445 protein-coding genes, 9 pseudogenes, 5 riboswitches and 4 other annotated features (1 of these 463 running past the window's edge) are annotated in these 461,373 nt (G+C 35.2%); of the genes and pseudogenes, 211 read left to right on the top strand and 243 right to left on the bottom strand.

Annotated features, from left to right (window positions below; translation table 11 throughout):
• Positions 1 to 166 precede the first annotated feature (166 nt).
• From moaA (JOC86_RS03075) to JOC86_RS03040, 8 genes are all read left to right on the top strand, one after another.
• Positions 167 to 1,174: a GTP 3',8-cyclase MoaA gene (gene moaA, locus JOC86_RS03075; RefSeq protein ID WP_205168297.1), complete on the top strand. Its 1,008-nt coding sequence runs from the start codon at positions 167 to 169 to the stop codon at positions 1,172 to 1,174.
• 69 nt (positions 1,175 to 1,243) lie between these two features.
• Positions 1,244 to 2,515 (top strand): molybdopterin molybdotransferase MoeA, encoded by a 1,272-nt coding sequence (locus JOC86_RS03070; protein ID WP_205168296.1) that lies wholly within the window; start codon positions 1,244 to 1,246, stop codon positions 2,513 to 2,515.
• Entirely contained in the window at positions 2,497 to 3,009 is a 513-nt protein-coding gene (mobB, locus tag JOC86_RS03065; RefSeq protein ID WP_205168295.1) for a molybdopterin-guanine dinucleotide biosynthesis protein B, read from the top strand. Before JOC86_RS03070 ends, mobB (JOC86_RS03065) begins: the two co-directional genes overlap by 19 nt.
• A 115-nt stretch (positions 3,010 to 3,124) precedes the next feature.
• Positions 3,125 to 3,904, top strand: coding sequence for a nucleotidyltransferase domain-containing protein (locus JOC86_RS03060; RefSeq protein ID WP_205168294.1), 780 nt, complete (start codon positions 3,125 to 3,127; stop codon positions 3,902 to 3,904).
• A 42-nt stretch (positions 3,905 to 3,946) separates the two neighbouring features.
• Positions 3,947 to 4,078, top strand: coding sequence for a YuzL family protein (locus JOC86_RS03055; protein ID WP_205168293.1), 132 nt, complete (start codon positions 3,947 to 3,949; stop codon positions 4,076 to 4,078).
• A gap of 337 nt (positions 4,079 to 4,415) precedes the next feature.
• Positions 4,416 to 4,616 carry a cold-shock protein gene (locus tag JOC86_RS03050; RefSeq protein WP_205168292.1) on the top strand — a complete coding sequence of 67 codons (201 nt, stop codon included), beginning with the start codon at positions 4,416 to 4,418 and terminating at the stop codon, positions 4,614 to 4,616.
• 80 nt (positions 4,617 to 4,696) lie between these two features.
• Positions 4,697 to 4,900, top strand: a complete 204-nt coding sequence (locus tag JOC86_RS03045; RefSeq protein ID WP_205168291.1) for a cold-inducible protein YdjO-related protein — start codon at positions 4,697 to 4,699, stop codon at positions 4,898 to 4,900.
• Positions 4,901 to 5,057: 157 nt separating this feature from the next.
• Positions 5,058 to 5,234 (top strand): hypothetical protein, encoded by a 177-nt coding sequence (locus JOC86_RS03040; protein WP_205168290.1) that lies wholly within the window; start codon positions 5,058 to 5,060, stop codon positions 5,232 to 5,234.
• 78 nt (positions 5,235 to 5,312) lie between these two features.
• On the opposite strand, the gene JOC86_RS03035 is transcribed toward JOC86_RS03040, so the two are convergent.
• A complete protein-coding gene (locus tag JOC86_RS03035) occupies positions 5,313 to 6,905 on the bottom strand; it encodes an ABC-F family ATP-binding cassette domain-containing protein (RefSeq protein ID WP_205168289.1) in 1,593 nt (530 codons plus the stop codon).
• Positions 6,906 to 7,048: 143 nt separating this feature from the next.
• Between JOC86_RS03035 and JOC86_RS03030 the strand changes: the two genes are divergently transcribed.
• The gene (locus tag JOC86_RS03030; RefSeq protein ID WP_205168288.1) at positions 7,049 to 7,327 is read left to right on the top strand and encodes a YkvA family protein; all 279 of its coding nucleotides are present in this window, start codon (positions 7,049 to 7,051) and stop codon (positions 7,325 to 7,327) included.
• Positions 7,328 to 7,695: 368 nt separating this feature from the next.
• Positions 7,696 to 9,612 (top strand): endonuclease MutS2, encoded by a 1,917-nt coding sequence (locus tag JOC86_RS03025; RefSeq protein WP_205168287.1) that lies wholly within the window; start codon positions 7,696 to 7,698, stop codon positions 9,610 to 9,612.
• 109 nt (positions 9,613 to 9,721) lie between these two features.
• Here JOC86_RS03025 and JOC86_RS03020 read toward each other — a convergent pair whose 3' ends face one another.
• Positions 9,722 to 10,447, bottom strand: coding sequence for a ZIP family metal transporter (locus tag JOC86_RS03020; protein ID WP_205168286.1), 726 nt, complete (start codon positions 10,445 to 10,447; stop codon positions 9,722 to 9,724).
• Positions 10,448 to 10,773: 326 nt separating this feature from the next.
• On the opposite strand from JOC86_RS03020, the gene JOC86_RS03015 reads away from it, so the two are divergent.
• From JOC86_RS03015 to JOC86_RS02995, 5 genes are all read left to right on the top strand, one after another.
• Positions 10,774 to 11,274, top strand: coding sequence for a YhcN/YlaJ family sporulation lipoprotein (locus JOC86_RS03015; RefSeq protein WP_205168285.1), 501 nt, complete (start codon positions 10,774 to 10,776; stop codon positions 11,272 to 11,274).
• A gap of 280 nt (positions 11,275 to 11,554) precedes the next feature.
• On the top strand, positions 11,555 to 12,772 hold the full coding sequence (locus JOC86_RS03010; protein ID WP_205170004.1) for an MFS transporter: 1,218 nt from the start codon (positions 11,555 to 11,557) through the stop codon (positions 12,770 to 12,772).
• A 224-nt stretch (positions 12,773 to 12,996) separates the two neighbouring features.
• Positions 12,997 to 13,872, top strand: coding sequence for a CvfB family protein (locus tag JOC86_RS03005; protein WP_205168284.1), 876 nt, complete (start codon positions 12,997 to 12,999; stop codon positions 13,870 to 13,872).
• Between the two features lie 136 nt (positions 13,873 to 14,008).
• Positions 14,009 to 14,542, top strand: coding sequence for a GNAT family N-acetyltransferase (locus JOC86_RS03000; RefSeq protein WP_205168283.1), 534 nt, complete (start codon positions 14,009 to 14,011; stop codon positions 14,540 to 14,542).
• A gap of 171 nt (positions 14,543 to 14,713) precedes the next feature.
• Positions 14,714 to 15,112, top strand: a complete 399-nt coding sequence (locus tag JOC86_RS02995; protein ID WP_205168282.1) for a nucleoside 2-deoxyribosyltransferase — start codon at positions 14,714 to 14,716, stop codon at positions 15,110 to 15,112.
• A 105-nt stretch (positions 15,113 to 15,217) separates the two neighbouring features.
• On the opposite strand, the gene JOC86_RS02990 is transcribed toward JOC86_RS02995, so the two are convergent.
• Together JOC86_RS02990 and msrA are read right to left on the bottom strand one after the other, a co-directional pair.
• Positions 15,218 to 15,409 (bottom strand): hypothetical protein, encoded by a 192-nt coding sequence (locus JOC86_RS02990; protein ID WP_205170253.1) that lies wholly within the window; start codon positions 15,407 to 15,409, stop codon positions 15,218 to 15,220.
• 385 nt (positions 15,410 to 15,794) lie between these two features.
• The gene (gene msrA, locus JOC86_RS02985; RefSeq protein ID WP_205168281.1) at positions 15,795 to 16,322 is read right to left on the bottom strand and encodes a peptide-methionine (S)-S-oxide reductase MsrA; all 528 of its coding nucleotides are present in this window, start codon (positions 16,320 to 16,322) and stop codon (positions 15,795 to 15,797) included.
• 207 nt (positions 16,323 to 16,529) lie between these two features.
• On the opposite strand from msrA, the gene JOC86_RS02980 reads away from it, so the two are divergent.
• The 5 genes from JOC86_RS02980 to JOC86_RS02960 all read left to right on the top strand — a co-directional run bounded on the left by JOC86_RS02980 (position 16,530) and on the right by JOC86_RS02960 (position 20,408).
• The gene (locus tag JOC86_RS02980; RefSeq protein ID WP_205168280.1) at positions 16,530 to 17,195 is read left to right on the top strand and encodes a sigma-70 family RNA polymerase sigma factor; all 666 of its coding nucleotides are present in this window, start codon (positions 16,530 to 16,532) and stop codon (positions 17,193 to 17,195) included.
• Positions 17,196 to 17,215: 20 nt separating this feature from the next.
• Positions 17,216 to 17,797, top strand: a complete 582-nt coding sequence (gene clpP / locus JOC86_RS02975; protein WP_205168279.1) for an ATP-dependent Clp endopeptidase proteolytic subunit ClpP — start codon at positions 17,216 to 17,218, stop codon at positions 17,795 to 17,797.
• Between the two features lie 114 nt (positions 17,798 to 17,911).
• The gene (locus tag JOC86_RS02970; protein ID WP_205168278.1) at positions 17,912 to 18,253 is read left to right on the top strand and encodes a PadR family transcriptional regulator; all 342 of its coding nucleotides are present in this window, start codon (positions 17,912 to 17,914) and stop codon (positions 18,251 to 18,253) included.
• Entirely contained in the window at positions 18,240 to 18,881 is a 642-nt protein-coding gene (locus JOC86_RS02965; RefSeq protein ID WP_205168277.1) for an HAAS signaling domain-containing protein, read from the top strand. Before JOC86_RS02970 ends, JOC86_RS02965 begins: the two co-directional genes overlap by 14 nt.
• An 84-nt stretch (positions 18,882 to 18,965) precedes the next feature.
• Positions 18,966 to 20,408 (top strand): DUF4153 domain-containing protein, encoded by a 1,443-nt coding sequence (locus JOC86_RS02960; protein ID WP_205168276.1) that lies wholly within the window; start codon positions 18,966 to 18,968, stop codon positions 20,406 to 20,408.
• Between the two features lie 119 nt (positions 20,409 to 20,527).
• Here the strand turns inward: JOC86_RS02960 and JOC86_RS02955 are convergent, their stop codons facing one another.
• Together JOC86_RS02955 and adh are read right to left on the bottom strand one after the other, a co-directional pair.
• Positions 20,528 to 20,857, bottom strand: coding sequence for a DUF779 domain-containing protein (locus JOC86_RS02955; protein WP_205168275.1), 330 nt, complete (start codon positions 20,855 to 20,857; stop codon positions 20,528 to 20,530).
• A gap of 1 nt (position 20,858) precedes the next feature.
• On the bottom strand, positions 20,859 to 22,379 hold the full coding sequence (adh, locus tag JOC86_RS02950) for an aldehyde dehydrogenase (protein ID WP_205168274.1): 1,521 nt from the start codon (positions 22,377 to 22,379) through the stop codon (positions 20,859 to 20,861).
• A gap of 298 nt (positions 22,380 to 22,677) precedes the next feature.
• On the opposite strand from adh, the gene JOC86_RS02945 reads away from it, so the two are divergent.
• From JOC86_RS02945 to JOC86_RS02930, 4 genes are all read left to right on the top strand, one after another.
• Entirely contained in the window at positions 22,678 to 23,604 is a 927-nt protein-coding gene (locus tag JOC86_RS02945; protein WP_239587359.1) for an LCP family protein, read from the top strand.
• A 462-nt stretch (positions 23,605 to 24,066) separates the two neighbouring features.
• Positions 24,067 to 24,903 carry a pyrroline-5-carboxylate reductase gene (gene proC / locus JOC86_RS02940; protein ID WP_205168273.1) on the top strand — a complete coding sequence of 279 codons (837 nt, stop codon included), beginning with the start codon at positions 24,067 to 24,069 and terminating at the stop codon, positions 24,901 to 24,903.
• A 186-nt stretch (positions 24,904 to 25,089) separates the two neighbouring features.
• Entirely contained in the window at positions 25,090 to 26,223 is a 1,134-nt protein-coding gene (gene proB / locus JOC86_RS02935; protein WP_205168272.1) for a glutamate 5-kinase, read from the top strand.
• 246 nt (positions 26,224 to 26,469) lie between these two features.
• Positions 26,470 to 27,732: a glutamate-5-semialdehyde dehydrogenase gene (locus JOC86_RS02930; protein WP_205168271.1), complete on the top strand. Its 1,263-nt coding sequence runs from the start codon at positions 26,470 to 26,472 to the stop codon at positions 27,730 to 27,732.
• 207 nt (positions 27,733 to 27,939) lie between these two features.
• On the opposite strand, the gene JOC86_RS02925 is transcribed toward JOC86_RS02930, so the two are convergent.
• The 4 genes from JOC86_RS02925 to JOC86_RS02910 form a co-directional block, all read right to left on the bottom strand.
• Positions 27,940 to 28,689 carry a 3'-5' exonuclease gene (locus JOC86_RS02925; RefSeq protein ID WP_205168270.1) on the bottom strand — a complete coding sequence of 250 codons (750 nt, stop codon included), beginning with the start codon at positions 28,687 to 28,689 and terminating at the stop codon, positions 27,940 to 27,942.
• 6 nt (positions 28,690 to 28,695) lie between these two features.
• Positions 28,696 to 30,606: a DUF294 nucleotidyltransferase-like domain-containing protein gene (locus JOC86_RS02920; protein WP_205168269.1), complete on the bottom strand. Its 1,911-nt coding sequence runs from the start codon at positions 30,604 to 30,606 to the stop codon at positions 28,696 to 28,698.
• Between the two features lie 217 nt (positions 30,607 to 30,823).
• A complete protein-coding gene (locus tag JOC86_RS02915) occupies positions 30,824 to 32,989 on the bottom strand; it encodes an MMPL family transporter (protein ID WP_205168268.1) in 2,166 nt (721 codons plus the stop codon).
• Positions 32,990 to 33,007: 18 nt separating this feature from the next.
• The gene (locus JOC86_RS02910; RefSeq protein ID WP_205168267.1) at positions 33,008 to 33,547 is read right to left on the bottom strand and encodes a D-glycero-alpha-D-manno-heptose-1,7-bisphosphate 7-phosphatase; all 540 of its coding nucleotides are present in this window, start codon (positions 33,545 to 33,547) and stop codon (positions 33,008 to 33,010) included.
• A gap of 968 nt (positions 33,548 to 34,515) precedes the next feature.
• Here JOC86_RS02910 and JOC86_RS02905 point away from each other — a divergent pair.
• The 10 genes from JOC86_RS02905 (at position 34,516) to JOC86_RS02860 (ending at position 46,637) form a co-directional block, all read left to right on the top strand.
• Complete coding sequence (locus tag JOC86_RS02905; protein ID WP_205168266.1) at positions 34,516 to 35,406, top strand: nitrilase-related carbon-nitrogen hydrolase; 891 nt, start codon at positions 34,516 to 34,518, stop codon at positions 35,404 to 35,406.
• A gap of 75 nt (positions 35,407 to 35,481) precedes the next feature.
• Positions 35,482 to 36,837: an NAD(P)-dependent oxidoreductase gene (locus tag JOC86_RS02900; RefSeq protein ID WP_205168265.1), complete on the top strand. Its 1,356-nt coding sequence runs from the start codon at positions 35,482 to 35,484 to the stop codon at positions 36,835 to 36,837.
• A gap of 25 nt (positions 36,838 to 36,862) precedes the next feature.
• Positions 36,863 to 38,149, top strand: coding sequence for an NAD-dependent dihydropyrimidine dehydrogenase subunit PreA (preA, locus tag JOC86_RS02895; RefSeq protein ID WP_205168264.1), 1,287 nt, complete (start codon positions 36,863 to 36,865; stop codon positions 38,147 to 38,149).
• Between the two features lie 21 nt (positions 38,150 to 38,170).
• Positions 38,171 to 39,598 carry a dihydropyrimidinase gene (gene hydA / locus JOC86_RS02890; RefSeq protein ID WP_205168263.1) on the top strand — a complete coding sequence of 476 codons (1,428 nt, stop codon included), beginning with the start codon at positions 38,171 to 38,173 and terminating at the stop codon, positions 39,596 to 39,598.
• A 207-nt stretch (positions 39,599 to 39,805) separates the two neighbouring features.
• A complete protein-coding gene (locus JOC86_RS02885) occupies positions 39,806 to 41,281 on the top strand; it encodes an NCS1 family transporter (RefSeq protein ID WP_205168262.1) in 1,476 nt (491 codons plus the stop codon).
• Between the two features lie 20 nt (positions 41,282 to 41,301).
• Positions 41,302 to 41,511, top strand: a complete 210-nt coding sequence (locus JOC86_RS02880) for a hypothetical protein (RefSeq protein ID WP_205168261.1) — start codon at positions 41,302 to 41,304, stop codon at positions 41,509 to 41,511.
• Positions 41,512 to 41,529: 18 nt separating this feature from the next.
• Entirely contained in the window at positions 41,530 to 41,685 is a 156-nt protein-coding gene (locus tag JOC86_RS02875; protein ID WP_205168260.1) for a hypothetical protein, read from the top strand.
• Positions 41,686 to 41,951: 266 nt separating this feature from the next.
• Positions 41,952 to 43,559, top strand: coding sequence for a PucR family transcriptional regulator (locus JOC86_RS02870; protein WP_205168259.1), 1,608 nt, complete (start codon positions 41,952 to 41,954; stop codon positions 43,557 to 43,559).
• 142 nt (positions 43,560 to 43,701) lie between these two features.
• Positions 43,702 to 45,168: a CoA-acylating methylmalonate-semialdehyde dehydrogenase gene (locus JOC86_RS02865; protein ID WP_205168258.1), complete on the top strand. Its 1,467-nt coding sequence runs from the start codon at positions 43,702 to 43,704 to the stop codon at positions 45,166 to 45,168.
• Between the two features lie 113 nt (positions 45,169 to 45,281).
• Positions 45,282 to 46,637 carry an aspartate aminotransferase family protein gene (locus JOC86_RS02860; RefSeq protein ID WP_205168257.1) on the top strand — a complete coding sequence of 452 codons (1,356 nt, stop codon included), beginning with the start codon at positions 45,282 to 45,284 and terminating at the stop codon, positions 46,635 to 46,637.
• A gap of 40 nt (positions 46,638 to 46,677) precedes the next feature.
• Here JOC86_RS02860 and JOC86_RS02855 read toward each other — a convergent pair whose 3' ends face one another.
• The 4 genes from JOC86_RS02855 to JOC86_RS02845 form a co-directional block, all read right to left on the bottom strand.
• Complete coding sequence (locus JOC86_RS02855; protein WP_205168256.1) at positions 46,678 to 47,523, bottom strand: alpha/beta hydrolase; 846 nt, start codon at positions 47,521 to 47,523, stop codon at positions 46,678 to 46,680.
• Positions 47,524 to 47,791: 268 nt separating this feature from the next.
• On the bottom strand, positions 47,792 to 49,024 hold the full coding sequence (locus JOC86_RS02850) for an aminopeptidase (protein ID WP_205168255.1): 1,233 nt from the start codon (positions 49,022 to 49,024) through the stop codon (positions 47,792 to 47,794).
• Positions 49,025 to 49,180: 156 nt separating this feature from the next.
• Positions 49,181 to 49,306, bottom strand: coding sequence for a hypothetical protein (locus JOC86_RS24905; protein ID WP_275583361.1), 126 nt, complete (start codon positions 49,304 to 49,306; stop codon positions 49,181 to 49,183).
• An 11-nt stretch (positions 49,307 to 49,317) separates the two neighbouring features.
• Entirely contained in the window at positions 49,318 to 50,574 is a 1,257-nt protein-coding gene (locus JOC86_RS02845) for a helix-turn-helix transcriptional regulator (protein WP_205168254.1), read from the bottom strand.
• A gap of 329 nt (positions 50,575 to 50,903) precedes the next feature.
• Here JOC86_RS02845 and ltaE point away from each other — a divergent pair, with 329 nt between their 5' ends.
• Positions 50,904 to 51,926 carry a low-specificity L-threonine aldolase gene (gene ltaE, locus JOC86_RS02840; RefSeq protein ID WP_205168253.1) on the top strand — a complete coding sequence of 341 codons (1,023 nt, stop codon included), beginning with the start codon at positions 50,904 to 50,906 and terminating at the stop codon, positions 51,924 to 51,926.
• Between the two features lie 128 nt (positions 51,927 to 52,054).
• Here ltaE and JOC86_RS02835 read toward each other — a convergent pair whose 3' ends face one another.
• Entirely contained in the window at positions 52,055 to 52,375 is a 321-nt protein-coding gene (locus JOC86_RS02835; RefSeq protein ID WP_205168252.1) for a DUF2680 domain-containing protein, read from the bottom strand.
• 112 nt (positions 52,376 to 52,487) lie between these two features.
• Here JOC86_RS02835 and JOC86_RS02830 point away from each other — a divergent pair, with 112 nt between their 5' ends.
• A complete protein-coding gene (locus JOC86_RS02830; protein WP_205168251.1) occupies positions 52,488 to 52,892 on the top strand; it encodes a sporulation protein in 405 nt (134 codons plus the stop codon).
• Positions 52,893 to 53,040: 148 nt separating this feature from the next.
• Here the strand turns inward: JOC86_RS02830 and JOC86_RS02825 are convergent, their stop codons facing one another.
• The 3 genes from JOC86_RS02825 to JOC86_RS02815 form a co-directional block, all read right to left on the bottom strand.
• Positions 53,041 to 53,304 carry a hypothetical protein gene (locus tag JOC86_RS02825; protein WP_205168250.1) on the bottom strand — a complete coding sequence of 88 codons (264 nt, stop codon included), beginning with the start codon at positions 53,302 to 53,304 and terminating at the stop codon, positions 53,041 to 53,043.
• A gap of 219 nt (positions 53,305 to 53,523) precedes the next feature.
• Complete coding sequence (locus JOC86_RS02820) at positions 53,524 to 53,955, bottom strand: SRPBCC family protein (RefSeq protein WP_205168249.1); 432 nt, start codon at positions 53,953 to 53,955, stop codon at positions 53,524 to 53,526.
• A complete protein-coding gene (locus JOC86_RS02815; protein WP_205168248.1) occupies positions 53,952 to 54,731 on the bottom strand; it encodes an SRPBCC domain-containing protein in 780 nt (259 codons plus the stop codon). Before JOC86_RS02815 ends, JOC86_RS02820 begins: the two co-directional genes overlap by 4 nt.
• A gap of 251 nt (positions 54,732 to 54,982) precedes the next feature.
• Between JOC86_RS02815 and JOC86_RS02810 the strand changes: the two genes are divergently transcribed.
• From JOC86_RS02810 to JOC86_RS02800, 3 genes are all read left to right on the top strand, one after another.
• Positions 54,983 to 56,233 (top strand): M24 family metallopeptidase, encoded by a 1,251-nt coding sequence (locus tag JOC86_RS02810; protein ID WP_205168247.1) that lies wholly within the window; start codon positions 54,983 to 54,985, stop codon positions 56,231 to 56,233.
• A 131-nt stretch (positions 56,234 to 56,364) separates the two neighbouring features.
• Positions 56,365 to 56,751, top strand: a complete 387-nt coding sequence (locus tag JOC86_RS02805; RefSeq protein ID WP_205168246.1) for a VOC family protein — start codon at positions 56,365 to 56,367, stop codon at positions 56,749 to 56,751.
• Positions 56,752 to 56,877: 126 nt separating this feature from the next.
• Positions 56,878 to 57,390, top strand: a complete 513-nt coding sequence (locus JOC86_RS02800; protein ID WP_205168245.1) for a C40 family peptidase — start codon at positions 56,878 to 56,880, stop codon at positions 57,388 to 57,390.
• 114 nt (positions 57,391 to 57,504) lie between these two features.
• Here JOC86_RS02800 and JOC86_RS02795 read toward each other — a convergent pair whose 3' ends face one another.
• Positions 57,505 to 58,263, bottom strand: a complete 759-nt coding sequence (locus JOC86_RS02795; RefSeq protein ID WP_205168244.1) for an AAA family ATPase — start codon at positions 58,261 to 58,263, stop codon at positions 57,505 to 57,507.
• Between the two features lie 179 nt (positions 58,264 to 58,442).
• Between JOC86_RS02795 and JOC86_RS02790 the strand changes: the two genes are divergently transcribed.
• Entirely contained in the window at positions 58,443 to 59,498 is a 1,056-nt protein-coding gene (locus JOC86_RS02790; protein WP_205168243.1) for an ATP synthase beta subunit C-terminal domain-containing protein, read from the top strand.
• Between the two features lie 153 nt (positions 59,499 to 59,651).
• Here JOC86_RS02790 and JOC86_RS02785 read toward each other — a convergent pair whose 3' ends face one another.
• The 3 genes from JOC86_RS02785 to JOC86_RS02775 are packed head-to-tail and all read right to left on the bottom strand — an operon-like array spanning position 59,652 to position 63,266.
• Positions 59,652 to 60,734 (bottom strand): Ger(x)C family spore germination protein, encoded by a 1,083-nt coding sequence (locus JOC86_RS02785; protein ID WP_205168242.1) that lies wholly within the window; start codon positions 60,732 to 60,734, stop codon positions 59,652 to 59,654.
• The gene (locus JOC86_RS02780) at positions 60,731 to 61,825 is read right to left on the bottom strand and encodes a GerAB/ArcD/ProY family transporter (protein WP_205168241.1); all 1,095 of its coding nucleotides are present in this window, start codon (positions 61,823 to 61,825) and stop codon (positions 60,731 to 60,733) included. Before JOC86_RS02780 ends, JOC86_RS02785 begins: the two co-directional genes overlap by 4 nt.
• Before the next feature lie 16 nt (positions 61,826 to 61,841).
• Positions 61,842 to 63,266, bottom strand: a complete 1,425-nt coding sequence (locus JOC86_RS02775) for a spore germination protein (protein WP_205170000.1) — start codon at positions 63,264 to 63,266, stop codon at positions 61,842 to 61,844.
• Between the two features lie 680 nt (positions 63,267 to 63,946).
• Here JOC86_RS02775 and JOC86_RS02770 point away from each other — a divergent pair.
• Positions 63,947 to 64,471, top strand: coding sequence for a type 1 glutamine amidotransferase domain-containing protein (locus JOC86_RS02770; protein WP_205168240.1), 525 nt, complete (start codon positions 63,947 to 63,949; stop codon positions 64,469 to 64,471).
• 350 nt (positions 64,472 to 64,821) lie between these two features.
• Positions 64,822 to 65,259 carry a peptidylprolyl isomerase gene (locus JOC86_RS02765; RefSeq protein WP_205168239.1) on the top strand — a complete coding sequence of 146 codons (438 nt, stop codon included), beginning with the start codon at positions 64,822 to 64,824 and terminating at the stop codon, positions 65,257 to 65,259.
• 46 nt (positions 65,260 to 65,305) lie between these two features.
• Here the strand turns inward: JOC86_RS02765 and JOC86_RS02760 are convergent, their stop codons facing one another.
• Complete coding sequence (locus JOC86_RS02760; RefSeq protein WP_239587358.1) at positions 65,306 to 65,593, bottom strand: phage holin family protein; 288 nt, start codon at positions 65,591 to 65,593, stop codon at positions 65,306 to 65,308.
• 528 nt (positions 65,594 to 66,121) lie between these two features.
• Between JOC86_RS02760 and JOC86_RS02755 the strand changes: the two genes are divergently transcribed.
• Positions 66,122 to 66,277: a hypothetical protein gene (locus tag JOC86_RS02755; RefSeq protein WP_205168237.1), complete on the top strand. Its 156-nt coding sequence runs from the start codon at positions 66,122 to 66,124 to the stop codon at positions 66,275 to 66,277.
• A gap of 41 nt (positions 66,278 to 66,318) precedes the next feature.
• Here JOC86_RS02755 and JOC86_RS02750 read toward each other — a convergent pair whose 3' ends face one another.
• Both JOC86_RS02750 and JOC86_RS02745 read right to left on the bottom strand, forming a co-directional pair.
• Positions 66,319 to 66,975, bottom strand: coding sequence for an FMN-dependent NADH-azoreductase (locus JOC86_RS02750; protein WP_205168236.1), 657 nt, complete (start codon positions 66,973 to 66,975; stop codon positions 66,319 to 66,321).
• Between the two features lie 366 nt (positions 66,976 to 67,341).
• Positions 67,342 to 67,644, bottom strand: a complete 303-nt coding sequence (locus tag JOC86_RS02745; protein ID WP_205168235.1) for a DUF948 domain-containing protein — start codon at positions 67,642 to 67,644, stop codon at positions 67,342 to 67,344.
• A gap of 124 nt (positions 67,645 to 67,768) precedes the next feature.
• On the opposite strand from JOC86_RS02745, the gene JOC86_RS02740 reads away from it, so the two are divergent.
• The 11 genes from JOC86_RS02740 (at position 67,769) to JOC86_RS02690 (ending at position 84,845) form a co-directional block, all read left to right on the top strand.
• Positions 67,769 to 68,554 (top strand): HAD family hydrolase, encoded by a 786-nt coding sequence (locus JOC86_RS02740; protein ID WP_205168234.1) that lies wholly within the window; start codon positions 67,769 to 67,771, stop codon positions 68,552 to 68,554.
• Positions 68,555 to 68,763: 209 nt separating this feature from the next.
• A riboswitch (SAM riboswitch) is annotated at positions 68,764 to 68,873 on the top strand.
• Positions 68,874 to 68,967: 94 nt separating this feature from the next.
• Entirely contained in the window at positions 68,968 to 70,092 is a 1,125-nt protein-coding gene (locus JOC86_RS02735; RefSeq protein WP_205168233.1) for a methionine biosynthesis PLP-dependent protein, read from the top strand.
• Complete coding sequence (metC, locus tag JOC86_RS02730; protein ID WP_205168232.1) at positions 70,082 to 71,251, top strand: cystathionine beta-lyase; 1,170 nt, start codon at positions 70,082 to 70,084, stop codon at positions 71,249 to 71,251. The genes JOC86_RS02735 and metC overlap by 11 nt, the downstream gene beginning before the upstream one ends.
• Before the next feature lie 15 nt (positions 71,252 to 71,266).
• Positions 71,267 to 73,120, top strand: coding sequence for a bifunctional homocysteine S-methyltransferase/methylenetetrahydrofolate reductase (locus JOC86_RS02725; protein WP_205168231.1), 1,854 nt, complete (start codon positions 71,267 to 71,269; stop codon positions 73,118 to 73,120).
• Positions 73,101 to 76,550, top strand: a complete 3,450-nt coding sequence (metH, locus tag JOC86_RS02720; protein WP_205168230.1) for a methionine synthase — start codon at positions 73,101 to 73,103, stop codon at positions 76,548 to 76,550. The genes JOC86_RS02725 and metH overlap by 20 nt, the downstream gene beginning before the upstream one ends.
• Positions 76,551 to 76,844: 294 nt before the next feature.
• A riboswitch (SAM riboswitch) is annotated at positions 76,845 to 76,951 on the top strand.
• 70 nt (positions 76,952 to 77,021) lie between these two features.
• Positions 77,022 to 78,035: a methionine ABC transporter ATP-binding protein gene (locus tag JOC86_RS02715; protein WP_205169998.1), complete on the top strand. Its 1,014-nt coding sequence runs from the start codon at positions 77,022 to 77,024 to the stop codon at positions 78,033 to 78,035.
• Positions 78,025 to 78,693: a methionine ABC transporter permease MetI gene (locus tag JOC86_RS02710; protein WP_205168229.1), complete on the top strand. Its 669-nt coding sequence runs from the start codon at positions 78,025 to 78,027 to the stop codon at positions 78,691 to 78,693. Before JOC86_RS02715 ends, JOC86_RS02710 begins: the two co-directional genes overlap by 11 nt.
• A gap of 19 nt (positions 78,694 to 78,712) precedes the next feature.
• The gene (locus JOC86_RS02705) at positions 78,713 to 79,534 is read left to right on the top strand and encodes a MetQ/NlpA family ABC transporter substrate-binding protein (RefSeq protein WP_205168228.1); all 822 of its coding nucleotides are present in this window, start codon (positions 78,713 to 78,715) and stop codon (positions 79,532 to 79,534) included.
• Between the two features lie 73 nt (positions 79,535 to 79,607).
• Positions 79,608 to 80,711, top strand: coding sequence for an iron-containing alcohol dehydrogenase family protein (locus tag JOC86_RS02700; RefSeq protein WP_205168227.1), 1,104 nt, complete (start codon positions 79,608 to 79,610; stop codon positions 80,709 to 80,711).
• A 744-nt stretch (positions 80,712 to 81,455) separates the two neighbouring features.
• Entirely contained in the window at positions 81,456 to 84,032 is a 2,577-nt protein-coding gene (locus JOC86_RS02695) for a helicase-related protein (RefSeq protein ID WP_205168226.1), read from the top strand.
• 87 nt (positions 84,033 to 84,119) lie between these two features.
• Positions 84,120 to 84,845, top strand: a complete 726-nt coding sequence (locus JOC86_RS02690; RefSeq protein WP_205168225.1) for a DsbA family oxidoreductase — start codon at positions 84,120 to 84,122, stop codon at positions 84,843 to 84,845.
• Positions 84,846 to 84,892: 47 nt separating this feature from the next.
• Here JOC86_RS02690 and JOC86_RS02685 read toward each other — a convergent pair whose 3' ends face one another.
• Positions 84,893 to 86,026, bottom strand: coding sequence for a CAP domain-containing protein (locus tag JOC86_RS02685; protein ID WP_205168224.1), 1,134 nt, complete (start codon positions 86,024 to 86,026; stop codon positions 84,893 to 84,895).
• Between the two features lie 205 nt (positions 86,027 to 86,231).
• Here JOC86_RS02685 and speD (JOC86_RS02680) point away from each other — a divergent pair, with 205 nt between their 5' ends.
• Both speD (JOC86_RS02680) and JOC86_RS02675 read left to right on the top strand, forming a co-directional pair.
• The gene (speD, locus tag JOC86_RS02680; protein ID WP_205168223.1) at positions 86,232 to 87,050 is read left to right on the top strand and encodes an adenosylmethionine decarboxylase; all 819 of its coding nucleotides are present in this window, start codon (positions 86,232 to 86,234) and stop codon (positions 87,048 to 87,050) included.
• 164 nt (positions 87,051 to 87,214) lie between these two features.
• Positions 87,215 to 88,693, top strand: a complete 1,479-nt coding sequence (locus JOC86_RS02675) for an MDR family MFS transporter (protein ID WP_205168222.1) — start codon at positions 87,215 to 87,217, stop codon at positions 88,691 to 88,693.
• Between the two features lie 69 nt (positions 88,694 to 88,762).
• On the opposite strand, the gene JOC86_RS02670 is transcribed toward JOC86_RS02675, so the two are convergent.
• Positions 88,763 to 89,413 carry an MtnX-like HAD-IB family phosphatase gene (locus JOC86_RS02670; protein ID WP_205168221.1) on the bottom strand — a complete coding sequence of 217 codons (651 nt, stop codon included), beginning with the start codon at positions 89,411 to 89,413 and terminating at the stop codon, positions 88,763 to 88,765.
• Between the two features lie 370 nt (positions 89,414 to 89,783).
• Here JOC86_RS02670 and JOC86_RS02665 point away from each other — a divergent pair, with 370 nt between their 5' ends.
• From JOC86_RS02665 to JOC86_RS02655, 3 genes are all read left to right on the top strand, one after another.
• A complete protein-coding gene (locus JOC86_RS02665) occupies positions 89,784 to 90,719 on the top strand; it encodes an FkbM family methyltransferase (RefSeq protein ID WP_205168220.1) in 936 nt (311 codons plus the stop codon).
• Positions 90,720 to 90,783: 64 nt separating this feature from the next.
• The gene (locus JOC86_RS02660; RefSeq protein ID WP_205168219.1) at positions 90,784 to 91,257 is read left to right on the top strand and encodes a MaoC family dehydratase N-terminal domain-containing protein; all 474 of its coding nucleotides are present in this window, start codon (positions 90,784 to 90,786) and stop codon (positions 91,255 to 91,257) included.
• On the top strand, positions 91,232 to 91,636 hold the full coding sequence (locus tag JOC86_RS02655) for a MaoC/PaaZ C-terminal domain-containing protein (protein WP_205168218.1): 405 nt from the start codon (positions 91,232 to 91,234) through the stop codon (positions 91,634 to 91,636). Before JOC86_RS02660 ends, JOC86_RS02655 begins: the two co-directional genes overlap by 26 nt.
• Positions 91,637 to 91,663: 27 nt before the next feature.
• On the opposite strand, the gene JOC86_RS02650 is transcribed toward JOC86_RS02655, so the two are convergent.
• A complete protein-coding gene (locus tag JOC86_RS02650) occupies positions 91,664 to 92,488 on the bottom strand; it encodes a DUF2935 domain-containing protein (protein WP_239587357.1) in 825 nt (274 codons plus the stop codon).
• Between the two features lie 186 nt (positions 92,489 to 92,674).
• Here JOC86_RS02650 and JOC86_RS02645 point away from each other — a divergent pair, with 186 nt between their 5' ends.
• The 14 genes from JOC86_RS02645 to JOC86_RS02580 all read left to right on the top strand — a co-directional run bounded on the left by JOC86_RS02645 (position 92,675) and on the right by JOC86_RS02580 (position 110,710).
• Positions 92,675 to 94,165: a spore germination protein gene (locus tag JOC86_RS02645; RefSeq protein ID WP_239587356.1), complete on the top strand. Its 1,491-nt coding sequence runs from the start codon at positions 92,675 to 92,677 to the stop codon at positions 94,163 to 94,165.
• 9 nt (positions 94,166 to 94,174) lie between these two features.
• On the top strand, positions 94,175 to 95,245 hold the full coding sequence (locus tag JOC86_RS02640; RefSeq protein ID WP_275583359.1) for a GerAB/ArcD/ProY family transporter: 1,071 nt from the start codon (positions 94,175 to 94,177) through the stop codon (positions 95,243 to 95,245).
• A 1-nt stretch (position 95,246) separates the two neighbouring features.
• Positions 95,247 to 96,326 carry a Ger(x)C family spore germination protein gene (locus JOC86_RS02635; protein ID WP_205168215.1) on the top strand — a complete coding sequence of 360 codons (1,080 nt, stop codon included), beginning with the start codon at positions 95,247 to 95,249 and terminating at the stop codon, positions 96,324 to 96,326.
• 179 nt (positions 96,327 to 96,505) lie between these two features.
• Complete coding sequence (locus JOC86_RS02630) at positions 96,506 to 98,014, top strand: DEAD/DEAH box helicase (RefSeq protein WP_205168214.1); 1,509 nt, start codon at positions 96,506 to 96,508, stop codon at positions 98,012 to 98,014.
• Positions 98,015 to 98,152: 138 nt separating this feature from the next.
• Complete coding sequence (locus JOC86_RS02625) at positions 98,153 to 98,908, top strand: exodeoxyribonuclease III (RefSeq protein ID WP_205168213.1); 756 nt, start codon at positions 98,153 to 98,155, stop codon at positions 98,906 to 98,908.
• Positions 98,909 to 98,979: 71 nt separating this feature from the next.
• Complete coding sequence (locus JOC86_RS02620; protein WP_205168212.1) at positions 98,980 to 99,597, top strand: branched-chain amino acid aminotransferase; 618 nt, start codon at positions 98,980 to 98,982, stop codon at positions 99,595 to 99,597.
• 835 nt (positions 99,598 to 100,432) lie between these two features.
• On the top strand, positions 100,433 to 101,467 hold the full coding sequence (argC, locus tag JOC86_RS02615) for an N-acetyl-gamma-glutamyl-phosphate reductase (RefSeq protein ID WP_205168211.1): 1,035 nt from the start codon (positions 100,433 to 100,435) through the stop codon (positions 101,465 to 101,467).
• A 57-nt stretch (positions 101,468 to 101,524) separates the two neighbouring features.
• Entirely contained in the window at positions 101,525 to 102,781 is a 1,257-nt protein-coding gene (gene argJ / locus JOC86_RS02610) for a bifunctional ornithine acetyltransferase/N-acetylglutamate synthase (RefSeq protein ID WP_275583358.1), read from the top strand.
• Between the two features lie 12 nt (positions 102,782 to 102,793).
• Positions 102,794 to 103,591, top strand: coding sequence for an acetylglutamate kinase (argB, locus tag JOC86_RS02605; protein WP_205168210.1), 798 nt, complete (start codon positions 102,794 to 102,796; stop codon positions 103,589 to 103,591).
• A complete protein-coding gene (locus tag JOC86_RS02600) occupies positions 103,584 to 104,780 on the top strand; it encodes an acetylornithine transaminase (RefSeq protein ID WP_205168209.1) in 1,197 nt (398 codons plus the stop codon). The genes argB and JOC86_RS02600 overlap by 8 nt, the downstream gene beginning before the upstream one ends.
• A 20-nt stretch (positions 104,781 to 104,800) precedes the next feature.
• A complete protein-coding gene (locus JOC86_RS02595; protein WP_205168208.1) occupies positions 104,801 to 105,889 on the top strand; it encodes a carbamoyl phosphate synthase small subunit in 1,089 nt (362 codons plus the stop codon).
• Positions 105,876 to 109,130 carry a carbamoyl-phosphate synthase (glutamine-hydrolyzing) large subunit gene (carB, locus tag JOC86_RS02590; protein ID WP_205168207.1) on the top strand — a complete coding sequence of 1,085 codons (3,255 nt, stop codon included), beginning with the start codon at positions 105,876 to 105,878 and terminating at the stop codon, positions 109,128 to 109,130. The genes JOC86_RS02595 and carB overlap by 14 nt, the downstream gene beginning before the upstream one ends.
• 547 nt (positions 109,131 to 109,677) lie before the next feature.
• Positions 109,678 to 110,373 carry a CDP-diacylglycerol--serine O-phosphatidyltransferase gene (gene pssA, locus JOC86_RS02585; RefSeq protein WP_205168206.1) on the top strand — a complete coding sequence of 232 codons (696 nt, stop codon included), beginning with the start codon at positions 109,678 to 109,680 and terminating at the stop codon, positions 110,371 to 110,373.
• Between the two features lie 58 nt (positions 110,374 to 110,431).
• Positions 110,432 to 110,710 (top strand): DUF6509 family protein, encoded by a 279-nt coding sequence (locus JOC86_RS02580; protein WP_205168205.1) that lies wholly within the window; start codon positions 110,432 to 110,434, stop codon positions 110,708 to 110,710.
• Positions 110,711 to 110,796: 86 nt separating this feature from the next.
• Here the strand turns inward: JOC86_RS02580 and JOC86_RS02575 are convergent, their stop codons facing one another.
• Genes JOC86_RS02575 through JOC86_RS02565 form a run of 3 tightly spaced genes read right to left on the bottom strand, consistent with a single transcriptional unit; the run spans position 110,797 to position 114,497 of the window.
• A complete protein-coding gene (locus JOC86_RS02575; RefSeq protein WP_205168204.1) occupies positions 110,797 to 111,882 on the bottom strand; it encodes a Ger(x)C family spore germination protein in 1,086 nt (361 codons plus the stop codon).
• Positions 111,872 to 112,969, bottom strand: coding sequence for a GerAB/ArcD/ProY family transporter (locus JOC86_RS02570; protein WP_205168203.1), 1,098 nt, complete (start codon positions 112,967 to 112,969; stop codon positions 111,872 to 111,874). The genes JOC86_RS02575 and JOC86_RS02570 overlap by 11 nt, the downstream gene beginning before the upstream one ends.
• A gap of 13 nt (positions 112,970 to 112,982) precedes the next feature.
• Positions 112,983 to 114,497 carry a spore germination protein gene (locus tag JOC86_RS02565; RefSeq protein ID WP_205168202.1) on the bottom strand — a complete coding sequence of 505 codons (1,515 nt, stop codon included), beginning with the start codon at positions 114,495 to 114,497 and terminating at the stop codon, positions 112,983 to 112,985.
• Positions 114,498 to 115,243: 746 nt separating this feature from the next.
• Here JOC86_RS02565 and putP point away from each other — a divergent pair.
• Complete coding sequence (gene putP, locus JOC86_RS02560) at positions 115,244 to 116,713, top strand: sodium/proline symporter PutP (RefSeq protein WP_239587355.1); 1,470 nt, start codon at positions 115,244 to 115,246, stop codon at positions 116,711 to 116,713.
• Between the two features lie 137 nt (positions 116,714 to 116,850).
• On the opposite strand, the gene JOC86_RS02555 is transcribed toward putP, so the two are convergent.
• The 4 genes from JOC86_RS02555 to JOC86_RS24900 all read right to left on the bottom strand — a co-directional run bounded on the left by JOC86_RS02555 (position 116,851) and on the right by JOC86_RS24900 (position 119,712).
• The gene (locus JOC86_RS02555; protein ID WP_205168201.1) at positions 116,851 to 117,276 is read right to left on the bottom strand and encodes a DUF2935 domain-containing protein; all 426 of its coding nucleotides are present in this window, start codon (positions 117,274 to 117,276) and stop codon (positions 116,851 to 116,853) included.
• A 239-nt stretch (positions 117,277 to 117,515) separates the two neighbouring features.
• Positions 117,516 to 118,004: a hypothetical protein gene (locus JOC86_RS02550; protein WP_205168200.1), complete on the bottom strand. Its 489-nt coding sequence runs from the start codon at positions 118,002 to 118,004 to the stop codon at positions 117,516 to 117,518.
• Positions 118,005 to 118,012: 8 nt separating this feature from the next.
• On the bottom strand, positions 118,013 to 119,572 hold the full coding sequence (locus JOC86_RS02545) for a sodium/proline symporter (RefSeq protein ID WP_205168199.1): 1,560 nt from the start codon (positions 119,570 to 119,572) through the stop codon (positions 118,013 to 118,015).
• A gap of 17 nt (positions 119,573 to 119,589) precedes the next feature.
• Positions 119,590 to 119,712: a hypothetical protein gene (locus JOC86_RS24900; RefSeq protein ID WP_275583357.1), complete on the bottom strand. Its 123-nt coding sequence runs from the start codon at positions 119,710 to 119,712 to the stop codon at positions 119,590 to 119,592.
• Positions 119,713 to 119,965: 253 nt separating this feature from the next.
• Here JOC86_RS24900 and JOC86_RS02540 point away from each other — a divergent pair, with 253 nt between their 5' ends.
• The 8 genes from JOC86_RS02540 (at position 119,966) to pepF (ending at position 128,819) form a co-directional block, all read left to right on the top strand.
• Positions 119,966 to 121,333: a sigma-54 interaction domain-containing protein gene (locus JOC86_RS02540; RefSeq protein ID WP_205168198.1), complete on the top strand. Its 1,368-nt coding sequence runs from the start codon at positions 119,966 to 119,968 to the stop codon at positions 121,331 to 121,333.
• A gap of 291 nt (positions 121,334 to 121,624) precedes the next feature.
• Positions 121,625 to 123,166 carry an AMP-binding protein gene (locus JOC86_RS02535; protein WP_205168197.1) on the top strand — a complete coding sequence of 514 codons (1,542 nt, stop codon included), beginning with the start codon at positions 121,625 to 121,627 and terminating at the stop codon, positions 123,164 to 123,166.
• A gap of 27 nt (positions 123,167 to 123,193) precedes the next feature.
• Positions 123,194 to 123,985: an enoyl-CoA hydratase gene (locus JOC86_RS02530; RefSeq protein ID WP_205168196.1), complete on the top strand. Its 792-nt coding sequence runs from the start codon at positions 123,194 to 123,196 to the stop codon at positions 123,983 to 123,985.
• Positions 123,986 to 124,010: 25 nt separating this feature from the next.
• Positions 124,011 to 124,133 (top strand): hypothetical protein, encoded by a 123-nt coding sequence (locus JOC86_RS24895; protein ID WP_275583356.1) that lies wholly within the window; start codon positions 124,011 to 124,013, stop codon positions 124,131 to 124,133.
• Positions 124,130 to 125,629: a sodium/proline symporter gene (locus JOC86_RS02525; RefSeq protein ID WP_205168195.1), complete on the top strand. Its 1,500-nt coding sequence runs from the start codon at positions 124,130 to 124,132 to the stop codon at positions 125,627 to 125,629. The genes JOC86_RS24895 and JOC86_RS02525 overlap by 4 nt, the downstream gene beginning before the upstream one ends.
• 47 nt (positions 125,630 to 125,676) lie before the next feature.
• The gene (eutH, locus tag JOC86_RS02520; RefSeq protein ID WP_205168194.1) at positions 125,677 to 126,081 is read left to right on the top strand and encodes an ethanolamine utilization protein EutH; all 405 of its coding nucleotides are present in this window, start codon (positions 125,677 to 125,679) and stop codon (positions 126,079 to 126,081) included.
• Complete coding sequence (gene eutH / locus JOC86_RS02515; protein WP_239587354.1) at positions 126,053 to 126,703, top strand: ethanolamine utilization protein EutH; 651 nt, start codon at positions 126,053 to 126,055, stop codon at positions 126,701 to 126,703. Before eutH (JOC86_RS02520) ends, eutH (JOC86_RS02515) begins: the two co-directional genes overlap by 29 nt.
• A gap of 328 nt (positions 126,704 to 127,031) precedes the next feature.
• Positions 127,032 to 128,819, top strand: coding sequence for an oligoendopeptidase F (gene pepF, locus JOC86_RS02510; protein WP_205168192.1), 1,788 nt, complete (start codon positions 127,032 to 127,034; stop codon positions 128,817 to 128,819).
• A 158-nt stretch (positions 128,820 to 128,977) separates the two neighbouring features.
• On the opposite strand, the gene JOC86_RS02505 is transcribed toward pepF, so the two are convergent.
• A complete protein-coding gene (locus tag JOC86_RS02505) occupies positions 128,978 to 129,880 on the bottom strand; it encodes a glutamate biosynthesis transcriptional regulator GltC (protein WP_205168191.1) in 903 nt (300 codons plus the stop codon).
• Positions 129,881 to 130,017: 137 nt separating this feature from the next.
• Between JOC86_RS02505 and gltB the strand changes: the two genes are divergently transcribed.
• From gltB to JOC86_RS02480, 5 genes are all read left to right on the top strand, one after another.
• Complete coding sequence (gltB, locus tag JOC86_RS02500; protein ID WP_205168190.1) at positions 130,018 to 134,583, top strand: glutamate synthase large subunit; 4,566 nt, start codon at positions 130,018 to 130,020, stop codon at positions 134,581 to 134,583.
• Between the two features lie 16 nt (positions 134,584 to 134,599).
• The gene (gene gltD, locus JOC86_RS02495) at positions 134,600 to 136,084 is read left to right on the top strand and encodes a glutamate synthase small subunit (protein ID WP_205168189.1); all 1,485 of its coding nucleotides are present in this window, start codon (positions 134,600 to 134,602) and stop codon (positions 136,082 to 136,084) included.
• Between the two features lie 719 nt (positions 136,085 to 136,803).
• Positions 136,804 to 137,172 (top strand): MerR family transcriptional regulator, encoded by a 369-nt coding sequence (locus tag JOC86_RS02490; RefSeq protein ID WP_205168188.1) that lies wholly within the window; start codon positions 136,804 to 136,806, stop codon positions 137,170 to 137,172.
• 12 nt (positions 137,173 to 137,184) lie between these two features.
• On the top strand, positions 137,185 to 138,705 hold the full coding sequence (locus JOC86_RS02485; protein ID WP_205168187.1) for a class I adenylate-forming enzyme family protein: 1,521 nt from the start codon (positions 137,185 to 137,187) through the stop codon (positions 138,703 to 138,705).
• Positions 138,702 to 140,402, top strand: coding sequence for an acyl-CoA dehydrogenase family protein (locus JOC86_RS02480; protein ID WP_205168186.1), 1,701 nt, complete (start codon positions 138,702 to 138,704; stop codon positions 140,400 to 140,402). Before JOC86_RS02485 ends, JOC86_RS02480 begins: the two co-directional genes overlap by 4 nt.
• Before the next feature lie 746 nt (positions 140,403 to 141,148).
• Here the strand turns inward: JOC86_RS02480 and JOC86_RS24565 are convergent.
• Positions 141,149 to 141,843: pseudogene (locus JOC86_RS24565) on the bottom strand (GNAT family N-acetyltransferase).
• Between the two features lie 473 nt (positions 141,844 to 142,316).
• On the opposite strand from JOC86_RS24565, the gene JOC86_RS02475 reads away from it, so the two are divergent.
• From JOC86_RS02475 to JOC86_RS02375, 21 genes are all read left to right on the top strand, one after another.
• Positions 142,317 to 142,526 (top strand): hypothetical protein, encoded by a 210-nt coding sequence (locus JOC86_RS02475; RefSeq protein ID WP_239587353.1) that lies wholly within the window; start codon positions 142,317 to 142,319, stop codon positions 142,524 to 142,526.
• 97 nt (positions 142,527 to 142,623) lie between these two features.
• Positions 142,624 to 142,881 (top strand): hypothetical protein, encoded by a 258-nt coding sequence (locus JOC86_RS02470; RefSeq protein ID WP_205168185.1) that lies wholly within the window; start codon positions 142,624 to 142,626, stop codon positions 142,879 to 142,881.
• Between the two features lie 557 nt (positions 142,882 to 143,438).
• Complete coding sequence (fdhD, locus tag JOC86_RS02465) at positions 143,439 to 144,242, top strand: formate dehydrogenase accessory sulfurtransferase FdhD (RefSeq protein WP_205168184.1); 804 nt, start codon at positions 143,439 to 143,441, stop codon at positions 144,240 to 144,242.
• A gap of 46 nt (positions 144,243 to 144,288) precedes the next feature.
• A complete protein-coding gene (locus tag JOC86_RS02460) occupies positions 144,289 to 144,435 on the top strand; it encodes a hypothetical protein (RefSeq protein WP_205168183.1) in 147 nt (48 codons plus the stop codon).
• A gap of 166 nt (positions 144,436 to 144,601) precedes the next feature.
• Positions 144,602 to 145,618, top strand: coding sequence for a GTP 3',8-cyclase MoaA (gene moaA, locus JOC86_RS02455; protein WP_205168182.1), 1,017 nt, complete (start codon positions 144,602 to 144,604; stop codon positions 145,616 to 145,618).
• Between the two features lie 299 nt (positions 145,619 to 145,917).
• The gene (gene moaC / locus JOC86_RS02450) at positions 145,918 to 146,403 is read left to right on the top strand and encodes a cyclic pyranopterin monophosphate synthase MoaC (RefSeq protein WP_205168181.1); all 486 of its coding nucleotides are present in this window, start codon (positions 145,918 to 145,920) and stop codon (positions 146,401 to 146,403) included.
• Positions 146,404 to 146,684: 281 nt separating this feature from the next.
• Entirely contained in the window at positions 146,685 to 147,701 is a 1,017-nt protein-coding gene (locus JOC86_RS02445; protein ID WP_205168180.1) for a molybdopterin-synthase adenylyltransferase MoeB, read from the top strand.
• 17 nt (positions 147,702 to 147,718) lie between these two features.
• Entirely contained in the window at positions 147,719 to 149,011 is a 1,293-nt protein-coding gene (locus JOC86_RS02440; protein ID WP_205168179.1) for a molybdopterin molybdotransferase MoeA, read from the top strand.
• Entirely contained in the window at positions 148,972 to 149,490 is a 519-nt protein-coding gene (mobB, locus tag JOC86_RS02435; protein WP_205168178.1) for a molybdopterin-guanine dinucleotide biosynthesis protein B, read from the top strand. The genes JOC86_RS02440 and mobB (JOC86_RS02435) overlap by 40 nt, the downstream gene beginning before the upstream one ends.
• A gap of 4 nt (positions 149,491 to 149,494) precedes the next feature.
• Positions 149,495 to 149,965, top strand: a complete 471-nt coding sequence (locus JOC86_RS02430; RefSeq protein ID WP_205168177.1) for a molybdenum cofactor biosynthesis protein MoaE — start codon at positions 149,495 to 149,497, stop codon at positions 149,963 to 149,965.
• Positions 149,962 to 150,198: a molybdopterin converting factor subunit 1 gene (gene moaD, locus JOC86_RS02425; RefSeq protein WP_205168176.1), complete on the top strand. Its 237-nt coding sequence runs from the start codon at positions 149,962 to 149,964 to the stop codon at positions 150,196 to 150,198. Before JOC86_RS02430 ends, moaD begins: the two co-directional genes overlap by 4 nt.
• A gap of 362 nt (positions 150,199 to 150,560) precedes the next feature.
• A complete protein-coding gene (gene fdhF, locus JOC86_RS02420; RefSeq protein ID WP_205168175.1) occupies positions 150,561 to 153,515 on the top strand; it encodes a formate dehydrogenase subunit alpha in 2,955 nt (984 codons plus the stop codon).
• Entirely contained in the window at positions 153,515 to 154,012 is a 498-nt protein-coding gene (locus JOC86_RS02415) for a helical membrane plugin domain-containing protein (RefSeq protein ID WP_205168174.1), read from the top strand. The genes fdhF and JOC86_RS02415 overlap by 1 nt, the downstream gene beginning before the upstream one ends.
• 225 nt (positions 154,013 to 154,237) lie before the next feature.
• Positions 154,238 to 154,855, top strand: coding sequence for a trimeric intracellular cation channel family protein (locus JOC86_RS02410; protein WP_205168173.1), 618 nt, complete (start codon positions 154,238 to 154,240; stop codon positions 154,853 to 154,855).
• Positions 154,856 to 154,926: 71 nt separating this feature from the next.
• Positions 154,927 to 155,298 (top strand): Na-translocating system protein MpsC family protein, encoded by a 372-nt coding sequence (locus tag JOC86_RS02405; RefSeq protein WP_205168172.1) that lies wholly within the window; start codon positions 154,927 to 154,929, stop codon positions 155,296 to 155,298.
• Between the two features lie 843 nt (positions 155,299 to 156,141).
• Positions 156,142 to 157,209, top strand: a complete 1,068-nt coding sequence (locus JOC86_RS02400; protein ID WP_205168171.1) for a P-loop NTPase — start codon at positions 156,142 to 156,144, stop codon at positions 157,207 to 157,209.
• Positions 157,210 to 157,578: 369 nt separating this feature from the next.
• A complete protein-coding gene (locus JOC86_RS02395; protein ID WP_205168170.1) occupies positions 157,579 to 157,956 on the top strand; it encodes a nucleoside triphosphate pyrophosphohydrolase family protein in 378 nt (125 codons plus the stop codon).
• 178 nt (positions 157,957 to 158,134) lie between these two features.
• Positions 158,135 to 159,451 carry a spore germination protein gene (locus JOC86_RS02390; protein WP_205168169.1) on the top strand — a complete coding sequence of 439 codons (1,317 nt, stop codon included), beginning with the start codon at positions 158,135 to 158,137 and terminating at the stop codon, positions 159,449 to 159,451.
• Positions 159,448 to 160,530, top strand: a complete 1,083-nt coding sequence (locus JOC86_RS02385; protein ID WP_205168168.1) for a GerAB/ArcD/ProY family transporter — start codon at positions 159,448 to 159,450, stop codon at positions 160,528 to 160,530. The genes JOC86_RS02390 and JOC86_RS02385 overlap by 4 nt, the downstream gene beginning before the upstream one ends.
• Complete coding sequence (locus tag JOC86_RS02380) at positions 160,517 to 161,569, top strand: Ger(x)C family spore germination protein (protein WP_205168167.1); 1,053 nt, start codon at positions 160,517 to 160,519, stop codon at positions 161,567 to 161,569. Before JOC86_RS02385 ends, JOC86_RS02380 begins: the two co-directional genes overlap by 14 nt.
• A 359-nt stretch (positions 161,570 to 161,928) precedes the next feature.
• Positions 161,929 to 162,240, top strand: coding sequence for a hypothetical protein (locus tag JOC86_RS02375; RefSeq protein WP_239587352.1), 312 nt, complete (start codon positions 161,929 to 161,931; stop codon positions 162,238 to 162,240).
• Positions 162,241 to 162,284: 44 nt separating this feature from the next.
• Here JOC86_RS02375 and JOC86_RS02370 read toward each other — a convergent pair whose 3' ends face one another.
• Positions 162,285 to 162,440, bottom strand: a complete 156-nt coding sequence (locus tag JOC86_RS02370; RefSeq protein ID WP_205168166.1) for a hypothetical protein — start codon at positions 162,438 to 162,440, stop codon at positions 162,285 to 162,287.
• 51 nt (positions 162,441 to 162,491) lie between these two features.
• Between JOC86_RS02370 and JOC86_RS02365 the strand changes: the two genes are divergently transcribed.
• From JOC86_RS02365 to JOC86_RS02315, 11 genes are all read left to right on the top strand, one after another.
• The gene (locus tag JOC86_RS02365; RefSeq protein ID WP_205168165.1) at positions 162,492 to 162,809 is read left to right on the top strand and encodes a hypothetical protein; all 318 of its coding nucleotides are present in this window, start codon (positions 162,492 to 162,494) and stop codon (positions 162,807 to 162,809) included.
• Positions 162,810 to 162,865: 56 nt separating this feature from the next.
• On the top strand, positions 162,866 to 163,189 hold the full coding sequence (locus tag JOC86_RS02360) for a hypothetical protein (RefSeq protein ID WP_239587351.1): 324 nt from the start codon (positions 162,866 to 162,868) through the stop codon (positions 163,187 to 163,189).
• Positions 163,190 to 163,364: 175 nt separating this feature from the next.
• Positions 163,365 to 163,721, top strand: coding sequence for an NIPSNAP family protein (locus tag JOC86_RS02355; RefSeq protein ID WP_205168164.1), 357 nt, complete (start codon positions 163,365 to 163,367; stop codon positions 163,719 to 163,721).
• Between the two features lie 225 nt (positions 163,722 to 163,946).
• Positions 163,947 to 164,234: a hypothetical protein gene (locus JOC86_RS02350; RefSeq protein WP_205168163.1), complete on the top strand. Its 288-nt coding sequence runs from the start codon at positions 163,947 to 163,949 to the stop codon at positions 164,232 to 164,234.
• Between the two features lie 160 nt (positions 164,235 to 164,394).
• Positions 164,395 to 164,574 (top strand): hypothetical protein, encoded by a 180-nt coding sequence (locus JOC86_RS02345; RefSeq protein ID WP_205168162.1) that lies wholly within the window; start codon positions 164,395 to 164,397, stop codon positions 164,572 to 164,574.
• A 1,006-nt stretch (positions 164,575 to 165,580) separates the two neighbouring features.
• A complete protein-coding gene (locus JOC86_RS02340; protein WP_205170250.1) occupies positions 165,581 to 166,102 on the top strand; it encodes a hypothetical protein in 522 nt (173 codons plus the stop codon).
• A gap of 261 nt (positions 166,103 to 166,363) precedes the next feature.
• Positions 166,364 to 166,765 (top strand): VOC family protein, encoded by a 402-nt coding sequence (locus JOC86_RS02335; RefSeq protein ID WP_205169985.1) that lies wholly within the window; start codon positions 166,364 to 166,366, stop codon positions 166,763 to 166,765.
• Between the two features lie 67 nt (positions 166,766 to 166,832).
• Entirely contained in the window at positions 166,833 to 167,348 is a 516-nt protein-coding gene (locus tag JOC86_RS02330; protein WP_205168161.1) for a GrpB family protein, read from the top strand.
• Positions 167,349 to 167,535: 187 nt separating this feature from the next.
• Positions 167,536 to 167,958, top strand: coding sequence for a hypothetical protein (locus tag JOC86_RS02325; protein ID WP_205168160.1), 423 nt, complete (start codon positions 167,536 to 167,538; stop codon positions 167,956 to 167,958).
• A 173-nt stretch (positions 167,959 to 168,131) separates the two neighbouring features.
• The gene (locus JOC86_RS02320) at positions 168,132 to 168,815 is read left to right on the top strand and encodes an HAD family hydrolase (protein ID WP_205168159.1); all 684 of its coding nucleotides are present in this window, start codon (positions 168,132 to 168,134) and stop codon (positions 168,813 to 168,815) included.
• 201 nt (positions 168,816 to 169,016) lie between these two features.
• Positions 169,017 to 170,066, top strand: a complete 1,050-nt coding sequence (locus JOC86_RS02315; protein WP_205168158.1) for a DUF2332 domain-containing protein — start codon at positions 169,017 to 169,019, stop codon at positions 170,064 to 170,066.
• Between the two features lie 437 nt (positions 170,067 to 170,503).
• On the opposite strand, the gene JOC86_RS02310 is transcribed toward JOC86_RS02315, so the two are convergent.
• The 3 genes from JOC86_RS02310 to JOC86_RS02300 form a co-directional block, all read right to left on the bottom strand.
• Positions 170,504 to 170,950 (bottom strand): NUDIX hydrolase, encoded by a 447-nt coding sequence (locus JOC86_RS02310; protein WP_205168157.1) that lies wholly within the window; start codon positions 170,948 to 170,950, stop codon positions 170,504 to 170,506.
• 48 nt (positions 170,951 to 170,998) lie between these two features.
• On the bottom strand, positions 170,999 to 171,643 hold the full coding sequence (locus JOC86_RS02305) for an alpha/beta hydrolase (RefSeq protein WP_205168156.1): 645 nt from the start codon (positions 171,641 to 171,643) through the stop codon (positions 170,999 to 171,001).
• A gap of 126 nt (positions 171,644 to 171,769) precedes the next feature.
• A complete protein-coding gene (locus tag JOC86_RS02300; RefSeq protein WP_205168155.1) occupies positions 171,770 to 172,567 on the bottom strand; it encodes an aminoglycoside adenylyltransferase domain-containing protein in 798 nt (265 codons plus the stop codon).
• Between the two features lie 343 nt (positions 172,568 to 172,910).
• On the opposite strand from JOC86_RS02300, the pseudogene JOC86_RS02295 reads away from it, so the two are divergent.
• From JOC86_RS02295 to JOC86_RS02270, 6 genes and pseudogenes are all read left to right on the top strand, one after another.
• Positions 172,911 to 173,452: pseudogene (locus tag JOC86_RS02295) on the top strand (recombinase family protein).
• A 175-nt stretch (positions 173,453 to 173,627) separates the two neighbouring features.
• Positions 173,628 to 174,137, top strand: coding sequence for a GNAT family N-acetyltransferase (locus JOC86_RS02290; protein WP_205168154.1), 510 nt, complete (start codon positions 173,628 to 173,630; stop codon positions 174,135 to 174,137).
• 172 nt (positions 174,138 to 174,309) lie between these two features.
• Entirely contained in the window at positions 174,310 to 174,831 is a 522-nt protein-coding gene (locus tag JOC86_RS02285; RefSeq protein ID WP_205168153.1) for a P-loop NTPase family protein, read from the top strand.
• An 832-nt stretch (positions 174,832 to 175,663) separates the two neighbouring features.
• A pseudogene (locus JOC86_RS02280) lies at positions 175,664 to 176,180 on the top strand (GNAT family N-acetyltransferase).
• Between the two features lie 310 nt (positions 176,181 to 176,490).
• Positions 176,491 to 176,685 (top strand): hypothetical protein, encoded by a 195-nt coding sequence (locus JOC86_RS02275; protein ID WP_205168152.1) that lies wholly within the window; start codon positions 176,491 to 176,493, stop codon positions 176,683 to 176,685.
• Positions 176,686 to 176,711: 26 nt separating this feature from the next.
• Positions 176,712 to 176,870, top strand: coding sequence for a hypothetical protein (locus JOC86_RS02270; RefSeq protein WP_205168151.1), 159 nt, complete (start codon positions 176,712 to 176,714; stop codon positions 176,868 to 176,870).
• A 311-nt stretch (positions 176,871 to 177,181) separates the two neighbouring features.
• Here JOC86_RS02270 and JOC86_RS02265 read toward each other — a convergent pair whose 3' ends face one another.
• On the bottom strand, positions 177,182 to 177,403 hold the full coding sequence (locus JOC86_RS02265; protein WP_205170247.1) for a hypothetical protein: 222 nt from the start codon (positions 177,401 to 177,403) through the stop codon (positions 177,182 to 177,184).
• A 324-nt stretch (positions 177,404 to 177,727) separates the two neighbouring features.
• Between JOC86_RS02265 and JOC86_RS02260 the strand changes: the two are divergent.
• From JOC86_RS02260 to JOC86_RS02245, 4 genes and pseudogenes are all read left to right on the top strand, one after another.
• A pseudogene (locus JOC86_RS02260) lies at positions 177,728 to 178,006 on the top strand (YhfM domain-containing protein); the annotation flags it as partial.
• A gap of 999 nt (positions 178,007 to 179,005) precedes the next feature.
• Positions 179,006 to 180,685: a hypothetical protein gene (locus tag JOC86_RS02255; RefSeq protein ID WP_205168149.1), complete on the top strand. Its 1,680-nt coding sequence runs from the start codon at positions 179,006 to 179,008 to the stop codon at positions 180,683 to 180,685.
• 1,448 nt (positions 180,686 to 182,133) lie between these two features.
• On the top strand, positions 182,134 to 185,121 hold the full coding sequence (locus JOC86_RS02250; protein WP_205168148.1) for a site-specific integrase: 2,988 nt from the start codon (positions 182,134 to 182,136) through the stop codon (positions 185,119 to 185,121).
• Between the two features lie 112 nt (positions 185,122 to 185,233).
• Positions 185,234 to 185,473 carry a helix-turn-helix domain-containing protein gene (locus tag JOC86_RS02245; RefSeq protein WP_205168147.1) on the top strand — a complete coding sequence of 80 codons (240 nt, stop codon included), beginning with the start codon at positions 185,234 to 185,236 and terminating at the stop codon, positions 185,471 to 185,473.
• Here JOC86_RS02245 and JOC86_RS02240 read toward each other — a convergent pair.
• Positions 185,470 to 185,838: a hypothetical protein gene (locus JOC86_RS02240; protein WP_205168146.1), complete on the bottom strand. Its 369-nt coding sequence runs from the start codon at positions 185,836 to 185,838 to the stop codon at positions 185,470 to 185,472. The genes JOC86_RS02245 and JOC86_RS02240 overlap by 4 nt on opposite strands.
• Positions 185,831 to 186,091 carry a helix-turn-helix domain-containing protein gene (locus JOC86_RS24560; protein WP_205168145.1) on the bottom strand — a complete coding sequence of 87 codons (261 nt, stop codon included), beginning with the start codon at positions 186,089 to 186,091 and terminating at the stop codon, positions 185,831 to 185,833. Before JOC86_RS24560 ends, JOC86_RS02240 begins: the two co-directional genes overlap by 8 nt.
• Positions 186,092 to 186,861: 770 nt before the next feature.
• On the opposite strand from JOC86_RS24560, the gene JOC86_RS02230 reads away from it, so the two are divergent.
• The 7 genes from JOC86_RS02230 (at position 186,862) to JOC86_RS02200 (ending at position 201,902) form a co-directional block, all read left to right on the top strand.
• Positions 186,862 to 187,452 carry a recombinase family protein gene (locus JOC86_RS02230; RefSeq protein WP_205168144.1) on the top strand — a complete coding sequence of 197 codons (591 nt, stop codon included), beginning with the start codon at positions 186,862 to 186,864 and terminating at the stop codon, positions 187,450 to 187,452.
• A 254-nt stretch (positions 187,453 to 187,706) separates the two neighbouring features.
• A complete protein-coding gene (locus JOC86_RS02225) occupies positions 187,707 to 188,300 on the top strand; it encodes a DUF1819 family protein (protein WP_205168143.1) in 594 nt (197 codons plus the stop codon).
• 11 nt (positions 188,301 to 188,311) lie between these two features.
• Positions 188,312 to 188,857: a DUF1788 domain-containing protein gene (locus tag JOC86_RS02220; RefSeq protein WP_205168142.1), complete on the top strand. Its 546-nt coding sequence runs from the start codon at positions 188,312 to 188,314 to the stop codon at positions 188,855 to 188,857.
• A gap of 13 nt (positions 188,858 to 188,870) precedes the next feature.
• Positions 188,871 to 192,440 (top strand): BREX system P-loop protein BrxC, encoded by a 3,570-nt coding sequence (brxC, locus tag JOC86_RS02215; RefSeq protein WP_205168141.1) that lies wholly within the window; start codon positions 188,871 to 188,873, stop codon positions 192,438 to 192,440.
• Positions 192,441 to 192,493: 53 nt separating this feature from the next.
• Complete coding sequence (gene pglX, locus JOC86_RS02210; RefSeq protein WP_205168140.1) at positions 192,494 to 196,000, top strand: BREX-1 system adenine-specific DNA-methyltransferase PglX; 3,507 nt, start codon at positions 192,494 to 192,496, stop codon at positions 195,998 to 196,000.
• Positions 196,001 to 196,160: 160 nt separating this feature from the next.
• Positions 196,161 to 198,668: a BREX-1 system phosphatase PglZ type A gene (pglZ, locus tag JOC86_RS02205; RefSeq protein WP_205168139.1), complete on the top strand. Its 2,508-nt coding sequence runs from the start codon at positions 196,161 to 196,163 to the stop codon at positions 198,666 to 198,668.
• A 60-nt stretch (positions 198,669 to 198,728) separates the two neighbouring features.
• Complete coding sequence (locus JOC86_RS02200; protein ID WP_205168138.1) at positions 198,729 to 201,902, top strand: DEAD/DEAH box helicase; 3,174 nt, start codon at positions 198,729 to 198,731, stop codon at positions 201,900 to 201,902.
• 387 nt (positions 201,903 to 202,289) lie between these two features.
• Here the strand turns inward: JOC86_RS02200 and JOC86_RS02195 are convergent, their stop codons facing one another.
• From JOC86_RS02195 to JOC86_RS02175, 5 genes are all read right to left on the bottom strand, one after another.
• Complete coding sequence (locus tag JOC86_RS02195) at positions 202,290 to 203,327, bottom strand: serine hydrolase domain-containing protein (protein WP_205168137.1); 1,038 nt, start codon at positions 203,325 to 203,327, stop codon at positions 202,290 to 202,292.
• A gap of 101 nt (positions 203,328 to 203,428) precedes the next feature.
• Positions 203,429 to 203,899 (bottom strand): hypothetical protein, encoded by a 471-nt coding sequence (locus JOC86_RS02190; RefSeq protein ID WP_205168136.1) that lies wholly within the window; start codon positions 203,897 to 203,899, stop codon positions 203,429 to 203,431.
• Positions 203,871 to 206,006 carry a site-specific integrase gene (locus JOC86_RS02185; protein ID WP_205169982.1) on the bottom strand — a complete coding sequence of 712 codons (2,136 nt, stop codon included), beginning with the start codon at positions 206,004 to 206,006 and terminating at the stop codon, positions 203,871 to 203,873. Before JOC86_RS02185 ends, JOC86_RS02190 begins: the two co-directional genes overlap by 29 nt.
• Before the next feature lie 5 nt (positions 206,007 to 206,011).
• Positions 206,012 to 207,358, bottom strand: a complete 1,347-nt coding sequence (locus tag JOC86_RS02180) for a site-specific integrase (RefSeq protein ID WP_205169981.1) — start codon at positions 207,356 to 207,358, stop codon at positions 206,012 to 206,014.
• A 43-nt stretch (positions 207,359 to 207,401) separates the two neighbouring features.
• Entirely contained in the window at positions 207,402 to 207,950 is a 549-nt protein-coding gene (locus tag JOC86_RS02175; protein ID WP_205168135.1) for a helix-turn-helix domain-containing protein, read from the bottom strand.
• Positions 207,951 to 208,489: 539 nt separating this feature from the next.
• Here JOC86_RS02175 and JOC86_RS02170 point away from each other — a divergent pair.
• From JOC86_RS02170 to JOC86_RS02155, 5 genes are all read left to right on the top strand, one after another.
• Positions 208,490 to 209,200 (top strand): phosphopantothenoylcysteine decarboxylase domain-containing protein, encoded by a 711-nt coding sequence (locus JOC86_RS02170; RefSeq protein ID WP_205168134.1) that lies wholly within the window; start codon positions 208,490 to 208,492, stop codon positions 209,198 to 209,200.
• Positions 209,201 to 209,213: 13 nt separating this feature from the next.
• Positions 209,214 to 209,975, top strand: a complete 762-nt coding sequence (locus JOC86_RS02165) for a class I SAM-dependent methyltransferase (protein WP_205168133.1) — start codon at positions 209,214 to 209,216, stop codon at positions 209,973 to 209,975.
• Between the two features lie 24 nt (positions 209,976 to 209,999).
• Complete coding sequence (locus JOC86_RS02160) at positions 210,000 to 210,470, top strand: GNAT family N-acetyltransferase (protein ID WP_205168132.1); 471 nt, start codon at positions 210,000 to 210,002, stop codon at positions 210,468 to 210,470.
• 412 nt (positions 210,471 to 210,882) lie between these two features.
• Positions 210,883 to 211,086 carry a DUF7695 domain-containing protein gene (locus JOC86_RS25255; protein WP_419095996.1) on the top strand — a complete coding sequence of 68 codons (204 nt, stop codon included), beginning with the start codon at positions 210,883 to 210,885 and terminating at the stop codon, positions 211,084 to 211,086.
• Positions 211,087 to 211,619: 533 nt separating this feature from the next.
• Positions 211,620 to 213,044, top strand: a complete 1,425-nt coding sequence (locus tag JOC86_RS02155; protein ID WP_205168131.1) for a tyrosine-type recombinase/integrase — start codon at positions 211,620 to 211,622, stop codon at positions 213,042 to 213,044.
• A gap of 47 nt (positions 213,045 to 213,091) precedes the next feature.
• On the opposite strand, the gene JOC86_RS02150 is transcribed toward JOC86_RS02155, so the two are convergent.
• The 10 genes from JOC86_RS02150 to JOC86_RS02105 form a co-directional block, all read right to left on the bottom strand.
• A complete protein-coding gene (locus JOC86_RS02150) occupies positions 213,092 to 213,997 on the bottom strand; it encodes a tyrosine-type recombinase/integrase (RefSeq protein ID WP_205168130.1) in 906 nt (301 codons plus the stop codon).
• A gap of 695 nt (positions 213,998 to 214,692) precedes the next feature.
• Positions 214,693 to 215,460, bottom strand: coding sequence for a hypothetical protein (locus JOC86_RS02145; protein ID WP_205168129.1), 768 nt, complete (start codon positions 215,458 to 215,460; stop codon positions 214,693 to 214,695).
• Between the two features lie 138 nt (positions 215,461 to 215,598).
• On the bottom strand, positions 215,599 to 217,026 hold the full coding sequence (locus JOC86_RS02140) for an alanine/glycine:cation symporter family protein (protein WP_205168128.1): 1,428 nt from the start codon (positions 217,024 to 217,026) through the stop codon (positions 215,599 to 215,601).
• Between the two features lie 380 nt (positions 217,027 to 217,406).
• Positions 217,407 to 219,860 carry a DNA topoisomerase IV subunit A gene (parC, locus tag JOC86_RS02135; protein WP_205168127.1) on the bottom strand — a complete coding sequence of 818 codons (2,454 nt, stop codon included), beginning with the start codon at positions 219,858 to 219,860 and terminating at the stop codon, positions 217,407 to 217,409.
• Between the two features lie 3 nt (positions 219,861 to 219,863).
• Entirely contained in the window at positions 219,864 to 221,834 is a 1,971-nt protein-coding gene (parE, locus tag JOC86_RS02130) for a DNA topoisomerase IV subunit B (RefSeq protein ID WP_205168126.1), read from the bottom strand.
• A 228-nt stretch (positions 221,835 to 222,062) separates the two neighbouring features.
• Positions 222,063 to 222,470 (bottom strand): CoA-binding protein, encoded by a 408-nt coding sequence (locus tag JOC86_RS02125; RefSeq protein WP_205168125.1) that lies wholly within the window; start codon positions 222,468 to 222,470, stop codon positions 222,063 to 222,065.
• Between the two features lie 112 nt (positions 222,471 to 222,582).
• Positions 222,583 to 223,476, bottom strand: coding sequence for a glycine betaine ABC transporter substrate-binding protein (locus JOC86_RS02120; RefSeq protein ID WP_205168124.1), 894 nt, complete (start codon positions 223,474 to 223,476; stop codon positions 222,583 to 222,585).
• 19 nt (positions 223,477 to 223,495) lie between these two features.
• Positions 223,496 to 224,152: an ABC transporter permease gene (locus JOC86_RS02115; protein WP_205168123.1), complete on the bottom strand. Its 657-nt coding sequence runs from the start codon at positions 224,150 to 224,152 to the stop codon at positions 223,496 to 223,498.
• On the bottom strand, positions 224,146 to 225,120 hold the full coding sequence (locus JOC86_RS02110) for an ABC transporter ATP-binding protein (protein WP_205168122.1): 975 nt from the start codon (positions 225,118 to 225,120) through the stop codon (positions 224,146 to 224,148). The genes JOC86_RS02115 and JOC86_RS02110 overlap by 7 nt, the downstream gene beginning before the upstream one ends.
• 269 nt (positions 225,121 to 225,389) lie before the next feature.
• Entirely contained in the window at positions 225,390 to 226,694 is a 1,305-nt protein-coding gene (locus JOC86_RS02105) for a purine/pyrimidine permease (protein WP_205168121.1), read from the bottom strand.
• Between the two features lie 451 nt (positions 226,695 to 227,145).
• Between JOC86_RS02105 and plsY the strand changes: the two genes are divergently transcribed.
• From plsY to JOC86_RS02090, 3 genes are all read left to right on the top strand, one after another.
• Positions 227,146 to 227,730, top strand: coding sequence for a glycerol-3-phosphate 1-O-acyltransferase PlsY (gene plsY / locus JOC86_RS02100; RefSeq protein WP_205168120.1), 585 nt, complete (start codon positions 227,146 to 227,148; stop codon positions 227,728 to 227,730).
• A 271-nt stretch (positions 227,731 to 228,001) separates the two neighbouring features.
• On the top strand, positions 228,002 to 229,111 hold the full coding sequence (locus tag JOC86_RS02095; RefSeq protein ID WP_338021730.1) for a CapA family protein: 1,110 nt from the start codon (positions 228,002 to 228,004) through the stop codon (positions 229,109 to 229,111).
• A 234-nt stretch (positions 229,112 to 229,345) separates the two neighbouring features.
• Complete coding sequence (locus JOC86_RS02090; RefSeq protein ID WP_205168118.1) at positions 229,346 to 229,636, top strand: HesB/YadR/YfhF family protein; 291 nt, start codon at positions 229,346 to 229,348, stop codon at positions 229,634 to 229,636.
• An 85-nt stretch (positions 229,637 to 229,721) separates the two neighbouring features.
• Here JOC86_RS02090 and JOC86_RS02085 read toward each other — a convergent pair whose 3' ends face one another.
• The 7 genes from JOC86_RS02085 to acnA all read right to left on the bottom strand — a co-directional run bounded on the left by JOC86_RS02085 (position 229,722) and on the right by acnA (position 234,992).
• Positions 229,722 to 230,024, bottom strand: coding sequence for a hypothetical protein (locus JOC86_RS02085; RefSeq protein WP_205168117.1), 303 nt, complete (start codon positions 230,022 to 230,024; stop codon positions 229,722 to 229,724).
• A 20-nt stretch (positions 230,025 to 230,044) separates the two neighbouring features.
• Positions 230,045 to 230,461 carry a YbgC/FadM family acyl-CoA thioesterase gene (locus JOC86_RS02080; RefSeq protein ID WP_205168116.1) on the bottom strand — a complete coding sequence of 139 codons (417 nt, stop codon included), beginning with the start codon at positions 230,459 to 230,461 and terminating at the stop codon, positions 230,045 to 230,047.
• A 134-nt stretch (positions 230,462 to 230,595) separates the two neighbouring features.
• Entirely contained in the window at positions 230,596 to 230,835 is a 240-nt protein-coding gene (tlp, locus tag JOC86_RS02075; protein ID WP_205168115.1) for a small acid-soluble spore protein Tlp, read from the bottom strand.
• Between the two features lie 98 nt (positions 230,836 to 230,933).
• Positions 230,934 to 231,077 (bottom strand): acid-soluble spore protein N, encoded by a 144-nt coding sequence (locus JOC86_RS02070; RefSeq protein ID WP_205168114.1) that lies wholly within the window; start codon positions 231,075 to 231,077, stop codon positions 230,934 to 230,936.
• Between the two features lie 96 nt (positions 231,078 to 231,173).
• The gene (locus JOC86_RS02065; protein WP_205168113.1) at positions 231,174 to 231,317 is read right to left on the bottom strand and encodes an FbpB family small basic protein; all 144 of its coding nucleotides are present in this window, start codon (positions 231,315 to 231,317) and stop codon (positions 231,174 to 231,176) included.
• A 189-nt stretch (positions 231,318 to 231,506) separates the two neighbouring features.
• Positions 231,507 to 232,145 carry a TlpA family protein disulfide reductase gene (locus tag JOC86_RS02060; RefSeq protein ID WP_205168112.1) on the bottom strand — a complete coding sequence of 213 codons (639 nt, stop codon included), beginning with the start codon at positions 232,143 to 232,145 and terminating at the stop codon, positions 231,507 to 231,509.
• Between the two features lie 135 nt (positions 232,146 to 232,280).
• Positions 232,281 to 234,992, bottom strand: a complete 2,712-nt coding sequence (gene acnA, locus JOC86_RS02055; protein WP_205168111.1) for an aconitate hydratase AcnA — start codon at positions 234,990 to 234,992, stop codon at positions 232,281 to 232,283.
• Between the two features lie 340 nt (positions 234,993 to 235,332).
• Between acnA and sspO the strand changes: the two genes are divergently transcribed.
• Positions 235,333 to 235,482, top strand: a complete 150-nt coding sequence (gene sspO, locus JOC86_RS02050; RefSeq protein WP_205168110.1) for a small acid-soluble spore protein O — start codon at positions 235,333 to 235,335, stop codon at positions 235,480 to 235,482.
• A gap of 167 nt (positions 235,483 to 235,649) precedes the next feature.
• On the opposite strand, the gene JOC86_RS02045 is transcribed toward sspO, so the two are convergent.
• Positions 235,650 to 235,910 (bottom strand): hypothetical protein, encoded by a 261-nt coding sequence (locus JOC86_RS02045; protein WP_205168109.1) that lies wholly within the window; start codon positions 235,908 to 235,910, stop codon positions 235,650 to 235,652.
• A gap of 118 nt (positions 235,911 to 236,028) precedes the next feature.
• On the opposite strand from JOC86_RS02045, the gene JOC86_RS02040 reads away from it, so the two are divergent.
• The gene (locus tag JOC86_RS02040; protein ID WP_205168108.1) at positions 236,029 to 236,175 is read left to right on the top strand and encodes a small acid-soluble spore protein P; all 147 of its coding nucleotides are present in this window, start codon (positions 236,029 to 236,031) and stop codon (positions 236,173 to 236,175) included.
• A gap of 135 nt (positions 236,176 to 236,310) precedes the next feature.
• Here JOC86_RS02040 and selA read toward each other — a convergent pair whose 3' ends face one another.
• Entirely contained in the window at positions 236,311 to 237,714 is a 1,404-nt protein-coding gene (selA, locus tag JOC86_RS02035; RefSeq protein ID WP_205168107.1) for an L-seryl-tRNA(Sec) selenium transferase, read from the bottom strand.
• Between the two features lie 97 nt (positions 237,715 to 237,811).
• Here selA and JOC86_RS02030 point away from each other — a divergent pair, with 97 nt between their 5' ends.
• Positions 237,812 to 238,210, top strand: coding sequence for a hypothetical protein (locus tag JOC86_RS02030; protein ID WP_205168106.1), 399 nt, complete (start codon positions 237,812 to 237,814; stop codon positions 238,208 to 238,210).
• Between the two features lie 335 nt (positions 238,211 to 238,545).
• On the opposite strand, the pseudogene JOC86_RS02025 reads toward JOC86_RS02030, so the two are convergent.
• Positions 238,546 to 238,734, bottom strand: a pseudogene (locus JOC86_RS02025) (Rdx family protein); the annotation flags it as partial.
• A gap of 195 nt (positions 238,735 to 238,929) precedes the next feature.
• On the opposite strand from JOC86_RS02025, the gene selD reads away from it, so the two are divergent.
• Positions 238,930 to 239,985 carry a selenide, water dikinase SelD gene (gene selD / locus JOC86_RS02020; RefSeq protein ID WP_205168105.1) on the top strand — a complete coding sequence of 352 codons (1,056 nt, stop codon included), beginning with the start codon at positions 238,930 to 238,932 and terminating at the stop codon, positions 239,983 to 239,985.
• Positions 239,986 to 240,082: 97 nt separating this feature from the next.
• Here the strand turns inward: selD and JOC86_RS02015 are convergent, their stop codons facing one another.
• Positions 240,083 to 242,323, bottom strand: a complete 2,241-nt coding sequence (locus JOC86_RS02015) for an AAA domain-containing protein (protein WP_205168104.1) — start codon at positions 242,321 to 242,323, stop codon at positions 240,083 to 240,085.
• Between the two features lie 163 nt (positions 242,324 to 242,486).
• Between JOC86_RS02015 and JOC86_RS02010 the strand changes: the two genes are divergently transcribed.
• Positions 242,487 to 242,726 carry a GlsB/YeaQ/YmgE family stress response membrane protein gene (locus tag JOC86_RS02010; protein WP_205168103.1) on the top strand — a complete coding sequence of 80 codons (240 nt, stop codon included), beginning with the start codon at positions 242,487 to 242,489 and terminating at the stop codon, positions 242,724 to 242,726.
• 164 nt (positions 242,727 to 242,890) lie between these two features.
• Here JOC86_RS02010 and JOC86_RS02005 read toward each other — a convergent pair whose 3' ends face one another.
• The 3 genes from JOC86_RS02005 to JOC86_RS01995 form a co-directional block, all read right to left on the bottom strand.
• Positions 242,891 to 243,520, bottom strand: coding sequence for a lytic transglycosylase domain-containing protein (locus JOC86_RS02005; protein ID WP_205168102.1), 630 nt, complete (start codon positions 243,518 to 243,520; stop codon positions 242,891 to 242,893).
• Positions 243,521 to 243,670: 150 nt separating this feature from the next.
• Entirely contained in the window at positions 243,671 to 243,775 is a 105-nt protein-coding gene (locus JOC86_RS02000; RefSeq protein WP_205168101.1) for a YjcZ family sporulation protein, read from the bottom strand.
• A 123-nt stretch (positions 243,776 to 243,898) separates the two neighbouring features.
• Entirely contained in the window at positions 243,899 to 245,431 is a 1,533-nt protein-coding gene (locus tag JOC86_RS01995) for a glycine betaine uptake BCCT transporter (RefSeq protein ID WP_205168100.1), read from the bottom strand.
• A 320-nt stretch (positions 245,432 to 245,751) separates the two neighbouring features.
• Here JOC86_RS01995 and JOC86_RS01990 point away from each other — a divergent pair, with 320 nt between their 5' ends.
• The gene (locus tag JOC86_RS01990) at positions 245,752 to 246,228 is read left to right on the top strand and encodes a GNAT family N-acetyltransferase (protein WP_205168099.1); all 477 of its coding nucleotides are present in this window, start codon (positions 245,752 to 245,754) and stop codon (positions 246,226 to 246,228) included.
• A 323-nt stretch (positions 246,229 to 246,551) separates the two neighbouring features.
• On the opposite strand, the gene JOC86_RS01985 is transcribed toward JOC86_RS01990, so the two are convergent.
• The 9 genes from JOC86_RS01985 to JOC86_RS01945 all read right to left on the bottom strand — a co-directional run bounded on the left by JOC86_RS01985 (position 246,552) and on the right by JOC86_RS01945 (position 257,608).
• On the bottom strand, positions 246,552 to 247,124 hold the full coding sequence (locus tag JOC86_RS01985; RefSeq protein WP_338021699.1) for a 3D domain-containing protein: 573 nt from the start codon (positions 247,122 to 247,124) through the stop codon (positions 246,552 to 246,554).
• Between the two features lie 535 nt (positions 247,125 to 247,659).
• Positions 247,660 to 248,427, bottom strand: a complete 768-nt coding sequence (locus JOC86_RS01980; protein WP_205168098.1) for a 3D domain-containing protein — start codon at positions 248,425 to 248,427, stop codon at positions 247,660 to 247,662.
• Positions 248,428 to 248,799: 372 nt separating this feature from the next.
• Complete coding sequence (map, locus tag JOC86_RS01975) at positions 248,800 to 249,543, bottom strand: type I methionyl aminopeptidase (protein ID WP_205168097.1); 744 nt, start codon at positions 249,541 to 249,543, stop codon at positions 248,800 to 248,802.
• Between the two features lie 165 nt (positions 249,544 to 249,708).
• Positions 249,709 to 250,353, bottom strand: a complete 645-nt coding sequence (locus JOC86_RS01970) for an LrgB family protein (protein WP_205168096.1) — start codon at positions 250,351 to 250,353, stop codon at positions 249,709 to 249,711.
• Positions 250,354 to 250,357: 4 nt separating this feature from the next.
• A complete protein-coding gene (locus JOC86_RS01965; RefSeq protein ID WP_205168095.1) occupies positions 250,358 to 250,684 on the bottom strand; it encodes a CidA/LrgA family protein in 327 nt (108 codons plus the stop codon).
• Positions 250,685 to 250,848: 164 nt separating this feature from the next.
• Positions 250,849 to 251,511, bottom strand: a complete 663-nt coding sequence (locus JOC86_RS01960; protein ID WP_205168094.1) for a type 1 glutamine amidotransferase domain-containing protein — start codon at positions 251,509 to 251,511, stop codon at positions 250,849 to 250,851.
• A gap of 180 nt (positions 251,512 to 251,691) precedes the next feature.
• The gene (locus JOC86_RS01955) at positions 251,692 to 252,897 is read right to left on the bottom strand and encodes an ABC transporter permease (RefSeq protein ID WP_205168093.1); all 1,206 of its coding nucleotides are present in this window, start codon (positions 252,895 to 252,897) and stop codon (positions 251,692 to 251,694) included.
• 151 nt (positions 252,898 to 253,048) lie between these two features.
• Positions 253,049 to 255,199 carry a DNA topoisomerase III gene (locus JOC86_RS01950; protein WP_205168092.1) on the bottom strand — a complete coding sequence of 717 codons (2,151 nt, stop codon included), beginning with the start codon at positions 255,197 to 255,199 and terminating at the stop codon, positions 253,049 to 253,051.
• 294 nt (positions 255,200 to 255,493) lie between these two features.
• On the bottom strand, positions 255,494 to 257,608 hold the full coding sequence (locus JOC86_RS01945; RefSeq protein ID WP_205168091.1) for a GDYXXLXY domain-containing protein: 2,115 nt from the start codon (positions 257,606 to 257,608) through the stop codon (positions 255,494 to 255,496).
• A gap of 178 nt (positions 257,609 to 257,786) precedes the next feature.
• On the opposite strand from JOC86_RS01945, the gene JOC86_RS01940 reads away from it, so the two are divergent.
• Positions 257,787 to 259,421, top strand: coding sequence for an N-acetylmuramoyl-L-alanine amidase (locus tag JOC86_RS01940; RefSeq protein ID WP_205168090.1), 1,635 nt, complete (start codon positions 257,787 to 257,789; stop codon positions 259,419 to 259,421).
• Positions 259,422 to 259,577: 156 nt separating this feature from the next.
• Here JOC86_RS01940 and JOC86_RS01935 read toward each other — a convergent pair whose 3' ends face one another.
• Positions 259,578 to 260,015: a Dps family protein gene (locus JOC86_RS01935; protein ID WP_205168089.1), complete on the bottom strand. Its 438-nt coding sequence runs from the start codon at positions 260,013 to 260,015 to the stop codon at positions 259,578 to 259,580.
• A gap of 332 nt (positions 260,016 to 260,347) precedes the next feature.
• Here JOC86_RS01935 and JOC86_RS24555 point away from each other — a divergent pair, with 332 nt between their 5' ends.
• Positions 260,348 to 260,446, top strand: a complete 99-nt coding sequence (locus JOC86_RS24555) for a putative holin-like toxin (protein WP_338021729.1) — start codon at positions 260,348 to 260,350, stop codon at positions 260,444 to 260,446.
• A 194-nt stretch (positions 260,447 to 260,640) separates the two neighbouring features.
• Here JOC86_RS24555 and JOC86_RS01930 read toward each other — a convergent pair whose 3' ends face one another.
• Positions 260,641 to 261,045, bottom strand: coding sequence for a FixH family protein (locus JOC86_RS01930; protein WP_205168088.1), 405 nt, complete (start codon positions 261,043 to 261,045; stop codon positions 260,641 to 260,643).
• 187 nt (positions 261,046 to 261,232) lie between these two features.
• Here JOC86_RS01930 and JOC86_RS01925 point away from each other — a divergent pair, with 187 nt between their 5' ends.
• A complete protein-coding gene (locus tag JOC86_RS01925; RefSeq protein WP_205168087.1) occupies positions 261,233 to 261,913 on the top strand; it encodes a response regulator in 681 nt (226 codons plus the stop codon).
• Positions 261,910 to 263,307: a sensor histidine kinase gene (locus tag JOC86_RS01920; RefSeq protein WP_205168086.1), complete on the top strand. Its 1,398-nt coding sequence runs from the start codon at positions 261,910 to 261,912 to the stop codon at positions 263,305 to 263,307. Before JOC86_RS01925 ends, JOC86_RS01920 begins: the two co-directional genes overlap by 4 nt.
• A gap of 55 nt (positions 263,308 to 263,362) precedes the next feature.
• Here JOC86_RS01920 and JOC86_RS01915 read toward each other — a convergent pair whose 3' ends face one another.
• The 14 genes from JOC86_RS01915 to JOC86_RS01855 all read right to left on the bottom strand — a co-directional run bounded on the left by JOC86_RS01915 (position 263,363) and on the right by JOC86_RS01855 (position 275,333).
• The gene (locus JOC86_RS01915) at positions 263,363 to 263,791 is read right to left on the bottom strand and encodes a DUF4064 domain-containing protein (protein ID WP_205168085.1); all 429 of its coding nucleotides are present in this window, start codon (positions 263,789 to 263,791) and stop codon (positions 263,363 to 263,365) included.
• A gap of 129 nt (positions 263,792 to 263,920) precedes the next feature.
• Positions 263,921 to 264,769, bottom strand: a complete 849-nt coding sequence (locus tag JOC86_RS01910; protein WP_205168084.1) for an SDR family oxidoreductase — start codon at positions 264,767 to 264,769, stop codon at positions 263,921 to 263,923.
• A 529-nt stretch (positions 264,770 to 265,298) separates the two neighbouring features.
• Complete coding sequence (locus JOC86_RS01905; RefSeq protein ID WP_205168083.1) at positions 265,299 to 266,621, bottom strand: ABC transporter permease; 1,323 nt, start codon at positions 266,619 to 266,621, stop codon at positions 265,299 to 265,301.
• Positions 266,618 to 267,310 carry an ABC transporter ATP-binding protein gene (locus JOC86_RS01900; protein WP_205168082.1) on the bottom strand — a complete coding sequence of 231 codons (693 nt, stop codon included), beginning with the start codon at positions 267,308 to 267,310 and terminating at the stop codon, positions 266,618 to 266,620. Before JOC86_RS01900 ends, JOC86_RS01905 begins: the two co-directional genes overlap by 4 nt.
• 219 nt (positions 267,311 to 267,529) lie before the next feature.
• Positions 267,530 to 267,796 (bottom strand): NUDIX hydrolase, encoded by a 267-nt coding sequence (locus tag JOC86_RS24550; protein ID WP_472925684.1) that lies wholly within the window; start codon positions 267,794 to 267,796, stop codon positions 267,530 to 267,532.
• A gap of 75 nt (positions 267,797 to 267,871) precedes the next feature.
• Complete coding sequence (locus tag JOC86_RS24890; protein WP_275583355.1) at positions 267,872 to 267,994, bottom strand: NUDIX hydrolase; 123 nt, start codon at positions 267,992 to 267,994, stop codon at positions 267,872 to 267,874.
• 142 nt (positions 267,995 to 268,136) lie between these two features.
• Positions 268,137 to 268,898, bottom strand: coding sequence for a methyltransferase domain-containing protein (locus tag JOC86_RS01890; RefSeq protein ID WP_205168081.1), 762 nt, complete (start codon positions 268,896 to 268,898; stop codon positions 268,137 to 268,139).
• 232 nt (positions 268,899 to 269,130) lie between these two features.
• Entirely contained in the window at positions 269,131 to 269,367 is a 237-nt protein-coding gene (locus JOC86_RS01885) for a hypothetical protein (protein ID WP_205168080.1), read from the bottom strand.
• A gap of 221 nt (positions 269,368 to 269,588) precedes the next feature.
• Complete coding sequence (locus tag JOC86_RS01880; RefSeq protein ID WP_205168079.1) at positions 269,589 to 271,379, bottom strand: ABC transporter ATP-binding protein; 1,791 nt, start codon at positions 271,377 to 271,379, stop codon at positions 269,589 to 269,591.
• Positions 271,360 to 273,060, bottom strand: coding sequence for an ABC transporter ATP-binding protein (locus tag JOC86_RS01875; protein ID WP_205169959.1), 1,701 nt, complete (start codon positions 273,058 to 273,060; stop codon positions 271,360 to 271,362). The genes JOC86_RS01880 and JOC86_RS01875 overlap by 20 nt, the downstream gene beginning before the upstream one ends.
• 177 nt (positions 273,061 to 273,237) lie before the next feature.
• Complete coding sequence (locus JOC86_RS01870; protein WP_205168078.1) at positions 273,238 to 273,531, bottom strand: hypothetical protein; 294 nt, start codon at positions 273,529 to 273,531, stop codon at positions 273,238 to 273,240.
• 209 nt (positions 273,532 to 273,740) lie between these two features.
• Positions 273,741 to 274,133, bottom strand: a complete 393-nt coding sequence (locus JOC86_RS01865; RefSeq protein WP_205168077.1) for a VOC family protein — start codon at positions 274,131 to 274,133, stop codon at positions 273,741 to 273,743.
• A gap of 28 nt (positions 274,134 to 274,161) precedes the next feature.
• Entirely contained in the window at positions 274,162 to 274,956 is a 795-nt protein-coding gene (locus JOC86_RS01860) for an SDR family NAD(P)-dependent oxidoreductase (RefSeq protein WP_205168076.1), read from the bottom strand.
• Positions 274,957 to 275,036: 80 nt separating this feature from the next.
• Positions 275,037 to 275,333, bottom strand: a complete 297-nt coding sequence (locus JOC86_RS01855; RefSeq protein WP_239587348.1) for a late competence development ComFB family protein — start codon at positions 275,331 to 275,333, stop codon at positions 275,037 to 275,039.
• 190 nt (positions 275,334 to 275,523) lie between these two features.
• Between JOC86_RS01855 and JOC86_RS01850 the strand changes: the two genes are divergently transcribed.
• Positions 275,524 to 275,958, top strand: a complete 435-nt coding sequence (locus JOC86_RS01850) for a GNAT family N-acetyltransferase (RefSeq protein WP_205168075.1) — start codon at positions 275,524 to 275,526, stop codon at positions 275,956 to 275,958.
• Positions 275,959 to 276,097: 139 nt separating this feature from the next.
• Positions 276,098 to 276,394: a DUF3817 domain-containing protein gene (locus JOC86_RS01845; RefSeq protein WP_205168074.1), complete on the top strand. Its 297-nt coding sequence runs from the start codon at positions 276,098 to 276,100 to the stop codon at positions 276,392 to 276,394.
• A 756-nt stretch (positions 276,395 to 277,150) separates the two neighbouring features.
• Here the strand turns inward: JOC86_RS01845 and JOC86_RS01840 are convergent.
• The 17 genes from JOC86_RS01840 to JOC86_RS01760 all read right to left on the bottom strand — a co-directional run bounded on the left by JOC86_RS01840 (position 277,151) and on the right by JOC86_RS01760 (position 291,693).
• Positions 277,151 to 277,543, bottom strand: coding sequence for a thiol-disulfide oxidoreductase DCC family protein (locus JOC86_RS01840; RefSeq protein ID WP_205168073.1), 393 nt, complete (start codon positions 277,541 to 277,543; stop codon positions 277,151 to 277,153).
• Positions 277,544 to 277,619: 76 nt separating this feature from the next.
• Positions 277,620 to 277,949, bottom strand: coding sequence for a hypothetical protein (locus JOC86_RS01835; RefSeq protein ID WP_205168072.1), 330 nt, complete (start codon positions 277,947 to 277,949; stop codon positions 277,620 to 277,622).
• Between the two features lie 99 nt (positions 277,950 to 278,048).
• A complete protein-coding gene (locus tag JOC86_RS01830; protein ID WP_205168071.1) occupies positions 278,049 to 278,768 on the bottom strand; it encodes an ATP-binding protein in 720 nt (239 codons plus the stop codon).
• Positions 278,765 to 279,259 carry an ECF transporter S component gene (locus JOC86_RS01825; protein ID WP_205168070.1) on the bottom strand — a complete coding sequence of 165 codons (495 nt, stop codon included), beginning with the start codon at positions 279,257 to 279,259 and terminating at the stop codon, positions 278,765 to 278,767. The genes JOC86_RS01830 and JOC86_RS01825 overlap by 4 nt, the downstream gene beginning before the upstream one ends.
• Positions 279,259 to 279,843, bottom strand: coding sequence for a cob(I)yrinic acid a,c-diamide adenosyltransferase (locus JOC86_RS01820; RefSeq protein WP_205168069.1), 585 nt, complete (start codon positions 279,841 to 279,843; stop codon positions 279,259 to 279,261). The genes JOC86_RS01825 and JOC86_RS01820 overlap by 1 nt, the downstream gene beginning before the upstream one ends.
• A gap of 14 nt (positions 279,844 to 279,857) precedes the next feature.
• Positions 279,858 to 280,235 carry a bifunctional adenosylcobinamide kinase/adenosylcobinamide-phosphate guanylyltransferase gene (locus tag JOC86_RS01815; protein ID WP_338021698.1) on the bottom strand — a complete coding sequence of 126 codons (378 nt, stop codon included), beginning with the start codon at positions 280,233 to 280,235 and terminating at the stop codon, positions 279,858 to 279,860.
• Positions 280,232 to 280,858, bottom strand: coding sequence for a histidine phosphatase family protein (locus tag JOC86_RS01810; RefSeq protein ID WP_205168067.1), 627 nt, complete (start codon positions 280,856 to 280,858; stop codon positions 280,232 to 280,234). Before JOC86_RS01810 ends, JOC86_RS01815 begins: the two co-directional genes overlap by 4 nt.
• Complete coding sequence (cobS, locus tag JOC86_RS01805; protein ID WP_205168066.1) at positions 280,816 to 281,607, bottom strand: adenosylcobinamide-GDP ribazoletransferase; 792 nt, start codon at positions 281,605 to 281,607, stop codon at positions 280,816 to 280,818. Before cobS ends, JOC86_RS01810 begins: the two co-directional genes overlap by 43 nt.
• Positions 281,604 to 283,097, bottom strand: coding sequence for a cobyric acid synthase (locus tag JOC86_RS01800; protein WP_205168065.1), 1,494 nt, complete (start codon positions 283,095 to 283,097; stop codon positions 281,604 to 281,606). The genes cobS and JOC86_RS01800 overlap by 4 nt, the downstream gene beginning before the upstream one ends.
• Positions 283,094 to 283,672 carry a bifunctional adenosylcobinamide kinase/adenosylcobinamide-phosphate guanylyltransferase gene (locus tag JOC86_RS01795; protein WP_205168064.1) on the bottom strand — a complete coding sequence of 193 codons (579 nt, stop codon included), beginning with the start codon at positions 283,670 to 283,672 and terminating at the stop codon, positions 283,094 to 283,096. Before JOC86_RS01795 ends, JOC86_RS01800 begins: the two co-directional genes overlap by 4 nt.
• Positions 283,642 to 284,730 (bottom strand): threonine-phosphate decarboxylase CobD, encoded by a 1,089-nt coding sequence (gene cobD / locus JOC86_RS01790; protein WP_205168063.1) that lies wholly within the window; start codon positions 284,728 to 284,730, stop codon positions 283,642 to 283,644. The genes JOC86_RS01795 and cobD overlap by 31 nt, the downstream gene beginning before the upstream one ends.
• On the bottom strand, positions 284,705 to 285,670 hold the full coding sequence (gene cbiB, locus JOC86_RS01785; protein ID WP_205168062.1) for an adenosylcobinamide-phosphate synthase CbiB: 966 nt from the start codon (positions 285,668 to 285,670) through the stop codon (positions 284,705 to 284,707). The genes cobD and cbiB overlap by 26 nt, the downstream gene beginning before the upstream one ends.
• A complete protein-coding gene (locus JOC86_RS01780; protein WP_205168061.1) occupies positions 285,667 to 287,136 on the bottom strand; it encodes an adenosylcobinamide amidohydrolase in 1,470 nt (489 codons plus the stop codon). Before JOC86_RS01780 ends, cbiB begins: the two co-directional genes overlap by 4 nt.
• A gap of 2 nt (positions 287,137 to 287,138) precedes the next feature.
• The gene (locus tag JOC86_RS01775; protein ID WP_205168060.1) at positions 287,139 to 288,200 is read right to left on the bottom strand and encodes a FecCD family ABC transporter permease; all 1,062 of its coding nucleotides are present in this window, start codon (positions 288,198 to 288,200) and stop codon (positions 287,139 to 287,141) included.
• Positions 288,166 to 289,140, bottom strand: coding sequence for a helical backbone metal receptor (locus tag JOC86_RS01770; protein ID WP_205168059.1), 975 nt, complete (start codon positions 289,138 to 289,140; stop codon positions 288,166 to 288,168). Before JOC86_RS01770 ends, JOC86_RS01775 begins: the two co-directional genes overlap by 35 nt.
• A 140-nt stretch (positions 289,141 to 289,280) precedes the next feature.
• A riboswitch (cobalamin riboswitch) is annotated at positions 289,281 to 289,476 on the bottom strand.
• A gap of 206 nt (positions 289,477 to 289,682) precedes the next feature.
• Positions 289,683 to 290,060, bottom strand: a complete 378-nt coding sequence (locus JOC86_RS01765; RefSeq protein WP_205168058.1) for an SH3 domain-containing protein — start codon at positions 290,058 to 290,060, stop codon at positions 289,683 to 289,685.
• Positions 290,061 to 290,595: 535 nt separating this feature from the next.
• Complete coding sequence (locus JOC86_RS01760; RefSeq protein WP_205168057.1) at positions 290,596 to 291,693, bottom strand: glycoside hydrolase domain-containing protein; 1,098 nt, start codon at positions 291,691 to 291,693, stop codon at positions 290,596 to 290,598.
• A gap of 610 nt (positions 291,694 to 292,303) precedes the next feature.
• Here JOC86_RS01760 and JOC86_RS01755 point away from each other — a divergent pair.
• Positions 292,304 to 292,504: a cold-shock protein gene (locus JOC86_RS01755; RefSeq protein ID WP_205168056.1), complete on the top strand. Its 201-nt coding sequence runs from the start codon at positions 292,304 to 292,306 to the stop codon at positions 292,502 to 292,504.
• Positions 292,505 to 292,661: 157 nt separating this feature from the next.
• On the opposite strand, the gene JOC86_RS01750 is transcribed toward JOC86_RS01755, so the two are convergent.
• The 6 genes from JOC86_RS01750 to JOC86_RS01730 all read right to left on the bottom strand — a co-directional run bounded on the left by JOC86_RS01750 (position 292,662) and on the right by JOC86_RS01730 (position 295,054).
• The gene (locus JOC86_RS01750; protein WP_338021697.1) at positions 292,662 to 293,231 is read right to left on the bottom strand and encodes a GNAT family N-acetyltransferase; all 570 of its coding nucleotides are present in this window, start codon (positions 293,229 to 293,231) and stop codon (positions 292,662 to 292,664) included.
• A gap of 28 nt (positions 293,232 to 293,259) precedes the next feature.
• The gene (locus JOC86_RS24545; RefSeq protein ID WP_239587347.1) at positions 293,260 to 293,502 is read right to left on the bottom strand and encodes a hypothetical protein; all 243 of its coding nucleotides are present in this window, start codon (positions 293,500 to 293,502) and stop codon (positions 293,260 to 293,262) included.
• A 43-nt stretch (positions 293,503 to 293,545) separates the two neighbouring features.
• Complete coding sequence (locus tag JOC86_RS24540) at positions 293,546 to 293,809, bottom strand: VC0807 family protein (RefSeq protein ID WP_239587346.1); 264 nt, start codon at positions 293,807 to 293,809, stop codon at positions 293,546 to 293,548.
• 361 nt (positions 293,810 to 294,170) lie between these two features.
• Positions 294,171 to 294,392: a hypothetical protein gene (locus JOC86_RS01740; RefSeq protein ID WP_205168055.1), complete on the bottom strand. Its 222-nt coding sequence runs from the start codon at positions 294,390 to 294,392 to the stop codon at positions 294,171 to 294,173.
• 66 nt (positions 294,393 to 294,458) lie between these two features.
• The gene (locus tag JOC86_RS01735; protein WP_205168054.1) at positions 294,459 to 294,740 is read right to left on the bottom strand and encodes an aminoglycoside phosphotransferase/kinase family protein; all 282 of its coding nucleotides are present in this window, start codon (positions 294,738 to 294,740) and stop codon (positions 294,459 to 294,461) included.
• On the bottom strand, positions 294,737 to 295,054 hold the full coding sequence (locus JOC86_RS01730; protein WP_205168053.1) for a protein kinase family protein: 318 nt from the start codon (positions 295,052 to 295,054) through the stop codon (positions 294,737 to 294,739). The genes JOC86_RS01735 and JOC86_RS01730 overlap by 4 nt, the downstream gene beginning before the upstream one ends.
• A 361-nt stretch (positions 295,055 to 295,415) precedes the next feature.
• Positions 295,416 to 295,580, top strand: a riboswitch (cyclic di-AMP (ydaO/yuaA leader).
• A gap of 122 nt (positions 295,581 to 295,702) precedes the next feature.
• Here JOC86_RS01730 and JOC86_RS01725 point away from each other — a divergent pair.
• Both JOC86_RS01725 and JOC86_RS01720 read left to right on the top strand, forming a co-directional pair.
• Entirely contained in the window at positions 295,703 to 296,359 is a 657-nt protein-coding gene (locus JOC86_RS01725) for a potassium channel family protein (protein WP_205168052.1), read from the top strand.
• A gap of 3 nt (positions 296,360 to 296,362) precedes the next feature.
• On the top strand, positions 296,363 to 297,685 hold the full coding sequence (locus JOC86_RS01720; RefSeq protein WP_205168051.1) for a TrkH family potassium uptake protein: 1,323 nt from the start codon (positions 296,363 to 296,365) through the stop codon (positions 297,683 to 297,685).
• Positions 297,686 to 297,772: 87 nt separating this feature from the next.
• Here the strand turns inward: JOC86_RS01720 and JOC86_RS01715 are convergent, their stop codons facing one another.
• From JOC86_RS01715 to JOC86_RS01640, 16 genes are all read right to left on the bottom strand, one after another.
• Entirely contained in the window at positions 297,773 to 297,937 is a 165-nt protein-coding gene (locus JOC86_RS01715; RefSeq protein ID WP_205168050.1) for a hypothetical protein, read from the bottom strand.
• 125 nt (positions 297,938 to 298,062) lie between these two features.
• Positions 298,063 to 298,671, bottom strand: a complete 609-nt coding sequence (locus JOC86_RS01710) for an alpha/beta hydrolase (RefSeq protein WP_205168049.1) — start codon at positions 298,669 to 298,671, stop codon at positions 298,063 to 298,065.
• Positions 298,672 to 298,692: 21 nt separating this feature from the next.
• Positions 298,693 to 299,667, bottom strand: coding sequence for a ring-cleaving dioxygenase (locus JOC86_RS01705; protein ID WP_205168048.1), 975 nt, complete (start codon positions 299,665 to 299,667; stop codon positions 298,693 to 298,695).
• A gap of 82 nt (positions 299,668 to 299,749) precedes the next feature.
• The gene (locus tag JOC86_RS01700; protein WP_205168047.1) at positions 299,750 to 299,896 is read right to left on the bottom strand and encodes a hypothetical protein; all 147 of its coding nucleotides are present in this window, start codon (positions 299,894 to 299,896) and stop codon (positions 299,750 to 299,752) included.
• Positions 299,897 to 299,997: 101 nt separating this feature from the next.
• On the bottom strand, positions 299,998 to 300,501 hold the full coding sequence (locus JOC86_RS01695) for a 2'-5' RNA ligase family protein (protein WP_205168046.1): 504 nt from the start codon (positions 300,499 to 300,501) through the stop codon (positions 299,998 to 300,000).
• A complete protein-coding gene (locus JOC86_RS01690; RefSeq protein ID WP_205168045.1) occupies positions 300,498 to 301,019 on the bottom strand; it encodes a nucleoside deaminase in 522 nt (173 codons plus the stop codon). The genes JOC86_RS01695 and JOC86_RS01690 overlap by 4 nt, the downstream gene beginning before the upstream one ends.
• A gap of 143 nt (positions 301,020 to 301,162) precedes the next feature.
• The gene (locus tag JOC86_RS01685; protein WP_205168044.1) at positions 301,163 to 302,098 is read right to left on the bottom strand and encodes a siderophore ABC transporter substrate-binding protein; all 936 of its coding nucleotides are present in this window, start codon (positions 302,096 to 302,098) and stop codon (positions 301,163 to 301,165) included.
• A 20-nt stretch (positions 302,099 to 302,118) separates the two neighbouring features.
• Positions 302,119 to 302,877: an iron ABC transporter ATP-binding protein gene (locus JOC86_RS01680; RefSeq protein WP_205168043.1), complete on the bottom strand. Its 759-nt coding sequence runs from the start codon at positions 302,875 to 302,877 to the stop codon at positions 302,119 to 302,121.
• Positions 302,871 to 303,821, bottom strand: a complete 951-nt coding sequence (locus JOC86_RS01675; protein WP_205168042.1) for an iron chelate uptake ABC transporter family permease subunit — start codon at positions 303,819 to 303,821, stop codon at positions 302,871 to 302,873. Before JOC86_RS01675 ends, JOC86_RS01680 begins: the two co-directional genes overlap by 7 nt.
• Positions 303,814 to 304,764, bottom strand: coding sequence for an ABC transporter permease (locus JOC86_RS01670; protein WP_205168041.1), 951 nt, complete (start codon positions 304,762 to 304,764; stop codon positions 303,814 to 303,816). Before JOC86_RS01670 ends, JOC86_RS01675 begins: the two co-directional genes overlap by 8 nt.
• A 200-nt stretch (positions 304,765 to 304,964) precedes the next feature.
• Positions 304,965 to 305,396 (bottom strand): MarR family winged helix-turn-helix transcriptional regulator, encoded by a 432-nt coding sequence (locus JOC86_RS01665; RefSeq protein WP_239587345.1) that lies wholly within the window; start codon positions 305,394 to 305,396, stop codon positions 304,965 to 304,967.
• A 54-nt stretch (positions 305,397 to 305,450) separates the two neighbouring features.
• Complete coding sequence (locus tag JOC86_RS01660) at positions 305,451 to 306,239, bottom strand: GNAT family N-acetyltransferase (RefSeq protein WP_205168040.1); 789 nt, start codon at positions 306,237 to 306,239, stop codon at positions 305,451 to 305,453.
• Between the two features lie 67 nt (positions 306,240 to 306,306).
• Positions 306,307 to 307,227 carry an NAD(P)/FAD-dependent oxidoreductase gene (locus JOC86_RS01655; protein ID WP_239587344.1) on the bottom strand — a complete coding sequence of 307 codons (921 nt, stop codon included), beginning with the start codon at positions 307,225 to 307,227 and terminating at the stop codon, positions 306,307 to 306,309.
• Positions 307,228 to 307,468: 241 nt separating this feature from the next.
• A complete protein-coding gene (locus tag JOC86_RS01650) occupies positions 307,469 to 308,701 on the bottom strand; it encodes an MFS transporter (protein WP_205168038.1) in 1,233 nt (410 codons plus the stop codon).
• 13 nt (positions 308,702 to 308,714) lie between these two features.
• Positions 308,715 to 309,761, bottom strand: coding sequence for an ArsR/SmtB family transcription factor (locus JOC86_RS01645; RefSeq protein WP_205168037.1), 1,047 nt, complete (start codon positions 309,759 to 309,761; stop codon positions 308,715 to 308,717).
• Positions 309,762 to 309,967: 206 nt separating this feature from the next.
• A complete protein-coding gene (locus JOC86_RS01640) occupies positions 309,968 to 312,316 on the bottom strand; it encodes an FdhF/YdeP family oxidoreductase (protein ID WP_205168036.1) in 2,349 nt (782 codons plus the stop codon).
• Positions 312,317 to 312,458: 142 nt separating this feature from the next.
• On the opposite strand from JOC86_RS01640, the gene fdhD (JOC86_RS01635) reads away from it, so the two are divergent.
• Complete coding sequence (fdhD, locus tag JOC86_RS01635; RefSeq protein WP_205168035.1) at positions 312,459 to 313,244, top strand: formate dehydrogenase accessory sulfurtransferase FdhD; 786 nt, start codon at positions 312,459 to 312,461, stop codon at positions 313,242 to 313,244.
• A 153-nt stretch (positions 313,245 to 313,397) separates the two neighbouring features.
• Here fdhD (JOC86_RS01635) and JOC86_RS01630 read toward each other — a convergent pair whose 3' ends face one another.
• On the bottom strand, positions 313,398 to 315,053 hold the full coding sequence (locus JOC86_RS01630; RefSeq protein ID WP_205168034.1) for a BCCT family transporter: 1,656 nt from the start codon (positions 315,051 to 315,053) through the stop codon (positions 313,398 to 313,400).
• A 210-nt stretch (positions 315,054 to 315,263) separates the two neighbouring features.
• On the opposite strand from JOC86_RS01630, the gene JOC86_RS01625 reads away from it, so the two are divergent.
• The 4 genes from JOC86_RS01625 to JOC86_RS01610 all read left to right on the top strand — a co-directional run bounded on the left by JOC86_RS01625 (position 315,264) and on the right by JOC86_RS01610 (position 319,336).
• Positions 315,264 to 315,857: a biotin transporter BioY gene (locus tag JOC86_RS01625; protein WP_205168033.1), complete on the top strand. Its 594-nt coding sequence runs from the start codon at positions 315,264 to 315,266 to the stop codon at positions 315,855 to 315,857.
• Between the two features lie 19 nt (positions 315,858 to 315,876).
• Positions 315,877 to 316,869: a biotin synthase BioB gene (gene bioB / locus JOC86_RS01620; protein ID WP_205168032.1), complete on the top strand. Its 993-nt coding sequence runs from the start codon at positions 315,877 to 315,879 to the stop codon at positions 316,867 to 316,869.
• A gap of 447 nt (positions 316,870 to 317,316) precedes the next feature.
• A complete protein-coding gene (safA, locus tag JOC86_RS01615; protein ID WP_205168031.1) occupies positions 317,317 to 317,946 on the top strand; it encodes a SafA/ExsA family spore coat assembly protein in 630 nt (209 codons plus the stop codon).
• A gap of 427 nt (positions 317,947 to 318,373) precedes the next feature.
• A complete protein-coding gene (locus JOC86_RS01610; RefSeq protein ID WP_205168030.1) occupies positions 318,374 to 319,336 on the top strand; it encodes a nucleoside hydrolase in 963 nt (320 codons plus the stop codon).
• Between the two features lie 78 nt (positions 319,337 to 319,414).
• Here JOC86_RS01610 and JOC86_RS01605 read toward each other — a convergent pair whose 3' ends face one another.
• The 6 genes from JOC86_RS01605 to proS form a co-directional block, all read right to left on the bottom strand.
• Positions 319,415 to 320,368 (bottom strand): nucleoside hydrolase, encoded by a 954-nt coding sequence (locus JOC86_RS01605; RefSeq protein WP_205168029.1) that lies wholly within the window; start codon positions 320,366 to 320,368, stop codon positions 319,415 to 319,417.
• A 122-nt stretch (positions 320,369 to 320,490) separates the two neighbouring features.
• Positions 320,491 to 321,987 (bottom strand): flavin monoamine oxidase family protein, encoded by a 1,497-nt coding sequence (locus JOC86_RS01600; RefSeq protein ID WP_239587343.1) that lies wholly within the window; start codon positions 321,985 to 321,987, stop codon positions 320,491 to 320,493.
• A gap of 408 nt (positions 321,988 to 322,395) precedes the next feature.
• Positions 322,396 to 323,151: a class I SAM-dependent methyltransferase gene (locus tag JOC86_RS01595; protein ID WP_205168028.1), complete on the bottom strand. Its 756-nt coding sequence runs from the start codon at positions 323,149 to 323,151 to the stop codon at positions 322,396 to 322,398.
• Positions 323,152 to 323,494: 343 nt separating this feature from the next.
• A complete protein-coding gene (locus JOC86_RS01590; RefSeq protein WP_205168027.1) occupies positions 323,495 to 324,133 on the bottom strand; it encodes a pyridoxamine 5'-phosphate oxidase family protein in 639 nt (212 codons plus the stop codon).
• Positions 324,134 to 324,201: 68 nt separating this feature from the next.
• On the bottom strand, positions 324,202 to 326,334 hold the full coding sequence (gene recQ / locus JOC86_RS01585; protein WP_205168026.1) for a DNA helicase RecQ: 2,133 nt from the start codon (positions 326,332 to 326,334) through the stop codon (positions 324,202 to 324,204).
• A 214-nt stretch (positions 326,335 to 326,548) separates the two neighbouring features.
• Complete coding sequence (gene proS, locus JOC86_RS01580) at positions 326,549 to 327,979, bottom strand: proline--tRNA ligase (RefSeq protein WP_205168025.1); 1,431 nt, start codon at positions 327,977 to 327,979, stop codon at positions 326,549 to 326,551.
• A 47-nt stretch (positions 327,980 to 328,026) separates the two neighbouring features.
• Positions 328,027 to 328,237, bottom strand: a binding site (T-box leader).
• A 108-nt stretch (positions 328,238 to 328,345) separates the two neighbouring features.
• On the opposite strand from proS, the gene JOC86_RS01575 reads away from it, so the two are divergent.
• Positions 328,346 to 329,248 carry a VanW family protein gene (locus tag JOC86_RS01575; RefSeq protein WP_205168024.1) on the top strand — a complete coding sequence of 301 codons (903 nt, stop codon included), beginning with the start codon at positions 328,346 to 328,348 and terminating at the stop codon, positions 329,246 to 329,248.
• An 84-nt stretch (positions 329,249 to 329,332) separates the two neighbouring features.
• The gene (locus JOC86_RS01570) at positions 329,333 to 329,785 is read left to right on the top strand and encodes a GNAT family N-acetyltransferase (RefSeq protein WP_205168023.1); all 453 of its coding nucleotides are present in this window, start codon (positions 329,333 to 329,335) and stop codon (positions 329,783 to 329,785) included.
• A gap of 218 nt (positions 329,786 to 330,003) precedes the next feature.
• Here JOC86_RS01570 and JOC86_RS01565 read toward each other — a convergent pair whose 3' ends face one another.
• From JOC86_RS01565 to JOC86_RS01485, 17 genes are all read right to left on the bottom strand, one after another.
• Positions 330,004 to 331,284, bottom strand: a complete 1,281-nt coding sequence (locus tag JOC86_RS01565) for a TRAP transporter large permease (protein WP_205168022.1) — start codon at positions 331,282 to 331,284, stop codon at positions 330,004 to 330,006.
• Positions 331,281 to 331,760 carry a TRAP transporter small permease gene (locus JOC86_RS01560; RefSeq protein WP_205168021.1) on the bottom strand — a complete coding sequence of 160 codons (480 nt, stop codon included), beginning with the start codon at positions 331,758 to 331,760 and terminating at the stop codon, positions 331,281 to 331,283. The genes JOC86_RS01565 and JOC86_RS01560 overlap by 4 nt, the downstream gene beginning before the upstream one ends.
• Positions 331,761 to 331,783: 23 nt before the next feature.
• On the bottom strand, positions 331,784 to 332,809 hold the full coding sequence (locus JOC86_RS01555; RefSeq protein WP_205168020.1) for a TRAP transporter substrate-binding protein DctP: 1,026 nt from the start codon (positions 332,807 to 332,809) through the stop codon (positions 331,784 to 331,786).
• Positions 332,810 to 332,864: 55 nt separating this feature from the next.
• Positions 332,865 to 333,434: an FAD synthetase family protein gene (locus JOC86_RS01550; protein ID WP_239587341.1), complete on the bottom strand. Its 570-nt coding sequence runs from the start codon at positions 333,432 to 333,434 to the stop codon at positions 332,865 to 332,867.
• 14 nt (positions 333,435 to 333,448) lie between these two features.
• On the bottom strand, positions 333,449 to 333,646 hold the full coding sequence (locus JOC86_RS01545) for a 2-hydroxymuconate tautomerase (protein WP_205168019.1): 198 nt from the start codon (positions 333,644 to 333,646) through the stop codon (positions 333,449 to 333,451).
• A gap of 2 nt (positions 333,647 to 333,648) precedes the next feature.
• Positions 333,649 to 334,449 carry a 2-keto-4-pentenoate hydratase gene (locus JOC86_RS01540; RefSeq protein WP_205168018.1) on the bottom strand — a complete coding sequence of 267 codons (801 nt, stop codon included), beginning with the start codon at positions 334,447 to 334,449 and terminating at the stop codon, positions 333,649 to 333,651.
• Between the two features lie 19 nt (positions 334,450 to 334,468).
• Entirely contained in the window at positions 334,469 to 335,479 is a 1,011-nt protein-coding gene (dmpG, locus tag JOC86_RS01535) for a 4-hydroxy-2-oxovalerate aldolase (protein ID WP_205168017.1), read from the bottom strand.
• A gap of 32 nt (positions 335,480 to 335,511) precedes the next feature.
• Positions 335,512 to 336,393, bottom strand: a complete 882-nt coding sequence (locus tag JOC86_RS01530) for an acetaldehyde dehydrogenase (acetylating) (protein WP_205168016.1) — start codon at positions 336,391 to 336,393, stop codon at positions 335,512 to 335,514.
• Between the two features lie 18 nt (positions 336,394 to 336,411).
• Positions 336,412 to 337,209: a 2-keto-4-pentenoate hydratase gene (locus JOC86_RS01525; protein ID WP_419095994.1), complete on the bottom strand. Its 798-nt coding sequence runs from the start codon at positions 337,207 to 337,209 to the stop codon at positions 336,412 to 336,414.
• 14 nt (positions 337,210 to 337,223) lie between these two features.
• Positions 337,224 to 338,699, bottom strand: a complete 1,476-nt coding sequence (locus JOC86_RS01520; protein ID WP_205168015.1) for an aldehyde dehydrogenase — start codon at positions 338,697 to 338,699, stop codon at positions 337,224 to 337,226.
• 81 nt (positions 338,700 to 338,780) lie between these two features.
• On the bottom strand, positions 338,781 to 339,245 hold the full coding sequence (locus tag JOC86_RS01515) for a RidA family protein (protein WP_205168014.1): 465 nt from the start codon (positions 339,243 to 339,245) through the stop codon (positions 338,781 to 338,783).
• The gene (locus JOC86_RS01510) at positions 339,193 to 340,245 is read right to left on the bottom strand and encodes an amidohydrolase family protein (protein WP_205168013.1); all 1,053 of its coding nucleotides are present in this window, start codon (positions 340,243 to 340,245) and stop codon (positions 339,193 to 339,195) included. The genes JOC86_RS01515 and JOC86_RS01510 overlap by 53 nt, the downstream gene beginning before the upstream one ends.
• Positions 340,236 to 340,787 carry a 3-hydroxyanthranilate 3,4-dioxygenase gene (locus JOC86_RS01505; protein ID WP_205168012.1) on the bottom strand — a complete coding sequence of 184 codons (552 nt, stop codon included), beginning with the start codon at positions 340,785 to 340,787 and terminating at the stop codon, positions 340,236 to 340,238. Before JOC86_RS01505 ends, JOC86_RS01510 begins: the two co-directional genes overlap by 10 nt.
• Before the next feature lie 28 nt (positions 340,788 to 340,815).
• Positions 340,816 to 341,565, bottom strand: coding sequence for an IclR family transcriptional regulator (locus JOC86_RS01500; RefSeq protein ID WP_205168011.1), 750 nt, complete (start codon positions 341,563 to 341,565; stop codon positions 340,816 to 340,818).
• Between the two features lie 110 nt (positions 341,566 to 341,675).
• Positions 341,676 to 343,154: a 4-hydroxyphenylacetate 3-hydroxylase family protein gene (locus JOC86_RS01495; protein ID WP_205168010.1), complete on the bottom strand. Its 1,479-nt coding sequence runs from the start codon at positions 343,152 to 343,154 to the stop codon at positions 341,676 to 341,678.
• A 20-nt stretch (positions 343,155 to 343,174) separates the two neighbouring features.
• Positions 343,175 to 343,657, bottom strand: a complete 483-nt coding sequence (locus JOC86_RS01490; protein WP_205168009.1) for a flavin reductase family protein — start codon at positions 343,655 to 343,657, stop codon at positions 343,175 to 343,177.
• 248 nt (positions 343,658 to 343,905) lie between these two features.
• On the bottom strand, positions 343,906 to 344,043 hold the full coding sequence (locus JOC86_RS01485; protein WP_205168008.1) for a hypothetical protein: 138 nt from the start codon (positions 344,041 to 344,043) through the stop codon (positions 343,906 to 343,908).
• A gap of 372 nt (positions 344,044 to 344,415) precedes the next feature.
• On the opposite strand from JOC86_RS01485, the gene JOC86_RS01480 reads away from it, so the two are divergent.
• Positions 344,416 to 344,724, top strand: coding sequence for a PadR family transcriptional regulator (locus JOC86_RS01480; RefSeq protein ID WP_205168007.1), 309 nt, complete (start codon positions 344,416 to 344,418; stop codon positions 344,722 to 344,724).
• Positions 344,725 to 344,745: 21 nt separating this feature from the next.
• A complete protein-coding gene (gene chrA, locus JOC86_RS01475) occupies positions 344,746 to 345,930 on the top strand; it encodes a chromate efflux transporter (protein ID WP_205168006.1) in 1,185 nt (394 codons plus the stop codon).
• Positions 345,931 to 345,971: 41 nt separating this feature from the next.
• On the opposite strand, the gene JOC86_RS01470 is transcribed toward chrA, so the two are convergent.
• Both JOC86_RS01470 and JOC86_RS01465 read right to left on the bottom strand, forming a co-directional pair.
• Entirely contained in the window at positions 345,972 to 346,466 is a 495-nt protein-coding gene (locus tag JOC86_RS01470; RefSeq protein WP_205168005.1) for a DUF1648 domain-containing protein, read from the bottom strand.
• Between the two features lie 129 nt (positions 346,467 to 346,595).
• A complete protein-coding gene (locus tag JOC86_RS01465; RefSeq protein ID WP_205168004.1) occupies positions 346,596 to 347,465 on the bottom strand; it encodes a cation diffusion facilitator family transporter in 870 nt (289 codons plus the stop codon).
• A gap of 270 nt (positions 347,466 to 347,735) precedes the next feature.
• Positions 347,736 to 347,952 (top strand) — a binding site (T-box leader).
• Between the two features lie 105 nt (positions 347,953 to 348,057).
• Here JOC86_RS01465 and aspS point away from each other — a divergent pair.
• A complete protein-coding gene (gene aspS / locus JOC86_RS01460) occupies positions 348,058 to 349,353 on the top strand; it encodes an aspartate--tRNA(Asn) ligase (protein WP_205168003.1) in 1,296 nt (431 codons plus the stop codon).
• 87 nt (positions 349,354 to 349,440) lie between these two features.
• Here the strand turns inward: aspS and JOC86_RS01455 are convergent, their stop codons facing one another.
• A complete protein-coding gene (locus JOC86_RS01455) occupies positions 349,441 to 349,611 on the bottom strand; it encodes a hypothetical protein (RefSeq protein WP_205168002.1) in 171 nt (56 codons plus the stop codon).
• 161 nt (positions 349,612 to 349,772) lie between these two features.
• Positions 349,773 to 350,912, bottom strand: coding sequence for a DNA polymerase III subunit beta (gene dnaN, locus JOC86_RS01450; protein WP_205168001.1), 1,140 nt, complete (start codon positions 350,910 to 350,912; stop codon positions 349,773 to 349,775).
• 218 nt (positions 350,913 to 351,130) lie between these two features.
• Between dnaN and JOC86_RS01445 the strand changes: the two genes are divergently transcribed.
• Positions 351,131 to 352,420, top strand: coding sequence for an MDR family MFS transporter (locus JOC86_RS01445; RefSeq protein WP_205168000.1), 1,290 nt, complete (start codon positions 351,131 to 351,133; stop codon positions 352,418 to 352,420).
• A gap of 98 nt (positions 352,421 to 352,518) precedes the next feature.
• Here JOC86_RS01445 and JOC86_RS01440 read toward each other — a convergent pair whose 3' ends face one another.
• The 10 genes from JOC86_RS01440 to JOC86_RS01395 all read right to left on the bottom strand — a co-directional run bounded on the left by JOC86_RS01440 (position 352,519) and on the right by JOC86_RS01395 (position 362,020).
• Positions 352,519 to 353,628: a histidine kinase N-terminal domain-containing protein gene (locus JOC86_RS01440; protein WP_205167999.1), complete on the bottom strand. Its 1,110-nt coding sequence runs from the start codon at positions 353,626 to 353,628 to the stop codon at positions 352,519 to 352,521.
• Between the two features lie 861 nt (positions 353,629 to 354,489).
• Positions 354,490 to 355,275, bottom strand: a complete 786-nt coding sequence (locus JOC86_RS01435; protein WP_205167998.1) for a sirohydrochlorin chelatase — start codon at positions 355,273 to 355,275, stop codon at positions 354,490 to 354,492.
• Positions 355,276 to 356,052 carry a uroporphyrinogen-III C-methyltransferase gene (gene cobA, locus JOC86_RS01430; protein WP_205167997.1) on the bottom strand — a complete coding sequence of 259 codons (777 nt, stop codon included), beginning with the start codon at positions 356,050 to 356,052 and terminating at the stop codon, positions 355,276 to 355,278.
• Between the two features lie 126 nt (positions 356,053 to 356,178).
• Complete coding sequence (gene cysC, locus JOC86_RS01425) at positions 356,179 to 356,781, bottom strand: adenylyl-sulfate kinase (RefSeq protein ID WP_239587340.1); 603 nt, start codon at positions 356,779 to 356,781, stop codon at positions 356,179 to 356,181.
• Between the two features lie 12 nt (positions 356,782 to 356,793).
• A complete protein-coding gene (gene sat / locus JOC86_RS01420; RefSeq protein WP_205167995.1) occupies positions 356,794 to 357,939 on the bottom strand; it encodes a sulfate adenylyltransferase in 1,146 nt (381 codons plus the stop codon).
• Between the two features lie 41 nt (positions 357,940 to 357,980).
• Positions 357,981 to 359,003, bottom strand: a complete 1,023-nt coding sequence (locus tag JOC86_RS01415) for an inorganic phosphate transporter (protein ID WP_205169930.1) — start codon at positions 359,001 to 359,003, stop codon at positions 357,981 to 357,983.
• A gap of 57 nt (positions 359,004 to 359,060) precedes the next feature.
• Positions 359,061 to 359,759 carry a phosphoadenylyl-sulfate reductase gene (locus tag JOC86_RS01410; protein ID WP_205167994.1) on the bottom strand — a complete coding sequence of 233 codons (699 nt, stop codon included), beginning with the start codon at positions 359,757 to 359,759 and terminating at the stop codon, positions 359,061 to 359,063.
• Between the two features lie 115 nt (positions 359,760 to 359,874).
• Positions 359,875 to 360,015 carry a YezD family protein gene (locus JOC86_RS01405; RefSeq protein WP_205169927.1) on the bottom strand — a complete coding sequence of 47 codons (141 nt, stop codon included), beginning with the start codon at positions 360,013 to 360,015 and terminating at the stop codon, positions 359,875 to 359,877.
• Positions 360,016 to 360,120: 105 nt separating this feature from the next.
• Positions 360,121 to 360,226, bottom strand: a riboswitch (SAM riboswitch).
• A 386-nt stretch (positions 360,227 to 360,612) separates the two neighbouring features.
• Positions 360,613 to 361,407: an SDR family NAD(P)-dependent oxidoreductase gene (locus JOC86_RS01400; protein WP_205167993.1), complete on the bottom strand. Its 795-nt coding sequence runs from the start codon at positions 361,405 to 361,407 to the stop codon at positions 360,613 to 360,615.
• A gap of 4 nt (positions 361,408 to 361,411) precedes the next feature.
• Entirely contained in the window at positions 361,412 to 362,020 is a 609-nt protein-coding gene (locus JOC86_RS01395; protein WP_205167992.1) for a TetR/AcrR family transcriptional regulator, read from the bottom strand.
• A gap of 267 nt (positions 362,021 to 362,287) precedes the next feature.
• Here JOC86_RS01395 and JOC86_RS01390 point away from each other — a divergent pair, with 267 nt between their 5' ends.
• The 3 genes and pseudogenes from JOC86_RS01390 (at position 362,288) to thrS (ending at position 365,016) form a co-directional block, all read left to right on the top strand.
• Positions 362,288 to 362,476 (top strand): recombinase family protein, encoded by a 189-nt coding sequence (locus JOC86_RS01390; protein WP_239587339.1) that lies wholly within the window; start codon positions 362,288 to 362,290, stop codon positions 362,474 to 362,476.
• A 15-nt stretch (positions 362,477 to 362,491) separates the two neighbouring features.
• Positions 362,492 to 362,849 (top strand): annotated as a pseudogene (locus JOC86_RS01385) (Tn3 family transposase); the annotation flags it as partial.
• 279 nt (positions 362,850 to 363,128) lie between these two features.
• Positions 363,129 to 363,349: a binding site (T-box leader), on the top strand.
• Between the two features lie 191 nt (positions 363,350 to 363,540).
• Positions 363,541 to 363,762, top strand: a binding site (T-box leader).
• A gap of 48 nt (positions 363,763 to 363,810) precedes the next feature.
• On the top strand, positions 363,811 to 365,016 hold the full coding sequence (gene thrS, locus JOC86_RS01380; protein ID WP_205167991.1) for a threonine--tRNA ligase: 1,206 nt from the start codon (positions 363,811 to 363,813) through the stop codon (positions 365,014 to 365,016).
• 45 nt (positions 365,017 to 365,061) lie between these two features.
• On the opposite strand, the gene JOC86_RS01375 is transcribed toward thrS, so the two are convergent.
• The 3 genes from JOC86_RS01375 to JOC86_RS01365 form a co-directional block, all read right to left on the bottom strand.
• A complete protein-coding gene (locus JOC86_RS01375; protein ID WP_205167990.1) occupies positions 365,062 to 365,682 on the bottom strand; it encodes a zinc dependent phospholipase C family protein in 621 nt (206 codons plus the stop codon).
• A gap of 567 nt (positions 365,683 to 366,249) precedes the next feature.
• A complete protein-coding gene (locus JOC86_RS01370; protein WP_205167989.1) occupies positions 366,250 to 366,420 on the bottom strand; it encodes a hypothetical protein in 171 nt (56 codons plus the stop codon).
• 179 nt (positions 366,421 to 366,599) lie between these two features.
• A complete protein-coding gene (locus JOC86_RS01365) occupies positions 366,600 to 367,235 on the bottom strand; it encodes an NUDIX hydrolase (protein ID WP_205167988.1) in 636 nt (211 codons plus the stop codon).
• Between the two features lie 410 nt (positions 367,236 to 367,645).
• Between JOC86_RS01365 and JOC86_RS01360 the strand changes: the two genes are divergently transcribed.
• Positions 367,646 to 368,296: an HAD family hydrolase gene (locus tag JOC86_RS01360; protein ID WP_205169924.1), complete on the top strand. Its 651-nt coding sequence runs from the start codon at positions 367,646 to 367,648 to the stop codon at positions 368,294 to 368,296.
• A gap of 186 nt (positions 368,297 to 368,482) precedes the next feature.
• On the opposite strand, the gene JOC86_RS01355 is transcribed toward JOC86_RS01360, so the two are convergent.
• Genes JOC86_RS01355 through JOC86_RS01345 form a run of 3 tightly spaced genes read right to left on the bottom strand, consistent with a single transcriptional unit; the run spans position 368,483 to position 371,101 of the window.
• Positions 368,483 to 369,289, bottom strand: coding sequence for a patatin-like phospholipase family protein (locus JOC86_RS01355; protein WP_205167987.1), 807 nt, complete (start codon positions 369,287 to 369,289; stop codon positions 368,483 to 368,485).
• A complete protein-coding gene (locus JOC86_RS01350; RefSeq protein ID WP_205167986.1) occupies positions 369,286 to 369,900 on the bottom strand; it encodes a DedA family protein in 615 nt (204 codons plus the stop codon). The genes JOC86_RS01355 and JOC86_RS01350 overlap by 4 nt, the downstream gene beginning before the upstream one ends.
• Positions 369,901 to 369,940: 40 nt before the next feature.
• The gene (locus JOC86_RS01345) at positions 369,941 to 371,101 is read right to left on the bottom strand and encodes an MGDG synthase family glycosyltransferase (protein WP_205167985.1); all 1,161 of its coding nucleotides are present in this window, start codon (positions 371,099 to 371,101) and stop codon (positions 369,941 to 369,943) included.
• A gap of 445 nt (positions 371,102 to 371,546) precedes the next feature.
• On the opposite strand from JOC86_RS01345, the gene JOC86_RS01340 reads away from it, so the two are divergent.
• Positions 371,547 to 372,410 (top strand): pentapeptide repeat-containing protein, encoded by an 864-nt coding sequence (locus JOC86_RS01340; RefSeq protein ID WP_239587337.1) that lies wholly within the window; start codon positions 371,547 to 371,549, stop codon positions 372,408 to 372,410.
• Between the two features lie 317 nt (positions 372,411 to 372,727).
• Here JOC86_RS01340 and ade read toward each other — a convergent pair whose 3' ends face one another.
• The 8 genes from ade to JOC86_RS01300 all read right to left on the bottom strand — a co-directional run bounded on the left by ade (position 372,728) and on the right by JOC86_RS01300 (position 380,543).
• The gene (gene ade / locus JOC86_RS01335; RefSeq protein ID WP_205167983.1) at positions 372,728 to 374,473 is read right to left on the bottom strand and encodes an adenine deaminase; all 1,746 of its coding nucleotides are present in this window, start codon (positions 374,471 to 374,473) and stop codon (positions 372,728 to 372,730) included.
• Positions 374,474 to 374,564: 91 nt separating this feature from the next.
• Positions 374,565 to 374,879, bottom strand: coding sequence for an XdhC family protein (locus tag JOC86_RS01330; RefSeq protein ID WP_205167982.1), 315 nt, complete (start codon positions 374,877 to 374,879; stop codon positions 374,565 to 374,567).
• Entirely contained in the window at positions 374,845 to 375,687 is an 843-nt protein-coding gene (locus JOC86_RS01325; protein WP_239587336.1) for an XdhC family protein, read from the bottom strand. Before JOC86_RS01325 ends, JOC86_RS01330 begins: the two co-directional genes overlap by 35 nt.
• A gap of 9 nt (positions 375,688 to 375,696) precedes the next feature.
• Entirely contained in the window at positions 375,697 to 378,003 is a 2,307-nt protein-coding gene (locus JOC86_RS01320; protein WP_205167981.1) for a xanthine dehydrogenase family protein molybdopterin-binding subunit, read from the bottom strand.
• Complete coding sequence (locus tag JOC86_RS01315) at positions 377,990 to 378,874, bottom strand: FAD binding domain-containing protein (RefSeq protein WP_205167980.1); 885 nt, start codon at positions 378,872 to 378,874, stop codon at positions 377,990 to 377,992. The genes JOC86_RS01320 and JOC86_RS01315 overlap by 14 nt, the downstream gene beginning before the upstream one ends.
• A gap of 2 nt (positions 378,875 to 378,876) precedes the next feature.
• Positions 378,877 to 379,479 carry a nucleotidyltransferase family protein gene (locus JOC86_RS01310; protein WP_205167979.1) on the bottom strand — a complete coding sequence of 201 codons (603 nt, stop codon included), beginning with the start codon at positions 379,477 to 379,479 and terminating at the stop codon, positions 378,877 to 378,879.
• 5 nt (positions 379,480 to 379,484) lie between these two features.
• A complete protein-coding gene (locus JOC86_RS01305) occupies positions 379,485 to 379,970 on the bottom strand; it encodes a (2Fe-2S)-binding protein (RefSeq protein ID WP_205167978.1) in 486 nt (161 codons plus the stop codon).
• Positions 379,971 to 380,090: 120 nt separating this feature from the next.
• Positions 380,091 to 380,543 carry a nucleoside deaminase gene (locus JOC86_RS01300; RefSeq protein WP_419095993.1) on the bottom strand — a complete coding sequence of 151 codons (453 nt, stop codon included), beginning with the start codon at positions 380,541 to 380,543 and terminating at the stop codon, positions 380,091 to 380,093.
• Positions 380,544 to 381,205: 662 nt separating this feature from the next.
• Between JOC86_RS01300 and JOC86_RS01295 the strand changes: the two genes are divergently transcribed.
• From JOC86_RS01295 to rbsB, 6 genes are read left to right on the top strand one after another with little or no spacing between them, the layout of a single operon-like run.
• Positions 381,206 to 382,195, top strand: a complete 990-nt coding sequence (locus JOC86_RS01295) for a LacI family DNA-binding transcriptional regulator (protein WP_205167976.1) — start codon at positions 381,206 to 381,208, stop codon at positions 382,193 to 382,195.
• The gene (gene rbsK, locus JOC86_RS01290; RefSeq protein ID WP_205167975.1) at positions 382,188 to 383,066 is read left to right on the top strand and encodes a ribokinase; all 879 of its coding nucleotides are present in this window, start codon (positions 382,188 to 382,190) and stop codon (positions 383,064 to 383,066) included. The genes JOC86_RS01295 and rbsK overlap by 8 nt, the downstream gene beginning before the upstream one ends.
• A 3-nt stretch (positions 383,067 to 383,069) precedes the next feature.
• Entirely contained in the window at positions 383,070 to 383,465 is a 396-nt protein-coding gene (rbsD, locus tag JOC86_RS01285; protein ID WP_205167974.1) for a D-ribose pyranase, read from the top strand.
• A 17-nt stretch (positions 383,466 to 383,482) separates the two neighbouring features.
• Positions 383,483 to 384,964 (top strand): sugar ABC transporter ATP-binding protein, encoded by a 1,482-nt coding sequence (locus tag JOC86_RS01280; protein ID WP_205167973.1) that lies wholly within the window; start codon positions 383,483 to 383,485, stop codon positions 384,962 to 384,964.
• Position 384,965: 1 nt separating this feature from the next.
• Positions 384,966 to 385,937, top strand: a complete 972-nt coding sequence (rbsC, locus tag JOC86_RS01275) for an ABC transporter permease subunit (protein WP_205167972.1) — start codon at positions 384,966 to 384,968, stop codon at positions 385,935 to 385,937.
• Positions 385,938 to 385,950: 13 nt separating this feature from the next.
• Positions 385,951 to 386,868, top strand: coding sequence for a ribose ABC transporter substrate-binding protein RbsB (gene rbsB / locus JOC86_RS01270; protein WP_205167971.1), 918 nt, complete (start codon positions 385,951 to 385,953; stop codon positions 386,866 to 386,868).
• Positions 386,869 to 387,230: 362 nt separating this feature from the next.
• Here the strand turns inward: rbsB and JOC86_RS01265 are convergent, their stop codons facing one another.
• Entirely contained in the window at positions 387,231 to 387,800 is a 570-nt protein-coding gene (locus tag JOC86_RS01265; RefSeq protein ID WP_205167970.1) for a nucleotidyltransferase family protein, read from the bottom strand.
• A 239-nt stretch (positions 387,801 to 388,039) separates the two neighbouring features.
• Between JOC86_RS01265 and katA the strand changes: the two genes are divergently transcribed.
• Positions 388,040 to 389,497 (top strand): catalase, encoded by a 1,458-nt coding sequence (katA, locus tag JOC86_RS01260; protein ID WP_205167969.1) that lies wholly within the window; start codon positions 388,040 to 388,042, stop codon positions 389,495 to 389,497.
• A gap of 121 nt (positions 389,498 to 389,618) precedes the next feature.
• The gene (locus JOC86_RS01255; protein ID WP_205167968.1) at positions 389,619 to 390,101 is read left to right on the top strand and encodes a peptide ABC transporter substrate-binding protein; all 483 of its coding nucleotides are present in this window, start codon (positions 389,619 to 389,621) and stop codon (positions 390,099 to 390,101) included.
• Between the two features lie 197 nt (positions 390,102 to 390,298).
• Here JOC86_RS01255 and JOC86_RS01250 read toward each other — a convergent pair.
• A pseudogene (locus JOC86_RS01250) lies at positions 390,299 to 390,627 on the bottom strand (HIT domain-containing protein).
• 107 nt (positions 390,628 to 390,734) lie between these two features.
• Between JOC86_RS01250 and JOC86_RS01245 the strand changes: the two are divergent.
• From JOC86_RS01245 to JOC86_RS01220, 6 genes are all read left to right on the top strand, one after another.
• Positions 390,735 to 391,190 (top strand): HIT family protein, encoded by a 456-nt coding sequence (locus JOC86_RS01245; RefSeq protein WP_205167967.1) that lies wholly within the window; start codon positions 390,735 to 390,737, stop codon positions 391,188 to 391,190.
• Positions 391,183 to 391,983, top strand: coding sequence for a PP2C family serine/threonine-protein phosphatase (locus JOC86_RS01240; RefSeq protein ID WP_205167966.1), 801 nt, complete (start codon positions 391,183 to 391,185; stop codon positions 391,981 to 391,983). Before JOC86_RS01245 ends, JOC86_RS01240 begins: the two co-directional genes overlap by 8 nt.
• Before the next feature lie 222 nt (positions 391,984 to 392,205).
• Complete coding sequence (locus tag JOC86_RS01235) at positions 392,206 to 392,802, top strand: TetR/AcrR family transcriptional regulator (protein WP_205167965.1); 597 nt, start codon at positions 392,206 to 392,208, stop codon at positions 392,800 to 392,802.
• 20 nt (positions 392,803 to 392,822) lie between these two features.
• The gene (locus JOC86_RS01230; protein WP_205167964.1) at positions 392,823 to 393,284 is read left to right on the top strand and encodes a DUF2269 family protein; all 462 of its coding nucleotides are present in this window, start codon (positions 392,823 to 392,825) and stop codon (positions 393,282 to 393,284) included.
• Positions 393,285 to 393,302: 18 nt separating this feature from the next.
• Entirely contained in the window at positions 393,303 to 393,743 is a 441-nt protein-coding gene (locus JOC86_RS01225) for a DoxX family protein (RefSeq protein WP_205167963.1), read from the top strand.
• Positions 393,744 to 393,842: 99 nt separating this feature from the next.
• Complete coding sequence (locus JOC86_RS01220; protein ID WP_205167962.1) at positions 393,843 to 394,775, top strand: DMT family transporter; 933 nt, start codon at positions 393,843 to 393,845, stop codon at positions 394,773 to 394,775.
• A 50-nt stretch (positions 394,776 to 394,825) separates the two neighbouring features.
• Here JOC86_RS01220 and JOC86_RS01215 read toward each other — a convergent pair whose 3' ends face one another.
• Entirely contained in the window at positions 394,826 to 395,419 is a 594-nt protein-coding gene (locus JOC86_RS01215; RefSeq protein WP_205167961.1) for a TetR/AcrR family transcriptional regulator, read from the bottom strand.
• A 116-nt stretch (positions 395,420 to 395,535) separates the two neighbouring features.
• Between JOC86_RS01215 and JOC86_RS01210 the strand changes: the two genes are divergently transcribed.
• Positions 395,536 to 396,096, top strand: coding sequence for a hypothetical protein (locus JOC86_RS01210; RefSeq protein WP_205167960.1), 561 nt, complete (start codon positions 395,536 to 395,538; stop codon positions 396,094 to 396,096).
• A 113-nt stretch (positions 396,097 to 396,209) separates the two neighbouring features.
• Here JOC86_RS01210 and JOC86_RS01205 read toward each other — a convergent pair whose 3' ends face one another.
• Positions 396,210 to 397,910: a sensor histidine kinase gene (locus JOC86_RS01205; RefSeq protein ID WP_205167959.1), complete on the bottom strand. Its 1,701-nt coding sequence runs from the start codon at positions 397,908 to 397,910 to the stop codon at positions 396,210 to 396,212.
• Positions 397,907 to 398,617: a response regulator transcription factor gene (locus JOC86_RS01200; RefSeq protein ID WP_205167958.1), complete on the bottom strand. Its 711-nt coding sequence runs from the start codon at positions 398,615 to 398,617 to the stop codon at positions 397,907 to 397,909. Before JOC86_RS01200 ends, JOC86_RS01205 begins: the two co-directional genes overlap by 4 nt.
• Positions 398,618 to 398,714: 97 nt before the next feature.
• Here JOC86_RS01200 and JOC86_RS01195 point away from each other — a divergent pair, with 97 nt between their 5' ends.
• From JOC86_RS01195 to JOC86_RS01180, 4 genes are all read left to right on the top strand, one after another.
• Positions 398,715 to 399,401 (top strand): ABC transporter permease, encoded by a 687-nt coding sequence (locus JOC86_RS01195; RefSeq protein ID WP_205167957.1) that lies wholly within the window; start codon positions 398,715 to 398,717, stop codon positions 399,399 to 399,401.
• Positions 399,401 to 400,369 (top strand): ABC transporter ATP-binding protein, encoded by a 969-nt coding sequence (locus JOC86_RS01190; protein ID WP_205167956.1) that lies wholly within the window; start codon positions 399,401 to 399,403, stop codon positions 400,367 to 400,369. The genes JOC86_RS01195 and JOC86_RS01190 overlap by 1 nt, the downstream gene beginning before the upstream one ends.
• Before the next feature lie 51 nt (positions 400,370 to 400,420).
• A complete protein-coding gene (locus JOC86_RS01185; protein WP_205167955.1) occupies positions 400,421 to 400,600 on the top strand; it encodes a hypothetical protein in 180 nt (59 codons plus the stop codon).
• Between the two features lie 619 nt (positions 400,601 to 401,219).
• Positions 401,220 to 401,678: a DinB family protein gene (locus tag JOC86_RS01180; RefSeq protein ID WP_239587335.1), complete on the top strand. Its 459-nt coding sequence runs from the start codon at positions 401,220 to 401,222 to the stop codon at positions 401,676 to 401,678.
• A gap of 676 nt (positions 401,679 to 402,354) precedes the next feature.
• Here JOC86_RS01180 and JOC86_RS01175 read toward each other — a convergent pair.
• Both JOC86_RS01175 and JOC86_RS24885 read right to left on the bottom strand, forming a co-directional pair.
• A complete protein-coding gene (locus JOC86_RS01175) occupies positions 402,355 to 402,705 on the bottom strand; it encodes a VOC family protein (RefSeq protein ID WP_205167953.1) in 351 nt (116 codons plus the stop codon).
• An 84-nt stretch (positions 402,706 to 402,789) separates the two neighbouring features.
• Entirely contained in the window at positions 402,790 to 402,924 is a 135-nt protein-coding gene (locus tag JOC86_RS24885; RefSeq protein ID WP_275583354.1) for a hypothetical protein, read from the bottom strand.
• 154 nt (positions 402,925 to 403,078) lie between these two features.
• Between JOC86_RS24885 and JOC86_RS01170 the strand changes: the two genes are divergently transcribed.
• On the top strand, positions 403,079 to 403,756 hold the full coding sequence (locus JOC86_RS01170; protein WP_205167952.1) for an NAD(P)H-dependent oxidoreductase: 678 nt from the start codon (positions 403,079 to 403,081) through the stop codon (positions 403,754 to 403,756).
• 130 nt (positions 403,757 to 403,886) lie between these two features.
• On the opposite strand, the gene JOC86_RS01165 is transcribed toward JOC86_RS01170, so the two are convergent.
• From JOC86_RS01165 to JOC86_RS01130, 8 genes and pseudogenes are all read right to left on the bottom strand, one after another.
• Positions 403,887 to 405,293, bottom strand: a complete 1,407-nt coding sequence (locus tag JOC86_RS01165) for a serine hydrolase domain-containing protein (RefSeq protein ID WP_239587334.1) — start codon at positions 405,291 to 405,293, stop codon at positions 403,887 to 403,889.
• Between the two features lie 86 nt (positions 405,294 to 405,379).
• On the bottom strand, positions 405,380 to 405,892 hold the full coding sequence (locus JOC86_RS01160) for a hypothetical protein (RefSeq protein ID WP_205167950.1): 513 nt from the start codon (positions 405,890 to 405,892) through the stop codon (positions 405,380 to 405,382).
• Positions 405,893 to 405,896: 4 nt separating this feature from the next.
• The gene (locus JOC86_RS01155) at positions 405,897 to 406,229 is read right to left on the bottom strand and encodes a PadR family transcriptional regulator (RefSeq protein WP_205167949.1); all 333 of its coding nucleotides are present in this window, start codon (positions 406,227 to 406,229) and stop codon (positions 405,897 to 405,899) included.
• A 97-nt stretch (positions 406,230 to 406,326) separates the two neighbouring features.
• Positions 406,327 to 406,647 carry a DUF4306 domain-containing protein gene (locus JOC86_RS25250; RefSeq protein WP_205167948.1) on the bottom strand — a complete coding sequence of 107 codons (321 nt, stop codon included), beginning with the start codon at positions 406,645 to 406,647 and terminating at the stop codon, positions 406,327 to 406,329.
• 37 nt (positions 406,648 to 406,684) lie between these two features.
• A complete protein-coding gene (locus JOC86_RS01145; RefSeq protein WP_205167947.1) occupies positions 406,685 to 407,458 on the bottom strand; it encodes a class I SAM-dependent methyltransferase in 774 nt (257 codons plus the stop codon).
• 35 nt (positions 407,459 to 407,493) lie between these two features.
• A pseudogene (locus JOC86_RS01140) lies at positions 407,494 to 407,829 on the bottom strand (YunG family protein); the annotation flags it as partial.
• Between the two features lie 15 nt (positions 407,830 to 407,844).
• Positions 407,845 to 408,723 carry a hypothetical protein gene (locus JOC86_RS01135; RefSeq protein ID WP_205167946.1) on the bottom strand — a complete coding sequence of 293 codons (879 nt, stop codon included), beginning with the start codon at positions 408,721 to 408,723 and terminating at the stop codon, positions 407,845 to 407,847.
• A 76-nt stretch (positions 408,724 to 408,799) separates the two neighbouring features.
• Entirely contained in the window at positions 408,800 to 409,408 is a 609-nt protein-coding gene (locus tag JOC86_RS01130) for a hypothetical protein (protein ID WP_205167945.1), read from the bottom strand.
• A gap of 180 nt (positions 409,409 to 409,588) precedes the next feature.
• Here JOC86_RS01130 and JOC86_RS01125 point away from each other — a divergent pair, with 180 nt between their 5' ends.
• A complete protein-coding gene (locus JOC86_RS01125; protein ID WP_205167944.1) occupies positions 409,589 to 409,765 on the top strand; it encodes a hypothetical protein in 177 nt (58 codons plus the stop codon).
• Between the two features lie 37 nt (positions 409,766 to 409,802).
• Here the strand turns inward: JOC86_RS01125 and JOC86_RS01120 are convergent, their stop codons facing one another.
• Entirely contained in the window at positions 409,803 to 410,276 is a 474-nt protein-coding gene (locus tag JOC86_RS01120; protein WP_205167943.1) for a GNAT family N-acetyltransferase, read from the bottom strand.
• Positions 410,277 to 410,625: 349 nt separating this feature from the next.
• Between JOC86_RS01120 and JOC86_RS01115 the strand changes: the two genes are divergently transcribed.
• Positions 410,626 to 411,831 carry an MFS transporter gene (locus tag JOC86_RS01115; protein ID WP_205167942.1) on the top strand — a complete coding sequence of 402 codons (1,206 nt, stop codon included), beginning with the start codon at positions 410,626 to 410,628 and terminating at the stop codon, positions 411,829 to 411,831.
• A 132-nt stretch (positions 411,832 to 411,963) separates the two neighbouring features.
• Positions 411,964 to 412,383, top strand: coding sequence for a VOC family protein (locus tag JOC86_RS01110; protein WP_205167941.1), 420 nt, complete (start codon positions 411,964 to 411,966; stop codon positions 412,381 to 412,383).
• A gap of 70 nt (positions 412,384 to 412,453) precedes the next feature.
• Here the strand turns inward: JOC86_RS01110 and JOC86_RS01105 are convergent, their stop codons facing one another.
• The 11 genes from JOC86_RS01105 to JOC86_RS01055 form a co-directional block, all read right to left on the bottom strand.
• The gene (locus JOC86_RS01105) at positions 412,454 to 413,233 is read right to left on the bottom strand and encodes an arylamine N-acetyltransferase family protein (RefSeq protein ID WP_205167940.1); all 780 of its coding nucleotides are present in this window, start codon (positions 413,231 to 413,233) and stop codon (positions 412,454 to 412,456) included.
• Between the two features lie 329 nt (positions 413,234 to 413,562).
• A complete protein-coding gene (locus JOC86_RS01100; protein ID WP_205167939.1) occupies positions 413,563 to 414,276 on the bottom strand; it encodes a hypothetical protein in 714 nt (237 codons plus the stop codon).
• 103 nt (positions 414,277 to 414,379) lie between these two features.
• Positions 414,380 to 414,604 (bottom strand): hypothetical protein, encoded by a 225-nt coding sequence (locus JOC86_RS01095; RefSeq protein WP_205167938.1) that lies wholly within the window; start codon positions 414,602 to 414,604, stop codon positions 414,380 to 414,382.
• Complete coding sequence (locus JOC86_RS25130; protein ID WP_205167937.1) at positions 414,567 to 414,911, bottom strand: phosphotransferase; 345 nt, start codon at positions 414,909 to 414,911, stop codon at positions 414,567 to 414,569. The genes JOC86_RS01095 and JOC86_RS25130 overlap by 38 nt, the downstream gene beginning before the upstream one ends.
• Before the next feature lie 124 nt (positions 414,912 to 415,035).
• Positions 415,036 to 415,227 carry a hypothetical protein gene (locus JOC86_RS01085; protein WP_205167936.1) on the bottom strand — a complete coding sequence of 64 codons (192 nt, stop codon included), beginning with the start codon at positions 415,225 to 415,227 and terminating at the stop codon, positions 415,036 to 415,038.
• Positions 415,208 to 416,113 (bottom strand): alpha/beta fold hydrolase, encoded by a 906-nt coding sequence (locus JOC86_RS01080; protein WP_205167935.1) that lies wholly within the window; start codon positions 416,111 to 416,113, stop codon positions 415,208 to 415,210. Before JOC86_RS01080 ends, JOC86_RS01085 begins: the two co-directional genes overlap by 20 nt.
• Positions 416,114 to 416,391: 278 nt before the next feature.
• On the bottom strand, positions 416,392 to 416,583 hold the full coding sequence (locus tag JOC86_RS01075; RefSeq protein ID WP_205167934.1) for a hypothetical protein: 192 nt from the start codon (positions 416,581 to 416,583) through the stop codon (positions 416,392 to 416,394).
• Positions 416,584 to 416,592: 9 nt separating this feature from the next.
• Positions 416,593 to 417,036, bottom strand: coding sequence for an aldo/keto reductase (locus JOC86_RS01070; protein WP_205167933.1), 444 nt, complete (start codon positions 417,034 to 417,036; stop codon positions 416,593 to 416,595).
• A gap of 81 nt (positions 417,037 to 417,117) precedes the next feature.
• Entirely contained in the window at positions 417,118 to 417,717 is a 600-nt protein-coding gene (locus JOC86_RS01065) for a dienelactone hydrolase family protein (RefSeq protein WP_205167932.1), read from the bottom strand.
• Positions 417,718 to 417,939: 222 nt separating this feature from the next.
• Positions 417,940 to 421,596: a S8 family serine peptidase gene (locus JOC86_RS01060; protein WP_205167931.1), complete on the bottom strand. Its 3,657-nt coding sequence runs from the start codon at positions 421,594 to 421,596 to the stop codon at positions 417,940 to 417,942.
• A 410-nt stretch (positions 421,597 to 422,006) separates the two neighbouring features.
• A complete protein-coding gene (locus tag JOC86_RS01055) occupies positions 422,007 to 423,017 on the bottom strand; it encodes a DUF3231 family protein (protein WP_239587333.1) in 1,011 nt (336 codons plus the stop codon).
• 174 nt (positions 423,018 to 423,191) lie between these two features.
• On the opposite strand from JOC86_RS01055, the gene JOC86_RS24530 reads away from it, so the two are divergent.
• The 5 genes from JOC86_RS24530 (at position 423,192) to JOC86_RS24515 (ending at position 424,178) form a co-directional block, all read left to right on the top strand.
• The gene (locus tag JOC86_RS24530; RefSeq protein ID WP_338021694.1) at positions 423,192 to 423,416 is read left to right on the top strand and encodes a DUF3231 family protein; all 225 of its coding nucleotides are present in this window, start codon (positions 423,192 to 423,194) and stop codon (positions 423,414 to 423,416) included.
• 40 nt (positions 423,417 to 423,456) lie between these two features.
• On the top strand, positions 423,457 to 423,579 hold the full coding sequence (locus tag JOC86_RS25245; protein WP_419095991.1) for a hypothetical protein: 123 nt from the start codon (positions 423,457 to 423,459) through the stop codon (positions 423,577 to 423,579).
• Complete coding sequence (locus tag JOC86_RS24520) at positions 423,542 to 423,700, top strand: hypothetical protein (RefSeq protein ID WP_239587331.1); 159 nt, start codon at positions 423,542 to 423,544, stop codon at positions 423,698 to 423,700. The genes JOC86_RS25245 and JOC86_RS24520 overlap by 38 nt, the downstream gene beginning before the upstream one ends.
• A gap of 135 nt (positions 423,701 to 423,835) precedes the next feature.
• On the top strand, positions 423,836 to 424,012 hold the full coding sequence (locus tag JOC86_RS25125) for a hypothetical protein (protein ID WP_338021693.1): 177 nt from the start codon (positions 423,836 to 423,838) through the stop codon (positions 424,010 to 424,012).
• On the top strand, positions 423,957 to 424,178 hold the full coding sequence (locus JOC86_RS24515) for a DUF3231 family protein (protein WP_239587330.1): 222 nt from the start codon (positions 423,957 to 423,959) through the stop codon (positions 424,176 to 424,178). Before JOC86_RS25125 ends, JOC86_RS24515 begins: the two co-directional genes overlap by 56 nt.
• A gap of 982 nt (positions 424,179 to 425,160) precedes the next feature.
• On the opposite strand, the gene JOC86_RS01045 is transcribed toward JOC86_RS24515, so the two are convergent.
• The 9 genes from JOC86_RS01045 to JOC86_RS01005 all read right to left on the bottom strand — a co-directional run bounded on the left by JOC86_RS01045 (position 425,161) and on the right by JOC86_RS01005 (position 436,071).
• On the bottom strand, positions 425,161 to 426,786 hold the full coding sequence (locus JOC86_RS01045; RefSeq protein WP_239587329.1) for a M4 family metallopeptidase: 1,626 nt from the start codon (positions 426,784 to 426,786) through the stop codon (positions 425,161 to 425,163).
• Between the two features lie 264 nt (positions 426,787 to 427,050).
• Positions 427,051 to 428,109, bottom strand: coding sequence for a TDT family transporter (locus JOC86_RS01040; protein WP_205167929.1), 1,059 nt, complete (start codon positions 428,107 to 428,109; stop codon positions 427,051 to 427,053).
• Positions 428,110 to 428,393: 284 nt separating this feature from the next.
• Positions 428,394 to 428,855 carry a GNAT family N-acetyltransferase gene (locus JOC86_RS01035; RefSeq protein WP_205169919.1) on the bottom strand — a complete coding sequence of 154 codons (462 nt, stop codon included), beginning with the start codon at positions 428,853 to 428,855 and terminating at the stop codon, positions 428,394 to 428,396.
• A gap of 28 nt (positions 428,856 to 428,883) precedes the next feature.
• Positions 428,884 to 429,471, bottom strand: coding sequence for a class D sortase (locus tag JOC86_RS01030; RefSeq protein WP_205167928.1), 588 nt, complete (start codon positions 429,469 to 429,471; stop codon positions 428,884 to 428,886).
• Between the two features lie 242 nt (positions 429,472 to 429,713).
• A complete protein-coding gene (locus JOC86_RS01025) occupies positions 429,714 to 431,192 on the bottom strand; it encodes a PH domain-containing protein (RefSeq protein ID WP_205167927.1) in 1,479 nt (492 codons plus the stop codon).
• Position 431,193: 1 nt separating this feature from the next.
• The gene (locus tag JOC86_RS01020; RefSeq protein WP_205167926.1) at positions 431,194 to 431,688 is read right to left on the bottom strand and encodes a PH domain-containing protein; all 495 of its coding nucleotides are present in this window, start codon (positions 431,686 to 431,688) and stop codon (positions 431,194 to 431,196) included.
• 141 nt (positions 431,689 to 431,829) lie between these two features.
• Entirely contained in the window at positions 431,830 to 433,146 is a 1,317-nt protein-coding gene (locus JOC86_RS01015) for an aspartate aminotransferase family protein (RefSeq protein WP_205167925.1), read from the bottom strand.
• Between the two features lie 20 nt (positions 433,147 to 433,166).
• Positions 433,167 to 434,477, bottom strand: coding sequence for a YjiH family protein (locus JOC86_RS01010; RefSeq protein WP_205169916.1), 1,311 nt, complete (start codon positions 434,475 to 434,477; stop codon positions 433,167 to 433,169).
• Between the two features lie 217 nt (positions 434,478 to 434,694).
• Positions 434,695 to 436,071 (bottom strand): sigma-54 interaction domain-containing protein, encoded by a 1,377-nt coding sequence (locus JOC86_RS01005; protein WP_205167924.1) that lies wholly within the window; start codon positions 436,069 to 436,071, stop codon positions 434,695 to 434,697.
• Between the two features lie 319 nt (positions 436,072 to 436,390).
• On the opposite strand from JOC86_RS01005, the gene JOC86_RS24880 reads away from it, so the two are divergent.
• Positions 436,391 to 436,525 carry a hypothetical protein gene (locus JOC86_RS24880; RefSeq protein ID WP_275583353.1) on the top strand — a complete coding sequence of 45 codons (135 nt, stop codon included), beginning with the start codon at positions 436,391 to 436,393 and terminating at the stop codon, positions 436,523 to 436,525.
• 296 nt (positions 436,526 to 436,821) lie between these two features.
• On the opposite strand, the gene JOC86_RS01000 is transcribed toward JOC86_RS24880, so the two are convergent.
• Both JOC86_RS01000 and JOC86_RS00995 read right to left on the bottom strand, forming a co-directional pair.
• Positions 436,822 to 437,265, bottom strand: a complete 444-nt coding sequence (locus JOC86_RS01000) for a cell wall hydrolase (protein WP_205167923.1) — start codon at positions 437,263 to 437,265, stop codon at positions 436,822 to 436,824.
• Between the two features lie 338 nt (positions 437,266 to 437,603).
• Positions 437,604 to 438,089: a GyrI-like domain-containing protein gene (locus JOC86_RS00995; RefSeq protein WP_205167922.1), complete on the bottom strand. Its 486-nt coding sequence runs from the start codon at positions 438,087 to 438,089 to the stop codon at positions 437,604 to 437,606.
• A gap of 210 nt (positions 438,090 to 438,299) precedes the next feature.
• Between JOC86_RS00995 and JOC86_RS00990 the strand changes: the two genes are divergently transcribed.
• A complete protein-coding gene (locus JOC86_RS00990) occupies positions 438,300 to 438,989 on the top strand; it encodes an ArsR/SmtB family transcription factor (protein WP_205167921.1) in 690 nt (229 codons plus the stop codon).
• Between the two features lie 48 nt (positions 438,990 to 439,037).
• On the opposite strand, the gene JOC86_RS00985 is transcribed toward JOC86_RS00990, so the two are convergent.
• The 5 genes from JOC86_RS00985 to JOC86_RS00965 all read right to left on the bottom strand — a co-directional run bounded on the left by JOC86_RS00985 (position 439,038) and on the right by JOC86_RS00965 (position 443,479).
• On the bottom strand, positions 439,038 to 439,862 hold the full coding sequence (locus JOC86_RS00985) for a GNAT family N-acetyltransferase (protein WP_205167920.1): 825 nt from the start codon (positions 439,860 to 439,862) through the stop codon (positions 439,038 to 439,040).
• A 46-nt stretch (positions 439,863 to 439,908) separates the two neighbouring features.
• Positions 439,909 to 441,153, bottom strand: a complete 1,245-nt coding sequence (locus JOC86_RS00980) for an MFS transporter (protein ID WP_205167919.1) — start codon at positions 441,151 to 441,153, stop codon at positions 439,909 to 439,911.
• Positions 441,154 to 441,260: 107 nt separating this feature from the next.
• Positions 441,261 to 441,371 carry a 5' nucleotidase, NT5C type gene (locus JOC86_RS25120; RefSeq protein WP_338021727.1) on the bottom strand — a complete coding sequence of 37 codons (111 nt, stop codon included), beginning with the start codon at positions 441,369 to 441,371 and terminating at the stop codon, positions 441,261 to 441,263.
• Between the two features lie 185 nt (positions 441,372 to 441,556).
• Positions 441,557 to 442,099 carry a GNAT family N-acetyltransferase gene (locus JOC86_RS00970; protein WP_205167918.1) on the bottom strand — a complete coding sequence of 181 codons (543 nt, stop codon included), beginning with the start codon at positions 442,097 to 442,099 and terminating at the stop codon, positions 441,557 to 441,559.
• A 90-nt stretch (positions 442,100 to 442,189) separates the two neighbouring features.
• Complete coding sequence (locus JOC86_RS00965) at positions 442,190 to 443,479, bottom strand: histidine--tRNA ligase (protein WP_205167917.1); 1,290 nt, start codon at positions 443,477 to 443,479, stop codon at positions 442,190 to 442,192.
• 357 nt (positions 443,480 to 443,836) lie between these two features.
• Between JOC86_RS00965 and JOC86_RS00960 the strand changes: the two genes are divergently transcribed.
• Entirely contained in the window at positions 443,837 to 444,355 is a 519-nt protein-coding gene (locus JOC86_RS00960; protein WP_205167916.1) for a hypothetical protein, read from the top strand.
• A 312-nt stretch (positions 444,356 to 444,667) separates the two neighbouring features.
• Here JOC86_RS00960 and JOC86_RS00955 read toward each other — a convergent pair whose 3' ends face one another.
• Positions 444,668 to 445,654, bottom strand: a complete 987-nt coding sequence (locus tag JOC86_RS00955) for a ketoacyl-ACP synthase III (protein ID WP_338021725.1) — start codon at positions 445,652 to 445,654, stop codon at positions 444,668 to 444,670.
• Positions 445,655 to 445,863: 209 nt separating this feature from the next.
• Between JOC86_RS00955 and JOC86_RS00950 the strand changes: the two genes are divergently transcribed.
• On the top strand, positions 445,864 to 446,178 hold the full coding sequence (locus JOC86_RS00950; protein ID WP_205167914.1) for a hypothetical protein: 315 nt from the start codon (positions 445,864 to 445,866) through the stop codon (positions 446,176 to 446,178).
• A 117-nt stretch (positions 446,179 to 446,295) separates the two neighbouring features.
• Here JOC86_RS00950 and coaD read toward each other — a convergent pair whose 3' ends face one another.
• Complete coding sequence (coaD, locus tag JOC86_RS00945) at positions 446,296 to 446,769, bottom strand: pantetheine-phosphate adenylyltransferase (protein WP_205167913.1); 474 nt, start codon at positions 446,767 to 446,769, stop codon at positions 446,296 to 446,298.
• A 157-nt stretch (positions 446,770 to 446,926) separates the two neighbouring features.
• Between coaD and JOC86_RS00940 the strand changes: the two genes are divergently transcribed.
• Both JOC86_RS00940 and JOC86_RS00935 read left to right on the top strand, forming a co-directional pair.
• Positions 446,927 to 447,073, top strand: a complete 147-nt coding sequence (locus JOC86_RS00940; RefSeq protein ID WP_205167912.1) for a hypothetical protein — start codon at positions 446,927 to 446,929, stop codon at positions 447,071 to 447,073.
• Positions 447,074 to 447,197: 124 nt separating this feature from the next.
• On the top strand, positions 447,198 to 447,944 hold the full coding sequence (locus tag JOC86_RS00935) for a Cof-type HAD-IIB family hydrolase (protein WP_205167911.1): 747 nt from the start codon (positions 447,198 to 447,200) through the stop codon (positions 447,942 to 447,944).
• Positions 447,945 to 448,203: 259 nt separating this feature from the next.
• Here JOC86_RS00935 and JOC86_RS00930 read toward each other — a convergent pair whose 3' ends face one another.
• Complete coding sequence (locus tag JOC86_RS00930) at positions 448,204 to 448,704, bottom strand: hypothetical protein (RefSeq protein ID WP_205167910.1); 501 nt, start codon at positions 448,702 to 448,704, stop codon at positions 448,204 to 448,206.
• A gap of 165 nt (positions 448,705 to 448,869) precedes the next feature.
• Here JOC86_RS00930 and JOC86_RS24875 point away from each other — a divergent pair, with 165 nt between their 5' ends.
• On the top strand, positions 448,870 to 448,992 hold the full coding sequence (locus JOC86_RS24875) for a hypothetical protein (RefSeq protein WP_275583352.1): 123 nt from the start codon (positions 448,870 to 448,872) through the stop codon (positions 448,990 to 448,992).
• Positions 448,993 to 449,138: 146 nt separating this feature from the next.
• Positions 449,139 to 449,303 carry a hypothetical protein gene (locus JOC86_RS00925; RefSeq protein ID WP_205167909.1) on the top strand — a complete coding sequence of 55 codons (165 nt, stop codon included), beginning with the start codon at positions 449,139 to 449,141 and terminating at the stop codon, positions 449,301 to 449,303.
• 265 nt (positions 449,304 to 449,568) lie between these two features.
• On the opposite strand, the pseudogene JOC86_RS00920 reads toward JOC86_RS00925, so the two are convergent.
• The 8 genes and pseudogenes from JOC86_RS00920 to JOC86_RS00885 form a co-directional block, all read right to left on the bottom strand.
• Positions 449,569 to 451,276: pseudogene (locus JOC86_RS00920) on the bottom strand (ABC transporter ATP-binding protein).
• Positions 451,277 to 451,587: 311 nt separating this feature from the next.
• Positions 451,588 to 452,073 (bottom strand): tetratricopeptide repeat protein, encoded by a 486-nt coding sequence (locus JOC86_RS00915; RefSeq protein WP_205167908.1) that lies wholly within the window; start codon positions 452,071 to 452,073, stop codon positions 451,588 to 451,590.
• Positions 452,074 to 452,534: 461 nt separating this feature from the next.
• Positions 452,535 to 453,839 carry an adenosylmethionine decarboxylase gene (gene speD / locus JOC86_RS00910; protein ID WP_205167907.1) on the bottom strand — a complete coding sequence of 435 codons (1,305 nt, stop codon included), beginning with the start codon at positions 453,837 to 453,839 and terminating at the stop codon, positions 452,535 to 452,537.
• A 397-nt stretch (positions 453,840 to 454,236) separates the two neighbouring features.
• Positions 454,237 to 455,745 carry an argininosuccinate lyase gene (argH, locus tag JOC86_RS00905; RefSeq protein WP_239587328.1) on the bottom strand — a complete coding sequence of 503 codons (1,509 nt, stop codon included), beginning with the start codon at positions 455,743 to 455,745 and terminating at the stop codon, positions 454,237 to 454,239.
• Positions 455,746 to 455,757: 12 nt separating this feature from the next.
• Positions 455,758 to 457,443: an ABC transporter permease gene (locus JOC86_RS00900; RefSeq protein ID WP_205167905.1), complete on the bottom strand. Its 1,686-nt coding sequence runs from the start codon at positions 457,441 to 457,443 to the stop codon at positions 455,758 to 455,760.
• Between the two features lies 1 nt (position 457,444).
• A complete protein-coding gene (locus tag JOC86_RS00895; protein WP_205167904.1) occupies positions 457,445 to 458,551 on the bottom strand; it encodes an ABC transporter ATP-binding protein in 1,107 nt (368 codons plus the stop codon).
• Between the two features lie 6 nt (positions 458,552 to 458,557).
• Positions 458,558 to 459,631 (bottom strand): extracellular solute-binding protein, encoded by a 1,074-nt coding sequence (locus JOC86_RS00890; protein WP_239587327.1) that lies wholly within the window; start codon positions 459,629 to 459,631, stop codon positions 458,558 to 458,560.
• A 27-nt stretch (positions 459,632 to 459,658) separates the two neighbouring features.
• Positions 459,659 to 461,373, bottom strand: partial view of a PIG-L family deacetylase gene (locus tag JOC86_RS00885; protein ID WP_205167903.1) — the 3' portion only. Its footprint extends 787 nt past the window's final position; only the last 1,715 of its 2,502 coding nucleotides appear in the window; its start codon lies off the right edge, out of view; it ends in the stop codon at positions 459,659 to 459,661.

Genomic DNA, 461,373 nt, shown 5'->3' with positions numbered 1-461,373 from the left:
TAGCATATCCATCATTTTAACCTAAATGGAAGCAAATGTAACGTCAAATGAAAGCACAAATGAATAATAGAAAATGTTCATCATTATCGAATTGAATGGTTGGGGATTCTGTTTTTCTATGAATCTGTTAGAATATTGGTAAAGCTATTAATAAGAAGGGGATCTTATGAATCAAATAAAAGATATTTATCAACGACCCTTAAGAGATCTAAGGATATCGGTGACAGACCAGTGTAATTTTCGGTGCCAATATTGTATGCCCGCTGAAATTTTTGGTTCTGATTATCCATTTTTGAAAAAAGATGAGTTATTATCTTTTGATGAAATAGAAAGATTAGCTAGGGTTTTTACAAATCTAGGGGTTAAAAAGCTTCGGATTACCGGTGGAGAACCTTTATTAAGACCGGAATTACCAAGACTAATCGAAAGACTAATAAAAATAAATGGTATAGAAGATATAGGACTTACAACAAATGGTGTTTTTTTAACGAAACAATCAGAAGCACTTTATCGTGCTGGTTTAAGAAGGTTGAATATTAGTTTAGATTCCATTGATGATACATTATTCAAAAAAATGAATGGTCGAGGAATTAGTCATAGATCCATTTTAAAAGGAATTGATAAAGCAAAAGAGTTAGGCTTTCGTATTAAGATTAATATGGTTGTTCAAAAGGGAATCAATGATTCTCAAATACTTCCGATGGCAAATTATTTTAAAGACAAAGGGATCACCTTGAGATTTATTGAATTTATGGATGTTGGAAATCATAATGGATGGAATTGGGAAAAAGTTGTATCAATGAATGCCATATTGGAGAGCTTAAGGACCCAATTCGAACTAGAGCCACTTGAAGAAAATTACTATGGTGAAGTAGCAAAGCGCTATAAATATAAAGGGACGAACACTGAAATTGGATTCATTTCCTCTGTATCCGAAACTTTCTGTTCAAGCTGCACGAGAGCAAGAATATCTGCAGATGGAAATCTCTACACATGTTTATTTGCATCTAAAGGGTTCAGTCTTAAAGAGCTTTTAAAATCAAACATAAATGACGAATCGTTGTTAAAAAAGGTCTCAGAAATTTGGCGTAACAGAGATGATCGATATTCTGATTTAAGAAAAGAAGGAACTTCGGATAATAGGAAAATTGAGATGTCTTTTATTGGTGGATAAGCTTTCAAAATTTTTCTCTTATAATGGCAGAGAATTTCCTTGATCTTAGTGACTAAAGGGGAGTAAAAAATGAGTGAAAAACGAAATCCTATAACTGTTCATCAAGCAGTAAAGACCGTAATGAAATGGAAGAAAAGAGGAAATAAAAATGTAGTGAACTTCTCTGAATGTGATGATGGGTACCTGTTTGATCCGATTTGTGCAGATCACCCTGTGCCTCCGTTTAATCGATCCCCTTATGACGGTTATGCGATAAGATCACAGGATACAGAATTACTTTCTTCGAATAACTCAATAGATTTTGAAGTAATTGATGAAATACCTGCAGGGCATACAATTGAAAAAATAGTAGGGAAAAATCAAACGGTAAAAATCATGACAGGGGGTGCAATACCTCCAGGTGCCGACGCAGTCATTATGAAGGAATTGGTTAGTAAAAAAGAAGGCGGTAAATACATCACAATAAAAAGAAAATTAAAGCCAGGGGAAAACATCTCATTTAAGGGAGAAGACGTGGAAGCAGGTACTGAAATTATTTCGAAAGGCACTTATATTAATCCTGGCGTAAAAGCGTTATTAGCTACATTCGGTTATTCGAAAGTTCCCCTAGTTAAAAAGCCGATTATTGGTCTTATTGCAACAGGCAGTGAACTTTTACATGTTCATGAACCATTAGCGCCAGGGAAAATTAGAAATAGTAATTCTCATATGGTCTCCTCTCAAATAAAAAGAGCAGGGGGCAATGTAAACTATTACGGTCAGATTGGTGATGATTTAGAAGATTTGGTTGAACTTACACAAAAAGCTTTATTGGAATGTGATTTTATTATCACAACAGGTGGTGTTTCTGTGGGTGACTACGATCACCTTCCTGAAGTCTATCGTTCTATCAATGCCCAGGAATTATTTAATAAAGTAGCCATGAGACCTGGAAGTGTAACAACTGTAGCAGAAAAAGAGGGGAAACTTTTATTTGGGTTGTCCGGGAATCCTTCTGCTTGTTATGTTGGGTTTGAACTTTTTGTACGACCAATTATTCGCTATTGGAATTATAGTGATTCTCCATATGTTCGACCTGTTAAGGCATACCTAAATAAAGACTTTCCAAAAGCAAATCCATTTACTAGGTTTGTAAGAGGTGAACTGCAGTACAGTTCTGGTGATATTCTGTTTAAGCCCGTTGGCTTAGATAAATCGAATGCGGTTTCCTCATTAGCAAAGTCAGATGCTTTAATGATTCTTCCAGGAGGTACAAGAGGATATAAGAAAGGAAACCTGGTAGATGTCCTCCTTTTAGAAGACCAAAAGGGGAGTGAAGAAATGTGGGATATGAGAAAGTAATTGGATTAGTAGGGTATAAAAATAGTGGAAAAACGACTTTTTCTGAAAAGCTCATTTCCTTTGGATCTTCTAATGGTTTAAAAATAGGAACCATAAAGCACCATGGACACGGTGGACCTCCTCACCTCGAATCAGCGAAAACCGATAGCTCAAAGCAGTTTGAAGCTGGAGCCGTCGTGTCAGCCGTTGAGGGTGATGGAACGTTATCCTTACAAGCTTATTCTGACCATTGGTCACTTTATGATATTTTGAAATTTTATGAATCATTCTCATTAGACTTTATTGTGATTGAGGGCTACAAAAACGAGAATATCCCAAAAATCCTTTTTATCCGTACTCACAAGGATCTAAATCTATTAGAAAGTGTTTCCAATATAGTGGCGGTAGTCTCATGGATTCCTATCGATGAATCAGAGGTCCATTGCTTCTTTATTGAAGATGATTCCACCATTATAAAATGGGTTTTTTCATTTTTAGGATTTGATTTAGCCTAAGTATCTGAATACTCTCTAAACAGATCGCTTTTTTCGAGTAGTGAAAGACAACTTCACTCGATAAAATTGTCTCGAATCTTTTGTTAAATATTAATAGAATTAAGTGGAGGGAAAAATGCAGAAGTGGAAATGGGCAGTAAATAAATTTTTGGAGCATTGGGAGGAAGACGAATCGGTCATTGGCGCTCTTGTATGTGGAAGTTATGTAACAGGTAGTCCAAGTCCTCATTCAGATATTGATGTACATATTCTATTGAAAGCAGGAACGAATTGGCGGGAAAGAGGGAATTTAATTATAGAGAATTATTTAATTGAATATTTTATTAATCCCCCTGAGCAAATTAGGAGCTATTTTTTAGAGGATTATGAAGATCGCAGAAGTCATGCAGCCGTTCAGTTTGCAACAGGGGAAATTTTATTTGACCGTTTCGGGACTGTTGAGCAGTTACGGCAAGAAGGAGAGAGTTGGTTAAAAAAAGAATATAAAATCATGAATTCTACTGCAATAGAATTGATGAAGTATTCAATTTGGGACACTCTTGATAATTTACAGGATGCTTACGAAAAAGGAAGTCAAGATTATCATTTTGTCTATTCACATTCCTTATCTGATCTTTTTAACGCATACTGTCATTTTTTGAACATAGAAACAATTCCTCCCTATCAAGTTAAACCTTATCTTTCAGAACAGAATTTCCTTACAAAATATAGAAAAAGTGCATTTCCTGACGAGTTCTTCTCTAGAAAATTCCAAAGAGCTTTAAAGTTATCACATAGGGATGAGATGATGGCGATCTACCATCAGCTTGCTGAGTATGTCCTTTTAAAAATGGGCGATTTTCAAATAAATGGTTGGAAAATGAGGTCCCCGATAAATTTACGGGAAAATACATAAAAATAGAGAGGATTTCACAAACTATTTTTCGAGGTGATAACGATGAGTAAGAAAAAGCAAGATCCATCAAAAGCAGGTCTTGGGTCTGCACAAGTAGAGGGGCAAGGTACAACAAATTCAGAATTACCTGGAGGTACGGAGAGCTCTTCGGCCCGTAAAAGAAATAAAAAATAAAATAACTCGAGTCTGTTCCAAGATGAAGGTATCTAGGAACTACACTTCAATATAAAGAAGATGCTATCAAAACATCTTCTTTATATTGATAATATGTTGGGTCAGTTCCCTTTTGTGACAAAGACGATGCAATGTTTTTAACTGATTTGACAAATCGTGGATATGTTGTATAATAGGATATAAGCTAGTTAGTTTGATAACTACTTTTGAAAATTTACCGAAGCTATTCACATATTATAAAAAGTGATCGCACTTCGTCGGTACTTTTTATAATATGTGAATTTTTAGTTAAAAAGTAGCATATTAATTTTTTATTTATTTTTGGAGGTTTCTATTCATGAAACAAGGTACAGTTAAATGGTTTAACGCAGAAAAAGGATTCGGATTCATCGAAATCGAAGGCGAAAACGACGTATTCGTACACTTCAGTGCTATCACTGGTGAAGGCTTCAAATCACTTGACGAAGGTCAACGTGTAGAATTTGAAGTTGTTGAAGGTAACCGTGGTCCTCAAGCAGCAAACGTTGTAAAATTATAATAACGGTCTGCTTAGATATAAAATAGCTACCCTATGATTTGGGTAGCTATTTTTGTAACGATACAAGGAGGTCATATCCTATGGCATTTGGCAGAAGAAATGAAGAAGAAATCAAAACAGAAGAAACCAAAATTTGGTGCTGTACAGCTGAAGATTGTAAAGGGTGGATTCGTGACAATTTCAAAAGCGAAGAAGATCCACTTTGTCCTCTTTGTCAAAGCGAAATGGAATCCTCAACTAAAGTTTTGCAAGTAGTCGATAATCCACATCCAAGCACGAAATAAATTATTATCGTAATGGGACTGACCTACAAGGGTCAGTCCCATTTTTCTTTGGGAACGGAATAGATAAAGGAATAAAACTTTAGTTGAATTTCCTTTAAACGATATTCCTTTTTGTGAATAGTATGTATTGTTTAAGATGGAAAGGAGGATTGTTAGAATGGTCAAGAAAAAGAAAGTCGTTGATAAGGTAGAACAAAAGAAAACCGATTTAGAACAAGAAGAGACCCCGAAAGATACGATTTGGGAATTCTTCTGGAAAGGTTCATCACTAGATAGAGAAGAAATGGAAGATGAAACGAACGAAGAGGGGAAACCTAAGTTTCGTTGGATTTAAGTTAAAGTTCTAGATAAAAATCAATGCGATTCATAAGAAGTGATCGTAAACTACTTCCATGAATCGCATTTTTTATTGTTATTTTGTTGATACTTCTAAATATTCGTCGTATGTCATTTGTTTATCAATGATACCATCGTCCTTGATCTCAATAATTCTATTTGCAATCGTTTGGATGAATTGATGGTCATGTGAAGTAAATATCATAGAACCTTTAAAGTTTATTAAACCGTTATTTAATGCGGTGATTGATTCTAAGTCCAGGTGGTTAGTTGGTTCATCTAATAATAATACGTTTGAACCACTTAGCATCATTTTAGAAAGCATACAACGGACTTTTTCTCCACCTGAAAGTACACTAGCTTTCTTATTCACTTCTTCTCCTGAGAATAACATTCTACCTAAGAACCCTCGTAAGAAAGTTTCGCTTTGATCATGAGGGGAATATTGTCTTAGCCAATCTACTAAGTTTAAGTCCGTCCCTTCAAAATATTCACCGTTATCTTTAGGGAAGTAAGCTTGAGAGGTCGTCACACCCCATTTGAATGATCCACTATCAGGCTCCATTTCCCCCATTAGAATTTTCATTAAGGTTGTATTGGCTGTTTCATTATCACCAACTAATGCGATTTTATCATCTTTATTCATGATAAAACTTACATTATCTAAAACTTTCTCACCATCAATTGTCTTACATAACCCCTCTACACGTAAAAGGTCATTCCCAATCTCACGTTCAGGTTTAAATGCAATGTACGGATAACGACGAGAAGATGGCTTAATATCATCTAAAGAGATTTTATCAAGAAGTTTCTTCCTAGATGTCGCTTGTTTTGATTTCGATGCATTTGCACTGAATCGAGCAATAAATGCTTGAAGCTCCTTAATCTTTTCCTCTTTTTTCTTATTTTGGTCTTGAGCCATTTTTGTAGCTAACTGACTAGATTCATACCAAAAATCGTAGTTCCCTACGTAAATTTGAATCTTTCCAAAATCTAAATCAGCGATATGAGTACAAACTTTATTTAAGAAGTGACGATCATGTGAAACAACGATTACTGTATTTTCAAAGTTTATTAGAAATTCTTCTAGCCATTGAATAGCTTTAATGTCTAAGTGGTTTGTAGGTTCATCTAATAATAAAACATCAGGTTTACCGAAAAGTGCTTGAGCAAGTAATACTTTTACTTTTTCCCCACCCGTCAGGTCTTCCATTTTCTTATGATGGAGGTCTTCTGTGATTCCTAGACCCTTTAAAAGAATAGCCGCTTCAGATTCTGCTTCCCAACCGTTCAGCTCAGCAAATTCGCCCTCTAATTCAGCAGCTTTCATTCCATCTTCATCTGAAAAGTCTGCTTTCATATAAATTGCATCTTTTTCTTGCATTACTTCATACAAACGGGAGTGTCCCATTATGACAACTTTTAAAACTTCATATTCTTCATATTCAAAGTGGTTCTGTTTTAGGACAGCTAAACGTTCTCCTGGGCTCATTGAAACATTCCCTGTTTGTGATTCCAGTTCACCAGAAAGAATCTTTAAAAATGTCGATTTTCCTGCTCCATTCGCTCCAATTAAACCATAGCAGTTCCCAGGGGTGAATTTTATATTAACGTCTTCAAATAATTTACGATCACCAAAACGCAAACTTACATCTGATACTTGTATCATTTTAAATACCTCCAACAAATAGTCTAGGAAATTATAACATGTAAGGACAAAAAAACATACGGGATTCATCTAAATGACTATTTTTATCTATTAGGGTAAAGTAATAATGGAACTGAAAAATTAACCTTTAAGGAAGTGATGGTATGAGCAAGTTTTTAAAAAGAATACGATTCTTGTTTAATATAAGAAAATCCATCCCATTTTTGATTGCGTTTTTTAAATCAAAGGAAGTGAACTTCAGTAAAAAGATTCTTTCTATAGGATTATTGGCAGTGTACATAATAGTTCCATTAGATATCATCCCGGACTATTTGATTCTATTTGGTATTGTTGATGATCTTGCGGTATTTGCGTTGATATTCCAACAGATTGTAAAAATGGCACCGGAAGAACTGAAACGGCGCTATGATTTATTTAAATAATGTTGACAAGATAAACGATATTTAATAAGATGTAATGGAGTAATTTCAAAATTGTTTTTTATAAAAGGAGTATGTTTTATGTTAGGTGTCGTTCTTAACTAATCCGTTAATTTCATACGGACATTCTTACTGAGTATGTCATCAAATAACGTATGTTAATACGTTTATTCAAGTATGCTCAAAGAATGTAGGTTAAGAACAATGGTCATCGCATAAACATTTTATGCCTACAACCACTGTGTTAAAGAACACAGTTTTTTTGTGTACCTTTTTGTGCACCAATCGAATGTAGACATTATTATGGTTAATAAGACCACAATGAACATTGTTCATTGTGGTCTTTTTTTATCTTAAAGGAGGAACTAAAATTGAATGCAAAAACATTTCAAAGTCTAGAATTTAACAAGATTAAGTGTCGGATCAGTGATTTTGCGTTAACTGACAGTGGGAAGAATATGATTAATGAAATGAAAGCTTCGCAAAATCTAAATCAAATATGTTCCTGGATGGATGAGGTCGAAGAAGCTGTTGGGATCTTAGAGAAAAGCACTTCGGTTCCAATTCATGCTTTGGATGGTATAGAAAGATTATTAGAGGGTTTGAATAAAGGGGTTGCATTAAGGCCAGATCATTTAACGAAGATTTACTATTTCTTAGATGCATGCCATAAATTAAAGCGATTTATGAAAGATAAAGAATTCCTAGCACCCAGGGTAACTACTTATGTTTACTCGATTGAGGATCTCCCTGAGCTAGCAGCAGAAATTCAGCGTTGTATTCGAAATGGAACCGTTGACGATTATGCGAGCAAAGAACTATTGAAAGTAAGAAAACAAATCTCTATAGGAGAAGAGCGTCTTAAGGAGAAGGTTCAGCATATTTTAAAGTCAAAAAAATACAAACCATTTCTACAAGAGAATATTGTGAGTCTAAGAGGTGGACGATTTGTTGTTCCCATCAAAAAAGAATATAAAGGGAAAATCAAAGGAACTATATTAGATACCTCTGCCTCCGGTTCTACCGTATATGTTGAACCGGAAGAGGTGGCGTTACAACAAGATCAAATACAATTTTTAAAAATGGAAGAAGAAGCTGTAATCGACCAAGTGTTGTTTTATTTAACTGGTTTAGTTGAACAACATCAAAAAACCATTAAAATAGCAGTTGAAACAATGGTACATTATGATGTCCTCTTCGCCAAAGCAAAATATGGACGCTTTATTAATGGCCGAAAAGTATTAGTTAATGATAGTGGATATATTCGATTAAAAAATGCACGGCATCCATTATTAGGGAAAGATGCAATCCCATTAACATTAGAAGTGGGAAAGGAACAGAGTGCCTTGATTATAACCGGTCCTAATACTGGGGGAAAAACAGTAACCATTAAAACAGTAGGGCTATTAACATTAATGGTTCAATGCGGATTATTGATTCCAACTGATGAAGGTACTGAAGTGAGCATATATCAGAAAATCTTATTAGATATAGGTGACGGGCAAAGCATCGAACAGAATTTGAGTACTTTTAGTTCTCATATACAAAACATTATTGAGATTTTAAAAATGGCGAATGAGAACAGTTTAGTATTGCTTGATGAAGTAGGTTCAGGTACAGATCCAAGTGAGGGAATGGGTCTTGCAACAGCCATTCTTAAACAGTTATATGAAAAGGGTGTCACGTTATTTGCGACCACTCATTATAGTGAAATCAAAGAATATGCAGAGCAACATGAGGGCTTTATCAATGGTTCAATGGAATTTAATTTGGAGACTTTAAAGCCAACCTATAGACTTCAATTAGGAAAAGGAGGAGATAGTCAGGCATTTGCTATTGCACTAAAATTAGGAATGCATCCAAAAATAATAGAAAATGCTCACTACTTTACCTACAAGGAAACGAAGGCATATGATCATACCTATTTAGATGACCGCGAAATAGAAAAACAAGTGATTGTCAATCGATATGCCAAGAAAAAGAAAGCTCAAAAGGAACCGATTGAAAAGGTAAACCTATTCAAATTAGGAGATAACGTTCAAATCTCTACAGGCGAAAATGGAATTGTTTACAATGGTCCAGATTCTACCGGAAATTATGTTGTTCAAGTAAAAGGAAAAAAAGAGACGTATAATCATAAACGATTGAAACTCTATATATCTGCAGAAGAAATGTATCCAGATGGATATGATTTTGATATTGTATTCAAATCAAAAGAAAACCGAAAAAAAGCAAATCGAATGAAGAAAAAACATATAGAAGGACTTACGATAGAAGAGGACAATTAATAAACAGTATTGAATTACTTTTCAATATAGGAACCACTTAAGTAGAAATATAGGATAAAATCCTCCTTATTTTATGTTGTGGTTCCTATATTATAGTTGTTTTACTTATTCAAATTTGTGTCAGAAATAATGAAAATATGAGTCCAAGGGAAGTTATAAATCCAACAATCGGTCCACTCTCTTCAAATGCTTCTGGTAGCATAGTAGTGCAAACCATTGAAATTAATGCACCAGCGCCAAACGCACCAATGCTTGTTAGAAACTGTTCTGAGGCATTTTTTAAAAAGACGTACCCAATTAATGAACATATGGAAGAAACAATGACAACACTTGTCCAAAGCCCTAGAATCTTTCGGTTCGAATAATGATCAAGTTTTAAACCTACTGAACTTGAGAGTGATTCCGGTAAATTACTTATAAAAATAGCAACAACAAACAACCAATTGACATGACTATTACTTAATAAACTGACTCCAATGATAATCGATTCTGGAATTGCATCCAACAATGTCCCAGCATATATGGCCATTCCTGAATGACCTGTAGGATTTTTCTTTGACCGTTTTCTATCACTACCACCTTTTTTGTTTAACATAACTTCAACGATCGTGAATACTAATGCTCCAATTAAAAATGAAATCCCTGCAAGAACGATTCCGCTTTCGTGTAAAGCATGGAGGAGTAAATCGAAAGTGGCGGCACCGATTAAAATTCCAGTTCCAAACGCCATAATAAATGCAATGTATATTTTTGGGATTTTTAGATATATACCCATTAATGCTCCAATTAATAAGGAAATACTCGCTAGTCCACCCCAAAGGGCTGCCGAAACCATTATTTAATCCCCTCCAACTCCAATACTTACTTCTTTATCTTCCCTTTAGCTATATGTATTATGTTTAAAAGTTTTGGCTATTTTCTAAAAGATTGTTGTTTTTAAGAACATAAATTTTTTTGTGAAAAGGTTGTTTGGAGCGGAAGGATCTCACCGCTTGCCCTACGAAAAGCAAGCAGCCTTCTGCTCCAAACAACTAACTCCTTTACAAATAACAACACTGTTTACGAAACAAGCAAAATCTTTAAGGGGAAATTTAGTTTTTTATACATAAAGTGTTGATTTATTGGAAAGTCTATACTTGAAACTTAAAGGAGGTACTAATCATGAAGAAAATGTTAACTGCAGGTTCGAGTTTACTATTGATCCTTATGCTAGGAGCATGTGGAGCGAACGATAATGAAGAGAGTCTTGACAATAATAATGATACAGACTTTCAAAATGTAAATTATACTGGTGATGATCAAATGGGTAACCAGGATAATAATAATGAATATGATATTGCCGAAAAAGCGGCTGACAAAGTGACAAATATTAAAGAAGTTGAGCGGGCTTATGTCTTAACAACAGAAAATAATGCATTTGTTGCAGCAGATTTAAAAGGAAATGACACAGACAATAAAATGACAGACGAACTAGAGAAAAGAATTGCTGATACTGTAAGGTCAACAGATAAAAATATTGAAAATGTAAATGTTTCAACAAATCCCGATTTTATTGACAGCATGAGAAACTATGGAGATCGCGTTAGAGAAGGAGATCCGATAGAAGGTTTAGCAGAAGAATTAGGAAATATGATTCAACGGGTTTTTCCTGACGCAAGATAATAAATTTTAGAAATAAAATGATAATAGGAGAAAAAAACTATTTTCATTCTATAAATAGACGGCTGTCCTAAAATAAAGGAGCAGGTATTACAGCTTCATCGAGTAGATGGGCTAATGATGTGGGTCCTGGTCCTTTGGGGATAGCCTTCTTCTATTTCATAATAGACCCATGGTTATGTGGTTAACATTTTATAATCCTTTTGTTAGGGCTATTCAACATTTCTGCTATCCTATATAATATTTAGAGTTACTAAATATTATGAAAAAAGCGGGTGGCGAAATGGGAGTTCCTTTAACAAAACAACATCCTAAACAAATGATCACCTTTTATGGTGTTTTATTTGCTATTAGTTCAGGTCATTTTATTAATGATACTCTTCAAGCAGTTGTACCGGCAATGTTTCCAATCATTGAGAGATCGTTAAATTTAAGTTATACACAAATTGGTTGGATTGCCTTTGTTTTAAATATGACATCTTCATTACTACAACCAGTATTCGGTTTTTATGCGGATATTCGCGCCCGACCATTTCTTCTTCCACTAGGAATGATATTTAGTTTAGCAGGTTTAGTGGGCTTTGCTTTATCTCAGAACTTTATATGGATTCTATTTTCAGTCCTTTTTATAGGACTGGGGTCAGCAATCTTTCATCCGGAAGGGTCAAGGGTAGCTTATATGGCTGCTGGTAATAAACGTGGGCTTGCACAATCGATTTATCAAGTTGGTGGAAATACTGGCCAGTCGTTAGCCCCTATCATAACAGCGTTTATATTTGTTCCATTAGGACAGAAGGGTGCCCTTTGGTTTACAATCGCGGCTTTTGTTGGAATCATTGTTCTTTTTAATGTTTCAAGATGGTATAAAGAAAAAGTGAAAAATAGAAAGAGATCTACACAAAATAAAACAAATGATCATTCATCCCAAAAAATACATCGCAAAATTAAGACTGCCATTCTGCTTATATTATTTTTAATTTTTGCCCGTTCATGGTACGGTGCAGGGATATCCAACTATTATCAGTTTTATCTTATTGAAGATTATGGACTGTCCATAAAAGGAGCCCAAGTATATATTTTCATCTTTATGCTTGCAGGTGTATTAGGTACATTTTTGGGTGGTCCATTAGCTGACCGTTTTGGAAAACGGAATATTATTTTCTTTTCTATGTTAGGTTCAGCTCCATTAACACTAATCCTGCCATATCTTCCGCTTTCATTGGTGATTCCTTTTTTCTTTGCCATTGGATTCATTCTTTCTTCAAGCTTTAGTGTGACTGTCGTTTATGCACAAGAACTCTTACCACAGAAAATTGGTATGGTATCAGGATTAACAGTTGGGTTGGCATTTGGTATGGGTGCTGTGGGTGCTGTTTTATTTGGAAGTTTAGCTGATTTATTTAGCATTCGATTCATTATGGTATTATGTAGTTTCTTACCGCTACTTGGTATTCTTACAACATTCCTTCCGTCAGACCATGAGGTAAGAAATTGGCGTTAAATTGTTCAAAATAGGTCAGGATCCATTGATATGGTCCCTGACCTATTTTCAAGTTTTGAGCGTATAAATTTTAGGTATGTAAATAAATTAGGATAGATTATTATTTAGAAATATCATTAAGGTCTATATTATTTCATGAAAAAATGATAGATTTAAAATGCTTTAATTTATGGTGAACAGGATATGATAGTAAGAAACGAGAATTTTAAGGAGGATATTGGAATATGCCAAGACTACAGGTCGGAACAGTCGAAACTTTAATGGTAGATCGAGAAGTTCCTTTTGGATATTTTTTAACTAATAATGATGAGGATGTGCTGCTTCATCAATCTGAGATAACAGATGATATTGAAGTGGGCGATAATGTAAAAGTTTTTTTATTTCACGATAAAGAAGTTCGACTTGCTGCAACAATGCGAATTCCTAAGGTCCAAATTGGTTCATATAGCTGGGCAGAGGTTGTGGATGTGGCACCTGATTTAGGTGTGTTCGTTTCAATAGGATTAACGAAGGATATATTAATTTCAGCTGATGACCTACCTATTTTCGAATCATTATGGCCAGCAGTAGGCGATCAACTCTATATATCATTAAAAACGGATAAAAACGAACGATTATACGGTCGTCTAGCAACTGAGAATATTATTGGTCAAATTGCTAGAAAAGCTTCTAAGGAGATGATGAAAGCAACGATTTCCGGCAGGGTTTATCGATTGTTAAAGGTTGGTACATATGTATTATCAGAACAAGGTTATCGTTGTTTTATTCATGAAAGTCAACGTAAATCTGAACCAAGACTTGGTGAACTGGTAACTGGAAGAGTCATTGATGTTAAAGAGGACGGTAGTTTAAATGTTTCTTTTCTACCATTAAAGCAAGATAAAATGGACGATGACTCAGAAACGATTCTTGCTTACCTACACCAAAGAAAGGGTTCAATGCCATTTAGTGATAAAAGCTTACCTGAAGAAATAAAAGATCGATTTCAAATGAGTAAAGCATCGTTTAAAAGAGCATTAGGAAAACTTATGAAGGAAAGAGTCATTTATCAGAAAGATGGATGGACCTATTTAAATGGTGAAAATGAAGAAAAAAGATGATTCTTAAGGTTCAAATCTCCTTATCAAAAGACAAGTCTAATATCTGGATGATTTGTGGTTTCGAACTTATTATTTATGTATTGATGAAGGATTCTCCTTTCTTTTGCTGAAGTTATTAAAGAAGGAGGAATGTTAAGTGAAAAGTAATCCTATATTATCAAATTTAGAAGTGAGAAAAGCCGCTTTAGATGATATAAACTTAGTTACATCGTTACTTGTTAAAGCCGCCATATGGTTAAAAGGAAAAGATTTAAGACAGTGGGATTATTACATAGAAGATCTTGAGGGGAATCTAAATGAAATAATGGATAGTATAAAGAATGGGAATACTTATATTTTTTATATCGACGATAGAGCCGTTGCATCCGTTACACTTGAAAATAAGCCAAATGAATGGGATATAGGGATTTGGGGTCATGAAAGTGAGCAAGACGATGTTATGTACCTTCATCGATTGGTTACTCATCGTGATTATAAAGGCAGTGGAATCGGTGAAAAGATATTACAATGGTCAGAGAATTACGCGAAAGAGAATGGTTCGAGCCTCTTAAGATTTGATTGTCTACATAGTAACAAAGGATTAAACACCTTTTATCAAAGTAAGTATAAATTGAAAGATGTCGCAGTTCATTATGGTTGTCAACATAGTAAATATGAAATACAACTTTAGGGAATTTGCAAAGGAAGCCAGTCACAATTTATCTCTGGTGAAGGTACAATGTTGTGTTTAAGTGACTCGACTTCCTTTTTATTAAGTTATACAAAACCCTTAAGTCTATTCGTTTTTATTTAAATGTCATCTAATTCTTTGTATACAAATCAAGTTTGAAAGGAAATTATCATGAATTTTTATATTGCTTCAAGTTTCAGCAACAAACATTATGTGAATGAGTTAGCACAAAGTTTAGAAAGAGATGGACATGAACAATTATATGATTGGACTAAAAATGACCGAGCTACAAATGAGAAAAACTTAAAAAAGATTGGGGAAGCGGAAAAGAAGGCGATAATGGAAAGCGATGTGTTTATATTGTTCTTGCCAGGTGGGAAAGGAAGCCATATTGAACTTGGAATAGCACTTTCATTAGTTAAGCAAATTTGGATCTATAGTAGAGACGGGGCAGATTTCCATCCAGAACTCACCACTACTTTTTACTATATAGACGGAGTAAAACGATTTACTGGCAGCATTCAAGAATTCATAACAGAAATGAAAGACCATTGCACATTAACACGTTAAAGCAAAGCGGGACGGTTCTCGAATACAGTAACGCGTTACTGTATTCGAGAACCGTCCCTGAGTATGGTAACGTGTTAAAGAGTTTGAAGTTTGAAGCGTCTTAATTTAAAGGTTTTCGTTCTGTTGTTTGACTTCCTCTTTTCCAATCACTTCGTTGGCGATTTCGAGTTGTTTGTGCTCGTTTACTGAGTCTCCTGGATATGGATCATCAAAGTTTAAGTACGCTCCATTTCCTGCAAAACCTATAATTTGTTCATTATCAGCAATTTCGTTCTTTTTGTTCTCTGATTTTTCCAATTAAAATCACTCCTTCTATAGTTTTCGCTTTTTTAGTGTTCCTCCCTAATTATTTAACATGTAAAAACATTTGCTATTTAACACGTATCTAATATTTTTTACTACTATGACAGCAATAAATTTATGAAAGGGTAAATTGTAAGCCTTTGAGAGGAGAAGAGGGTTAATTGATGAAACTGGTTAATTTACAAAACCTTTTATAAAGGGAGGGAGGCTCAAACACTCAAAAACTTAATAATAAAGATCAAAAACCAAGAAAGTGATCTAGAAAATATCCCAGAACAACCATGAACTCCTTCGGTCTATCGAACTAACCTCCAAAGATTAGAATAAACTAAGAGAAATGTGCTCCTATAGGTTTTCAGATCACCCTCAATCCGAAGTCTTATCTCCATTTTTTATTAATAAACTCATCACGACCGGATTTTTTCCGATCTTCCTTATATTCTTTTGGACTTTTTTTATAAAAATCTTGATGATATTCTTCAGCTGGATAAAATGGTTTAGCTGGAAGGATTTTAGTTACGATAGGCTTATGAAATCGGCCGCTATCTGCAATAGCTGCTTTTGTTTTTTCCGCTAACTCTTTTTGGTGATTATTATGATAAAAGATCGCAGTGCGGTACGAATCACCCCGATCCTGAAATTGACCACCGTCATCTGTTGGATCAATTTGTGGCCAATACAACTCTAAAAGCTGTTCATAAGGGAACTTCGAAGGGTTATACGTAATTTGAACCACTTCATAATGTCCACTTTGGCCAGATTTTACATCCTCATAGGTTGGATTAATAATGTGGCCACCTGAATAGCCTGAAACAATGTTTTCAATACCGGGAATTTCATCAAATGGTTGAACCATACACCAAAAACAGCCTCCAGCAAATGTTGCCATTTCAAGACGCTCACTCATTCTAACAGCTCCTTAAATACAAAATATAAATATGATCAGATTTTAACACCATTAAATGGATTGCTCAATGAAAAGATATCAAGCAAATCGATTCCCGATTTTTTCCTGGAATTAGGTATAATAATCATATAAAAATTTTTTGAAAATACCGTAACGTTTTTCGTTTTTTATACGTTTTTAATATAGAGGTTGAAAGGAGTGAGTGCTTTGAAAACCAGGCCTGGTAAAAAGAAACCCTCACATGAAGATTTTATTGTCAAGAATTTTGATAAACTCAAAAAATATTGCCGCTCGATTACTCGAAATCAATGGGAAAGTGATGATTTAGCACAAGAAACGGTCTCAAGAGTCCTGAATAAATATGGTCCAAAAGATGAGATGTGCTTATCATTGCTATATAGGGTCGCTCATAATTATTGGGTAGACCAATTAAGAAAGACATCAAAAGAATGTAGTGAAGTAGAGATTCCTGTGGAGGTAGAAGAGCCATCGCTATCGGCAGAGGTAGAAGCTGTAGTGAGAAAGCTATTTGAACATTTAAATGTACAACAATTTACAGCGTTTATTCTTAAAGATGTTTTTCAATATTCAGCGAAAGATATTGCTGAAATTTTGCAAATAACTGAAGGTGCCGTACGGGCGATTACTTTTAGAGTTAGAACGAAATTACAAAAAGTTAATTGGGAAGAACAAGAAGTTGAACAAGAAAGTGAGTTTATTTCGAGAGTAATTACATCCATTTGTAATGAAAACCCAATAATTATGATTGAATATTTCCAAAAACATTATGCAGTTGTCGGTCTTCTAAAAGAACCATCGTCAACTAAGAGTAGATGGAACAGTAGAAGAACCGAAACTTACCTTGCAGCATAGAAAAGGGAGGTTAAGTAAAAATGGCGGCAATTCCAATTCCATATGTTATCGAAAATACAAAGCATGGTGAAAGATCCTATGATATTTATTCTAGATTATTGAAGGATCGGATTATCATGATTGGTGATGAAATAAATGATCATATTGCCAATAGTGTTGTTGCTCAACTATTATTTCTTACAGCTGAAGATAGTGAAAGAGAAATTTCTATTTACATTAATAGCCCAGGAGGTTCGGTTACTGCAGGTTTTGCTATTTACGATACGATGCAGTATATTAAACCTGATGTCAAAACAATATGTACGGGTATGGCAGCTTCTTTTGGAGCCATGCTATTATTAGCAGGGACAAAAGGGAAACGCTATGCTTTGCCGAATAGTGAGATTATGATTCATCAACCTTTAGGTGGAGCGAGAGGCCAAGCAACGGAAATAGAGATCTCAGCAAGGCGAATTTTAAAATTAAAAGAGCACCTCAATTGTCTCATTTCGGAAAAAACGGGGCAGCCGATTGAAAAAGTTGCACGTGATTCTGATCGTGACTTTTACATGAGTGCAGAAGAAGCCTTAGAATATGGGATCATTGACCACATTGTCAAATGACTTATGCATGTCCATAAAAAATCTCTTCGTTAGAAGAGGTTTTTTCTTTACATTTTATTCTGATGTTTGTATTCTATATTATAGATACCTCATAATTCTAGGTAGGTGATGGAATTGTTTAATCGTGAATTAGTAAAAGGCAGTACTTCTCTACTTCTCCTGCAATTATTAGATGAGAAAGACATGTACGGGTACGAACTTGTAAAGGAAATGGAAAAAAGGAGTGATCACCATTTTCATGTAAAAGAAGGAACGCTTTATCCTGCACTACATAAGCTTGATAAACAAGGCTATATTGAGTTCTATTGGAAAGAGCAAGAGAAAGGACCTGCTAGAAAATATTATCGTATTACTGAAGAAGGAAAGAACATGCTAGGCGAGAAAACGAAGGAATGGAAAAAATTCGTCCAAGTAATGAACAAAATGATGGGGAAAACAGGCCATGACTCCGTTTAAAAAGAAATTTTTACAAAGGCTTGAAGCTTTGCTAGAGCAACATCCTGATAAGAGAAAAATTATAAATGAATATGAGGATCATTTAAATGAACTCATTACAGAACTATCATTAATAAAAGATTCCAGTAAGCAAGATCAAGAGGTAATTCTAGAACGCCTTGGTACACCAGAGGAAATTGCGGAAGCATGGAACCATGAGATAACGGTCACTCCACGAAAGACACAATGGACATTTCTAATAACGAATCTATGCTTTTTTGCTGCTGGTAGTTTGCTGACTTTTACTTATCACCACTATCATTGGAGTTGGCTTCAATCTATGTGGACATCTTTAACTTCCCTTCCATTCCTTATTATCGTTCTTTATCTATTATTTTGGGGGTTGCTTGGGTATGAAATTGGAAAAGAATTCGGACATTCAGGTAGAAGTTTATTAAAAAGAACTTTTTTATTAGCAATCGTTCCAAACTTGCTTCTAATGAATCTAATCGTTTTTGAAATCATCCCGCATACGTGGTTTAATCCTTTATTAAACCCATCCTTTATTGTGACTTGTATCGTGTTTACTGTTTTTCTTTATCCGATTAGCTGGATAGGGTTTAGGTGGGGAAAAAGAGTTTCGATTTAGGGATATCCACCTTTACTCTTTTTTTGAATATATACATAGAATTACTATGTATATAGATAATCTATATAAAAAGGAGATGTTAATATGAAATTTACAAGAACAGATGCCTTATTTTTATTCTTGTGCATTGCATTAGGAGTTGTAGCAGAATTATGTTTTCTTCATGGAAGAGCAGGTGTATCCCACCCTATTTTCCTCTTTGTCTTCTTTGTGATTATCTTTTGGAGAATACGTAATCATTCTATAAATAACAAACAAATTGGGTTTTTATTATTTATTTGTATATGGTCTATCTCATTAGGCTATTTTCTCTATTCCAACACAATCTTCTTTGTGTTAAACATTCTTATTTTACCGATCATGGTTGCCCTTTTCCTGATGATCATGACAATGCCGAAGAAGGTAGTGTGGTATAAATTACAGTTTATTGGTTATTATGTTCAAATCCTATTGATACCATTTAAGTATATTGGGGATCTGTTGAAGGTTTTAAGTAATAAACTACAAAGTAAATTAAACAACAATGAACACAAAACAATTAAAAAAATTGTTCATGGACTCCTTATCTCAGTACCCATTATACTGATAGCAACAATTTTGTTAGTCTCAGCGGATCACCAGTTTGCAAGTTTATTGGGTGAAATCCCTAATTATTTGTTGAAAATTGATATAGAGGATACATTTCGTTTGGTATATGTCTTAATGATCGGGTTAGGTATTTTTCTGTTTGTTGGTTCGTTATTAAATTACAGTATTGTTCCAAAAACTGTGGAAGCGAAAATAGAAAATCGATGGGACAGTATCACCATTATTACAGTACTTATAGTATTAAATAGCTTATATGTTTTGTTTGCAGCTGTACAATTTCAATATCTTTTTAATGATTCACTTGTATCAGGAATGACATTTTCACAATACGCGAGAAGAGGTTTCTTTGAATTAATTACCGTATCAATCCTTAACTGGACGATCTTAATTACAGTGATTAAATATCAAAATAGAGATGGTTTAAGAAGTTTAGTACAGGTAATGTTATCGCTCTTAATAGTTATGACTGGTATTATCTTATATTCAGCTTTTATCAGGATGCAATTATATGAAGAGGTATACGGCTATACGATCTTAAGAGTGCTAGCTCATTCGTTTATGATCTTTTTGGCAATTATTTTAGTGTATACCTTTATTAAAGTTTGGATCACCCGTCTGTCATTAATTCATTTCTATTTCATCACAGCCATACTATATATTTCTTTTCTAAATGTCTGGGATATTGATGGATGGATTGTCGGGAAAAATCTTGATCGATATGAACGAACAGGTAAAATCGATATTCATTATATAAGCGGCTTATCCTACTCAGGGACACTTGGACTTGTTGAGCTCTACAAACAGAATCCTAATATTCCTGAATTAAAACAAGTATTAGAATGGAAAAAGGAAGACATAAGAATGAACAAAGACCACTGGCAATCCTATAACATAACAGGGGAAAAAGCAAAAAGGGCACTCCAAAATCTTGACCTATAACACTACTGTAACACTTTACCATAGTGCGGGACGGTTCTCGATCACGGTGATGCTTTAATGTGATCGAGAACCGTCCCGCAGTGCTTTAACGCTGTGCATTGATTGAGGGTCGTTCCAATTTAGGATGGGAGGATTTTAGATCGAGTTAGGAAACGGACTCCTTCTGGGCCTTCTAAGGAGAACATTCCGCCACGACCTTCTACGACATCAATGATTAATTGAGTGTGTTTCCAATATTCATATTGCTTTTTATTCATATAAAAGGGAACTTCTCCAATTTTACCCAATAAAACATCAGAGTCTCCGATTATAAAGTCACTTTCTGGAAAACACATTGGAGAGCTGCCATCACAGCAGCCCCCGGACTGATGAAAAAGGAGTGGACCGTGCTTTTCTTTCAGTTTTTCAATCAGACCTAATGCTTCCTTTGTAGCCACTACTCTCTCCACTTTAGAAAAACCCTAGCTTAGTTGGACTGTAGCTTACGAGTAAGTTCTTAGTTTGTTGATAATGAGAAAGCATCATTTTATGATTCTCACGTCCAATACCCGACATTTTATATCCACCGAAAGCTGCATGAGCAGGATATGCATGATAGCAGTTCGTCCAAACGCGGCCAGCTTCAATACTTCTACCAAATCGGTAAGCTGTATTCATATCACGAGTCCATACACCAGCACCTAAACCATACAATGTATCGTTCGCAATCTCTAATGCCTCTTCAGGAGTTTTAAATGTTGTAACGGAAACGACTGGACCGAAAATCTCCTCTTGGAATATTCTCATTTTATTATTCCCTTTAAATACAGTGGGTTTTACATAATAACCACTACTTAAATCACCTTCAAGTGCATTCCGTTCACCGCCGATTAGAAGCTCCGCACCTTCTTCTTTTCCTATTTCCATATAGGAAAGAATCTTCTCGAGCTGTTCTGAAGATGCTTGTGCCCCAATCATCGTATCGCTGTCAAGCGGATTCCCTTGTTTGATTTGCTTTATTCTCTCGATCGCTTTATCCATGAATTTATCATAAATAGATTCATGAATTAACGCACGAGAAGGACAAGTACAAACTTCTCCCTGATTAAGAGCGAACATGACAAAACCTTCTATCGCTTTATCAAAAAAATCATCGTCTGCTGATGCAATATCCTCAAAGAAAATGTTTGGTGACTTACCACCAAGTTCAAGGGTTACAGGAATTAGATTTTGTGAGGCATATTGCATAATCAACCTTCCAGTAGTCGTTTCTCCTGTAAAAGCGACTTTAGCCACGCGATCACTTGAAGCAAGAGGTTTACCAGCTTCTACTCCAAAACCATTTACAATATTAAGTACTCCAGGTGGCAATAGGTCTTCAATTAGTTCCACAAAAACCATGATAGATGCAGGAGTTTGCTCAGCTGGTTTTAATACGACACAGTTCCCAGCTGCTAGAGCAGGAGCTAATTTCCAAGTTGCCATTAATAAAGGAAAATTCCAAGGAATAATTTGACCAACCACACCGAGAGGTTCATGGAAATGGTACGCTACAGTGTCACCATCGATTTCACCAAGTGATCCTTCTTGGGCACGAATACATCCGGCAAAATAGCGGAAATGATCGATTGCAAGGGGAAGGTCTGCTGCAAGTGTTTCTCTTACAGGCTTTCCATTATCCCATGTTTCAGCAACAGCAAGCATTTCTAAATTTTCTTCCATTCGATCAGCAATTTTATTCAGGATATTTGCCCTCTCAGCAACGGAGGTTGCACCCCATGAAGCTTTTACTTTATGGGCTGCATCTAATGCTAACTCAACATCTTCTTTGGTAGAACGTGCAATTTCACAAAATGCTTTCCCATTAACAGGACTGACATTTTCAAAGTATTCACCTTTAACAGGGGCTGTCCATTCGCCACCAATATAGTTTTGATATTTTTGTTTAAAGCTAACTTTCGAATTTTCTGTACCAGGATTGCTATAAATCATAATCATCCTCCTAAAATTCTAATAGTTTACTATAAATATGTAAGCGTGTACAAAAATAGTCCTGATTCATTTGGATATTTATGTAGCAAGCTTAACTATTATTATTTTAAATGTTCTGAATTATTAATTCAACTAATCATTCCTTTCATTCTCAAAAATTGTTATTGTTATAATTGGAAGATTGCTATAAACTCACTAGGAAAGTTATTTATTATGAAACTTTTTGTCATTCCATTCGTCAATATTATAGATACATGGGTGTAATCCAATATGACTAGATAAAGTAGGTGATGATTCTATGGATACAACAAGGATGGAACATAAGAATAAGAAGAAAAAGAGAGGAAGGAAGTTATTCCTTTTCTTACTCGTACTTCTATTAATTATTACTGGCTATACAGTTTTTCAATATTATCAAGGTTTACAAATGGCAGATGCAGGAGATAAAAAAGAGAACTATGAATTCAATGGAGATACAGATGAAAATGGAAGAGTAAACATTCTCTTAATGGGAGTAGATAGTCGTAGTGAAGAGAAGTCACGTACCGATACGATGATGATTGCTCAGATTGATCCAAAAACGAATGAAACAAAACTTGTATCATTAATGAGAGATATTTATGTTGAAATTCCTGGTTATCAAAATTATAAATTAAACACTGCCTTCTATCTTGGAGGTCCTGAATTATTAAGAAAAACGATTAAACAGAACTTTGGGGTTGAAATCCAACACTATATGCTAGTTGATTTTAAAGGGTTTGAAAAAACTGTAGATATTTTAGCCCCAAACGGAATAAAGATAGATGTAGAAAAAGCAATGTCTGAAAATATAGGCGTTCAGCTTGAGCAAGGTACACAAAGGTTAAATGGTAAGGAACTTCTTGGCTACGCTAGATTTAGAGCGGACCGTGAGGGTGATTTTGGTCGTGTCGAAAGACAGCAAAAAGTCATTTCTGCTGTTAAAGAAGAAGCACTAAGCTTAGATAGTCTAACTAAACTCCCTAAAATGATCGGTGCAACACAACCATATATTGAAACAAATATGGGGAAGTTTGATCAATTGGGATTGATTAAAGATGTATTGCTTGATTCTAATAATATAAAAAAATTAACGATCCCAGTAGAAGGTTCATATACAAATGGATACTATGAACATGCTGGTTCAGTTATAGAAATTAATTTTGCTCAAAATAGTGAAGAGCTCCAAAAATTTTTAAATGAATAAAAACTTTATATGCTGACCCAATTCAAGTAAATTGGTCAATTTGAAAAGCTGACTCTATTAGGTCAGCTTTTTATTTTGTTTTAAATAAATTTACTTCCAATTATTCATGCGAGTTTGTGTAAGATACTAACTTTCAATATTTGTTTTTAACTACTATTATGATGAATTTAAAAATATTCAAACCTCAAATTTCATGCTCTCGTCGGATTATGAGCGATGAGAAGGGATTAGATAACATGGAATATAAATGTTAGCGCTTCCACTAACTAATTCGGCTATATCCTTATGACTTCCCTTAAATCCCTTGATATTGAATTCAGACATGTTACGATTAAAAACGTTGTTAATAAATACGAACAAAAACGCGAACAAAATATGTCGTAATTTGAAATCAACCTAAAACAAAGATGAAATGTAGTGCGTTTTAAAAAGAATTTAATCTTAAAATAGGAGTGATTATTGGTGTTGAATAATAAATCGATTGCCTTTCTTGGTGCAGGAAATATGGCAGAAGCGATGATATCCGGAATTGTCACAGCCAAAAAAGTAAGTCCTAAACAGGTAATCGTATCAAACAATAGCAACAAAACTCGTTTACATGAGATAAAAGCTAAATACAACGTAAGGACCCTTAGTAAAGAAGAACTAGATTTCCATGAAATTGATGTGCTTGTTTTAGCAATGAAACCTAAGGATATTGATCTAGTAATAGATTTCATTCAGAACAAAGTCCAACCACATACAGTTATTCTATCTGTACTTGCGGGTATCTCGACATCACACATGGAAGAAGGATTACCAAATGGACAGCAAGTAATTCGGGTAATGCCGAATACGTCAAGCATGATGAGAGAATCTGCAACAGCCATCGCTCCAGGAAAACATGTGGAAATGGGTGAAATACTAACAGCTAAAGAACTTCTTGAGTGTGTTGGAGAAGTTTATGTAATTGAAGAAGAACAAATGGATATTTTCACGGGAATTGCAGGAAGTGGACCAGCCTACTTTTACTATTTAATGGAGCATATCGAAAAGGCAGGAATAGAAGGTGGTTTAGCACCTGAACTTGCAAGAAAGATTGGATCCCAAACGATTTTAGGTGCTGCTAAAATGATGTTAGAAAGAACGGAAACACCAACAGAATTAAGGGAAAATGTCACTTCACCAAACGGTACAACGGCAGCTGGATTAGATGCATTAGATAAATATGGTGGAGGAAAAGCCATAACACAAGCAGTAAAAGGAGCCGAAAAACGCTCAAAAGAAATCAGCGAACAAATGCAAAAAGTTTTAGTCTAAAAGCTACTTTAACACATTAAAGCGATGCGGGACGGTTCTCGATCGCATTAAAGCGTTAATTTAGTCTAGTGGTGTTCTTTGAAAGTAGTAATAGTATTATTCAATCAAAAGAGTGCCTCGCTCGTGAGATCCCAAAATGATTTCAATTTTAGAATAGATTCAGAGTATTAATACAGGAGTGATAGGATGTCTGCGGACAATAAGAAGAAACGAGTTGTGATTAAAATAGGTAGTAGTTCTTTAACAAGTTTACATGGTGAGATGAGCCGAAGAAAACTTGAGAGACTAGTAGATGAAGTGGCTCGCTTGAAAGATGATGGCCATGAAGTGTTACTTGTTTCTTCAGGAGCAGTAGCAGCGGGCTATCGAAAGCTTGGATGTCTCACAAGACCTGATTCTCTCCCTGAAAAGCAAGCAGCAGCGGCAATTGGTCAGGGCTTGTTAATTGAAGCATATTCTGACTTATTTATTTCTCATGGCTACGTGGCTTCTCAAATATTGATTACACGCAGCGACTTCTCAGATGAGAATCGATATAATAACGCTCGAAATACAATTAATGTTCTTCTTGAAAGAGGAATTATACCGATAGTAAATGAAAATGATACAGTAACCATCGACCGCCTTAAATTTGGTGACAATGATACTTTATCTGCCAAAGTGGCAGGACTAGTAGATGCTGATCAATTAATCATTCTTTCAGATATAGATGGATTATATGATAGTGATCCCCGAAAAAATCCAAATGCTAAACTTCTAAAAGAAGTGAATGAAATAACGGAAGACATTGAAGAAATGGCAGGAGAACCTGGCAGCTCTGTTGGAACTGGTGGCATGCGTTCTAAAATTGATGCATTCAAAATTTCAATGGCATCTGGAATCCCTTCATTTTTAGGAAAATCAGGAACCCCCAACATTATCTATGATGCCGTTCAAGCATCTGCAAAAGGAACCTATTTTGAATTAGAAGACCAAAATGTGAATCTTGACCTGAAACAGCAATGGATTGCCTTCAATTCAGGACCTGAGGGAGAAATCACCATTGATGGAATTGGAAAAGATCGAATTCTTCAACATAAGAAAAATTTAAAAGCTGCTGGGATTTACTCTGTAAAAGGAGAATTCAAGAGCGGAGCAGTTGTAAGAATTCAAGATATTGATGGTGAAGAAATTGGATTAGGTGTAGTGAATTACAATTCAGAAGAATTAACGGAATTTTCAAATTTAACAAAGGAAGAGCTAAAAGAATTTAAAGATGCGGTCGTAGAGATTGAAGCACTCGTTTGCCATATGGAAGTACCTATCCCAGTTGGCGTCTAAAATACTAAAAGAGCATTTTAAAAAAAGAAGGCTGTTTTCTAATATTGAATAAGTCAAAAATACACCTTATAAGCATTGAGCAGTCTGAATACTCATAGACTCCTTTGGCAGTTGCCAAAGTGGGAACCCACTGCGTAGCAAGGAGGCTCACGGGTCACCCTAAGATGTGCGAAGTGTATTAAGGCTGCGGATTAAATAACAATAATCATTACGAATAGACCAAAAAGAAAACACAGGAGGAATTGGATGTCTTTAACTTTAGAAAAAACCAATGTTGAAGCACAAGCAATGCAAGCCAAAAAAGCATCGAAAAAACTTTCTCTTTTAACAACTGAAGAAAAAAATCAAGCATTGAATGTTTTAGCAGATACTCTTGAAGAAAAATATCAGGATATCTTAACGGCAAATGAAAAAGATCTTGTTCGTGGAAAAGAAAAAGGTTTTGACGAAGCATTTATGGACCGCCTCTCATTATCAAAACAACGGATAGAAGATTTTGCTAATGGATTAAGAGAGGTAGCAAAGCTTGAAGATCCAACAGATCAAACGGTTTCTTCTTGGACATTAGACAACGGTCTAGATGTCGCAAAAGTCACAGTCCCACTTGGTGTGATTGGAATGATTTATGAAGCAAGACCAAATGTAACAGTGGATGCGACGGGGCTTGCACTTAAATCAGGGAACAGTATTATATTAAAAGGTGGATCAAATGCCATCACTACCAACAAAGTCATTGTCGATGTCATTCACAGTGCATTAGAAAAAACAAAAATTCCAAGTGAAGCGGTACAATTTATTAATACAACGGATCGCGCAGCAACTCAACAATTATTTACAATGAAAGACCATGTCGATGTCCTAATTCCACGTGGTGGTGGTGCACTAATCAATGCCGTTGTTAATAACGCAACAGTACCAGTGCTTGAAACAGGGGTAGGTAATTGCCACATTTATATAGATAAAGAAGCAGATACTGAAAAAGCCTTAAACATTTTAATAAATGCCAAAACCGATCGCCCAGCAGTTTGTAATGCTGCTGAAACCGTAATCGTTCACAAAAAATGGTTGAATGAAAATAAAGATGCATTTGTTAAAGCCCTTAAAGACCATTCCGTAGCCATTCACGGTGATGAAAACATACAAAAAATTATATCGGAAACAATCCTTGCCAATGAAGAAGATTGGGCAAATGAATATTTAAGCTTAGATATTGCGGTTAAACTTGTAGAGGATCTGGATGAAGCCATCGATCATATTGAAAAATATGGTACAAAGCATTCAGAAGCAATCATTACAGAAGATAAAGAGGTAGCAGAAGTTTTTATGAAGCTTGTGGATGCGGCCGCACTTTACCATAATGCTTCTACTCGATTTACAGACGGTGGTGCTCTAGGGTTCGGTGCAGAAATAGGAATTTCCACACAAAAACTTCATGCAAGAGGTCCAATGGGGTTACCTGCGTTAACTACAGTGAAATTCATGATGATCGGAAACGGGCAAACTCGATAATTAAATCAAATCAAGAAAAGGCTATCCCATAAGAGTCCGGAACGAAAATGGTTATCTATCTATAGAAGAGGTCCCTCAGGGTCTTCTCTATAGATGGAAATTATGGTTCCAGACACTTTGTTTTTGGGATAGCTTCACTTTTTTATTAGAAAAATTATACCAGTTTGTAAGAAATTCAATTAAAGGAATGAATAATTCTAAACCGACTCATAAGCCGGTTTTTTCGTCTATAAAATTTTGTAACAAATTCAGTGTGCCATAATCATATTTAATACTCTCTGCTAGTAATAATTCAAAAATTTCTGCTGTCATCATCGCATCATTAAGTGCATGATGTCTTTTTCTTCTTTCAATCCCCAATCGTTTTATAAGATCGTCAAGATAACATTTATTATCCTGAAACAATGCCTTAGCTAAGGCGAAAGAATCAAGGTATATAGGCTTGAATGGAGGTAACCCCCATTTTCTTGATCGAGCTTGGAGGAAGTTAATATCAAAGGAAGCGGGGTGGGCGACAAGAATCGATCCTCTACTAAAATTTAAAAATCTTTCAAACCCGATGGGGAAAGGTACTCCTTTTAAAAAATCTCTCTTTTTCAGGCCAGTGAACTTTTTCGTATCTTGTGAAACTCTCTGTAGAGGATTAATGACTTGATAAAAAGTTTCCTCTGATTTAACTTTTCCATTCTTGAATTTTACTGCACCAATCGAAATAATTTCGTCACCTATTTCAGGAAAGAACCCGGTAGTTTCTAGATCAAAAATTGTAAAGTTACATTTTGATAACGGTTGCCCCATTACTTGATAGCTCTTCCCATCATATTCTTTTAAACTATTGGACAGCTCTTGATAAGAACGGTCTTGTTTAGCCTTTTTAACTTGATATTTAAAAAGAAATTGTTGCCAGAAATAATACTTTATGATTCTAAACCCTACATTAATTCCTACTTCGTTCATAATAAATTAAACCACCCGGTTACGATTAAAGCTAATCTCAAGGACTTGCTGCATTCGATTAGCAATTTGAAGTGCTTCCTTCAGTTTTCTTTTGTCTTCTTTTGATAATTCTAATAAGCTGATCTCATTAGAAAGCTGCTTCTTTTCTTCAAGCTCTAATAAATTTTGATTTAAACGAAAAGTCATAAAATGATGGAGTGCCGTTTTTGCATTCTGAACATCTCTTGGATGAAACGCTTGAATATCTTCCAATGACTGAAGTCGCTTTACAGTATTGACATCTTTTATACCGTATTTAATAGAATGGATACGAATCATATTAATAATCTGCATCATTCCTGATTTTTTTAAATTAAGTACTTTCGATTTAGGCTTTAAATTTATTCTTCCAAGAGCATTAACAGGAACTTTGAAACGAATGGCGTCTTTACGTAAAAGCTGCTGCATAGTTAAGGAATTCTTAGCTTTTTCCACCATCATTGATCGTATTTCCTGTGCTAGGGAATAGTCGCCGTAAATCGGGCGGAAGTCGAAAAACATAGTAAAGCTCTGAACTTCCTCTGCGTCCATTTCATGTAGCCAATCATGTACAGAATCTTTCCATTGTGAAAAGGATTTCCTCCATTTTAACTCTCTTGCCATAATCCCGCCAGTACATTCAGGAAATCCACAAGCAGACAATTTCACATTTAGCTTTTCAGTAAAATGTTGAAAATAGGCCTCAACCTTTTCAGGATCTTTAAAATGCAAATAATCATCTAATATGATTCCATTATCCTGATCAGTATGGAAACTCTGCTCACCCCGACCTTGGCTTCCCATCACGATAAAACAATAATTGATCGGGGGTCGACCATAACCTTCGATTCTCATTTCTTTTTCTGTCAATTGAATGATTCTACGATGTAAACGATCATTATAGTTTGTAATAATTTCACAAACGTCATATCCTAAGCTTCCTTGATCTAAAATATCTCTAATAAATTGATGGAAAGTGCAATTTTTTGAAGGGGAGAGAGCCACCAGATCATCGGTTGTTAGTGCTGTTTGTATTCTATAAGAAAGATCAAGATATTTCGAGTCTTGAATATTTAAAAATGAGTGGCTGGTTAGAATACCAACTACTTTTTCATATCGAAGAATGGGAACGAACTCAATATCTTCATGTTTGAAATAGGATAATGCTTCGTATGCAAATGCCTCATCACGTATCCAAAACGGTTTATGAATCATCCACTCTCGAACAGTTTTCCTATCTTGGTCTCCTGAAACATACTTTAATAATTCACGGTGGGTAATAATTCCATCTAATTTTTTCCCGTCTTCACTTACTACAAGTCCAGTCACATTATGTTTATTCATGATACTTGCTGCATTCTTGATAGTGTCGGTGGAACGAATAAAAACTGGAGACTCCATCAACGTATTGACCTTTGTACTAAATAATGAAATATTCTCCTCGTCATCCCAAGAAGTAGACTGTAGCTCATCGTATAGTGATTTCATCCTACTTCCAATACTCTCAAATACAATCTTCGAAAATTCCTTGTTTTCTGTCATGACCTCAAAAAAATCAGATTTATTAAATCTGAATACAGTACAATCCTCCAGTGCTTGAACAGAAAAAGTCATGCCTCCACTTGTAAGCATGATCATTAATCCGACTAGATCTCCAGGATAGTAATATCTCAATGAGAATTGTTTCCCATTTGAGCGGTGTAGGACGTTTTTGGCTAAACCTGATACAAGGAAATAAATATCCAAATCATTTACCGTTTCATCTTCATGAAATAAAAATTCATTCTTAGCGAAAGTAGTAAATCTAGAACGTGAAATGATATGCAAAAGCTGATTATTGGTTAAAACATCAAAGGGATAGTGATTTTTTATCATCTGGTATAATTCTTCATTGTTCATAGTTATCCCTCCTAATATCGTTTCCTAGAGTACCATATCATAACTATCCTTTCCATTAAAGTCCAAAGGAATGTATTTTAGTAATAAAAAGTGCCTACCCAATAAAGCGGCTAGGACCACAATGATTGTTCATAAGTAGAAGATGTCTTGAAGTTTTCTTCTATAATGGAAGTTGTGGTTCCTGCCACCTTGGATTGGGACAGCCGCATTAATAGCATTATGAATTTACAGGCTGACGTTTAGATTTTCGCTTTCCTTTTTTTGTTCTACTAACGAAGGGCATCCACCAATTCCAATCGCCAAGAAGTTTCATCAGGGAGGGAACTAATAGCATCCGGATAATTGTGGCATCAATAAATATGGCAACGGCAATGCCAACACCTATTTGTTTAACAGGCATGACTCCTGTAAAGGCAAAAGCTCCAGTGATGACAATCATAATTAAGGCAGCAGAAGTAATAATTTTGGATGTCGATGCTAACCCTTCGATGGTTGCTTCAGTATTATTACCAGTCTTCTGATAAATTTCATGAATTCTAGAAATTAAAAAGACTTCATAATCCATACTTAATCCAAAAACAAGACTAAATACGAGTACAGGCAGAACAAGGGCAATTTCATTTTCACCTAATCCAAAATGTCCTCCTTGGAATATCCATACTAATACTCCAAATGTAGAAGTTAATCCAATAATATTCATGAGAATCGCTTTTAGTGGGATAATGACCGAGCGGAAAGCGAACATGAGTATGGTATAGGTCGAGATCAATATAATCGCGAGACATAAAGCAATTTTATTGTAGATCTCATCAAATATTTCTTGGTTAAATTTCACCTGACCGCCAAAAAATATATCGTTTTCCGATTGAATATTACTCCTATCACGAATCCAATCATTAGCTTCGTCTGATGATTCTTCTACATTAAGATGAATAGGAACTAACAATTTATCTTTGTTAACAAAAGAATCTAAAGCAGGTTGTAAAGATTTTTTCATCTCTGGGTGTTGTAAAGCAGCAACTAATTCCTGGCTCGTTTCAATTCCTGTGGCTGAAAATACTGAATCAATTTCTTTTACTAAATGATCATCTTCAATGGAGCTAATAATCGCTTCCATCTCAGATAATCCCTTCTCAGACGTCCATTCTGATTGATTGTTCACAACCATGTAAACAGTGCTTCCTTCACCAAAATGAAATTGATCTTGAATAGTTTCAAATGCTTGACGAGATTCATAGTTTTCAGGTAAAGAATCCACTTCAGGAATAGCTAAATTCATATGTTGAACAGGAATGATTCCGATGATTAACATTACCAAAGCAATAACAGCAAGAAGAACAGGTCTTTTCATTACAAACCGAGCAAACCCTTTCCACTTATTATGATCATGCTCTCTTAGTTTGATAATCCTCCACTTATTTATAGACGATCCCATTAGTAATAGGATTGCAGGTAATAGAGTTAGTGAAGAAATGACTGCGATTGATACAACAACCATTCCGCCAATGGCAATCGTTTGAAAGATATCAATCTCAATAACCATCATAGCTGCAAGGCCGATGAACACACATAAGGCAGAAAAGATAATGGATTTACCAGCAGTAGCAATTGTGTTAGTAATCGCTTCTCTCTTATTATGTAACTTCATTTCTTCTCGATAGCGATTAATGAAAAGAAGAGCAAAATCTATACTTAAAGCGAGCCCAATCATTGGTACAACATTAAGAAGGAAGATGGATAGCTCGATTTTTTCTCCAATAAGAGTTAATACTCCAAACGAGACAATTACTGTAACTCCACCAATAACGATTGGAACAATGGAAGCGATTATGCTCCCAAATGCAAATAATAGAACTACTATAGCTACTGGTACACCAATCATTTCTGCCCGTTTTAGATCATCTTGACTTGCTTTATTGATATCCCGAGTGATGATGGGTTCACCCGTTAATGTCATATTTGAGTACATATTCGTTATCGATTCAATATCTTTTATATCATCTTCAATATTGTCTTTATTAAAATGTAATTGTGCATAAGCGTAATTTTTCTTCATCATCTCATTTTGATTTAGAGGTGATTGAATGGTTAAGGTAACATTATCTTTAATAGTTGTTAGTGTGGATCTAATTTCTTCTTTAAATTCTTCCTGGGATTGGTTTGGTTTTCTTTCAAAAAGGAGTAGAAGAGTGGAATCAGAAAATTCAAATGTACTTGTCAGTTCCTCTTGTACTTTTTCATACTCACCGTCTGTCCGAAAACCATCTCCCCCTAAAATGGAAGGCAGCTGGGTAGCGAAAAATCCAAATCCAACTGCCACAATAATCCAAAAAGCTAGAATCCCCTTGTAGAGTCGATCAATTATTTTTGAAAGTAGTTTCATCCTTTTCTCCCTATTTCTTTATAAATTTGATGTTGATTTTAACCAATTGGCAGCAGCATATAGTGTCGGAAACGAGAAGTTAGCATCAACCGTATTATCTTCTTTTCCGATAAAAATGGTGCTGCAGCCTGCCTTTCTCCCCGCTTCGATATCTACGTCCCGATCACCAATCATATAGCTCTTATCGATATCTATTTTATATTGTTCTGCAAGTTTCAGAATCATCCCAGCCTCAGGTTTCCTGCAGCTACAGCCTTCATTTGGCTTATGAATACAACTTGCTATGTCTTGTATTTCTCCTCCTTCAGATTCCAAATCAATCTTCATTTTCTTATGAATTTTCTCTAATTGTTCTTCAGTCATGTAGCCTAATCCCACACCACCCTGATTCGTTACGACAAATATCAAGTAATCTGCACTAGATAATAACCCGATGGCTTCTGGAACCTTATCTAAATAAAATAGGTCATTAGGTTTATTGACGAACTTTACTCTCTTAGTCAAAACCTCATTAATGACACCATCACGATCGATAAATACCGCTTTGTTTTTTGTCATAAATTAACTCCTTTTTGTCAATTAAATAAGGCTGTTTTCGTAATCATTGTTGTTATTCGAAAAGGGGGTCGTTGGTTAGAACGGAAGGATCTTGCTTTCCGCGAGGCGGGAGGTGGGCATCCACGTCACCTTGCTCCTGCTTAGGTCTACCTGTCCCGCTAATCTCGTAGGAGTCTCGCACCTGCAGCGAAGACCAGACTTTTAAAAAATTTATGTTCTAAAAAAACACCATTTTTTAGAAAACAGCCAAAAATAAAAAAAGTTTATGTCGGTTCCTGCGGTTTCCTTGGAAATAAGTCATGATTATTAAGGAAATGATTATAGTTTTATTTCGTCTAATTATAATTATTCAATCCTTCATCATTTTATCAAAATTATTGTAAAAGTTGGTAGTCTGTCCTTTTTTTCACTATTGAATCATCATATTGATTTTGAACGATCATCATCTTGAATTCGATTATGGAAATAACAAGATCTTTCAAACTATTAATAACTACTTTTAGGACAGTATTACATCATGAAGTTATTTCTTCAATTTTTGACAATTAATCTGTTGTTTGTCGAGAAGTATTTGGACAAATCATTATGAATATAGAATAAATACCGTAGCTCCAAACTATTCATATAGAAGTGTTTGTATAATAATCCTATAAAAAAGAAGCACCAATTGCTATTCGACATGATTATGTAAAATTTTTATATACATTATGTTAAATTTAAGAAGATTCAGAATTGCGTTCTGGCATTTCAATACTAATCTATTTACATATCGAAAAACGTAAACCTTATTTGATTTAACAATTTGTCTAATGAAAAAGACAAAAGTAAGAATTACAATAAAAAATGCGGAATATTCAGTTAAATGATCAAGGGATTATGAAAGCCTTTTTTAAAAGAGGGAATGTGGCATCAAAGAATTATGAAAGCGCTTTCTATTCATAATTATTTTGAAAGAGGAGGAAATGTAGATGTCTGATATGGTGAAAATTGGGCTTATTCAAGCAAAGCATGATGTTGATGGGAATGAGCCTGTCGACACCCATAAGGAAAAAGCCATTGAAAAACATTTAGGATTAGTTCGAGATGCTGCACAAAAAGGGGCTAAAATTGTATGTTTGCAAGAGATCTTCTATGGTCCTTATTTTTGTTCAGAACAAAATTCAAAATGGTATGACTCTGCAGAAGAAATTCCGAATGGCCCAACAACTAAGAAATTTCAAGAATTAGCAAAAGAATTAGAAATCGTTATTGTACTTCCGATATACGAGAGGGAAGGGATTGCGACATATTACAATACGGCTGCTGTCATAGACGCAGATGGAAAGTATTTAGGAAAGTATCGTAAGCAGCATATTCCCCATGTGGCTGTTGGAAATGAGGGACATGGTTTCTGGGAAAAATATTACTTTAAACCTGGAAATCTTGGATATCCAGTATTTGATACGGCTTATGCGAAGGTAGGGGTCTACATTTGCTACGATCGTCATTTTCCTGAAGGTGCACGTCTCTTAGGTTTAAAAGGAGCAGAGATCGTATTTAATCCCTCCGCTACTGTTGCCGGACTATCTGAATATTTATGGAAGCTTGAACAACCAGCACATGCTGTGGCGAATGGCTATTATTTAGGTGCCATAAACCGTGTTGGCGTTGAAGCTCCATGGAATATGGGGGAATTTTATGGACAGTCTTATTTAGTGGATCCTCGTGGATCATTTGTGGCAATAGCCAGTCGTGACCAAGACGAGGTGATCATTGGAGAAATGAATAAAAAAATGATTAGAGAAGTTCGAGATACATGGCAGTTTTATCGTGATCGAAGACCTGAAACCTATGGTGAAATGACTGCATTACTTCCTTAAAATCAGCAGGGGCTAAACTTAAATAGAAGTATAGCCCTTTTTATTTCATCTTTTTATTAGAAGGAGGGATCCGTTTTGAAACAATCGATTTCGTTAACGGATATTATCGACAATTTTAAAGAAGTAGAACCTGCATTATCAAACCGTGAGGCTATTGAAGAGGCGAATCGATGTCTTTATTGCTACGATGCACCTTGTATTACGGCATGTCCAACAGACATTGACATCCCATCGTTTATTAAAAAGATTGCTTCAGGTAATTTAAAAGGTTCTGCGAAAACAATTATGGCAGCTAATCCGGTTGGTGCAAGTTGTTCTAGAGTATGCCCTACAGAAGAACTTTGTGAAGGAGCATGTGTTTTAAATCATTCGACAAAACCAATTATGATTGGAAATTTACAACGCTATGCAACGGATTGGGCCATTCATAATCAGCAAACTTTGTTTCAAAAAGGACATTCCAATGGTAAAACGGTTGCAATAGTTGGGGGCGGTCCTGCAGGGCTGTCGGCTGCTAGAGAGCTTGCTTTATTAGGATATGAAGTGACAATATTTGAAGCGGAAGAAAAAGCAGGTGGATTAAATACGTATGGGATTGTGTCCTTCCGCTTACCTCAAGCAGTTTCCTATTGGGAAGTAGAACAAGTAGAAAAATTAGATGTTAAAATCCTTACAAATATTAGGGTAGGTCGAGATATACAAGCTGATGAAATTCTTTCAAATTTTGATTCAGTCGTTCTTGCAGCAGGAATGGCAAATGTACCCAATTTAAAGATTGAAGGTGAAGAGCTTGACGGAGTTCATGATGCGATTGAATTTGTGAAAAATACAAAAACCAAGTTATTGTCAGATGAGCTTGTCGGGAAGAAAGTTGTTGTGATTGGTGCTGGTAATACAGCGATTGATGGGGCTACTTGTTCTGTGAGATTAGGAGCTGATAACGTAAAAATCCTATATAGACGAACACAGGAAGAAATGTCTGCTTATGATTTTGAATATGAATTTGCTAAACAAGACGGTGTAGAATTCCGCTGGTTAACGGCTCCAAAAAAGATTATCGGGGATGAGAACGGTAAAGTAACTGGGATTGAATGCCTAAAAATGGAGCTTGGGGAGCCAGATGATGATGGTAGAAGACGTCCAGTTCCACAAAAGGGGTCTGAGTTCATTCTCCCGGTAGATCTCGTCATTAAAGCAATTGGGCAAACAAGACATATTGATTTAATCTATCAATTTGGGTTAAAACACCAGGGGGGAGTTGTCCAAATTGATCGTGAAAGTTATCAAACCTCTAATCCAAAGGTTTACTCATGTGGAGATATTGTTTTTGGAAAAGGTCAAGGGGAGGCAATGGTTGTTACGGCAGCACAGCAAGGAAAACTAGTGGCTCATAGTATCCATAGCAGTTTGTCCAAAATCATAAGTGCATAAGTAATGTCAAAGAGGGGGAACAAATATGGCTGATTTAAGTATTAATTTTGCAGGTATCAAATCACCTAATCCATTCTGGCTCGCTTCAGCACCTCCAACAAATTCTGGCTATCAGGTGCAGCGTGCATTTGAAGCAGGTTGGGGAGGGGCGGTTTGGAAAACTTTGGGTGACCCGATTATTAACGTATCTTCAAGGTTTGCAGCTGTTAGTTTTAATGGGCAAAGGGTTGCGGGTTTTAACAATATCGAATTAATAACAGATCGCCCACTTGAGGTGAATTTAAAGGAAATCTATGAAACGAAGAAAAAGTTTCCGAATCATGCAGTAATCGCATCATTAATGGTCGAACCGCAACAGGAAAAATGGCATGAAATCGTTAAAAAGGTGGAAGCAGTTGGAGTAGATGGATTAGAACTTAATTTCGGCTGTCCACATGGAATGGCAGAAAGAGGAATGGGATCAGCATCTGGTCAAGTTCCTGAGCTTGTTGAGAAGCAAACGTATTGGGCAAAAGAAGCAGCGAATACACCAGTAATTGTAAAATTAACTCCAAATATTACGGATATAACGGTTACAGCAGAAGCTGCAGTTAGAGGAGGGGCAGATGCTGTTAGTATGATTAATACCATCAATTCATTGGCAGGAGTGGACATTGATTCTTGGAATACAATTCCTCATGTTGCAGGTAAAGGAGCACATGGTGGCTATTGTGGACCTGCTGTTAAACCTATCGCTCTTAATATGGTGGCTGAGTGTGCACGTAACCCAAGAATAAATGTGCCGATATCTGGTATGGGTGGTGTATCGAACTGGGAAAATGCCGTTGAGTTTATGCTGATGGGGGCTAGTGGTGTCCAAGTTTGTACAGCTGCCATGCACCATGGATTTAGAATTGTAGAGGATATGATTGATGGCTTAAATAATTATTTAGAAGATAGAGGCATTGCATCCGTTTCTGATCTCGTTGGAAAAGCAGTACCAAAATTTTCAGATTGGGGAAATTTAGATTTAAATTATCAGGTTGTCGCTAGAATTAATAATGATGTTTGTATTAACTGCAACAAATGTCATATTGCTTGTGAAGATACGTCCCATCAGTGCATTGATATGTTAAAAGATAGTCAAGGTAATAGTTTTCTTCAAGTCAGGGAGGAAGATTGTGTTGGTTGTAACCTCTGCTCTATTGTATGCCCAGTGGATGGTGCGATCGATATGATTGAAATCCCTTCTGAATATCCTGTCATGACATGGAATCAACGTCAAGAAGCACTTAAAGCGACAAGTGATTGCAAGGTTGATTTAACAAAATAAGAGAGGAGATAGGCAAAACAAATGAAAAAAATAATAAAAAATGGATTGATTGTAACGGCGGCAGATACTTACAGAGCAAATGTTTTGATTGAAAATGGCAAAATTTCAGCTATTGGTACACATTTCGATGAGGATGGTGCTGAAATTATTGATGCAAAAGGGTGCTATATCCTTCCAGGTGGGATTGACCCGCATACACATTTAGATATGCCTTTTGGTGGAACAGTGACAAAAGATGATTTTGAAACAGGTACAAAGGCAGCTGCTTTTGGCGGTACAACAACTGTGATCGATTTTTGCTTAACTTCAAAAGGCGAACGATTAAAAAATTCAATTACTACATGGCATAACAAATCTAAAAATAAAGCATGTATTGACTATAGCTTTCACCTTATGGTTGGTGAAATCAATGATGAGGTTTTAGACGAGTTACCCCAAGTGATTTCAGAAGAAGGAATTACATCTTTTAAAGTTTTTATGGCGTATAAAAATGTGTTTCAAGCGGATGACGAAACATTATTTAGAACACTCCTTACCGCAAAGGATCTCGGAGCTCTTGTAATGGTTCATGCTGAAAACGGCGATGTAATTGATTATTTAACGAAAAAAGCTTTAGAAGAAGGGAATACGGATCCTATCTTCCATGCACTTACGAGACCACCGGAGGCAGAAGGAGAAGCTACAGGAAGGGCGGCACAGCTTACTGGACTTGCAGATTCCCAGCTCTATGTCGTGCATGTATCCTGTTCAAATGCAGTAGAAAAAATCGCTGAAGCAAGAAATAAAGGATTGAATGTTTGGGGTGAAACTTGTCCTCAGTACTTAGTATTAGACCAAAGTTATTTAGAACGTCCTAATTTTGAAGGGGCAAAGTATGTATGGTCACCTCCATTGAGAGAAAAATGGCATCAAGATATTCTTTGGAATGCCCTTAAAAATGGACAGCTACAAACATTAGGCTCCGATCAATGCTCATTTGATTTCAATGGTCAAAAAGATTTAGGAAGGGGTGATTTTACAAAGATACCGAATGGGGGTCCAATGATAGAAGATCGCGTATCCATTTTATTTTCAGAGGGGGTGAAGAAAGGAAGAATAACGCTAAATCAGTTTGTTGATATTACTTCAACTAGAATTGCCAAAATATTTGGTTTATTTCCTAAAAAAGGAACGATTGCGGTTGGGTCTGATGCGGACATTGTAATTTTTGATCCGAATGTGGAACGTGTGATTTCAGCTGAGTCTCATCATATGGCCGTTGATTATAATGCGTTTGAGGGAATGAAGGTGACAGGTGAACCAATCTCGGTTTTATCTAGAGGTGAATTTGTTGTTAAAGAGAAGCAGTTCGTAGGGAATCCTGGAAGTGGACAATTTATAAAACGGGCAAAATATGGTGATGAATTGAGTGAACAGGGAAGAGAGTCACTACAATCAACTCAAATATAAGATATATACCTCTACCTCTTATATGTTAAAAATTAAATGGACATGACAGAACGACTCCTTCAAGGGGATGAAATTTAGTAAAAGGTAAACATTCCTTAATTAGATGTGGCTTTAAATCCATTATGTTTCGTTCCCTTATAATCAATGAGCGTTTCAATTCGGAAGTTCATCTTTAATTAATGAAATCCGATATGAGGAGTGTTCACGATGAAAAAAAGCTATTTGAAATCTCCTGACTTATTACCAATTGGGGAGAATGGTAGAAAAATTACGATACTTGGTTATTCATTTATGTGGGTAGGGATGGTCGTTGTACTCGCTACATTCGCAATCGGTGGTGCAGGTGTCATGTCTCTCCCTCTACCGATGGTTATACTAGCAACGATTATCGGTTCGTTAGCAATAGGATTATTTATTTCATTGACTGGAGACATTGGAATTGAACACGGATTATCATTTCCGGTCTACATGAGAGCTCCCTTTGGTACAATCGGGACTCATATACCATCTTTGGTTCGTGGAGTAGCAGCTTCCATGTGGTTTGGAATCAATACGTATTTTGGTTCTACGGCAATGAATGGTATTTTAAATATTTTGTTTGGGTTTGATAATTGGTTTATCTGTTTTATCTTATTTGCTTCATTCCAACTAGTGAATACGGCTCTTGGAATTAAAGCGGTAGAAAGATTTGCTGATATTGCAGCTCCAGTTATTATCCTAATTTCTATTTGGATGTATAGTTCACTATCTGATACTGCTAAAGAGGCAGGAAGAGATATTTGGAGTTGGGCAGAAAATCCTGTAGCAGGAGGAGCTGCATTTTCAGCATTTTTAGTTGTTGTATTTAGTAATATGGGGTTTTGGGCAACATTAGCTGCAGATATACCATCTATTTCGAGGTTTATGAAAGCCCCAAAAAACGAGAAAAATTGGTTTAAAAGAAATAAAAGTTCATTAATTGGAAATTTAATTACACTTCCACTTACTCAGACATTTATGATTATTATCGGTGCAGTAGCTTATATCGCGGTATTAAATTATGATCCGGTAATCGCTCTTCAAGAGGCTGCAAGTGGCCTTATTTTAGGAATCCTATTGTTAATGATTGTTTTAGCTCAATGGTCGACAAATATAGCAGCTAATATTGTCCCGGCTGCAACGATCTTCTCAAATGTAGGGGGTCCTAAATTTCCGTTTTGGGCTGGTGTCATTACAGCGGGAGTTGTTGGAACCATTGTCCAGCCTTGGAACCTATTCGGAGTGATCATTCCAGTTCTATTATTCATTGGTGGAATTTTATCTGCCATTGTAGGCATTCTGGTGTCTGATTATTATTTTCTTAGAAAACGTAGAGTTAATGTCCCGCATCTGTATGAAAGCGGAGGTCAATACCGCTATATGAATGGTGTTAATATGGCTGGGTTTATTTCATGGCTTTTAGGTGCCACTGCTTCTTATTTTGTCCCAAATTATTCTTTTCTTGTAGGGTTTGGAATTGGTGCTGTTTGTTATTATTTCTTGGCCAAATATTGGTGGTTTAAATTGTACAAACAGGCAGAAATAGAAGACCCGGATGATCAGAAATATTTAGGAATTACGGTTGGACGTGATTGGGCGATCGAGGAAGAGATATTGGAAGAACCTATAGAAAATGTATCCCCTGGAGCTAATATTACGATTTAATATAAGAAAGGAGCACTCGTATGTCGGAGTACCAAACGTTTCTAACAGAAAGAGATCAAATTAATGTGCTCATAGCAAAAGGATACACCATTCATGGTGTTAGTGAAAACTTAAGTGGTGCGTTTCTAGAATTTAAACACACTAGTCGAAATGAAACAGAGATCCTTCATATTACAACAGCAGACGCTAGAAAGTACTTTTCGAATCTATTAGTCAATCATATATCTTAAGAGTAGGAGAGAAAATAATTGACTTCTGATATGTCCAAAGAATCATTGGAAGAGTTTCAGTCTCCAGAACAATTATTAGAATGGATATTGGATCTATGGGATTCTGCGATCCTTTCAGATTCTGAAAAATCAGACATCCTATTAAAAGAAATTCAACTTTATATCCCTTGTTAAATTATATGAAAGTGGCTGACCTAAAGAGTATATTGAATTATTTTAGGTTCAGCCAATTTTTCATATTTTCCTAACTTTGTTGAGATTATAAATTAGTCATTAGCTGCAAAAATAAAAACAAGGGCCATCAGTACATTCTTCAAGTCTAACCATCTACCATCGCTGCTTTCTAACATTAAGCACTCTATATAATGATGAGTTAGAGTTTATCTCTGTTAACAACAAGGTCAATAATCCTAGCTAAGTATCTATTGAGGGGTTGAATAATGAAAAAAAACACACCGATGCTAGTAAAAGATATACTTATACGTAAACATTTTGGAACGGCAAAGGTTGTGGCAGGTGAAAAAGGCTTATCAAGAATTATTAAATGGGTGCATGTTGTTGAAGTCATCCAGATTCAAAACCTGCTAAATGGGAATGAGTTAATTCTTTCAACGGGAATGGCACTTAAAAATGATAAAACATTCCTCTCAGTTCTACAGCAATTTATTACTAGTAATACGGCGGGCCTTTGTATTGAAATAGGTACGTTTATGAAAGTTATTCCTAGAGAAGTATTAACTCTTGCAGATGAAAATGACTTTCCGATCATTATTTTTGAAGAGGAAGTTCCCTTTGTTGAAATTACTCAAGATATACATTCTGAATTAATTAATAATCAGTACGAGCAACTCTCTAATCTTGAAAGGTATTCCCAACATTTAAATAAAAAATTATTAGAAATCCAAAGCGTTAATGATATTCTTCAAATTCTATTTAAAGAATTAGAATGTCAAATCATTTATAGAGAAGAAAAAAATGATGAGGTCTTTTATCCACCTTTATCATCGATTAGAAGAGATTTACTTGAAAGAAAATTAGATGATGTAGACAATCAATCTCACTATGCTGAAATTCCTATTTATTTACTAGGTCAAAAGCATGCTACTTTGAAGATCTATAAAGAAGATTTTCCGCTAAGTGAATTTGACCACCTTATTTTAGATAGGACATCAACGGCATTAGCCCAACATCTTTTACGAACGATATTTATTGAAGAAAAAAGAAGAACAGAAGAAACGAAATGGATTAACAATTGGTTAGAAGGTGAGTATTCATACGAACAACTAAGGGCTTATTTAGGTGAGCATGAACTAGAGTTGAATGGAAATGGAGCTGTTGTATGTTCTGCACAGTATGAAAAGAAAAAAAATCACCACAGTGTAGATATAACTTATGTTCAGTTGCTTTTTCGAACTATCTTTGAGCAAGAAGGATTTACAATTCTTATCGGTGAGAGAAGAAATCAGTTTGTGTTTATTCTACTGGACAAACGCCAGGTAAGTACATGGAAACAACGTTTAAAAGAAGCTCTTAATAGAATTTATGATTCAGATTTAGTAAATAAGAATATGATCAGCTTCGCTCATTTTGGTGTAGGTAAATACGTAGATGATTTAGAAGATCTCATAATAAGCTATGAATCTTCTATAGAAACTATAAGGGTGTATCAAAACAGTGAGTATCCCAATCGCTATTCTTTTTTTGAAGATTTACATCTTCATCGAATCCTTTCATTGCTTCATCATGAAAAGGATATGAAAGAACTTATCCTTGAATACTTAACACCAGTCATAGAGTATGATGAAAAGTATAATGGTAAACTTTTTCAAACGCTTCGAACCTATCTAGCATGTCATGGCTCTAAGCAGGAAACGGCGAAAAAGCTATTTATAGTAAGACAAACACTGTATCATCGGTTAGAAAAGCTTGAAAAGCTGCTGGGAAAAGATTTTATGAATCCTGAAAAAAGGGTAGCTATCGAATTTATGTTACATAGCTTTGAGTATCTTTTTCCAAAGGAGAAGAGAAAGCAGGTTACAGCAAAATAACTTGAAAATTCTTAGGTGATGAGGGTTAAAGTGTAGCATTTCAATATGTGTATATTTTACAAAATGTCTAATGAAACATCGTAACGAGTTAGAGATAATAAATACAAGAAATCAAAACTTTCAGAACAAGGAGGAGTATTTCATGGCAGTTACTAAAAATGAAACAACCTTATTAAAGAACTTTATTAATGGTCAATGGGTAAAAGCAGAGAGTCATGAAGCATTAGAAGTTCAAAATCCTGCAACTCGTGAAATATTGGCAACTGTTCCTATTTCAACTTTACAAGATGTAAATAAAGCAGTGACGGCAGCAAGAAAAGCATTTGAATCATGGAAAGACGTTCCAGTCCCAAAACGTGCAAGAATCCTTTTTAAATATCATCATCTATTAACCGAAAATCATGATGAATTAGCAAAGCTAATTGTGCTTGAAAATGGTAAGGCTTTCAAAGAAGCACATGGCGAGGTTCAACGCGGAATTGAGTGTGTTGAATTTGCGGCTGGAGCTCCAAGCTTAATGATGGGGGAAAGTCTCTCATCGATTGCTGAGAATATTGATTCTGAAATGTTTCGTTATCCGCTTGGAGTAGTAGGGGGGATTACTCCATATAATTTCCCAATGATGGTTCCTCTCTGGATGTTTCCTCTTGCTGTTGCATGTGGGAATACCTTCGTACTAAAACCCTCCGAACGGACTCCAATGCTTGCGAATAGGCTTGCAGAATTATTTACAGAAGCCGGTGCACCAAATGGTGTTCTAAATATTGTTCATGGTGCACATGATGTTGTAAATGGACTGATCACACATAATGATATTAAAGCAATTTCATTTGTCGGCTCTCAGCCAGTTGCGAAATATGTTTATGAACAAGCGGCTAGTAAAGGAAAAAGAGTTCAAGCATTATCAGGGGCAAAAAACCATCATTTTGTCATGCCTGACGCGGATATGGAAAAAGCCGTTAATCACGTCATTAGCTCAGCGTATGGAAGTGCTGGTCAACGCTGTATGGCATGTAGCGCTGTTGTAGTAATCGGGGATAACGATGAATTCGTTAGTGAATTAAAGAAAAAGGCTGACGAACTTCATATTGGAAATGGTATGGATGAAGAAGTTTTATTGACTCCTGTCATTCGTAAAGAGCATCGTGAGAAAGCATTAAGGTACATTGAAAAAGGAATAGAAGAGGGAGCAGACCTCATTCGTGATGGTAGGAAAGAAATGGACATAATGACAGAAGGGCATTATCTTGGGCCAACAATTTTTGACTATGTATCTCCTGATATGACGATTGCAAAAGAAGAAATTTTTGCCCCCGTATTGAGCTTATTAAGGGCAAAAGATTTAGATGAAGGCTTGGATTATCTAAGAAAATCTCGTTTTGGTAATGGAGCAACCATCTATACAAAAGATGCAAAGGCAGTTCGGCAGTTTAGAGAAGAAGCAGATGCAGGAATGCTGGGAATTAATGTCGGGGTACCAGCTACAATGGCGTTCTTTCCGTTTTCAGGATGGAAAGATTCCTTCTATGGTGATATGCATGTTAACGGGAAAGATGGTGTCAACTTTTATACAAGGAAGAAAATGATTACTTCTCGATTTGATTTTTAATCTAAGGTAAATCCAGTTCTGATGCCAAGGGATTAAGGAGACAAAATTTTACACATATCATTTATAGTTGCCGACCCTTTGGCATCTCCACTTTACTATTAGGAGGAGAAAGAATGGTGCAAACTGGATCTTCACAAGAAAAATGGTTGGATCAAGATGATAAGTTATTATGGCACTCAATGAAACCGTATAACCCAGATGGAACAATGGTTGTTTCAAAGTCAGATGGTTCTTGGATTACTAGTCATGATGGGAAAAGGTACTTAGATGCTATGGCTGGATTATGGTGTGTAAATGTTGGATATGGAAGAGAGGAGTTAGCAGAAGCTGCCTATAAACAGCTAAAGGAAGTAGCTTATTTTCCTTTAACTCAAAGTCACATTCCAGCCATTCAGTTAGCGGAAAAACTGAATGAATTATTAGGTGATGAATACGTAATCTTTTTTTCAAACAGTGGTTCTGAAGCAAATGAAACAGCATTTAAAATAGCTAGGCAATATCATCAGCAAAAAGGTGAGCATAACCGTTATAAAATAATCTCCAGATATCGTGCTTATCATGGAAATTCAATGGGGGCTTTAGCTGCTACAGGGCAGGCTCAACGTAAATATAAATATGAACCACTTGCCCCAGGCTTCGTACATGTGGTGCCACCTGATGCCTATCGTGAAAATACTAATGTCTCTAATCCACATGAATTAGCCTCTGTCAAAGCTATTGACCAAGCAATGACTTGGGAATTAAGTGAAACCATCGCAGCGATGATTATGGAACCGATCATTACAGGTGGGGGCATACTTGTTCCACCAGAAGGGTATTTGAAAGCGGCAAAAGAGATTTGTGAAAAACATGGTGCACTTATGATCGTTGATGAAGTCATTTGTGGGTTTGGAAGAACGGGAAAGCCATTTGGCTTTATGAATGAAGATGTCAAACCAGACATTGTGACAATGGCGAAAGGGATAACAAGTGCCTACTTACCTTTATCTGCTACTGCGGTTAAAAAAGAAGTATATGATGCGTTTAAAGGATCAGAAGAATACGATTATTTCAGGCATATTAATACATTTGGTGGAAATCCTGCCGCATGTGCACTTGCCCTTAAAAATATTGAGATTATGGAAAGGGAAGCCCTTTTTAAAAGATCTGAAGAAATTGGTGAGAAAGCATTGAACGAATTAAGAAATCTTCTTCAAACACATCCGTATGTAGGTGATGTTAGGGGAAGAGGTCTTCTAATTGGAATCGAACTCGTAAAAGATAAAGAAAGTAAGGTGCCATTGGCTGTTGATAAAGTCAATGAAGTAATTGCATTTTGTAAGGATGAAGGAGTTATCATTGGGAAAAATGGTGCTACTGTTGCAGGATACAATAATGTTTTAACTATATCTCCACCGCTAAATATTGAAATTGATGATATAAATTATGTCATAAAAACGGTAGTAGAAGGTTTGAAAAAATTAAACTAAATAGAAGAAGGGATTGACCTAAATGTGTCAATCCCTTCTTCTATTTAAATCCCCATAAAAAGTCGTTGATCAGACGGTCGACTTTCAATGTTTCATGTAAGCCACTATGACCGATCGAAGGATCATCAATGATTTTTTCATGATAATTTTCAGGGGGGACAATTTGCTTTAATCCTCTTGCACTGTTGACTCCTACCACCTGGTCACCTGTACCTGCAATCACTAAGCTCTGAACATTCTTAGGGAATTCTGATGACTCCCTAATTAATTTTAATAATGCATTAGAATTAGGTCGTAAATCGTTTACAGCTGCACCAGTGTTCACTTTGTGGTAAGACTCCTTTTCAATTCCAAGAAAAGGACTTCCAATCGTTATAAGTTTATGTGTCTTTGGAATAGCCATACTATTGGCATTTTCCTTAAGATAGTGGGTGATTACTAATCCACCCATGGAATGACCAACAAGGTTTACCGTCTCAACATAATATCGCTGCTTTATTTCTACCATCACTGAAGTTAACCATTTAGATGTATCTCCAAGGGTAGCCCTATTATTTTCAAACACTACCTGAACAAAAACTGGTTCTGATGGGGGAGTAGGAACACGACCGATAAAGTTTAATTCACCAAATTTTGAAACATAAACAATAAGCGTTCTATTCCCCCATGAGTATTCATTTTCAAAACGATCCATCATCGTTTTGAATGAATTAAACGTTCCCTTGTACCCATGAACGAATACTGTTGGATATAACTGTTGTTTAGTATATCGATTTTCCTGTGATTCGACATTCTCCGAACGAAACATAATATATAATACAGCCATAGAGAGTACTATTAGTAATCCAGCTGTTAAAGAAATCTTGCGAGCAAATGAAAACTTCATATTTTGTGCTCCTTTAATACGTTTACTATTATGATAGAACAATATAAAGGTAATGAAAATGACTTAGAAGAAATTTTTTTGTAAAATTACAGGTATTTTATGGATATTATATGCAGGGATGATGTTTCTGTTATAGTATTTGGCTTAATAAGCTTAATATGTAAAAAAGACTAATGAAAAGATTACCTTTTTCATTAGTCTTTAAACGGTTATAAGGATGATTTTGTAAATATGACAAAAATGAAATGAACTCTATAGGATTAACCCTTTAGAAAGCCCAATTCCCATTTCTGAAGATCGGTTCTTTAGTACCGTCTGTTCGTTCACCTTCAATATCTAGTTCGCCTGAACCAATCATAAAATCAACATGAATGATGCTATCATTAAAACCAATATTGTCTAGTTCCTCTTTTGTCATGTTTTTTCCTTTTTCAACACAAATATTCAGTGCGTTTCCAAGGGCAATATGACAAGATGCATTTTCATCAAATAATGTGTTATTGAAGACGATACCAGTATTTGAGATCGGCGAATCATGTGGAACAAGAGCCACTTCTCCTAAATATGGAGCACCCTCGTCCGCACTAAGTAAATTTTTTAATACTTCATATCCTTGTTCTGCTTGGAAATCGACTACTTTTCCATCCTTAAAAGTTAATGAAAAGTTTTGAATGAGATTTCCTCCATAGTTTAATGGCTTTGTACTCGATACCGTTCCATTTACACCCGTTTTTATTGGTATAGTGAACACTTCTTCAGTTGGAAGATTTGGAACGAAGTGAACTTCTTGATCATTGATAAATTCAGCACATAGCCATTTTGTTTGGGTATGGAGATCAATAGTCAGATCAGTGCCAGGTCCCTTGTAATGAAGTGTTTTATACTTCCTACGATTTAAATAATCTGCTCTCGTGTTCATTGCAGAGATATGCTCTTTCCACAATGGCACAGGATCTTCTTGATCTACCCTTGTCGTATAAAAGATTTGTTCCCATAGCTTAGATACAGCATCATCTGTACTAAGCTCAGGAAAAATCGTTTTGGCCCATTCCTTTGTAGGGATAGCGGCGATGAGCCAATTAATTCGGCCTCCGGAGATGTATTGGCGAAAATCCTTCATTGCTTCTCCAGCAGTTTTATTCACTAATGCTACTCGTGAAGGGTCAGAATCTTGGAAAATTTCTGGATTAGGAGCTGACAAATTTAATAATGCCATATTTTCTTTTGCCATTTCTAAGTAACCTTTTGCTTTCCACTGAGGAAAGTCCTTTAAGCCTTCATCTGTTGCCTTCTCGATTTTAATTTTTCGTAATTGTTCATCATCATAATCAACAATCACATTTTTTGCCCCGAGATCATAAGCCTTGCTTGTAATATCTCGTACAAAGGATGAAGCGGAAATAGGTGCATGAATGATCAGGCGTTGTCCCTTTTGTAAGTTTAAACCGACCTGAAGAATTAAATCTGCATAACGACTTAATTTAACTTGAAAAGTATTCATGGAAACCCCCCTTTATTTTTACATTTTAACTATACAATCGAATTCAGAAAATTACTAATAATAAATTTGCGAAATATAAAAATGGTAGCCATAAAGACTTACGCCTCACCATATGTATGGAGAGGCGTAAGTTTTAGGATTTACCTAAAAATCTTATTATTGCACTTCGTTAACGATACTGTCTGCTGGTGGTAGATCTTCATCTGAAGCAAATGCAGTTGTACCTGCACCAATCGCCATAATAGCAAGTGATACCACCAAAATTCTTCTTAATTTTTTCATTTTAACTCCTCCTAATCACCTAATATATTTTCATATGCAGCGTTTGCTTTCGTTAAATAGTGGGCTGCATATTTATATTTTCTAATTTCTTGGTAATATTGACCTAGAAATTTAGAAAACTGAGCAATATGATGCGGATTCCCATGCTTTTCAAAATAGGGGAGGGCTTCTTGGACCATGAATTGTTCAAATTCTTCACTGAAACCATTTGCTAAATACTCATAAATTTTTAATTGGTAGTACTTAGCAGGATATTGCGTTTTAGTAGCGATTAAAAACCCTTCTTTTAACCATTTATTCATTTCATCAAATTGGTTTAATTTGTAGTACTCTTTTACGAGGGTAACGAGTGTAGATAATTTACTTTCATTATGCTCGTTCTTAAATCCTAGACTCGTTAAGTAATGGACGATTGCTTCGTCTGTCAGGCCCTTTGTTGATTTAAGATATCCAAGATTTTGCTCAACATTTCCCCTTAAAAGGGTATATCTGTTAGTCTTACTGATTTCATTTGCCCATTCATAATGGAATAATGCTTCATCTATATTATGAGTTCTTCGATAGCACACACCTAATAATAAATGAACTTCTGCACAACGCTTGTTATGGTAGAGGCTTTGATAAAGGTCAAGTGATTTTTCTGAATAAATAATCGCAGTTGTATGTTTTCTTAATTGAACTAAAGCTAAGCTTATCCGATAGAACAAATCAGCTTTTTCTTCTTGCTGAGGAATTCTAGCTATCATAAAGAGATGCTCTGCTTCTTTAAAATGTTCAATTGCATTATCATATTTTTTTGTTGCATAATAATAGTTTCCAGTAAATTTACGATAATAAAATTTAAGTTGATCTGATAAATCTTTATAGTAGTGATGAATATCCGTAATAAGTCGAGAAGCTTCATCTAAATTATTCATTAATAAATGAAAGCGAATGAGCAAAATTTGATAGCCTGTTAGGATTGAGAACTCGTCGGCATCAGAAATGGTTGTTTGAAGAATCTTTCGTAATCTTTTAGATTCTTCAATATCGCTTCTTAATAATGCCTTGTTCCAATTCTGCAGAGCTTGTTTCATTATTTCATTGCTTTGTTCAATATTCTCAATTCCAAGTCTGTTACATAATAAGTCTAAAATTTCCTGGGAAGCATTAATTTGGTTATTCTCTATTTTTGAAAGATATGAAACAGAAAGAACCCCTTTAGCAAGCTCTTCTTGGGTTAGGTTTTTTCTTACACGATGGTAACGAATTTTACTTCCTATTGTCATTCACCATTACCTCCTACCCATAATGATTATATACAAGGAAACCTAATATAGAACATACATGAATATTGAGAAATACAGATCTATACCTTTCCAAACATTCAAGAAAATGAGAGTTACTTGTGAAAATTTTCTTACAATCTTTTAACCTATCTAAGAAGAGAATATCATACTTTTTATATATCTATTTGGAATATTCCTATAATTATATTTTTGAAAGAAATTGTTAGGATTTATTCGCTTTAGCAATTTAAAGTGCAAATGTTTGATATTAACTTTATGATATATTAATGTGGTAAAAAAAGAGTGATTTGGGTCAGGAGGTATTTAGTTTGATTGATCTACGTAGTGATACTGTTACAAAGCCAACAGAAGAGATGAGAAGGGCTTTATATGAAGCTGAAGTTGGAGATGATGTATATGGTGAAGATCCTACTGTAACAAAATTAGAAAAACTAGCAGCAAATATACTGGGTAAAGAGGAGGCATTATTTGTAACTAGTGGAACACAGGGAAACCAAATTGCAGTGTTAACCCATACGCAGCCTGGAAATGAGATATTACTAGAGGCAGAGTCACATATTTTTTATTATGAATCTGGAGCAGTTGCGGCATTTGCAGGTGTTCAGACAAGAACAATTATTGGGGAAAAAGGGGTAATGAATCCTAAAAGCATAGAGGAGTTTATCCGCGGCGAAGATCAACACTTCCCTGAGACGGGATTAATCTGTTTAGAGAATACCCATAATCGTGCTGGGGGAGCCGTTATACCTGTCCAAAATATGAAAGAAATTTATGCTGTTGCTAAAGAAAATGAGATTCCACTTCATGTAGATGGTGCAAGATTATTTAATGCAGCAGCTTCAATCAATACAGATGTTACTGAGTTTACACAGTATTGTGATACCGTTCAAATCTGTTTGTCAAAAGGGTTAGGGGCACCGGTAGGATCGATTATTGCCGGATCATCTGAATTTATAAATAGTGCAAGAAAATGGAGAAAACGTCTTGGAGGCGGACTAAGGCAAGTAGGAGTTCTTGCTGCCCCAGGAATCATTGCCTTAACCAAGATGAGAAATCGTCTAGCAGAGGATCATCTAAATGCACAAGTATTGGCATCTGGATTAACGGATATTCCGAAAATAAAAGTAGTTAACGATGTTGATACAAACATTGTCGTTATCGATGTAAAAGAACTAAGAGTTTCTTCAGATGAATTTGTTAAAAAACTTAAGGAAAATGATATCCTAGGAGTTTCATTCGGCCCCACTTTAGTGAGATTTACTACACATTATGATGTAACTGAAGAGGATATTATTAAAACGATAGAAACAATTCGACAACAATTTAAGTAATCAAGTTTTCACCAAGATATATTTCATGATTTTCATCAATAGTCTATAAAAAAGCCCCTGACAAATTTGGAATAGGTCAATCAATATTCATCAGGGGTTCTTTAAGAACTGACCACAACCAATCTTATTTATTGAGTTTGTTTGTGGCGATGTTTATGGTCCCATTTCATTATATATTGGTTTTCTTTTAACATTTGATAACGTTTATCTAAATGCTCTAACATTTTTTCACCTTTATCCTTTGGAATTACCCCAAATTCGATATACTTATTAATTAACTCAATTTTTGTTCCGTGAAGTTCTTCATGCAGCTTGGCTAACTCATCAATTTGTTCCTTACTCAAAGTAATTTTTTGATCATTTGGATTTGTAACTGCTTGTACATTCATCGGATTTCCAAATGACAGGATAAATACTGCTATCATCATAAGAGAAAATATTTTTTTCATAAATCATTCTCCTTTCTTAATCGCACCTATTATGTTCTATTCCAGGATAAAATATGTATTTATATAATGAATAGAGTAAAATGAATAAAAAAGGAAAATAGGAGGCTTTCACATGTGGAAGGAATTTTTATCAAGTATTGGAATTGGAAATGCGAAAGTTGACACAATTGTACATAATCCATCAGTAAAAAGGGGTGAAGAAGTTAAAGGAGAGGTACACATTACAGGAGGAGTCTCTACTCAAGTAATCGATGAGATTGTTTTACTCCTATATGTTCAGTATCGTGAAGATAAAGAAGATAGTGATTTTACCCATCATGTAAAAGAAGTTAGTGAAACTAGATTAGAAAAGATCGGGACAATTCAAGCAGGAGAAGAAAGGAAAATTCCATTTTCAATTGAAGTAAGTAAAGATCATCCTAACACAGATTCTAAATATGAAACATTTCTAAGAACGACATTAATGGTTTCACAAGCAATGGATCCAAAGGATGAAGATACGATTAATGTTTTATAGAATTATTTAGCTTAAGGCAATGAATAACCTATAATGATAAAAGGACTTTTTCAATGATTAGGTGTCGGGAACTATCATTTCAACACCTTCTTTAATAGAAAATACAATGTAATTCCCGACCTTATTGGATAGTTTAATGTGGAACCTATTATTGTTCTTTTGCATTATAATAGGTGACAGAAGTGAGTGCACCCTCGCTGACCATTTTGTTATCCTCTACATTCATCGGATCAGGGTTACCACCTTTTTTGATTGGGAGTTTATTTGATAATTCATTGCTTCGAAAACTCTTCCACTTATATTTAAGTTTTTCTGAAAGGTTATGAATCTTATTTCGATTTTCTTTGGAGGTTAGCATAATTCCGGCAGCGGCACCAATTAGAATGGTTGAACTTACTGGTCTAAGTTTCACGTTTAATTTCCTCCTTTTATTAATCAATATTTTCTTTAATATAATTACCACGTTAAAAAAAGAATAAACCCGCAAAAATATTAAAGGGCTATCCCAAGAGCTAGGTGTCAGGGAACTAAAATATCCATACATAGAAGGAACCTCAAGACAGCATCTATATATGGATAATAATAGTGGTTCCGAACTCCTTATGGGAATGCCCCTTTGTATTTAAAACCGTTATTTTTCTAAAGTTTCTTTTAGACGTTTATAATCCGCATTTATCGAGTTTCCAACGAATTTCTTTAGTATTGGCTGAGCAAGCTTGAAAAAATGCATGGCATCTCCTTCAACTATGGCGTAAACTTTAGTGCCAGTACCAACAGGCTCAACTGATCTTGTAACTTGTATAGGAAATGAACTTGCTGTGCTTTTAATTTTAATCAAATGATCTTCTTTAAAATCAGTAACAATGAAGGAAGAAACAATTTTCTTCCCTAAAAAAGATGCCTCTTGTTCATAAGTGGAGCCTATACCGATAGGGGCAGAGGTGGTAAATTGTGCTTTCTTCATCCCCTTTTGCCATAAAGTGTTGTTCTCAAAATTAGATATGAAGCGGAAAACTTCTTGATATTCTCTGTTAATGAAGATTTTGGACTCAACTTTAATCATTGATCTGTCTCAGCATAGCTTTTTAAGAAGGAGCCAAGTAATTCTTCCCAGCCTCCAGCATGTGCCTCTGCCCAATTTGGGTCAAGAAGTCCTACTGCTGAATGGGATAATTTTAAAAGGGTTGCGTCTCCTTGCTCCTTAAGGACATAGCTATATGAGCTTGTAACGGCCCCTTGCATTCCTAATAATCCCTGTAAACGTATTTCCTCATTTGGTTTTAAATAGGTAATAGTACCCCAAAGAGCGTCATCTCCATTTTTTCCGCTTTCTAAAAATTGCCCGCCTACCTTCGGTTCTAATGAGAAACTAGAGTCTTCCCCGCAGAGACGGTAAGCCCACCAGTTGTTTATATCTTTTGTTAGTGACGTAAAAACCTTTTCTTTACTTGCTTTAATCACGTATTCCTGTTCAATTTGAAATGAATCATGAACATACCCTTTTTCCATGTCATTCGAACTCCCTTCAAGATTGTTTTTTAATTTTAATATTGATGTTGCAAAGTTCCCTTGATAATTGCTAACCCATCGCTCGGAAATCATTTGAAGTGGGGCTACATTAATAAAATTCATTCTTAAACGGCCTTGTTTTCGATAGAGGATTAAATTCGCCTCATTTAAAATAGTCAAATGCTTCATGACGGCATATCGACTAACATTCTCAAAGTGATTGTTTAAATCACCTGTTGATTTTGGACCGTTTTTTAATATATCCAATATTTCAACACGTATTTCATGACTTAACGCCTTGAAGATATGGGATACATCATGACCAACCATTGCATCACACCTTTCTTTATATGTTACTATAAGGTAACGTTTTATATGTGACTAAATAGTAACATAACTGTTTCTCACATACAACACTTAATTTATTTTGTTATTATTCGTTGTATTTCAATATAGATTAAAGTTTTATGATTAAATTACTATTATCTATCCATTTTCATAGAAACGAAATGGGGGGAGCAAACTTGAAGGAATAAACAGAACTTTGTCGAATTAGAAAAAAGGAAAGGGGGGAGATATATATGTTTAATAGTATAAAAATGAACATTCTCTCGTTAAAAGAAAGAGACAGGATAAGAGATCGTTGGTTACTTGAAAGAGTTAATGAACTATTACCGATTTTAATGAAGAAACATAAGGTCGAATCCTGGATATTAGTAGGAAGGGAATATAATGAAGATCCTGTGTTAGAAACGTTTTTTCCATCTGCTATCGATAGTTCAAGTAGATTAACGATCCTGTTTGTTACTATGGTCAAGGGTCATTTTGAAAAATACATACTCAATGCTAATCCCAATTATTCTGATTATTATGAATTAGGGTGGGATTTTGAGGAAGAAACTCAGATGGAAGCATTGAAAAGGTTGGTGGAACAAAAAAAGCCTAAAAATATTGGATTGAATTATGGAAATCTCCATGCAGTTACAGATGGATTAACTTCATCTTTATATACTCAAATTATGAATATTCTTGGTGAATCCTATAAAGATAAGGTCATCTCAGCTGAAGGATTATCTATAGATTGGCTCCAAATACGTACGAACAGTGAATTAAATGCCTATCCGCATATAGCCGAATTAGCAAGATTTATTGCTAAGGAGGCACTTTCAAATACAGTTATTCATCCTGGAGTCACGAATACTCAAGAAGTAGTAGAGTGGATAAGACAAAGAGTAGTAGATTTAGGGTTAGATACTTCTTTTTATCCAACGGTAGATATCCAAAGAGAAGGGGAAAAGAGGGACAGGTTGGAAGGAGTCACAATTCTCCCAGGAGATGTTATTCATTTGGATTTTGGTATACGTTACTTAGGATTAACGACAGATACTCAACAACTAGCATATGTTTTGAAACAAGGTGAAAAGAAGCCACCAAGAGGGTTAAATGAAGGTCTGAAAACGGCTCTTCATTTAGAAGAGATTATAGAAGAACAGTTTATAGCTGGATGTTCTGGTAATGACATCTTTTCCGGTTCGATGGAAAAAGCAAAAGAATTGGGAATAAAAGCGATGATATACTCTCATCCCTTAGGGTATCACTGCCATGGAGCGGGTCCTCTTATTGGGTTATATGATCAACAGAATGAGATCCAAGGGAGAGGGGAACTTCCCATTGAGGATAATACTTGCTATGCAATGGAATTCAATATAAGGAAATTTGTCCCTGAGTGGAATCAAGTGGTCACTTTTTATTTAGAAGAACCAGTGGTCTTTACTAGTGGGCAATTATATTATCTGGCAACGAGACAAAAAGAATTTTATCTAATAAAATAGAAATAGTTGGAGGAAATGATTAGAGGCATTAAAAATTTTCATTTAAAATAATAGTTTGTATACGATTTTTAATTTTTTAGCTCATATTTTAAGGTTATGAGACGACTATTTAATTGAAACGAGGAGAAACGATGGCTGTAAAAAAATTCGAGCATGTCGGAATCCAAGTAAGGGACATTGAAGAATCAAAAAGATTTTATCAACAAGTGGTAGGTTTGGCGTTAATGGATGAATTATTACATAACGATGGGAAAATGAAACTCGCTTTTCTAGGGTTAAATGGAGATATTATTATAGAATTAATTGAAGGATACAATCCAGATCTACCCAAGGAAGGAAAAGTTCATCATATTGCCTTAACGGTAGATGAAATCGAATCTGAAAAGGAAAGGATTCAAAAAGAAGGGGTAAAGTTAGTTTGGGATGAGGTAACAAACCTTCCAAATGGAGCGAAATACCTATTCTTTTTAGGACCTGACGGTGAGTGGATTGAATATTATGAACCTCTTAAAAACTGATTCCTCATGCGAATCGGTTTTTTTATGGGTAAAAAAATATATATTGAAAGGATTTGTCAGGTGTTTTATAGAATAGTATTTTAGGTCTTATAACCTAGTTCTAGTTTAAAAGGGAGTGTCATAGTTTTGGAATTACAAACAGGTGATTTATTGTTTATAAGAGGTGACTTCCTTAAGTCACCACTCATAAAGTGGTTTTTAAATTCAAAGTATTCTCATGTTGCTATGGTTTATGACTCTACAACTATTTGTGAAGTGGACACAGATAAAAAGATGGAGATCATACCAAATCCTTATCAAGAATTTGATGTATACCGCTATATTGGAAATTTAACACTAGAGCAACAAGCTGATATGCAAAAATTCTTGAAAGAAAAGTGCAAAACATCAGAGGGGTATGATTGGTGGAGGATTCTATCAATACTATTAAAAAGATATTTTAAAACAAATCTAGTGATTCATCAGCCAAATCGCTATATTTGTTCTGAAATTATCGATAAAGCTTATCAACATATTGGGATTGACGTGATAAAAAACAGAGTGACGGGTGATGTTACACCAGTAGACCTTTTACATTCTAGTGCATTTAGGAAAATGGATGTAATTTCAATTGAAGCCAATCATAAAACGATTGGCTAATTATAAAGTCCTGCTTCAACATCATCTTTTGTGATGGAGTGAAGCGGGACTTCTTTGTGAAATTATTAATGTGCTTTTCGTATGATGTTCAAAATTTGTTTAATGTTGAGTCTTTTATTCTTTAAGCAAATGGTGTATCAACCGGTTTCGATCAGAGAAAAATTGCTTCATTAAACTGTAATGATTCGTTTCTTCAAGATTGACAACTTTTGCGCCTTTTTCTGATAACTCATAAATTCTTGATTGGGGATATGCCATCATGATTGGAGAATGTGTAGCAATAATAAATTGAGAATCCTTGGTAACAAGCTCATGAATGATCGACAAAAGAGACATTTGTCTTAAGGGAGAAAGGGCAGCTTCTGGTTCGTCTAATATATAAAGACCATTTCCACGAAATCTATGTGAAAAAGTGGAGAAAAATGATTCACCATGAGATTGTTCATGGAGAGATGCCCCACCAAATGAATCCTTTACTTTTGGACCAGCTTTTGGTTCAGAGTCAAGGTTTTCAATATTACTTGCTACATTATAAAATGTTTCTGCTCTCAAGAAAAATCCGTCTTTTGGTTTTTTAATCCCTTTAATTAAGCGAATATACTGATCTAAGACAGAATGTGAATCGAAAGTAGAGAATTGAAAATTAAAGCTGCCTCCTTCTGCATTAAAGCCAGCAGCAATTGCAATTGCCTCAAGAAGCGTTGATTTTCCCATTCCGTTTTCTCCTACGAGATAAGTGACATTTGGATGTAAATGAAGGTCTGGACAACTCTGTACTATTGGTAGGTTAAATGGATATTTGTCAAAGGGAGGAAATATAGTTCGATTTACAGAAACTTTTCTAATATATTGATTTTTTTCAGTTAACCTCATGAGCATAACTCCTAATATGGAATTTACTTAAGTTTAACAAAAGATTTATTTTTCATCACTTTTTTCAATATTTTCTTCATTAATAATCTTAGAGTAAAAATAATTACTCTATAAGTTAACAATTTATTGCTTTTTAGAGTAATATGTATTACTTTATAAAGTAAGAAGGGTGTGATGATATGAATGAGCATTTGAAATTAAATGTAGCTCTATTAAAAAAACGTGTACCAAACTTAACTGCTGCTTCTAAAGCAGTGGGATTAAGACCAGCAACAGTTTCTAATTTATGTACAGGAAAAATTCCTGTAGGAAGAGCAGAAGTAAAGACAATTGTTGCCCTAGCTTCACTATCAGGTTGTACGCTTGATGAACTTATTATCCGAGGGAGTGGAATGGAGATGATCGAGACTGGTATTAAGGCTTTAGATTTATTTGCTCCGTTAGTTCAAGGGGGAAATGTCGGTTTTGTTGCGAGAGTTCAAATGGGCCAATTAGTTTTATTAGCAGAATTAACACACCGTCTTAAGAATCAAGATTATTCCATCATGATGTTAGAACCTAGAGTAGAAACACCAGACCTTGAAGAAACGAAAAAAATGAGTGATTTTGTTACTTCGTCAATTGATGCTGTACTACAAAAAATAAAAGAGGTTGAAATTCGAGAAAAAGTCATTCTTATTGCAGACCGCTCAACAATCGAAACAGGAGAATATTTTACATTAAGAGACAAGATTGACAATGCAGGATTTCCATCCATTACAACTCTTTTATACGATTCAAGCGGAGATTCTGTTGATGAAGACAATCCATATGGTCCTCTCGAGACGCTATGGCCGTTTGATATTGAATTATCATCCAGACACTTGTATCCTGCTATAAACTCTGTCCTTTCTACCTCTACCTTAATTGAAGACGCACTATTAAATAACCAACACATGAATGTTCAACGAAATGCGCGAAAGTTATTACGACGATATAAAGAAGTTAGAGTATTAAGTAATTCAATTGGGGTAGAGAACCTTTCAGAGAGAGATCTTGCAATATACAATCGAGGCATAAGGCTTGAAGCTTTTTTAACACAACCATTTTATGTAGCTGAATCATTTACAAAGATAAAAGGTGAGTATGTAAGCCTTGACGAAACAATTCACGGGGTTCAACGGATATTAGATGGTGCTTTAGATCAAGTAGAACCTATGGAATTAACGTATATCGGTAAATTGAAAAAGAAATAAAAAATAGAAAAATAGGCTGTCCATAATGGATAGGAAACAAAATGTACCCTTTATGGTTCCTGATTTCATGGATGGGGACAGCCTTTATTTAACTAATCCGAAAGTTGATCTACTGATGATTCATATTGGAGAAGGTTTGAAAGCTTATTTGATTCACTTTACTACACCTGCTTGGTTAATCTTTACATTCACTTTTACATCAATCGAAGAATCCGGGTAGAGTACATCCCATTTTTGGGGATCCCAGTATCTCGCTTGATATTTGACTTGGTTTCCAATTCCGAGAGGATCTATTTGTTGGTTTTGAAAATTATTTATCATTTTATTTGCTCTATTACGAATAATCTTTTCCATTTTCTTTTCAATTTTACTAGTCACTTGCTTTGTAATACGACCGTTAGAATATTCTCTAATAACGGCATTTATATCTAAATTAATTTTAATATCAGGATTTTGCATTGGTGTCTTTATTTTATAGCTTCGTTTCGTAGCGATACTATGAACAGAAGCACGTGCACTATCCTCCTCTAGTTCAATGGATAAAGAAACATCTTTAGTTGATCTTTCTAATAACATTTTAAATATAGAGCAATCTTCTTCAGGAATAAGGTCAATATATTTGTCCTCTTTAAAGACTGCTATGCCTTCGATGTTTGCTACTTTGCCTTCTAATTTTATAAAGGGTAAAAAAGGATCTATTCCATCCGAATACAATGATTTTGTAAATTGGTGTAAGTTGGTTTTTGGCAGCATCCCACTTTCGACGTTATGTTCAATCATTTTTGACAAAAACATTCCATTATCAATAGTCCCATATTGAATATTTAATTGCTTTTTAAGCTCACCTTCTGCTATGACTAGATATAACCTTGATCCGATATGAGGATCTCGTTCAAAAATATCAATAATATTTCTTAAGCCTTCTTTAGCTAATTCTGTACTATACAATGTAACTTCCAATTTCCCGCTAACAAATGGTTTTGAAGATTGTCTAGTTAATTTATCGCTTATATCTTTAGTTAGTTTTGAGGTGGCTGAAAAAGTTTTATTGGTTACAGAAGAATCTGGTTGATACTGTGGAACAACTGCAGTCGCTTCAATTAAATCGTCACTTATAAGGTCGTAACCGACAGCAGTAGTTAATTCAACATCATCTAAAATTTGTTGGTCAATGCAGCCTGATAATAAAAAATTAATAACAAGCAAGGGACACATTAGGAAAGAGGTTTTCTTCATGAACTTCGCCCCTTTATTTTTGAAATAATTAAATAAAGAATAAACAACAATGGAATGTATATAAACGATATGACAAATCCAAAATTAGAAATCCAAGCGTTTAAGGTTTCCATTCGTTCTCGCCCCTTTAGGAAAAAAGATAAGCATAATACAAAAAATAAGAGAAATATCAAAACTTTACGCTGATTAATGTTAAATATTAGTTTAATGCCCCTAGAAGATGCCCAAAAGAATAGACAGACATTAGGCAAAAGCATTAATACCCAAGAAGTAATCCCAATATATTCAAATCTTTCAACGAATGGCATCTCAACTATTTTCCATAAAGTCAAGGTTGGCCATACCTGATTTACTACTTGGTTCTCACTAAAATATCCGATCGAAATGATCATGATAAATAGATAAATTAAGGTCGTTAGCCCTACACCTATATGTGCCCATTTTTGAGATTTTTCCCCTGCTTTAATATAAGGATAATACAAAAGTATGGTAGAAAATCCCAAATAACTTAAAGTCATCTTAAAACCACCGATCCCGATTTCCTTAATATCATGATTCCAGATTGGTAATAATGATTGAAAATTGGAATATTCGACAGGAAAGAAGAAGGTAAGAAATAAGTAAAAAGGGATGAGAACGCCGAAAAAACAAATTCCTGTAACAATACGAAATCCTCCGGTGATTGTATAAAATACCATTAAAAGGAATGAAAATACAAACCAGAATGGACTTATCTTAGGGAACATCCATACTTGAACTACTTCAAAGTAAGAATATAAGACAATAACCCCGACAGCTAAGAAGTAAATTGTCCAAATTAAGCTTATTAAGCTCCCAAACCATTTTCCGAATAGATACTTATGAAGATGAATTAAGTCCATTTTAGAACGATTACATATCTGAAATATTATCCAAACAATAATGTGTACAGCGGTCCCTGCAAGAATAACTGCAATCCAGCTATCATTTCCTGCAACTTTCATGAGAGACGCTTGATATCCAAATATCCCAACACCAATTTGAATAGAATTGACAAGAAATAATACATGAAATGGGGTGATTTGAAATCTTTCATTGACAATCTTTTGCAATGTCATTCTCCTAGGTTTATAGTTCGTCTATATCTTTTAGCTTCTCAGTACGTTTAGGGTTAAAACGAATTTTTTCTTGTGATCGAACTTCTAAAGGTCTTTTTGCTTGAAATTTAAAAGGCAACCGAATAAAAGCATCGGTAAAATCACTAATCCTTAGTGGGAAAAGTGGTTCAAGAAATGGCCTTCCTAATGAAGTTAGCCGTAACAAATGGATTAGTATGAAACAAAAACAGATAGCTACCCCTAGCAGTCCCCAAATATGTGCCATTAATAAAATAGGGAATCTAAGTAATCGAATAGTGTTACCCATTTGGTAAACAGGGGTTGTAAAGGATGCAAGTGCTGCAAGTGCTACAATGATAAGAAGCACGTTACTAGTAAGACCTGCCTCAACAGATGCTGTTCCTATGACAATACCACCCACGATCCCGATTGTTTGTCCCACTTTCGTAGGAAGTCTTGCTCCTGCCTCCCGTAATAATTCGATAGCTAATTCTAGTATGATTGCTTCTAATATTGGTGGGAGAGGTATCGTTCTTCTTGACGTGACCAATGTACTTACAAGGTCTTGTGGAATTAAGACATAATGATAGGTTAAGACAGCAACATACAATGGAGTTACTAAAATAGAGAACAATACTGCAAATAAACGAACTAATCGAAAAAAAGATGCGATAATCCAATTAAGAAAGTAATCTTCAAATGCTGAAAAAAACTCTATAAAAGTTGTTGGGCCAATCAGTCCATGTGGAGCTCCATTCACCAGGATTGCAACTTTTCCTTCAGATAAAACGGCTGCAATTCGATCGGGTCTTTCAGTATCAATAAATTGGGGAAATGGTGAATTGTTGTTATCTTGAATTAATTGAGTGATATAGGAGCTATCATTAATTTGATCAATATGGATATCTGAAATTCTCTGAATCAAGGTATTCACATTCTCTTGGTCCGAAATACCTTCAATACTTAAAATAGCAATCCTTGTTTTGGATAAATCTCCAACGACTAATTCCTTTACTTGTAATTCGGAAATCGGAAGCCTTCTTCTAATTAATTGAAGGTTAGTATCTAAATCTTCTACAAAAGCTTCTTTAGGTCCTACAACACTAAACTCAACTTCTGGAATAGAAATTTGCCTTCCTTTGTTTTGATGCGCTGGAATAATAGCAAATTTTGTTTTAATATGGTCGAGTTGAACTATGACAGAACCTTGTAAAAGCTGTTGTTTAACAATTTGTAAATCCTCCGTTATCTTTATGTTATCTAAAGGAATTTCGACCTTTATATCTTCAAGTGAGTCTAGTTCCTCTCTATTCAAATAGGGAAGTATGTCTTGATGCAAGACATCTTTTTTTACTAAAGTTGCTAGATAAAATACTCGATAAGGCTTAGGAGACTGTGGTTCGAAATATTCAATAAAATCATCAGATTGTCTCATAATAGAAATGAACTCTTCAAATAACTTATTTTCACGAAGTGTTTTATGTTTTCTTGGAATTAATTTCTTCAATTAAAATCACCTTCTTTAAACAACAGTCTATAAGTAGTTGAATAATCCTTAATATGTGCTTTTGAAAGAAAAAAATACCAACAAAGTAAGATTGGACAACGCAGAGGAAAATAACAATTTAAATGGTTATAAAATTGTTATGAAATAAGTTATATATAGAATAAAGATCCGATTGTATAAACTAGAATCAAGAAGACGGTGGAATGGAATTTATAGCTATTACTAGCTAGCTTGAGTTTTTATTTAGTAGCGACCGTTTATTAGAGGAAGGAATATCTGTTAATAAAGGGGAGAATCACTTATATGAGTAAATGAAAAAAGACGCCATCCGGGCGTCTTTTTTTGAAATAGATTGAGGCGATCAGACTGTACTCCACATTTGTACATGCCAGTATGGCGTGTCTGTCGACTTACACAATTCAGCTCATCGCTCAATAAATATAACATGGACTAATAGAAAAAGGCAAGTTTTATTATGTTTTATCTAGTATTTATGTTAGTGATTAGAACTTTCGATGTGAACCTATTCAAGTAATAGCATATTTGATTTGCATTTGATAGAAGGATCCTACACAATTGTAGTAAAGTTATTAAAGGGAGGTTATTCAATGAAATTAAAAGGAAAAAAGATCATTCAACTCGCGAGCACAGATTTTGAAGATCTTGAATTATGGTACCCTGTGTTAAGACTGCGGGAAGAAGGGGCCATTGTACATATTGTTGCGGAAAAAAAAGGAGAGAAATATATTGGTAAATACGGCGTTCCTGTTGAATCAGATCTCACCTTTGAGGAAGTAAATCCTGATAATTATGATGCTCTTCTAGTACCTGGTGGTTGGTCTCCTGATAAGCTTAGACGTTATGAGAGTATTTTATCTATGGTCCGTTCATTTAATGAAGGTAATAAACCAATTGGGCAAATATGTCATGCAGGCTGGGTACTTATTTCCGCAAAAATACTTAATGGAAAAACTGTAACAAGTACTCCTGGAATTAAAGATGATATGGAAAATGCGGGTGCAATCTGGGTGAATGAGCCTGTCGTAGTGGATGGGAATCTCGTTTCTAGTCGACGTCCGCCTGATCTGCCCGACTATATGAGAGAATTTATTAGAGTTATGACAGAAAAGTAGTAATTGAATAGCACTATCACCGTTTTGATAGGTATAAGAAATAGTTACTGATACCTTGCAGAATATATTGTGGTCAGCAGTACAACGTTTTAAGAACATATAAAAGAATAAACATACTGATTGTATGAGAATTATGTAAGGTGCCCCTTCCGTCCGTACATTGGTTAAGTGTCCCGCAACAAGCGAAGTGTCCGGAAGAGGCATTACTATTATACATCATATTAGAAATTTATATGATAAAAATATTTTCCATTTATTTTATCTTCCTAATAAAAGGCTTCCTTCTTTTCTTCTCTCCATAAATGCTGTATGATTAAGACGAATTTTATATCATAAGGAGATGAATGGAAATGGCTAAAAAAGGTTACATATTGATGCAAAATGGAGAAAAAATCGAGTTTGATTTATTCCCAAATGAAGCACCTGGTACAGTTGAAAACTTCGAGAAATTAGCAAATGAAGGATTTTATAATGGTCTTACCTTCCACCGTGTCATCCCTGGATTTGTAAGTCAAGGTGGAGATCCTAGCGGTAATGGCACAGGTGGTCCAGGCTATACGATTAAATGTGAAACAGAAGGAAATCCTCACAAGCATGAAGCAGGATCCTTGTCTATGGCACATGCTGGTAAAGATACAGGTGGAAGTCAATTTTTCATTGTCCATGAACCTCAACCACACTTAAATGGTGTACATACTGTTTTTGGTAAAGTGACTTCAGGGCTTGAAACAGCAAAAGCGATGAAAAACGGAGATGTAATGGAGAAAGTTGAAGTTTTTGAAGCATAAGTAATAAAAAAGAGCCAATGGCTCTTTTTTATTTTTGAACTTATATCTAATTTTGTTTTTTACGATCATTTTTTCGTTCAATGAAAGTTTGTTTAATTGATTGATGAGTTGTAATGGCTGCTCCTGCAGCAATAAATCCGTTTGCAATTCCATTAAATTCAAAACCTAATTTCCATCCACTTGCCAACACTCCAAATACAATAAGAACCCAGATGATTAACCAGTCCTGAACATGAGGTGTTCTTTTTAATGCATATCCTAAAACCATTAGAGCTGGAACAAGAATAGCAATTTGTGGATCTATTTTCACTTGATTTAAATAGGTCTCGATCATATTTATCCCCCCCTTAATCATTTTTATGATGGTAGAAGGGAGACAAGACTTCATTTCGGAAATAATTATCAGAAAAGTGATAAACAATTTCCAAAACTAATAAAATTGTTAGAAATAACTTACAAAGAGTTTCATTTCCAGCCCTCATCATTGTTTCGAAAGAGGATCATGTAGTTCCCCCATACGATTATTGATACCCCTAAATCTAAAGATAAGAATTAGATAACTATAAATGATCGTTATCATGTTGATTATGATCAAAAAATTATTATTGATAGGAATCTGGAGTTTTTCCAATAGTATAAGTGAAGTGGTTAAGGAGCTGTTCCAGAATCAAGGTGTTTGGAACTACAACGTTAATATATAGGAGAAACCCTCAAGACATCTTCTATATATTAACGTTCATAGTAGTTTTGGACCTCAAATGGGACAGCTCTATTTTTACAAAATAAATAAAAGGACTATTTATCCATATGGCTAATTATATTTGTATGAGTAAATCATACTAAGAATAAAGGAGGGAAGGTTATGTTCGAACATAGTCAAAATATCCCGTTAGATAATGTGGAAAAAGCGAAGAGTTTTCCAAATGACGTAGACGAAGAGAAATACGAGCTGAGTGAAGAGTTTCTTTTTGACTATTCCATGCACATTCCGTTAGACGGTATTACTAAAACAAAGTAAAAACTAAAAGGAGGGTCCATCAGGATCCTCCCTTAAAATTATTAGACCGTAATTTCAGATTTAACAAATTGTCTTGCTTTTACTTTTGCTTCTTCAATCGCTTTTTGTTTAATTTCCTCAGCTTGATCAGGTACTGCAGCCATTCCTTCGATAATTACAGAATCGTAGTCAGTAATACCTAGGAAGGACATGACTGTTCGGAGGTAACGGTCGCCAAATTCCATTTCTTTTGCGGGACCTTCGGAGTAGAAGCCACCTCTTGCTTGAATGTGGATGACCTTTTTGTTTGGTAATAAGCCTACAGGACCATGCTCTGTATATTTGAACGTTTTACCAGCGATGGCGATGTTATCAATAAATGCTTTCACTCTAGGAGGGAAGCTGAAATTCCATAATGGAGTGACAAAAACATATTTATCAGCATCAATAAATTGATCGGTAAGTTCATTAATACGACTCACTTTTGCTTTCTCATCATCACTTAAGTCTTCAAAATCTTTTCCTTTTTGAAGTTTCCCCCAACCATTAAAGACGTCTGTGTCAATGTAGGGAATATCTGTCTTATATAAATCGAGATGAATAATCTCATCCTCTGGACTTTCTTGTTGGTATGCTTTTAAGAATTCTTCCCCAACAGCTAAACTATATGATTCATTCGCTGTTTTAGGATTTGCTGTAATGTATAAAACTTTTGCCATAATAAACAATCCTCTCTTATAAATTTTTCAATAATAGTATCTCCAATAGATCTAGTGAATATTATCCTGATTTTCAATATCTCACATTCAAGATACTATAGATTATAATAATTTACATATAATTAGAATGCAAATAATATGTTTTTTAAGGTCAAATGGTTTATTATTTTCGAAAAAAATTAAAGAAAACGTAAAAATCGGGTTGGAGGTTTATAGGTGGTGGTTTTTATAAAGGGAACGTCCAAAATAGGTCCAGAACCACTATGATGTCCTTCTCTAAAAGATGCCATGAGGCATTCTTCTATTTTTTCGTTGTGGTTCCTGACACTTTGATTTTTGGACAGTTCCTTTTATTCAAGTTCGAAATTATTTATTCCCAATTAAATTTAGAAACATAGACTTAAATAGCCTAGGGGTGTTCTTGACATTTTCCAGTGAGTTCTTTATTATTTCTGATTTATAATTAATATCATCTTGGATTTTTGCCTGATTAGCTTGCATTATTTTAGTTTGAGTAGCTACCATATCTATATTCGATTGCATTTTTGCGACTCGATCATTCATGATATTTATAATAGGGCGGACCTTTTTTAAAGTGATGATTAAAGAGACGACCAGATAGATGATTCCGACCACCAATAAAGTAATACTTACATAAATAATCCACATTTTATCAAGCTCCTTTTCACTCTTTCTGATTTATACCCGTAATCCATTTAAATTAACAATAGTATTTACGTTAAAGGAAGAAAATTGTAAGCTTAATACAAAATATTTAATGGGGAGTGGAAGTATGATTAAGGCGATTATGTTTGATTTAGACGATACATTGTTGTGGGATAATAGAAGTATAAATGAAGCTTTTGCGGCAACTTGTACATATGCGAATAAAGTAAGTGGTGTTGATGCTGTGTCATTAGAAGAAGCGGTAAAAAATGAGGCAAAGGAGTTATATGCTTCATATGAAACCTACGAATTCACGAAATTAATTGGGATCAATCCGTTTGAGGGGTTATGGGGGGAGTTCTTAGATGAACATGACGAATTTCCGAAACTAAAAGAGATTGTTCCTAGTTACCGCAAATCTGCTTGGAATAATGGGTTAATGAAACTCAAAGTAGATGATGAAGAGCTTGCAGCTGAATTAGCAAATCTCTTCATAAATGAACGTCGAAGTAAACCATATATTTTCGATGAAACCTTTAAAACCCTTGACGAGCTGAAAGATCGATATCAATTATTATTATTGACCAATGGTTCTCCACATTTACAAAATAGTAAGCTGACGCTCACACCACAACTCATTCCTTATTTCGATGAAATTATTATTTCTGGTGACTTTGGAAAAGGAAAGCCTGACGATGGAATCTTTAAATATGCACTATCTAAACTAAACGTGAATGAAAATGAAGCCATAATGGTTGGCGATAACCTTATGACAGATATTTTAGGGGCTAATAGGTCGGGGATTAAATCTGTATGGATTAATCGGAATAACCAGAAATATGACCAAGTCATTCCTAATTATGAAATTCATTCATTAGATGAACTTCATAGAATTATAGAAATAGTTAACTAAGTTATTTTATATAGTACTTTATTTTTCAATGAACAATAAAAGCTTCATAAAAAAATCTATAGTTAACGTAAGCGGTTTCATTGTTAGCAACTGTAATATCATAAGCAATTCTATGAAATTTATTTGCGAACAATTCAAAAATTTTCGTTGACATCTTGAATGGTCTGATGTAAATTATGGGAAAGTTTAGATTTATAAAACTAAATAGTTTCTTATCAAGAGAGGTTGAGGGACTGGCCCTGTGACACCTCAGCAACCAGCCACAGTAATAGGTATGGTGCTAATTCCAGCAAGTTGGTTTCAACTTGAACGATAAGAGGGAGAACGAACGTATAGAGCCTTCTTATAAAGAATGGCTCTTTTTTGTTTTCTTTCCCCTTTTCGTTAACTCATTTGAAAAGGAGAGAAGTTTTTTGAAGAAACGAATTGAAACATTACTAGTCCAGGCGGGAAATCGCTGCGATGAATCTACTGGAGCAATCAGCCCACCATTACATTTATCAACTGCCTATCAACATAAGGGGATTGGTCAATCAACAGGCTATGATTACTCTAGAACTGCCAACCCAACTAGAGATATATTGGAAAATACTCTTTCTCAACTTGAAGAAGGAAATCGTGCTTTCGCTTTTAGTTCAGGGATGGCTGCTATTCAAAGTGTTTTAGCTTTATTTTCTAGCGGTGATGAACTTATTGTTTCTGAGGATCTCTATGGGGGCAGCTATAGACTGTTTGTGCAATATGAAGAGCAATTTGGTTTGAGATTTCACTTTGTTAATACTAACGATTCTAATTCCATTCGAGAGAAAATTGGTCCTAATACAAGAGCAATCTTTCTAGAAACACCAACAAATCCTTTAATGAACGAAGCTTCTATTTTAGTAGTTGCAGAGATAGCTAGAAATAATGATCTACTACTTATAGTTGATAATACTTTTTATACACCAATTCTCCAAAAGCCCTTAACAGAAGGAGCAGATATTGTCGTTCACAGTGCGACTAAATATCTTGCGGGACATAATGATGTATTAGCAGGAGCAGTGATTGTTAATTCGAATGAATTAGCCGATAAAATTACTTTTATTCAAAATTCAAGCGGAGCTGTATTGTCTCCTTTTGATTGTTGGCTTCTATTGAGAGGACTTAAAACACTTAATATACGTATTCGCGAACATGAACGAAATGCGCGTAAAATTGCAAGCTATTTAACCAATCATTCTTGTGTTAAGAACGTTTTATATCCAGGAAAAGGTGGAATGCTTTCGTTTAGATTAGTGAATGAAGAATGGATTGATCCATTCCTGCAATCCTTGAAAGTTATTACTTTTGCTGAAAGTCTTGGCGGGGTTGAGAGCTTTATTACTTATCCGGCAACGCAAACACATGCAGATATTCCAGAAGATAAAAGGTTGAAGCTAGGTATCTGTAATGGTCTATTAAGGTTCTCAGTGGGGATTGAACATATAGATGATCTAATTGGAGATTTAGAAAATGTATTTTCTAAGTTGATAGAGGGGGTACTCATCCATGAAGAATAGAAGGTCACTCCAAACTTCTCTTATTCATTCGAATAGTCTTGATCAAGCTACTGGTGCCGTCAGTATTCCGATTCATCATGCTACCACATTTCATCAACAGGATTTTGATCAATATGGTGATTATGATTACAGTCGTTCTGGTAATCCAACAAGAGAGGCTTTAGAGAAAACGATCGCTGAATTAGAGGGTGGGGACAGGGGATTTGCTTTTTCTTCTGGAATGGCTGCTATTTCTACCTGCTTTTTACTTCTTTCTAGAGGGGACCATGTTCTCGTTTCAGAAGAAGTTTATGGTGGAACCTATCGTATGATTACCGAGGTTTTAAGCCGGTTTGGCATTGAATATTCGTTTATTGATATGAACAATTTACATGAAGTAGCATCATCAATCCGAGAAAATACTAAGGTAATTTACATGGAAACTCCCTCAAACCCTCTACTTAAAATCACTGATATTGAAGGAGTTGTAAAATTGGCAAAAGCCAATGGGTGTTTAACATTTCTGGACAATACCTTTATGACACCGTTATTACAGAGACCAATAAGCCTTGGGGTGGATGTTGTTTTACACAGTGCAACCAAGTTTCTAGCCGGGCATAGCGATGTTTTAGCAGGGTTAGCGGTTACAAAAAATAAAGAAGTATCAGAGAGATTGTCTTTTCTCCAAAACTCTTTTGGAGCGGTATTGGGTGTCCAAGATTGCTGGCTGTTATTAAGAGGACTCAAAACGTTGCATGTACGTATAAAGGAATCCTCAGAAGCAGCCTTGAAGATTGCACGATTCTTAGACAGCAGAGATGAGGTTGAAGACGTTTATTATCCTGGACTATCTCATCATGCTGGGTATGAAATTCAAGTACGACAAGCATTGGGGCCAGGAGCAGTTTTATCCTTTCGGTTAAGAAGTGAAAACGAGGTTCGGCAGTTTGTCAAGAATGTTCATATACCAGTATTCGCCGTTAGTCTTGGTGCAGTAGAGTCCATTCTTTCATACCCAGCAAAAATGTCCCATGCTTCCATGCCGAGAGCTGAGCGAGAAAGACGTGGGATTACAGATGGATTACTCCGTTTATCAGTAGGAATAGAAAACGTAGATGAACTGATAACAGATTTAAAACATGGATTAAATTTCATAAAAGAAAATGTAATTACTACGTAAAGGAGGTTTGGATACATGAAAAAATCATTAATAGAAGCACTCAAAGATCAAATATTAATCGCTGATGGGGCAATCGGAACTTTACTCTATTCTTATGGAGTAGATCGCTGTTTTGAAGAGCTAAACCTGTCTCATCCTGATGAAGTAATAAAAGTCCATAAAGAGTATATTGCAGCTGGGGCTGATATTATTCAAACAAATACCTATGGTGCAAATTATGAAAAGCTATCCCGTTATGGTCTAGAAGACTCTGTAAAAGAAATTAATACAAAGGCTGTACGGTTGGCAAAGGATGCTGCACAAGGTGATGCTTATGTTCTCGGAACCACTGGTGGTATTCGTGCCATTAAGCAAAATATATCGATTGAAGAGATAAAAAGAAGCTTCAGAGAACAATTATATTGTCTACTATTAGAAGGTGTAGATGGGATTTTATTAGAAACCTATTATGATTTACAAGAGCTTAAAACGGTTTTGGCCATTGCCAAACGTGAAACCAATATTCCTGTTATTGCCCAGGTATCTTTACATGAACCTGGTGTGCTCCAAAATGGAATTAAATTAAAGGATGCTTTAAAACAACTAGAAATTCTTGGGGCTGATGTAGTAGGACTAAACTGTCGGATGGGGCCATTTCATATGCTCTCCTCATTAGAAGAAGTACCTTTACCTAACACTTCATTCCTTTCTGTGTATCCTAATGCTAGTTTACCGAATTATGAAGAAGGCAGGTTCTATTATTCTGCTGAACCAGATTACTTTGGTGATATTGCTAAAGAACTTCGCTTACAAGGTGCGCGAATTATCGGTGGGTGTTGTGGAACAACACCTGAACATATTCGTTCTATGGCAAGGAAGATAAAAGGACTAAAGCCAATAAAAGAAAAGCATGTAAAAATAAAAAAAGAAATCGAGCTTACTTCTTCACCTACAAACAAGAAGCTTTTACATCATCAAGTGAAGGAAAGAAAAACGGTCATCGTGGAGCTGGATCCTCCTAAGCATTTGGACACGGATCTGTTTTTTGAAGGGGCAAAAGCATTAAAAGATGTAGGTATTGACGCTTTAACCTTGGCCGATAATCCGTTAGCATCCCCGAGAATAAGTAATAATGCTATTGGAAGCCTAGTACAATCAAAGTTTGACCTGACTCCATTAGTTCATATTACATGCCGTGATCGGAACCTCATCGGACTTCAGTCACATTTGATGGGATTACACACATTAGGACTTCATAATATCTTAGCTATTACCGGAGATCCTGCTAAAATAGGGGATTTCCCAGGGGCGGCTTCTGTTTACGATTTATCATCCCTTGAGCTTATTCAGTTAATTAAACAAAACAATGAAGGGATTTCGTTTTCAGGAAAATCCTTACGTGAAAAGACCCAATTTTCCGTTGGAGCAGCTTTTAACCCAAACTTTCGCCATCTCGATGCGTCTGTCAAACGTTTAGAGAAAAAAATAAATGCGGGAGCAGATTACTTTATTTCCCAGCCGATATTCGGAATCGAGGAATTGTATGAAATCCATGAAGCCACTAAACATCTTTCCGTGCCAATTTTCATTGGAATTATGCCATTAATGAGTTCGAAAAATGCAGAATTTCTACATCATGAGGTACCTGGAATAAATGTTCCAGTAAATACAAGAAAGCGAATGGCTGAAGCCGGGGCGGATCCAAAAAAAGCAAGGGAAATAGGGATGAGCATTGCAAAATCATTATTAGATACTGCTATTAAGCTTTTTAACGGTATATACATTGTCACCCCTTTTGTTCGTTATGACATGAGTATTGAATTAATTCACCACCTAAACGAAAAGAACAACAGTGAGAGGAAGGTTCCTTATGGCCACCACGTTATTTGAAGAGCAATTAAAGAAAAAAATTATCGTCCTCGATGGGGCAATGGGAACAATGCTTCAACAAGCTAATTTAACCTTTGATGATTTTGGAGGAGAAGAATTCGAAGGGTGTAACGAATATTTGGTTTTGACAGCACCTGATGTCATATATAATATTCATTTAGAATATTTAAAAGCAGGAGCAGATGTGATTGAAACGAACACATTCGGTGCTACCCCCATTGTTTTAGATGAATATGACCTAGGAGAAAAAGCTTATGAAATCAATAAAGTAGCAGCTGAAATTGCTAGAAAGGCAGTTACAGAGCTTTCTAGCCCTGAATGGCCGCGTTTTGTTGCCGGAGCAATGGGACCAACGACGAAGACATTATCGGTTACCGGTGGTGTGGAATTTGATGAATTAGCGGATCATTATCGCGTTCAAGCAGAAGGATTACTTGCAGGGGGTGTGGATGTACTGCTTCTTGAAACAAGTCAAGATGCATTAAATGTTAAAGCAGCAAACCTTGGGATACGTGCAGCTTTTAAAAAAGCTGGATTTGAAATCCCTATTCTCCTTTCTGGAACCATTGAACCAATGGGGACAACACTAGCGGGTCAAAATATTGAAGCATTTTATTTATCTCTAGAGCATTTAAATCCATTAGTAGTGGGATTGAACTGTGCAACAGGACCTGAGTTTATGCGCGACCATATTCGATCGCTTTCAGATATAGCCACTGCTTATGTTAGTTGTTATCCAAATGCAGGCCTTCCTGATGAGGAAGGCAACTATAATGAAACACCAGAATCACTAAGTACAAAGATGAGTGGGTTTGTAGAAAAAGGATGGTTAAATTTAGTAGGAGGATGTTGTGGTACAACACCAGCTCACATCCGAGCGATTGCGGATATTGTTAAAGGGTTTGAACCTCGTACTCCAAAATATTCCCACCCACATGCCGTTTCAGGTATTGAACCTTTTGTATATGAAGATGCTGACAGAAGACCGATTTTAGTCGGTGAAAGGACAAATGTAATTGGATCACGTAAGTTTAAAAGGTTAATAGCAGAAGGTAAAATCGAAGAAGCCTCAGAGATAGCAAGAGCACAAGTGAAAAATGGTGCACAGGTCATTGATATTTGTCTTGCAGATCCAGATCGTGATGAAGTCGAGGATATGAATGCTTTCATTCAGCAGGTTGTAAATAAAGTAAAGGTGCCACTTGTCATTGATTCAACAGATGAAGAGGTTATTGAAAGAGCCCTGAAATTTACCCAAGGAAAAGTGATTATCAACTCTATTAATTTAGAGGATGGGGAAGAGAGATTTGAGAAAATTGTTCAATTATTGAAACAATATGGGGCAGCAGTAGTAGTAGGAACAATTGATGAACAAGGTATGGGAGTTACAGCCGACCGAAAAGTTGAAATAGCCCTTAGGTCTCATAAACTACTAACGGAAAAATATCAAATTCCATCAGAGGATATTATTTTTGATCCACTCGTATTTCCTGTTGGAACAGGTGACCAACAATATATTGGCTCTGCACAGGCAACCATTGAAGGGATCAAGAGGATAAAAAAAGAGTTACCTGAATGTCCTCATATATTAGGGATTAGTAATGTTTCGTTTGGACTTCCGCCAGTTGGAAGAGAGATTTTAAATGCAGTTTATCTCTATCACTGTACAAAAGCGGGTCTTGATTATGCCATCGTAAATACGGAAAAGCTTGAAAGGTTTGCCTCCATTCCTGCAGATGAAGTAGCTTTGGCAGAATCATTGCTATTCCATACAACCGATGAAACCTTAGCAAAGTTCACTGACTTTTACCGTGGAAAGAAAAAAGAGGTAAAAGTACCTGTGAATACAATGACACTATCTGAGCGATTAGCACATTATATCGTAGAAGGCACAAAGGAAGGGTTGATCCAAGACCTAGATACTGCATTAAAAGAATATGAGAACCCATTAGCTATTATTAACGGCCCGCTTATGGATGGAATGACAGAAGTTGGTCGACTCTTCAACGATAATCAACTAATCGTCGCAGAGGTTCTACAAAGTGCCGAGGTTATGAAGGCATCTGTAGCTTATTTAGAACCTCATATGGAGCAAACACAATCATCATCAACAAAAGGAAAAATCATTCTTGCGACTGTCAAGGGTGATGTACATGATATTGGAAAAAATCTAGTCGATATCATTTTAAGTAATAATGGTTACGATGTAATCGATTTGGGAATAAAAGTAACCCCACAACAATTAATCGAAATCATTCGTAAAGAATCACCTGATATTGTGGGGTTATCTGGATTACTTGTAAAGTCTGCACAACAGATGGTAATTACGGCTCAGGACTTAAAACAATCCGATATACATGTTCCACTTGTCGTCGGCGGAGCGGCCCTTACAAGGAAGTTTACATCAGGAAAGATTGCCCGTGAATATGAGGGGCTCGTTCTTTATGCAAAAGATGCAATGGATGGATTAAGTATAATGAACGGTATACAAGATAAGGAGACAAGACTGAAATGGGAAGAAGAAAGTAAACAAACACTTAGTGAACCAAGAGATGCAGATGTTTTATCTACGATTTCACAAGGAACCGCTTTAGCAACAAAAGTTCGTTCGTCAGTAGCAAAAGATGTCCGAGTGTTCATTCCACCTGATTTAGAAAGTCATATCATCAAGGAGTATTCAGTAGATCATATTAAACCGTATATTAATCTACAGATGCTATTAGGCCACCACCTTGGAATAAAAGGAAAGATTTCGAGATTGCTTGTCGAGGGAGATAAGAGGACGATTGGGTTAAAACAAACGATTGATGATTTATTCCAAAAAGCTAAAAAAGAGGGAATACTTCAAGCTTCTGCCCTCTATCAGTTTTTCCCTGCACAATCAGAAGGAGACGATGTTATAATTTATCATCCAAAGGATTTATCAAAGGAAATCGAACGTTTTCATTTTCCTAGACAGGCTAAAAGTCCCTATCTCTGTTTAGCAGATTACATTCGTTCAGTTGATAGCGGAGAAATGGATTATGTCGGATTTTTCGCCGTTACTGCTGGTCATAAAATTAGAGAATGGGCAAAGGAGTTAAAAGCAGAGGGAAGCTTTTTAGAAAGTCATGCTATTCAAGCTCTTGCCTTAGAAACGGCAGAAGGCTTAGCTGAAAGGGTACATGAGGTCATGAGAAGTTGGTGGGGGTTCCCAGATCCGATAGATTTCACCATGCAAGATCGCTTTAGAACAAAGTATAGAGGACAACGTTTTTCTTTCGGTTATCCAGCATGCCCTGATCTAGAAGATCAGGAAAAATTATTTAAGCTTTTACAGCCAGAGAAAATCGGAATTAAATTAACAGATGGTTTTATGATGGAACCTGAGGCTTCTGTAACCGCAATGGTTTTTGCACATCCGGAGGCAAGATATTTTAATGTGCTTTGATTTAGTATTAAATGATCAAAGTAATATTTTTTATTATTGATATCACCATGCTATTTTATAACAACATCAGATAATAGTGCTTCTATTTTATGAAATATGGAAATGAATAGATGCCTGCTCTTCGTTATTGTAGTATCAAATGACGTAAGCAGGCATTTTTTATTAAAAAAATTCAAAAAATAATAAGGTTGATATAAAAGGGTTGTAAGCGCTGTCTTTTAAAATGGTGAAAAAAACCTTATTGACACTCGTTTGTGTTCCATATAATATGCATATAACATTAAAAATTAATACTACTTATCAAGAGTGACTGAGGGAACAGGCCCTATGAAGTCCGGCAACCTCCTTTTTGGAACGGTGCTACTTCCTGCAGAATGGAATTTCATTCTGAAAGATAAGTCAAGATATGACGGTACCTCTTTCAGATGAAAGAGGTATTTTTTGTTTATTAAAGAAGAGAGGTGCATTAAATTGATAGAAATCCAACAGTTAACAAAGGAATATAAAAGCAATAGAACGAACATTCGAGCAGTTAATGACGTATCCCTATCGATAAAAAAAGGGGAGATATTTGGCATCGTTGGTTACAGTGGTGCGGGAAAAAGTTCACTGCTGCGTTGCTTGAACTTACTTGAAAAACCAACATCTGGAAAAGTGTTAGTGGACGGTGTAGAACTTACTTCGCTAAAGGCGAAGGAGCTTAGAAAGGCTAGGCAAAAAATTGGGATGATTTTTCAGCACTTCCATTTAGTCTCTTCTAAAACTGTTGCGGAAAATGTCGCTTTTTCATTAAAGGCTGCTGAAGAGGGTAAGACTAAAATCAAAAGTAGGGTAGAGGAATTACTTAAGCTTGTCGGATTACTAGATAAAAAGAATGATTACCCCTCACAGCTTAGTGGAGGACAAAAACAAAGAGTTGGAATTGCAAGAGCACTTGCGAATAATCCGACAGTACTTCTATGTGATGAAGCAACTTCTGCTCTAGACCCGAGCACAACAAAAACCATACTTCAGCTCCTTAAGGAAATAAATCAAAAACTAAATTTAACAATAGTCTTAATTACACATGAAATGGAGGTTGTAAAAGAAATCTGTGACCGAATGGCAGTAATGCAGGATGGAAGAGTAGTAGAGGAAGGTTCTGTCTACGATATCTTCTCAGCACCTAAACAACCATTAACTAAAAGATTTATAGAAACCGTTCTGAAGTTCGATATCCCTAAAAATGTATTGGAAAGAAGAGAAGGGGAAATTATAAAGATTCAATTTAGGGGTTCCATTGCCGAAGAAGCTGTTGTTTCTGACGTCTTTCAAAAGTTTAAAGTAAAAGGGAACATTCTACACGGAAAGATAGAGTATATACAGGATATTCCACTAGGGATCTTCGTTATGGAAATTACCGGAGAACCTTCTGAAATCAAAGCGGCCATTGAATTTATAAAAGTACGTACTCAAAGCTTGGAGGTGTTGAGAGGTGTTGCCTGAATCGATTATAACGGTCCTTCCTGAATTAAACAAAGCCTTTTTTGAAACATTATATATGGTTGGTATTTCATTAGGTATTGCTTTGGTTGTAGGATTACCCCTTGGAATTTTATTATTTGTTACTGATAAAGGATTGTTTTTACAAAATAAGTGGGTGAAAGAATCTGTTGCATTTGTTGTTAATATGGTTCGATCTATTCCTTTTATTATCCTGTTGGTAGCTCTGTTACCATTAACAAAACTAGTTACCGGGACAACCATTGGGCCTACAGCAGCCTCTGTCTCACTATCTGTTGCAGCGATACCGTTTTTTGCAAGATTGGTAGAAACTTCCCTTAGAGAAATAGACAAGGGTGTCGTAGAGGCTTCTATAGCAGTAGGAGCTACACCATGGATGATTATTAAAGACGTGCTGATTCCGGAAGCAAGACCTGGTATTGTTCAAGGAGTGACCATTACTACTATTAGCCTTGTTGCCTATTCAGCAATGGCCGGGATTGTTGGAGGTGGAGGAATAGGAGATCTAGCTATTCGCTTTGGATATTATCGTTATGATAATACTGTAATGATGACAACCATTATTGTACTCATTTGTCTTGTGCAGTTGATTCAATTTTCCGGAGATCAAATTTCAAAATTCGTAGATAAAAAATCTTAAAGCTTGGGAGGAAGACAGAATGAAAAATTGGATTTATCTATCATTATTAATAGTAATCATTGGACTATTAGGGGCATGTAATAATAGCAGTGCAAGCTCTGAAGATAAAAAGGAATTAGTGATTGGAGCAACTTCAGGTCCATATAGCGATATGGTGACAAAAGCGATTAAGCCGCTTATGGAAGAAAAAGGGTACACGATTGAAGTAAAAGAATTTAGTGACTATATCCAGCCAAATATCGCTTTATCACAAGGAGATTTAGATGCAAACCTGTTTCAACATAAAATCTATATGGAAACTTTTGCAAAAGAACATAACATCGATTTATCTCAGATTATTATCGTTCCAACAGCTCCAATGGGAATCTATTCAAAGAAATTCAGTTCTGTAGAAGAAATTGAAGAAGGAAGTCAAATTGCGATTCCGAATGATCCAACAAATGCTGCAAGAGCTTTTCAAATTTTAGAAGATGCGAAATTAATTACATTGAATCCTGAAGCTAATCCATTAACTGTATCTGAAAAAGATGTCCAAGAAAATAAATTAAAGCTTGAATTTAAACCAATTGAAGCCGCACAATTACCAAGAGCCGTTGAAAGTGTAGATCTCTCCGCCGTACCAGGTAACTATGCTCTGGCAGCTGGCATGGATTTATTAAAAGCTATCCAGCTGGAGGATATGCCTGACGATTATCGAAATCGAGTAGTAGTAGACACTAAGAATGTAGATTCAACATTTGCTAAAGATTTAAAAGAGGTTGTAGAATCAAAAGAATTTGAGAAGGTAATTGATGAAGAATTTAAAGGGTTTGGAAAACCAAAATGGATGAAGGAAAAGTAAAACAATTTAGAGGTTGACCATTATTTCGGTTAACCTTTAAGTTTTTTATAAATGAAAGGATGGGAGAATCTTTATGGATTATAAATTATCCGTTAGAGGAGCACCGCAATTTTATCAGTGTCGAAATGGAATCTTACAGGAATTAGAATCATTAATTATTCAACGAAAAAAGTATCGTGCTCTTGTTATTCACGGAAAAAAATCATTTGAAGCTGCTCGAGCCTATTTGCCTAAATTTAACGCTGTATTGATGGAGAAATGGGAATATAATGGTGAATGTTCCCTTGAAGAAATTAGAAAGATATCACGTTTTTATAAACAAGGTTACTTTGATATCATAATCGGTATTGGAGGGGGAAAGGTTTTAGATTTAGCAAAAGCGGTCAGTCATGAAGTCAAAGGTCCAACAGTATTAATTCCAACATTAGCTTCGACATGTGCCGCATGGACTCCTCTTAGTGTTATATATAGTAAGGAAGGAAAATTCCTTTACTATGAAGTTTATCCCCAAAGTACAGATATTGTGCTAGTAGAACCCGAGGTCATCTTGTCATCACCTGTGAAATATTTAAAAGCTGGTATTGCCGATACTTTAGCAAAATGGTATGAGGCTGATGTGATGATCCGTAACCTAAATGTTCCACCCGTCCCACTATTAGTTGCCCATCACTCTGCACGACTATGCAAAGATCTTCTACTTGAAAAAGGAATCAAAAGTTTAGAAGATATGAAAAATAGGAAGTTAACGTCAAATTTTGTTTCGGTTATTGAAACTAATATGATACTAGGTGGAATGGTAGGAGGATTTGGAGATGAATACGGACGAGTTTCCGGTGCACACGCTATTCATAATGCTTTAACAGAATTTCCTTGTACCCACCATTTGTTACATGGGGAAAAAGTAGCTTATGGCATTCTTGTTCAACTAGCAATTGAAGAACAATGGACAGAAATAGAAAGGTTACTTCCATTTTATGAAAAGCTGTCGCTGCCGAAATCATTTAAAGAAATCGGGCTTACCAATGAAATAGATATAAAACAATTAGCAACCTATGCTATGAATAATCATTCGTTAAAATTAGTAGATGAAAATATTAATGAAGATAGAGTTATAAATGCTCTAACAAACATAGAAAGTATAGTTAGAATTAAAACAAATCCTATTATTATAAAGTAATCATGAGTCTGTCCAAATAGGAGTCCGGAACCATTGTGATTGTCCAAATATAGAACATGTCCCTGTGGATTAACTTCTACATATTGAAATTATGGTTCCTGACACCTGGTTTTTTGGAAAGCTCCATGACTTTTTTTTGCTCTTTTCGTAAACTGTGTTGCTCTTGGTCAAATATTATCATCTTAAATAATTCAATATCAGTAAAATATTTATTACTTTGACGAACATATGCCCCAAAACCTTAATCACGACGGGTTTCATTCTTGTTGATAAAGCAACAACCTAGCGGAAATAGCCTTTTTTAAATGAATGGAGACTAATCGCCTTTCGTTTTGATATATGAAAATCAAAAAAATCGTCGCTTGTTGATTCGTTTTGGCTGAATTATTATTCAGCAGTGGTCCAACTTTTTTATAATAGTTCAATGAAGGCCATTTCGACTGCTCATCTAAGAGAGATAGACGCGTGTCAATTCATTCATCATTCATTTAGGAATCACCTCAAAAAACAAGAACCCTTCTTAAATTTTTTCCATCTTTTTTATTTGCTTCATAAAGAGAAGACATCGTGTCTTGGATCTTATGATTTGGCTGACCCTTGACTATCTATTCTTTATATAAAAGTCCCCTATCAATTAAGCCTGAAATCACATTTATTAGACCTCAATTGTATTAAAGGAAAAATAATATGCTATCATTATGGTTACATTTAGAAATAGATAGTTATACAAAAAGGGGACACAAAATGGATAAGCTTCAATTACTTTATGAAGAAGCCGTACAACATACAAAAGATAAAATAAAAGCAGATATAAATCAGTTCATGGAAAAGAAAGAAAGCTGCCCTTCGATTGAAGAGTATCTATCTGAAAGAGGCCATTATGTTGAACAAATCTGGGTCAATGTTTGGTTAAATAAAGTAACAAATGATGTTTCTAGAAGCGATAAGAAGTCCTTTTTACGGGAAAAGGACTATGAGGTAGAAGGTGTAGACCGTAAATTAATTAACAGATTATTTCGCAATGAAATGAGGGATTACCGACCATTCCCTGTTCATAAATGGTTAGAAGAATCCATTGCTCCATTTAAGGATGAGTGGGAAAAGACATATAGAACAGCAAGGGATACATTCTTTCAGAGAGAGGAAAAAGAAAAACGAGAAGAAGCTAAGCGAATGATACAAAAGGAGCTTTTCCAAATCATTAATCAATTCTTAGAGGTTAAGCATGATGTTGGTTATATTCATTTAAGACATTATATTTCGAAAAAGTTTATGAATGATCTTCAAAATAAACCAAAGTATCAAAGAATTGAACCCTTTATGATTGAGGAAGAGTTAGAAGACCAAGGTTCTTTCCATCATCAAGACTATTCTGTTTTAGCAGACTTTTTGAGAGAATTAACTGGTTCGATTCATAAAAAACTAGACTATACTCGAGGTTACTGGGAATATGAAACCTATTTTTATACGTATGAACGTCTTGTAAGTAACTATATTTCAACACTTATTCCCGAATTAATACTGCAAGAAATCACTTCAAAAATTCTGAGACAGTATAAAGAAGTAATCGGAAATAAGCTTACAGTGAGAGAATTACAAGTGATATTTGCTGAACAACTATTGAGCTTAAATCGTTCTTATTTTGAAATGATTGAAAAAGAGTATGTTGAGGATCTTATCAAACTTTCCTCCATTCCATTTGATGAACACCACCATTTAGAAATCTATAAAATGGACCTTATAAATCGTGAACGAAGAAAAGCAGAGGAGCTTCTTGAGTTACAACGGAAAAAAGAGGAAGAAGCTCGAATGCTCGAAGATATCTTCGGACGTGAATACAGCCCTTCTTTAGGAAAAAATATACGATATGTCCTTCATATCGGTGAAACAAATACAGGAAAAACCCATCATGCATTGACGAAAATGAAAGAAGCAGAGAGCGGATTATACTTAGCCCCTTTACGTCTTTTAGCTTTAGAAGTATTTGATAAGCTTAACGGGGAAGGAATCAGTTGTAATTTGAAAACTGGAGAAGAAGAAAAAGAAGTCCCGAATGCCCGTCATATTTCAAGCACAGTAGAAATGTTTTATGAGAAAGAGCATTTCGACGTGATTATCATTGATGAAGCACAAATGATAGCAGATAAGGACCGTGGTTTTTCTTGGTATAAAGCAATAACTAAGGCAAATGCAAATGAAGTGCATATTATTGGAAGCAATAATGTTAAGCCTATGCTTTTAGGATTATTAGGTGAGGCTGATATCGAGATTCATGATTATAGTCGGGAGCTCCCCCTTGAAGTAGAATCAAAAGAATTTTCCATTAAACATGCGAAAAAAGGCGATGCTATTGTTTGTTTTTCAAGAAGAAAAGTTCTTGAAACGGCATCGATTCTTCAAAATAATGGACATAATGTCAGTATGATTTATGGAAGCATGCCTCCTGAGACACGAAAAAGACAGATGCAACAATTTATTAATGGAAAAACAAGCATGATTGTGGCAACGGATGCCATTGGTATGGGGTTGAATTTACCTATAAGAAGAATTGTCTTTTTGGAAAATGAGAAATTTGATGGGACAAGAAGGAGGACATTATCTTCTCAGGAGGTTAAACAAATTGCAGGGCGTGCTGGACGGAAAGGGATTTACAATATTGGAAAGGTTGCTTTTACAAGAGATATCAAGCGGATGAGAAAACTGCTTCAGCAGGAGGATGAGCCTGTTCAATTCTTTGCTATTGCTCCAACAAATCATGTATTTGAGCGATTCCAGCGTTACTCGCACAATTTAGGTGATTTTTTTGAGCTTTGGGACAAATTTGAAAGTCCGTTTGGAACAAAGAAAGCATCATTAATCGAGGAACGTGAATTATATGAGCTTGTCGCTGATACTGAGATTGAAGCAAGACTATCGATGATGGACCTATATGGTTTTCTACATCTTCCGTTCTCTAAAAAAGAGCCTGAGTTAACAAGACAATGGCTGGATACTTTAGAATCACTTATCAAAGACGAAGAATTACCTGAACCCATTATCAAAAATAAAAATCTTGAGCAACAAGAGGTTTCGTATAAGGCTGTTGGTCTACATCTCTTATTTTTATACAGAATAGGGAGAAAAACAGAAGCGATATACTGGGAGCGTTTACGTGAGGACATTGCCAATGGTGTTCATGAAAGCTTAAGTACAGAGGTATCGAGCATATCAAGATCATGCAAAAAGTGTGGGAGAAGACTTCCACCAGGCTTCAGATTTCCAATCTGTGACTCATGCCATTATTCTCGTCTAAGAAAAAAAACACAAAGACGTTTTGATTAATCTATGGTTCTCGAGCAATTTTGGAGTATAGAAAGAGGTAATATGATATTCTGTTCACATTAAATCTTATTCCTTGAGGTGGTCACAATGAAAATTGAAGTATGGTCTGATTATGCCTGTCCATTTTGTTATATTGGAAAACGCCGATTAGAGGAAGCTTTAGAAACATTTCCTCATAAAAGCAAAGTAGAGGTTGTATTTAAAAGCTTTGAGCTTGATCCAAATTCGGATCGTAATACAGATCGAAGTATTCATGAAATCATAGCTAATAAGTATGGTACTTCTATAGATCAAGCTAAAAAAATGAATGAAAATTTGAGGAAGCAGGCATTATCTGTAGGGCTGGATTTTAAATTTGATTCAATGATTCCGACGAATACTCTTGATGCACACCGATTGACGAAGTTCGCGGAAACGAAAGGGAAAGTGGTGGAAATAACCGAACGTTTATTAAAAGCTTACTTTACGGATAGCTTGCATATAGGAGACCATCGAACGCTTTTACACTTAGCAGAGGAAGTAGGATTAGATCGCGATGAAGTAGAATCTATTCTGAAAAGCGAGGATTTTACAAAAGAAGTTCGAAATGATGAGAGCCAAGCAAGTCAAATTGGAGTAACAGGTGTGCCGTTTTTTGTTATCAACCAAAAGTACTCTATTTCAGGAGCACAGCCAAAAGAAGTGTTTGAAAGCGCAATTCTTAAGGTTTGGGAAGAGGAAAATAATAAGCCTATCCTACAATCAATTAATCCAGACAGTAATGAAGGTATGATTTGTTCGGATGATGGTTGCGAGATACCTACTAATGAATAATCAAAAAAATCGAAACCCCCACAAATTTGATGAAGTGGGGGTGATTCTTAATTAGAAAAGAAATTCTCTGTATAATATGGTTGGGATTCTGCATTAAACGCTACACCTACACCTAGATATTCATAATCCGGTTTTAGAATGTTTTTTCTGTGACCCATGCTATTCATTAATCCTTCATGAGCATAAATACTGCTATACTGTCCATAGGCTAAATTTTCACCAGCCGTAACAAAAGTGATTTCATCTTCCTGCATTCGGTCAAAAGGAGATTCTCCTTGTAAATTAGTGTGGCTGAAATAATTGTGATCTGCCATATCTAAACTATGCTTACGAGCCGTTTCCTTTACATGCTCATTGAATGTTAGAATAGGAAGATCATGATTCACTCTTGATGAATTGGTTAAATCAAAGAGTTGATATTCAAACCCTTCTTTCAATTTTTGGTTTGATTCAGCATATATATTACTTTTATTATTTTCTAGTTCTTCACTAATAATTTGAATGGCAGTGACCGTATCATTTTCATGTTTATCATAGAATATGGTCACATAGCTGTTATCTAATTTATATACCTCATATTCGCCATTATTTTGGATTTGATAATAGATCAACCCTTTTCGAATCTTTGTGAGTGGATCACCAAGTTTCTCTTGTACAATTTCCTTCTTACTTCCCATCTTGATTCCGATAGAAGATGCTATTAGATCTTGGTTTGTATAAAGACCATTCACTTGTTTTTCAGCATTATAGGAGACCATCATAAAATTATGATAGTTTTCATGATAACTGAACCAATCAATACCATATTCATTTTCTGTATGGCGCTGCGGTAATCCAACTGTTTCCTCTACTTCAGCCTTTTCATATCCAAGCACAATATTTGAAACTGAAAATGTTTGTTCGGTCGGGATGGCTAAAGTTGGTTTATCTATATTCTTTTTAGGTGCCTCTTTCTTCTCACTTTCGAATGAATTTTCTAATTTGTTTAAGAGGGTATGAAAAGTACTATTTAGTGAATCCATTGCCAATTCAACATCAGGATTCTCTTTAACCGATTCTAGTTTTTCAGCTGCTAAATCTAATGAAGGTATATCAACCCAATCATTTATTTGTTCTTCCCAAAGGGGTTTTGAAATAAATGCAATGGAGATAATCAATATTAATACGAATAATTGCCTCAACGTTATTGCCTCCAATCTTATTACCATTCTAACCGAAAAGTCTAAGATAAATAAGGAATGTGCCTTCAATATTTAACGGTTATTCCTTCCAACTATAATGTCCTTAGGAAATGAAGTCCGTTTTAATCTTGAACAGACAGGGTATCATAAAAATAAAATGTCTTGCATCTATTGACGAAATACATATATAGAAGGGGAATGAGAAATGAAATTATCACCAGAAGAGCGAATTCAATTACATGGTTTTAATAATCTGACAAAATCATTGAGTTTTAATATGTATGATATTTGCTATACAAAAACACGAGAAGAGAGAGAAGCGTACTTAGAGTATATTGACGAACAATATAATGCTGATCGATTAACCAAAATATTAGAAAATGTAGCCGATATTATTGGGGCGCATGTTTTAAATATTGCCAAACAGGACTATGTTCCACAAGGAGCAAGCGTTACGATATTAGTTTCTGAGGGGCCAATTTTGGAAGTCCCTACAGAAGAATCTTTCGATGAATCACCTGGTCCACTCCCTGAAGCAGTGACCATGCACTTAGATAAAAGTCATATTACCGTACATACCTATCCTGAATATCATCCATACGAAGGAATTAGTACATTTAGAGCCGATATTGATGTCTCGACATGTGGAGAAATATCACCTCTTAAAGCACTTCATTATCTTATTCATTCATTTGATACTGATATCATGACAATGGATTATCGGGTACGTGGTTTTACAAGGGATATTAATGGGCACAAACTGTTTATTGATCATGACATTAATTCTATTCAAAATTATATTCCTGAAAAATTAAAGGATGATTACGATATGATTGATGTCAATGTTTATCCACAAAACATTTTCCATACAAAATGTAAATTAAAAGAATTTGATCTGAATAATTATCTGTTTGGATATTCAAAGGAGAAATTAGATTCACGTGAGATGGATAATATAACGAACAAATTAAAAATTGAAATGGATGAAATATTTTATGGGAAAAATATGAAGCGACACTCGTGAGAATTTGAGATGAAGCCCTTCCGAATGTGTGAAGGGTCTTTTAGTTTTTTAATTAAAAAATAAAAACCCTAAATAGTAATCACATTACTTTATATTAATGACTACATCTAGTAAGATATAGGATGTTAAAAAGAGGTAAAAAAACAAAAAATAAGGAGAAAATAATGAGCGAAAAAAATACATATGAATTTTTAGCTGATGATCCAAGCTTCAATGTGAAACCTGTGATGATCTCACTAATTATTGGAGCATTTTTTGCGATACTTAACGAAACTTTATTAAATATAGCTTTGACAACCTTAATGGAGAAGTTTAGTGTGTCAGCAACAACCGTACAGTGGATGGCAACAGGTTTTATGCTAGTAATGGGGATTTTAACACCAATATCCGCATTAATGCTTCAATCCTTTACCACCCGACAGATGTTTATTGGCACAATGACTGTTTTTACCATAGGGACATTGATTTGTGCTATGGCACCGACGTTTTCCATTCTTCTAACAGGAAGAGTACTACAAGCAGTGGGGACGGGTCTGTTAGTTCCAATTATCTTTAATACGTTTTTGTTGATTTTTCCACCGGAGCGAAGAGGAGCCGTTATGGGGACGATTGGCTTGGTGATCATGTTTGCACCTGCAATTGGACCAACATTATCGGGAATTATTGTTGAACATTTAGGTTGGCGATACTTATTTATCACAGTCATTCCATTTGCATTATTCTCCATTCTTTTTGCATTTAAGTACTTGAAGAATGTAGGGGAAGTGAGTAAGCCTAAGATTGATTTCCCTTCGATTCTATTATCCACTATTGGATTCGGTGGAGTAGTTCTAGGCTTTAGTTTTGCAGGAGAAAAGGAAGCAGGCTTTTTAGACCCGACAGTTTTAATCTTTATTATTGGCGGTGTCATTTCTCTTATTTTCTTTGTGTTAAGACAATTAAAGTTAACTGAACCAATGCTTGATGTAAGAGTATTTAAGTATCCCATGTTTACACTTGCAGCCGTGTTATTTGTGATTATCATCATGGCAATGTTTTCTTCGGAAATCATTTTGCCGATGTATATGCAAGGACCTTTGGCTCTTTCAGCGGCAACGGCAGGGTTGATCTTACTTCCAGGTGCAATATTGAACGGCTTGATGTCACCGGTAATGGGGAAGCTTTTTGATAAAATTGGACCAAGAAAATTAATCATACCTGCATCTATTGTATTAACAGGTACATTATTTGCATTAACCAGAATTGATATGGAAACACCCCTCTGGTTTATCATTTTAAGCTATATTCTACTTATGCTCTCGATCTCAGCGATGATGATGCCGGCACAAACAAATGGATTAAACCAGCTTCCAAAACGTTTATATCCTCATGGCACAGCAATTATGAATACATTACAACCGGTTTCTGGTGCCATTGGGGTTTCTGTATTCATTAGTATTATGACAGGGAGACAACAGCAATATTTAGAAAGTTCAGCTACTCCTAGTAATCCAGATACCATTAATCAATCACTCGTAGCAGGTGTCGAGCTTGTCTATATAATTGCATTTGGGTTTGCGGTTATTGGTTTACTTATCGCCTTATTTGTAAAAAAAGCAACCCCAGAAGATATTAAGGATCCGTCAAATATGAATGAAACATGATGGATATAGAAAAATATGGACCAAAGAGGGGCTACTCTAATAGGTAAGCCTTTCTTTGGTCTTTAAATTTTATGTCATAATTTCCATATTAATTAAATGCTTTTCAACCTCTTTAAAATTATTTACGGGGATAAAAGTAATTCCCTTTTCCTTCAATAAATCCTGAAGAGTGCCGATTGCAAATGTCATATCAGAAAATACAGCCGGATGTGAATCAGGTTCACTATCTCCAATAAAGCAAACGAACTCATACTCCTCTTTAAGCTGTTTGATAATTTTCGTCTTATCAATCCCATACCGTTCTGAAAAGTGGACATGCTGATCATCGATGTTCATGTGAATATTGTTCTTATGGAAGAAACCTTGATTCGAAAATACAGGAACATTTTCAACAGCATATTTATTCAATACGTACTGAATATAATAATCCGTTCCCGCACTTAAGATAAAAAAATCACCGCCGTTTTTCTGTACATTCCTAATAAAGCTTGGGACATATTCATCAATAGGGATTTGAAGAATATCAGCAATAATTTGGTCTTCGTTTTGATTTATTGATTTGAACACCGTCGCTAAAAAGTCAATATCCTTTATATCTCCCTCTTTCCATTGCTTAAAAAGACTATGACCTTCTTGAAAATATTTTTCAATCACGATCCAATAAAAGTCCTTTTTGGAGATAGTTCCATCGAAATCAGAAACAAATGCCCATCTTTTCATTGTGTCACCCTCCAGGTAAAAATTTATGTAGCAAATAAATGCGAGTGAAGAACTAATTTAATATAATAAGATCGTATCATAATTAACTAAAAGAATTGTTATGAAAAAATGATTTCCGATATTTTATGACTCATTTCGTGAAGATTATTGATTTTTTACAAGTTGAAGGTCTTATACTAAAGCAATGGATAAATCTCCAATTGCTTCTTAGTCCAATCTCTCACTTCTGACAAAAGTTTATACGAATACAGTCTATTTTATAGATTGTTCTATTCTTTTATGTAAAGGTTTTGTTAATAATTGTTCATTACTGGAGGTTTTTAAATTTTTAGCAAGAAATCATAAAAGAATAATAAAAGGGGGACCATCTATGAAATCATTAGTTTCTGTTCGAAAACCGATTGTAATGAAAATGTGGGAACAGTATCCCAAAACGTGGAAATTGCTTATTGATTTAGGGATCTTCCTAAAATATAAAACATTAAATATTAATAAAATACCGAATAAAATTGTTTTACCTTCTGAAAATATTCTATATGTTAATTCTGACGAAAACCGTGGGAGAGCATTATTGATAAAAGGTGGTGTTACACAAAAAAGACTCCGAACATTTTGGAGTAATGCAGTGAAATATTACAATCCTGATGTAATCATTGATGTCGGAGTCAATTATGGTGAATGTATTTTTTCAACTACTTACCCTTCACATACTAAGGTTTATGGAATTGAAGCAAATTCTAAATTATTTCAGTACATAGAAAAATCAAGAGCAGCTCATCCAAATAAATCACAAATAACAATGATCCATGCGCTAGCATCCGATTCAGATGGAGATAGAAAATGGTTCTTTATAGATAAACATTGGTCTGGAACTTCCTCTGCCTCCTATAAACCTTCACATCATATGATTGAAAAAACCCCTGTTGAAACAATTACAATTGATTCATTATTTAAAGAAGACATAACGCCAAAAAATCTCCTTTTTAAAATTGATGTAGAGGGATATGAAGCATTTGTTCTAAAAGGGATGAGGCAATTAATTGAAAAAAGTCATACTGCCCTAGGATTTCTTGAATTTAACAGTGAATATATAGAAAGATCAGGAATACAGGCTGATGCTTTTTTTGCTGATTTAAAAAAGTATTTTACAATCTATTTTTATAAAGACGACGTTACAATTGTGAACGCAGCTCAAAAATCATATAAGGAAATACAAGCGATTTTTGGATCTTTACATTTTCATACTGATTTCATAGTAGCAAAAGGGGATAAAATAATGGATTCACTTAAATTAATTGACGAATAGTTATTTCATTGTTAGGTCCAATTGAATAGTATTTTTAGGTACAATGGGGATTGAGGTGGTTATTATGTTTACGAATTGGATCGGATTGTGCTCGGTAAAAGTGAAAAATGTCATTGAGAGATATACAGTAAGGCAATTTGCAGAGTCAATCGGAGATTCTCACCCCATCTTCATTGATGAAGAAACAGGAAGGAAATCGATCTATAAACAAAATATTGCACCTCCAACATTTCCGAGGCTTTTTGACTATGGAATGATCGAGGGTATGGACCTTCCTAATAACGGGCTAATTCATGGAGAACAAATCTATCATTATGAGCGGCCTTTACTTGTTGGGGAAATCATATATTGCTACCAAGAAGTTAAAGATTATTATGAGAAGACAGGTCGTCATGGAGTAATGGGATTTTTAATTATACAGAGATATGGTGAGACAGAAGGGGGACACCTAATCTTTACAGCAAAGCAAGTGGTAATTTTGAATGAAACTGTAAGAAAGGAGGTAAAAAAGGATGAAAAATCTCACAGAACTGAGTGAAGGAGAAAAGCTGGAAGATGTACACTTACCCCCCGTTACCAAACTTGACTTAATTAAATATGCGAAAGTGTCTGGTGATTTTAATCCAATCCATTTGAGTGAAGAAGCAGCTCAAAACGCTGCTTTACCAGGAATTATTGCTCATGGGATGTGGACAATGGGTCATTTGGCAAAACTGTTTACGCCATTTTATGAAAAAGGATTTATTCAAGACTACTCAATCCGATTTAAGGGAATGGTTTTTTTAAATGATGTTATTAGCTTAAAGGCAAAACTATTAGAGATTCATGAAAAAATGTTATATTTTGAAGTATTAGCAGTAAACCAGGAAGGGAATCAAGTCATTAAAGGAACGGTTGTGTTTATTCTCTATCTATAGCTTATCATTATTTGTGTACATTGCTTATTATTTGCGAAATGATGGCTTTGAAAGACTACAAGGGGGATAGTCAATATCCTGTGCATAGTAAGATAATTTTTTTAGAAAATAGCATGCTTCTGGAAAATGATGTTCTAGAAACCTTAATGTGGCTTGATTAAAAACTTCATCTTCAATATATAATGATACGGTTTCCTGCACAAGTTGTGTAAAACCTGTAACAGCAATGGCAACTTCCTTAGCGAAATGTATCTGACCACGAAAGTTTTTTGGCATAAATCGTAAGAACCCTTTGATGGCTTCATTCTGTAAAATAAATGCACTGAAAAGTTCTTTATAATGAGTAGCTTTTTGAATAAGTGGGATTTCAACCCCATCTATACTCCGAATTAATAATGCTGCATGTCCCACTTGATCTTCAAGCCATAAATCCATTAAATCGACTAATGGTAATCTTGGAGGGATTTGCCCATTTATGTAATAGGAAAGGATCCTCAAATACTCTTGATTCTCATTTAATGTACCATTTAAGTAGGAAGGTGTTAAATTTAGATTGATTTTATTTTCGATCCGTAGTCTCTGAAGCTGACCTTCAAAATGGTAATATCGATTAGCAATTTGAAATGCGCGTTGGGAAAACTGGATCATTTCTTGTGAATTCACATCGGTATCTATTCCAATATTGCTTAACTCCCTCCTTAAATTTGCAAAAGCTGTAATATACACTTTGGCAGTTTCCACCCATTTCGATTCGTTAGAAGATAAAAAATCCCTTATAAAATAGGCATGGTCCTCTAATATTTCTAACCAAAAACTATGCTCCTCATGCACAGAAATCTTTTCATAACCCAATTTCAACCCCTCCTTAAGTTCTCTGTAATATAGCCTATGAAAAAAAGGTTTTAACAATGTCATTTCTTTTAGATTACTAAGGATGTTCGCCTCTTTGACGTCTTTGTTTAATAGGAAGGATAAGTTGCTTGTTTTCGTAGATAATAATTGTCATAAAAGGAATGAATAGCTCCGAGGTGGTACAATTTGAATCTGAAACAATGGTTTCTTAAAGATGACACAGATGAGGATACAATCCAGTCAACTAAGGAAAAGCCAGTTCATAATGAGAAAAGTGTTTTTCCTAGTTATGAACATATCATTGGTCAATTTTCAGAGTGTTCAGATTTAACTGAACGCTCTTATCCCTCTTTAGATTTATCCATAGTTTATTTTGAGCATCTCATAGATCTACAAAAACTAGAGTGGGAAATTCTATCAAAACTTAATCAAAATATAGACGCTCTGCGAGAACTATTAAGCAGTTCGAATTACATACGTTCAGACGACAGTAAAGTAGTGGTTAAATCGATTCTCCAAGGGAAAGTCATCCTTTTCTTTCAGGGAGAAACGATAATAGTGGATGCGAGTAGTTCAGAGGGGAGAGCAATCAATCAGTCTGAAACAGAAACGGTGATAAATGGTCCTCATGATTCGTTTGTTGAATCCGCTACTACAAACCTCTCACTTATTAGGAAAAAAGTAAAAAGTTCACATCTAAAATGCATAAACTTATCTGTTGGTGAAATCTCTAAAACTGAAGTATATATTTTGTATTTAGAAGAAATCGCCAATCCAGTGTTAATTAAGCATCTTATGGAAAGAATTGAAGCTATTGAAATTAACGCTGTGAACGATTTAAATATGCTTGTTCAATTAATAGATGAATTTCCTAATTCTCCATTTCCTCAGTTTTACTCAAGTGAGCGGCCAGATGTAGTCGCCAATAAGCTATTTGATGGGAAAATAGTAGGTCTAATGGATCAAAGCCCTTATGCTTTTTGCACACCAACAAACTTCTTTGATTTTTTTCAATCTATTGACGATTTAAGCCAGAGGTGGATGATTGGAACGGCAATCAGATTACTACGTCTAGTTGCCTTATTTATTACAGTTAGTTTTACTGCGTATTATGTCTCTGTTACAACATATCATTATGAAATGATTCCTGAAGCGTTATTAAATAATCTTATAGAATCCAGGTCTAAAGTCCCGTTCCCGCCTTTAATAGAAGCGTTACTTATGGAATTTACCATTGAGCTTTTAAGGGAAGCAGGTGCTAGACTTCCAACCAAAATTGGTCAAACCATTGGGATTGTTGGAGGAATTGTAATCGGACAAGCGTCAGTAGAGGCAGGTATTACAAGCAATATTCTTATTATAGCTGTTGCTGTTTCAGCTATCTCTTCTTTCGTTATTCCTAGCTACATAATGAGTGCTTCATTACGGATTGTTCGTTTTGGCTTTATCATTTTGGCAGGATTGTGGGGGAATATTGGACTGATATTCGGGGTATCAATTCTAGTCATCCATCTTACTGGGTTAACGAATTTAAAAACTCCATATTTTTTTCCTTTATCCCCGACATATCCAAATGATTTAAAGAATTCTATTATTCGAGCTCCTTTTGCTTGGGTTAAAGGAAGACCTCATAATACGTTAACCATTAATGTAAGAAAAAATAAAATGAAAAATTAGGTGAAACTAATGAAGGAGAGGCTTCACCCATTCCAAATAATTATATTAATTTATATGATTCAATCAGGTGTTGGGCTATTTAGCTTACCTAACAAACTGGCTAACACTTATGGAACAAATGGTTGGATTGGGATCTTTATCCTTTCAATCATTGCCATTATCAATATTAGTCTAATTGCATTCGTTGTTAAATTAGCAAACGGGAAGGATCTATTTCAACTTTATGAATCGGTCCTGCCTAAGATATTGATCTACCCCTTATATGCATTATTAGCTTTTCAATGGGGGATTTTTGGCATTTTTGTAACGAATAAATTTATTTTATTGCTTAAAATGCTGTACTTTCCAACCGTTTCTACATATATTTTTACGTTTATGCTATTGTTACTTACCTTTATGTTAGTAAAGGGTGGTATATATCATATCGGAAAAGCGACGGTCATCTTTTTTTATCTAACGATAGGGACGACCCTGTTACTATTTTTCCATCTAAAAGAATTTAGATTTCTAAGAATGACAACTTTTATTTTTAAAGATGGAAATGACTTTATAATTGGTAACTTGGACATCTTTTTTTCATTTTTAGGGTATGAACTTGTACTATTATTGATTCCATTTGTTGAAGCAAGTAAGAAGTGGATGAGATATGTAGTATATGGAAATCTCTTGACCACATTGGTTTATGGAAGTGTTTGTTTTGTTAGCTTTGGTTTTTTTAGCTATAAACAAGTATCCAATGATTTATATCCAGTATTAACTTTATTAGAGTATACCAAATTCCCATTTGTTGAGAGAATAGAAAACTTAATTTTTACTTTATTTGCAATGAAGGTCCTCATCACAATAGTAATGTATTATTGGGCGTCTGTTACTTGCATGAATAGAATCTTACCGTCTTTAAGAGATGAGGTGGTAACTTTTGCTATGATAGGTATTACATTTCTTATTAGTCTGTCAGCTTCTGTGATGAGTGAAGTCGACCTCTGGTTAAAATATTTAGGTTATATTGAAACATGTCTGGCATTTGGATTGCCTCTATCAGCATTAGGATGTATCGCGATAATAGGCTGGAGGAATTAGGATGAAAAGATTACTCTTTTTGATGATCATAACTTCTCTCTTAACCGCATGTACTGAAAAAAAAATTGTAGATGAACTTGGGTTAATCAATGGTGTATCCTATGATTTATCTGATCAAGAAGATCAATACTTCATTACGGTTTCATTTCCGAAAACATCAGAAAAAACGAGTGAATATCATGCTAAAGTGATCGCAACAAATGCAAAATCAAGTAAAGAAGCCAAGATGAAACTGATGCAAAAAACGAATTTCAATTTAGTAAGCGGGCAAGCCAGGTTAGCTCTCTTTGGTGAAGAAGTTGCTAAAAAGGGTATATATAATATTGTAGAGTCGTTGCTCAGGGACCCTAGTATTGGCTCAAGAATTTATTTAGCAGTAGCTAGTAGTACGGGAAATGAAATCCTGAATAAGAAGTTGATAGATGAGCCCGATAATGTATTCTATATATTCTCCTTACTTGACAAGGCTCAAATGCAAAATTCAACGCCAAGCATTAACCTCTATGAATTTACAAGAGATTATTATGATGATGGAATAGATCCTATCCTCCCTGTATTCAAAACATTAGATAATGAAATAACATTAGATGGATATTCAATTTTTGATGATGATCGAAGTATAACACGAATTAAGGGGCAAAATGTTCAGCTTCTGTTTATCTTGAGAAAAAGTATTAAAAATGGAAATTTGTATTTTGAATTAGATTCTGGTGAAAAAATTATGCTCTCTTATTTTAAGAGCAAACGAGATATACAAGTTAAAAATAAGAGTAGTTTAAAAGTGGATGTCCATGTTCATGGCCAAATTCAAGAGTATGATGGAAAAAAGGATTTAACTGATAAAAAGCAAATAAAAGAATTAGAAAAAGAAATGTCAGATTATCTAAATGAAAAGCTAAATACCTTAATAGAACTTCTTCAAGAAAACCATACTGACCCTATAGGATTTGGTCAATATGTTCGAAATGATAGTACATTTGAAGATTGGAAAAAAATCAACTGGAATGAAACATATAAAAATTTAAGTATTGATGTGAAATCTACCATTAAGATTTCGGATATTGGGAAAGTAAAAAGATGAATAAGAAAATTATTAATCGTAAAATTTGAAGCGGAACCGTTAAAAATAAATGAAACCACAAAAAATGCAATAAATACTTTCTAATTGGACTAACGAGTGCGATAATCATTAAGGATTTAAAATTAATATGATCAAGTAATTCGACCAGAGTTACATGTAAAAGGAAGTAGGGAAATATTTTGCATGACTTTTTATCTTTAGGAATTTCGGAATCAAGCATAAAAATTTTACAAGAATATGGTGTAGTAAAACCGACCCCAGTTCAAAGTAAAGCTATACCATCTATCATAGAAGGTAAGAATATTATTGCTCAAGCTCAAACAGGAACCGGGAAGACTCTGGGATTTGTCTTACCAATTCTGGAAAAAATAAAACCAAAAGAAGCATATGTTCAAGCCCTCATAATTACACCAACAAGAGAACTAGCATTACAAATTACAGATGAAATAGAGAAAATGATTGATCATCGTTCAGACCTTGATGTTTTAGCCGTTTACGGTGGTCAAGATGTAGAAAAACAGTTAAAAAAATTAAAGAAGAATGTTCAAATCGTTGTTGGGACACCTGGACGACTTTTAGATCATATTGGAAGAGGAACTGTAGATTTATCTAAACTATCCCATCTTGTTCTTGACGAAGCGGATCAAATGCTCCATATTGGTTTTTTAAATGAAGTAGAAGAAATAATGAAACAAACTCCCCGCAGTCGCCAAACGATGCTCTTCTCGGCTACGATGCCTGAAGAGATTAAGACGCTTGCGAAAAAGCATATGCACAACCCTGAATATATTCAGGTGGAAAAAACACAAGGACCTGCTCAAACCGTTAAGCAAATGGCCATTTATTCAGATGATCGTTCTAAACAAGCAACACTTATTGATTTAATTGAAACACATCGTCCTTATCTGGCGGTCGTTTTTTGCCGTACGAAAAGAAGAGTGAGCAAGCTTTATGAAGTATTAAGTAGAAATAGGATATCGTGTGATGAAATACACGGTGACTTGTCTCAGGCCAAACGTGAAAAGGCAATGCAACGATTCAGAGAAGCGGAGGTACAGGTCTTAATCGCGACTGATGTTGCAGCGAGAGGTTTAGACGTAGATGGAGTGACACATGTATTTAACTATGATATTCCTCAGGATGCCGAAAGCTATATTCATCGTATCGGGCGTACAGGAAGAGCGGGAACAAAAGGGCTTGCCATTACTCTCTATTCTTCTCGAGAACGTCCAACACTGGATCTAATCGAAAAAGAGTTAAAAATTCGAATTTCTAAACAGAATTTAGGAAATGCCAAAAAAGATCAAGGAAAATCAAAATCGTCATCAGGTAAATCTCAATCATCTAAGAGAAAGAACAGCCATAAGAAGAGCAAGCCCAAAACCACAGGCGATTCGGGTGGACGTAGAAATCGTAATAATAAAAGTACAGAGCAAAAACGGAATTGGAAATCAAATGATGAATCAAAGAAAGAACGAGGCACGACTCGTAAATCTGAAAATCGAAAGTCTAGGGAGAATGGTCAAAAGAATAAGAAAAGAAAATCCATGGATAGTGGAATGAAATCAAGATCAAAAAATGGGAAAAGGACGGATTCAAAGGGAGCATTTAAATCTAGAATGAAAAGTAATAGTAAAAAGAGCGGTTCGGGGAGAAACAAAGGCGGGAATCGTAACAGACAAAAGTAAATAGAAAATGAAAAACATGCACTTTTTATGGTGCGTGTTTTTCGTTTTTTAATTACAATCAGTAGGCTAAACGGCTTAATTAAAGTATAGTAGTCAATGGATAAATATAAGAACAAACATAGGGAGTAGAAACGATTTATGAAACTTGTATCTTGGAATGTAAATGGATTGAGAGCATGTGTACGAAAAGGGTTTTTAGACTATTTTAATAATGTAGAGGCAGATATCTTTTGTCTTCAAGAAACAAAATTACAAGAAGGCCAAATTAATTTAGAATTGAAGGACTATTATCAATTCTGGAATTATGCTGAGAAAAAAGGCTATTCGGGAACAGCGGTTTTCACAAAAGAAAAACCGCTATCTGTTAGCTATGGTATTGGAAAGAAGGAATCCGAGCCAGAAGGCAGAGTGATTACTCTAGAATATGAAAAATTCTTTTTAGTGAATGTATACACTCCCAACTCCAAACGGGACTTATCCAGAATTGATTATAGGCTAGAGTGGGAAGACGAAGTAAGAAGCTACCTTCAGGAGTTAGATTCCGATAAACCAGTTATCTATTGCGGAGATCTTAATGTTGCCCACAATGAAATGGATCTAAAGAACTCTAAATCTAATCGTGGTAATTCTGGATTTACTGATGAAGAGCGGGGAAAAATGACTCGGTTACTCGAAAGTGGATTTGTGGATTCCTATCGCTCTCTTTATCCTGAAAAAGAGGATGTTTATACATGGTGGTCGTATATGAGTAAAGTAAGAGAAAGAAATATTGGCTGGAGAATTGATTATTTTATTGTATCAAAGAGAATAGTAGAACTAGTAATCGATTCACAAATCCATTGCGAGATACTAGGCAGTGATCATTGTCCAGTATACTTAGACATTGAAATGTAAATTGTGTAAATAGGATATACTGCGTGATAAAGAAAAAACAAATAGGAAATAAATTGGAGGTATGAATATATATGCTACAAAAAAAAATGGAAGAATATATTACAAATGCTGTTGAGAATCAACCTTTAGTTGAAGAACTGACTCTTATCCTTTTTAAAGAAGAAAAAGATTATATCAATAGACATGGACTGATTCCAGAGAATCGAAACATCACTCTTTTAGAGAAGGATTCTTCCCTTCGTTTTAAAGAAGCTTATATTGAGCGAAGTGACAAAGAGACAGAAGAGTTAATTGCAGAGGAAGGCCCTTCTTTTTTAACACAACCTTTGGAATATCTCAATAAAAACCAAAGGGAATTTGTTTATTTAGAATCAGAATGGTTTGATTTAACTGGTGTTGATGGAGTCTCTTTAGAAGTTGATGATGTTTTTATGACATACAACGTATTGTTAGGTTTAAAGCTGCAAAAGAAGTATGAGTCACCACTAAAGGATTTTCTAGAGACGCATTTAAACGGTGAAGTACCAAAGTATAGTTTAATGTTTAATCAGAATGATGGATTATGGGATGTGAATTTTACATTGAATTATGTGGAAGGGTTTAATAAAGAAATGCTTATGGAGGAAGCATATACCTTAATCTACCGTTTTATTTTTACTCTTGTTGAAGAAGTGGAAGTAAAGCCTTAAATTTTATTCAAAATATTTCGTAAGAGCCGTGTTTACCTAATGGGTAAACACTTTTTTTAATTGTAATTTTGATACTATTGAAATGAAACCTATGTTTTCTTTTCAATGGGGGCTGTCTGATAACTCAATTTTCCTATAATTAGAAGGAGGATTTTAAAATTAAAAATATTGATAAATCAACGCTCCTATTTTTAATTTTCATGAAGTTTCCCCTCTACGGACAGCCTCATTTTCAACTACTCCTCACAGTGTGATGTTCTTCAGAGTAACTTTTGATGAAATGTATCATTATTCTTTGAATTTCTTTTAGAATTCATACGATTATTCATTCCAGGTCCTATAAGCATAAGGAGATTCGTCATTTTCCTTATCTTGAGTGTGGTAATACACAACTTTTTGATTTTATGCACGAAAGCTTTGACGAAATGCACGAGAATCTAATATTGTGCATGAAAATGACTAGGTAATGAACGAGATTTCAAATTTATGCATATGTGGGAACGAATCAAAAAGGAACCCAAACGAATCATGTTGAAATTACTAATAAAAATAAAGGGCTGTCTTAATTCAAAGGATCAGTGACCATAACTTCAATAGATAAAAGAAAGTCTCCAGATCATCTTCTATCTATGGCGAACAGTGTTGTTCCTGATCCATTTTTAGACTGCCCCTCACTCCTTGATATCATAAAAATTCATTTAATTGTATAAACGCTATTGTGAATAATCGGTATTTCCTATTGTTAAGGAAAAAATAAATTTTTTATTTAAAAACGGTTGTATAATAATTCACTCGGTAGTATAATAATCCAATATTAAGAAAGGGAGTGGCAAATATGAAAGTAGCAATCATAGGGGCGACAGGTTACAGTGGAATCGAATTAATTCGGTTGTTACAAAATCATCCCTATGTAGAAATCGAGATGATTATTTCAGGTTCACATGACGGAAGTCGAATTTCTGAAGTGTATCCCCATTTAGAAGAAATTATAGATGATAAGCTAGTTGCTCTAGATATTGAACAGCTAGAAAAAGTGGATCTTGTCTTTTTTGCCACACCATCCGGGGTAAGTAAAAATACATTGCCATTATTGATGGATAGAGGGATAAAATGCATCGATTTATCTGGAGATTTTCGTTTGAAATCCCCTGGAGCATACGAAGACTGGTATGGATTAGAGGCAGCCGAGCAGAAGTACTTAGATCAGGCGATTTATGGACTCAGTGAAATTTATTCAAAAAAAATATCGACTGCAACCTACATTGCGAATCCGGGTTGCTATCCAACTGCTGTTTTACTTGGTTTAATTCCAGCATTAAAGTCGGGAATAATCGATCCAGGCTCAATCGTCATCGATGGAAAATCTGGTGTTTCTGGCGCAGGAAGAAAAGCTTCTTTAGGTACCCATTATGCTGAAATAAACGAAAATGTGAAAGCCTATAAACTAGGAAGGCACCAGCATATTCCGGAAATTGAACAAACGTTAGGTGATGTCTATGGAGAAAAAGTGAACATTACGTTTTCCACTCATTTAATCCCAATGTCAAGAGGAATTATGTGCACAATGTATGCCGATTTTCAACAAGATGTTACTACAGATGAAATCATTCATCTTTATAAAGAATATTATCAAAACTCTCCATTTGTTCGGGTTCGAAAGAGTGGCATTTGGCCAGCAACAAAAGAGGTAGCAGGGTCAAATTATTGCGATTTAGGATTTTTAGCTGATCATAGAACAGGAAAATTATCAATTGTTTCTGTAATCGATAATGTTGTAAAAGGGGCTGCTGGTCAAGCGATACAAAATATGAATCTCATGAATGGCTGGAAGGCTACAACTGGTCTATTAATGACACCTGTTTATCCTTAGTAAAATATCTATGAAACTATGAGGATTACCAAAAAATGATATGGGGTGATGACTGGAATGACAAAACACGGATTGTTGAATTTTATGGATGTAAATAAAAAAGAAACGATTAAGAAATTACCAAATGCAAGTGTAACTACCCCAAAGGGTTATGAGGCAGGAGGACTTTTTTGTGGAATAAGAAAGAAACGTTTAGATATGGGATGGATTTATTCTCAAGTCCCTGCATCAGCAGCAGGAGTTTATACAACTAACCTCTTCCAGGCTGCCCCACTCCTTGTTACACAAGAAAGTATCGGAGTAGAAAACAAGCTTCAAGGAATAATAGTGAACTCTGGCAAAGCAAATGCATGTACAGGTAATCAAGGGTTGCATGATGCGTATGAAATGAGGTCTTCGTTTTCGAAGGTATTAAACATAAACGAACATCATGCAGCTGTAGTTTCAACTGGGGTTATTGGCGAGCATCTGCCAATGGATAAGGTTAAATCTGGAATTGACTCCATCACACTTGCAAGAGATAAAGTAGGCGTTGATGAATTTGAGAAAGCCATTCTCACAACCGACACGTGTACAAAACATTTTGGAGTTCAACTCTCCATCAACGGGGAAATGGTTCATATTGGCGGAGCTGCAAAAGGGTCTGGAATGATTCATCCAAATATGGCCACAATGCTTGCATTTGTAACAACAGATGCCAATATTCCCCACCCATATTTACAACAAGCACTTAGTCAAGTGACAAATTCGACCTTTAATCAAATTACAGTTGATGGGGATACAAGTACGAATGACATGGTGCTTTTGTTAGCGAATGGGCTAGCAGATACGGAGCCTCTAACCCCTGAACATCCGGACTGGGAAGTATTTTTTGAAGGGTTAAAGCTAGTTTGTCAAGAGCTTTCTAAGCAAATTGCTCGTGATGGAGAAGGGGCAACTAAGCTTATTGAAGTGGAAGTAACGGGTGCCGCAACAGATAATGTCGCACAGGCAATTGGAAAATCAATTGTGGGCTCCAGTCTTGTAAAATCAGCGGTATTTGGAACGGATGCCAATTGGGGACGAATTATATGTGCTATTGGCTATAGCGGTCAGGCGATTAACCCGAATGAAGTAAAAGTTTCAATTGGCCCAATCACTGTTGTAGAAAATGGATTACCTAGTCCTTTTGATGAGTTTAAGGCCAAAGAATATTTAGAACAAGAGACCATTCAACTTCACATTAGAGTAGGGAATGGATCTGGTAAAGCCACCTGCTGGGGGTGTGATCTCAGTTATGACTATGTCAGAATCAATGCGTCATATCGGACGTAAGGAGATCAAAGGATGAATTATTTAGTGATTAAATGCGGAGGCAGTATTTTCGATTCCTTACCGAACTCATTTTTTGAAGATATTGTAAAGCTTTCCAAAAGTAATAAGTGGAATCCCGTCATTGTACATGGGGGAGGACCTCTTATAAATACACTTCTAGAGAAGTTTGATATTACATCCGATTTTGTTGATGGGTTACGTGTAACAACGCCTGAAATGCTTGATTTGGTTGAAATGGTTTTAAGTGGATCAGTCAATAAAAAAGTGGTCCGTCAAATCATTAAAGCACAGGGAAATGCACTAGGGTTAAGCGGAGTGGATGGAGGTCTTTTTAATGCAAGGTTAAAAGATAAAAGATTAGGCCTGGTTGGGGAAATTATTTCAGTGAACAGCGGAATCATTGAAACACTTTGTATGCAAGGCTATATCCCAGTGATATCGCCATTGGCCATCGATACCAATGGACAGCATTACAATATTAATGGAGATATTGCTGCAGCTGCAATGGCGAAATCACTTAGGGCAAAATTATGTCTTATAAGTGATATTCCGGGAATTATTGTAGAGAAAAACAATGAAAAAATGATTCTTAATAAGGTAACAAAAACAGAGGTTCAAAGCTTACTAGATGACGGTACTATTTATGGTGGAATGATTCCAAAGGTAACAGCAGCACTAGATGGATTGATGCATCAGGTTTCAGAAGTTGTAATCTTAAATGGCAACCAAGAACATTGTCTTCTAGATTTTTGCCAAGGGAAAAACATTGGAACAAAGCTACTACTTGATGAGGAGGTTCATCATGTCTAACAGTATTATGATTGACGACAAAGCCTTAAATCCGCTAATGACTACTTATAATCGGTTTCCGATTACGGTCATTAAAGGCGAAGGAAGCTATGTATGGGATGAAGAAGGTGAAAGATATTTAGACTTTACCTCGGGAATTGCAACTTGTAATCTCGGGCATGTGCCACACTATGTAAAAGACCAAATAGAAGAGCAATTGAATACCTTATGGCACTGTTCCAATTTATATCATATTCCTTCACAAGAAAAGTTAGCCTCTTTACTGGTTGAACAAAGCTGTGGAGATAAAGTGTTTTTTTGTAACAGTGGTGCAGAAGCAAATGAAGCGGCTATTAAACTAGCTCGACGCTATGCACAGAAAGTAAAGAATACAGACAGCTTTGAAGTTGTAACGTTTAGAGACTCTTTTCACGGAAGAACGCTAGCGACCTTAACAGCAACAGGACAGGAAAAGATTCAAAAAGGATTTCTACCATTATTAGAAGGATTCCGTTACTTACCATATAACGATATCGCTGCCTTAGATGAACTAGCAGGAGAGAAAACATGTGCTGTGCTATTGGAATTGGTCCAAGGTGAGGGTGGAGTGATCCCGGCACAACAAGAGTGGATTGAAAAACTATCTGATATATGTTTAGAGAAAGGTCTCCTGTTAATGGTTGATGAGATTCAAACGGGATTGGGAAGAACAGGAAGCCTATTTGCCTACCAGCAATATGGAATGGAGCCAGATGTAGTGACGCTTGCTAAAGGATTAGGTTCGGGCTTTCCCATTGGTGCTGTTTTGGCAAAAGAAAATGTAGCAAAAGCGTTTGAACCAGGAAGCCACGGAACAACATTTGGAGGCAATCCATTATCCACAACAGCAGGAGTTGCGACCCTCACCTATATAAAAGAAAACAATATTGCAGAAAAAGCAGGAGAATTAGGAGAATATCTTCAAGAACAACTCGCTAAGCTTGCGGAAAAATACTCTGTCATCAAAGAAGTTCGAGGTAAAGGTCTATTATCTGGATTAGTTATCCCAAATGCAGTTGAGGTTGTTCATGCAGCTAGAGATAAAAAGCTTCTTGTCCTAATCGCTGGACCAAATGTGTTAAGGATTTTACCACCACTGACGACCACTAAACAAGAAATTGATGACTGTATTTCAATACTAGGAAACATACTTAACGAATATCACATCTAGAAAGAACAGGAGGAGCTAGAATGTCAAGCGGTTATCTAATTTTAGAAAACGGAAAAATATTCAATGGAACACTAGTAGGTAATGAACATGATGTAATAGGCGAAGTCGTTTTTAATACTAGTATGACAGGCTATCAGGAGATCCTCACAGACCCATCCTATGCAGGACAAATTCTTACCTTCTGCTATCCCATGATCGGTAATTATGGGATGAACCTTCTTGATAATGAAAGCACTAAACCTCAATTAAAAGGTGTCGTATTAGGTGACATTTGTGAAAAACCTAGTCATTTTCTTTCGAAGAAAACATTTGCAGAACAGTTAGAAGAAACAGGTGTTGCAGGGATAACGGGTGTCGATACCCGTGAGCTTGTGAAAGTGATCCGAAAAGAAGGAACGATAAAAGGAATGATTACAAACTGTATTCCACCGCGCCATGAGCTAGAGCAGCTATGGAAGAATCAGGCTGCATGTTGGGTTTCTCAAGTATCGACTAATGAAATCATTACCTATCATCAAGCAGGTCCACATGTAGTACTTATTGATTATGGGTATAAAAAATCGATTTTAGACGCCCTTTTAAAAGAAAATTGTAAGGTGACCGTTGTACCTTATGATTTTACATTTGAACAAATAAAAGCACTAAACCCGGATGGAATCCTTTTAAGTAATGGTCCTGGGGATCCAATGATGTTGAATTCTCATTTTTATGATATTAAAAAAATGGTTGAGCAGTTTCCTACATTGGGAATTTGTCTTGGACATCAGTTGATTGCCTTATCTTTTGGAGCTAAAACAGAAAAGTTAACATATGGACACAGAGGAGGAAATCATCCTGTTAAAGACATCCAATCTGGAAAGGTATACATGACATCACAGAATCATGGATATGTAGTTGTGAAAGATACAATTGACAAAGACGTTTTTGAAATCACTTTTCAAAATGTAAATGACGATTCTGTTGAAGGACTGAAACATCTGTCCCACCCCATCCAAACGGTGCAATTTCATCCTGAAGCACACCCTGGACCAAGTGATACAGAATATATTTTTAGAAACTTTATACTACATCTAGAAAAAGTGGGAGACATGAAATATGCCATTACGTAAAGATATAAAAAAAGTACTCGTAATCGGGTCTGGACCCATTGTGATCGGGCAAGCAGCTGAATTTGATTATGCTGGAACTCAAGCTTGTCTTGCCTTAAAGGAGGAGGGGCTGGAGGTTATCCTTATAAACAGTAACCCAGCAACCATTATGACAGATTCGGCGATTGCAGATAAGGTCTATATCGAGCCACTCACAATCGAAAGCATTGAAGAAGTCCTTAAAAAAGAACGTCCAGAAGGAATGATCGCTACTCTTGGGGGACAAACAGGATTAAATTTAGGTGTTAAATTACATGAATCAAAGATTTTAGAGAAATATCAGGTGGAAATGTTAGGGACATCAGTGGAATCGATTAAAAAGGGAGAAGATAGAGAAAGTTTTCGTAACTTAATGTTACAAATAGAAGAACCAGTCCCTTCTTCAGAAATTATCCATACCATTGAAGAGGGAGTTGATTTTGCCAAAAAAGTAGGATTTCCTCTAATTATACGCCCAGCTTATACATTAGGAGGAGAAGGTGGAGGATTTGCTTCAAACTATCAAGAATTGAAAACCGTATTAAAAAAGGGATTAGCCTTAAGTCCTATTCATCAAGTTCTTCTTGAACAAAGTATTAAAGGATGGAAAGAAGTAGAATACGAAGTAATGAGGGATGAGAACGATACCTGCATTATTGTATGTAATATGGAAAATATGGATCCTGTAGGTGTTCATACGGGAGATTCTATCGTTGTAGCACCATCTCAAACCTTAACTGATGTCCAGTATCAAATTCTAAGAGACGCATCTATTAAGGTTATTCGTGAACTAGAAATTATCGGTGGATGCAATATTCAGTTTGCTTTAAATCCCAATTCGAATGACTATAACATTATTGAAGTAAATCCACGAGTTAGCCGCTCCTCAGCACTAGCTTCAAAAGCAACTGGCTATCCGATTGCCCGGATGGCGGCGAAATGTGCTGTTGGTTATCACTTAGATGAATTGCTAAACCCTATTACAGGAACAACCTTTGCTTCATTTGAGCCAGCAATCGATTATATCGTTGTCAAGCTTCCTCGATTTCCATTTGACAAATTTATTGAAGCGGATCGAACTCTAGGAACACAGATGAAAGCAACTGGAGAGGTCATGGCAATTGATCGAACTTTTGAAGGGGCTCTTAATAAAGGAATTCGATCGTTAGAGATGAATGTATCAGGTTTATCAATAAATTCATTTAAGAAATGTACAAAGGCACAACTGTTATATCACTTAGAGAATGTGACAGATTTACGAATATTTGCGATTGCAGAAAGCTTTAGACAAGGATCATCCGTAGAAGAGATCCACGATATTACAGCAATTGATTTTTGGTTCTTAGAAAAAATAAATGGATTAATAGAGTTAGAAGATCGATTAACTTCATATAAATGGGCGGAATTACCTTCGAATGTATTTTTGGAAGCAAAATCAAAGAATATTTCCGATCAATACTTAGCACTCCTTTTCAATGTTCCAGAAAGTGAAATAAGACAAAAACGTCGATTACTAGGCATGAAACCAGGTTATAAACTAGTTGATACATGTGCAGCGGAGTTTGATGCCATTACACCATACTACTATTCTACTTGGAAGGGAATCGATGAAATCGAGACTAGTGATAAGAAGAAAGTATTAGTAATTGGATCAGGACCCATCCGTATTGGTCAAGGAATTGAATTTGATTATTGCTCTGTTCATGCTACTTTAGCATTAAAGAAAAAAGGGTACGAAGCAATCGTGATGAATAATAACCCGGAAACCGTTAGTACTGATTATTCCATTGCTGACCGACTCTATTTTGAACCATTGGCTGTGGAGGATATTTTACATGTGATTGAAAAAGAAAAAGTAGATGGTGTCCTCATACAATTTGGTGGTCAAACGGCCATTAATGTTGCACAAGAATTGGTTAACGAGGGAGTCCCGGTTTTAGGAACATCAATAGAAGCCATTGATCAGCTGGAAGATCGAAAGCATTTTTACGACTTTCTAACAAAATTAGACATTCCTCATATTTTAGGTGAAATTGCATTTGAAGCAAATCAATTAATTGATGCTGCAAATGAATTAGGGTATCCGGTTCTCGTTAGACCATCTTACGTTATTGGTGGACAATCCATGTTTATTTTTCATCATGAAGATGAACTAAATAGATATACGGACCTATTAAAAAAAGAAAATAATCAAAAGATATGGCCATTATTAGTTGATAAGTATATTTCAGGTCTTGAATGTGAGGTTGATGTCATTAGCGATGGGCAAAATGTCATCATTCCAGGAATATTTGAACATGTAGAAAGGGCAGGAGTACATTCAGGTGATAGTATAGCGGTATTTCCACCTTTGACCATAACAGATAAACTGAAAAACACTCTTGTTGATTATGCAAGAAAGATTGCACAAGAACTTCCTGTTATCGGAATAATGAATATCCAATATGTGATATCGGATGACGAGATTTATGTGTTGGAAGTAAATCCAAGGGCGTCTAGAACGGTCCCTATATTTAGTAAGGTAACGAATATTCCTATGATTGAATGGGCTACGTTGGTTCAGCTTGGTGTGCCGTTGGATCAAGTATATTCGAAACAAGGACTATTACAAGAACCAGCCTTTTATTCTGTAAAATCACCAGTCTTCTCAGCAGGTAAACTACGAGAAGTAGATCATGTTTTAGGACCAGAAATGAAATCTACTGGAGAGGTTCTGGGGATGGGTATGAGCGTTTCAGAAGCGTTAGAAAAAGCATTGTTCCTTGGGGGAAGTAATCCTTTTTCACAGGTTGATCATAATCAACCCTACGTTTTATGCTCCATTACCGATAGCCAGAAGAGAGAGAGCCTAAACTATGTAAAAGAATTAGTTGATAGAGAATATCGTATCATTGCTACAGAAGGAACAGCTAAATATTACAGCCAGCATGGTATACATGTAGATGGGATTCTTTCAACGAAGGAAATGGTAAAGGAGGTTATCCGTCAAGGAGAAGTTGCAGCCATTATTAATATTCCAAATCAAGGTCGTATCAAAGAGAAATTAGGATTCTATCTAAGAGAAGAGTCTGTTCGTAATCGTGTACCGTGCTTTACTTGTTTAGATACGGTTAAAGCGGCAATCAATATTTCAAACGATTCAGAGGTAAACATACGTTCCGTAAATGAGTATTACCACTTGAACGAAGAGACATTAATGTCAAGAATAATGAAATCAATATAAAATTTTCTGTGAAAAGATCATTCGTATTGCCAAAGCGATAACCAAAAATAACGTGTTTATAATAGTAAAATGAGTAGACTAGGTGGTCCGTCACATTTTTAAACAGCCCCATATCTTATTATTTGATATCGGGGCGTTCTCTAATGTGGTTCATTTGATTATTATTGATCAAATCGAACAGGTTTTTTTTTAGCGAAATTCATTATTAAGTATGTTATTAGCATATGTTCCACATTTTTAATGTTAGATTTCTACTATTACTTCATAATCTCCAAATACCCGTTATCTAGTCAGTATTTGTTTCATCTCTAAAATGGTAGAAACGGAATTGTTTATTCGTTTACCTCCAATCAACAGTTACCTCCGATGCTATTATTTGAAGTTTATATTTAATAAATAATGTGTTATTAGTGATTTTATTATAAGATAAAATGTACTTATTTTTAACATAGTTTTTACAATTCTTGTATTTTAATCTTTAAAGGGGTAAAAATGGTATACTTGAATGAGTAGAATGAATTTTTTCATCGGAGAGTGATGTCATAAGATGCGATTTACAAAAAGCATTCCTAACATGTTTACACTTGGGAATCTTTATTGCGGCTTTTTATCAATTGGTTATGCGGCAAATGGTCAGTATAAGAATGCAGCGGTCTTAATTTTAATTGGTATGATGTTGGATAGTATGGATGGAAGATTAGCCCGAATGTTAAAGGCTGATAGTGTGATGGGGAAAGAACTAGATTCGTTAGCAGACATTGTAACGTTTGGCGTTGCCCCTTCATTTCTAGTATATTATACATATTTTTTTCAATTTGGATTATTAGGATTTGCGGTAACAGGATTGCTCCCATTATTTGGAGCTTATCGATTGGCAAGATTTAATATAAGCTCAAATAAGTCTTCTATGAATTATTTTATTGGTGTACCGATTACAGCCGCTGGGGGTATACTAGCATTACTTACTTTATTTGGGGATAGAATTCCCAACATCATTACTTCTGTTATTTTCACCGCTCTGTGTTTTTTAATGGTAAGTAGAATTAGAATCCCAAGTTTTAAAGAAATACCTCTTCCTAAATATGGTACAATCGTAACGATCTTTATAGGGTGTCTATTATATGTCATTTATAAAGGAACATATGAACAATTTCCTTATCTTATTTACATTGCGACACCATTATATATTGCTTACTTATCTTATCGATTTGTAAAAAGAAGAAACCAAAGAAACATGGAATAACTTATCTGTTTCTAAAGGAAATTAACAGTAGAGGTCTTTATGAAAGGAAGCATAAATAATGAAAATTACTAATCATACAGTCGAGGAACTTAAGGATCCAACAGGTATTTTAGAGGGAGATCGATACGAATTTGAACTAAAAGTTGAAGTTCCTGAAGATGATGAATTGTTCACTGAAGAGGGGATGTATGTAAAGGTTATCTTCGTCGTCGATGAGAACGGCCCTAGAATGGCTCAATATCAGTTGATAGAAGAAAATACAAATCGAATTCTTGATTTTGCATTAGAAGAGGAAGAAGAGGTAATGATTCTCGATTATTGTCAACAAAACCTTTAAACTATTTCAATTAGTATTCTCTTACTAACATTTGAATAAGATCAAAAAATAACCTCACTTTACATATAGTAGGGTTATTTTTTGATTTATTCAGCAATTCCCGATTGGGAGACATCGACATCCGCATGGACTTTGATCTCCATATCACCATATTGCCCTTGCCAATCTTTCTTATTAAAGTCTCCTTTTTGTCGGGCTTTATCCCCCATACCAAGGGGATCGACCTCTAAATCTTGAAATTTTTTTATTAAGTTTGCAGCGTGTTCTTTTATCTGTTTCTCTGTTGCTTTTTCGATCTTTTTTATCACTTTATCATCCGATAGTTTTAAACCTGCACTATCCGATATTTGTCCGTTTAATTTAATGTTTACTTCAATTTGGTATTTCTCATGATCTTTTGTTACTTTGTAATTTGTATCAGACGAAAGGTTTCTTATACTAATCTCTTCCTTTTCTGTAAAATCGACCTCTAATACCCCTTTACGAATACTTTCAAATAATACTTTAAATACATAAGATTCTTTCAATCCAATGATATCAACGAGTTTATCTTTTTTAAAAAGGGCAATCCCCTTGATTTGAATATATCTTCCTTCATGTGCAATGACCGGCATAAAAGGATCTAAACCTTTTCCATAGTAATGATATAAATAACGATGAAGATCCATCTTAGGGATGGTGCGCTCCATATTTTGCTTGATCACTTCTGTTAAATATTGGGAAACGGATTCGCTTTGAGGATAGGTTCCGTCTAAGATTTCAAATGTGCTTCCAATCGAAACAGCGAGATAGATATCTCTCCCTACACTAGGATCCTTCTCAAGACTTTCAATATGTTCCATAATCCCATTTTTGGCAATCTCCTGATTGAATAAAATGACACCAACCCGACCTATTTCGATTGGTTTCGGGGACTTTGATTGTATTTTTTGGAGAATCTTTCTATTCGTATTTCCTTCTGCAGTGAATGTTACACTTTTAGGGATTGATTTTTCCCCAGGTGTAATAAAGGAAGAACCCCCTGTTCCTTGGAATTTTTCATCACCTATATAGTCATAACCAATTGATTGAACAAGTTGAATATCCTCCAATATTTTAGTAGAAGGAAGACAGCCGGAGAGGAAGAGGCTGATGACCCCCATTATCAGTGGTATCCTTATTTTAGAGATCATTCTTTTTCACCTTCATTATTATAAATTGAATAATAAGTAATGCTGGGAGATAGAAATAAATAGTATAAAATCCAATTTTGGAAACTATAGTGTTTAGCAAATCAATCTGTTGACGATCTTTAAAGCAAACCGCAACAATTAAAATTAAAACAGAAATCAGCCGTAATGAGGTCCTTTGGGTGATTTTTGGGAAAAGACGATTCATTCCCCTGCTTGAACACCACAAGCCAATACAAAGGTTAGGTAATATGATAAAAAACCATATCGATATTCCTACGTATTCAAATCTTTCCACAATAGCCAAATTGACAATTTTCCACAGTGTTAACGTTGGCCAGATTGTTGTTTTTAATTGTTCTTGATTAAAATAAACTAGAGACACCAGCATCGTAAATAGATATACAAATACACTAAATAAAATAGCGAAGTGTGCCCATTTCTCTGATTTTTGAGGGTTTTTGATAAATGGATAAAACATTAATAATGTTTCAAACCCTAAAAAATTTAATGTCATATCCTTTGATGATGTATATAATTGCTTGGCAGATATATCAAATAAAGGTAGCAAATTTCCATAATTAGCTTCTTTTAAAGGGAAATACTTAATTAAAAATAATGGAAGACCATAAATAACCCCTAATAATGCAATCCCTGTGACAACCCGAAATCCTCCAGTAACATATGAATAAGAAATGATTATGATTATCATAAGAATAACCCAATGGTAAATATCTGGGAACATCCATACCTGAATAACCTCTGTATAAGTTCGTATTATGACGAGAACGAACATAGCATAATACAATATAAAATAGATACTTAATAATCCCCCTAACCACTTTCCAAAAACTTGCCTATGAATCGCAACGATATCATTATTCCCTTTATTTAATATTCGATAGGAAATCCAAATTAATGCCAGAATCGTCACACCTGAAGTAAGAATAGAAATCCATGCATTATGACCTGCTGACTTTGCAATATAACGTTCAAATCCTAAAATGCCTACACCAACTTGCATCGTGTGAATTAAGTAAAAAACAAAGTACGATGATACTTTTCTATCTTCGTTTGGTAGCGGGTACATTTTAGGCAGCTCCTTAATGTTCTATATCTTTCTTTTCTTTATCATGGTTCTTGTTATTAAACCGAATGGGTTTATTTGAACGCAATTGTTGAGGTCTCTTACTCTGAAAATATAATGGTAATCGAAATAATGAATCCTTCAAATCCACAAGTCTAAGTGGGTAGACCGGTGCTAGGTAAGGTCTGCCTAATGATGATAATTTAAGCAGATGACTTAGGAAAAGTGCAAAACAAAAGGCTACCCCTAATAATCCAAAGAATTGACCTGATAATATAAATGGGAACCGAATCAACCTGATCACATTACCCATTTGATAAACGGGTGTTGTAAAAGAAGCTAACGCAGCTAGTGCTACAATGATCAATAAGACGTTACTGGTTAGTCCTGCTTGAACAGCTGCTGTTCCTATTACAATCCCTCCAACGATACCGATTGTTTGGCCAATCTTTGTCGGGAGTCGTGCACCTGCTTCTCTTAGTAATTCAATGGTTAATTCTAGAATAATCGCTTCAAAGATAGGCGGAAACGGTACACCGCTTCTCGAGGCGATTAATGGATTCAATAGATTTTGTGGAATCATATCATAGTGATAGGTAAGAACTGCTACATATAAGGATGTTGAAACGACTGAAAAGAATACAGCAAACAGTCTTATTAAGCGAAATATTGTTGCTATATGCCAAGATAAGAAATAATCTTCGAAAGCTGAGAAAAATTCTACTAACGTAGTAGGTCCGGTTAAAGCGTGAGGAGAGCCATCGACTAGCACTGTTATTTTCCCTTCACTTAGCACCCCAACTGCACGATCTGGCCTTTCTGTATCAATCATTTGAGGAAAAGGCGAATTATGATTATCTGAAATAATCTGAGCAATCGTTGAACTATCCGCTATATTGTCGAAGTCGATGTCTTTTATCCGTTGTACAATTGTTTGAACATTATCAGGGTCAGCAACATCTTGAATATGGATTACAGCTACTCTTGTCTTTGAGAGGTTACCGACGACTATTTCTTGTGTAATTAATTCTGGGATGGGTAATCTCTTTCTTACTAAGTTCAAATTTGCATCGATAGATTCTACAAAGGCTTCTTTAGGACCAAGTACACTGAATTCTACTTCTGGAACACTAACAGGTCTTTTCTCTATTGATATAGCATCAATAAGCAGGACTTCTTTTATGTTTCCTTTCGCTTCAACCGCAATGGATCCCGTCATTAATTTATGCTGCACCTTGCTAACATCTTCAACAATTTCCGTATTGCCTATAGGTAATTGTTTTTGTAAATCAAAAAGGGTTTTATTATTTTCGTCACAAATATAGGGTAAGATATGCTGTTGCACGATATCAAAGTTAATTAAAGTTTTGAAATAATGAATATAGTAAGGGTTATCTTCTGAATATCTATATGAGATAAAATCTGAAGATAATTTACATTGTTCCAGTAAATCATCTATTGGACGTATCTTATTATAGGTATTCTTACTATTATTTTTTTTTGAAGTCCTATTTAAAAGCCTAGATTTCATATCGATCCCCCAAAATAATCCATTAAATCTCGTTTATTATGTGCTAGATGGTCCTAAAAATACATTTAATCGTAATCGAGAGAGTTAGTATGTTCATCATTCTATAACTGTTTCTCATAGTAATTTTTCATCTGTAGAATGCATCAAGAGAAATACAAGAATACTTTTGATTTTAGATGAGAATTATAGTTGAGAATGAAAAAAATGGTTTAGGAGGTATCTTTTCCGAGACCTGTGACATATCAAGGTAATCATTCTAATCTGTTGAAAAAATGAAAAACACTAAAATACATTTTTTGATTACAAACTATAAGGAAATGTCAATGGATTAGCTTTCCAATGTAGGTGTAATTTATGTAAAAATAGGAGATTTGTTGAAAAAAATTCAAAAAGATAAAATTTATTTAAATAATCTGTATTGAATAAATATCGAATAATTAAAGTATATTAAAAAAATATAGGGGATATTTTGAATAAAAATTCATTTATATTGAATTTGACATTGTGAATAAATGCAACCTCTTTAGTATTTATGTTATGATTATTCTGGGTCGGTAACGCATGGGTCTATGATGTTACTAATTTAACAAGTGTATATTTTTTGCATGAAAATGAATACGGGAAGGAGAGAGAGAATGGAAGGACTTACAGCAGGCACTTGGTTTTGGTTATTAGTACCAATGCCATTGCTAATCATATTATCTTTACTTACTTATTTCTTAGACAAAGGGAGAGAATAATTCTTAATGGATATTAATATTGAAACATTAACATCAATCATTATTTATTTAGTTGGGATGCTTATTATCGGATACATGGCAGCTAAACTAACAAGCAATTTATCCGATTATGTACTAGGTGGAAGACGTCTTGGTGCAGGAGTTGCTGCCTTAAGTGCGGGTTCCTCTGATATGAGTGGATGGCTAATGCTAGGACTGCCAGGAGCTGTATATGCAAGTGGTATGGGCTCGATTTGGTTAGCAATAGGATTAGCAATCGGTGCTTATTTAAACTGGCAATTTGTTGCCAAGCCTTTTAGAGTTTATACCGAGGTAGCGAATGATTCTATTACGGTTCCTGATTATTTTGAAAATCGTTTTCATGATAAAAGTAAAATACTCCGTGTCTTTTCAGCTGTTATCATATTAATCTTCTTTACATTCTATACTTCATCAAGTTTAGTTGGCGGTGCTATTCTTTTAGAAGAGTCCTTTAATATGGATTACCGATTAGCACTCTGGGTAGGAGCAGCCGTCATTATTTCTTATACCTTCTTTGGAGGTTTCCTTGCAGCAAGTTGGACGGACTTTATTCAAGGGATTCTCATGTTCTTAGCCCTCATCATCATACCAATTGTTGCCATTAATGAATTAGGTGGATGGAATTCAACTATTGATACTGTAGGGAAAATTGATACTTCTTATCTGAATATTTACTCAGGTGCAACATTTATTGGTGTTGTTTCATTATTAGCCTGGGGATTAGGTTATTTTGGACAGCCTCATATTATCGTTCGTTTTATGGGAATAAAGTCTACGAAAGAAATTCCTAAAGCGCGTTTAATTGGAATGACTTGGATGATTGTTTCTTTATTTGGAGCCATTTTCGTTGGGTTTTCCGGTATTGCTTACTTTGCTGACGCCCCATTAGAAAACTCTGAGACAGTCTTTATCATGTTCTCTCAAGTATTGTTTAATCCATGGGTAGCTGGTTTCTTATTAGCAGCTATTCTTTCAGCTATCATGAGTACAGTGGATTCCCAATTGCTCGTATCTTCTAGTGCTTTAGCACAAGACTTTTATAAAGCTCTATTTAGAAGGAATGCAAGTCAAAAAGAAGAAGTATTGGTAGGACGAATTTCAGTTCTAGTTATTGCAGTAATTGCTATCCTACTTGGATATGATCGAGACAGTAAAGTTCTTGAATTAGTCAGTTATGCTTGGGCTGGATTTGGAGCAGCCTTTGGTCCGGTTATTATTTTGAGTTTATTCTGGAAGAGAATGACAAGAAATGGTGCATTAGCTGGGATGATCGTAGGAGCGATAACGGTTATTGGATGGAAACAATTAAGTGGCGGAATATTTGATCTTTATGAGATTTTACCAGGATTTATATTTGCCACAGTTGCGATCATCATCTTTAGTTTTGTTGGTAATAAACCATCTGACGAAGTGGAAAAAGAGTTTGTTGAAGTACAAAATCGTTTAAAAGCTTAGACTAAATTAAGTGAAAACCCGAATGATTAGGTTCATTCGGGTTTTTTTGATACTTTAAAATAAGTAATGATTTAGGAATTTTACCCTATTCAATGGGAGGGAACTGCTTTTTAATTTAATAATCATACTTAAAAGAGTTAATGCTGGTATAAAATCGTTTGTGCAATTCCAATAAAATACTCTGATTCCACAATAATATGATTCAGCACTACTTTAGCTGTCGGATTACTACTGATAGGGCGACTCTCTTCCATTATTAATCGACAAAACTTAATAAATTGATCGCTTTGCTGCAAGCAAAAGCTGATTAACTGTAATATATCTTGATAGAGTGCAGGTGTAACTTGTCCATTTGATCGTGTTACAGTTTCTATATACCTCACAACACGTTGATGTGTCTCAGTAAACTTCTTCTCCCATTCTTTTAATTCGTCTACATATTCTTGTTCAAGATCTTTTACTAGCTCTCTAATCACAACAGTATGTTCCTCTTCTTGGTGTTTCCAAAATTCAGCCTCATCAAGAACACGCAATGGCATTTGATTTCCGTAATAAAATTGCATGAAATATTCCCCCATAAAAACTTTATCATTTTAGATATATTCAAAAAAATATTTTTAAGAACTTCCATTGAAAGATTGATTATTATGCAAATATAAAACTTTTTTCCATTAGAATTGTAAAAAAAGAGGCTCCCCCAAAAAATATCAGGACTCACAACATCAACATATAGAATCTTTAAGTCCTATATAATTGAAGAATGTGTTTCCTAATACCTTTTGGGAAGCCCTAAAATTATTTATCACATATTCAATGGATGATACTTACCTGAAACTGCATCAATCATAATTGGAGGATAATGTGCACGCTTCTTCTTATCCGATATGATCCAATAAGGTCTAAAAAATAACTCTTGTTGATCTAATACCATTTTTGGAATACTAAAAAACTTTAGCTTAAGAGATGCTGAATGATTTAAGAAATCCTCAGCTTCGTTCTTAGCATCTAAAAGTGTTAAAGAGTAGGGTATACACGCTTTGTTTTGTAGGTCCTCTTTAATAAATGAAGGGGAATGGTCTATTATTGCCCCACGTGCACTAATGCTATCGATGGTGCAACCAAGGTACCCGTCTATTTTTAGTAAACCTTTTGCTTTGATTTTATATTTAAAGAAGTAATAAGGGTAGTATACAAGTCTCTCTAGATAATAGTTTGCTTTTTCATCTTGTTTCTTTAGAAGGCTTATGATAGATTGAGGTTCGATTGAAACAGGTAGAGTCAATGTATTCATCAGATCACCTACTGCGGTTTTAGTTGTTCATTATAAAAATCTGAGATATTCTTTGCCTCTGGTGATAAATCCTTGGCAATATTTTTTTCAATAGATTTTGATAGCTTCCGTGGTCCTTTAGCAGATTCAAAAGCATCGATCACTTTTTGGGTTGGTGTTTTTCCAAAATGATTTCCGATAAAAATACCAATAATCGAGATAATTAAACCAGCTAAAAATGGATGAACCGCGGTGTAGGATTCTAAATTCGCTACGGTCCAGATGACATTTGTTAGACCTCCGCTTATCATCGAAGTTATTACACCAATATTTGTTGCTTTTTTCATATAGACGGATGCTACATAGGGTACTAAGAAACTATTCCCTAACACTCCAAAAGCAAAGACAACGAGGGTGAATACAGAAGGCGGTTCGAAAATAGCGACTACAATACCAACGATGCCGCCTATAAGAATACATAAACGTGATACAAGAACCATTTTAGTTGGACTTGCATTTTTATCAAAAAATCGTTGATAGATGTCACGGGATAATATTGTTCCCGCCTGCATTAAGCAAGAATCTGATGTTGACATAATCGCAGCCATAATAGCAGAAAGTAATATAGCAGCAAAAAAACCAGGGAAGAATGTATAGGCTAGTTCAGGGATAACCATTTCAGGATCACTTAAAGTTGGCAGCATCACAATCCCTATTAATCCTAATAGATAAGGAGTAAATATGAAAATTTGATTCCAAGTTGCAGAGAAAAGAACAGCACCTTTTACGGTCTTTGTACTTTTCATCGACATATGGCGAACGACAACGTGGGGAAGCCCCATGTAGCCTACACAATATATAAGTATAGCTCCAAGTACAACGCCCCATTGTCCATAATAGGCTAGATCTTTCCCCCAAATACTTAAATATGTTGGATCGATGGCAGCTATTTTTTCATTTAACCCTGATAATCCTCCGATATGAAACATAGACATAATTCCAATTCCAAGGACGCCTAGGACCATTATGATCCCTTGTACAAAATCAGTCCATACTACAGCTAAATAACCTCCTGCAACTGTATAAGCAATAATGACACTTACTCCTATAATTAAACAGGTTTCATAAGGTAAACCAGTAAGCATTGTTAACGCTTTTCCGGATGCAATGAACTGAGCAAATACATACGCCATTAAAAAAATTATGGAGATAATAGAGCCTACGATTCGGATTGTAGGACTTTCAAATCGTTTCTCCAAATACTCAATCGGTGAAAGGGCACCTAGCAATTCGGAAAGTCTCCGCATCCTTTTCCCTAAAACCGATAGATTGATAATTGAACCTCCCGCATCACCAATGGCATACCATAATGCATACCAACCCTGTTGGAAGGCTAATGCTGGTCCACCCATAAACATATAACCACTCATGGAACTACTTTGCATCGTAAGGGCTGTTACTGCAGGCCCTAAACTTCTTCCCCCAAGTAAATAATTATCGATGGATTTAGACGCTTTTCTTGTAAACCAAATCCCTACGCCTAACAAGACAAGTAAGTAAATAACAAAAATCAGTGCATCAGATTTCATTGAAATGTAGGTCCCCCTTATTCTTCATTTTCCAGTTCATCGTCTTTCTTCATTTTTAAATAGATGATGAATGCAATTCCCATCCAAATAAATGGCCATGGGACAAACCATAAAAATGTTTCAAGCGGAAGATTAAACAAATGATTCACCCCCCAATACAATCTGAAAGCGGTATCACTATCATTATATGTTTCGAATCTTACTTTTTAATTGGACAAAGTGTAAAGTTGTAATTTGAATATTTAGAACATTATGTTAGTTGTGAGATATCCTAGTTATTTTCTTCAGTAAATGAAGCTTTCGCCAGTAATAGAAGTTGAGATGTTCTGAACGAAAAATAAAGAGTTTAATGCTAGAATATAAGAGAGAGCTCTTGAAAAAGGGGAAGTTTGTATGAAAGAGACTGAATTTTCAATAAGTAATAATTGGTTAGATCTTATTTTTGAAAGTTTTTACGATGGAGTCGTTATTGTCAACTGCCATGGGGAAATTAGTTACATTACGAATAGTTATTGTGATTTCTTAAAAATTGAACGTAATAAAGTGATCGGAATGCACGTTACGGATGTTATTGAGAACACTAGAATGCATCTTGTTGTTGAGACAGGTAAGCAGGAATTTGCCGATATACAATTTCTTCTCGGGGATTATGTAATCGCCAACAGGATTCCCATAATTGAAAATAAGAAAATTGTCGGGGCAATTGGAACCATTATATTTCGTGATATAGGTGAATGGAAGAAAATGAACAGTCATATTAAGGGGCTGTTATCTGACATGAATTTTTATCGGAATGAATGGAAAGGAACAAACGGCTTAAAGTATTCCTTAAATGATTTAGTTGGAAAATCGAATAAAATTAAAGATTTAAAAGAACGTGTCAAAAGAATTTCTGGGGGTGACATTTCAGTATTAATAAAGGGGGAAAGTGGTACAGGAAAAGAGTTAATTGCTCATAGCATTCATCAATTAAGTGATCGGATTGACAAACCATTTGTTAAGGTAAATTGCGGTTCCATTCCGGAACACTTATTAGAATCTGAACTATTTGGTTATGAAGAAGGTGCCTTTACTGGTGCAAGAAAAGGTGGAAAAATCGGAAAGTTTCAATATGCTGATGGAGGGACCATCTTTCTTGATGAAGTTGGAGATATGCCCATACATATGCAGGTTAAGTTATTGAGGGTTCTTCAGGAAAAGGAATTTGAACCTATAGGTGCGCTTCAGTCAAAAAAAATTAATGTCCGTGTGATTGCGGCGACAAACGGGCCGTTGGAAAAAATGATTGATAGCAAGCTATTTCGTAAGGATTTGTATTATAGAATTAATGCCTTTCAACTTTCGATCCCACCATTAAGAGATCGAAGGGAAGACATTAAGTTACTCGCGATACATTTTCTAAAAAAGATTACAACTCGTATAGGAAAGCGAGTCACCTCGATTCATCCAGATGTCCTTTCACTTATGGAGAATTATGATTGGCCAGGGAACGTTAGAGAATTAGAAAATGTGGTTGAAGCTGGGATTCACTTTACTAATGATGAAATGATTGGGAAGGATTCAATACCTGAAAATCTACTATATCAACAGAGGGAAGAAGAGGGAAAAAGTTTAAAAGAACTTGTTGAAGAAACTGAGAAAAAAGCGATAGAAGATGTATTAAAACGGGTTGAATTTGATAAAATAAAGGCTGCTCAAATTCTAGGCATAGGAAAATCTAGCTTATACGATAAAATAAAAAGGTATAAAATCTCAGAGTAATTGAAAAGTTTCCGGTTTTTTGGAATCCGTTCCAAAGAATCGGAATTTTTTTATTTTATGGGGGCATCTAGCTAGATATTCAATTTTAAAAAGAACTATTTCCATAATATCGGAATCTATAATTCGTTCTAATATGCTGAAAATTAGGAAAATAAAGAATAAAAAGATATATCGGTGTTGGCATAAATCTTGCAGGTGTTTAAATGAGTTTTGAAAAGGGAGGAGTGGAAATTCCTGATTATTAATGAATTTAGTTAAGTCACTGTAATTTCTTTAAAAGGAGGAGCTTTTTTGGACATCGGTTATATTTCAAGAAGAATGGCAAATGGCTTAGAAACAGCCTCAAGTAAAATAGCAATAAAGGAAGAATCAGGAAAGTCTTGGACATTCACAGACCTCAATCGAATCTCTAATTCATATGCACATAAATTTCGTGAATTAGGTGTTCGAAAAGGGGATCGTGTAGGGATTTTATTTTATAACTGTCTTGAATATTTCGGAGTATATTTTGCTGCTGCCAAGATCGGTGCGATTGCTGTGCGTCTTAATTTTAGACTATCTAGTGCTGAATTTGAATATGTTTTAAACGATTCAGACACAAAAATACTATGTTTTCATTCGAACTTAGCTAATCAGCTAGATACAATTCGACATAATGTACCTGTTAAGCAATATATTTGTCTAGCAAACAATCATCAGCCAATTCCAAGTTGGGCGGATGATTGGAGTGTTTTGGAAAGGGGTTTAGAAGATGATATTAACAGCGTTCCTATAAAAATGCACGATCCTGTCATGCTAATGTACACTTCAGGTACTACAGGGAGACCTAAAGGAGCGATTTGGACTCATGAAACTACCTTTTGGTTCTCGTCAATGCAGGCATTAAAGTGGAACTTTATAGGAAATGAAATAGGGATGACCACAGGACCTCTCTATCATGTTGGTGCACTCGAGGACATCGCTCTTCCGATTTTAATGATGGGGGGTACGGTAGTGATTACCAAAAGTCATGGTTTTAAGATTGAAAGGATTCTTTCCGTATTAGAATATGAGAAAGTAACCGATTGCTTCCTGTTTCCTTTTATGATTTACGAAATGTTAAATTCCCCTATATGTAATCAGTATCATTTGAAAGATTTAAAGACGATTTATACAGGGGGAGACCCCTTAATGCCATGGGCACTCGAACAATTAAAACAGAAATATCCTCATATTGGTGTCGTACAAGTATATGGACTAACAGAAGGGACACCGATTGCTGCTTCGCTAGATCCTCAAGAGACCTTTACAAAAAATCATACAGTCGGTAAGCCGATGCCGCTTACTGAAATCAAAATAATTGATGAATCTGGTAACCCTTTGCCTATAGGGGAAATTGGAGAAATAGCCATAAAGAGTCCATCGGTTTCAGTTGGGTATTGGCGTAAGCCTGAAGCGACAATGGAAACATTTGTGGATGGGTGGTGTAAAACTGGAGATTTAGGAAAGTTAGATGTGGACGGATATTTAACGATCGCCGGAAGAAAGAAAGATATGATCAGAAGCGGTGGAGAAAACATTTATGCAGCTGAAATTGAAGATGTCTTATATAGATGCGAAGAAGTGAAAGAAGTTTCCATCATCGGAATTCCAGATCCGAAATTTATAGAGGCTGTATGTGCTGTCATTGTCAAAAAGGAGGGTGCTTTACTAACCGAAAACGACGTTATTGAATACTGTAATAACCATCTAGCTAGTTATAAAAAACCTAAAAAAGTGATTTTTGTTGACGACCTCCCTCGTACACCATCAGGTAAAATTCAAAAATATATTTTACGAAAACAATATAGTTAAGTGTTTCCTATGGAAAGGAGGAAAAAGATGGAGATGGTTCGTGTTGTTTCATGGTCTAAGACCGATAACATTGCAATGATCGTTATAAATAATCCACCTGTGAACGTTCTAAACAAAACAGTAATCGAACAATTGTGTTTAGTAACGGATGAAATTGAAAGCGATTCCGATATTAAGGTTGTTGTTGTTACGGGAGCAGGAGAGAAAGCTTTTGTAGCGGGTGGTGATATAAAAGGGTTCCCTGAATGGATTGGAAAAGGTGTGGAGTTGGCAAAACAAAAATCTCTATGGCTCCAAGAAGCTCTCAATAAAATAGAAGATTTACCACAACCAACGATTGCTGCCATCAATGGTATTGCTCTAGGGGGAGGCTGCGAACTTGCCATGTGCTGCGACATTCGAATCGCAGAGGAGCAGGTTGAGATTGGTCTCCCCGAAATTAAATTAGGCTTGCTTCCAGGGGCAGGGGGAACTCAAAGACTATCCCGTTTAATAGGCAAAGCGAAAGCAAAAGAAATGATTTTTACAGGAGGGGCGTTGTCAGCAAAAGCAGCAAAAGAAATGGGTTTAATTAATCATGTCGTTCCAAAAGGAAAAGGAGTAACAGAGGCAATGAAACTAGCAGAACGTATTTGTCATCATTCTTTCCCGTCCCTTTACTTTGCTAAACGATCTATTGATGAAGGCTATGAACAATCTCTTAAGAAGGGACTTTTAACGGAAGCTGAAAATTTTGGACGTGTATTTCAAACAAGAGATGTACGAGAAGGGGTAAATGCATTTATCCAAAAGAGGAAGCCAAACTTTCTCGATCAGTAAACAGTATTCCAAAGGAGGTATGGATATGTTTGGGTTATCACCATTAATGACATTTATGCTTTTTGTTTTTTGGCCTGTCTCGCTTATTGCAGCAGGTGTGTGGGGGGGAGTCGCATTTAAAAATGAGGAAGAGGAGGAAGTGGAATGATTCTTACGATCGGAGTTCTTTATTTACTTGTGATCTTAGTAATTGGCTTATTCTCGATGAAACATCAAAAGGATATGGACACCTTTTACACAGGAGGGCGTAGATTTGGACCATGGCTCGTTGCTTTAGCTATCTCCTCAACGACCATGTCGGGTTATGGATTCATAGGGCTTACGGGTCTCGTTTATCAGCATGGTTATGCCATATTTATGATTGGAATATTTGCTACTGCCGGAATTTTTGTTAGCTTTTTAATCCTTGCAAAGCCAATGAGACGGATTACACAAAAATTTGGTGCATTAACGATTCCTGATTTACTAGAATTAAGGTATAACAGTAAAGCTGTACGTGCGATTACAGCCCTCGCCATATTAGGTGGGGCCATCGGGTATCAAATGGCACAATACAAAGCTTTAGGAAACATGCTCCAAACCGTTCTAGGTGTCGATTATAAACTTGCCCTGTTTATAGGTGTTGCGATTCTAACTGTATATGTTGTCGGTGGGGGTATGATTAGTGCTGTATGGACAGACTTTATTCAAATGATTGTAATGGTATTCGGTTCATTAATCGTTTTCATTGGTGGAATGAAGATGGTTGGAGGAATGTCGCAACTAAATTCAGAGATAGCAAATATTAACCCTGACATGGTACAAGCCTTCCATACAACAGGTCCAATTGGAATTTTTGCTTTTATTTCTTACTTTTTTATTTATGTAATCGGTCATCAAGGACAACCACATGTAGTATCGAAATTTTATATGATTAGAAAAATTTCAATGCTGAAGTGGGCATGTATAATTGCGGCTTCAACCTACGCACTTACAGCGTTATTATGGTTTGTTGGGCTCTATACAAGGGTAATGGTTGAGCGTGGAGAAATGACCGCGCCAGCTACACCGGATCTTGTTGCACCATTGTTTATCGAATCTTTTTTCCATCCTGCTATTGCAGGCTTAATCTTTGCAGCTGTTATGGCGGCCATTATGTCAACAAGTGAAGCATTTTTATTAGTTGCAAGTTCTTCCATTGTAAGGGATGTCTATCAACAAATTATTAAAAAAGGAGAAAAACTCCCTGAAAAGAAAGAACTTGCCCTTTCTAGATGGATTACACTTGCAGTGATTGCTTTAACCTTCTTACTTTCTCTAAATCCTCCAGATCTAGTAGGATGGTTAGGAAATGCATCTTGGGGAATTTTTGTAGCATCGTTGGTTCCGGTTTTGAGTATCGGGATACTGTGGAAACGGGCTACACGAGTAGCTGCTATATGGTCATCTGCATTAGGGTTTATTTTTAGTATTGGACTTTACATTTTAAAGGTAAAAGAACTTTATGTGCCAGATCTTGATACAGGTGCTATTGCCTTAATTATATCAACTGTGTCATTTGTCGGGATTTCCCTATTTACAAAATCAGAATCTAATGTAATATTCGAAAACGGACTTGAAACCAAGGGAGGTAAAAAGAGAGGTTCTACTGTCATTAATATCTAATAGCAAATGTGAAAAGGGGCAGGAAGATTTGTCATCTATGGCAGGGAATGGGGGGAAAATTTACTGAAGGCTTTCAAAGTATGGGGATGCTCGCATTGTCTATGATTGGAATCATATCTCTTTCTCCTGTATTAGCCAATATTTTAATCCCTATTATTACACCTGTGTATAAGCATATCGGGGCAGACCCATCTATGTTTGCTTCAACGATATTAGCACTTGACATAGGAGGCTACTCCCTTTCAATGGAAATGGCAAAGTCATCGGATGCCGCAATGTTTTCTTGGGTGTTTTTAGGAAGCACAATGGGGGCGACTATCGTTTTTACAATACCCGTTGCATTAGGACTTATCGATAAAGCTGATTATCCATTATTTTTCAAAAGGAATATTAATCGGATTAGTGAATATTCCCATCGGTTGTATGATTGGTGGGTTATTTGCTGGTTATAAACTTAAATGGATGCTCATTAATTTATTTCCTACATTAATATTCTCCACCCTTATTATTTTTGGCATGATTTTCCTTCCTTTGTTAGTCATTAAGACATTTAAAGCTTTTTCAAAAGGGATAGAAATCCTGATCATGATTGGACTAATATTAATTATGCTAGAAACATTTATAGGGGTTCAAATAGCGAAGGGGTTACTTCCTTTTTCTGAAGGAATAAAAACAGTTGGGATGATATCCATTACCCTCGCAGGCGCATTTCCATTTGTTTTCATTCTACAAAAGGTACTGACAAAGCCTCTTATTAAAATAGGAGAAAGAATAAAAGTAAATAAGTACAGCCTAATCGGTCTCCTTGCTTTATTAGCTCACCTAATACCAGCCTTTACGATGTTTAGACATATGGATGAAAGAGGAAAGGTTATAGTGACTGCATACTCTGTCAGTGGTGCATTTGTTTTTGGAAGTCACTTAGGGTTTGTTGCAGCGATGGATAACGAGATGGTCATCCCTATGATTATTGGGAAAATATCAGCTGGGATATTATCGATTGCTTCGGCCGTTGTATTAACGAGGGATCAATCGAATGAAAGTAGCTTATTACAACATAAGCACGTTTCTTGATCCATGTCATTAAATTCTTTAAAAGAAGATTTACCACCTCAAATTGTGGTGAATCTTCTCTTTTTTGTTCCCCAAGGACGGATTTTCGATATGTAAAACGGTTTATTATCAGAGACTGTAAAAAAAGGATCAATTGTTTCCTTGATATTATTACTTGAAGTAAACTTATATTATCGAACAGCTAATAATTTAAATATCCTTCACAAAAATGATAAGGTATACAGTAAAATAATGTGAATATATTTAGTAGTATTTTAAGCTGTAAATGCAGTGTAGTAATGAGGGTACTTTTCTTACTTAAAATTATTTAGTGTAAAGGAGTTTTCGAATGCAAACGTTTACGACAAGAAATGAAGTACCAAAACATGAAAGATGGGATTTATCTGATATCTATTCTGATTATAGTAAATGGGAAACTGACTTTAAGCTAATTGAAAAAATGACAGAGAAATTAAAATCATTTGATGGTCGAATTCAGGAAGGAAACTCTTTGTATCAATACTTGAAACTAAGGGAAGAAGTATCCTTTTTGTTTAACAAAATCTATGCATATGCGATGTTGAATGTCGATGAGGACACTAGAATAACGAAAGCTCAATCATTCTTAGAACGAGCAAAACAACTTAGTGTAAAGGTGAACGCTTCGACTTCCTTTTTCATGCCATATTTATTAAGTTTAGAGGAGGAAACATTAAAAGGATACATATCTGCAGAAGAAGGGTTAAAATACTTTGAAGAAGACTTGTTAGAGTCCTATCGTTACAGGACTCATGTATTAAGCAAAGAGCAGGAGGAAGTCTTATCTCAATTAGGGGAAGCACTTTCTGTCCCGGGTCATACCTATGGGATGATGAATAATGCAGATATTAAGTTTGGAGAAGTTATTAACGATAAAGGTGAGAGTGTGGAACTAACGAGGGGGATGTATTCAAAGCTAATTGAAGACGAAGACCGTGAAAAGCGCAGGAAAGCATACAAGGCATATTACCAACCATATATGCATTTAAGGAATTCTATTGCCTCTACACTTTCCGCAGCTATAAAAAATAACGTTACTTTAGCTAGAGTACGTCATTATCCATCAGCACTTGAAAAGTCATTGTTTGCTGATAAGGTTTCGAAAGAGGTATATGAAAATCTAATTTCAACCACCAAAAGCAATATTGATCCACTACATCGTTATTCTCGTATCCGTAAAGAAAAATTGAGATTAGATGAACTGAGACAATATGATTTAAATGTTCCATTAGTAAAAGGAGCTAAACAAGTCATTCGTTACGAGCAAGCATATGAAACTATGTGTAAAGCCTTATCCCCTTTAGGAGAAGAATATATAAATATTCTTCATGAATTTAAAGATGCAAGGTATATTGATGTTCGGGAAACACCTGGGAAACGATCAGGCGCATACAATCTAGGTGTGTATGGCGTTCACCCTTATATACTTTTAAACCATCAAGATGATTTGAACAGTTTGTTTACATTGGTACATGAATGTGGTCATGGAGTTCATAGTAAGCTGAGTTCCCAGCACCAACCGCAAATTACTGCACGATATAGTATTTTCGTTGCTGAAGTGGCTTCGACAGTTAATGAAGTTCTATTAATTAATTATTTACTCAAAAATGAGAAAGATTCACATGTCCGAAATCATCTACTTAATCATTTCATTGATCAATTTAAAGGTACATTTTTTACTCAAGTGATGTTTGCAGAATTTGAGAAAAAGACACATGAAATGGCTGAAAAGGGATTACCTTTAAATGTAGATGTTTTTAATGAAACTTATGAGGGTTTGTTCAGGGAATATAATGGGGATGAGGTTGTATTTGATGAAGAAGTAAAATATGGCTGGGCCAGAATACCCCATTTTTATCGTCCTTTTTATGTATACAAGTATGCTACCGGCTTTGCTTCAGCCATCCAATTGGCCACTCAAATTTTTGAAGGTGATCAAGAAACATTAAAGTCATATTTGGAATTCTTAAAGAGCGGGAGTTCGGATTACCCGCTTGAATTGTTAAAAAAGACGGGTGTAGATTTAACATCACCCTTTCCGATAGAAAATTCCTTAAAACGGTTTGGTGCATTAGTTGACGAATTCTCCAAAATTTAAAATGAAGCGTACGAGTTAAATATTAATATTCAAGACATCAACTTAATAAAGCTTAAACACTCAATGGGTATAAGTTTAAGATTCAATAATGTGTAGATTTTTTAGTGATTTTGGAATGGAAAAGTTATGTTCACCTCAAATGGGGAACATAACTTTTTTTATTGGTATTGCTCCAATACACTGAAAAACTCCTTAGTAAACTGATAGAAAACCTTTTCTGAAGGGGCTAAATCCCTATGTTTTGGGGTAATGATTCCGACTGAACGTGTTACTTGTGGAGAATCAATAGGAATTTTTACAGTTAGATTAGGAGCTGCACCGGAAAATGTACTGTCAGGTAAGAGGCTAACACCGATTCCTGCTGAAACGAGCCCCTTAATCGCATCCATATCTTCCCCTTCTGATGTGATATTAGGTACAAATCCCGCTTGCTTACATGCATCCACCGCTATTTTTTGTAGTATATAACCTTTTGGAAATAAGACAAAATCTTCGTTTCGTAAGTCGCTGAGAAAAAGGCTCTTTTTATCCGAAAGAGGGTGGTTCGCTGGAACTAAAGCAGAAATGTTTTCCCTAAATAAAATATTGGTATTAATATCAGGGTCTTTTGTCGGGACGGGACCAAGAAATGCGATATTGATATCTCCAATTTTAATGGCCTCTATTAAACGAGAATAAGAGCCTTGACGCATATGGAACGAAACATTTGGAGATTTATGTCTAAAAGCTGAAATGACTGTTGGAAGTAAATGACTTGCAAGACTTGTCGGATAGCCAATTTTAATGGTCCCGTGTTTTGGGTCCAAATATTCGTCAACCTTTTCCTTCGCATGATCAATCGCTTTTATGGCTGATTTAGTATGGGTTAAAAAAATCTGTCCGATAGGTGTTAACTTCAGGTTTCTCCCAGTTCTTTCAAATAAAGAGACGCCAAGCTCGGCTTCAAGTTTCGTGATCTGTAAGCTAACGGCTGATTGTGCAACATGTAGAACCTCTGCCGCTTCTGTCATATGTTCACGCTCCGCAACTTCCATGAAATAACGTAATTGACGCAGTTCCATTTTGCACCTCCTCGATAATATATATCAAAACGAGATTGTTTTAATCTAAATTATATATTGTTTATATCAATTTGAAAATCTAAAATAAAAAGTATATAAATTTTCTGATAACTAAAACGTAAACGGGAGAGATGAACATGACATATAATCAATTGCCGAAAGCGCAAGGTCTCTACCGTCCTGAATTTGAACATGATGCATGTGGTATTGGCTTTTATGCTAATATAAAAGGACTTGCTACACATGATATTGTTAAAAAAGGACTGGAGATGCTTTGTCAATTAGATCATCGAGCTGGTCAGGGTAGTGACTCAATCACTGGCGATGGCGCTGGACTAATGATCCAAATTCCTGATGCGTTTTTCCGTCATACATGTCCAGAATTTAATTTACCTGCAAAAGGACGTTACGGTGTAGGAATGATCTTCTTTTCAAAAGATGATGCTGAAAGGGAAAATATTGAATCACATATAAATACATTAGTTAAACAAGAGGGACAGACGATACTCGGATGGAGAACTGTTCCTGTGAATATAGACCAAATTGGACCAGCAGCACAAGAAACGACCCCCTTCATTCGTCAGGTCTTTATTGGAGCCGATGAGAGTATTTCCAATGAATTAGTATTTGAACGTAAATTATATATTATTAGAAAACAGGCGGAAAAATGGGCTAAAGAGCAACAACAGCGTATGTACTTTTCTAGCCTTTCAAGTAAAACAATGGTCTTTAAAGGTATGTTAACTCCTGAGCAGGTAGATGCCTTTTATATTGATCTACAGGATGAGGAAGTGGTTTCGGCTTTTTCTTTAGTGCATTCCCGATTTAGTACCAATACCTTTCCAAGCTGGGAAAGAGCTCATCCAAATCGATACCTAATCCATAATGGGGAAATTAATACGCTTAGGGGTAATGTGAATTGGACAAAAGCACGTGAAAGACATTTACTATCCGAAGCGTTTGGGGAAGACCTACCAAAAGTTCTCCCGATTTTAGATACTGATGGAAGTGATTCATCCATTCTAGATAATGCACTAGAATTTCTTATACTTTCAGGTCGTAAACCAGCTCATGCAGCGATGATGCTTATTCCAGAGCCTTGGGCAGAAAATCCACATATGTCAAAAGAAAAGAAAGCCTTCTATGAGTTTCATAGCTGTCTAATGGAACCATGGGATGGACCAACATCGATATCATTTACGGATGGTAAACAAATCGGTGCGATTCTAGACCGAAACGGTTTGCGCCCCGCACGCTATTATGTAACAAAAGATGATTATATTATCTACTCGTCTGAAGTTGGTGTCATTAACATTGATCCTGAAAATGTGTTATATAAAGATCGATTAAGTCCAGGGAAAATGTTATTGATTGATATCGAAGAAGGTCGAATCATCTCAGATGAGGAAATTAAATCTGAAATGGCACAAAGTCACCCTTATCAGCAGTGGCTTGATGATAATCTTATTAAATTAAATGAAGATATAACATCAGGAGAAATAACATTGACGGACCTATTTGTACGTCAAAAAGCATTTGGGTATACCTATGAGGATATTCATAAATATTTAATTCCTATCATTACTGAAGGAAAAGATCCACTTGGTTCAATGGGGAATGACATGCCACTTGCGGTATTGTCCGATCGACCACAATCATTGTTCCATTATTTCAAGCAATTATTTGCACAAGTGACAAATCCGCCTATTGATTCGATTCGTGAACAAATTGTCACGTCAACGATTAGCTTTTTAGGGGCAGAAGGCAATTTGTTACATCCAAATGAAGAAAACTGTCGTCGTATTCAACTTGATACACCGATTCTATCTAATGGACAAATAAAACAATTGAAATCAAATGTATACCCGGAGTTTAAAAGCAAGACTATCCAGGCTTTATTTTCAGAAGATTTAGAGTTTTCTCTTGGGCAAATTTTCCTTGAAGCGGATCGTGCCATTGAAAAAGGGATTAGTCTGCTTATATTGTCAGACCGCAGCATGAATGAAAAAAATGTTCCTATTCCAATACTATTGGCAGCAAGTGCGCTTCATCAGTATCTTGTCCGTCAAGGAAATCGTACAAAGGTAAGCATTATCCTTGAAACAGGAGAAGCAAGGGAAGTTCATCATTTTGCTTCATTGATCGGATATGGTGCAGATGCTATAAACCCATATCTTGCTTTTGAAACGTATAAACAGTCTATTTCAGAGGGGCATTTAAAGATTCCTTTTGAAGAAACTGTTAGCAAGTATATTAAAGGAGTAACAGAGGGTGTTGTAAAAGTAATGTCCAAGATGGGAATTTCCACGATTCAAAGCTACCGTGGAGCCCAAATATTTGAAGCGGTTGGAATTAGTTCAAATGTAATCGAACGTTATTTCTGCGGAACAGCTTCACAGCTTGGTGGAATCGAATTAGAGACCATTGCACAGGAAGCATTACTAGTCCATAAGAAAGCATACAAGGATACCCTGAATGAAACCCTCGATTCTGGAAGTAATTTTCAATGGAGAAAGACAGGGGAACATCACGCGTTTAATCCGAAAACGATTCATACATTGCAATGGGCTTGTCGAAAAGGAGATTACGATTTATACAAACAATATTCTCACGCAGCAAATGAAGAGAGAATAGGTTTTCTTCGCAATCTATTTTCCTTTGACAAAACACGTCAAGCTCTGCCAATTGAAGAAGTTGAATCTGTTGATTCGATTGTAAAACGCTTTAAAACCGGAGCAATGTCATTTGGATCATTAAGTAAAGAAGCACATGAAGCGTTAGCGATAGCGATGAATCGTTTAGGAGGTAAAAGCAACAGCGGGGAAGGTGGGGAAGACCCTGACCGTTATACCCCTGATGCAAATGGTGACAATCGTAGAAGTGCGATCAAACAAATCGCTTCAGGCCGGTTTGGTGTCAAAAGTCATTACCTTGTAAATGCTGATGAACTCCAAATTAAAGTGGCACAAGGAGCAAAACCGGGTGAAGGCGGACAACTGCCAGGCAAGAAAGTATACCCTTGGGTTGCAGATGTTCGTGGATCAACACCAGGAGTCGGACTCATCTCACCCCCACCACATCACGATATCTATTCTATCGAAGACTTGGCTCAGTTAATCCATGATTTGAAAAATGCTAATCGTTCAGCACGAATTAGCGTTAAATTAGTGGCGAAAGCAGGCGTTGGTACAATCGCTGCTGGAGTGGCAAAAGGAGCTGCTGACGTTATCGTCATTAGCGGTTACGATGGCGGAACAGGTGCTTCCCCGAAAACAAGTATAAAACACACAGGTTTACCTTGGGAGCTAGGACTTGCAGAAGCACACCAAACCCTGATGCTGAACGGTCTGCGGGACCGCGTAGTGTTAGAGACAGACGGTAAGTTAATGACAGGTAAAGATGTGGTCATGGCAGCGATATTAGGGGCAGAAGAGTTTGGGTTTGCGACAGCGCCCCTCGTTGTTTTAGGGTGTGTCATGATGCGTGCGTGCCATTTAGATACCTGTCCAGTAGGTGTAGCAACTCAAAACCCTGAATTGCGAAAAAAGTTTATGGGAGACCCAGACCATATTGTGAACTACATGCGCTTTGTTGCACAAGAGGTACGCGAATTGATGGCAGAACTCGGGTTTAAATCGGTTGACGAAATGGTCGGGCGTACAGACGTTTTGAAAGTAAGCGAACGTACAAAAGAGCATTGGAAAGCGAAGCATCTAGATTTAACTGCATTACTATTTCAACCTAAGGGACAGCCTCGCACATTCCAAAAACCACAAAATCATAAAATTAATGAATCGCTGGATATTCTTGAAATATTACCAGCTGTACAGTCGGCTTTAACGAATCAAACACCTGTAGATGTAACCTTTCCAATTAAAAATATTAACCGTGTCGCTGGAACAATTGTTGGAAGTGAAGTATCTAAACGGTACGGAGATAAGGGGCTGCCCGAAGATACGATAACCCTTCGTTTCACAGGCTCAGCTGGTCAGAGCTTTGGTGCATTTGTACCAAAGGGGATGTCCATGTTTATCACTGGTGATGTGAACGATTATATCGGAAAAGGTTTATCTGGCGGTAAATTGGTGGTAAAAGCACCTATAGAGTCAAAAGTAGAGTCGGGAGAAAATGTGATTGCTGGTAATGTCGCATTTTACGGTGCTACAAGTGGTGAAGCGTATATTAATGGTCAAGCAGGAGAACGTTTTGCTGTTCGGAATAGTGGTGTAAATGTAGTTGTCGAAGGAATTGGTGATCATGGCTGTGAATACATGACAGGCGGACGTGTCGTGATTCTTGGTCAAGTTGGTAAAAACTTTGCGGCAGGTATGTCCGGTGGGATTGCTTATGTACTTGCTGAATCCAGTACAGAATTTAAGGCATTTTGCAACCAAGAAATGATCGATATAGAACCACTTGTCGATAAAGATGATGTCAAGGAACTGAAGCAAATGATTCTAAACCATTTCTATTACACAGATAGTGTCAAGGCAGCACGTGTGCTTGAGAACTGGGACACAATGCTAGCAAAATTTGTGAAAATCATTCCAAAGGATTATAAGCGTATGATGGAAAGTATTCAACAGCAAAAAGAAGCGGGATTAACAGATAAACAGGCCGTAATGAATGCGTTCCAAATCAATGCAAAGAATGAGAAAAGATTAACCACACCATCAAAACCATTAGAAACAGTAATTCAGTAAGAAAGGGGAGAGGTAGATGGGGAAAGCAACAGGTTTTATGGAATACACACGGGAGAGGACAAAAGAACGCAACCCTCTAACCCGATTAAATGACTGGAAAGAATATTCAACTCCTTTCTCTGATGAAGCATTAAAAAAACAAGGGGCCCGCTGCATGGACTGCGGCACCCCTTTCTGTCATATGGGTATGGATTTAAACCGAGTGACCACTGGTTGCCCCATTAATAATCTAATACCGGAATGGAATGATTTAGTTTATCGTGGTAAATGGAAAGAGGCCCTTGATCGTTTACTTAAAACCAATAACTTTCCAGAATTTACAGGGAGAGTATGTCCAGCACCTTGTGAAGGATCCTGTACATTAGCGATAACAGATCCTGCTGTCACCATTAAAAACATTGAGCGGACTATTATTGATAAAGGATTCGATAACGGATGGATTACTCCTCGTATTCCGAAGAAACGAACGGGTATGAAAATAGCGATCATCGGGTCTGGTCCTGCAGGATTAGCAAGTGCGGACCAATTAAATCAGGCTGGACATTCTGTAACGGTTTATGAGAAATCAGACCGTGCAGGGGGCTTGCTCATGTATGGCATTCCGAACATGAAGCTTGAAAAAGAGGTAGTAGAGCGTCGCATCCAGTTATTAAATCAAGAAGGCATCGACTTTGTCACAAATACAGAGGTAGGAAAAGATATTACAACAGAAGAGTTAAAAGCTCAATATAACGCTGTCATTCTATGTACAGGTGCCCAAAAACAACGTGATTTAGTGCTTGATGGCCGTAACGCAAAAGGAGTACACTTTGCGATGGATTATTTAACAAAGTCGACAAAGAGTTTGTTAGACTCCAATTTTACAGATCGTCAGTTTATCGATACTAAAGGCAAGGATGTCATTGTAATTGGTGGAGGAGACACTGGAGCGGACTGTGTTGCTACAGCACTCCGCCAAAAAGCTCGCAGTGTTGTCCAATTTGGCAAACACCCTAAACTACCTGAAAGCCGTTCATCTGAAAATATGTGGCCGGCATATCCAAATGTATTTACATTGGATTATGCATATGAAGAAGCAGAAGCAAAGTTCGGCAAAGACCCTCGCCAATATTCCATTCAAACAAAAAAAATCGTCGCCGGTGAAAATGGGCAAGTTAAAGAACTTCATACAGTTCAAATGGAAAAAGTACAAGATGAAAATGGAGAGTATACTTTCACTGAAATACCTGGAACAGAAAAGGTTTGGCCAGCAGATTTCGTCTTTATCGCTATTGGATTCGAAGGAACCGAGCAACTGCTATTAAATCAATTTGGTGTAAATACGACAGATCAAAAAATTGATGCAGCATATGGTGAATACACAACCAATATTGATGGTGTCTTCGCTGCAGGAGATGCGAGAAGAGGTCAAAGTTTAATTGTTTGGGCCATTAATGAAGGCCGTGAAGTGGCGCATGAAGTCGATAAGTATTTAATGGGAAGCTCAGTCTTGCCAAAATAAGCTTCACAGCTTGAAATGGTGATTAGACTATTAACATCAAGAACGACTTATCAATAAGATTAAGTGGTGCTCATTCCATATCAGGAGCATTAATTGAATTAGTCGACAAAAAGATTTGAACGCTCAGAGAATAATTTCCTGAGCGTTTATTTAATTTGTTTTTCAAGATCTCCACGTATTTTTAGTTGTTCGATTAAAACATTAGATTAAGAGGCATTCTAGAAGAAGCCCAATTGTATTAATAAGAAAACAATCAAAATGGTTGTAAAAGCACCTGTCAACATTCTACTTAAAAATCTAGGTAACCAATTCATTTTGGAATTCCTCTCCTTCTAATCTTCAGCTTTTAAAATCCAACTGTATGATTAGGTTCAGTCACTATTTTCAATCAATAGTTTACTAATTAGTCACGGGAAAAAGGAGAAAGTTACATAAAAATCCATATTATAAACCTTCTATTGTGAATAGTCTTCTGTATTTGTTCTCTTTTAACATCCAATAATATGTCAATATGAGATATATTGATAAAGAGTAAAATATTCAACACGAGTTAATTTTTAGCGTTTTCTAGTTGAAAATTTTATTAACAAGGAGTTGATTAGATATTTAAAACCATAATGAACTAGCTTATAAATATTTGCAATTATACCTTGTAGTTTACGTTAACGTAAATTGTAAATTAGTATTAACGAAAAATGAGATAAATAGGATGAAGCTAAATGATGTATTCCATTTCTGAGATAGCCGATAAATTTTCGCTAACGACTAGAACAATTAGATACTATGAAGAACTTGGACTTATAAAGCCTCAACGTTCTGAAGGTGGAAGAAGGTTTTTCACTAGTAAGGAAGTAACGCGTATTAAGTTGATATTGCGTGGGAAGCGGTTTGGGTTTTCCTTGGATGAAATAAAGGAAATGATCCAACTTTTTGATCAGGATTCGTCTGGAAAAAAGCAATTAGAGAGGACAATTGAATATGGAAAACAGAAAATAAAGGAGGTGAATAAACGGATTGACGAATTGAAGGAAATGAAACAGGAATTGGAAGAGCTGCAAAATGATTTTTTACAAAACTTGATGATTTAAGGGGGAAATAATATGAACCTATCAGAGTTACTGGCCAGGAATGCACGAAAGTATCCCAATCAGGAAGCGGTTGTGGTTAATCAAGAAAGAATCTCCTATCGCGAGCTTCATCAGGAAACCAACCGATTCGCTGCTGCACTTCAGTCATTAGGTGTTGGGTGTGGAGATAAAGTAGTGTTATTTATGCCAAACACAAAAGAGTTTATGATCAGTTATTTTGCAGTTGTTCGATTAGGGGCCATTATTGTTCCTATAAATGCGAAGCTTACATTACCAGAAGTGGAGTATATCGTAGAGCATTGTGATGCTAGTGCATTACTTGTGCATGAATGGCTTTGGGAGGGAGTATCTGGCGTTGAATGCGAAGGGCTAATCCTTGTAAAGACAGGAAAAGCAACAGAGGGCTGGCGCTCATTTGAAGAAGTAAAAGAATCCGAATCAGAGAAAGAAATAATTTGTTCATTACAAGAAGATGATGATGCGGCAATCCTTTATACATCTGGAACGACGGGAAAACCTAAAGGAGTGCTTTTCACAAATAGAAGTATCCTAGCTGTAGCTATTATGATGAGTATTGAGATGGAGTATAAACCAGAAAGTCGCATACTTCACATGATGCCACTTAGTCATTCTGCGCCTCTGCATTTGTTTATGATAGGAGGAATGTATGTTGGAGCTACACATGTTCTTTCTCCTACCTTTACCCCAGAAGCATTGCTCAATCTTGTTGAGAAAGAAAAAATTACACACTTCTTTGGAGCTCCAGTAGCCTACTTATTCACGGCCAAGATGCCAAATATTCAATCTTACAATCTATCATCAATGAAGTATTGGGTTTATGGAGGAGCATCTTTATCCAAACCCGACGTTAAGATGATCAAAGAAAAGTTCCAAACAAATTCCCTCTGTTGTGTGTACGGTTTAACAGAAGCGGGTCCAAGTGGTACACTCCTTCGACCAGAGGAACATGAAACAAAATCTGGTAGTATTGGAAAAAGAGGAGCTTTAGGAACTGAAATTCTCATTATTAATAAAGACGGAGAAAAAGTAGCACCAAATGAAGTAGGGGAATTAATCCTCCGTGGTGAAGGGAATATGAAAAAGTATTATAAGGACTTTGAGAAAACGTTGGAAGTCTTTGAGAATGGGTGGATTCGAACTGGTGATTTAGCAAAGTATGATGAGAACGGATATATCTGGATTGTAGATCGAAAAAAAGACCTGATTATTTCAGGAGGTGTAAACATCTATCCAAAAGAGATAGAAGATCTCTTAGTCCAACTTCCATACATTTCTGATGTAGCTGTAGTAGGAGTACCGCATCCAGAATGGGGAGAAACTGTCAAAGCTTTCATTGTTGCAACGGAAGTGGTGGATAACCTTGCAGAAAAATGTAAGCGGTTTCTATCTGGTGGAATCGCAGACTATAAAATTCCCAAAAAGTACGAACAAGTATCTGAACTACCAAGAAATGCGACAGGGAAAATTTTGAAACATGTACTTAGAGAACGAACGGATGGGGTGTTGCAATGAGACGTCAAACAAACTTTTACGAGGAAGATTCACACTTCAGGAATCTTTTTAAAAAATACGCAAATAAGGACCTTTATGGATGGGCAGATCAAGAATTAATGAGATTTGGAGAGCGTTGTGCAACGGATATTGATCAACGAGCAGTGCATACGGATCGTGAAGGACAGCCGAAGCTCATTAAATATAATCAACTAGGTGATGATATATCTGAAGTCTGGGTAAATGATGGTTATAAAAAAACGGTTCAAGAAACATATAATAGTGGAATAGTTGGGTATATTCATAAGCAAATTCCCGAACTAGGAAAAAAAGGTGATTACTTCATTTCCTTTGCCCAAGGCTATTTGCTCTCCCAAGCTGAACCTGGTTTCTATTGCCCGGTAACATTGACGATGGCAACGGCGTATTTGTTGGACCATTATGCGAATGAAGAGGTAAAATCTATATTCCTTCCACATGTAACATCCACCGGAGAAATGGAGCTTTATGAGGGGGCAACATTTTTAACCGAACGACAAGGCGGATCAGATGTTGGTGCGAACGAGACAAAGGCTGTAAAAGTAGGTAAGACCTACCGCCTCTATGGTGAAAAGTATTTTGCTTCTAATGCGGGAATGTGCGGTGTCGCAATGGTTTTGGCAAGAATGGAAGGGAGTCCAAAAGGAACAAAAGGCTTAAGCTTATTTGCAGTACCATGGCGGGATGATAATGGAAGGTTAAATGGTATTCGTATCCGTAGATTAAAGGATAAATTAGGCGTTCGTGCTGTTCCGTCAGCAGAAGTAGAATTTGATGGAGCAGAAGCTTACTTAGTCGGGGATGAGTCAAAAGGAATACATTATATGATGGAAGCTCTTAATCTTTCTCGCCTTTGTAATGCGGTCGCCTCCATTGGAATTATGAGGCGTGCTTATACTGAAGCAAAAAATTATGCTTTGTATCGTGAAGCTTTTGGTAAACAGCTTACTGACTATCCGATGATTAAGGAAACTCTCGTACATCTTGTAGTAAAACAGGAAATTGAAACAAGTGCAGTATTCTCCTTAGTGAAGCTTTTTGATCGTGTCATGATGAAGAAAGAATCTGTTTCTGATAAAGATCAGGTCATGAATCGCTTATTAATCGCCCTTTTGAAAAAGGAGTCGGCAGAACAGGCTATCCAGTTTTCCCATGAAGCAATCGAAATCCATGGAGGTAATGGTTTTATTGAGGATTTTGTAACACCACGATTGTTACGTGATGCTCAGGTACTGACCGTTTGGGAAGGAACAGCAAACATTTTGGGACTTGAAATATTGCGTCTCATCGATAAATATCAAGCTCATCGAGTGTTTATCAATGAAATGGAGAAGCAACTTACTGATTTAGGGAATGTGTCCGATCGGGATATACAGCTTGTAGAAAAAGGGATCGAAGACCTAAGAAATTTATCCGATTACGCTCTTTCAAAATCTAAAGATGTACAATCCTACCATTCTAAGAGAATAGCCAAACTGATGGTTAATATCTACGAAAGCATCATTGCAATAAAGGAAGCATCAGATGGATGTCGCCGTAACCAATTAAAGGCAGAAATCTTTATTGAAAAAACATGGCGAGAAAACGATTGGATTGATCAGGATTTGAAATCCATAAAGTATTTTGATGAAATTGTATTACTGAAGGATGATTCATCGTTAACAACAACGATCCAATAATTAGTTGAATGTAGTTTGCTCAATGGGAGGACACTGTTTAATTTAGTGTCCTTTTTCTTTAATTAAAAGGCTAAGTGATTAACTGTAGATCCCTATTTCTTCTTCAACCATAAAAGGATACTTCTATAACTCTCTTTACTGCTAACTAACACCGCCACCAAATGTTACACAAATAAGAAGAAACGAAACATCATTCAGTTTGATTGTTCTAGGGAGGTTTATACAAGCATACAAATAAAATAACGGTTACTAATAACTAGAGATCTTCAATAGAATAAACTTTTCTTTTATCTACAATCATTTGAATGATAATGGAAAGAAGACGTTACCAGAAAGAGTTGAGCTTCAGAGAATGGAATAACTGGAAAATAAGAATAAAGCAGCAGCGTGAAAGTGAAATAAAAAACTTATATTTTGTTAAAAGATCATGATAACAATTTTGAATTCCTACTATGTATCTAAAGGTGCTGATTTTTTGTATAGGAATAGAAATGTGAATATCGTTATTTTTTTGCTTTTTTGCTTACTTATTATTCTTATTGTTCATGTTATTCTTCATGTTAAAGTTCACATAATATACAGTGCAAGTGTTGGTTCAATTTTTACGATAGGACTAATAATATTCCTTATAGTACTTCTCTATTTAAAAGGTTAAATAAGTAAAATTTATTTGGTGAGGCTTTTGTAAAGTTTAATAGAATATGATCTTAGAATGAAAAATCATATCCAACATAGTTACATACATTTTAAAATCCTATATTTTCTGCAACTGTAATAGAGGGCTTGTTACTCCATACAATCCTAATTTGGAACCATAATATTATCCAAACAATGTTTTTTAAAAAAATGAGTGATTTTTTGAGCTGATTTTTTTCCTTGATGAGTTTCTATTGTTTCAATATCAATTCAGTGTCCATTTTCAACGACAAAACCTGAAAAACAAAATAAATTTCATTTTTGAAAGGATACAAAATCCAACACCCTTATTCAAAAATTCCTCAGTTAAAGACCAAAATTCAATAATTTTGAAGTGTAAAAATCGATATTCTTTATGGAGTTATTATAGTTCTCTAAAAGATTGTTGCTGATATTTACAGCTTCATATCTTTGATCAATCACAGGTTCGCAGTTATCTTTATAATCCCCTGCTTGTAAGGTGTATCCCCTTTGTTTCCAGCTCCCTAACTTACGGTGTTTAAACACTCTATCAATAGTCTTATTCTACTGATTGTGATTGCTAATACCTTCAAACATTATGAATTGACTTTTATTGCTTCTGGAATGATTACATTGTCAATAAAGTCGTTTATCCATTATCGTTGTTCTCATTTCCAATAAATATGAAACCATCATTATTCCCCAACCAAATAAGTCCAGAGGAAGGGGAAACATGATCATCAACAAATATTCGTCTAGGATTTATACCTTCAACTACTGCCATTGATTTTAAATGTCCTCGTTGATTGAATAGATCTCTACACTTACTAAACTCAATTTTATTTCATTCTACGATCATAAACACCCCCCCACCCCACAGTTTGAATATGAACCCCATACTTAGCAAAATTACAAATGATGGTCTTCAAAAAAATATAGGTAAAATATGTTAAAATGTAAATCAAATAGGTAAAAACTTTATTTGATTAAGAAGCCTTTCCCCAAAAGTTCTTTCACTTATTAAAAGGACTGGGTTTTAATAATGAAGGCATTTATAGAGATGTACATTTGTTTAGAGGAGTTTACTATGACCACTTTTCATACTCTTTAGTAAAGAGAATCGGAAATAAACTCTGGTTATCGCTGTAATTTCCGTAATAGTGGCAAATGCTGATCAAGACGTGCTCCTCAGTTGTTTCGGTAGAGAGTACTTTAATTGAATAAGAACATATAAATGAGATAAGTGGGAGAAATCTATTGGAATCAATTGAAATGATAGATTTAGACGAAGAGAATATAGAAGATAAGGGATGTTATTGTCTTCGCAGCAAGCCGAGCTCAACAGGTTATATAAATAAAAACAATTGGCTTAAGGGGAGGCTCAATGAAGGATTAAAGTATATAAAAATAATGGAGAATAGCAAACCAGCAGGGTTTATTGAATATGTACCTGTTGAATATTACTGATGATTATGAAAATGTGTTAAATAAAATCTTAAACATCTAACGAATGCGATTGTTGCGAAATGTGATCACTTCTAAGATACTCAAGAATAAGGCAAGGTTGTTGAATAATGAATACAATGAATTGAGACAGGCTTTGGTTAGTAATTTAATAGGTGGAAGATATGAGAAAAGGTTGGACTTCAACTATCGTCGGATTATCATTGGCTTAATCATATCATTCTTTACACTTGAATATAATGGTTGGACGTATATTCGACATAATAAGCTTGGAGAGATCGAAAAAGTAATCAAAGAAATTGATTTTAATCTTGTAACAAATCACACGACAACATTAAGAAGGAAATTTTACTGCTAATTTCTATTGTGGTTAGGCATTTAAAGTATTATAATAAAAGCATAAAAAAATCATTGATGTTAGGTAATGACAAATTGCCTTAATATTCTGTTTTTTTTAATTTTGCTATATGTGATGAGATGGATCACTGGTAGGAAAACTACTTAGTAATTAGCCCATCATAAAATAGACTGTGTATAGATTGTACACATTTTATTTTATGGTGGGCTTTTTTGATTTTAAAAAAGGAGAGTTATAATGCTGAGAATTGTTCACCATAGTTTGTAACTAATAAATGTTGATAATATAAATATATCAAACTAAAACACTACTCAAAGTGGATAGGCTATTCATGCAAAATTTGTTTAGAATATCAATTTGAAATATAACATCCAAAATATAATAAATAATCACTTGAAATATCTATCAAACTTATTCTCTTCACCTTTTTAATCCAGGATTCAAGGTAATCCCTATATGGAAAAGGGAGTAGGAACTAATCTAGGCCAATTATTTTAGACATGATGATATATAGGGATTCTTCAATAAAAATAATAATTTATAGGATGAGGTACCGTATGAAACTAATAGTGGGAAAAAGAGGAATTCTTAAATTCACAAACGGGCACATTCAAGATGCTGAGGACATAATTGTTACAGAGTTTCCAGTTACAGTAAAAATTAATGAAAAAGAATTCGTTACGATGGTTTGTACTCCAGAATATATTGAAGATATGGTAATCGGCTACTTAGCATCCGAAGGAATTATGCGGCGATATGAAGATATCAAAGACATTTGGGTTCAAGAAAAAGAAGGGTATGTACACGTGAATATAAATAATTTGAATCCTTATTACCAAAACCTTCAAAACAAACGATACGTTACATCGTGCTGTGGAATGAGTAGACAAGGGTTTGTCTTTATTAATGATGCATTAACTGCTAAGAAAATGAAAGAATTTCGGGTCGGAATTTCCCCAGAGGACTGTCTTCGTTTAATGAATGATTTACAAGATTCAGCCACTATTTTTCAAGACACTGGGGGAGTTCATAATGCTGCACTCTGCGATGTAAATGGTTTTATGCTAAGTCGGATGGATATTGGAAGACATAATGCTTTGGATAAAATATATGGATATTGTTTAAAAAATAACATCTCAATTGGAAATAAAATCATTGTTTTTAGCGGACGAATATCTTCAGAAATTTTATTGAAAGTGGCGAAAATTGGTTGTGAGATCGTTCTTTCGAAATCTGCTCCTACTGAATTAGCCTTAGAGCTAGCGGAAGATCTAGGGATTACAACCGTAGGTTTTATTCGAAATCAATCTTTCAATATTTATACTTGTCCAGAACGAATTCAAAAAAACAGTAAGACATAAGATGAATTTAATCTAGCTTGTTGATTAATTAGAAAAAAACAAAAAAATGAAACAAGGTGCTTTTAAGGATGTAAGTGCGAACCACCAAACTCAAGAAGAGTTGTTCTCTATGAAATACTACATTCATAAGCTTGCTGCAAAGTTTACTTTCAAAGGAAAAGATTCAACCTATTTTTCAAGAAATCTAGTATAAAGTTACCGATAGTAAAATAGATGTACAAATGTTCATTCAGTACATCATGACCGCAGCTGATTTAAAGTGAAAAAGCTTTCGGCATGGTGCGGATGTAGCTGGTGTTGACTGGCTTTCTTGAAATTTAATGTTAGTTGGTTGGCTACGTAATAAAGGAGAGGGAAAAATGGAAAATGGTATATTAGATAACTTACAACGCCCTTTGAGAGATCTTCGTTTATCAGTGACCGACCGTTGTAATTTTCGCTGTCGTTATTGCATGCCTGAAGAAATATTTGGACCCGATTATCCTTTTTTATCTTCTGATAAAATTCTGTCTTTTGATGAAATGGAACGATTAACTCGTATATTTGCTTCCTTAGGTGTTAAAAAAATACGTATTACAGGAGGGGAACCTCTATTACGTAAAGACCTTCCTGAATTTATTTATCGTTTGAAGTTAATTAGTGAATTGGAGGATATTTCTATTACGACGAATGGTTCTCTTCTTAAAAAGTTCGCCACTAAGTTGTTTGACGCCGGATTAAGGAGGGTGACAGTCAGTCTTGATTCTTTAGATGATCAACGTTTCAATCAATTAAATGGAAATAGAAGCAAAGTCTCGAGGGTTTTAGAAGGCATTCAGGCTGCTTCTAATGCAGGACTGAAAGTAAAAGTGAATATGGTTGTTCAAAAAGGGAAAAACGATCAAGATATCATTCCGATGGCGAAATATTTTAAAGAAAATAAACATACTCTTCGCTTTATTGAGTATATGGATGTAGGGAATTCTAACGGCTGGAGAATGGCAGAAGTAATGACTAAAAAAGAGATTTTAAATAAAATTGGAAAAATTATGCCCCTCGAACAAATAGAGCCAAATTATGTAGGTGAAGTAGCAACTAGATACCGTTATATTGGAAGTGATCAAGAAATTGGGATTATTTCATCTGTTACCGACTCTTTTTGTTCAACCTGTTCGAGGGCTCGAGTTTCTGCTGAAGGGAAATTATATACATGTTTATTTGCATCAAAAGGGTATGATCTTCGTCAATTGCTTCGCTCAGGGGAGTCAGATGATGTGATTACCAATAAAATTACTGATATTTGGAATCATCGTAGTGACCGTTATTCCGATGAAAGAGCAAAAGGTAATCATTTAATAAACCGATCAAAAGTCGAGATGTCTCATATTGGTGGTTAAAATTATCATTTTATGAAGTAGAACTACTGTATTTTTTAATGTTTGAATAAAAAATAAATGGATTTTTCACTAGAAATAAAGTTTTATTTCGATTAATTTCTATTCTACACAAGAGGTTAAAAACATTGCTTTAATAATGTAGTGGTTTTTTAAAAGAGACTAACTTTTAAAGTTTACTTATATCCTGTAAAGTTAGTCCTATTTTCTAAACTGTAAATTGAATTAAGAATTTTTCTTTATTTCTAGTTTTTTATGAAATTACCTGATTTTAATTATCTCGGTATACAAAGGAGGCAATGATGAGTAATTTCTCACATTGGAATAAAGAAGGAAGACCTAAGATGGTCGATATTTCTCAAAAAAACATTACCACACGGACTGCTATTGCTCAAAGTACAATCGGTTTATCAAAGCAACTATTCGAAGCAATAGAAAATGGATTAATAAAAAAAGGGGATCCTCTTCAAGTAGCACAGATTTCTGGGATTATGGCCGCCAAAAAAACAGCGGATGTTATTCCAATGTGTCATCCAGTCATTCTGCAGGGAAGTGACTTTACATTTAATTATCATAAACAAGACAATGGGTATGATTTAATTATACAAGCTACAATCAAGTGCAACGGTCAAACTGGAGTTGAAATGGAGGCTTTAACTGCCGTAACGATTGCTGCTCTTACTTTTTATGATATGTGTAAAGCTGTTGATAAAACAATGGTCATTAAAGAAACCTTTTTAGTACAAAAAACAGGAGGGAAAAGTGGAGATTTTTTTCATGAATTGTAATTATTTTTATTTGATAATCCTATCCACCATATAAGTTGTGTGCAATGTGATCTTATGTTGTACTCCTTATTCAAAGTCAAGTCATTCTTCTAGGTTATTAATATTAATGAATACCTTTTCTTTAGCAGAGAAAGGATCGGTTAGAACCAATACTTCATCTAGTAATAAACGACCTTTTCGTTTAGTCTTTGCCAGGAGTTACCCCATTTTCATAAGACCGGCCGATGATATTGAGCAAAATGTGAGAAGTAGTTAAATTTGAAAGAAAGGAAGGGAGTTCGTTGACTAGTCGTTATTCGCGACAACAGCTGTTCAAACAAATTGGTTTTAAAGGGCAAGAAAAAATCAGACAAAAGCAGGTACTAATCGTAGGAGCTGGGGCATTAGGCAGTGCTTGTGCTGAAGCATTTGTAAGAGCAGGAATTGGAAAGTTAACTATCATTGATCGTGATTATGTCGAATGGAGCAATTTGCAACGGCAACAGCTATACACTGAAAAAGATGCAGATAATAAAATTCCAAAAGCAATTGCTGCCGGAAAGCATTTGAAACAAATTAATTCAGAAGTTGAAATTGAAACGCTTGTTATGGATGTAAGACATGATAATTTGGAAAATTTGTTAAGTAATGTTGATATGATTATTGATGGTACAGATAATTTTGATATTCGATTTATTTTAAATGATCTCTCACATAAGCATAACATTCCGTGGGTTTATGGTTCATGTGTAGGAAGTTATGGAGCCACTTATACAGTTATTCCTGGAAGAACACCATGTTTGAATTGTATCCTGAAAAGAGTTCCTGCTGGAGGTGCAACATGTGATACAGCTGGAATTATTAGCCCGGCTGTTCAAATTGTTTCTGCTTATCAAGTAACAGAAGCATTTAAAATTTTTGTAGAGGATTTTTTAACATTAAGGAAAACCTATTTGACATTTGATGTATGGAGTAACCAGTATTATTCTATTAATTTAGACAACATAAATACAGAAAGTTGTCCATCTTGTGGAACAGACAGAACCTATCCATATTTATCATATGAAAATCAGACAAAAACAGAAGTATTATGTGGACGAAATACAGTTCAAATTAGACCTGCTAAAGTTTTAGAATATAGTTTTGACAAAGTAGAGAAATTACTAAAATCTCACGGTTCAGTAACAAAAAATCCCTATCTATTATCTTGCCAGCTTCAAGACTATCGGATGGTTATATTTAAAGATGGACGTGTTTTTATTCATGGAACCAACAACATCCAGTTTGCTAAAAATCTTTATTATCGCCTATTAGGCTAATAAAAGGAGTAAGAATGATGGTAATAAAACGAATCCCTATTTCTGTAGGAGAATGTGTTCGTAAAGTAATGGAATATGCCCAAAATGGTATGAAGGAAATGATCCAACTGGAATCAGCGCATGGCCGATTCTTAGCGGAAGACTTAATAGCTGATCACAATGTTCCTTGGTTTAACCGTTCTCCATATGATGGATTTGCTGTTAGAGCAGAGGATACAGAAAAAGCTAATTCTGATTATCCACTATCTTTACAAGTAGTGGGAGAAATCGGTGCAGGTATGGTCTTTAATGGACAAGTTGGGGCATTTGAGGCTGTTAGAATTATGACCGGTGCTGGGATTCCAGAGGGATGTGATGCGGTTGTCATGCTTGAATTAGTGAAAGAGTTTACAGATGGTAATCGGAAGTTTATTGAAATCAAGCGTTCTCTTAACAAAGGGCAAAACATCTCTTTTGAAGGTGAAGATGCAAAAAAAGGAACAATTTTAGTAAAAAAAGGGACCTATATCAATCCGGGTGTTTTAGCGCTATTAGCAACATTCGGTTACAGTAAGGTACCTGTTGCCAAAAAGCCTGTTGTGGGGGTCTTAGCGACTGGAAGTGAACTTCTTGAAGTAAGCGAATCACTCACACCAGGCAAAATTCAAAATAGCAATTCGTTCATGATTCTGGCTCAAATTGAAAGAGCTGGAGGAGATGTTAAATATCTCGGTAAATTAAGCGATGAATTTGATAGCTGTTTTGCTGCTGTCGAAAATGCTTTATCCGAAGTAGATATCCTTGTTACAACAGGCGGAGTGTCTGTAGGAGACTATGATTATTTTCCAGCTATCTATGACAAGCTAGGGGCATCTGTTCTTTTTAACAAAGTAGCGATGAGACCGGGGAGCGTAACAACAGTAGCTCAACTGAACGGGAAACTATTATTTGGATTATCAGGAAATCCCTCTGCTTGCTACGTTGGATGTGAACTATTTGTTCGTCCAGTTATCCGAACGTACTTATACAATGACAAACCACATTTAAAAAGAGAAAGCGCCTATTTAGGAGAGGATTTTGTAAAACCCAATCCATTTACTCGATTTGTAAGAGGTACCCTTTCTTATAATGACGGACAATTAATCGTTTCTCCTTCAGGCTTTAATAAATCCGGTGCCGTTTCCTCTTTAGCAAAAGCAGATGCATTTATTGTTCTTCCAGGAGGGTCAAGAGGGTATCAAAAGGGAATGGTTGTTGATGTTTTACTTTTAGAAGACGTGCAAGGAAGTGAATGGCCTTGGGAATACATTGTTCCATCCTACAGATCGTAGGGTTTCAAAATAGCGGCAAAACCACCTTAATGGAAAAACTAATTACTAGAGCCGAACAAGAAGGGCTAAAAGTTGCATCAATCAAGCATCATGGACATGGAGGGGTTCCTGATAATGATTCCTCTTCTAAAGACTGCATCCGTCATAATAAAGCAGGTGCTATTGTTTCAAGTGTAATAGGTGGTGGCGTCCTCCAATTATCTGCTAAAGTTGACAATTGGAACCTTAAGGAAATGATTGAATTATATAACGTTTTCCCTCTCGATGTCATCTTCGTTGAAGGATATAAAAAAGAATGTTACCCAAAAGTGGTTTTGATTCGGAATGAAAGAGATCTTTCACTGCTCTATTCTGTAACAAACATTCTGTGTGTGATTAGTCATATTAAATTAGATAAAAAGATACTTAAAGATCATCAAGTTTTTCAATTAGATCAAGAAAAGCTCTATATAGACTATTTAATGAAAGAAGTGGTGTAAAAAGGTGGGACAAGATTTATTTAATATTGTACAAGACACTATATCTATAGAAGAAGTAACCAATAAAGTTTCCAGAAGAGAAGCCGGTGCCATTACAGTTTTTATTGGAACTGTGAGGGAATTTACAAAAGGGAAGAGAACGTTATCTCTTGAATATCAAGCATACGAATCAATGGCAGTAAAAATGCTGAGTCAAATCGGTAAAGAAATTAAGGAACAATGGCCGGATACATGGGTTGCTATAACTCATAGAATAGGTGAATTAGAAATAACAGATATCGCTGTTGTTATCGCGGTTTCCTCTGCACATCGTAGAAATGCGTACAAAGCAAATGAATATGCTATTGAACGAATCAAACAAATCGTCCCTATTTGGAAAAAAGAATTTTGGGAAGATGGAACGATGTGGATGGGAAATCAATTAGAGACCATTAAATATCCAGAAGGAAAACCAGGCAGGGGGACTAAGAAGTGATTACGGTTTTATTTTTTGCAGGAATACGTGAAGAAATTGGATTAAATGAATTAAAAATAGTCGAAATGGATAATATAACTGTTCACGAACTAAAACAGTATCTTCAAAATAAATACTCTCTTTCATCTTTAAACCAAGTTGTGACAGCTATCAACGAAAGCTTTGTAACAGATGATGAATTGATAAAGGATCAAGATACGATTGCATTTATCCCTCCAGTGAGTGGAGGATAAAGAGAATCGTACTTTTTAAATTGACTGGATTCTTAGCAATTTTACACATTATATGAAGAAAAAATAGAAGAAATAACCACTGTCTTTCAATGGGATTTTGTTGCTTCTTCTATGTAATTTGTAATTTTGTTATTGAGTTTAAATATTTAAAGTATTATAATTATAGTATAAAAGGTCATGGATGTTAAGTAATACCCAATTGCTTACTTCTATATCCTATTTAAAAATTTTATATGGTGAGACGGATAAACTAGTAGGATAAACTGCTTAGATATTAGCCCGCCATAAAATAGTTTGTGTAAAGTCATACACAAACTATTTTATGGCGGGTTTTTTATTTTGGAAAAAGGGAGAGTTTTACATTGTCTGAAATAGTGAGAGTGAAGATTAATGGAGAGGAACGTGAGGCAGTAAAAGGAATTCGTATTCTCGATTATCTTTTGCAACAAGAAATAGAACACCCGCATATCTGTTATTCAGAGGAATTAGGTCCCATACAAACATGTGATACGTGTATGTGTGAGATTGATGGGAAAATTATGAGGGCCTGTTCTACGGAAATGGAGGACGGAATGAATATTTTGACTTCTTCAGAACGGGCCAAAACTGCACAAACAGAAGCAATGGACCGTATTTTGGAGAATCACTTACTTTATTGTACGGTTTGCGACAATAATAATGGGAATTGCCGAGTGCATAATACAGCTGAGATGTTAGAAATTGAACATCAAACTCGTCCATTCCGAGAAAAAGGATATGAAGTAGATATGTCACATCCTTTTTATCGATACGATCCTGACCAATGTATTCTTTGTGGGCGTTGTGTAGAAGTATGCCAAGATCTACAGGTTAATGAAACCCTAACAATCGATTGGGAACGAGAAATGCCTCGTGTCATCTGGGATGATGGGAAATCCATCAATGAATCTTCCTGTGTATCTTGCGGACAGTGTGCAACGGTTTGTCCATGTAATGCACTAATGGAAAAATCGATGCTGGGTGAAGCTGGGTATATGACGGCCATTCCGAAAGATTTATTAAACCCTATGGTTGATCTTATTAAAGAAGTCGAACCGGACTATAAGACAATTTTTGCCTTATCAGAAGTAGAAGCATCGATGCGGGAGACCCGGACGAAGAAAACCAAAACCGTTTGTACGTTTTGTGGAGTAGGATGTTCTTTTGAGGTATGGACAAAGGGACGTGAAATCTTAAAAATCGAACCCACTGAAAACGGACCTGTAAATAGCGTTTCTACCTGTGTTAAAGGAAAGTTCGGATGGGATTTTGTTAATAGTGAGCAACGTCTTACAACTCCTTTAATTCGCAAAGGAAATGAGTTTGTCCCTGCAACTTGGGATGAAGCACTTACATTAATTTCGGAAAAAATGGGTAGCATTAAAAAAACGTACGGAGGAGATGCACTCGGTTTTGTAAGTTCCTCGAAGACAACAAACGAAGACTCCTACCTTATGCAAAAATTAGCACGTCAAGTATTTGAATCAAACAACATTGACAATTGTTCACGTTACTGTCAGTCTCCTGCCACAGATGGGTTGCTTGAGACAGTTGGATACGGAGGTGACTCTGGTACCATTAAAGATATTGCAAGTAGCGGTCTGGTCATCATTATTGGTGCGAATCCAACTGAAGGCCATCCAGTGTTAGCGACTCGGGTAAAGCGTGCAAAGAAATTACACGGGCAAAAATTGATTGTTTCTGACCTTCGAAAACATGAAATGGCTGAGCGTTCTGATTTGTTTTTACATCCTAAGCAAGGAACGGATTATGTGTGGATAACAGCTATTGTCAAATACATGATCGATCAAGGATGGCATGATGAAAAATTCATTGAAAAACATGTAAATCAATATAGTGAGTATCTTGAACTCCTTGATAAATACACACTTGAATATACAGAGGAAGTAACGGGTCTTTCAAAAGAACATCTTATCGAAACGGCCAGAATGATTCACGAAGCAGATGGAACATGTATTTTATGGGGAATGGGTGTCACTCAAAATGTTGCAGGATCCCATACATCAGCAGCTATCGCTAATCTTCTACTAGTAACAGGAAACTTTGGCCGTCCTGGTGCAGGGGCCTATCCTCTTCGCGGACATAACAATGTACAGGGATCCTGTGACATGGGGACCCTTCCACAATGGCTTCCAGGAAATCAGCGTCTATCAGACGACAAGGCTCGAGCAAAGTTTGGATTTGCATATGGAGTCAAAATTTCCGATAACCCAGGGTTGACGAACATTGAAATGTTAGAAGCAGTGGAAAAGGGCAAATTAAAAGCCATGTATCTAATGGGTGAAGATATGGCATGGGTCGATTCAAACTCAAACCATGTGCATGAAACACTTTGTAAACTAGAATTTTTTGTCGTACAGGATGTGTTTCTAACGAAAACAGCACAATTTGCAGATGTTGTCTTGCCTGCAGCTCCGTCACTTGAGAAAGATGGAACATTCACAAATACAGAGCGACGCATTCAACGGCTGTATCGTGCACTTGATCCATTAGGTGAATCGAAACCAGATTGGTGGATTATTCAACAAATAGCGAATTATATGGGTGTTAATTGGAATTATGAACATCCAAGCGAAATTATGGATGAGATTGCAAGATTGTCTCCAATCTTTGAAGGTGTATCGTATGAACGACTTGAGGGATGGAACAGTTTATTATGGCCAGTACAACAAGATGGTACGGATGAGCCTCTTCTTTTTACGAAACGTTTTAATTTTCCAGATGGAAAAGCTCGTTTTTCCCTTGTAGAATATGTTCCGCCTATCGAGTTTTCACATGAATTCGACCTTACATTGAATAACGGACGACTTTTAGAACATTTCCATGAAGGAAATATGACGAATAAATCTAAAGGGATTCAATATAAGTTACCTGAGGTATTCGTAGAAGTTTCGCCGGAACTTTCCCGAGAACGTGGTGTAAAAGATGGCTCGCTTGTACGCCTTGTGTCACCTTATGGTGCGATTAAGCTTCGTACGATCGTAACAGATCGGGTACAAGGAAAAGAACTTTATGTCCCTATGCATTCTGTCAGTCATGAAAATGCTATCAATCTATTAACTGGAAGTGTCGGCGATGTTCGGACAAAAACACCAGCCTATAAACAGACAAAAGTAAAAATGGAATTAATTCAATTGAAAGGAAATAAGCCTCTGCCAATGTACAATCCGCGTTACGCAAAACGAAATCCTCAAATGGGCGTTCAGGTAGATAGAAAGTGGGCTCGAAAGGATTATGAACCGATTGCAGATGTGAATAGAACAGGGGGAACGAAATAATGGCGAAACCAATAACCAAGATAAAAGAACCTATTTTGTCGGAAGAGGAAAAACAGGCTGATCGCCTTGAAAGTGTTGTACAAAATTTAGCAGATAACGCAGATGGAATTACAGAAACGATTAAGCTTCTTCAAGAACTTCACGAAAGTGGTGTTCTTGAAGCCCTTAATAGTCTTATTGAGGCGAAAGAAGAAGTGGCAAAAATTGCGGTAGGACAACTGTTGCGTCAACCTGTGACCAATGCGATTAACAATGGGATGGCTGCAGCTGGAGCACTGACAGAACTCGATCCCGAAATGACTAAAAAGATAATAAACGGAATGACGAGAGGAATTCAAAAAGCAGAGAAGGAACTTCGATCAAAACAAAAAATGGGTGTTTTTGAATTAGTAAAACTCATGAGAGACAAAGATGTTAACCGTGCTTTAACTTTTACTTTATATTTACTGCAAGGAATTGGGGCAGGATTAAATGAGCAATCTCAGGGGAATAATTAATTTGAAATTTGAGATGTTGGTAAATTATAAGATTAATTTTCTCCTTTTAAATATTATGTTTTAGGTCAATCAACTATATAAAGAGTCATTATTATCTTTAGTAAAATCAAATAACTAAATGATGAGGTCCTTTTAAAAAGCCTTACTATTATACAAATCTTAATCAAGTCACTGACTTCGAGAATAAGGACTAAGTTTTCATATTAATAAGGAGGAAAGGGTCAATTGACTTGGTCGGTTTTACACACAATTGGAATTATTGCTTATGCAGCCAGTGGTGCATTTGTTGCTATGCAGGCCAAATATTCTTTTATTGGAATCTTTGTACTTGGACTTACAACGTCTTATGGAGGATCAGTGATTAGAAACGTAGTTCTCGATGAACCTATTTCTGATATATGGGATCGTCAATCCTTACTGATTGTCCTCATAACGCTAACTACAATTATATTTGTTGAGAGGAAATGGGTTCATCATTGGAAACGATGGGGATATTTCTTTGACTCTATTGGTCTTGCTTCCTTTGCGATACAAGGAGCACTGTTAGCAGAAAGTTTGCAACATGATCTTGGCATTATTGTCATTGCTTCTATGTTTACTGGTGTTGGCGGAGGAATGGTTCGAGATTTGTTAGCGGGTAGAACCCCCCTTGCATTAAAGGAAGAAATCCATGCAATACTTACATTTTTGTGTGCAATTGGCATATGGGCTGGGTGGAGCAGTCCTATTGAATTGTCGACCATAGTTGTTATCGTTGTATTTATTCGTATGTTATCGGTCCATTGTAAATGGAGACTAAAACTTCCTTGTAATCGATCTGAAAACAATAATAACTCTGTATAGATGAGTATTCCAAAATTGAACGAATAAGCCTTGGAGAAAATTAAAAACATGATGATATGAGGTGAGATATAATGACAAAAAATTTGGAACATAAGATTAGTATGCTGATTCGCGAAATACGAAAGGAAAATATCGGGAATGGACCAAGAGAAATTAATACTCGAATTGTAGGTCCTTGGGTAATTTGTGAGATGAAAGGTAATTTAACGAATGTTGAAAAGTTTATGATTGAATCTAATGAAGGACATCAGATGGTTCATGAAGCAAGGACGACATTAGTGAAAAAAATTTATGAGGACACTGTAAAGGTGGAAAAGCTTGAGGAATTAGTTCAGGCGAAATTTGTCAGTGTTTTTACAGATATCAATATTGATACGGATATTGCAATGACAATTTATGTGTTTGACAAACCTATCATGGTCAATAGTGACAATAAAAATTAAGACTGTTTTCGTAGACATTGTTGTTATTTGAAAGGGGTTGGTTGCAGCGAAAGGATACTTGCTTTCCGCGGGGCGTGCGGTGTGAAGGGAAAGGGTTCAAGAGTTGAAAAACCACTTATTAATAATCACATATTACTTGTGAATTATTTAACAATATCTTTCTTTTTACAATCTAAGTGGAGATGAAAATCAGATGAAGAAAAATCTGCTCTCTTTAGCAGCTTTACTACCGCTGACCGTGCTTAGTGGATGCAAGAATATGGTTGTATATAATTCTCAAGGACCTGTTGCGAGAAGTATTACCGATTTAATAAACTGGTTCCTGACCTGGATGATAATCGTTGTTGTTGTCATGATTGGGTTGTTCGGATACATTCTGTGGAAATATCGTGAACGACCTTATAGAAAATGAACCACCAGACGAACATGGCGTACACTGCTTGAAATTATTTGGACAGGGGTCCCTATATTAATAGTCTTTGCCTTAACGATCTCTACGGTTAAACCTTTTTATGCTCTATTAGAAACTCCGAATGGGTACGAAGAAAAAGAGTATATCACAATACATGGAATATCTGCTGACTGGTAATCGATATTCAGCTATTCGGAACAGGGAATTGAGACAGTGAAATATGTCATTATTCCGGAAGATACTCCTGTTCTCATTAAATTGACTTTTGGGAGCACAATTCAATCTTTCTGGGTTTGGTTATTGTCTTCCGGACTTGCTTCTCATTAATGTAGAAAAACGATTCTCTAGTCTAAAAAGTACTTTAAGGCTAGACACATATAAAAAGTCCACCTTATAGCCAGAATGAAAATGAAATTTTTTTTATAAAAGGAATGAAATGTATGTTGACACATGAACACATTATGAATGCTTTAAAACATGTCGAAGATCCTGAATTGCATAAAAGTCTGGTGGATTTAAACATGATAAGAAATATCAACATCTATGGTACAAGCGTTGAACTTGAAGTTGTTTTAACGATTCAAGGATGTCCTTTAAAAGCTAGAATAAAAGAGGAAGTTGAAAATGCTCTTAAAAGTATTGGAACTTCAAGTGTATCTTTAACCTTTGGCTCTATGACACCAGCAGAACGTGCAGCATTAACAAAAACTTTGAAAAAAAGTACGACGACAGAGACTGGAATGCCTAACATGTTACGACCAGATTCAGGGGTTCAATTTATTTCGGTAACGAGTGGAAAAGGAGGTGTGGGAAAATCAACGGTTACTGTGAACCTTGCCACTGCTTTGGATCGTATGGGAAAAAAGGTAGGGATTTTAGATGCCGATATTTATGGATTTAGTATCCCAGCAATGATGGAAGTTTATCAAAAACCAACCATGATTGAAAAAACAGTTATTCCAGTTGTAAGTCACGGTGTTAGAGTTATGTCAATGGGATTCTTTATAGATAATAATAATCCAGTTATGTGGAGAGGGCCGATGCTAAATAAATGGCTTCAAAACTTCCTTGCAAATACACACTGGGGGGAGCTGGACTACCTTCTTCTAGATTTACCTCCTGGTACAGGTGACATAGCGATTGATGTTGCTGCCATGATTCCTCAGGCAAGAGAAATTATCGTCACGACTCCTCACAGTGTTGCTTCTTTTGTTGCGTCAAGAGCAGGGGTGATGGCTAAACACACTAAACATGAGGTTTTAGGTGTTGTTGAAAACATGGCCTATTATGAAGACCTAGATGGTTCAAGGAATTACCTTTTTGGAAAGGGTGGCGGAGAGCTGTTAGCAGAACAGCTGCAAACTGATGTTATAGCAAGAATACCATTTGCAAGGGCGGAGGAAAATCAAGGTTCGTCTGTATATGATGAAGATTCTCTTATTGGAGAGATGTTTACTTCTTTAGCTCAAGACATTGTTCATAGAGATCAATTCTCATGACATCGGTTCTGTATCAGTCGAGTAATTTTTAAATAATGGTCATTGAGTAGGGACAAAAGATAACTTATTTTCTGACACGATAGATAAAAGTATAGGATTCCTTAAGGTAAATATGATTTCAAGGATAAGTAATTAAGCGAAACCAAATTTTTACAATAGGAATAAAGAAGGGAATCTAAGATGGTCGAATTTCTCTGAAGGAAATATAACAGGAAAAGCTCTTACCCAAGTTTTCTATTAATCTAGACTGATGCAACGATGACAATTTATTTAATAAGACCTGTTCTGTGTTGTGTTTATTATTGTATTTTCCAATAATAAAACTCAAATATTCATGAATTTTTAGAAGTTTTACAAGGAGGAGAGGCAATGGACATTAAGAAAATGATAGAAGTGACGGAGATAACGGAATTTGACACAGAATTACTTGTTTCCAAAGTAAATATCAGTATTATAAATCTTTATAAAGAAAAAGACATTAGAGTTTACATCGAAACATTAAAAGATTTGTTAGAGCTAGCTGTTCATCTTAAATTTGATATTGTTTTAAAGTATTTTGGTGCAGTTCCAGTTGTTGCAAAAGATGAAAGAATTCAATTTCAAGAAATATTCAAGTGCTTAGGTACGAGAAAAAGCAATAAAGATTGGTTTTTAAATTTATTTTCATTATTTTTAGGAGTGGCTTTGGTTTTTGGATTTGATAGGAGTGAAATCGAAAGGAATTTCTATGAAAAAAATAGTATTTAATGCTTTTCCCTTTTATTAAGTTATTGACAGCTGCAATAGTGTAAATGCCATTACAAAATCACTACAATACTTAACTCACCGCTACACTTACTTTGGTTAGTTATTCATCATTCATTGTATAAAAACACGCCTTTTTGCTAATAATTTTATAGATTTCTTTTTGTTAAGGGGTAAATGAATGAGGGATATAGTAAAAGAAATTAAATCTAAGTTTTCCAATCAGGACGATTTTTTCATCGAAGAAGAGTTAGTATATAATTCAACAATCTATCTTATTGGATTTAACACCCTAGTTGATTTAACTAAGTCTAAATTATATGTACAACAAATGGCAGCTTCGCCTACTTCACTTAAAGCCCTATTTATAAACCTTAGTGACCAGATTAATGTTGATACAGAAAAAATAATTAAAGCCGTATTAGAAGGCAATTTAGTGATCATTTCACAAGATGGTAAACAGAATGTCGTTGTAGACCCTATTGCCCAAAATCTGAGAAGCAGCATAGAAGAGCCTAAAAATGAAAGTCCTATCCAAGCTTCTATGGATGCCTTTGGTGAGGATATTAATATTAACGTTGGGATGATCCGAAATAGGCTGAACACTGAATTTCTTTGTCATTGTTCTTATCAAGTGGGCGAGCTCGAAAAGCGAAAGCTGTCTATGCTCTATATTAAAGGAAGAGCCCCAAATGATATGATTGAAAAAGTCAATCAGCAGTTAAAACAAATTAAATCAGATATTGAAACCATTGATGACCTTAATAAGCAATTTGGACAACGTAGGTTGAATCCCGTAAGTCATCTATTCGCCACTGAACTTCCGATTCAAGCTATACATTCTTTAAAAAAGAACAGAATCGTGCTTTTTTTAGATAATTGTCCCTTCGCGCTTGTTTTTCCCAATTTGTTTTCCGATATGTTAAGTAGTATTAACGATCGCAATTTCCCTTTTGTATTGTCATTTATGCTTCGAATCTTTAGAGTAATAGGAGTTGTGGCCACGCTGATACTTCCCGCTTTATATGTTGCCTTAGTGTCAGTTAACCCAGAAGTATTTAAAACAGACCTTGCTCTGTTTGTCGCTAAAAGCAGGGAAGGTATTCCTTTATCGGCATTTCTGGAAACCATTGCAATGGTCGTTTTAGTTGATTTAATACTAGAAGCAATTGTAAGACTCCCAAAAAGCGTTGGACCTGCTATTACAATGGTAGGAGGAGTCATATTAGGACAGGCAATGGTCGAAGCAAAATTAGTCAGCAATTTGTTAGTCATTGTGATCACTGCTGTTGTAATTGCAAGTTCTGCAGTAATTGGAATGCAAAATTCCTTGTACATCCGTTTATTGAAATATCCCATTTTAATTTTAGCCTCAATTTTCGGTATTTTAGGTGTTTGTACTGGTTTCATTTTCACAGTAATCTATTTAGCAAGTTTAACATCCAACGATATTCCTTATACAACGTTTCGTATTGAACAAAAAGGAGACACAAAGTGACACAGCGGATACAAATTGGAATCGTTTTCATTATCATACACTTAAGTTTCGGCTATTTGGTCTATCCTAATCTCATTTATGAGTTGACGAAAACAGCTCATTGGGAAGTGGTTATGTTTCAAGGTTTTCTGCAATTGATTTTAATTTGGATTTACATTAAAGGGTTAAATTATTTTCCTCAAAATGATGTCATTGATATTTATTCAAAAATGGGGAGATGGGCTGCAATTATTTTTCTTATCCCATTTGTTATCAATCTTGTTGCGCTAGCTGCATTCAATATTCGGCTGCACACGGAAGTCATTATTTCGATTTTTTTGCCTCGGACCCCTGGGTGGTCAATAATGATTCTGTTATTTTTCGTTTCGGTATATACAGCTATAAAAGGTTTAGGCACAATTTTACGATCCTCGATTTTTATTTTCTTGATTGTTATTCCCTTAGTGGTATTTAACATTTTTTCCTCTGTTATAAATTTTGATATACATAACGTCACTCCAGGTTGGGATTCACCTCACAAGTTTTGGTTTAATATTAAATTTTTCTATCTTTTGGGATTTTCCTCGTTTCTATTTTTAGGATTTATTTCTTCCGGCACAAAATATACATTCCGTCAACTTATAATAGTATGCCTTAGTGTATCGATATTTTTTCTATCCGTAGTGTATATACCACTATTTATATTTGGACAAGAAACAGTCGTTACGTTGACCAACCCTTTTTTAGAAGCGATGGATTCAGTAGATATTAGCTGGTTTTCGTTCAACCGACAAACAATGTTCTTCGGTGTATCGTTAGTTGGTTTAGTGATATTGGCTAATGCCGTTATACTTTGGATGATCGGGCGAATCATGCGTAAAGTGTTAAAATGTCGAATAGTGAGATCTTCTTATTGGATTATTGGTTTTTCTATTATTGCATTTTTTTTGGCGTTAAAGGTTCCAAACAAATCATTGATTGAAAAATACTTTCTGTGGAGTACAGGTGCTCAAGCTTACTCTATGGTTATTATTCCAGTTACCATTTTTATCTATGGTTTCTTATCGAAAAGAGGCGTGTGGGGAAATGAAAAACAATAAAGGCTGTAAACTATTGATTGTATTCATCTCAATAATCTTTCTCTGCGGGTGTTGGGATATTAAAGATATAAATAAACGTTCCATTCCTTTAGTCATGGGCATTTCCAAGGAAGATGGTGAAGAGTATAAATTAACATTGCAAATCCCTATACCGAAAAATGACAGCCAAATATCGAGAATCGTAACAGAGAAAGGTGAAACCGTTGCAAGTATCCTTGGGCAAATTCGGACAAACTCCGAAGATGCCGTTGATTACTCACAAATACGATTAATTGTCATTCAAAACAGTATGGCAAATAACAAGCAAGAATTAAAAAAACTTATAAAATTCTTAATCGAATCAGAAGAGATCCCTTCAAGAGCGTTGTTAGCTATAACAGATGACAATGTTGAGAATGTGTTATCAAGCATTAACGATAAATTAGGTGTCCATGCATCCTCTATATATGACTATTTTAATAAAGGGGCTGGGTGGGCACCGGAGATCTCAAGCACACCTATTTGGGAAATGTATCGAAGTCTGTTTTCATATACTAAAGATATTGCCGTTCCGGTTGTTGGTTCTGGAAAAGATACAGTATTAACCTTTGGGGGCTATGATATTTTGAGGAAAGGTGAAATAATGGAAAGAATCAGCCCGGTCGAAAGCCCATTAATTAATATGTTCTACAACAAAAATGGGAAAGGAAAAATAGAGAATCTGGATTTTGCCAGTATTATAGTAACCAACAGCTCAATTCAAAATAAAACATCAATGAATAGAAATAATCCGCGGGTGGAAAGCGACTTGAATTTAAAAATAGACATTTTAGAAAGAAAAGAAGGAATCACAAATAAAAGGATTATAAAAGAACTTGAAAAGCTTACTGAAAAGCGGTTTTACCAAATACTTGAGAAAACACAAGGAAGCCATACAGATGTTTTTGGATTTGGACAACAATTTCAACATTTGCTATCTTACCATGAATTAAAAGACTGGAGGGATGAATATTTCCCTAATTTGAAAGTGGATTTTAAGGTCCATGCTAGTATAGAGTAAGACCTTTTAGTTGAAATCTTCATATTATATGATAATCACATCATTAATTAATTTCTCTATAGTTCTATTTAATAGTATGCAGCTGCCTTTGGAAACCCATCATTATCTTATACGTTCATTTGCAACAAGATATCATTTCGAAATAAATGATGATTCTAAACTATGTAGGTAATTGGGGAATTCTTCGATAGGAACTACAATGATATACACACATTTAAAAAGTGATGATCTTAGAAAAACTAAACATCCCAAATCAAGTGATACGGGATGGTGGTAAAATATTTGTTCAGAGTATTCTGTGAAAATGAAACCTTTCTCTTAATAATTTCGTAATATAAATTATTAGGGAGGTAATCTATATGAAAAAACTCATTGGCTGGTCGATTGTATCCTCTATCGTGATCGGATTATTCGTATGGGTTGCAAGCATTGTCTTTTCTTTTTCTTATGGCGAATGGAGCTTTTTTATAGGTCTGGGGTTATCTGTTGTACTTTTCTTCCTTAACAGTAGCGGAGGGATGTTTTCAAAAGGAACTACTTTTGAAGCAAGCGAAGCAATGTGGAAAATTCAAAAAGATAACGAACAGAAAACTAATGTGGGATCCGTGTTTTATGGGTCCGTTTTATTTACAATTTTTAGTTTTATCATGATGATGGTTATGTATTTTTAAAAAGTAGTGTTAAATATTCCGCTAACAGAGGCTTTAATGGAATACTATTCACTTAAATTAAACGCTTGGAGCACAAAATGCTCTGAGCGTTTTAAGTATTCTATGCTTAATACCTCCTCATTCAAGTCAGCGAAACCCGCTATGTTTTTTGCACCTTGATAAAGAATCATTTGATCCATAGAAGTCTTCGGTTTTATCAACTTGTATTCTTCTTCAACTGACAGAGCAGGATAGTTTAACAGAAATGGAGGATGATCGCACTAACAAAGCATTTGGGAGTGAATTTTATAAATAGAATACCAAAGAACGTTTATGATTTAATAAATGATTATATTAATTTATGGAAAGATCGTTTACCAAATACACTTGCAGGATTTTATTTACACGGTTTAATTGTTCTTGACGCATATATTAATGATTCTAGTGATATTGATTTTGTTGCTATAACCAAAAATCGTCTAACTATTGAACTAACTGGTGCAAGAGCCAAAATCATTCCAAGAATCGGGTCTCTAATAATCCATAGATTTTATCTGTTGGCTTTAATTAGCAATATAGAGGATTTATGAAACTATTATTCGAAAAATCCGTATAATTATTAAAGTTATAAAGCGGGGGTGTTATTTTGGAACCCAATGTTCAAACATCACAAAACGTTGAATTTGTAACCAAAAAAGAAGTAAGTATGAGAAAATTACTAAATATCATAGGTATATTCATTTTTGGTGGATTAGCAATTACTAATGTGACAAACCCACTCCTTTCTAGTGAATTAACCAGAGAATTTTTGCTATTTATTGGTGGAACAGCTATTATCTATTACTTTTTAGTGAATATCTATTTCATAGGACAGATAGGGAGAAAGATTGTTCTTATAATTCTTAGTCTTTTAGTTTGTTTTAGTATATTTATGGCTTTTTATCTTGCAACTAATTCAATACCGCACTAATAACTAAATTGAATTATTAGTGTGGTTCAAGTAATGGTTAAATTCGTTAAGGGGGAAGCAGGTTTAATTCCCATGGAAAAAAATATAGCAATAAGTTTGATTGTTAGTTAGATTGTTGAAGAAAGAATTTGTTTTATGCAGTATTTGAAATACATAAACAAAGGGGAGTATTTATATGTTTTATAGAAGAAAGTCTTATATCGTAAAAAGGGGATTTGTCGAAATTTTTAATAATCATTTTAACAACACAAACTTACCTAACCAACTAAAATACGGTTCTCGTTTAATAGGTCGCTGGATGAAGGATAATACTGATAATACTGTCGAAATATTCGCTATTTGGGAATATGACAGTTATGAAGATTACGTTGAAATCGAAAAGAAAGTTCGAAGTGATGAGGCTCACGTTAAACGTATTAAAGATTGGTATGAAAAAAATGGCGGAAAAGATAATGTGTATAAGAAATACATTTTAGAAGTGAGAAATGAAGCTTTAGAATCCACTGTAAGACATCAACAAAATACTAATTAATGTGAATTCTACTTTCTTCAACAAACGGAGGCAATTACTGCAAGTAACTCCCGATCGTGAAGGTTAGTGTATATAAGTTTTAGAAAGAGTGTGGTAAGACTGGGCAGTCTAAAACATTTTGTATCTGTTGTTGCAGTAGTTCTAAATGATGAAAGGAAGACTCTACTAAAAAAATGTCCTCACTGGGGGTGGGAATAACCTAGTGGACTGGTTTGGAGAAAATATATGCTAATTATACTAGTGATTTTTATTTTTGCAGGTGGATGGTTGTTATTTGTAAGAAACAAGAGCCAAGGAAGGTCGAATTGGATTCTTTGTTTAATAATGCTTGTCATTCCAGTATTGTTTCATATTGTTGGTCTTCCTTATGCAAGTTATCTTCACGATGAAGGTCAAGCATTTGGATCAGCATATTTATCATTTTTATTGCTCTTTAATAGCCTAATTATGTTAGTAGTCAATATCATAAAATCGATAAATAATAAGAAAAATAATACAAATATCATTAACTAAAACTTTAATAATGTGGCATTAATATTGAATTTCATACTAAGAACTAAGCAAAATAACCCTGGAACTGTCTATCACAAATTCTTCTGCGATAATATGAGTTTAAGAATATTATTCATTTCATTTCTTACAAAATGAAATATAAAAGGAGGGGATGAGTATAATGACTTTATTAGGCTGGATTTTTTGGGGAAGTATATTAATAGTTATAGTATTGGCAGTTGTTCTTCAGAAGAGAGGAATGAAACCCCCATCAGAGAAAACTTACAATCAGCTTAAAGGAGAAAAACAGTCTATAGATTCATCAAAAATTAATTATCCAGGTGATAATGGCGGTGCTTAAAAATACGAGTAACTAATCATGTTCTTGTTTTAGTTTAATAAGAAGCTTATAAAGGAACCCATATATAAGATATGTCTAATATGAGGGTTCTTTTTGTTTTTAATTGTTTACTTATCGAATCTAGATATAAATTTAAGTTGGTTGCATTTTAAACCAAATCAGGCATCGAAAAGACGACACAACGGTTTCCTAAGATAATTGTTGAAAGCTGCCTGTTCTCAATTTTTTGATTAACATAAACGAACGATTTGGAATGATATCTACTGCAATACTAACATCAGAAGATTTGCGTTATAAGAGTCGTTTTAGTATCTGGTAAAAAGTTCAATGAGCAAATGAAATCTCATCAATTGGTTTTTGTATGAGACAATAAAACAAGAATAGCTCCAATAGATCTTGTTATGATTAGTAACATTGCTTAGATCTATTCGTAAGGCTCGATCTGCATCAGTGTAGGATATAGGATGTGTTCACTCCCTAATATAGGGGGGAGGAACTTAGAACTTTTGGTACGTACGTTTCGTATTTTTTTATCTAGTTTACATAATATAAATACCTAGTTTACACTTATCCAATTATTGAACGTTCACATAATTTATCGTTGAAAAGGTAATTATTCGTAAAAAGAATGTTGATTATCGTCTAATGTGTTATTTTCTACAGTATTAATAAAAATTATTCAATTAGCAATTATAAATTTAAATTAAATACAAGATCAGCGTCTTTATAATTACAAAAAAAGAGAACAAAAAACCATCTTACAAAAAAATTAGTGCTGGTATTTATATGAAGTATGTTTTGATAGATGTTTATTAATCTTTATGAAACATTTCTTAAAGCAGAAAAAGATTAAAGGGTCAGAACGAATTACACCTTTTATTAAAGGGTGCTTTGCTTCAAGGAGAACAAAGCATTTTTCTTCTTCAACTAACCGAAGCAGTTAAGTGGAAGTAGAAGGCTAATGGTATATAATGTAACCAATATATGAATGAATTGAGGAGCTAAAATGTTTGAATGGATTACCGAAATTGACCAACAACCATTTCGGTATAATAATGAAAATGGGGAATTAGATATCAAAAGATTAGACTCCACAGGTCAATTAAATGAAATGAGTTCTGTTTGCCAGTTTTTTGCTTATTTTGATTTGATTTTGGATGAAAATGCCCTAACTTCATTACCAACCCCAAATAATCAAGCTCTAGAAATAATACTTAAAGAGGTAGTGCCTCATTATGTAGATGTGAAGCAGATTTTCATTGATGGAAAGCTAAAAGAAATAAATGTAGGATGCCTTAAGAAAGATTCTAAAAAGATTATAGAGGACTTACTTTCCAGTGGTATATATCCAGTTATTCCTGATTTATATCGCACAAAAAATCTTAATTTGGCAACTAAAACAAGAAAATTGAAACACTATTTAGTAAATGCAGAATTGATTAACCCATTACATATAAAAGAGGCAGAGAAGATACGGGAATTTTTAGTGAGTTCATTCTTTAGTGAAAGTGGTTCAATAATGCTATAACCAACTGGTTGGAAATTAGATGACAATTTAAAAGAGTCAGTGACCATTCGTACTTTTAGTGCATTTGCAAAACAAATTGTTTTGGTTGTTGATGATAAAGATATTAGTGTAATTGGACTTGATATTTACGGGTGATTTTTTTCATTTCTTTTTAGCTAAAAGTTGCTTATTTCAAGATCATTAAGTAATTTTTTTTGAGCAACTACAACAACGATAGCTAATTTCTTTTGAAAGACTTTATTTTCTTACTTATTAGGGGGACTGAATTTATCTAAAGGGGTGCTTCATCATATCGAGTTGTACGTATCTAATTTGGAAAAGTCATTGGAATTTTGGGGATGGTTTCTTCAGGAATTAGGATATAGTTCTTTTCAAAAATGGGAAGGTGGGCAAAGCTGGAGATTAGGTGATACCTATATTGTATTTGTACAGGCAGAGGAACAGTTTCTTGATATTCAATACCATAGATGCCGAGTAGGGCTGAATCATCTAGCATTTTACGCAGATTCACGCCTTCACGTTGATGAAATAACGTTAGTATTAAAGTCTAAAGGGGTAAATACCCTTTATAAAAACAAACATCCATTTGCTGGTGGATATAATCATTATGCAGTCTATTTTGAAGACCCTGACAGGATTAAGGTTGAACTAGTAGCCCCTTAATGTAATCGAATATCTTTCTTATTGTGCAAACGGGGTAGAATAATTTAAGAAAAGGGGGAGGGATACTTTGAGAAAGGTTGAAGTATGTTCTTTTAATGCAAATTGGTCTTCAATGTTTAAAGAAGAAGCTGAAAGACTAAATTTTATTTTAAGGAACGAAATAATAGACATTCATCATATCGGTAGTACTGCTGTTCCAGGCTTAAATGCTAAACCAATAATTGACATAATGCCTGTTGTAAAAGGCATTAATACCATTGATAAGTATAATGAAGAAATGAAGAGGATCGGATATGAACCTAAAGGTGAGAATGGAATATCAGGACGAAGATACTTTCAAAAAGGAGGAGATAACCGTTCTCATCACGTTCATATTTATCAGGTTGGAAGTTATGAGATAGTAAGACACCTCGCCTTTCGGGATTTTTTGCGTACACATCCAGATATAAGGAAGGATTATGGTGAGTTAAAAGAAAAACTAGCACAACAATTTCCTTATGATATTGAATCGTATATAACTGGAAAGGAACGTCTTGTTTCAGAAATAGAAGTAAAGGCAATGGAGTGGTACAAAGAAAATTAAAAATTATTCCAAAAGAGCCGTCGGCTTTCTGTTACGATTATTGAGCTAACGGGTGAAAGAGCTGAAGATCCAGGTAAGAACGGCAGCTCTTTTTTCTATTCGACTAAAGGGCGGGATAGTTGAAGAAGGCGACACGAATATTTTTAAAAATGCTGCTAAATATAAGACTAAAAGTAGGAGAAATTTAATGAAAACAAAATTTAAATTTCAGTTTTTAGTTATATTGGTTTTATTTTTAGGAGCTACCAATGTAAATGCTGAGAACATAAGTTTTTTCGGGCGACCAAAATCAATAACATTCAAAGGAGAAAATCAAAATTGGCTTGTTGTACACCAAATGTTTTTAATTGGAACAGAAATAGAATATGAAACAAAAATTGAATATAAAGGCAATGATGATAAATTAAAAAATCTCCCTTCTTTGTATTACTCAATAACTGATAAGGATATAGAATTGGCTGGAATATTTTCTTTAAAAAGTTCAAATGTGTTTCATAGTGAAAGAATGGAATGCTTGGGCTGTAAATATTTAGATAAGAAGAAAGAAATAACATTCATTATTGGTGAATGGGAAGATTATGAAGAAAGTTTAATTTTAAAGAGAGGATAAGTCCTTTAATAAATTACCCTCTATAAAATTAACAAGTGCGAGAGTAGAGAATTGGGCTGCCATCAAAGGCAGCTTTTTCTTATTGTGCTAAAGGGCAGGATAGTTGTAGAAGGAGTCTGGAATAGCGAAAGAGAAAAATAAAAGAACCTTTATAGGGGAGTGTGGGTTCAGAAATGATTAAAGCTGTTATATTCGATTTAGACGGAACTTTGTTAAATAGAGATGACTCTGTAAAAATGTTTATACAGAATCAATACGACAGATTAACTAAATTGGTGGGTCATATACCAAAAGAGAAATACGTGAGAAGGTTTATTGAATTAGATAATCGTGGATATGTTTGGAAAGATAAAGTGTATCAACAAATAGTCAATGAATTTGAGATTACTGATATAACTTGGGAGGAACTACTTCAAGATTATATCAGTCAATTTAAGAATAATTGCATCTCTTTCCCAAATCTTATTAGTATGTTAGAAGGATTGCGAGCCAACAACCTTGTTTTAGGGGTGATTACCAATGGAAAAGGGCAATTTCAGATGGATAACATAAAGGCCTTGGGAATTGAAGAGTTTTTTGAAACAATTTTAGTATCTGAATGGGAAGGCATAAAAAAACCTGACCCTCAAATTTTTAAGCGAGCCTTGGACCAACTTAATGTTTCATCTAATGAAAGTATATTTGTTGGCGACCATCCAGACAATGATGTAAAAGCTGCCCAAAATGTAGGAATGAAAGGAATTTGGAAAAAGGATTACCAATGGAACAATGTCAAAGCCGATTTTATTGTAGATGATTTGGGGGAATTACCTTTAATCATTGAAAACTTAAGCCAACAAATTAATAAGTCTTGTTAAACTACGGGTACAATAGTTGAAGATCGTGCTGCCATTCTAGGCAGCATTTTTCTTATTAAACAAAAGTGGCAGTTTGGTTGAATAAGATAGATACTTCAGCCCTTATTTTTATAGTTTAATTTCAACAATTAAAAATAATAAAAGGTTTTTTTTGGTAAATGTTGAATATTTTTAAGAAATTGTATAAAAGGGGGAGTTTTTTTGCCTAATAACGAAGTTTTGTCTCGAACCTTTTTGACTTTTGCTGAAAAGGAATGTAAGGGGTCTAGCTTATTATATGAACATTTGTCCATAAAAATTGCAAGGGATGATAATCTTCTTGAAATATGTAGTAAAGCAAGAGAGGGGCAACCTATTCCAAACCTCCTATTCGGTGCAGTACATTATCTCTTATTAAAAGGTAAGGAACACCCATTAAAAGAGTATTACCCTAGTATTGTAAATAATTCAAAGTCATATAAGGAATCGTTTGAATTCTTTAAGGATTTTTGCATTAATTATCGAAGTGAAATTGAGTCGACTCTCAAAACTAGGCTTGTTCAAACAAATGAAGTACGAAGATGTGCATACCTTTATCCTGCTTTTTGTACTATTTACGAGAAAGCAAAGAAACCATTAGCACTTGTCGAAATTGGGACAAGTGCGGGGTTACAGCTTCTTTGGGATAAATATTCATATTCATACGGGCAAAATGTCATATATGGTAATAAAGATTCTAAACTTAATATTACAGCAGAAATCAAAGGAGAAAATACTCCAATCCTCCACTCGACACCGCCGCCAGTTTCAACCAGGATTGGCTTAGATTTAAATACAATTGATTTAAATGATGAGGAAGAGAAATTGTGGCTTAAATCCTTAATATGGACCGAACATACGGATAGGTTGTTTATGTTTGAAAAAGCTGCACGTTATATTAAAGAAAGTCCAGTGAGTTTAGTTGATGGGGATGGGATAAGTTTATTATCTAAATACGTTGAGAATATTCCAGAGGATAAAGTGATTTGCATTTTTCATACTCACGTTGCAAACCAAATTCCTTTAGAAATAAAAAAACATCTGTTACAAACTGTTGAAACTATTGGTAAGAAAAGAGATGTATTCCATATTTACAATAACGTTCAAGATAGATACTTACATCTTGATTATTATTTGGATGGTATTGAGAGTCAAAATACTATTGCAGAAACTGATGGACACGGTAAATGGTTTGAATGGTTTTTGAAAAGTGAAATGTCAATTATTCAGTGAAATATGTAATTCGGTGAAAATGCCACTATATGGGTATCTTTTTTTGACTTTGCAACTTTGTGAAAATTTGTACTTAAACAAACGGGTGCAAGAGTTGAAGATTAGAGCTGCCATTGCGGCAGCTTTTTCTTATTCCACTAAGGTGCAGCTTAGTTAAAAAACATATTTAGTGGACAAAAACCATACTAATGATAATAAAACTTTAAAAGGAGAAAGGGTATGGTTTATAAATAGCTCTCGTTTTTATTGTTCACTATTCCTATAAGGGGGGAGTACCAGCGAAGCTGACACCACCAGCAATAAAGAAATGTCAAGGTTATAATAAGTTGTAAAAAGTTAAATGATTCCAAAATGCATACCCTCGTCCTGTTTTGGATGGGGGTAAAATAAAGTTTTATTCAACACTTGCGCCCTATAATGGAATAGCTGAGTAGCTTCTATCTAGCTGGTTCATTATGACTACCCTCTTTTACCGCCCAAAAATGATGTTCGTGAAAAAGAAGTTTACCCATACTGTTAATATCTATCCATTTTATGAAATGATCATCTTCAATTGGTTTTTGCACTTGATCTAACAATTCAGCCAAGTAAAAATATCCATCATTAAGAATAGGTTCTTTATTAGTTGAGTGAAAATATCTCATTGCATTTCCAATAAAAGAACCTATTGAAACTGAATAACCTGTCTCTTCTAACATCTCTCTTGCAAGACATTCTTTAAGACCCTCACCGTAGTCAATTCCACCACCAGGTAAAAAATGATGTCCTTTTTTTGTTTCGACAGTTAAAACTTTGTCTTTTGTAGAATTGAAAATTATTGCATATACACTTTTCCTATATTGATAATCCAGACCACCAATTTTTTCTCCAAATACTACCTTCATTTTTACACCTCCTCTTGTTGAATAATCACGCCCTTCGTTGAATAAGAGTTATAATTTTAAAAAATCGTCTAATCTTTTCATTACCTTTTCTATAGATGTGATAGACATCAAAGTATTAAATGGTTCAATATCTAAAGAATGGTTAGCATTGGGGACTTTTTCCATTTTTATATTTATTTTATTTTCAATTGCTTCAATTTTACTAGGAATATAATGAGCATCTTTTTCCCCTATCACAATAAGGGATGAATGGCCGATCATCAATAACGTTTCAAAAATTGAGTCAAACTTCAGTAATGGTGTAAGTAAAATCATTTTTGAGTTCATATATTTATCGCTTTTCATAAGTCCATTGATGATTGGAATTGTACCAAGTGATTTCCCTAAAAATACAGTTTCTTGATATTGACTATTTTTTAGTACCTCGTTAATGATAGGATTTACATCATTAACAATGATTTCAGTTATATTATCTAATGGAAGTTTGAATAAATCCTGTCTGTAAGAATAATGAATTTGAACAACATCATACTGATTCTGAAGCATCGTCATTGTTGAATAGTAAAATAATGGCCTATCATATGTGTAACCAGCCCCAGAGAACATAAAACAAACCACTGTACTTCCATTTTTAATATGTGTGTAATGAACTTCTTTTTCGTTAATAACTGTTGTTCTTTGATTAACCTTCATAATAGATCTCCCATCTCTTATCATCCTGCATTTCTTTATTTTTAATAGCTAAAAAATGAAATCTATCTTTAACTAATAGCTCAATACAAAAGGAACGCATTCTTATTTATTCAAGAATGGCGCCCTTTAGCTTAATAACTCTTTCACATTACAGTATATATAGTTTCTTAGTGACAAAAGTTCATTTTTCACAAAATCATAAGTATCTTCCTCATTCGCATAACTGTTAACCACTTTTTGAATTGTAAAGCTCATCTCTTTTGGCAAAGATGCTAGACCCCAGTTACCAGCTTCTTGCTTTGATGATATAATTCCTTCTTTTAGATACCAAAATACTCTAATCAAATTTAATGTACAATAAATTGGATCTTCTTTAATGTTCTCTAGGCACTCTTGGAAATCCCCCATAATGGAAGATATATAATGCGAACGTGGTACCGAAGGAAAGGCTTCAACAATAGGTTTTCCTTCTATACAAATTCCTCTATGAGTGGTTATCGTTATATGTGCAGCTAAATCCGCATCAGTCTTAATCTCTCCATTTAAATATTTATTTGTCCCTTTTGACAAATCCTCTTCATACCGTTCTCTCCAGAATTCACTGTAATGGAAATCAAATGGGGAGGGATGCTTCCAAGTTTCTAATTGTTCTTTGTTCAAGAAAGTTATTTCCAGTGGAAATGGGTCATTAGAGCAAGTTAGAAATAACTGTGCTAATTTTCTTTTGGTTTCAATAGTCATTGATTTGTTTGTAACAACCAAAACATCAATATCGCTACTGTTCGGATTAAACCCTCCCATCGCCAATGAACCATGTATGTAAAAACCAATAATATCGTCATTAATAATTTCTTTAGTCTCACTTAGGAGATAAAAAACAAAATCTTTTATATCTAAAGAGCAATTTTTCCAACTAAAAGTCATATTTAGATCCTCCAAATACCTTCTTCCAATTAACTCAATAACAATCATCTCAAATTTCCATTATTTCCACAATTAGTTATTCAAGAAACTGGCCCGATTGCGGAATAGAGTAACTGGAGCTTTTAACTTTACTACTTTTTTATAAAGTAGTATTTGTTATGTAATTGCTGTTACGAAAACGACCATTTATGTTACATGGTGTGAAAAGTAATATTTTGTCTGCCAATCTATTATAAATCACGTAACAAAAATGTGTATCAAAATATTTTGTAACAATATTGATTATTTGATAGTTTTGGTACAATTATGCTGAAAGGTGAGGATGTAAAAGAAATTTGGTTACATGCGCGTTTCAACCATTGATCAAAATTGGATCGCCAAAAAAAGCAACTTGAAGAATTTGGCTGTTAATGCATCTTTTTTGAAAAAGTAACAGGCACGAAACGGGACCGGCCAGAGCTGAACCGTATGATGGAGTTTCTTCGTCCAGAAGACACCGTTGTTGTAACGGATTTAACTCGTTTATCTCGCTCCACGAAAGATCTGATTGAGATTACAGAACTCATTGCCCAAAAAGGGGCGCATTTAAAAAGTTTAAAGGAGTCTTGGCTGGATACAACCACAGCACATGGAAAAATGTTGTTTACTATTTTTACTGGAATTGCACAATTTGAGCGAGATCTCACTTCCGAACGAACAAAGGAAGGTATTTTAGGTGCAAAAAAACGGGGCAAGTTTCCTGGAAGGCCAAAAGCTGATGAGGAAAAGATCAGTTATGCCCTATATCTTATAGAACAAGGAATTAGCCGGACGGATGCTGCTGAAAAGGCTGGTATCTCCCGTATGACTCTCTATCGAAAACTACAAAGGGAGGAAAAAAGTTGAAAAGAAATTGGGAATTAGATGAGTTAATTGACCACTTTATACTCATGCCTGATGAACAAGTGTTGATACAACTAAAAAGGGGAAACTGTGCTAATGGGGCAGGTTTGTTTAATAGCATATTTTATAATAACTGAAAATTTAATAAATGTTATAATAAGGAAAAAGGGGTGCTTATATGAAGATAAGGGCAGCTAAATTATCTGATGCCAGCGGAATAGCTAAGGTTCACGTTGACAGTTGGAGAACTACATACAGAAATATTATTCCAGATGAATTCTTAAATAATTTATCATATCAAAGACGAGAAGAGTTATGGAGTAGTAATATTCCAAAGGGGAATGTCTTTGTGGCAGAAAATAATGAAGGGAAGATTGTTGGTTTTTCATCTGGCGGCAAAGAAAGAAGTGGAAAATATAAAGAATATCAGGGAGAACTAAGTTCAATCTATATTTTGAAAGAGTTCCAAGGGCAAGGAATAGGTAAGTCTCTTGCTAAGCCAGTAATTAAGGAATTAGAGAAATTGGGAATAAATACAATGCTTGTTTTTGTTTTAGAAGATAATAATTCCAGATTATTTTATGAGGCAATGGGCGGTAAGATAATTGATAAAATAGAAGTAGAGATTGCCGGAAAGAAACTAAATGAACTTGTTTATGGCTGGGATAATATTTCAAATGACCAGTAAAGTCTCTTATTCAACTAACGGTGCATAAATTAAGATCCAGGTGCCATCTTAGGCGGCTCTTCTTATTGTACTAAAGATTGTACTAAAGGGCAGGATAGTTCAACAAGAAAGAGGATAACCCCACACTCATATCGAATACATTAACTTATATTCCTTGTGGGGGAGAGCAAAGTTGAAAAATAAAATTCCTAAAAGAATACATATTATCGGCTCCGTTGGAAGTGGAAAAACTACTTTAGCTAAAGAATTATCCTTTATTTTAAATGTTCCTTTTTATGAATTAGATAATGTTGTTTGGATAAGAGGCAAATCTGGAGATGTTAGAAGAACTGATAAAGAAAGAGAGGATTATTTAAATTCAATAATTAATTCTAAAACTTGGATTATTGAAGGGATTCATAATGAAGATTGGGTGGCAAACAGCTTTCGATATGCAGATTTAATTATTTTTTTAGATACAAAGTATCCGATAAGAACGTATCGCATAATTAAAAGGTTTGTTTTTCAAAAACTTCGCTTTGAAGATTCAAATTACAAACCTACATTCAAAATATTCTTTAAAATGTTTAAATGGAATAGATATTTTGAGGAAGTAGGCAAACCTAATTTTTTTAATAAATTTGGAAAATATAGCGATAAGCTGTTGGTTATTACTGATAAAAAGCAAGTTTGTGAAAAATTATACTTAAAGTAACGGGTGCTTTTATTTAAGAAGGGAACTAAGCATTTCTAGTTAGAAAAGGAATGTCTTCAAAATTGAGACATTCCTTTGGACTTTCTAGAGTACAACTTACTCATTATGAAATTATGCTAGGTCTGTGTCCCTTATAGAGTTAGTTGGCATGAAAAAAAGTGGCGGAACGCATGATAATGATCCCAAAAGGGAAGCGTAAAAAAGAGCGAATTCTGCTATTGAAACGAGAGTGTTGGGAACCATTAGAAAAGCCTTTTTAGACACACGCGAGGTTACACTCCCATTTGTAAGAGCTAGGTGTTCACTTTCAGCCTACACTTGCTGCTCATTTAGCACGAAAGGGATGCCATTAGCATTTATACAGGTTCTCTTAGTGCATAATGGCCCGCACCAAACACATCTGTATGCTCGTTTATATCATGAAGCAAGAAAAACTGTATGATCAGTGAATGTAAAAGAATGAAATAAATGTTCGTATAATACAAATTAACGCTTTCATATAAATGGTTAAAAAAGTGTCCAAACCCTTGGTATATATGGGATTGGGCAATTTTTTAATTATATCATAATTAATGTTAAGAAGGCTTAACGCTTATTTATGAATTAACGCTTGTTTGTAAACAGGTTTGATCGACTTTTCCACTTCTTGATGGGAATTATAACAAATTAAGGACTATGGTTGCTAAGAAATATTAACGGGTAGACAGCTGCTTATCAGGCAGCTTTTTCTTTTTGAATAAACAGGGTAGGTTAGTTGAACAGCTGATTGCAGGAATTTGCCCTAAAGGAAACGAATTATCTATTTATTATAACTGAAAAGAGAGGAATAATTATGCTATTCCAAAATGGTAATCTAATGATTCGAAAGTTAGAAAAAAAGGATAAATATCTGTTAGTAAAATGGCTTTCAAACCCATCGGTTCTTGAATTTTATGAGGGTAGAGACAACCCATTTAGAAAAGGTTGAAAAGGCTTTTTATCCTCCTGAAGATGATGAAGTTAGATGCATTGTAGATTTCGAAATTGGGTATATTCAATTTTACCAATTGGATGATGAAACAAAAAATGACTATGGATATTTTGGAGAAAATGTTTATGGCACTGACCAATTTATTGGTGAAATAGAGTATTGGAATAAAGGTATTGGAACATTACTTGTATCATCTATGGTTGCTTTTTTAACTGAAGAAAAGAAAGCTGAAAGAGTAGTGATGGACCCTCAATCAAGAAATACAAGGGCTCTCAGATGCTATGAAAAATGTGGATTTGAAAAAGTTAAAATTCTTCCTAAGAATGAGTTGCACGAAGGTAAATATCAGGATTGTTGGTTAATGGAGTACCATAAATAATTTTTCTTCTTTATACTTTCATGCGGCGTTTCTTATTGTACTAAAGGGCAGGTTAGTTGAGGAGAAATGAAGTAAATGTGTTAGGTTGATTGAAAGTTCAACAATACTTTTTACTGTTTCGGACTTAGAGATTTATTGGGAATTTTGAAACTATGCCTGAGTTTATTCGTATAATTATATTAAGAGGAAGAAGTTAGTTGCAAAAATTATTAATTCTGTTTATCCCCTTTTAACTATATTCTTTATGAGTGCCTGCAAGCTAACCAATTTCAAAGATAAAGCGTTGCAGATAGGCAAGGAATACAAGGAAATGCACTATACCATTAAAGATTATGAAAATCCACCAGATATTGCGGAGAAAAGTAAGTCTTATTTAACAGCGGAAGAATATGAAAGAACCTTAGCTAATCGGGTATTCGAACTGATAACAGAAGCTGCCGTCGCACAAAAAATATCTATTGAATCCGAAGATATTATATTTGAAAAATTTGATACCGAAAATTAAAAAGATAAAATTCAATTGATTACAAAATGATAATCGTTGGTAAAGAGAACTCTGGAGAAGAACGATTCAGGATGAAAACAAAAGAGCAAATGACTGTTATCCAAACAGAAGATGGTATAAAAATTAGCAGAGATTGGGATGAATCCATCTCACAAAATGAATTACCGAAATTTCATTCTGAGTAATTATTCCCTTTAGCGTGTGAGGAATTCTTGTTCGACTAACAGGTCCTTATGTTCAAGATCAGCTGCCGAACCAGGCAGCTTTTTTGGATCAACAAAAGGGGCAGGTTTGTTTTATAAGGGCATAGAATAAATATATACAATAATTTAAAAAGGAGGGGAACCAGTGGAGGGTTATTGGGTGGGACTTACTTTTGGGTTATTGATTTATTATTTAATAGGGGGGTCTATTTTGGCTTTCTTAACCAATAATACAACAATTGAGACGTTAAAAAGAGCATAAAAAAAACGTCTGCAATAATATCCAAACGCATTTACCATTTATTATTATTATTATGTATATTTCTATATACATAATCTCTATTTTTGTTGGAAGACCACTGCCCTAAAAAGGTAGCCAGAATCATAAAAACCCCACCAACCGCAAAACCAATCATATAATGACCTGAAAAAAATAACACAAAAGAGCCTACAAGTGAAATTATCATTACAATCAGTAACCTAGTTGTTATTTTTTCTTTCTTTTTATCGCCCAATTAAATCCCTCCCTTAATTTATTATATGTAATATTTTAACATAATTTCAAAAAAAAATACGTAATTCCCCTTCAATTAAATTAATTTATTCTATTTAAAAACCACTTACGGAAAGAGCCTACTTCTATTACCAGCCCTGTATTTCTGTAGTCAGAGAATTGGTTCAGATTACTTGTACTTCTTCCATTAGTTCCTTTCTTTCTTGCGTATTGGACAAGGAAGTGGATTAACTAGCGGGTCCAAGGGTTGAAGAATATGGCTGTCATTGCGGTAGCTTTCTCTTATTGTGCTAACGGGCAGGATAGTTGAAGGAGACTTCGTAACATAAAAGTAGAAGAAGTATTAGAGGACAATGTTTGGAAAAATGCCAAAGTTGATATGTCTCGTCCGCCTGACTACCAATTTGTTTTTCAATTTAAAAATCCTGAAATTGCAGCAAAAGCAGTATTGTATCAGGTTTGGATTGGTCCTAATAAAGATAAATTAGAGATTGACCAAGGAGATAATCAGTATGCTCAACTAAAAAAAGATAATTCGGCAATTTTATTCGAAATCATTACATTATTATTGTTTAATATAACATTATTAACTGTTTCCCCATGATATTCCTCTAATAAGCCATAATCCAAATAGGTGTGAATCTTGGACTAAAGTTACTGCAGAAAAGCGCTACCGGGATTTAATTATACTAAAAATTATTATTTCTACAGCAGCACAGATAGCATAAACTGAAAAAGTTAACCCTATTTTTGATTATTAACTTAGTGGGGAAGGTTAAAATAGATTAATTAAATCCAGTACACGGCTGCCAGAAGTAATATTGCATATCAAGTGATGTTGCTTTTACTAAAGTGTGGAAAAAGAAAAATACCACTCCATAGAAAACATTATTTGATCTATCCCATCATTGGGAGGAGGCTATACACACGAGGGAAATCCAGATAACCAAAGGCTTTAATCCTAAAGAATGAAAAATATTTACCATCAGCTGAAGAAGTGGGGGAAGTATACTTAGCTAAAGAAGAGTCCTTTCATTTTGTAAAACAATTTATTATTTTTAAAACATTTTGTTGATTTTATTTACCTTAGTGTATAAATATTTGGTTTTTTTTGCTGCAGCATTTTTACTTTCTGAAAACGTGTTCTCAAAACACTTATTGATACACACGAACGCATTAATGATTATATTATCAGCTAATGTGATAAGAGGGTTGTACAAATTTGGTGGCATTTATCTTCTTTTTGTTTTTAAGTTGGGGCGTTAGTTGTGATTTTCACTTAAAAAGCAGTTGGGAGAATAACAGAAAAACAATTTCCATCATTTTTCAAGGGTAGAGGTCACCAGTTTCAACGTGGAGAGATCAAACATTACAGGAGCTTGTTATCCTTTTTTCAAAGGATACAGGCTTTTTGTTTTGCATAAACAACTTTTAAAAACTGAATTTTTGTTTTTACTAACAATTTTCTAAAGAGACTGTGGGCCTCAGTATACTAGTTTAATAGGCCTGATCTAGTGATATACGTTCAATTTATTTGTATAAATTTAAATAAAAATACACATTATACTTCTAAGATTTTATTATGATGGGAGAAATATTTGTAATGAATTCTGTTCTAAATCGCGACAATGTTCTCCAAAGGTTAGATGAATATTTAAAGAAAAATAAAACTTTAGTGCGAGTAACTAAAACTGACGAAGGTTTTAAATTATGGTATGACTGTAGACAAATTAATGAAGATATCTATAGCTTAGCACAAGAGTTGGGCTACGATTTAATATTGATCTGTAAACGCAAACCAAGAGAATTTTATGATAACTTTGATTCTTTAGCAGATACGATAGAGGCATTAATTAGAAATAAATATAAACGTTTCCCGAAGGTTGATGAGATCAAAACCGAATTACATATCTCGTCTAGATTAATAAAAAAATATGGCGGTATAAAAGAAATTAAAAAGAGGATGGGTTATACATCCCCCTCCGATTTAATTGATTCGTCAGGTCATTTTAACAATTCTGTATGGGAACTAATGGTAGCTAATTTCCTTTATCATAATAAGATCGAATGCAAAAGAAATCAATTGTTGTTTCAAGATAAGAGATATACATTTAGATCGGACTTTACTTTTACTTTACCTAATACCGAGATTCTTCACGTTGAATTGTGGGGCTACCCCGTTAGTTCTAGCAAGGAATGGGTTGTTACGAGGGATTATTTGAAACAAAGGGAAGAAAAAGAAAAAATTTATAAAGATAATCGTATTCCATATATATCAATTGAGGGTTATGAAATATTGTATAATAAAACTTTTCCACAAATCCAAGAAAACTTAATTAACGTATTTTCTTTTTTGAATGTATCCCTAAATAAGATAGACCCCGATTTGTTATGTTCTATAAATCATATTAATGAGGATACTATCATTGAAAAGGTTATGAGCTATTCAAATGATCCTACTACGCTTCCATCTTCGTCTGTTGTATTAGATAATGACATTTCATTAATCTTATATATTAAATCACGTTACGGAGGGTGGATAAAATTTGCTAGAAAGATAAATAAACAAACGGTTAGGCTGGATGATTATTGGTCACAAGATAAAGTTTTAGAATTATTTGAACAGTTGTTTTTACAATATAATTATATTCCAAGCTATGATTACATGCGAAAACATGCTAGTAATAATCCTTTATTTGCAAAAGTAATTAAAGGGTTGTATAGGTTTCCTAATTTTATTAATTTAAAATTGAAATTTTACCAGCTTAAAGTAACGAAAAATATAAAAATCCCAGCTAGGGATATTTGTTGGTTAGTACAAATATCGGAATGCACAGGGAATATTTCCCCTCATATAAACGAAAATCATAATAAAAATGCAAAAAATATTTTAGATAGTTTCAGCGAAGAAACTATAAAAAATGCATTGAATTTGGAGCAAAATAAAAGGGAAGCCGCCTTTAGAGCTAAGATGTTTAACCTTTTTAACTATATTAGAAAACAATATGGTTGTATATTAATGAGTTATGGTAAATACACAAAATTAAGAAAATCCGATTCCTTTTTAAAAAAAGAAAATCTTTATTTCAGGAGTAAAACTATAGGGAAATTAAGACAGTTTCAATTGGAGTATATAAGAAAAGTGTTAGAGAGTGATTACGCTATAACAGAAGAGGAAAAGCTTTTTATTAAACAGACTGCAAAAGGACTTTGCAATAATCAATATAAACCTACTACAATAGAAGTTCAACTAGCACAAAAATTGCTAAGTTTTTTTAATTAAGACAGTGTTAAAAATAAAAGTACATTTATCAACTGGTAGCGACTCCTGAAATGAAGGTTTGAATATAAAAAGCCCCTTGGTGCTAATATGAGGATGCACCATAGACATACGTTCATAACAAAGGTATTATCTGAATATTACAATAAACACAAATTCTTGCATACCTATAAAAAATTGTCCTAGATAATAGTATAACAATGAGGTATTGTTCCCAAGTTAAGCATCATATTCTTTCAATAACAGAGTGAGACTTAGAATTGTTTGACTTCTCCATTGCTTGAACGGCTTGTCACATTATCTCTGATTGTATTCTTTCCATGATTGATGCATGTGTATAAGGGTCATTAGGCATTCCCATAAAAGGTTGAATAGTTTCTTCTAAATCTGAGAATCAAAATTTCATTATATTAAGAAGCAATTAGTTATAGCTGCATTATTATAATTTTTTACTGGTAGGTAATTGTGTACGAAATAAAAGAAATTATTGATAAGTTAAAAACAAAAATTCAACAATTAACAATACAGACTACAACCCAATCTGCACAAATGAAATCAATTCAAAAAATTGATTATATTTTCTTTAGTTTTATATTAGTTATAGCAATTGTTTCAATTATTTTGAAGTTTATCTAGAAGAGAGGTACCCAAAGTACCTTGCAGTAAATGTAAGGTACTTTGGGTTACATTATAGGATAATCACATAATGAATGTATTAAAAATTCCAAAGCCTTTTAAAGCATTAATATATTTTATGGCAAGATTGCTTACATCTTCTTCACTTAATACCCTGTATTATAAAGCCCCTGCATTAGCTCCCAAAAGTATAATAATTTACGGACCTTATTCTTTCTCGTCCTGCGGGGTGGGACAAGTAATAAACAGGCAAGCCGGAGGCAAGTTTTTCAACCTATCTCTTTACACTTTTACTATAAGAAAAGATCACTTTAGGCTGAACAATATTTATACACCTGCATAAAAAGTTCCTATACAGATATGGATGCATTTTGAGGGAAAATATTCCTATAAATTCACCCTTTTCGTTATAACCCGCTTTTAACTAAGTAAGTAATGTCGGTTTTCTATCATGCTATGAACTAATCTGCAGTAATGCTTTCCTCTCTCAAAATACCAGTGAAATTCAGCATATTCTTTATCAATATGGTTCCAGTACCAATTCCATCATCATAAAGCTTAAATGGAAAGGGAATAGTAAGTTGAAATTAATTTACTATTCCCTTTTTTGTGTGTTTGATCTTAAAAAGTTCCCAATAAACATTAGAATATCCGAGAAATACGATTATAATATTTCAAATTCTTTTTTAAATTATTGAAATACCACAAAACTCACAAAAGACTACAAGAAACATAGTCTCTAGAAAGGTAGAGGGAATGAAATATGTATTAAAATGTGTGTTTTGGGTTAAATTGATTTTCAAGGAGGTTTATTTATGTCATTATCTACTATCACTGCATACTGTTTAAATGGGCATTTTGACAGAGATCTATTGCAAAGCATTGTAAACTATATCAATTTAGTTCCGACTAAAGTGAAAAGTAATAAATATAGATACTTTGAGATTGCTGAATTAGATGCAATTGTAAAAACATATAGTAGTTGCAAAACAGTTAATGCAATGATTGAAGTTTTAGAAAAAGGAAAAAGAACAATTTTGTTAGCAATTGAAATACACGAGATTAAGCCCTTTTATGTTACAGAAGGAGGTATACAATACTATGTTCCAAAAGTGGTAAAGAATGCGCTTGAACTTTTGGATAATTATAAATCGGTCACTGAAATTAGTAGAAACTTAGATATCGGATCGCGAACTTTGAGGTCTTTATTAGACTTTCATGATGTTTCACCTGTATATGTTAAAGGAAATTGTAAATATTATAATTTTCAGGAAGTAAGTGAGTTAGTAAGTGAATTTAAAAGATATAAAACTATTGGTGAAATTTGTGAGAAGTTTGAAGTATCCCGATCAAAGGTTGAATCCGTTCTTGATTCGAATAATATTCTTCCACGATTTTTTGATAAAAGAAGGGTAGTTCAATATTATTTACCGGAGGATATAAGGAAGGAGATGGAGAGATATAAAAGATTCATTGATATACAAAGAAATGATCAAGTTAAAAGTATATATCAAATTTGCGATTTATTAGGGATCGGAAAGAAACACTTTTACTCAGTAATTGAATCTAAGTCTATTCCCTCAATAATAGAAAAAGATGGAGTGGATTATTATAGGGTGGAAGAAATAGCAGCTATTGTCAGAGAAACAAGTAATATAAAGAAACTAAGCGAATGCTCTGATATTGAAGTACATCAAGTAAGAAAAATAATCGAAGATAATAATATTAATCCGTGTTACTCAAGTGGGAATATTAAATATTTCAATCATAAGGAAGTGGAAAAAATCTTGAGTAAATGGAAGGAGGAAAGAAGGGCTTTGAAAAAATATGTAACCACTAGTGAATTGGGAGAAATATATGGTATTGATAGGGTTAAAATAAGAAGGTATTTAAAAAGTCAAGGAGTAGAACCTGTTACTATTGTCGATGGGATTAAATACTACGAAGATGAATCAACTATAGAAGTAATAGATTTACTTCGAAATGTTTCTGAATTTAAAACGCTTAATGAACTAGCCTTGGAAATGAAAGCGTGCGCTAAAACATTACGAAAAGCTGTGGAGTATGCAGGTGTAGAACCAAGTTACAGAATGAAGATAAAAAGAACCGATGCTTCTTTAGAAATAGGCTTGAATGAATACCAAGACTTCTATGAAGAGAATAAAGTTATTTATGCTCTTGAACAGAACAGAACCCAAGTTGATGAGAAAACAGCCATTCGATCACAAAAGCAGGTAAAGTTCTTTCCTCTAGTTCATGAAGATCTTCAAAAAACGATCAACAAATATATTGAATACAGAAAAGCTGGAAGAGGTATAACTTACAATAACTTCTTCACAAATAAGAAAATAAAAAATCCAGAAAAGCAACTAAGGGTAATAAAAGGCTGGCTTTCAAGTTCACTATATAAAATTGCAGAATATCGTTTGAAAAATAATAATGAAGAAATAAAAAAGCCTTTAAACTTTGATATTTACACACTTAATGTTGAGGATTTTGATGCAATAAAAAAAGTATTTAAACCAAGTTCTAGACAAACACTCTTTCATATTATAAGACCATTCTTATATTTTTTACTAAAGGAAAAGAAAAAAAGTATGAAAACCATCGAAGATTACCTTTCATTTAACTCTCTTGAGTTGCAATTTGATGAATTTTTAAACCTATTTCCTCGGAGACAAGAGGAAGTTGAAGATATCGATAACGATGAGGAACTACCAAAAAAGTTAAATAAGTCCTTTTTGACTAGAGAACAAACTATTGATATTTATTATTTTCTTTTGACAGATCCCCGATCTCAAGAATCTTTGAAAAATGCAACTATGTGGTTAATAGGTTGTGTTACTGGTCTCCGCCCAGAGGAATTATTAAATCTAAGAATTGAACATTTTGAGTTAGATGAAAAAGGATTATTAAAGGTAAATGAACGAGGGTGGGGAGTCCTTAGATTCCCAAAGGAAATGGCAAAGCAAAAATTAAAAGGATCACACAAAATTTTTGGAACACCCGTTTCTCCTTACGCAATAGACTTAATAAATAAATATTTATTATGGCTTTATAAATTTCAAGGCGAAACCAACGTAAAGGGAGTTGGTTGGTTTTTTCGGCCATTTGTTTATTTACCAGAAAAAAAATACAAGAAAATTAGTAATCAATTTATTGTTAGGCTAAGAGAACAACTGGATTTCTTAGAAAAAGAACAAGCCAATGATTTCGTAAAAAAGGCTAGTAGACATTCAATGAATAATCTATTTGTGGAGGCATTTCATGTAATACCTGACAAAGAACTGAAGTCAAAACTAGAAAAAGCAAGACAACACCATATGCGACATAAAGGAGAGGATGATAAGCTAAAAAAAAATACACTTAATCAAGCTAAAACGGGAAGTGAACATTACACCGACGATATATCGTCTGATGCTTATTACGGTGTACTAGAGTATGTGGTAGGTTATCCGTGGGATAAAAAGGATCTTGTCTTATGGGAAGCGAAAAAAGGATTTAGATGTTTAGAAAAAGAAATTACTATTAATTCTGATACTGCTGCAGAACAAGAAATATTTGAAAAATTACTGCAAGAACAGAAGCGGGAGAGAGAAATTAATCAACAAGAAAAGTCAAATTCTAATAATACCTTGTTAAAACAATTACAATTAATTGATGATAGACTCCTACAAATTAAACATCCTCCAAATAGTAAAGATAAATTTGAAGCTTGGAGAAAGGAAATAGTAATCTTAAATAAAGAAAAGGAAAAAATACAATTGTATTTAAAGGATGTTCCCTTTCAAGAGCTAGGTTAAAAACCTAGCTCTTTGTATTTTACTGTTCTTTCAATATTTACCTATCATTCTATTAAAATAACGCCAAAAGACTGTTATAGTATTTAAAACTTAGAATTTGGAGGTAAATATTATGGTTACAGAACCAAGTATATTTGAAGAATTAAGTTATATTCATGATGAATCTTTACTATCAGTCCCTATGATTGCTGAAATGATTGGTGTGTCACCGGAAACTGTAAGACGTTGGATTCGTAGTAAAAAACTACCTATTCACGCACCAACTGGTCGATACAAAGTAAGATGTGTAGATTTAACTCTTTTCTTAAAACGCATGTATCATAATAATACAAAAAAAGCGAAATCTCTTTAAAGATCTCGCTTTTTTTGCCTTTTATCTAGTATTTTGGACAGTTTTTCTTGTAACTCTAAAGCCACTTCTTTATTCCTGATTTTTGCAAGTAATTTTATAATATCCTCAATTTCCTTCTTTGCATCGTAAATTTCAACCTGCTTTATTGCTTCTACTGCAGAATGATCATTGTCCTTAATAAATTCAATTAAATGTACAAGAGTCCCCCATTGATTGCAGTTACTACATTTCCAACGAGTTCTAATAACAGAAATAGCTGTTTCTTCATGGCAATAAAAGCAAGGGTATGAAACGGTGTTATCGCTTCTATTCATCTTATAAGGAATATTATATTCTTTAAAAAAGGATAATACTACATTATTCACTGGATATATCCTTTTTGATAACCTGCTCCCATTTAGGTTTTACTTTAGAGCGTTTCATAAAAGCTTTAAAATCTGACCCGGTTACGATAAATTTCCCACCAAATTGATAAGAAGGTAATTTGCCAGAACGGCACCATCGTCTAACACTCTCTACATGCATCTTAGTCAGTTTTGCGATTTCTTCGACGTGTAAAACCTCAAAATCATCAACTTTAAACAGCTGATGAATATCATCAAATTCTAAATTCCTCACATTATTCCTCCATTTTTATTTTAATAAATTTGAATTAGGATCTATTGTAAGTAAATATTAAATTACTATTTTTCTGCTAAAATATTTATGTTAGAAACATTATTTCCAATTAAATATGATTGTAAACAATTAATAATATATTGTATTGACAGTGTTTAATATACAAAATGAAAGCAGCCAATTTGTATGGTAGTGCAAAAAAATTGAAGAATCAGATTATGATTTTGCAGACAGAATATCCACAAGATAAAAAAAGAGTCCTATTGATATACAGACTTTGCACCGGGGATTAAAAAGATTCTGGGGTTACTTATATTAAAAAGTCACTGGGATACTTTCCCGGTGACTTTTTATGTCTATTAACGTTTATATTCCATTAGAGTAGAAAAACTGTCATGATATTTAAAACTTAATTTATAAATATTAATTTTACCTGTCGAGTCTCAGAAAAAATTAAACGCGTGTAATTTACAAAACTTACAGACAGCATAATGGTGCCAAATATAGTATGAGTCATAATTAACATTAAACGAAACTATCCATGCTAACTAAGCGAGTAACAATCATTTTAATTCGATGTGATCTCCGTTTAGCAAAAATTTATGCTTTTTACCCTTTTGCTGTTGTTAACTTTCTTCATTGTTCCATTATCAAAACCTCAAAGTATTGAACATGAAATTCTAGTGCTGTAAAATAGGGGTAACAAACTCAATCAATACTTATGTTCATAAGTACATCTCGTAAATATAGAAGAAAAGAGGTGAATTACCTTGAAGTATGGTTATGCAAGGGTGAGTACAATTCATCAGGATTTACAAGTGCAACTGCAGCAGTTGGAGAAAGAGAACTGTGACAAAATATTTTCAGAAAAATTTTCTGGGACAAACAAAAAGCGGCCTGAATTTCAAAAATTGATTGATATGTTACAAGAAGGAGATACATTAGTTGTTACGAAGCTAGATCGTTTTGCCAGAAGTACACAGGATGCTCTTGAAATTATTAAAAATTTATTTAATCGAAATATAAAAGTCCATGTTTTGAATATGGGAGTTATTGAAAATACGCCGACGGGGAGGTTGATTTTCACGATTTTCTCTGCTTTTGCAGAGTTTGAGAGAGATATGATCGTTGAACGAACTCAAGAAGGAAAAATCTTGGCGAAGCAGAAACCTGACTTCCGAGAGGGAAGGCCAAAAAAATTTTCAAGACAGCAAATTAATCATGCCTTATCATTACTAGAAAATCATTCGTATAAACAAGTTGAAGATATGACTGGGATTTCAGTATCTACACTTGTTAGGGCTAAGAAGAAAAGTAAGGCCGAGAAAATCACAACAAAGATTTTAATGATAGAAGAATAAAAAATTACAACATATATGGAGGATTATTCTTGTTGATAAATGTCTAGAATACTTCGTACGAAACGTACGTTCATACAGAAAGTGAATCTGCAATATAGTGTACGTTTTTTATCAAGTAGTGAGGGAATGGCTTTTTTGAAGTTATACATTCGTTTCTACTTTTTGAGCTGCTATAATTCATTATGGGAAATTTTACCTAAAATGTTGATATTACAACAAGAATAAGCATTGGTGGAAGGAGTAATTGAGGTTTAATGATGGAATACTCAGCAGGTTTCACAAGCGAAGGCTGGTTCCAAAATGAAATAAATATTGTTCTTCCATTAAAGATTAAAGGTTTATCAAAAAGTGAAATCCTTGAAAGAATTATTGAACAGAATTTGTTTCAATTGAGAAGCGAGTCTAGTATTAAGAAGAGGTTTCAAATGGTTTATCGCCGTTCTGAAACATTTAACGGCGAATTATCAAAGCTATATATAGATGGTTCCAGATTAGATCAAAAGGCTCTCCTTTTATATAGCTATCTAAAATGTTATCGACTGCCCTATGAATTTTTTAATGAGGTCATTTTATATAATTATCGAAATAGTAAGCTAATTATCCAAAATATAGATGTAGAATACTTTATTGAACGAAAAGAAGGAGAATCTGAAAAAGTGGCAGGCTGGAGGCCTGAAACGAAAAAAAGGTTGCGAAGTTCTATTTTAATGTTCTTTAGAGAAAGTGGAATGCTGAAGGAAGAAAAAGTGGACACATATCAAATTAATCCCTTACATATGAGCAATCAACTAAAAACTTATGCAAAGGAACAAGATCCGCTGCTTTATTTATTATGCGAATTAAGGTAGGTGTAGAATATATGAGTAATACATATGAGCGATTAAAACAAATGGAAAGAAGAATAAATGAAAAAGGATTTACGACACCTACAGGGATTGGAAGTGAAATTCCGCATTATGTATTCGACTATCCAGCAGAAGATGAATTAGTCGTTCGAACATACGTTGAAGGTGTTTTGAAAAGACCATCAATAAATATTAAAGAAATTCATTTGTTTCAATTCTTACTGAGTCTCTTTGAAGACGACTTAGATGAACTAATTGAAATTAGTGTAGAAGAGGGATTTGAAGAGTTAGTTCATGCCTTGCAAACAGTATTAGAAGATCAAGACGTTATTGTCGAGTCTTTTATAGATCAAGCAGATGATGCGGAAATTGTTTTTATAACGGGTGTTGGCAACGCGCATCCGCTTCTTAGGTCGAGCCAGTTACTAAAAAAGCTGTCAAACCATGCTTTTCGTATACCGATTATTCTTTTTTATCCCGGCCACTTTACCGGTTTAGAGCTTAGACTATTTGGCATGTTACAAAATGAAGATCAGTACCAATTATCAAGAATTTCGTAAAGGGGGAGACGAGATGCAAGTAAAAGACATATTCAAGAAAGATATATTTAGACCAATCAATGGTGTAGTTCAAGCTGGTCAGCTTGACCATGAGACGATTAAAAATGAGCTTGAAGAGTATGTTATGACGGAAGAGGTAACAGAATACTTTCAAAAGTTTTATGAAAACTATATGGCAGTATATAAAAATCCAACAAAAGACATTGGTGTTTGGATCAGTGGTTTCTTCGGTTCGGGTAAATCACATTTTTTAAAAATCCTTTCTTACTTACTTGATGGAAAAGAAGTAGACGGTAGAAAACCATATGTGTATTTTATAGAGAAAATGAACAACGAAAACTTAATATCAATGATGAAGGACGTAGATGGAAAAGATTCAGATGCCATTCTATTTAATATTGATTCTATGAGTTCATCTGGAGCAACTAACAAGGAACGTATTGTAGAGGTTTTTCTACGTGTTTTCAACCGGCATTTAGGATATTCAGATACGTTGTGGCTTGCAGACATGGAACGTCAATTAGATGAAGAAGGAAAATATAGAGAATTTAAAAATATCATCCAGCGTCTATATGATACAAAATGGGAAGATTTTCGATTAAAGGCTGTAATACGACGAAAAAAAATTGTTCAAGCACTTGTTGAAACGGGATATGATGAAGAGACGGCTAACAGCTTTTTTGAAATTAGTAAAAATACCTTTAGCATGACTTCGGAAAAACTTTCACAATTAATTGGAGAGTACTGTCGTCACCGAGGGAAAGAATATCGTCTCGTCTTCTTAGTGGATGAAGTCGGACAGTACATTGGAACTGATGTTAACTTAATGCTCAATTTACAAACAGTCGTTGAAGATATTGGTGGGGCTACAATGGGCCAAGCATGGGTAATTGTTACCTCACAAGAGAAGATTAAAGCCGTTGCAAATATTCATAGTACAAACGATTTTTCAAAAATTCAAGGACGTTTTGCTACCCGTATTAACTTATCAAGTGCAAATACGGATGAAGTCATTAAGCGTCGTATATTAGAAAAAACAGATACCGCTGATAAAACACTGAAAATGACGTACGAACCGATTGAACAGCTTGTTCGAAATCGTTTATCTTTTGATCCCAATACGACACAGTTTCGTTCAGGCTATCGATCTGCAATAGAATTTGCTGCTCTATATCCATTTGTTCCATATCAGGTGGATTTACTACAAAAGGTATTTAACAAAATTAGAATTCATGGCGAAGGTGGTACTAGCTTAGCCCACGGTGAACGATCCTTACTTAAAGCGTTCCAAGAAGCAGCAAAATTAAATGCTGAAGAACAAATCGGGAATCTTGTCACATTAGCAGAGTTCTTTCCTTCAATTCGTAATTTCTTGGAAACATCTATTACAAGAACAATCAGTAGGGCTGAAGATCGGGCGCGAAATAATGAAAATATTTTACCTGAAGATATCCCGGTACTAAAAGTTCTTTATTTAATTAAGGGAATTGACGAAATAAAGTCAACACCAAATAATATTGCTACTCTTCTTTTAGAAACAATAAATGACGATCAGAACGATCTTCCTATCAAAGAATCGTTAAATCGTCTAGGACAAGCGATGTTCATTGAAAAACATGCTGATGGCACTTATTCCTTTTTATCTGATGAGGAACAAGAAATTAATAAGGAAATTAGAAGTGTAGAAGTAAACCCTACAAAAATAAAAGAGCAACTGGGTAATTTATTCTTCACAAAAATGCATCCAAAATTAAATTATATTTACAGAAAAGATACTCCACCATTTGATTTCAATAAACGTTTCGATAATTATTCAAAAGGAAATATGTCTCATTCATTAACGATGCAAGTCTTTTCTATATATATGTCTGATATGGAAGCTGCCTTAAAAGCAAATTCTGGGCAGATGGTCATTTGTCTTGACGAGGAACTTGTAGCAGAAGCAGAGGATGCCATTAAGTATTCAGAACAGGTACAACGCTATGTCAATTTAAAGCGGAATAACAGTACCACTCAAACACAGCATCGTATTTATGATGCAAAACTGGCTGCGGTTGATGAATTTGAACAAAAAGCGGAAGAGTTACTGAAAATGGCTTGTGAAAAGGCACATTTTTATATTCAAGGACAACAGCGTTCTTTTAAAGGAACATTCGAAAATCAAGTAAACAGTGCCTTTGACATGCTAATTAGCAATACATATAAATATTTAGATTATATTGATGTTCCAATTTCTTTTAAAACGTACAAAGATGCTTGGAAGAACATTGCTGAACAAGTTTTAGATTATGAAACGATGAATAATCGTAAAGCCTTTGATGAATTAAAAGACTATTTTGAAGATGTTGCCCGAATACATGAAAAACCATCAATCAAGGTTATTATTGAAAAGTACCATGCTGTCCCATATGGCTGGAGTGAGTATGATATTATTGGCTTAATATTAGCTCATATGAATGCTGGAAAGGTAAATTTGCATCTCGGAGATAATAAGTTTACCCCAGAGCATGCCAACTTTTATGATCGCTTAGCACGTGTATCTGAACGAGAAAAAATTCGAGTGATACCGGAAATTGAAATTGATCCGAAAATACGAAGAGAATTCATCTCATTGATGAGGGATTTCTTTGGCCGTTCAGAAGCAGGAGATACGTACCAAGATCTTACAAATGCTTTAGAAACTGAGTTGAAAGAACGTTTTCAGTTTCCGTTAGAAGAAATTCGCTTAAAACGTCAAACTCCACGTTCACGTGATTATCCATATCCGGGTGAAAGAGAGATAAATACACTATCAATGGGATTACAAAAGCTTTTACAAATACGTGAACCAGAAAAGATGGTTACAGAATTTATTAATTCTGAAGATGATATCGACGAGTGGTTTGGGGTTTTAGAAAAACTAACAGGATTTTACCATAAAACACAGATTACCGTTTTTGATGAAGCAGTTGAAATTTTAGAAAGATATCAGAGAGATTTAGCACTAATCCAAAATACAGACGTTCAGCTGATTAAAAAGCAAATTTCGGACATTTTATCGAAGCAAGAGCCTTATCGTGATATACCAAGACTTCCACAGTTAACTATTCAGTTAGAAGAAAGTGTTAAAAATCAAGTAAATGAGCAAAGACAGGCTATTCAGGTACAAGTAGGGCAAATGGAAACAAACTTAACTGAGTTAAAAGACTATTATCAAAATATGCCGTCTATTGTGGATTATATCGAAACGGAGTACCATATGTTTGATCAAGTCAAGTTAAGTATCTTTACAGAAGGTAGTCTTGTAACCATTCGTGCGCTTTTACAACAATTAAATGAAATTGCAACGAGAATTGAAAAACGAGCAAAAGAGCTTGAAGAAGAATTTAGAAAGCCACCAGTTGTTGATCCAGATAAAGGCGATGATGCACCCATTGTAATTAGAGAGAAGAAAAGTAAACGCATTGCATCAAATGAGCTATATCACCTATTTTTTAATGGTCGTAGCAAAATCGAAACTCAACAAGATTTAGACGATGCTCTTAATCAATTACGTTCTGCATTACTAAAAGAATTAAAAGACCATACATTGGAAATTGACTGAATAGAAGCGGGTCTGTAAGGCCTGCTTCTTGTTTCAGAGAAGGAGTTAAGGAAATGAATAAAACTGAGTTAAAAAACTTTGCCGTTTCTGCTCGGAGAGATTTACTCGAAAAAGTAGCGTTACGAGCAAAAATTTTTGGTATTGATGAGAAGAACGGCCTAACAATAGAAGAAAAGTTTGGTCAATTAGCCATTAATGGTGAAACATATTCAAACGATAAAAAATCTGCATTTTTGTCATTAAAAAAACAATTAGCAATAAAAGGCTACGAACAATTAATGGAAGAAGTAGCTTATACATGGTTTAACAGAATCATTGCAATACGATATATGGAAGTGAATGAATATCTCCCAGAGAGAGTGAATGTTTTATCGAGCAGTACAGGAAAAGTTGAACCTGATATTTTATCAGAATTTGAAACTATTGATTTAGGCATCGATACAATAGAAATCAAAGATTTAATTCGTCAAGGAGAAATAGAGGATGCGTACAGAGAACTTTTTATAGCCCAATGTAATGCTTTACATAACATTTTACCATTTTTATTTGAACAAATTCATGATTATACCGAATTACTATTGCCTGACTTCCTACTAGACAGTGAATCAGTAATTAGTCAACTAGTGAAGAAAGTATCCAATATTAACTTCCATAATGAAGAGGAGGGAAAAGACAATGTAGAAGTATTAGGTTGGTTATATCAATATTATATGTCTGAGAAGAAAGAAAAAGTTGGCGGTTTAAAGAATACTGCAGTAAAAAAGGAGGATTTGCCAGTAGTTACACAATTGTTTACTCCAAAATGGATTGTACAATACATGGTTCAAAATTCTCTTGGTAAACTTTATGATGAAAAATATCCAAATAACAACCTTGCTAAAAAATGGGAGTACTACCTAAAAACCAATAATCTAGAAAATCATACTCCGAAATTCACTGCTTTAGAAGAAGTAAAAGTTATAGATCCAGCATGTGGTTCAGGTCATATCTTATTATATGCATTTGACATGCTTTATGAAATGTATGAAGAAGCTGGTTATCCTTCAAGAGAGATACCAAAACTAATTTTGGAAAAAAATCTGTATGGTCTTGATATAGATAAACGCGCTCAACAAATTGCTAATTTTGCTTTGGTAATGAAAGCCGTAGAAAAATCACCTCGATTTTTAAGAAGAAATAAGGATATAAAATTAAATATTATTGAGATTGTAGATACTGATCTTTCTTTATCAGAAGAGGCTATTAGTTTCTTTGCAGAGAGCCAATCCGAAATAGACGAAATTAGAGAACTTCAAAATATTTTTAAAAATGGAAAGCAATTTGGTTCTTTAATTAACCCGAATGAAGAATATAAAGATCTTTATATTGAATGGCTTCTTCGTATTGAGAATTACCAGAATCAGAACGTTGATTTAATTGAAGAAGTATATATAAAGGAGTTAGAAGACAAACTTTTCCCATTAATATTACAAGCTTTATTACTAGTACAAAAATATGATGTTTCAGTTACGAATCCCCCTTATCACAATAAATTTAATCCATCTTTAAAACAGTTTATGAATACAAGATATAAGGATTATAAATCGGATCTCTTTTCTGCTTTTATCTATAAAACCGGGATACTTATTAAAAAAAATGGTTTTTCTGCCCTGATGACTCCATATACTTGGTTGTTTAATTCTAGCAATGAAAAATTAAGAAAGTATATAGTTACAACTAAGAGTATTTCTAGTCTAGTACTTCTGGAATATTCAGCTTTTAAAGATGCTACTGTACCTATTTGCTCTTTTGTTATTCAGAATCAAACTTTAAATCAATCTGGAGAATATGTAAAACTTACAAATTTAAAAGGGGATCAAGCTAAATACGTTAAAGACGCTGCAAGTAAAAATGTAAAATACAGGTATACTTTTAATTGTTCTAGAATAAAAAACATTGATGGTAATCCTTTATCCTTTTGGGCAACTGAAAAAGTGCATCACCTTTTAAAAGAAGAATTAAATGTAGGGAAGATTGCAGAATTAAAGGCTGGTCTTTCGACAGGCAACAATGATATTTTTCAACGGAATTGGTTCGAAGTGAGTTTCAATAAAATTGGATTTAATTATAATGATATAAAAGAAACTAGGAATTTAAGGCATAAATGGTTTCCTTGCAACAGTGGGGGTGACTTTAGAAAATGGTACGGTAATAACTCTATAGTTATTAATTGGTTCAATAATGGTGAGGACATAAGAAGTTATAGGGGGGAAAATGGAAAATTAAAATCGGCAGTAAGAAATGATGAATATTACTTTAAAGAAGGTGTAACTTGGACAAAGCTAAGTTCTTCAAATTTTGGAGCAAGATATAAAGAAAAAGGATTTATTTTTGATGATACTGGACGGTCTGCATTTAGTAGTGATGAAGAAGAGACCTACTTATTAATTGCTTTATTCTGTTCTAATATTTCAAAAGAAATTATGAGTATACTAAATCCAACTCTAAGTTTCACAAATCATGATATAGCACGTATTCCCTATAGGGAGATGAATCAATCTTTAAAAAAGCAAATTGTTCAATTAAGTGAATCGAACATTAAAATTTCAAAATCTGAATGGGATTCTTTTGAAACATCATGGAATTTCATTAGACACCCATTCATTAATATTATAAAGGAAGAAGGTTTTTCTAATCTAGATATCACATTTAAACATTGGTCTAACTTTACTGAATCAAACATTAGGCACTTGAAATGGAATGAGGAACAAATAAATAGTATACTCATTGAACATTATGATCTTCAAAGTGATTTTTATCCGAAAATTTCTGATAGAGATATAACAATTCGAAATGCTAATCGTGTTCGCGATACAAAATCTTTCTTATCCTATTTCATTGGTTGCATAATGGGACGTTATTCATTGAATATAGAAGGCTTAACTTATGCAGGTGGGAAATGGGATGATTCTAAGTATGAAACATTTATACCAAATAAATTTGGATTGATTCAATTAACAGACGGGCATTATTTTGAAGATGATATCATTGCACGTTTACGTGAATTCCTATTAGTAACTTTTGGAGTAGAAACTGTTGAAGAGAATTTACAATGGCTAGCGGAATCTCTTGAATTAAAACGTAATGAAACAGCGGAAGAGCGTTTACGTCGTTATTTCTTGGATGAATTTTTCAAGGATCATTGCCAGATATATCAAAAACGTCCTATTTATTGGCTTGTTGATTCTGGAAAGCAAAAAGGGTTGCGTACATTTATTTACATGCATCGTTATCAGCCTGATACTATGGCAACGATTCGATTTGAACATTTACAAGAAATTCAAGCTAAGTATAACAATGAAATCGCAGCGATCGATTTACGAATTGTGAATCCTAATTTAAATGCCTCTGAGAAGCGTGACCTTGAGAAGCGGAAAACTGCTTTCCAAAAACGTTTAGAGGAATTACTTGAGTTTGATAAAAAATTGGTAGAATACGCCAATGCCCAGATTGACATTGACTTGGATGATGGCGTGAAAGTGAATTACGCAAAATTTGAGAAAGTGCTGGCAAAGATTTAAATAACAGGCGTTAATTATTTCAAAATATCATTGCCCACCTTCGGTTATACGAATCGGTTTACGGTGGGTTTTTTATATTTTTCGGCAAATGATCTTTGATTTGGTAAAATATACTTATCTATTTAGAATAGCTATACTGCAGTTTAACTGAGGTGAAAAAATGGATGTAATTGAAATGGTTCGTGAGCGGATTCGTGATGAGAAAAATAAGAAAGAACGTGCTGTTGTTTTTTGGTATGACCCATCTGGACAGGAAGCGGTAGAATCTTTAACAGAATCATTAGTAAATGAAAATGTAACGGTACGAGAGATAACAGAGAATAACTTTTTTAAATTAAAAATAGAAATGGAGATCGAGCATCCTAAAGAGTCTTTTTTATTGTATGCTCCTTTTTCGCGTCCGTCTGATGAAGAGAATTTTTTATTAGATATTCTTTTGTACGGATCTGAATTCAAAGCAGACCAAATTGCCATATGGTCTGAACAATTAGGTGTAAAAGATGTTATTTTACGTACGATAGTCAACCAATATCCAGCGTTCTTTAATAGTAAGGAACGGAGAGAAAGGTTAAAGAAAGTAGTTAATCCTTCGCCTAAAGAGGAAGAAATTGAAACGGCATTACTTGCTGTGCTAACAGGCGCTCCATCATCCAATATTTCTCATATTACAAAGCATCTCTTACTTGAAGGTCTGGAAGAAGATCAAAACAGTACTTATAAAAAAATTAGCAAGATATTTTCAATTGACAGGATGTGGGAAATATTAGAACAATATTTTGGTCTGCGTCTTTCAGCTGAACAGAGAACACTGCGATACTTAATGGAGCTGCTTTTATATGCTCACTTTTCTAGAGATGCAGCAGTTACTATTAAAGCATTAGATGAAAAATACTCCACTATACGAGCCAATATTTGCGCTTTATTTATCGATGATTGGATGCGTGGGAAGGCAGAAGAAGTTGAAGTGGTGGAAAAATTCATAAGAAATATAGAAAGTAGTTTTCATTTACGAAATCACTTACAGGAAATATCTATTGAGCAGTTTGATAAAGCAAGAACATTTCCAATCGTTGATGTGTTACTTATTGAAAAAGTGATCAATGAATTACAGCTTAATACAATCAATTTAGTGGCTTGGAAAGAAAAGATATCTTATCGATTAAGCACTCACTGGGGACGTAAATCTAAAATAGCTGGGCTGTATCGTTCATTATTAGAGGCTGTACGATTAACGGATTACAAAGAGTACTTAACCAAGTATGATACACGCGAAGAGTTATATGAACAATATGCTGTAAGCCTTCATTTCATTGATCAAACTTATCGTCACTTTATGCAAGCTTATACCAGACTTGAGCAAAGAGACTATGTAGAACCGATAGCAGAAGTTCTTACTAATTGGTATGAAAATGTCTATTTACGAAAAATAGGTGATGAAGCAAATTATATACTTGCTAGTGAGCAATCATCTAAGGTTCCTTTGCAGAATGGATTCTTTAAAAGAACAATACAGCCAATCTTAGATAAGGAATCGACAAGGGTATTCGTCATTATTTCGGACGCACTCCGCTATGAGATTGGTAATGAACTTTGTGACCGCCTAAATAAACGTATCAATGGTGAAGCTAGTATATCGCCAATGCTTGCTAGTCTTCCGACATATACACAGTTAGGAATGGCTTCTTTGCTACCACATCGTGAACTGACTATAAGTGAAAATAAAATCGTCTATGCTGATGGTGAACCGACAAATGGTACAGTAAACAGGTCAAAGATTTTACAAAAGGTAAATCCAGATGCTGTTGCTTATCGTTGGGATGAGTTTGATAACTGGACTCAAACGGAGGCTGATTCAAATTTTAAAGGGAAACGGCTTGTTTATTTATACCATGATGTGATTGATGCTGTAGGAGATTCAAAAAAATCTGAGCGAGATACATATACAGCAGCGGAGAAAGCAATAAATGATTTAGAACGTACGATCGATCGGCTTTCGCGATTGCAGGCAAAAAGAATCTTTATCACTTCTGATCACGGTTTCTTATTCCAATATCCAAAAATCGAAGCTGACGTAAAAATTGAATCAGTAAAAGGGAGTATCATTGAAGGTAATCGTCGATTTGCTTTGGGACAAGGACTAACCATTCCAGAAGGAGCGGTTAAGCTAAACGAAAAGCAATCAGAATTAATGGAAGTAGAAACCGTAATAGCAAAAGGGATTAACCGTTTTACTGGCGGTGGTGGATTACAATTCATTCACGGTGGCGCTATGCCGCAAGAAAGGATTATCCCGCTTATTGATTACCGCCGTACGGATCGTGCCGAGTTAGTAGGGGTAAGTGTCGCCATGTTAGATAAAGTGATTACAAACTTCCGTGTACCAGTCACTCTTTATCAAGAAGAAAGTATTTCTAGTGATTATTTACCACGTAAGATTAAGGCGGCTTTTTATATAGATAATGAACGGATATCAAATGAAATAGAATATGTATTTAACTTAACGGGAGAGAATCCTCAACGTACAGAAAAACTTATCTTTAATCTGGCAGAAACTTATTACACTATGGGACAAGTGTGTACGTTAAAGATAGAGACCGTACAAGATAGGGGTATTGAATTATATAAAGAAGAAAATTTTACGATTCGAATGTATGAAGCATTGTACTAATGGTTAGAACCTGTCTTGCAATAGAGCTTGGCAGGTTTTTCCGTAGAGAGGGGTTAATCGTTGTTAAAGGTCGGAGAAATTATAAAAGGTCCTTTTTGGCCAGAAATTGTAGAAATCAGAAATTGTGAGCTAATCGATGAGGATATTTATTTGGTTGAATCGATCGGTAGGAATACAAACAAGTATTATGATCGATACCTTGAGCAGTTTCAGTTGGAACAATTGGAAAAGATTCAGCGGGAGGATTCTAACTTTAATCCAGAACGCCTACAGCATTATTTACAATATTACATTTTGAAAACAGAAGAGAGATACTCACAATCAAGAGCAAGAGGAAATAAGAAGATTATTCCTCTGCCGCACCAGATTGAAGCTGTGTATAGTCGGATGTTGCAATCACCACAAGTTCGCTATTTGTTGGCGGATGACCCGGGGGCGGGTAAAACCATTATGTCTGGAATGCTCATTCGTGAGCTGTTAGCAAGACAAAGCGCGGAACGGATTCTCATTCTCGTCCCACCATTAGTGTTAAAACAATGGCAAGAAGAGTTAAAGGAAAAGTTCGGAGAGAATTTTACGATTGTCACTCGTTCTCTTTTAAATCATTCGAATGAAATTAATCCATTTGAAGCCTATGATAAAGTGATCGCTTCCGTATACTGGGCATCAAGAGAAGAAATAAAATCTCTCATCTTAAAATCGCAATTTGATCTTGTCATCGTGGATGAAGCTCATAAAATGGCAGCTTATACGCATGGAGTAAAAAAGAAAAAGATTCAGCGTACAAAGATGTATCAATTGGGTGAAACTTTATTGAGGCATACAGAGCATTGTTTGCTGCTCACAGCAACACCGCATAAAGGGGATAAGGAGAACTTTCGCCATTTAATGAGTTTGGTTGATCATGACATCTTTTCCCGTCTAAATAGTGGGGAATCCATGTATGAGAAAAGTAATCCTTTTGTGATTCGCCGTTTAAAAGAGTCAATGGTAAATTTCGATGGTACACCGCTCTTCCCTAAGCGTACCACTAAAACAATTTCTTTTGAATTAAGCATTGAAGAGCAGGAGCTGTACGAAGAAGTTACTGAGTATGTTCGAGAACATTTTAATCGGGCAAAACAAAATAATAAACCAAATGTAGCTTTTGCAATGATGATTCTTCAACGTCGGTTAAGTTCTTCATTGGATGCCATTTATCTTTCATTAGTACGTCGAAAAGAGAAACTTGAGGCTGTTTTAAATAATCAGCAACAAACTCAACAAGTTGATACTGAAGACTTCGAAGACCTCTCAATAGATGTACAAGAAGAGTTGGAAATGCAGCTAGAAGGGGAAACAGATACTCTTAATTTAGAAGAATTACAGCTAGAAATTGATGTGCTGGGCCGTTTAGTTGAAAAAGCAAATTGGATCCGTCAGCAAGATGTAGAAAGGAAATATATTGAACTAGAGCAAACTTTATTTGGAAGAAACGGACTGTTAGCAAAAAATGAAAAGATATTAATTTTTACTGAATCAAAGGATACACTGTATTACTTAGAAAAGAAATTACTGACTCATGTACCAGAGGTAGCTAAAATAGTAGGGAATTTCCCGATGGACCAGAGACGCATAGAGGTAGAAAAGTTTCGTAATGAACTGCAAATTATGCTGGCTACTGACGCTGGTGGAGAATCCATCAACTTGCAGTTTTGTAACCAAATGATTAATTATGATATACCGTGGAATCCCAATCGACTCGAACAACGGATGGGCCGTATCCATCGTATAGGACAAAAAAATGAAGTATTCATTTTTAACTTAGTGGCATCCAATACACGCGAAGGAGATGTATTGGTTACTCTACTTGAGAAGATGGAACAGATGCGAAATGACTTAGGACAAGAGCTAGTATATGACTTTATTGGTGATGTATTAAAGGAACAAGGTGTGGATTTGTCAGATTTAATGGAGCAAGCGGTAAGTGGTAGGGAAAACTTAGATGAACTCATTGCACATATGGAAAAAACTCTCTCAGATGAGCATAAAAGGTTATTAGAATTAGCTAAGCAAGAGAGGATGGATGAGCAAAGCTTTGACTTACCCGGAATGCGGAGAGCATACCAAGAGATTTCCATCAATAGTCTACCATCAAGAGTGTATGGTGAATTTGTAGTAACACAGTTTGAAGAAACACGAATCCGTCTTCATGTTTCATCTGATGGGACAATAGGGAGAATTGACCGTTTTCCAAAAAACGTCCGCGAATTAGCAAAAAAACGACGGATCTTATTAAAAACGGATGAATCGATTCGCTTTACATTAAACCCTCGGAAAGAAACAGAAGAAACACCGATATTACAAAATGATCACCCACTTTATAAACTAGCTTTAGAATTAGGAGGAAGTGAAATTCAGCAAATTTCCATTCCTGTTTGTCATGTTAAAGCAAATGTAAATGAACGAGTTACTGTTGAATTAGATCAAGTTAGTATAGTAGATGGAACAGGAAGAGAATTAGAACGTTCTCTTATGCTTTTAGGAAAACGTGAATCAGGTGAATGGATACAAATCGATCCGTACTGCTTATTTACTGAGCCATTTGAAGTGATAGACACAAATGGTATAGAAGATACATCTTTCAAAAGAGAGGCTATAATGTCAGCACGTAGGCTTTTGCAAGGGGTCCAAATGAAGAGAGATGATTATGTTAATAAAAAGAGTTTGTACTTACGAAAATCTTTTGATGAACAAATGACTACTCTTCAAAATCGTCTTTTTCAATATGAGCAAACTAATTTGGATAATAAAAATAGCGCTTTAATTAATCAAACTTATACACAAATTGAAGACCTAGAGGAACGGAGCCGTGAGCGATTAGACGACATAGAACGAGAGCGCAGCATACAATTACAACCAATTAAACGAATTGCCCAATTGGTCCTAGAGTATACAGTACAGACAGGCAGAGTAATCCCAGATGATGTATTTCAAAAGGTTAAAGAATATGAATACAAAAATGGAAGAATCAATATCCAAAAGAGAAATGCTTTTGGTCTTGTTGATTTTACTAGTCAAGGTACAAAGGATGAAACGCGTTTTATTATTGTTACGGACTCCTTGTCAAATCTTTTAGGAACTATTAATTATGATGATTATGTTGGAATTGAACCATTTGTTTATATTTATGTATTAGCAAATGGGGAAATACAAGAAGAAATACGATTAGAGAAATCTTGTAAACTTTTATAAATTTGCAACAGTATATAAAATCTCATAGTTCAGTTCTAGGAGATTTTTGAATCCAGTAATCTTTCAGGAGTTTTGAGAGTGCGAAAATTATCATTTTATTAAAAGTCAAGTAAATTTCATTCAGTGTTGATAATAAAGTGATATCATTTAATGTCACACATTTTAATAGTAAAATAAGAAGGACAGGTTAGCTTGGTAAATATATGCTCAACCTATCCTTTTTTTGCACTACAAATGACCTTATTTACTACAACAACAAAATTTGTGGTTGTAGTACTAAAACCCTACAGTAGTTTAAGTGGGATATTACAAAATCTGCGGGAGAAGTTAAAAGATGCCTAAATGATGCGCTGAAGCTCAACTTACACTTGATACAATGTGAAACGGTCATACTTCAATTGATATATTTTGTACACAATTCATTACAGTGTCTCCGAAAGACCTAACATCTGATAGATAATCATATCCTTCAGGTGAACCAAAACTATTAAACATACGAACTGCTACCAAGTTTTCTTGTGGGATTACCAACAAAGTAACACCTGTATAACCCAGAATCTGGTATGACCCTTTTGGAACTCCTGCACCTATCTCTGATTTCTTAGCAGGTAAATCTTTTACAAACCATAAGAAACCATTTTGCGGTAAGTCTTGATCTATCGCTGTTGGGCTTTGTACCGATGTAGCCAATTGTATAATCTCTTTTGGAACGATTTGTTTTCCATCTATCTTTCCTTGTTTGAGATGTAAATAACCCCAATAGGCTAATTCACGTGTCGATACATACATATTCATTTTGTCGCCTTCAGTGCTATCACTTGTTTTCCAATCCCCATCTCCATTATATCTAAGGATTACATCCACTAGTTTCTCGTGTTTGTGTGCATACCAATTCGATTCATAGAAACATAAAGGATTAAATACCAGCTCGTGAATAATATCGGATACTGTTTTTGAAGTAGTCTTCTTTACAATCTGAGTCAAAGCATCAATGCCAACCTGACGGTATGTCCAGTTTTGCCCAGCAGGATACTCACGAAAAACAGTTTTCTCCTTTTGATGTAAGCCGTGCGTATGAGTTAATAAATGCCTGATAGTTGTGTCCTTCCAACTAGTCTGGTCAAATTCTGGTAGATACTTCAATACTGGGTCATCTATGTTTTCTATGTAACCGTAATACACAGCATATGCGACAGCAAAGCCAATATAGCTTTTTCTTACTGAAGCTACGTGAAATTGAGTATCCGCCTTTACTATTCTTGCGTCATTTTTGTTGGATTGTTTCCCGATATATTCTTCTAAAACAATGGAGTCATTATGTATTACAATAACTGAAGCTCCTGAACAAATTACTTGGTTATAGGTGTTATTAACATGATTTAACACAGAAGAAAAATTATGATTTGGTTTATTTGTGAGAAACATGATATAGTGCCTCCACTCGCTTAGTCTATAACAATATTAATTCGATTTTCGGGGTATTTATCCTTTTTTTATAGCGTACATAATGTTTTTGTCTTTTACACTTACTTGAAAGCTTCAAAATAGTTAGCAACCCATTTAGTATTATTTTCAGCGATATATTGTTCTGCAAGAATTAGCCTTTCGACTATCTCTTTTTTAGATAATTTCATATATTTCCTTTCTAAATTTTTAAGATTACGGTTTGGTTTAATTTTATGAAATTTAATATCCTCTAAAGTTACAGAGCTATTGAGAGTATTACTTTTTCTATTTTTTTGTTTATAAGTTTTACTGTGTTGCTTATAATACTCGTATAGTTGCTCGTTTGTGCGGATTGTGTTAGGGTGAATCCCTTTACCTTCAGTATCAATTTTTTTTGATTGCTCAGCTATTGTTGTAAGAGTGATAGGGCTACCTTTTTTAATCAATAAATTAATAGCTTGTTCACCAAGTTCAAGAGAACGATTACTTCGCTTATGATGACTATATTTAAGCCAAGCACGTTCATTTTTGGAATCGGATGTGTGGCTCATAATTTTGTTCCTCCCTGTATTTTTCAATCAGTTCAATTTCCTTTAACTCATTACGAGCGTGTTTGCGCATTGCCTTTGCTTTTTTAACCTCTACATCTAACCCCATTAAAGAGTATCTTTTTTCCATATCTTTGGATAACTCGATGACTTCATAAAGCTGATGTTTCTTCTCAGGTTGTGGAATTTTTGCTCTACAACCTAAACACTGCATTTTAATAGGGCATACAGCGTCCTCTACACAAATTCCCCCCAACACATTATTAAATATCCCAACCTTTTCTTGGTATTCTACCCATTGGTCCTGAAGCTCTTTAGGGCTTCTGAGGATAGCCTCATCCAAATCAACATAATCTGAAATAACATCATGTAAATCACTGACTGTCTGGACAACTTGGCTTGAGGTTGGTTCAGAATAATACCCTGTTACATCCACATCACGCTGATGTAACATCTTTGCTACTATTTCAATGGGAATTTTTTGCCGTTGCGCTGCTTCTGTAGCAAATGCATGACGAAGTAAATGTGATTTTATTATGACAGGAATTCCTTCTTGTGTTTCCAATATCAATCCATGTAATAGGAAGTGGAGACATGAATCGATAGTGTACCGTTTTAATGCTTTGTAATTGTATTGAAAAAAATAAGGTTTCGGTTCAGGAAATAAGTGACTTCGAACATCACGGTATTGTACACTTGGAATCTTATTGCTGCTGTAATGTTCGCGAAGCATTTTAGCGACGCTTTGTATTAATTTCATTGTTTGATCACTTATGTAGTATGGTTCTACTTTGTCACGACCTTTTGGTATAACATAGAAGGAAAATTTCGTTTGTTTGTTTACTTTAATAGCACGTATGCATTCCTTTGTATTACTAATCTGCAACAATTCATTTAATCTTGCGCCTGTTGTAGTAAAAACATCTAAGGCTAACAAACCAAAGGTGGTTGCAACATACAGTGGTTCAATATCAAACAGAACACGTCCTGATTTGTTTTTAAAGTTAGAAACCGTAGTACTTTGAAATAAAATTGCTTTATGCTGAGAATGAAAAGGATAGGGCAAACTAGTTGAACCTTTTTCACCATATCCCCATGAAAGAAGAAGTTGTCGTTTCTGTTCTAATTCTTCACTTGAGATATTTCGATACCAGAGACCTATTAAATTTTTTTGTATTATTTCTCTGAACCACAATCCTTCTCCTATGTCATCATCTTCAACCCGTTCTGCACCTAAAAATTCGAGAAAATAGTGATTATTATCATCAGAGTATGTTCCAGTATGGTTTATGGCTGCTTTTACAATTGAGTCAGAAAACTTGTCCTTATGGTATATAACAAACGATGGCTTATCCCATAATCGAAAAGTAAAGCGCTCTCCAATACGCGCAGGCTCGTTATATTGAATTTCCAATGGTAATTCAGCTTTTCCATGTTTGACCTGTTCAAATGCCTTTAAAAAGGCTTCTCTAATCCTTTTGATTTGATTCCATCGAAAGTGCGCTTCCGCCCTAATTTGGGGTAGAAGAGGAACGACAGCATCAGTTTCGCTTTTACGAGTTTTATGAGCTTGTTCTGTCGCATCTTTTGAAAAAGAGAAATCTCTAGAAGTAAAATACGGTAAAGGGATTAAAAATTTCTCAAAATATCCTTGCTGCTCTTGATTACACTTTAATTTTATCCACTTACTGGATTCATAGGAGACTCGTTTATAATGGCTAAAAAATATAGATCGCATATTGCTAGAATGCTCTGGGAAAATAGAGGCCTTTAGGTAATTGTATAGGTGGATATTAACATCGAAGTCCAACATATCTTCTAATCTATAATTATTAAAAATATCGATCAATCTTCTGTTTATGTTTTTAATACTTTGATATGTTGTTTGTACATCTAAATTCTTTTCAGTTTCAGCAAGAATTCCTAGAAAAAGATGGTTTGTCCAAGGTTTATTTAAACAGTAATTCAAAAAATATTTAATTGATTGCTCATGCAACTTATCTAATAAAAAGTCACCCCTTGCATCTTGTATTAGAAGGATATTTTCATCTACTTTCTCCTTCAAATTTAAGTAAAAAGGAGACTTTGGTTTTTGTGACTCACTTTTCATTCCAATCATTCCAATCCATCTAAAAGTTCCTGTATTTCTGAATCTATTATTATTTTTTCTTTATTATCAAAAACAAAAGAACCTTGTTTTAGCTTTTTTTCACTTTTTTGTTGTAGGTATTCTGTTTCCCTTTTTGCCATGTTTTCGAGCATTTGGTCATGTGATTTTCTATGTTTTTCTTCATCAAAATAATGTTCATATACGTCAATAGTATTTTTGTCTTTCCAATGTATATACTTAATTAACTCCATTTTCTTTTGATTAATCTCAGCTTCAGTTTTAGAAGTATTGTATATTTCGCGTAACCTAGTAGTAACAAACCAGTGTCTTGTTTTATGAGGATTCAGCTTAATACCTGACACTTTGATTGCTCTGCTCCAGTGATAATACCAAGATTCATATAAGAAAGGTGTTCCTAATTCTGTAAGAAACATAGGGGCTTCGTTTGGTAGATTTTCAAAACCACAATTTAATTTGTCAAAATGTTTTCGCTCTGTGTTTAAATATTTCATTAGCAACTTAACAGTATCTTTACTGAAACGCAGAAATTTAACTTTTTTACCATGACTACCTTTATTAAAAGTACTAACTTCTTGATAAGACTTCCGTGAGCGATAATCACCAATAGTTAACTCAATTACCTCTGATACTCTTGCTCCTGTTTCAAACAACATACGTGCTATAACAACTTCTCGTAATGACCAGTTCACCTTTTTCCCTGCTTTATATATCCGAAAGGGAAGATAAGGGTCATCAATAATTTCTGGCTGCCACTCTTCATTGATTAACTTGAAATAGGAATCAGTCATCCTTCTATGTGGTATTGCATCTTCAGTTCCTGCTTCTGAAGGCATACGAGGTTTATCCTTTCTTACACCTTCGGTACTACTTTTATAATTATCTAATATTGCATAAGAATCGATTAAGGGATTGGAATACTTATACTGTTTTAGTTGAATCAGGGATTTATAGAATGATTTTAAAGCTGAAAGAAATAAACTGACGGTCTTAGGGCTTCTGTTTGTCCTGTTCACAAACTTAAATGTTTCGTTTTCTCGAACTTTACATCCCATCTCCTGCCTAAGATAATCTTCAGCAGCAACTCGTATGGCTTCAGGTGGTTGATCCCACTGTACCCGTTTCCCCTGATAATTACTTGACTGATCTAACCAACTAAAGAAGGGAAGAAGACAGTTCAAATACGTTAGGGCTGTACTTTTATTATTCCTTCCTATGCAATCGTGATAATAGTCTGTTAAAGGTAGAAAAGGTTGACTTTCACAATAAAAAACCATTAATTCATAACGGCTTTTAATTCCTTTAGGTCGATAATAATATTGATATTTAGCCATAAGAGTCATGCACAATCACCCTATTTATGTTTTTAATCACATTCTAGTCTTCAAGCCAATTATAAAAAGGAACCTTTCTTTTATAAGGCTCATTATAAGAATTAGTAGCAATACTGATGTCCTGCTGCGATAATTCATATAATCTTTGACTTTGCTTTTTAGGTAACTTTGTAGGAACAGAAGTGGGACTCCAGTTCTCACGAACTGCTTTTTTAATAAATCCGTCAGGATTTTTAATTTTTGTTGCAGATTGTTGCATTATTAGGAGTATCTCCAACGTTCGTTTAATTCCTATAATAGTAAGAACTGATAAAATATTCTCGGTAGGAGAAGTAAGAGTAACAGCTTCGTAGGCTAGTGTAACTAACTCTGTTTCATTAACATCAGGTTCTACTTCGGGCTGATCGATTGTACTGACGGGAACAAGATGATTTGTTAAATTTAATAAGTCAATTTCAGGAATTTTCCATCCTTCTTTATTACTATTTCTAAATGAATTAGGTAATTTACCTGAGCGAAGCCACCGTTTTATTGTTTCCTCGTGCTTTCCGAGAATTTCAGCTACTTCTTTTACTGAATATATCTTCGTCATTACAACACCCCTTATAAGAATGTATGTTTTAGGAATGTACGTTCTCATTATAGTGCAACACTGGTGTAGTTGTAAATATTTAACTTTAATGCGTTGTTGTGGTAGTAAATGAGGTCATTTAGAGGTCTATTAAATATTTAAGTACACCACTGTATATAAGTGATGTACTTAAATATTTATATTATGTGTGACATTAAAGACAAATATATACTATTCCTATAAAAAGGTACAATCACTTATCCTTAATATTACATAGTATTATCGCACTCTTTTCTGTTAGTGGGTTATGTTAGAGGCTATACAGATGGAATGTGTTTCTTGCATTTAATGTTTTGGCAGTATGTTTATAAAGAATTATGAATTATAAAACGTAAAGATATTGTATAGGTACTAATTTTTATGCAGACTTGGTAAGAGTTACTTATTCCACTAAAGGGCCATTTTGTGGAATAAGATAACAAAGGTAATTGAGTTAAAGTAGGAGTTTGGTTTATTGTGGTAAAATACTATTATATTTGTTGTTTTAAGGTGGGACTGTAATGTTAAATAAAAATGTGCTAATCACTAGTGGAGGCTGTCTAGAAAAATGGGATAACGTTCGTGGCCATACAAACTTAGCTAAAGGTACAATAGGAAAAATGATTGCTGAAGAAGTATTATCAAAAGGAGCAAATGTTACATACCTACATGGATATTTCGCAGCTAAACCGAATACTAAAGATTCACAAAGATTAAAGTTAGAAAGTTTTGAAGGAATAATTGATCTCCAAGAAAAGATGAAGAATATTATTTCAAATAAAAAAGTAGATGTGGTAATTATGGCTGCTGCTGGATCTGATTGGATAGTAGATAAAATGATTGGTCAAGATGGGAAAGTTTTATCACAGCAAGGGAAAATATCGAGCGATAACCCACCGATCATTCATTTTAAAAAAGCCCCAAAGGTTTTAAAGCAAATTAAAGAATGGAATCAAAATGTAATATTAGTGGGCTTTAAACTCGAAAGTAATGCAGATAAAGCAACGCTTTTAGACAGAGCAAAACTAAGAATGAATACCTCTGATGCTGATTTTATGGTAGCGAATTCATCTAAATCTTTATATTCGACTATGGCACCGCATTATATTATCAATCATAATCATGAAATTTATGAGTGTCCTAGTAAAGAAGAAACAGCCAAAAAAATTGTACAATTTATTGATCAATTGCTTTTACAAAAAGAATTATTTCATACAAAATCATCAAAATAGGAGGTATAAACATATGAAAGTCACTGATTACTCAAAGATTGCCAACAAATATGAGAAAAACCAATATAGATTAGACGAAGTTCAATTTGATAACGATTTAAAGGAATATATTGATAATAATCCTAAAACAATGTATCAGGTTTTAGACTTAGCTTGTGGAACAGGTATTTATCTTGATAACCAAAAAAAATATTTTGATAACTTTGATATTGATTGGCATGGGCTTGATGCTTCGGAAGACATGCTAAAAAAGGCAAAGGAAAAATTAGAGGATGTTTCTTTGGTTCACGGTCTAGTTGAAGATATGCCCTACGAAGATGAGAAATTTGATTATATCTCAAATAACTATGCTTTTCATCACTTTATAAATAAAGAAGCAGCTCTTGATGAAGTTTATCGTGTTTTAAAGAAAAATGGCGTGTATAAACTACATAATATCACTATACATGATATGAAAAAATGGTGGGTGTATCATTACTTCCCAACAGCTTATTATGAAGATTTAAAAAGATTTTGGGAAAAGGAAGTTATTTTTAATGAGCTTTCGATAAGAGGGTTTAAAGTGAATATGCAGATTGAATATCGCTTAGAAAAAGTTAGAGTATCTGATTATCTAGGATATGCAGAAAATAGAGACATATCCATATTAACTCTGATTGATGATCAGGATTATCAAGAAGGGTTAGAGAAAATGAGATATGATGTTAAAAATAATCCTGACAAAACTATAGTAAATGATTTTGCAGAAATGTTTTGTTTTTCCAGAAAGATGTAGAGTTTTCTTAGGAGTAAAAAATAGATGCAAATTAAATTAGCTAAGTTAAACGATCTGCAACAAGTGCTTAATGTGTTAAATAAGGTTACTTTAGATTTACAAAAAAAGGGGATTAACCAATGGGATTATCCTTGGGATACCAATAAAATTATAAGCGAAATACAGAATAACTATTTATATGTATTATTAATTGACTCTGAAATACTAGGTACTTTTGGCATAAAAGAAATAGATTGTTTAAGTGAATTAGCAATTGATTCTAAAAGTAAATATTTGTATCAAATTGCCATTCTTCCTGAATACCAAGGGAATAAATTTGGATCTGTAATAACAGAATTTGCTTGTTCTTTTGCAAAGAAAGTAAATAAGACGATTTATTTAGATTGTTGGGCTGGAAATGAAAAGTTAAAACATTTTTATTTAAATAATGGTTTTGAGTATCAAGGTGATTTTCCTGAAAAAGATTATTTTATTAGCATTTTTAAGTCCAACTAATGCAATCCACCTTATTCAACAAAAGGGCGCTTTAATTAAATAAGTATTTATTTTAAATAAGGCTTTATATACAAGATTTTATGCATAACTTGTATATAAAGCCTTGATTTCTATTCAAAAAACATACTGACGTAAACAACATTTTTTAATTGCCAAATACATGGAATGCTTATTTTATGAAATATCTTAATTAACACTTATCAAAAAGATTGTTAGTTGATTACGTAAAATATAAGCTAAGATTTAGAAGGAATACCTCTTTTATATAAGTGGTAAATTTGAAGCTCGAATGATTGCTCTACATAATAAAAGGGTGCGTACCAGAAGATATATTAAAAAGGTTAAACATTTTATTAGAAGAAGTAAATGAAATAATCAAGATAGAAGAGGAATCGTAAAATACTTGTAAAGGGTGTTAGCGTTGAAGAAGAAGTTACAAAGGAATATCATACGATGTAAGCATTGTAATGAGATAATAGAATCAAAAAGTCTGTACGATTATAAAAGATGTGGTTGCGGCAAAGTCGCTGTTGATGGTGGGCTGGAATATGCTAAACGTTCTTTTCCTTCTTTTCCAGCTGAGGATCATCTTGAAGATTTATCGGAATATGAGTGAAAGATTACTAATTATTTATTGAAAGAAAATAGTAATATGAGGAATTCTAAACGCATTAAAAAAATTATAAACCTACTTCAAAAATTCTGGGAACAAAAGCTCTTTTTAACCATCTTATAACAAAGTATTTATTTTGCTAAGAAAATTTAGTTAAAATGCCGATGAACTAACTTTTCATCCTTAAATCCAAATAATTCCAATGATGATGATTTTGAAAATCCAAAAAGAGGATTTAGACGAGTAATTCCAAATAAGGGACTGTGTATTAATTTTTTTCTGTCCAAAAATAATAGAAGTGAATTTCTATGGGAATTTCCAAATGAAAATCATGAAAATATTTATACAACACTAGGAATATATAACAAATTAATAAAATTATTGACATTTGATGTTAATATGTTAAAATATCTTTAAATTAAATAACATAAACAAGGGACATCCCCAAACTTTTAGCATTGCTAAACGTGTATTTCACGTTAGGTGATGGTATTAAGTTTGGGGATTTTTTGTTTTAAAAAAGGAGAATCTAATTTATGAATAAATTAAAACTTACAACAAATAGTACCTTAGAAGCTGCCTACACGGCGCAAGAACAATTGAGTGATTGGTCTTCGAATTCAAAAAACGCGTATCGTAGAAACATTAAGGCTATCTCCGATCATATGAAAAGCATTGGATTAGAACCAACCATTGATAATGTCACGTATGAGTATGCTATGAAGTGGAAAAAGGATCATGCTAGTAAAAATCCCAATACCCTGAAACAACAAAAAAGTACGATGGCTTCATTATTTCGCCATTTAAATAACGCAAAAATTATCGAAGGTAATCCATTTTTAACAGTAAATATTACCGATTATACAGCGGATAAATACTTATCGAAAGACTTGTCAATTACAGAACTTTATCAGGTATATAAAGCCGCCCACGATTTGCAAGCACAAGGGATAAACGTTTTAGCACCGATGTTATTAGATATCTATACAGGCCTTCGTTCCACCAACTTGATTCGATTAAAAGTAAGATCACTTGATTTTGAAGCTGGAGGAATACGCATTGAATATACTAAATCCAAAACAGTAAAACAAGAAAGTAATCAACAAGAAACAACTCCTAATTCGAAGAATAGAGAAAGCTTTATCCCATTGCCACCGAAGGTATTAGCTTATTTTTCAGCCCAGACAAAAGGGATGCTACCCGAAGATTCCCTCTTGTACGGGCTGCGGGGAAAAGCTTTTGCAAACAAGCAAATGAATTATATCGTAAATAAGATATGTAATCATTTAGGCTGGATCGTAAATATAGAGAATAATGGTGAAAATAATTCATCTCTGCATAAAACTGAACAAAAGAAGAAGGGAAAAACAGATAAATATTTTACTCCTCATGGATTGCGATATAGTATTGCAACGATTTTTCATGAAATGGGAGTAGAGGATAATGCTATTCGGTTACTATTGTTACATTCAAAGAAAACAGAATTGGGTGCATTAGAGCGTTATCTTCGACGTGATACACGAGAAGTGAAACAAATCCGTATGGCTCAGCTTCTATTAGAAACGGTGCTGGAAACAGCTCTCGAAATGGAAGAGAAATTTGGAGTTGTTATGCAACTGGAAACAATTTATGAACAGTTACCCGTTGCATTTGAAGAACAGATGAAAAATATGTACTATGTAAATTTATTTAAGGACCAAATGATTCGTTATACCATGTCAAAAATGCAGCAAATGATGTCACAACCACAAGTAATGCCGGATAAAATAAACCCCATATTCACAAAAGGGGGAGAATATTATCCGGCAGATGCTTATCCTTATACGCCTCACCAGCATCAAAGCCATTTCCAATCAAGTGCAGGAGGGCCTGCTCCCATGCATTTACAGCAAACGCAGCAGGCTTCTTATGGGTTTTATCAACCAAGTACTGCACAAGAGTTCTTTACAGCAAAAAGATAATTACCCTATGATGGGTAGTTTCTTTCCGTTAAGATATGAATAGGGGCTTAAAAGATATTAAACGAATCAATGGCCTTCTTTTTCTGTTCAAACTCTACATGGGTATAGACTTCTGTTGAAGTGATACTTTCATGGCCTAATAATTCCTGCAGCGTCCGTAATTCCACGTTATTCTTATTTTCTTGCAGCATTAATGTCGCAAAGGTATGACGCAAATGATGCAATGAAAAGCGAGAGGGAGGAAGACCCGCTTTCCGTAAGGCATTTTTAAAAATTAAATGCAAACCACGTGGATTGAGCGGGTTTTTATCTTTATTTAAAAAAACCGGTTCTGTCGCATACGTTTGATAATCTTCCAAAGACTCCTTATAAGCAGAAAGAAGGGGAATAAGGAGCGGGTGAAGGGGTAATAATCGTTCTTTTTTGCCTTTTCCATAAATCCGAATCGTTTGTTTGGATAAATCCAGCTGCTCCCACGTTAGAGATACCAATTCGGAGCGTCTCATGCCAGTTGTAGCCAACAGCTTAAACATCGCTTCATTACGCTTTGATAAAGTCGAATTTTCCTGTTCAAGCGAGTGAAACAGTTTCTTTAGATCACTAAGCGTCATATATACCGGCAGTTTGTCATCCGTTTTCGGTGTTTCAATTCCACCCATAAAGTCATGCATGAGGTATTTTTCCTGTATGCAGTATTTGGTGAAAGACTTTAAACAGGAAATTTTTCTGTTCATGGACCGTGGTTTTTGCTTTTGGGTTCCGAGCTGATGCTGGATAAATCGGCGTACTTGGGTTTTGGTAATAGAATCCAAATCTGTTGAATAATTATGATTCTGTAAAAAGGCTAAAAATTGATTTAAATCGTATTCGTAACTGTCAATCGTATGCGATGAGTAATTTTTTTCAATTTGAATGTACAAAATGAATTCGTCTATTGCAGCTTTTAGGTGCAAGTCAAAAACCTCCTAAATCAAAATTGGATTAGACGATAATTCATTATCCGTACAAATATAAACCATTATCGTTCAAAAGGAGGATTATCGTTCACATGAAAAACGTGAAAGATTATCAGGAATATGCAGAAGGAATGTTCCGAAGTACAGATATTATAGGAACACTAGGGGATAACACCATTAATGGCGCAAAATTTTCCTAGTTTACATAATATATATTATAGGAAGTTAATAATAAATTTCGAATTATGTCTCATATCAAAAGTAAACTACTAACATTGAGACAATATTTAAATTTTTCTTATTTTCATTTCTTATTTTTGTTTACATTCCGAATAATTCCTTTTAACCGTTTTAAATTTAATTTAATAAAACAAATTTTTCATATCATCATAAGATTTTTCTAATCATAATTGATTTAACATTTATCATTTCAATAATTCTTCTAGATCCCTAGATCCATGGTTATTCCAACTTTTTGATTTCCTATTTGTTCCATATGATTGACAATGATATATTTTTGAGTGAAATAATTTCAACCTTCATAGATTGAGCTTTATGTTCAACTAAAAAACTATAAAGATTGTAATAATCTTCTTATTATAATTATTGAAAAAATGCTGTTAATCTTCATAGAAATAAAAAACTTGAGGATCATATTGTTCCTCAAGTTTTTGCTATCAATTTGAAACCCCCTATTCTTCTTTTGCACTGGTTTCTTCCCATACAATCTTCTGGAGCACCCATTTTCCGTTCTCATAATACCAATACGATGCTGCAAATCCGATTCCATCTGCATGATACGCTCCACTTATTTGCTGGTTCCCTTTTAATCCATATCCCTCCTTCCCTTTTATCTTTACTGGTTCGAAAAATGCATAGGGTACAACCATTAATTCAGTAGGCTCATTTAGTCTTCCGTTATGGTATAAGCCAAGACGATTATATTCTTCCTTCCGGTCAGATAAATCGACGGTATAGGATTGATTGGTATCTTCAAATGTAATCGATGCTTTATAATTGTCTTCGAAATGAGCTTGGATGGTTAGCGATTCTGGTAAACCAATATCCGTTAAAGTGTTATTAGCCAAAGTGTAAAGAGTGAAATGATAAAGTCCACCACTTCCTCCAGCTGCAGATGATTGGAGTAAATCCTTTACACCATCATGGTTGAAGTCTATAAATTCAATTTTGGGTTCATAGCCACCCTCATAGTCAATCTGAAAAGACTTCTTATCATCTGTAATGATTTCAGACCATACTTTGTTATAATACAATGCGTCAGGAAATGGTTTCCCCCATAGTACAATTTTATCTGGCTTTCCGTTACCAGTTACATCTACTTCGTATGTATCGATTACTAGAGCGTTATTTTCATCTTCCTCCTGTACAAAATTTCCAGCTAATGCATTTAGTGACAAAATGAAGAAGGCAGCAAAGGCAAATAATAACTCTTTACGCATAGTTCGACTCTCCTTGATGAAAATATTCATTACTATTCTCACCAGAAAAAGAGATTTTATCCATTTTAAACTGAAAGTACATTTTCCTCTCTTTTACGAATAAAAAAAGAATCAGCAGAACTGATTCTTTTTCCTTCATTATAGACTTTCCCTTTTTTCTTCAGTAGGTTTTTCATCCCAGCACTCAATTCCTTTTAACCCTTTAATAGAGTTGGAATAGAATACAGGGTCTTTCCCTAATTTCTTTTGAGCTCGATAATCTTTTAATGCTGCTAAAGCTATTGGGGCTAATAATGTAATGGCTATAAGGTTAATAATGGCCATGATCCCCATTGATAAATCAGCGAGACTCCAAACGACATCAAGTTTTACAACTGCTCCAAAGATTACCATACCAATTACAGCAAGTCGATAAATGAAAAGTGATACACGGCTGTTTTTAATAAACTCAATGTTTGTTTCACCATAGTAATAGTTACCAATAATAGAACTAAAGGCGAACAAGAAAATCGCAACAGCAATAAATAAACTTGCCCAATCACCTACATGATAGGCTAACGCATCTTGAGTTAAGCGAATCCCATCTGATCCTGCAGTGTATTGATCGGAGAGTATAATTAGAAATGCAGTGGCAGTACAGATCAGTAATGTGTCTGTAAAAACACCCAGTGTCTGTATTAAACCTTGTTTTGTAGGGTGGGAAACTCCTGCTGTTGCAGCTGCATTTGGTGCACTCCCCATCCCTGCCTCATTAGAGAATAATCCGCGCTTGATTCCCATCATAATAGCGGCACCTACACCACCGCTTACTACTTCACGTAATCCGAAAGCACTTTCAAAAATAAGGACAAACATATCTGGTAATAACCCGATGTTTTTAATTAATACAAAAAATGCTAAAAGTAAATATAAAATGGCCATAACCGGAACGAAGATCTGAGTTACTTGGGCAATTCTTTTGATTCCACCAAAAATGATAAGTGCTGTTAAGGCTGCTAAGATAAGCCCAATTGTAGTTCGGTTTAAACCGTATGCTTCATTGACGGCAATAGAAATAGTATTGGACTGAACAGAATTGAATACAAGCCCAAAACAAAACGTGATAATGATCGCAAATAAAATCCCCATCCAACGAGCATTTAAACCTTTTTCCATATAGTAAGCTGGACCACCTCTAAACCCATCTTTATCTTTTACCTTATAAATTTGGGCAAGGGTACTTTCAATAAAGCTCGAAGCCCCTCCAACTAAAGCGATTAACCACATCCAGAAAACAGCCCCAGGTCCTCCAGCTGCGATGGCGGTAGCTACTCCGGCTAAATTTCCTGTCCCGACACGTGAAGCTGTACTGATTGTAAATGCTTGGAACGAAGATATCCCTTTTTTTCCATCAGCAGTGATGGAAGCTTTATCAAAAAGTAATCTGAACATCTCACCTAAATAGCGAAATTGAACAAAATTAGATCGGATCGAAAAATATAAACCCAGCCCAATTAAACCAGCTATGAGAATATATGACCAAACGATATCACTGATACTCCCTATAATACTTGTAAAAAAATCCATCGTATTCCCCCCTTGTTAAAATTTTGTGATAAATGTAGCCAAATGGTGCTTAAGGTATAAATACACATTCTCTAATGTATCAAAATAGTAGGAAACCTTCAATATTAAATTGATAGAAACTTTAAAAAACAAGAATTTTCATCATTTTTCTATTTGATATTATAAGATTATGAAAAGATGAAATTTAGTATAAAATTACAAAAATTAGTATAAATAATATTCTAAACTCTTTGTATATTTCTATTGTTAGGGTTGAGTTTATATGAGGAGTATTATTTTAAATGCAAAAGCCTTCCATGAGGAGGAAAAAAGGATAGGTTTCATTAAAAAAGAGATGACTCCTTTGTGGTGTCTTCCACGTAAGAGTCATCCCTTTTTATTTATTTTGTTTCAGAATCATTTTTTTCTAATAGTGTCTCTGAATTTTCCCATGTTCCTACTACTTTTCCGCTTTCTCCCTCATCAATCACGAAAGAGCCATTTGAGTATCGGTCGTTGTAGCGTAATTCATTTATTTGGATTTGTTCAATGATCCCTTTTTCAGTGAATATCGAGATTACGTCATTGTCTCTTGCTATATTCATTCCAGCTATACGATGTGGATTAGACTTTAATTCTCTTAGCATCATCACACCACGTTTTGCGCGACCCGATTTTTCAAATTCTTTAAGCTTCATTTTCTTCATTGCACCGCGTTGAGTTGTAATCACGACGCAATCTTTTTCAGGATTAGAGACAACCTTCCCTGAAACCACGAAATCATTTTCTTTTAAATTAATCCCTTTCACACCTGCTGCTCGTGGGCCTACGACATTTACTTCTTCTTCGTTAAACCATAGCCCGTAGCTCAAGTGGGTTGCGATGAAAAGGTCTTGCCTACCATCGGTTACATGGACGTTTACTACATGGTCATCTCCCTTGAGGTTAATGGCAACAAGGGGCTTGGAGTATCGTTGCGCTTTATATTGTGAAAGCTGTGATTTCTTCGTCATTCCATTCTTGGTAATAAACGTTAGGAATTGTGAATCCGTAAATTCCTTGACAGGAACCGCTTTAATAATTTGTTCGTCACGATCAATTGGAATTAAGTTTCCAACATGTTGTCCAAGATCCTTCCAGCGAATATCAGGAAGCTCATGAACAGGATGATATAAATAATTCCCTTTGTTAGTAAATAAGAGTAAAACATCAGTTGTGTTCATTTCCATCTGGGACATGAGCCGGTCAGTTTCCTTCATTGCTAAATCTTGTCCATTAGAAGCAGAATAAGATCTTAAACTCGTTCTCTTTATGTAGCCATCTCGTGTTACGGTAACCATGACATCTTCTGATGCAACTAAAACTTCTAGATTAATTTTTAATTCTTCGATTTGCTCTTCAATTTTTGAACGTCTCTCGTCATTATATTGTTTTTTAATTCCTTTTAACTCTTTTTTTATGACAGCCATTAACTTACGCTCACTATCGAGAATAGAAGTTAATTCTTCGATTTTTTTTGAAAGTTCTTCCGCTTCTTCTCTTAAAGCTGTAATATCTGTATTCGTCAATCGATATAATTGAAGAGATACAATTGCCTCTGATTGTGCTTCCGTAAATTGGAATTGATCCATTAAATTATTTTTCGCATCTCTTTTATCTTTTGATGCACGAATCGTGGCGATCACTTCATCTAATATCGAAAGTGCCTTCATTAGACCTTCGACAATATGTTGACGTTCTTTAGCACGGTCGAGTTCAAATTGTGATCTATTTCTCACTACTTCTCTCTGATGACTAATATAGGCATCTAATAGTTGACGAATTCCCATTAGGGTTGGACGTCTATTATAAATGGCTACCATGTTAAAGTTAAAGGCTACTTGTAAGTCACTATTTTTATACAGGTAGTTTAGGACTCCTTCAGAATCTGCTTCTTTTTTTAGTTCAATGACAATTCGCAAGCCTGTACGGTCGGTTTCATCACGGACTTCAGAAATTCCTTCTACTTTACGGTCGACACGTAGTTCGTCCATCTTTTTCACAAGGTTAGCTTTGTTTACTTCGAATGGAATTTCCGTAATGACGATTTGCTGCCTGCCTCCACGGATACTCTCGATATCTGCTTTTCCTCGAATGACAATCTTACCTTTTCCCGTTTCATATGCTTTTTTAATCCCATCTACACCTTGAATGATTCCGCCAGTTGGAAAATCCGGTCCTTTTATGGCTGTCATCAATTCATCTACACTGCAATCAGGTTTTTCGATTCTCATGATTGTCGCATCAATCACTTCACCTAATTGATGTGGTGGAATTTCAGTTGCATACCCTGATGATATTCCTGTCGATCCATTTACAAGCAGGTTTGGAAAGCGAGCTGGCAAAACGGTTGGTTCTTTTGAGGTATCATCGAAATTTGGGACAAAATCCACAGTTTTTTTATCAATGTCTCTTAGAAGTTCTGCAGAGATAGCCGAGAGTCTTGCTTCTGTATAACGCATTGCAGCGGGTGGATCGCCATCTACACTACCGTTGTTCCCATGCATTTCAACAAGGTATTTTCGTACTTTCCACTCTTGACTCATCCTAACCATTGCATCATAAACAGAAGTATCACCATGCGGGTGATAATTTCCGATTACATTACCGACCGTTTTGGCAGATTTTCTAAAACCTTTTTCGTTTGTATTCCCTTCGAAATACATCGCATATAATATACGTCTTTGGACAGGTTTCAGCCCATCTCTAGCATCTGGGAGGGCGCGTTCTTGAATAATATATTTACTATAACGTCCAAATCGGTCGCCTAACACCTCTTCAAGAGGCAAATCTTGATAGCGCTCTATTGTTGACATTTTTTATACCTCCTTTGCGACCGTTAGATTCTCATTTTCTAAAATGCTTCCGTCTTCCTCTAAGCCGAATGCAACATTGCTTTCAATCCATTTCCTTCTTGGTTCTACCTTATCTCCCATTAAAGTAGTAACACGTCTTTCGGCACGAGCAGCATCATCAATGCGCACACGAATAAGGGCTCGAGTATCAGGGTCCATTGTTGTTTCCCATAATTGGTCGGCGTTCATTTCCCCAAGACCTTTATAACGTTGTATAATATAGCCTTTTCCTACTTTCTTAATGGCATCTTGTAGTTCCTCATCAGTCCAAGAGTATTCTATTACTTCCTTTTTTCCACTTCCTTTACTTACTTTATAAAGTGGAGGTAGAGCAATATATACTTTCCCTGCTTCTACTAATGGTTTCATATATCGGTAAAAGAATGTAAGGAGTAACACTTGAATATGAGCCCCATCCGTATCGGCATCTGTCATAATGACGATCTTGTCATAGTTGATGTCATCAATATTAAACTCAGGTCCAACTCCACCACCTATAGCATGAATAATCGTATTGATTTCTTCATTTTTAAAAATATCCTGAAGCTTAGCTTTTTCAGTGTTAATAACTTTCCCTCGTAATGGAAGAATGGCTTGGAATTTACGGTCACGCCCTTGTTTGGCGGAACCTCCAGCAGAATCTCCCTCGACTAAATATAATTCATTTCGTTCGGGATTCCGTGACTGGGCAGGTGTTAACTTACCAGAGAGCACCGTTTCTGAACGTTTTCGTTTTTTTCCATTTCGTGCATCTTCTCTTGCTTTACGTGCAGCTTCACGAGCTTGTGCTGCTTTAATTGATTTTTTAATTAACAAAGAGCTTGTATCAGGGTTTTCTTCTAAGAAATATTGAAGATGTTCAGACACAATCGCATCAACGGCAGACCTAGCTTCACTTGTTCCTAGTTTTCCTTTAGTCTGTCCTTCAAATTGTAATAGTTCTTCTGGAATGCGGACAGAAATAATCGCAGATAGTCCTTCACGAATATCTGTACCCTCAAGGTTTTTATCTCGCTCTTTTAGAATACCCACTTTTCTGGCATATTCATTAAAAACGCGAGTCATAGCTGTTTTGGAACCCGCTTCATGTGTTCCTCCATCTTTGGTTCGAACATTATTAACAAACGATAAAATATTTTCAGAGAATCCATCATTAAATTGAAAGGCGAATTCGACTTCAATCCCATTTTGTTCACCTTCTAAAAAGACAACAGGATGTAATGAATCCTTCTCCTCATTTAAATAATTTACGAACTCTTGTATCCCTTTTTCATAATGAAACGTCTCTTCTTGCTCGTTACGATCGTCAATTACGGTAATTTTTAGTCCCTTTAACAAGAAAGCAGATTCTCTTAGACGTTCGCAAATAGTGTCATAATTATAAATCAATGTACTGAAAATCAATGGATCTGGTTTAAAATGAATGACAGTACCCGATTGTTTTGTTTTTCCGAGCTTTTCTAATGTGGTCTGAGGCTTTCCGCCTTCAGCGAACTTTTGTTCGTATATATGACCTTCTCTCTTGATCGTTACGGTTAGCCACTCAGATAAGGCGTTTACGACAGAAGCTCCTACCCCATGTAACCCACCTGTCGTTTTATATCCACCTTGACCAAATTTCCCGCCAGCATGAAGGATCGTAAGGATGACTTCTGGTGTCGGTTTGCCAAGTTTATGCATTCCTGTTGGCATTCCACGTCCTTTATCTTGCACGCTAATACTATTATCTTTATGTATTTTAACGATTATTTCATCTCCATAGCCTGCTAGTGCTTCATCTACAGAGTTATCGACAATTTCGTAAACAAGATGGTGAAGACCTCTAGTATCTGTTGAGCCAATATACATCCCAGGTCTTTTTCGAACGGCTTCAAGGCCTTCTAAAACCTGAATGGCATCATCGTTGTAGTCCAAAGTTTGTTTTTTATTGGTCACGAATATTCCCCTTTCAAAGCTTTGTAACCAGTTTAATAATATCAGTAGAACGTTTGTTCGTTTACCCTATTTTACCATAGTTAGGGCAAACGTCTATGCTTTATTGTAGCGTTATTTTTTAATTTCGCAAATTGTATTTTATAGGTTTGGCTTTAAAAATGCTATTATTAGCCTCTCTATTGACATAAAAAAACAAGCGAAATGGATCAACATTCGCTTGTTTTAGAACTATTTTGTTAAGGCGTGTTCTACCTTAATACAACGGTCCATAATGACGGTATGTCCATGTTCTTTCAGATAGCGATATGCTTCTTCATTTACTACTCCAAGCTGTGCCCAAAAGACTTTTGCCTCAATTTCATGAAACTTTTTCGCAATTTCTGGTAGGAATTCCGACCTTCTAAAAACATTGACGATATCAATTGGACCATCGATTTCTGTTAATGATGACACAGCTTTTACTCCAAGGGCTGCTTCGATTTTGGGGTTTACAGGAATAATTTCATATCCGTTGTCTTGCATAGCTTTTGAAACCATATAAGAGGTTCGATCAGGGTTGTCACTTAAACCAACCACAGCAATTCTCTTTGAATTTTTTAAAATCGATTTAATCTCTTCACGTGTAGGGTTTTCCATTTAATTCACTCCTTATACTATTAATTCGTTATTTTATGACGATATTCCTGCAAATAGAGTCAAAAAGCGGATTAGGAGGAACGATAGTCCTACGAGATCAGCTCTTGCTCGTTTATTCTTTAATTAGCCCTTTGGAAACAAGAAACTCGTGAGCCACATCTTTTGGCTGTTCTTTCTCCATATCCACCTTTGCATTCATTTCACTCATCTCTTGAACTGATATTTGGCCAGCCAGTTTATTGATAATCTTTTCTAATTCAGGATGAGCTTCAAGAACCTCCTTGCGAATAATTGGTGCAGCATCATAAGGTGGAAAGAACCCTTTATCGTCTTTGGTTGATACTAGATTATATCTTTCAATTCGTCCATCTGTCGTGAATGCTGGGATGATATCAACATCACCATTTTTGACTGCTTCATACATAATATTTGGATCAAAGCTTTCTTTTTCTGCAAATTTAAATCCATAGGTCTCTATCATTGCATCATAGCCGTCACCCTCACGCTCATAAAATTGATGGGGGGCACCGAAAGATAAGTTTTGTGACTCTGGAATTAAATCTGAAAAGGTTTGTGCATCGAGATCCTGATCTTCAGTATAGGCAAGAGTGTAAGTGTTCTCAAATCCTAATGGCTTTAGCCAAGTAATGCCAAACTTATCTTCATAGCCTTTTTTCACTCGTTTATATATTTCGTCACCTGATTCGCCTTCTTTTGCAGCTTTTTTTAGTACCGCTTCTAATCCGGTTCCTGTATATTCAACATAAACATCTATTTCACCCTTTTCCATAGCAGGGGTTAAAATAGAAACTTCTCCTAAGCCTTCTTTAATTTCCACATTTAAATCACTATTTGCATCGATAAGCTGGGCAACCATATGTGTTAGTATGTATTGTTCCGTCCACATCTTACCCGAAACGACAATCGTATCCTCTTCATTACCATTCCCACAACCAGAAATAATGATTGAGAATGAGAGAATAATTAAAAGTACCATTTTCTTCATTCATAAATCTTCCCTTCTATTATTTAGCTTTTAACCCTTTTGGAGTTGTTATTTTTTCTAAAATCTTCAATAAAAAATCAAAAAACAAGGCAAGTAAAGCTGCAGGTATCGCACCAGCTAGGACAAGATAATTGTTCCAGGAAGATAACCCTCTGTAAATTAAATCACCTAACCCTCCTGCACCAACAAATGTTGCTAAGGTGGCTACTCCAACTGTTAAAACAGTAGCTGTACGAATACCAGCCATTATGAATGGTAGGGATAGTGGTAATTCAATTTTGAACAGTAATTGACGATTCGTCATCCCCATACCTTTACCAGCCTCTATTACCGCTTGGTCAACCCCAACTATTCCAGTATAGGTATTTCTTAATATCGGGAGTAATGCATAAACCGTTAAAGCAATAATGGCTGTAGCACCACCTGTACCTAATAGGGGCACTAAAAATCCAAATAGGGCTAAACTTGGGATGGTTTGAAAAACGGCGGTTATACCAATGAAGAATTCTGCCGATTTTTGTTTTCTAGAAATGTAGATTCCTAATGGGAGTGATATAAGGATCGCGATAAAAATAGCTACAAATGATAAGAATAAGTGCTCCCATAAGCCTTGTATAATGTCGCTGGACCGGTCAGTCATTGTGTTAAAAAACGTCGTAAGGACACTTCCTAGCATGATGATTCCTCCTCCCTTCTTATCCCTGCTACAAAGTGGAGAACTTCTTCTTTCGTTATGGTTCCGACGATTTCTTTATTTTTAACAACGGCAATTTTATCAACTTTTTTCTGAATTAGTTGTTTTGCAGCTTCTGTTATTGTTGATTCCCATGAAATAGTAGGGAGTTCTTTTTCTAACAAGTCTGACTCATTAAGTGATATCATTATATCCATCACATGTCTATTTGAATTTCCTTTATTGATCCTATCCTCACCAATGAATGTATGAACAAAATCATTAGCAGGATTTTGCAAGAGTTGTTCCGGGGTTGCAATTTGTTCGATTTTACCGTCTCTCATAATCACTATTTCATCGGCTATCTTTAACGCTTCATCCATATCATGTGTGACAAAGACAATGGTTTTATGTATTTTTTTCTGTAAAGCTTTTAATTCATCTTGAAGCTGCTCTCGGCTAATAGGGTCAAGTGCACTGAAGGGTTCATCCATTAATATAATGGGAGGCTCAGCAGCTAAGGCTCTTACAACCCCTACACGTTGCTGTTGACCACCACTTAGCTCGAGAGGATATCTTTTTTTGAAGGTATCAGGCTCTAATCCAACTAACTCTAATAATTCATTTACTCTAGATTGATACTCTTCTTTTTTCCACCCTTTTAAACGTGGTACAAGGGAGATGTTTTCCTCAATGGTCATGTGAGGCAATAGACCAATACGCTGGATCACATAACCGATATTTCTTCTAAGCTCTACTTCATTTTTAGCCGTAATATCTTCTCCGTTTATAAATATTGTTCCCTTTGTTGGTGTGATCAGCTTATTAATCATTTTCATTGTCGTCGTTTTGCCACATCCACTTGGCCCAATTAATGCGACCAATTTTCCTTCTGGAATCTCTATATCGATCCCTTTGATGGCTTCAGTTCCATCACTATACTTCTTGCTAACATTTACAAATTTAATCATCTGTCCACCTGCTTCGCATTATAAATACTTATAATAAATTCCCTTTATTTCTCAAGTTAAACATAAGATGGAAAAATATAAAAACAATTGGTTTAAATATTCTCCCTTTAATTTTGAATTTTAACAACGATATTATAAATTAGTAAAAAAATCAGGAACCATCATTTTAATATATAGAAGAAACCCTCAATGTTTCTTTCTTTATAATGATAATCATTGTAGTTCCTGACTGCTTTTACTCACTCCCATACCGTCCATTAGAGTAATGATTAAGTGTTTTCTTGCGTTGTTATTTCTCTATTATTTTTCCATAAAAGAAATTGTTCGGTTACAATTGCGACAATCGTTCCTAAAATCAGTCCATTATTGAGAATAGAAGCAACTACAACTGGAGTATTCACGAAAGCATTAGATGGGACAAACATGGCTCCCACCCCTGCAATTAGAGACACTCCAGAAACAAACATGGCTCTATCTTGTTTACGTTCTTTTTTGAATTCTACAAGCGCTAGACCAACCATATTAATGAATATGACATACGTTACAGCATAACCAACAGGAGCTGGAAGAGTTGCCATAATACTCATCAAACTAGGAAAAAGACTAATAACAAGGACGAATACACTTCCAAGTATGAATGGAAAAAGGGCATAAATTCTTGTTGCAGAGACAAATCCAGCTGCACCTGAAATCGGAACCGAACCAATTGCAGAAAAGAATCCGCCTAACAATTGATTAAAACCTGATGCGATTCCAGCCATTGAATACCTTTTTTTTGGTTCTTCGTTATTTTGTATTTTCACTTCTTCCATTACTCGTATGGATGCAATCATGTTTGTGATCAGTAATAAAGTAATAAAAAAAGAAGTCACAATCATCCCAATATCAAAAGTTGGCTTACCAAAAGCAAACAGTTCTGGTAAAGAAATAAAATGAGTATCATAATCTTGAATAGATACGGTTTTTCCGATAAAGATAAAAGTTAGCCATCCGATTATAAGCGCAATTATAATGGAATACCTTTTGATCCATTGAATATTATGATTTGAAAAATATAGAGCGATAGAAAATGTAAATAAGCTACCCAATAATACTAATGGATCAATGGTTGGCTGATCTTTAGTAATCCCAAACATTCCTTTTATAAATGATCCACTTAGTTGAAGTATTAGAAGGAGTAAATAAACAAATGTAACGGTCGGGGTAAAAAGTTTTGTCAATTTCGTTAGCCAACCAGTAATAGCAAACATGAAAAAGAAAATTCCACTAAAGATCATTCCGCCTTGGAGAATTGTTAAGATTTCTCCACTAGAGTCATATAATGTCCCTGAAAAACCTGCATAAATAGCAAATACTCCCCACCAAAGGCCAGCTGGTCCTTCATTGATAGGTAATCGATGTCCAATTACTCCTTGAATAATGGCTGCGATTCCCAAAATAAAAATGGTTCTTTGAATAAATCCAGCTGTTTGATCAGGGGATAACTGAAACAAATCCGCTATGGCAATCGGCGCTGCAATGGATCCAGCAATCATGAACGCCATCCATTGAAAAGCGGCTAAATAATTTCTCATTTCAAACACCTACGTTTCTAACCTAAAATTCTTCTGCTTCATTTTATCATAATTGGTGCCTGGCACCACCCGATATTTGTCGAATAGATTTAGTGTTTGACCTAATTGCATATTTAAAGTTTATCTTTAATTATTAATGTTTTTTTACGTCCTGTTTAACAGTAAAAAGTGGAAGGGGTGCGGTCTTTTTTTATGGATAACAATGAATCATTTTAAAATAAAAGTTTGATTTATTTATATTCCTTCTAACCTGGGGGTAGCTTTTCCTTATTATTTTACGATATAAAAAGTCCTTTTATTAAACATTATGAGTATTTAACAATCAGAATTCCTTTTACTATCAACTTTTAATAGCTGGTCATAAAAAATTATATAGCCCCCTCCCATATCCGTTTTTTTCATGATAAAATATAATCACAAACTGGTTTATTGATAAAAGGAGCTATGTCCCATGATTACTGCTATCATCATAATTTCAGCCTATATACTAGGCTCCATCCCTTCAGGATTAATAATAGGAAAAGTTTTTTACAAAACAGATATAAGAGAGCATGGAAGCGGAAATTTAGGTGGAACGAATACGTTTAGAACTTTAGGTATTAAAGCAGGCCTGATTGTAACCATTATGGATATAATTAAAGGTACTGTAGCTACACAGATACCTAACCTATTTGATTTTTCCGAAATATATATGTTACTCGCTGGGGTCATCGCAGTTGTTGGTCATATGTACCCGATTTTTGCTAATTTCCGTGGAGGAAAAGCAGTTGCTACTTCTGGAGGAGTGATATTGGGTTATGCTCCACTATTATTTATTGTCGCACTGACTGTGTTTTTCCTTTGTTTATATTTGACAAAGTATGTATCTCTATCTTCCATGCTTACCGCTCTGATCGCCTTAATATATTCGCTATTTACTGGAGACATACCATTAATCATTGTCATGGGTGCTCTCTCAACTTTTGTATTTTACCGTCATCGAGCAAATATTATGAGGATTAGGAACAAAACAGAACCAAAAATTAAATGGTTATAAGAAAAGGGCTTCCTTAAAAGATCCGAACCGACATTCTTCTTGTTGTGGTTTTGGACCTTGATTGGGACAGCCCTTTTACATTTATAGGAATTATGCTTTTATGGGTATAATAGTAAAATCCACTTCTCATTTTTCGGTAATTTTCTTCTTTTTCTTTTATTATCTGACAAATGAAAGGGCTTTTATTGTAATATATAGTTATACTCTAAAGTAAAGTTGGTCGATTTATATGAAGAAAAAGTTTTTAGGAAGTTCGCTTTCAATCTTGTTAGTGATCGTGGCTGGATTTCTAGTCTTTTTACAATACAATGAATGGAATTCAGTTCAAGGTTCTACTAAGCCTATTTCCACAGGAACACATGTTAATAATGATGTTGAACTGAAGGCAAAGGAATATTCTACAGATGCTGTAATCGCTGGTATTGGTGATATTCTACTCCATAATACTGTGTACGAAGATGCTGCAAGTAAAAATGGATATCAATTCGTGAACATGTTTAATGAAGTTCGACAACTTTTAGAAGAACCTGATTTCCTTATAGCAAACCAAGAATCCATCCCAGGAGGAGAGGAGTTAGGATTATCGAGTTACCCTCTCTTTAACAGCCCTCATGAAATTGTTTCTTCTTTACAAGAGGTAGGTGTTGATGCTGTTACGACAGCAAATAACCATTCTCTTGATCAAGGAGAAGAAGGCGTTCTAAGTGCAATTAAATACTATGAACAAATTAATATGCCTTACACTGGTGCATTTAAATCTAAAAAGGATCAACAAAATATTAGGACTTTTAATGTAAATGGTATTTCATTCGCTCTATTGTCTTACACTTATGGAACGAACGGAATTCCGGTACCTCAAGGAAAAGAGTATTTGGTGAATTTACTTGAGGTAGATCAAATGGTAGCGGATATTAAGAAAGCGAAGGAATTACCAGTGGATATGGTGGTAATGGGATTACATTGGGGCAATGAGTATGAACGTTACCCTACTAAAAATCAGAAATCAATTGCTAAACAATTAACCGAAGCTGGTGCAGACCTTATTTTTGGCCATCACCCACATGTCTTACAACCGATTGAAAAATACCAGACATCCGATGGAAGAGAAGCTGTTGTTATCTATTCGTTAGGAAATTTTTTGTCTGGTCAAAAGGATGATTTTAAGGACATTGGTGGGATTGCTTCCGTTACTGTTCAAAAGAAAATAGATTCTGAAGGTGTAAAAATAAGTTTTCCTTCGATTGATTTTCACCCTACTTATGTATCTGAAAGTGGGTATCAAAACTATAAAATCTATCCTTTGGAAAATGCTCATCAACAAGGATTAGTTACGTATTCGAAAGCTGAAATGGTATCTCATATGAAAGCCCCGCTTCAATAGAAAGCGGGGTTTTCATATGGGCAGTAATCACGTTTATTATTGGAATTAATTTTAAAAAAAGCCTATTTTTAACGAATAATAGGGTAAACATAATATGAAAATAATATCAGTTTACATTCAATTGTTCTTTCTTGTATCTTTCTAGAAAAATGATTTCAGAAGTTGTTTCATTAGTAGTTTCTTATGGTTGTTTATTATAATAAGTTAGGGTCTAACAATAGAAAGGAGCATTTCATGAATATTATCATATCAGAAAAAGCACAAGAATGGTTTGAACGAGAAATGGACGTTGAAAAAAATGATTATATCCGATTTTATGTAAGATATGGAGGTTCAAGTCCACTTCATGATAGTTTTTCCCTAGGTGTCAACAAAGAAGATCCTATAGAAATGGCTGTGGAAAAAACGATAAAGGATGTTACCTATTTTGTAGAAGAAAAGGATATTTGGTTCTTTGATGGACATGATTTACATGTACTATACAATGAAAAATTAGATGAGCCACAATATGAATATAAAAAGTAAATGCTCCACTTAGGAAGGCTACTCCTTTAATTGCGTTAAACCATTGTTATTGAAGTAGCTTTCCTTATAATGGAGCTTCTACTAATCAGAGGCCGAATCGTTCAATATGATTGATTAAGCCTTCTTTTAGTAAAATTTCTCTTTGCCTCTCCCCTAATAGATCAAAGTGTGGATACCCATCTTTTCGATAATGAATCCACTGAATCTGAAGATCGTATTGTTTTCCCCAGAGAGCAAGTTTATCTATATCACTACACCCAACTTTTGTAACAGTTCGGTAATCTGGAAAGCGCTCATCTAACCAGTAATGAGTTAGAAAAGCAATTTTTCCATTGTCAATGTCTTGCTTCCATTGGTTGATTTCAAATCGTTTTAGACCAAAAGCCATCACGCTGCTCCTTTGGAATTCTATTTTTTCATTTTCTCGTATGCTTCATGCCAATCTGGAAAGCGTTTTTTTATCGATATTGGACGGAAATTTTCTTTCTTTACACAAACATGCTTAGAGAAACCAGTAACGGATAATTGAATTGATTCATTATGAATATCATATCCATAAACTACCCGAAGTCCATCGTAACTTTCAATCCACGTTTTAATTTTAACTTTTTCTCCGTATCGTACAGGACTTTTGTAGCTGATTTCTAAATCCACTACGGGAGAAATAATTCCTTGCTTCTCCATATCTGCATATCTAAAACCTAAGTCTTCAATAAGCTTCGTTCTTCCAAGTTCCATCCATATTAAATAATTCGCATGGTAAACGACACCCATCTGATCGGTTTCAGCATATCGTACCTCGATTTCTTTTTCAGAAATATGCACACCATTCACCCCAATTATGTATTTATTTCATCATTCTAACATATTCATGAAAAAAAGACGGCTTGGGAAACCCCTGCCGTCTAATTGAAGCCGTCAATATTGAGCATAATTTTTAAAATGCCCAATGAAGGTGATTAGCGATTTTCGTTTTGGTTATTCTGTCTAGCTTCGTCCTTAATTTCACTTCGGAAGGCATCTATACTCTCACGGCGACGTTCGTTTTTAGCTTGAATGGATTGTAATTGTTCTTCACTATCAGTATACGCCATGGATTCTTCTGCCCTTTCCATATTTTCAATCGTGTGAAATACCATACTTTGTAGTTTTTCAACGTTATCACTGCGATCATCTGGTTTTGGACGGTTTTCTGCCATAATGAGATTCCTCCTTTGAAAATAAGGTACGATGTTAGTATCTGTGACCAACTCAAGATTCATACTTAACTGAATTTGGAGAATTTGTTTTCAAAGGATTATTCTCCTTTAGTTTGAATCACTTGAGCGTGTTCATTGGATTGATCCTGCATTTGCTTACCTTTATTTCCACCAGCAGATCGTGGCTGTGTTCCAATATGGTTAGGTACAAAGTGTTTTCGACTTCCTTTTGGATTGCTCATTCATATCCCCCCTTGTTACTATTTTTTCCTTAAGATAAGGAGTTATGAATGAGCATTAATGGAATTAATACAATAGGAAATGGATATATAATGAATTTACTCTGCTTTCTCCATTCGCTTAATTTCTAATCGTGTTTCAATTCGTTCTTCAATAGCTTCCATAGCCTCTTTATCCATCATTAACGCCATTTTATTTTCCTGTACTAAATCAGCAAATGATTTTTTTCTAGGTTTTCTCATAACCATGCCTCACTTTCTGTAAAATAACTAGTACATGTATTATGGACAAACCTTTTACAAATTATAATTAATTTTCAAACTTTTTTGCACTTTAAAGCACCGCGGGACGGTTCTCGAATGCGTTAATACATTAACGCATTCGAGAACCGTCCCTCATTGATTTAATGCGGTGTAGTAAGTAGGTGTTTTTTACTGAAGTAGTGAGTAGAAGCCTTCTTCGTCTAGTGCACCGATGTGTTTTGCTGCGATTTTTCCGTTTTTGTCGATAACGATTGTAGTGGGCATTGACATGACTTCGTACAATTGACTAACAATTTCTTTGTCATCAAGTAGTACTGGAAAGGTTACTCCGAAATCTTTCAAAAATGACTTTATATCTGCATCAGGATCAAGGTTGATGGCTAATATTTCTACTTCATCTTTATTTTTTTCATAAAATGATTGTAGTTCTGGCATTTCTTCCTTACATGGTGGACACCAGGTAGCCCAGAAATTGAGTATGACTGTTTTTCCAACTAAATCTGTTAATTTCACTTCTTTTCCTTCGACTGATTCTAGAGAAAATGCTGGGGCAATACTGCCGATTTTTGGACCAGGCAGTCGGTCCATTACTTCAGATGTAGGATGATTTATTCCTTTATTATTCCTACTGTTATTTTGGTTTTTTGCTTTTTCCTCATCTTTCTTTTGTTGCTCATTATATGCTTTCGCATCTGCTGCTAATTCAGCATCTGTATATTCATTAAAGGACGTAAATTTTGAAGTATTCTCGGTGTAAATGACAAATAGGAATCCAAGGACTAGAATAATTCCAAAAAAAGACTTCAATGATAGACCTCCTCATAAAAATAAATAACTTTACTAATATTTTATGAGTGCTTGTCTACGATTAGTCTAATTAGTTTTAACAAAATAAAAACCCTATGATAGCTAATGACTATCATAGGGTTTATCACACAGTTATTATGCTTGTAACTTTCCGCGTAGAACCATTGGAAGGATTCCACCGTGTCGGTAATAATCTACCTCAACTTCTGAATCAAAACGTGCAAGTGCCTTGAACTCAGTTACTTTTCCGTTTTCATCAGTAGCTGTTACTTTTACTATATCACGTGGTTTTACACCTTCGTTTAACTCAACACTAATAGATTCTTTTCCGGTTAATCCTAGGGATTCAGCACTTTCACCTTTAGCAAATTGAAGTGGAAGAACACCCATCATTACTAGGTTTGAACGGTGGATACGCTCATAGCTTTCAGCAATGACTGTTTTAATTCCTAAAAGGTTAGTCCCTTTAGCAGCCCAGTCACGTGAAGAACCCATACCGTAATCTTTTCCAGCTAAAACTGCTAAGCCAATGCCTTGTTCTTGATATTTCATACAAGCATCATACATAGCCAATACTTCATCTTCTGGCCAGTAAGTGGTAAATCCACCTTCTGTGCCAGGAGCAATCCGGTTACGAATACGGATGTTAGCAAACGTACCACGCATCATTACTTCGTGGTTACCACGACGAGAACCGTAAGAGTTAAACTCACGTGGTTCTACTCCGTTCGCACGTAGATATTTCCCTGCTGGAGTATCTTTTCCAATCGCTCCTGCTGGTGAAATATGATCTGTTGTAACAGAATCACCAAATTTACCAACAACTTTAAGATCATTAAGTGGTTTAATGTCTTCTGGAGTAGGTGCTAATCCAACAAAGAATGGAGGGTTCTGAATATACGTTGATTTTTCATCAAAGCTGTAAAGTGGTTCATTACTAGTTTTGATTTCATTCCAGCGTTTATTATCATCAAAAACATGCTCATATTCTTTACGGAATAGTTCTGGTGTAACTGTTTGTTTAACAGCGTCTTTGACTTCTTCTTGAGTTGGCCAAATATCTTTAAAGAATACATCGTTTCCATCTTTGCCTTTTCCAATAGGATCATTTTGCAGATCAATATCAACGGTTCCAGCTAATGCGTAAGCTACAACTAATGGAGGTGATGCTAAATAGTTTGCTTTTACAAGTGGATGGATACGTCCTTCAAAGTTACGATTTCCAGAAAGCACAGAAGTAAGAAGCAAGTCTGAATCTGAAACAGCTTTCTCAATTTCCTCACGTAATGGACCAGAGTTTCCAATACATGTTGTACAGCCGTATCCAACAAGGTTGAATCCGATTGACTCAAGATATCCAAGAAGTCCTGAATCTCTTAAGTATCCTGTAACAACTTTTGAACCAGGAGCTAGTGAAGTTTTAACATAGTCAGGTACTTCCATTCCAAGTTCAACTGCTTTTTTCGCTACAAGTCCTGCACCTAACATTACGTAAGGGTTAGAAGTATTTGTACAACTTGTAATCGCAGCGATTCCAATTGCACCTGTTTTCATTGTTACTTCGTCGCCTTTTTCGTTTTTGTAAGTTGCCGTCTTTTCGATTTCAGAAGCGTCAAGACCAAAACCTTGATTTCCTTCTGGATTCGTAATTGAATCTAAGAAGGCAGTTTGCATTTTAGATAAAGGAATTAAATCTTGTGGTCGCTTTGGTCCAGAAAGGTTTGGTTCGATTGCTGAAAGGTCGATTTCAACAACATCTGTATAAACAGGTTCTTCTTTTTCAGGAGTGAAGAACATATCGTTATGTGTTAAATACTGTTCAACCATTTTAATTTGTTCTTCAGAACGACCTGTTAAACGCATGTAATCTAAAGATTCCGTGTCAACTGGGAAGAATCCGCAAGTAGCACCATATTCTGGAGCCATGTTGGCAATTGTTGCACGGTCTGCTAATGGAAGTGTTGCAACACCAGCGCCGAAGTACTCAACGAATTTCCCTACTACTCCTTTTTGACGAAGAACTTGTGTTACTTTAAGCGCTAAGTCAGTAGCTGTTGCACCATTTGGAAGTTCTCCTGTAAGTTTTACTCCGATTACTTCAGGAATTGGGAAGTAAGAAGGCTGACCTAGCATTCCTGCTTCTGCTTCAATTCCACCTACACCCCAGCCAAGAACTCCAATACCATTGATCATCGTTGTATGAGAGTCAGTACCCACTAATGTATCTGGGAATGTTTCATAGTCGCCTTCAGTTGTTTCAATTGCATGAACAACATTAGCTAAATATTCTAAGTTTACTTGGTGAACGATTCCTGTTGCTGGTGGAACTGCACGATAGTTCTTAAATGCTTTTTGAGCCCAGCTAAGGAACTGGTAACGTTCTGCATTACGTTCAAATTCTAAATCCATGTTTCGTTGAAGTGAATCTGGAGTTCCATACTTATCAACCTGTACGGAGTGGTCAATAACAAGATCTACTGGAATTTCCGGATTAATCTTATCAGGGTCTCCTCCCATGTCAGCCATCGCTTTACGAAGAGAAGCTAAATCAACTACAGCTGGTACTCCTGTAAAGTCTTGAAGGATAACGCGTGATGGTTTGAATGGTACTTCTGCATCTTTAACTTCTTTAGATCCCCATTTTGCCAAATTTTCAACATGGTCTTTATTAATAACACGACCATCAAATTGACGTAGAACAGATTCAAGTAATACCTTAATTGAATAAGGTAAACGTGAAATGTTTGCTACGCCTGCTTCTTCCAATGCTTTTAAACGATAGTAATGATAACGTTTGCCCTCAAGTTCGAATGATGAACGAGCGTTAAATACGTCGTTTTTTGCCATTTTCGATTCCCCCTCTAGTCTTGAGAATGCGCAATAATATTGTCGAAAAGTCCAAATTATCTGCAAGGTTAACTTTTCTCACATTTCCATCTTAATACAAGCGATTACATAAGTAAATAACAATAAAGTTATTGTTTTTGATAAGTTTTTCTTATGAAAAATATTAATATTCGTGTGAATTTTCCGAAAAAGTTGATCTAGCAACGTTTCAGATGGTGTCAAATCTTGTCGGTTTCCAATTTTTATTATTGCGAAAAAATATTTTCGTTCCTAACGGAGATGTTTTCCTATCATAGTGTGGCATAAATCAGTAAATTCTATTAATACGGAGGTGTTGATAATGGCTAAAAGAAAAGCAAATCACGTTCGTAACGGAATGAACGCCGCAAAAGCTCAAGGTCTTGGAGCTGGATACAATGAAGAATTCTCAAATGAACCACTTTCAGCAGCACAGCGTCAAAACAACAAAAAACGCAAAAAAAACCAATAACCAAAAAACAAGTCCCTTTAACACTTTAAAGCCCCCGGGGACGGTTCTAGAATAAGGTAATGCAGTAAAGCGATAAAGATTTTAAAATGTAATCAAAAATGATACCTTTATTTAAAGGAATATTATTAAAAAATCCCCTGCTTACAGAGCGGGGGATTTTTATCGAGCTATTGCTGTTGATTAATTTCGTTAACGATTGAAGAAAGATCGTTTTTAAATCGCTCTAGTTGTGTTTTTTGATGCTCAGTTGCTGTTTCCAAAGCATTTTCAATTTGCTGATATGCTTCATTTACCTCGTTTTTAAGATGAGAGAGCTGTGAACCGTAGCTAGCCCCATCTAATACTAATTCATGAGCAGCATCTTTAACATCTTCGTATCCCTGTTGTGCAGCTTGGAAAGCCTGTTGTTTATTTTTATGATATGGCATGATGTGTCATCTCCTTTAAAATCAAAAAATGCATTCTTAGGATAGCCCAATCATAATAACAATATTCACTATGAATAATGAATGCACCCTTGCTACAACCTAATTGTAGGAGGGATATTTGATGAACAAAAACGACAGTAAAGATATGCGTAAAAATGCACCAAAAGGTGATAATCCTGGTCAACCAGCACCATTAAGCGGTTCACACAAAGTCAAAAATCGTAATCACACACGCCAAAAGCATAATTCTCACCACGATATGTAATTTAATGGGACGGAATCCGAATGCTTTATCGTATTAAAACGGTAATGCAATCGAGAACCGTCCCTCTATGAATTAACGCTTTACATCGACCGAGAACCGTCCCGCATTGATTTAATGCATTACCGTATTACTCTGTTACGTTATTGTTTTTAGAGAAGCTATTATCTGATCTTGTTCATCTTTATTTACAGTTCTTAGGTCAATGACCACTTCGTTTCGATGGATTCGTGTGACAATTATTGGTCTGTTCTGCCTTAATCTTTCTTCTATATCATTTGCCGATAAATACGGATGATTCAAAGTAATGACATATGTCTCTAAATCAACATCAGGCATCGTTCCACCCCCGACCTGACTAACGCTTTCTTGAATCAGACCTGTAAAGCTAGTTTCCTCTTCTATTCGTTTTAAAAATTGGCTTGCTCTTTCTTTTATATCTTCACGTTTCATCAACATGGCAGCAATGGTTGGATTATCCATCAAATCCTCTTCACTTTTAAGGTATGGCATAAGGGTGGCTTCTAGAGCTGCCAGTGTCATTTTATCGACCCTTAAAACTCTAGCAAGTTGATGCTTTTTCAATTGATCAATCAACGTTTTCTTTCCAACAATGATTCCGGCTTGGGGCCCTCCCAATAACTTGTCTCCACTGAAGGAAACGAGATCTGCTCCGTTTTTCACAACCTCTTGGACGACTGGTTCATTACCAATACCATGCTTTTTAAAATCAAATAGCACCCCACTCCCTAGATCCTCGTAATAGATAACAGGTGGATTTTCTTTTGCTAGCTTTACTAAAGCCTCTGTATTAACCGATAATGAAAATCCTTTAATAATAAAGTTACTCTTATGGACCTTCATAATCATACTAGTTTCTTCTGTGAGAGCATTTTGATAATCATACAGATGTGTTTTATTGGTAGTGCCAACTTCAACTAAATGTGCTCCGCTCTCTTCCATTATGGAGGATACGCGAAATGAACCTCCTATCTCTATCAGTTCTCCTCTTGAAACAATCACCTCTTTGTCTCTTGCTAATGCGGATAAGACGAGATAAACTGCTGCTGCATTATTATTCACCACCATCGCTGCCTCGGCTCCTGTAACTTCAACTAAAATTCTCTCAGTATGAACATGACGGGAGCCCCTTTTACCTTCGTCACTATCATATTCCAAATTATAATAATGTGAAGCTACTTGATTGACGTGATTAATGGCTTCTCTACTTAAACGTGCTCTTCCTAAATTCGTATGTAAAATTGTACCTGTTGCATTAATGACTCTATTGAGTGTATAAGAATAGTTTTCGGACAATAGGCTTTCAGCTGCATTGAAGAGCTTGCTTTTAAATTCCTGGGATGATGGATGTGGACCCTCCCATTTCAACTGTTTAAATTCTTCTCTATATTGATTTAATTTCGTTTGTAATATATTCGTTAACGTGTCAGAAGATACTTTTTCTTTTAGAAGAATTCTCTTAAATTCTTCTGAATTTTGAAGTTCATGGACAGGTGGTATGGATCTTAACCATTCCTTCATAGTACAACCTCCTATTTTTACTACATTTATTATAACACCCCTCACATTTATCCTTTTAAGAGAATAAACTAACGAAAAAGAAATGTTGGGGGATCTTATGGCAAGCGCTGAAGAAAACGATTTCATATTAGAGGATTGGGAGTGTTGGATGAAAAAATGGCTTCTTGATCCGAATACGGCAATCCTTGACGAAACTCAATTTAGAATTGATTTATTCGATACTACGAATCATTTTATTATCGAGGTACCGATAGGCTCATTGGATGCTGATGAAATAATGATAAAAAAAGAAGGATCGACTCTTTTAATCGAACTTAGTTTATTCTTAATTAACCAACACAGAATTAGGGAGATAGATTTTCCATTCTGTCTAAAAAATCATCAAGTTTTTGCAAAATTCCAACCACAGAAGGTTGAGATATATATAGAAAAAATAAAACGTAATAAACCTGCTTCCGATAATATTCGTATACAGGGAATTCACGAAGATGAGTAATTTTATTCATTTAATATAACACTGTTTTCGTAAATCTTGTTGCTATTTTTCAAAAAGAGTAGTGGTTGATTTCCGCTCCAGGACGCTCGCTTTCCGCGGGGCGGGCCCATGAGCCTCCTCAGCGCTCTCCGCCTGTAGGTTCTTACCTGTCCCGCTCGTCCTCTCACTTTCCGCTCTAATCAACTACTTTATAGACGGTTTACTTTCACAAAATCTATTTATAAATACAAGGATCTTTTAGAAAAGAGCCTAATCCAAAATAAAAGAGGAATGACCCCATTATTTCGTTAACTTACCACAACTTTGTAGTATGAAACAAATGGGTCTTCCCTCTTTTAATTTCTACTTTCCATTAGCCTGAAAATTTCTTGTGAATCAGGAAAAACTCCTGTATCTAACTTCGAGTAAATTAATTCTCCATTTACTTTTACTTCAAATGCTCCACCAGATGATGGAATCAATAACAACTCATTTACGTCTGAACGAAAATGATTAAATAACTCTTCCGCGAACCTCGCGGCTTTTGGTGCATAGTTTCACTGCATGCAAAATTCTACGGATACTGCGAAATTCTTCATTACATTATCCCCCTTGGAAAGAATTTTTTAACAATATTTGAGTACTATTATAGTACAAGCTATAGCTTCCCGCAAATTCAGATAAGTTATGAATTGCATGGAATTACATTAAAAAGCTAAAATGAAAATGGAGGTGATTAGATGACTGAGCACGAGAAAATCCGTTTAACTACTCTTTCTACCAAAGCTGGCTGAGGATGCAAGTTAAGTCCTAGTGACTTGTCGCAAGTTCTGCGACAATTACCAGCTGAACCTTCATCACAAGAATTACTTGTTGGAAATGAAACATCAGATGATGCAGGTGTATTTCAAATAACAGATGAAATCGCTTTAGTGCAATCCGTTGATTACTTCACACCAATTGTAGATGACCCTTACATGTTTGGACAAATTGCAGCAGCTAATGCCTTAAGTGATATCTATGCAATGGGGGGAACGCCAAAAACTGCCTTGAATATCGTTGGATATCCAGTGAAAAAACTAGGTAGTAAAATCCTTGCGCAAATTCTAACGGGTGCTGCGGATAAGGTTCGGGAGTCTGGTGCCACAACGGTTGGTGGTCATTCAATTGACGATCAAGAACCGAAATTTGGTCTATCCGTTACCGGAATTGTGAATCCAATGAAAGTTTGGAGAAATAGTGGTGCTAAACCTGGTGAAATTCTTATACTAACCAAACCTCTAGGTGTGGGAATATTAACAACAGGTATAAAACGAGGAGTGGTTACAGAGGATCAGGAACAATCCGTGACAAACTTAATGTCCACTTTAAATAAAATGGCAGCCGAGATACTTTCTCAATTCAAGCCTGGAGCTGTAACGGACGTGACTGGTTTTGGATTGCTTGGTCACGCGAGTGAAATAGCAAACGGAAGTGCTGTGAGTTTAGAGTTAAATTATTCATCAATTCCACTCATAGAAGGTACATACGAACTTGCTTTACAAGGTGTTGTACCGGGTGGCACGAAAGCAAATTATGAGTGGCTGAAGGACACTGTAGAATACGATTCTACTCTTTCAATTCAGGAACAAATGATACTTTGTGATTCCATAACATCAGGTGGGCTTCTGATTAGTTTAACTGAAAAAGAAGCGGATGAGTTTATCGAACTTTATAATCAAAGAAGCCCTATTAAGGCAGCGATAATAGGAAGAGTAGCCGAAAGAATGTCTGCCCCACTAATTGTTCATGCATAAAATAATGTTGACCCAAAAAGGGGATCAGGAACTAAAACCTCAGGTGCTTACACATAGTGAGGTTCTAGTTCCCTCTTGGTCTATTATCAGCCAGTACTTATTCAGCATTCTGTAAAAGATTAATAAATTGCTGGAAAATTTTTTTTGAAAAAACCCTCGCTAAAAAAGGAAAAGTCGAATTTGAATTTCTATTTAATCCATCACCACACCATATCACCTTGTCATCTAAACCTATAAAAGGGATTCGATATCTTTCCTTTTGCTGAGTATATTTCTTCAAGGGAAGACCTGTTCCTTGAGTCCCTATAATAATAATTTCCACTTCTCCTTCCCGCTTTCTTAATACATTCCATATACTACTTGGAAGATCCTCAATACTTTCTAATGACAATATAATTTTATTTTTACTTGCTAGTAAATCTTTCTTAAGCTTAGCTATATCACTATTTTCATACCAACGTAGTCTACGAGAATAGGAGGTTTTAAAAAGGTCTAGCTTATTGGTAGCTTCTACATAGACTGCTTCTTTCTTTAAATATTGAAGCAGCTTCGTTATGGGCTTCTGATAAGATAAATACCTAGATAAGTATTTAGGATCTGAAACACAAATAAATTTTCCTTTAGCTCTTGTCATCGCAACATTAATCAATCGCTCGCTTGTTTGATTAACATAGAGAGCTCCAGGTCTTTCTTGAGGGAAACTATCAACCGTATCAAAAAGAATGATGTCTTTCTCCGAACCTTGAAACTTATGGACGGTTGAACAATAGACATGAGCTGAAGTTTCATTACCTTTTAGAAATACTTGCAATAAATCATTCATCCATTGTGATTGAGCACGATATGGAGTGGCATAACCAATAGAAGTGTTCCCTTTGGAGTGATTAATTAATATTAACTGTAATGAAATTAAGCTTGATAGGATGTTAAACCGAGACCCTTTTTCTTTGTAACATAGCCAATTTGCGGATCCAGTAGAAAAAAGCACGGCAGCATTCCCTTCAAATGGAGCGGAGTACGATATCGGTTCTCTCCAAGATAAAACATTTGGATGATCTCCTACTTGATTATGATAGATGTATTGATTGGTGAACCTTGAAATATCTGGATGCATTCTTCTTTGGAGAGGAAGAACCATTAATTGTGGGTGAAGTATTCCTTGTTTTATATTTTGGGTGACACCGGATCGATGAAAAATGTCTTCTTTTAACCAATATTGAACGAGAGGATGTCGCGAAGTTGCGATGGGTGGTAATTGCATAAAATCACCACAGATCATAGCATTCTTTGCCAAAGTTGAGGCGAATCCGATTTGGGGTACATATGCCATGCTTGCTTCGTCGATAATCACTATATCAAACTGATTTTCGTAAATAAGAGGATCAATCGCAGCTTTCGAAAGAGTGGTTGCGATCACTTTTGCATCCTGAATATATTCGGCTTCTTTCCTCTTTAGTTTTTCACGAACTTTTTGGAGTTTAAGCTCTACTTTTGTTAATCGTATTGAATCCGTTTGATCGACATTTTTATGTATTCTCTTTTTTAAAATTCTCCGATTTTTTTCTAACTTTTCCCTTTTCTCTAGATATTTTGGATTTTCTTTTTCAATTATAAATTGTAGTAATAGGTCAGGTTCTTCTCTAATTTCATCTTTTGTTGATGCCCCATAACGGACAATTTCCCCGCTTTTCCACTTCTTTTTTTCTTTTAAAAATAAATTCATCTCAAGTAGCAGAATATCAACAGCAGCATTACTATGTGAAAGGATTAACACCTTCTTCCCTTCTCCGTAATGATAAGCGGCTGTTCTGGCAAGGGTATAGGTTTTCCCCGTACCAGGTGGTCCCCAAATATAAGTAACTTCATTATATTTAGAACGTAAATAAGCTTCATGTAAAGTATTTTTCACTTTATGTTTAGGGTGATTCATTTCTCGGGTTGGATTTAATAGTTTCTTAATGGTTTTTCTTTTTCGATAACTTTTTTCAATCTCTTCTAATCGGTTTAACAGTTGTTCAAGAAGCTCCCAAGGTTCATTAAAGATCAGACATTTCCCTATACTTGACCCGATATTACTTTGTAATTCAACAATTAAATCTATCCCCTCAGATGATAAAATCTTTCCTTCTATTCTTTGATTGTTTATTTCTAAAAAAATTGATACTCCTTCTGGGAAGGATACAGGATAATAGAGCCGTAACCAATAAGTTGAGCCATTCCCACGTTTAGACAAACAAAAGCCAGAAACAACAGGGACACCACTATTTTGCTTACGCTTCATTTCGCCAATTTCTAAACTTAAAGCCTTTTTCCAATCTTTTAAAGTGCTCTGAACCACGTATGTCCCCCCATCTCCGATTCATAAATTCCTATCATAACAAGAATACATGGTCATGTAAAAGGAGAAGGATTCCAGATAGATGATGACAAGCTTCATACCATGTTTAAAATCTACTAATAGGGTGAATAAAACACTTAAATATAATTTAGGAGGAGATTCAATGGGGTTTATTTTATATTTAATAGTTGGAGGAGTAATGGGCTGGTTAGCTGGACTATTACTAGGAAAAAATGTCCCTGGTAATGTGATTGGTAATATCATTGCAGGTATAATCGGTGCTTGGATAGGTGGTATGATTTTTGGAGAAATTGGTCCTAGTATAGCTGGTATGGCCATTATTCCAGCACTGATCGGTGCAATCATTTTTGTCTTCATTTTAAGGTTATTTTTGAGGGGGTGAGGAAAAGTGAATGAATATAGAAATGTAGAGAGTTAAAATTTTATGTGATAAAAAAAGTGACTGCCTCGAAAGGGTCCTAAACTATAATATTCATATAGGAAGCTATTTGGAAGATTCTCTATATGAATATTATAGTTTTGAACACTGGGATTGGGTTAGCTTTTTTACATAGAAGATGATTTTTCTTTCTCTTCCAGGTACTTTTCAGCAAAATATAATACATCTTCAACATATTCATCACTATGGTTATAAGCAAAAACGGCACGTTCAATATCACCATCTGCTGCTCCATTCATTGACAAATAATAAGCAGCGCTAAATACTGCATCTTCGATATCCCATGGATCTGCTACTCCATCACCATTGGCATCTACTCCATAGCCGCCATATTTTTTAATTGTTTCCGGATCTGTTTTTTCACCCTCCGATATATTACCTTTGCCGAGACCACTGCATGTAGGGTGGGACCAGCCTACAAAAGTACAGGGCATAAACTGCAGGTGGCCCTCTGCTCCTACTGGGGAAATCATTGTATCCATTTGAGAAAATCTTGTCTCAACTCTATGATGTGCTGCTAATAGGTTCCAAGGAACTCCATATTCTTTTTCAGCCGCTTTATAAATAGGAATATATTCTGGCGGGATTTCTTCTTTTCCATCTTCTGAAATCTGTTGATATGAGGTAAAGCCATTATATAACAACATATAAAGACCTAAAATGACAATAGGTATGAATAATATTTTAAGAGGTGATCCTTTCTTTTGATAACTTTTCCTTTTCTTTTTATTCGGCATGACTATCCCCTATTCTCACAAATGTCAAATCCATTTTAGTAAGAATAAGTATAGCATGGCAAGAGATATGAAAAAAAGAGAGGTTTTCCTAAAATAGAAGACCTCCTTCAGCGTTAGACGACCCGCGGTTTAATTTCTTTGGTGTATCGCCTATAAATAAGCAACTCCAACAATAATCAAAAGTATAAATAATACGATAATTAATACAAAACTGCCACCATACCCACTTCCATATCCATAACCATAATAGCCCATAATGTCACCTCCATATCTTGCAAGCCTGATATACTGTATGTTTAAGACAAGAAAATTGACTAACCAATCCTGCAAAAATAAAAAAACGCCTAGAAGTCCTAGACGTTTCCTTTTATTGAAAAATTAGGAGTTAATTTTTTCCGTTTTCTTACGAGGTTTCGGCTTGATGTATAAACCTAGTTCTTTTTTCTCTTTCGTTAATGATCGATACAACGATAGCATCATCAGGATCATGATAAACGAAAATGGGAAGGCTGCAGCAATCAATGCATTTTGTAATGCCTGTAGTCCACCGCTATAGAGTAAAATCAGTGCAACCGATGACTGTGCAATTCCCCAAGTTAATTTAACAGAATTTGGCGGGGTTAATGAACCATAGGTTGTCTGCATACCAAGTACAAATGTTGCAGAGTCTGCTGAAGTGATAAAGAATGTACTTACAAGAATTACAGCAACGATAGAAAGTAAAGCTGACCATGGCAGTTGATCGAACACCGCAAATAATACCTCTTCTGTAAGTTTAATTTGGGACAGATCAAAAACACCAGATTGCTGTATATCGATGGCAGATGTTCCGAAAGTAGCAAACCAAATAAAGCTTACTAATGAAGGCATTAATAAAACACCAAATAAAAATTCCCGTATCGTACGTCCACGAGAAACGCGCGCAATGAAAATACCGACAAATGGTGACCAGGAAATCCACCATGCCCAATAGAAAATCGTCCATCCATTTATCCACGATTGATGTTCATCATTTAAAGGTGCAATTCTAAAACTCATTTGTATAATGTTTTGAATATAAGCACCTAGAGTGTCAGTAAAAATGTTTAAAATAAGAAGTGTTGGTCCAACAATAAACACTAATACTAGTAAAGCGACGGCTAAAACCATATTAGCATTACTTAGATATTTAATTCCTTTACTTAAGCCAGACCATGCTGAGATCATAAAAAGTACGGTAACGATAGCAATGATGATAAACCACATTGTAAAGTTATTCGGAATTCCAAATAAATAAGTAAGTCCACCATTTATTTGTTTAGCTCCAAACCCTAATGTTGTTGCAACTCCTACTACTGTGGCAAATACCGCTAAAACATCAATAATCGTTCCAAGCGGACCATTCACTTTATCGCCAAATAACGGTCTTAATGTTGATGAAATTAATCCAGGCTCATCTTTACGGAACTTAAAGTATGCAAGTGCTAATGCAACTACTGCATAAATTCCCCAAGCATGAATTCCCCAATGAAAAAATGTATAACGCATACCTTCTTTAAATGCTTCGTTAGTTCCTCCCTCAGCCATTGGCGGTGCGCCAAAATGTGACAATGGCTCAGCAGCTCCCCAGAATACTAATCCAATTCCCATCCCTGCACTAAATAACATGGCAAACCACGTAAGTGTTGAATACTCTGGTTTTTCATCAGGTTTTCCCAATCTAATTGTTCCTATCGGGCTAATAATTAAAAATAAACAGAAAATCACAATTGCTGTAACTAAAATAAGATAATACCAACCGAATGTCGAAGTGATAAAGGATTGGATATTTGCAGTGATTTCTTGGAAGCTTTTTGGAGCAGCGACTCCAAAAACAACTGCGACTAAAACAATGGCAATTGTAATCCAAAAAACGTTGGAAATCCTCTTCATGAAATTCTCCTTTCTATTTCTCTTGATTTTGGGTTTAATGCACATGGGAAGTGGAGTATGTTGGGGACATATTACGAGATGATATACTTATGTAATGTACCCGTAATTTTCCATTATTAAACCAACATTCTTTACCGTAACAGAAATATTCTTTATGATGCAAGGATTTTGTTTATACTTTTGCTCTATAGTTTCCAGATTATTGTTTGTTTGTAAGCATAAATTCATACCTATATTAAATCGTTGAATTTAATGATTTAAACGGATAGTATTATGGTATAGACTGGTATGTAGTTGATAAATTAATAGGAGAAATTTTAATGGTCATCACGGATTTGAAAAATGTTAATATGGATAAATTAAAGAGGTTTTTTGAAGACAATTGGGGCTCCCCAGAAATGATTCTCTCAACAGGCGTATATAATTGTATAGATTTACCCGGTTTTGTAGCATTAGAGGAATACGAAATTATAGGACTCATTACATATTTTAAACATAAAGATTATTGGGAGATTATTTCACTAGATGCAGTCGTTGAAAATATAGGAATTGGTACAAAGCTTTTAAACCATTTAGAAGAAGAAGCCAAATCAAATAATATTAAAACGATTAAATTAATAACAACTAACGATAATATTCGTGCCTTGTCATTCTATCAGAAACGAGGTTATCGAATGATCGACATTATTCCTTTTGCTGTCAATAATGCTAGAAAAATTAAACCCGAAATCCCATTCGTTTCTGAAGATGGAATCCCTATAAGAGATGAATTATTACTAGAGAAAACTCTTTCTTGAAAATTATATTTGTACATTTATTTAGATTGTTTCAGGACTCTAGGTATTAATAGCTAAAGTGTCTTTACAGGATTATTCCTCTTTCTTGAGATAATAGGCCCTTTCCCCCTATTATGTTAGAGAACGTTTATTTTTGATAGAGGGTATTCACGTTAACATTTGCAAAAATGCTATAAAAATTTAAAATAGAATCATTTCTTTCACATTGATAAATGGATAGAATGCTTTTATTTATGAATCAGGTGCAACTATGTATTGACCCTATTCTTTTCGTTTATTCTACTATATAAAAAAAGGATGACCATTTTGGCCACCCTTGATGATTATTCTTCGAAAATTTGAACTTTAATGTCACGTACACCATACTCTAAAGCTTTTTCTTCGGTAGGAATAAAGATATCAATTCGATTTCCTTTAATCGCTCCACCAGTGTCTTCTGCTCGAGCATAGCCAAAGCCTTCCACATATACTTTAGAGCCAAGTGGTATAATATCTGGGTCAACGGCAATGACCTTAGCATCAGGATTAGCACGTAAGTCCACCCCCGTCTTTGTAATTCCAATACATCCTTCGCAATAAGCTGTATAGGCTGTTGCAGTAACATTCACTTCTTTTATGACTTTATCTACTTCTGATTTTTGATTAGACGCTGTATCTTTAGTCTCATCATTTTTTACAAAAGTGTCGTCTTCGATTAGTTCTTGTCTTTCAGCAACACTTTCAATTGACACATGATATCTATTTGCGATTTCCCATAATATATCGCCTTTTTCAACATTATGAAACTTATCGATATTCTTATTACTCTGTTCTATATCTGATTTTGCAAGAATTTCATAATTAAAAGTGCCGATTAATAATGTGAAGAATAATATGGAAAATAATACTTTTTTCACTTTAAAAATCCTCCCTTATTGGCTTATACTAAAAACCAACAGAGATGATAGTAACATAGTCGCATATCAATTCAATAACAAATCCTTGTATAGAAAGTAACAATTACATTACAGTCATGTAATATAGGTGACTATTCACACATAATGGAATCGCGTTAAAAAAGCTATAATAAAAAATATTCAAAAAGTTTTTTCAGGTAGTAGTGTTGTTCTAAAATCAGTGCCAGGAACCAAAAGTTCAATCTATAGGGGTTACCTTTAAAAAATTTTCTATATTGACGGATATAGTAGTTCAAGCACCACAGTTGGAACAACATAATATAAATTCCGAATTATGGTATTTTTTTAGAAATTCATAAACTGAATATGTGGGACTAAGAGATATCCCTTGAATTTGAGCTTTATCATTTCGTAAGTAATCATTAGAAACGATACTGTCAATGTTTGCTTGTAAATATTTAAACGAAATAGTTCATAAGAATAGATAAAAAGAGTTCGCATTTTTCCGCGAACTCTTTTTATCTATTAATCTATTTTATTTAATAATTTGTACATTTACAGTACGTCTTCCCCAATCCATTGCTTGATCTTTTGATGGAATAAATACATCGATTTTATTTCCTTGGATAGCTCCACCGGTATCTTCAGCTGTTGCATATCCATAGCCTTCTACATACACTTTTGAACCTAATGGAATGACGTTCGGATCAACTGCAATAACCTTTTGATCAGGGTTTTCTTTTAGATTTACACCTGTTGCTGTCGTTCCTGAACATCCATCACAATTTGCCGTATAGGCAGTAGCCTCAACAGTAATTTCTTTAGCTACAGTAGTTTCTTCTTTAGGTGTTTCCTTTGCAGCTGTAGTTGTTGCAGCTGGTGCAGCTTCCTCTGTCGATTGAGTAGGAACAGATTGCTTCTCAACTTTCATTGGCTGTGCTTTCTTTTGATCCAAGTTGATGACAAGTTCATCTCCTGGATGAATTAGATCTGTATGTAGTGCATTCCATGATTTTAATGAATCAACTGTTATTCCATATTGTGAAGAAATGCCCCAAAGTGTATCTCCTTTTTTAACAGTATAAAATTCTTTAGAAGATACAGTTAATTCTTGATCTGGATAAATTGTATGGTTAGATAAGTTATTCCATTTCATTAGATTCTCTACGCTAGTTCCGTATTCCTGAGAAATTCCGGAAAGCGTATCCCCTTTTTGTACCTCATACTGTTGAGCTGATGCACTAGCCCCCATTGTAATAGTTAGTGTTGTTGCTGTTGCTAGTGTAATGAATGATTTCTTCATTATTCATCCTCCTTTTTGTCAGCTTTAATTTTGCTAACATGGTACATGCTAACACAGGAGTATATCATTACAATTACGAGAAAGTAATGAAGTGAATACATTTATATTTCACAAGAAAATTTGGTTGTAATTTTATTTACGCTACTTATTTATAAGTGATATTACCAGTATAAAATTAGTTCAATCGAAATTGGCAACTTCTTTCCTAAAGTAATAGTACCGAAATTGAATGATTGATTCAGTTAAATAAGCTTTATAATTATTTATCAAATCAAAAAGAAATGCAGCTTTTTAGCCGCATCTCTTTTTTTGATATAAGAATCGTTTTGTGCTTTAACGAATTACCGTACTCGAGAACCGTCCCTCAATGCGTTAAAGTGTTAATATGATGGGTTCTCCTTTTGTTATGACGATGGTGTGTTCTACTTGGGCGACAAAGCTTTTATCTTCAGTGATGTAGGTCCATCCATCATCTTTTTGAACGATATATTCTGATTTTGTTGAGATAAAGGGTTCGAATGCAATCACCATACCATCTTTGAGGAGTGCATTATCCCATGGATCAAAGTAGTTAAGAATATGATCAGGAGCCTCGTGTAGTGAGGATCCTACTCCGTGTCCAGTTAAGTTTTTAATAACCGTAAAGCCATTTTTTTGTGCTTCTCTTTGTACAGCTTTACTAATCCCATTTTTCTTAGAGCCGGCTCTTGCTTTTTTGAGTCCTGCATCAAAAGCTTTTTGTGCTACTTCGCAAAGTGTATATAGCGTTTTATCTCCTTTACCTACAACAAATGATATACCCGTATCTGAGTAATATCCATTTTTTGAACCCGAGACATCAATATTCACTAGATCGCCCTCTTGTATCACACGTTCTCCAGGGATTCCGTGGGCTACCTCTTCATTCACACTAATACAAGTGAACCCGGGAAAGTCATATTCTCCTTTAGGTGCGGATAATGCCCCTTTTTCTTCAAATAACTTTCCTGCGTGCTCATCAAGCTCCTTAGTCGTGATTCCTGGTTTGGTCATCTCTTTTAGTTCGTCACGGATTCGTGCAACAATTTCTCCAATTTCTTTTAACGCTGTTAATTCCTGTTCTGTTTTTACAATCATCTTATCTTCCTTCTCTATTTGTATTCTTTCTATACTATACAAGATATGTTTCCTTATTTAAAGAAATATAGGTCTTCTTTAAATTATGTGAGTGAATTGAAATGTTTTAAGTCTTATGATTTATTAAACAAATAGATCGTAATTTTCTTCTAGTACAATTCAAGTTTAATAAAAAAGAGGTATGATCATTGCAGTTATAATGGCGCTTAAGGCCATTGCCACACCACTAACCGCCCCCTCTATTTGCCCTTCCTTGATAGCTTGAGCAGTACCGATCCCATGAGCAATTACTCCAAATGATAAACCTTTGGCAACAGGGTGTTGAACTTTGACTATTGCAAGAAATATCCCCCCAAACATTGCTCCAAAAATCCCCGTTAAGATGACCATAATAGCAATTATGGTAGCATCAGCATCGATAACCTTTCCTACCTCAACAGCGACTGGTGTGGTTACAGACTTAACGGTTAAGGCATTGACAATTTCTTTACTTAGATGAAAAATTTTAGCCAAATAGATAGCAGAAAAAATAGATGCCATACTTCCCGCAGCTCCCCCAAACAGAACAGGGATGAAATGTTTTTGTAGTGTTTTTCGATGCTGATAAAGCGGTAAGGCTAATGCTACCGTAGCTGGACCAAGCCAATATGTAATAAGCTGATGGGCTACTGAATAATCTTTGTAAGAGATATTAAAAAGCAAAAAAGCAAAAATAATAAGAATCGTTGAGGTGAAGATAGGAGTTGTTAACGGGTGAGTAAAACGAAGTGAAATCTTCCTTGAAAACATGTAACAGGCGATTGTTATCATTATACTAATTATTGTGAGGATATGATTCGCGGTCATCTTTATTTTTTCTTCCCTTCATGACAAGTTGTGCTGTAAGACCTGTGAAAGTCATTCCTATAAAAATACTAATGAGTAAAAGTAAAACAATCGTCCAACCACTTTGTAAAAATAATTCGCCAAACGTCATTACCCCAACAGCAAACGGGACAAAGAAAAAGGCTAAATGTGTTAAAAGAAAATTAGACACATCGAAAATCCATTCTAATTTTACAACACCGGTTACTAGCAGAATAAATAAAAGCAGCATTCCAATAATGTTGCCTGGGATCGGTAAATCCAATAGCGCTACCAACCCATTTCCCACCTCGTAAAGTAAACACAACAACAATAACTGAAAAAACCAATATAAATATTTCATATCATAAAGCATACCACATCAGGTGCGTGGCGCGCCCTGTATTTTTGTCGAATAAAACTCCCCTTAACCGACAAATCAGATGAAGGGGAGTTGGTTTTTTATCTGTTTAATTCTTTCACAAATGCTTCTGCCGTTGATTGACTTGATCGAGGGTTTTGTCCGGTAACAAAATTCTCGTCAACCACTACATGATCTGAAAATGCTGCTAATTTTTCAAAATATGCCCCCTGTTCACGAAGTTTAGATTCAAGCAAGAATGGCATGAGAGAATCTAGGTTAGTTTGTTGTTCTTCCTCATTAGTAAACCCTGTTACCCTCTTTCCGTCTACGATCCATTTTCCAGTGGAAAGCTTTACATCCACAAAACCAGCAGGACCGTGACATACAGCACCAATTATCTTATTATTTTCCGCAAAATGAACTAACGTATTGTTTAGTGTGGCATTGTCTGGGAAATCAAACATTGTTCCATGACCCCCAGGAAGGAAAATTCCACTATACTCTTGGATATTGAGTTGAGAGAGTACTAGAGTGGTATTGAGTTCATTAATAGCTTCCTTCCATGTATCTGGCTGCTCTTCCTCCCCCACACTGCTGGGGTCAATTGGAATGCTTCCTCCATTAATACTGGCTACGTCTACAATAAATCCATTCTTTTTAAATTCGACATACGGTTCAGCAAATTCAGACAACCATAAACCAGTGTCTTGCTCATCAGTAATATGATCCGTGTTCGTTAAAACCATAAGAACCTTCTTCATCGATAACGACCTCCAAATCTTATTCTCGTAACTGTATATCCGAATTCAACCTCAACTAAACTTCTTAGTATCCTTTAAAAAACAAATTACGACAAATTTTGACTGGTACCAGGCACGGCCCAGAATTTGTCGATAAAAAAAGCACTGGTCGCAAGTTTTGCTTCCTTGTGCTTGATTGGCTTATATGGTTTTTCTATGGATAAAAAGGACCGTAAGCGTGACACTTGTGAATAAAGTCAAGATATAAGCTAGTGGATTGATGTTTTCCCCAAATAGCATTAGAGAGATAGAAAAACAACCGAATTGAATAAATAATAAAAGGCTAAGCAGTTTTCCAACAGCTTTTTGTTTATACTTACTTGAAACAGGAAGAAAATGAAAAGGGATTTGGCTTATAGCTTCATAAAAATATTTAATTAATTGGAACCCAGTAATAAATTGAATGAAACCTACGAATAAAAATAACCATATTTCATTCAAGGAGGCAAAACTAATAACAATGACACCAATGATTGTTAGTCTTAAGAAAAGTCCAAATGAATCTCCTTTACGAATAAATGTTCTTATTAAATAATAAAGTGTGGCCTCATTACTAAATAAGGCAAGGACTGCATTTAAATACGCTCTTCTTTTTACTCTTTTTTGATACTCTTTTACATCAAGAAATTGGTTAGCTATCGAATAAAAAATTAAATCTGCCCTAGATTGTGATTTAAGAAAAGCCTCCCATGGAAAAGCAGTAGTTTGATAAATCCTCATTGAATATAGCTGGAGAGAAATAGATAATAATAATCCAATGATTAAATATTTCATTTCACTTGAAACAAATATAAAACTGTATACAAAACTATGAACAAACATTAACAACCAAGTGAAGAATCCCGAATGTTTTCTTCTAAGAACATAGGAATAGGATACATTTAAGCCTAAAACAATCGACAATCCAATGATCAAGAGAATATTTGAAAGAATCGTCATTTCATGGTTTTGACTATATAACGGGAGTACTATAATAACTCCGATTAATAATAAAGCGAAAGAACGAATGAAGGAAAAAATACGTCCTTTTTTAAAATAAGATTTTTCTAACGCCCGCTCTAAAGGTAATAAATATAATGTGTCTGCTCTCTTAATGAATAATCTAATTTGAACACATGCAATAAATCCACTCAATACGAATGAAGTTAATAGATTTGTTGGGAATGTTTCCGGTAAATTCTTTAACCAGCCAATGTAATAGTATATTCCTGTTACAAGGAGAATTAATAATCCTATCAGCAGACCACCATTTACCATATAGGAAAAATAGTGTACTCGGATTTTAATATAGGATTGAAATCTTCTATTCCAAAGGGTATTTAAATCCATTACAATTCTATCCTCCATGAACTGGGCTTTAAACTTTGCCCTTCTCCCTCAATATTTATAAATTTAACCTTATATATATCAATTGTTTATAAATTAATGATTCCAGCCTTTCTCTGCAAATGGATACATCTACAAAAAAAGTCTCAAATTATTAAGGACATTAATAACTTCAACTTTCAAAAACAAAATTGACCTTCCGTTCTGCTTTGTCCCAAGCAAGGGCAGCACTAAATTTTTTCTCCCCTTTAGAAAAACCATCAATCATTTCTGTTTTCCCTTCTTTTAATAAGAGTTTAATATTTTTCTGAGTGATACTCTTTGAGAGGATTTTTTTAGAGATAGTGAAAGGGCACTTTGTTTTATTGTATTGATGACACCCATAAAATTTCCCTTTATCTACTACCTTTCCATTACATATCGGACAATTTCCAATTGAACCTGTCCTGCCTTTAGATTTCGATTTTTTCTGAATAGTAGAAGTATCATATTTACTAAAATTCCAGGAATGTGATGTATTCACGGCGTCTTCAATGATTTTCGTACACAACTTTTTTACTTGTGCCATAAATTCAGGAGCAGATGCTTTTTCTTCCCCAATTTCTTTTAATCGTTGTTCCCATTTTGCCGTCATTTCTGGCGACGCGAGTACTTTTTCTCCGATCGCGTCAATGAGAACCTTCCCTTTATCTGTTGGATAAACAATATTCTTCTTAACCTCAATATATTTCCGGTCTTTTAACATGGTAATAATTCCAGCACGTGTTGCTTCTGTACCCAACCCTTCTGTTCTCATAAGAACTTGCTCAAGTTGTTCGTTTTCAATGTATTTTCCAGCTGTTTTCATCAGTGTAATGAGCTGTCCCTCTGTATATCTTTTAGGAGGCTGGGTTTTCCCTTCTTTTAAGTCAATTTTTGCAACTTTTCCTGAACTCCCTTTTTCTATATTGGGTAACTTAATTTCATGATCCTTTTGTTTTATTGGAATGACCTTTCGAAAGCCCTCTTGAACCACTTGAGATCCTTTAGAAAGGAATTTAGCTCTTTCATCGACTAAGGTGGTAATAGTTGTTGTATTTATGATCGAAGAGTCATAATGAGCGGAAATTAATCTTTTTAGAATTAAGTCATATATTTTCCTTTCATCATCAGATAATTTATCAGGGTCTTTTATCTGTTCAGTTGGAATGATTGCATAATGATCCGTTACCTTCTTTTCATTTACAAAACGTTTATTATGAATAATTGTATCTTTAGGAAGTGGAAATAACTCTTTATATTTTGGTAATTTTTCAATTTTGGATAATATATCAGGAAACGCTCTAGCTTCTTCCGATGTAACATGCTGTGAATCTGATCTTGGGTAAGAAACGATGCCTTTCTGATATAGCTTTTGCAATACGTCTAATGTTTTCTTCGGTGGAAACTTATACATATTATTAGCCGTTGATTGAATACTTGATAAATTAAAAAGCATTGGTGGTTGGTATTCTTTTCGTTCTGAATCGATGGATTCAATTTTTGAGGGTTTTCCCTCGCAGAACTTGGCAATTTTCTTCGCTAAATCCTCTTCTTTTATCCGGCTCCCTTTTTCGCCCTCCCATTTCCCTTGAAATGTTTTACCTTCATGGTTAAAGGTTGCTATAACTTCCCAAAAAGGTTCGCTTTTAAAGGCATCAATTTCTTTATCTCTTCTTACAATCAATGCTAATGTTGGAGTTTGTACTCTACCAGCGGAGAAAATATCAGACATTCCATGTTTGTTGAGCAATAATGTATAGACTCTCGATGCATTCATCCCGACAATCCAATCAGCGCATGCTCGTGAATATGCTTCATAATATAGACTTCTTGTTTGATTGTCTTCTAATAGATTTCTGAAACCGTCTTTAATTGCATTTGGAGTCAATGAAGAAATCCAAAGCCGTTTCATTGGTTTACGGACTCCTGACATTTGAATAATATTGCGAATAATGAGCTCACCTTCCCTACCGGCATCCCCTGCATGGATAATCTCATCTACTTCAGCTTTCTTTAGTAAATTTGCCACTATTAGATACTGTTTTCTTTTACCTGCAGTAATTTCATATTGAAATCTCTCGGGAATAATAGGCAAGTAATCTAAAGACCACTTTTTCCATTGTGATTCATACTTTTCAGGTGCTTGAAGCTGTAGTAAATGACCTACCGCCCAAGTAATTAAAGCACCATTTGGAAAAAATTCATTTGCTTGAATTTCAATGTAACCTTGTTTCTTTACAGATGAAAAAGGCTTCGCAAGAGCGGCACCTTGATCTGGTTTTTCAGCTATTATAACTTTCATCTAGTAATCTCCTAAGCAAATTTTTCATATAATCAAATTCTAATATCTAAAGGTGAAAATGTAAAAGCGCATCATAAATTTTCGTCATCTAAACTTATAAAGGCTTTGATGAGAAGGAAAGGGAAACAAAGTCCAAAATTTTGAAGAATGACTAAAAGCCAACTAGGAGTAGGATTAATCTAGACCATACGGGGGGAACTGTCAAGTAGAATCACATTATTATTCAGTAAGGATAAAGAATAGGAACCACTTTTTAGTTTTTAATTCCTAATACAGTGGTTCCATCCTTCCATTTTATTCTACACCAATTAATATTGCGTTTCCATTTCTACCCACTTTTATATTTGCATAATTGATATTGTTTTGAACATCAATCCCTGTTCCTTCTTGGACAAAATAACTCTCAATTCCATAAATGATTGAGCCCGAACCATTCAATACCCCATTTATAACGATATCTCCAGGTTCTGAATAATACCTTTGATTCCACTCGCCGTTTAGTTTGAAATAACCTCCATAATCATGGATTCCTTCATTATTCTCCCTTAGAACAACCTGGATTTTATGTTTTTTTAAATCTTGCTTCACTATCTCTGAAAGATTTGAAATTTCATAGCTAAGTGATACATAATCTCCTTGAAGGAGTGAGCGTGGATCAACAGGTGATAATTCTAATTTCACTAATTTTCCCTCTCTTAAGAGGGTTTCATTTCCGTATACCTGATAACCGATTAATCCAACTTGTAGGAGAATAACCAAAAGTATCCCCTTCCATTTTGCAAACAAAAAATTAGTACCCTTATAACCTACACGATATTTCTTCTCAAAATAGATTGCACAAATTAAAAACAAGAGACCCAAGACAAAAAATAAAACAGACTTGTGAATAAGTTTCCAAGCAAGGTCATAATACTTGTAGGCAATAAATAAAAACCAAAAGCTAATAGAGACATACCATTCGAACATGACTCGTTTTGTTTTAAGCCAAAAGCAAACTGCTGTAATTAGCATAAAAAAGCTAGTATTGTAAACAAAATAGAAAAATGTACTAAGTTCAGGTAAGACAGTTAATGTAATAAAATAACCAAGCATTATGATATAGGCTGTGTATCGTAACGGTGTTTTAACTATTAAATAACTCAACAAATTGATTATAAGTAAAACCAGAACAACATAATGACCTTCTGTAAACCATTCTGTCAATAAAAAATAACTGATGGCATTTAATAGCAGATACTGAATGACATTTAAACCCTTTGATTGTACTATAAAGAGGCTTCCGAGTAGGATCATAAATAGAATTATTTTCAAATAAATATCTTCATGAAAAACACTGGATATAAAAGCGATTGAATATCCAGTAGTTAATAATGTATATCTAATGGTTTCTGGCCACTTGAAGATTGAACTCGGGATGATAAAAACGATAAGGGCTAAGAAAAACAATAATATCATTGAGAAATCCTGCGTCATTAAACTAACTAAACCGAATATTGAAATAATGAAAAAGACGGAAGCGACAAATGTCACAGATGAAATCACAATGGTTTTAAATACTACGTTTGATTTTGAAGTATTTAAAAATTTTAATAAAATAATGCTTCCACAAATTAGAAATAACGCAATAGCTATTAAAATCAGAAAGAAAAGCTCACCGAAATACAATCCCATATACTCAAATGCCTTTGTAATCAAATAAAATGCGGCCGCAATACTAAGTAATGTAATGAAAATCTTATCTTCACTCTTTTTAATGTAATAATAAAACCCAAGTGCGATTGATAGGATGTAGAACACATTGATGTATCCCCCATATGTTGGGAAATGGTGTGAAATACAAATATAAATCATGATCATTTGTATCAATGAAAATGATACAAAATAGAGAATCTTAGACGAAAATACTCTTTTATTTATCATTAAAAATAAGAATGAATTGATAACAATAACTCCAATTAGGACCAATAATAATTGATTTTCAGACCAATCAATAAAATAACTCGATGGAAAAAGATAAAAATAGATGCATAAGTGAGCTAAGATATAGCTTAGAATATAAAATGGCTGGTAATGGGTATAAAAACTTAAAATGATCATGGGGATGAGCCAAATAAGAAATAACAAATAACTATCTGCATGTGAATTATATAGCTGTCCAATGAGTGCGACTGAAAGCCCGAATGATATTCCGGCTGCAATAAACATCCAGTGGGATAGGAATGACTGATTTTTTATTGCTTTTGCCAATATATAACTTAGTCCATAAAAAAATAGAATAATAACCGCACTAAGCCCGACTTTCGTTAACCGTTCTAAGCCCTGCCAGTTTGAAGCGAAAAAATATAATACACTTGCTAACAACATACTGACTCCAAATAAATAACTTAATTGAACGACTCTTACATTCATGTTGTCCTCCTCCGTCTCCTTGAATTGGGATCGTACCTATTTTATTCATTTTTGTCTGCTTTCAATACCCTATTCATTTAGAAATCCTTATATTAAACAATTTTCCTATCAAAGTTCATATTAGTCCAAGCTTTTTCTATTTAATTAACATATAAATAGAATGGAGGTGATATTTATCATGACGACTATATTAATAGACCCAGGACATGGAGGTAGCGATCCTGGTGCCCAATATAAAGGTTTTAATGAAAAAGATTTTAACTTAGACATTTCATTAAAATTACGAAATTACCTACTACAAAACTATCAAGTGAATGTTATTATGTCGAGAACAACAAATGAAACGGTAAGTCTTGAAGCTAGAACAAACCTAGCTAATTCTAGGAATGTCGACTTCTTTCTTTCCATCCACCATAATGCAGGTGGAGGAACAGGATTCGAGAGCTATATCTACAATGGAAATATCAGTAACCAGACTGTTCAATATCAGAATACGATTCATGACAATATTATATCAAGAATTTCGTCCAAATATGGTGTTGCGAACCGTGGTAAAAAAAGAGCTAACTTTCATGTACTAAGGGAATCAAGTATGCCAGCATTGTTACTAGAGGTTTTATTTATTGACAATGATAATGATTTACGACTGATGCGGAATTCTCAATTTGTTAACGACGTAGTAATTTCCACTGGTGAAGGAGTAGCCAAAGCATTAAAGCTACCAAAAAAGGAAAGTCCTCCTGCTAATGGTACACTTTATAGGGTAATTGCAGGGTCATTCAGAGAAATAGAAAACGCTGAAACCCGCGTATCCTTTCTAAAGAGTCATAATATTGAATCCTTTATTGATCCAGTAATCGTAAATAATGAACGTTATTACCGTGTCCAAGCAGGAGCCTTCAAAGAAAGAGAAAATGCTGAACAGCAAGTTACTAAATTGAGCAGTATTGGTATTGAAGGAGCGTTCATCATAACAGAAAAAGGGGACAATGAGACTCCTCCTATACAAACACTGTATAAGGTCATTGCGGGGTCATTTAAAGAAACGGAAAACGCTGAAAACCGTGTTGCATTTTTGAAAAATAAAAACATTGATTCTTTTATTGTACCAGTGATATTAAATAATGAACGCTTTTACCGAGTACAAGCAGGCGCATTTGAGAAAAAAGAACATGCTGACCTGCAAATAGCTAAGCTCAAAAGGCTAGGAATTGCAGGGGCGTTTGTAATTGTAGTCAATGGCGAGGATGATTCCCCTCCACCAGCACCTGAAGGTTATCCAATCGAAGGCTCAAGTGTTTTAAGAGGTAAACAGTTAGATCAATATGTAAAAACAGTCAATCAAACCGCTCCACAGCTTGGGCAGTTATATGTTGAAATTGGTTCTAAATACGGTATTAATGGGGATATCGCTTATTCACAAGCCGTTCATGAAACAAATTATTTTCGTTTCACAGGAATTGTTAAGCCTGAACAAAATAATTATGCAGGTATAGGGGCAACTGGTCCTGGAAACCCTGGGGCGAGTTTTAAAACACCTAGAGAAGGTGTTTTAGCACATATACAACATTTATATGCATATGCTACCACAAAGCCTCTTCCTGAAAATGAGGAATTAGTCGATCCTAGGTTTTCACTTGTCACACGAGGCTCTGCTCCAACTTGGGAGTCATTAAATGGAAAGTGGGCTGTACCCGGTGACAGGTATGGACAACTTATTTTAGGTATTTATGAAAAAAATATAAACGATGCAATCAATGAATTAGATAAACAGAAGCAGCTTCTTCAGAAGCGAAAAAATGAAATAAAATAAAAAATAAGGATTTTTCCCGGTCTCTAAGTAAAGGGGATGATCTCTTTTGATTTTGTTTTGTAATGGATATCCTGATCAGTTCTTATCTTCTAGTACCACAAACGAAAAAAGCGCTGACCTAAACAGTCAACGCTTTTTTCGTTTTGTTGTAACCCATTATGAATTAAATGCATTTAACATCCAGATATGTTGTTCAAGTGATGTTTTAATTCCGATAAATAAATCTGCAGTTGGTTGATCCTGTGAATCTTCCGCTGCTTCAATTATTTTCTTGGAATCATTCACAACGTGCTGAAAATCTTTTGCTAAGTGGTCCACCATCTCTTTAGCGGTTTCTTTCCCATTGGATTCTTCAATAGAAGCCGTTTCAAGATATTCCTTTAATGAAGCGATCGGTTTTCCTTTAATAGTGAGAATTCTTTCAGCAATTTCATCAATATATTTTCCTGCTTCGTTATAATACTCTTCAAACTTTTCATGTAGAGTAAAAAATTCAGGGCCTGTTACATACCAGTGATAATTGTGAAGCTTTGTGTAAAGAACATTCCAGTTTGCAAGTTGTTTGTTGAGTGCTACTACTAATTGTTGATTCATTTGCTATCTCTCCTTTTATCGTTGTACAAGCTTATTATATACTTATTTATAATTATTATCAAATAATAAATATTATAATTTAACTTTTTGCATTTACTTCATTAATGATTTCCAACCATCCGTTTTTCATACACTAAACGAGAGAATTTATAAAGAATACACAAAGACAAAGAGATTATCCATTCTTTTGTTTCTGGCTGAGAATGATTAATATGGCCAGTTATTTCGTCCCTCCTACCTATTAGAGCCTATAGCTTCCTATGGTAAACTATATGTACACAGTGAATCAGGGTGGGCAGTGGCCACTTTCCTTCTGAAGGAGGTGGTGGCGTATAATCACATTTTATGAGGCATTAACGTTAATGATCACGTTTAGCTCATTAATTGTTTCAGTGATAGCTGTCGTTATTTCTTCAGATAAAAAGAAATAACCCCACCCTGCTAGCGCTCAAACTGTAGGGTAGAGTTATATTTTCTTCTCTCATGGGCCGCTGCACTTGCTGCAGAAGCTGTGTATAAGGACATTGGTTGCCGCCAATGTCCTTATTTATTTTTTAGATTAATCTTATTATAACATTCTATCCTGATAAAAAGGAAACGTGATTATTCAGGTTTAATACTGATACTAATTCGCTGCTTTCACCATTACTTTTACTTTGGGCATAACGTGCATATTTCTTGCTGTTACATGTGGCTGAACATAATATGTTCCACTTTTCTCGAAGGTCGTTGAAGTAGAATATACCCCGTTTTCCTCATGTTTTGCTTCTAACATAACACTTTCTTCTTTCCCCTCTTCATGCCATATTTCAAACATCACTTCAGAAGCATCTTGAACGTTATCACTCCCTTGGGTAACTTTTACTTTAAGGTTTGTTTCATTCATTAACTCAATATTTTCTGGAACCTGGATTTCCGCTTTTAAAGGTTCAAGTGATCGATTTCCCTCCTGACCTTCTTTTGCATTTGCTGTACAGGCTGAAAGAACAACGACGATTGCTAATAATATGAAATGTTTTACAAGTTTCATTATAATCTCCTTTTCTAATCCTCATTTTATATGTGCATTTTTAATAAAATACGCACTATTGCACATTGTAGACAAATTTACAGAAAAGTATTAGTGTATTACACAAAAAATTAAAAACACATAGTTTCTTCATAATTTTTTACTATAATAGAATTTAAACAAGTAATTGGAAAGGAAGCTCATTTTTGTGAATACGATTAGCGTGCTTATAATAGACGATGATATAAATATAAGAGAGATCATGAAAGTTTATCTTATAAAAGAAGGCTACGATGTGATAGAAGCAGGTGATGGAATCGAAGCACTATCTCTACTAGACAAACAGAAGCCAGATTTATTAATTATTGATATTATGATGCCATATTTAGATGGCTTTTCCTTTATTAAAGAAGCTAAAAAAATGTCTGATATTCCTTCGATTTTTGTATCTGCCAAAGGTGATGATGAAGATAAGATAAGAGGGCTAAAATTAGGAAGTGACGATTATCTGGTTAAACCTTTTCATCCTGAAGAATTATTGGCTAGGGTTGAAGCTGTATTAAGAAGAACAAACAAACTAAAAAAAGAAAATGAATCTGTGAAAATTGGTCCCTTTTCCTTTAACGTAACTTCTCGAAGTGTCCAATTACATGGGAATCCATTAAAATTAACGATTAAAGAATATGATTTACTATACTTTTTAGCTTCACGATCAGGGAAAGTGTTTACTAGAGGTCAGCTATTAGATCAAATTTGGGGAAGTGATTATGATGGCAGTGATCGTACGGTTGACACACATATCAAAACGCTGCGTTTAAAAACAGGAAATGATTCTGATATCATTCAAACCGTTTGGGGTTATGGATATAAATTTGAGGTGGGAAGTTGAAATTTAAAAATATTACATTAAATCAAAAAATCGTCATTCTTATCATATCTTCCCTTCTTTTTACCATCTTGTTTTCCTATTTTTTTATTACTTTTATATATAAGAGCATGTACATTAATAATGTGAAAGAAACATTAGTCTATCAAGGAAAACAAACTGCTGCACTGTATCCGCATGGATCACAAAGTGAGGGGTTCAAAGAAAAAATCCAATGGTACAATGTGATATCGCCTTATGAAGTGGTTTATGTCGATCAAGTAAAAGATCTTAAGGAGAATTTCCCTTATAAAATAGATAATCAAGTTCTTATTAGTGAGAAAGAACTTGATCTATTAAATCAAGGAGAGCTTATAGAAAAAGAAGGTTACGTAGAAGAGTTTAATCGAAATATTGTGGGAGCCATTTTCCCTTTAATGAAAGATGATCAATTAACAGGTTTTGTTTATATCTATGTGCCATTAGCTGAATTGTCAGAAGTTTTTCAAACCGGAATTCCAATATTGGTCATTGTAGGAGTTATTTTCTTTTTAGTAATTTTTCTTATCTTAAATTCTTTTTTAAACTCACTATTTCATCCAATGAAGGAAATTCAATCTTTTTCCAAAGAAGTGGCTAAAGGAATTTTTCACAAGAGAATTACGGTAAGAAAAAATGATGAAATTGGTGAATTAGCCACCACCTTTAATAAAATGGTTGAATCCTTAGAAAAACAAGATGTAGAGAAAAAAGAATTTCTATCAAATGTAGCGCATGAAATTCGAACCCCCCTTACCTATATAACAGGCTATGCTCAAGCATTGCTTGATGGTGTATATACCTCTAAGGAAGAAGAAGACCAAAAGCTTGCTTTAGTGATCAAGGAAACGGATCGAATGAAATTTTTACTTCAAGATTTGCTTGATTTAACTCGACTCCAGGATAAAAGTTTAGTATTTGAAAAACAGCCTTTACCTCTATCGCAATTAATCATAGAGACCTTAGAACTGTTAACCTATCCTTTAGAACAAAAAAAAATTTTGCTGGTGAAGAAATTAAACGATGAGGTTATTATAGAAGGAGATCAAAACCGACTTCAACAAGTACTCATTAATGTATTAGACAATGCTATTAAATACTCCCATAAAAACGGAGAAATTGTAATTGAAACGTATGAGGATCAAGCAAATGCATTTATTACGGTTAAAGATTACGGTATAGGGATCCCTAAAGAAAAGCTTAAAAGAATCGGTGAAAGATTTTATAGAACAGACCTGTCTCGTTCTAGGGACACTGGAGGATTTGGATTAGGCATGTCGATCACGAATGAAATTGTCCGAAAACATGGAGGGTCGTTAGTGATTCAAAGTGAAAAAGGAAAAGGATGTAAAGTAATGATTCAGCTGCCATCAATATAAAAATGAGGATAACCAATTGGTCATCCTCATTTTTTGAATGAATTAGAATGATTTCTTAAAATGCATCGTGAGTTGTAACTTTTGGCTTACGAACAAAACTCATGATTCCTGCTATTAGGAAAAGGATCCCTGGTAAAAATCCAATACCTATTGTTCCTAACCCAATTACAAGTGCAGCAAGAATAAACATAATCCCAGCTAAGACTGGCTTTTTATTACCTTTAATGGCAATAGCACCAATAATTCCAAGAATGACTGAAATTAGTCCTACCACTAATAAGAATGGACCAACTGATTCAATAATTGAGATAACCGCGTCAATATCACCTTGTGTTAATGTAGGATCATTGTTTATTCCTTGATTCATCCCTTCTTGAAATTCAGGATTGTCTATTAATGCATTGAAGGACAATCCACCTATTGCGAACAATCCACTTAAAATTACACCAATAATAGCTAAGACAATTTCTCCGGTACGTTTCATGAAAATTCCTCCTCTGTAAATATCTATATTTGAATATGTACCACTTTACTATACGAATTATGCATGAAAAGGTTTCACTAATTCAACAAAAATCAATCGCAAAATTCGACATAGTTCGAGAAAAATCGCTTATTTGTTAAAAATTCTGAGTAGAAATATCTTTTCCCAAAGTCTCCATGGAAGCAGATGCTTTAAGGTTTTCATCGATTTAACTCCTTTTCCAACTGGGTACCTTAAATGGATATATCTGTGTTTGTCTGCTAAAGATGTAATTAAACTAGCTACTTGTTTTGGGTTGCCATAGTTCCTTTCTCCTTTTTTCATTTGAGCTTCGATCTTCCTCATATAGTTATGATAAGGAGAAGCTATATTTTGAGAAAGTAGACTTACTTTCTTACCTGTCGTCCAAATATTCGTATTAAAGGAACCAGGTTCAACCAATGCAACAGAAATTCCATTGGGCTTTAATTCTAGCCTAAGACTTTCACTATAGCCCTCAAGCGCATGTTTAGATGCAACATAAGGAGAAATTCCAGGGAAACCCACGAGTCCGCTTATACTGCTTACATTTACAATCAATCCATCTCCCTGATTCCGCATAAATGGAAGAATTGTGTTTGTTATTCGAATAACACCGAAAAAATTAGTTTCGAACTGCTGTTGATATTCATCAATTGTAATCTCCTCAGAGAAGCCTCCCATGGCATACCCTGCATTATTTACTAATACATCCACTCTACCGATCGATTTAATAAAATCCTTAAACACCGATACTGAATGATTGTTTGTTACGTCTAATGCATGGATATTTAAAGCATGATGTAAATTTTCTTTTTTCGCTAACTGCTCTAACTCTTTTGATTTCTCTAAATTTCTCATGGTGGCTATCACTTTAAATCCTTTTCTAGCAAATTCTAAAGACGTTAATAATCCAAATCCGCTGGATGATCCTGTAATGACGGCTATTTTCTGATCCATTTATAACCTCGCTTTATTGTGATGAAATTTCCAGTGTGGATGAATTATCCCAGCACAATTCAATATTATTAAATATTTACAACGAAAGAAAGAAATTGAACTAAAATAGGAGTCCTCACTAGACAATCCCAAAACCTAGATGGCAGGATCCACAACGTCTATTTTTTGAAGAACTCCCCAAAATCTCTTCTTTATAAGGAAGAGCATTGGTTAAGCCCCTTGTGGGATAGCCCTCATAGAACTATTTTAGTCAATCTCTTAAATTCAAAAAGTATATTTATTTAAAGGCTCTTTTCTAAAAGATTGTTATTTTATAATTAGATTTGTGAAAGTAAACCATCGGTAAAGAAGTTTATTGGAGCGGAAGGTGCGAGACTCCTGCGGTGAGCAGCGGGACAGGTGAGACCCCACAGGCGAAGAGCGACGAGGAGGATCACCGCCCGCCCCGCGGAAAGAGAACAACCTGGAGCGGAAATCAACTACTACTCATTTTTAAAAAATAGCAACAAAGTTTACGAAAACAAGCTATTTAAATGTCTCGTCTTAACGCACTAAGTACGTCTATTTTTGTGGCTTTACTTGCAGGTTTTAGTCCAGATAAAACGGCTACTAAGATACTTAAAATAATACATATAATGGTTAAGTATGGTGGGATGTAGGAAAGAGATATCGGTCTTGTCATCTCTTGTTCAAAAAATTGTTTGATCGCAAATGGTAAGGCAGCATTAACAGAAAAGCTGATAAGATAAGCTACAAGTGCTCCGAGAATAGCCCCTATTAACCCAATGTAGCTACTCTCAAGTAAGAATATGTTCTTGATGATTTTGGGATGCCCACCTATCGCTTTCATGATACCGATATCTTGAGTCCTCTCAGTAACAGCCATTGACATAGTATTATATATTCCAATAGAAGCAATCAAAAGAGCAATCGTTCCAATAAAAACTAATCCAAACTTTAAAATCGAAAAGACAAGATTTACTTCTTCGATCTCATCCACTACAGAATATACATAATAGCCTTCATCTTTCAAAGTCTGAGAAATATCCTTAACCTCTTCCATAGAATTTGCATAAATCGTTACCTGTTGATATCCATCGTTTTCGGTTGTATTCTCTTCTCCTCCAGCGAAATGATGGATTTCTTGTAAAACAGTATTCGAAATGAAAATTCCATTGTCCATGAGCCAATCCTTCTTAGGTGCTTTAGCAATTCCAACGATCTTTAGGAAGGTTTCCTTAGGGCCTTCCTCATTACGATCTGATTTAAAGGTTTTAAGTAAAATAGTTTCATTGAGAATGCTCTCTTTATTATTATAACGAAGCTCCTTCTTTATCTGCCCTTCTTCATTATAAATTTCTTCTGGTGATGTTTCTTTTCCATTACTTTTATAAAGTCCTTCTTTAAAATGGTATCCAACGATGACCTCATTTGGTTTTTCTGGCATTCTCCCTTCTTTTAACTCAAAGCCTGCCTTGTTCTCAGAAGGATAATGAACAACGGATAAGGATGTTTGTGCTAGGTAATTTCCTAATTCTATTTGTGTCGGCGCTTCTACGTTTTTTCTCCTCGTCACAGCTTTAACATTAGAGATTTCTTCGAACCTTTTAATATCTTTATCTGTAATACTAGAATTACCATTTCCTTGATCCTTCCCGTGAACTTCTATTTGAGTCACACTTCTGTCTTGGGTAATTTCACTTATGATATGCTTATGTAAACCAAAACCAACAGAAGCTAATACGATCAAGAACGCACATCCTATACTTGTCGCTAAGATCGTCATATAAACTCTTGAACGATTTTTTTTCATGTTTTTACGGATAAAGCGGAACTGATCTTTTAATTTCATGAAACCTTCTTCCCTTCTTTTAATTCTCCATTTTCTATCTTAATGACTCGGTCTGCTGTCGCAGCTACTTTTTCATCATGTGTGATCATAACAAAGGTAATTCCTAAATCTTTATTTAACTTATTAATAAATTGAAGTAATTCTTCTTCCGTCTCATTATCCAGGCTACCTGTCGGTTCATCGGCTAAAATAATGGGAGGATTTAATACCAAAGCTCGAGCGATCGAAACTCTTTGCTGTTGACCGCCAGATAATTCTGAAGGATAATGATGGGCAAACTGTTCCAACCCGACCTTAGTAATCATTTCATTCGTTTTTCTCTTTCTATCTTTTTCATCTATTCCCTTCATTACAAGTGGTAGTTCAATATTCTCGTAAGCTGTCATGCTTGGAATCAATTGAAAGCTTTGAAAGATAAATCCTAGGTTTTCTAATCGGAAATCTGCCCATTTGCCTTCATTAAAGGATGTAACATCAATATCTTTAATCATAATTGAACCTGCAGTTGGTTTAATATATCCACTTATTAAATTTAATAATGTTGATTTACCTGAACCACTACGCCCAACAATGGAAATAATCTCTCCTTTATTTACGGTAAAATTGATATCCTTTAAAACTGGAACATGCTGCTTATGCCCTCGCTTTCCGATGACAAACTCATGACTTAAACCATTAATTTTTAACATCTTTACTGCCTCCTAAAATAATCTACATACTATTAAACGAAAGCAATAAAATAAACCCTACACAAAATGGAAAACTTTTTTACACTAAAGCATTAGGGGACGGTTCTCGATCGCGTTACCACGGTAACACGATCGAGAACCGTCCCCTTTAACTCAATAGTTGATAAATCATTTCTCCATATAAAAAACAAGCTTGTCCTATAGACAAGCCTGTCTCTTTTAATTTATATCTTCAAGATAAATGGGTGTTAGATGGTTACTCACTCTATTTCTCAAATGTTTTTTTATGCTGTTAGGATACATTCTTATAGAATCGATTGATGAACGTTCTACCCATTCTATTCTAGTTTGATGTTCGTCAGGGTTAATACCCGTAAATTCTTTTTGTTCAGGTTGTTTCAGTTCACAAGAAAATAAATACTCAACTTGATGTACACTGTGATCATGCTCACTATGTTCATGGTTTTTTCCAATATACTCTCTCACAAAAATTAAATCATTAATAATGATCTCAGCTCCAATTTCTTCATTACATTCCCTTGTAAGAGCTTCATGAAAGGTTTATCCATGATTTTGACCACCACCTGGAAATAAATAAAACACTCCTTCTTCATCCTGATTTTCAGTCAATAGGATTCTATTATTATGTAAAATGACCGCTTTAAGTGAATTACGCACATACATGAATATTCCCCCACTTATTGAATTGAACCATTTAATACCAGTTAAATGGTGAAACTGTCTATTGTTTAAGGTACTTTAATTCTTAAACATAAAACGGGCTAAACCAAAATGGTTCAGCCCGTTTTATCGTTTTCATTGTATACTATCTTTTCCCTGCTAGTATCATAAATCGATGCTGTTTAACATCATAATGTCCTTTTTCTTCAATAGCTCGATGAATCTTGTATAAATTTTCTTCATAGGTTTCAAATGAAAAATCAGTTATCTGCCAAGGTATTGCTTTTAAATAATAAATAAGGGCACCTATATCATAAAATCTTTGAAAAGGGAACGCTTCCTCTGCTTTTAAAATAATAAACCCTTCATTCATTAATTCGTTGACAGCATAGTCTAAACTCCAATGAAGGAAATCATTTGGTACTGATGCATCTAAGTCGTGATTGATTTCTACACAGTCCTTTCCCCCAACTTGTTGTGTAAGAAAAAGACCATCCGTTTTTAAAATTCTTGATACTTCTTTTGGATCATATGCTTCATGTTGGTTGAGAACTAAATCAAATTCCTCACATTCAAAAGGAAGCTTATTGTCTTCATCAATACTAAATACGGACACACCTAACGGCTCCAGTCTTTTCTTTGCAATTGGAAAGTTGGGCTTGTATCCTTCTGTTGCACATATATGAGGTGGAAATGGATAGAGTTTAGATAGAAACTCTCCACCACCAGTGCCCATGTCTAGCATTGAGCTTGACTCCTTCATCAGTTGTAATGCAGTCGATCCGTAAGACCAATGAATGGGTTCGCTTTTTACTCTTCCTGTTTCTGTAATGAAAGAAAAATCCCAACCTATAAATGGTTTATTGACTTGTTCTACCCATTTTTTAAAGTTTTCATCGGACTTCATCACATTTTCCTCCTCCTAGTTTTCATTCATTAATTACTAGACTATGGAGGTGGTCGTGCCGAATAAATGACAACCCATTTTTATGTTTCATGTTCTCTCACATTTATCACTCCACTTTAACTTCATAATACCATATTATCCCTTAATTCATAGTTATAATTTCACAATAATATTAACTTTAATAAAAAAAGAAAGGAGAACATTGGTGTTCTCCTTTAAATGACTGTTATTGTTAATAGCAGTCGCATTCTTTTTTTCGACGGTGATGACAGTCCCTGTCATCACGATGTCGATAACGTTTGTGGTGCATCCCTCCAAATATATCTCCGAAACAGCAACTTCTCCTAGATTCTCTCACCTCATCGTCATGTTCACGGTGACGTCTATTTTCTTCTACCTTTACATTATTGGAGCGAATTTCAACTTTATCGGTATTAATATATACAGGACTATATCTATTGTCAGACATATAATCCCCTCCTTTCCTCCTTACTATTATTAATATATTGTGAAATTTTTTTTTGGCTTGGACATGTATCTAATAAATTAAAAGTTTTTTTACTATTTAAGATAAATTATTTAGAAGTAGCGAATAAAGCAATGAAAAAAACTGTAACTTATATCCTTTCCATACAATCTGAATAAAGCGTCCAAAAAAAAAACGGCTGAACTCTGTTTTTGAGCTAGCCATTAAGAGATTGCTTCATTCCGTAGTTGTGTATGGTATAGATTGAAATAAAATCCTTTTTCCTTCAAAAGTGAATCATGTGTACCCTTTTCAATTATTTCACCTTGTTTTAATACCAGTATTTGATCTGCATTTTGGATCGTATTGAGCCGATGTGCAATGACAAAGCATGTTCTTCCTTTCATTAATTTTTCTAATGCTTGTTGAATTTTTATTTCTGTTACTGTATCTATACTACTTGTTGCTTCATCTAACAAAAGAATAGCCGGTCTCGAAAGAATGGCTCTAGCAATGGACAAAAGCTGTTTCTGACCCTGACTAATTCCTGATCCGTCATGATCTAGGACAGTATCAAATCCATTTGGAAGATTGATAATAAAAGAATATGCATTGGCCATTTTAGCAGCTTCTTCTACTTCTTGGTCACTTGCATCTAATCGACCGTATCGAATATTTTCAAGAATTGTACCTTGAAATAAAAAGGGGTCTTGCAATACAAAGCCCATTTGTCGCCTTAAACTTTCCTTTTTAATACTTGTTATTTCCTTATCATCAATATATACTTCACCACAATTATAATGATAGAATCTCGCGATAATATTCATGATCGTTGTTTTTCCAGCACCAGTGGGGCCTACTAATGCGATTGTATCACCCCTATTTGCTTTAAAGGATATATTTTCAAGTGTTGGTGTCTTCTGATCGTATGAAAAAGATACATTTTTAAACTCGATATCTCCTTTTACCTCCTGTATATCGATTGCTCTGTTACTATCTTTTTCTACAGTCTCATCGAGTATTTCAAAAACCCTTTCAGCGCCTGCTACCGCAGATAACAGTGTGTTGAACTGATTGGCTAGATCATTAAGTGGTCTAGTAAATTGCCTGGCATATTCTGTGAAAATAACGATAACACCAACAGTGATATCTCCATTTAAAACAAATAGTCCACCTACTAATGCTATAACTGCAAAACTGAGATTATTCAAAACGTTCATTAATTTTGGAATGAATCCGGAATAGGTTTGTGCCCAATATGCTGTTGCTTTTAAGTTATTGTTTTTCTCTAAGAATTCTGATGTAACCCGATTTTCTTGTGAAAAAGTTTTGACAATTTTTTGCCCTGATACTATTTCCTCAATATACCCATTAAGCATTCCTAAATTGGATTGAGTCTGCTTAAATAGTTTACCTGTTCGATTTGTAATCCACTTCATCCCTGAGAACATGATTGGGATTATAAGCATCGTTATGAATGTCAGGAGAGGACTAAGCCAAAACATGACACAGATTGTACCGGAAAGAATAAGTAAACTAGAAAATATTTGAATAAGAGAACTATTGAGGGTAGTACTTACATTCTCGATATCATTTGTTACTCTGCTCATAAGCTCTCCGCTTTGCTTTCGATCAAAAAAAGAAATTGGAATCTTATGGAAGTGCTGAAATAACTCATTTCTCAGCTTATACACAGTTGATTGAGCGATCCCAATCATCCAGTAGTTTTGAAACCAAATGGCTGCTGAATTAAGAAAATATAAAAGCCCTAACCCGATGAGAAGTGGGATAAAACCAGCGGGATCACTCGATACGATAAAGTCATCAATCGCCATCCCTACAAGGAAAGGTCCGAGCAGGCTAAATGCCGAACTTAACATAACCATTAGTAACACTAGTAATAAGTATTTTTTATTACTTGATAAGTAACTCCAAAGCCTTAAGATTGTTCCCCACCAGTTTTTCGCGTTAACTTTTTCATTCGTTTGAGAGGATTTACTTATATGCTTTCTCATGCTTAACTGACTCCTTCCCAAACTGTGAGTGAAAGATTTTTTGATAAAGGGAAGAAGAGTTTAATAAGCTATTATGATCTCCTTGACCAATCGTTCTCCCATTATCCAATAGAAGGATGTCATCTGCTTCAATAGCAGTACTTATCTTTTGAGTTATTAATATTGTTGTACATGAATATTCCTTCAACCTTTTTAGTAACTTGGCTTCCGTATTAAGATCAAGTGCACTAGTACAATCATCAAGCAATAAAATTTTAGGCTTTCTAACAAGAGCTCTTGCAATGGAGATTCGCTGTTTTTGCCCCCCAGATAAATTCATTCCTCGTTGTCCAATTTTTGTGTCATACCCATCAGTTAATGCACAAATAGTCTCATGTATTTGTGCATCCTTCGCTGCTTGTGTAATTTCTTCTAATGAAGCATTTTCCCTTCCCCATGCAATATTTTCTTTAATAGTGCCTGTGAAAAGCAGCGCTTCTTGTGGTACATAACTGATATCATCTCTTAGGTTCTTCATTTTATAAAATCTGACATTTACATCATCTATCAATATTTCTCCATTTGAAGTATCATATAGTCTCGGGATTAATTGAAAAAGGGATGATTTCCCTGACCCGGTTGCTCCCATTATAGCTAATGTTTCACTCTGGTTTAATGTGAAATTGATGTCATTTAATATGTGACCATCATGATTTGGATAGGTAAAAGAAACATTTTTAAACTCAATTTTTCCTTTTTGAATTCGGAATGAGTCTTTGGCATTTTCCGAATCCTGTAAATCAACTTCCGTTTCTAATACCTCAGTAATTCTATGTGAGGAGGCTTTTGCACGAGAGAAGTTTAAAATAATAAAAGAGAAAATCGTAAAGACAGAGGTAATTCTTGTTGCATAGTTAATAATTGCAACGACTTCCCCTACTTTTGCTTCACCAGTATTTACTTCAATACTACCAAACCAAAGAATAAAAATGATTGATAAATTCATTACAAATAGCAGAATCGGAAGAGTAACCTCCATTAAACGAAGCGCTTTTGTCGTATTATTTTTCAACTTTTGATTAGATTGTTTAAAACGGGTAATTTCATGATTCTTTCTTAAAAATACTCTAATGAGTCTTATCCCAGTTAGATTTTCTCTTATGACTTCATTGACTGCATCTAATTTCTGCTGAACTGTTTTGAATTTTCCCCAACCTTTTTTAAAAATAATGTTTAGAAAAATCCATAGAAATGGAATGATCAATATAAGCATAAGAGCAAGTTTACCGTTTACAATTAGCGCCATTACTGTGGCACCAATTACTAGTAAGGGGGCTCGAAGCATGATTCTAAGACTCATGAATACAGTGTTTTGAATTTGTGATACATCATTGGTCATTCTCGTTATAAGGGAAGAGGTTGGAAATTTATTTAAATTAGTGAATGAAAAGGTTTGTATTTTTTTGAATAATGTCGAACGAACATCATATCCAAAACCTTGGCTAACATGAGCGGCAAAAAAGGAATTTGTTATTCCGGAGAAAAAGGCAATGAATGACATCCCTACCATCAATCCACCCCAAAACCAAATGGATTCTAAATCTCCTTTAAGAATACCTTCATCAATGATTCGTGCCATAAATAAAGGATGGAGAAGTTCTACTGTTAGTTCAACCAACATTAAAAACCATGCTATAGCCATAGGTATTCGATAGGCTTTTAGAAATAAAAATACTTTCAAAGTGATACAACCCCTAATTATGCTTTTCTAATACCGATCAAAAACCATCCCATATATAATCAAAAGAATGATTTAAAGTGAGACTGAATTATATAGTGGGTAATTGAATGTCCCACTTCATTGGATTGGAATGGGAGTTTATAATCCATGTTCAACAAAATTCATCATTTTTAAGAATATTTGTTTAACCCGGAAAGAATCTAAAATGTACTCGGGTAAGATTGCAATTAGAAAATCGTATAGATTTGTTTTTGATGTAAAATCTCTAGTGAAAAGACAAATTGGATCATGATCTGATGTTAATGGTCGTAGTTGAAGGGATACTTTATAGGTTTTCATCATAGGATTTTTAGTTAACACAAAACGGTAATCATCTAAACTTGTAAATAAAGAGGAATCTTTGAGATTAAAATAAACATGAGAATGATTCATAACAATACCCCTTTGCATCAAAATTCACCTATTTATCAAGTGATTTGCTAATTAAATGATTAGTAGAAATGATACTATTAAAATTTCTACACTTGCTTCTACTATACGTATTTAACGATATATTTACAAAGTATACGAATAATGCATCAGAAATTTACCGGGTTAAATACTATATGAAACCGGGATATTTGGAGCGTAGATTGAACTTATTAGCAATTACAAATCATAATATGATTCCCATCTATATCTGCAATGTTAAACCAAATCGTATTATCATCTACCCTTTCAATCTCTCTAGTAATCCTTATTCCCTTTTCTTTAACAAATGAATAAGCCTCTTCGATGTTTGAAGTGTAGAAATTGAAACTTGGATTATTAGAAGGGGAATGTTGAAATGATGGATCGAATGAATGGTCATCTAGTGTTATACTTGTATCCCCATTTACTGGAATATTATAAACAGGTGAATGAACATTTTCTAAATTAATATCTAGTCCAAACAAATCAGAATACCATCTAGCAGCTTTCTTTAAATCCTTCACATGAATAAAAACAGTATTTACTTGGGCTGAAATCGGCCAAGTATTTGAGGTTTTTTTCATTTTCCAGCCTCCCTAATTTGGATAAAATTTAAACTATTGAACGGGTGATGCCTCCATCAACTTTAAATGCGGATCCTGTGATACCAGAAGCTTGTTCTGAAGCAAGAAAAACAACTAAATTTGCAACTTCTTCAGTTGAAACAAATCTCTTCAGTATGGATGAAGGTAAACTCTCAGTAAATAGTTTATTTTCAAAATGCTCAAAAGACTCTCCAGCCTCTTCTGCCAAGTCAGTAATGGACTTTTGAACTTTCTGTGTTTTAGTTGGACCGGGTATAAATGAATTGACAGTAATATTTGTGCCTGTAAGTGATTCCGCAATCCCCCTCGAAAATCCTAGAAGTGCAGCCTTGGTTGTCCCATAATGCACCATTTCACCTTGAAAAAAACCTGGTGTGATGCTTGTGTTATTCAAAATTCGTCCCCATTTTTTTTCAATCATTCCTTTTGCATAATGTCTGGATAAACGAACTGCAGACATTAAGTTCGTTTCAATATATAAGTCCCAGTCATCATCTGATATGTCAAAAAATGATCGAGGTTCATAAATGCCTAGGTTATTGACCAAAATATCGGCTTCCGGGCAGGCAGAAACAAGATTTGACACTTCACTTTTTTTACTAAGGTCAGCTGTTACTCCGAATATCTCGTTTTTTGGAAACTCTCTCCTAAGAATGTCTAGACTTGAGTGAACCTTCTGCTCTGATTTTCCATTAATGATAACGGATGCACCAGCTCCCGCTAATTTCTTAGCAATGATAAACCCAATCCCGCTAGCTGAGCCAGTGATTAATGCTTTTTTACCTTCTAATGAAATATTCATTTATACACTCCTTTAAATATAAGAAATATATTTTATGAGAAAATAAAATCATTTAGTTTTGTTTATATAAAAGGAATTCTTTATTTCACATGTTTTGGATATTTTCCTACAAGATGAATGGCGCTAATAATGCGCTTATTAATCCACTTTCGGTTATCATAAGTGTTAAGACTTTCAAACACCATATCTCGTCCTTCTTTTGTCGTGACATAATGATTGGGTAACCCATTTAAACTTAAGGATATAATGTCATTTCTACACTTTTTGCACTGGCAAAATGTTTGATAATCCGGACTTAACATTGCAATTTTTACAAGTGTTGTGACAATCTCTTCCATTACATTAGTAAAGCCTTTTTCCAATACGAACACATCCATTAGTAAATTATTCTCTTTTTATTATAAAGATTATCATAACGGCATAAGAATGGAACAAAAAACTTTATGATTTTCTTAAAAGAATAGTTGTTTATAAGATTTAGTTATCTTTCCTCTTTGGAAAACGGTTATTTTCATTATTAATCAAAACTAATATGCTATATACATAGTAATGATGAGGGGGAGTTAGATGGAAATTAAAATGATTAAGCCAGAGGATACATATGAATTGAGACATACGATATTACGTCCTAATCAATCTATTGAAGATTGCCAATATCCAGGTGATGATGAGAAAGATAGCTTTCATGTTGGTGCTTATATGAAAGGGAAATTAGTCAGTATAGCGTCATTTTATAAGGAAACACATCCAAATTTTAATGAAGAGAACCAGTTTCGTTTAAGGGGGATGGCCACTTTAGCAGAATTTAGAGGACAAAATGCTGGTAGTGCTCTAATCCGTTTTGCTGAAAAGTTCATGAAGAAACAATCTGCAGACTTATGGTGGTGTAACGCAAGAGTCTCCGTTAGTGCCTACTATAAAAAATTATCATTACAAGAAAAAGGGGGGATCTTTACTATTGAGCCTATAGGACCCCACAAGCTAATGTACAAAAAACTATAGATTGAATATAGACAATTGTTATGCTTTATAGTAACGATTATATTTTATGACATTATTATGAACAGGTTTATTTCTCTTTCTGTTTTTGTCTTAAGCTTATATAATAATGGTAGTCTAATTGTGATATTGGAGGTTTAGAATGTTAAATACAACTATTGGTAAGTTTAGATTGATGGGTTTTATCGAGGGTGCTTCGCTGTTACTTCTTTTGTTTATCGCTATGCCCCTTAAATATATTTTTGACGTCCCTGAAGCAGTAACACTTGTAGGATCACTTCATGGGTTTTTCTTTATTCTATATTTAATTTTCATTGCGTACACTACTTTCAAAATTCGTTGGTCCTTTTTATGGATTTTTAGCTCGATATTGGTAGCCTTCATCCCATTTGGAAACATCGTCCTTGATAGTAAGTTAAAAAAAGCAAAGTTTGCTTAATAATAATACATTTTATGACTGTTGTTCCATAAGGGGTTCGGAACCACTAAGGTTGTCAAATCTTGACGTTGTGGTTCTTGACTCCTTTTTTTGGGATAACCCTTTTAAATGAATTGAAATGAAGTGTATATTTCTTCATATATTGTTGAGATATATGGAGAAAGGAAGTGATTTTTATAATAGAAGCAGGATCAGGTGTAGAAACTATCAAAACTAATAGGAGTTGTAAACCTATCTTCTTTGATAGGTTTATAATATGAATTTTAGTTTACATAATAAAGTTATCGTTTAATAATGATTGCTTGACTTTAGCTTTTTAAATTCGTTTATGAATTCTTTCGGTTCAGTACTTACATGATAGGAATATAATCCTCTATCGGTATGAAGATACATAAAACCTTTTCCATTAGTAAAAGGTTTAAAAGAAATGTCTAAGACTGAGTGTAATGGGAAGGAATCTGAATAGGTAATAATCCCAGTCTTGTATAGTTCCAGCTTGTATTCAAATCGCTGATAAACTAACTGATTATTGGAAAGTTTTTTTATTGTTTTGTGGTAAGAATGATAGGAAATTAAAGTCACTAAATCTCTCCTAATCTGATTAGGTGAAAATGATTTAAGGTTTTTCCAAGTGTATCATATAAAAAGTATCATCAACAAATGAAAGCCCCAATTTTTACACCAAATATTAATTGTCACATTAGAATAGCTCTCTCATAAAAAAACAGCCCAAATGGACTGCTTCATGATTTACGCTTATTCTAAAAAACGATTCCTTTCACGTGCTGAAGGAATGCGGCAATGTTCCCTTTTCCCAAACCATTTGTAACGATTTCTAGCAATAATGTTGTAAAAATAGTCCCGAATAGGCCTTGGAACGAATAAAAATATCATACACATTTTCCAAAGACCATCTAATTTTCCGCATATTTTCAAAGCTGCTGTAGATTTTGTGTAAACTTTGTTATTTTCAATATAAATCATACTTTCAAGATTCTGCAGAGTCGAGTTATTTTCTACTAATTTTTGACCAATGTTACTTTGTATAGAGGCGAATTTAAAATATTCTTTTGAATCCCGCTTCATGATAAATTGCACTGATTGATTACAAAAGTGACAGACACCATCGAATAATATTATTGCTGACATTTAATCACCAACTTATAGTTGAATTCTAACTATCATTGTAAATATATCACATTTCCCTTTCAAGTAGCTTACAATTTTATTTACGGCGAATTTTCATAAGGTCATTTTCTTGAACTTCAATAAAGACTTCTTCCCCTATTTTATAGTTTAAATACTTGTCACATTGAATGAAGAAAATCTCGCTATTGCTAAATTCCATAGCACATTTTTTAGTTGTATTTTTCATAGTTATTTCCTTATTGCTTTTGACTCCGCTTAGCAACTTTTTTCCATCTATTGGGTAATACTTCTCCTCAATAGTTACTTTTTCTTTGTTAGGCAGCTCTATTGCTTTATATGCAACTAGAAAACTAAAAATCAGGAGCAAAATTACAAGCACACTAAGTTTGACTACTATTTTACTCATTCATTATCCCCTTTAATATGGTTCTAAACATCAACACCCATATTGTATTAAGGGGACAATATAAATATGACGATTTAAATAATCGGGATAAAAAAAGAGTTACTCTTTATTATATTTAATAGAATTGTATAAACTTCCCGTAAAGTTTTTTACCTTTTCTATTTCTTTATTCGAATAGACAATGATAAAACAAGTAGATGGACCAGATGATTTTTTTAAGTCGATGTCACACTCCAAATTCTGATTATTTAGAGGTTCATCAGGGAATAAAAGCTTCAACTCATGTAATATTCCTTTTGAACCGACTGGCATGACGACAAATCCTGTTTGCGTACAAAAATATTTAACCATTGATAATGGTGCAATTTCATTCGGTTGATCGATTACTTCATTGCCGACAAGAGGTGTTCCTATCAGGGCTATTTCTAAATCTTTTGAGTAAGTTAGCGGTTGATTGTTCACTTTTTTAGATCTACCTATTACCATCACACCAAGAGCTGATTGAATCATTTTCATATTACTTTCACTGCTACCTGTTATCTCAATATTATTCATTTCCACTTCTTCTAAGCCTATCTGTATTCCATCCACTAGCTGGCCCCATACTTCTTCACCACAAAAGTTTGAGATCACAACTGTAAAAGGGTCTCCACCTGCTGCTACGCATTCCATAAATGCGACTCTAAAAGAGTAATACGCTAATTGGTCATAGGGTACTTTGATTTCATCAAGCTCCTTCATTCCTATTCCCCCACTATTATCGGAAGCAATTAATAAATACTCACCTTTCATATTAGGGATAATCTGAACATCTCTCATCTTATATGAACTTCCTTAGGCTTTGTACGGCGGATTCCCTGTAATCTTGGAAGGACGACAATAGCTAAAATAATGTTAAGGGTCGTTCCTATGAATAATGATGGCAGTATAGAAAAATAAAAGCTAGCATGTATTATAAATAGAAATGGGAGAGGAGCAATGATTGCATTTCCAATAGTAAAAAGAAAATAGGAAATAAATTTTTTTCCTTTTTTATAAAGCAATCCAAAAAGGAATACTAGAATCGCCATTTCAACTGCAATGAGCAAATGAAATGGGCCTAAAGGTAAACCTGAAAGTAGTGCAGAAATAAAATGGCCTAATGAAGCAACAATTGCTCCTGCTATTGGTCCTAATAAAACGGAAGCAATTAAAGCAGGAAGGGAATCTAGGGCAATCGTGCCTACAATTGCCGGTATTTTAACCATCGCACCAAGGGATGACATTGCTATAAACAGGGTGAAATAGCTTATTTTCCTTTCACGTGACATTATTTATCCTCCTTCCGCTTCCCTTCACGAAAAACTTTAGCACTCCTTACATACTCTACATCTCTAACATTCATGCGGTAATTAATAATTCTTCCAAGGGCAAAAAAATAATCAGAAAGACGATTTAAATATTGGAGTGATACCTCAGAAACACTAGGATCCACCTTAATCAGACTAACTACTAACCGTTCTGCTCTTCTCGTTACTGTCCGTGCAATATGGATAGAAGCAGCAGCCTTCGTTCCACCAGGTAAAATAAACCGCTCTAGTGTTGGTGCCTGTTGTATGAATTCATCGATACGCTTTTCTAAATAGGTTATAGCTTCTTTGGTTAGCTTCATCGGTCTTGATTTTGTGACATTTGCTAAGTCTCCACCGCAATCAAATAATTCATGTTGGATCTTCTCTAAATCTTCAAGAATATCTTTGAATAGGGTAGGGTCTAACTCAGCCATTGCTTGACCTACAAAACAATTTACTTCATCTACTGTTCCATAAGCTTCTACACGAATATCATCTTTCTCTACTCTTCCTCCAATAATACTTGTTTGTCCTTTATCACCTGTTCTTGTGTAAATTCTCATTTCGACATCCCCTTTTATTTAAGTCTTTGATTCAATCCGTACCAAATTGTATCTACACGATTTGCATTTCTTACAATGTCTTGGTACACCCACCCTGTGAGATCTCTCCATTGACGGTCAGTATCATTAAGTGGGACAATGCCTTTTGTAATATCTGTTCCAATCAAGATAATGTTTACATTATATGAAGAGTTCCAACCATTTATAAATTGCATCCATTCTTTCCGTACATGATCAATTTCTGACTTAAACATCTCTTTTTTTAACCAATATTCTATTCCTTCAAATACTACAATATCCGAATTCTGAAGTGACAATTTTACAGGCAAAGCATCCCCTTTATAGGCTGAGAACCATTGACATTTACCATCAAGTTGATAAAAATTTTTCACCCATTTTGCTTTGCCGTTATAGGCACCTCCCGTAATAAAATGCATTTTTCTCCCCTCCAAAATCCATTTTTTGTCCAAACAAGTTCATATCCTCCACAATAAGGAGCATGAATATCCCAAAAGTCTAATTTAATAGGGGAATATGTTGAAATTAAATATCTAAGAACTCCGCCGTGGCTCATCAACATGACTTTAGAATCCCCTTGTTTCACCGTCGTAGTGATGATTTTTTCCCACCCTTTTCTTACACGATCCGTAAACTCGAGGTAGGATTCACCATTAGGTGGTTTTACTGTAAAGGGCGATGAAATCCAATCTTGATATTGTAGGTCATGCTTTAATTCTTCATATGTTCTGCCTTCCCAATCTCCAAAGTTTATTTCTCTAAACTCTTTTAATAGTATAGGGATAGCTTCCGGGTTTAATAGGTTCAAGGAAGAAGTACAACGAGATAAATCACTACAAAAATATTGATGATAGAATGAGTGAGAATTTCTTTCCTGAGTTATGCGCTCTTGTTCATCCTTACAAACCGAAGAATCTGTCCATCCAAGATATTGATGGTTTTTATTAGCCTCCGTTAACCCATGGCGGTATACTGCCACAACCACACGATCATCCATAACAGTAATTCTCCTCCCTCAACAGTTGCACCTAGAACATCACCAGTAATCCCTCCAAACCAATGTTTTATTTTTCTATATAAAATCAGAAAAAATAATAGTATAACAATGAGAAGAATTAAAGAAATAAAAAAGATATCAGGGTTCCCAAAGTATATTGTGGTTAAAAGGATTATTATAAATAAAAAGTAGAAATGGTTGGTGTATGAGCGACAATTTTTCTTGAAAAAGAAGGCGAGTCCTTCTTCTTTTGAAGACTTAATATTTACTAATACTACTCCCATAAAAAGTCTGCTATAAATAGGAATTAATACAAGCATTGAGATGAACAATTCATTTTGATTTACGACTGATTCATAAATAAACAAGAATTTTGCACTTAATAATATAAGAAGACTTATCACTCCAAATGCGCCTGTCCTTGGGTCTTTCATAATTTCAAGTCGTTTTTCCCTGTTTTGATAGGAGAAGTAGGCATCACTTGTATCCATCCAGCCATCAAGATGAATTCCGCCTGTTAGGACGATCATTGATAACCAAATAATAAAGGCAATACTAAGAGTAGACAAAGGTGTCATGTTGATTAGTACAGATGCAAAGAATGCATAAATCAACCCTAGCAGTAGTCCAAGGATAGGGAAAAAGCCGACGGAAATTGAAATATGCTTTTGGTCCATTGGGAGATCTTTACGAATCGGAATAATAGTGAAAAATTGCAAATTGATAAGTAATGCTTTTATATAGCTCATGAAGACATCATGACTTTCTTCAGAAGTGACCAATTAAGATGTGATTTAACCTCTTCAGCTAGTTGATCCAAGCTTATATCACGCATCGCATGAACTGGAACCATCGGCTTTAATGGAAGTCCCTTCCTTGTTCGAATCGTATTTAACCATTCGTTTCGCCATTCATCGTTATGGAATAAATGATGCATATAACTGCCTATTATTGTACCGTTATTAACTACACATCCTTCCCCCCTACCATCTTCTAATAAAAGGAAAGGTTCTACTTCTTTTAACCACTTTGATTGACCCAAATGAATTTCAAAGCCATCAATTGTTGTTGTGGTGAGAAATTTATTCCTAGGATGAAGTGTCCCTTTTACTCTTTCCGTCATTTTATTCATTAGAAATCTTGTCTGAAGAGGTAATATACCTAATCCTTTTTCCTGTAACATCAATACCCCTGTATCCATTCCAGACTCATCAATTAATGTTTGACCTAACATTTGATATCCACCACAAATTCCAACTAAAAACCCGTCTTCATTGATAAATTTTATTACTTTTTCCTCTAATCCGGACGATTGTAAAAATTGACGATCACGAATCGTACTTTTCGTTCCAGGTAAAATAACTACATCTGGATTTCCAAAATCGTCTGAAGATTGAACCCATCTGATAGATACATCCGGTTCAAAAGTGAAGGGTTCAAAGTCACTATAGTTAGAGATATATGGGAAATGAATGATGGCGATATCAATGGTTGAATGGGCCATAGGCTTAAACCTGCTATTGAGTGAGAGTGAATCTTCTCCTTCAATTCTATGTGTGATATAGGGTACGACACCGATAACAGGGATACCTGTTCGTTTCTCAATCCATTGTACTCCGTCTTCAAATAAAGTTTGGTCTCCACGAAATTTATTAATCAATATTCCTTTTACTCGCTTTTTTTCATGAGGTTCTAGTAGCTCCAGAGTTCCGATAATACTTGCAAAAACCCCACCACGGTCTATATCTGCTACTAGTAAAACAGGAATATCAGCAAGTTCAGCCACCTTCATATTCACAAGTTCTTTGCTTTTGAGATTAATTTCAACTGGACTGCCTGCCCCCTCCATGATGATCCAATTGTAGTGAGATTGAATCCAATTTAAAGATTCTTCAATTGCTTGAAGGCCCTTTTCATAGAAGTTGTCACGATAGCTTTTACCTGTAAGACTTGTTTGAGCTTTTCCAAAAAGCACGATCTCAGATTGTTGGTCTGATTTTGGTTTTAACAGAATTGGATTCATATATACATTTGCTTCCACTTTGGCTGCTTCAGCTTGTATACCTTGGGCTCTCCCAATTTCTTTTCCATCAACAGTGATATAAGAGTTATTAGACATATTTTGCGATTTAAAAGGTGCGACAGATTCACCTTCATTGGCAAGGATTCGACAAATTGCTGTTGCAATAAGGCTCTTTCCAACATCTGAAGCTGTTCCTTGAATCATTATTCCTCTCATAATGATTCTCCTTTCATTCGTACAGGAATTCCCGATTCAATTAAATAAGCTTGAGAAGCTTCTAATACAATTTTTTGGTGAAGTATTCCAATCATTCTTTGATATATAGTAATCAGTTCGTTATTATATCCTGGTTCATTTAAAACTTCGTTACTAACTACCAAGAGAGTATGTACATTTTTTTTCAATCCATTAAGTGCATTGTGTATTTTCATTATAATATCATCTTGAACAATTGGATCATTCCAATTTCGTTCACTTGAGAACATTTCATTCGTTAACAATGTAGTTAGACAATCTAATAAAACGGTATCATTTTTACTAAATTGATAGGATAAGTTCTGTATATTAATAGGACATTCCCATGTTGTCCAGTCTACATCACTATGCTGACGATCTAACTTGTGACGAAGAATTCTGTTTTTCATTTCAGTGTCTGTTGATTGAGCAGTAGCAAGATAATGGAGCTTTGTAGCAGTTGAAATGGATATTTTTTTGGCAAGCTGTTCTGCAAAACCGCTTTTTCCGCTTCTTACTCCACCGGTTATGAATAATAAGGTGTTGTTTGTCTCCATTCTCCCATCACTTCCATTAATCTTGTATGTTCTTTTTTTCCCTTTATAGCAAACCTTAACCAGCGGCCCTCTAACCCTTGAAAATTAAGAGTATGCCGGCATACAATTCCCTTTTCCAAAAGAAATGAGAACAATAAAAATTGGTCCTCTATCTGTGGGTCCCTTAATAAGTAAAAGTTTGTTTGACTAGGTGATACTAAAAAATGCTGACTATCAAAATACGAAAAGAGTGCTTCTCTTTCTTCTTTGATATGTGATTGCGTTTCTCGGATAAAGTCTTCTTGTTCTAAAAGAAGTTCTCCAGCTGTTAAAGCGATAGCATTGACACTCCAATGGACCTGGATGCTTTGTAACTGTTGAATAATTTCATTAGCTGCCATAAGATAGCCTAAACGAATACCTGGGATGCTAAACATTTTTGTCAGGGAACGTATAATGATTAAGTTTTCATATTCATTCAAAAGTGCAACTATTGATTGATAATTCATGACAAAATCATAAAAGGCTTCATCAATAATGACGGTACATTTATGTTTATATGCTTCTTCTATGATTTCTTTAAGAGTTTCATAGGAATAAACGATTCCAGTTGGATTGGTTGGATTGCACAGAAAAAGAGCGTCCATTTCCGATAAAGATAATTTCAACTTCTCAATTTCTATATTCCAATGTGGTTCTGTTAATTGATGATGATAAATTTCACAACGAAATGAACGACACGCATTTTCATATTCGGAAAACGTGGGTTGAACAATAAGAATTCTCTTTTTAGCGAACATACGGGCAATCAAATGTATAAGCTCTGCTCCGCCATTCCCAACGAGAATCTTTTCGACATTTACATTAACACTTTCAGATATCTTTCTCCGTAGGTTTTGTGCGTAAGGATCAGGATATTCAACAATTTCTTTTAATAATTGACTCCAATTATCTATCAAAACGTTAGGTGGCCCAAAAGAATTAATATTGGCACTTAGATCGATAACACCATCTGGTTTGTTCATTTTCATCGCACTGTATACATATTGAGGATTAGATCCATGCTTTGGTAATTTCAAACATCACTCCCCCGATCCATAATAAAAGTAAATAGAAAAAACAGGCTATATGCATAATCTTTACGGTCTTTAAAATGTGGATTTGGTTTAAATTAACCAAGGGATCTCCCATTCTCGCCCGGTTGGATTTTACCCCTATGTAATAGTTGATTCCTCCAAGCTGGATCCCTAAGCTTGCAGCAATGGCAGCCTCCCCCCAACCACTATTGGGGCTTGGGTGTTTTTTGGCATCACGTAAGAGAATAGTGAAAGCAGCTTTATAGGATAAATATTCAGGTTTCTGACTTAGCAATAAAATAACGCCTGTGATTCGACTAGGGATCCAATTAACACAATCATCAAGCTTAGCGGAAGCAAAACCAAAATCTTTATACCTCTCATTCTTATAACCTACCATTGAATCACAAGTATTTATACACCGGTAGATTAGGGCAAGTGGTGCACCACCGATAAATCCCCAAAACAAGGGTGCTGTAATTCCATCACTCGTATTTTCAGCAACAGTTTCAACTGTTCCACGCACAATCTCTTCCTCACTTAATGAATCAGTATCCCTTCCAACAATATAAGAAAGCTTTATCCTTGCTTCGTTTAAGTTATTATGGGTTAATGGCTTCAATACATCCAAAGCTGCCATCCTAAGGCTTTTCTGAGAAATCGTTGTCATGATCAATATACTCTCAATAAGAATCCCTATGAATGTGTGAATACTGTAACCTATCCACAAAATTGGGAGAATAATAAATAAAATGGATATAATTAAGATAAACAACATAATAAATCCTTTTATTCCTTTGTGTTTACCTTTATTTAGCCATTTTTCCAATATCGCAATATAACTTCCCATCCATTTTACAGGGTGTGGCCAATTTAGGGGATCACCAATAATGATATCCAAAATAAAAGCGATTGTAATGGCTATTAAATGATAGGCAATCATGTCTTAACCCTTTTTCTATAAAGATTTAATGCATTTGTAGTACATTCATATATACCTTTACTAATCATTTTCCCGAGCGGTGTAATCGTTCCTGCGTATTCCAGTTCCTTCCCCTGTTGTGTAGAAGCAATTAATATACTATCTGTTGAAGTACCTGTTGCAAGTGTACCTGTTACCGAATCCTTTACTTTTTGATCATGTAAAACCTTCACTTTTGACTCTGTTGCTGTCATGATACTTTGAATAAAGGCTTCTTCTGTAATTTTACCATTAACAAATACCCATGTATTGATGGTTCCAGGTTCCAATTCATAAGAATGCAGTTCACTTTTACTAGCATCAATCGCATTGCCCACCCCTGCTGTTACTACCACAAAGATTGAAAATTCACCATCTTGATAAAACTCATAGGAAACATCACCAAGATTAACTGCCGTCATCATTCCAACGGTGTCACTTGGACCATAACCTAAATCTTGTATAAAGTCCTTCATTTCTTCACGGTGATTACTACAGTTATAGGTTTTAGCCACATGTCGGTTAATAAAATTTTGATACCACCCCGATCCTGAACCAATCACTCCAGATGACATGGTTTTTAAAGGTTCAGGAGATACTAATACTATGCACTCCTCAGTGGATGACAAAAAGGATTCATTTATTTCTAATAAATGTCCTTCTTGATATTCTGAATCCGGAAGAAGCAGCATTTGAGGAGCAGGAACATGTGGATGCGGGTGTTTTTTTATTTCTGTTTGATAAACGTTTTTTATTCTTTCTTCCTTTAATACTTCATTAGGATAAGAATCGATGTTGATTTGTCCATCCTTTAGTAGAAGTAATTGATCACAATATAGACCTGCAAGGTTTAGGTCATGAAAAATGGATAATACCGTTAATTCCTGTTCTTTGGTCCACCTTTTTAAGAGGTCTAGTAATTCTTTTTGATAGGATAAATCCAAATGATTAGTTGGTTCATCTAATAATAAAATTTCAGGTTCTTGAGCGAGAGCTTGAGCTAGAAATACTCTTTGTCTTTCTCCACCGGACAACTGTTGTATGGAGTGATGTTGATATTCGATAATCCCAGTCTGCTCCATAACCTTTTGAACCGTGATTTCATCCTTTTCGGACCATGTATTAAACCAGCCATCCTGATGGGCATAACGACCTAAAGATACTGTTTCTTTTACTGTATAGGAAAAAAACTCTGTTGTATTTTGAGGTAATACAGCCATCACTTTAGCAAGTTTTTTAGAAGAGTAACTACTTATAGAGTGACCCTTTATAAGGATTTCGCCATTATTAGCTGTCAGAACTCCACTTAACATCTTCAATAATGTAGTTTTCCCACTACCATTCGGGCCTAAAATGCCAAATAGCTGCCCTTTTTTTACTGAAAACGAGATATCTTTAAGTACTGATACGGATGAATATCCACCTGAAACATTTGTGACTCCGATCATCGTTACCCTCTTCTTTCTCTTTTTCGGTTTAATAATAATATCGCAAAAATTGGAGCTCCGATAATGCTGGTAATGACTCCAATCGGTAATTCTGTGGGTGATATAATCGTTCTAGAAACTAAGTCAGCAAGAATAAGAAACCCTGCTCCCGTAATCATAGCTAATGGCAGTAAATGTCGATGATCAGGTCCCCACAATAATCGTATAAGATGAGGAATCACTAATCCAACAAAACCAATTGTCCCAGAAACAGCCACAGCAGCTCCTGTTAGAATAGAACCAGCTGTTAGTACGATCATTTTTTTACGTGCAACATTAACACCTAGATGCTGTGCACGTTCTTCTCCAAAAGACATTGCATTTAATTCCTTCGCACTAAATACAAGAATGATTGAACCGACAACAAAAAATGGAATGATAATCTTAATATAATCCCAGCCTCTCATCGAGACGCTGCCTAAAAGCCAGCCAATGATTTGGCGGAGTTCATCACCAGTTAAGGCAATTAATAAAGAAATTAATGAACCAAGAAAGGATGAAAAGATAATACCCGTTAATATAATCGTTTCTACCTTCATTGTACTTTCTACTTTTTTTGCAAAAATTAATACGATGAATATGGTAAAAATGGAAAATAAAATACTTAAGACAGGTAAAGTGAAAATTCCAATGATGGGTAAGGATAGATTGAAAAACAACACTAATACCGCACCCAAGGAGGCGCCTGATGAAACTCCAAGGGTAAAGGGATCTGCAAGTGGATTTCGTAATAAACCTTGAAAGGCGGCTCCTGCAATTGCAAGAGACGCCCCTACTAACCCTGCCAATAATACTCGTGGCAAACGAACCTTCATAACGATGTTTGTAAACATAGACTCTTCGATCCCTTGGATGGGAAGGTGGAGTACTTCTGAACTAATAATCGTTAATATAGTGGTAATTGGAATTGAAACGGTTCCAATCGATATTGCGAACAATATTGATACAATGAAAAAAATAGAACAAAGAATATAAGCAATGAATTTATTGTTACTTAAAGACTTCCGGATAAATGGCGTTAGCAAGTTCCTCTACTCCTTCTGCAAGTCTTGGGCCTGAACGGGTAACAATTTCAGAATGAACATCAAATACTTGTTTATTTTTTACAGCATTGATATCTTTCCATCCGTCGCGACTTAAAACTTGTCCAGCAGGGTCTTCTGTATAATAACCGTAAGTTGTAATGATGACATCTGGATTCTTTTTAATAATAGCTTCTTGGTCTATTTTTACCCATCCGTCTAAATTACCCGCCATATTGTTAGCATTGATGATTTCTAGCATTTCATTCATGAAAGTATTCTTTCCGGTTGTGAACATTTCTGGTGCTGGAGAAACTTCAACATAAACCGTTTTCATCTCATCCTCAGTTATTTCAGCAGCTTTTTCTTTAATATTAGCTATTTTCCCCTTCATATCAGATATTATTTCTTTTGATTTTTTAACTTCACCAGTAGCTTTACCTACCATTTCAATTGAGTTATAGACTTCCTCAAAGCTTTTGGCATCATTTACAATGATGACTTTAATTCCAGAATCCCTTAACTGTTGTAAACCTTCCGTTGAATTATGAGCACTTGAACCATGTGCAAGTACTAGATCAGGGTTTAGAGAAATAATTTTTTCTAAATTAAAATCCATTCCGCCAATTTTTTCTTTGTTCGCAACTTCTTTAGGGTAGGTGTCGAAATCTGAAACACCAACTACTTCATCACCTAACCCTAAACTAAAAGCAATTTCTGTATTACTTGGAATTAGTGAAACAATACGTTCCGGTTTTTTCTCTATAACTACTTCTTTGTCAGAGGCATCTTTAATGGTAACTGGAAATTCAGCTTTTTCTGTTTCCACTGTTTGTGGATTTTCTTTCTTCTTTGCTCCATCATTGGAGTCACTTTGTCCGCATCCAGCTAAAACTCCAAATGATAATAATAATACTAATAAAAACGAATAAAACTTTTTCACAATAACTTCCCCCTGTTGTCCAAAAATAAAAGCATCCCCACATGATTGGAGATGCTGTATGTATGACTAGATTCGAAACAATGAAGCATAACGAAGAGTTTCCTGATCTGTCACACACCTCTCCTATCCTCGTAGGCAAATATGGTGTTCTCGAATAGGCAGGTCTCCTGGCTTATGGTCATAGCTTGTTGCTCCTTCCCATACATAAATGTATAGTGGTTTTCTTGCAACATTGCTACCATTTACAGTGGCGGGACCGCGTTGGCATTTCACCAACTTCCCTTTTAAGGGGATGATATTCAAGGAATCATCCCCACCTATACTTAATACTATAAAATTTTCCGCAAAATTGATTATACACCAATCGACAAAATAATGCATTATAAATAATGTGCATAAGGAAAAGGTTTCAAAGCTTTTTATTAAAAAGATGATCCTATAAGATTTCGGAGCATCTCTTCAAATACAAGAAAATCCTTCTAAAAAGATTTTTTAATATTTTAATAGTATGCTCACGAAACCAATTGAATCATCTCACTAATTTATATTAGCTCTACACGTTTTGTATCAATCTTTTCTAATTTATTCTTAGGGACCCAACCTCTTCTATTGTTCGTTAGATCTCGACACCAGACCCAACCGTTTAATTCTTGAATCCCTTCAATAATACTCTCTTTATAACAATCTAATTCAGTTGCATCGTAATCTTCAAGAATCATTCCGTGTTCATCTGTGATTGCAATAATTTGATCTGGCACCCATCCAGAGAGGTTACTCTCAATAGAAGTACAGTATCTCCAATTAACCCATTCATTATTTTCACCGTTATATAAACCTCCCACTTTGACGATCGCTCCTTGCTTTAAAATCAGGGGTTTAGGACATTTACTAGAATGATGCTGAGTTATTCTATATTTCAAGAAAACACACTCTCCTTAAAAACTAGTTAAATTATTAATACCTTTTTATTTCCAAAAAAATAAGTAGAATCCCCCAATCTAATGGACGATACCTTATGGTGTAATGAATAAATTTATATTAATCATTTAAATTCTGTTAAAGATGTTAAAATCCTGCAGATAGTGAAAAGAGTTTGCAAAAGAATGTTTATGGAAGGGAATTGTTAGGGAAATAAAGGAATATATATTAAAAGGTGGAATATTAACTAAGAGGTGTTTTTCTATGTGGGAGTGGACCATAATCATTCTTTTACCTGTGTTTCTATTAGTCATCCTTGAGGAAGGAATCTATTACCTTCTTAATAAAAGTTTTTCAAAATCGAAAAAAGATAAGAATTCGAAAGTAAAAGTGTGGATAGGATTTATATCAAACAAACTGAATATCAAAAAAAATAGTCCCACTTCATCATAATGAGAAGTAGGACTATTTATTATATTGAAAAATCCTTCTAATATTATAAGAATATGAAAGGAGGATGATTAATCGATTCTTTTATCACCAAAGCATATCTTGAAACTTCATGTTAAATAAATTAGTATCAATATTGCAAGTTTTAGAGCCTATTCCATATTGCCATCCGATAACTTGTGAGCCTTCTGGAGCTGTTGGTTGGTACTCAGGTGATTGTTCTTCAGTTGTGATCCCTGTATTAGGGGCAGACGTCCAAAGTATGAGATTCTCCTTCAAACTAGGATTAGAATTTACAGCATTATTAAATGCATTGTAAAGAGGATTATCCTTTTCAAAAATGCCGTATATTCCTGGTTCATATTTGGAAGAACTTACTGTTTCATACCATCCTAAAATAAATTCTTTATTTACCGGGTAAATAGGTTCTATATCTGCAAAGAGAGCAACACCTTCAGTCACTCCTAGTTCTTCTGCTAGAGAAATTGCTTCTTTTGCTTCTTCTACTCCATTCTCATATCCGGTTGCATCATTAAACCGATTGTGAATTAGTAGTATATGTGCCCCTTTTGATTTGATAGCCTCTTTTTCTTCAATGGTAATTCCTTTTGAAACATCCTCTTTAGTTCCTAAATAACGACCCACCACCTGCGGACTTCCAAAATTCTCGTTTACACAATTATAAAATCCTTCGTTGGTTTTGCTTGCCGTATCAATTCCCCATACGATTTCGTTTTGTTTTTTTTCTTCTTTTTTCCCATTATCAGAAGATTTGTCATTACTTTCATTAGTTCCAGCAGAGTTTTGTTTATTAGCTTCATCTAAATTGCTGATATTATTTGAAATGGAGTTTTTAACATTACCATTACCATTTACATTGACTTCTACATTATTGATAATATTATTTGTTATATTATTTGATCCATTTTCTCCAGTATTGTGATCGACAGAATTATTAATAGTATTTTCTGCTGAGCTTGAGCCTTGGTTATCTACATTGTTTTGGATGTTGTTTGTGCCCTTCGGAGTGATACCGTTATGAGATTGTTGTGTATGAGCTTTCTTTTCAATAAGAAGGCTTTGACAATCTTGGAAACCACCCTTATAGATAAGAAAACCAGAAATTAAGGACAATAGAACTAATAATGGGACGAGCAGCATAATAAGAGGTTTTTTTTGGAACATGATTCACACCCTTTCTGTCTCTTCGTCGCATTTTATGTACAAAAAGAGAAAAGGGTGATTTTAAGGCATAGCTTTACTAGCACAATATGGCTATCAGTCCTGTCATTCTTCTGATTTATCTTTATGATTAAAACACTTTAGTAGACTCTATCATTTCATAAATAACATTAAATTGCGGTAGCTGCAAGGCAATTAGGACCGCTTTGTTTTGGAAAATTATTCACAACACCCGCTATTACGGGGAATTCATTGATAATCTTTTGCTTTTTAATACACTTCATTTCTTTCCACCTAGAATCTTCGTTTATCCACCAAGATGCATAATTAGTTAGAATGGTTATCTTCATCAGATTGGTAAATTTATTCCATTGTGGCCTTTGAATATGTATAATAACTTCATTATCATTAAATTGATTGGTGCATGATATTTAAAACATTCATAAAGGAATATTCATCTACCCTTGATAAATACGCTAAATACTGCTATGATGTAATAGAATTATTTTTGTTCGGCAATGTAAGGATAGAACAAGTTTTTAACTTTTCGCCTTGATTTTTGAAGAGCAAGAATAGTACTAAATTTCGTGTTAGAACACTAGGAGGTAACAAAATGTTACAAGGTACAGTAAAATGGTTTAATGCAGAAAAAGGTTTCGGATTCATCGAGCGTGAAGATGGCGACGACGTATTCGTACACTTCTCAGCAATTCAAGGCGAAGGTTTCAAAACTTTAGAAGAAGGTCAATCAGTTTCTTTTGAAATCGTTCAAGGAAACCGTGGGGACCAAGCTGCTAACGTAACTAAAGCATAATAATGCTATAAGGGGCTCTCAATCGAGGGTCTCTTTTTTTATATTAACAGCATTAGAATTGAAAAATCCCCACTCCAAGTGAGCGGGGATCAAAATATGCAATACAGTTAATGGTTTATCTTATTATAGCATAACTTCGTAAATTATGTAAAAAAATTTAATGTTCGTTATAAAGTACTTCATACTCTCTCTTTAATAAAGAATAAACAATTGTGTCATGGTATTCGCTTCCGTCAAAATCTGTTTCGCGTAATTGGCCATCTTTATGAAAGCCATGATTAATTAATAGTTTCATAGATGCCTTATTCCCTTCAAAAATATCTCCTACAATCCTATTAAGGTTCATTTTCATAAAACCATGGTAAAGCATTTTCGGTAGGATTTCTTTCATGACCCCTTGATTTTGGTACTCGTTTCGAATAACGACCCCTATTTCCGCTTTCTTATGCCACTGGTTCCATTTATGAAATCTGAATACACCAACTACTTTTTTTGTGGTTTTATCTTCAATGACCCAAACTACTTCTTGCTTGGATTTACAACCCTCAATCATTTTGTTTACAGTGGACTTCATTTCCTTCAACGTTTTAACAGGATGTGGTGTAATGAATTTCATTGTGCCCTCATCACTTATAATTGGGAATAATGCAGTAGCATCCTCTAATCTTAATTCCCTTAAATTGAAGTGGTTTGTTTCAATAAATAGTTCGTCCATTTCTTTGCTCACAAGATTACCCCCTGGTCTTTCAATGACTCTAATCCCTTACTTCCATCTTTTTTCTAACCTTTTCAATCAATTCAGGTGAGTCATTTATAATTTTTCCAATGTAAAGAAACCCCAAAACTGAAATGCCTGTTAATAACCAACTAAGTACCTGTCGGACGATGATTCCTTTATCAAATGCTTCAACACCATATTCCAAAATGAGATATGTTTTTATTACAGCAAGGACTCCACTTCGTAAAACAAAACTTAAAGTAATTAAGTTAAAGATCATAAATAACTTTTTTTCAAAAAATAATCTTCTATTGAATTCACGATCATGTCCTTGAAGGTCTGAAGTCAAGAGCAAAGTAAAGGGTAATAGGCTTTTTTATCAGAATTGTGAGAAGGAAGAATCCTGACATTACATAAGCGTAAATGACGTTATTCCATAATAACTGAATCGCTGATCCTGCTAATACATCTATTAGTGTACCAATAATTAATGTTACAATCATAAATATCCCAAAGAAATTCACTTTTTTAAGTTCAAAAAATCGATAGATACTATAGATAATTCCAGGAACTGATGACAGAAGCATGGCGGGTAATAATCCCCTATATCGTCCCTTGTTAAATTCCAAACCGCCAATGGAAATACAACATAAAAAAAATATCAAGTAATGCAATATATTTTTTCAATGGTTCACCCTCTATCCCCTCAACCCCAAAAAATTCATCTGTTCGTTAATGCTTGCGTAATAATTTGCTTATGAAATTATATTATGATCCATCCTATCAAGCGGAAATAGGATGATCTAGATTGAAACCATAAAAATGTCTGTTCCACAATTAACGAGTTTAGAAAGTAAAGCTTGATACCCCTACACAATTTACTTTAGATAGATAATGTAAATCCACCCTCTATTGATCGTCCTTTTCTTCAAACGCATTATTCCCCATTTATTTTAAATCATCATTAAATATCTTATCTTTAATCTTATTTTGCATAAATTGGATCTTTTTAATTAAGTTATTCATCCACTCAGAGTGACCTTCTGCTGGATCCAAATCTAAACTGTTTCTAATTACACAATACAAATAAAAATAGTGTAAATGTTGAAAGATTGGAACGGCTTTTAATTCACTTTCAGAAAGTACTCTCTCCTTCGAATATCCCTTCAAAAATTGCTCATATGCAGCTGGTTGATCAGCTATATCCCTTACCGCATATGCAATATCAGCAACTAATCATGAAAATTGATATCCCTCAAAATCAATTATGTGGATACATCTCTCATTCCATAATAAATTATCAAGTTCAAAGTCAAAATAAATGATACTTTTTTCTAGCTCTGAAGAAACCCTCAATAAGTGAGCTTTTATTTGTTCCCATTTATTCTTTAAATCTACATCATCCATAGGGAGTGAATACTCTATATTTTGAATAAAGGACCATGGATTTTTTATTCCGCCTTTAAACTGTTTGGCATGGTTATGAAGAATTCCTAATTCCTTCTCCCAGTCCATCAAGTTTTATTAGTTAATTTTTCGCTTTCATAATGTCCTCCTTCTATATAGTGATATAACACTGCTTGTATATTGTAGTCAAAAAAGGTATATCTTTTAATAAAGTTTGAATCTGCACTTTTTATAGGAATATTTTCATTAATTCCATTAAGATGTAGATAGATTAAAAAATCAATCTCAAGTTGGATCCTATCTTTGTTCCCCATTGGCGTCAATCTTAAAATGTATTTATTATTCTCATAAACAACAAGATAAATAAAGTTTTGACTGACTCTAATAAAATGTATTTCACTACTTTCAAGATTCCAATCCCCCAAAATGGTACGAGCAAGATGATAATGTACCTTTGAATTAAGTACTTTTTTTCATAATTGACAGCTGCACTTTTATTAACCGCTCCTTATTCTCAACGGATGTTGATAAAAGATAGCGGTATAGGAGCGAATATTCCCTTTTTTGATCTTATCTTTCTTTCTTCGAATATAGAAAATATAAACATTTTTTATATTTAAAAGAAACGAATCTTTAAGGAAATCACTAAAAGAAGGATTATATTAATCATTTCATTGGGGTAATGCCTAAATATAGAATAATTTGCTGATTTTTGAATAATTTTGCCTCTTCTTTTCTCTTTACTTTCCTTTCATTGAGGAGTAATATAACTTTCATCAAATGTTATATTCTTTTTCGCTTAATCCTTTGGAGCGGGGGAACCACTTTTGGGACTGTGAATTATTACTTGTCACTTCATCAGTCTCTTGGGGTGAATCCTTTAAATAGGTAGGGTTACTTCCATAACCCGAATCCGACAGCTAACCTCGTAAGCGTATTGGGAGAGGATGATACTTGTGATCTGAAAATTTCTAAGACCACAGGGCTAGTCCCCTGCGGTCTTTTTTGTGTTCATAATTTTGTATTGATAGGAAAAATCGATTTAATAACCATTTATTGGAGGGATTCTCATCATGAAAGATCAATTTGCCGTAATTGGACTTGGACGTTTCGGAGGAAATCTTGTATCAGAATTAAGTCACTTAGGGGTAGAGGTTTTAGCCATTGATATCAACCATGAAGTTGTAGATAAATATAGTGATATCGCTACTCATGCTGTTCAAGCCAATGCAATGGATGAAACGGTATTAAAGCAACTTGGAATCAGGAATTTTGATACGGTAGTTGTATCATTTGGGGAGAATATTGAAGCAAGTATTTTAACCACCCTGCTCCTGAAAGATTTAGGAATCAATGATGTATGGGTGAAGGCTTCAAATAGTTACCATCAAAAAGTATTGGAAAAAATTGGAGCAGATAAAATCATTCATCCTGAGAGAGATATGGCTAGACGTATTGCCCACCATATAACTTCAGAAAAAATCATTGATTATATTGAACTTTCAAGCGACCACAGCATTGTTGAAGTATCAGCTTCAAGTAAAGTTGCAGGAAAAACACTCATTCAGTTGGATGTTAGAGCTAAATATGGATGCAATATTATTGCCATTCAACGTGCTGAAGGAATTATTGTTTCGCCTTCAGCAGAAGAGAAAGTCGAAAGGGATGATATTCTTGTCGTTATTGGGCACAACAGAGATATTCAGCGTTTTGAAAAAGCAGGTGTCTAGTCCATGATAAGAAGAAATATACAATTAAGTCCTCCCCAATTACTTGTTTCAGTTTTTTCAGGTTTTATTCTTTTAGGGACATGTTTACTAAAACTACCAGTGTCGACTACAGATTCAATTACTTGGATCAATGCTTTATTTACATCGACTTCAGCTATGACTGTAACTGGCTTAGTTGTTGTTGATACAGGTACAGCTTTTACTGTTTTTGGTGAAGTAGTGATCATGTGTTTAATCCAAGTAGGCGGACTTGGAATTATGTCCTTTGCTATGCTTATATTTTTATTAATCGGAAAGAAAATCGGATTTAAAGAAAGATTAATCATTCAACAAGCATTAAATCAAAATTCTATTGGAGGAGTCATCCGCTTAGTAAAGCATTTATTTATTTTCTCTCTAATTGTTGAATCGATTGCATTAGTGTTTCTTTCTATTAAGTGGGTTCCTGAATATGGTATTGGAAAAGGTCTATATTATAGTTTATTTCATTCTATTTCTGCTTTTAATAATGCGGGATTTTCGATTTGGTCAGATAGCCTTATGCAATATGTCGATAGTCCACTTGTTACCATTGTTATTTCCTGTTTATTCATTATTGGTGGAATTGGATTTACCGTACTTTCAGACCTGTGGTATACAAAAAGCTGGCGAAAATTATCTCTTCATACAAAGCTAATGATTTTAGGAACATTTTTACTTAATGTCATTGCCATGCTGGTTATTTTTCTAATTGAATTTAATAATGTAAAGACAATTGGCGATCTTCCTTTAACAGGTAAGCTCTTTGGCTCATATTTTCAAGCAGTAACAACTCGAACAGCCGGTTTCAATTCAGTAGATATTGGTAGCATGGAAGATTCATCGATTTTATTTATGATCCTGTTAATGTTTATTGGAGCCGGAAGCGCATCAACTGGTGGAGGAATAAAGCTAACAACATTTATTGTCATTCTTTTTTCAATGTTTGCTTTTATAAAAGGAAAAAAAGAAATCCGTGCATATAACCGTCAAATTGACCATACTATTGTCTTTAAATCACTGGCTATTTCAATGATCAGTGTTCTTCTGGTATTCTCAGCATTATTTATCCTAACAATGACTGAAAAAAATCCGGAATTTATAAGCATCTTGTTTGAAGTGGTCTCAGCATTTGGGACTGTTGGTCTATCTATGGGGATAACTGGAGATTTAACCTATACAGGGAGATGGATCATCATTTTGGTTATGTTTATAGGGAAATTGGGTCCTCTTACTCTAGCATTTTCATTAGCAAAACCGACTAAAGAGAAAGTTTCTTACCCAAAAGAAGATGTTTTAACAGGATAATAATATAAAAAGGTTAGCTCTATACACCGTTAGGCTAACCTTTTTTTGCTTCTTTCAAATTCACATTAATATTTATAGGTAGATAGATTAACTTTTAACCCACTCGGTTCTAACTAAAGTTTCGGAGGTATCTCTTGTGATTTCATACAAACTACCGCAATTTTCACATAAATGACCTTGAATCACTTTACCTTCTATTTCTCTAGGTTCAAGATTGGTCATTCCTTTTCCGCATTTGCATAACATAAACATAGTAACCCTCCTTTAAATTACACTCTATCTGTAATTCATTATTATGTCTATGTTTGTCAATGATTCTTTGAATAATTTTAATAAAATTGACATCATTCGAAATAATGCGGTAAATTTTGATATGATTATTTGAAATGTCTTTGATACCATACTGCTGCCATATCTACTTCTGAACGAGTAAGTTGGTGACCATAATTTTCCCAATGCAATGTTACATTTGCACCTGCATTACTTAATAGACTTGTTAACTCCTCTGATTCCATTGCCGGGCAAATGGGGTCATTTTTTCCTGCACCAATAAAGACGGGTATATGATTTAACGAAGGTAATTCGATTCCCCTTCTTGGGACCATCGGATGGTGAAGGATAGCTCCTTTTAACGAATCTTCATAATGAAAAAGCAGACTTCCAGCAATGTTGGCTCCATTAGAGTAACCGAGTGCGACAATATTCCTTCGGTCAAAATCGTACTTCTTTGAGGCATCATCTAAAAATTCATGAAGTTCTTTTGTACGATAAATAAGATCCTCTTCATCAAATACCCCTTCAGCTAGACGTCGAAAGAATCGAGGCATGCCGTTTTCTGAAACATTACCACGGACACTTAACACTGACGATTGTTGAGAAACAAGTTCAGCTAACGGAAGTAAATCGTCCTCTGTTCCTCCAGTTCCATGTAGTAATAGCAATGTTGGCTCGTCTGGATTTTGTCCTTTTTTGAAAATATGCTGCAAAGTAAGTCAACTCCCTTTTATTTATGATTTCTTTGTATTTAGAGGTTTAAGCTTTGCTTCAATTTCTGCTCTTCTTGATTCTAAAAACGGTGGCAGCGCAAGCGATTCACCAAGATGCTCTAGATCTTCATCCGTATCGAATCCAGGACCATCAGTAGCTAGTTCAAACAGGATACCGTTTGCTTCTCTAAAGTATAGAGAGCGGAAATAGAAGCGATCTACAAATCCTGAATTTGGAATCTTTGCATCTTTTACTTTATCGATCCATTTCATCATTTCATCTTTATCTTCTACACGGAATGCAACATGATGAACACCGCCTCTTCCTAGTCTTTCAGGTGATAAATCTTGTCGCTCCTCTAGGTGAACCTCCGAACCAGTTCCTCCTTTCCCTGTTTCAAAAACTAAAATATTTGATTGACCATTTATTGCAGATGGGTATTCCCCAATTTTTCGATAATCCATTAGTTCTGTTAAAATCTTCGCAGTAGATTCAGCATAGCTCACTGTTAGTTTGATTGGCCCTAATCCTACTATCGCAAATTCTTTTGGAATTGGACTTTTGCCCCATGGAGTACCAGCTTTTACACCCTGATTATGTTCGTCAGAAACTAATGATAATCGCTGACCTTCAAAATCTTTAAAACTTAATATTTTTCGATTAAACCGTTTCGTAATTTCTCCATGTTCTACTCCAAGCTCCTCAAACCTTGATTTCCAGAATGATAAAGAGGAATCGTCTTTAACCCTAAGGGCAATTTCAGAAATACTGTTAACCCCTTCATGGTTTTTTGCAGCCATTGGGATCTCAAAGAATGTTAATTCAGTACCTGGATTTCCTTTTTCATCTCCATAAAATAAATGATAAACAGAAATATCGTCCTGATTCACTGTTTTCTTAATTAATCTTAATCCTAAAGTTTCAGTATAAAACCGGAAGTTTTCTTGCGCATTCGCAGTTAGAGCTGATACATGATGTATTCCTTTAAGTTCCATTAAAATTCCTCCTAATTAATGTCTCGAAATAATTTATTTTGAATTCAAGATAATTGTATAAAATAATATTGATCATGTCAAATTAGGAATATTTTCCGACTCCTTTTAAATGCTTTTTCGTAAACATTGTTTTGAAAAGGGGGTTGTTGGTTTCCTCTCCAGGATGCTCGCTTTCCGCGGGGCGGATGGTGTGAGCATCCTCGTCGCCTTGCTCCTGCTTAGGTCTCACGTGTCCCGCTTCTCCCGCAAGAGTCTCGTGCCTGCAGCGAAGACCAACCTTTATACAAAAATTTATGTTCTTATAAACAACAGTCTTTTAGAAAACAGCCCTTATAAAAGATGTTTGAACTCTATGATCGATTTTTCATCGTTACTAATTTTTTCACAAATAATTTCAGTTATATTTGAACAAAAAACAGTTTCTTCTCTACTTGTTTCTTCTAAAATAGTATCAAACTTCTCTGTATTTTTTATTCTACCTATTGTAAGATGGGGGTTATATGTCACCGTTCGATTTAAATACTTCTTTAATAATCCGCTATATAACCGATCGTGAAGTTCAATGATTTGATCGCTGCCTCTTTTTACATTAAGAAATACATATTGTTTACCCTCTCCAGTAATTCCTTGCAGTCTAATATTAATAGGTTTAAAACCCTTTAGTGTTTGTTGAACATGTTTTATTAATTTATTGGAAGAATAATCACTCTCAAATGGAAAAACTAATGTGATGTGGGGTGGGATGAGTTGATGTAAAGGGTCATATTTTTCTCTCCATTTATGTATTCTGTCTTCATTTGTAAATTTAGGAAATAGACATATTGATCTTTTCATTGAGTTGATTTCTCCACAAGGTTCATTCTTTGATTTATAACATTGTTTGGATGTTCTAGCCATCTTTTCATTAATTCTTGCTGCTTTTCTTTTAAGTCTAAGAACGGCTCTTCTACATAACTAATTTGGTTAAACCGCTCATCAAATACTTTCGACTTTCTTATTTTTGTAAAACCACCGAACCCTGCTTCATCATTTAAAATCCAAACAACCTTCTTGATATGAGCAAATAATAGAGCTCCCGTGCACATTGGACAAGGCTCTAAGCTAGTGTATAGTGTCCATCGTTTTTTTAAAATCTTCGCTTGCATCATCTTTTTACCTGCATTTCGAATTGCCTCAATTTCTGCATGTGAAGTGAGGTCATTACTTGAATAAACTCTATTTTTACCTTTACTTATCAATGTTCCATTTTCGTCCACTATGACAGCCCCAACAGGATACGTATGTTCAAAAAATGCTTTTTCTCCCTCTTTTAAGACAAGCTCTAAAAAAAACCGGTCTTTCTCATGATTCATGTAATTTCCTCCATCTTAATTTTGTATGATTATTTTATCATAATTCAGAATTTTGTAATCCTATCACTTACGAGGAGTTCTTCATTTGAGCAAAAAGAAAAGGGATTGAACAGTTATGAACAATCCCCTCTTTTTCATGATAATTATAAGCTTGCCTCTACTTCCTTAATCATCTCGGATACGGAAACTAATCCGCCTCCAGACAAGTACCAGAAATCTGGATCTAAATAGGTAATGGCGCTATTTTTGTATGCATTTGTGGTCTTTACTAATTCATTTTCGACAACTTGTTTGGCGGAGGATTCTTCTCCAATAGCTGCTCCCCTGTCAATGACAAATAAGTAATCAGGATTCTTATCGACTATATACTCAAAGGAAATACTTTGACCATGAGTGGAGACTTCAATTTTTTCGTCAGCAGGTGTAAATCCAAATACATCGTGAATAATACCAAATCGAGATCCAGCACCATATGCGCTAACTTTATCATCATTAGCTAATACAATTAAAGCTTTCTTATTGTCTTTTTTAGTATTATTTTTTAGTTTCTGAATGGATTCATCAATAGCTGCTAATTCTTTCTCTACTTCTTTTTCTTTATCGAAAATTTTTCCTAATGTAGTAGTGTTTTCTTTGAATGATTCCATGTAACGACTTGTATCTACACCTAAATAAATCGTTGGAGCTATTTCTGTAAATTCTTCATATAAATCAGATTGACGACCTGAAATAATGATTAAATCAGGCTGAATCTCGCTGATTTTTTCAAAATCTGGTTCTTTTAAGCTACCTGTATTCTCATATTTGCTGTCCGCGTATTTAGATAAATATGACGGAACATTTGATTGGGGTAATCCTGCCACTTCAATTCCTAGCTTATCCATTGAATCGAGGATTCCGAAATCAAAGACCACAACCTTTTCAGGGTCTTTCTTTACTTTTGTTTCACCTAATTCATGTTTGATCGTTAACTCTTCTGCCTTTTTATTTTCTTCATTTCCATTTGCTTTATCATTTGTACCACATGCTGATAACAACAAGACAAGTGCTGTTAACATTATAAATGAAAACTTTTTCATCTTTTATCACCTCATAAGTTTTATGTAAAATAAACACAGATTTTATGATCATCAATATTCTTAATATCAATATCCATTTCAAATATCTGATTTAAAATATTTGATTGGATAATCTCTTTGGTAGGCCCTTGGTTGACAACCTTTCCATCTTTTAGTGCAACGATTTCATCAGAATAGCAAGAAGCAAAGTTAATATCATGAATCACAATAATAATGGTCTTCCCTAATTCTTCTACCAATCTCCTTAGTGTTTTCATGATTTGTACAGAATGCTTCATATCTAAATTATTTAAAGGCTCATCAAGTAGAATGTATTCAGTATCCTGAGCGATAACCATTGCAATATATGCTCTCTGCCTTTGTCCCCCGCTTAATTGATCAAGAAATTTACCTTGTATATCCACAAGTCCCATATATTCAATTGCTTGATCGACATATTCCCAATCTTTCTTGGTTAAATTTCCTTGGGAGTATGGAAAACGACCGAATGAAACAAGTTCTCGAATCGTTAAGCGAAGACTTATATGATTGGATTGTTTTAATATAGAAACTTTCTTGGACAATTCCCGACTAGTATATTTATGGATGTTTTTTCCATCTATCGTAACCTCTCCCTCATCCATAGTTAATAAGCGGCTCATCATAGACAATACAGTACTTTTTCCAGCACCATTTGGCCCTATAAAAGAAGTGATTTTCTTCTTTTTAATTTGAATGGATACATTTTCAACAACATTTTTACTTCCATATCGCTTTGAGATGTTTTTTACTTCTACCATGACTTATTCTCCTTTAAAAGTAGATAAATAAAGTAAACTCCCCCTGTAAAATTAATGATTACACTTAAGGTAGTAGTAAAAGAAAATACTCTTTCAACAATGAGCTGTCCACCGATAAGTGCGATAATACTAATCAGCATAGAGCCTATAATAAAGTAGGAATGTCGATAGGTTTTCAAAAACTCATATGCTACATTCGCAACGATTAGTCCTAAAAAGGTCAATGGACCTACTAATGCCGTGGATATCGAGATAAGGACAGCAACAATGATTAGTAGCCTTTTTACAATGAAATGATAATCTACTCCTAGGTTTACTGCTTCATCCCTACCTAATGACAAAACATCTAAATACTTCAGATACCTTGTAAAATAGATGAAAACAATAATGATCAGAATCAATGAAATCAATAATAAATCTGACTGAATATTATTGAAGCTAGCAAACATACGATCTTGGATAATTTGAAACTCATTTGGATCAATGAGAACTTGCATGAATGTAGATAAACTTCCAAACAATGTTCCAAAAATTAACCCAATTAATAATAAGAAATAAATATTCTGATCTTCTCTTTTAAATAAAAACTTATATAAAAGAAGAGAGAATAAGATCATCAGAACAATGGTTATAACAAAATTAAGGTTTTTATTCATTACGGTTTGGCTCATTGAACCAAATAGAAAAATCAAAATCGTTTGTATCAACATATATAATGAATCAAGTCCAATTATATTTGGCGTTAAGATTCTATTATGGGTAATTGTTTGGAATACAACTGTTGCTAATGCAATAGAAGCTCCTGTGACAATGATAGCAACAAGCTTCTCTCCCCGACGCGGCAGAACATAGTCCCAATTTGATCCAATATCAATAAAAAAGTAAGTAGCCATTAAGGAAAGAGCAATTGCGCCAAGTATGATCATTCTTAGTTTGTTACTCATATGCTTTTCTCCTTAATAGTAAATACGCAAAAATCGCACTTCCAATTACGCCAACTACAAGACTAATTGATAATTCATAAGGATAGATAATTAATCTCCCAATGATGTCACAGATTAAGACGAAATTTGCCCCTAATAATGCTGTATGGAGTAAATTCTTCTTTAGGTTATCCCCATGATAAATACTAACAATATTTGGAATAACCAAACCTAAAAATGGAATCATCCCAACTGTAAGTACAACAGATGAAGTTACAAAAGCAACGATCACAAGTCCAATATTAACTATTTGCCTATAGTTAAGGCCTAAATTTTTTGAAAAGTCTTCTCCCATTCCAGCAACTGTAAATTTATTGGCGAATAAAATAGCAATCAATAATACTGGGATACTAACATACAGCAATTCATAACGACCTTTTATAATCATAGAGAAATCACCTTGCATGAAAGTGGACATGTTCTGAATAAGATCATATTTATAGGCAAAAAACGTTGCGACGGAACTAATAATATTCCCAAACATTAAACCTACAAGTGGAATGAATATAGTATCCTTAAATTTAATTTTTTCTAAAATCTTCATAAAAATGAATGTTCCTAATAAGGCAAATATAAAGGCGACAATCATCTTCTGTAAGGGGCTTGCTGAAGTAAAGACCATTAAAGATACTAAAACACCTAGTCTAGCTGAATCCATCGTTCCTGCAGTTGTTGGTGATACAAACTTGTTTCTGCTTAACTGTTGCATGATTAATCCGCATATACTGATACTTACACCCGCAATGATAATACTTAATAGTCTTGGAAAACGACTAACTAGAAGAATTTGTTTCTGTTCTTCTGTTAAATTCAATAGTTGAGTTGGTTTTAGATCGATTACACCAATAAATAAGGAAATCGACGACAATAACAAAAGAGCAATCCATAAGTATCTTTTCTTCATAAATTAATCCTTACATTTTCATACTAAGAATGAACATTTGATAAAGAGAATCATTCTCAAATACATCAAAAAAAATAAACCAGCTGGTATGTATAATTCTCAAATGTACCTCTCCATTAAATGATAATGATTTTCATTATTGTTTGTCAATAGATTTCCGAAAAAAACTTGTTCCGACAAGGAAATATTTTGAGAAAACCTTATTTAAGGTTTTCTCTTATTTGATCAAGTACACGCAAGCAAGTCTCTAAATCTTTTGTATCAATTCCCTTACCAGCTTCATTAATTGTGTTCGTAGCCAGCTGTTCAAGGTTTTCACGTATTTTTTTACTTTCATTGGTCAAACAAATGATGTTAACTCTACCGTCATCTGGATGTAAGTTTCGTTTCACTAAACCACGTTTAATAAGGTTATCTACCAAACGTGAGACGCTTGCTTGGTCTCTTTCGTTCTGACGCGAAAGGCTATTTTGGGTTTGGCCATCCTTTTGATATAATCGACTCAAAATTTGCCATTGTTCATATGTAACAGGATAATCTTTTGATTTAAAATTTTGATTTAGCTTATTACACATAAGGCGGGAAGCATGAAATAATTTATAGCCGAGTGAGTCATCGAGACGATATTTCAATATGAACAATCCTTTATGATGATATTTTTGTCTTTCAGTAGTTGGTGATTTAACTTATTCTAATGTGTACATCATCCAAAAGCCGATATCTTTAAACCCTAATCTTTTATAGATTTTACCTGAGTCCGGATTATCATAAAAAAGGCACAGCTCTTTTCCTTCATCAAGAACATCCTTACATAGTTTGGTCATACATTGGGAAGCATACCCTTTTTTCTTATTATCCTGATCCGTGCACACACCAACAATCATTGCAGATAAACTGTTTTCTGCAGTAGTTGATGCAGAAGAGACCATTTTCCTATTTTTCTGAATGTAGTAACTGCGAGATACGCCTTTTTCCATACTCCGTTTTTTGGTTTTTATGTCAAGTATAGCAGATTCGAATTCTGGTATACTTTTTAATAGATTAACAAGGTCCGGAAGATCTTCTATGTTGGCTTGTTTTACAAGAGAAGTGTCTATACCTTGGAGTTTTTCATCATTTGTACATTTTGCATAATATAATTCTCTTTTTTGTGTAATCTTTTTTGATAAATACGGTTCAATTTTGGCAGTTATATCCTTAAGTCCGGAAAGGTATCTGCACTCTGAATGATTTATAATGTCAGCAAATCCCTTTGCATCAAATTCCGTTAAAGAAAAGGGAATGAAATTTTCTTCATATTTTAATAGAACAGCATTTAAATTTCCCTGATTATCAAAGTCTCCCCAAAGGGTTTGGAAATCTTGTTCATAACCGTATGCTTCTATATCGCCTATTATAAATAAATTTTCCGCTGGTTTTATCTGAATAAGGTTCTGACATTTTTCATTGTCGTCTCTAGTTAGTTTCCTAATCATATTTTTAACTTCTCCCCCCGTTGTTGTATTGTTTATATTAGCAAATATCAAAATATTTAGTAAAGAATTATTTTAGATTTTTATTCCAATTCTCTTCAACAAGCTCTGAGTTTATTTTAATACCTGTTTCATATCCATCACTAGCTGCACCCACTATTCCGGCAAACCCTTTTGTTGCATCTCCTACAATGTAGATTCCATCAATATTTGTGAGACCATGTTCTTTTGTTTGATATCGCCCTTTTTCATCCATCTCTACTCCTAATTTAGATGGTAGATTTGAGGACTGTACTGTATTTGTCATCACAAATCCGCCGTCGCGCCGAATGATTCTTCCATCGGTTAGGATGACTTTTTTTAGTTGACTAAGGACAGATTGGACTTCCTGTATCGGCGTTTCAATAAGTGGGATTCGGTGTTGCTTCAGTTCATTCTTTTGTATGTCACTTAAATTACACTTTCCATTGGTAAAAACCATTAGATCCTTACTCCAATGGGAAATGAGTTTAATATATGTAAAGAGTTCAACTTTATTTCCAAATACAGCTAATTTAGTGTTTTTATGTTCCCAACCATCACAATACGGACACGGGAAAACAGAGGTGCCATAGACATCAATAAAACCAGGAATCATAGGAAGCTGATCCTTCATTCCTGTTGCAAATATGACTTTACGGGATTGATAATTGAAGCCCTTTTTTGTAGTAATGTTGAATATTCCTGCTTTTTTTTCAATATCGATCACTGCGTCTTCTATAGAATTGACTGTTTTGTATTTCTTTAGTTCTTCCTTTGCAAGTTGTCGAAACTTTACAGGAGAAATCCCATCTCTTGTTAAATACCCATGAGATCTTTTTGTGGAAGCATTTCTAGGGTGATTATAATCAATGATTAGCACCTTTCTTAGGGATCGCCCTAACACTAGAGCAGCACTAAGCCCTGAAGGTCCCCCACCGACGATTACAACATCCATTATAAACTGATTCATGTAAACCCCCATTAATAAGCATATTAATTAGTGGATAAGATTTGTATTCTTCGCTCATAGTATTAGGAATTATTGAGAAATTATTTAACTATGTTGAAAAAGACCGGCTGTTTATGGAAGAGTATACGATTTTACCCTATTATGAATAGAACCCTTAATTGCTATACCGCATTAACGTAATGCGGGACGGTTCTTGGTTGCGTTAAAGTATTAACGCAACCAAGAACCGTCCCCGAGTGGTTTAACGTGGTGAAGTGTCACTTTTGAGTTTAAGGTAGCAGAATGATGCAATGGTTGCGAAGATTCCCCCAATGAGTATGGTTTGTTCGGTACCAATTTCTTCAGAGAGGATTCCAGCAAGAAATGCAGATAATGGAACGAGTACCCATGTCATAAATCTGCTTGTAGCCTGGACACGACCTAAAAGTTCGTCTGGGGTTAGTGATTGCCTAATGGTAATAATACATGGATTTTTCATGGACGCTGCAATTGTCCCGATGGCATTTGCTGCAATTAATATCCAATATACTTGAGTAAAACTAAATAAGATGATTGAGAGTCCCCCAATGAAAGCGGAGAAAAATAGAATTGCCCGGTATGAAAAGAACTTTCTTAAAAAATTCGTTAAAAGTGCCCCACCTATTGCGCCAACACCGCCCAATGAAAGCAGGATCCCTATTTGTTTAGGATCTAAATGAACCACATCTCTTAAATGAAAGACCATCATTGTTAAAAATAAGGTAGTTCCGAATACAGAGAAGAGCATAGCGATATTGGTATATAAAATTGCCTTTGTTTTAATGACGAATCGAAACCCTTCTTTAATATCTTCCAGTAAGGGTTGTTTCGTTTCTCTAATGTAGGTACTTTTCGTCATCGGAATGGTTAAAATCGTCAAAAAGGCTATCCAAAAACTAAGACTATTTAATAGTAATGCATAACCAGGATTGTAAAAGCTAATGACTAGTCCCCCTAGACCTGGAGCAATTAAAGTCGCAGCATTAAAAAACCCCGTATTGATAGAATTAATGGCTTGCAAGTCATCCCTTCGAACTAATTTTGGGACAAGAGCAAACTGTGTAGTATTATAAATTTCACTCAATACCCCTATGGTAAAAGCTCCGACATATAAATGCCATATTTGCATTTCTCCTGTTATGAATATAGCTCCTAGACAAGCGACAATTCCCCCTCTTAAACTATGACACATAAGCAATAAGTTTTTTCGATTGATACGGTCTGACAACACTCCTGTAAATGGCTGGAGTAGTATGGGTAACCGTTCTAAAGCAGCAACAATTCCCATACTAAGTGCAGAACCAGTGATACTTAACACCATTAGTGGAATCGCGATTATATAAATTTGATTCCCAAAGAAGGAAACTATATTCCCTCCTAAAAACCGAAAAACCTTATAATTTCTTTTTAGCTCTGGTAAGTCATTATTATTTAAAACAACTGCTGAATCCCCCATCGTTTTTCTCTCCTTATTCTTTTGTTAGAAAATGTGTTAATTCTACTGGCAAAGACTCCAAGGGACCTCGTTTTAAAGTATATTTGGAACTTTCGATATCTACTAATTTCGCAGAACGGAGGATTTTTAAATGATGATGAATGGTCGACTTTCCAATTTGAATATGTTCTGTAAGTTCTTGAAGGGTTCGACCTTTCTCATATAAAAGTTTCACTATTTTTAGTCTTACTTCATCTCCTAGTGCTTTATATCTAAGAACTAATATATGATTTGGCCTATATGAATCAGCAGGATCCAGGCTTTCATTACTAATCGGATAATAAAAAACCTTAGTCCCTTCAATATCTGCTTCTATATTCCATGGACGGTATATGTATTGAGGTATTAATAAAACCGTATGAACACTTGGCTCAGGTAAATAGTGAATGCCGCCAGTTGCCCATTCAACTAATTCTTCAGGTCTTAATTTTAGGCTCATTTTTGTTTTTGCATCTACATCTCGTTGTAAAATCAAATTCATTGACTCTGCATTTGGTTGAATAACAGATTGGTACCACCCAACCATGACAGAAATGAAGTGAGTTTTTAAGATATTGACTTCGGTACTACAAATGAATTCAATATACTTTGGGAAAAAGTTATGATCTTTAGTTTTATCCATTAGGGAATGAGTTGCAGCTTTATCTCCAGATGCTGCACGTTTCCTTGCTTCTTGAAATTCAAGTCCTAAGTAAGGAAGACATTGATACCTTAGATCCTCTTCTTGGAGATATTCAATAAAGTGGATGAATTCGTCTAAGGAGGAAATATCATTTTTGTGTAAAAGTTGAAGAATTGCCTTCCATGTATTGTGTCTTTCGACGAAATCTAAATGTTCTGTCATTTCCTTGCTTAAGATTGCCCTAACATCCTCCCAATAAGATTCAGGCTTTTCAAGAGTATTGAGCAAAGGAGTATTTGTTACAGCGGCAATTCCTAAAGCACATTCCCACATTAGTGAATACTTCAATTCAATATGATACGTCTCCCGCTTTCGACCAGTCGCATTCAAAACATCCATCAAATCACCTCATATTTAATTTCTTATTTTATTCTATACTCACCGAACTATAAATTCAATAAATATAGAATTTAAATTTTATATTCTTCGAACTAATGTGCTTTAACCCGGTAAAACTGCATAGTAAAAGGGGACGGTTCTCGATCACGTTAATACTTTAACGTGATCGAGAACCGTCCCCTAGTGGTTTAAAGCGGTGGTGTGTTTTATTGGATGTCCATTTCGAGTTCTTGGATTCGTTTTTCTAGGTAGCGCTGGTCTTTTTGGGCATGGAAGGTTTCGGCTTTTTCGACAATTACATTGGTATTGTATTCTGGGATGTGAGCGTGTTTTTCATATACACCCTTTGGAATGATAACATTTCCTTCAGGCCAGTACACGGCTATATTTCCTTCTTTTACTTGATCCAATTTAGCTCTGCCTTGAAGGACTCCGTACTGATTATAAGCAACTACACTATCTCCATCTTGAATCGCCAGCCGTTTTGCATCATTTCTGTGAAGAATGATGTCATAGCGATCGGCAGAATTAAAAGGATCCTTTTCACTATAAATCATCGAATTAAACTGTTTTCCACGCCGGGTGGTCACATAAAATTGTCCTTCTGTCTTGCGATGTTCAGGGATCCCAATTGGAAGTAAATTCCCCTTACCATCCACTGTAGGACAAATTCCACCTTCACATAACCAAGCGCCTCCCCATTGAAAGACATCACCTTTATCTTTCAAGTGTTGAATTCCATTATAATGACGATTGGCAATGGCGATTTCCTTTCTTATTTCTCCTGCATCTGTAAAATGAATAAGATGCCCTTTATCAGAATTTACTCTTTTTGCTAAATCGATATAAATCTCCCATTCAGCTCTTGCTTCTTCAATTCTTGGCCCTTTAATTTCTGGACTAAAATAGACCATTCTCTCGGTACTCGTTGAAGTGCCTCCCCCCTGCTGTTCATAACGGGTCATTGCCGGAAGAACAATGACTTCTTCTTTAGCTTCAACTAGTGTCGATGTATTTAAAATAATATCTTGATGGACACGCAGTTCAACATTTTCAAGTATTTTCTTAATATGCTCTGGATCTGGCATCGTTTCTAAAAAGTTTCCCCCGCTCGTATAGAACAATTTTACTTTTCGTTCATGATAATCTGGTAAAAGTATATTCTCGAGCGTTTGACCAATTGTATCGCCCTGCCAAATAGGAATTGGAAATCCCCATAGCTTCTCCATACGTTTACGATTTTCTTCATCAAAATCACTTCCAGGTAAAACAAATGGATCGGCACCCATTTCACCTGAGCCTTGCACTCCACTATGACCTCTAATCGGCATTACTCCACAATGCTCTCTTCCTATAAAGCCGCGGAGCATTGCCAAATTAGCAACCTGAGAAATATTGTCTGTACCGAATCTATGCTGTGTAAGTCCCATGCTCCACACAAAAACTCCTGATTTACTTCTTGCTAATAGTTCGGCAAATTCTAGCATTCTTGCTTTAGACAATCTTGACGATTTTTCGAGTTCTTCCCATTTCTGCATTTTAAGATGATTTTTAAGTTCTTTAATACCGTTTGTATGCGTCTTCACAAATTCATGATTAATAGCAGCCCCTGGTTCCTTTTCCTCCATCTCGAACCAATGCTTCATAACTCCGTTCATGAAGGCAATGTCTCCTCCAATATTTACTTGATAGACATCATCGACAATTTTCGTCCCAAATAATGCGCTTTCAGGAATGGAAGGAATCCAATAATTTTCCATGGACGGCTCGCGGTATGGATTAATATTAATAATTTTTGTTCCAGCTTTTTTGGCAGCGTACATATATTTTGTAGAGACTGGTTGGTTATTTGCAGCTACAGATCCCCAAAAAACTAATACATCGGTACCTATCCAGTCCTTATAATTACAGCTAGATGCCCCAATCCCTAAAGACCGTTTAAGGGCCGTTTTACTTGGCGAATGACAAATTCTTGAGGCATTATCAATATTATTTGTCCCTAGAAATCGAGCAACTTTAGCGGCGGTGTAATAAACCTCATTTGTAATTCCGCGAGCCGTCAAGTAAAAAGCTAATTGTTTGGCATTAATTTTAGAAATCTTCTCAGCAATTCTGTTCAGAGCTTCATCCCATGAAATTCTCGTAAACTTATTTTCTCCTTTTTTTCTTGAGAGCGGAAATGGTATTCGACCTAGCTTCCTAAGCTCTGTACTTGAGAGTTTGCTTAATGATGCAATATCTTCAAAATGTGTGGGGTCGATGGATGACATTGTATTCAGCCTTAGTACATTCAATCTAGTTGTACACAAGTGCGGCCCTTTTAGAGTTTGATCCTGTAATCCAGAGACCCCTAATGCACAACCGTCGCAAACGCCTTCTGTTAAAATTCTATATGCATAGGGCAGATTATCTTTATTTTCCCAAGCGACTTTTATTGTATCTTTAATGTGATGAGGCTTTACTTTGCCTAGTCCCATTGGGGAAATTCCGGCCCAAAGTGATGGTCTTGGTTTCTTGTCAAGCTTCATCGGTCCTTTATGTCTTGTTTTTCCCATATTCTCACTCCTTTTCTGTGAGATGTTATTGTTTTAAGTAAATCAATGTTTAAGTTATCTGTCAATTTATTTTCTTACTTTTCAAAATTCAATAAGTTTATTATAGTATTCGAAAAGGGATACGGAAAATGAAGGTGGTTTAATGAAGGAATTTATTCAAAAAAGACCTATTATGAGATTTCAAAATGGTGAGCTTGTTGATGCTGAAGATGTGATTGTCTCAGAATTTCCATTGACGATTTTTGTAAATAACGAAGAATTTGCTACAATGGTATGTTCTCCTGACAATTTGAAAGAGCTTGTGTATGGATTCCTTGCTTCAGAAGGAATCATCAGAATGTATAATGACATCCTTTCCTTTGAGCTTGATGAAAACAAAGGGATGGCATATGTTCAAACCTCTTCCCCTATTTCGATAAAACAAGAAAATTATTCAAAACGATTTATCGGTTCCTGTTGTGGAAAAAGTCGTCAATTTTATTTTCAACATGATGTAAAAACGGCAAAAACCGTGATGACTGAAACTAAGATTTCACCACATGAATGCTTGTATCTAATGGAAGAAATGCAAAAGCAAAGTGATGTGTTCCAGGCTACAGGCGGCGTTCATAATGCAGCACTCGGGACTACATCATCAATAATGATTATTCGAACGGATATCGGACGTCACAATGCTCTAGACAAGATACTAGGGTATTGCATACTTAACCGTATTTCTGTCAGAGATAAAGTATTAGTCTTTAGTGGGAGAATCTCATCAGAAGTCTTACTGAAGGCAGCAAAAATCGGTGTTGGTGTTATTCTTTCAAGATCAGCCCCTAGTGAATTAGCCATTAAACTAGCTGAAGACTTAAATATTACGATGGTAGGATTTATTCGTGGTGGAAGCTTTAATGTTTATACACATTCAAAAAGAATAAATAATTAACTTATTATGATTAGAAATGGATACGTCAATAGATGTTTAAATGAGTAAATCCTAGTGTGGGTCTAATATTGTCAATAACACTAGGAATATCCAAATGAATAAAAAACCAGAACCTAATATAAAGGTTCTGGTGATAAAAGGTCTTATGCTCATTTATTCTTTGTCTCGATTCTCGTTTTCAATATGTGCATCCACTGGACCGAGCTGAGCTTTCTTTTTTTCTTTCCGACTCTTTACTTTTTGGAGAATTTTTCTGTAATTTAATGTAATTGTTTTTGGTTCATAATGTTCAGAAGCACGGATGTCTTGATTGGATGCTTTCATGAAAGACCAACCCAACATAACCATAATGAATAATAGTGGAAATCCACCAACAATACTTGCAGTTTGGAGTGTGTCTAATCCTCCTAGAAACATTAATACTAAAGGTAAAAAACAGAGAGCGAAAGCCCAAAATAACCGATTCCATTTTAATGGCTCATCTTTTACTTCCTTTTGTACAACAGCGGCCAAAATATATGAACTCGAATCAAACGTTGTTGCAAGAAACACAACCGCTAATATTGTAAAAATAAATACCATTAGAAATGATAACGGCAGTTGACTAATGACTTGTATGATTGCTTTAGGAGCACCTTGGTCATTTAGTACGGATATAACATCATAACTACCGGTTAGCTGCAGATGAAGACCATAGTTCCCTAAGACACCAAAGAATAATAGACTCCCAATCGAACCATAAACAATCGTTCCAACAATCATTTGTCGAATGGTTCTTCCACGAGATATTTTTGCTACGAACAGCCCTACAAAAGGAGCGTATACTACCCACCAAGCCCAATAAAAGACTGTCCATGTTTCTGGAAAGCTTGTTTTTTCATATGGGCCAAGTTCATTATATGGCTCAGTCCAAGTACTCATATGAAAGAAATTATCCAGCATGAGTCCTAAACTATTTGTAGTCGTTTCTAAAATAAATTTTGTTGGACCAAAAATAAATACAAATCCAAGTAAAAAAATCGCCAGAATCAGATTAACATCTGAAAGTATTTTAATTCCTTTTCTTAGTCCAGAATAAGCACTAACGGCAAAAATAATGGTAACCAAGGCAAGTATGGCGACATTAAGGATCATATTTACAGGTATTCCTGTCATGTAATTTAAACCTTCTGCAATCATCGGAGTACCAAGAGCTAAAGTTGTCCCAGCACCACCTAATAAACCAAAGATAAATAGTATATCAATAACAGTACCTAATGGACCATCTGCAAGTTTTCCAATTAATGGCCGTGTAGCTTCGCTAATTTTTAATACTGGCTTCTTTCGAACGTAATAAAAATAAGCAATTGGCAAGGCAGGTAATGTATAGATCGCCCATGCGATTGGACCCCAGTGATATATCCCGTAAGTACTTGCCCATGCTATAGATTCTTTTGACCCAGGAGTTAATCCAAATGGAGGTCCTTGATAATAATACGCCCATTCAATGGTTCCCCAATAAAGAATACTAGAACCTATTCCTGCACAAAACAACATTCCGGCCCATGAAAAATTGTTAAATTTAGGTCTTTCCCCTTCATTTCCAAGCATTATTTTCCCATTATCACTAAAAGCAACAAAAACTAAAAAGAAAAAGATTCCTAATCCTATAATTAAATATAAGACCCCAAAAGTCGATGTCATAAATACTTTTGCTGAATTTACAAACTCTTGACCTTGTTCTGGAAAGAGGATCAAGGGCACAGTAACCAAAAGCAATAAAAATAATGCTCCTAGAAACGTTGTCCAATCAATTAAGCGATTCGTCATCATTATGTACCCCTTTTAGTAGTTATTAAGATTATTTTTTACAGAAGCTTTAAATTTATCCACTATATATATGTGATGCTTCTAATATTCATTTACAAATGATAAATATACATATTTTTTGTAAACTGTTTTAAATAAATGGTTGACATATGCGGTGATCCATTATTATCCTTTAATAGTAAACAAATTTAGTAATGGAGGAATAATGGCATGAAGAAATTTACCACTCTTGATTTAACTCTAGGTGCTATATTTGTTGCCATGATGACTGTAGGAGCAAATATTACCTCAATTGCACCATTTATGGTGGTTGGGGGTATTCCGATAACATTACAGACCTTCTTCGCGATACTATCTGGGGTTGTACTCGGAAGTCGCTTAGGAGCTTTCGCCATGTTTACTTATGCTTTATTAGGACTTGTTGGAGTTCCTGTATACGCTGGTTTTAAAGGCGGTATGGTGTCACTGATTAGTCCAACATTTGGATTTATTCTTTCTTTTATCCTGACAGCGTTTGTTGCGGGTAAACTAATCGAAAAGAAGAGATCCTTCAAGATGTTTATTTTTGCTGCTCTAATTGGAATGACAATCAATTATGTCTTTGGAACCAACTGGATGTACTTGGCATACAAGCTGTGGTTTACAGCTCCAGAAGGCTTCACCTATAAAATGGCATGGTTGTGGATGGTTGTTCCTCTTCCGAAGGATATTCTTTTAGCAATTGTGGCTGGAATAATGGCATTCCGACTTGAAAAATCGATTCTGTCTAAAAGAAGATTCAAACATATTAAGAAAGTAGCATAATGAATTAGGGGGAACTACAATGGGGAATTGGAATCAGTTAGCAAAAAACGTTTTAAATGGATTGGAATTGACGGATGAAGAAGCACTTTCAGTTTTAGATTGTCCTGATGAGGAGATTCTTGTTTTACTTCATAGCGCATATCAAGTTCGAAATCATTATTATGGAAACAAAGTTAAACTCAATATGATTATCAATACGAAATCGGGGCTATGCCCAGAAAACTGCGGGTATTGCTCACAATCAATCGTTTCTACTGCACCAATTGAAAAGTATAGAATGTTAGATAAAGGTACGATTGTAAGCGGAGCAAAGAATGCTCATGACTTAAATGTTGGTACCTATTGTATTGTTGCTAGTGGTAGAGGTCCAAGCAATCGTGAATTGGAACAGGTTGTTTCAGCTGTCAAAGAAATCAAAGATCAATATAATATGAAAGTCTGTGCTTGTCTTGGGTTATTAAAAGAAGACCAAGCGATTAAATTGAAAGAAGCTGGTGTAGATCGTTATAATCACAACATCAATACTTCTGAAGAACACCATGAATCAATTACTACCTCACATACCTTTAAAGATCGTGTTAATACAGTTGAATTGATAAAAGAACAAGGGATCTCTCCTTGCTCTGGAGTTATTATTGGGATGAAAGAGACTAAGCAAGATGTCATAAATATGGCAAGAAGTTTAAAAGTACTAGATGCTGACTCGATCCCAGTCAATTTCCTCCATGCTATTGATGGGACTCCTTTGGAAGGTGTAAACGAGTTAGACCCTCGCTATTGTTTAAAGGTTCTTTGTTTGATGAGATTTATCAATCCAACTAAAGAAATAAGAATTTCAGGTGGTAGAGAAGTAAATCTACGTAGTTTACAACCACTTGGTCTATTCCCTGCCAACTCTATTTTTGTTGGTGATTACCTGACAACGGCAGGTCAAGAAAGCAATTCAGATCATCAAATGCTCATGGATTTGGGCTTTGAAGTTGATTATGTGAAAGAAACTGTAGAATCATAAGAAAAAGACCTTTCCCAAAATTAAGATGTCCGGAACACAACTCTTCATATATAGAAGAAGCCCTCTGGACATCTTCTATATATGGACAATCATAGTGGTACCGGACACCTGATAGGACAGTCCCTTAATGATCATTAAACAATGCATCAATATCTATATATTTAATATCTATCTCCGATTCTTCTACAAATAAATCCTCTGTTTCTTCTAATAATTGATCAATATCCATCTTAATTTCCTCCTTATAATGGAAATTCATCTTTTATAATAATATTCCCCTATTGTTATTAATTTATGGGTGTAGTTGTGAATTTTTTGTAAAAGTTTACATTCAATCAAGGGACTCTATTCTAGTAAAATTTACTAGAGACAGAAGTCATGCGGATTGTAGGTTGATGGTAACAACTACCTGTTCCAACCTTCACTTAATTAGTATTCAATATAACTATGAAAACGTTAAAATTAGTTTCTATCATGTTGTTGTCTGTCACTTTAGTCTTAGGTTTAAGTACATCTTCGAAAGTCTTTGCATCTAGTACATACACTGTAAAATCTGGAGATACTATGTGGAAGATTGCTATGAAGTACCAAGTGGGAGTGCCTGAACTTATTGAAGCAAACTCACAACTAAGCAATCCAAATCTGATTTATCCTGGGCAACGCCTTACTATTCCAACTACTGACCAAACTTCAGAGACCTATACGAATGAAGTGGTAAAGCTTGTGAATCAAGAGAGAGCAAGAGCTGGGTTAGCTCCACTTAAAGAAAACTGGGAGTTATCAAGAGTAGCCCGATATAAATCAGTAGATATGATTGCTAAGAATTACTTTAGCCATACTTCTCCTACTTACGGTTCTCCATTTCAGATGATGAAGGATTTTGGGATATCCTATCAAGCAGCTGGTGAAAACATTGCAGCTGGACAAAGAACACCTCAAGAGGTTGTTCAAGCATGGATGAACAGTGAAGGACACAGGAAAAATATCATGTCCCCTACTTTTACTGAAATCGGTGTAGGATATGCGAAAGGTGGATCGTATGGTCATTATTGGACCCAGATGTTTATAAAGAGATAATGAGTATTCAATGAGCCTGTATTCTCATAAGAGAGTATGGGCTCATTGAATGATAGAGTTTTAAATGTCTTGTTAATGGGTAGATAGTAAATAAATGAAAAGTAGGAGTGTTCATATTGAAAGGATTATTAAAGAAAATAATTAAATACGGACCCATCATTTACCCAATTGTTAGGAAGTTTTTAAATAAACGAACTCGTTCTCATTAATAACTAGAGCCTGATCCAATATAAGGATTAAGGCTTTTTTTTAAACAAGCTGTTAACATCTACTCCCCTACTCTACTATTATGAAGAAGATTTAAAGACTAATCCCATTGATACGCTTACAAGCAATTAGTAAAATCTACTAAATTTATTCTTAAACCTAGTGATTTCAAACAATCATCTTCTTTTCTGTTACATATTAAATAGAAGGAGGTGTTTTTTTGAAAAAAATAATATTATTTGCCGATACTGGCATTGATGATGCCATTGCACTTATTTATGCATTGAAAAATCCAGAAATTGATCTACTTGCGGTTGTAAGTGGGTATGGAAATATTGATAGAGAAAAAAGTTTACGAAATGCAGAGTATCTATTAGAGTTAGCTGGTCGTGATGACATACCTGTTTTAGCAGGTGCTACAAGACCGTTAAATGGAGAAGAACCCATTTTCTTTCCAGATATTCATGGAGTAGAAGGGCTTGGTCCTATTCTCCCTCCAATACCTGAAGAACAATTTGCTAGAAGAACCAACATCAGTACGTTGTTTCAGATAATTAAAGACAATCCAAATGAAGTTACGATTGTCAATGTGGGGAGATGTACCACTCTTGCTATTGCCTGGTTATTAAATCCTGAAGTAATGAAGGATGTTAAAGAAACCTTTATCATGGGAGGAGCTTTTTTAGTCCCTGGAAATGTAACTGAGGTTGCTGAAGCAAACTTTTATGGAGATGCCCAGGCTGCTGATTATGTTTGCCAGACTTCTCCTAACTTAACAGTCATTCCATTAAACGTAACAAGAAAAGCATTAATTACACCGGCTCTTGTAAATTATATAGATTCACGCGCTACTTCTCCAATTGAAAAAATGATAAAGCCTATTTTAGACTTTTATTATGAGGCATATCAGCAGCTTGAACCAGGAATTGATGGAACTCCTCAGCATGATCTCGCTGCCGTCATGGCCGCACTCGATATTCCTGACCTTTATCGTTATTCAAATCGTGTGGTAAGAGTTCAACACGAAGAAAGTTTTGCAAACGGGCTTAGTATTGCAGATTTTAGACCGGGAAGCATGGATTGTTTTGGTTTAGATTGTGATAGGATTGCCACAGAAATAAACGAAAATGTATTTATATCAAATGTTCTAGAGATTTTAACCTTATCAGAGAATAGGCAATAAACCATGATGAATAGAAACCGCAAAATAATCAATAAATGAACTATACATTGTATTGCGGTTCCGAACCGCCCATTTAGATCATTCTTTCTTTTTGTCCTTTTGTAAAGGTGAACTCATAATATTGATAAAGTCATTTAGAAATTTTGAGTAATCAAAATCCAAATATATTTCCGTCCCTTTTTTAGATCGCTCTGATCCAATACGGAAATCTGCGAGGCTTTGACCTTTTGCAGGTTCTTCTTCATTTAAGGTAACATCTCGACTAATGGATCTTCCCATTTCAGTGTTCATCAATAAGGAAAGAGTCAAAACATCATGAAGTGGTGCTCCATTGATTTCGGGGATGATTTTTTTATAAGCATTGATATAATATTCCATGACTTCATCCAGCAATTCAATAAGGGGATTGTTGGATGCTTTTTGAATTTCCTCTACTACATCCATCGTAACAATTGCCTTGTTGGAAACATTAAGTGGAACAATGATTACATTTGAGAGGTTCTGAACAATGATTTGACTTGCAAGGGGGTCTCCATAAAAATTAGCTTCTGCATATGGAGTTACGTTCCCGGGAACTAAAAAGGCACCCCCCATAATATAAAACTCATTAATATTATTAATTTCATCACTATTCAGTAGATAGGCTATTGCTAATGATGTTTTCCTTCCTACATCTACAATGGTTAAATCGGGGTATTTGTTTATAATATCAAAAATGATTGAAATGTTATCAAGGGTACCAGTAAACTCATCAGGAGGTCTAATGGGACCAAGCCCCTCAGGACCATGAATCTCAGGGTAGAATGTAGGAAAATCACCTGTCATTGGCCGCGTTGCTCCACCAATTATTGGAACATCCTCTCGATTAGCTAACTTTAAAAGATAAGCAACGTTGTTAGTCGCATGCTCTTTATCAACGTTACCATACCCTGTTACGATTCCTGTTACATTTATTTCTGGATGAAGTAATGCATACATAATGGCAATCGAATCATCTATACCAGGATCGGCAAATAAGAGAATATTTTTCATAATGTTTTCTCTCCTAGGGCTTTTCGTTTATCATATGAGAAAATGAGCATTACAGTTCAATCTGATTTAACAAATAAACATAAACCTTTCATTACGAGAATTCGGTATAATTTCCGTTCTGATTATTGTCTCATATGAATTTCAAAAGCTGCTCTAAGTCCTGATTCAACGGCACCTTCTATCCATCCGTGAAAGTTAGATGTATGCTCTCCAGCAAAATGAAATCGGCCTTCTACTGCCTTGATTTTTTCCGATAACTCACTATATTGATGTGGCCTAAAGAGAGTAAAGCACCCAGCTGAAAAGGGGTTACGTGTCCAACTAAAGGATGTTCCATTCATAAAGTGATCATATACTTTTTCTCCATGAACCATAGATAGTCCTTGTAATGCCTCTTGAACCCTTTGAGGTGGTGAGAGTGAATCCCATAATTGTGCATTATCCTCCCAGCAGTAACTCGCCAGCATAACAGCAGGTCCATCTTCTCCTATACCGTGACTTGGGTAATGGGCAAATCGATTAGGGAGGTCTGTTGTTAATTTACCTCCTTCTATTCCTTCCTTCTCCCAAAACCTTTCACCAAATTCTATTCCGACTTTTACAGATGGTGCATAATGAATTTCGCGAATGGCTCTCCATTTATCAAACGAAAATGTATCATGTGGCTCAATATTGATAAATTGAAGTACAGAAAAAGGGATGGCTATTAAAATATAATCACTTAAAAATGTACTCTTCTCTCCATTTTTGTTATGAATAGTATTCACTACTATGTTATTTTGAGCTTGTTGTATTTGGGTAACCTTTTGATTTAAGAGAACATGATCTTTTATAGATTGATAAAATTTATAGGGTAATCGATCACTTCCCCCTCGTATTTGGAAGAATTGATTATCTCCTAAAAATACTGATCCAAGAATGTCTTTTAGGATAGCCATAAAAGCAAATTCCGGAAAACCTTCAAAACCAAGTAGAATTTTCACCTTTGTGATGGCATTCGCGGACAAGTTTTCTCCAAATGGATTATAACGGAGTAAATCCCCCATAGAATAGTGATCGAAAGCTTTCCTAAGTTTTAGCTTTTGCTCATCTGTACTATTTTTATATTGAATGAGAAAAGGTTGAATGGCTTCTATCAAAATTTCACTTGCGGTTTTCCTTTGTTCTGAAGGCATTAGTGGATATTCTAATATTTGAGGATTTTTCATGTATTCTGAAGCTCTCACTCTAACTCCATTCACATAAATTAAATCATTTGGAGAATCATTAATGAATGGTTGTAGTTCTAATTGCCATTTTTTAATATAGCTCATAGTTAATTCATGACCTGTTGGAACCCTCATTGCGCCCATATCTAAATAATTTCCATTAGTGAAAGGGGAGCGCTTTGTAAATATTCGCCCGCCAATTCGACTGTTCCCTTCTAAAATAGTTACATCATGTCCCGCCTTAATTAATTGATAGCCTGCAACAAGACCCGCCATTCCTCCTCCGACAATCGTCACTGTTTTTAAAGGCAGATCATTAAATGGTAGACCCTTTTCAATGATGGATAAATGGTCAAGAGGATATGTTAATCCCCTAAACATTGATTTAAGATAAATGTTTTGAATACTCAAATAACCACCCCCTTTGAGATAATACTATTTCCTGAAAATGGAGATATTCTTAAATAATTTCTTTAAACAAAAAATAGTACCAATCAACTATGAAATAAAAGGACACAAATATGGACGGTACTAGATCGCGTTAAACCTTTAAAGCAACCTAAAACCGTCCTATCTATATGAATAATTTAATATTCAAAAATATTATCTCTCTCATTTTTCCTAAAATAACCATGTAAGGCTGTATCTGTCTTATATTATCAATTGTTTTTAATTAGTAAATTCATTGGGATCTATACTTTTTCTATTATAAAATGTAAATAGAGAATACCGGTTATATCTCTTTATTCCTGTTTTCTTATCAAAGGTATATAATTATTTTTGCTATTTTAGAGTTATTCTATCCGAATTTAAAGTCCTTTATTTACGTGCTTTGATGATTAAAGTTGTTGGCACTTTATTAGCTTTGTATAGGGAATAGTAGCGATCAGAATAGTCAAACGGTTGGTTTTTATACTTTTTCGCAATCTCCCCTTCCACTATTTTTTCGATTGTGAAACCAGTTGTAATAAGAGTGTTTATGAATGTACTGATTTTTCTTCTAGGAATAATCATTGGAACGTTTTCTCCTTTGAAAGATTCAATTACCCACGGGTCTTCATTTAGATAGGAGTTTTCAACAACAACTTGATTTTCACGGCTTCTTAAATTTGTATAAAAAGGATGTTCCCAGCTAAAAACTAAACTTCCTCCATCTTTTAAATAAGAATAGATATGATTTAATGTTTGTGGTAAATCACTTGTCCAGCCTATTGCAAATATAGAATAAACAATATCAAAATGGTTTTTTGGTACAATTGTGTCCTTTTCCATAGGTGCACAAATTAAATTTGGGTTTAAATCAGACAATAATACATCTGCCATTTTTATTTGTTCTGAAGACAAATCAATCCCCCAAAGCTCTTTTGCTCCATTTTCAGCCATGTATTTTAATGAATGACCACTGCCACAACCAATTTCTAATACTTTTTTATCTTTAATTGTGTCCATTAATCGAATATCTTCTTCTGTTTCTGTATAGGGACCATACTCAGGTAATGCTTCTACACCAAAAAAATGCGGAGCTACTACGTTCCAACCTTTTTTATTCACTTCTAGCATTTCTTTCTGTTTCATTATTTAGTTTCCTCCTCTTCTACCTTTTTCTCAGTTCGACAATAACAAAATTAAATCCTTTAATTTATAAAACTTTTATTAGTGCGGTAAGAGTAAGGGTGAGATAGGAAGCCACTTTTATTCATAGAGCTATGGTTTATGATTGGGATGCTATGTAGGGATTCATTTTTCCTTTTAGTACCCCTCTATGCGATATACAAATATCTGAAGTAAACTTAAGAAATACTCCTAATGCTTTTAAAAGGGTTCAATATAGAAGCTGATCATTTATGATAAAAAGAAAAAGGAGCATTTTCTCTTTCAGTACAAGGCTGAAGTGAAAGGCTCCCTTTTATTACTTCTATTAATATAAGCGTTTTGTATATCCCTCTTTTAATCTTTCTGCCATTTCTTCAGAAGTCATATTCTTCTGTTTAGCATGTGCTATAAGAACATTGGCTGCAGATGGTAATTCTTCTTTTGCAAACCAAGAATCCGGATCCCACAGTCTAGAGCGTTTAAAAGCTTTAGCACAATGAATAAAGCACTTCTCTACTTCTACCCCAATTCCAAGGAGTGGAGTTTTTCCATGAACGGCCATAGGTTCTAATAGAGTAGGATTTTTCACTATCTGAGCTTTCCCGTTTACTCTTAAGGTTTCGCCTAAACCTGGTATCAAAAATAAAATTCCGATATTGGGATTTGAAAGTATGTTTTGCATTGAATCGATTCGTTTGTTTCCCGGACGTTCTGGAATGATAAGATGATGATCATCCAATATCTGAACAAATCCAGCTTGATCTCCCCTAGGAGAAGAATCACAACTCCCATTTGCGTTAGAAGTAGAGATAACTATAAAAGGAGATTGCGAGATAAATTGCCGACAATGCTGATCTATATGAGTAATAACTTTTTGAATTGCCAACTTATTAGGTTCACCCATTATTTCCCTTAGTTCAAAATCATCTATTACAATTTCTTTAAAAACAGGAGATGTCATCATCCTTCACTCCATTCTTTGTGAAAATAACAAAACTTGGGTAGTGCCTGTCAGAGTTCTGAGATTGTAGGTTAGTTGTTTTTACATTGAACTACTTTAATCATAAAATAGGTTATGTTGTCTGGGAGAGCTTCCTTTATTGGCTTTAGTTTTTCACCTCCAAATTCATTAATCGCATTAATAATCTCCGTTTCATCTTCTGATGACACAAATTTCTCCCAATTTATTCGTTCTCCTTCTTCTCCGCAGCGAATAATATGATTTTCAATCGTCATTTTCGATAGACCTCTTTTATTCGCAATTTCTTCAAAAGATAAACCTTCATTTAACATTTCTAGTGTTATCATATGAGAATTTTCTATTGGACTACTCTTTGTTTTTATTGTTTTTGTCTTCTCAATAACCTCTACTTTACGTTCACGATCAGGATTTTTCTCACAGAATAGTTTTATTTCATTCAAAAATTGCTGGCCATATTTTTCTTTCTTCAGTTGTCCGACCCCTTTGACCGCTGAAAAGTCTTCCATTGTAATCGGGAGTTTAGCACTCATATCCCGAAGCGTTTCATCTGAGAATACAACAAAAGGTGGAACTTTCTCTTCTTGGGCAATTTCTTTTCGGAGTGAGCGTAGATATTGAAACAATTCATCATCCTGTACAAGCTGCTTTGTTTCAACCGTTTCTTTCCGCATTACATTCATTTTCTTAGTTAAAACTTCTTTTCCCTTATTAGATACTGATAGTGTAGGATATGAACCGCCTCCTACAAGTATGTACCCTTCTGATATCAAAAACTCAATGAACTCGCTTACCTGTTTTGCAGTTTGATCTTTCATGAGTCCATATGTAGACAGTCCTTCGAAGCCAAGATCAGTCATTTTTTTATTTCTTGAACCTGTAAGGACTTGAGCAACTGCTGTTTTCCCAAACCTTTCTCCCATTCGAATCATACATGAAAGAACTTTTTGGGCATCCGTTGTTACATCAACTGCGATTCTCTCATCTGTACAATTACCACAACGGCCACATGGTTCTGATTCAGCTTCCCCGAAATATTCAAGTATATATACTTGTAAACACCCTTCTGTATGGCAGAAGTTAATCATCTGTTGGAGCTTTTCTAGTTCTTGAATTTGTCTTTCATGATTGTGAGTGGTTTGCTCAATAAGATATCGTTGAATTCGAATATCCATGGGAGAATATAAAACGATACATTCACTTTCTAACCCATCACGTCCAGCCCTGCCCGCTTCTTGGTAATAGCTTTCCATATTTTTAGGTAACTGATGATGTATAACATAACGAATGTTGGATTTATCAATTCCCATTCCAAAAGCTGATGTTGCAACCATGACTGAAATTTCATCATTAAGGAAGAGAGTTTGTTCCTTTTCTCGGTAATCACTACTTAATCCAGCATGATATTTTCCTACGTTCATTCCCTTTTTCTTTAATCGCTCGTAAACATTTTCAACTTCTTTACGAGTAGCGGCGTAAATAATTCCCGCTTCTTTAATGTTTTTCTTTACATAATCCTCAATAAAGACGAGTCGATCTTGTCCCTTTACAACAGAAAAGGATAAATTTTCACGCTCAAAGCCCGTAATGACAGTTTGGTCTTCATTAATTCCTAAAGTAGTACATATATCTAGTCTCACTTGAGGAGTAGCAGTGGCAGTTAACGCAACCAATGTTGGATTATCAGGTAATTGGGTTAATAGCTGATGAATGCGTAAATAGCTAGGACGGAAATCATGCCCCCATTGGGAAATACAATGAGCTTCGTCAACAGCGACTAATGGAATGGGGATATCCCTTAGTTCATTGATAAAAGATTGTGACTCGAGCCGTTCTGGGGCTATATAAAGTAATTGATACTCTCCGACTCTTGCCTCATCCATGCGCTGTCTTGCTTCCTGGACACTAATTGAACTATTGATATATGTTGCTGAAATTCCAGCAGAATTTAATGCGTCGACTTGATCTTTCATCAGTGATATAAGAGGAGAGATTACGAGTGTCGTTCCTTCTAATAATAATGCTGGGATTTGATAACATAGCGACTTCCCCCCACCAGTTGGCATAATACACGCTGTATGGTTTCCTGATAGAATATTCGAGATAGTCTCTTCCTGCCCCCAGCGAAAGGAATCGTATCCAAAATATTTCTTTAGGACATCTTGAGCTGTTTCTAATGTTAACAATTACGGTCACTCCTTAGTGATTGATTAAAAGGTTAATTGTGGATTTTAGTAAAAAAGAAGACAAAAGAGTTTTGATGAGGTAGATAGAGGACAAATATTAGATCAACAAATTTATAATACCAAACCTAACCAATAGTTTAACATGATATCTAATAAAAATCATTCGACAAACTTCGGGCGGTGCCAGGCACCGCCCGAAGTTTGTCGAATATGTTTAGTAGGCTTTTGCCCAGTAGACCATATGCTTTGCAGGTTTTGTACAGTAAATGCATGTTGTGGATAAAGATTGTTGTTCAAATGGAATACAACGGGAGGTTGCACCTGTCTCTTCTTTTATTTTATCTTCACAATCACGCCCACCACACCACATCGCCTTGATAAATCCCGAATGGGCTTCAAGGTCACTCTTAAATTGTTCAAAACTAACTGCCTCTTGTGAATTTTTAAGTAAATGATCCTTAGCTCTAGCAAATAGATTTGTTTGGATATCATCCAAAAGCTTCTCCAAATTATTCCTTAAACCTTCTAGTTTAACAAAAAATTTCTCCCCAGTATCCCGTCTTACCAATACAACTTGGTTTTTATCGATCTCCTTAGGGCCAACCTCTAAACGAAGAGGTATTCCTTTCATTTCATATTCGTTAAATTTCCAACCCGGTTTTTTATCACTTGCATCGATATCAACACGTACCGTTTTCGCCAGGCTCCTTTTTAAATCATATGCAAAATCCAGAACTCCTTCTTTATGCTGAGCTATCGGAATAATTATTACTTGGGTTGGAGCTACCTTAGGTGGAATGACCAAACCTCTATTATCTCCATGAACCATTATCATTGCTCCGATAATACGTGTTGTAAACCCCCATGAAGTTTGCTGTACATATTGAAGATTTCCTCCTCGGTTAGTAAATTGGATTCCAAATGCATTTGCAAAGCCGTCACCTAAATGATGTGATGTTCCCGATTGTAACGCCTTTCCATCATGCATCAAGCTTTCAATGGTGTAGGTGTACTTAGCTCCAGCAAATTTTTCTTTATCTGTTTTTTTGCCTTTTACCACTGGTATAGCCAAAATGTTTTCACAAAGCTCTGCATAAACATTGATCATTTTAATGGTTTCTTCATGAGCTTCTTCATCAGTTTCATGACATGTATGACCTTCCTGCCACAAAAACTCAAGTGTTCTTAAGAAAGGACGGGTCGTTTTTTCCCATCTAACTACATTCGCCCATTGATTATATAATTTAGGTAAGTCACGATAGGAATGAATGATGTTTTTAAAATGTTCGCCAAACAGCACTTCAGAAGTTGGCCGTACACATAATTTCTCTTCAAGTTCTTCTTCTCCCCCATGTGTAACCCAAGCTACCTCAGGAGCAAAGCCCTCAATATGATCTTTCTCCTTTTGAAGCAAACTCTCAGGGATGAACAGAGGCATATAAACATTTTCATGGCCAGTTTTTTTTATTTGTTGATCTAACTCTGATTTAATATTTTCCCAAAGTGAAAATCCGTATGGGCGGATAATCATGGATCCTCGTACACTTGAATAATCAATTAACTCCGCTTTTGTTACAACATCTGTATACCACTGTGCAAAGTCATCTTCCATTTCAGTTATATCTTTGACAAAATTCTTTCCCATCACTTTCCCACCTTTAATTTTTAGAAATAAAAAAAGCCTTGCTCTCATAAAGGGACCAAGACATGGCGGTACCACCCTTTTTCAAAGCAATGCTTTACACTCATCTCATGATAACGGTATGACCCCGCAACTATCTCATTGATTTGATAGTGAACTCAGCAGGCAGGTTCAATAGTGTTGTTATGGGAACCTTTCAGCTAATGGATCCCTCTCTAAAAAAACAACCATCTATTTACTAATCCTCTTCAACGTTTCAATCTTTTTGAAGATTATATAAATCCTCCCATCTCTTGTCAAGATTTTTATTAATAATCTCACATGAAACGATTGTCAATTACTCATACTAACTCGAGGAGGTCGGATGATATGAAATATTTATTAATCCCTTTTCTATTGCTCTCAACACCACAGATCGCTCAGAAAGATAATCTTCAAATACAACATCGGGATAAAATTATAAAGGAAATTAATCACAAAGAGTTCTTAAACCCTTTATTAGGAGAACCTTATCTTAATCAAGAAAAATATGATGAATTATTAGAGGAAATTGATCAGCAAGCCTTTATTGAACCAAAAAATGCTTACATTAATGAAAATGGAATGATAATGAAGGAAAAAGCAGGTTTTAAGCTGTATCGAAAGCAATTTACAGAAAAGTTCCTTCAATATTTTTATGAAAAAGAGCCCAGGAAAATCACCATTCCATTATTAAGTCTACACCCGAAAGTAGATAGTGAGCTTCTAGCTTCAATCCGTACACAGCGAATTGGTCAATATATCACTTACTTTAATAAAAACAATAAAGAACGAGCAAATAATATTACGCTTGCTACTGAGGCTATTAACAACCATGTAGTTTTTCCTGGAGAAACCTTTTCATTTAATGAGGTTGTAGGAAAGAGGACGATTGAAAAAGGGTATTTGTCAGCTCCTGTCATTATTAAAGGTGAACTATCTGAAGGAATTGGCGGGGGGATTTGTCAGGTCTCTTCTACTCTTTTTAATGCTGCTGATAATGCAGGTGTTGAAATCGTTCAACGATACTCGCATAGTCGAAAAGTACCGTATGTTCCTCCGGGACGAGACGCAACCGTAAGCTGGTATGGACCAGATTTTACGTTTAAAAATAAATATAATCAACCGCTTTTAATACGGGCAAAAATTTATGGAGGTCAAATGATCGTTCAATTATTTTCTTCAGATGTGATTGAATTCGAGCAAAGAAAAGTCCCTAGTATGAAAAATGTGAAGAAATTGAATAGGTCATAAGAATTTGATTAAAAGAGAGAGTGACATTTTTCTTAAAAACAATTATATTTTATTTATGTATTTTGAGAAAGGTTGCTGATGGTAATGTCATGGTTTATAAAATCATTTGAAGAATTGTCAACTCTTGAACTTCACAAAATCTATAATGAAAGAGTAAAAGTATTTGTAGTTGAGCAAAATTGTCCTTATCAAGAAGTAGATGATCATGATCCACATGCATTACATGTTTTTAAATTAGAAAAAGAAAATAAGATTAGTGCTTATGCTCGAATCATACTAGACGATGAAGTGTGTGCATTTGGCAGGGTGTTGGTTACTAGGGAATTTCGTCATCAAGGACTCGGAAATGAATTACTTGAAGTCGTTATGAATTATATCAAAAGTGAAATAAATGCAAATAAAATAAAAATCGAAGCACAATCCCATCTAGAATCATTTTATGGCGCATTTGGATTTAATAAAGTTTCTAATGAGTATCTAGAAGATGGAATTCCACATATCACAATGGTTTGTAACCTGGAGAATGAAAAAATATAGGATTTGCTAAAAGTCTTTTAAGTATATAATAGGGAAGTGTTTTGTGTTTAATAACCGATACATAATTGAATGATTCGAAAAACCAGGCTTCATATTAATATCTATTTAGTACATTAAAGTACTAGGGGACGGTTCTCGATCACGTTAACGTATTAACGTGATCGAGAACCGTCCCGCAGTGGTTTAATGCGGTAAAATAGTAGAGAGTCCGCCCTTTTCTATAGGCCAAGTTTGTTTGGGATCCACATAACGGCGCCTTCCCAGTAGGTGATAATGAATAATATGAAGATTCCCATCATTAGAAACGGCATCGTTGCTTTTACGAGCTTCTCAAACCGCACTTCTGCAATCGATGAGACGATAAATAAACCTGTCCCTACTGGCGGCGTAAGGAGACCGATTGTGAGGTTGATACAGATGATGACACCAAAGTGAATAGGATCGATTTCGAAAGCTGTAATCAATGGCATAAACACTGGTACTAAGATAATGAGTGCCGCGATTCCATCTAGCACTGCTCCCAGTAGAAGTAAAAGGATATTGACTAGCAAAAGAAATACAAAAGGATTTTCTGAAAGTGAAGTCATTTCTGAAACAATTGCTTGCGGAATCTGTTCGAATGCAATCATCCATCCGAATATGTTGGCCATAGCGATTAAAAATGTTACGGTTGCGGTTGCTGTTACTGTGTTGATCAAAATCCCTGGAATTTTCCTCCACTTTAGTTCTTTATACAGAAATGCTCCCACGAGAAAAGCAATAAATGAAGCAATGGCTGCTGACTCAGTTGCGGTAAACGCTCCACTTAGAATACCGAAAATAATGGTAAATGGAACTAACAATGCTGGGATTACACTTAAAAAACTCTTTAGGATGTCACTTATTGAAGAACGCTTTGATTTCTTAAAATTATATTTATAACCTAACAACGCAATCAAAAGAATAAATCCCACTCCATAGATAATCCCTGGAGTAATCCCTGCCATGAACAAGCCGCCAATCGATGTCCCTGAAAGAGTTCCGTAAATAATGAAGATCATGCTTGGTGGAATTATAGGAGCCACAATTGAAGAAGCAAGTGTTAATGCAGAAGAAAACTCTTTATTATATCCCTCTTTTTCCATTTCGGGAACCATTACCTTACTCATCATCGCTGCTTGTGCATTAGCTGATCCTAAAATGGAGGCCAAAAACATATTAGCTATGATGGTTACATAAGCAAGTCCCCCTCTTACATGTCCAATTAAAACTCTTGCAAACTTCACCAGCCTAGTGGTAATTCCTCCACCATTCATTAATTCACCAGCTAACATGAAAAGAGGAATTGCTAATAACCCAAAGTTATCTAAACCAGAATAAAGTCTCATTGGAGTGGATTCTAAGAGAGTTGTATTCCCGACAGCAAAAAAGTAAATAACGGTTGTAATTCCAAGTACTAATGAAATTGGAACAGACATAAACAATAATAGAAAGAAACAAATGATCACGAATACAGTCATTGTCCCTCACCTCCCTTGATTAATTCAAAGAGATTAGACAATAAATGAATTCCTGCAAAAGAAAGCCCCAAAGGAACGGCAAGGTATGGAATCCACATTGGAATTAAAAGAGCAGTAGATTTCTGAAAAGCTACACTTGGCGAAAGAATCCAATTGACGCTGTAATAGATTAAAAGAACAAGGAAAAGGAGCATAATGATATGCCCTAGAATGAGAATAAACCTTTTTACTTTTGCAGGTACATAATCTAATAGGATGGTAACAGCGGCTTGGGACTTATATTTAAGTCCCAAGCTACCTCCAAAAAAGCTGATCCAAATTAGTAGAAAAACAGCTATTTCCCCTGCCCAAGACAATGGAGAATTGAGAATATACCGAAAACAAACAGCCATTGTCACAATGACAGCCATCGCAAACATCAATATAACAGCAAGTGTTTTTTCTATTGATGAAATACCGTTACTAATTGCTTTCATTTTTGTGACCCCCTAACAATCATCTACTTTTTGCGAAAGGTATCGATAAACTCTTGGATAAGCGGGTCTGTCGGCCCATATTTTTCATCGAACTTTTTCATCTGCTCTTCAAAAACACTTGAATCTAGTTCATAAATGTTCATACCGCTATCCTTTAATGTCTGTCTAAACTCTTCTTCTTGGCCAGCTCTTGTAACTGCTGCATATTCTGCCGCAGCGGCCATTGAATCACGGATAATTTTTTGATCTTCTTCTGGCATTCCTTCAAAGGTAGACTTATTCATCATCGCTACAGCCGGCCACACCATATGATTGGTAACGGCACCATGCTTCACTACTTCATGATATTTGTTCGTAATGGCAGCATCTAAATCCATATCCATTCCATCAATTACACCTGTTTGAACAGCAGAATAAACTTCTGGAAGTGGCAGCCCTTCTGTCGATGCTCCTGAGAATTGATAAAAATCTTGCATTGGCGGACTTGGAGTAACTCGTAATTTTAACCCTTCCATATCTGAAGCTTTCTTTACCTCTTTATCTTTAAATAGCATGACACGCTGACCGGCAAATAAATAATCGAGTCCAACTAACCCTTGTTTATCCAATGTTCCAAGAATTTTCTTTGCGATTTCAGAATCACGAGCTTCATTTGCAGCATTTAAATCTTCAAATGCATATGGAGTAAACCAAGCAGCAAATGAAGCTTCCCTAGAACTCATATAAGCAGCAGTGATAAAGCCGAAATCAACAGAACCTGAAGCAATTTGTTCTACCATATCCGCCTCAGTTCCCAATTGACTAGAAGGATAGATTTCCAATTTCATACGTCCATCCGACCTTTTCTCTAGTTCTTCCTTGAATTTTTCTGCCCCTTTATGCCACATATGGGATGGAGGAGTAATATGTGCCAATTTAAAATTGTAGGTTTTACCTCCACCAGAAGCACTTCCACTCGTTTCAGCCTTACCAGAACTACAAGCCGATAGAACTCCTATTATAAAAATCAAACTAATGATAGAAATGATCCCTTGCTTTAACTTTTTCACTGATTTTCCCCCTCATCAATAATTTGGCAAAAAATTAGAAAAAAGCCGTCTCTATCTACTTAGGAGTATTTAAAGTTAATCGTTGAAAGGAAAAGTGTAAACCTAATAGTTTCCTAGCTTCATTATTTTTCCCTTGTTCAACCAGCTTTCGAATTCTAGTTGAGGAAATAATAGTGCCTTTATCACAGTAGATAGGTCTAGCCGTTCTGACAGTAAAGAATTTATGGAGTAAATTAATATCACCTGTACGATTTAGACCGAACCTAAAATCCTTTCCTACGTGAATTTCAACTGGATTACATTTTTTTAGATCTTTAATAAATTGCTCAGGAGTTCGTTGGAGAAAATGATTATTAAATTTGGCTACGATTACGTGATCAACACCCAACTTTTCTATCCGGTTTAGCTTTTCCCCAATAGTCGTTAACATTCTTGCTCCTTTAAAGTAATGGCGTGGAGGTGGATCAAAAGTAAATACTACACTTGGGGCTTTAATACTTTGACTTTTTTTTACCGCTTGGGATATGACATGTTGATGACCTTTATGAACTCCATCAAATGCTCCAATCGCTATGATGGAGGAATTCAATTCCAATGACTGTTCATGGTGCAGTTTCAATCCCAACACTCCCTCCAAAATTAGTAATGATTTGGACTTTCACTTTTGGCTACCCCTCCGGTTCCCCAATTTTCCTTTTGTATTTCATGAATTAAAACCCGAATCTTCTCAGGATTTGTTCCTAAGCTTTCGCTAATCGATTTAGTAACAGAGAGAATGAGTTTACTTTTTACTTCTTGGCTTCTCCCTTCAAGAATATGCAGGTGTGCAATTGGCATTTTTAGTCCTCTTTTTCTTTCTTAACATCAAAGTTTATTTCTCCTAATGAATCAAATGTTACCTTTAGTTCATCACCATCGTAAACGTTAACAGCCTCTGTAATTCCGCCGGTTAAAATCACCATTCCAGGTTGGATTGCAAGTCCGACATGGTGTAGCATTTTTGCTAGTTCAATAACTGACTTAACTGGATGGCCTAATACCGCAGAACCAACTCCTGATTGAACTTTTTCACCGTTTCTATACATATTCACTTCAAGTTTATCAAGTGGGGTGTGAAAAGGTGAAAACGCTTGGTCACTTAAAAAAAATCGAGAAGATGATGCATTGTCTGCGACTACATCTACTAAAGTAAAAGAAAAGTTTTTATATCGACTGTCGATGACTTCTACTGCAGGCATGATGAATTCAGTAGCTTTCCATACATCCCGTGCAGTCAATTGATCACCCTTCAATTCTTCTTTTATGACAAAAGCTATTTCCGGTTCAACTCTCGGATGGATCAACCCTTTAAGTGATAATGTGTTCGAGTGAACTTCCATTGAATTCGTAAGTCTACCGTAAATCGGTTCATTCACCCCCACTGATCTTTGCTTTGCAACACTTGTTAATCCCATTTTCCAACCAATTTTCAAATCTCCGCGCTTTAATGCACATTGTTCCCAATGTTGTTGGATCTCGTAGGAATCTTTCACAGTTATATCAGGACTATGACTCGTAATCTTATCCATATCTATACCTGTTATTTGATGATGATCAATTTGTTCGGCAATCTGTTTTAGAGTAAGTGTTTTTGTTTTCATTATGAACCCCTTTCGACTTTCATATAGATTTCTTGGCTAACTCACTAGCAACATCCACAATCATATCCTCTTGACCCCCAACTACTCTTCGTTTCCCTAACTCTACTAAAATATCTCTAGAATCTACGTTAAACTTATGGGCTGCTCTTTCTGCATGAAGCAAGAAACTGGAATAAACACCTGCATAGCCAAGAATTAAACTCCCTTTTGTGATTTCTTGAGGTTTCTCAAGAATAGGAGCAACGATCTCCTCAGCAAGGTCCATCATTTTGTAAAGATCAATTCCTGTTGATCTATTCATTCGGTCAAGTACAGAAACAAGTACTTCTGTCTGTGTATTTCCCGCTCCTGCGCCAAGGCAGCGAACACTGCCATCCACCCATGTCGCCCCTTCTTCAATAGCCACAAGCGTATTCGCCATTGCTAACGAAAGATTATTATGGGCATGAAAACCGATATTTACTTTAAGTTGATTTTTTAACGCCTTGACTCTTTCTTTCACTTCATGTGGTAGTAGTGCGCCAGCAGAGTCAACAATGTAAACGGTATCTGCTCCGTAGCATTCCATGAGCTTTGCTTGCTCAACCAATTTTTCTGTTGGGACCATATGGGCCATCATTAAAAAACCAACCGTTTCCATCCCTAACTCCTTAGCTAATTGAATATGCTGCTTAGAAACATCTGCTTCTGTCACATGTGTTGCAATACGTGCGAGTCTTGCCCCTAGGTTTTCAGCCTCCTTCAGTTCCTCAACGGTACCGATTCCAGGCAATAGCAATACACCTACTCTTGCTTGTTTACAAACGGAAACGGCAGCAGAGATTAATTCCATTTCATTCGTCTTTGAACGTCCATATTGAAGGGAAGAACCTCCCAATCCATCACCATGTGAAACTTCAATATATGGAACATTTGCTTCATCAAGTGCTTTTGCAACTTTCTGTACTTGGTCAATTGTATACGAATGTCCGATGGCATGGCTCCCGTCCCTCAAGGCAACTTCAGTAACGGTAACATCCCTTTTTACCATGATCATTCTCCTTTCCTATACTAAAACCTTGATTAATGAAACGCCTTTTGAGTAAGTATATTTTTGGCAAATTCTTCACCAACCTTGAGTGCAGATGCCGTCATGATATCCAAATTACCAGCATATGGTGGAAGGTAATCGCCAGAGCCTTCAACTTCTAAAAAAACAGTTACTTTATTATCTTCAAAAATGGGGTCTGTTCTCATTTGATATCCTGGAACATATTCTTGTACTTTCTTTACCATCTCTATAATTGATTTTGTAATGAGTGCCTCATCCAGTTTCCCTTTTACAAGACAATAGACTGTATCTCTCATCAATATAGGTGGTTCTGCTGGATTGAGAATAATGATGGCTTTCCCTTTCTTAGCCCCCCCGATTTCTTCAATTCCTTTTGAAGTAGTTACCGTAAATTCATCTATATTTGCCCGTGTGCCTGGGCCAGCACTTTTACTTGAGATGGTAGCAACAATCTCAGCATATTCTACTTCCACTACTTGTTGAACAGCATGAACAATCGGAATGGTTGCCTGGCCACCACACGTAATCATGTTCACATTTGATTCCTGTAAATGTGAACCTAGATTTACAGGAGGGACAACAAATGGACCAATAGCAGCGGGAGTAAGATCAATCACTTTTTTGCCAATTTCTTTTAATCTTTTTGCATGATCAATATGAGCCTTTGCTGACGTAGCATCGAAAAGGATTTCGGCAAGTTCTGGTTTTTCCAAAAATCCTTCAATGCCGTTATCAATGGTTTGAATTCCATTTTCTTGTGCCATTTTTAAACCTTCAGAGTGTGAATCAATGCCAATCATAGCGGTTAGATCTAATTGTTCTGATCGAAGCAATTTCTTCATTAAATCTGTTCCAATATTTCCTGATCCAATAATGGCCACTTTCACTTTCATTAATGAGGACTCCTTTCTTTACCGATCAAACTTAACAGAGACTCTGCCTAATAAGTCGATTTCCGCAGTAAATTTATCTCCTGGCTGTGCAAAAATAGCGGCTGATAGTGCTCCAGATAAAATGACCTCACCAGGTTCTAGCGAAAGATTATAATCTGCTAATTTATTCGCGAGCCATGCTACGCAATAGGCAGGATCTTCAAGAGCAGCGGAGCCTTTACCAGTGTTTATCAATTCTTCATTACGAAATAATTTCATCTTCAATTGTGGAAGATCTACCTCTTCGACAGATATTGGGGTATCCCCTAATACAAACAGACCTGAGGAAGCGTTATCTGCGATAGTATCTTCTAACTTAATTTTCCAATCTACAATTCTACTATCAACAATTTCAAGTGCAGGAAGAACATAATCTGTCGCTTGAAGCACCTGCTGTACCGTTACATCAGGACCTTTCAGTTCTTCTTTTAGAATAAAAGCAATTTCCCCTTCCACTCTGGGTTGAATTACTTGATTGGATGTAACGGTTCCATTGTTTTCGACAGCCATATAATCGAGAAGGTGTCCATAATCTGGTTCGCCTACACCAAGAAGCTCTTGCATGGCAATGGAGGTAAGCCCGATTTTTTTCCCAACTATAATAGAACCAGACTCTACTTTCTGTGTGACCGTCTCCAGTTGAACGAGGTAGGCTTCATCCACAGTAATATCCGGTTTAATTTCTGTTAGAGGTGTTATTCCTTTTTGTTCCCTCTCTGCCTTCATAAGATCTTTAGAGAAATCCTTTATTTCTTCTAACATTACTTTTTCTGACATGGTTATCCTCCTTTCTATAATTTAATGGTGATATTTGATAATTCGCTGTAAAATTCAAAACTGTGCATTCCACCTTCTCTCCCAATTCCACTTTGTTTCATTCCGCCAAAAGGTGTCCGAAGATCTCTTAAATACCAGGTGTTGACCCAAATGATTCCAGCTTCAATTTGATGTGCGACACGATGAGCTCTTCTTAAATCGTTCGTCCAAATCGTCGTTCCTAATCCATAATGTGTATCATTAGCTTGTTCAATCACTTCCTCTTCCGTTTCAAATGGGAGAACAGTTACAACAGGACCAAAAATTTCTTCACGGACACAACGTGAATCTTTATCAAGCCCTACAATAATCGTTGGTTCAATATAATAACCCTTCTTTTCAGTTTGAGGTCTTCCTCCACCGGTTAGGATTGTTCCCCCTTCATCTCTAGCAGACTGTATGTAGCTTAAAACCTTGTCGTAATGTTCTTTACTGATAACAGCACCGACACTGGTTTCATTTTTGAAGGGGTCTCCTATTTTGAGTTCTTTTGTTTTTAATACAAATTTGTCAACAAAATCTTCATAAGCTGAACTTTCAACATAAATACGTGATCCACATAAACAAACTTCTCCCTGGTTCATGAAGCTAGATTTCAGAGTAGTCTCGATTACTTCATCAAGATCAGAGTCAGCAAAGATAATATTTGGATTTTTTCCACCTAATTCATAGGATAGTTTTTTTAATGTTGGTGCTGCTGCTTTCATGATCGCTGTGCCTGTTTTCGTTTCTCCTGTAAAAGTAACGGCATCTACATCTGGGTGTTCTGTAATCGCTGCTCCAGCTGAGTTCGGGCCAAAGCCATGAACAAGGTTGACGACTCCGTCAGGTACACCAGCCTCTTTACAAATTTCAGCCAAGATTGTTGCCGTCATAGGGGTCCATTCGGCTGGTTTCATAACTGCGGTATTTCCAGCCGCTAGACAAGGTGCCATTTTCCAAGTGAGTAATAGTAATGGGAGATTCCAAGGATTTATCATCCCTACAACTCCTACCGGCCGACGAATCGAATAGTGGAGTGCTTTTTGATCTTGTTGAAATGCTTCTGTTCCCATTGATGTGAGATAATCTGCAAAGAAATGGAAATTATAGGCAGACCTTGGAATATCTATATCTAGTGCCATTTGGTAGGGCTTACCCGTATCCATAGATTCAAGTGCGGCTAATTCTTCTTTTCGGTCAATAATTAAGTCTCCAATCCGTCTAAGGACAATAGAACGTTCCTCTGAAGTGAAATTTTTCCAAGGTCCCTTAAGAGCCGTCTTAGCGGCCTGGACTGCCTCATCAACTTCCCTCTTACCACCTTCTGCCACCTTTCCTAACACCTCTTCTGTGGCAGGGTTTATATTTTCAAAGACTTTTGAATTATGTGAATCCCGATAGTCACCATTGATGAAATGGAGACAATCAATTGGTTTTACTTTGCGGTTTGACTTTTCTTTTAAATGCAAAATGAGAACCTCCTTTAAAACTACTCGTGAGTATTTTGAAAAAAGGTGACCGTAACGCCACCTTTTTTCAAATAATTACTACTAAAAATCTTCTACTTCTACAATCATTTCAATTTCGATCGCCGTTCCCCCAGGTAACTGGGCCATTCCAACAGCTGACCTGGCATGGCGTCCTTTTTCACCAAAGACTTCTACTAGTAAATCTGATGCTCCATTCATTACTTTTGGCTGGTCTATAAAATCATCAGTACAGTTGACAAATCCAAGAATTTTGACAACTCTTTTAATCCTACTGAGTTCACCTAGTTCATCTTTTAGGACATTCAATAAATTCACCATAGATTGGCGAGCAGCAAGATAACCTGTTTCAACATCAAGGTCTTGACCAATTTTCCCGTGAAACTCATCCACACCCTGACCAGATGTAAATATCAGATTACCTACACGAACTCTGCTTACATAATTGCCTACAGCCGGACGGACAGGAGAAAGTTTAAATCCCAGACTTTGCAGTTTCTTCTCTGGAGTCAGTATTTTTGGTTCCATCATTTATCCCCTTTATATTCAAGAATCGAAGAGCATTTTCACCGAGAATCATTCGTTTTTGGAGTTCTGTTAAATCCGTCATTTCGTCAATCACTTTTCCTGGTGGGATTTCCCTTAACAGAAAAGGATAATCGGAACCCATCATTACTTTTTCATGGCCAAAACGATCAATTAGATAGTTTACATTTAACGGGTCATAATTCAATGAATCAAAATAAAAATTATGAACATAGTGACTTGGTGGTTGTGTGGTTAAACGTAAGTGCGGCCAAACCTTCCACCCTTGATCAAGTCTGGGTAAAATATAAGGGAACGAGCCTCCACCATGCGCAAAGCACACTCTTAAATTCGGGAATTTCTCCATTACTCCACTCCAGACAAGGCTAGCTGCCGCAAGAGCTGTTTCACTTGGCATTCCGACAGTATACATGAAATTATGGCGAGGGGTTCTGTCCTTTGCCATTGTTTCCCACGGGTGGATAAAGAGTGGGACATTCCATTTCTCAGCCATTTCAAAGAATTCTAAGAAATCTGGAGCATCGAGGTTTTCTCCATTCACGTTTGTCCCAATTTCAATTCCGCATAAGTTTAATTCATGTACACAACGATCCATCTCTTTAATGGCTGTTTTCGTATCTTGCATTGGTACTGTCCCTAACCCAGCAAAACGCCCAGGATTTTCTTGAACTGTTTCCGAAATGAAGTCGTTTTGTAGTTGTGCCATCTCAAGTGCTGCGTCAACTGGTGCCCAATAAGAAAATGTAACAGGGATTGGGGACAGCACTTGGATATCGACACCTTCACGGTCCATGTCTTGAATCCTTTTTGTCGGACTCCATACTTGATCTGTTACTTCTCTAAAAACTTTCCCCTCTACTAAAATATTTGCTCCACAAGCACAAGTTTGACGTAGAACGGGCCATTTTCCACCATATTTTTCTGCTAAATTCGGAAGGTCTTTTGGAATGACATGTGTATGAAAATCTATTCTCATTTCCATTCCTCAGCTTCTGGCGGCATTTGATGTCCGCACATTTCACATGTCCGTAAATCTTCGCTTGTATTAAAGTGTTCAATAGCTTCCTTTACTTGAACTTCAATATTTGTTAATTGTACAGTCGCGCGATGCATTTCATGATCACACTTATCACAGTACCAAACAAAGCTTTCAAATTCCCCTTTATCTCGCTTACGTTCAAGTACGATTCCATACGAATCTGCCACTCTATGAGGGGAGTGTGGAACATTTGCAGGGAGCATAAACATCTCACCTTCACCAACTGTAACCACTTCACGCTTTCCTTCCTCATTAATACATTCGACATAGGCATTACCTTTAATTTGATAAAAGAATTCATCTGAAGGATCCACATGAAAATCCCGTCGTTTATTTGGACCTCCAAGGAGCATTGCAATAAACTCTGAATCTTCCCAAAGAACCTTATTATTAACAGGTGGCTTCAATAGATCCTTGTTATCTTCAATAGTTCTCAATAAATCTAGCACTCTTGTTTTTAAAAATGATTTTGCCTGTGTTGCCATTTTTATTCCTCCTTTATTGTAAGCGCTATCATAAAACGCTAATATAACCGATATCTTTTGATATTTTCTCTGCCGTCGATACAACACTTTTAATCATTTCGTAACGATTGTTACCATCCATATAAGAAATGGGGCCTACCATATTTAATGCAGCAATGGTTTGACCGGTATATGAACGGATAGGGGCTGCAATTCCGTATAGACCAAGTTCATTTTCATTATTACTGATGGCATAGCCTTGTAATTTTATCTGTTTTAGTTCTTCTTTTAGCTTTGATACACAGGTAATCGTATTAGGAGCACGTTGTAAAAGACCTTTTGCAATTGTTGGTTTAATTAACGATGGGTTAAATGCCAATAATACTTTCCCAGTACTCGTACAGTATGCTGGTTTAGTAGCACCGACATAGGTGGGTACAGGGAGAGACGATTTGGACTTGACTTTTAATACAAATCTCACTTCTCCGGCATCAAACATCCCAATATGTACAATGCCATGATACCTGCGAATTAACCCTTCACAAAAAGGAGTGGCTTCACTGTATATATCCTGTTGATACATCACGTGGTTACTCCATTCAAGAAGCTTCCAACCCAATCGATATTTCTTTCGACTATCTTGGATTAACATCCCTTCTTCACATAAGGTCCTTACGAGATGATGAACAGTACTTGGATTCATTCCTAATTTTTCAGCAATTTCTAGATTTCCTAGTGCTGGTTCGTCGTTCGTGAAACAGTTCAGAATTTTCGAAATTTTTTTGACGGAAGAAATCATGATCTAGCCCCCTCATCCAACGAATGGTCTATTTTTAAGCTCTCCTCAAATAATTTGACAAACGTTGTCGAATCCCTGCTGGCTAGAATTTTAATTTAAAGCGTTTTCATTTAAATGGTTGGTTGCCCTTCTAAGTCTCTTGAACCCTTTAATGCTTCATCTACCAATGGGAATGAGTTTTGGCGTTTAAAACCTGCATAGAAGCGCCCCAATCTTCTTAATGGATCCCCAGAGTAATAACGTTCATATTGAAGTAGACGCTGACCAAATGCTTCTCCACATAGATCCCAAGCAAGTTTAAACAGCTGTACTCGATCTTGTGATGAAATTCCTTCTCGTCCAACGTAATACTTCTCCACATCAGCACGAAGTTCAGGATGTTCAAAATCGGCACCTGTTGGGGACATAAGTAAACCGCCAGCTCCAATTGTTTGAATTATTTCAATCGCCCGTGGATAAAGTTTTGGCAACATGCCACGAATGGTTTCAAGGGGGAGTCCAGCAGGTCTAACCTCTCCTTGTGAAGTCGTTTCATACTCATATTCGGCAACTCTCAAGAGGGCACGAATCGCTTCTACAGACTGCATCAGTTCTCCTAATTGAGTTTGGACATTTAAATATCCATCGACCCCAATAGAATCAGCTACTCTTGCGGCAACCTCAGCAGCAAATTGTAATTTAATAAGTCCCCTAACTCCAGATTGATGAGCAGGCTGTTGACCAATTCCTGTTTTTGGATAAAGAAGATTAGCAGCTTCTATGTTTTGGTTGATAAAAATACGATCACTTGGTACAAACACATCATTAAATACAAGGAGAGCATCCATTTCTTCATATCTTGAGGCGAGTGGATGATCAAAGACAGATCGCTTTCCATCTTGCATTGGTTCACGACAAATAATCCTTAATCCTGGTGTGTCAATTGGAAGTGCAAATGCTATCGCATGTTTTTCATCACCTGGTTGGAAGCCAGGGAAAGAATAAATAATCACTTCGTCGGTGATTGGTGCAAGAGTCGCTAACATTTTAGCACCCCGGACAATAATTCCATCAGGCCGTTCTTCGACAACACCTAAATGAGTAAAATCTTCTTCTTGTTCATGTGATGCTTTACTTCGGTCATTTTGAGGATTAATGATCGCATGTGTTAAGAAAAGGTCATGATCGCGGATGTATTCATAGTAGTTAATCATATTTTTAGACCATTCAGGGTTATATTGATCGAGAAACCAAGTATTGCTCGCCATAGATGTTACCGTTACATTAAGAAAGTCAGGTGTTCTTCCCATTAGCCCAAAAGTCGCCCTTGCCCAAATTTCAAAAAGTTTACTTCTCGCTTTTAAATCCTCATACGTTTTAGGAACTTTAAAAGCATGTGAATATCGTTCACCAGATTCTTCACATAAATAGGTGATCTCATCCTTATATGTTGGATCATTTTGAATATCGTATAAATTGGCAATTTCATGGATTGGTTGACGGAAAACGTCTTCATTATAAACATCTGTTACTTTTCTTCCACCAAGCCATACCTCTGGTTGACGTGACTTAACTCCTTCTATATACTGAGCACCAGTACGAATTCCCAAATGAACATCCCCCTTAAGTTCTATTTTTTTACATAATTATCTATTGAATTGGTTTCTAAAAATTTTCCTTGGAAAAAGACAAGTGCGTTTCCTTCTTCATAATGGTAATTTTTCACTTCACCAACGTATAATACATGGTCGCCACCGTCATATTCTTTCCAAGGGCTACACTCGATGGTCGCTAGTGATCCTTGAATTTTAGGTCCGTAATTCGAATCTTCCCATTCAATTTGAAGCCCGAGCTGCTCTTTACCGGCAAACTGCCAGGCAATCGCTTCTTGACCTGATGATAAAATATTGATGACGAAAGGCTTATCTTGCATCCTTTCATTTGCCTTCGCCTTCTTATCAATCGAAACTAGTACCAGTGGGGGATCAAGAGAGACTGAAGTAAAAGAGTTTACAGTAATTCCTTGTTTTTGGTGAATCTCACTATTCCAAGTGACAACCGTAACCCCCGTGGCAAATTTCCCTAAACAATTCCTCAAATCACGAATATCCATTCTTAACATGCCACCTCCTCATTACTTAATCTACTTTAATAATAAAGTTAAAAAAAAATAAAAACTCCCGATAATTTCATAATGTGAAATTAAAAGAAATTTTTTAAAATAATTAGACTTATTTGTCAATTCCCGAAAACACTTTCATGCTCTAAAGCACCGCGGGACGGTTCTCGATCGCGTTAATGTATTAACGCGATCGAGAACCGTCCCGCAGTGTATTAGTGTGTTAAAGGATCCGCTTTATATTAGTTATCTATTCCAAGGGTTGTTCCTATTGCTTTTACGATTGATCGCGTTTGATCAGGTGTTCCAATTAGTAATGAAATAAGTAAAGGAAACAACAATAATAATACTAATAATATAGTAACTAAATTGATTTTCATGATTCCACCCTCTTCTTAATGGATTCGAAGAGCCCTTTACATTAATAAGCTATGTACAAGCTTATTAAAATGTATAAACTTATCCACTATTATTATCAATTTCAATAAATTAAGGAATTTTGCCAAAATGCGACCTCGCGGGTCATCCGCTGAAAGCGAAGTGTATTCAAGCTGCGAGTTAAATAACAACAATCATGACGAAATAAGCCAAAAAATTTGTTTTAATTTATAGTTCACTCCCCCCTACTTTTCCTTTTTGTTAAGATTTTGTAAATAATTTATTTACTCTTGGAATCCACCAAGGTATTTGTTAAACTCTTAATATCGTAATTCGATATCGATATTCGATTTCAATGAAAGGAGGTTTTATTCTTGGAGGAAAGAGTATTAAGAAAGTTATTCTTAGGTTTTATTCAAATTCATATTCTGCACCACGCAAAAGAACACCCCATTTACGGAGTGTGGATGTTAGAAGAGTTAAGAGAACATGGATACAACATAAGTTCTGGTACCCTTTATCCAATTCTTCACACGATGGAAAAAGATGAACTACTCAATAAAGAAGAGCGCATCGTTGAAGGAAAAATAAGAAAGTATTACACATGCACGGAAAAAGGAATTCATGTACTTGGAGAGGCTCGGAAGAAAGCATATGAGCTTTTTAAGGAAATAAAGGATTAGAGAGAGGAGTCAATTAACGGCATGAATCAAAAAGTTAGTTTTAAATCATTAATGGAAATTCTTTTTATTTCTACAAGATTAGGATTTACTTCATTTGGTGGTCCGGTTGCACATTTAGGATATTTTCATGAGGAATATATCAGAAGAAGAAAATGGCTGGATGAAAAAACCTACTCTGACTTAGTAGCATTGTGTCAGTTTTTACCTGGTCCCGCCAGTAGTCAGGTTGGGATGGGAATTGGTATTTTGAGGGGTGGAATCCTTGGAGGGATTCTTGCTTTTATTGGTTTTACCCTTCCTTCTGTCATTGCATTGATATTGTTTGCTTTACTTTTACAGGGTGTTGGTATTGGTGAATCTGGTTGGATTCATGGATTAAAAATTGTAGCAGTAGCAGTTGTCGCACATGCAATTCTTGGAATGGCTAGTAAATTAACACCAGATATAAAAAGGAAGACCATTGCATTGTTAGCACTAGTTGCCACACTTTTATGGCAAACTGCATTTATACAAGTAGGCGTTATACTTATTTCTGCATTAATTGGGTTTTTATTATATAAACAACACAAAGATGAAAATGCTTCCTTTACAAGAGTACCGATTTCAAAAACTATTGCAGTTGTATCTTTACTCATCTTTTTTGGATTATTAATTATACTTCCTATTATTAGGGAGATGACTTCATTAAATTGGATTGCTTTGTTTGATAGCTTTTATCGTTCTGGGTCTCTTGTTTTTGGAGGTGGCCATGTGGTACTTCCATTACTCGAAAGAGAATTTGTCCCAACAGGCTGGTTATCAGAAGAAGAATTTCTTGCAGGTTATGGTGCAGCTCAAGCTGTTCCTGGACCATTATTCACATTTGCGGCTTATTTAGGTGCTGTCATCAGTGGATGGAAAGGTGGCCTACTAGCAACATTTGCTATCTTTTTACCAGCATTTCTATTAATAGTAGGAACCTTACCTTTTTGGAATTCGTTAAGACAAAATGCTAAAGTTAAAGGTGCTCTTATGGGAGTAAATGCCGCAGTTGTCGGAATTTTGATCGCTGCATTTTATCACCCCATTTTTACAAGTTCCATATTAGAACCAACGGACTTCGCATTTGCGGCACTACTATTCAGCATGCTAGTGTACTGGAAGTTACCGCCTTGGATTGTTGTGATAACAGGAGCAATAGGTGGTTGGTTATTATCATTGCTATAAAATAGAAAAAGATGACCTTTTCTCGGGTCATCTTTTCTATTTTAATTTAACTGAGCGAATAATAAAAAGAAAAATAGTAGTAAATACAATAAATAAGAAATCGGAAGCTCCCAAATGCCGATACCAATGTTATTACCATTCGCTATATTCACACTTTGCCATGTGAAAAATACAAAAACGAATACACATTCACCCTTGAGAACATTAACTAGTAATCTTGCATTTAAATATTGTTTTTTTGCGTTCTGTAGAGTAAGGTTGAGATAATTATATTTATGAGGATACTTTTCTAAAATCGTTAACGATAGCCAAATAAAAACTCCGATCGCTGGCAGGAACCAGATACCTTCTTTTCCGCCCCACCTGTCTACTTCCCCTTTTATGTTGAAATGAATCGGTATTTCACTTGGTAAAGAAGACCACACCATTAACACATAAACAATAGATATAAGAAGTAAGGCTAGTGACATAATGTCTATACTTTTTTCTATAACAGACTTAGGGATCGTTATCTTTGGACGATTCACGGGTTCCATACAATTCCTCCATTAATTTATAAAATTCATATCCCTAAATTATATGGATGTGGATTAATGAGCTTAATAAAAAGATAACTTTTTTGCTAATTCCTTTTAATTAATGACAAAGAGGAAGGCATCTATCATTCAATAAGGCTCAACATGTACATGTACATCATAAACTTCATATTCAGTCATTAATACTTTCTCAACTTGAGTTGAAATATTGTGCGCTTCTTCAATTCCAAGCTGTGAGGAAACTAATATAACGGCATCAACTACATTATTATTACCATAACTCCTCGCTTTGATATTTTTTACACCTTTTACACCGCTCACGCTATTGATTGAAGCCTCATAGGAAGCGATTAGATTTTCATCAAATCCATCTGTTAAATAATGGGATGCATCACGAAATATCTCCCATGCGGTTTTACAGATTATTAATCCTACAACTACTGCAGTTACAGGATCCAGCCATGGAAGTTGAAACTGAGAACCAATAATCCCGACTACCGTACCGATACTGACAAGCGCATCTGATAAATTGTCTTTTGCTGCTGCCATTACAGATTGACTATTAATTTTATTTGCTAAATTTTTGTTATAGCGATAAACAATATACATAACAAACGCTGAAAAAATACCCGTCCATGCTGCAATCATATCAGGTGGATCTTCTTTTCCACTGAATACTAATGAGACAGCATCATAAAGAACCTGAATTCCAACGGCCATCATAATGAAAGACGCAACCATTGAAGCAACAGTCTCTGCCTTCCAATGACCATATGGATGGTCTTCATCAGGAGGTCTTTGCGAGACCTTTAATCCGATCAACACTGCGATAGAAGCAATAATATCTGTAGTATTGTTCAATCCATCTGCCTGCAAAGCTTCTGAATCAGTACTATAACCAATTGTTAATTTTAGTAATGATAGAAATATGTAGGTGATTATACTAATGATCGCACCACGTTCACCTAATTTTAGTTGATTATATCTTTCTTGTTCCATAAAAATTTCCTCCACTCTTACTCACAAATATCGTAACAAGTATCTATTGAGTGGGTCTATAGCAACCTTTTTCTCCTTTATAACAAAATTATCAATGACTAAAAAATGTTTCGGTAGGGAAACAACCATTCGTGCATTAAAAATAGTATTAGTTTATACTGCCATGAAGAGTTATAAACGAATTCACGAATTTTTTAAAAACAAATGACAAAAAAGTCAAAATATAGTTGCACTTTATGAAGGATACTACTATAATGACATAAACAATATGAAAAATCGATGAAGAGGAAGAGTATTTCGCACACTGATTCAAAGAAAGCATTCTCCTGCTGAAATGAATGCATTAAAGAGCGAAAGAAAGACACCTCGTGAGTGACACTCTGAAAAAAGTAGGAGTGAACGTATGACAGACGTTACACTGTTTCGAGTGGCTTTATTAAGCAAACCGGGTGGTACCGCGGAACATCATAACATGTCCGTCCCTTTTTATAGGGGCGGACTTTTTTATATTTAAGGAGGTGAGTACAATGATTCCCGATGAGGATGATGATGATATCAAATTACTATTGAAAATGATAAGGAGGATAATAAAATGGATGAATATCAACGTGTACTCACTTCTGAATGCAGCAATCATGTAAATGAAGATGTGAATCTAAAAGGCTGGGTACATCGAGTAAGACATTTGAGGAAAGTAAGCTTTTTAATTCTTAAGGATCGATCTGGATTCATTCAATGCGTTTTGGAATCCAAAATAGCAAAAATGAAAATCACGAATGAATCGGCTGTAGAAATATCAGGTAAGGTTGTTTCCACAAATCAACAGGAAAATGGTGTAGAAATTCATGTGGATAATATAAAGATGTTATCCTATGCTGCTCCAATACCATTTGAAGTAAATAACGATGAAATAGAGGCAAATTTAGATACAATACTAAATCACCGAGTGTTATCGATGAGGAATCCAAAAGTTCAATCGATATTTCGAATACAATCCAAAATTGTCGAATCCTTTCAAGAATATTTAAGAAATAAGGGTTTTACTCAAATTTTCACACCAAAATTGACTTCTCAAGGGGCTGAAGGTGGAGCAAACGTTTTTTCATTGCCATATTTCGGTAAAGAAGCTTATCTTGCTCAATCTCCTCAATTTTATAAACAAAAAATGGTTGCTGCAGGATATGAACGCGTGTTTGAAGTTGCACCTGTTTTTCGAGCAGAGGAACATAATTCTTCAAGACATTTAAACGAATATACATCTATGGATGTGGAAGTAGGTTTCATAGAAGGCTATGAAGAATTAATGAAACTGGAAAACCAGCTCTTGATTCATATCTTTGAAAAAGTGAAACTAGCCTGTGCTAATGAACTTAAGCTGCTAAATATAGAATTACCTGAACTTAAAGAATTTCCACAGCTTACTCTGCAAGAGGCACAACAAATTTTAAAGGAACAATTCGAAAAGACATCACCGGATGGAGACTTAGATCGTGAAGGTGAAAAGCTTATTAGTCAATATATTGAAAAGAAATACTTAACACCTTTTGTGTTCATTACAAACTACCCTACTAGAAAAAGACCTATGTATACAATGCTTAATCAAAACAATACCGAATTGACAGATTCCTTTGATTTAATCTATAAAGGAGTAGAGATTACTTCAGGTGGACAAAGGATTCATGACTACCAACAACTAATAAAATCGTTGGCGTCGAAAGGATTAGACCTAGACAATTTTAAGAGCTATACAGATCTATTTCGATTTGGATTTCCTCCCCATGGAGGCTTTGCAATTGGTTTAGAACGATTGACCGCCCAGATGCTAAACATTAATAATGTCCGTGAAGCCACAGCCTTCCCTAGAGATTGCGATCGTTTAACGCCTTAAATCATATTACATGTCTGGAACTATACGTACTTTACCATAAATATGGTTCCAGGCATCTTGATAACTAATACAAGTTTCTAAGTTGCTTTAAAAAAGGGATTTAACTAAATTCTCAATAGGTATTCCAGCCTCAATATAGCTTCTGACTGACTTCCATTCATTTTTCTCGCCAATTCTCTTAATCGTTTCAATAAATAGATTATCCGTTTCAATTGTCTTACCATCTATTAATATAGTGGCTGTTAAAATCACAGTCATTTCATTTTCTCTTAATGGAAAAATACGATGATCTGTTAGACTCCATTGACCATGATTTTGTTTAATAAATTGAAATCCTTGTTCCCAGGATTTATCAAAATCTCTACAATTACACTAGATTTACTAAAGACATTTTTAAAACAGCATTTTTTACGATTCCCCTATAATATTCTGGCTGAAGTCCTTACTGGAGAAATGATTTGAGTATAGGAATGATCTACTAAAGGTTGAATCACGATAGGTTTTAATGAACCATTAAAGCCTAATCGCACTTGCTCTTCATCGATTGCCTTGAGGGCATCTTTCATAAAGTTACAATCAAAAGTGATTTCTATTTCTTCGCCAATTAATTGATCAATTTCCTGCTTTTCAATAATTTCCCCAATTTCACTACTCATTGAAGTGAGCTCAACTAATGTTGTCCCAAGTGTCATAAATTTCACTTTATGATGGCGTTCTTTGGTAGATAATAAATTTGCTCTCTCCATTCCTTCTAAGAATCTTTTCCGATTCAATACAATTTCTGTAGAAAAATGTGATGGGATCATTTTGCTGATATCTGGGAATGACCCCGATATCAGTCTAGAAAAGAACAGAATGTCCTTTGACTCTAATAATACATAATGTTCAGTTAGGAAAACTTGAATGTTATGACTATCATTCCCGATCAAATGAAGGTACTCAAGTAGGTTTTTCTTTGGAATGATGATGCTTCTTGAATTCTGAGAAGAAGAAGCTGCATTTACTGTTGCTAGCCGGTGAGAGTTTGTAGCAGTACATTGGATTCTATTCTCAGTGAATATCCATTGTACTCCATTTATTACGTGATTTGTTTCATGTTCAGATGCGGCAAAGCATGTTTGTATTATTAGTGATTTTAATAGGTTTGACTGTAAACTTGAGATTGGTGTCTTAGGCATTTCTGGAAGCTGAGGATAATTCTCGGATGGTATTTCACTTATTGAAGTATAAATATCATTAGAAATGATATTGATCTTATGTTGAGTTTGCTTTATATACAAACGGTCTGGAAGCTTTTTAACAAGCTCAAGAAATGATTTAGCAGGAATGACCATACTACCTTCTCGAAGAATTTCTAACGATGCATTTATTGATGGAATGACTTTTTTAACAATTCTTTCTGAGTTCATTCCAATCAGAGAGAGTTCATTCATTGTTGTTTTGATCAATACACCTGATAAAACATGAATAGTAGGATGGTTAGAGATTGCTCTTGATACTTCAATTAAAGCAGATTTTAGTAGATTTGAATCAATTTTAAACTCCATTTCACTCACCATTCCATTTAATATTATATGTTCCTATTGTAGAACATACGTTCCTTTCAGTCAATGTTCTAGACTCCATCAAAAGACTGATAAATAATCATCCAATAGAACCTTATAGTAATGAATTCATTATATTAAAATGATGATGAATAAAAAGAATTATCAGAAAATAAGGAAAGTATATATTTTCAGGTATGATATTTATACAAAATAGACAGTAGGTGTATAAAATGAACTCTTTTAAACAATTAAAAGGCTTGGATCGCAATGTCTGGATTCGCTTTATAGGTGAGGCGATTAACGGGATTGCATTTATGATGCTGATGCCTTTCTTCGCTCTTTATTTAAAAGATAAAGTTGATTCTCTCTGGTTAGTAGGTGTTGTCATGGCAGTGGCTCCAATTGCTTCTGTTTTTGGGACCATGCTAGGTGGCAGATTAGCTGACGTTTATGGTCGAAAGCCCGTTATGGTCGGATCGATGTTAGGAAATGGTATCGTTATGATTGGTTTTATCTTTTTCGATACCTTCATCGCATTTGTGATTCTTTCAGCATTCATGGGTTTTTTTAATTCACTTTTCCATCCAGCAGCTTCTGCAATGGTGGCCGATGTAACAGCACCTGAACAAAGAACGGAAGCATTTGGATTGCTTCGACTTGGACATAATATCGGAGCAGCAACTGGACCACTAATCGGAGCTTCTATCATCATTTTTAGTAAATCAGTTATCTTTATGATTGCTGCAGCATCAGTAATCATCTATGCGATCGTTGTGGCTATATTCATTTATGAAAGTCTTCCAAAAAAAGAACGGAAAGATTCACTAATAGAACAAGAGGAAGTAAAAGAAGATATTCCTTCTCCTTTCAGAGTACTTCTTCAAGACAAAGTATTACTTATTTTCATTTTAACCGGTGTCGTCATTTCTATGTCTTTTTCTCAAACGGAAGGAATGCTTCCACTTCACTTTGATAATGAGTTAAAACATCTTCCACCAGAGCAAAATCCATTCCCTTATTTGATGGCATTTAACGGGCTTTTAGTGGTTCTATTTCAATTACCTATCTCGAGTTGGTGCGGGAAGAAAAAAATCGGAACTGTAATGCTGCTTGGAACTTTTTTATTTGGAATTGGGCAAATTGCAATGGCACTTTTTCCATCCTTTTTCTACACTCAACAAACTAGTTTTACAATGATTATGCTGATCCTATTAGTTGCTTATGGTATTTATACTCTTGGAGAAATGCTCATCAGTCCCGTTCAAATGACGTTCATTTCCAATATTGCCCCAGAACACCTAAGAGGTACATATATGGGGGCTTCAGGCTTGCAATGGATTCTAGGAGGCGCAATTGGGCCGCTGATCTCTGGTTACCTACTAGATCTGTCTCTCGGAAATGTCATGTTTACGATGTTAGGAGTTGGATGTATGATTGCCGGTCTTATCTATGTGGCAATTGATAAAGCATTGACAACAAAGTCAAATATTCCTGTTACGAAAAAAGAAAAAGTTATTTAAAATAAAGCCACCCTTCCTAAATGAAGGGTAGCTTTTTAAATTGAACCAATACGGGACTGTATTCCCTTGATCTCTACAAATTACTAATCAATTTCCTTCTACTTGTTACTTGGCAAAGTAATCACGAATTTAGTTTCTTCCTCTTCTGATTGACAAAAGATTTCTCCCCCGTGTTTATTGATCAGTTTTCTACACACATACAATCCAATCCCAGTACCAAGTTCTTTAGTTGTATAAAAAGGTTCAAAAATCGTCATCATTTTATCTCTTTCTATTTTAGGGCCATTATTAATCAAGTGAACGATTATTTTTCCGTGTTCCATTTTTCCTTCAATAATTATTTCTCTATAATCTTTTTCCATATATAATGCATCAATTGAATTAATCATTATATTAAGAAAAACTTGGCGAATTTCATCTTTATTCCCGCTGATCAATATCGAAGGATCCACCCTAGTGACAACATTTACATCACTATCAACCAGGCTTGGATAAAGAAATTCCATCAGATCTTCAAACATTTGTGATAGTGAAAAGATTTCAATTCGGTTTTCAAATACTTCATTTTTTGATACGTGAAGGAATTGTGAAATCCGGAAGTTCATTTGTTCTAACTCATGACTGACGATATCAATATAATTAATATCCGGATATTCTTTATTCAATAATTTAATGAATCCAACAATTGAAGTTAAAGGATTGCGGAATTCATGAACAAAGCTCGATGCCATTTGACCTAAAATTGACAAGCGATCTTTATGAGTTTGGTCGATAAATAGGTTTTTTTCTTGAAGATGTTGTTCTTTAATATCCGTATAATATCGAACTGCATAGTATGAGAATTGGTCAAACAAACTATTTATTTGGACAAAAACAGGCTGGAGCTCATCTATTTGAATTCCAGAAGAGCTGATCCAGTTTATAATCTCCGTTCTTCCAAGATTAACATTGTATACAAACTCCCCAATATTTACATTTGCTTCGACTCTTTCTCTTGCTACCTTTAGTGATAATTTTTTTATTTCTTCTTCACTAATGGGTGAATAAAGAGTTTTCCTTACGAGTTCAAACATTCGAAGACCATTCATTATTACTTTTTCAGAATGGACATCATCTGGATAAATTAACACTCTTTCTCTCCAGTTATCTAGAAACGTCGAGATATTATTCTCTAGGAATTGAATTAAACGATCTGAAACCGGTGCCATATTAATCACTCTTTCTACCTTCAGATGAATATCTTACTTAGTACATATTAGATCATTACATGTCAGTATCCTACCTAGTTTAGGAATTATTAGAATTATGTAACAATACATCATTATATAACAAAACTAAGCCTTATTCATATAAATATTTCCTACCGATTTTATTATCTACTAAGGAAAAGAGGCTTTAGCATCATTTATCAGAGGTTTTATATAAATTGATCGTGAGGAATTACTAACCCATTTGTGAGCCTTTTTTATACAACTTCACTTCATATAGAACCATAAGACAAGAAAGAAATCCGCATATAAAAATTATGATTGGGACTGGTCTGAATCCTGTTTCAAACATCTGGTATACACCTGTAAATGTGATAAGGATTGGTGTCAAAAAGTTTAAGTACACTTTTAATTTTTTATACAATATTTCATCCTTCTTTCAGTCAAATAAAATATCATCAAATTGTAGCGTTGTACAGAAGTTCCACGTAAAGGTGCTATTTTTCTGTTTCATTATGAAAATATAAATCTTCTAGACGTGTGTAAACATTTTAGTTTAATATGAACAAAACCTAAGACCCTCATGTTATAGTCCATAACATTCTTCCCTTATTATACAATTAGTGGAAGTTGTTTAAAACCTATTTATGGTAAAAATGTAATGTGTTTTTCTAATTATTTACTCAATAAAATGAGTCTCTCCCAAAACAAGAAGTCCGGAACCACAACGTCCATATCTAGAAGAAGCCCTAAGGCATCTTCATATATGGATATCCTAGTGGTTCCGGACCCTTTTTGGGACAGCTCCATTTATAATTACATTTTTTAACAGTCGGTTCTATAACTCTTTTTTCTTATGCATCAATTATAAAAGGGAGCATAATTGTCCCCCTCAATTTTAAAGGTAAATAGATTATCGCGATTATTAATCGCTTCTATTACTCTATCTATATAAGCATCTTCAACCATTGAATCATAACTTAAATATCTCCCTAAATGAAGGTTAGGGTGTGTGGTTTGATTGATCTTATTTTTAATTTCTTTCATTAATAAACCTGTAAAGAGGAGGTAGGGAATAAAGACCATTTTATTATTATGCATGGTTGAAACCTTAAGTAACATTTCTTGAAAGCTTGGGGTACCTACAGTTAAGAAGCACGTCCATACTTCTTGAACTTCGCTCTTTTTCTGAACCATGTTTGCAATTTGACCTAAATCTTTTTCTACCTCATTGTCTGAGCTACCTCTCCCTATTAATACCGTAATAGTAGTGGGATCGATCGACGTTGTTTCATGTATCCTTTCCATGATGCTCTCAACCATTTTTTCATGAACACCTATCGGTTTTCCATATGTCACTTGGACATTGGGATACTTTATCATGCACTTTTGAATTTCTTTGGGTATATCATTTTTTGCATGAACAGCATTTAATAGCAGTAATGGCGCAATCGTAATCCGAGTAGCTCCCTGTTCAATACATGAAGAAAATCCATCTTCAATCGAAGGTGAAGCAATCTCTAGAAAACAAATCTCATGAATATCCGAAGCTATTCGTTTCTGACATCTCTTAATAAAGGAAATTGCTTCATTACATGCTTCTGATAAACGACTACCATGACAAATGTAGAGTACTGCTTGTTTCATTTATAATGCCTCACTAATAACCGTGTTATTTTCAATTGTTTTTTCGAACCATTTAATTTTTTCTCGATAGTGGACAACCTTCCCTATAATGATCATACTTGGATTATTAATCTTTTCTTCATTTACGATATCCACTATGTTTGACAATGTACCGGTAACGGTCTTTTGACCTTCTGTTGTTCCCCAATGTATAAGAGCTACAGGAGTTTGCTTGCTTTTCCCGTATTTCAAAAGCTGTTCTATAATATAAGGTAGATTACTAACTCCCATGTAGATAGCGAGAGTATCAATACCTTTGGCTAAGCTTTCCCATTTCTCATCCTCTTGTTTGTTGTTTTGATGATGTCCAGTTACAAACGCTACGCTTGAACTAGCTTCCCTATGTGTGACGGGAATACCAGCATAAGTAGCAGCTGCAATACCTGAAGTAATTCCAGGAACAATTTCAAAGGGGATGTTTTGTTTTGCTAGTGCTTCAGCCTCTTCCCCTCCTCTTCCAAAAACGAAAGGATCTCCACCCTTAAGCCTTGTTACCACTTTCCCGCTTTTTGCATAACGAATTAAAAAATGATGTATCGTTTCTTGTTTCATCGTATGATAATTTGGCAATTTCCCACAGTAAATGAGATCTGCCCCTTTTTTTGCATATGAAAGTAATTCCTTGTTAACAAGCCGGTCATATAAAATCACGTCTGCTAGTTGGATAGATTTTATTGCTTTTAATGTGATAAGTTCTGGATCTCCTGGTCCTGCACCAACTAAGTAAACTTTCCCCATTTCCATTCAGCTCCCCGTTGATTCCGGTAATATTTCTAGTTCTTGTATTTAAATCCTGCTCCACTCCCTCGTTTTATTCGTAGTTCATAGAGTGATATATCGTTAAATATCTGGTTTGATTTACAATTAAATATGATTTTTTTCACTTAAAGCATCTATTAGTTGATCAACACACTGTTCAATAGAGAACTTCTCAGTATCCAATACAATTTCTGGTTCTAAAGGTTCCTCATATGGTGCACTTATACCAGTAAATTGAGGTATTTCTCTCCTCCTTGCTTTCTCATACAAACCCTTTGGATCCCTTTTTTCACATTCTTCTATAGAACACTTTACATAGATTTCTAGAAACTCATCTTTTTCTACAATTTTTCTTACTGAATCACGATCTTCACGATAAGGTGAAATGAAAGCGGTCAGTACAATCTGACCACTATCAATAAATAGCTTGGAAACCTCGCCAATTCTACGGATATTTTCCTTACGATCATGCTCTTTGAACCCTAAGTCTTGGTTCAAACCATGGCGAATATTGTCTCCATCAAGGATATAAACTTGTTTTCCTCTATCAAAAAGAGTTTGGGCTAGAGCATTCGCAATCGAAGATTTTCCCGAAGCAGATAATCCTGTAAACCACAATATAAAGCTATGATGCTTATTCCTATCACGTCTTTCACTTTTCGTAACAGACGAATGGTGCCAGACAATGTTCTCGACTTTTTCACTCAACATAATTCCTCCTCACGTAGTACGTACTTCTTGCTTCTTTAATCCTTTTATTAGCACCTCAATAACCTCTGGTCGACTAAACGTCCTAGGCGGAACTTGCCCATTTCTAAGCATTTCTCTTACCTTTGTTCCTGACAGTATGACATGATGGGTACTATCATGGGGACATGTTTTAGTTGTTGCCATGGCATCGCACTTTTCACAATAAAAACTATGTTCAAACCGAAGAGGAGTAATCCCTAATTCCTGGTCAGTAAATCGATCAAATAGCTTTTGCGCCTCATATGTTCCATAGTAAGATCCGACACCAGCATGATCTCGGCCAACGATGAAATGAGTGCAGCCATAATTTTTCCGTACCAAAGCATGAAAAATGGCTTCTCTTGGACCTGCATATCTCATTGCCGCTGGGAATACTCCAAGCAATACCCTATCATTAGGGTAATAACTTTTTAATAAAACCTTGTAGCTTTCCATCCGTATTTCTGCAGGTATATCATCAGATTTGGTTTCACCGACTAACGGATTTAAAAACAAGCCATCAACGATTTCTAATCCAGATTTTTGGATATATTCATGGGCACGATGGACAGGATTTCTCGTTTGAAAACCTACAATCGTTTTCCATCCCTTTTCTTTAAAAATAGCTCGAGTCTCACTTGGGTCAAAAGTATTTTCACCAAAAGGTTTTTTAGGACGTTTTAATAAGGTGATTTTCCCACCAACATACACATCTTCCCGATCAAATAATTTTCGAACTCCTGGGTGCTTGATTTCATTTGTTCCATATACAAGCAATGCTTCTTTTTCCTTGTCTGGTTTATAAATTTCATTTATATCTATAACCCCATAGGTTTCCTGTTGATAGACAAGACGACATCTCTCACCAGTTTGCAGCTGGTTAGCATGTTCTTCACTTATAGGTAACGTGATGGGAATACTCCAAACGGTTCCGTCCTTTAACCGCATACTTTCTACGACTCCATCGTAATCCGCTTTTGATAAAAATCCTTCAAGCGGACTATAGGCACCTATAGCCAATAATTCAAGATCACTTAGGGAAATTGGATCTAAAATAATTTCATTCTTAATTTCTTCATACGGTAAATCAGGTTGAAATGCCTGAACCAATACTCTTCCATGTGGCAATAAACTCATTCATATTCCTCCTTCGACTATTCGTTTAGTCGGATTTATAATTAGATTCCTCCTCCGTCTTCATGAACGGAGCGTCTTTCTTCATTAATCGATTTCATTAAACTAATTCCCGCTATAGTTGAGACGATAACACTTAAGGGAACGATAATAGAGTACACATCACTGTCTATAAATAATTTGACTAAAAAATATGAAATACTCAAAGATATCAATGGGGATACAATCCATATTTTCACTATTTTTTTCACGATTTGTTTTTGTAAAATCTCTCTTCCGTTTTTCGCAACTCCGATTCCGATGATAGATGATGATGTAACTTGAGTAAGAGGAATCGGTAGCCCATAGAGCGAGCTAACAAGTACTAAAGTTGCTCCGGTTGTTGAAATTAGGATTCCTTCTATTTTTGTGAACCGAGTTATTCTCTTACCATTAGTTTCCAGCACTTGCTTGCCAAGTAAAACAGTCCCAAGTGCAACAAACACTCCCCCCATCCAAATCCCATTGGTAACAGATAAAAGTCCTGCACCGACGAGTGGTCCAACAGCATTGGCAACATTGTTCATTCCAGCCGAAAAAGCTTCAAAAAATCCAGCAATGATCAAAATATAGGCGATCCACTTTTGGTCAAATTTATAGCCCCTTTTTTGTAATGCGTATAACCCTTTCCCTAAAATCCATGTAAAGAGCAATGCTGTAACGGGAACCAAGACCCAAAACATCATAATAATCATAAGTGAATCCACGTATAAAACTTGATAAGCAACACCGACTCCAACGACTGCTCCCACTGTCACTTCACTTGTCGACAAAGGGATACCAATGATATTTGCTAGAAATAATGAGCTAGTAGCAGAAACGAGAACAATCAATACAAGATTAATTGTCAGGATTTCTTGAGGGACGATTCCTGAACTGATGGTCTTTACAACCTCTCCCCCTCCAGAAATAGCCCCTGCCAAAATTCCAATTGCACAAATCACCAATGCAGACCTTGCTTTCGGAATGGCTCCAGCACCATATGCAACTCCCATTGATGCAGCCGCTCCACTAGCACCAATATTCATCGCAAAAAACAAACTTATTAATATCGCAACTAACTCAAGCAAACTATTACACTACCCCTAATGAAGACCACATTCTGTTTTCCCTTTTCCTTTCCATCTCCCGGAGCGTAAATCATTTACATCGAATACAGGTGAAGTACAATGAAAGCAGCCTATACTCGGATATCCCTGATCATGGAGTGGATTGTAAGGAAGATTATGATTATACGTATATCTCCAAATTTCCTTCCAAGTCCAATGAATAAGAGGACACACTTTAATCGACTGAAACTTTTCATCTTTATTGAGAAACTCTACATTTTTTCTCGTATCTGATTGTTCTCTCCGAAGCCCTGAGATCCAAGCCTTCACTCCATTCAACGTTTCATTTAATGGATCAAGTTTACGAATTTGACAGCATTGATTAGGATTGGTCTCCCACAATTTATCTCCATAAATTTCTGCTTGTTCTGTTAATGTTAGTTTAGGCTTTTTTAGTACTATATTTAGATCTGGATATTTATCCTTTACTCGATTAATAGTGTCATAGGTTTCCTTATAGTGAACCCCTGTATCAAGAAACACGATTGTTGCCTTCGGTTGAACCTTTGAGATAAGGTCAATTAACACAATCCCTTCAATCCCAAAACTACAAGCGTAAATGACCTCATCTTGATAATGTTGATAGGTCCACTTCAAAACATTTAAGGCACCTTTATAGGTTGTGTCAATCTCAAACTCTAATGACGGATTGTTCCAGGTTTCATATGTTAACAAAATCCTCACCTTCTTAATTAAGTTTTAATTGAAACAAAAAGAGGCGTTAACAATAAAAGGGTAAAACCCCTATCTTGTTAAACACCTCTAGTTTTTCTAGTCAGCATTTAGTTTCTTATTTAATTCGAACTTTTTCATTTTTTTCTAGCTGAATAACTTTTCCATCTTGTACCACTAACGTAATGGAACCAAATCGCATGGTTGTTAACATTCGTTTCAGCTTTTCAAATACTTCATCAAACTCGGCTTCATTCATCTCTTTATCCTTCACATGATTCCCCCATTTAACTCTTATCAGATCCATGCAGCTCATTTTGAAACAAAAAAGTCTTTCCATTTCGGAAAGACTTTAGGTAGCTATACCTTATCTTCCAAAATGAGATAACATTTTGCTGGAATTAGCACCTTACCTTTTGCAGGTTGCCGGGTTTCATAGGGCCAGGTCCCTCCACCACTCTGGATAAGAGTTGTTAAATTTAATATTCTAAATAATATCATAAATCCCACTGAAGTCAACCCGAGTTTTTCAATCGGAATTGTTACTTTTATGAAAATCTTATTGGAATTGGCTATCTTGAACGGTTTTTAATGGTTAAAAAAAAATAATCTTGAAGATTATTTTTTTATTTTTGGGGTCCTAGCAACAAAAAGCGAAAAACATAGTTAAACAAATTTAGACTTGGGATAAAGCTGAGTATTCCTACTTAATGGCATTATCGGCTTTTATTATTATTGGGGTACTTTTAGAAAATTCGAATATCTTAACCAGTTTTAAAAGATGACTTTACAGTTGTTGATTATAAATCTACATTGCTACTCCATTTTATTATAATCAGCTTCAATTATTATTGTTTTAATAAATAGTAGGGATCAAACCACCGTCCATTCGAACTGCTGTACCTTTTATTGCACCCGAATGTGGGCTGCTTACAAATGCAACCATTCTTCCTATTTCAAAAGGACGTATAAATCTTTCAATATGTGAATCAGGTAAATTAGACAATACAAAGTCCTTTTCAATTTGTTCGAAAGACTTACTAGAATTACTATACATGTCTTTGAGTATATTTTCGACATTCTCCGACAATGTAGGTCCAGGCATAATGGTATTAATTGTCACTTCTTTTCCCCTTGTTAAAAATGATAATGATTTGGATAAAGATAAAATCATTGATTTAGTCACAGCATACTGTGGCATATTTCCTGAAGGCATGATAGCTTCTTCACTGGCAATAAAAATAATTCTGCCAAAATTTTCACTCAGCATTTTATCTATATAAAATCTAGACATGTTATCAGCAACAAGAAAATTTGTGTCAAAATATTTCTTCCAAACTTCATCATTGACTTTTTCATAAGTCATCATTTCGTATACTCCTAAATTATTCACAAGAATATCTACATTAGGATAATTATTGTATATATTTTCTCTATCATCTCTGTTCAATAGATTACCAAAAGCATTCTGAGGATTAGTTTCTGGATATTTTTTCTTTATGTCATTAACAATCATTTCTACCTCTTCATTGTTTCTACCGTTGACTAAAACATCCACACCCTCTTTTGCAAGTTCAAAAGCTATTGCCTTTCCTATCCCTTTAGTTGATCCAGTAATAAGTGCTTTTTTATTTTTTAATTGTAGATCCATTATATTACCCTCCTTTATTAGTTATACTCAATACATTTAAATAAAAAGTAATCGTATTGCGAACAAAACTTTCTTTGGTGTTTTTTTCATTTTCAACTAAACTAAAATAAATTTGAGGGTCAAAAATGTGCATCAATTGATGTGATAAATAGCTATTAGGTAGAGAAGATTTTATATCATTTTTTTCTTTACCTTCTTGTATTATTAGTGAAAAATTATTTATGACCTTATCGATAATTGAATTTAATTCATTGTGATATTGCACATTGAATAACTTATGCATATAAAGGAAATGAGCCTTAGTAAAGTCAAAAAAGTCACTGTCAAATCCATAAGTAATTATTTTTTTTATTTTATCTCTTGTAAGATTTTCGTTTTTGTCTATTAGTTCAATCTTATGATTAAATTCTTCCAATTTAGGTCTTAAAATGTTAAAAAGTAGTTCCTCTTTAGAATTAAAATGTAAATATAAAGTGCCTTTTGCGACATCTGATTCTTTCGCTATCTCATTCATAGTTACTTTATCGAAACCTTTTAATCTAAATAAAGTTTCTGCATTATTTAGGATTGTTTTATTTCTATCATGAAATATTTTGTCCATTCTGTGCGACATTAACAAAACCCCCTTTTATGACCAGTGGTCATTTTTGACCTACAGTCATATTACTATATCTTTGTTGGTTACGCAAGAAATATCAGTTTTAAAATAAACTTATAGAATAGCGTCTCTGAACACTACACTAAAAATCTAAATAGTTTTCTAGCTTTCTATCTACTATATGTGTTCAACTCTGTACAGAAATCTATGTTCAGATATTACCCCTAACTTTAAGTTATATTACGATAAAACAGAAAAACCAAAAAACAAGATAAGTAATTATTGAAGGTAAGATATGCTCGTGTTTCAACAAGAATTCAAAATCTTGATTTACAATTGGATGCTTTTAAGGAACATGGTTGCGAAGAAATATTTACAGATAAAATTTGTTGGGCTAAAGATAAACGACAAGGATTAGAGAATGCTCTCCGATTTGTAAAAACCGGCAACACATTAGTAGGTTGGTTTTGATTTAGTCATCTTTAAGGATTTCGTTTTGGTCCAAGGCTTCGTGATATAGCCGTTGCCAATCTCTACACCATTCAAAAACCAAGCGATATTCCTGAACTAGAAAAATTACTTCTTGGACAGATTACTCAAAGATTATTCAAGAAAACTTTGATAATGTGCTCCGTTTAGCCCAGTCGATTCGAGAAGGAAAAGTATCTGGTTCGGTTAATATGGGAAATTTAGGATCATATGCAAGGAAAAAGGAAAATTGCAAGAAGATTTACTAAAACATATTTCATCGTTGGGATGGGAGCATATCAATTTTCTTGGTGAATACACCTTTGATACGAAGAAAATAGCAAATTTACATTCACTGCGTCCCCTTTTCCAATAATAATAAAAGCAGATAATTCCTTAGCGTGGAAATCTCGGCTTTTTTATGCCGAAATTTGCTTAGCGTATGTTTTCCGCGGTTGGTTGGTATGTCCCGTTTTTATACAGAACAATCCCTTTGTTAAATGGATGAAGTTAATCTTGATCATTTATTACTTGTCAGCTTTCAATTGCTTTCAAATGACATTAGTAAAATTAATAAAAGAAAAAAATAGGATATTTTCTTGACTTTTCAACTACCTTTCACATATAATGTTAAAAAATCTTTTGAAGACGAAGAACTTTAGCTATGACAAGGACATGAGCTCTTCTTTTTTTCTTTCTAGAGAACAGGGTCATTGGCTGTAAGCCCTGAAGAAATAAGTTGAGTTTACCACCTTCGAGCAATGGTGGAGAATGATTTTTTCTGAAACCATCATCGGGAAATCCGTTATCTTTCTTGAGCGTAATGGTCATACATTACGGAATTAGGGTGGCACCACGACCACACTCGTCCCTATTGCAGGGATGAGTGTGGTTTTTTTAATTGGCTGTATTCGCAAACTTTGTTGCTAAGGTCAAAATAACAACCGTTTGTATCTCTATGTGTGCTTGATGTCAGAAGGGAGAGTTCAGAATGGTTGAAATTGGAGATTAGCCATTCTCGTTATTTTATAGTCTCTCAACAATAACAAAAGAACCATATAATTTTATATTAAGTGATGACAAGGACATGAATTCTGCTTCTATTTCTTTACAGAGAACAGGGTCTCCGGCTGCAAGCCCTGAAGAAATAAGTGGAATTTACCACCTTTGAGCTATGGTGGAGAATGAATTCTTCTGAAACCATCATCGGGAAATCCGTTATCTTCTTTGAGCGTAATGGTCTTACATTACGGAATTAGGGTGGCACCACGACCACACTCGTCCCTATATCGGGATGAGTGTGGTTTTTTTATACTATTTTTTAGGAGGAATAAATGATGTCTAAACAAATGGAAGTGGAAAAACGGAATCATCGTAAACTTGGGCATGACCTTGAGCTTTTTATGTCAGTGGAAGAAGCACCAGGAATGCCCATATTCTTACCAAATGGAATGCTCCTTCGTAATGAACTTGAAAAGTATTGGAAGGATAAGCATTTTAAAGCTGGTTATCAAGAGATTAAGACACCTATCCTTATGAAACAAGAAGTTTGGGAGCAATCAGGACACTGGGATCACTACCATGATAGTATGTATTTCTCGGAATGGGATCAACAAAATTATGCTATTAAACCGATGAGTTGTCCTGGAGCCATATTCGTTTATAACAGTAAGCGGAGGAGTTACCGAGCATTGCCGATGCGATTTGCGGAGCTCGGCTTAGTACACAGACCTGAACTATCAGGTTCCCTTAGCGGCTTATTACGTGTTCGATCATTTACTCAAGATGATGCCCATTTATTTGTTCGAAAGGATCAGGTAGAAGCTGAGATTGTGAAAATTCTAGAGCTGATCGATGAGTTCTATTCAAGATTCGGATTCCAATACAAAGTGGAGTTGTCTACTCGTCCGGAAGACTATATGGGTTCAGAACAAATTTGGGAGCATGCTGAAAAGACTTTAGAATCCGTTTTGAATAAGAAAGGATTAGAATATGCCATCAACCCAGGTGACGGAGCGTTCTATGGTCCGAAAATCGATTTTCATATATTAGATGCTTTGGGACGTAGCTGGCAATGTGGCACAATTCAACTCGATTTTCTTATGCCTGAAAAGTTTGATTGCCACTATATCGACGAGGATAACAACCATTGTCGTCCAATCATGATTCATAGAGCCATATACGGTTCTGTTGAACGATTTATGGCTATCTTAATTGAACATTTCGAGGGGGAATTTCCAATATGGCTCTCCCCTATTCAAGTTAAAATTTTACCGATTGCCGATGCTCATTTAGAATTTGCTGTAAAAATCAAATCTCAATTAGAGTCAGAGGGCATTCGTGTTGAAGTTGATAATCGTGTTGAAAAAATTGGGTTAAAAATTAGAGACGCACAAATGAAGAAGATTCCATATATGTTAGTTGTTGGGGATCAAGAGGTGAATAATAACTCCATTTCTGTTCGACATCGAATAGAAGGAAATAGCGGTGAATGGAAAATAGATGCATTTTTGAATAAAATAGGAGACGAGATATACGAATAAATAGTAGTAGCGCGGAAGAAAGCGACTTCCTTTTGCGCTACTTCCTTAAAATACGTTGGAGAAATGTTTTGATTGCACTTTCTGTAATCCAAGTTGAACAGATGTTTCCACATAGCCTATGATTTGCTGTAATGTAAAGACGTTCAAAGAAGCATCTTTATTTTTATGATCATAGTCTAGGTCTCCTAAAACATACGGGAGAAATTCTTTTAACTTTTTAACAGAAACTTCATCTGTTGGAATAATGGTAACTGGTTCCTGAAGCCTTGTCCGAAGCTGATCCTCACAACCATAGTGCTGGAGTAATTTAGCATTCAACAATTGAAAATCTTGATGATAAAGTGATAGTAGACAATCATCCTTCTCAAGGCGATTTTTAAGCCACGGTAAATAAAAGCCTGTCAACCATAGAGAATCAGCAATTAAATGTGTGTAATAACCGAGAACATATTGAAGATCTTGGTGACATTTATACTTTTCAAAAAATCCCTCATAATCTACCTTTCTTGAAAAATCCATCACATCTCCTGTATAAAAATGGGACAGATCTTTTGGCTGAACGGCATCAGGAGCTATTCCTCCGAGTAAAATCGATGTCTTTTTATCTAATTGAAGCTCATTCGAAATACGGTTTGCAATAATTAAATGCATGATTCGAGACCCCATGTCATCACCCCTATTCATAAAGTGTAACATGTTTAAGAAAAATTTGAATATTCAAAGGATTATTGTTTATATTTAATTAGGATAATATCCCCACATTTTTTCTACTCCTTGAAGTCTAAATGTAGAAGGGATCTTCTCTTTAGGAAATAGCAGAATCCTTTCTCCGAGTACTTTAGGAATAACGGCTTTTTGAATTTCATCAATCCATCTTTTTGAGAGGTGCGAGAAGAAAAGCGATAATTTCGATCACTACCAAAAAATTAAAAGTGGCGATATCCCGATAAGATACGCCACATATTACATTGGTTAGGTATAATTAAAAGTTTACATCCGTACAAATACAGCGCCGCCACCTCCACCCTTGACACACTTTGTATCTTCTTGATCATGAATGGACTGTAATAATTGATTATTCTGCGCGATTAACTGTGTAAGCTAACCCAATTGATTCTCATCATTTGAATTAAGTATCGATTATCAAATGATGCGGCATTATTTGAAGGGTTTGGATAAAACGAGTTACTTGAATGGCTATAGGTATTCTCATTTCCGTCGGTATTAGGATTATCATGATTTTGAAATTGATTTCCCTGCCCCATTCTTGGCATATTTTCTTGTATATGTGAAGCTTGACTTAGTTGTTTCGCTCGTACCCTGGAATCCTCCATATCGACCCCATAGCTCTTGTTCTTGGCGGTTATTATACCAACCCGGATGATAAGCTTTGTTAGAAATCATCCTTTAACCTCCTCTCATCATACATATAGCCTATTCATTCTTTCAACTTCACGGTACATTCATCAAAAAAATGAATGGTTTGCCTATAATTAATCTAATTTTATATTCTAGAAAAACTAATAAAGTTATAAAGATGAATCAATTTAATCCCTTAAATCACATTTGAAATTTCTTACAATTCACTTTAATCCTTCTCTAATCGCATTCTCTATCGAATGAATAAGGATTTTAAAATAGATTGGATTGTGTGGAACTAAATCACTCATATCTACTATCTTTGATATGAATTCTTGTTTATTATCCTTAACAATAAAGCCATCTACTTTGAAAGTGTTAACATTTTGATCAAATAGAAATTGCTTCAATTCATCCAAATTTGCTCTCATAATCCCGGAAACTTCTTTATCACGAAAACGAAAATCATCCCAATCAATTGATTTATTAAGCAAATAAACATGGCTATGCTCATTATCAATAAAATCATTCATCCTAATTTGATTTTTAATCACACCAAGATAGACTAATTCATCAAAGGTCACGGAAACTCCAATCTCCTCATCAATTTCCCTAACGCCATCTTCAATACTTTCATTTTCCAAAAGATGACCGGCTGCAGTGATATCAAGCATATTAGGGAAATCCTTTTTGTCATTACTACGAATCTGAAAATAAAGATAATGGACATCGTCTTCTTCAGCCACAATCCAGCACTGAAATGTCTCATGCCATAACCCTTTTTGATGGACTTCACTTCTTATTGCATTCCTTAAGTATTGATGTTTTTCGTCAAATACTTTTAACCACTCTTCCTTCATAGTCTACCTCCATAAATTTCAAACGACACTAATATTAACTTGATACAATAAATTTTACCAAAAAAATGAAATATAAAGTAAAATAAATGATGAATTGAGATTCTATTTTCTGGTCGACAACTTGCTTGAAGTATATTCTTCAAAGCGAAGGAGCATTGGGAGAACTAAATTTAGCAATTACAATCGTTGCTTATCATAAAAAAGAAGCATTACTATGAACTCGTAGATAATAAATAAACCTAGCACTTTCAATATGGAGACTCGTAGATTAAAATATAATAAATCTATGAAGAGCCTAGCTATTTCACTTGATTTCCTTTTAAAACATCACCCAAAGAAGTTTTGAAAATATTAAAAGTTGTATTGAATAAATGAAAGACACTTAATTTCTATTCCGGAGGTACGATATGATTAAAGCAGTAATTTTTGATTTTGATGGATTAATAATAGACACGGAATCATTATGGTTTGAAGTTTTTCGAGATATAACCCTTGAATATGGTGGAGAACTTACCTTGACAGACTATTCTTCGACTATTGGCACCACTTCTGAATCTTTATACCAACATATCGAAAAAATTACAAATGAAAAGTATAATCAAGATGAATTCGAAATGAAAACAAATGAACGGTACGACCTTAAAAAAGGAGAATTAATTCTACGAGAAGGAGTTTTAGATTACATCGAAACTGCATCAAATAATGGGTTGAAAATGGCTTTAGCGACTAGCTCCTCGAGAAAATGGGTAGAAGGGTTTTTGACCAAATTTAAATTGATTCAATACTTTGATGTTATTCGAACAAAAGATGATGTTAAAAAAGTAAAACCAGATCCAGAACTTTACCTGCAGGCCACCAAAGCATTGGGTGTTGACTCTAGTGAAGTCATCGTTTTTGAGGATTCTAAGAATGGCTTAACGGCAGCGCTTGCAGCAGGCTTGGCATGTGTTATGGTACCAAATGCTGTCACTCGGCATTTGGAGTTTGAAGGTCATGCATTTACCTTAAATTCAATGAGTGATATGAGTTTTGATCAAGTCATCGAACGATTAACAGTTTAATAGAAAAGCCCTCACAGGACATAAATCTTTGAGTTTTTTTGTGAGGGCTTTATATGAGACGATTAAGTAGATTCTATTAATAAAGCACCTAGCTGTATTTGGTTTCTTCTTATTTAATATGAGTTGGGACTGGTGCTTTCTCAACTCATATTAAAAATGTTTCGAGGTTCATTCAAAAGCTGTCTATTATTGTATTTTTTGCATCCACTGATCCATATAAATAACCTTGCCATTACTCTTAGGTTTATAGTTATATAGTAATACCCTCTTTGCTTCTAGCTGTCCTAATGCAATAACTTTTGATAATGATTTCGTTTCGAATCTTCCGATATCCTGCAGATCAATATCAATTAAAAGATCTGCATGTTCCTTAAGACATCGATCTGTATTTTTTTGACTGGCAATGTCAATATACCTGTTCAAATAAGAAAATATATTAGTCGGATGATGGCTATTTGATCCTTTCACTCGTACAGAAGTCACATTTTCCGCCCCCATTTCCCTCACAATGTCGGCGGGGTTATTGTTTAATATATATCCGTCCACTAATAATTTATTTCCGATTTCTACTGGCGAAAACACTCCAGGTATCGCAATGCTAGCCCGAATCGCAAGCGCTACTTCTCCTGAATCAATGACTACCATTTCTCCAGAAATAAGGTCAACACATATGACAGAAAATGGAATTTCCAAATCTGAAAAATGCTTCCCATCTGTCAATTTCCGCAAAGTATTATAGATACGATCTCCTTTTATCCAGCCTTTTCGATTGAAACCAATGTCAATATGGCGGCGAATGGATAAGTCATGAAGAACGCTTGTCATCTTTTCCGGACGCATCCCGCAAGCAAAAAGTCCGCCGACAACGGAACCTGCACTTGTTCCTGCAATATGTGTAATGTCAATATCATTGCTTAGTAATTCTTTTAGTACCCCTATGTGGGCAACTCCTCTAAGCGAGCCTCCTCCTAGTGAAACTCCTGTTCGTTTCAACTTCCTTGCCCCCTTTCCTTTTTATCTGGCCATACGGCTTTTTCCTGTTTCGAATTATTATTATAAAAAAGGATTATCATCAAAATCACTACCACTACAGCCCCATAAATATAAATGCTGTATGAGCTTAAAGAACGCTTCAATGCCTCGTAATTCCCATTAAAATAATCTCCTAGAATAATCATCACGTAAGACCATGGATATATCCCTATAAAGGTTAAGATCAAATATTTGTATATATTAACTCTGCTTATCCCAGCAACATAGGAAATATAATTGCCGATACCAAATGGTCTAGATAATGCAATGCTCCAAATCCCATACCGGTTAAAGTAAGCTATCGCTTTTTTTAATCCCTTTTTTAGCTTGTTAGGAAAATATCTTTCAAGCTTCATTCCAAAATAGTATGGGATGAGACTAGCAAGGCAATAGGAAATGCTCATTCCTATCGCTATTAAAGCAGAGTTCAAGTATCCGGGAGAGATGATATATCCGTATGAAAGCACAATAATCAAACCGGGAAAGGGTAAGGATGACCCTTCCAAAAACATTACTAGGAATAATCCGGGGAGACCAATAACATGGAGCCATTCCAAAAATTGTTGAACCATTGAATCTTCCTCCCCTTCTACCTATATTTGTGGATTATGCTTAAATAATCTCTTGGTCTAAACGGATAAAATCCCTTTTAAGTTCAGTTTTATCATCACGATCAATCAAACAACGAATAAATTTAGATATATCAGCAGCTTTCCCGGCCTTTATATCATTTAAGTAAGCGTATATCGATTCATTAAATTGATCTGTTAACAATTTATTTCTAAAGAAGCCAGTGATTTGATCTTCTAGTAGTTGCTGATCATTTAGTTCATTTACAAGCTTAAGTTCATTTAATATTTTCAAATTGATCTCCTCTTGTCCTGGTAGTGCTGAATGAATAAAAATGGGCAGCCCCTTCTTTAAGGCTTCACTAATTGTCACCCCGCCTGGCTTTGTAATGATGGCATCTGCCTTGCTATATAATTCATTCATTCTTTCCCTTGAGGAAATGTATGAAAGGGGATGGATATTCTTACAATTTAGCTTTTTTAATTTCTGATAAAGTTTTTTATTCTTGCCACATAAAACGAAATATTCTACTTCACTATCCTTATTCTGTTTCAATAGATCCGATATGTTTCCAAGTCCGATGCTTCCTCCTGAGATCAGTACATGGCAACTTGAGTTTTTCTTTTCTATATTCAAAACTTCATCGAAGTGTTCATCAGTGGGTATACCGGTTACAAATACTTGATCTTCACTGATTCCCTCCTTTTTCAATAATTCCATTTTTGTTGTTTTACTAGGGACAAAATGATAATCAACCCCTTCCCTTCCCCAAACATCGTTAATAAAGAAATCTGTATAAATATTGATAACAGGTATTTTGCATTGATTCTGCATCTTTAATCTGCTAAGAAAGTAAGATGGAAAAGCGTGTGTGCAAATGATAAGATCTGGAGTTTCTTCACAAATAATTCTCTTCATTTTCTTCAAGAATAAAAATTCATAGTATTTATAAGAGCGGTTTGAGCTCGATTTGTAAGCCATTTGTTTGTAAACCCAAGCATAGTTTCTAGGGAAATGATGGATCCACTTAAGATACGTTTTCGTAATAAAGCTCTCCATCATCGGATTCCACTCACTTAATAAATCAATTTTTTTACAAATAATTTCCGAATTCCTGCTTTTCAAGTAACCTGATATGGCATCCGCAACCTGATGATGTCCCGAAGGCATCCTTAAAAGGGGGAAAAACAATATTTTCTTCATTGACGAACATCCTTTTTTGTCATTTTTATGATCGTATATAAATATACAGAAAGATGTAGATCTGTTAATCTAGCTACAGCCATATTCTTGAATAAGACCTGAGGCTGAATTTACTATCTTTGCATCACTTCGTCAGAAATGATGATTATATTTTTGCATAGAAAATCAAGATCCTTCATCCTTTTTCTTCAATATTGATTTTGTCAAACTAAATTAAATTTGCTCTCATCCATTTCTACATAAATAAAACGGACTACCCTTCATATTTATCAAGATGTATACAAGCTATATTGATTCTTATATATAAATAGGAGATTTTAAACTTTAAGTTTATGTTTAATTGAAAACTCTTTGACCCTAAAATTTGTCAGTGATACTATTAAAGAATTGAAAGTATTTTTTACCATGAAAAACACTTGTAATACAATTAAAGGAAGTGCACGTATTGTCTAATTTATCGAATTCTTCAACTGACATTAGTCAAGACCACCTACTTGCAGACTGTGAGAATTGCTTCGGCTTATGCTGTGTTGCTTTGCCTTTCGCAGCTTCAGCAGACTTCGCATTTGACAAAGACGGAGGGAATCCATGCCCTAATTTACAATCTGATTTTCGCTGTGGTATCCATAAAGATCTCAGACAGAAAGGATTTCGAGGTTGTGCTGTTTATGAATGCTTTGGAGCGGGACAAAAGGTATCTCAAGTTACCTTTAGAGGGAATGACTGGAGAGATGAACCAGAAAGAGCAAAGCAAATGTTTGAGGTATTTCCAATCATGCAACAGCTTCATGAGATGCTCTGGTATCTGACTGAAGCGCTAACTTTGAAAGCGACACTTTCGATTCATAATGATCTGCGCGAAGCACTTAAAGAGACAGAACGGCTTACCCTTCTTAGTTCAGATGATCTTATGAAGCTGGACGTGCAGGCACATAGAACGGACATAAATGTTCTACTTTTACACACTAGTGAACTAGTACGTGCTGATTCACTTTTAAAGCATAAGAGTTCCAAAAAGCGGAAGAAAAACTTTGGTCGAGGCGGCGATCTCATTGGTGCTAATTTAAAAAAAGCGGACCTCAGAGGAGCCAATTTAAGAGGCGCATACCTTATTGCTGCTGACCTCAGAGAAGCCGATTTGCGAGATTCGGATCTTATCGGGGCTGATTTTCGAGATGCTGACCTTAGTGGTGCTGACCTTTCTGGAAGTATCTTTTTAACACAAGCTCAGATTAATTCAGCAAAGGGGGATATTCACACAAAGTTGCCTCCGCTACTTAAACATCCCCCACACTGGTTTGCTAATTGAGTTATTTCGGTCAAAAAAACATATAGGTTCTATATAACCAAATTACATTTGGTTATATAGACCATTTTAGACATCCTATAGCTCTCTAAATGAAGGTAAAATAATTCGATGTGTAAAAAGCACCTAATAAGCTGTCATGGTTCTCCACATGAAGGCTATATTTTTTTATCCTATTTTGTATACCATCTTCGCTGTTTTTTCCTATCAAATTGGGGTACGGAAACGATTCGAGGAATGAGGGGCGATCCTTTTTCACGTAATTTCAAAAGAAAGAGTGTGAACTCATCCGATCACACCCAAAAATGTTCCTAATAAATTTACTGTTTGCAATTTACATCAATATGTTTAAACGTTTTTACGTCAAACAATCCTCTATCTGTTAGCTTTAGTTCTGGGATAACGGGAAGAGCTAAAAACGATAAGGTTAAAAACGGATTGAATTCCATCGTACAACCGACTTTCTTTAATGCATTATTTAATTCCATTAACCTCTCATTTACGATTGATGATGGCTTATCTGACATTAGGCCTGCTATTGGCAATGGGAGAGAAGCCAATATTTCCCTGTTTTGAACGACTGCCAATCCGCCATTCATTTGTGCGGTTACTGTTACGGCTTTTATGATGTCATCATCTGTTGTTCCTGCTGCCACGATATTATGGGAATCATGGGAGACTGTTGAAGCTATTGCCCCGTTTTTTATCCCCAACCCATTTATGATTCCTACACCAATATTACCTGTGTTTCTATGTCTTTCTATTACGGCTAATTTCAAAAAGTCTTTTTCTGTGCTGATTTGGAAAAGGTCAGTCATTATATCAACTTTTTCAATCAGGTGTTTTGTCACAATGCTGTTTGGAATAATGCCAATTATGTTGGCCGTGCTATCATTGTTAAACTTGATTTGTAAGTGTTCGCTTGTAATCATGTTAAGCCTCATGCTGTCAATAATTGAAGGAGAAGGAGAAGTTGTTGACTTTGTCCTTGCAGCCATCTCTCCATTTTTGGCCACGAGGTTCCCACTTTTAAATACCAAATCAACTTGAACATTTTTAAGATCATCCATAATTAAAAAATCGGCTTCATATCCTGGAGCAATAGCCCCCTTATGTGTAAGGCCGAAGCATTCTGCTGCATTCAAAGTTGCCATTTGTATAGCGAGAATAGGGTCTAAACCTTCTTGAATGGCCGCCCGTACATTATGATCGATGCTGCCTTCACTGATGATGTCATCTAGATGTTTATCATCGGTTACAAACAGACAGCGGCGGGCATTTTTCTCATTGACAGCTTTTAAAAGGGTTGTTAAATCTCTTGCGGCCGAACCTTCCCGCAGCATGACGTACATTCCTTTACGCAGCCGATCTAATGCTTCTTCAGATGTTACGCATTCATGATCCGTACGGATGTCTGCAGCCATATAAATGTTAATACCGTCTGGATCGATTCCCGCGGCATGCCCATCTATCCTTTTTCCTTTTAACGAAGCAGACACAAGCTTGTTAAGCATTTTTTCTTCATTATGAAAAACAGCCGGGTAATCCATTACCTCCCCAAGACCTAGGACTCTTGGATGCGCATAAAACGATTCCAATTGTTCATAATTTAATACAGCTCCTGCGTTTTCAAAAGGTGTGGCAGGAACACAGGAGGGAAGCATAAAGAAAACATCTAGCGGAATTCCTTCAGAAGATTTGATCATGTATTCTAACCCTAAGCACCCGCTGACATTTGCAATTTCATGAGGATCTGCAATGACAGACGTTACCCCCTTCGGAAGAACTACATTTGCAAATTCTTCTGGTGTCACCATTGCAGACTCAATATGGACATGCCCGTCAATGAATCCAGGGGCTATGTATTTTCCTGAGACATCTATTGTTTCATAACCTTCATATCTTCCAATCCCAGCAAAATAGCCATCTGCAATAGCTAAATCTCCTTCCAAAATTTCATGAGTAAAAACATTAACGATTTTCCCGTTTTTTATAACAAGATCGGCAGGAGTTCTTTGAGCCGCCACATCAATTCTCTTTTTCAGCTGTTCAATTGTTTGCTTCAACAAGGACTCCTCCTTTTTTAAGAAATTGTATCATTAATGCTGACCGTAATAAAGTTAATGATGAAAGCAATACTGCTATAATTCAAAGGGTTCACAGCGGTTCGATAAATACATCCATTATGCCTCCGCAAATGCCTCCGTCTTCATAAAGCAATCCGCTTGTAAGGTCCACACGATGCTGAGCAGGAAGGTTTGATTGAATGACCTCAAAAGCTTTTTCAATTACCGCTGCTTCACCGCAGCCACCGCCGACCGTTCCTTCAATTTTTCCGCAATCAAAGATAATCATTCTGCTGCCTGCTTTACGGGGGGTAGAACCTTTTGTACGAATAATGGAGGCTAATGCTGCTTTTTCACCGCCATTCCTAACTTCAATCGCGCGTTTTATGAGTTGCAGCTGCTCCATTTTTAACCCCCTCTCGAAACCCAAGCTTGGCGTATTTTCTTACTTTTTCACTCAAGGAGTGACCGGATTTTTGATTTTTCACTTTTAAAATTTCTGCCATTATGCTGACGGCAATTTCAGATGGAGTCTGTGCCCCTATATCAAGTCCAACAGGGGTGTAAAGCTGGTCAAAACAATCATCAGGGAAGTCATGCTTCAGCTCTTCAAAAACGCCGGATATTCGCCTTCTGCTGCCGATCATCCCAATATAGGCTGGTTTTTCATTGCGATTTAATAGCTCTCTTAAACTCAAAACATCAAATTTATGTCCTCTTGTCAACAGAAGAATATAGGTTTTATCAGATAATTTGACCGTTTGAAAATATTCGAGATAGGACCTGCAAATAACCTGATCTGCAAGAGGGAAACGATCCCTGCTGGCAAATTCAGCCCGGTCATCCAGTACAGTGACAAAAAAGCCAATCATTCTTCCCATTTCTGCAACCGGTTCACAAACGTGGCCTGCACCGGCAATTATTAAGTGAATGGGAGCAGGGAAATATTCTGCAAAACACTCAATTGATACCTCGTTCCACTGCAAATGTATAGTGCTGGACCGATTTTTTTTTATTAGCTTTTCGCACTTTTCAACTAAACTTTTGATTAAATCTAACGAAATAGGGTCTTCCGTATAAAAATCTCCATCTGGCCATAATAGAGCTTTGGCGCCAATTAAGTGCTTTTCAGGGTGGCTGGTAATCGTTAATAAGAATGTATTTTTTCGTTCATTAAGTGCTTCAGTAAGTTTTTCATACATACTCTCATTCATCATTTCGAATCACCTTGCAGATTGGACATTTTTATTTTTTAGTGCTTTTAATGCATTAAACACTCTTTCTGGTGTTGCAGGAAGATGCTTGACCCTTGCGCCTGTTGCATCATAAATAGCAGACATGATAGCTGGAATAATCGGGATCATGACAACTTCTCCAATACCCTTTGCACCAAATGGCCCAGAATGTTCAGCTTCCTCGACTGGAAATGTTTCAATTAGTGGAGTTTCTCGAATGGTAGGGATAATATAGTCTGTGAAGTTTCGTGTTTTATGATAGCCTTCTTCAATTAATACGTCTTCGAACAAGGTGTAGCCAATACCCATAACAGCTCCTCCTTCTGCCTGGCCCTCTAGTCCCTGTGGGTTGATCACCTTGCCGGCATCAGGAATAGATACAACTCGAAGAACGTCTGTTTCTCCTGTTAATGTATCAACCTCTACCATCACAACATGTGTCAGATAGCCGTATATATGATGAGGTGCTCCGCCTGAACCTTCAATTTCTTCCTTTTCTTTTGGAAGGAAGAAGTGACCTTCAACTCGAGTTTGTTTCCTTTTTTGATAGAGGTAATCAAATATAGACTTATATGTTAGAGACGATCCGTTTGCTGCTATGCTATTAGGATTAACTTCTACCTTTGATGCAGGAACCAAAAGCATTTCTGCGGCAGTTTCCGTAAGTAGTTTAATCATATTTGGTGCTGCAGCAGCAACCGCTCTGCCTCCTGTATAGGTAGAACGGGATGCGGTCACAGTACCTCCGTCAATCGTCTTGGATGTGTCGCCTTGAACCACTTTGATTTGGCTTATATCACATTTAAGGATTTCAGCGGCTACTTGCGCATAGACTGTTCCATTTCCTCCGCCGATTTCTTCACAGCCAACTGCAACAAGGAATTTTCCGTCAGGCAAAAGTTCTATGGTTGCTGCGCCATAATCAGGCAATCCTATTCCCATGCCAATTCCATGAAATGAAGTAGCGAGGGCGACTCCTCTTTTTTTCCAAGGTTCACTGACATCAGCTTTGTATTTTTCCTTGTTTTTCCATAGATCACAATTTTCTGCGGTATCAAGGGTTTTAAAAGTACCTACGCTCGTTTTTACGATATGTCCTATACTTGAAGTTTCTCCTTGGTGATAGACGTTTTTCTTGCGAATTTCGATAGGGTCTATACAGAGCCTCTCCGCAATCATATCTAAATGAGTTTCAATGCCCATACAGACTTGATTGACTCCAAATCCTCTAAAAGCTCCTGCTATCCCATTATTCGTATATACACAAAACCCTTCCAGGTTTATATTTGGGATTTTATAAGGACCGCATGAATGTTCAATTGCAAGGGCAATAACGGCTCCGCCAAGCGATGCATAAGCTCCTGTATCAGCAACAGCCCTAACTTCGTTCGCTAATAAAGTGCCATCTTTTTTCGCAGCTGTTTTCATATAAACCTTGAAAGGATGTCGTTTTATCCCAGCAATGACCGATTCTTCACGGCTGTAATGAATTTTTACAGGACGGCCATTCGTATGCATAGCTAGAAGTGCGAGGTATATCTGGACTGTTATTTCATCCTTTCCGCCAAAAGCTCCTCCAATTGGACTGGAAATGACTCGGATCCGCTCAGGATTGTATGCGAGCGCACGTGCGATTTGCATCCTGTCGCGATAGGCATATTGGCCAGGACAGCGAATGGTGATGTAGCCGTCTTCATCCATTACACCCCAGCCACCCTCTGTTTCAATAAAAGCATGCATTTGACGGGGGGAGTAATAGGTGTTTTCAACGATAATATCTGCTTTCTGAAAGGCTTGGTCAACCTCACCATTTTTGATTTTTACATGGCTGTGGATATTTCCGTCAGGGTGGAGGTTAAGAGTTGTTGGTGACATGGCCTGTTCAGCATCTGAAATCACTTCGAGCAGCTCATAGTCAACCTCGATTAATTCAAGTGCCTGTTCTGCAATTTCCTGGGTTTCTGCCGCAACCAAAGCAATCGCATCAGCCGTACACCGGACGACTTTAGAGCATAGTACCGGCTGATCGGGAATAACGATGCCAAAGCCGTTAAATCCAGGGATGGCTTGATGGGTAAGCACAGTTACAACACCTGGCAGCTGTTCAGCCTTTTTTGTATTGATTGATTTTATCTTGGCATGAGGGTATTTTGCACGAAGAACTTTTCCCCATAGCATATTGTCGAATTGGTAATCGGTCATGTATTTTAATTCACCTGTCACCTTTTCGGGTCCATCAATTCGTTTGACTCTTTTCCCTACCCAATTTAAGGCTTCTATATTATTTTTCTCCATCGTTTTCCCACCTCCTTAAAAGTCGATATAATCCCCGTTCAAGTAGCGAGCTTGCCATATCTCTTCGGTATGCGGCAGTTGCTCTTCCATCCGTTATCGGCATTACCTCTTTCCAGGCGATTTTTCCGATATTTTGAATCATTTCATCTGTCAAAGGCTGCTGTGTCAGTAATGCCTCACATTTTTTCGCCCTGATAATGGTGGGTGCTACGGCCCCAAAGGCAATTTTTCCGCCCAAGCATTTGCGATCCTTCCCCATTAAAAGCGAAATAGCTACATTCACGATCGAAATAGATTGTGCTTTTCTTGGACCAAGCTTTTGAAAAATACCGATTTCATTTGCTTTTTGGGGTGGGATCATAATGTTTGTAATCATTTCGTTTGTCTTTAAAATGGTTTTTCCTGGGCCTATAAAGAATTCTTCGATTGGTATCTGACGTACAGAAGTCATGGAGCGCAGCTCAATGACTGCACCGAGTACATAAAGTGCTGGGATGGTGTCCCCGGCAGGTGAAGCCGTCCCGATATTCCCCCCAATAGTTCCCATATTTTGCATTTGAGTTGCGCCAACTTCACGGGCAGCCTCTACTAATACATCGGCTTTCTTTTGAAGCAGGGTGTGGCGAATGATATCAGTATGTGTTGTTAATGGTCCGATGTGAATGACTCCGTTCTTTTCTGAAATGTAACGCAACTCATGTAATCCTTTGATGTTTATCCAAACTTCTGGACGCCATTTTCCTTCCTTCATCCTCACTGCTGCATCAGTCCCGCCCGCTATCACTCTATGGTCATTACTATTATCGGATAGCAGCTTTAAGCATTCTTGTAAAGAGACAGGGGAGACGAGGTCAATTTCAGAGATTAGCATGGTCAATGGTCCTCCTTCATTTGTTGTTTTAAAGCCATTTGATAATCATCAGGGGTGTTAAGATTAAGTAGAATTGCAGGATTGTTTACAGATACTTCTATGACAGTATCTTTATATTTTTGAAAAATCCTCCTAAGCCCCATTGTTTCTTCATTAATGGTGAGCAGATCATTGTATAATGAACCGGAAAAAAGAATGGGATGGCCTCTTTTACCGAGGAAAACAGGCACTGCAATAAGGTGATCACTGCCTGCAAATGTTTCAGAAAGACTATAAATGGTATCAGTGTCTAAAGGCTGATCTAATGCTGCTATTAAAATATTATTTTTTGGATTTTTCATAGCTTGAAGCCCAGATAGGATTGAAGAGCATTTCCCGAGTGAATATTTTTTATTAAACTCCATCCTTACAGGAAAATTTTTTGCTAGTTTCATAAAATGTTCTGCCTGATACCCAACTACGACAATGATTTCTTCCACGGGTGATTTTTCTAGTGTCATTAACTGGTGCTCAAATAATGTTACTCTCTTCCAAGGAAGGAGACCTTTTAATTTGCCCATACGGCTTGACTGTCCGGCTGCAAGAAGAATAGCTGTCACACCCATTAACTCTATACAGTTCCTTGCTCTTTAAGATTCTTTTCCGCTGCTGTTTTTACAGCCTGAATGATTTTCGAATATCCAGTACATCGGCAAAGGTTCCCGCCAAGGGCATTCTTAATTTCATTAACAGAAGGAACATAATCTACATCATTGAGAAAGGCCTTTACGGATACGATGATACCTGGAGTACAGTAGCCGCATTGTGTTGCGCCTTCTTCAATAAATGACTCCTGTATATGATCCAGGTTAGGAGTTAATCCGACCCCTTCACAAGTCAAAACATTCTGATTTTCCACCTGCCCAACAAGAATCAGACACGAACAAACCACATCATGATTAATAAGGACAGAACACGATCCGCATTCACCTTTACCGCAGCACTCTTTACTTGCTGTCAAATCCAAATCTTCTCTTAGAACATCCAACAGTGTTTTAGCAGGATGGCTAGTAATAGAGCAGGGAGCACCATTAACAGTAAAATGAATTTTTCTCATCATAGAAATCCTCCAATATGCACAAAGATAAATAATTTTCCTATTCTTAATAACTGTATTCGAGCTTCTCTCCCTGATGCTACAGAGATTCTTTTCGTTAATTGATTCTCCTCACGCAGATTAGTAATGTTTTTTATCTTTTGATTTCTCCCATGTTTTAAACGGTAAATCATATTGATTTGGAGAAATTTGTTTCATAGTAATATTACGCTGATTAATGGGAAGGGAAAGCTGTTCATAAATAAACTGATCGTCGAAACCTATTTTCGCCGCATCTTCCTTCGTACATGCATAATAAACAGCTTTTGGTCTCGCCCAATAGATTGCTCCAATACACATCGGACAAGGTTCACAGCTCGTATAGATCTCACAATCGATTAGCTGGAAGTCGTTTAAATATTGGCAAGCTGCTCTTATCGCCTGCACCTCAGCATGTGCAGTTGGATCATTTGCTGTTGTTACAACATTTCGGCCAGTACCAATTATTTTACCGTCTTTAACAACAATGGCTCCGAACGGTCCACCTTGGTTGGACATGACATTATCGAAAGCCACTTTAATTGCTTTTTCCATAAAAGAGAAACCTTCCATACAACCACTCCTCGGTTCATATCATCCATTTATGCTTGTTTATAAATACGAATAAGTAAATAGAAGTATTACACAAAGTAGGTTTAATCGTTTTGCCGTGAAAGCCAAAATAAATGAAATTTTCGAATTTTGCCCAGTACCAGCATAGCTGGGGCAAGTAGTTGAAATATTGGGTAGACTTATATATGGAATTGTTTTATTGATGCAGATGTTCATTGTAATTAGGACTCACATGGTAATTTAAAAGGGATATATTAGGAGTTTAGTTGCTGGTTTTCCCCATAATGCTCCTTTACGAATAGATAAAGGTTATCGTACTTTCTTGTCGGTTAAACAGTAACTTCCCAATAGCCGAGAATATTTCTACTGTGAATACTATTATTCCAAGTTCTACCAAATTCTTAAAACCCCTGCCCATTTTCCATAAAATGAACCAATTGTTTATCAAACAAAAGTATGTTTTTATTAATCCACAAATTCTTCTTTTTATTGACTTTACTATATATTTTCCAGATTGTTCTCCCAACCAGCGAATCGTTACCGCACCCCGTTATCAATAAAAAAATACTCGTTGCAAAAAAGTTATAATGTATGTTATCTTTTATGTAACCGGTTACAGAAACATAAAAATAAAGGTGATTACTTTGACAACAATACGTGACGTAGCTAAAGAAGCAGGCGTTTCTGTTGCTACAGTTTCCCGTGTCCTAAATGAAACGGGATATGTACATGAAGATACTCGAAAAAAAGTGCAAAATGCTATCCAAATTCTTAATTATAGTCCTAATGAAGTCGCACGCTCACTATACAAACGAGAATCGCGGCTGATTGGTTTATTACTCCCGGATATCACGAACCCCTTCTTCCCCTTACTTGCGCGAGGAATTGAAGACGAAATCCACAGGCAAGGGTTTCGAGTGATATTTGGTAATAGTGATGAAGACCTTCAAAAGGAAATGGACTATATCTCAACCTTTATTCAAAATAACGTCGTTGGAATTATTTCAGCGACAAATAATCCGGATAATTCTAATTATCAAAATTTAGAAATCCCTGTTGTCTTTCTAGACCGAACATCAAATAACTACCCATCCGTTTATGCAGACGGAAAAATCGGTGGTAGGATAGCGGCAGAAGAAATCATTCAAAGAGGTAGTAGGAACATTACTTTATTAAAAGGCCCAACCCATGTTCGACCTGCCCAAGAACGTTTTCAAGGTTCTCTTCAGGCTCTAAGTGAAAGCGATGTTGATTTTCAAGTAATCAATACTTCCTCCTTTTCATTTGAAGAAGCAAAAAAATGGTCTAAAGAACTGTTTCAAAAATATCCTGATACTGATGGGGTCATTGCAAGTAATGATATTGTCGCTACGGCAGTCTTACATGAAGCACTGCGAATCGGTAAGAAAATTCCTGATGACGTCCAAATCATTGGATTTGATGATATCCCGCAAAGCAGTCTCCTCTTCCCTGCTCTATCAACAATAAAGCAGCCCGCATATGATATGGGGATGGAAGCTGCAATGCTTTTAACGAAATTAGTTAGAAAACAACATGTTGAAATAAAGACGATTAAAATGGACGTTACATTTATGGAACGTCAAACAACAAGAAAGGTGAAGGCTCATGGCTAAAATCTCAGTAATAGGAAGCTCCTCAATGGACTTGGTAGTTTCAGCAAAAATACGTCCCCTTGCAGGTGAAACAGTATTGGGAGAATCCTTCAAAACCGTCCCGGGAGGAAAAGGAGCTAACCAAGCAGTAGCAGCAGCAAGACTCGGAGCTGAAGTATCAATGATTGGTTGTGTCGGTGACGATCATTATGGAAAAGAAATCATGAAAAACTTTCAACAAAACGGTGTTAATATCGATCATGTGGAACCGGTTACAGGTGTTAAGAGTGGAACGGCTCATATTATTTTAGCTGAAGGTGATAATAGCATCATTGTTGTAAAAGGAGCCAATGACTATGTGACCCCTTCCTTTGTAAAAAAAGCTGAAAAGATTATTGCCCTATCAGATATTGTCCTTATTCAACAGGAAATTCCAGAAGAAACGGTAGAATTTGTTGGACAAATTTGTCAAAAATTTGATATACCTCTTCTTTTAAATCCTGCACCTGCACGTGAAATTTCAAAAAAGGTTGTGGAGGCTGCATCATTTATTACACCTAATGAACATGAAGCATCTATTCTGTTTAAGGATTTATCCCAAAAAGAGATACTAAAAAAGTTTCCAAATAAACTTTTTATTACCGAAGGAAAAGCTGGAGTTCGATACTTTGATGGGAACCAAGAGCGCCTAGTACTCTCCTATCCTGTTCAAGTGGTTGATACTACTGGTGCCGGTGATACATTTAATGCCGCTTTTGCTGTAGCACTTGCAGAAGGGATGAATCTTGAACAAGGACTGCGATTCGCAAACCGTGCCGCCTCCCTTTCCGTAACAAAGTTTGGCGCTCAAGGTGGGATGCCTACGAGAGCGGAAGTAGAAAGGAGTGTGTAGCCAATGAAAAAACATGGCATGTTGAACAGCCATATTAGCAAGGTACTTACGGATTTAGGTCACACCGATACCATTGTAATTGGAGATGCAGGGTTACCTGTGCCAGTTGGATTTCCTAAAATTGATCTAAGCGTTTCTTTAGGTCTCCCCTCTTTTCAAGATGTTTTGAAAGCAGTTACGGATGATATGATTGTCGAAAAAGTAACACTTGCAAATGAAATACAAACGAATAATCCAGAAACGCATTTATTTCTTAAAATCCATTTTAAAAATCAGTCACTTGACTATATAAGTCATGAAATGTTTAAAGAGCAAATCAAAAAGGCAAAAGTGATGATTCGGACCGGTGAAGCTACCCCCTACTCTAATTGTATTCTTCATGCAGGAGTAATCTTCTAGAAAGAGGTGAAGTTTTCATGCTTATTAAAATGAACAATATTCACAAATCATTCGGAACTAATTCGGTTCTCAAGGGAGTTAACATTGAGATTCAGGATGGAGAAGTCCATGCACTTATGGGTGAAAATGGAGCTGGTAAATCCACACTTATGAATATTTTAACAGGTCTTCATAAACGAAATGATGGAACCATTCTCATTGATGGAAAAGAAACTTATTTCAAAGATCCAAAAGAAGCGGAAAAATACGGGATCACCTTTATTCATCAAGAGCTGAATATCTGGCCAGAGATGACCGTTTTAGAAAACCTGTTTATCGGAAAGGAAATTACCTCTTCTTTCGGAATTTTAAACACTCGAAAAATGAAAGCGTTAGCAAGAGAACAATTTGATAAACTTTCGGTAAACATCCCACTTGATCAAGAAGCTGGTCGTTGTTCTGTTGGACAGCAGCAGATGATTGAAATTGCTAAAGCTCTCATGACTGATGCAAAAGTTATTATAATGGATGAACCTACAGCCGCTTTAACGGAAAGAGAAATTCAAAAACTATTTTTAGTGATTGATTCCTTGAAAAAGCAAGGTGTTTCGATTGTGTATATCTCACATCGAATGGAAGAGATTTTTGAAATATGTGATCGAATAACCGTGATGCGAGATGGAATTACGGTTGATACAAAGAATATTCCTGAAACTAATTTTGATGACGTTGTGAAGAAAATGGTAGGACGAGCATTAACGGATCGGTTCCCAGCTCGTAACCCAAACCCAAGGGAAACAGTATTAAAAGTCCGTAACTTAACACAAAAAGGTGTTTTTCATGATGTGAACTTTTCTGTAAAATCAGGTGAAATCGTTGGGGTTTCTGGGCTAATGGGTGCTGGTCGAACGGAAATCATGAGAACTCTTTTTGGAATGGATTCAATTGATAGTGGAGATATTTTTATCAATGGTGAAAAGAGAACCATTAAGAATCCTCATGAAGCAATAAAACTAGGAATTGGATTTATTACGGAGGATCGCAAAGATGAGGGATTGATTCTCGACTTCTCACTGCGGCAAAATATTGCCCTTCCCAGTTTAAAAAGCTTTTCACCAAAAGGCTATATGAATCGTAAGGATGAACAAGATTTTGTTGACATGCTTATCAAACGATTGACAATAAAAACACAATCATCTGAAACCAATGCAAAAGATTTATCTGGCGGTAATCAACAAAAAGTCGTCATTGCGAAATGGATCGGCATCAGTCCTAAAGTTCTGATTCTTGATGAGCCAACACGAGGTGTAGATGTTGGGGCCAAACGTGAAATCTATCAGCTAATGAATGAACTTACTGATCGAGGCGTAGCGATTATCATGGTGTCATCTGAACTTCCAGAAATCCTTGGAATGAGCGATAGAATCTTAGTCGTTCACGAAGGAACCATAAGTGGTGAACTACCAAAAAATGAAGCAACACAGGAAAAAATTATGACACTTGCGACAGGAGGTCAATAAAATGAAGGGACTAAATTCAACGAAACTAGAAGGAAAGAGTAATCACTTTGAGAATATTATGCAAAAACTAGGTCCCCTACTCGGACTCTTAATTTTAGTGATCATTGTTTCGATATTAAATCCTAGCTTTCTAGCACCACTCAACCTATTAAACTTACTAAGACAAGTCGCCATCAATGCATTAATTGCCTATGGTATGACCTTTGTTATTTTAACCGGAGGAATTGACTTATCAGTAGGTTCGATTCTAGCGTTATCAAGTGCTCTTATGGCCGGAATGATGACAACAGGTGTTGATCCCATTCTTGCTATCATTATAGGAGTTGCTTTAGGTGGAATCATGGGTGGAGTAAATGGAGTCTTAGTTACGAAAGGAAAAATGGCACCATTCATTGCCACTCTAGCGACGATGACCATTTTCAGAGGTCTCACTTTAGTCTATACAGATGGAAATCCTATAACAGGTCTTGGAGATAGCTATTTGTTCCAATTATTCGGTCGTGGTTATTTTCTTGGAATCCCTGTTCCTGCGATTACAATGATACTCGCTTTCGCTATTCTTTGGTTTATTCTTCACAAAACGCCGTTTGGTCGTAAAACATATGCCATTGGAGGCAATGAAAAAGCGGCAATTATATCTGGGATCAAAGTAACAAAAGTAAAAATTATGATCTATTCTTTAGCAGGTATCCTCTCTGCCCTTGCTGGTGCGATTCTAACTTCACGATTAAACTCAGCCCAGCCAACGGCAGGAACTTCTTATGAACTTGATGCTATCGCTGCCGTCGTATTGGGTGGAACAAGCCTATCTGGTGGTCGAGGTTTGATATTTGGTACTTTAATTGGTGCGCTTATTATAGGTACTCTTAACAATGGTTTAAATTTATTAGGTGTTTCATCTTTCTTTCAAATGGTCGTTAAAGGAATCGTCATTCTCATTGCCGTTCTAATTGACCGAAAAAAAGCAGCCTAGGAGTGATGTATCAATGAAAAAAATCGTCATATTCATGTTGACACTATCGGTTTTCGTTCTTGGAGCTTGTTCATTAAAGCCGCCTGAATGGGCAAAACCTGAGAAAAAGGATGATTTAAAGGATATTAAACTTGGACTCTCTGTCTCTACTCTTAATAATCCATTCTTTGTTTCTCTGAAAGATGGTGTAATAAAGGAAGCAAAGCAAAAAGGGATGGACGTTGTAGTCGTTGACGCGCAGAATGATTCTGCCAAACAAATTAATGATGTCGAGGACTTACTGCAACAAGGCGTTGATGCACTATTAATAAATCCTACTGATTCTGCGGCTATTTCAACGGCTGTCCAGTCAGCGAATAATATTGGGGTACCAGTGATTACACTAGATCGCTCTGCGGATAAAGGTGATGTTGAAGCATTGGTGGCATCTGATAATGTTCGAGGTGGAGAAATGGCAGGAGAATATATTGTGAAACAATTAGGCGAAGGCGCGAAAGTAGCAGAGCTAGAAGGTGTGCCTGGGGCTTCTGCTACCCGTGAACGTGGAAAAGGCTTCCATAATATTGCCGATGATCAATTAGAAGTTGTTGCTAAACAAACCGCTAACTTTGATCGTACAAAAGGCCTGTCCGTTATGGAAAACCTGCTGCAAGGAACACCTGAAATCCAAGCCGTTTTTGCTCATAATGATGAAATGGCGCTTGGTGCATTACAAGCAATTAATAGTTCAGGGAAGGACATTATGGTTATCGGCTTTGATGGGAATGATGACGCCATTAAATCAATTGAAGCAGGAAAACTAACCGCTACCGTAGCCCAGCAGCCTGCATTGATTGGGGAGCTTGCTGTACAAGCAGCTGGCGATGTATTACAAGGGAAAAAAGTAAAAGAGAAAATTGATGTTCCCTTAAAGTTAGTTACGAAAGAATGACTTTGGAATAGCAAATTTAACTGAATGGCTGTCCCGAAAGATGGATAGAAACTCCATTAATAAATAGATAAGGGATCATAATTCATCTATAGATTAATGCTTGGTTTCTGACTGCTTAGTTTTGGGATAGCCTTTGTTTTTTCATGAAGTGAAACTCATAGAAATAGAATCCTTTAATCTTCTCTTTTGTCAAACAATAATAACCTTAAACCTACTCCTCACTCTTCGTTAATATTGTTTTTCCCCCTCCCCCCTATTCAAAGTATAAATAAAAGTCTGTAAATAGGAAGCACATCCAATCCCCCCCTTTCATAACTTCCATTTTTAAAACCATCATTGCACTTTGTAATGATTTACTATATTTAGTCGTCATGTACATTAATTAAAGGCCAAATAGATTTCCAATTCTTTTTCATCACTCTTTCCTTATAGATTTTATACATGTCGGGTCTTTGTTTAATGTAAGGAGTTGGTTTTAGCTGTAAATGGATGGCATCTTCTATACCATGTTGTGCTGCTAATAGTAATTGTTCATTTTCATCTAACTTCAATCCTAGTGCTGTGGCTGTTTCGGGAAACTTCGAAATGGCATCAACAGACGAAGTATAAGGTGGAATCCCATTAACAAGATGCATTCTTGCCTCGTTTTTGACAGACCAAGGTATATCTGGCGATCGGTTTAGCAGTCGTTCTTCCCATTTCTTTTCCTGATATTCATCAATTATAAGTGGATCAAAATAAACCACATCAATATCTGGAATGGCTGTTCTGCTTTCATACCTATGAATGGTATCCCATATCTTACTTCGAACAAAACCTGCACAAATCCACCAATCTGGTAGATTCAACTCATTAACCCAACATAGAATTTCCATCATCCATTTGTCTCGTTTAATTAATTCTAATAAATCACTTTCACTGCGTATCTCCACTTTAGTCACCCCTTTATCACTACCTTCTATTTTATCATTTATTGTAGAAATGAGATGCTTGTCATATTATCGCTGTCAAAAGAATAGGATACTATGAAAAAATATTTAATGATTACATTTACTTATTACTTATTATAACTATTTTTTAATTATAATTATTATAAAAAAGTATTGATTTTATATTGAGAAGTGTTATCATTAACTTGTAAAGATAATAAAAATATGAGGTGATTTGAATCATGACGAAAGATAAAAAATTGACTACTAGCTGGGGAGCACCTGTTGGCGATAACCAAAACTCAATAACAGCAGGCTCTCGCGGTCCTACACTCATTCAAGATGTTCATTTACTAGAAAAACTTGCACACTTCAATAGAGAGCGAGTTCCAGAGCGTGTCGTTCACGCAAAAGGTGCTGGTGCTCATGGTTATTTTGAGGTGACAAATGATGTGACAAAATATACAAAGGCTAAGTTCTTATCCGCTGTTGGAAAACGCACTCCTTTATTCGTTCGTTTTTCTACTGTTGCAGGTGAAAACGGATCAGCAGATTCTGTTCGCGATCCTCGCGGGTTTGCAGTTAAATTTTATACGGAAGATGGAAATTATGATTTAGTAGGAAATAATACTCCTGTCTTCTTTATTCGTGATGCAATCAAATTCCCTGATTTCATTCATACTCAAAAGCGCCACCCTCAAACACATCTAAAAAACCCTAATGCTGTTTGGGATTTCTGGTCTTTATCTCCAGAATCACTACACCAAGTGACAATTCTAATGTCTGATCGAGGAATTCCAGCTACCTACCGACATATGCACGGATTTGGCAGCCATACATTCAAATGGGTCAATGAAGATGGTGACGGTGTTTGGATTAAATATCACTTCAAAACGGAACAAGGGATTAAAAACTTAACAGAGGAAGTCGGAACACGTATTGCAGGTGAAAACCCTGATTATCATACAGAAGATTTATTTAATGCGATTGAAAATGGTGACTTCCCTGCATGGAAAGTATATGTTCAAATTATGCCGCTTGAAGATGCTGACAGCTACCGATTCGACCCATTCGATGTGACTAAAACATGGTCCCAAAAGGATTATCCATTAGTTGAAGTCGGTCGAATGGTCTTAGATAAAAACCCAGAAAATTATTTCGCAGAAGTAGAGCAAGCGACATTCTCCCCTGGCACATTAGTTCCTGGTATCGATGTTTCACCAGATAAAATGCTGCAAGGACGTTTATTTGCTTATGCCGATGCTCATCGTTACCGTGTTGGTGCAAATCATAATGCACTTCCTATCAACCGACCTAAAAATGAAGTCAATAATTATCAGCGTGATGGACAAATGCGCTTCGATCATAATGGCGGAGGTTCAACGTATTATGAACCAAACAGCTTAAATGGTCCATCAGAATCCCCTGAAGATAAGCAAGCAGGCTTCCCTGTCACTGGAGTGGCCGAAAGTGTAAGCTATGATCATAACGATCATTACACACAAGCAGGTGATCTTTACCGCTTATTGTCTAAAGACGAACGTAAACGATTAGTAAAAAATATTGTTGGAGCAATGGAGCCGGTTGAAAGCGAGGAAATCAAGCTTCGTCAAATCGGTCACTTCTATAAAGCCGATCCTGAATATGGAACACGCATTGCAGAAGGCCTAGGATTGAAGGTACCTGCAGAAGTAAAATAGTTCTAAAGTTATTCTCAATTAAATTCTCAATTTCTCAACTAAGGGTGACTCCTATTGGTCACCCTTTTTATTTAAGAACGTTCCAGAAATGAATGGGTTACTATAGTAGGAGGGTTACCATTTGAGGAAGAAATTACTTACCATTTTTATTATTTTATTTTCCCTTACTGGATGCTCATTAGGCGCCGACCCAAAAGATCACCTACCAGAAACTTATATTATTGCATTGGATGCATTGATGAAGGAAGATGATGCATTAAATAGTGATATGAAGTATATCTCGATTGATATGAGTAATTTTGAAAATTTTACTGAAAAAGACAAGAAGAAAATACTCAAGTTCTTCGAAGACAACTATCAAGTAAAAGTGATGGATGCTTCCTTAGATGAATTAAAAAAGAAGGGATTATTTAATGCTGATAATATGTCTTTAGAGGGAGTCCTTTTAAGGATTGAAAAAGTTGATTACAAACTGGTCAACAATATCCGATTTGTAGGATCTAAATATCGTTCTGGGCTTGGAGCGATTGGATTGGAGATAACCGTTCACGAGGTTGATGGTGAGTGGGAAGTTAAGAAATCTAAATTGACCTGGATAAGTTGAAGGAATATCGAACTATTAAACAATAAAAAAAACCTATAATCCAGGTGCGTCTTATAGGTTAATTCTTGTTCGTATCTTGTTATCCATAATAATAGCTTCACCATCTCTTAAATTTTCTACTTTAATTTGCGAGATTTCTTCAAATTTACTAATTTCCTCTCCCCTATTGTTATTGAATTGAAAATAACCATGAATTTTTATTTAACTATTGCCCCTGAAATGATATGCCAGTGTAAATGTTTAGAATCCTGGTACTCTCCCAGATTGGTTATAATCTTGCAAGAACCATAATCCTTTTCTATCTTAGAAGCAACTTTTCTTATTACTGTCATCATCTCCAAAAATAATTCGTTATCACTCTCTTCTATTGTCGTTAAAGATGATATATGCTTTTTGGGTATTGTTACAATATGCACCGGATAAGATGGTCGCGTATGATAATAAGCTAGAATATTATCAGTTTCATAAACCTTTCAACCTCCGTTTTACCGCTTAATACTTCATCACAATAAAAATCATTTTGCATTTTTTAGCCCCCTTTGTCTCCCCCTACTCATTGGATATCACTTTGAAAAATATTCCAATATTAAATCTATTATACTATACTTTAATAAAACAAAAAGGAGTGATGGCATGGGAGAAGCATGTTTTATCTGTGATAAACATTTGTGGAACATCGAAACTACAGGACCTACGATTTATGAGGATGAATATGTTTATGTCGGTCCCATTGACAAGGATGGCAGACCAAGTTATTTAGGACATCTAATGATTGATCTTAAAAGACATGTTCCCACTCTCGCCGATATGAATATGGAAGAAGCAAAGCCAATTAGAATGACGATAGTAAGAGTAAGCAAAGCTTTAGTACACTCTGAAAATGGAGAGCATATTTATTCCCTTGTTTCTGGAAATTCCGTACCGCATCTTCATATGCACATTGTACCTCGCTATCCAAGCACACCGAAAGAATATTGGGGACCGATGTCAGTTTATGATTGGCCAGATGCTCCTATGGATTACAATACCGAAATAATAGAGATTTGTAACAGGGTTAAGTCATATATCGAGTGTGAAAGGAATGAATAATGAGTTTAGTTGGGTAGGTAGTCAAAAAAACTATGTTGATGAAAAATTTATTTGCAATGTAAATCATGTAACTGTCGGATTATTCGGTGGAAACTCTTCGGCTGGCCAGTACAAAAACGAAGATGGTTGTCTAGAATGGACAAACACAAAACATGATTGGGAGTTTGTCATGCTATTAGATGCTCATAATACGGCAGAAAGTGCAGAACTAGTGTTGAACACTTTTGAACAGAAAAAATCAGACATTCAAGAAGGGTTATCTCTTTCAGTAAACAACTTTTTTAAGAAAATAGGAGAAATAGTACTAAATATTTTTCATGACGAGGAATTCCGTACAAAATGTAAAAGGATTAAAGGTGAAACAGCCTGTATAATCGTCGTTAGAAAAGACAAATATATTTGGTGGTTTTCTATAGGTGATGGGATATTTCACTTGTTTCACCCCGAGCTAATATCACTTGGTCAATATCAAGTCAATCAACGACACTTCTATCAATGGGTCGGACAAGTAAATACGTTTGACCAACCTGTCCCCTGTTTTTCCTCTGGAACAATTGAACTTAGAAATGGCTACAATTATCTATTTTTAACGACGGATGGATTAACAGAATGTCCAGGAAAATTATACTCTGATCCCAGAGAAATCTTAAAGGTTTTATCAATGGTGGAAAATAAAGATGCAGTTTATTATTTGTTAAAAGACATCGAAGCAAAAAATGTTAGAGATAGTACGACCATTATTTCTTGGAAGATTGCTGTCTCGAAATCAGCAACTATAGCAAGTGATCAATAAACAAGGCTTTCAAAAAAATGCAGGAACCACTACTTATATATAAGAACCTCTTCATGTTTAGTCGGACAGGTGGTTCCGACCAAAGCCCCCGTATTTAATCATTTATAAATTTTAATTCATTCACTGTTTTTTTACCTTTACAAACCGACGGTCGGTATGGTAATGTTGTTGTCAAATACAATGATTATTTTCAATGAATTATTATCCTAAAGGAGGAATAGTATGAACGGTGAGCCAAAACGACAACAAACGAAACAAATGCTGCTAGATGCAACGAAAGCATTAGTGAAAGAAAAAGGTTGTAGCAAAATGACCTTGAACGACATTATGGAACAAACTGGTCTTTCAAAAGGAGCCATTTACCATTATGTAAAAAGTAAGGATGAACTGCTGGCATTAATCTTACTTGAAAGAATTGAGGATATGAATTCTCGCTTTTTTGCTGTTGTCGAGAATGGAAATAAAGGTTTTGAAAAGCCACTTGAACAAATCATTAATAGTCTCCCTTCTTTACAGGATCCCCATGATGCGACAAATCAGATCTTTAATTATTTGTTAGGAAAAAATGATCAGCCGAGAGTTAAAGAGGTGATTCTCCAATTTCATGAACAGGCAATCGAACGATCTAAACAATGGATATTGTCTGGACAGAAAAACGGAGTTATTCCTCTAACAGTTGATGCAGATAAAATAGCTGAATTATTTATTCTAATCTCCTACGGAATACGGATGAGAAGTACTATATCTCCTAATAAACATTCTTTCGGTACCGATGACTTTTCATCTCTTATAGCTCATTTGTTGGGCTCAAAAAAATAATTAAGAGGGAAGTGTAACATTTGGAGATTTTATTGTTTTTGCATATTGTTGGAGTGGTCATTTTTTTAGGGAATATTATTACTGCGGCATTTTGGAAAATTAGAGCAGATATCAATGGTACCCCTTCATTTATTCATCAAACTGTAAAAAATGTTATGCTTGCTGACATCATCTTTACTCTTCCGGGTTTACTAATCATCATAGTTTCTGGAATTCTATTGGCCATGCAAGCAGGTTATTCGATATCTGGGGTTAATTGGCTTACCCTTTCATTGATTTTGTTTGCATTGACCGGTATTGTCTGGTTAGCCATTCTAATCCCCTTACAAAGAAAAATGATTCACTCTAGTTATCAATCCATTAATACTGGTGCCATTTCTAAAGAGTATAAACTGGATTCACGGAATTGGGCAATTTATGGGATAACGGCCACTTTATTACCTATCGTTATTCTATATGTCATGATTTCAAAGGGATTTTAATTATGGGAGTGGGTTGATTTGATTCCTTTTATTATATTGGTTGGCTCGTTTTTGATTTTACGTCTCCTTGGGTTTATTGGCTTTTCCTATTTTGAGGAATGGGAACTATCATTACGATTTGCGGTAGCTATTATGTTTTTATTTACAGGTGCTGCTCATTGGGGGAAAAGACGTCAAGACCTAATCAAAATGGTCCCTCCCTTGCTGCCTAGACCGGAAATAATTGTGACCATTACTGGGATTTTTGAAATCGTTGGTGCCATTGGTTTGCTGTTCCCTTTCACTTCAAAAATGGCTTCGGTGTTTTTAGGAATTTTATTAGTGGTTATGTTTCCTGCTAATATATATGCTGCGAAAACCAAAATGACTATTTCTCATAGACCAACCACGCCTCTTCTTCTTAGGACTGTCTTACAAATTGTCATTATAACGGCAGTAATGCTTGCTGGTCTATATTGAGATATAAACATTTCAAAGTTTAACCTTCTATAATCACCCAAATTATCGATATTATGTTAAACTTATCACAATAAATGTAGCTAGAAAAGAGATGATGATTTGTCTAAACCGGTTATCTATGGATTATTACTCTTGATCATGATGATTTGGGGATTTAATGTAATTGCAATAAAGGTTTTAGTCGAGTATTTTGCTCCTGTTACGATCACTGCTTTCCGTATTTTAACAGCTGGAATTGTTGTGATGCTGTTTTTGGGAGTAAAAAGAGAGTTTCGTAGAGTTTCTAGACAACAACTTGTCTATGTAACGGTGGGTGCACTTACGGGAATATTGGGACATCATTACTTCTTAGCATCTGGGTTAACGATCACTTCGGCCTCAAATACAGGGCTTATATTAGGTTTAGTTCCCCTAATGACTTCAATATTTGCGATCTTTTTTCTCAGAGATCGCTTAACCATCTTAAAATTTTTAGGAATTTTACTTGGACTAACTGGAGTTTCATTCATCGTCTTAAATGGAACAGATGGTATCGGAAGTATATCTAAAGGGGATTTTTATATCTTTTGTTCCGTTATTACACAAGCCATTAGTTTCATCTATATTAAAAAAGCAACAAAAACAATGGATCCACTACTAATTACCGGTTGGATGCAAGTCATAGGCGCCTTATTTTTATTTACCGTTAGCTTTCAAATGGAACCAAAGGGCATTTCTAGCCTTTCAGAAGGAAATCTTTGGGTTTGGGGCGTATTCTTTGCCTCTGCCATATTGGCTACTGGCATTGGCCATATGTTTTATAACAAGGCCATACATCAGCTGGGTGCGGGTGAAACGGCCATTTTTATTAATTTAACACCATTCTTTTCGTTAACAGGTTCCTATTTATTTTTAGATGAAACGATCGCTCTTCCACAGTTACTCGGGTTTATTTTTATTGTTGCCGGTGTAGTATTGGGGACAGGTGCATTAGAGAACAAACAGAAAACTTTTTGGAGGGCAAATAAAAGTGTCTTTAAAAAGTCCTCATAAAAAGGGATAAAAAATCCTCTTCCATATTTTGAGAGGATTTTTTTATTTTACTAAGATTCCCCTTTACAAATAGACTGCAAATGGAGTGTCAGAACTCTCGTAATCTTCTCTTTATCTACCCGATCAGGTTCTAACATCGCATGTAATGCCAATCCATCTACAATTGCATATAATCTTTCCGTTTCCATCACTATATCAAGTCCATCTTGTAGTAGTCCAAGACTTTCTAAGGAATGAACTAAATTTTCTACACCAAGGTACACACCATCTTGTTTAGCGTCAATCATATTTTGTTTATGTCGCGCATGCGCGATAAAAGCAAACCATACTTCTGCTTCTGTCATTGTCACTTCATTAGTTGGGACAATTTCAAGAAGGATTTTCAATACCTTTTCCTTTGGAGAGATGTCCTGTTTTGATATGTGTGAAATTCTTGCGATGGCATTTTCTTTCACAAGCTCCATCGCATAGACAAGCAAATCATCATGTGTGGAAAAATAATGACGCAAGGCACCAAGTGAAAACCCTGCCTCTTTGGCAATATTTCTAACAGTCGCCCCTTCCATGCCTTTTTCCAAAATGACTCTCCAGGTTGCTTCTGCTATAAGCTTTTTTCTTTTCTCATGATCTACAATTTTCGGCATAGTGATATTTTATCAAGAAAAAAGATCATATGCAATTTTATAATACAGTTGTATTATTTAAATGTAAGTGATACACTGTTTTTATAATACAACTGTACTAAAAAGAAGGTGAATAAATGAATTTTGTAGCTTGGATGATTGTAGCATGTGAAATTGCCTTTTGGGTTGTCATTATTTTAGGTTTAGTGGTTCGATATGTATTTAAGAAAAACAAGCTGGGGTTATTTCTACTAGCATTAACGCCCGTAATTGACCTTGTTTTATTACTCATCACTAGTGTTGATTTATATAAGGGTGCAACAGCCACAACTGCTCATGCTTTTGCAGCTGTTTATATCGGTGTTTCAATTGCATTTGGAAAAAGTATGATTGATTGGGCAGATGAACGCTTTCAATACTATGTCACAAAGCAAGGTCCAAGGCCTGTAAAAAGATATGGAATCGACCATGCAAAACATTATTTTAAAAGCTGGATACGACATATTTTCTCCTATATAATTGGAGCTGGTTTATTAGTCGTTTTAGTTTATTGGATTGATGATCCATCTCGTACGGAAGCGTTGAGTGGAGTTTTAAAATTGTGGAGTTTAATTATTGGGATCGATTTTCTCATTGCTATTAGTCATTTTATTTGGCCAAAAAAAGAACCGAGTAAAAACAAATCAATGAACATATGAGATTAGTGACAGGGAGCTGTCCCATTAGGTCCGGAACCACTATGATTGTCCATCTATCGAAAGATGTCTTAAGTTATTTTCTATTGATGGAAGCTGTGGTTCCGACAACTTGGTTATTTATTTTGATTATGAAAGACCACCTCTACTGTGGTGCCTTCCTTCTCTACACTTTCTACTGAAATCTCTCCCCCATGTGCTTTTACTAACTGATAGGCAATAGCCATTCCGAGACCTGAACCATTTTCATCTTCACTCGTGTTTCCTCCTCGATAATACCGATCAAAAAGTTTATTGATGGTTTCTCTCTTCATTCCTATTCCGTTATCTTCAATTTTGATTATCGTGGATTTTATAGAATGATTAATGGTTACCGTTATTTCAGTCCCATCAGGGTTATGCTTAACTGCATTCGTAATGATATTATTCATAATTCTGGTAAACCATTTTAGGTCAATATGTAAGAAAACTGGTTTAGTTGAACGATAAAATTTTATATTGGGATAATTGGTATTTTCAATTATGTCTTCCAAATATGGAACAATATCTTTCTTTTCCAATCTGATAGGAAGAGCATTATTTTTGAGTCTAAATGTAAGATTAAGATCATCAATTAATTCGTCCATATAGATGGATTTTTCTTTCATCATTTGAATGAATTGTTTCTTTTCTTCTTCTGTCCATTTATATACATCAGTATCCAACAGCATTGAATATCCGTATATAGAGCTTAATGGTGTTTTTAGGTCATGAGAAAGTCCTGTAATCCACTCCTCCCGTGTTTTTTCCATCCTAACTTGATTTTCTTCATTGTATTTTAATCTCCAAGCAAGTGTATTCAAAGAATGTATATGGTCTTTAAATACATTGTATTTTTTGTGCAAATGACCTCTCTTGTTATGTAAGGGAATTCTCCCTTTATTATCTTTGGGTTCTTCTAGGTCACCTAACGACATTTGATTGACCCATGTTAGAATATGAAGCAATGGTTTGCCAAACTTGTTTCCATACAAGATGGCGAAAAGAATAATTAGCATCATTAGCATTCCAATAACAATGATTGAACCTTCCACCACATTTTTATTTATCAGTCCATCTGTTATCGAATCCGGGTTTTTATACGGATTAAATATACCCATAATATAGATTCGATTTTTCTCATCTGAGTAATACTTTGATAGATCATATCTTGAGTTCCATGGGCTTTTTTCAATTGAAAGTATATCAGTGAATGCAAACTTTAAATCTTTAGGTGCATAGTAGCTTTCAACGACATCACCATTTGTGTTATAGACCTGTAACCAAGCATGTTCCTCTTTTAAAATGGATTTAAAATCACTATCGATTCTCGGGAACTGATCTAATGCTTTAAATTTTTTCATGATCCCTTCACTTAATGACTTTTCTCCATAAAGTAAGGTGTATCGTTTATTGTCTAAGTCTAGGATCCAGTAATGCGTACGAAACTTCTCTTCACTCTTCGAAAGAATGTCTGTAAAGCTATACGATGAAGGTAACGTTTTTGGAGTATTATAACCTTTCACCACTGTCCCATTTTCATCAATGATTTGTAACCATCCCCCTTTATAACTTACAGCATCTTTAATGACATCACTTAAGATGATTTTTCCATCCTTCACCTTAATCTCCATTTCCAAATGATCTTTATAAGCTCTAGTAAAATCATATTTCATTTCAGACTCTGATATTTTATCTCCTAAAAAAACAAGTGATCCAAATATAAAGAACAATATAACAAACAGCATAAAAACAAAATGTAAACTAAAACGAATCGTTAATTTTCTTTTAAGATTCATAGAGCCGGCTCCTGATTATGAACAAGTTTATACCCTAATCCCCTTATCGTTTTTAAAAATACTGGTTTACTTGGATGTTCTTCGATTTTTTCTCGTATTTTTCGGATATGTACCATTACGGTGTTGTCATCCATCATCATTTCATCTTTCCAAACCTGATAATATAATTGTTCTTTAGTAAACACCTGATTAGGATTTTTGCAGAAAAAAGAAAGTAAATGATAGACCTGAGCAGAACAAGCTACACTCTTCCCATCAACAATCAATTCTGCTGAAGTAAGATTGAGTTGAAATCGACCATAGTCTAATATTTCAGTTTGATAGATAGGTTGCCTATTTAAGTAACGTTTCAGCTGAACCTTCACTCTAGCTGCAACTTCTAATGGGTTGAACGGCTTTGTTATGTAATCATCTGCCCCATGAGCAAATCCTGTAAGCTTATCTAAATCTGATGATTTGGCAGAAATAAAAAAGATAGGTGCATCTGATTTTCTCTTAATCTCTTGGCAAATATGATATCCCGACATATCAGGGAGCATAATATCAAGGATGATCAAGTGATACTGATTTTGTGTGAGTAAATGAAGTGCATCCTTACCATTTGCACATGTGTCTATTGACATAAAACCTTCTTTTCTTAAAACAAGCTTTATCATATTTAAAATTGATTCTTCATCATCGACGATTAAAATTCTGGCTGTTTCCATAGCAATACTCCTTTGTGAATTAAGGTAATGTTAAGGTTTCATTAATTTGTTAATAATATACAGCTATTATACTAGAAAGTGAGAGGAGAGAAGGAAAATGTGGGCAATTTGTTTAAATGAATTTAGAGGGCATTTTAAAAGTATCAAGTCACTTATTGTAGTGGCAATGATTTTCGGGATTACTTATCTGTCTGCGGATTTAATGGAAACTGTATCGAGTAAGATTGATATCGGGAGTGTGGGTAATGATGTATATGCGATTGGAACCATCCTGATCGTGTATCTACTAGGTTTCTTTTTCATTACAGGTCTTTCACATGATCAAATTAATCGTGAGGTCACTTCAAGAACAATCCGGTTTCTTGTAACGAAAACTTCTAAAACAAATATTTTACTAGGGAAATACATAGGAATATTGTTTTTTTGGTTATTCTGTATGACGGTTTCTTTCATTCTAATATCATTGGTATCAAAGGATTTTCTCTGGCTAGGATTACTCGACTGTATGACATTTCTATCAGTTGCTTTAGCTCTGAATTTGATTTTCTCGATCATATTACCGAAACCTGCAATATCGATGTTCTTTGGCATCATTTTTGCATTATTATTTCCAGCTTTAAGTGTATGGTCCATTTATACAGATCGATTTTATGTTAGCTGGTTCAAATTTTTCACCCCCTATTATTACTCAAGTTTAGGAGAATTTTATATTTTAATTAACCTTGTCTATGCTGGTTGCTTATTATTGCTGGCCATCTGGTTGTTTAAAAGGAGAGATTTATAATGAATGTCATAGAGGTCAACAACCTTTCGAAGACGTATGGAAAAAATAATGTAGTAAAGAATGTAAATCTAGTCGTCAAAAAAGGAGAAATTTATGGATTCCTTGGGAGAAATGGCGCTGGAAAATCTACCTTTATCAATATGATTACTGGAATTATAAATCCTTCGGCTGGAAGTTTTACTCTACTAAATGAACCAAATCTTCAGAATGTCAAACGGCGTATTGGTGTACTCCCGGACTATTCAACATTTTATGACTCGTTAACGGCTATTGGACATTTAAAATATTTTACAGGAATTCATGGAAGATCGATTTCTACCGCTGAGTGTAAATGGGTATTACAGCGTGTAGGTCTATCTGAACATGCAAATAAAAGAGCGGGGAAATTCTCTTTTGGAATGAAAAAAAAGCTCGGAATTGCCCAAGCTATCGCTCACAACCCAGAATTAATTTTTCTTGATGAGCCTACCTCAGGAATTGATGCAGAGTCTGCTCTCATGATCCAAAAACTCATGCTAGAATTAAAAGAAGCGGGAAAAACGATTTTTATGACATCACATAACTTAAATGAAATTGAAAAGATATGTACTAGATTAGCCATTATGAGAGACGGCGTGATCATAAATGAAGGCACGTTGGATGAATTAAGGGCACATTATTTATCAGCGATTACTGTCCAAATAAAACACTCGCCCTTCTCATCTAAACAAAATGAAGTAATCCCCTTTTTACAATCAATTGGGAAGGAAATAATCACAAAAGATAATAAAACTACACTAACTTTAGACACAGAAGAAAAAATCCCTGTCATTATTAGAGCAATGATGAACTTAAAGATTAATGTTTATCGAATAAATGTAGACGAGCCATCTTTAGAAGAAATCTTTTTAGATCATCGTAACCAAGGTACCGTTACAAAAGAGAACACTTTATCAAACACGATTTCTAAATTGAAAATGTCAATTTAATTATAGACTACCATCATAAAGTAAAATTTAACATGGAAGGAACTAGAATAAATGAAAGCAATATTTAATGGTCTGGTGTTGATTGGAGTTTTAGGCTCAATCGGAAAGTATATGGGCTTCGAGTTTCTCAAAGAAAATTCCTTATGGTTTTTAATTATTTTAGTAGCTGGTCTAGTAGGTAGAGATATATTTGCTAGAACTGGACATAGGGAATCGAACTCTACTAATTAAAAAGGAGGTTGTAACCTAATGGGTTCTGTTTTGGAGTACGAAGATGCAATTTGCATTCCAATATGAAGGAATAAATGCAATGGTTTTAGCAATATGATTTACACAATAAAATGAACCGAAAAAGCTCGGAGGACAAAATCTTTGTACCCTATAGAGTAGACATTTAAAAAGGTCTTCCCTAAAGGGTACTTTATTTGTCATGATGAAGGAATAAAAGCTGGCTGAGCCGAATAAGTCATAGTGATCATGGTTTTGTTGTATTCTCAAAATAAAAGAATGGAGTATTTCATTGAGAATATTTTTTCGTTATGGCCGCCAGTCGAAAATGAAGGTTATTCTATGCGTATGAATGGCTTTTTTCGAAATTGATTGAGGATTATTGTTAGTCACCCAGAAATTTCGAATTACCCTGCCATGTTGGAGAGAATAGAAGCTGGAGAGAAAGGTATGTCCAATATGGAAGGGAGCACTTGGATTTGGTTTTTACCTTTTTAGGACCGATTAATTTATACTATAGTCAGATTTTTTCTTGTCTTTAAACTTTGAAAGATTACACTAAACAGTGAGGGAGATTGGTTGTATGCAAGTTGTAACCAAAATGTTTTTAGAACAACTCGACATGCATTTCCATGAGAATGATTGGTTTGCATCCATGGATCAGGCGCTCCATGGAGTCATCGCAGCTGAGGCAGCATGGACAAGTTCGGGAATCAGCAATTCGATTTGGCAGATTGTCAACCACTTGATATTTTGGAATGAAGACGTAATCCATCGAATTAAGGGCACAGAGAATCCGCATAAGACAGAAGACAATGAAGATACCTTTGGAAATCCGGGGGATCCAGAAGACGAAATTGGGTGGGCCCAGACCGTGCAGCGCCTTAATGAAGTCATGAATAAATTAAAAACGGTCATTGCGAACCTTAACGATGAAATGTTAAAAGCTCCGTATGCAACTAACAGGTACTCTATTGAGCGTTTACTCAGCAATATCATGATGCATGATACGTATCATCTCGGCCAAATTGTTTTGTTGCGAAAGTTGCAATCCTCTTGGGGTGGCGTTGATTGGTCCTAAAGCCCATAATTCAGCGACCTTCCTCGCCCAGTCGTAGAAGCAGTATTGACGGTGTGAAGCCCTTTTTCCTTCTCTATGGTGAAGCTGATGATTTTCCTGCTTTATGGATGGCTAATACGAGTGTGTTAGTCAAATAAATTAGAACGTATTTGCAGAGCGATCTTTGGATATATCATTGTTCAACAGTCGGGCTCTTTTCTTATATAAGAAGGCGTCTTTTTGCATGTACAACATTTAGGGATTGAGTTTTTTTATAAGCTGTAAAAAAAGATTGTGAAGTCCTGTACTTAAAGTAAAGGGGGCTTTTAGGAAGAAGTTCATAAAGATTCAAAAACCCAGAACTAATTAGGTCAGGTTTTTTGACTGTTTAAATACCGTTATTTTTTAAACTGAAGCAAAACGGCAGACAAAATAAGCGAGAAAAAGTAATGAATTTGTTTCATTACAGAAAGTTCTGTTATACAAATTTTGCAATACATTTTGGGGTACATTTCACATTACAAATTAGGTTATAACTCTCTTCTTAAGCTTGATATATTTAATAAAAAAAGGGGACCAAATCTTTACGACTGGATACCCTTTTTCACCCGTTAGTTGTTAGCCTCCTTATTGCATTGTCGAAAAGTATAAAGCTTTCCAATGATATTTTTATGATAAATTATCATGACATCTATTATTAGCACTTACAAATCATCAATACATTCCCATCTGGATCTTTAAAATTGAACCACTGATCATGCTCAATTTCAGTAATGAGCTCTACTTTCTTTTTCTTCATGTGTTTATAGGCATCTTCGATATTATGAGTATTTAAATGAAAGGCAGGGGCTTTGAAAATTTTATCCTTCGAATAAATTTTACTATCTAGAACCATCCCCGTTCCTTTCATTGGAAGAACGTATAAATGTCCAAATAATACCTCTCCATCAACAGGTAAACCTAAAATGTCACAATACCAATCCCGGGCTCTTTCAATATTACTTACTGGAATAAAGACTGTACCAATTTCATTTACGATTGGATTCAACCAAAAACCCCCTCATTATTTTATTCTCCTTAAATTATAATGAACATTCAGAAAAATATAAACATTCCATGTTCATTTTTACTACTATTTTTTGTTTCGATCTCTTATTTCCTCTAATAATTTTATTACTCTATCATTTTGCTTTTGTATAGATTTTAATTTAATCTCGATGATCGTTGTTGTACAAAATAAAATAATAAGAATGGCTATTTCAACCATGATTCCCCTCCTATGTCATCTAAATGGGACCATATTACTCTTAACGAATTATTTATAAGCGTATGTGTAAGTCTAAATAAATGCATCAGGTAAGTCCATATGGTATTTTTAAATTGATTCACCTCGATAAAGTTAAAAAGGAGCGAATTTCAGAATGAGAGACAAAGAAATACTAAAGCAAGAGATTCTAGATGCTTATCATTCCAGACATGCAACGAAGCAATTTGATCCAGATAGAAAAGTAACAGCCGAAGATTTCCAGTTTATCATGGAAACAGGTCGTTTATCTCCTAGTTCTTTTGGTTTTGAACCTTGGAGATTTGTTGTCATTGAAAATCCTGATTTGAGAGAGAAAATTAAAAACACTGCTTGGGGTACATACGGTAAACTTCCAGGGGCAAGTCATTTTGTCGTTTTATTAGCTCGTACAAAAGTGGATACTAAATTTGATTCAGATTATTTACAAAACCATTTTAAGAATATAAAACACTTACCTGAAGACCATATGGCCAAGTATTTAGAAAGAATAGAAGAGTTTCAAAAAGTTGATTTCAATCTTTTAGAAGATGATCGAAGCCTTTTTGATTGGGCTTCGAAACAAACCTACATTGCCTTAGGAAATATGATGACCGCTGCAGCACAAATTGGGATCGATTCTTGTCCAATTGAAGGCTTTGACATTCAAAAAATGAATCAATTACTTGATGAAGAAGGACTTTTAGAAAACGGTCATTTTGGCATTTCAGTAATGGTTGCATTTGGCTATCGAGTAAATGAACCCGCCCCGAAATCGAGGAGACCTTTTGAAGATATCGTTCAGTGGGTAAAATAAGAGGAGAAAAAGGGACTTGAGAGGTCCCTTTTCGACTTATATTTTGATCTTTAGAAATTATTTGAGTGCTCTCAAAAAGGGTCTGGAACTTCTATGAGCTTTCCTCTATAGAAGATTTTGAGGGTGTCAATTATAAATTAAAGTGATGGTTCCTGTTACCTTGGTTTTGAAACACCCCGCTCCGCTTTTTACCTGCAACAAATAAAGAAATCAGCCCATTTAAGATGAGTAACAATATGATCAACCTAATAATCCAGGCAAGGTCAGGTGCATATATACTAATCGAATACCAAGGAGTACCAAGGCTTTTTACTAGAATTGGGACGATGACAATCGATAATAAAATCGAAAACACTCCCCATACCTTCAATATTCCTCTAAGTTTCAAGTGATCCCTAAACTGTTTTCTTTTGTAAATAACAATTCCTAAAGGACAAACCAGCAATGCTGCGACTCCCAATGTGATCAGTCGAAGTATAGGTATATGGTTGGGCAGTTCCTCTGGTTCCTCCCCATTTAAAATGTTAATGATTCCAAATTTAAGATAAGAAAGATACTCTTCTTCTAATACATGATTTTTATTCGTAAGAATCACACCACTCCAGCCGCTATCAGGAAGATAAAAAATTTCCGACCGTGAATCAGGGGTAGAGCCATTATGCCAGATCATATCCTCTTTCTTTGGCTCAGAAAATCTCCAACCAAAACCATAATATACATTGTCTTTAGTTTCAAAAAGTGGAGAAAAATATTCTTGAAAGTGATCTTTCTTTAGAAAATGATTTCCGTTAATAAATTTCAAATAGTGGATCATATCGTTCGTATTGGCAGCCATATATCCATAGGGTGATCCACCATTATCATAAGAAATATTACTTTTGACTGGATACCCAAACCAACTTTGATATCCAGATTCTAGACCCATCTCCTTTGCAGATTTATGGTCTGCTACTGAATGGCTCATACCCAATGGTAGAAATATCTGTTGTTCCATATATTCAGAGAAAGACTGACCTGAAACTTCTTCAATAAGAGCACCTAGGATTAAATAATTTGCCCCACTATATTGATGTTTCTTTCCTGGAACTGAAGTTAACTTTGTATTAGAAAGCTTTTTTACGTTTAATTTAATACTATCTTCATTTTTCGAACCTTTATCTGAAAGTAATAATCCTGAATACGAACTTAACCCGCTTGTTTGAGCTAATAAGTGTTTCACTTTTATCTTCGAGTCATTTTCATCTTTAAGTGAAAACCATGGGAGATGTGATTGAACTGGATCTTCAAGCTTGATTTTCTCTTCTTCTATCAATTTCATAATCGCAAGCCCAGTTAATGACTTACTAATCGAGCCCAACAAGAACGGTGTTTCAGCAGTAACCTGCTCCCCGGATTCACCCGTTACACCCCATGCATTTGTATAGAAGACTTCACCTTCATGGAGGATGGCTGCTGATAATCCTGGAACCCGATATTTTTCTATATACTGTTCAATATACTTTTCTAAGTTGGCTTTTACATCTGAGGTAGCAGACAAAGAGGATGTTGGGTAAGATAAAAAAATCAACACTAAACATATGATGAATAATAGAATTCGAATGAAATGTAAGTTTTTCGTCATTTTTAACTTCTCACTAAGGCCTTATTTTTTCGGTAGAACATAATGGCGATCGTGATGATGATTGAAATAGATAAACTCATTAGAATAAGTAATGAATTCCACCATGTATTTTCAGCGATTCTATATAGAATATTATAGTCGAAAGTAGTTCCAATTCGTTTTGGATTAAATGATTGTGTAAGAAACATTGAAAACATTAATTGGGATAAGAAATAAGTACAAACAAATGAAATGAACAGTATAAGTTTAAACTTAATTTTTCCTTTGTACTGTAAATGGTTAGTATCAGAAGAGATGATATTTCCCCCCTGAATTTCTAAATAATCACTGATAAAAGTTGATATATCACCCAAATTAGTTAAACTATCTTCTCCATTCTCCCTACTTTCCTGAATGTGTTCAATTATTTGATTTTTAATATTCCTTCTTTCCCTTGAATTGATTTGGTACTTTTTTAATTCACTTAGTACTTCATTTAAATACTCTCTCTCACCAGTACTCAAATTAAGTTTCATTTTTCTATTCCCCTTTTTGATTGGTTTCTAGCAGAGATTTTATATCGTTTTGTAATTCCAGCCATTCAACAATTTTCTTTTCAAGAAACCGTTTCCCTTTTTCGTTGATTTTATAATATACCCTCACTTTCCCGCTTTCTGTCATTTCCCGATACGTATTTACCCACTCTTGATCCTTTAACTTTGTCAAAATTGGATATATACTCCCTACTCCTTTCAACTTTAAATTATGTGTCTCTAACTCCTTCATAATTTCGTAACCATAGCTCTTCTTTTTTGACAAAATCGACAATACACACATTTCTAAGTGGCCTTTTATTAAACTTGTTCTATCCATAGAATAAACTTAACAGAAATATATATTGGAATCAAGTATATGTTTTTAAAAAATATAAAAAAGACACTTCCTATTTTGAAGTGTCTTTCATTAAAATTTACATTTTACTTTTAGCCTGTAATTTACTTATGAACTTTTTTATTAACACTCCTAATATCAATAGGAATAACGCAAAAGAAATGATACATTTCACTACTGGTTCGGGCTCTATATTATAGGAATAAATAAACATATCCATTTGATAAATTTCTTTAGGGTCACTAATGCTTACTGGTGTAAAAACTAGATACTTTTTCCAATTTGGGTCATGGGGTAAATAACTAGCCGTCCATGTAGCAAAAAAGAAATTGATAAAAAAATAAAAAAAACAAAAGAATGAAAAAACTAGTTGAAACTTTGTATTTTTAATAAATTTCATTTATAACACCATCACCCCCCAATAAAATTGATGATGTTTAATCAAATTTATTTTTCCTCAATTTAAACACCATAAAATCAGCACATCGAAAATCTTCTCTAAATGAAGGATGGTTTACAAGAATTTCTTCAGACGGCTTCGGTTCTACTAACCTTTCTAATATAAACCCTGTCTCTGTTAATGCTTCTATATAGCTTGTTAACGTTCTATGGAAATATAGAATTTTCTCCTCTTGATCTACAGGAATCGCTTGTTCGTAGGTTCCTTCATAAAAATAGTTATCTACCTTCCAATACAATTTTTCTCCTGTATCGGTTTTCACCCATCCACTGTTCGGAGTAATAAAGCAAGGATGCAAAATGGAGAATATGAAAGCACCTTCATCCTTTAATAATCGATGCATCTCTTTGAATGCTTGTCTGTAATTAGCTAAATCTTGGATGACCATATTTGAAATAATGATGTCAAAACTACGATTTGGAAGGAAATCAAGGCTTTCGCAATTTCCATGATGATAATGTATATCCAATTCTGAATTTGTGTTTCTTTTAGCAATCGTTAGCATTTGTTTTGAGTAATCGACAGCTGCAACGGATCCTCCTTGATTAGCGATCATTCTACTTAAATAACCATTCCCACAACCTGCATCTAAGATCTTTTTATTGTCCACTGCGCCCATTAAATCGAATAGGGTTGGATTTAGAAATACCTCTCGATGCAGATCCCCTTGTTCATCGAATCCTTCTGAGAACTTTTCAGCATGCCGATCCCATCTTCTAATTGCCGCTTCTGTACCAACGTCTTTATCCATTTTATAACCTCTCCCGAATAAAAAAGTAAAGAAACACTAAATTTTAAATAGTGATATTGATCATTGTTCGTATCTAACAAAGCTTCTTTCCGACTTGATGGTAAATCTAAATATTCAATTTCACTAGAAAACTGAGATTCCGTAAAATCGATCCTATTCTCGTCGATGATATTATAAAAGTGCTAGGCGTCACAAACTCGAGTCTTGACAATTACACCGCCAAATAAATCATTCACTACCAATGCCGGAAAACCACATTGCCCTTTTGCAGGATTTTTAATGGTCCATTTTGAACTTGAATTTATGGACCATGCTTTCTCGAAAATCCTCTTTAACTCTGTAACCATATTTTTGTAACTTTTGTTAAGCATAGGACCCCACCCTGTCTAAAATAAGTACTTATGTTCTAACCATTCTTCAATGTTGACATCTCCTTGAACGGATAATAACCGATATAGGTAACGATAAGGTAGTCGACATTTCGTTAAGTCCGGAAGATCAAGAACTTTTTCATAGCCTTTTTGGAATTCTGCTGCAGATTTCTCATCAAGCACATATTCTAACGCAATGAAATCCAATTCTCTTGGTGCTACAGCATAACCCTCTGTATCCACCAAGCCCGTGATAACTTCACCATTTGATAGAAACTGAGTGGGGTCCATATCAACCAAGACATAGCTAGTATAATCCAGTGGTGGTAGTGTAATGATTCTATCAATCATCTCATCAAGTTTAAGTAGTATAGAAGAATGGTTACGATAATAACGATCAACTATATCTTGAATTCCAGTTATGAAATGATGATGAAAATCCTCTTTCTTTATCTGAAGACATGCCGATGGATTTCCGATATAGTTTTTCTTTTGATTATGAATTTCGGCTAGTCCTTTCCCTAAACTTTGGAGAACAGAACTTTGTTGGTTTGTAAACGATTGAACAATCTGTCCGTTAAGTTTTTCAACGACTACGAATTCTCTTCCTTTTTTTCCTTTTCCAATTATTCTTGGTATAGGGATAGAGCTAATCCCATTTAATTGATTATTTACCTTTTCTAAGTTATAAACTTTTCTAGGGTCTATACCAAATAACCTTCTACACCCCCACCAGAAGTCGTTATTAGGTTCGTCTCTCATTCGAGAACTTCTTACAATGACTTCTTGACTTTCCGTCTCCACAAGCCAAACATCACTTGCATGATCTTCATAGCCTGGATTTAGTTCCTGAATTGTTACTATTGGTTCATTAAATAAAAATTGTAAGTCCATCCTTCACCTGCTTTCCCGATTATAAGCTCTAAAAATAATCGTAGTTCCACTAAAGTAGGATTAACCAATTGTGTTTTCAAATCCCAACTTCATTTAACAGGGTTACTTCATTAGGGTCCGTTGTTTTACGATCTGGCAACCCTTCTATAACGGCTTCCCTTATTGTCACTTTTTCACCACCCATTGAAGCTACACTCTCAATGGGTGTTCCAAACAATTTTTCAAGATCATTTTCTAGTCCTTTTTTCTTTGTTAGGATTTTCAACCTCTTTATAAATGTACGATCTTCTAATTCTATTACATCTGTATGTGTTTGAAGTTCAATTAAAAACCCATAAGGAGTGGTAATAAAAGTTCTTCTTTCAGTTATTTTCACTCCCCAATTAAGAGCTTGAGCATTTAGACATACTTGGTCGTGTTCCTCTTTCGATAGCAAAAATCCAATATGGTCAAATTTTACTCGTTTTCCCATTCCAAATGTAATATTCACCAAGCCTTTTTTCATTTCAATAATACGAAACAGAATCACTTTACTCCTAAAGTCATCCCAGTCAAGTGGTGGATTGAACGATTGGAACTCACCTTTGTATTTTCCTAGTCTTTGATGGACTTTAAAGCCTTGTTTTTTATAAAACTTTTCCGTTTCTTCTAGATACGGTGTCCAATAATGATAGTGAAAAAGCAAATAAATCCCCCCTCATATTGTTTAAGGATATTATACTGCTTACATTAAGAATGACATGCTCCAATTTCATGATATATTATGTGGCTATTGGCCGAGTGTAATGCCAGCATGTTGGATGATATCCATGTAATGCTAATTGAGGTATACTAAGGAAAATGAATAATAAAGGAGTCCTTAATATTGAGTAGATACCTGTTCGTCTTTTTCACTGGAAACATTTTACTTGTAATAGGAATCTATTTTTCTACCATAAATGTCGTCGTTGGTACATTGATGGGTATTCTAGGAGGCATGCTTATGGGAGGAAGTTCAATATTTCTTCCATCAAGTAAGCGAATACAAAATTCAAAAACATAAAAAATAATTAGCTTTCGTTAATTTTTTATTCCCCTGTCTAGTCTATTTTTTTAATGAATAAGACTCGATCACCATTTTCCCCATCATAATTTGAATGGACGGAAACCCCATTTACCAATGTATCCCCTTTGATAATTTCAAAACCCATTTTTTGATGGAAAGCAATCGAGCCTTTATTAATGGGAGATGTTACACAGCGAATAATGGTTCGCTTTTTCTTCTTCATCATCACTGAAAATTCATGGTATAAGTTGTTTGCAATATTTTTATTCCTATAATCGGGATCAACCCCCACAAAATGGATATACCCTTCTTGTCGGTGTGATTGAGATAAAAATCCGATTAAGAACCCTGTAATTTCTCCATTCTTTTCAGCAATAAAACTAGTATCCTGGAAATGGGTGAAAAATAGTCTAGGAAGCATATCAGACATCTGTCTTCCACCCCACCATTCGTTAATTAGTGGAGAAATAAGGTCATAATCTGAATCTTTAACAGTTCTGATTTTCATATATGTTACCCTCCTTCATTCTTAGAATCTTCTAATCATGTTTTTCCATTGTAATAAATCTTATTTCAAAAAACCTCTTCATTCCCTTGAGAAACCTATTTGAAATGTGAAATTTCATTTTATAAACCCACTACACATTATACCATGTTTTTCCTAATTCTATTTGAAATGGTAAATATATTGAGATATTGGGAGGATGATGAAATAATAAAAATGAATATTCTAACAAAGGGGATTTTCATATGATAAGCATTCGATTTCTTAATCCATTCGATCATTAGACGACATGCATCCGTGGCCCGCCAGTTATAAATTTCATCTAAAATTTATAACTCTGGAGGGAAACGATATGAATAAACAACTATGGATTTTATTAATAGGGAGAATCCTAACAAACTTTGCTGATAGTTTGTATATGATCGCGACAGTATGGTATGTAAAAATATTGACTGATTCAGCATTCCTCGTAGGGATGACAAGTGCGATTGCCATATTACCCGTTACTGTTCAGTTCCTTTATGGCCCCATTATTGATCGGTTTTCAAAACGAAAAATTTTATATACAGCCATGTTTGGACAAGCGTTTTTTGTTGGGATCATTTCAATTATGTATTTCAATGAACTATTGTGGCTGCCACTCCTATTTGTATTAATGTTTTTAGCTCTTTCTTTTTCAGAAGCTACATACCCAACGGAAAGTGCGCTCATTGAACATCTAGCATCTCGTGAAAAGTTAACAAAGGTAAACTCACTCTTTGCCTTTTCTTATCAAACACTAGATATTATCTGTGATGCTATCTCCGGGATCCTGATTATCTTTGTTGGATTAGGAGTAATCTATTTATCTACTAGTTTCTTACTTCTTTTCGCAGGCTTAATGTTTTTCTTCTACTTAAAGGTTCCAAAATCTAAAAAAGAAGTGGAAGCAGGGACTTCTTCATACTTTGAACAATATAAAAAAGATTTTGTACAGGGATTTCAAATGGTAAGGAAACAAAAATTGTTATTACAGATTTTATTCGGGGTAATGGCGATCAATGTGATGGCAACGATGGGATTAGCTATGCTGCCTGTCATCTCATCCAATTCTACAGAGTATGGATCTTGGTTAACCTCAATTTCTGTTGGGACGTTAATCGGAACACTTATCTCAAGTAAACTAGAAAAATTCCCGCTAAATCGGGTAATGCCTTCAGTCTCATTATTCTCGGGTCTGTTTTGGTTTTTATCTATAGCATTTATAGACAGGCTTTTTATTCCTTACGTATTTTTTAGCTTAGCCTGGTTAGGAATAGGGATTTTAGGTATTTATATTCAAACATTGATACAGGTGAATTTACCGAAGGAATACCTAGGCATCGGATTCGCCTTTCTATCTTCCTTGTTAGGTTCATTAAGTCCAATAGGATATTTCACCGGTGGACTTTTAGGTGAAATTACTTCAGAGATTGTTGTTTTATTATTGGCAAGCACAGGATATATAGGATTTGCTATTTATTTCTTCCTACATCCTAAGTTAAAAAATCAGTTAAATACTAGTTTTGGTCATGACTAGATAAAGAGACTGCCCTGGGTATTCACTCTTTATCTTTTGAAAGCTTTATAAGCTAATTCAATAGTTAAAAATACTACTATTTTTAGGAGGATGTTAAAATATATAAATATACAGAGCTTAAGGAGAGTTTGCATGAATTATAAACTTGATCATATTGGAATTGCTGTACGTCATTTAGATGATAGTATACAGTTTTATGAAAACGTATTAAGAGGTACACTTCTAGATCGATACAAGAGCGAAGCAAAAGGTGTAGAAAGTGAAATCGCCATTTTAGAGGTTAGCGGAAATAGAATTGAATTACTCGCACCAACAAACAATACCACCTCCCCGATTGCTCGATTTATTAAACAGAAAGGAAAAGGTGTTCATCATATTGCTTACAATGTCAATGATCTCGATAAAGCTTTAAAAGACTTAGAAAGTAAGGGAATTCGAACATTGAAGGATACTTTACGTATAAACAAACACGGAAGAAGATTGATATACTTAAATCCAGCTGATACGGATGGCACGATACTAGAGTATTGTGATTATCCAGATAAAAACTAATGTAACTTGAGAATATCATCAATATAAAGAAGAGCCTGTTATGGTAAAGCTACCAATAACAGACTCTTTTTTATTCTAATCCAAAATAAAGTTTCGCAAGTTCCTTAAAACGGTCGTTGTCAACCTTGTCTTTCTTCAATTCGCCGTCAACCCACTCTGTAAATGTCGTGTCTGTTAACGTCTTATTCCCTTTGGCTGTTAGTTGAGTCACCAATGGATTTTTGTTAAATGGAGATTCTTCATTTTCGATAAGAATTTTTTGTATTTCATTAAACTCAGAAACTTCTTGTACTGGTTGTTTTGAATCAAAGGTATAGCCAATTCTCCAATCTTGATCTTTATGTTTTATTTTCATTTCAAGTATATAGTCCCCATGTTTATTATTCATTCTTGAAACACGAAATTCACCATTATTAGAAGTAATGGTCCTTCCATTTAAAGGAACAGGTCTTAATGGCAAGTTACCACCAAAGCCGGTATCAACTAAAAAGGTTTCGTTTTCATGGTTTAAAAGGATGGCAACATGGGTTCTCCCTAAAGTGAGCCAATCTTCGGCTTCGTGATTGAAGATGACACCACGAACTAAGTTCACGTTAAATCCATTTGCTTCTAGAAAAAAATAAAGAATGGAATTAAGTTCATAGCAAAGCCCGCCTTCATTTTTCATGAGCATCTTATTAACTAAATTTCCTTTTGTAATATCGGTTGTTCGATTTTCAATGATGCATAGATTTTCGAATGGGATGGTTTTAGCTGTCTTCTCAAGCACTGTATCTAAATGTTCAAAAGTGATTCTTCCTTTTTTAGAAATGCCTACTCGTTTCCGAAACAATTCATTCAATTCATCCATAGTTATTCCTCCCCGCTATGTCCACTTTATTTCCGACGCTTCATTTATTTTACTGGAAGGTCATTCTTTTTAGCACAATCAAATGACTGAACAAACATACAACTTTAGAAGGATTCATTTTTAATTAACTGCTTTAATTTCTCTGTCATCTGTATCACTAACTCAGTTCATCCATGAAATTGTGCTGATGTATTCCTACTGTTTCCATCCATTTCACTTTTATAAGAGTGTGATGGGTATTATCATTTCGATCTTAATCTGTTCTTCCAGGAGTTACTATACGTGCAACGGCAGGTTATAGTGCTATTTCTGAACTAGTTAGTGCTACTTTAAATGATTAACTGTTCATATTTCCAAAATAATTTCTCTGGGGTGTCCTTTTCTATAAAAGTAATGATATATATGGTTTTATAATCTAAGTCGGAAAATGTCACTTTGTGGTTATGTGTCCACTCTATTTTTCCTAATTTGTTTAACAGATGCTGTTCATCCGTATGAGGTTCTCTCATAATCCTCTCTCTTCCTAGAACCTCTCCATTTCTATTTTTGATTTCGAAATATACATCTATATAAGATACTTCTTGTTCACAGACAATACTGCTAGAATATTTTCTGTTAGGACTCCTCTTATTCGAATAAACCCACTTATTTTCAAAGTTAAGAGCTATTATTTTTTGATAGATGTCCTTAAAAATACTTATATCCCAATTTAGTTCCTCTGCTACTTGTTCCAAAGGCTTTTGCATCATCTTCAGTGTATATTCTTTTTTCCTCTGATCAGTAGGCAATGAGAGAAACTCTCTCATATCAATCTCTGTGATCACAGATTTATAGTCAAAAGTAATAAACAATCCGGAGTCTAATTTATCTAGTATGTCAAAACTTGATACACAATTAATCATGATCCCCTTGAATTCATCTGTTTTAAAATTAGGGAGTAAACGACTGTACAATGAAGCAATACACCTTGTTTCACTATAAAAGATTGAATTAGCCTGTCCATCCTCTGGAAAAAAAAATTCAATATTTCTTATAAGCGGCATAAGTACCTCCAAGGAGCCAGTTTTTTACAAGCATTTATTCAGAGAAATCCTGTTATAACTATGAACATAGTAATTTACCAGCATTGTTGCAGCTGCTGTTTTTTTACATTATCATTCTCTTCCAATAACTCCAAGCGTGAATGTATTCCTCAAAATCCTCTGGATGATGCCGTAAACAGGTTGCTAATCTCATAAAGAGCACGATCAATATTTCTTCATATAGCACTCTCCCGCTATATGCTCCGACCTTCATAGCAGGTATTACAGAATCAATGGTCTCTTTCGTTAATTCATTCGGTGATGGAACAAAATGCATATAGTAAATCATAAAGCGGCTCACCTAATACCGGTGTAGGGTCAATTACCCCAGACAAGCTTCCACCTTTAAAAACAAAATTATGTACACCACAGTCACCGTGCAATAAAAATGGTCCTTTAGACGGGATTCTATTCGAGCTCTCAGCTAATCTTTGAACAAGTTTCATGTCTTCAATATCTAAATGCTCTTCTAGAGTTGTCTCTGACTCTAAAATACCTTTCAATAAGAAATCTTGCCATGAAACTGATAAATCGTCTTTCCATCCCCACCCGTTAGTACTAGCTACACTTTGATAATGATTAATTAGATTCTTCACTACTAAATTGAGCATATCCCTTTTATTTTTTCGACTATAAGTAGTGGCCCCTGGTAGAAACTCATAAACAATGTATTGATATGCAGGGTCTACAAATATAAGTAACGGTAGTAATGGAACATTTTTAATAAAATTGAAGAAATGTGGTTTCTGTCTCAAGGACGATTGGTTTATTTATTTTTATTACATATTTATGATTTACAAGATATAGTCGACTCGTCGTACCACCAGATAATGGTTCATAGTCAAATGTAACTTGATCTACAATTCCTATGTCTTTTAAATTTTTTATGATTTTATTTATATCCTTCCCCATAACCGCTCCCACTAAAAAAATCACTAGACATTTTATTAATTTCATGAAAAAACACATCAATTTCATATTTAAATAATCCTTCTTCTTCTAAAAAAGGGTAATGGTTGCTGTGGTGAAAAGTAATAAGTTTAGAGTTTGGAATTCCTTCATTCATCTCCATTGAGTATGGTAATGGACATTGGACATCATATTTCCCACAAATGATTAAGGTTCGAGCTGTAATTAGGCTCAGCTTACGTGTTAAATCAAAAATGGGAAGCTCACGATTAAAATAATTCAATCGTATGCCAGACATTTTTTTATGTATTGGTTTATTAAAATAATCTTCATATTTGTCTGGTTGATGAAGAGAAAGTTTGGTTCGTTGTCTAGAAAGAGTTTTTCTATTATCCTCTGATAAATCATGTCGCTTTAATTCTTCAATAAGTCCTTGCATTTGCTGATAATTAGAATGCTCAGGATTATAAATGCACTCATTAGAAAATGTCCAGTACTCTCGAGCTGCGGCACCAACAAGGACAAGTGCTTTTAGACTTTCTGAAAAATAGATCCCATATAGAACACCCAGCATACCTCCGGTTGAGTGTCCTGCAAAGCTCCACTGTGTATATCCTAAAGATTCTCTAATGGCTTCTAAATCAAACACTGTTTCAAGCATGCTTAGTTGATAAGTCTCTGTGGCTCTTTCAGAATTCCCCGCTTCTCTTAAGTTTACTAAATGAACTCTATGTGTTTCTGTAAAGGAGTCTGCAAAATAATCTCCTGATGGATTAAACTCTGAGTAAAGATGTGTCACACAAAGTGGTTCTCCAATTCCTTTAGTAAAGACTTCGAACTCTCCTCTTGAAGTTCGAATGAGGTTCCTGCTCCATTGTGTGTGATCCATAGTTGAAATCTCCTTTTTCTTTCTAATCATTAAGGTATATAATTCGCATATACTTTTTTAATAAAGGGGGTTCTATCTCGATTTATTTCCTATACCCTAAATTAGCCATCCGTAGTCACACTAGAAATTCTATTTACTTATCAAGAATATTTTACCATTCAATACATTTCAAAAGGAATTAAAATTTCAAAAAAAAATCTCCTTGTGTAAGGAGTTTAGTTAATCTTGGTTTTCATAGCATTATTCAGATTCTGTATCGATTTTTCCTCTCTAACTACTCAACAAATACAACTCAAATTTTCTCTAACTTTTTCAACTCGTTTCATCCCGACCATAGTGGAAAGGATCCCTTTTGTATTAACAATTTTAACCAAATAGTCCTTTACATCATATCCTTCTTCAATGATTTTCCCTAAGTTGAATGGAGCACTTGTTGTTACATAAACACCTAATTTTTCAGCTGCCTCCATTAGAGTATATTAACTCCCACCAACCCATTGATTTTTCAGTAATATTGAATTTTGTTGCATTCTATTTAAAGGGAATTGGATAAATTTGAAATGATGACTCTCTCCACCTATTGATTTCGCCATCTCTACTACTTTTTCAAGTGAAATATATCCAGATTGATTGGGTTGAATAAGGAATGCCTTCCAAGTTGCTAAACCATAAAATCGGATGACTCCTTTTTCAACTTGTTCTTCAAAAAACTGAAATAGTTTAGATAGTTGACTATAAAACATTTTGTTCCCCAGTACCATCATTGATATCTCAGGATTATGGAGATAATAAATATCAATCATGTTTAAATTAAGATGTTTTCTGCTTTCATTTATTGCAAATCGAAAGTAATCGGGAGTTAGAATATGACGATGATGGTCAACAATGGTTATATCGGATTCATGAATGATTCTATTCTTCAATAAACTTATTTTATATGGAAGAACAAGGGAAAGACAGTCTGAATTTCAGATTGAATTCATGATATAATGAAATTAAGGCAATCAAACTTGCTTACCCGATATCATATATGTCATCATCTTAAAAGAAAATTTCTGTGAATCTTCATTATAATGTTTGGAAAAAGGATCACAAAAGCCATGTTGACCGCAAAGTTTATGTATCCTTATATTTTTCGACTTCAGTTTTAAAATTAATTCGTCAACATCAAAGGATGGCTCGCTTTCTGGGAAAAATAATAGTGTAGGACATTTTGGTACTACCTTTATATAATCACGAATTCTTGATCCATAATATCCAATAACTCCATCTATCCGTTTCTCTTCACTACATAGCCAAGCAATCGTTGCCCCGACACTATAACCAATGACATATATCTGTTCATAGCGATCTGTAAAGTCATCAATTAAATTCTTTATGATCTTTGCCCCATTTTGAAATCCAATATTGTTATTAAAGTAGTGATAGGCCATTTCCTCTTGTGAATAATCAAAAACTAATTCTTTCCCCAACAAATTAGGACAAACTATATCAAACTGTTGATTTGATAATTGATTACATACATTTTTTATATGATCATTTATTCCATAAATTTCATGGATAACGATGATAACAGTAGTTGAATGGCTGTCTATGAAAATCATTTCTTTTCCTCACTCCTTATTTGATATATTATAACCTAGTCAATATTTGTTTTGTAAGTTGATTATCGTTTCCTATATGGTGAGTATTTAAGGTAGATAAATCAAAAAAACCGACCCAAACCGTTGGTATTACTAAGTTTGAGTCGGTCTAAGTCCATCAACACATAACGATTAATTTTATTATTTGATCTGGAAGGATTAGTGTTTCTTTTTCCCTTTATCTTAAGACTTCTTGTTTAGTTTAAGAGCTACGAATTTTGATAATTTCTTTGTTTTGAATTCCATAACCCCTGATTTATATTTAGCTTTTAAAGATTTTAATGTCATGGCATCAAAGACATCTATACCTTTAGAATGCTTTACTTCAGTTTCATTTACAGGTAGTTTTATTACTGCATGATGATCAAGATTATTCACAACATGAACCTCACCATTCGTTTCGGTTAAAAACGAGAACTCATATGCATCTGAGACAACGGCTCCCTTAGCAGTTACTGGTATAGCTTCTGTGCCTTCTAAATTCACATTAAAAAATACTTTTTCAGAAGCTGTTGCTGAAAGCTGCTTTATTACTTTTTTATTCACTTTTACTTGTGCTTGATCTGCTTTGAAAACAACAGATTTCTTTGATTGTTCTAATGTTGTTATAATGGAATTAGACATTTCAGCTTTAACGTTTATAATTTCATCTGTGAAAGAAGGTAATGTGATAACGACTTCTTTGGCTTTTTTATCATTTAGTTGATCAGCAATATCCTCATAGTTTACAACGATTGTTGCCGTTTCCACTGGTTCTTCAGGTTTTTCTGCCATAATCTTCATTTCTTTTGAAGCAGTGTTTTGCACGGCATCAATTACATTCAATGTCACTGTATTTTCACCAGGCTTTAACTCAGTAAGGGCAAATGAGAAACTTCCATCCTGATTTAATGCCACTGGATTCTTTTCAACCACATTTCCATCTTTATCTTTCACTTCATATGTGACCGTTAATTTGTCATTAACGTCATACTTGCCATCAAACACCTTTTCAACCGTTGCCTTGAAATCTATGAATTTATCGTCAATATCGCCTTTTACTTCATAGTTTCCTTCAATTTCACCTTCGACAGGATCGAAAGTAATCTTAGGTGCTGAGTTTTTTACAAAGACAGGCCCTACATAGTCCGTTGTATACATCGGACTTCCTAATGGGTTTGATGCTCTTATATCAATGGTGTAGACTCCTTCAGGTGCTTGTTTGACAGTAAAGTCACTCCAATCCGTGTAGGTACCGTCAAATGAAAGTGATTTAGGTCCAGTGGTGGTTTTATTAGCAGACAACATGTATCCTAAATAACCGTCTCCATACTTACCGCCTTCAGGATTCGATGCATCCCACAATTCAATGAATGTCATTCCGTGTTCGTTATGGAATTCATAATTTAAAGTTGTTTGATCTAGTTTTCCATCTCCATTTGGAGAAATGGCATAATCTTCAATGGAGTAATCCTTTAAACCGGAAAGAATAGGTGGTGATAAATCTGCAGCAAATGGTAATGAAAGATTAGTAGTACCATTGCTAATATAAAGATACCCTTGGATTTCATCCCCGGCTTTCCCTTCCCCTTTCGGAACGTTTAATGTTACATTCAGCATTTGTTCGTCTTCAAGAGTGAATTCAGCTTTATCAACTGTAACCGTCGCTGCTGCCATGTCACCAGCAGGCTTTCCAGTCACTTCAACTGAAACCTGATAGTCACTTGGTGAGCCTTTAAGATTTTTCACTTTAATTTGTTTCTGAATCTCTTGTGATTTTTCTGGATCAGGTTCTACTTTTCCATATGTGATCGTGCCCTTCACGTTTTCGATTACTTTTGACTCAGAAATGGTTGTATCTAATGAATAGGCTAATGCTTCTGCTGTTGCAGCATATAGAGGTTGTACAAGCCCTGAACCCTGTGCAAAAACATCAAATTTATCTGTATCTAATTGTTTCGCAGTATTTGAAAGGGCCACTTTGATATCAAATGGCGTCCAATCTGGATGCATTGATTTTAATAGAGCTGCAATTCCTGCAATGTGTGGTGTTGCCATACTTGTTCCCGTTTTACGATCATACGATGTGGAATAATCAGCATCTGGATTATCTTTTCCGTAAGATGGAACTGTAGACATAATATTCGTTCCTGGTGCTGATACGTCTGGTTTAATATCAAATACCGGTAGGGATGGTCCTCGTGAGCTGGATGGATTCATTTTGTCCCCTGCTGTCATATCAGATGTGTAACCGCTTAAGGTAACGGTACCAGGATTGGCTCCTAGTGCTTCTCTTAATGCTTTTCCTTCATCAGTTGCCATATCGAAGGTTGGAAGCGAGTCAAATGAATTCCCTAAATATACATTTGCGGGTCCTGCTCCATCAATATTGTTATGAATGATAGCTGCTACAGCTCCTGCTTTTTTAGCTGCTGCGATCTTGTCCACAAATGGTATTTCCCCACGAGAAATTAAGGCGACTTTCCCATTTACGTCAATATCGGAAAAATCAACTTCTTTCCCTACTCCAGGAATAGCTACGACATCATATGTGCCAGTTAATGAGTCTTTTGGGTCATTACCAAAAATCCAAGACATCATGCTTACTTCAGATTCATGGTGATATGTCCCAGCTTCTACTTTAACATTTGCCTTCTTTGATTCTTCAGGAAGTGTAGAGTTCCCAACCGCAATTCCCAATGCAGCAGTAGAAGGGTTCCCGATTGTACTACGATTCGGACCACTGTTTCCAGTAGCAATCACGGCTGTTACACCAGCTAATGTCGCATTATTAATAGCGATCGAATCAGAAGCAATCTGGCTATTATTACTACCACCTAATGATAGATTAATAATATCCATCCCCTCTTCTACAGATTTTTCAATCGCCGCTATAATACCAGAAGTAGCCCCACTTCCATATGCTCCCAATACTCGGTAAGCATAGAGTTCAATCTTCGGTGCAACACCTTTAATGTTGTACATATTTTTCCCTTGCGCAGCAATTGTTCCTGCTACATGGGTTCCATGTGAGGTGTAAAAAGCACTACCTCTTTCATTAATTTCAGGTCTGTGATCTGGACGGTCAAGTGGTGTCGTTTCATATGGATCATCATTCGCTCGAGGCCTGCTATAATCTGTTCCATTATGCGGGACGAAGTTATATCCACCTTTATAAACACCTTCGAATTCTGGGTGATGATAATCAATTCCCGTATCAAGTACAGCTACTTTAACACCTTGACCTTCATATCCCATTTCCCATAGCTTTGGAATTTGAAGATGTGGTATACTACCAGCCATATGAGTTCCAACTGGATTATTCCTTTCTGGCTTTTCTAGTGCATGGACTTTTAAATCAGGCTCAATGCTGACAACGCCTTCCATCTTCAAAAGATCGTTTACTTCGTTTGCTTCTAGTTGAAGGGACATTCCATTAAAAGCATCATTATACTCAAAGCCTTTTTCATAGTTGACATCCTTTTTTTCTAATTGTTGTTCAAATTTTTCTTGTTGTGATTTTACTTCCCTTTTAACTTCCTTTTTCTCACTTGCTGATAACGTTCTTCCTTTGACTTCTTTCTTTCCTTTTACCAATGAAACCGGTGGCTCTGATAATTGAACAATGACATCCACTTTTTTATTATCCTTCTCACTAAAATTTTGTAGCTGCGGATGTAATTGAGGTTCTTGATCAAGGATTGCTTGCTGCTCTGCAATGATGGCCTTCATTTGCATGATTCTCTCATTTGTTTCTACAGATTTTACTTGTTCTGCAGATGCAAATGGAGTTAGCAAAGTAAAGATAAGCATGAAAACTAGTAAACTACTAAAAGATTTCAATAAATAATTCTTCTTCACAACCATTCTCCTCAACAAATAATATTTTTGGACAATAAAAAATTGTTCTTATGTAAGAGCAATTTCTCCACTCCCACTCTCCTTTTATCAGTTTTTTACACTTGTCCAAATAGTGCAAAAATTATTCTACCACTATTTTTTAGAATAAAAAGACGTAAATCACGAATTTACTCGAATTATGGAGGAATCGATAAAAGTTTATCCATTCTTACTACCTTAATTTAGACTTTTTGGATTATATATTTTTCTTATTCATTGTGATTCAACTATTCTTAACATTGTAGCCTAAAAAACCTAATGAATGACTTGTTCCCAAAAAACAGAAAAAGAAGCCCTCTTAAATCGGCTTCTTCATACCAAATGCTTGGTTAGAAATTATTATTGTAGTATTGTTTTTTTAATTAATTCTTTTATTCATATAGTTTTTTTCTATCAATCGATTCTGGCGGTTGTTCCATCCATCCCCTCTGTATCATCAGCTTTAGCCCTTCTCCTCCAAATTTCATAATATCACCTATAAAGAGAGTATACTTCAATGCTAGATCATGTCTCATTGAAACGGACAATGCATCACTTAAAGATTTCAATCCAATTTGATTAGATGAAGTAATGATGAACAGGATTAATTTTTCTGAGAAAGGGGATGTTGAAGAGTCTGTCACTTCTAATGTAACCGGATAGGTTGGGAACTGATCGTTTTCTTTTATAAACCCATTAAATACTTCGATTTGTTTTTGACATAATTTTTTTCCCTTTATTAAATACTTCTTTACTTCCTTATCGTTAGATACTTGCAATAAACCAATAATCAGAACTAACCCTATACAATTCCTCTCGATTGAAAAAAATAATTCACTAATTTCTAATGCATTTAATGGTCTGCTGTCACCAAACCAAATATTCATTAATGTAGGTTCAGATTTCATTAGTTCTGCCTGCTTTTGGGGGTTAATATGAGGTGGTCTGTCATAGATCCCTTTTGATAACATAAGGTTTAAAGATTTTTTGTACGTGCTTGTTTTTTGAATTAAACATTTTTCAATCAGTTCATAAACATCTTGCCGTGCCACTTTACTTAAAATGGTTGCATAGTACTTAATGATCATTTGTCCCCCACGGTAGACAAAGCTTAGGGCAAACAGATCAGAATATAAAGCTGGAGCAGTTAAATCTATATCTTTATTCGTAAAGCCAATAGGAATAGGGAATTCTTCTTCGCGAAAAATGTTTTCCATTTCATTCATTATCATGTTAGTAAACTCTTCTGCTTCCTCTATAATTGGCCTTATTTCCTGATCTTGTATATGCGCAATAAAATGCAAATAAAAACATCTCATTGCTGAACTTTCAATATAAGTCGTCCATAATGCACTAATCTCGGCAGTCGTTAATCTGATTGGTTGCTTTTCCAAGTAAACCATCCCTTTATTTCTAGTTTATTTTATTGTGTAACTTAACCCCTTTATTATTCTGTCTAACTTTTAAAAAACACTTTAGGCATTGCCTTATACCTTAATAGGGTATGTAATGAAAAATAAAAATAAGGAAACCTTATGAAGGAAAAGAATGATGAAGGAGGATTATGATTTGGACATGTGATCCAACCCACCTCATCTGAAATAGGGGTATTATGGACTGCCTATATGAATGACAGTATGTCAAATTTAATTTTTAATTATTTTTTAAAGACTGTAAAAGATCCTGAAATTAAGGAGGTCATCCTTTATGCTTTTGATTTAACAGTGAAACATCAGGAAGAGGTTATTCGAATATTTAATCAAGAGAAAACTCCCGCTTCAAAAAGGCTTCAATCAGAATGATGTCCGTTTAGATTCACCAAAATTAGTATCAGACCCTTTTATGTTGATGTATGTCAACCATATGTTAAAGGCGGGACATTTTGCTTATAGTGGATTAATATCTATGTCCTCTAGAGACGATTTAATTGATTTTTTTTACAACAGGTCTTATAGAAACAAATGAATTGTTAAAGAAGAGTATAACGGTTCTAAAGGAGAAAGGGCTTTATATACGTTCACCGTATATTATTGTAAAAGACGAATCTGAAATGGTAAAAGATAAGAGTTACTTAAGTGGCTTTTAGTTCTTTACGAAATAAATACCGGTGAATACAATTGAAATCTCCCATTTATACATTTAATATCCAAACGAATTTAATTGGGGCCATGTTAAGTTTAGCATTCGCTCAAACTTCCCCGAATAAAGTTGTACAGAAATTATGTTAAGGGGAAAAGATATTTCCCAAAAGCACTTTACATCTGCCCTAATGGATAGTAATGTTCATGCTCCTAATACTTGGGATAACTCTGTTACAAACGAAACCACACAAGTATTCTCTGATGTCTTTACTTGCTGCCACGGAGTTTGGGAATTATGCTACTGCTGCTGCAGCTAGTCAAAGGAGTGATCTCGCTCTAAATTATGAGTGTTTATCATTGGAAATTGCCCTTTTTGCAAAGGATGGGGTAGATATTATGTTAAAATACACCTGGTTAGAAGAACCATCAGGAATGGTTAATAAAACGGTTCTAGCTCAACAGAAAAAAGAGGAAACTCATTAGTTATGATAAAATTCAATTTATTAACAGTTATATAAGATCTTTTTCCATGTACGATTTTATAGATCATGGCTTTCATAACGCTGATGAATGACCTTTTTCTTGTAATTCAATCTAATTTGGGCTTTCATGACTCTGATGAATGACCTTTTTCTTGTAATTCAATCTAATTTGGGCTTTCATGACTCTGATGAACGACCTTTTTCTTGTAATTCAATCTATTTTGGGCTTTCATAACTTTGATGAACGACCTTTTTCTTGTAACTCAATCTAATTTGAGCTTTCATGACTTTGATGAACGACCTTTTTCTTGTAAATCAATCTAATTTGGGCTTTCATAACTTTGATGAATGACCTTTTTCTTGTAACTCGACATATTTTGGGCTTTCATAACTTTGATGAATGACCTTTTTCTTGTAAATTAATCTAATTCGGGCTCTCATGACTCTAAAGAACGACCTTTTTCTTCCTAGTCCACCAAAAAAATCAGACCAATTTTATGTAATTAGACTGCTAATCTATATGTTATATGCTTTGCGTACTATAACCAGACCAATGGATCGTAGTTATCGGAGTCGTATGGGATCCGAATTGCCCATACATAGAAGAATTTTTGAGGAGACCTTCTATACACAGATGTTGTGGTTCCTGACACCTTGATTTCGGGAGAGCCCTTTGTTTTTATTAGTAATATCAGAATGATAAGTTTTGTTTGTTCCCTACATATGAAATGTCATAAATTTGAAATCTCATACATTTCCTCCGGATTTTTGTGTGCAAAATTAGATTCCCGAGCATTTTCCAAATCTTTTTCGTGCATAAAATTAAAAAGTTGTGCATTACCATATTCAAGTCAAGGAAAATGATGATCCTGAACTCGGTTGGAATGATTAATCATATGATTTCTAAAGGAAAATCAAAAAAAAGAGCCATCTAATAGTAAAAAATGCACTAATCAGACAGCCCCCTAAAATAATCGAAAATATTAGTTTACTCCTACATTGCTCCAAGCAGATGCAACAGAATTAGCTGCAGCAGAACCATAAAGGTCTTGAGCAGATTGTACTAAAGCATCACGAGCATAAGAGAAATCACTATTTGGTGTTAAATATACTGTTAAAGCTCGGTAATAGATTTCTTCTGCTTTGGCACGACCGATACTATTGATTGTATAGTACGCAGCTTTGTTTGGAATTCCACTGTTAATGTGGACTCCTCCCCAGTCACCCTCTTCAGTGTTTGGCAGGTTTTGATATTCATTCATATGGTCTGGTTGATTGTAAGCATTTGGATTGGATAAGCTTCTTAAAGCATCTCCACTAACTCCTGGAGTGTAGACATCTTCACCCATTAACCAATCTTCAGGATCAAGGAAATATCCGAAAACATCAGAGAAGGATTCGTTAAGTGCTCCGGATTGATTCTCATATACTAAATCAGCAGAGAAATCTGTAACCGCATGTGTTAGTTCATGCGCTACTACATCTAGTGCTCCAGAAAGTGGTGCAAAAACACTACCATCTCCATCCCCATAGATCATTTGATTTCCGATCCAGGCAGCATTGTTATAATTGTTGCCGAAATGAACGGTAGATGTAATATCTGCTCCATTACCGTCATAGCTAACTCTTCCAAATTTATTGTAGTAATAATCAAAAACTTTTCCTGCATAGTGATGAGCATCCACAGCAGCTCTGTCACGTGCATCTGTAAATCTGTTATCCGTTTCTGTTATATAATAACCTGGTAAATTATATTGACCGCCATTGTTATTATCTAGTGTTTGGATAACCCCGTTCATTGGTTTTGATACATCATATAAATAGTAGGTTCCATTAGTATAGTAGGTATTTAAAGATTTTGTATCACCAAGAACTCCAGTACCTGAACCAGTTGCTTCATGAACTTTATTAACAGCTTTTAAGACTTCACCGTTTTCAGCGTTCACCCAAATTTGCCAGTTTGAAGGTGTTGGCTCTGGGAATTGTAGCTGTACATGGTAAGCTAAGGTGTAAGTGCCATCTTCATGGTAAACAACTAAATCTGATTTTTCCGTTAGTGCACTTTTTTCTCCATCTTTTGTTTTTAAATCCTTATCTGCTTTTTTACGATCTACATCAATATGCGACCAAGCAGTATGAATGGCTTTCTTTTTTGATAGCTTTTTGTTTTGTTTAAGCTTTTTAGGTGCTTCTTTATGGAAATCACCATTTACTGCGACAACATTACCTTCTTTATCCGTATGTACAATCACTTTTGATTGATCAATTGGAACATTTTGAATACTTGGTTGATAAATGTAATGTGTCATTCCAAGATCATCTTTCTTTGTTTCTTGTAATACTAGATTTGCATCTGGATCGATTTCAAATACTTTTTTATTGCTCTTCAGGAATCCTTTGGCTTGTTTCTCTGATTTTACTTTATCTGAGGTAAGATTCCCCTTTAAGAAAGAAGCCCCTTTGTCTTCATTCCACTCCATTTTAGCTTGTGGCTTTAATTTCCACGCAGCATCATTTGCTTGAGCTGAAACTCCCTGGCTTGCTCCTACAAGAGCAGCACTTAATGTTATTGCACCAACAACTTTTTTCCAATTTTTGTATTTCGTCAATTAAATCCCCTCCTGACTCGTATTCTAGCAAAAAATTTATCTAGTAATTTTATTTTGAATATTCTAATAATAATAGAAATATGTCGAATTATACTTTAATTTGTAAATTAAGTTGATGCTTAATGAAAATTTTCCTAAAATGGCTTAAAATCTTTTAATTAATATCGTCTAACTTCATGGTTTTTCTCAATAATACAGATTGAGTACTACATAAAAAAGAGCCGCTTATATGCAGCTCCTTCAAAATAGTCCAATCAATATTCCTTACATTTCCATTGAATGTGGATCTTTCCTTATTGTTTTAACCTGTAAAGTAACTTGTTTTGTTAAAAGGAACATTTGAAACAGTAATAGTACAAAAATAACCCATATCCCAACATTAATAATTCCTTCTTTAATATCCATTACAAGAGTAGAAGTTGGTTTTAGAAAAATGGTAAATGTATAGAACATCCCAAAGGTAAAGATCCTGCTCCATTGAGAAGTATCATAGATCATAAATGCCATCCTGAATCCAAATTTATTCATCCTTTTTAACAGTCTGATAACCTCTATCGATTCTATGAAAATAAAAAGAAAGCAAACAATAAACCAGAGGATCATGACCATCGAAGAAAAGCTGTGTGTAAACGAACAAGCAACACCCGTTATCGATAGAGCACCATGTATAATACAATTTGTGTTCTTCCAATCCGTTTCAAGCATCCATTTAACCTTTAAATACCTTTTTATAATTAAATATAGACAAAACAAGTAAAAAAGGATTCCTGTGACAATGAAAAGTTTATTAAGGACGACGCTAAACAGATTTAATTGACTGTTCATCACCACGATAGATTGTGTACTTACCGTTGTTAAAAGGATCACTCCGTGCACCTTCTCAATGGGCTGGAAAAAAAACTTCGCCATTGTCTTCAAGGAAAACCCAATAAAGACCAGCCAAAGAAAAAGGTTCCAATATCCTAAGATGTTAGCCACGATTGACCATTGACTAAATTCTTCATGAATCAGGATACAAATGATATTAGTCGCGGCAATCCATGTCCCCACGCCAAAACGATTCACCTTATCAGTCAAATGTAAGGCAATAAAATTCTTACGAATACACAATGACTGAAAAATATTCAAAGTAATTACCAACCATAGGGACAAGCAATAAAGTGAAATTAATTTAACATACCATGTATCCATTCCAATGTAATTAAATAAAACTCCATTTGTAATAATTCCAAGTGCCATAACAATAGCCATTGATGAAGTTTCCATAAGTTGTTTTTTTAAGATAAATAGATTAAAAATGATAAAAATAATAAAGTAAATCATGTGCACGCCACCCGATATAGACCCATGTTCCTTAATACTCAATAATTAATCGAAAATCTTATTCATTTTAACATAATTCATTTATGTTAAATGACAAATAAGGAAATAAATCTTCTTAGTATTTTATTAAGATGTTTTTATTTTGGAACAGACTTAAATTGTGGCAGGCATAATAGGTAACTTTTCAATAAAAAAAGAACTGCCATTAGCAGTTCCTCCTTAAACCTAAATTAGTGAATAATGATGGTTCACATCTTCTTCAAGACCATCAACTTCACAAAGTTTTATTTAATGATTAATCTCCAAACATCTTCATCTCCATATACCTCACCAGTAGGCACAAAACCGAAGTTTTTATATAGATTTATACCAGTATAGTTCTCTCTATATACCGTTAATCGAATTTCTTTGCATTGAGTAAATTTGTTTGAAATCCATCTGACAACTTCCGTTAATGCCGCTTTACCATAACCTTTACCTTGGAATTTTTTATCAATGATCAATCCATTTATCCAATACATGTTAGAAGTGCTTTCATCAAAGGCATGCATAATAAAACCAACCATTTCTTCTTGATCATAAATAGCAAACGGAATATATTCGATATTTTCACCATCTGGTTTTATGTAGACTTTTGCAAGTGAAACGGCTACTGTAGGTACAAATTTACTTTGATGTTGTTCTACTTCTAGAGTTAATGCTTCTTCCCAGTTTTGTCTAGTAACGACTTTTAATTGAACATTCATTTGAGCACCACTATTCACTTGGATTTTCCTACCTGATTACCCCTCTAATAATCAATCGTTCATCAAATTGTTCCGTATTCCAATTATAAGATTCACAAGTAATGAGTGTAATTATCTTTTCATCTGTTTCCTTTAACACTGAGACTTCTTTTGGAGTCACTTTAAAGCGTTTTGTGACCTCAAATGTTAAGGTTTCTTTATTCGTTTTTATCGTTACTTCATCACCAATTTTCACTTCATGAAGCCGATTAAAAAGGATACCATACGCATTCATTCTGTGCCCTGCAATAGTGATATTATTTTCATAAAAGCTATCATTCTCATCAACTAATGCCACTCCGTTTTTTAAATTCTCCTCACTTGCTCCTTGAAATATGGGTTCTTCGAGATTGATGGAAGGGATCGATAACACCCCTTCAATTCCTGATACCTTAATCGATTTTTCATCTTCTATATAGAACTTTTCCAATATATTTTTTTCGATTAGTTGATGATCCTCCTCAATGGCTGCAATGACCTTTTCATTAAACCTATCGAGGATAAATCCTTTTATTTGTTCATGAAAAATGAACGGAATCGCGATTATAATTAAGATTACTCCTATTATTCTCCCCATTTAGTAACCTCACATAGATTTCGTATAATAATAATTTCGACGCTTTTCACTATTCCCCTCTTTGCTAAGCTTTATTTTAGAGATCGTGTAGTTAATGATTTAGCCTTTTTAAATAAAGCTGTTTTCGTAACATTGTTGTTATGGTTGCAGTGAAGGATGCTCGCGTTCCGCTCCAACCAACCTTTTTACAAAAATTTATATTTAAAAAAACAACAATCTTTTGAAAAAATCCTTAAATAATGTTAAAACTCCCGTTCAGCATACCACTTATAATACTTCTCTGCTTCTTCTCTCGGAATATCTGATATGGCTACATGGTGGACTGGTGTCCCCTTTGTTACAATTTGAAATGTACATAGCCCTACCCTTCTTTGTATCCAAGATTCCGTTATGGACAATTGTTCAATTTTTTTTCTTGAAGTGACAAACTTTTCGACTGAAAAGACACCCGAATTTAATTGGATATAGGATTGATCCAATCCATGACGACCATGAGTGAAATTCTGGCTCCTTAAAAAAAGAATAACTGTCAGTAAACATGGAGAGAGATACCATTTATCTGGCCAAAAAAATAGTAAAATCGCTGTTACGATGATCCAGAAATAACTAGGTCTAAATAGCTTCAACCAAAGTGCGGCTCTAGGCAGTTTTTTCATTGTTTCTACTATCGTGAAGTTAGGCAAAATTTCAGGCAGTAATTCCAATGCTTTTCTTTCTGAAATAAAAGGGAAAAGTACATTCGATTCAATCGTTTCATCTCCAAAGGCTCCTGCACAAACTAATTCTACTTCGACAATACCGAACCATCTTCGTATAAACGATTTATTATATTTAACAGCCTGCACCCTATCCTTTAAAACGGTTAGCTCTGTTTGATTTAAGACTCCTTTTTGAATGATTATTCGATCCTCTTCTGTCGTAACCAGATAATTCCCATAGCGTATATAGGTCATCATCATGCCAAAACACATGGATAACAAAATAAGAATGAGTCCTGTCACAATCATCCAAACCCATTCTTTCTGCAAGTAGTTCAGAAAATCTTCTGCATAAGAGTCAATTGAAATGATCTCATTTATCTTAAAAAATAGACCAACTAATAATGGGAACAGTGCTAAAAGACTAAACGATGTGAAGGTAGACGTTATGATCTCTTTTTTTGTGATTTTATAATGGACCTTTCTTTTACTTTCCTTTTCGTTTTTCACTTCAGAAACCATGTTTTCTCCAGATTGTACGTCTCTGGCTTTAAGTGTTAAATAATCCTTTATTTTATCTGCTTCTGCCTGTTTAATAAGTGCTAACTTGACAGATGAGTCACTAGACGTAGCGCTTGTGTCGAGTGTTATCGAAGTCAACCCAAAGATTCGTTGAAAATAATGCGTATTTGATTGGACATTTTGAATTCGTTCAAGTGGGATGAATCGTTTATGTTTAACGAACTTTCCATCTACGATTTGTAATTCTTTTTCCGAGAATGAATAGCTGAAATTCCACCACTCGAAGATAATTGACACCATTCGGTAGATAAAAAATACTAGAACACCCCATTTACCAATAATTGTCCATGACGCTGTTGAATCTGCTTGAAAGATGAAAAAAAATAAAGCTGGCAATATAATTTCTTTGATAGACAAAATGATTGAAAATAAAATCCAAAGTGGATGAAGACGGCTAGAGATCATGGCTCTATCAGTTTTTAATTCAGTCGATGACTTCATTTCATTCATCCTCTTTAATCTGTGCGAAAATAGCAATTTTTGTCCTTAATACTTCTGCTGCTTCTCTTGTAATGGCTGGTATCTTGTGTGAGGAAGCCGTTGTTCCAATGGTAATGGTACATAAATTATATTTTCTCAATATTGGTCCTTGATTCGTATTGACATATTGGACCTTTGTCATCGGAATAATACTATTCTCTCTTTCAAGTGCGCCATGCTTCAGCTGTATAAATCTCTCATCAACTTCATAACGCCACGTTTTTTGTAAATAGTACGGATATAAAACAATCCCATATATAGAATAGATGATATCGATTGCTATGAGTATGTAGATAACAGGTTTTAACCACTCATACCAGTCATAACGAGAATCCAAGAATAATAGAATACAAAGGATAACGATCGATATGACATGAGTAATCACAGCTGATACTCTCCATACCTTCACTGCATCTTGCGAAATCTGTTGTTGTGGTTCAGGAAGGGTATAATTCATTTTCATGCCTCTTTTCTATTAAATCGTTTACTTTGTATACGGTTATTTTATTAAAAAGTTTCATGAATACAAATGATTTCCAATATTGGAAGCATAAAAAAACAGAGCATCCAATCTCTCAAATGCTCTGTTTCTATTACGCTAGTCTTTCAATATTAAGGCTTCGTACTCAGTCAATGCTTCATCCAACATCCGTAATCCTTCATCAATTTGTTCTTTTGTAACGGTAAGAGGTGGTATCATTCGAATCACTTCACTATGCTTACCACAGAGGTAGAATAAAACTCCCTTTTCTAATGACAGGTTTAGAATCTTCATTAATCCATCATTATTTGGTGTACCTGTATAAGGATCGATAATTTCGATTCCTATCATTAAACCGACAGCTCGAATACTGCCAATCACATTATGCTTTTCTTTGATTTTTTCAAGCTGTTGGACTGCGTAATCGCCCATATTTCTAGTGTTTTCTAAGAGATTTTCTTCTTTCATTACTTCCAAGGTTGCTAGTCCGACAGAACATGCGATCGGGTTTCCGCCAAATGTTGTACCATGACTGCCCAATGGCCACTTCTTCATTAACTCATTTGAAGCAACCGTGGCACTTAGCGGGAGACCTGAAGCAATTCCTTTTGCAATCGCCATAATGTCTGGGATTACATCAAATGTTTGAGCAGCAAACCAATGACCCGTCCGACCAAATCCAGTTTGTACTTCATCAAAGATTAATAGAATTTGGTGACGATCACAGATTTCTCGTACCTTTTTCAACCAAGCTTTTGGTGGAACAATATATCCCCCTTCCCCAAGTACAGGCTCTAGGATTACACAAGCTACCTCTTCTGGCGTTACTTGATGGCTGAATAATGACTCGAAATCCTTCTCTAATTTTTCGATAACATAGTTTATAGGATCTATTCCATTAGGACATTCACTCTCATTCGCATAGGGCAATTGGTAGGTTAATCCTGATGGCTGCATGAATTTTCTATATTTACTTTTGGAAGTTGTGACACTTAACGCTCCCATTGAACGACCATGAAAACATCCTGTAAATGAAATGACATATGGTCGTTCTGTCACATACTTAGCTAATTTAATCGCACCTTCTATAGCTTCTGTTCCACTATTGGCAAAGAAGAAGGAATCAAGATCTCCTGGCAGAATCTCTGCTAGTTCATCAGCTAATCTTAATATCGAGTCATACATAATGACCCCTGAAGGCCCATGCATTAATCCGTCGGCTGCTTCTTTTATGGCTTGGACTACCTTTGGGTGACGGTGGCCGACATTTGTAACCGCAATCCCTGAGGTGAAATCAAGATATTTCCTTCCGTCTAAACCGTAATAATAACAACCCTCTTCTTTTACAACCGGTAAATTAGGGTGATCCTTCGCCATACTAGGTGCTAGTCGATTAGGCATATTTTTGATTCGTTGTTCAAAAGATTGTTCCATTCTACTACCTCCAACATAATTTACATAAATAATAAATGGGCCATAAGGGCGACAATAGGTAAAGTTATAAGCGTTCTTTGTAAAAAGATTAAGAATAAATCCAAAAAGCTAATTGGAATTTTCGATTTTATAAGTAAGATTCCAATTTCAGACATATAGATCAATTGGGTCAAGGACATGGCAGCAATCACAAATCGTGTTAGTTCACTTTCAATTCCGCTCCCTACTACAGCAGGCAAGAACATATCGGCAAAACCGACTATCATTGCTGGTGCTGCATCTCCTGCTTGCGGAATTTGCAATATTTCTAGCAAAGGTACAAACGGATAGGATAGTAGATTAAAGATAGGTGTGTATTCCGCCACAATTAATGCTAATGTTCCAAGTGCCATTACAAGTGGAATTAAGCCAAACCAGATATCAAAGACATTGTAAAAACCTTTCTTCGTTACTTCTCCTACACTTTTGACTTCTGCTGCTTTCTCTACTGCCTTTTCAAAGCCCCATCGAAATCGTGATTGGTCTTCTGGCACCGTTTCTGAAATTTGCATGCCGACTGGCTCATAATAAGTATCTTTTTTTCTAGATAGCGGTGGAATTCGTGGGCAGATAACGGCAGCGACGATACCTGCAACAACTACGGTCAAATACAATGGAACAAACATTGATTCCAATTCAATAAAACTAACGATGACAAGGCTGAACGCAATCGATGCAACAGAGAAATTAGTAGCAATAACAGCTGCTTCACGTTTTGTATAATAACCTTCTTCAAATTGCTTTGTTGTGATAAGGACTCCTACCGTCCCGCTGCCCATCCATGATGCTAAGGCATCAATGGATGATCTTCCTGGTAATTTAAATAGTGGCTTCATCACTTTTTCTAGCAAAGTTCCGAAAAAATCCATTAGGCCAAAATCAAGTAAGAGTGGCATTAGCAGGCCCGCAAATAAAAACCATGTAGTCAATACTGGAACTAATGAATAAAGTACTGTTCCACCTGTAATATCAGATGTAATCCACTCGGGTCCCCAATTATTTAAGGTCATGACTGCAAATATGGAGCCAATAACGCGGATTACGATCCAAAATGTACTTACATAAAACAATCCTTGAAGATAAGGATTTCTAATCACCCAAGCAGGCTTAAAGATTTTCGTATAAATTGCTATAATAGCTGAAGCACAAAAAATCATGGTCATAAAGATTGGTAATAACCCTTCAAATACCCCTTGAAAATAAGAGGCGAATATCCCAACCCCAATCGTCCAATTCCCTTCAAATGTAACAGGTACTAAAAACAATAAGGCCCCTAATAAGGATGGAATCATAAATCTTAAAGAATCCTGAAATTTAATCTCAGATTGTGAGTCTGTTTGTAAATGAGTTGGTTCTTCTTTTGACTTACTAACTTCCACAGCTAACACCCCTTCTGAAATTTTCCAGTTACTTCTGTAACCGTATTAAAATAACCTTGTCCAATTCATTCATTTCTCCCCTCGTTTTTTCCCGTTCATTCTATATACTTGCAATTATCATGCCAATTTATTATTTTATTCTGTGTTTTTTCATTTTTCTGACTACAGATGGTTGGCTGATTCCTAAAGCCTTGGCCATTCGAACAGTTGTTTTATATCGTTTCCTTACCTTTGAGAGGATCTGCTTTTCAACATTATTTAAGACTTCAGTTAATGATTGACCATTATCATCGATATCTGTGTAATTCGAAGAGGATTTCAAATAACGATCTGGAAGATGATCCATTTCTATAAGGTGTTTTGGAGAAATGACAACGATTCTTTCGACTAAATTCATTAACTCTCTGACATTCCCATTCCAATCCTGTAAGAGTAATTGATGAAGTACCCCTTCATCCAGGCTGCGTTTCCGTTTATACTTTTCAGAGAAATAATTTATAAAGTGCTCAATTAATGGATATATATCTTCTGTTCGTTTCCTTAGTGGGGGAATCGTTATTGGAACAACATTTAAACGAAAAAACAAGTCTTCCCTAAATGTTTTTTCTTCTACTGCCTTTTCTAAATTTTTATTGGTAGCTGCGAGAATCCGGAAATCTACGAATCTTGGTTTCGTTCCTCCAACTCGGTAAAACTGCTTTTCTTGAATAAACTTCAGGATTTTCACTTGATTCACCAAGGACAATTCACCAATCTCATCTAAAAATAATGTCCCTCCTTCTGCGAGTTCAGCTAGTCCAGGTTTTCCTTGTGATTTAGCACCTGTAAATGATCCTGCTTCATATCCAAAGAATTCGGCCTCGAAAAGAGATTCAGGAATCGCTCCACAGTTTACCTCAATGAAAGGTCCTGCTTTTCTTGGACTTTTATTATGAATAAATTTGGCAATATGGGATTTTCCAACACCTGATTCACCTAATAACAATACATTTACATCCACTTCAGCTACTTGTAGGGCTAGGTGCAGAACTTTTTTCATTTCTTCGCTCTTGGCAATGATTCCATCTTTGTAATGATGACGATTTCGAAGGATTTCGAGTTCCCCTTTCACTCTCTCCATTTCATCTTCCATATCCGTTAAATATTTTTTCATATTCAATAATTCTGTGACATCATGGGAATAACTCACAATTCTCACTAACGTATTGTTTTGATCGAACACGGGGATCCCTGTCACAAGCAGCTTTTTTCCTTCATTAGATGTTTGTACTAGCGTTATTTTCTTTTTTTCCTTCATGACCAATGGGGTTAAGATTGGCGTAAAGACCCCTTCCTTTTCTAGGTCATAAACCGACCGCCCAATCATGTCTTCAGATTTCACATTATAATGTGCTCCAGTTGCCTCACTTACCTTTAAAATAATCCCATCAGTATTAGTTACTAAAATATCATCTTGTAAAGAGTGAAGAATTGCCTCGTGTTCGTTCCAGATTTTTTTATTGTTCAACCTATTGCCCCCCTAATTCAAAGAAAATATTCATTATTGAATATTTTCCTTAGCATATCGTCTACTACTCTATTAATAGCAATTGATTACAAATCATTATACATTTCTGAATATTTTATTCAACATTGAATTGAATTACTTATTTTTATTCAATAAAATTAATATTAATTCAACCGATCAATTCCGTCAATTTTTTTGATGAATTTCTTTTTATAAAATAACAAAAATGCTAGGGGGAAATTAAAGACTTCGATAAACGGGGCAAAGAAAACCCCCATGAATCGCATGTATACTTTACGATTTACTGGAGGTGTTTTTTTTGGGTAAAAGTGTGAACTACTCTGAAGAAATAAAGCGGAAAGATGTAAGGATAAAACTACAAGGAGATCAAATAAAAGCAACGTTAGGGATTAAAGATACATATTCAAACTCAGGTTCATTGGGACATTACTAGGGAAATCCTATCGATTTTCCCAACCAGCAGGGAAACAGTACATAATGATTAAGGTGTTGTTTACACATCTAATGCACTCTAGAACTTAGCAAAAGAAAAAGACATTATCACAAGCATGTCTCTTCAATGAAACTGCCCTGATAACGCCGTCATTGTATCCTAATAGTTTAGAAAGATTAATTCATAGATTAAATGTACATCATCACTATGAAGAATACATCTCAATTTTGTCCAATTTTTGTTACTTATTTTAAGCATCGTATTATTGCTAACAATGATTGAAAAAAGAGTAAGCCTTAACCTCCGATATAAACACTGTCACATTTTCCAGCTGCTGGTTCATAATAACAATGATTTTTAAATTGACCAGAAAAAGGTTGATCATACCATGTTGGAGGACATGGAGCATATGGATTAAAATACCAAAGAGCATATTTCGCTGGATGTTGACTCCAATAATCCAAATTCTTTTTTGCTAATCTTTTTTCAACAGATCTCGCTCTGTTGTAAAAAAGATTACCTTTTTGAACAGCTTCAAAAGAATAATTTCCTCCTTGTACTTGAAAAATGACTTGTCGAATTGTTCTTACATCTTTAAAGTCTAAACAATCTGCTTTAGCACGATTAACGATTACATTTCCAACATATAACATCCCTTGTTTTCCTTCACCTTCGGCTTCAGCTCTCATCATCCTTGCCATTAAGTCAACGTCTGAACTTCGGTAATTTACTCTTGGCATTTTTTTCACCTCAAAAATATTGTATGAAATAGCCCGCAATGATGTCATTATTTAATATGAATAAAACACTGACAAATAAATGAAGAGACCTAGATGATAGGGAAAAGGATACCCTCCTGGAATCGTATATATAATTTACGATTCCAGGAGGGTGCTTTTCTCAGGGATAAATGTGGGGTGACTACACTGAAGAAATAAACATTCAGGCAAGACTATATGACCTTGCTCCTATTCGTTATGGAGGACAGGTAGATAGGTGTTTTTTCTGCCATTTACCTTGACTATTCCAAAATAAGTCCAATCGATTTTGCAATTAATGATTATTTTAAACATATGATCTAATCATTTTTTATTCCCTTAGTAACTATGGGAATATTTATAGTAAGCTCTGGTCTGTCTCTCATTGGATCGTATTTCATTGGATAAATTTCAAAGTGAGTTAATTTTTGCTTGTCATCCTCAGCATACCCTTTCTCTTTCATCCATTTATAGATAGTAGAGTAGGATTCTTCTATGTCTTGATCTACACTATGCTTGTAAGTCGCATATGTTAAACTTGGAATCGAAACAGCTTTCATCCCATTAGGTAACTCGTCTACTTTATGGACTTCTCTACAGATATAATAAGTAAATCCTTCCTTTGATACGTCAAAGGATAGTCCTAATATCGATTCCTTTGAGGTCAAATATGGAATTTCGTTCATTTTTTCACGAAATTGACTCATTAAGCTTCTTATTTCTCCGGCCCCAGCTTGTTCAAAAGTACCCTTCCAACAATATCCTACGGCTGTTAAAGCCTCTTTCTCTACTATTTTTGCTTGCATAGAATCCTCCTAATGATTGAATATTTTGTTATATGATTCCATTCTATCACGAATTTCAGCTAATAAAATGTGTCATTACGTTTCCGATTGATAAGTTTTTCCTAACTCTTTTCCTAGTTCAAAATAATGGCGGAAAATATAAATATTATTGAAATGCACAAATACTTCGACTATCATCGAAGTATGGAATACATTTTTGGAGGGATTAAAATGAATGCCAATCCTAATGTCGCGAAAGTTGCCTCTCTTGTTAGTGAAACTTCACGGGCAACCATATTAACTGTCTTATTAGATGGTCGATTTCATACAGCTAGTGAATTATCCTATATGGCAGGAATTAAACCGCAAACAGCAAGTTTTCACTTAGCAAAAATGGTCGAGGCAAAGGTCGTTTCCGTTCAAAAGCAAGGAAGACACCGATACTATGGAATCCAAGATCATGAAGTTGCTCATGTAATGGAGTCATTTTTATCTTTAGCTCCACCAGTTGAAATTAAGTCCCTAAAACAATCATCAGAAGATAAAGCTATTCGTTATGCAAGAACATGTTATGATCACATCGCAGGAAACTTAGGTGTTCAATTAACCGACTATTTCATTAATAATAGGTATATTTTAGAAGAATCAAATGGTTTTTCGGTTACTGAAAAAGGGGAAGAATTTTTTAAGACATTTCAAATTGACCTTAATATTGTTAAGAAGAAAAAGCGTTCATTTTCACATAAATGTTTAGATTGGAGTGAAAGGCGCTTCCATCTTGCCGGTGCATTAGGTAATGCTCTATTGGAAAGACTTCTTGAATTAAATTGGATTCAACGAATACCTAAAACACGTGCAATTAAAGTTACTCCGGCAGGTAAAAAGGGATTCAAAGATAGGTTCTCTATTGATGTTTCATGACAATTAAAAAGGATGACCAAATTGTAAAAGGTCATCCTTTTTTTACCTCTAAGAATTGTTGCCTAAATGATAAACTTGAAAAGTACAATGTGACTTGAACCCTAACTTCTCATACGCGGGTTTACCAGATTCTGTAGCGTGTAAAATACAACTTGTAGCGTTGTGATTTTTAGCAACATGAAGTAAATTTTTTAGGTAGACAGTCGCTAACCCCTTTCTCCTCATTTCTGGAGCTGTTGCAATACAATAAAGTCCAGCAACATCTTTATCAAAAAATAGTGAACCTACTACGGCTGGTTCTCCTTTATAGAACCCTAAGTACATTCGATATTCATCTTGCTTATGTAAAACAATTGGTTTAAAACGATTAAAAATCGCTTCTTTACTTTCTGCTGGTTTTTGATAACCTTTCACATAAACCTCTACCCATTTTTCTAAATCGGCAGGGGTTTTAACCATTCTGAACTCAAATTCTTCGCGAGGACTGAGTTCAATATGCTTGGTTAGTAAGTTTACTTCCATCCCAACCCAGTCTTCATGGTGATAGAATCCCATTCTTTCCAATGTCTTTCCTATATCTGCTGGTTGTGATGTTGGACCAACAATCCACTTAACTTGCTCGGATTCTTGCTCACGACTATTGATTATTTTCTCAACTTCATATCTTTTATATTGTTCGTCCTTTTGAAGCCAATTAACAAATAACACGCGGCAATAGGGACTTTCGGAAATGTATTTTAAGTGAGTAGTATCCACACTTTTACTGTCTTGTGTATCTTTAAAATATAGCCAATGGTTTATTAAATGTTGTTCAATGATCTTAGATGTATGTCCGATATCTGATGTCAATTCATTACGATTTCTCTGTTTCATTAAATCGCCTTCTTTATTTAATTTTTTCTAATTTAATCGATTCATTCTAGGTGAACTTTTCTGTATGACCATCCTCTATAAAATATCTTTTTTGAGATGGTTTGTATACCATTATGATTAATAAGATGCTAGTACATAAAATAAATAGCGACGCTCCTACCACACTATAGCGTAGAGGGATGACTTCACCTGTGAATCCAATCAATAAAATAAATACAATTTGAAAGATACTCTGAAAGGTACCATACACACTCGATATTCTCCCCATCATATCCACTGGAACATTGTTCTGGTAAAAAGTCATAAAGCCTGTATTTGAAAAGGCATTAAAATATCCTAATATGATAAAGCCAATCGCAACAGACAAAAATGAAAATGAAAAAGCGTAAATTAAATACCCAACCGCCACCATCATATACCCTGCCCCAATTAACATTTGAATCGACATTCTTTTAGCCAGTAAGGAAACTGTCCCAGCACCTACAATCGATCCGATTCCCGTAATACTAATGAGCAATCCAAAATCTGTTTCAGATAAGCCTAATACTTGTTGAGTAAATACGACTTCCTGTGCGTCCATTCCAAGGGCAATCACAATAAATAATTGTGCTAGAAAATAGACTTTGACGATATAAACATTTTTATGACTGAACGAAAGAACATCCTTCCAATCCTGTTGAAGGGTTTTGAGATTAATAGAATAAGATTCGCTTCCTTTCTTTCCCTCCACATTCGGAAGTAAATACAATATTATAGCGGAGATGAGAAAAGAAACCGCATTTATCCAAATAGCGATTTTGGCAGTAGTAATAAGAAGCAATAGCCCAGCAATAGCGGGACCTACTAAGAATGCACCTGAAGTAATCAAACTTCTAAATGAGTTAAATTGCTTACGCTGTTTCTGCGGTATCAATGTAGTTATATATGTCATAGAAGTAGGTTCAAAGAAAGCCTTTGAAACAGACAGAAAAAACAAACAAATGTAAATCAGCCAAATAGAGCTGAAAAATGGAACTATGGCGACAATTACAGAACGGATGATGTCCATTAAAATCATAAGCCGGCGTTTATTCATTCGATCGATAATACTCCCCGACCAAAACTTGGTTAGGATTGACGCAATCGGTCCTATAATCCATAGCCCGGCAACTGCTGCTGGTGAGCCAGTCAAATTTAAAACAAGGATATTGATGGCTACCAGATAGATAAAATCCCCTAAGGTTGAGATGCCTACTCCAAAAAGTAATAGGGTTGAGTTTCTTTTAGTAGAATGGTTTGAAGATTTCTCCAAGCAGCTTTCCCCTTTCCTATTGAAACAGATGCTCTAGTTTAATTCAAAGGAAATAACTTCGAACATCCTCCCAATTGTATACCCGATCATAGTCTGTTTCATGAAAATTATGAGGGGGCAGTGAATAAGATTCCTTTCCCATTAAAACGTTTAAAATTCTTCACGTTATCATTAATCAAGTAGTCTGCAAGAATAATACTTTTATCGCCACAAAACACAAAATTATTATCAGGCCAAAAATCAAATGGGATCGTAATTTCCAAAGTCTAGTTCTTCAAATCATCAATACTTAACCTTTCGTTATAATGGAGATTGTAGATGCTCAAGTGTTTTGAAATGAAATCAGCCATCACTTCATCCATATCTATAGCGATTCTTTTCAAAAATTCATCCTCCTAGATATTTAATTTTGTTCCCATTCCTGTTCCAAAATACTAAATAATAGGGAATCACGCCAACCGTCCTTAATCCATAATCCCTCACGAATTCGTCCTTCTTTGGTCATCCCCACTTTTTCTAATACCCTCGATGAACCAATATTTCTAGGGTCACAGGTTGCAAAGAGGCGATGAAACTTTAATTCACAAAATCCGAAGTTGATTAACATTTCTGCTACTTCTGTTGCATAACCATTTCCCCAATGATCTGGGTTAATAATATAGGTTATTTCCCCAATTCTGTTGTTCCTATCTCTAATATTGATCTCTCCTACGCCTATCATCCTTTCATTTTCCTTTAGGATTATAGCAAAAGCATATCTAGATCTCGGGAGCTGATTAGTGTCTTCAATAATCTTGTTCACATATGCTAGTGATTCATCTTGTGTATTAGGTCCCCAAGGCTGAAATTGGCAGACCATCTCTTGAGATGCATACTTATGAACGTCAATCCAATCTTTTTGGGTGAGTTCTCTAAAAAAAACTCTCTCACATTGAAAATGGTTCATCCTTTAACTCCTTTGAATCGTTGTAGTTTTTACTAAATTCTAACATATTTGAATTTTTATCTTTTAACACTTTATAACAATTTCGAAAACTTATTGCTTTTGAAATAAGAAATGAACGATTTCCTCTTCACCTGTTTTCATGTTCTTAATTTTATATTGATTCTTTCTTACTTCTTCTTCACCAATTATAATCACTTGGCGAACAGACTCTTTGTTTGCTCGATCCATTGCTTTCCCTACTTTCTTATTCACCATTTCCACCTCAACTTTAAATCCTTTCTGCCTTAGGTCTCTAGCCACTAAAAATGATTCTTTTGAAGCATTAATTGGAATCACGTAAAAATCAATTGAATTTTCGTCCACAATATCTTTTCCAATAATATTCATTGCTGTATAAATGACATCAAGCCCAAAGGAAATACCAACAGTAGAAAATTTCTGGTCAGCCCCGATTAGTCCAGCAATCGCATTATCATAACGACCTCCACTACCGATACTTGATTTAACCGTCTTGTCGGTAAGGAAGATTTCATAAATCGTTCCAGTATAAATTTCTAACCCCCTTGCTAGAAATGGATTAAATTCACATCTTTCTTCCATTCCTAAAAATTTTATATAGGAATTTAATTCTTTAAGTTCTAGAATTCCTTGGTTAAGTTGGTCGTTATTTTTAGCATATTGTTCAAAATACTCGATATATTTCACATCTTCGTCTAATAATAGCTGTTGGATTAATCGAATCGTGTCACTCGGTAAGTCTATTTCAATCAGCTCTTTTACAACCCCTTCAAGTCCTATTTTTTCAAGCTTATCCAGGGTTAGAATGACTTTGCTAATGTTTGCTTTGGGAGTATTGAAAACGTCTAATATTCCTGTTAACAAATTGCGGTTATTGTACTGAATGATTACGTCTAGCCCAAGCTCTTTAAATGCATCGATGGCCATCACCATTAATTCTGCTTCCGCCATTTGCGATTCAACTCCTACAATATCAACATCACATTGAGTAAACTCACGAAATCTTCCTGTTTTAATAGGACCATCTCGAAAAACCTTCCCTATTTCGTACCTTTTAAATGGCATTCGTAAGTTTGGATTCAATGCTACGACTTTTGCAAATGGAATCGTAAGGTCATATCGTAAACCTAAATCTCGTTCACCTCTGTCAGTTAATCTATACATTTCTTCAAGAATTTCAGCACCTCCAGCATATTTTGAAGCTAACAGTTCGGTATAATTTAAAATAGGTGTTTCTAATGGTTTACATCCATATCGAATAAATACACTTTCTAAAGTCTGTCTTACCTTTCTTTTAATCGCTTCCGCTTCTGGTAAATAATCCTGTGTCCCTTTTACATTTTGATAATTCATTTTTTTCATTTCGAATCTCCTCCATTTTTGAATATAAAAAAACCGCATTGATTAGGTGTATCTATCCTCAATCAATGCGGTTCATAATGAATAGTCTTCCTATAAACGATTATTAAAATCGATAGCAAGACTAGTTTTGATGATGATGTGGTTGTACTGATCTTTTTGACTTGTTATTGTTAAGCATTTTTTTCCACCTCTAATTTTCAAATACAATATCATAAATTCATTGTGATTACAATTCATTTACTAAATAATTTATCGAATATTCCTTTATAAAATGAAAAGAGATCCTTTAACCCCCCATAATTCAATTGGATATATTGACAGCGAAAAGTGTACCCTAAATCAAAAAGGGGGAGTACTATGACAATAAAAAATCAATGGTTCCTTAATGCTGCGATGATCTTCGTTGCTTGGTTGACACTGCCTTTTTTAGGATTACGTAATATTAAAAGATTTCTTCCTGCATCCATCATGATTATTCTCTTCGAAAGCCTTAATGTACAAATTGGAAAAAAACGCAAATGGTGGGTATTTTATAATAAACCTCATTCCTTTTTATCAGGAGAATTCCCTTTTAATATAGGACCGTTTTTAGTAGGGTCTATGTGGATATTAAAATTAACCTACGGAAAATTCAAACAATTCCTTTTGCTTAATGCCATTGTAGATGCCACTTTTACATTTCCAATGGTATGGGTTTTAAAAAAAATGAAGATCGTTACATTGGTTCGAATAAACAATTTTCAATTTTTCATTTATATTTTTTATAAAGCATTCTTACTATATGGGATTCAATACCTTTTTGAATATATGAAGAGATTTAATCGCTCTTCTATTTTAAGCAGTGAGCAAAATCCTCCAATGATAGATCAAAGTTAACGAATGCAATACGTTTTATTAGAGAAGAAAAGATCATACTTTAGGGATGAATAAAAAAACTTGAAGACTTTGTCCTCAAGTTTTTTTGTGATCAAATATCGATATAAAAATCATTCTTTAAGAGTCTTTTCTAAAGTTTGTTCCTTTTAACAATATTGAAAACGCAGAGTGGATTGGAGCGGAAGGCACTTAAGCAAGTGCTTGTAGCGGAAAGGAACAGTCAAAGGTCAAATGTTTATTCCCTAAAAAATCAACAATCTCTACGAGAAGGGCCTTCTTTAAAAGCCAATCTGTTTAATCTAATGGAGGAAGCTAACCTAAATTCCATTTTATCATTAACCCACAATGTGCCAATCCTCCGCCAAATCCATATAAAAGAAGTTTATCTCCCGGTTGAATCTTCCCTTCAAGATACCCTTTAACTAATGCTAATGGAATCGTGGCAGATGATGTATTTCCGTAATCTTCTAAACTGTATAATGTATTTTCAATCGAAAAACCACTTTTTTCACATATCGACTCGATCATTCTTAGATTCGCACTGTGAGGAACAAACCAGTCGACATCATCAATTTTCATCTTACTATTTGCCACCACTTCTTGCATTCCTTTAGGTACTGTTTTCACTGCCCACTTATATACTTCACGGCCATTTTGAACAATCATGCCGTTATGGATTAACTCCTGATCATTCATTTTACTGGATAAATTCGAACAATAGAGATTAATCCCTGCCTCACCATCAGAACCTAAGTGAGAGGAAATAAAGCTCGGCTGCTCTTCATCATATTCAACTAAAGCAACCCCAGCACCATCACCAAATAAAATACACGTAGTCCGATCACTATAATCCGTGATTTTGGATAATGTTTCTCCACCGATGACAAGGATTTTTCTGTTTAAACCAGATGTTATCAGTCCATTTGCAATATGTAATCCATAAGTAAAACCGGCACAAGCAGCGTTTAAATCAATGGCTCCAGTATTTTTAATGCCTAATTTTGCCTGAACAGTGGAAGCAACACTTGGAGTGTGGAAATCTGGTGTTAACGTACAAACTATAATCATATCTACGTCATCAATTGACTTATTTGATCTATCCATTAAGTTATTTACGGCTTTGACACATAAATCACTTGTGAATTCCGCTTTATCGGTAATTCGCCTTTCTTTAATGCCTGTTCTTTTTACGATCCATTCATTATTTGTTTCCACCATTTTTTCTAAATCCTGATTCGTTAAAATCTTTTCCGGAACATAGGAACCAATTGCTGTTATCCGTGCTTTTGAATGCATTATTTCTTAAACCTCCCTCTTCAGTCGTATGATTTATAACCTGATATTAAGACTTGGTACTAATTATTGATAATAATATCCTACCATTTTTTATTTTTCAACACTTTTATGATTACAGTTTTAAATCCGTTTCAATTGAATTATTCCTATACTATGTTTAATTTCCCATTTTTCAACACATGCTAATAAAAATTCAAAAGGAGGATTTATTAATGAAAAAAATCAAAACAAAATTATATGTACTATCTATGCTTTCTGTTTTAGCCATCACAGCCATACTTTTTGAAGATAAATTCTTAAATACAGATCAAAGTGCCGTTCATATAAGCTATGAATTAGCAAATGTCCAATGTGAAGACTGCTTACATCCATTAAACACAGCTATGCAAAATATTATTGGTGTTGAAAAGTATGTTTTTAATGAAAAAACCAATACATTGAAGATAAAATATGACCCATCCGTAACACAGGATGAATGGATTGAAAAGGCATTGAATGCTAATGGGTATGTGATTGAAGAAAGATAGTGTGAATTCTTACTGAGATTTTAATAAATAATTAACTCTAAGAGAGTTCTCGCTTTTCTAGTGAGAAACTCTCTTCAGACCTTTCCTTTTATTGTTTATATCTTTTATCCTGTATGCTTATAAAATCTTTTCTTCTAATGCTTTAATAACATGTTTAGGAATGTATCCACTTAAACTTCCTCCATATGTATAAATTTCCTTCACCAAACTTGAGCTGATGAAAGAATACTCCTCAGTCGAATGAATAAAAAATGTTTCAGCATCCTCATACAAATTTTTATTGGTTAACGCCATTTGAGCTTCATATCCATAATCCGTAACCGTCCTTAACCCTTTCACAATCGCTTTGATATTGTTCTGCTTTAAATAATCAACCAGTAATCCTTGAAAAGTAACTACTTTTATTTTTTCATTATCCGAAAATTCCATTTCAATTAGCTTTTTCCTCTCCTCTGTAGTGAACATGTATTGTTTTTTGGAGTTCACCATTACAGCAACAATCATCTCATCAAAGAAAAGACTCGCTCTATTAATAATGTCAATATGTCCATTCGTTATTGGATCAAAACTTCCTGGGTAAATGGCTTTCATTAAAATTCACCTAGCCTTTTTAATTGATATGGAAAAAATACTTTTTCTTACTATACCACTTCTATTAAAAATAATGAGGAATTTAAGTAGCCCTACACAAGTCGGGAAATATTATTAATAATAATGGCTGTTTTCGTAAACATTGTTGTTATTTTAAATGGAATTAGTTGGTTGGAGCAGAAGGATGCTCACTTTCCGCGGGGAAGGCGGTGAGCATCCTCGTCGCCTTGCTCCTGTTCAGGTCTCACCTGTCCCACTACTCCCGCAGGTCTCGCACCTAACGCTCCAACCAACCTTTTTATAAAAATTTCCTGTTCATAAAAGCAACAACTTTTTTTGAAAACAGCCAAAGTAATCAAGTTTTTTCTCTATGTATAATAGATAATGTATACTAAACTAGAAAACGATAATTAAAAGGACGTGATCAATTGACAAAAGATATTAAATTAATCGCACTAGATATGGACGGGACTCTTGTAAATCATGATGGCGAGGTGTCGCCTGAGAATGAAAGAGCGATTCAATTAGCGAAAGAAAATGGGATTCATGTCGTCTTAAGCACTGGTCGCTCCCTTTTTACTTGTAGGGATATTTCGGATGCATTAGGACGCTCCTCTTATATTGTTACCGTTAATGGAGGAGAGATTTATGATCATGATTACAATTTGGTTGATTCCACCCTACTTGAACTAGAATTAGTGAAGCAGCTTTGGAAATTGAAAGAAGAACACAATGTTCATTTTTGGTCGTCTACTACTAAAGGACTGTTCAACACGCAGAAACCATTTGATGGAGAAATTGATCAATATGACTGGTTAAAATTCGGATTTGATATCCAAGATGATGAGGTCCGTCAAGTCGTATTGGACGAGTTGAGAAGTAATGAAGCATTAGAAGTGACGAATTCCAGTCCAACAAATATCGAAATCAATCCTGCAGGTGTCAATAAGGCAGCCGCTTTGCTTAAGGTCTGCAATTGGTTAGATTTATCAATGGAGCAAGTGATGGCCGTTGGAGACAGCTTGAATGATCTGGCGATGATTCGTGAGGCAGGAATCGGAGTCGCTATGGGTAACGCACAGGAAATCGTAAAAGAAGAAGCAGATTGGGTAACGGGATCTAATACAGATCATGGAGTCGCTCAGGCCATTGAGCGTGTGCTTTCTTTTAAATAGCTTGTTCATCATTCGAGAGGACTTCCAATAATGGAGGTCCTATTCTATTTAAGAAACAGCATATTATAAGGAATTGAGGAGTTTAAGGAATTCAGGTTCCGGTTTCATTATTTTCGTCCCTCTTTTTGATTGAAAATAGATTTAGTACCTTTATTTTCGTGGATCCAAAATCAATTATAATGTAGTGATCTCTAGGGACAGATTCTTGATCCCAATCAATTGCTTCGTTAATAAAACGAATCATTCGTTCTATCTTCGATTATTCTTTCATTTCAGTACAGTTTTCATCCAGTAGATTTTCGTAAATACAGATATTTTCTGGAACATGATGAATCCAAATGGATGAATTGTAAATTGGCGTTTTATCAAAAATAACCACAGTTTGATCCTCCAATGAATTAAAACCGGCAGAAATCCACAATTCACCATCAAACCCTTCTTTCCTCCAATGAGAATAAAACCCGCCCCCATCATTTTCCGGGACTTGAACATTAAGTGCTGTGTCAATATATTTGAGTTTCCACCCAAACTTTGGTAGTTCTACTTTGTAAAATTTATATATATCAATCCACTGATTACCATCGACAATATACTGGTGTTCGTTAGGTTCTAACCCCTCAAATAACGGAATATCCTTATGTTGTTCAGGAATAATTGACATTCCGTCATAAGTATCTTTTGTTATTTTTCGAAAAGAAAATAAACCAATTATAATACAAACAACAATCGTTCCGTACAATAGCCAATTTAATTTTCTCATTTGACCCCTCCCGTTTACTATATGCTTCCTTGCAGAATAGGAATCTAAAAATTATCGGGTAAGATACTCTTAATTTCTTCACGTGAAGTATATATATCTTTTCGTTCAGTGATCTCAATAAAGTATACTATTAGTAACTTCCAATCAGAAAAGGAGCGTGAAATAATGACAGATCAACTAATCGTCAAAGATGAGATTCTCATTGAGGCAACCTCTGCAAGAGTCTGGGAAGTTCTTATTAAAACAAAATACGTTGCAGTGGGACGAGCTTCCAGAGGATTATCCTAAAGGAAATATGACTATGGGAAGCAAAGTGGTATGGGAATTACCTAACAGAACAGTCAATCACCACTATTATTAAAGCAGATAAAAACAAGGAATTAAAAATTGCTTTATACGTATCCAAGTGGGAGATTGTACCGAAAGAAGGAGAAGTGGCATATCTCTATCAATTAGAAGACAGAGGAAGTAGTACGTTACTAAAAAGCGAAATTGGGGATTTTTCATTATTTAAAGATGGGCAAATGTATTATGATGCTTCGGTTGAATTGGCACTAAATGCTAAAAAGCTGATTAAAGATATAGCAGAAAATCTATAAAATATTTGCTATTTCTCCACTATGACCGTATTATATTGGAATTTCACGTCTTTATCTAATCAAAATTATAAAGAAACAACAAAAAAACAAGGCTATCCCCTAGCAGTATTTAGGAACCACCATTTTACCAAATCCTCAATATTTTTTCATTATAGAGAATCAATGTGGTTTTAGAAATCTAAAGGGGCAGCCTGGTTTTCTTCTCAGTGGCTTTTCACTCTAACTAGATAAGGATTCATATAATCCCTGGCATTTTTGTACTTTCTCACCCAAATTGAGCCTGATGCAAACGACTATATATCCCATTAAATTCCATCAAATCATGATGATTTCCTTGTTCTGCGATTCCTTCTTTCGTTACCACCATTATTCTATCGGCATTTTTAATGGTTGCGAGTCGATGAGCAATAACTAGAGTCGTCCGTCCCTTCGTTAATTCCGATAAAGACTTTTGAATGGCAAGTTCTGTTTCCGTATCAAGAGCAGAGGTGGCTTCGTCTAGGATCAATATCGGAGGATTCTTCAAAAACATTCGTGCAATCGATAATCTTTGTTTTTGTCCCCCAGATAGTTTCACTCCTCTTTCACCGATGATCGTATCGAGGCCATCAGGTTGGTTCTTAATAAAATCATCAAGCCTTGCCTTTCGAGATGCTTCTAGAATTTCTTCCTCAGTTGCATGTAAATTTCCATATGCAATATTTTCTCTAATGGTTCCTGAAAAGAGAAAAACATCCTGTTGCACGATTCCAATTTGGCTGCGTAATGAATTAAGCTTCATTTCCTTAATATTGATACCATCAATTGTAATCGCTCCTTCATGAGTTTCATAAAAACGCGGAAGCAAACTACAAAGTGTTGTTTTTCCAGCACCAGAAGGACCTACAAATGCAACGGTTTCCCCTGAATGAATGGTTAGGTTCATATTATTCAGTACTCTTTCATGCCCTTCATATCCAAACGTAACATCCCTGTATTGTATTGCCCCATGTAAATCTATTTCTATAGCATCCTCAGTGTCTTGTATATCCGGGACCGTGTCGATAACCTCTGTATAACGTTTAAAGCCAGCAATTCCTTTAGGATAACTTTCAATAACGGCATTAATTTTTTGAATTGGTCCTATTAAAATATTCGACAATAAAATAAAGGCAACAAATTGTCCATATGTAAGCTCACCAGTGATAACAAACCACGTTCCGAATAATAGAGTGAAAAGCGTGACGAGCCTCATCAAAACATAGTTAGCCATGACATTTTGTGCCATGATTTTGTAGGATTGTAATTTGGTAAGGCGATAACGCTCATTATTCTCTGCAAATTTATTCTGTTCATGCTTTTCATTCAAATGCCTGCACAACTCGAATACCGCCAATACTGTCTTCAACTCGTGCATTAATTTCTGCGACATCCATGAACATCCTTCTAAAAGTTTTTGTCATCTTTTTATTAAAATAGATGGCCAATACGATTAATAGTGGAATTACAATAAACGACAGAATCGCAAGTTTCCAGTTAATGGTGAGCATCAGAACAAACGATCCAACTAATGTCATAATGGCAACAAAAACATCCTCTGGTCCATGATGAGCTACCTCACCTATCTCCTCCAAATCTTTCGTTAGCCTTGAAATCGAATGTCCTGTTTTATGATTATCATAATATCCGAATGATAGCTTTTGCATATGTTGAAAAAGCTTTTGGCGCATGTCTGTTTCTATATTAATTCCAAGCTTATGTCCCCAGTATGTTACTATGTAATGCATTCCTGTATTCATAAGATAGATGATTAGCAACCCCAAACATGCCAAGAAAATGATCCACCAATCACCCTTAGGCAACAGCCGATCAATTACTTGATTAACTGCAAGCGGAAACGCTAATTCTAATAAACCCACAAAAACAGCACATGTGAAATCTAGAAAGAATAACCATTTATATGGTTTATAATATGAGAAAAACCGTGACAACATTTATTAGCCTCCTTATTAAATATGACCTACTATCCTAGTAAACTCTAATTTGAAAATGAAATTCATTATCGATTATACTTAAGAATGCTTCCTATTACAATGATCTGCTTTATTTCTGTGTTTTAATGATTAATAATAAATGCTTTTAAGTAAAAGGTTCAGCATAGAAAAATTCATGTGAAAAGTAGCCATCTAAAACTGCACACTTGCTTTAAATGACTACTAACAAATTTTGCTTTTTATTTGTATAGGATGATTTACTTCAACAAATCCCTTGTCTCAGCACTTCTCAATAAAAGATAAATGAAATTCTACTTCCATTTTTCATCTAATTTGTCCGAATAAAAATTAATCGCTTTTTTATAACTTTTTATACTTGAATCATCAGATTTTTCAGCTATACTTTTCAGTAAGATTTCCATTGCTCTATTGTGTTTGTTCAGATTGTATAGTGTCATAGCGTGAAACACTTTCATTGCTTGATTATTAGGAAACGATTCTATCCCCTTTAAAAATGTTTTATTTGATTTTTCATATTCTCCAAGAGTTCTATAAGTACTTCCCAGTCCTATGATAGCCCCTTCTAAATCATCACCATTGAGGCCATTTGATATTGCTTTTTCATAATAAGGCACGGCTTCAATCTCATTTCCCATAACATCAAAGCTCCAGGCACAATGATAGTTTATTAACGGGTTCTCAGGATGAGTATCCACTAAGTTTAGTAGTAATTGGTTAGATTCTTTGTACTTCCCCTCGTTTCTAAGATTAATTGCCTTTTCCAGCTTTTCCTCCATTCGTGTTCCCCCTTTTTGATGTTTATGAGCATTAGCAACCTTATGCTCCACTTCCTCAGATATATGAGCTATTTTCTATTATTTATGTGTTAAACCTTCATGTCTATGGCCTATTTTCTAAGTGATAAGCATTGCCGAACTTTATGCTCCGTTTTCATTGATTTATGAGGGCACTTCTATCTTTTATGAGTTGAGTCCACCCTTTTATGGGCCTAATTTCTGAGTTATGAGCATTTTTATGGACTTGAGTCCACCTGCTAAATTCAAGCTTTTGTCACTTTTTAGCATATTTACTGTCTTGCCAGGGAAATAAATTCTTCAAATAATCTGTATCTAGTAGTATTTCTTATATCATTATTTTATCTACTATTCAAAGAATACTTACAATTATTCACAAAAAAAGACTACCTAAGCAGCCTTTTAATTACAATCAAACAAGATCTATTGAAACAAATTATTCCTTATTGGACTTCAGTAATCTTAGATATTTCGTGTAATTTCAAATTCTTTTCACTATTGACAATGGCATTCTCTTTTTCAGACATAACGAAATCAGGAATTTTAAATAAATTTCCCATATCCTTCGTGAGAGCCTGATGAGAAACAGAGATTTCTGGAATTTGATTGGTAATTTTTTTATGTGCAGCTAAATGAAATCCCCATAAACCAAAGGATGGGACGGTCACATTATAGGCTAGAGTGTGGAGTCCTGCTTTTTCCATGGTTTTAGCGATACTCCAATACGAACTTGGTGTATCCTCAGGAGAATTTGATTGGCAAACGATAACACCCTTTTTGGTTAATAACTTGGAAACCTTTTTAAAGACTTCTTTAGTATACAATGAACTTATTATCAGATTAACAGGATCTGGAAAATCAATAATGACCACATTATATTGTTGCAAATCCTTTTCTAAATATTTCTTCGCATCCTCGGTATGAACATGGACCCTCTTGTCTAAAAATGATTGGTTGTTTTGAGCTAATAGTGCGGGTTCGGATTTGGCTATTTGAATCATCATGGGATCAATATCAACAAGATCAACATGTTTTACGTTTGGATATTTAAGGACTTCCCGTAATGCGAGACCATCCCCACCGCCTAATATTAGAATCCGATCATGTGAGGCTGCTAGCTCCATGACAGGATAAACGAGCGCTTCATGATAATACTTCTCATCAAGTGAACAAAATTGTAATTCTTGATCTAAATATAGGCGAAGATCGTTGGCTTTTACTAATAGGATGTCTTGAAATGGACTTGATGTATGATACAGTATATCATGATTTCCTGCTATGATTTCTCTTAACTGCATCATGTCCCAATCGTTACCTCGATCTACTTTTAACTGCAATAACTCACTTGATTCCTCTGTTTGGTATTCCTTAAAGTTTAATTTTTTCATCATTGGCTTTTGGTTGGATTCTTCTCCCCTGAAGAGCTCATAAATTTCCGCATGCTCAGCTTTCAATTTTTGAAGAATCCCCTTTAAGGAAAGTTCAATATCTTGATCCCCACATGTATATAGATCCAATGCGGCATAGCCATGTTCTGGCCAAGTATGAATGGAAATATGGGATGTTGATATTCCTATCACTCCCGTTACTCCTTGAGGTGAAAAAGAATGAAAATGTGTTGAAAGAATTTCCATTCCCAAGCCCTCTATTGCTTTTGTTAATAATTCTTTCAATTGTTCGGCATCATTAAGAATCGTATCCTGACATCCATATGCATCAACAATGATATGGTGACCTCTTGCTTCCATACAATTACTCCTTTTTAGTAGATTAGAAGATGATAGATGGATTAGTACCTTATATTTACTTAAACTACATCAATTCTTCCATTTAAATGATTTTCTCCTTTATCTACTATATGTTCAGGAGGTTTAATAGATTGTGCTCATTTCTTAGATTCATTAATATTGCCATTGACTCTACCAGATTAAATATTATTGATTGCATGGGATCACATGGGTATCTATTGTAAAAATATATCCTCCAATAACCAAGATTATTTCCCCTTAAGAAGAGGCTGTCCCTAAAAGTGGTCCGGAACCACTATGAACGTTTAAAAAAAGAAGTTGTATGGAGGGTTTCTTCTATATATTGACGTTGTGGTTCCTGGTATCTTGATTTTGGAACAGCCTCTATAAAGTTTAATTAACTATGCAGCTTTATTCTCATTAGCTTCTCATTTCTCTTTAATAATTCACTTGTAATCTCTTGGTACCGCTTTATATGTGAGTTCAATTCTACTTTTCGAGTAGCAATCATCCTTTTAACCTCTAGAGGATTGGGCCCTCCTCTTATCGACCTTCTCCTTACAAACATTTCTGGGCAAATAATAGCCTGCCATTGTTTCTCCGTTAGTTTAGCAGCATCGGTTCCCGTTTGTTCTATAATAATAGTGTTGATTTCATCTACTTTCCAATCACTAAGAATTTTTTTCTCTGCCATTGTTTGGTTTGCAACTAAACTAGCGATTTTATGTGCTGTACGGAATGGAACTTGATGGTGGCGAGCTAGTTCGTCTGCCAGCTCCGTAATCGTGATACAAGATTCATAAGTTCTTTGTTTCGCTTTATCTTTATCGACGATCATGGTTGTTATGACAGCACGCATTAGTTTGAATACACGAGAAGATTTTTCAAATCCTCGATATAGATGTGGCTGAAGATCGTCTTCCGTATCAACAATATCTCCATAAGGGGTGTTATGAATCATTTGGACAACGGATAACGCTTCACCAACAGCACTACTGGCCAATGAACGTGAATGCTCGATGGATACGGGATTTCTCTTTTGTGGCATAATACTGCTTATTTGAACGTAAGGGTCTGCTACTTGTAAAATTCCGAATTCAGTGGTGGCAAACTTAAGAAAGTCTTGTACCCATCTTCCTGTATTCGTCATAGCTGTTATAATCACAGTGGCTGAATCTAGTAAATAGTCTCCACCTCCGATTGCATCATAGGAATTCTCCATTATTCCATCGAATCCAAGTAATTCACATACTCGTTCTCGATTAATCGGAAAACCTGTTGTGGTAATGGCCGCTGCCCCCATCGGTGAGCGATTAACGGTTTCAAAGGCATTCCAAAACCTAACAATGTCTCGTTCTACTACATCATAAATGGCCGTTAAATAATGTCCTAGAGTTGTTGGCTGTGCCGGTTGTGTGTGAGTATGCGCCGTTAGGATTGTATCGAGGTGAACCTCTGCTTGTTCTAAAAGAACACTTCCTAATAAAGCCATTTGATGAATGCCATCAAGAAGAAGGTCCCTCAATACGAGTCTATACATAGCTTCACCCATATCATTTCGACTTCTTGCAATATGCATTTTACCTGCTAAGTCAGATCCTACTTCTTCACCAATTTTGAACTCCATCATGAAAAATAAGTCTTCAAACTCCGGGGAATACTCAATCGTTTTATGATCTATTTCTGCCACCTTATTTACTCCAGTTAAAATGGTTTTGGCTTCTTGTTTCGTCAGGATCCCCTGTTCAGCTAGCATGACAACATGTGCTCGATGGATACGAAACATAACGTCAAATAGATGGTTTTTTTGATCGTTAAACAAAGGTTTCAACAATGTCTCGACATAGGTTTTTCCAGGGAATGCTGTTCCTTCTTCCTTCATGAACTGCTCTTTTGAATTCAACATTCACCCTCCTCTCTATAAAGATCGTTCGGTTTTAACACCGAGGAATTTGTTTGAAATAAACAATACAATGGCAATCAGTCCAATTTGAATCATTCCATATGCTGCCGCTTGACCAAGATTAAACATTCGCAATTGATTCATGATCTCAATCGAAATCGGACGATTTTCTAATGTATAAAGTAAAACCGATGTCGGAAACTCTCCAACGGCTTGAACGAAGGCCAAAAGAGTTCCTGCTAACAATCCTGGCATAATAGCAGGAAGAATCACTCTTCGAAACGTATAAAACCATCTCGCCCCGAGATTTCTAGCCGCTTCCTCTACAGAGTCATCCAATTGCTCCAACGATGCGTTTGTTGAACGAACAACAAGTGGAATATGTCTGACAAAGTAGGCAAGCGGGAGAATCCAGAATGAACCGACTAATATTTTTCCAAATGTAAAGGGGGTCGGCTCGTTAAATGCAAATATCAAATTCATTCCCACTACTGTTGCAGGTAATGCCCACGGAATCATGACGATAATATCCAGAAAGTTTTTACCGACAAATTTTCTCTTTACTAGTACATACGATGCAAACATACCGAACACAAAGTTTCCTAATGTTGCTAACGTAGCAAGAATTAAACTATTGCGGACAGGATCCCATATAAATGGATCATTAAACAGTAATAAATAGTTTTCGAAATTAAAAACGGAAGGATATGTCTGCCATGTCCAAGTTCCATCAGGTACAAGTGATAATATTAAAATGGTCATATGCGGCAATAGCAATACAACAACACCGACAATCCCCATTGCTACCATGACCCATTTCAGAAACGGATTACTTACTTCACTACGGTGAGCACCAATTCCTTTCGATGCCATCCGATAATCCTTACGATTTTGAAACCATCTCATAAACAAAAGGAAGGATATCGAGACAACCGATAAAATAACGGATTGGGTTGCTGCCATAGGCAGGTCTCCGTTAATTTTTGAAAAATAAATTTGGAGACTTAAGACACGGTATCCTCCTGCAAGTAAAAATGGTGCACTGAAGGAAGCCATCGATACCATGAATACCAACAGAGAGGCTGCGACAAGAGCAGGTGTTAGTAATGGAAATGTGACTTTCCAAAATACCGCAAAGCGACTTGCACCAAGATTATAGGCGGCTTCTTCTAGTGAAGGGTCAATGCTATTGATCGTTGATGAAACCGTCATATAAAAATAAACATACATGGTATAGGCATGGACAAGGAGAATACCTGAAACCCCTCCAATTTTAAAAGGCACTTCATCCATCCCAAATAAATCTTTGATGATGTTTGGGACGAGTCCTGTCTCTCCGTATAAAAACATAAAAGCCATCACCCCAACGAGGGATGGCAGGACAATAGGCATGATGGCAACACTGGAAAAGAAGCTTCGCCCTGGAAAATCATATTTATTAAAAATAAAAGCAAGTGGAACTCCGATGAATGCGCTAAAGATGACTGTTAGAACCGATATATAAATGGAATTCCATAATGCTTCTAGATTCGACCTTGCCTCAGGGCTAAAGAATTCATGATAATTTTCAAAAGTAAAGCTTCCTTCTGAGTAAAAGCTTTCACTTAGTGTCCTTAAACTTGGGTAAAGAACATAGGCAATTAATACGAGACAAATGGGAATCAAAATATAAATTGTTTTTCTTACCTGCGGATTCCTCATCCTAATCCACTCCCAAAATACTCGGTACGATTCGCATCTGCTCCTTTGGTAAGCGTATCCAAATCGTTGTTCCATTTTCAATCCAACCGAGTTCCCCTTTGTTAAGTGCCAAGGCTTTAATCATCACCTTTTCATTGACTTGAATGTGTAAATTTACCGAGGTTCCAGTAAATTGCGCTAAGCTTACGGTCCCTTTTAAAACGTTTTCTTCGTGGAGTTCTGTTAGACTTAGTTCAACCCCTTCCGGTCTAATTAATAGCTTTAAGGGCGAGCTGGGTGGTAGTCCCTCTTCGATTTTTTCTGTGTAAAGGTAAAAGGTTTTATCTGGTATATCTAATAGTTTAACGGTACAGCTTTCCTGTTCTTTTCGGTTTATCAATTCACAGTTCAATAGATTAATTTCTCCTATGAAACTGGCAACAAAATCATTGACAGGTTGATTGTATATTTCCTTTGGACTGCCGATCTGATGACATACCCCGAAATTAAATACAGCGATGCGATCGCTCATGGTTAACGCCTCGACCTGGTCGTGAGTAACATAAATAGTGGTGATTCGATAATCTTTTTGCAGCCTTAATATTTCCGTTCTCATTTCATCTCTTAATCTTGCATCAAGATTGGAAAGTGGTTCATCTAACAATAGAATGTCAGGTTCAATCACAAGTGCTCGAGCTAAAGCCACCCGCTGCTGTTGTCCGCCGCTTAATTGGCTTACCTGCCTCTTCGAGTATTGCTCTAACCGAACTTTTTTTAATACATCATGAACCCTCATTTGGGTTTCGGATTTAGATAATTTTCGGACCTTTAAACCAAAAGCGACGTTTTCGAATACAGTCATATGAGGAAAAAGGGCATAGTTTTGAAACACCATTCCTGTATTACGTTTCTCTGGAGCTACTTTTGTCATATCCTTCTGGCTGAACTTCACTGTTCCTTCTGTAGGGTAATAAAATCCAGCGATCATTCTTAATGTCGTCGTCTTACCACAGCCACTAGGGCCAAGGAAGGTGAAGAATTCCCCTTCCTTGATGGAAAGATCCAGCTTTTTAACGGCCACTACCTCACCAAACGCTTTTTTAATGCCCTCTAATTCAACAGATGCCATTGTATACTACTCCTTGACTTCCTTTGATTTGTTCTTTATGTTTTCGTCCCAATACTTCATCCAATCCTCTTCGTTTTCTTGGAATACTTTCCAATCAACATCCATTTCTTTAATTTCCGTTTCAGCAATCCATTCCGGTAAATCGTCCACATCTGTTCTGGTTGGAATTCGATAATGCTCTTCAGCTAAAATCTTAGCGGCTTCTTTACTGTTAACAAATTCATAGAACGCTTCAGCTGCTTTCCGATGTGGAGCATCTTTCACGATCGCTATTCCTTCCGTTAGTACGGGGGTACCACTCTCTGGAATAATAAATTCGAACGGATAGCCCTTTTCTTCCTTCAGCATAACGGTGTCTGGCATATTCCAAACGGAAATCGACCCTTCACCTTTCGCCACCTTGTTATACATCATTTCAGGGTTCGCGCTATATTCCTTTGTATTTTGGTCAAGCTGTTTTAACCATTCATACCCTTTAGTAGGATCGTTCGGATCTTCGCGATAGATCATCGCAGAATAAATCGTTCTCATCGTCCCTGATGCAAGAGGATAGCGTATGATGATTTCATCCTTCCACTTTTCATCAAGAAGATCATCCCAATCCTTTGGTGCTTCCTCCTTAGAAACTTCTTTCGTATTGTATAAGATTACCTCTGGTGTCTGGCTTGTTCCAGTCCACATCCAATCTTCATCATGGTGTGAATCATTTAGAGATTCCGCATAAGAAGGCTTATATTCTGCTAATAATCCTTCGTCCTTTGCTTGATCAAACATGACAGATGGTGCTCCCCACCAGATATCTGCCTGTGCATTCTTCGCTTCAGATCGAACACGGTCAAGTACTTCCTGTGATCCCATATCCAGCCATTGCACATCCACATTGCTATGCTCTTTTTCAAACCTTTTCTCAAACTGTCCTAAAATATCTTTGCCATGCGGAGAATAAATGACTACTTTCTCCTCTAATTTCTCTTCAGTATTCTCATTGTCTTCTGTATTGTTGTTACTACTAGAGCTGTCCGCCATACAGCCCCCTAGAAAAAGGGCAGCACCCAAACCAATAGTCAATAATTTTTTCAAAACAACTTCCCCCTTTGTTTTATATAGTTACTGATTTTTCCCATGGCTGATTAAGTTTGTGAAGATCCGGTAGCCTCCTGGAACTTGAGCTTGAATTTGTCGATACCAAACAAGATTTGTGTATAGGTACGACCCTTCACCATAATCGGTCATTAAAATTCCCCCTTCAAATTGATCCCCATCAAGATCTGTCATGGTTAGGAATGTTTCATAGTTGTCATCCCACTGCATTGGATAGTATAAGCCTCGCTCTTGTACCCAACCTTTCCAATCCTGAGCAGTAATTTTATTTGGTTGATTCAATAACGGGTGATCTGGTTTTGTAATGTTATATTCAGATTCTTCGTCCGTCACCCTCCATTCAATGGATGGACTCCCAATCGTTAATGGGAATGGCGCCGTAGTATCAGGGTCCCAATTGTCTCCTGGTTTGTTATACTGGACGACGACATGACCACCATTATGAGCATATTCAAGTAGTTTTTGATTATTCTGAAGGAGGTCTTCTCGAGATAAGTAAGCCCTAATTCCCGTCACAATCGTGTCGTATTGTGACAGGTCTTCTGAAGCGACATCCGTAATTTTGGTTAGATCCATTCCTACCTCTAATAGTTGATCTGCTACTTTATCAAAACCCGATTCAATATAACCTACTTTAAGGTTGTCAGGGAATTGTAAGTCAAAAGCAACACCTTCAATGGCAGCAGATTTAAGGTAGTAAAAGGTTCCAATATGGTCATAGGAGATTTCTTGGACGGTAGTATTAAATTTTTCACCATTGATTGTTGCAACGGGAGTGATGGAAAACTTTTCATTGCTCATTACTTCAGGTGTTGTTATGGAAAAGGATACTTGTTTCTCCTTTTCCCCATTTTTAAAAGAAAGGGTTTGGGCTTTTACTGGATCCCAGCCTTCTGGAAGGTCTAAATTCACTTGGGTACTTATATCTGATCCCGTGTAATTTGTAGCCGTAATTGTTACCTTTTTTTCCTGTCTGGGTTGAGCCGTATTAACGACAAGCGATTCAACATCTGCTTTTAATCCAATTTCCGGAAGGACTGCTATCGTTTCTTCAGGAAAAGCTGTTATTGACGCTTCTTCCTTTCCGACTTTATAGGTCACCTTTGTTGCTAAGACCTCCTCCTCGTAAGGTTGATAATAATTAGCTTTATCAGAGACTGTTACGATGAAATGAGCAGTTGTTTTTTCACCCGTCTCTAATGTTTCTGTTTTCTTATTTCCTTTCACTTCCCAATCTTTTGGAACGAGTAGGGAGAGATCCAACTCTTTTAATGTTTCTTTCCCTTGATTTACAATTTCTATGGCAACACTTGTCTTCGTTCCTTGAGTTAGTACTGGTTTTTTTACATCTACCTTTACATTTATTTGAGATGCCACCATACTTACATTTTGAAGCTGTGTTTCTTTTACCTCTAATCGATGGAGAAGATCATTTTTGTCTACTTCTCGGAAGGAGAATTTATTTACTTTCTTTATCGTTTTGCGAACTTCTTTTAACGCTTCATGAGATTCTTTTAAGACCTCTTCATGTCGAGGGTAAGCATCTTTCACTTCTTCTAATTCTTTATGAAGCTTTTGAAGGCTGCCTTTAATACGGTTATCTCCTTTTTTCAGTGTTTTAGCATATTCGTTGAAATTATAGCTAATGCCTTCAAAAATAGAGGATTCCTTATCGGGAATATCACCCACTGAAGATTTTACAAGTTTTAAGTATTCTGTTT

This window comes from Rossellomorea pakistanensis, from assembly GCF_016908495.1.
In the GTDB taxonomy this organism is placed as follows: Bacteria; Bacillota; Bacilli; order Bacillales; family Bacillaceae_B; genus Rossellomorea; species Rossellomorea pakistanensis.
Note: the sequence above shows the minus strand (reverse complement) of the source record. Positions and strands in the feature narration are given on the sequence as shown.

Excerpts from the sequence above, each read along its gene's own strand:
- JOC86_RS02225 (WP_205168143.1), top strand. The coding sequence starts at position 187,707 with ATGATGGAATACTCAGCAGGTTTCACAAGCGAAGGCTGGTTCCAAAAT.
- JOC86_RS02550 (WP_205168200.1), bottom strand. The coding sequence starts at position 118,004 with ATGAATACATTGACTCTACCTGTTTCAATCGAACCTCAATCTATCATA.
- JOC86_RS01120 (WP_205167943.1), bottom strand. The coding sequence starts at position 410,276 with ATGAAAATCAGAACTGTTAAAGATTCAGATTATGACCTTATTTCTCCA.
- JOC86_RS03010 (WP_205170004.1), top strand. The coding sequence starts at position 11,555 with ATGGGAGTTCCTTTAACAAAACAACATCCTAAACAAATGATCACCTTT.
- JOC86_RS01930 (WP_205168088.1), bottom strand. The coding sequence starts at position 261,045 with ATGAAACTTGTAAAACATTTCATATTATTAGCAATCGTCGTTGTTCTT.
- JOC86_RS02555 (WP_205168201.1), bottom strand. The coding sequence starts at position 117,276 with ATGCAATTTTATTACGGAAATCAAATGCCATTGCGTGTTCTTGATGAG.
- moaA (WP_205168182.1), top strand. The coding sequence starts at position 144,602 with ATGGAAAATGGTATATTAGATAACTTACAACGCCCTTTGAGAGATCTT.
- JOC86_RS01320 (WP_205167981.1), bottom strand. The coding sequence starts at position 378,003 with ATGGAGAAAAATAATATAGAAGCCTTAAATTGGGTAGGGAAAAGAGTC.
- JOC86_RS02725 (WP_205168231.1), top strand. The coding sequence starts at position 71,267 with ATGAAAAAATCATTAATAGAAGCACTCAAAGATCAAATATTAATCGCT.
- JOC86_RS02690 (WP_205168225.1), top strand. The coding sequence starts at position 84,120 with ATGAAAATTGAAGTATGGTCTGATTATGCCTGTCCATTTTGTTATATT.
- JOC86_RS02655 (WP_205168218.1), top strand. The coding sequence starts at position 91,232 with ATGAAAAATCTCACAGAACTGAGTGAAGGAGAAAAGCTGGAAGATGTA.
- JOC86_RS03055 (WP_205168293.1), top strand. The coding sequence starts at position 3,947 with ATGAGTAAGAAAAAGCAAGATCCATCAAAAGCAGGTCTTGGGTCTGCA.
- JOC86_RS02995 (WP_205168282.1), top strand. The coding sequence starts at position 14,714 with ATGAATTTTTATATTGCTTCAAGTTTCAGCAACAAACATTATGTGAAT.
- JOC86_RS01900 (WP_205168082.1), bottom strand. The coding sequence starts at position 267,310 with ATGTTAAAAATTAATGGTTTAAGTCATGAGTTTGTCATCGGAAAGCGA.
- JOC86_RS02620 (WP_205168212.1), top strand. The coding sequence starts at position 98,980 with ATGCTACAAAAAAAAATGGAAGAATATATTACAAATGCTGTTGAGAAT.
- JOC86_RS02090 (WP_205168118.1), top strand. The coding sequence starts at position 229,346 with ATGAATATTATCATATCAGAAAAAGCACAAGAATGGTTTGAACGAGAA.
- JOC86_RS01675 (WP_205168042.1), bottom strand. The coding sequence starts at position 303,821 with ATGAGTAACAAACTAAGAATGATCATACTTGGCGCAATTGCTCTTTCC.
- JOC86_RS02165 (WP_205168133.1), top strand. The coding sequence starts at position 209,214 with ATGAAAGTCACTGATTACTCAAAGATTGCCAACAAATATGAGAAAAAC.
- JOC86_RS01855 (WP_239587348.1), bottom strand. The coding sequence starts at position 275,333 with ATGGATGTGTTCGTATTGGAAAAAGGCTTTACTAATGTAATGGAAGAG.
- JOC86_RS01375 (WP_205167990.1), bottom strand. The coding sequence starts at position 365,682 with ATGGGGTCTCGAATCATGCATTTAATTATTGCAAACCGTATTTCGAAT.
- JOC86_RS02255 (WP_205168149.1), top strand. The coding sequence starts at position 179,006 with ATGAATTCTGTTCTAAATCGCGACAATGTTCTCCAAAGGTTAGATGAA.
- JOC86_RS01095 (WP_205167938.1), bottom strand. The coding sequence starts at position 414,604 with ATGATTTACTATATGCATTTTGTTCCATCACCGAATGAATTAACGAAA.
- JOC86_RS02340 (WP_205170250.1), top strand. The coding sequence starts at position 165,581 with ATGTTTGAATGGATTACCGAAATTGACCAACAACCATTTCGGTATAAT.
- JOC86_RS02745 (WP_205168235.1), bottom strand. The coding sequence starts at position 67,644 with ATGTGGATTATTTATGTAAGTATTACTTTATTGGTGGTCGGAATCATC.
- JOC86_RS01300 (WP_419095993.1), bottom strand. The coding sequence starts at position 380,543 with ATGGAAAAAGCAATTAAAGTGGCTTTCGATAATGTCATGTCCAACCAA.
- JOC86_RS02120 (WP_205168124.1), bottom strand. The coding sequence starts at position 223,476 with ATGAAGAAAATGGTACTTTTAATTATTCTCTCATTCTCAATCATTATT.
- JOC86_RS02460 (WP_205168183.1), top strand. The coding sequence starts at position 144,289 with ATGAAACAAGGTGCTTTTAAGGATGTAAGTGCGAACCACCAAACTCAA.
- JOC86_RS02490 (WP_205168188.1), top strand. The coding sequence starts at position 136,804 with ATGATGTATTCCATTTCTGAGATAGCCGATAAATTTTCGCTAACGACT.
- JOC86_RS01695 (WP_205168046.1), bottom strand. The coding sequence starts at position 300,501 with ATGAAAAGATCAATATGTCTATTTCCTAAATTTACAAATGAAGACAGA.
- JOC86_RS02600 (WP_205168209.1), top strand. The coding sequence starts at position 103,584 with ATGTCTAACAGTATTATGATTGACGACAAAGCCTTAAATCCGCTAATG.
- JOC86_RS01825 (WP_205168070.1), bottom strand. The coding sequence starts at position 279,259 with ATGTCACGTGAAAGGAAAATAAGCTATTTCACCCTGTTTATAGCAATG.
- JOC86_RS01155 (WP_205167949.1), bottom strand. The coding sequence starts at position 406,229 with ATGGATAGAACAAGTTTAATAAAAGGCCACTTAGAAATGTGTGTATTG.
- JOC86_RS01215 (WP_205167961.1), bottom strand. The coding sequence starts at position 395,419 with ATGCCGAAAATTGTAGATCATGAGAAAAGAAAAAAGCTTATAGCAGAA.
- cbiB (WP_205168062.1), bottom strand. The coding sequence starts at position 285,670 with ATGATTGCCTATCATTTAATAGCCATTACAATCGCTTTTATTTTGGAT.
- JOC86_RS01810 (WP_205168067.1), bottom strand. The coding sequence starts at position 280,858 with ATGGATGATCGTGTGGTTGTGGCAGTATACCGCCATGGGTTAACGGAG.
- JOC86_RS01865 (WP_205168077.1), bottom strand. The coding sequence starts at position 274,133 with ATGAAAAAAACCTCAAATACTTGGCCGATTTCAGCCCAAGTAAATACT.
- JOC86_RS03050 (WP_205168292.1), top strand. The coding sequence starts at position 4,416 with ATGAAACAAGGTACAGTTAAATGGTTTAACGCAGAAAAAGGATTCGGA.
- JOC86_RS02250 (WP_205168148.1), top strand. The coding sequence starts at position 182,134 with ATGTCATTATCTACTATCACTGCATACTGTTTAAATGGGCATTTTGAC.
- JOC86_RS02350 (WP_205168163.1), top strand. The coding sequence starts at position 163,947 with ATGCTAATTATACTAGTGATTTTTATTTTTGCAGGTGGATGGTTGTTA.
- JOC86_RS01015 (WP_205167925.1), bottom strand. The coding sequence starts at position 433,146 with ATGGAACAATCTTTTGAACAACGAATCAAAAATATGCCTAATCGACTA.
- JOC86_RS01830 (WP_205168071.1), bottom strand. The coding sequence starts at position 278,768 with ATGAGAGATGTTCAGATTATCCCTAATATGAAAGGTGAGTATTTATTA.
- rbsD (WP_205167974.1), top strand. The coding sequence starts at position 383,070 with ATGAAAAAACATGGCATGTTGAACAGCCATATTAGCAAGGTACTTACG.
- JOC86_RS02540 (WP_205168198.1), top strand. The coding sequence starts at position 119,966 with ATGAAAGAGACTGAATTTTCAATAAGTAATAATTGGTTAGATCTTATT.
- JOC86_RS02395 (WP_205168170.1), top strand. The coding sequence starts at position 157,579 with ATGGACATTAAGAAAATGATAGAAGTGACGGAGATAACGGAATTTGAC.
- JOC86_RS01915 (WP_205168085.1), bottom strand. The coding sequence starts at position 263,791 with ATGAAACGTACCGGAGAAATTGTCTTAGCTATTATTGGTGTAATTTTA.
- JOC86_RS01640 (WP_205168036.1), bottom strand. The coding sequence starts at position 312,316 with ATGGGAAAAACAAGACATAAAGGACCGATGAAGCTTGACAAGAAACCA.
- argB (WP_205168210.1), top strand. The coding sequence starts at position 102,794 with ATGAATTATTTAGTGATTAAATGCGGAGGCAGTATTTTCGATTCCTTA.
- rbsC (WP_205167972.1), top strand. The coding sequence starts at position 384,966 with ATGAAGGGACTAAATTCAACGAAACTAGAAGGAAAGAGTAATCACTTT.
- JOC86_RS24515 (WP_239587330.1), top strand. The coding sequence starts at position 423,957 with ATGTCTTTACTTGCTGCCACGGAGTTTGGGAATTATGCTACTGCTGCT.
- JOC86_RS02400 (WP_205168171.1), top strand. The coding sequence starts at position 156,142 with ATGAAATGTATGTTGACACATGAACACATTATGAATGCTTTAAAACAT.
- JOC86_RS02640 (WP_275583359.1), top strand. The coding sequence starts at position 94,175 with ATGAAGGAGAGGCTTCACCCATTCCAAATAATTATATTAATTTATATG.
- JOC86_RS02190 (WP_205168136.1), bottom strand. The coding sequence starts at position 203,899 with ATGAGCCACACATCCGATTCCAAAAATGAACGTGCTTGGCTTAAATAT.
- JOC86_RS01885 (WP_205168080.1), bottom strand. The coding sequence starts at position 269,367 with ATGTCTGACAATAGATATAGTCCTGTATATATTAATACCGATAAAGTT.
- JOC86_RS01935 (WP_205168089.1), bottom strand. The coding sequence starts at position 260,015 with ATGAATCAACAATTAGTAGTAGCACTCAACAAACAACTTGCAAACTGG.
- JOC86_RS02525 (WP_205168195.1), top strand. The coding sequence starts at position 124,130 with ATGATTCTTACGATCGGAGTTCTTTATTTACTTGTGATCTTAGTAATT.
- JOC86_RS01970 (WP_205168096.1), bottom strand. The coding sequence starts at position 250,353 with ATGATAACAATCGCCTGTTACATGTTTTCAAGGAAGATTTCACTTCGT.
- JOC86_RS01280 (WP_205167973.1), top strand. The coding sequence starts at position 383,483 with ATGCTTATTAAAATGAACAATATTCACAAATCATTCGGAACTAATTCG.
- JOC86_RS01950 (WP_205168092.1), bottom strand. The coding sequence starts at position 255,199 with ATGAAAGTTATAATAGCTGAAAAACCAGATCAAGGTGCCGCTCTTGCG.
- JOC86_RS02045 (WP_205168109.1), bottom strand. The coding sequence starts at position 235,910 with ATGCCATATCATAAAAATAAACAACAGGCTTTCCAAGCTGCACAACAG.
- coaD (WP_205167913.1), bottom strand. The coding sequence starts at position 446,769 with ATGAAAGCCATTTACCCAGGAAGTTTTGATCCAATAACGAATGGACAT.
- moaC (WP_205168181.1), top strand. The coding sequence starts at position 145,918 with ATGAGTAATTTCTCACATTGGAATAAAGAAGGAAGACCTAAGATGGTC.
- JOC86_RS01025 (WP_205167927.1), bottom strand. The coding sequence starts at position 431,192 with ATGAAGTCATCGACTGAATTAAAAACTGATAGAGCCATGATCTCTAGC.
- JOC86_RS24545 (WP_239587347.1), bottom strand. The coding sequence starts at position 293,502 with ATGATCTTTAACTTAATTACTTTAAGTTTTGTTTTACGAAGTGGAGTC.
- JOC86_RS01845 (WP_205168074.1), top strand. The coding sequence starts at position 276,098 with ATGTTAAATACAACTATTGGTAAGTTTAGATTGATGGGTTTTATCGAG.
- JOC86_RS01660 (WP_205168040.1), bottom strand. The coding sequence starts at position 306,239 with ATGATTAGGAAACTAACTAGAGACGACAATGAAAAATGTCAGAACCTT.
- JOC86_RS02700 (WP_205168227.1), top strand. The coding sequence starts at position 79,608 with ATGGATTATAAATTATCCGTTAGAGGAGCACCGCAATTTTATCAGTGT.
- JOC86_RS01835 (WP_205168072.1), bottom strand. The coding sequence starts at position 277,949 with ATGAGTAAAATAGTAGTCAAACTTAGTGTGCTTGTAATTTTGCTCCTG.
- JOC86_RS01200 (WP_205167958.1), bottom strand. The coding sequence starts at position 398,617 with ATGGAAACAGCCAGAATTTTAATCGTCGATGATGAAGAATCAATTTTA.
- JOC86_RS01235 (WP_205167965.1), top strand. The coding sequence starts at position 392,206 with ATGAACGGTGAGCCAAAACGACAACAAACGAAACAAATGCTGCTAGAT.
- JOC86_RS01625 (WP_205168033.1), top strand. The coding sequence starts at position 315,264 with ATGAAGAAATTTACCACTCTTGATTTAACTCTAGGTGCTATATTTGTT.
- JOC86_RS02070 (WP_205168114.1), bottom strand. The coding sequence starts at position 231,077 with ATGAGCAATCCAAAAGGAAGTCGAAAACACTTTGTACCTAACCATATT.
- tlp (WP_205168115.1), bottom strand. The coding sequence starts at position 230,835 with ATGGCAGAAAACCGTCCAAAACCAGATGATCGCAGTGATAACGTTGAA.
- JOC86_RS01595 (WP_205168028.1), bottom strand. The coding sequence starts at position 323,151 with ATGAAACAGAAAGAAATGCTAGAAGTGAATAAAAAAGGTTGGAACGTA.
- JOC86_RS02325 (WP_205168160.1), top strand. The coding sequence starts at position 167,536 with ATGAAAACAAAATTTAAATTTCAGTTTTTAGTTATATTGGTTTTATTT.
- JOC86_RS02305 (WP_205168156.1), bottom strand. The coding sequence starts at position 171,643 with ATGAAGGTTAATCAAAGAACAACAGTTATTAACGAAAAAGAAGTTCAT.
- JOC86_RS02850 (WP_205168255.1), bottom strand. The coding sequence starts at position 49,024 with ATGAATACTTTTCAAGTTAAATTAAGTCGTTATGCAGATTTAATTCTT.
- JOC86_RS01325 (WP_239587336.1), bottom strand. The coding sequence starts at position 375,687 with ATGAATGAGAGTATGTATGAAAAACTTACTGAAGCACTTAATGAACGA.
- JOC86_RS01115 (WP_205167942.1), top strand. The coding sequence starts at position 410,626 with ATGAATAAACAACTATGGATTTTATTAATAGGGAGAATCCTAACAAAC.
- JOC86_RS02635 (WP_205168215.1), top strand. The coding sequence starts at position 95,247 with ATGAAAAGATTACTCTTTTTGATGATCATAACTTCTCTCTTAACCGCA.
- JOC86_RS01305 (WP_205167978.1), bottom strand. The coding sequence starts at position 379,970 with ATGAGAAAAATTCATTTTACTGTTAATGGTGCTCCCTGCTCTATTACT.
- JOC86_RS02000 (WP_205168101.1), bottom strand. The coding sequence starts at position 243,775 with ATGGGCTATTATGGTTATGGATATGGAAGTGGGTATGGTGGCAGTTTT.
- JOC86_RS03035 (WP_205168289.1), bottom strand. The coding sequence starts at position 6,905 with ATGATACAAGTATCAGATGTAAGTTTGCGTTTTGGTGATCGTAAATTA.
- JOC86_RS24905 (WP_275583361.1), bottom strand. The coding sequence starts at position 49,306 with ATGAAAAAATTAAGAAGAATTTTGGTGGTATCACTTGCTATTATGGCG.
- gltD (WP_205168189.1), top strand. The coding sequence starts at position 134,600 with ATGGGGAAAGCAACAGGTTTTATGGAATACACACGGGAGAGGACAAAA.
- JOC86_RS01370 (WP_205167989.1), bottom strand. The coding sequence starts at position 366,420 with ATGATTTCTAACAAAGCTTATCATCCGGGTTGGTATAATAACCGCCAA.
- JOC86_RS02910 (WP_205168267.1), bottom strand. The coding sequence starts at position 33,547 with ATGACAAAAAACAAAGCGGTATTTATCGATCGTGATGGTGTCATTAAT.
- JOC86_RS03040 (WP_205168290.1), top strand. The coding sequence starts at position 5,058 with ATGGTCAAGAAAAAGAAAGTCGTTGATAAGGTAGAACAAAAGAAAACC.
- JOC86_RS01570 (WP_205168023.1), top strand. The coding sequence starts at position 329,333 with ATGTCATGGTTTATAAAATCATTTGAAGAATTGTCAACTCTTGAACTT.
- JOC86_RS01685 (WP_205168044.1), bottom strand. The coding sequence starts at position 302,098 with ATGAAAAAGTTTTCATTTATAATGTTAACAGCACTTGTCTTGTTGTTA.
- JOC86_RS01065 (WP_205167932.1), bottom strand. The coding sequence starts at position 417,717 with ATGATTTTCATAGACAGCCATTCAACTACTGTTATCATCGTTATCCAT.
- JOC86_RS02675 (WP_205168222.1), top strand. The coding sequence starts at position 87,215 with ATGAGCGAAAAAAATACATATGAATTTTTAGCTGATGATCCAAGCTTC.
- JOC86_RS01245 (WP_205167967.1), top strand. The coding sequence starts at position 390,735 with ATGGGAGAAGCATGTTTTATCTGTGATAAACATTTGTGGAACATCGAA.
- JOC86_RS01530 (WP_205168016.1), bottom strand. The coding sequence starts at position 336,393 with ATGAAAGTGAAAGTGGCCATTATTGGATCAGGAAATATTGGAACAGAT.
- argJ (WP_275583358.1), top strand. The coding sequence starts at position 101,525 with ATGACAAAACACGGATTGTTGAATTTTATGGATGTAAATAAAAAAGAA.
- JOC86_RS01330 (WP_205167982.1), bottom strand. The coding sequence starts at position 374,879 with ATGGAGCAGCTGCAACTCATAAAACGCGCGATTGAAGTTAGGAATGGC.
- JOC86_RS02505 (WP_205168191.1), bottom strand. The coding sequence starts at position 129,880 with ATGGAACTGCGTCAATTACGTTATTTCATGGAAGTTGCGGAGCGTGAA.
- moaA (WP_205168297.1), top strand. The coding sequence starts at position 167 with ATGAATCAAATAAAAGATATTTATCAACGACCCTTAAGAGATCTAAGG.
- JOC86_RS02345 (WP_205168162.1), top strand. The coding sequence starts at position 164,395 with ATGACTTTATTAGGCTGGATTTTTTGGGGAAGTATATTAATAGTTATA.
- adh (WP_205168274.1), bottom strand. The coding sequence starts at position 22,379 with ATGATTTATAGCAATCCTGGTACAGAAAATTCGAAAGTTAGCTTTAAA.
- plsY (WP_205168120.1), top strand. The coding sequence starts at position 227,146 with ATGATTACTGCTATCATCATAATTTCAGCCTATATACTAGGCTCCATC.
- JOC86_RS02765 (WP_205168239.1), top strand. The coding sequence starts at position 64,822 with ATGGCTAAAAAAGGTTACATATTGATGCAAAATGGAGAAAAAATCGAG.
- JOC86_RS01510 (WP_205168013.1), bottom strand. The coding sequence starts at position 340,245 with ATGGAAATGAGAATAGATTTTCATACACATGTCATTCCAAAAGACCTT.
- selA (WP_205168107.1), bottom strand. The coding sequence starts at position 237,714 with ATGAAGGAATGGTTAAGATCCATACCACCTGTCCATGAACTTCAAAAT.
- JOC86_RS01945 (WP_205168091.1), bottom strand. The coding sequence starts at position 257,608 with ATGAATGTAAGAGTCGTTCAATTAAGTTATTTATTTGGAGTCAGTATG.
- JOC86_RS00950 (WP_205167914.1), top strand. The coding sequence starts at position 445,864 with ATGAAAAAAATCAAAACAAAATTATATGTACTATCTATGCTTTCTGTT.
- JOC86_RS01160 (WP_205167950.1), bottom strand. The coding sequence starts at position 405,892 with ATGAAACTTAATTTGAGTACTGGTGAGAGAGAGTATTTAAATGAAGTA.
- JOC86_RS02405 (WP_205168172.1), top strand. The coding sequence starts at position 154,927 with ATGACAAAAAATTTGGAACATAAGATTAGTATGCTGATTCGCGAAATA.
- JOC86_RS01350 (WP_205167986.1), bottom strand. The coding sequence starts at position 369,900 with ATGGTTCAACAATTTTTGGAATGGCTCCATGTTATTGGTCTCCCCGGA.
- putP (WP_239587355.1), top strand. The coding sequence starts at position 115,244 with ATGGATATTAATATTGAAACATTAACATCAATCATTATTTATTTAGTT.
- JOC86_RS02790 (WP_205168243.1), top strand. The coding sequence starts at position 58,443 with ATGAATGAGCATTTGAAATTAAATGTAGCTCTATTAAAAAAACGTGTA.
- eutH (WP_239587354.1), top strand. The coding sequence starts at position 126,053 with ATGATTGGTGGGTTATTTGCTGGTTATAAACTTAAATGGATGCTCATT.
- JOC86_RS01755 (WP_205168056.1), top strand. The coding sequence starts at position 292,304 with ATGTTACAAGGTACAGTAAAATGGTTTAATGCAGAAAAAGGTTTCGGA.
- JOC86_RS02565 (WP_205168202.1), bottom strand. The coding sequence starts at position 114,497 with ATGAAATCTAGGCTTTTAAATAGGACTTCAAAAAAAAATAATAGTAAG.
- JOC86_RS02170 (WP_205168134.1), top strand. The coding sequence starts at position 208,490 with ATGTTAAATAAAAATGTGCTAATCACTAGTGGAGGCTGTCTAGAAAAA.
- JOC86_RS01545 (WP_205168019.1), bottom strand. The coding sequence starts at position 333,646 with ATGCCAATTGCACACCTGCATATTCTTGAAGGGAGAAGCCAAGAAGTA.
- JOC86_RS02440 (WP_205168179.1), top strand. The coding sequence starts at position 147,719 with ATGGTAATAAAACGAATCCCTATTTCTGTAGGAGAATGTGTTCGTAAA.
- JOC86_RS01990 (WP_205168099.1), top strand. The coding sequence starts at position 245,752 with ATGGTCATCACGGATTTGAAAAATGTTAATATGGATAAATTAAAGAGG.
- aspS (WP_205168003.1), top strand. The coding sequence starts at position 348,058 with ATGGATGAATATCAACGTGTACTCACTTCTGAATGCAGCAATCATGTA.
- JOC86_RS03015 (WP_205168285.1), top strand. The coding sequence starts at position 10,774 with ATGAAGAAAATGTTAACTGCAGGTTCGAGTTTACTATTGATCCTTATG.
- JOC86_RS02275 (WP_205168152.1), top strand. The coding sequence starts at position 176,491 with ATGCACTATACCATTAAAGATTATGAAAATCCACCAGATATTGCGGAG.
- JOC86_RS02770 (WP_205168240.1), top strand. The coding sequence starts at position 63,947 with ATGAAATTAAAAGGAAAAAAGATCATTCAACTCGCGAGCACAGATTTT.
- JOC86_RS01655 (WP_239587344.1), bottom strand. The coding sequence starts at position 307,227 with ATGAATCAGTTTATAATGGATGTTGTAATCGTCGGTGGGGGACCTTCA.
- JOC86_RS01670 (WP_205168041.1), bottom strand. The coding sequence starts at position 304,764 with ATGAAGAAAAGATACTTATGGATTGCTCTTTTGTTATTGTCGTCGATT.
- JOC86_RS02835 (WP_205168252.1), bottom strand. The coding sequence starts at position 52,375 with ATGAAAAAAATATTTTCTCTTATGATGATAGCAGTATTTATCCTGTCA.
- JOC86_RS01800 (WP_205168065.1), bottom strand. The coding sequence starts at position 283,097 with ATGAGAGGAATAATGATTCAAGGAACAGCTTCAGATGTTGGAAAGAGC.
- JOC86_RS01110 (WP_205167941.1), top strand. The coding sequence starts at position 411,964 with ATGAATTATAAACTTGATCATATTGGAATTGCTGTACGTCATTTAGAT.
- dnaN (WP_205168001.1), bottom strand. The coding sequence starts at position 350,912 with ATGGTGAGTGAAATGGAGTTTAAAATTGATTCAAATCTACTAAAATCT.
- JOC86_RS01075 (WP_205167934.1), bottom strand. The coding sequence starts at position 416,583 with ATGGAGGCAGCTGAAAAATTAGGTGTTTATGTAACAACAAGTGCTCCA.
- JOC86_RS02965 (WP_205168277.1), top strand. The coding sequence starts at position 18,240 with ATGACTCCGTTTAAAAAGAAATTTTTACAAAGGCTTGAAGCTTTGCTA.
- JOC86_RS02175 (WP_205168135.1), bottom strand. The coding sequence starts at position 207,950 with ATGACGAAGATATATTCAGTAAAAGAAGTAGCTGAAATTCTCGGAAAG.
- JOC86_RS01780 (WP_205168061.1), bottom strand. The coding sequence starts at position 287,136 with ATGATCGGAGTCACAAATGTTTCAGGTGGATATTCATCCGTATCAGTA.
- JOC86_RS01565 (WP_205168022.1), bottom strand. The coding sequence starts at position 331,284 with ATGACTGTATTCGTGATCATTTGTTTCTTTCTATTATTGTTTATGTCT.
- JOC86_RS02815 (WP_205168248.1), bottom strand. The coding sequence starts at position 54,731 with ATGGTTGGTCATGATGTATCCCATATCTTCAAGGCGTTAAGTCATGAA.
- JOC86_RS01650 (WP_205168038.1), bottom strand. The coding sequence starts at position 308,701 with ATGGGGGATTCAGCAGTTGTTTTAAATAATAATGACTTACCAGAGCTA.
- JOC86_RS02660 (WP_205168219.1), top strand. The coding sequence starts at position 90,784 with ATGTTTACGAATTGGATCGGATTGTGCTCGGTAAAAGTGAAAAATGTC.
- JOC86_RS02290 (WP_205168154.1), top strand. The coding sequence starts at position 173,628 with ATGAAGATAAGGGCAGCTAAATTATCTGATGCCAGCGGAATAGCTAAG.
- JOC86_RS24540 (WP_239587346.1), bottom strand. The coding sequence starts at position 293,809 with ATGCTTCTGTCATCAGTTCCTGGAATTATCTATAGTATCTATCGATTT.
- speD (WP_205167907.1), bottom strand. The coding sequence starts at position 453,839 with ATGGAAGCAAGAGGTCACCATATCATTGTTGATGCATATGGATGTCAG.
- JOC86_RS01820 (WP_205168069.1), bottom strand. The coding sequence starts at position 279,843 with ATGAGAATTTACACAAGAACAGGTGATAAAGGACAAACAAGTATTATT.
- JOC86_RS02830 (WP_205168251.1), top strand. The coding sequence starts at position 52,488 with ATGTGGAAGGAATTTTTATCAAGTATTGGAATTGGAAATGCGAAAGTT.
- JOC86_RS01240 (WP_205167966.1), top strand. The coding sequence starts at position 391,183 with ATGAATAATGAGTTTAGTTGGGTAGGTAGTCAAAAAAACTATGTTGAT.
- JOC86_RS02625 (WP_205168213.1), top strand. The coding sequence starts at position 98,153 with ATGAAACTTGTATCTTGGAATGTAAATGGATTGAGAGCATGTGTACGA.
- JOC86_RS02310 (WP_205168157.1), bottom strand. The coding sequence starts at position 170,950 with ATGAAGGTAGTATTTGGAGAAAAAATTGGTGGTCTGGATTATCAATAT.
- JOC86_RS00990 (WP_205167921.1), top strand. The coding sequence starts at position 438,300 with ATGAATGCCAATCCTAATGTCGCGAAAGTTGCCTCTCTTGTTAGTGAA.
- JOC86_RS02220 (WP_205168142.1), top strand. The coding sequence starts at position 188,312 with ATGAGTAATACATATGAGCGATTAAAACAAATGGAAAGAAGAATAAAT.
- JOC86_RS02160 (WP_205168132.1), top strand. The coding sequence starts at position 210,000 with ATGCAAATTAAATTAGCTAAGTTAAACGATCTGCAACAAGTGCTTAAT.
- JOC86_RS02775 (WP_205170000.1), bottom strand. The coding sequence starts at position 63,266 with ATGAGACAATCTGATGATTTTATTGAATATTTCGAACCACAGTCTCCT.
- JOC86_RS01955 (WP_205168093.1), bottom strand. The coding sequence starts at position 252,897 with ATGGAGGATAGAATTGTAATGGATTTAAATACCCTTTGGAATAGAAGA.
- proS (WP_205168025.1), bottom strand. The coding sequence starts at position 327,979 with ATGGGAAAGAATTTTGTCAAAGATATAACTGAAATGGAAGATGACTTT.
- JOC86_RS02355 (WP_205168164.1), top strand. The coding sequence starts at position 163,365 with ATGTTTTATAGAAGAAAGTCTTATATCGTAAAAAGGGGATTTGTCGAA.
- JOC86_RS02705 (WP_205168228.1), top strand. The coding sequence starts at position 78,713 with ATGAAAAATTGGATTTATCTATCATTATTAATAGTAATCATTGGACTA.
- JOC86_RS01365 (WP_205167988.1), bottom strand. The coding sequence starts at position 367,235 with ATGAAGGAAGAGTGGTTAAAAGTATTTGACGAAAAACATCAATACTTA.
- JOC86_RS02860 (WP_205168257.1), top strand. The coding sequence starts at position 45,282 with ATGGTGCAAACTGGATCTTCACAAGAAAAATGGTTGGATCAAGATGAT.
- JOC86_RS01405 (WP_205169927.1), bottom strand. The coding sequence starts at position 360,015 with ATGAATGAAGCCGAGTTTGATGAAGTATTTGAAAAGCTGAAACGAATG.
- JOC86_RS01445 (WP_205168000.1), top strand. The coding sequence starts at position 351,131 with ATGAACTCTTTTAAACAATTAAAAGGCTTGGATCGCAATGTCTGGATT.
- JOC86_RS01485 (WP_205168008.1), bottom strand. The coding sequence starts at position 344,043 with ATGAAAATCAATTTAGTTACTATATTATTAGTATTATTATTGTTGTTT.
- JOC86_RS02110 (WP_205168122.1), bottom strand. The coding sequence starts at position 225,120 with ATGATTAAATTTGTAAATGTTAGCAAGAAGTATAGTGATGGAACTGAA.
- JOC86_RS01415 (WP_205169930.1), bottom strand. The coding sequence starts at position 359,003 with ATGAATATTGGTGCTAGTGGAGCGGCTGCATCAATGGGAGTTGCATAT.
- JOC86_RS01440 (WP_205167999.1), bottom strand. The coding sequence starts at position 353,628 with ATGGCACCGGTTTCAGATCGTTTAATTCAATTCCTAGAGAATAATATC.
- JOC86_RS01720 (WP_205168051.1), top strand. The coding sequence starts at position 296,363 with ATGATAAGAAGAAATATACAATTAAGTCCTCCCCAATTACTTGTTTCA.
- JOC86_RS01590 (WP_205168027.1), bottom strand. The coding sequence starts at position 324,133 with ATGATGACATCTCCTGTTTTTAAAGAAATTGTAATAGATGATTTTGAA.
- JOC86_RS02155 (WP_205168131.1), top strand. The coding sequence starts at position 211,620 with ATGAATAAATTAAAACTTACAACAAATAGTACCTTAGAAGCTGCCTAC.
- JOC86_RS01760 (WP_205168057.1), bottom strand. The coding sequence starts at position 291,693 with ATGTTCCAAAAAAAACCTCTTATTATGCTGCTCGTCCCATTATTAGTT.
- JOC86_RS03045 (WP_205168291.1), top strand. The coding sequence starts at position 4,697 with ATGGCATTTGGCAGAAGAAATGAAGAAGAAATCAAAACAGAAGAAACC.
- JOC86_RS01080 (WP_205167935.1), bottom strand. The coding sequence starts at position 416,113 with ATGGATCACACACAATGGAGCAGGAACCTCATTCGAACTTCAAGAGGA.
- eutH (WP_205168194.1), top strand. The coding sequence starts at position 125,677 with ATGGGGGGAAAATTTACTGAAGGCTTTCAAAGTATGGGGATGCTCGCA.
- JOC86_RS01145 (WP_205167947.1), bottom strand. The coding sequence starts at position 407,458 with ATGGATAAAGACGTTGGTACAGAAGCGGCAATTAGAAGATGGGATCGG.
- JOC86_RS01395 (WP_205167992.1), bottom strand. The coding sequence starts at position 362,020 with ATGTCGCACAGAATGGACAAAATATTTCATGATAGAAATAAAACAATC.
- JOC86_RS01195 (WP_205167957.1), top strand. The coding sequence starts at position 398,715 with ATGTGGGCAATTTGTTTAAATGAATTTAGAGGGCATTTTAAAAGTATC.
- acnA (WP_205168111.1), bottom strand. The coding sequence starts at position 234,992 with ATGGCAAAAAACGACGTATTTAACGCTCGTTCATCATTCGAACTTGAG.
- JOC86_RS01085 (WP_205167936.1), bottom strand. The coding sequence starts at position 415,227 with ATGGGGAAGGATATAAATAAAATCATAAAAAATTTAAAAGACATAGGA.
- speD (WP_205168223.1), top strand. The coding sequence starts at position 86,232 with ATGAAATTATCACCAGAAGAGCGAATTCAATTACATGGTTTTAATAAT.
- JOC86_RS02795 (WP_205168244.1), bottom strand. The coding sequence starts at position 58,263 with ATGAGGTTAACTGAAAAAAATCAATATATTAGAAAAGTTTCTGTAAAT.
- JOC86_RS01470 (WP_205168005.1), bottom strand. The coding sequence starts at position 346,466 with ATGGAACCCGTGAATCGTCCAAAGATAACGATCCCTAAGTCTGTTATA.
- JOC86_RS24875 (WP_275583352.1), top strand. The coding sequence starts at position 448,870 with ATGACAGATCAACTAATCGTCAAAGATGAGATTCTCATTGAGGCAACC.
- JOC86_RS00965 (WP_205167917.1), bottom strand. The coding sequence starts at position 443,479 with ATGAAAAAAATGAATTATCAAAATGTAAAAGGGACACAGGATTATTTA.
- JOC86_RS02195 (WP_205168137.1), bottom strand. The coding sequence starts at position 203,327 with ATGTTTCTCACAAATAAACCAAATCATAATTTTTCTTCTGTGTTAAAT.
- pepF (WP_205168192.1), top strand. The coding sequence starts at position 127,032 with ATGCAAACGTTTACGACAAGAAATGAAGTACCAAAACATGAAAGATGG.
- JOC86_RS02245 (WP_205168147.1), top strand. The coding sequence starts at position 185,234 with ATGGTTACAGAACCAAGTATATTTGAAGAATTAAGTTATATTCATGAT.
- JOC86_RS01980 (WP_205168098.1), bottom strand. The coding sequence starts at position 248,427 with ATGAAGAAATCATTCATTACACTAGCAACAGCAACAACACTAACTATT.
- JOC86_RS01455 (WP_205168002.1), bottom strand. The coding sequence starts at position 349,611 with ATGACTGTGATTTTAACAGCCACTATATTAATAGATGGTAAGACAATT.
- JOC86_RS00900 (WP_205167905.1), bottom strand. The coding sequence starts at position 457,443 with ATGAGGAATCCGCAGGTAAGAAAAACAATTTATATTTTGATTCCCATT.
- JOC86_RS02665 (WP_205168220.1), top strand. The coding sequence starts at position 89,784 with ATGAAATCATTAGTTTCTGTTCGAAAACCGATTGTAATGAAAATGTGG.
- JOC86_RS01315 (WP_205167980.1), bottom strand. The coding sequence starts at position 378,874 with ATGCTAATCTCTGAAATTGACCTCGTCTCCCCTGTCTCTTTACAAGAA.
- safA (WP_205168031.1), top strand. The coding sequence starts at position 317,317 with ATGAAAACGTTAAAATTAGTTTCTATCATGTTGTTGTCTGTCACTTTA.
- JOC86_RS01505 (WP_205168012.1), bottom strand. The coding sequence starts at position 340,787 with ATGGCAACACAGGCAAAATCATTTTTAAAAACAAGAGTGCTAGATTTA.
- JOC86_RS02865 (WP_205168258.1), top strand. The coding sequence starts at position 43,702 with ATGGCAGTTACTAAAAATGAAACAACCTTATTAAAGAACTTTATTAAT.
- JOC86_RS02580 (WP_205168205.1), top strand. The coding sequence starts at position 110,432 with ATGAAAATTACTAATCATACAGTCGAGGAACTTAAGGATCCAACAGGT.
- JOC86_RS02905 (WP_205168266.1), top strand. The coding sequence starts at position 34,516 with ATGTCTGATATGGTGAAAATTGGGCTTATTCAAGCAAAGCATGATGTT.
- JOC86_RS01605 (WP_205168029.1), bottom strand. The coding sequence starts at position 320,368 with ATGAAAAATATTCTCTTATTTGCCGATCCTGGTATAGATGATTCGATT.
- proB (WP_205168272.1), top strand. The coding sequence starts at position 25,090 with ATGTCTGCGGACAATAAGAAGAAACGAGTTGTGATTAAAATAGGTAGT.
- JOC86_RS03070 (WP_205168296.1), top strand. The coding sequence starts at position 1,244 with ATGAGTGAAAAACGAAATCCTATAACTGTTCATCAAGCAGTAAAGACC.
- JOC86_RS00995 (WP_205167922.1), bottom strand. The coding sequence starts at position 438,089 with ATGCAAGCAAAAATAGTAGAGAAAGAGGCTTTAACAGCCGTAGGATAT.
- thrS (WP_205167991.1), top strand. The coding sequence starts at position 363,811 with ATGTCTAAACAAATGGAAGTGGAAAAACGGAATCATCGTAAACTTGGG.
- parC (WP_205168127.1), bottom strand. The coding sequence starts at position 219,860 with ATGTCAACAATAGAGCGCTATCAAGATTTGCCTCTTGAAGAGGTGTTA.
- JOC86_RS01525 (WP_419095994.1), bottom strand. The coding sequence starts at position 337,209 with ATGTCAGAAAAAGTAATGTTAGAAGAAATAAAGGATTTCTCTAAAGAT.
- rbsK (WP_205167975.1), top strand. The coding sequence starts at position 382,188 with ATGGCTAAAATCTCAGTAATAGGAAGCTCCTCAATGGACTTGGTAGTT.
- hydA (WP_205168263.1), top strand. The coding sequence starts at position 38,171 with ATGAAAAAAATAATAAAAAATGGATTGATTGTAACGGCGGCAGATACT.
- JOC86_RS01310 (WP_205167979.1), bottom strand. The coding sequence starts at position 379,479 with ATGGGTGTGACAGCTATTCTTCTTGCAGCCGGACAGTCAAGCCGTATG.
- JOC86_RS01400 (WP_205167993.1), bottom strand. The coding sequence starts at position 361,407 with ATGGATCTACAATTAAAAAATAAAAAAGCACTTATTACTGGATCAACT.
- JOC86_RS02960 (WP_205168276.1), top strand. The coding sequence starts at position 18,966 with ATGAAATTTACAAGAACAGATGCCTTATTTTTATTCTTGTGCATTGCA.
- JOC86_RS01560 (WP_205168021.1), bottom strand. The coding sequence starts at position 331,760 with ATGAAAGCAATTAGTAACGGTATTTCATCAATAGAAAAAACACTTGCT.
- JOC86_RS24885 (WP_275583354.1), bottom strand. The coding sequence starts at position 402,924 with ATGGTTGAAATAGCCATTCTTATTATTTTATTTTGTACAACAACGATC.
- msrA (WP_205168281.1), bottom strand. The coding sequence starts at position 16,322 with ATGAGTGAGCGTCTTGAAATGGCAACATTTGCTGGAGGCTGTTTTTGG.
- JOC86_RS00960 (WP_205167916.1), top strand. The coding sequence starts at position 443,837 with ATGACAATAAAAAATCAATGGTTCCTTAATGCTGCGATGATCTTCGTT.
- pssA (WP_205168206.1), top strand. The coding sequence starts at position 109,678 with ATGCGATTTACAAAAAGCATTCCTAACATGTTTACACTTGGGAATCTT.
- JOC86_RS02575 (WP_205168204.1), bottom strand. The coding sequence starts at position 111,882 with ATGATCTCTAAAATAAGGATACCACTGATAATGGGGGTCATCAGCCTC.
- JOC86_RS01135 (WP_205167946.1), bottom strand. The coding sequence starts at position 408,723 with ATGGACTTACAATTTTTATTTAATGAACCAATAGTAACAATTCAGGAA.
- JOC86_RS01905 (WP_205168083.1), bottom strand. The coding sequence starts at position 266,621 with ATGAAATTAAAAGATCAGTTCCGCTTTATCCGTAAAAACATGAAAAAA.
- JOC86_RS02140 (WP_205168128.1), bottom strand. The coding sequence starts at position 217,026 with ATGGATTTTTTTACAAGTATTATAGGGAGTATCAGTGATATCGTTTGG.
- JOC86_RS25245 (WP_419095991.1), top strand. The coding sequence starts at position 423,457 with ATGTTGATGTATGTCAACCATATGTTAAAGGCGGGACATTTTGCTTAT.
- JOC86_RS02375 (WP_239587352.1), top strand. The coding sequence starts at position 161,929 with ATGAAAAAACTCATTGGCTGGTCGATTGTATCCTCTATCGTGATCGGA.
- dmpG (WP_205168017.1), bottom strand. The coding sequence starts at position 335,479 with ATGGTAAAAAGGGATGTTACCGTTACTGAAGTTGCCTTGAGGGACGGG.
- JOC86_RS02320 (WP_205168159.1), top strand. The coding sequence starts at position 168,132 with ATGATTAAAGCTGTTATATTCGATTTAGACGGAACTTTGTTAAATAGA.
- gltB (WP_205168190.1), top strand. The coding sequence starts at position 130,018 with ATGACATATAATCAATTGCCGAAAGCGCAAGGTCTCTACCGTCCTGAA.
- JOC86_RS01190 (WP_205167956.1), top strand. The coding sequence starts at position 399,401 with ATGAATGTCATAGAGGTCAACAACCTTTCGAAGACGTATGGAAAAAAT.
- JOC86_RS02415 (WP_205168174.1), top strand. The coding sequence starts at position 153,515 with ATGGCGAAACCAATAACCAAGATAAAAGAACCTATTTTGTCGGAAGAG.
- JOC86_RS02760 (WP_239587358.1), bottom strand. The coding sequence starts at position 65,593 with ATGATCGAGACCTATTTAAATCAAGTGAAAATAGATCCACAAATTGCT.
- JOC86_RS01465 (WP_205168004.1), bottom strand. The coding sequence starts at position 347,465 with ATGGAACAAGAAAGATATAATCAACTAAAATTAGGTGAACGTGGTGCG.
- JOC86_RS01000 (WP_205167923.1), bottom strand. The coding sequence starts at position 437,265 with ATGCCAAGAGTAAATTACCGAAGTTCAGACGTTGACTTAATGGCAAGG.
- JOC86_RS01040 (WP_205167929.1), bottom strand. The coding sequence starts at position 428,109 with ATGATTTACTTTATTATTTTTATCATTTTTAATCTATTTATCTTAAAA.
- argH (WP_239587328.1), bottom strand. The coding sequence starts at position 455,745 with ATGTTGAATTCAAAAGAGCAGTTCATGAAGGAAGAAGGAACAGCATTC.
- JOC86_RS01575 (WP_205168024.1), top strand. The coding sequence starts at position 328,346 with ATGAAATATTTATTAATCCCTTTTCTATTGCTCTCAACACCACAGATC.
- JOC86_RS03005 (WP_205168284.1), top strand. The coding sequence starts at position 12,997 with ATGCCAAGACTACAGGTCGGAACAGTCGAAACTTTAATGGTAGATCGA.
- JOC86_RS02925 (WP_205168270.1), bottom strand. The coding sequence starts at position 28,689 with ATGAACGAAGTAGGAATTAATGTAGGGTTTAGAATCATAAAGTATTAT.
- JOC86_RS01010 (WP_205169916.1), bottom strand. The coding sequence starts at position 434,477 with ATGATTCCATCCTTATTAGGGGCCTTATTGTTTTTAGTACCTGTTACA.
- clpP (WP_205168279.1), top strand. The coding sequence starts at position 17,216 with ATGGCGGCAATTCCAATTCCATATGTTATCGAAAATACAAAGCATGGT.
- JOC86_RS02755 (WP_205168237.1), top strand. The coding sequence starts at position 66,122 with ATGTTCGAACATAGTCAAAATATCCCGTTAGATAATGTGGAAAAAGCG.
- JOC86_RS00970 (WP_205167918.1), bottom strand. The coding sequence starts at position 442,099 with ATGAACCATTTTCAATGTGAGAGAGTTTTTTTTAGAGAACTCACCCAA.
- JOC86_RS03060 (WP_205168294.1), top strand. The coding sequence starts at position 3,125 with ATGCAGAAGTGGAAATGGGCAGTAAATAAATTTTTGGAGCATTGGGAG.
- JOC86_RS01910 (WP_205168084.1), bottom strand. The coding sequence starts at position 264,769 with ATGGATCAGAAAATAGCCGTCATTACAGGATCATCCAGCGGATTTGGA.
- rbsB (WP_205167971.1), top strand. The coding sequence starts at position 385,951 with ATGAAAAAAATCGTCATATTCATGTTGACACTATCGGTTTTCGTTCTT.
- JOC86_RS02270 (WP_205168151.1), top strand. The coding sequence starts at position 176,712 with ATGATAATCGTTGGTAAAGAGAACTCTGGAGAAGAACGATTCAGGATG.
- JOC86_RS01185 (WP_205167955.1), top strand. The coding sequence starts at position 400,421 with ATGAAAGCAATATTTAATGGTCTGGTGTTGATTGGAGTTTTAGGCTCA.
- JOC86_RS02870 (WP_205168259.1), top strand. The coding sequence starts at position 41,952 with ATGAAAAAAAACACACCGATGCTAGTAAAAGATATACTTATACGTAAA.
- JOC86_RS03030 (WP_205168288.1), top strand. The coding sequence starts at position 7,049 with ATGAGCAAGTTTTTAAAAAGAATACGATTCTTGTTTAATATAAGAAAA.
- brxC (WP_205168141.1), top strand. The coding sequence starts at position 188,871 with ATGCAAGTAAAAGACATATTCAAGAAAGATATATTTAGACCAATCAAT.
- JOC86_RS02885 (WP_205168262.1), top strand. The coding sequence starts at position 39,806 with ATGAAAAAAAGCTATTTGAAATCTCCTGACTTATTACCAATTGGGGAG.
- JOC86_RS02855 (WP_205168256.1), bottom strand. The coding sequence starts at position 47,523 with ATGAAGTTTTCATTTGCTCGCAAGATTTCTTTAACAGCTGGATTACTA.
- JOC86_RS01210 (WP_205167960.1), top strand. The coding sequence starts at position 395,536 with ATGAATTTTGTAGCTTGGATGATTGTAGCATGTGAAATTGCCTTTTGG.
- JOC86_RS02125 (WP_205168125.1), bottom strand. The coding sequence starts at position 222,470 with ATGGAAAACCCTACACGTGAAGAGATTAAATCGATTTTAAAAAATTCA.
- JOC86_RS02915 (WP_205168268.1), bottom strand. The coding sequence starts at position 32,989 with ATGAAACTACTTTCAAAAATAATTGATCGACTCTACAAGGGGATTCTA.
- pglX (WP_205168140.1), top strand. The coding sequence starts at position 192,494 with ATGAATAAAACTGAGTTAAAAAACTTTGCCGTTTCTGCTCGGAGAGAT.
- JOC86_RS01540 (WP_205168018.1), bottom strand. The coding sequence starts at position 334,449 with ATGAAAACAAAAACACTTACTCTAAAACAGATTGCCGAACAAATTGAT.
- JOC86_RS01055 (WP_239587333.1), bottom strand. The coding sequence starts at position 423,017 with ATGGTTTACTTGGAAAAGCAACCAATCAGATTAACGACTGCCGAGATT.
- JOC86_RS01880 (WP_205168079.1), bottom strand. The coding sequence starts at position 271,379 with ATGAGAAAGCATATAAGTAAATCCTCTCAAACGAATGAAAAAGTTAAC.
- JOC86_RS02670 (WP_205168221.1), bottom strand. The coding sequence starts at position 89,413 with ATGAAAAGATGGGCATTTGTTTCTGATTTCGATGGAACTATCTCCAAA.
- JOC86_RS02115 (WP_205168123.1), bottom strand. The coding sequence starts at position 224,152 with ATGCTAGGAAGTGTCCTTACGACGTTTTTTAACACAATGACTGACCGG.
- JOC86_RS02480 (WP_205168186.1), top strand. The coding sequence starts at position 138,702 with ATGAGACGTCAAACAAACTTTTACGAGGAAGATTCACACTTCAGGAAT.
- JOC86_RS01995 (WP_205168100.1), bottom strand. The coding sequence starts at position 245,431 with ATGAAGAGGATTTCCAACGTTTTTTGGATTACAATTGCCATTGTTTTA.
- JOC86_RS02695 (WP_205168226.1), top strand. The coding sequence starts at position 81,456 with ATGGATAAGCTTCAATTACTTTATGAAGAAGCCGTACAACATACAAAA.
- JOC86_RS01500 (WP_205168011.1), bottom strand. The coding sequence starts at position 341,565 with ATGATTTCTTCCGTCAAAAAAATTTCGAAAATTCTGAACTGTTTCACG.
- JOC86_RS02920 (WP_205168269.1), bottom strand. The coding sequence starts at position 30,606 with ATGAACAATGAAGAATTATACCAGATGATAAAAAATCACTATCCCTTT.
- JOC86_RS01020 (WP_205167926.1), bottom strand. The coding sequence starts at position 431,688 with ATGAATTATACCCTTCCTGAACCACAACAACAGATTTCGCAAGATGCA.
- cobA (WP_205167997.1), bottom strand. The coding sequence starts at position 356,052 with ATGGGGAAAGTTTACTTAGTTGGTGCAGGACCAGGAGATCCAGAACTT.
- JOC86_RS00930 (WP_205167910.1), bottom strand. The coding sequence starts at position 448,704 with ATGAGAAAATTAAATTGGCTATTGTACGGAACGATTGTTGTTTGTATT.
- JOC86_RS01715 (WP_205168050.1), bottom strand. The coding sequence starts at position 297,937 with ATGTTTATGTTATGCAAATGCGGAAAAGGAATGACCAATCTTGAACCT.
- JOC86_RS01345 (WP_205167985.1), bottom strand. The coding sequence starts at position 371,101 with ATGAAGAAAATATTGTTTTTCCCCCTTTTAAGGATGCCTTCGGGACAT.
- JOC86_RS02030 (WP_205168106.1), top strand. The coding sequence starts at position 237,812 with ATGGCAAGCGCTGAAGAAAACGATTTCATATTAGAGGATTGGGAGTGT.
- JOC86_RS01035 (WP_205169919.1), bottom strand. The coding sequence starts at position 428,855 with ATGAATGTTCAATTAAAAGTCGTTACTAGACAAAACTGGGAAGAAGCA.
- JOC86_RS01690 (WP_205168045.1), bottom strand. The coding sequence starts at position 301,019 with ATGAATCATGAGAAAGACCGGTTTTTTTTAGAGCTTGTCTTAAAAGAG.
- JOC86_RS24895 (WP_275583356.1), top strand. The coding sequence starts at position 124,011 with ATGTTTGGGTTATCACCATTAATGACATTTATGCTTTTTGTTTTTTGG.
- map (WP_205168097.1), bottom strand. The coding sequence starts at position 249,543 with ATGATTGTAAAAACAGAACAGGAATTAACAGCGTTAAAAGAAATTGGA.
- JOC86_RS01875 (WP_205169959.1), bottom strand. The coding sequence starts at position 273,060 with ATGGCTATAGCATGGTTTTTAATGTTGGTTGAACTAACAGTAGAACTT.
- JOC86_RS02570 (WP_205168203.1), bottom strand. The coding sequence starts at position 112,969 with ATGTACCCGCTACCAAACGAAGATAGAAAAGTATCATCGTACTTTGTT.
- JOC86_RS01205 (WP_205167959.1), bottom strand. The coding sequence starts at position 397,910 with ATGAATCTTAAAAGAAAATTAACGATTCGTTTTAGTTTACATTTTGTT.
- JOC86_RS02945 (WP_239587359.1), top strand. The coding sequence starts at position 22,678 with ATGGATACAACAAGGATGGAACATAAGAATAAGAAGAAAAAGAGAGGA.
- JOC86_RS02545 (WP_205168199.1), bottom strand. The coding sequence starts at position 119,572 with ATGAAATCTGATGCACTGATTTTTGTTATTTACTTACTTGTCTTGTTA.
- JOC86_RS02750 (WP_205168236.1), bottom strand. The coding sequence starts at position 66,975 with ATGGCAAAAGTTTTATACATTACAGCAAATCCTAAAACAGCGAATGAA.
- chrA (WP_205168006.1), top strand. The coding sequence starts at position 344,746 with ATGAATCAAAAAGTTAGTTTTAAATCATTAATGGAAATTCTTTTTATT.
- JOC86_RS02530 (WP_205168196.1), top strand. The coding sequence starts at position 123,194 with ATGGAGATGGTTCGTGTTGTTTCATGGTCTAAGACCGATAACATTGCA.
- JOC86_RS01890 (WP_205168081.1), bottom strand. The coding sequence starts at position 268,898 with ATGAAGTCCGATGAAAACTTTAAAAAATGGGTAGAACAAGTCAATAAA.
- argC (WP_205168211.1), top strand. The coding sequence starts at position 100,433 with ATGAAAGTAGCAATCATAGGGGCGACAGGTTACAGTGGAATCGAATTA.
- JOC86_RS02485 (WP_205168187.1), top strand. The coding sequence starts at position 137,185 with ATGAACCTATCAGAGTTACTGGCCAGGAATGCACGAAAGTATCCCAAT.
- JOC86_RS00985 (WP_205167920.1), bottom strand. The coding sequence starts at position 439,862 with ATGAAACAGAGAAATCGTAATGAATTGACATCAGATATCGGACATACA.
- pglZ (WP_205168139.1), top strand. The coding sequence starts at position 196,161 with ATGGATGTAATTGAAATGGTTCGTGAGCGGATTCGTGATGAGAAAAAT.
- JOC86_RS02785 (WP_205168242.1), bottom strand. The coding sequence starts at position 60,734 with ATGAAGAAAACCTCTTTCCTAATGTGTCCCTTGCTTGTTATTAATTTT.
- JOC86_RS25125 (WP_338021693.1), top strand. The coding sequence starts at position 423,836 with ATGTTAAGGGGAAAAGATATTTCCCAAAAGCACTTTACATCTGCCCTA.
- JOC86_RS02595 (WP_205168208.1), top strand. The coding sequence starts at position 104,801 with ATGTCAAGCGGTTATCTAATTTTAGAAAACGGAAAAATATTCAATGGA.
- metH (WP_205168230.1), top strand. The coding sequence starts at position 73,101 with ATGGCCACCACGTTATTTGAAGAGCAATTAAAGAAAAAAATTATCGTC.
- JOC86_RS01630 (WP_205168034.1), bottom strand. The coding sequence starts at position 315,053 with ATGACGAATCGCTTAATTGATTGGACAACGTTTCTAGGAGCATTATTT.
- JOC86_RS01645 (WP_205168037.1), bottom strand. The coding sequence starts at position 309,761 with ATGGATGTTTTGAATGCGACTGGTCGAAAGCGGGAGACGTATCATATT.
- JOC86_RS02065 (WP_205168113.1), bottom strand. The coding sequence starts at position 231,317 with ATGAGAAAACCTAGAAAAAAATCATTTGCTGATTTAGTACAGGAAAAT.
- JOC86_RS02740 (WP_205168234.1), top strand. The coding sequence starts at position 67,769 with ATGATTAAGGCGATTATGTTTGATTTAGACGATACATTGTTGTGGGAT.
- sspO (WP_205168110.1), top strand. The coding sequence starts at position 235,333 with ATGGCTAAAAGAAAAGCAAATCACGTTCGTAACGGAATGAACGCCGCA.
- JOC86_RS02390 (WP_205168169.1), top strand. The coding sequence starts at position 158,135 with ATGAGGGATATAGTAAAAGAAATTAAATCTAAGTTTTCCAATCAGGAC.
- JOC86_RS01860 (WP_205168076.1), bottom strand. The coding sequence starts at position 274,956 with ATGAATATTTCATTAGAAGGTAAAAAAGCATTAATCACTGGCTCAGCT.
- cobS (WP_205168066.1), bottom strand. The coding sequence starts at position 281,607 with ATGAGCTATATAAAAGCATTACTTATCAATTTGCAATTTTTCACTATT.
- JOC86_RS01940 (WP_205168090.1), top strand. The coding sequence starts at position 257,787 with ATGACGACTATATTAATAGACCCAGGACATGGAGGTAGCGATCCTGGT.
- JOC86_RS02300 (WP_205168155.1), bottom strand. The coding sequence starts at position 172,567 with ATGACTTTTAGTTGGAAAAATTGCTCTTTAGATATAAAAGATTTTGTT.
- JOC86_RS01180 (WP_239587335.1), top strand. The coding sequence starts at position 401,220 with ATGCATTTCCATGAGAATGATTGGTTTGCATCCATGGATCAGGCGCTC.
- mobB (WP_205168178.1), top strand. The coding sequence starts at position 148,972 with ATGGCCTTGGGAATACATTGTTCCATCCTACAGATCGTAGGGTTTCAA.
- JOC86_RS02930 (WP_205168271.1), top strand. The coding sequence starts at position 26,470 with ATGTCTTTAACTTTAGAAAAAACCAATGTTGAAGCACAAGCAATGCAA.
- JOC86_RS02185 (WP_205169982.1), bottom strand. The coding sequence starts at position 206,006 with ATGAAAAGTGAGTCACAAAAACCAAAGTCTCCTTTTTACTTAAATTTG.
- JOC86_RS01870 (WP_205168078.1), bottom strand. The coding sequence starts at position 273,531 with ATGAATCATTCTCATGTTTATTTTAATCTCAAAGATTCCTCTTTATTT.
- JOC86_RS01705 (WP_205168048.1), bottom strand. The coding sequence starts at position 299,667 with ATGGAACTTAAAGGAATACATCATGTATCAGCTCTAACTGCGAATGCG.
- JOC86_RS02845 (WP_205168254.1), bottom strand. The coding sequence starts at position 50,574 with ATGACAATAGGAAGTAAAATTCGTTACCATCGTGTAAGAAAAAACCTA.
- JOC86_RS02820 (WP_205168249.1), bottom strand. The coding sequence starts at position 53,955 with ATGATTAAAGTTGAGTCCAAAATCTTCATTAACAGAGAATATCAAGAA.
- JOC86_RS25250 (WP_205167948.1), bottom strand. The coding sequence starts at position 406,647 with ATGAAATTTATTAAAAATACAAAGTTTCAACTAGTTTTTTCATTCTTT.
- katA (WP_205167969.1), top strand. The coding sequence starts at position 388,040 with ATGACGAAAGATAAAAAATTGACTACTAGCTGGGGAGCACCTGTTGGC.
- JOC86_RS01725 (WP_205168052.1), top strand. The coding sequence starts at position 295,703 with ATGAAAGATCAATTTGCCGTAATTGGACTTGGACGTTTCGGAGGAAAT.
- JOC86_RS02365 (WP_205168165.1), top strand. The coding sequence starts at position 162,492 with ATGATCGCACTAACAAAGCATTTGGGAGTGAATTTTATAAATAGAATA.
- JOC86_RS02810 (WP_205168247.1), top strand. The coding sequence starts at position 54,983 with ATGTTTAATAGTATAAAAATGAACATTCTCTCGTTAAAAGAAAGAGAC.
- JOC86_RS01100 (WP_205167939.1), bottom strand. The coding sequence starts at position 414,276 with ATGCCGCTTATAAGAAATATTGAATTTTTTTTTCCAGAGGATGGACAG.
- JOC86_RS02380 (WP_205168167.1), top strand. The coding sequence starts at position 160,517 with ATGAAAAACAATAAAGGCTGTAAACTATTGATTGTATTCATCTCAATA.
- sat (WP_205167995.1), bottom strand. The coding sequence starts at position 357,939 with ATGAGTTTATTGCCACATGGAAGAGTATTGGTTCAGGCATTTCAACCT.
- JOC86_RS02145 (WP_205168129.1), bottom strand. The coding sequence starts at position 215,460 with ATGCGTAAAGAGTTATTATTTGCCTTTGCTGCCTTCTTCATTTTGTCA.
- JOC86_RS03020 (WP_205168286.1), bottom strand. The coding sequence starts at position 10,447 with ATGGTTTCGGCAGCCCTTTGGGGTGGACTAGCGAGTATTTCCTTATTA.
- JOC86_RS00940 (WP_205167912.1), top strand. The coding sequence starts at position 446,927 with ATGGAATTAGTTGGTTGGAGCAGAAGGATGCTCACTTTCCGCGGGGAA.
- JOC86_RS00895 (WP_205167904.1), bottom strand. The coding sequence starts at position 458,551 with ATGGCATCTGTTGAATTAGAGGGCATTAAAAAAGCGTTTGGTGAGGTA.
- JOC86_RS02105 (WP_205168121.1), bottom strand. The coding sequence starts at position 226,694 with ATGAGAAATTATTTAGCCGCTTTTCAATGGATGGCGTTCATGATTGCT.
- JOC86_RS01515 (WP_205168014.1), bottom strand. The coding sequence starts at position 339,245 with ATGGAACCAAAAATACTGACTCCAGAGAAGAAACTGCAAAGTCTGGGA.
- JOC86_RS02010 (WP_205168103.1), top strand. The coding sequence starts at position 242,487 with ATGGGGTTTATTTTATATTTAATAGTTGGAGGAGTAATGGGCTGGTTA.
- preA (WP_205168264.1), top strand. The coding sequence starts at position 36,863 with ATGGCTGATTTAAGTATTAATTTTGCAGGTATCAAATCACCTAATCCA.
- JOC86_RS01435 (WP_205167998.1), bottom strand. The coding sequence starts at position 355,275 with ATGAAACAAGCAGTACTCTACATTTGTCATGGTAGTCGTTTATCAGAA.
- JOC86_RS01105 (WP_205167940.1), bottom strand. The coding sequence starts at position 413,233 with ATGGATGAATTGAATGAATTGTTTCGGAAACGAGTAGGCATTTCTAAA.
- JOC86_RS02180 (WP_205169981.1), bottom strand. The coding sequence starts at position 207,358 with ATGGCTAAATATCAATATTATTATCGACCTAAAGGAATTAAAAGCCGT.
- JOC86_RS02880 (WP_205168261.1), top strand. The coding sequence starts at position 41,302 with ATGTCGGAGTACCAAACGTTTCTAACAGAAAGAGATCAAATTAATGTG.
- JOC86_RS02085 (WP_205168117.1), bottom strand. The coding sequence starts at position 230,024 with ATGGCTTTTGGTCTAAAACGATTTGAAATCAACCAATGGAAGCAAGAC.
- JOC86_RS01490 (WP_205168009.1), bottom strand. The coding sequence starts at position 343,657 with ATGGATATTCGTGATTTGAGGAATTGTTTAGGGAAATTTGCCACGGGG.
- JOC86_RS01960 (WP_205168094.1), bottom strand. The coding sequence starts at position 251,511 with ATGAAGAAGGTTCTTATGGTTTTAACGAACACGGATCATATTACTGAT.
- JOC86_RS01170 (WP_205167952.1), top strand. The coding sequence starts at position 403,079 with ATGAGAGACAAAGAAATACTAAAGCAAGAGATTCTAGATGCTTATCAT.
- JOC86_RS01030 (WP_205167928.1), bottom strand. The coding sequence starts at position 429,471 with ATGGGGAGAATAATAGGAGTAATCTTAATTATAATCGCGATTCCGTTC.
- metC (WP_205168232.1), top strand. The coding sequence starts at position 70,082 with ATGAAGAATAGAAGGTCACTCCAAACTTCTCTTATTCATTCGAATAGT.
- JOC86_RS01840 (WP_205168073.1), bottom strand. The coding sequence starts at position 277,543 with ATGTCAGCAATAATATTATTCGATGGTGTCTGTCACTTTTGTAATCAA.
- JOC86_RS24890 (WP_275583355.1), bottom strand. The coding sequence starts at position 267,994 with ATGTATGTGCGTAATTCACTTAAAGCGGTCATTTTACATAATAATAGA.
- carB (WP_205168207.1), top strand. The coding sequence starts at position 105,876 with ATGCCATTACGTAAAGATATAAAAAAAGTACTCGTAATCGGGTCTGGA.
- JOC86_RS02005 (WP_205168102.1), bottom strand. The coding sequence starts at position 243,520 with ATGCCGAATAAAAAGAAAAGGAAAAGTTATCAAAAGAAAGGATCACCT.
- JOC86_RS01795 (WP_205168064.1), bottom strand. The coding sequence starts at position 283,672 with ATGGAGACAAACAACACCTTATTATTCATAACCGGTGGAGTAAGAAGC.
- JOC86_RS00915 (WP_205167908.1), bottom strand. The coding sequence starts at position 452,073 with ATGGAGGAAAAGCTGGAAAAGGCAATTAATCTTAGAAACGAGGGGAAG.
- fdhD (WP_205168035.1), top strand. The coding sequence starts at position 312,459 with ATGAAGGAATTTATTCAAAAAAGACCTATTATGAGATTTCAAAATGGT.
- fdhD (WP_205168184.1), top strand. The coding sequence starts at position 143,439 with ATGAAACTAATAGTGGGAAAAAGAGGAATTCTTAAATTCACAAACGGG.
- bioB (WP_205168032.1), top strand. The coding sequence starts at position 315,877 with ATGGGGAATTGGAATCAGTTAGCAAAAAACGTTTTAAATGGATTGGAA.
- JOC86_RS01850 (WP_205168075.1), top strand. The coding sequence starts at position 275,524 with ATGGAAATTAAAATGATTAAGCCAGAGGATACATATGAATTGAGACAT.
- JOC86_RS02805 (WP_205168246.1), top strand. The coding sequence starts at position 56,365 with ATGGCTGTAAAAAAATTCGAGCATGTCGGAATCCAAGTAAGGGACATT.
- JOC86_RS01680 (WP_205168043.1), bottom strand. The coding sequence starts at position 302,877 with ATGGTAGAAGTAAAAAACATCTCAAAGCGATATGGAAGTAAAAATGTT.